Here is a 461,373-nt window from a genome sequence, read left to right on the forward strand (position 1 = left end):
TAATGTTGTTACGGCGATGAATCCACAGAATGTAATTTTTACCTGGACACCCCGCCATACAAACGCTCCAAACGTTCAGTATGAATTTACTTTAAAAGAGCTTTGGGACATACAAAACCCTCAAGCAAATTTTTTAGGTTCAGTACCTTTTTATCAAACTACCACACAAAGCACCACTTTATTAGTAGGTCCGGAAGCACCACAAATGCTTTCTGGTAAAATGTACGGTTGGCAAGTAAGAGCTTTTGTAAGTGATGGTGTTGAAGAAACCGCTGTATTTAAAAACGATGGAAAAAGTGAGATTTTTTGGTTTAGATATTTAGAAGATTGTACGTCGCCTTCATTCGTCATATCACAAGCCTTAAATTCGGAATCAGTTCGTGTTAACTGGCAACTATCAGATCATATAAAATACCAAATTCAATACCGAAAAAAGGGATTTGGAGAAGCAGATTGGTTTAGCACTGAGAGTTACACCAACGAGGGCACGATTTACAATTTAGAACCCAATACCATTTATGAATTTAGAGTGGGAGGAGAGTGCACACCGTTATCAGGATATGCATATTCAAACATTCAAGAATTTACGACACCGTCTAATGATGAAGCAGCGTATTACAACTGCGGATTCACCCCAGAGATAGACATTTCTAATACCGATCCATTACCAAGTTTAAAACCGAATGATACCTTTACAGCGGGTGATTTTCCTGTTGTAGTAAGAGAGGTTTCGGGAGGAAACGGTGTTTTTTCGGGTTGGGGCTATGTAACCTTGCCTTTTTTAGAAAACATTAAAGAGATTATTGATGCGGTAAATATTGCAACAGGTGATTTGATAGATGAGAATGATGATTTACAGGATGTTAATTTAGGTAAATACACTAGGATTAAAGTGTTTTTTGAAGGGATAGAAATAAATACAAGTAAGCAGCTTATTCAGGGAGTAGTTGTTACAGATTACGATCCAACATGGAGTGGTATAATTGATTTAGATGAGTCTTTTGATGAAGTTTTAGAACTTATTGATGATGTTTTTGGAGATGATCCATCAGATGATCCTTCTACTTCGGATAATTCAGACGCAACAGATAATGATACTCAAATTGAAGGTTCGGGCGAAAATCAAGAAGAAACACCGCCATCAGACACACCTGATACACCCGATACACCTGATACACCCGTTACTTCAGAAGATCCTCCTCCACCTGGAGGTGGAAATCCACCTCAAGATACCTCCGATGATCCTCCTCAAGAGGGATCTAATGATGATAATAACGAACTAGTCATAGAATATCAGAATAAAGATTATTCTGATAAGGACATCATTACTATTCCCTTTAATAGAAAATTAGAAAAGCAAAATTTTATTTTAAAAAATGTTAAAGAGGATTCAAGGATAGAATGGAGTTTTCATAAAAGTTTTAATGCAGTTTCCGCTGAAAAGTCTTTAGGTCAGGGAAAATCAAAAAAGATTGATGTGGTCAATGATATAAATGAAACAATTGTTTTGCAAGCTGAATATTGGGAGGAGAAATCGGATTACCCTAACGATAATTCAAAAAAAATAAGAATAAAATTAAATATACCACGTAAAAAGTTTAAGTTTGAGGGTTTACTTGCTAGACACAAGAAGTATAGATTGGCAAAATCAGGACAAGTTTTATATTTAGTCCAAAAACCTACGTTACCCGAAGATTTCCAAGAAGTTAATTTCGAAATAAAAACTTCGCCTAAAGTATATAAAAATCAAATCAGAAGAACTGATATTAAATGGAGTTTTGATGGTACAAATTCATTTGATAATTATGGAGAGAAAAAAATAAAACGAAATTTAAGAGCTAGAGAAGCAGAATATGAAACCAGTGTAACTACAGGGTATCAGAATCAAACAGAGAGAAGTGTTGATATAAAATGGATAAAAGAGGATAAACAAACTCACAAAGTAATCCCACCAGCTATACAGTCTCAAGTAGAAGATATATTTGAAAAAGTAAAAACAATAAAAAAAATTATTGATAGGTATACAAGTGACAGAATAAAGATAGAACCAAAAATCGAAATAAAAGGTACTCAGCGAAATAAAGAAGATAAAGAAACTAGATTTTATAAAACTATAAGAGACGGTAGTATTGAAGCTAAAGTTGATGTTAAGTATAAAGTAAAATTGCCTCCTCCTTATTCATGGGAACTAAAAATACCATTTAGTAACATTAATTTGGGGAAAATAGGAGCTTTTATAGATCTTAAAGCGAGTATAGGAATTTCTGGTGTCCTGACATACGAAAAGAGAAATGATAAAGATTACTTTAAGAAAACAAAAAACACAATACAAGCGAAAGGGAGTGGTGGCGCAGAGTTTGGAGTTAAAGCAGATATTTTATCGAATGTAGAAAATGTAACGATTGAGATTAAGGCTTATGGAAAAGCTACTCTAAACGTGGCAGGGAAATTAGTAATTAAGAGCAATGATGATATTGAATTTAAACCAACTATCTATTTTGATCCTTTAATTGGGGCTTTTAAAGGAAAAATTATGGCTGGAGGTATTACAGTTTTTGACCAAAGTCATGAATGGCAACTATTAGATAGATTTACTATATATCCTAAAAGAAATGATTAATGGAAAACAATTTTATATATAAAAAGACAAAAAGGAAATCATTAATTTTATTTCTATTTCTTTTTACAGGAACATTACCCGCTTTTTTGTTTTTGTACATGGGACTTTATTCATTAAATATTTTTAAAAATGCTGGCCTATATAAAATTGGGCTATTTTATATGAAAAAAATTGAATGTGGAGATGGTCATGGAACTGACGATTTTAATTGTTACGGGTATGGTACGATAAATGAAAATAAAGAAAAAGTCATGGTCAATTTAGGAAAAACTCCAGGGGTAAGTTCTTTCAGTAAGGAAAATTATGCGGATTTATCTTCTGATACCATAATGGTGTTTTATCGTCCAGATTTTAAGCAAACCATATTAAAAAAAGAAAATGAGCAAAAGTTGGATAAAAATAGGTATTTAAGAAAAGGGTTAATGGAACTAATTTATCCAATTTTAGTATATCCATTAATAGTATTTTATTTCAGAAAAACAAATAGAAAATTAAAGCAATTAGAGAATGAATAAATTATATTTTAATTTTTGTGTGGTCTTATTTATGATCCACTTTTTTTCCTTTGGGCAAGAGAAAAGTTTAGGTGCTAGAATTATTTTAAGTACGAATAACATTACTGAAACTAATTTTTACGTTTATAAACCGAGTTTTAAATCGAAACCTATATATAATAGTATTAATGAAGTTAAAAACTCTTATCCAGAAGAATTAATGAGTTCTATTTTAAGTGCTAATTCTCAGGAATGGGTAAATTATAATACGTTAGGAGGAGAAAAGAATGCCGATAAAAAAAGTGAATCTCATTTTAATAAAGTCAATAACTACAATAAAGATAAAACTTATTTTGAACTTCAAGCTAAATTAGAATTTAATTCTAATGGAAGTAAAATTGCTATTGTCAAATTTTATTTTCATCAACAAGATAAAGAGAAACCCGTGGCTGGTGCTTTAATAATGCAAAGGTCAGAAGAGGTATGGAAGGTTACATCAAAGCCTTATTTAACTCAGATTGCGATGGCTTTAATGGTTTTTAAACCAGACGTAATGGAAAGGTTATTGTCAAATAATCCCAAGAATGAGTTTGAAAAGGAATTACTAAAAAGTGTTTATAAAGATGGGTTTAGTTTTGAATTATTATTAAAACAAAATTTAACAAATGAGCAAAAAGAATATTTCACGAACCCTTTAAATTGGTAGAAATGTTAAAATACTTAATATTTATTCTATTCCCTATATGTTTGTTTTCACAGAATGTTGATTACTCAAAGTTCATAGGGAATAAAGTCAAAATTAATAAAGTTGGAGAATTGGATAAGCCTTATTTACTTTCTTACAAAATACTAAATAATGATAGAGACTCTATATTATATGATGTTATAGGTAAACAAGATTTAGAATCTAAATTAATACTTGATAAACAGAATATTTTTCTTAATAACATAGGTGAATCTAATAGTAATGGTATTAATTTAATTTTAAAGTTTTCTTTTTCTCATAATGAAGGTTTAATTTCTTTTATAAAATACAAAGAAATTTTAGATGGAATTAAATCTAGGCCTAAAATTCAAGGATATATAAGAAGGGGAGATACTTGGTTGAAATTGGAGAATGAAAAATTTGAAAATGTTATATATGTTATAAAGAATTTAAAAATTATTTCTTTTTGGGAATTTTACAGTAAAGAAAATAATGAAAACTTTCCGAAAATAAATAAACTAAAACCATTAGTAAAAGATTCAAATGGAGTATTAAACATAGATAAACTTGCAAAGGTTATTAAGGATAACAAAAGTTTATTATTTGAATATTTGGACAATTGAGTTGCTAAGAAAGAGAGAATACATAATAATCCGATAGCGCGGATTTGCAATCCGTGCCGATAACGAGTAAGCAATACCAATAAAGTTATTGTAAAACTGTTAGATAATTTGGTTAAATAGTATAACAGAACAAGAAGTAAGAATGTCAACAAAATATAAAGTAACCGACATAACACAAGCTTATTTTATAACAATTACAACAGTAGGTTGGGTAGATAAATAGTAGTTATGTAGCTTATGAAGAAGATAATAAAGAAGTGTCTAATGTTAATATAGCTCCACTATGGTAGATATAAATTATAAAAATAAAATAGGCACTCGTTGCAAAAGAGTACTAGAAGGGTTTAAAAAAATGAATTTTTTTGGAGGTAAATATATAATTTTTAGTAATGATTTTAATTTATTGAATTGTATAAGCAAGATGCCTGTATTAACTGTGAATGATAAAATGAAATTAGTCGTACATGTAGTTTTATTTCTATATAGTTTTGTTACTTTTAGCCAACACACTTATTTATTACAGTATGAAGCTACATTTACTACATCATCCTCACAACCTACTTGGCATAATACAATTTATTATGTCAATAATGGTGTAGATAAAGAAATATATGATGTTACTTCAATAGAAAAAGAAGCTTCAGTAAATATATTTTATATTTTTACAACAAATAATCCTATAACAAGCTTAAAGGCTAAATCAGTATCAGTCTCTGGAACCTTAACTTCATGTACATCGATTGCTTCTCTCAGTCCAATACAAACATTTGATAGATGCTCTTCAAATTCGAGTTTTATTATGAAAGCCGTAAATGGAAACCGGTGTAATAATGCGTTGATCACAAAATTTAAATTGATTGAAATAGAGGATTTTAAGGTTGTGAATAATTTTAACACGGTAAATAATGATATAAAGTCTTGTGAAACTAAAAGCCTAATTATGCCAACCAATTGTAATTATGCCTTAGAGTATAATATACCAAATAATTTAGATTGGGAGGAACTTTTAACATATGGGAATAATGCAAGTATAGTTAACATATCACAAGATGATTTTTTGGGATTACAAGAAGGTGAAAATCTTCAATTAAGAGTTCGATATTCTTCATTAAAGGGTGAAATTGATATCAATGCATATTCAAGTACACTAACCTATAAATTGGTAGGTTGCTCCCCCCAACTCCAAGGACCAGTTGTACCTCAAAAAACCTCCTGTAGTTATAAAAACGATGGTTCCTTCACCCTAAATTTTGATAGAGATTTAAATTCAGGAGAACAGTTAGCAATAACCCTGTTTCAGAAGAATACTATTAATGGAGCGTTTGATATTATACCAGCGGGAGGGCAAATTTTAGATATTTCAACATTGAGTAATAAAAGTTATACTTGGCCAAATAATTTAACAGCTGGGCAATATAAACTAAAATACCAATCACATACCGGAAGTTTATCGGGAGACGATCCTTCATGGACAGGAAATAGCTTGGAAACGGTAGATTTAACTATTGGAAATGCTGCTCCTGTTAATTTTTCTATTACTAGCAGCGCTACTGAAAGTTGTTTTGATAGTAATGATGGCTATATAGAACTACAAGGGAGTAGAGAGTCTGATAGGTCTTTGTTTTATCAATATTCAACCAATGGAGGAATTAGTTATAGCAATTGGCTTCCATTTTTAAATACGAACACCACGAGAATAAGTGGTTTGGGAAAAGGTAATTATAGAATAAAAGTAAGAGATAGTCAAAATTGCATGGCAAAAAAATAAGAAAAAGAGATTAAAAATATGTATAAGAAATATAGGATGATGAGGTGTTTGTTGATTAAAAAAATTACTATTATCTGTTGTGGATTTCAATTTGGTGGACAGTTGATGGCACAACAAATTGATTTTGGAAACATTGGAAGGGGAAAACCCTTTAAGGTAAGTGGTACAGTAGCTGCTAATACAGTTTATTATAACTCAAACCAAAACAGTGCTAGAGCGCCGTTTACTTATTTTTTGCAAGGTAGCTTAAACTTTAATATATATGAGTTTTCTGTTCCTGTGACATACAGTTATTCTAACCAAGGTGGAGATCTAGAATACCAACTACCTTTCAATTTTAACCGACTAAGTTTACATCCTAAGTACAAATGGATTCAGGCGCACATAGGTGACGTAACCATGAGTTTTTCTCCATATACATTAGCAGGGCATCAATTTACAGGAGGAGGAATAGAGTTAACCCCTAAAGGAGGTTTTAGTTTCTCTGCAATGTATGGAAGACTTTTAAAAGCTACTGAGGATAACGATGATAATAGAACACAGCCTGCCTTTAAAAGAATGGGGTATGGTGCAAAAGTGGGCTATCAAAAAGAGAAATACTATGCTGAAATTATAGGGTTTTATGCTAAAGATGAATTAAACTCAATCAATAGAGTGCCAGATGAAAAAAGAGTTTTACCAAAAGAAAACTTGGTGTTGAGCATAGGAGGAGGCGTAACAGTAATGGATGGGTTACAGTTTAAAGGTGAGTTTGCTTCTACAGCAATTACACAAGATTTAAGAGCAGAGGAAGTCAATACCAGTAAAGGAATAGCAGGAGTATTATTTAATAATCGAGCTTCAACAGAGTTTTACAAAGCATTTAGAACAGAAATGGAATATACTTTTTCTAAGTATAAATTTGGAGTGGGTTATGAACGGATTGATCCTGGTTATCAAACTTTAGGAGGCTATTTCTTTAATAATGATTTTGAAAACATAACTTTAAACGGAGCGACCTCTATTTTTAAAAATAAAATAAACCTTTCTTTTAATATAGGTTATCAGAGAGATGATTTGGAGAACCAAAAGCAAACGAATACTAGCAGAACTGTAGGGAGTGTTAATGCGACGTATGCTATGAATAAAAAAGTTAATATTTCAGGGAGTTACTCTAACTTTACAACATTTACAAACAATAGGCTAGATCAATTTGATAATATCAACGATGATAATTTATTAGATAATCAAGATGAATTGTTTAATTACAAGCAATTATCCCAAAATGCTAATATAAATGTTGCCTACATTATAGAAAACACAAAAAAAAGAAGGCAAAATTTAAATACGAATTATTCTTTGGCAACGGTAGCAAATGAAGAAAATGGTGTCGTAAGGGTAGGAAATGGGTCTACGTTTCATAATTTTAATACTTCTTATACTCTAGGGTTACCGAAGAAAAAGATAAATATAACATCAGCTATTAATACAACTTATAACACCATTGGCAGGGAAGATGCTTTCACATGGGGGCCTACTTTTGCAGTAAACAAGCGCTTTTTAAAAGATCAAGTAAATACCACAATAAGCACATCGTATAATCAGAGTAAAAATAAAACCAGCAACACAAGTGCGGCAAATATTCGAGCAAATGCGAATTATGTTTATAAGAAAAAGCATAATTTTAATTTAAGTGCTATTCAGCTTTTTAGAAATAGCCGTCAAAGAAATACACAAGATTTAACCATAACTTTTGGGTATAATTATGCCTTTGACCTGTCTGCTAAAAAACGTGTGAGTGATCAGAGTAGTAAAGGAACAAAAACCTTTGGTTTTAAGTATAAAACACACGTATTTAAGGGAGAGCCAAATGAAATTACACCAGAAGTTTTAGCTGTTGCAAACGATGCTAAATTTGAAGAAATTAATAAAGTAACTGAGATTTCTGAGACGTTAAGTCAACTTAAACAGGAAGTACAAAATGCTGAATTAAAATCAAAATCGAAATATAGAAAGCAAGCTGTAAAATATTTAGATTACTTGTATGAAAATCAGGATTACATAGATACTTATTACAACTTGGCTTTTAATGGTCTTAAAAAATTATACAATGAAGCAAAAAAAATAGAATGGCTCGTTGAAAAAAGATATGATAGAGCAAGAAGTGTTTATAATAATAGTCATAGAAAAGAAAGTAAAAAAATGAAGCAATTTCTTTCAAAAAGAAAAAGCGCCTATAAAGCAAATAAATTTATGTTAGCAAAATTGGAAAATTTTAAAAAAATAGATTTGTATGCCTCAGAAGGGATGCTTTACGATTTTAAACATACTCATCTAAATACAATTCTAGGAATGTTAAAAGAGGGTAAAACAAAAACGGAAGTAGCTATATATTTAGAGATAGCATTTGCCAAATTCTATCATAAACTTAGTGATACGTATGAAGTACAGAAGTGATGAATAAAAATTATCGAAAATGTTTACAGAAAAACTGCGCATCAACAATTAACAGAATTAAGTAATAGTTAGTATAGAATGGTTAATACGCAGATAATAAAACTAAATGATACTCAAAGTTAAATAAATTATTAAATAAAAGGACATTTTTATTCATTTATTTTTGATAATTATTGAGGACATTGTTTATTTTATTGGAGTAGGTAAATTATTGATAAATAATTTTTTGTTTCGCGCTTTTTTACCTTAATAAACGTTTTTTAGTTGATTATCTGATCGTTTTGGATAATTTTAAAACAACGTTCTTCACCTAAAAATTTGGGATCACCAAATTCTTCTGACCAAAAGCCATCCAAAATAGTTGCCGTAAGACATTTATAAAAGACAACCCCTTTATAAACAAGCGAATCTTCTCCCTGATACCAAAAATTGATAACTAAAACAGCATTCTTAAAAAAACCATTACCGAACTGAAGTTGATTTCCAATAATCCATTTTGCATTAATTCTTTTGTTCTCATCCAAAGATAAGTTTAGAGTACCCTTGTAACTACTTTGCTCAATATTTTGGTTTTTACCAATGATTGAATAATCACCCACCAAATTTTCTAGTTGCATCATATAGCAGGTAAAAATAAAGTAAATTTTATTTTGAAGGTCTATTTTGTACAATTTAATGTTGAAACTATTTAAAAGAAAAGAACGTTTTGCTGGATGAACTTTTAAAGTAAAAATAAATTATTAGAATTTATGAGAAATAATTTGTAAAAAAGTTTTTTTTATGTTTAATCTATTTTTTTAACAAAAAATGCAAAAATTATTTTATTTTTTAATATAAAAATATGATATATTCGCCTCGGTTTGAGTTTATTAGAGTGATATTGTATCTCAGACCCAATTAACTAAAATTTGAAATTATGAACTTGATTTTCGAAAATGATCGACTTTTCAAAAGAAATAGGCAATGTACCTTATCCTTCTTAGTAAAAAATGCACTGTTATTATTAGTTGTCCTAAATTACGCGTGTAAAATAGAAACGTTACCAGATAATTGTAACATATCTGTAAATATTGTAGAAGACAATAAAGATGTCCACAATATTCATGACCCTACTATCATAAAGGAAGGCGATACGTATTATTTGTATTCTTCAAGTAAATATTGCACGTTCTACACCTCAAAAGATATGAAAGATTGGAAAAAATCAGGTACTGTTTTTAAGAATAAATATCCTACTTGGCTAACAGACCACTTACCCAATGCAGATCATATCGGAGCACCAGATATTAAGTATTACAATGGTAACTATGTTTTGTTTTATCAATCACATATGGGAGGAACTTGTAATTCAGTAATAGGTTTTGCTACTAATAAAACATTAGATCCACAATCACCAAATTATAAATGGATTGATCATGGTCCTGTTATTAAATCAAAACAAATAGGTCCTTATGGAATTATAAATTGCGGCGATGGTAGGTCTACATACAATGCTATTGATCCACATTTATTTATAGACAATGATAATACGCCGTGGCTATCATTCGGTTCTACTTGGGGAGGAATTAAGCTAGTTAAATTACAAGCACTTTCTCTAAAGGAAGGATTTCTTAAAATACCACAAAAAGAACCTTACAATTATATGACATTGGCGAAGAGAAATATTGTGTCTGAGGCAGATCCAGTAGTAGAGGCTTCTTACATAGTATATAGGTCAGGATATTATTACCTATTTATGTCTCACAATAAATGTTGTCCAGGGGAAACTTCTAAATATAAAATAATGGTAGGTCGCTCTGCTCGTATTGAAGGACCTTATGTTGATAAAAGCGGTGGTCAGTTGCTATTTGGAGAGGGAAGCTTAGTTATTGATAGGGATGGAAAATATATTGGAACAGGGCATGCGGATGTTTTTTATGAAAACAACTCTCATTATCTTGTACATCATGCATATGATTCAGAAAATAATTATGTTCCTGTACTAAATATACGAAAACTAAAATGGGATAGTGAAGGATGGCCAACCATATGTATTCAATAGATAGAAAACGGATTAATTAACTTTAAATAGTTATAAGGGGCATGAGAAATCATGCTCTTTTGTAGTTTATGTAATTACATAGCAGCTCTATTTTTACAGTAAAAGATTCATAATTCGGAATTATTACGCCTTAAAATTTTGATGTTTTCAATGAAATAGGTTGAAAATAAAACTTTTGGTCAAATAGTTTGAAACTTAAAAAGCTTTTCTCATTTTTGCCGCGAAAAAAAAGATATTTAAAATAAACAAAGCTTTATAAATTATGAGTTATTCTAGGGTAAAAAGGTTTGGACTGATTGCAGGACCGTTACTTTTTGTTATCATTAATAATTTAAATATCGAGTTTATTTCAGAAAAGGCAGATGCTGTAATTTCTGTAGCAACTTGGATGATTACATGGTGGGTAACCGAAGCGGTCTCCATTTCAGTAACAGCCTTATTACCGTTAGTTTTATTTCCCTTGCTCAAGGTGATGAGTATAAATGATGTAGGTGCGAATTATGGAAGCCCTATAGTATTTTTATTTTTTGGAGGCTTTGTGTTGGCACTAGCATTGGAAAAAGTGAATCTTCATAAAAGAATTGCGTTAAACATTATTAGGTTAACCGGAACCTCACCAAATAAAGTTGTATTGGGTTTTATGATTGCTACAGGGTTATTAAGCATGTGGATTAGTAATACAGCTAGCACAGTAGTAATGCTTCCAATAGCATTATCTGTAATTCATCTTTTAATAAATGATAATGATGGATTTACAAAAAAAGATCAAAATTTTGCACTATCCGTAATGTTAGGAATCGCTTTTTCTGCAAATGCAGGAGGAATAGCAACAGTGATTGGAACACCTCCAAATTCAGTACTTATAGGACTATTAGAAAATGAATTTCATACGGAAATATCGTTTATCAAATGGATGGCTTTTGGCCTACCGTTTTCTATAATTATGATTTTAGCAGTATACATTACATTAGTTAAAATTATGTATCCAAGTAAAGGGCTTACTTTTAGAACTTCAGAAAATATTATTCTTGATGAAATAGATAAACTTGGTAAATTAACTAAAAAAGAAAAGCATGTTTTAGTTGTTTTCTCTATAACAGTTTTTTTGTGGATTTTTAGAGGTTTGATAAATAGGTTTTTACCTTCTTTAGGACTGACAGATACCATAATAAGTATTATGGCGGCTCTCACTATATTTGTAATTCCTCATAATGTAAAAAAGGGAGAGTTTATTGTTGAATGGAAAGATACAGAAAAGCTTTCTTGGGGTATACTTATATTGTTTGGAGGAGGATTGGCTTTGGCTAAAGGAATGTCAAGTAGTGGTATTGTTGGTTTAATTTCAATGACAATTTCTTCTTACAATATAGGAATAGTTTTTACGGCTTTTGTTCTGATTACGCTAATGTTATTCATGACAGAATTAATGAGTAATGTCGCGTTGGTAGCGGTATTGGCTCCTGTGATAGCGGGAATTGCAATAGGTTTAGATATTCCTTTAATTCATCTTCTAATTCCAGTTACTATGGCAAGTAGTTGTGCTTTTATGCTACCAATGGCAACACCTCCAAATGCTATTGTATTTGCAAGTGGTTATATAAAGGTAAAAGACATGATGAAAGCAGGTGTGGTTTTAAATTGCATCGCTATATTTTTGTTAATGCTACTTTTTATATTTGTTATTCCGTTGTTATTCTAACAAGAAAGACAATTTAAGGCAAATTAAAAGAGTCTTTCAAAAATAATTTATTTTTGAAAAGTATTTTCATTATAATCAAATACACATTTTTTTCAAATTAAAAATATGAACTTAAGGTAATAAGGTAACTTTACAAACATATAAATGAATATAAGTCATTTTATTACGTTTTCTTAGAATGAAATAACTTTGAGTGTGTTTGATATAACATTATTATCAGTATCATTTTTAAATATTTAAAGAATTAAATTGTAGCTTTTTGCTTTTTAATAAACTAACAATATTAAATTAAGTATTTCATTATCAGTATTTACTATATCTCTTAGCTTAGGAATTACAATTAACACTTAAAGAAATTACATAATTATAAACTATAATAGCATAAATAAATATAATTTTAAACATTATGAAAAAAAGTTTTGTTTAACTATATTTACACATAGTTAAACAATAATAGTTATGGATATAGTTAATGAAGCTTTAGCTTTTGAACAATCAAAAATGAAAAATATGTCAACAAGTGACAGGGTTGTAGCTTCAAGAGAAGCAAAACGATTAGTATTAGCACTCAACGAAATCTACAAGAAAACTAAAGATGCCAATTTAATGGATATAATGAAACGACTTACTACCAAAAAGAAAAGAATTGAATCAAGATTAAAAGGAAGACCTTTAATTTAGATATTAATTTTAACAGTAATACCTTCAGTTGAAATAGTTGACTGAAAAGAGGTCATATTTACAGGGAATTTGGCCTCTTTTGTTTATTTTTATGGAAATTTAATTATTGTTGTTCAAGAACAAATAATTACAGTTTAAATCAAAATTATTCAATAAAATTTCTGATTATCGATATTATAAAAATATCTTGAATATCAAGACAATTATATACAAATTATTTTTAAGTGTATCTATTTGTGAATTATAAGTTTCTAAGCTATTGCCAATTATCAATCCTTAAACGTTTTTGTAAGTAATAACTATTTACTTGTTTAATTTAAAAATATTACCAACTAAATTCTTAACTAAAAGATGCTTACCTCTAAACAAGTAAGCATCTTCTTATGTTTATTTATTTATAACAGTATTGAGTTTCGTTTTTGATTTAATAAGGGAAATAGTTTCTCCAATAACAAACCAGCAGAAATATCCTATCCCAACAGAAAAAACGAGATCACCTATTATCCGCATCCATTTTATAGTTTGTACGGCAGGATCATATAATAGTTCAGCGCTTCTAGCGTATGAATATCCTTTAGTAATTGATGTGTATGCTTGAATAACACCTAGAGGAAGAAGACTAAGAAGAACCATGAGCATAAGTCCTAAGTTAAGAAGCCAAAAAGCATTCTTTAAAAGTTTTTCATTCCATGTTTTTTTAGAATATATTCTAAGACATATGATAATGAATCCCATTCCTAGCATTCCATATACACCAAACAAAGCAGTATGGGCATGTACAGAGGTTGTGTTTAACCCTTGTATGTAATACAGTGCAATTGGGGGATTTATTAGAAAACCAAACACTCCGGCTCCAATCATATTCCAGAATGCCACAGCAATGAAAAAAAAGATAGGCCATTTATAGCGTTGTATCCATTTATTTTTGTTTAATAAATTCCAATTTTCTCTAATTTCAAAGCCCATTAATGTGAGAGGTACAACTTCTAAAGCACTAAATGTAGCACCAAGAGCTATAGCTTGTACGGGAGTTCCCGAGTAATACAAATGATGTAAAGTACCTATAATGCCACCAGCTAAGAAAATAGTCGCTGAAGCAATAGATGTTTTACCAGCCGTTTTCATTGAAATAATTTTCATTCTTGAAAATAAGTAGGCAATTGTAACAGTGGCAAAAACCTCAAAGAAACCTTCAACCCATAAATGAACTAGCCACCATCTCCAATAGTTGATAACAGGTAAGCTACTATTTTCACCATACATTAATCCTGAAAAGAAAAACATTCCTATAGCAATAACAGCAATGAGTAGTATGATAAGTAGATTTTTAGAGTCATCTTTTTTCTTAATAGCAAATAAAATATGTCTTCCCACCATAAACATCCATAATATCAAACCTATAGCTAAAAATATTTGCCAAAACCTACCAAGATCCATGTACTCATATCCCTGATGACCGAAAAAGAAGTTTGTAGATAATTCTAGAAATTGATGTACACCCAACCATTCTCCAAGCATAGAGCCTAATACAATTATTAAAGCAGCAACAAATAAGAAATTAATACCAAATATTTGATACTTCATTTCTTTTCCACTAATCATTGGGGCTAAGAATAATCCTGTTGCCAACCATGTAACAGCAATCCAAAAAACAGCTAATTGAGTGTGCCATGTACGGGTTATTGAATAGGGTAAGTATTGAGATAATTCAAATCCAAAAAAAGCTTGTCCTTCTACGGTATAATGAACAGTCAGTATTCCTAAAACTACTTGTAGACCAATTAAAAGAGAAACTACAAAAAAATATTTTAAAACAGCTTTTTGTGAATAAAACAAAGACATTTCAAGAAGAGGATCGTTGCTCGGACTTGTAACGGCATCACCTTTTTCATGATTTCTGATGTAATAATAAGTGAGAATACCTATAAATAAAAGTAAAAGTACTACAGAAAAACCAGACCAAATTTGCGAGTCAGGAGTTATTGTGTTGTTAATTAGAGGTTCATGAGGCCAGTTAGATGTATAAGTATAATCTTTGTTAGGTCTATTAGTACTAGCTGCCCAAGAGGTCCAAAATAAAAAAGCATTTAATTGTTTTAATTTTTCGCTATTTGTTAATGCGCCTTTTTGAATGGCATATTTTTCATGTCCATTTAAAAATATAGCGCTGTAATAATCGATGTTATTTTTTATAGCTTCCAGCCGATCTTTAGAAATAGTAATGGTCTTAGAGACCTTATTATAAGTATTGGTTCTTATTTCTTTAACTAACCTAGCTTTTAGAGCTCCTTTTTCTTCTACATCTAAAGTGTTAAAACCTGAATTATAGTCTTTCAAAGACCAATGGTTAAGTAGAAATTCAGCCTCTCTATGAATCCAGTCAGCGGACCAATCTGGAGCTACATAGCTTCCATGTCCCCATATAGATCCAACTTCCATACCACCAATAGATTCCCACACATTTTGGCCAATTTGTATATCTGATTTGTTATAAAAAATTTCATTAGTTTCTTTTATTACCACTTTCTCTGGAATGGGAGGTTGGGTTTGATATATTTCTGTACCAACCCAAATAAGTGCAGCGAAAGAACTCACTACAACAAGTATAAATATGCTCCAAACTTTTTTCATTTTCTTAATTTTTTTTCTAGTAAAATTGCTTTTTTGAATAAAATATTATTTTCTATATGCATATGCTTATGCAAATCATCTTCAAATTCTTTAAGTAATAAAAAGGTAATTTTATGCTTAGTACAGGCATCATTTGGAGGTTGATAATTATTTGATAGTTCAGCAATTCTTCTAAATCGAGTCTCTTCATTTTCATGGTCTAAATGCATGCTGTCAATTGGATTACTAATTGAACCAAAAGGAGGTTCTTTAAACGTCTCATTATTTTTATATGCTTTTGCAATTTTTTTAATGAAAGGAAATAAAATGAGTTCCTCTTTTTTCATATGTATGGTCAAATCACCAAGAGCTTTTTTGAAAATAGTTGTTATTTCATGTAGCTCAGGATATTTATGTCCCTTTATATCACATAGTTTTTCTAAAAGACTAATTATTTCAGGTCCTTTTTTTTCTATATATAAGTGATGATTTTGATATACATAATCACTCAAATGGTCAAGGTTCCAATCAGGAGAATCATTGCCGAAATAGAAAGTATCTCCGATACGTGTTATTTCAGATGCTAATTTTTTGTTATTTATATTCATGTTTAATTAATATTTGTATTGCTATAATTATTAATGCTATAGTTTTAAGTATTTCAAGAAAAATATATATAAAGTGTTCATAATTATTGCTTACAGGCATAGCAGCAATAATTAATTGAGCTCTTTGATCTAGTCTTGGTAATAAGTAAATACTTTGATATGTAAGTATGGTAAAGGGAATTATTAGTTTTTTTAAGTATATTTTTACTGGTGATTTTTCACGAAAAAACAATACTATAAGAATTATTATAGAGATAATAATTTCAACTTTATTTAATGCGTTGAATATTGTACTACCAATTGCTAGACCAATTTTTTTTGTGACTCCCACTACAGTAAATTTTAACCAGGCTTCCATAAAACTTATAGCTCCAATAAATCCTACCCAAATAAAAAGTAAGGCTATAATAATAATTCGTTTTATTTTCATTAAGTTCATTTTTATATCGGATATTTTTATCCTTTATGTTTTTATAAAGGATGTTTTTGTCTTTTATTATGTAAAATTTTTTTAAAACTTTTCAACGCTATCTTTTTAGTTGAATAGCTTTGCTTTTACCTGTATTTGATTTAATTAAGTCGTAAATAGATGTACTTTGAAGCATGGATTTTAAATCACTTCTTATATTAATAAATTTATCATGCATCGGGCAGGGGCTGTTTGCATTACACTCCTTTAAACCTAAGCCACATCTCGTATATATATGATTTCCATCTATAACCTTTACTATTTCACTTAGATTAGTAGACTTTGTTTTGTCTTCATCTATTAAAAATCCACCGTAAGGACCTTTAATAGATTGCACTATATTATTTTTAGTGAGTTTCTGAAGTATTTTACCAGTAAAAGCTACGGGTGAATCAGTTGCTTCTGCTATCTCTTTAACACTCGTCTTGTTACCTAGAGAAGTCTGCTTTGCAATATAAATAATTGCTCTTAAACCATATTCACAAGACTTTGAAAACATAAAAATAATTTGAAACAAAGATACTATATTTTAATAACGGATAAAAATATCTTTTATAAAAAAATAAAAAATAACACATGGGTAGAAAGTCATTTACTTCCCAATACAAAAATTCCCAAAAATATGACCTAAAATATCCTTGTCTACATCATATTCTCCAGTAATATTACCTAAATGGCGTAAACATTCACGGATATCAATAGCAAATAAATCCGAAGAAATATCCAGCTCGATTCCATTTCTTACCGATTCAATACTCTCCAAAGCCAGTGTTAGGGCTTCAAAATGACGAGAGTTCGTTACTATGGTTTCATTATTACTTAATGCACCTGTATTTACCATAGAAGTTAGCTCATTTTGTAGCCTATCAATACCAATTTTTTGTTTTGCGGATAATAGCAGAGCATTTGAAATTTGAGTTGCTAATTGGTTTTTCTGTTCAGTACTAATCATATCCATTTTATTAGCAATCGTAAGAAGTCTTTTTTGAGGGAAACGATCTTTTATGTCTTCTATTTCTTGTAAAAAATCAGTTGGATTTTCAATAAATTTTTTAGCATTAATTAAGAAAATAATCAGTTGTGCTTTCGTCGCTTTCTCATAGGTTTTTTGAATACCGATATTCTCCACAACGTCTTCGGTTTCCCTGATTCCTGCCGTATCAATAAAACGAAAAGCAACCCCGTCAATAATTACTTCGTCTTCAATAGCATCTCGAGTTGTGCCTGCAATATCTGAAACAATTGCTTTTTCTTCGTTTAAAAGAGTATTTAAAAGGGTAGATTTACCTACATTTGGTTCTCCTATAATAGCAACAGGAATTCCATTTTTCATAGCATTACCGAAAGCAAAACTTTCAATTAATCTTTTTAAAACAGAGGAAATACTAGTAACCAATTCTTTAAACTTTGTACGATCGGCAAACTCAACATCTTCTCCAGAAAAATCAAGTTCCAATTCAATCAATGCAGCAAAATCAAGTAATTGACCTCTTAATTCTTTTAGCTCGTTGGTAATACCACCACGCATTTGTTGAATTGCTATTTGATGAGATGCTGCAGAATTAGAGGCAATGACATCGGCTACAGCCTCTGCTTGACTTAAATCCATTTTACCGTTTAAAAATGCTCGCATGGTGAACTCTCCATTTTCAGCCATTCTGCAACCATTCTGTAAAAATAATTGAATAATTTCTTGTTGAATAAAACTAGAACCATGACAAGAAATCTCTACAATATTTTCACCTGTATATGAATTAGGGTTTTTAAAAATTGATACTAAAACTTGGTCAATAATTTGATTTTCATTAATAATATGCCCTAAATGAAGTGTATGTGATTTTTGTTTTATCAGAGACTTATTTTTTTTAATGGATTTGAAGAATTTATTGGCTATTGCAATGGCATCTTCTCCCGACAATCGTATTATAGCTATGGCGCCTACACCAGAAGGGGTAGCTAGCGCGATAATGGTATCATTTTGTATCATATTGCAAATATAATGAGTATGCATTATATGAGATTGCAGTGTAAATATTATTTAAAGCTACTATTAACTTTCCTTTAGAAATAAGAAGAAAAATTTAAACTTTAGACCAAAAGATAAGTTAAGCGGTAGTCTTTTATTTGGGAGCTTCACTAATTGAAAAATGTAACAAAAATGAGTTTAATTCGTCAAAATAGTATAACCAACAAAAAAAGATTTTATGAAAATAAATAGACAATTAATAGTCGTAACACATTTAAGTCAATTGTTAGATTTTGTAACAGGAATTGGAGGATTACTAGTTCCATTAATTATCTGGATATTAAAGAAGGATGAAATAGTGAATATGGATGTACACGGACGCTCTATTATTAATTTTAGAATAACCATGTTCTTATATTTGTTAGTTTGCGTTCCTCTGGTAATATTTTTCGGTTTAGGTTTACTAGGAATGCTTGTTATCGGTATTTTTTATTTTATTTATCCCATTATCAACGCAATCAAGGCAAGTAATAACGAAGAGCCAACATATCCATTGAGTATTAAATTTATATGATACTATATTTAAAAGCTATTCAAACCATATGAAAATTTGTGTCATTTTCAGTTTGAATAGCTTTCTTTTTTAGAAGGGTTATTTTTAGTATGTTATATATATAAATGGTAATTAATTATTTTCTTATAAAAATATTCGTGTAGTACCAGTAGCCATTTTGATTTTGTTTCGCTGTTAAATTAAAATGAGTATAGTTACCTTCAATGTTTTTTCTATGCCCTTCGCTTTTAATCCAACCATCAACAACTGCTTTTGCAGATGTATAACCACTGGCAACATTTTCTGCAAAACCAACTGCATTTGCATGTGTTTGTAAATATTTAAAACGATCGCCAGAATTATCATGAGATATTTCCTTTTTTATAATCATATAATCATTGTGCTTATCGGTTTGCGATTTTATAACATCTAAAATCTTTAATTCCGAAAGCCCGATATCTATTCTATGTTGATTAATTAATTTCATTATTTCAATTTCATAACTTGTATTGGAGTTTGAGTTATTACCTGTATCTGTACCAGTGTCTGTATCTGTACCAGTGTCTGTATCTGTATCAGTGTCTGTATCAGTGTCTGTGCTTGAGTCTGTACCTGAGTCTATATTGGTGTCAGGCTCATTTAAGTTAATTTCATTAGAATCAGATGAGCAAGAAATGATAATACTACATAGCATAATTAGTATTAACTTTAGGGGATAAAATTTCATATTTGTTTAGGTTTATAGTTTAAATGACTTGTTTTATAAATTCTTCATATTCGTAAAAAAATAATTCGAACTTTGTCATCTTTTCAACAAAAAATTCGTAACATTCGAGCCAAGTATCCTTATTGTGAATACTAAATTTCTTGTTAAAAGGAACATAAATACGCCTTATTATTTTATGACTTTCTAATTCAAATTGACTATCGTAAATTACCTCAGGGAGGTATTCAGAAATCAATATTTTATTCAATGAAATTAATTGATCATATAATAATTCATTAGCTATTTCATCAGGATGATCAAAATCAAGACAAACCGAAGCTTTTTTTCGATCAGCTTGAAATTTAAACGATAATCCTTTTATTTTAGTATTATACAGTAACCATTTTCTTGGAAAAGATTTTCCAAAACTAGTCCAAAACTCTTTTCTAAGTTTTGTAGAGTCTTCTTTACTAAACATTTATGTTGTGTTGGTGAAAATAATTAAAAAAAAGATTGCTTTTATGATATATAATTATATTGATAAAAATTTAAAAGTTACAGATAGTTAGCTATCCATGAACTTTGGCTATATTACCTCTATTTTTCATCATTCTTGCCTCGAAAGAAAGAAGGTCGTTCCATTTCTTATCTACGATATCTCTTTCCAGATATTTTCTTGCATATCCTAAAAATAATGTATAGTGATTTGCTTCTGATACCATTAAATCAGTATAGAATTTAGACAATTCGTTATCCTTCATATGGGTAGCAAAAACTTTAAAACGCTCACAACTTCTCGCTTCTATAAGAGCAGCGACTAAAAGCCTGTTTACTAAAGCTTCTTGTCTGTTTCCAGTATTAGTAAAGAATTTTTGAAGTTTTAATGCGTAGTCATTTTTTGTTGCTTGGCCTAATACCATCCCTCTTTCAATCATAAGGTTGTGAACCATTCTAAAGTGCTCCATTTCTTCAATGGCAATATCACTCATATCTTTTACTAGTTCAGTTTCCTCCGAATAATTTATAATAATAGAAACGGCATTAGAAGCTGCTTTTTGTTCAGCAAAAGCATGGTCAGTTAGTAATTGTTGCAATCCATTTTTGGCTACCTCTACCCAAGAAGTTTCTGTTTCAAATTTTAATCCAAGCATATTCTGTTGTTCTTGTATATATGACGTCCTCTTTTTACGGGGAAGCCTGATTATAATCTATAAAAACAAAATTATAAAATATCCTTATTTCGAGCTTTATAAATAAACTAAAATTAATTAGTTTTGTTAACTTAGGAAGTTAAACATTTTTTGTATTAAAATAAATTGCATTTAAACACCACTAATAAAATTTTATTTGACTTATTTGATATTTTAAAGTTAGTTATGGTTAAAAAATAGAAAAGTTTTTATATTGTATTCAGGTGACGCATTAGTATAACAAACAAATATATTTTTTATTTAAACTAGGATAATAAAGTTTTTTTGCTTAAAATTTTAATATTTAAAATAAAAAAAATAAATTATTGTATGAAAAAATGCATTCTCATGCCTAGATTCCAGCTATTATTATTAGCCATATTTTCAATTTTTTTTTCAACCTGTAAAAAGGAGTCAAGTAAAGAAAGTAATTTTAATGCTTATAGCCAGTATATAAGTGTTTTTCCTGAAAGATTAATTTCCAGCTCTGAAAATATTCAATATCAATTGAAAAAAATACCAAACACAACTAAAATAAATGCCGATGTAATAAGTGTTCATCCAAATGTAAGAGGAAAAATTAGTTTGAAAGACAATGTACTAATATTTGATCCATTAGAAAGTTTAGAAAATGATAAAGAGTATACAGTAACTTTACATTTAGATAAGCTGTACAATAATGTTCATAAAAATTTAAAAGACTTTATCGTAAAATTTAAGACCAAGAAGTTAGTTTACAATGTTTCATTTGAACCAGTAAAAGTATATAATAAAGATTGGTACTTTGTGGAAGGAATGCTTACAGTAAGTGATTTAATAAATAGCAAAATGCTTTCAGGTTTAATAGAAGCTAATTACAAAGGTAAATCAAAAGACATCAAATTTGAAACTATTGGCGGTTATATTTCAAAAGCTTATTTTAAAATAGATAGTTTGAAAAGGTTTGATGATGATGAGTTATTAAAAGTGTCATGGGATGGAAGTCAGCTAAAGTCTACTACAACAGGTGAAAAGGAGCTTAGTATTACAGGAAAAAATAATTTCAAAGTACTCAATGTAGAAGTAATCAATGGCGATAATCAACATATTGAAATTAGTTTTTCCGATGCTATTGATAAAGAACAAAATTTAGAAGGACTAATTCAATTTATAAATACCCAGAAACGAAAATTTACATATAAAATTAATAAAAATACAATCTATGTATTTCCTTCAACTGAGTTTAAAAATATGGTTGAGATTGAAGTTTTTAAGGGGGTTAAAAACGTTCAAGGTTTTAAATTAAAACAAAATTTTATAAAAAAGGTATACTTTGAACAAATTAAACCTTCGGTAAGTTTTATAAACAGTGGTATAATTCTTCCAGATTCTGATAATCTTAAAATTAATTTTAAAGCAGTTAATTTAAGAGCTGTAGATGCTACGATTTATAAAATTTATGAAGATAATATTTTACAGTTTTTACAAAATAATAATCTCAATAATAACGGAAATATAAGATATGTTGGAAGACCTTTAGCAAAATATACGGTAAATTTAGAAAATAAAGGATTGGATTTAAGTAAAGAAAATGCTTTTGCTTTTAATTTAACAGATTTTATTAAAGTAGATAATGGTGCAATGTATAGAATTGAATTTAGTTATCTAAAAGAATATTCAAATTACAGTTGCAACGGTGATATTAAGAATCATACTATTGTTTTTGGAAAAAAGGAAGTAGACACAAAAAAGTATGATACTAATACTTTTTATTATGATAATTATCAATATGGTGAATATATTTGGAGGGATAGAGATAATCCTTGTACTAGCTCCTATTTTTACAATAAAAAAATTAGCACTAATATTTTGGCAACTAATTTAGGTGCTATTGTCAAAAAAAGTAACAATAATAAAATATTTTTTGCTGTAACTGACATTTTAACTACAAAGCCTGTCTCGAATGCTAAGGTAACCTTGTATAATTTGCAGCAACAACCAATTACAGAATTAGTAACTAATGAAAATGGAATTGTTGAAATTAAAGGCGAATACAAGGCTTTCTTCGCAACCATACAAAAAGAAAATAACACTACTTATATAAAACTTAATGAAGGAAATTCGCTGTCAATGAGTAAGTTTGATGTTTCCGGTGTTAAATTACAAAAAGGGTTAAAAGGATATATTTACGGAGAACGCGGTGTTTGGCGACCAGGAGATCAGTTGTTTTTAACATTTGTTTTAAATGATAAAGAAAACCCTATTCCACAAGGCCACCCTATAACGTTTGAATTGATCAATCCTAGAGGTAAGATTATAGATCGAATTGTGTTACAAAAAAATAATTCTAACCTCTATGCTTACTCACCAAAAACAGAAAAAGAAGCAATTACAGGTATATGGAAAGTAAAGGTTAAAGTAGGAGGAGCTAATTTTTATAAAAATCTTAAAATAGAAACCATAAAACCAAATCGTTTAAAAATAAAAATGAAATTGAACAACGAAATCATTAAATCAAATTCATCTATCACAGGAAACATTAAAGTAAATTGGTTGCATGGTGCCATAGCAAAAAAATTAAAGTTTGATATAACAGGTAAGTTTACTCAGTCAAACACTTCATTTCCGAAATTTACTCAATACAATTTTGATGATATAACAAAAAAATTTAAAACAGAAGAATTTAAAGTTTTAAGGGGTAGCTTGAATAATGATGGGACATCTAGTTTTTCAGTTAAACCTCAATTAGACAATAAGGCTCCTGGAATGTTAAAAGCATCATTTATTTCTAAGGTGTATGAAAATGGAGGAGGGTTTAGCACTGATGTTTTTAGTCAAAAAATATCTCCTTATAAGAGTTATGCAGGTTTATTAGAAGCCAAAGAAAAGCAATCAAGAAATTATTTATATACGGATAAAAATTATACTTTTAATGTTGCCGCAGTAAACGAAAATGGCAATGGGATTTCGAATGATATAGAAGTAAAAATATATAAGCTTACTTGGCGATGGTGGTGGAGTAGTACTGAAAATGGATTATCCAATTATGACGGAACGAGACATCATTTGCCCTTCAAAACATTATCTCTAAAAACCAACAGTTTAGGAAAAGGAACTTTTGATCTAGAAATAGATGAAAGTGATTGGGGACGTTATTTAGTCAAGGTTATAGATAAAAGTAGTAATCATGTAACTTCATCCATAGTATATTTTGATTGGCCTTCATGGTATGGTGATAAAAAAAGAAATCAAGATAAGACAGATGCGACCATGTTAGTGTTTACCTCAGATAAAGAATCATATGAAGTAAATGAAATAGCTAATTTAAAGTTTCCCTCTTCTGAAGCAGGGAGAGCTTTAATTACTATAGAAAATGGGACAGAGGTTTTAGATCATTTTTGGATAGAAACAAAGGCTAAACAAACAGAATTTTCTTTTCCTATTTTAGAAAATTATACACCAAACATATTTGTAAATATATCGTTATTACAAAAACATAATCAAAGTATTAACGACTTACCAATAAGAATGTATGGAGTAATACCTATAATGGTAAATGATCCTTCCAAAAATATAATTCCTCAAATAGAATTACCTAATGAGCTTCGACCCGAAACAACAGCTATAATAAAAGTTTCTGAAAAAGAAGGAAGGTCAATGAATTATACAATCGCTGTTGTTGACGAAGGACTATTAGATTTAACTAGATTTAAAACTCCAAATCCATACAAAACGTTTTATGCTCGACAATCTTTAGGAGTTAAAACTTGGGATGTTTTTGATGATGTTATTGGAGCCTATGGGGGGAAAGTAAATCAAATTTTAAGTATTGGAGGGGATGAGTCTGAAGCGGGAAGTAAAAATAAAAAGGCAAATAGATTTAAGCCAATGATTACTTATTTAGGTCCTTTTAAGTTAGACAAGAAAAGTATTGGTAAGCACGAAATAAAAATACCAAAATATATTGGTTCTGTGCGTGTAATGGTCATAGCGACAGATGCAGATAAGGAAGCTTATGGAAGTGCTGAAAAATCTGTATATGTTCGTAAACCATTAATGGTACTGGCGTCTTTACCACGAAAAATAACACCCCAAGAGACGGTAACGTTACCTGTTACGATTTTTGCAATGAAGCCCAGTATTAAAAATGTTAAAGTAAAAGTTTTACCTAATGAATCGTATTCTATAATTGGTAATAATTCTGAATTAATATCATTCAATGAGCCAGATGAAAAGATGGCTTATTTTACTCTTAAAGTAAATGATTTTAAGGGAGTAGGGAAAGTCCAAGTAGAGGCAACTTCAGGGAAAGAAAAGGCTAATTATGAGGTTGAAATAGATGTATTAAACCCCAATCCAGTTACTACAGAGGTTAAAGATTTTGTTTTAAAAGATAGAGAAGAAAAAGAAATTATACTAAACTCTTTTGGAACAACAGACACGAATACAATAACGATTGAATTGTCAAGTTTACCGCCAATTAATTTTACAGAACGATTAGATTATTTGATTAAATATCCACACGGATGCGTTGAACAGATAACATCTAGTGCTTTTCCTCAATTATATTTTTCAGATATTTTTGATTTATCATTAGATAAAAAAGAGAAAATAGAAAGGAATGTAAAAGCAGCAATTCAAAAATTATCTAATTTTCAATTGCTGAATGGAGGTTTTTCTTATTGGAAGGGAAATAAAAGGGCGGATTACTGGGCAACTTCTTATGTAGGGCATTTTTTGATTGAAGCAGCTAAAAAGGGGTATGTTTTACCGATAGGGTTTAAAAATAAATGGATTCATTTTCAAAAAGAACAATCTCGAAAATGGAGAAATAATAAAGATTATGCTAATGATGATCTGAGCCAAGCTTATCGCTTATATACACTAAGTTTAGCTAATAGCCCAGATTTAGCTTCAATGAATCGATTAAAAGAAGCTAATGACATCTCAAACGAAGCAAAGCTTCGTTTGGCAACTTCCTATGCTTTAATAGGTAAACATTCTATTGCGAGTTCAATAATCACAAAAAATTCAAAAGAAAAACCTAACCAGAATTTCTATAAAAATTATGGTTCTAAAATTAGAAATGAAGCAATGGCTTTAGAAACATATATGTTGCTGGGAGATGGTTTTCAAGAAGGTAAACTAGTCAAAAAAATAGCAAAAGCTTTGTCGAGCGATATTTGGATGAGTACTCAAACTACAGCTTACAGTTTGTTTGTAATAAGCAATTATATATTAAAAAATAAAGGAAATCAAGGAGGTATTGTTGTTAATTATAGTTTAAATGGAGTTTCAGAAGAAGTAAATACAAGCAAGTCTTTATTTAATAAAGAAATAGCGATTGAGAGAAAAAAGAATACTATAAGCATTATAAATAAAGGAGAAAATACATTGTATGTTAGAGTTTTAAATAAGGGGGTTTTACCTGTTGGAGAAGAAAAGGCATTTAAAAGAAATTTAAAAATGGACATCTCATATAGAACGAAAAATGGTGAGAGAATTAATCCTGAAGAAATATCCCGGGGAACTAATTTTGTGGCTGAGTTAACTGTTAAAAATGAAACTAATTTTAATATTAATAATATTGCATTAACACAATATATTCCTTCTGGATGGGAAATTATAAACACTAGGTTTACAGATTTCGGAAATCATACAGTTTCTTCAAAAGTAAATTTTACAGATATAAGAGATGCAAGAGTAAGCCATTATTTTTCGTTAAAAGAATTTGAAATAAAGACTTTCAGAGTGTTATTAAACGCATCTTATTTGGGTAATTATTATTTGCCAGGAGCGCAGATAGAGGCGATGTATGATAATGATTTTACAACGAGAGTTAAAGGAAAATGGGTAAAAGTAATTAAGTAGATAACAGGTAGAATAATCTAATTAAAAAGGATTAACAATACCCCTAATTTTTTTAAAAATAAAAAAATTAGGGGTATTGTTTAACGATGTACTTTGCAAAGTAATCTTTGATAAAGATTATAATCTATTGTATTTAAAAGTATCTTTTCCTTTTAATAAAATTGCTTTCCATTGATCAAGACTTACATTCTTAACTTTATGATAGGTTATTTGATGTCCCTCTTCTAACATAGACTTTGTATAAAATCGAGTATTAGTTCTACCTACTCTTGAGTTAATAGCCCATCTTGATTTCTCGGTAGAGTTTGGAACAGAGCCATGAATAACTCTTTCTGTAAATAAAAAGAATTGTCCTGCTTTTGCTTCGATAAGATGTTCTTTTGAGTTTTCAAAAGGGAAGTCTATTGTTCCTTTATCATATCGATATAATTCGTTTGTTTTTGAAGTTTCTCTCTCAACAATTAAAGGGTATATTTTTTTATGACTTCCTGGAATTACACGCATACAGCCTCTAACTTTATTTGCATCTGTTAAGGCAATCCAGCAAGTTAATTGGAATAACTCTTCGTTATTGGGTGGGTTAACCACTGACTCTCTCATATTATGTAATAACCAATTACTTGATTGATGCCATGGAGTACCTGGTGATTTTCCTGGTACTTCAAAACAATCAGTTCTCCATAAAAGTAAATCTTCTCCAAGTAATTGAGCACAACGATCTACAATTTCTGGTTTTTTAAAAATATTGAGTAATTCTTTTGAGTCGAAATGCCTATTTGTTTTGTTTACATGTGAAAGTATCTTTTTTTTATACTCTTCTGTAAGTTCTTCTTTTTCGCTATCAGGGAAAAGTTCGTCTGCTAGCCCTGAGCTATCTTCAAATTCATACTTCCAAGTTTTTGACTCGTTATTTAAAATGGTATTGGTTAAATGTGATTTCAGTTTTTCAGCTTCATCTGATGAAATTAAATCAAAAGGTCCCACATAACCATTTTCATAAAAGAATTTAATATCTTTTTCACTCAGAGAAAATGATGAATTGGTAGTTGTTTTAGGGGTAAATGACGAAGGCATTTTCATTTCAGAATAATAATCGTTATATATTCTTGTTCCACCTGTTTTAAAAGCTTTCCAAAACATATGGAAATTCCATCCTATAGGTAATTTATTTTTTAATTTCTTTGGCAAAAGTGGGTGTAAAACTTTTGCTTTTCCTACGATGTAGTAATACCCTATTTTAGCTGAGAATTTAAATTTTTTGTTCATTTTAATAAAGTTTGATTTGCTTATCAAATATGTAATTTTTTAGCTACAAATCAAATGCGATAAGTGTTATTTAATAGGATATAAATTATTAAATGTTTAATAGAACTGATTATCAAATATCAACTAAAGAAAGAAAAATGTAAATCATAACAGGTTTAATTATTTAATTCTTTAAATCGAAAAGTTATGAAGGAGAAAAGGAGTGATTTTAAGTGTTTGTTTACTAGATTTTAAAAAGTGAAGAATGATTACTTAAATTGTTTTAACTATTTAAATTAATATTATTTAATTGATTAAACCGGCTTCAATACCATCTATCTTTGCAAAACTAAATTAGTTCAAAGATATGACAGGAAACTTAAAGAAAACTCAAAAAGATATTTTAGTAAAGTTAAATATCGATGAATTAAATAAAATGCAGAAAGAGGCTACTTCTGTAATTGATAGCACTAACAATACTATAGTATTATCACCAACGGGAACTGGTAAGACGATAAGTTTTTTACTTCCAGTTTTAAAAATGATTGATGTAAACAAGAAAGAAGTTCAGGTACTCATCTTAGTACCATCAAGAGAGTTAGCTATTCAAATTGAACAAGTGGTTCGTGAAATGGGAGCTGGCGTAAAGGTTAATGCAGTATACGGAGGTAGGGCCATGGCAAAAGATAAAGAAGATTTGAAACATATGCCAAGTATTTTAATAGGTACTCCTGGTAGAATTTCTGATCATTTTATGAATAATCGGTTCAATAAGAGTTATTTAAAAGCTTTAGTACTTGATGAGTTTGATAAATCGCTTGAAGTTGGTTTCGAAAGTGAAATGAAAGATATAATTAGAGAAATACCTACTTCGATAAAAAAAGTTTTAACCTCAGCTACGCAGGAAATTGAAATACCTGAATTTGTAGGACTGAAAGATCCGATAATATTAAATTATTTAACAGGTAAAATAAATGAAAGATTAGTACTTAAACAGGTACTATGGTCTTTTAATAATAAGGAGAAAAAGTTAGTAGAACTATTGCAACATATTGGTAACGACTGCCAAGGTATCATATTTGTTAATTTAAGAGACAGTATAGAAAAAGTAAGTAATTTTCTTACCAAAAAATCCATTTCGCATAGTTGTTTTTCAGGAGGAATGGAACAAAGAGATAGGGAAAGATCGTTGATAAAATTTAGAAATGGTACTAGTCGAATTTTATTAGCCACTGATCTAGCAGCAAGAGGGATTGATATCCCTGAAATAAAGTACATAATCCATTATGAATTGCCATTTCGTATTGAAGAGTTTACCCATAGAAATGGTAGGACAGCGAGAGTTAATAAAGAGGGGACAGCATACGTTTTTAAGTCGGAAGTGAAAGAGTTACCTGAATTTATAAAGGGTATTTCAAATGCTGATATATCTCAGAAAAGAATAACTTTAGAATCAGACTGGGAAACGATTTTTATATCTGGCGGAAGAAAGGATAAAATATCTAAGGGAGATATTGCAGGTTTGCTATTTAAGAAAGGAAATTTAAAAAGAGATGAAGTTGGAATTATCGAGTTGAAGCAAGATTGTGCTTTTGTAGCAGTTCCCGTGAAGGAGGCAAAAAAACTAGTATCAAAATTGAATAATATTAAATTAAAAAATAGAAAAATTCGTGTATACATTATATAATGATTTGTATAGATGGAGTTTTCAAAAAATATAAACTTTTTTGAGAAAGGTAAACTCAATATTTATGGTTATTTAAATTAGTTTAATTAGGGATAAAGAAGGTCACTTTTTTATTATTTATTTTTGTTAAAATTTAAATACGTGAAAAGAATAAAAACCTATCTGAAAAGCAATAAAATAAAAAGTATCTTATTCTTTGCTTTTTTGGTATCATATTATTTTTGTTTGCCCAAGAACTTGTTTTTTTTACCAACTTCAACAGTTGTTACTTCAAGTAATGGAGATTTATTAGGAGCAATTATAGCAGATGATGGACAGTGGCGTTTTCCTGATTTAGATTCTGTTCCTTTCAAGTTTAAACAATGTATTCTGGAGTTTGAAGATGGTTATTTTTACCATCATATGGGGTTTAATCCTATTTCCATAGCTAAGGCAATAAAACAAAATTATCAGGCAAATAAAATTGTAAGGGGAGGAAGTACAATAACGCAACAAGTTATTAGACTTTCCAGAGGAATTCAAAAAAGATCGTATTATGAAAAACTAATAGAGTTAGTTTTAGCAACGAGGTTAGAACTTATGTACTCAAAAAATAAAATATTAAATCTTTATGCCTCAAACGCACCTTTTGGAGGAAATATAGTTGGTCTAGAAATGGCTGCATGGAAATATTTTGGTTTACCTCCGCATCAATTATCATGGGCTGAAAGCGCTATGTTAGCTGTTTTACCTAATGCCCCATCTTTAATTTATCCAGGTAAGAATCAGGAAAAATTGAGATTAAAACGGAATAGACTTTTAAAAAAAATGATGGCTAAAAAGATTATTGATTTTGAAACCTATGAATTAGCAATTGAAGAAGAATTACCGGACAAGCCCTATCCTGTGCCAACAATAGCTAACCATTTCATTCAAGAAATTGCAAAGGTAAAGAAAGGTCAAAAAGTAAAAAGTTCAATAGATATTCAACTTCAAAAACAGGTTAACTTTCTTTCAAAACAGCATTATTTAAAAATGAAACAGAATGAAGTTTATAATTTAGCTGTTTTGGTAATTGATGTAAAAACACGAAAAGTAATATCATACATAGGAAACTCTCCAACAGATAAAAAACATCAAAAAGATGTAAACAATATAATTGCTCCGAGAAGTACAGGAAGTACTTTAAAACCATTTTTATTTGCCCACATGCTCCAAGAAGGAGAATTATTACCAACCCAGCTAGTACCTGATATTCCTACAGAAATAGCAGGTTATACACCTAAAAATTTTGATTTATCTTATGATGGTCTTGTACCTGCAAATGAAGCGCTTACTAGGTCATTAAATATTCCTGCTGTTAGAATGCTTAAGTCCTATGGTTTGGAAAAATTTAGACATGATATTAATGCTTATCATATTAAGCATATCAATAAATCGTCAGAGTATTATGGTTTGTCATTGATATTAGGGGGGGCAGAAGCAAGTCTTTGGGATTTATGTAAGACATTTGCGGGGTATTCTAGTATTGTGAATCATTATGAAGAATCATCAAATAAGTATTATTCAGATGAATTTATCCAGCCAATTATACTAGATAATGAAAAAACTGATTTTGGCATACGTAAAGAAGAGTATACCACAATTGATGCGGGTACAGCATACATTACTCTCAATACGCTAACTGAGGTTAATAGGCCTCTTACTGATCAAGCTTGGAAATATTATGATTCATCTCAAAAAATAGCTTGGAAAACAGGTACAAGTTTTGGAAATAAAGATGCGTGGGCAATAGGCACAACACCTAAATATGTAGTAGGTGTTTGGGTTGGTAACTCAGATGGTGAAGGAAGAGCAGATTTGACTGGTGTTGGCAGTGCAGCTCCGTTAATGTTTAATGTATTTGATGTATTACCAAAATCGAACTGGTTTTCTAAGCCATATGAAAGCTTATTCGAGGAGAATATTTGTATTAAAAGTGGTTATTTGGCATTACCTATTTGTCCTTCAGAGAAAAAAATGATTTCTAAAAACGGTAAAAGAGCAAATTCGTGCCCATATCATTTAGAAATAACAGTTGAAGATTCAGGTAAATATAGAGTTCATGGTAATTGCGAGGCGATATCAAATATTAAAACAATAAAATGGTTTGCGCTACCACCGCTTATGGCAAATTATTACAAGCAAAAAAATATCGACTATAAACCATTACCAAATTTTAGGACTGATTGTTTAATACAAGAAAATAATTCAATAGAATTTCTTTTTCCAACAAAATATAAGTCGGTCTTTTCATTAACCAAAAATAACGAAGGAAAGTTAGGTTCTCTTGTTTTAAAACTTACTCATCAAAATCCAAATGTAAGAGTTTATTGGTATATTGACGATAAATATATAGGCTATACAGAAGACTATCATGAAAAAGAAGTAAAACCAAAGTCGGGGTCTCACGTAATAAAAGCAATTGATAATTTTGGTAACGAGCAAAAAAGAATTATTATTATTAAAAATTAAAACTTAAAAACTGTATTTTTAAAAAATTTAAAAAATTTTTATGTTAGAGTTAGCAGGAATTATCATTTTGGGAATATTAGCCCAATGGGTTGCTTGGAAGTTTAAAATACCAGCAATATTACCTTTAATCCTTATAGGTTTATTTGTTGGACCTATCGCCGCTGGTTTTTTTAGTGATGACGGTAATAAATGGATTGAACCAATATGGAATGGTACTAAAGGTCTTTTTCCGGGAGAAGGTTTATTTTATTTTGTGTCTTTAGCGATAAGTATAATTCTTTTTGAAGGAGGCTTAACGCTCAGAAAAAGTGAAATAGCAAATGTTGGTCCTGTAATAACAAAGTTAATAACTATTGGGGCAGCAGTTACGTTTATTGTTTCAGCTGTAGCAGCTAGATACCTTTTTGAGTTACCATGGGAAATAGCAATGCTTTTTTCTTCCCTTATAATTGTTACTGGACCCACTGTTATTTCACCAATACTAAGAAATATACCTTTGAAAAAAGATGTTGCAGCTGTTTTAAAATGGGAAGGAATTTTAATAGACCCCATTGGCGCTCTAGCAGCTGTACTGATGTTTGAGTTTATTAGTGCTGGTGGAGGAAGTGGTTTTACTAAAACAGCTTTAATGGAATTCGGTAAGATCGTTTTATTTGGCACTACTTTTGGTTTTACGTTTGCTCATGGTTTAATTTTCATTGTGAATAAAAAATTAGTACCTCATTATTTATTAAATGTTGTTTCTCTATCCATGGTATTGTTTGTATTCGTTCTCTCTGATTTATTAGCACATGAATCAGGTTTATTGTCAGTAGTTGTAATGGGAATGGTAATTGCAAATAGTAATTTGAAAAGCTTTGATGAACTGCTTTATTTCAAAGAGTCCCTTTCTGTACTATTGATTTCAATACTTTTCATACTTTTAGCTGCTAATATGAATATTAGTGAATTATTACTTGTTTTCAATTGGAATGCAGCTCTCTTGTTCGCAGCAATTGTTTTCGTGATAAGACCTTTAGCAGTATTCTTGAGTACATATAAATCAACACTAAAACTTAATGAGAAATTATTTATAAGTTGGGTAGGACCAAGAGGAATTGTAGCAGCAGGAATTGCTTCATTATTTGGTTCTACGTTAATGAAAGAGGGAATTGAAGGAGCTGAGTACATTACTCCTTTAGTATTTATGATTGTGTTAGGAACAGTGCTATTAAATGCAACTACAGCAAGAATGTTTGCAAAAGTTATTGGAGTATTTTTAAAAAGTTCGGAAGCAATTGTAATGATAGGGGCTTCGGATGCAGCAAGAGTAATTGCAAAATATTTAATGAATAATGGAAGAAGGGTTGTATTATTGGATCAAAATAAAAGCTATATCGAAGATTCTAGAGAGTTAGGTATTGAAGCATTTGACATTGATATATACACAGAAACACTTGATGATTCTGCCGAATTAAATGATGTTGGTTATTTAATAGCCATGACAGGAAGTGATGAAGTAAATAAGTATGCCATAACTCAATTTTCTGGTATTTATGGGGAACGTGGAACGTATAGACTTGCGACTTTGAATGAAGTAAAATCAAATATTCCTGAAAATGGTGATATGATTTTTACACCAAAACACGATTTTATCAATTTAAATGAAAGTGCAAGGGATTATCCAGAAATGAATGAAGTAAAGGTGAAATCTCCAGAAGATTTTGAGAAAAAATTGAATTTGCTTTATGAAGAGGAAAAATCAGTGCCTTTATTTGTTAAAAATAATGGAAATATTGAAATTATTCCAGAAATAATTTCTTCGTCTATTAATGGAAACCATAGTATTGTATATCTTGGAAGAAAAATTAAATTTTAATTATTTTTTAGGTAATGATTTTATGTTAAACTAAAAACGGTTGATTCAGGATAAGAGATGATCATTATTATTAAAAATATGGTTTGTAGTCGCTGTAAAATGGTTGTTAATTCAATTTTTATAGAAATAGGATTACATCCTAAAAAAGTTATTTTAGGTGAAGTTGAGATAAAAGAAAAGGATATTAGTTCTGTCAGAAAAAGGTTAGAGGAAAGGCTAAATTATTTTGGTTTCGAGATTTTAACTGATTCCAAAGAAATGATTGTTGAGAAAGTTAAAATTACCATTATTGATTTAGTTCAAAATCAAAATAGTAATCTTAACGTAAAATTATCTGAATATCTTAAACAAGAAATTCATAAAGATTATAGTACTTTGAGCAATATATTTTCTGAATTTGAAAAGATTACAATTGAAAAGTATTTTATTTTGCAAAAAGTTGAAAAAGTAAAAGAATTATTAGGTTATAATGAGTTTACTTTGAGTGAAATAGCGTTGCAGCTCAATTATTCATCTGTAGCTTATTTAAGTAATCAATTCAAAAAAGTAACGGGGCTAAGTCCAAGTCAGTTCAAAAAAACGAAATTTATCAAGCGAAAATCCATCGAAACCTTATAAATCTTACAAATTATATCCAAAATTATACAAGCAATTGAAGTCAGAAAAGAAGTAATTTTATTTATTAATTGATAATAATATGACTCAGAACTATAACTTAAAGGGAATGACTTGTGGAAGCTGTGAAGCTAAAGTTAAGACCTCTCTTTTTTCTTTAAATGGTATTACGTCGGTTGTGATTTCAAAAGAAAACGGTACAGCAATTATAGGAATGGATAGAAATATTCCTACAGCTGATTTGCAAAGTGTTTTAAATAGTAAATATAAAATATCTGATAAATCAGAAAGTATATCAAATGATAAAAGTAATTCTTTTTTTCAGACATATAAACCAGTTTTATTAATCTTTTTGTACATATTTTGCTCTACAGGCTTAATTGAAATTATATCTGATAATTTAAGAGTAGACAGGTGGATGAGGCATTTTATGGCTTGTTTCTTTTTAATTTTTTCATTTTTCAAGCTGTTAAATTTAAAGGGTTTTAAAGAGAGCTATGCTATGTATGATATCGTAGCTAAGAAATTTCCCAATTGGGGATATATTTATGCATTTATCGAATTAATAATTGGAATAGCATTTTTAATAAATTTTAATATACTTATAACGAGTAGTATTACTTTTTTAGTGATGTCTATTAGTATTGTAGGAGTATTACAAACTGTTTTAGATAAAAAGACAATAAAATGTGCTTGTTTAGGAAATGTTTTTAATTTACCAATGAGTACAGTAACGATTGTTGAAGATGGAATGATGATTATAATGAGTGCGGTAATGTTGATGAATGAATTATTTTAAAATAACAATATTTATAGTTATAACTGAGAAAAATCTTCTAAAGATCCAAACCAAAAGCCGTTTTGAACTTTTCTAAAAGAGGGTTTTTTTCTTTTAATTTCGCGAACTTTTCTTGTGGAGTATAAGCAAACTTTTTTTCTACAGTTTCATTCAAATTTATAATAATCTGAATGCCATAGTTGTTTAATTTTTCCCTCAAAAAACGTAATAATTTAGGTTTTCCTTTGTTTAATTGATTAAACATTAATTCATTAGGTACTGAAATTCCGATTTGATAATTTTCGTATAATTTAGGCTCATCTGACGCGATGATAGAAGCCATACTTCTCTCACCAATATCCTGTAGATTAAAATAGTATTTTTTCCAAGCATCTTTCAGTTGTTTATGAGTAAAATTTGTTCGAGGATGATTATCATAGTTCTCTTCTTCATCAACTTTTTTATATTCTTTTTTTTGACTAAGACTTTTGAACGAAAGAGCAGAAGTTCTTCTTTTTACATCTTTTAATAAAGGTTTTGAATCTTTTACTTTTAAAACTTCATTTACTTCTTGTTTAGATTGCTTTAGAATCTTTTTATTTTGTTTGGTGACTTTTGGTGTTAAAGTTGTAAAAAACGTAGCTGGTATTATGTAGTTCCTAGATTTTTTTTTTGCTCCATCGAATGTGATAGAGGCAATTTGCATTAAGGTCAGTTCAACAAGCAATCGCTGATTTTTACTAGTTTTATATTTTAGATCACAATCATTAGCTTTGTCTATAGCTTGTAATAAAAAATCCATTGTAGCTTTTATGGCTTGCTCTTGGTATTTTTTCTTAGCGGAATCACCAACCTCTAATAATGAAATTGTAGAGGAATCTTTTGAAACAAGTAAATCTCTAAAATGTGAAGCTAAACCACTTATAAAATGATTTCCTTCAAAACCTTTCGACAGAACATTATTATAAGCTATCAAAATTTCAGGAATTTTGTTTTCTATAAGCAAATCGGTTAATGAAAAATAGATGTCATAATCTAAAACATTAAGGTTTTGATTGACAGCTCCTCTCGTTAAGTTATTTCCAGAAAAGCTTACTACTCTATCAAATATAGACAAAGCATCACGCATTGCTCCATCTGCTTTTTGAGCAATTATATGAAGTGCATCATCCTCAGCGTTAATATTCTCCTTAGAACAAATAGTTTTTAAATATTCTTTAGCGTCAAAAACACTAATTCTTTTAAAATCAAATATCTGACATCTTGATAAAATTGTAGGTATAATTTTGTGTTTTTCTGTAGTAGCTAAAATGAAAATAGCATGAGCAGGAGGTTCTTCAAGTGTTTTTAGGAAAGCGTTAAAAGCAGCTTGAGATAGCATGTGAACTTCATCAATAATATAAACCTTATATTTTCCTGTTTGTGGAGGAATTCTAACTTGGTCAGTTAAGTTTCTGATATCGTCTACTGAATTATTCGATGCTGCGTCTAATTCAAAAATATTAAAAGCGAAATCCTCATCATCTTCATTACTTTGAGACGCTTCTTCATTAATTCTTTTAGCAAGAATTCTAGCACAAGAAGTTTTCCCAACACCCCTTGGCCCTGTGAACAATAAAGCTTGGGCTAAATGATTATTCTTAATGGCATTTTCTAGTGTATTTGTAATCGCTTGTTGACCTACTACATCTGTAAAGGTTTGAGGGCGATACTTTCTTGCTGATACTATAAAATGTTCCATTAAGCCTTGAATTAAACAAGAGCAAAAATAGAAAACCGAATGCCAAGAAACAAATAAAACTTTTTTGTTGCAGCATTTAGCTATGGGAAAAATAACAAGCAAAAACCTTAAATTTGTTAATATTAATTTAGCTAAAAAAATGGATCTTTTTTCTCAATTTAATGATATTTCTGACAATTTATTACCAGAAGATGGTAGGGTCTTCTATCATGGTATGATTCTAGAAAAAGAAGAGACTAAAACGTATTTTGAAAGGCTAATGAAAAATATTGAATGGATAAATGACGAGGTTTTAATTTTTGGAAGACGAATTGTAACTAAAAGAAAAGTAGCTTGGTATGCTGAAAAGCCTTTTAAATATTCTTATTCAAATATGACAAAAGTAGCAACACTTTTTACTGAAGATTTATTGGAATTAAAAGAACTGGTAGAAGAAAAGACGAAAGAAACATATAATTCATGTTTGTTAAATTTATATCATAGTGGATCTGAAGGTATGGGATGGCACTCAGATGATGAAAAAGACTTAAAACAGTTTGGAACTATTGCATCTTTGTCATTAGGAGCAGAGCGTAAATTTGTTTTTAAGCATAAAAAAAATAAAAATACAGTTTCTCTAAATCTACAAAATGGGTCACTTCTTGTAATGAAAGGAAGTACACAAAAAAATTGGTTGCATAGTTTACCATCTACAAAAAAAGTACAACAACCAAGAATAAATTTAACATTTAGGACAATTGATGAGGAAAGGTTTTAAAAGGAGTTTTTTTAGTTGTTGATAAAACAAACGTCACTGTTTTTTTTAAAATAATTGAAATTTTATTGTAAATTTGATCAAACTAAAAAGCCAAACTATTATGAAAATTGCAAACAATAAACGAAAACTTAAGAGGGGGTTTGTTTGTAAGATTAATTACAATAAAAAAGAAATTTTTTCTAAAAAATTATTAACGGGATGGGAGAAAAAATACAATTATTTTTTCAATGTTGAAGCACCCCTAAATAAATTTAACCTTATTTTTCCGTGTAAAAATACGTTCGAATATTTAGTAGAAAAAGGGAGACAAAATGACTTCCTCAATACAGAACCCTCACTTTATGCAATTATTGATTCTATTACTACAGACATTTTAAATAATCAAAATACAAATAGAAGTTCAAAAATTGATTTAGGAACGGCTATTCTATTTTCCAATGCAGCTAATTAGAAAACTACTTAGTTTATTTTTTTTAGTTTATTTTTCTACCTATTCTAGTGGAGCGACAAATTTTTTAAAGTATGTAAATGAAATTGAAGAATTTCCTCATATTAAAATAAATGATCGTTTTATAAATTTAATAGATTTAGAAATTCCTCGTTTAGAGTTTATTTCAATTGGTGTAGTTAAATCAATAACACAGGTTCCATCTAGTATTGAAGGGGGTATACTAAAAGAAAAAGAAATAAAATACAGAAAAGATAGATTTATTAGCAATGGTTTATTCGAAGTTACTAATAATTTAAATTCTTTTAATGTTGTTCACGAGCTTTCACCTCAAGAAAAAGAATTAAAAAGACAAAAAAATATACAAAAAATATTACTTTTAGGAGCTGCTGTGTTGATTGTTTTTATAGGAGTTCTATGGAATTTATATCACAAACTAAAAAAAAAGAACCAATTAATTACGTTACAGAAAGAAGATTTAAAAATAGCAAATAATACGAAAGATTATTTATTTGCTGTAGTTTCTCATGATTTAAGATCTCCGATGAATGCTATTAAAAAGCAACATTTAATTCTAAAATCTTGTATTGAATCAAATGATTTAGCTGGAATTAAACAAGCGAATGACAAGGCGATCTTTGTAACGGATAGTACAAGCCACTTATTAAATAATATACTCCATTGGTCTTTAGAACAAAGTAATCAATTGATGTTTAGTGCTAAAGAATATTCTTTAAAACCACTTATTAAACACGTATTGCATGATTATTTAGTTTTCATAGAAATGAGGCAAGTTAAAATTGTAACCGAATTAGATAATGTTTTGGTTTACATAGATAAGGAATCTATCAAAATAGTTTTAAGAAACCTATTAGATAACTCTCTTAAATATATATTGAATAAAGGCGAAATTAAAATAAGGGCTGGGGTTTTTACTGATGATAAAGTAAAAATAGAAATTAAAGATACAGGTCAAGGTATTTTGCCTCAAAAATTAGAGAAAATAAACGCATTAAAAGATCTTAGTATTGAAAAAATTAATCGGTCAAAAGGAGTCGGACTAGGAATTTTATTATGTCAAACTTTAATAAAGAAAAATAAAGGAAGCATTAATTTTGAAAGCGAGTTAAATAAAGGTACTAAAATAACTATTTTATTGCCAAAAGCAGTAGGATAGGAGGATTTAGTTTTACAATAGTGTTTATGCTAAAATATCTTTAATTTTATTATAAACAAAAGAATAGTAATTTTGGTATTCAGGTAACAAAATACCTTCGTGTTTACTTATTTCATTTAAAATAGTCAAATCAAACAGTTTTACATCATCTACTTCAAGTTTTTGAATTCTTAAATTTTCTATATGATCAGTTAGTTCAGAAATAAATACATGATGAAATTCATTATCAATTATGCCATTTCTGTGCGTAACCTTATGCCTACGAACATCAATTTTATGTAACTTTTCTGGTTTGATAATAAAATTAATTTCTTCTTTAGCTTCCCTTATTGCAGCTATTTCTATTTTTTCACCAGCAGATACATGTCCAGCAACAGAAATATCCCATATACCTGGATAAACTTTTTTGGTTAAAGCTCTTTTTTGAAGTAATATTTTTTTATCTAATGTGTATAACCATACATGAGCGGTAATATGATAATATCCATATTTATGTGCCTCAGATTTCCAACATGTTTTTCCTGTATAATTACCTTTTTTATCAACAATGTCAATTAATTCATCCATACTGTTGTTATTTAAATTAACGATAATATATTTTAAGTCAAATACAATTTTTAATAAACTTTTGACGTATTTTTTATAAAAGGCTAATTATAGCTAGAAGTAAAAAAAACGCTACTGACAATTTTACAGCAACGTTTTTTATTTATTATTTGAAATACGAGAAATTCTCGCCTTCTTTAATTTTTAGAAGGCTCTCATATATCATTTTAATAACATTTTCAACATCCTCTTTGTGAACCATTTCAACGGTGGTGTGCATGTAGCGAAGTGGTAAGGATATAAGTGCTGATGCTACGCCTCCATTACTATATGCAAATGCATCAGTATCGGTACCAGTTGCTCTCGATAAAGCAGAACGTTGAAAAGGTATTTTTTTCTCTTCAGCAGTGTCTATAATTAAATCTCTTAGCTTTTGTTGAACTGCAGGAGCATAAGCTACAACAGGTCCTTTACCAAGCTCTAAATGTCCTTCTTTTTTTTGATCAATCATTGGTGTTGTCGTATCATGAGTCACATCTGTGACGATAGCAACATTAGGTTTAATTGTTTGCGTAATCATTTCGGCTCCTCTTAATCCGATTTCTTCTTGAACGGAGTTGGTAATATATAGGCCGAAAGGAAGTTTCTTACCATTTTCATGTAATAATCTAGCTACTTCAGCTATCATAAAGCCTCCCATTCGATTATCAAGTGCTCTACAAATAAATTTGTTTTCGTTTAGAATATGAAATTCATCGGGATAAGTAATAACACAACCTACATGAATACCTAGCTTTTCAACTTCTTCCTTATTAGAGCATCCGCAATCAATAAAAATATTATCAGGCTTTGGTGCTTCTTCTTTAGCTCTATTCCTTGTATGTATTGCAGGCCACCCAAATACACCTTTTACGATTCCGTTTTTGGTATGAATATTAACTATTTTACTAGGAGCAATTTGATGATCACTACCTCCATTTCGTATCACATAAATCAAGCCGTTATCAGAAATATAATTAACGTACCAAGAGATTTCATCAGCATGCCCCTCAATGACTACCTTATATTTAGCTTCAGGGTTTATGACTCCTACAGCGGAACCATATGTGTCTGTAATGAATTCATCAACATAAGGTTTCAGGTAATTCATCCAAATTTTTTGACCCTCCCACTCGTATCCTGTAGGTGATGCGTTATTTAAATATTTTTCTAAAAATTCAATAGATTTCTTATTGAGAATTGATTTTGAATCCATTATTATGTATTTAATTAGTTTGAATAAGTGTAAGATTTATAATTAAATTAGCACCAAAACTTACGTTTCTCATTAAGTTCTTCTTGTTCTTTAATTTGCAAAGGAGTAAGAACTTTTAGAAAAGAGGGATGCTGCTCAATTGCATATTCAATTTTTTCTACAATACTTTGTATGTTTTCATTTTCATAATCAATTTCTAAAGGTTCTTTTATAATCATTGATTGCAATACATTACGTTTTTTGATTTGTAATCCTTTTTTATCAAAAGATCTTCTAAATCCATCAATAACAATAGGTACTACAATAGGTTTATAAGTTTTGATAATATGAGCAGTACCTCTTCTTATTGGTTTGAAAGCGGTAGTTGTACCTTGAGGAAATGTAACAACCCAACCATCATCTAAAGCTTTTCCTATATTTGAAATGTCAGACAACTTTACTTGACGATTAATATTTTTTCCACCACTTCTCCACGTTCTATCAATTGATACGGATCCAGTATATGCAAATATTTTTGGTAATAATCCTGATCTCATGGTTTCTCCAGCAGCTATATAGTATATATTAAGTTTCGGATGCCAGATATATCCAATATTTTTGATATTATCAATTCGCCCCTTTAGAGCAGCATTAAATACATGAAACATTGCAGCTACATCAGCAAAATAAGTTTGGTGATTAGATATGAAAAGAACGTTCTGATCTGGAAGTTGACGTATAATTTCAGAGCCCTCTATTTGGAGTTCGTTAAATCTTCGATACCTTCCATGAGAGATGATACCTAAGATACGAATTAACCATTTTTTTATCCATAAAATATGTCCAAACGGATTCCTTTTGAATAGGGGCATATATGTTGTTTTTGTTAGTAAAATGCTAAATTACAAAAGAAAAAGAAAAATGTTATAATTTAATTAAATCTTTAATTTCAGATAATATCATTGCCGTAGCTCCCCAAACAATATAACCATTTAATTTAAAGCTAGGTACTTCAACATTATCCATATATGAAGTACTCATAGGTGTATATATGACATTAGATTCATTTAATAATTCCTTTACTGAAACCTCTATTATTTCAGCAACTTCATAATTTGGTTTAAAAATTGGTTTCCGATTACAATAACCTATAAAAGGAGCAACTAAGAAATTACTAGGTGGTATATAGGTATCGGATAGCCTACGAATAATTGTTATTTCATTATGATTAATACCGATTTCCTCATTAGCCTCTCTCAAAGCTGTGCTTTTTAAATTTAAATCAATAGGATCAGGCTTTCCTCCAGGGAAACTTACTTGCGCGGAATGAGTTCCTTTGTAACTAGCACGTTTTGTTAATAAAAATGTGGTATCATTATTTTCATTGGGATAAAACAATGCTAAAACAGCTGCCTCTCTGGGGTTTCTATCTAGTATCATTGCTTCTGTATATCTTAGACGAATTTCAGGAGCTAACTTTAATTGTGAAGTAACTCCCCCGAGAGAACGTTGCTTAAAATGACTAATTTGATTTTGAAAATCAGAGAAAAACATAATTCAGTGGATATAATTACAAACATATTGTTTTATAAACGTTAAAACAATATTTAATTTCAATTTTAACTTGAGCCCAGCTTAAAATAACAAACTAATGATAAAACTAAAATAAGATATTCTATAGTTAGTTACTTGTTAATTTTTCATGCTTAAAAATGAAAATTTATAATTAATACCAAGGTTAAAGATAGAAGTATCTAAGGCGCCTCTTTTAGCTTTTATAAATCCTGTTCCAAGCCTAAAACTTAACATTCTATTTAATTTGAAATCTAAGCCTATACTGGGTTTAAGAATGAGTCCTTGACCAGTACTAATACCACCACCACCAGCAGCACCTCCTAGCATTTGAGTGAAGATATATGTTGAATTTCTAAAGAATCGATTGGATTTTATACCAAGCCCAACAATTCCTTCAGCATAGGCTCCCGCATCTCCAAAATTAGCAAAAGCGGCTTGACCTGCTACAAATATATGCTCGTTTAAGAAAAAATTAACTTGAAAAGATATTTGATGTAAATCCTGTCTTTTGTTCTTATCTCTTTGAGCATCAGTGTAAAAATCTTGTTTTATGATGGCTTCAATGCCTTTAAACTTTCCTAAGGAATAAGTACTCTGGTTAGAAGATGCTCCATCTTTATCAACATAATATTTTAATCCATATCCAAATGAAGATGCTGAAAAATGAGTATTTGGACTTAATACATAGCCTTTGTTTAAAGAAAAATATATATTGTCAAAAAGTTTTTGTTCTAGAGAAATATCGGGATAAAGCAAAAAGCCTCCTTGCGTATCTACACCACCACCACCACCTGCACCAATACCAAATTTAGTCAGAATATTTGTGCGTTTTTTATTAAAATAAAGTTGATATCCAGCTCCTATAAAAAGGTCCATATATCCTGCTTTAATACCTTTATACGCACCATCTGATTTTATAAAATAGAAAAAGTTATCATTTAGGTATGAATTAAATTCAAAACCAGCTAAATGAATTGTTTTTCCGTTATAGTTTCCTTTAGTTACATTCATATTATTTAAATGTACAAATAAGGAGTTTTTATTTACAGGGATGTTTCCCCAATCAGTTGCTTTTAATTTTTCTATTGAACAACTAATTTCTTTATTATTAAATGTAGTGTAATTGAATGAAAGAGGTATTTGAAGAGCTATATTAAACTGATTACTTTTTATGAGTCCTTCATCAAAAAAGTTAATATAACTGTAACCAGCATTAATTGAAAAATAGTCAAAGTTATAGCCAAGATTTATATGAGGAAGAATAAAAGCACCGCCACCATCAGGTGCGGATGCACCGCCGCCGCCGCCAAAATGAATACCAGAATCTAAAAATAGTTTATTTGTTAATTTTTTTTGAATTCCTGCATTAACGCCTAGCGTAAAAAAACCACCTCTAATACCACTAATGGAACTATACATACCTAATCCAGCATAGCTCCAATCATTTATTTTTAAGTTATAATGAACTCCTGAAAACCCCATATTAACTTCTTTTTTAGGCATATTTACCGATAAAAAATCTATTTGGCCGAATGCGTTTTGAGTTTTAAAAAGAGGAATTTGGTCTTGTCCTTGCAACAAATAAGCACTCAATCCTAAACTAAAGGTGAGTGCTTTTTTTATTAAATTTTTTAACATGTATATTAATTAAGTCAATTTAATGATGTATTTTCTGTCGTTCTCCGTTAATGTAAGAAGCGACAAAAGCATCTTGAAACCCTATTTTAACTAATTCAGTTTTCATCTTTTTTGCTTCACTAAGTGCTTCAAATAAACCTATTGAGTATTTAAATAATTCATCATTTTTTGATGCGATTCCAACTAAAGTGTTTTCTGATATCAAAGGATGTCTATTTTTGGAAAAAATTCCGATTTGAACAGAATATACAGTTTGTCCATTATAATTCTCTTCAATGTTGCTAATATCGTCATCAATACTTGTATTTTCTTGATTTAAGTCTTCATCTTCATAAGAACTAGTAGAATTGGAAATACTATCTATAACTCTTTTTGCTTCTTGTGCTTTAATTTTAGTTACATCAATTTTTTTATTACCCTTTTCACCACCGATTCTTGGCATAAAAAATATAATTCCTATTGCAAGACCTAAAAGAAGCCCCAAAATAACAGCAATTGTTCTAGCTTTTTGCTTTTGATGCTGAATATTTTCTTGCATATCGCTTAATTCCTTTTCTTTTTCTTCTAGTTTTAATTTTGCATTATCAATGTCTTCTTGCATTAATTGGTACTTTGATTCTTCGATAAAAGGCATACTTTGTTCTTTAAAGTTGGTTTAGGATACAAAAATACAAATCTTTTTTAATTTGACTTCTCAATACTGATGATAACTCCTTTAGAGGCAGGTGTGTTACTAATTCTTGCTTTGTTTTTTATAGGTATTAAAACGTTAGCTTCTGGAAAGTAAGTAGCCATGCAGTTCTTAGGTATATTATAGGGTATGACTAAAAAGTATTTTGCAATCCTTTTTTCATCTTGAAAATGACTAATTAAATTAATCTTATCTAATTTTTTAAGTTTAAATTTTTTCACATCTTCTGGGTTCATAAAAACAACTCTTCTTTCATTATACACCCCTCTATATCTATCATCTAAACCGTAGATTGTTGTATTATATTGATCGTGGGTTCTTATCGTCATTAAAATGAATTGATCATCACGTAAAATAATATCCGAAGTTTTATTTAAAGTAAAATTAGCTCTACCTGTTGAAGTAGAAGAGAAGTCTCCTTTTCGAGCATTATTAGGAAGATAAAAACCTCCTTTTTTACGAATTCTTTCATTATAATTTTCAAAACCATTAATAGTTGCTTCAATTTTATTTCTTATCAAATCATAGTTTGAAGACAGCTTTTTCCAATTTACCTTAGTGTTTTTTAATGTTTTTTCTGCTATACCAGCGATAATCTTAGGCTCACTCAATAAAAGAGAAGAACAGGGAGGAAGATGCCCTTTCGATTTATGTACAATTCCCATTGAATTTTCAACGGAAATAAATTGTTCAATTCCATTTTGAACATCTTTTTCAGATCTTCCTAAGCAGGGTAGAATTAAAGCTTGTTTACCATGTATCAAATGACTTCTATTTAATTTTGTAGAAACATGAACAGTTAAATTACAATTTCTCATTGCTGATGCAGTAAATTCGGTGTCTGGAGCTGCTGAAATAAAATTACCTCCCATTGCTATGAATACTTTTGCCTTTTTTTTATGCATGGCTTCAATAGCTCCAACAACGTCATATCCATGTTTTTTTGGCGTGTTAAATTTAAATTCTTTTTCCAACGCATTTAAAAAGGATAACTTAGGCTTTTCCCAAATTCCCATAGTACGGTCGCCTTGAACATTAGAATGACCACGAACAGGACATGTTCCTGCACCTTTTTTTCCAATACTCCCTTTTAAAAGAAGTAAATTAACGACCTCTCTTATATTATCAACTCCATTTTTATGTTGCGTAAGTCCCATAGCCCAACAAATAATAATATTTTCATTATTAATAATAAGTTCAGAGGCTTTTTTGATTTCTTCAAGTGTTAATCCCGTTTGGGGTAAAAGTTGATCTATGGAATAAGAATCAAGATTTTCCATGAGATCATCAAAACCATGAGTTTGATTTTTAATAAAATCATGGTTAAACACGGAACCTGGACGCTCTTCTTCTTTTTGCTTCATTAACTTCATTATAATTTTTAATAAGGCAACGTCACCATTTATTTTTATTTGAAGAAAATAATCTGTCAATTTTTGACCATTTCCGAACCATTTTAAAGGATTTTGAGGGTCGACATAATTCATAAGCCCAACTTCAGAAAGAGGGTTTATGGTTATGATTTTACCACCTTTTTTTTTTGTTTCACTTAATGCAGTTAACATTCTTGGATGGTTTGTTCCTGGATTTTGTCCAATGACAATTACTAAATCGGCATGATTAAAATCATCAAGAGTTACTGACCCTTTTCCAATACCTAGGGTTTGTGATAGCCCACTACCACTACTTTCATGACACATATTAGAACAATCAGGCAAATTATTTGTGCCATATTGACGAGCAAAAAGCTGGTATAAAAATGCAGCTTCGTTACTTGTTCTTCCTGAAGTGTAAAATATTGCTTCATCGGGAGATTTTAAATTATTTAAATGATCTCCTATTAGAGTGAAGGCCTTTTCCCATGATATTTCTTCATAATTGGCATTTCCTTCCTTTAGTAACATGGGTGCAGTTATTCTGCCACTTTTTCCAATTTCAAAGTCAGACCATTCAGAAAGCTCTTGTACAGAATGTGTTGCTAAGAACATTGGACTAACTTTATTTTTTGTAGCTTCTTCAGCAATTGCTTTAGCTCCATTTTCGCAATATTCAGCTAAAAAAGCTCTCTTTTCATCTGGGTCAGGCCAAGCGCAACCTGGACAATCGAAACCATAAGTTTGGTTCATGTTTTTTAATAAACTAGCCCCCTTTGTAATACCCACCTCTGAAATAATATGTTTTAGAGCTGACTTTATAGCAGTTGCACCAACCGCTTTTGCAGGTATTTTTTTTAGATTAATTCCAGTATGCTTTTCTGGAGGTTGTGCATTTGTTTTTTTTGTACTCATAATGAATGAATAGTATGAGGATGTGAGTAAATTGTCATTTTTTTATTTCTTGTAAAACCAATTAAACATATTCCAAATTCTTTAGCAAAGTCAACAGCCAAAGAAGAACAAGCAGAAACAGCAATGATAATTGGAATTTTAGCAAAAAAAGCTTTACTAATAATTTCATAAGAAACTCTTCCACTAACTAAAATTATGGTAGCTTCATTCAGTTTATTTGATTGTATTAGGTATCCTATACATTTATCAACAGCATTATGCCTACCAATATCTTCCATTGAAGTAAGTAAGTTTTTGTTTTTATTGAATACAGCACTTGCATGACTACCTCCTGTTAATTGAAAGACCGTTTGAGTAGAATTCATTGTAGCGAACATTTGCTTTATTTCAGAAAAAGTTAAATGAATTTTTTTTGTAATTGGAGTTTCTTTAATTTTTATATCATTGATTTCCTTTTTTCCACAAATACCACATGATGAGACAGAAAGCAATGTTCTTTTATTTAAATACCCATTTCCTAAATCAATTTTTGCTATAATAACATTAATGATAGTGCCAAAACTTTCTTTATTGTTAAAATTTTCAATTTTTATTGGAGAAGGTTTTTTGTATATATCTTCAGCAAAGAGTAATCCTTGTATGAGGTATTTATCATTTCCAGGTGTTCGCATAACAACTGTATAGGGTTGACTATTAATATTGATCTGAAGAGGCGCTTCTACAACTAAATTATCCTCTAATTCTGAAGAAATATCACAGGAAATTTTAATGGCATCATATGTTTTAATTTGTACCATAGAAACAAATATATGTAATAAAAAAGTTAAAATTGAAATTTTATAAAATTTAAAATAATTACCTTTGGTTTATTAATATTTTCTTTTGAAAATGGTTTGTCCACTGTAATGAAAAGTATTTTAATTTTATATGTTCTATTATTCGGTTTAGTCGCAAATAGCCAAACAAAAGAAGAAGACTTTCTACAACTTGAAAATAGTTACAATTATTTACAGGAAGCGGATTCTCTTATGATTCACCTTAACGAGGTGTCAATACTGCCGAAGCATAAGTTTAAATCAACAATAGATCTAAGATATTACATGTGGTTTAAAAGAAAAGTACATAGGGCATACCCATATGCTGTATTAGCAGCCAAAAGACTAGATAGTCTAAATTTACGACTAGAGAAAATAAAATCGAAAAGAAAAAAAAGAAGATATATAAAAACTGTCCAGGAATATTTAGAAGAAGAATTAACTTCCAGGTTAAAAAAGCTTACACGGACTGAGGGAAGAATTCTACTCAAACTTATACATAGACAAACAGGTAGAACTGCTTTTAATAATATAAAGTCTTTGAGAAGTGGCTGGAAAGCATTTTGGTACAACACTACAGCAAATTTGTTTAAACTATCTTTAAAATCAAAATACAAACCTGAAACTGAAAATGAAGACTATTTAATAGAGGATGTAATTCAACGTTCATTGATTAATGAGTCTTTAGTTTATCAAGAGCCTAAGTTAAACAAGCCATATAGGCATATAGTTTCAGAGCGTAAAGGAACGATTGATGTAAGTTTTTATAAGAAGATGTTTGGGAGGAGTAGGGGTAGAAAAAAGAAGTAGCGATTAAAACTGAAAAAGGTAATTAACTCAGGTTAAGCTATTTTTTTGTTTGGTTTAAAAAAAGGTTAAAAAAAGTCTTGTTAGAATAAAAAATGGTTGTATGTTTGCAACCGCTAACGCGAAAAACGCATAGTAAAAGGGTTAGCAAGTTCATTGATTTAGCGTGTTGTTTTAGAGTTATAAAGGGGGTAAGATAATTAGTAATTGTCTGCTTTTTTTTAGTTTGTTTGAGGTTTTAATTTGACTTCGGCTGTTCTGAAAAAAAACTAAAAAAAACTTTCAAAAATGTTTGTTATTTTTAAAAAAGTTTTTAGTTTTGCATCCGCTTACGGAGAGCGACACGATCACAGAAATTTTGGAATGATAATTAGTTTATCAGTTAGTTCGATTCTAGCATTTCTACAAGAGTTTAATTTGAGATATTGATTGAGATTATATTGATTATTTTGGGTTAACAAGTTCATTGAAAATATTGAAATTGACAGCGTAATTAGAGTAGAATTACCACGGTAAGCTTTAGGGTTTACCACTTGAAAATTCTTTTGAAGACTTGACATTAAATAATATTAAAGATTATACAATGAAGAGTTTGATCCTGGCTCAGGATGAACGCTAGCGGCAGGCTTAACACATGCAAGTCGAGGGGTAACAGGAGTAGCTTGCTACTTGCTGACGACCGGCGCACGGGTGCGTAACGCGTATAGAATCTGCCTTGTACAGGAGGATAGCCTTTAGAAATGAAGATTAATACTCCATAATATATATGATTGGCATCGGTTGTATATTAAAGATTTATTGGTACAAGATGACTATGCGTCCTATTAGCTAGATGGTGAGGTAACGGCTTACCATGGCAACGATAGGTAGGGGGTCTGAGAGGATTATCCCCCACACTGGTACTGAGACACGGACCAGACTCCTACGGGAGGCAGCAGTGAGGAATATTGGTCAATGGGCGCAAGCCTGAACCAGCCATGCCGCGTGCAGGAAGACTGCCCTATGGGTTGTAAACTGCTTTTATACGGGAAGAAACAGTCGTACGTGTACGACCTTGACGGTACCGTAAGAATAAGCACCGGCTAACTCCGTGCCAGCAGCCGCGGTAATACGGAGGGTGCAAGCGTTATCCGGAATCATTGGGTTTAAAGGGTCCGCAGGCGGTCAATTAAGTCAGAGGTGAAATCCTACAGCTTAACTGTAGAACTGCCTTTGATACTGGTTGACTTGAGTTATACGGAAGTAGATAGAATGTGTAGTGTAGCGGTGAAATGCATAGATATTACACAGAATACCGATTGCGAAGGCAGTCTACTACGTATATACTGACGCTCATGGACGAAAGCGTGGGGAGCGAACAGGATTAGATACCCTGGTAGTCCACGCCGTAAACGATGGACACTAGTTGTTGGATTTAGATTCAGTGACTAAGCGAAAGTGATAAGTGTCCCACCTGGGGAGTACGATCGCAAGATTGAAACTCAAAGGAATTGACGGGGGCCCGCACAAGCGGTGGAGCATGTGGTTTAATTCGATGATACGCGAGGAACCTTACCAGGGCTTAAATGTGGAATGACAGGGCTAGAGATAGCTTTTTCTTCGGACATTTCACAAGGTGCTGCATGGTTGTCGTCAGCTCGTGCCGTGAGGTGTCAGGTTAAGTCCTATAACGAGCGCAACCCCTATCGTTAGTTGCTAGCAGGTAAAGCTGAGGACTCTAGCGAGACTGCCGGTGCAAACCGTGAGGAAGGTGGGGATGACGTCAAATCATCACGGCCCTTACGTCCTGGGCCACACACGTGCTACAATGGTATGGACAATGAGCAGCCACTATGCGAATAGGAGCGAATCTATAAACCATATCACAGTTCGGATCGGAGTCTGCAACTCGACTCCGTGAAGCTGGAATCGCTAGTAATCGGATATCAGCCATGATCCGGTGAATACGTTCCCGGGCCTTGTACACACCGCCCGTCAAGCCATGGAAGCTGGGGGTGCCTGAAGTCGGTTACCGCAAGGAGCTGCCTAGGGTAAAACTAGTAACTAGGGCTAAGTCGTAACAAGGTAGCCGTACCGGAAGGTGCGGCTGGAACACCTCCTTTCTAGAGAAGATGGTGTTAAGTTACAGAAGGAAGTGTAATTTTACTCTGCTGTTAATTTTAAAATAAAAAAGACTAAGATCAGATCTTAAATAGTCTTGTAGCTCAGCTGGTTAGAGCGCTACACTGATAATGTAGAGGTCGGCAGTTCGAGCCTGCCCAAGACTACTTTTTTTTGTTTGGTATTTAGTTAAAGGAAATTCTAGAAGCGGGTTATGTTGAGAATGTTTAACGACTCATAACTCAATAGTTAAGCCTCATACTAGAAGTACATGGGGGATTAGCTCAGCTGGCTAGAGCGCTTGCCTTGCACGCAAGAGGTCATCGGTTCGACTCCGATATTCTCCACTAGATAATACCTATAGATAATTATTATCACAAGGTATTATACCAGGTTGGTAACTGAAATATTTATCAGTTCTGACTCGGCACAAGTTCATTGACATATTGGTAAAATGATATCGTAAAGAATCAAGATAGAGCGTTAGATTTAAGTATCTAACGATATATTTTTATAAAAATATAATTAAGAATTATAAAGAGCTCGTTTCCGATTAATATCGGAAGCAAAAAGTACAATAAGCTAAATAAGGGCGTATGGAGGATGCCTAGGCTTTCAGAGGCGAAGAAGGACGCGATAAGCTGCGATAAGTTACGGGGAGTGGCACATACATTATGATCCGTAAATTTCCGAATGGGGCAACCCGGTATATTGAAGATATATCACACCGCAAGGTGAGCAAACCCGGAGAACTGAAACATCTAAGTACCCGGAGGAGAAGAAAACAAAAGTGATTCCGCTAGTAGTGGCGAGCGAACGCGGAATAGCCCAAACCAATATTGTTACGGCAGTATTGGGGTTGTAGGACTACAATATTCGAATTTAAGAGAACTAGAATAGTTTGGAAAGACTAACCAAAGAGAGTGATAGTCTCGTATAGGTAATCGAAGAAGAGATAGTAGTATCCTGAGTAGTGCGGGACACGTGTAATCCTGTATGAATCTGGCGGGACCATCCGCTAAGGCTAAATACTCCTGAAAGACCGATAGTGAACTAGTACCGTGAGGGAAAGGTGAAAAGAACCCTAAGTAAGGGAGTGAAATAGAACCTGAAACCGTACGCCTACAAGCGGTCGGAGCCATTCGTGGTGACGGCGTGCCTTTTGCATAATGAGCCTACGAGTTACTGTTACTAGCAAGGTTAAGAATTTAAGGTTCGGAGCCGAAGCGAAAGCGAGTCTGAATAGGGCGGTTAAGTTAGTAGTAGTAGACGCGAAACCGAGTGATCTACCCATGGGCAGGTTGAAGCTGTGGTAACACACAGTGGAGGACCGAACCAGTTGACGTTGAAAAGTCTTTGGATGACCTGTGGGTAGGGGTGAAAGGCCAATCAAACTCGGAAATAGCTCGTACTCCCCGAAATGCATTTAGGTGCAGCGTTGATTAAAAGTTTTATAGAGGTAGAGCTACTGATTGGATGCGGGGGCTTCACCGCCTACCAATTCCTGACAAACTCCGAATGCTATAAAATGTTTATCAGCAGTGAGGGCATGGGTGCTAAGGTCCATGTCCGAGAGGGAAAGAACCCAGACCATCAGCTAAGGTCCCCAAATATATGTTAAGTTGAAAAAACGAGGTGAAACTGCTTAGACAGCTAGGATGTTGGCTTGGAAGCAGCCATTCATTTAAAGAGTGCGTAACAGCTCACTAGTCGAGCGGTTTTGCATGGATAATAATCGGGCATAAACATATTACCGAAGCTATGGACTTTTAAAAGTGGTAGGGGAGCATTCTATATGTGTTGAAGGCGAACTGTAAGGTTTTCTGGAACGTATAGAAAAGAAAATGTAGGCATAAGTAACGATAATGCGGGTGAGAAACCCGCACACCGAAAGACTAAGGTTTCCTCAGCGATGCTAATCAGCTGAGGGTTAGTCGGGACCTAAGGCGAATCCGAAAGGAGTAGTCGATGGACAACAGGTTAATATTCCTGTACTTCTTATAAATGCGATGGGGTGACGGAGTAATGAACCCGCCGCGAGCTGACGGAATAGCTCGTTGAAACATGTAGGTATTAGGACTGTAGGCAAATCCGCAGACTTAGCTGAAGTGTGATAGTACCACAACTCTTCGGAAGCGTGGATAGTGCGGTTAAGAACTTCCAAGAAAAACCTCTAAGCTTCAGTTTATAAGAACCCGTACCGTAAACCGACACAGGTAGTTGGGATGAGAATTCTAAGGTGCTCGAGAGATTCATGGCTAAGGAACTAGGCAAAATAGACCTGTAACTTCGGGAGAAAGGTCGCCAGCAGTAATGCTGGCCGCAGTGAAAAGATCCAGGCGACTGTTTATCAAAAACACAGGGCTTTGCTAAATTGAAAGATGATGTATAAGGCCTGACACCTGCCCGGTGCTGGAAGGTTAAGTGGAGGGTTTAGCTTCGGCGAAGATCTCAAATGAAGCCCCAGTAAACGGCGGCCGTAACTATAACGGTCCTAAGGTAGCGAAATTCCTTGTCGGGTAAGTTCCGACCTGCACGAATGGTGCAACGATCTGGATACTGTCTCAGCCATGAGCTCGGTGAAATTGTAGTATCGGTGAAGATGCCGATTACCCGCAGCGGGACGAAAAGACCCCGTGAACCTTTACTATAGCTTCGTATTGACTTTGGATAAGTAATGTGTAGGATAGGTGGGAGACATTGAAGCGGCCTCGCTAGGGGTTGTGGAGTCAACCTTGAAATACCACCCTTTGCTTATCTAGAGCCTAACTCAGTGATGAGAACAGTGCGTGGTGGGTAGTTTGACTGGGGTGGTCGCCTCCAAAAGAGTAACGGAGGCTTCTAAAGGTTCCCTCAGCACGCTTGGTAACCGTGCGTAGAGTGCAATGGCATAAGGGAGCTTGACTGAGAGACATACAGGTCGATCAGGTACGAAAGTAGAGCATAGTGATCCGGTGGTTCCGAATGGAAGGGCCATCGCTCAAAGGATAAAAGGTACTCCGGGGATAACAGGCTGATCTCCCCCAAGAGCTCACATCGACGGGGGGGTTTGGCACCTCGATGTCGGCTCGTCACATCCTGGGGCTGGAGAAGGTCCCAAGGGTTGGGCTGTTCGCCCATTAAAGTGGCACGCGAGCTGGGTTCAGAACGTCGTGAGACAGTTCGGTCTCTATCTGCTGTGGGCGTTAGAAATTTGAGTGGATCTGACTTTAGTACGAGAGGACCGAGTTGGACGAACCTCTAGTGTATCAGTTGTCTCGCCAGGGGCACTGCTGAGTAGCTACGTTCGGAAGGGATAAGCGCTGAAAGCATATAAGCGCGAAACCCACCACAAGATGAGATTTCTTTAAAGGGTCGTGGGAGATGACCACGTTGATAGGCTATAGGTGTAAGTGCAGTAATGTATGTAGCCGAGTAGTACTAATAACCCATAGGCTTATGTACGTTCCTCCCGAACTTTTAGGAGTTCGGGAAGGATACTCTTTATGTTCAAATAGTTTTATAAATATTTGAATAAGCGATATGATTTTAGCAATATGTTAACTTATACAGTTGAAATATACTGAAACAATTTAAGGTGATTATAGCAATGGGGCTCACCTCTTACCATTCCGAACAGAGAAGTTAAGCCCATTAGCGCCGATGGTACTGCCACAGGTGGGAGAGTAGGTCGTTGCCTTTCTTTTAAAACTCCTCATTACATTTTGTAATGAGGAGTTTTTTTATACGTTACTTTTTACTTCACGAAATACAATAGCCTTATTATAGAACTTACCAATATTTACACACTGTCATGTAAAGAAAAATCTAATTATTAAAAAAGCCCAAGTTACCTTGGACTTCATGTAAAGATTTATCAATAGATATTTTATGCAGAATTTCTACTTGCATTGATATTTCCAAATAATGATCGTGTCACTATTTTTTCGAAAATTTCTTGTGTTTTTGAGTTTGAATTACCCTCTTCTTCGAGTTTTTGAATCTCTTTTAAAGAATACTGTTGAATTGTTAATAATGGTAGTACAATTTGTTCTCTAATCCCGATAGAAGCTTTACCTGATGGCTCATTCTCCATTAAGGTTGTATAACCTGTAAGTTTTAAAATTAAAGAGAATTTAATATTAAAAATAGTTTAAAATTTTAAGTAATTAATTCATTTATTAGTAAGCTGGATTCTTTGAATATTGTTTTTTTTAAGTTATATTTAATTAATAATAAGTATCGATAATGGGAAAATTGCCGGATTTATCAAAGTTTGATGAAATATGTAATGACGACACTGATTTTAAAAAGCAAATGATTTCAATTATAAAAAAAGAGTTTCCAATAGAATATAATCTTTTTGAAGATTCTTTTGAGTTAGGAAATTACAAAGCTACAGCTGAAGTTGTTCATAAACTGAAACATAAAATTAACCTTCTTAATTTAGAGGATGATTATTTAGTTGCTGTTAAATTTGAAAAAGATCTATTAAATGGGACTATCGAGTTATATGATAGTTTTATCGATATTTTGAGTAAAATCGAACAATTCCTTAAAAAAATATAGATGATTAATTCAATTATAATAGATGACGATGAACTAGCAAGAGTAATTATTGAAAATTATTGCTCAAAGCTAGATTATTTAAATATTCAGTCCACTTTTGATAATGCATTAGACGCAATTGATTTCATTAATAACAATAGTGTTGATTTAGTTTTCCTTGATATACATATGCCTGAATTGAGTGGATTTGATTTTATAGATAGTCTGAATAACCCACCTAATATCATTTTAACAACTTCTGATGAGAATTTTGCTTTAAATGCTTTCGAGTATAAGTGTATTATAGATTATTTAGTTAAACCAGTTAAATTACCTAGATTTATAAAAGCTGTAACTAAATTAGACACCAAAAAGAAAGAGTTAAGTAATGGAGAGGAAAAGATTGAAGAAGAAAAGAGTGAATTATATGTTAATATAGATAGAAGGTTGGTAAAAATTCTAATTCCAGATATTTATTTAATTGAGGCAAAAGGAGATTACATAAATATAAAAACAGAATATAAAAATCACATTGTTCATACAACAATGAAAAAAATAGAAGAGAAGTTACCTGAGGAGTTATTTTTAAAAATACATAGATCTTATATAATAAATTTGAAACAAATAATTGATATTGAGGATAATAGTGTGTTGATTAAAAAAGAGGTAATACCTGTTAGCCGTTCTAATAGACCTGAATTGATGAAAAGGTTAAATTTGTTGAATTAGCTTGTATAAGCTTATTCAAGCTATTTTATTAATAAGATTTAATCATCTTCAATATTTGAATTATTTCGATTACCAGGACTATCGGTATACCAATCTTCATTTTGTGTGCCACCAGATGTTGCCCATGTATTAAAATTGTTATATGCACTTGTTATAGGTACCGTTTCTTTGGGGACTTTAAAATCATGTATAATACTTATGGCCCATGGGTAACCTGTATTAGCTATAAAATTACCAGCACTTTGGTTACCTAAGGTACTAGATGTTTTATAGGGTAAATGAATTTCGTTATTTCTTACTTGATTCCCAATAATAAATGTATTAAAAGGTGCTGTTCCAAGTAAACTCGTATTAATTGGTTCTGTAAATTCAACAGTAACAGTTAAATCATCCGGCATCTTGTGCGCATTATCTGTTAATATAATAACAGCTTTATCTTGACCAGCTTCTGTACCATTAGAATTAAAACTCAAATAATTCTCAAATATTTTCGTATTCGTTACGCTTTCTATTTGTGATGACAATACATTATCAAATTGAAAACCAATGGCATTAATGGACCCCGATCTATGTGATTTTGCAGTACAAATAAAATCTAATTTAACAGCCAAGTTTTGACTATTAGTATAAAGAACAGCTCTGTAGTTTAAGGCAACATCATTGAAATCATAATCTCCTGCTGATGGCCATAAATCTTCGAAAACAACAGTTCCTAGTCCATATTTACTTGGGGTATATGTTTTGAATGAAATATCAGGGTCATTGGGGGCGCAATCGTCGTTATCTAGTGTTGTGTCACCATCGGTGTCACTATCAACATAATCGTTATCAACAACGGATAAAGTTGAAAGATCATTGATGGTTCGTCCCATATCGGTGCCATTATCTGCATTTATTCCATATTTATATTGCCAACCTCCTGTTATAATATCCATTATAATAAGATCAGAACTACTTCCGTTATCAGCTAACCATAATTCTTGATTGGAATCAAACGACATAGATGTTGGAGAAAAAGGAAGATTATCAGCACTAATTCGAGTACTTTGATATTTACCATTACCGTCTAAATCTAATTTATATAAACCTGAAAATGTACATATGTAAAGATCCCCATTCTCTGCAAAGTCTAAATCACCTCCGCTAGCACTGTCCAACCCTATTATATCCCAGCTATTTAATTGATTACCGTTGGAGGGATCAAAGGTGTACACTTTATCGTTTTTTGAAAAATATAGTAAGCCATCGTTTGAATTAAACCCAAGCCTAGGTCCACCAATTCCTAAATTTGCTATTGTTTCCCATGTATCATTACTTATTGTATATTTCATCAAGGGGAATGGACTTGATTTACCTATTGAATATAAAACATTGTTAGTTGGATCAATTGCACACGTAAAGCTTCCCATTGGCATGGAAGCAAGTAGCGTTTGATTACCGTTTAAAGGATCAACAGTAAATAGTTCGCCACTACCATTAACACAATAGAGATAATCGGTTGTTAGAGGTTTTAGTTTATTACTTTTATTAAAACTAGTTTTAGCTTCTTGATGTGTATAGTTAATTTTATTGTTTGTTATAGAAATAACTTTTGATGTAGAAATAAATCCTTTTTTTCTTCGAATGTAAAGTTTACTTAAATAATTAGGAACATTTATGGTTAATTTAGCCTTTCCGTTATTAGAGGTAGCGGTTCCCAATTGATTTCTAATTATATTATTTGAAAAAGTTTCTTCAGAAACCGTCTGTCCGGATTCGTTTTCGAAGGTTTCGACCCCATTTGATACAGGCTTGTCAAAATATTGAAAAATATCGTATTTTGCATTTTTGTCGTTATCATTTATGGTAACTTCAATATCTCTGTGTGTACTATAGTCAAAACCAGCAGGGATATCAATTAAAATATTGTGATTATCGGTATTTTCCTCTTTATTTAAATTTTTTATATCAGGAAAACAAGCCATCAATAAAAAAACAAATATTATTAAAAATTGGTTTCTCATAGTTCATGGTTTGTTTAAATTTAGTCAGTAATTAATTAGATTTTACTTAAAATCTTTGAAATATTTAAGATTTAAGATAATTAGTTAAAAAATGTAGATTATTGGATTTTCTAATAAATTATTAATATTTAAAATAAAGCTCTCGTATTTCTGTAGCCATTAACTCCCAAGAAAAAAATGGATACCTGTTCAAACCTTGTTTTATCAAATACTTTCTATATTCTGTCTCATTGTATATTTTATCCATTCCTTCTGAAATATTTTCAGCATCATTTGGGTTTATCAAATGAGCAGCTGTACCTGATATTTCAGGCATGGAAGAACAATTTGAAGTTATAACGGGTGTGCCGCATGACATGGCTTCTAAAATGGGAATACCAAATCCTTCTCTCATGGATGTATAAAGAAATAGGGTACTCAATTTATAAAGAATTCTTATTTCTGAATTGGAAACGTAGTCTATTAATATTATACTATTCCATAATTTTTCACATTTAATAGCTTTTAATAGACGCTTAATTTCTGATTTTTTATGATGAAGAATAACAATTTTTACTTCGTTATCGTTTCGTTTTTTAAAAGCATGAAAACCGCGTAATGTGTTTTTTATATTTTTTCTTGGATCTTTACCGCTAATAAAGAAAAAGTAATTATTTGAAAGGCTAAATTTAGCGATTACCTTCTTAATTTTAACGGAAGAGTCTTTTTTTTGAAAGCTTTTATTTACACCATTGTATATTACTTTTATTTTTTCTTGTTTTAGCATAGGGAAGAATAGTTGAATCTGTTTTTTTTCAAATTCAGACACTGTAATTATTTTATGGCTTTTTTTTACACTAAACGGTGTAATTATTTTTCTATAGATATTTCCAAATTTGTTGTAATACCTGCTACTTTCCAATAATATTTTTAAATAACTTTTTTCAAGAAATATTACGTCATGTAATGTTAATAAAATAGGAATATTACATTTTAAGGGAGCAGTACCACTTGTACAATGTAAAATATCACATTTATATTTTAATACAGCTTTTGGAAGGTATAATTGCTCCCATATAGGGTAGCTTACTTTTGGCAATGTTATTATTTTAAAGTTTGATTTCTCTGTAATTACATTATTGTCTGGTCCAGATTTAACAAAAATATAATATTGATTAGTATGATCAATTTTTTGAAGATAATTTATTAAAGCAATGCTTACTCTGTCAATACCAAATTTTCTTTTTCTGAAAATTCTTTGAGCTTCTATTCCAATCACCATAATATGAACAATTATTGAATTATGTTATACTATTAACAATTTAAAATTTTGTAATTTCAAAGAAAAACAATTTTATAGTTTTTGTATGGGTAAATTTATAAAGTAATGAATTATCAGGTAGAGCATTTAAATTTTGCATTAACGTTGTCTAAGCTACAAACAAGTTTGGAATATTCATTTGGATTTAAATCTTATAGATTATGAAATATAAAAAAAGGGAAAATATATCTTTTATTTTATAGCAATAAATATATCTTCATCAATGTTAACACCATATTTTATGTATTTATTTGAGATGTTTATACGTTTCACTTTTAGTCCAACTGATTCTAGTTTATTAACATAATCTTGACCATAGATTCTTACATGATCGAATTGACCAAATGCATTTTCTCTTTCCTTAGGCGTTTTAATAGATGAATCCTCAAATGTTTCGTATGTGTTTTTAGCAATAGGTACTTGTAACAAAGCTTTTCCGGATGATTTTAGAACTCTATAAATTTCTTTCATTGCTTTAATGTCATCGGGAATGTGTTCTAGAATATGATTACATATGATAAGATCAAAATAATCATTTTCAAAAGGAATGTTTAATAGGTTTATATTTTGAACATAATTTGGATAATGGTAACCTTTCGTGTGTAAATCTCCGCACACGTATTCTTTAAAATTACAAGTTTTTAATAGTGATGATATATTTTTTTCTGGAGCAAAATGTATAATTCTATAATGTTTTTTATTTAATATATTTTCTTCATACTTTAAATATGTATAAATTAATCGTTCTCTATCGTTTGAATCACAATTATAGCATCTCGCTTTTCTTCTTCCTGAACCCACAACTTCTTTTTCTTTTAATATGGGGATATCAAACCCTATAAAATCAAAATCTTTTGATTCAAAATTACAAACAGGACATTTGAATTTCTTACCAGCATAAATATTAGTTTCAATTTTTCTTAAAATGGGTTTAATAATACTTTTTATTTGTCTTGGAATAATTCTTTTGAACATTTTAAATATTTTATTAAAAAAAGGTAGTTAAAGTAGGTTTTGATACGACAGATTTTCGTTAAATAGTTTATAGATTAAGTTGAGCTGAAATTATGGTAGAATTGTTAAATTTATATACTTAGATAAGATTATTTTAAACATCAATATTAAATAATATTTTGATCTCGATTTACTTTTTTCCATATGGCGTATTTTTTATTTTGCAAGTAATTAATAAATCCGAATAATGCGGATACGTTCATAATGAAAAAGTAATAAGGGATAAATATGAATCGAATTTTAATTTTTACAGCCTTTAAGAAGAATCCAATTAATATGGCTATGTAAAATAATATTTGTAGTACATAAAAAGTGTAAAAAAATGATTTGTAAGAGTTTTCATGATTAATTATAATAATATTTATAGGTATTATGGCAAATAAACAAAGTGGAGTAATTGTCCATCTAAGAACCCTGTGTGAAATATATTGGAACGAAAGTGTTTTATATTTAAAAATATTTAAAAGTGATTTTAGTCTGACAATAGCCTGAATGCCTCCAGCGCAAATACGAACTTTTCTTGCGAATTCATCTTTTATAGTGGCAGAGGCATTTTCAAGAGCATAGGCTTTTGTTGTGTATGCAATTTTGTAACCTTTTAAAGCAATTCTTAATGAAATAACAAAGTCGTCTAAAATAGTATCATCTTCAATTTGATCAAATAGTTGAGTTCGTATTGCAAATAGTTCTCCAGCCGCTCCAACAACCGAGAATAATTTGTTGTCCAATTTTTTTAAGAAGGATTCATATTTCCAATAAAAGCCTTCACCGGATCCAGATGCTTTATCCTTAGTTCTTACTTTAATTCTTTTTTCACCAGACACACATCCAACTTGTTTGTTTTTAAATTCATTTATTATTTCAACGATTGAGTTTCTATTTAATATTGCATTGGCATCTGTAAATATGGTTATTTCTGTTTTTACAAACGGCATGACTCTATTTATAGCATTTGTCTTTCCCCTACGTTCTTTCTTATAAAAAACACTGATACCATCAAATTGTTTTAAGGTAGTTGCACTTTCATCGTCAGAGCCATCAATAACCCAATAAACACTTAGCTTATCTTTTGGATAATTTAGATTCATAGTATTATCCATTTTTTCGTCTATAATATCACATTCATTGTAAGCAGGAATTATAAGGGTAACTTCTGGTTGGTAAAAATTAGTGTCAATCCTATTTTTAGATATGTATAATTGTTTAATTTTTACTAAAATAAACAAGATGATACCATAACCTACATAGGTATATAATATTATAATTAAACAGATAAAAAATAAATATTCAATTTTATTCATTTTTTCTAAACTTTTTCCCAGGAATTACTTTCCAAATTATATTGTTTTATAATTTTTGCTGGGGTACCAGCGGCTATTGAAAAAGGAGGAATATTTTTAGTAACTACACTTCCTGCTGCAATTACAGAATTTTTACCAATGGTTACTCCCGCAACAATTACTGAGTTAGCACCTATCCAAACATTATCTTCTATAACTATTAAATTTTTAGTTACTCCCTGTTCAAGAATAGGTTTAGTGACATCTTCATAATTATGGTTAAGCCCAGCAATGACTACATTTTGTCCCAACCCTACATAATTTCCAATAATCGTTGGTCCTATAATTGTGTTAGATAAACCTATTCGTGTCCTATTCCCAATAATAACATCGCCAACTCCATTATTAACAGCAGTAAAATCTTCAATATTGGTTTCATACCCAATGTTAAATTTATTCCAAGGGACAACATCTAATCTAGTATTTTTTCTAATACATGATTTTTTTCCTTTTTTATGAATAAAAGGATTGACGAACCATTTAACCCAAACTCTAGGTCTAGCTTGATTTTTTACTAAAATGAGACTGTGAATTCGAGATTTTAATTTAGGGTTGTTTTTAATTTTATCTTTAATTCTATGAATCATAAATTTTGTTTTTTTTATTAATAAATAGCTCAGATAATATCCTTTCGAATTTTTGAGCTCTATTTTTCCATGAATTATTTTTAGCGAATTCAATTCTCCTATTAATGAGATCTTCTGAATCATTTGTTATTTCGCTATATAAATTAGCAGCAAATTCATTTTTGTTTTTTGAGATACTTATAACGGGTTCAAATTCTTGCAATGGTGCAAAATTTGTCATAATAACGGGTAATCCAACAGCAAGATATTCGTTTATTTTAAGAGGGTATATCCCTTTATTAATTTCTAAGTTATTATAAGGAATTATTCCTGCATCGTACGTTGCTAGTATTTTTGGTACATCGTGAGGACTTATAGCAGGAAGAAATTCTACATTATCAAATTGTTTTAGTTTTTTGACTACTTCATTTCTTAAGATAGATCCTGTAAATTCAAATATTATTTCTGGATATAAATTAATAATGTACTCCATCAATTCAATATCGAAACGGTAGTCAATACTTCCTATATAACCAACTTTTTTTAGGCCTTTTTTTGAATTTGAGAAATTTTTCTTTGCTTTTGAAAAAAGATTAAAGTTCACTCCATTTCTAACAACAAATGTATTTTTGTTAAGTTTAATTTTTTGATTTTGTAGGAAAGTAGAAGAGCATATTATTCCATCGACACCCTCACAATAAACTTTTTCAAGTTCTATAGTCATCCAGTGATTTCTTAAGTTATCCATACCGTCATAGCAATAGTATACATCTAAAGTTTGACCTATTTTACCTAGTACAGGTAGTCCGTATACTGGATTGTATGCTGAAATTATAATGGTATCTGATAATTGATGCTTTTTTATTAATTTTTGTAATTGACGTTTATAAATACTCGTATTGATTTTGTTTAATATTTTAAACAACCTTTTCGTCTTAACAAAATTAATAGGTAACATTGGTGGCATTATTACATGTTTTACGATGCTTTTATAACTTGTAGAAATATGGCTAATTCTCTTTTTTAAACCTAACATTCTTTTAACAGGAGCTTTTCTTTTACCTAAAATAGAGTTAATAATATCCTTATATGTACGAGGGTATTCAATAAAAAATATATTATTATCTCTTGCTAAAATTGATAAAATTTGAACAGTTGATTTGGTGTATTCACCTTGCCAAGTTGTAAATGAAATGCATATGATATTTTTGTTTTTTGTCATAATTGGAGTTTTAGGTGATTACTTTATAGGTACTGTTTTTTTACGATACTTTATATAAAATCTTAGCGTATGTTATATTAAGTTTACGTATCATTTTTTGAATTGAGTATTTGGTTTTGATTGTATTTTTAGCGTTTATAGCCAGCTTATCTCTCAAATTCTTGTTGAGATGTAAATTCAAAATCTGTTCTGATAATTGACGATGATTTTTAGGCTCTATTAAAATACCGTTATAATTATGTATTATGACTTCTTTATTGCCGTCTACAGAGGTAGCAATACATGGTTTTTCCATACTCATAGCTTCCAATAATCCAATAGGAAGTCCTTCCCATAATGAAGGCAAACAATAGATATCAGAGTTGTTTAGTAATGAAGCAATATCATGACGAAATCCAAGAAAAATAACAAAATCTGTCAAATTTAATTCCTTTACAAATTGCTCACATGTGTTACGCATTTCACCATCACCAACAATTATAAGGATAATGTTATTGGTAGCTTCAACGATGTTTTGCATTGATTTAATCATTGTTAAAGGGTCTTTTTGTTTTGTCAATCTCGATAGATATATCACAATACTCTTTGTTGTATCAATTTGTAATGATAGCTTTAGATTTCTATATTCCTTGTTAGGATTAAATTTGTTTAAATCAATTCCATTTTCGATAACTACAGAGTTTTCTAATTGAAAATTTTTTTCACCTTCTTGTTGATTGGACTTGGAAACACAAATAGTAAGGCTAGCCTGCTTTGTTAAAAAACTTTCTATTATTGATTTAATTTTATAAATCCAAGGTTTATCTGTTTTATGGAAAGACCATCCATGAACTGTATATATAATTGGAATTTTTAAAGCTTTAGAAGCCCAAAAAGAGTTAGACATTGCTCTGCTTCCGTGAGCATGAATTAACTCTATGTTTAGTTTCTTTGCAAGTTTTTTGACTTTTTTCCAAATTCGAATATCAAAGGGTTTTAATGTTTCGATGACATAGCAGTCTACATTGATCTTTTTCAGTTCATCAATCATTTCACCAAAGGTAAAACTTAAGACAAATAAATTAAATTGGTTTTTATCATAGTTCTCCACTATTTGTAGTACATGGGTTTCTCCGCCACCAATTTTTCCTTGTCGTATTGTTATCAGTATATTTTTTTTTGTATTCATAAATTATCTTAAATGTTTCCATGATGTCATAAATCCACTAGCAAATGAACGAGGTAACCTGTCAGCCAACCAGCAATCAAATTTTTGAAGTGTTATGCATCTTTTGTAAATTACTGATAATGGAAACACACCTTCTATAAAGTTGGTAACCTTAAATTTTTGATTTATTAAAAGTTCAGAAGTAACTAACCTATTTAAACTTTTTTGTGTAAAAAACTGTATGTGAGATAGATCGTCAGCATCTGATTGAATAGTAGTACCTTTAAATCCCATAATTGATTTAATACGACCTAGTAACTTTTTACTAATAATATTGTTATTTAATATATATTGAACGGGTTTTGTTATCAGCAGTTCTCTTGGACCAAAACCATTGGGCACGGTAATTATTATTATTCCTTGTGAGGATAATAGTTTTTTTAAAGCGTTGACTACTTTTTTCGGTTGTTCAAGGTGCTCAAGTACCTCGCTACAGATAATTATATCAAATTTTGAAGTGTATTTAATGTTTTCAACAGCTATATTTTCAAAACTTACATTTTTTAGTAAATTATTTTTTTTAGCTTTTTTAATTGATTTTTCGGAAATATCGATACCCAAAACTTCATGACCTAATGCTCCACAATGCTGAGAAATATTGCCATTTCCACAACCGACATCCAATATTTTTAAAGAAGACACATTCAATAACTTAATGTTTTCTTCAATAAATTTTAGCCTTTTTATATCTTCTACTCTAGTGTATTTACTATAATTGATAAATGCCATAATATTTAATTAAATTTTGAGGAATGTGGTGTGTGAATAAACTTTTTATATGCTTTTTTTAAGGATAGCATTGATACAATCATTGTTATAAATGTTACAGGTAAAAATACGATAGCATGCAAGTATTTTTTTTTGAAAAAACTTTTAGGCGTTGAAATAATTATAGCTGCGGAGCATGTAATAAATATTAATATCCATACGCTAGAAATCCAAAATTGATTTCCAAATGAATAGAGTAGTAAGTATATAACTGAAAATAAAAAAGAGGTTCCAAGTAGTATTATACGTGGAGGAGCTAACATTTGATATATTTTATCGGCAAACGTAATGTTCCCCTTATAAAATAATTGGTAAAATACCTCTGGAGCATATTTCTTGAAGAAAGTAACTTTAGATGAAAGCCACCTTCTTCTTTGGTTTTTAAAATCAGGAGTTAATTGGGTTTTTTCATCATATAAAATGGCATTTTCTAAATATTCAATAGTTATTTTTTGTTTTATGAGAATAAATTCTAATTCTTTATCAAATCCTGAAATAGCATTTATTTGTTTTAAAGTTTTTTTTAAAAGTTGATAATTAAACGCCATTCCTGATCCAATTAAAGCGGAAGATAAACCCAAAGAACGATGTCCTTGTCTAAATATATTATTATTTACTTCTTCACTAATAGCATCAAGGATTGCTAAAGGTGTATTTAAATTTTTTGCTTTACGATGTCCTTGGATAACGTTTATGTTATTGATGTATGAATTGTTTATTTTTTCTAAAAAACAAGGCTCCATTATATTATCTGCATCTAGTATTAATGCAATATCATAATCACTACTTACCATTTTAAGAGCTTTTTTGAGAGCCTTTACTTTAGTACTATTCTTAAATGAAACATTTACAATTCTTACAGGGATAGCTTGTAATTGTTCTAGAGTTGACTCCTGAAAAGAGTCTGCTATAATAATAACATCAAATTTATCTAGAGGATATCGTTGTAAAATTGCTGATTTTGCAGTGTTTAAAATAACTGCGTCTTCTTTATAACATGGTATGAAAACTGCAATTTTATTAATTTTTGAATTTTTCTGATATGTATTTTTTTTTCTTAAAATACTAGAAATAGCGAAAATTAGTATGTAAATACTAGACATTCCGAAATAGATCAAAATAAAATATTGAAAATAAGTGAAAATTAATTGTGATAAACTCATAACATAAAGCTTAATTTTGGTATAATAACTTAAACCTGCCTTTTAGTTTTAAGGCTAATCTTCTCAAAAGTGGGAGGTATTTTCCTCTTTTAATATTAAATACTACTGATTGTGACTCGTAAATCATTTTAAAATTTTCTGTACAAAAAACTGGCTTTTTACAAAGCATATTAATTTTTCTTGCTTGTTTAAAGTTACTTTCAATAAATAAATTGTATTTACTTGATTTGTATATGCTTGATTTAAATTCAGCATGGTTGTTTGCTTTTTGCCGAGCTTCTTTTGTGGGAAGATTTAACATTTTTAAATCTTTATATTTAATTTGATGCTTTGCAAGCCATTTTTGGGTAGGTACTCTATATTTTTCTAGTCGAGATGTAACAATACAGCCAATGGTTTGTCCAGGAAGATATAGGGGAGGGGTATTTTTAACGAATTCAATATATTCTTTCCCATCATCATTTTGAGATGACGTTGGATCAGGACATAAAACACCATCAATATCAAAACAAGTTTTTTCTAAATCAGGATGATTAAAAATATTCCATTGAAAGTATCTTGGCATTGGAACAATTTCAAAAAAGTAATCAACACTGTTCTTCTGTTTAAGCGAGGCATAAATAACACAATATTTTAACGTATATTCTTTTTCTAAATTCTTTAATTTTTCTTTACATTTTCTTAACGCTTTTCCAGATCCAATACTATCATCAACAACTAGAATATTTTCAATGTTTTTCTTTTTATAATTGATTCTTTCGCCTGTACCATAGAGAGATCCTTTTACGAATGTATCTATGTCAACATATGGAAGATTTAAATATAGTGCTAGTAAATTTGCTGGTAACATACCACTTCTAGGTATTCCTACTATTAAATCAATATTCCTTGGTATCAGGTGTAATTTTTTTATAATTATATTATTAATATCGTTAAAATCGCGATAGTTCATTTTCTATATTTTATTATTTATGTAAATATTCCTTTTCTATTTTTAAAGCATTTACTATAAAAGCAATACTTATATACATTATTATAGCTGTAGGCATCTGACTAAAAACACCATTACCATAAGAGGCAACAAGTATTCCAGCCATGCCACAAGTGATAGCCATAATTTTGGATCTAAAATTTGAGTTTTTTAGTTTGAACATTACATTATACATGCCTACAAATAAAATAGATAGAATCATTATTGAATAATATACTAAACCAACAATACCTGTGTCTGCCCAAATGGTGACATACCAGCTATCAGTTGCTGTATTTGCTAAAAATGTGTTAGGGGTAAATCTTTTACCCCAATTCCCGGTAGCACCAACCCCACCACCGAAAGGGCGCGAAGCTAAATAACCTACTAATTTTCGTTGATTACTTAAACGAACCTGAAGAGAAGGATCATTACCATCAAAGGCTGTTCTCATTCGTCGTATTTGATAGTTACCCTGTCCTATAAAGGTATGTGCGAAAAAAATATATGAAGCTAGGGCTATAATAGATCCAATGATCAATGTAGTTTTATTTTTATGAAGTACCATCAGTAATAGCCCCCCCATACCAGGAACTGAAATAGCCCCACGTGTACCTGAAATAAACATCCCATATAAACCTAAAAGAGCAACGATTGCATAAAAGTATTTTTTTAACTTATTTCCTTTAACATACATTGTTAATATGCCGAATACTACGAAACTTAGTGCTTGTGATGCACCAAATTGTCCAGCATCTGAATAAAATGAAAAAATTCTTAGCTGACCAAATAGAATATGTGTTTGAGCTCCGCCACCGTCTAACCATCTTTGTTCAAAAGGATCAACACCAATATATAGTTGCATAAGTCCTTTTAAGCTACCTAAGATTGATAACGTTCCCCATAATAGAAAAAATCTATCTAAATCTTTAGGTGTATTGAATAACATGAATATTAATGGAATAGAGAGCCATTGATACAATGCAAGTCCTCTCATAGAATAAAACCAAGCTAGCCTGCTTATCGCTTCTGGGTTTAAAAGCTGTATAAATATATAAAACATCCAAAAGCTGATAAGTATGGTAACGAATGATCGGCTTTTTTTCCATATTGATCGTTCATAATAGTTTTTAAAAAACATAGCAACGTATGTTAGTACCAATATAAAATCAATACTTAATCCCCAAGGAGCAGGTATATACCTCGCCAATCCGGTAACAAAAAAGCTAGCTATCAAGGAAATAATTATACCTAATTTCGGGTTCTTAAATAGGTAAACGAGTAAAAAAGTAATAGCTATTGATGCGGCAAATAAGGATATACCAAAAACCTTTAATTTGTAAATTAGAAAAACTAATACTAAGATCAATATAGTGTTTAAGGCTAAAAAATTATAGCTTGATAGTTTTGGTGATTTTAGGAACTCAATATTTTTATTTTTAATATTTTCTATATCCATATGTTATTTTTTTATTATTAAACATGTATGCTTTGAAATATTTAAATAAAACTTAAGTCCATAAAATAAAATATCTTTTATTGAGATCTGTAATTCTTTGTTTAAGCAGTAAACCCCAATATAAGATCCTAAAAGGGTAAAAAGTATTGATGTAATGGCTACTAGTTCGAGTGACTTAAAAATAAATACGGCAATGATATCTCCTAGTAAGTTTGTAATTAACATAATCAATACTTTGATAGAGTTTATTTGAGGCTTGTTCAAACTATCCAATGTTATTCCCGTCATTTTATCTAATGGTAGAATTAAGCAGTAAATGGTTAAAATTTGTGTGATTATGAGAATATTTAAATGTTCAGAACCATTATTTATATAGGAGTGTCCTGAAATAAGTATGATTAATTCTCTATCGAATATTAATATGAATATAGCGATAAAAACGAAAAAAATAGAGATAGCACCTGTGTAAGTATTAAAAATGTATCTCACTTTTTTTAGGTTTCCTTGAGTATATGCTTTTGAAATTTTAGGAAATGCAGTTGACGCAAAACTTCTCAATGGTATTTGCATGATTTCAGTTAATTTTAGAGGAATACTATAAATGGCTATCGCATTTGACCCTAATGCTCCTAGTCCAATTATAAATATATCTGCATTTCTTAATAGGTTGGAACTAAGTAAAGTGAATACACTAAATTTACCGAAATTAAGGATTCTGTTAACCTCTTTATTACTTGAATTTTTATAGGAAATTAAATAATCCCATTTGAGTACAATGCATAATCCAGATAAGAAAATTTGGATATACAAATAATATAAAATTAGCTCATTTAACGTAATACCCCAATACAGTGTACCTATTAATATTACCAAAAAGAATAGAAAGTTATTGAGTATACGAATGAATAAAATTTTATTGAATTTTATATCGGCTTGAAAAATTGTTAAGGCGTTATTGAAGGGTATACTTGCAATTAAAATATACGGATACCAATTGAAGAATAACACAAAAGATGAGTTTTTGATGTGGTCATATAAAAATGACTTTATTAGAAAAATAAAAAATGCTAATGCAAAAGAGGTTAGTAAATTAATTTTTACGAATGATCCAATAATTTTCTCACGTTTTTTTTGTTTGGTTCCTGGTAAAAAGCATATGGTAGCATTACTTGTAATTCCGAACCTTAGCATTTCAATTAAACTAGCACCTGTTACAAAAATGATATAATTAGAAAAATCTTCCGTATTTAATTTTTTGGCCAATAAACTAAAACTTACTATGCCAATTAAAGCAGTTATTATATTGCTTAATAGACTTTGAAAGTTGTCCTTTTTTAAAAGTTCTATTATTCTGGCTCGAATCATAAATATTAGATTTTACTTGATGAATTAAATTGAAGTCTAAAGAAGTTTTTAATTCTTTTTCTAAATATTGATTGGTTCTTTTTTATTTCTCCTAATAAATATTCCACTTCATTAATTTCAGTTCCGTTGACAAAAGAGAAAATTTTGTTATCCAAGTCATTCTTTATCGATTTAATTGCATTTTCATCAGCGTCTTGCCAAACACGATTTGCTCTACAAACAAGAAGTATTAAGTCAGATTTATTTATAATATCTCTTGAATAACTATTCTCTAATAAATTAGGATGCTCAATTATTAAATAGTCAACACCGGGTTTTTTAATAAGTTGTTTTACTATACTATGATACCTATGTTTATTGATACCCTCATCTTTTGGGGTAGGAACTATATATTCATTTTCATCGAAACGATATATCGGATTTTCAAGTGCGGGGTCATTATAATCAGGACGAGAATCTGGATAACCTAAAACAGTATTAACATTATATTTTTTTTGATATTTTAATTTAATGTATTCTCTACTATGGTTAGTAATAATTGTAGATTTCTTGTTGCTTTTTAATCGTTCGGCAATATTTGCAATAACTACAGTTTTACCTTCTTGCTTTCGAGTACTTATAACAGATATTATTAATGTTTTTTTATATTCTTTATTAACTGATAACATCTGTTCATTTATACCTCTTATTGCTAGATCGGATAGTTTTTTAATGATACCATTAAATCCTATTTTTCCATGATTTATATAAATTTTAGGAAACATTCCTATTACAGGTATCTTTATAACTTTGGATGTGTTTTGAACATTTTTTAAAGTATTATCAAAAAAGTCTGATAGAAATATACTGCTGATTATTAAAATTAAGCTTAAGATTACTGCACCAATGATTAAAAACGATCGACCAGAAGGCAAGGCTTTAAAGGGATAAAATGAGGGGGCAACTAATTTAAGTTTTGAAGCAATTTTTGAGTCTTGAGCTTTGAGCTTAGCCAAATTCAAACCATGAAGAATTTCGAGATATTCTTGCTCGGCGATTTTAAATTCTCTTTCGATTTTTTTTAAGTTTGCTCCTGCTGGTGCATATCTTTTAAATTGTTGGTCGTAATTATTATTTCTATCACCAACAGTTTTAAATTTAGCTTTTATGTTTTGTACTTCTACAGATTTCTCTAGCCACTCATCAAGAACAGTTTTTATTGGAATACCTTCTATAGTATTCTCCAACCTAAATAATTCTTCTATGTTTTCTTTGAGTTTCTTATTTTGACTAATAAGTTTATTTTTTGTTAGATTAACATTTGTATCACTATTTTTGGCTTCATGAAGAGATAGTTCTAGCTTCAGTTTGTCAAGAATTCTTTTTATTTCTACGACATTATTTCTTTTCTTTTTTATCGAGTCTATTGTTTTGAGTTTCTTCTCTAGTATTGAAACTTTGGCTTTGGCTCCTTCAAATTCACCTTTTGTGTTAAAAAAGTCTAATGTCATATCTTCTTTCATTATTGCTACAGCTTTACTTTGTTCGTAGTAATTGATGATATTATTTTTAATGTTGAAGGATAAAAGCTCTTTTTCAATGGATTTTAGTTTTTTTCTGCTTCTCTTTAATTCATTTTGAAAATATTCAACAATATCTTTTGAATTGGACTCTTTAATTTCTGTATACTTTTTCTCTATGATCTCATATAATATGTCTAGCGTTTCCTTGCATATACTAGGATCGGAGTTTTCATATAATATTTTTACTAAATCACTGCTATTGACACGATATGCGCGAATGTTTGAAATAGATTTTAGGGAGAAAAATTTTGAATCTGAAGCTAAAAGTTCATGGACAAAGTTTTTTTCAGTTTTATTTTGCATGAACTTTAATTTTTCGAACACGATATTTTTAATTGTATCAAATTCTAGATATACTTGACGTTTTGTTTTTAACTCTAGTTTTAATGAACTTAGAAAGTTTAAAGGAACAGTTTTATTGATCTCTTCTTTGATCATTTCTAATTTTATATCATTATTATTCTGAATGTTTACGATGTTATGACTTAATAATCTTAACGCAAGTTCTTCTTGAGTTTTTCTTGATTTAATAATGTTAATTAGATTGTCAAAAGCAATATTTGTTTTGAATAAGTTAAATGATTTATCTAGTTGAATAGACCCGTCCGACCCAATTCCAGTATAAATAATTGAATGTGTCGAGTAATTAGAAGGTATATTTTCCGTTATACAAAAAGTTAAAATACCCGACAAAAAAGGTAAAATAATTAGTATTATTTTATTTTTAATAAGTAATCTTATGAAATTAATAATACTCATATCATTTTTATTTTATTTTGTAACCGATCATATTTTCAATAAGCATCTTTGAGGTTAAAAACCTACTTTTCCATTTTTCATATTCTATTTTTATTGTTGCAATTATATTTTTCAATCTTGAATATTCATTTAAGTCTAATATTCCATTTTTGTATTCAATATCAATCATTTTTGATTGAATTTCTGCGTCGTTAAGGTTGTTAATGGCTATTTTTAAAGCATTCTTATTTAATAATAATTGATTATAATTTCTTATAATCGTTTCTTTAATAACTTGTTTTTCGTACTCTAAAAAATCTTCAGCTTGTTTCATTTCAATCGTAGCTCTTTGAACTCGTTTCTTTTGAGTAAGAATATCTTCAATGGGTAGTCTAAAATAAGCTCCGATATTATAGTTGAATTCGTTTATTAAAGTTATTGAGTTTACAGGTTCTGTAATATTGCTATCGTTAGCTGAGAACTTATTGAATGTGCCATATACACCCTCACCTCTAAACCCGAAATTTCGGGTCCAGTATTTTTTCCATCTTTTATGATCAATTGATTTAGCTTCTATTTCTTTTTCTCGAAATTTCACCATAGAATTATAGTTTATGGCGTCCTCAATAAGTACATCAATTTTAGGAATGATTAGATCTACTATATCTAACTGATTTGTATTACTATTGTCTTCATCTTGGGACCAAGTAATAATGGTGCTGAAAAGAATAGGAATCAGTAATATATGTGTTTTATTTAATATCATATTCATACGGATGCTTTTTGAAATAGAGCAGGAATTGTTTTAAAGATGATTTTTAAATCAAACCATAAGGAATAATTATTATCAGTAAAGTATTCTGAATAAATATTATCAAGTTTTATTCTGTCTTCTTCAGACATATTACCTTTTTTACCTCTTAATTCAACTTGCCATAATCCTGTAATTCCTGCTGGAGCTAAGAAGCGTTTAGACATATGGTCATTGGTTAACAGTTCTGCCTCGTATAAAGGTAGAGGTCTGTTTCCAACAATCGACATATCACCTTTTAGTACATTAATTAATTGAGGTAATTCATCGATACTTGTATTTCGAATAAATTTACCTACAATGGTGACTCTTGGATCATTAGGGATTTTTATGAACGTTGATTTTTGATTCAAAGTCCTTATTCTGTTAATATTGTTCCAATATTCACAAATCTTTTTTTCATTGATATACAAAATTGCAGAGCAACTATTATTTCCTTTTAGTTTTTTGCATCTAGGGCACTCGTCGTTAGGTTTTTCAATTTTTCGATTTTTATTATATATATTTTTCTTTTTTGATAATTTTTGAAGTAACGAGTCTGATCCAGTTCTCATGGATCTAAGTTTATAAAAATTAAATGTTTTTCTACCAACCCTTTTTGTTATATAGTAAAATTTACCTCTTGATTCTAATTTGATAGCGATTATGACTATTATTAAAATGGGAGATAACAAAACCAATAAAATTATAGAAAAAATAACATCGCAAATTCTTTTTGATAAAGGAAGTTTATATACTTTAGAATTTCTTACTGAATTTAAATTGTTTTTTGTAGTTATCTTTTTTTTTGATTTATAAAATAAGGAATTTACTCTTTTTAAAATATCTTCTGTTGTATTCTCTTGAAGAACAAAGTAGTCTGTAAGTTTCATCTCAAAGGCTTTTAAATAAGTTGATCTATCAAAGATTTTGGTGACTAAAATGAAGGGAATTGCATTAATAAGATTTTCTTTTTGGAGTGTTTCATAAAAGAAAAGGCCATTATTTCCTGCTATTTCAAATTCACAAATAATTAAAGAATATTTTTTTTCATTTTTTAGTAACTTAAGAGCCTGCATACTACACTTAACATACTCTAGGTTGAAAGTATATTTTTTAGAGGCTTTTAGAAATCTTTTCCCATTTTCGCCAATGTATAACACTCTTAGATTACTTAATTTTACCATGAGCTACAATAGTTTAAAGGATAAAGATTTTTTTTAATTACTTCTCTTAACTCTTCAGGGTTAAAAGGTTTTGAAATGTAATCTTGAGCACCAGTCCTGTAACATCGAATTCTTTCAGAACTTTCAGTTTTACCTGATAACATAATAACGGGGGTATGCTTTAAAAAACCTATAAGTCTTATTTCTTCTAGTAATTTAAATCCATTCATTTGAGGCATTTGAATGTCACTTATTATTAAATCAGGAATAAATTCTGTGAGTTTTTTTAATGCTTCTAACGCAGAACTAACCGTAACCACATCATATTCTTTTTTTAGAAAATTTTCTAATAAAACACAAGTTGTTAATTCATCATCAATAACTAAAATAAGTTTTTTCATAAGAATTCTTAATTTGTTTATGTATTTACTTTATTGACTGGCAATTCTTTCGAAAAAGGTTGTCAAAATATGTAATTGTTTTAATCAAGCCAGTTTCTAAATTTATTTTGGGTTCCCAATTGAGTTCTTTATTTGCTTTTTCAATATCAGGCTTTCTTCTTAAAGGATCATCTGACGGGAGAGGTTTGAACACTATTTTAGATTTTGAATTAGTTAATTCAATAATCTTGTTAGCTAAATCTTTGATCGTAAATTCATTTGTATTTCCAATATTTACGGGACCAATGAATGTGTCTTTCGAATTCATCATTTTTAAGAGCCCTTGTATTAAATCGTCTATATATTGAAAACTTCTAGTTTGTGCACCATCTCCAAAAATGGTAATTTCTTGGTTGGTTAGAGCTTGAATGATAAAATTAGATACTACTCTTCCGTCATTTGGCAACATTTTTGGACCATAAGTATTAAAAATTCTAATAATTTTTATTTTAATGTTATTTTGTCTGTGGTAATCCATAAAGAGTGTTTCTGCAGCCCTTTTTCCAACATCATAGCATGATCGTAAACCAATAGGGTTAACATTTCCCCAATATTTCTCATTTTGAGGATGTATCTTAGGATCTCCATATACTTCACTGGTTGAGGCTTGCAATATTTTCGCATTGACTCTTTTAGCTAAGCCTAGCATATTTATAGCCCCCATTATTGAAGTTTTCATTGTTTTTATGGAATTATATTGATAATGAATCGGTGAGGCAGGACAAGCTAAATTATATATTTCATCGGTTTCAATTAGAAAGGGATCTACAACGTCATGTCTAATTAATTCAAAATAATTATTATCCTGAAGGTGAACAATATTTTCTTTATTTCCTGTGAAAAAATTATCAAGACAAAATACTTCATGCCCTTGTAATAATAGAGTTTCGCATAAATGAGACCCAATAAACCCAGCTCCACCTGTTACCAAAATTCTTTTTCTAATCATAATGTATCAATGGTATTTGATTTTAGAATTTTCCCATTTAATACAGAAGGTCTACCGATTGAGATATAACTAAATCCAAATTTTTTCAATGAATCAATTTGAAAAATATTTCTTCCATCAAATATGGTGTTACCTTTCATTAATGTTTTTATTCTTGTCCAATCTGGATACTTAAACTCTTGCCACTCAGTCATTATTACTAAGGCGTCAGAGTCTGTAATTGCTTTGTATTCATCATTACAATAGTCAACGGAATCAGATAAATATTTATAGGCTTCTGACATTGCTACAGGATCATAAACCTTAATATTTACATTTTGTTCACATAGTTTTTTAATAAGAGATAGGGAGGGAGCTTCTCTCATATCATTAGTTTGAGGCTTGAAACTTAATCCCCATATTGTAAGCGTTTTATTTTCAAGGTCGTTGTTGAAAAAATTTAAAATTTTTGAATATAAAATTTCTTTCTGGTCGTTATTGATATTTTCAACGGCTTTTAAAATTCTCATTTCATAGTCATTATCATTTGCCATTTTAATAATGGCTTTTATATCTTTAGGAAAGCAAGATCCCCCATATCCAACACCAGAGTAAATGAATTTATTACCTATTCGAGGGTCAGAACCAATTCCTTTTCTTACTTCATCAATGTCAACACTTAGTTTTTCACATAAATTAGCGATATCGTTCATGAAGCTGATTTTTGTCGCTAAAAAAGAATTAGCCGCGTATTTTGTCATTTCAGCAGCATTATTATTCATAAAAATAATTGGATGGCCATTTAGTGTAAAAGGCTTATATAATTTTTTTAATATTTCTTTGGCCCTATCACTTTCAGTTCCTATTATTATTCTATCGGGCTTAAAGAAGTCACTTATTGCTGCTCCTTCTTTTAAAAACTCAGGATTAGAGGCAATATCGAATTGAATAGGCACACCTCTTTTATCTATTTCTTTTTGAATGATGTAATTTATTTTTTGTGAAGTTCCTACAGGGACAGTACTTTTAACGATTATTAATGAATAATTTGTAATACATTTACCGACGTCTTTCGCAACTTTGAATAAATTATCTAAATTAGGACTACCATCACCTGTTTCGGGAGTACCGACACATATAAATATAATATTACAGTTATTTATTACTTCAATGTCAGTGGAGAAGTGGAGTCTATTTTTTTTGGTATTTCTCCTAATAATCTCACTTAAGCCTGGTTCATATATTGGAATAATTCCATCTTTTAGATTTTTAATTTTAGATTGATCGATATCAATACAGGTTACATCAATACCTATATCAGAAAAACAAGTACCTGTAACAAGACCAACATAACCGCTTCCAATAATTGCTATTTTCATTTTTTAAACTTTACATTTAATTTCTAGTAACAATTTAAATGCCTTTTAGGTTAAGTGTCTGTTTTTCAATTACTTGTGATGTTTTTTTATTTTTTTATTTTTCCAAATTATGGAATATTATTTTAGAGTATTGATATTATTGTTCTAAATATTTAAGACAAATGAGTCTAATCATCGATAATTTAAAACTGTTCATCTACAATATTACATTGCTTATCGACATTAACTCCAAATATTAGAGTATTTCCATAATTTGGAGTAAAAAGTTAAAAATGAGTAAAATAATTAAGTTTAGTATTTGTTTATTAGAAAAAGATGAATGGTATGGAAAAGTGTTAAAATATCATTTAGAACTTAACCCTGATTATGCCGTAACTGTATACAATAGTTTTTTTGATTTTAAGAAGGTATCTATTAAAAATTGGAATTTAATTGCAATTAGTATTCCTATATTTGATAAAGGTATAGAGCATTTAATAGGTGAAATAAGAAGAAAATACCCTAAAGTAACCTTATTGGGGTTTAATTTAGATAACAACAGAAATTTAAAAGAACAGTTAATCCGTTTAGGAATTACATATTTTTTACATAAAGGAGAAACAACGAAAGAAAGTCTTTGGGAAACGGTATTAAAAATAAGAGAAAACACAAAAATAAAATCATTAAAGGAGAATAAAAAGTTAAAAACTAATAATATTGATATCATTGGAGAGAGTAAACCAATTAAAAAAGTTTTTGATTTGATCTCTAGAGGGGCAAGCTCAACAATTAATATTTTCATAACAGGAGAAACAGGAACAGGTAAGGAGTTAGTAGCAAATAAAGTTCATTTTAGTGGAAGTAGAATGAATGAAAGTTTAGTGAGCTTAAATATGTCAGCGATCCCGTTTAACTTAATTGAAAGTGAACTTTTTGGTTATGAAAAAGGAGCTTTTACCGGTGCAAATAGAAGAAAAATAGGAAAATTAGAGCTAGCTAATAAAGGGACTGTATTTTTTGACGAAATTGCAGAAATTCCTTTAGAATTTCAAAAAAAATTATTGAGAGTACTTGAAGAAAAAAGAATAACAAGGATAGGAGGAAATGAGTACATCGATTTAGACATTAGAATAATTAGTGCTAGTCATAAAAATTTAAAAGAAGAAGTTTATAAAGGTAATTTTAGAGAAGATTTATATTACCGGCTTATGGGGCTAAAGATAGATTTACCTCCTTTAAGAAACAGGATAGAAGATATACCATTATTAGTTAGTTATTTTATAAAAAATAATCATAAAAATAAGTTTTCAATTTCAAATAAGGCTTTGAATAAATTATGTACTCATAATTATAATGGAAATATCAGAGAGTTGAAATCTATAGTAGAATTGGCAGTCGTTTTATCTGATGATAACAACATAACTGAAGATAACATTATTTTTAATAATTGCGAGTTGACAAAAAAACCTGAGTATTTAACAGATAAGACGTTGAAAGAACATACAGTTGAAATCATTAAGACTTATCTTTTGAAATATAGAAATAATGTTTCTTTGACTTCAAAAGCCTTAGGTATTGGGAAAAGTACAGTATACAATATGATAAAGAGAGGAGAAATTCAGATATAACTTACCTCGAATTTTATGTGCTTAACCGTTATTCATTTTACATTCAACGATTTTAATTTAAAATGGAAAAGCATTAGTTTTAAATTTGTTGCAAACATTATAAATATGAAGGTAGGTATCATTATTCCATGCTATAATGAAGAAAAGAGATTGAATGTAGAGACTTTTAGAAGATGTTTGACAGATTTTAATGAGATACAGATATGTTTTGTTAACGATGGAAGCAACGATGGTACATTAAATATTTTAAATAAATTAAAAAATGAGTTTTTCCAAAGGGTAACCATTATTAATAAAAAGAAAAACCAGGGGAAATCTATGGCAATTAAAGCGGGTGCTAGATACTTTTATAGTATTTCTGAAATACAGTATGTGGGTTACATTCATGCTGATTTTAATTCCAACTATGGAGATTTTGAAGGACTTATTAAAGAATTAAAACATAATAGAAAACTTGAAATGTATTTTGGAAATAAAATGGAAATACTTAATAAAATTACAAAAAATATCACTTCACTAATAAAATTAAATTTAAGTAGTAGGATTATTTTTAGAATCTTATTTATATTTAAATAATATATTATAGGTCTATAACACTAACCTTAGTAAATATTTTAGATTACAAAACATGAAAAAGAAATAGCAAGGATATTTTTTTAACAATTATAAAAAATAAATATCAGTAATGCTTATTAAATAAGAAACTTCGTTACTAATTATAGGTATCGAAGTTTTTGTGTTAATGTTATTAATATGAAAAAAGATGTTATTAATAGATCAAAACTGTATGCTTAGCTATTTTAGTCTTGAAAAATTAACTTATTTAGTAAATTTATTGTATTGGAATAATTAAGTATTCTTAAAAAAGTCCCTCGAATTCCTCATTAAAGTTAAATTGATGAGGTTTTTTTATGAAGTTTAATATCGCATTTTAGATAGTTCGAAAAAGAAACACGTTCCTTTATTATGTTCACTCTCAATCCAAATTTTACCTTCATACAGATCAATTATTTTTTTTACAATTGATAAACCTATTCCTGTTGAATTATCATTATGTTGGCCGAGAGTTTCAAATACTTCAAATATTTTTGAGTGATATTTTTTAGCAATACCAATTCCATTATCTTTTATTGAAAATAAGAAAGTATTTTGCTTTTCACAAACATCTATTTCTACAACTCCTTGTTCTTTATCGTTATATTTTATAGCATTACTAATTAAATTTTGAAACAATTGTTGGTATCTAAATTTATCTCCAAGAATTACAGGAAGTTTATTTTTTAATTTGATATTTATTTTTTCAGGGATATAAATTGTTTCAATAATTTCTTCAACAACTCTCTGTAAATTTACGTTGGTACTTACTTTTTCAATCTTATCAATACTAGAATATTTTAAAATACCGTTGATTAGAGAATCCATTTTATGAATTTTAGCTAATAACAGGTTACAGTTGTTAGATGTTTCTTGGTCAAAAACTTCACTATTATCTTCTTTAATCCAAGAAATTAATGCGGACATACTTCTTAATGGAGATTTTAGGTCATGCGAAACTACATGAGCAAAGTTTTTTAATTCTTCATTATTTTTCTCAAGTTTAATAAGTAATTTGTCTTTTTCTAGTTGAGTTTTCTTTTCTTTTGCTAGGCTAATAGCACTATTAAACTGCGCTGATGCTAAACTTGCGATATTTTTAAACACTTCAACATGTTCAAAATTAAAGTAATTTTTTTTGCTGTTCTCTGAATCTATTACACCAATGACTTTTCCATTAGCAATAATTGGAACAGCTAACTCAGAATATCTAAAACTATCATCAACAAGATAATCTAAGCATTTAGAAGTGTCATTTACCATCTGATACTCAGATGTTCTGACTGATTTTCCAACAATTCCTTCATTTATAGTTAATTCAAAGAGGTTTGTTTTATCATTTCCTTTGTAAAGAGAATGAGATGCTGTAGCAATTTGTGTGAGTATGCCTGTTTCCAAATTTACAGAATAAACTACACAATCTTCTAATTGTAAGTGTTCTGCTGTTGTTTTTGCTATTTCCCAACCTATTTCATAAAGATCTCTTTTACCTAATATAGATACAGAAAGTTTATTTAGAGTGTTAAGCATTTTTGTTTTCTTATTTATTTCGGTCACATTTTCTATTAATGCAACTTGATATTTTACCTCACCTTTTTTATCTCTTACAGCACTTACATTGGTCTTACATAATACATAACTACCATCTTTTCTTAAATATCTTTTTTGTATTGAAAATCTATCAATCTTATTTGTTTCTAATAAATTAGTTTGATACTCTGTTTCTTCAACATCTTCTGGATGAGTTAAATCATCACTAATTCTCATGGATAACAGTTCTTGATATGAATATCCTAAAAGATTTACTAGAGCTCTATTTATGGTGATAAGTTTCTCGTTTTGAGATAAAACAATTCCTAAAGAAGAGTTATCAACGATTAACTTTAATTGAGCATTTCTATCATCATATAATTCTTCAATCTGTTTTTGGGTTTTGTATAATTCAAAAGATTTTTTCTCTAAAATTTCTTCTGCCTCTTTTCTAGCTTTCCTTTCCCTTAAAAGGGCTCTCTCTAATATACTTATTTTGTCATTAAGCATTTTTAATTATAGTAAATAAAACTCTAGTTCCCGAATTGTTTAATAGCTTCATAATAACTTTAGCATTCTCTTTATAGTGATCTAGAGTACGTTCAATTAAACCTAGAGCAAAAGAGTACATTGCTCTTTCTGAGTTGTATTCAATAACCAGTTTACTATCAGAACTTTCATGAGTTTCAAAATAAGGTAGTTCAGCATCAGGGTACATTTTTCGTACCTCGACATGAATGTGTTTTTCTATCCCTGAAATTAATTGTAAAGCATCTTTATAATGATCAAAAAGATTTAAATAATTTTTTGTTAAGGTATCAAAAAAATAAATGCCATAAAGATGCATTAAATTTTGAGAGGTAATTTTTGTATTTTGACTTAATTTTTTGATTAAAATTTCAAGTTCCTTGAATTCATAGGTGCCAACAGAAGTATAAGCTCCTCTTGATTCTAGATTAGATTCAGTAATTATTTTATCAACTGTTTCTATTCCATATTTATTCTCTACCATTTCCAAAAATTCGGTAAAAACGATTCCTTTCATTTGTAGTGGGGGATAATGATTTTTTAATGAAGACTCATGATAAAAAGATATTATAGAGATACTAGTTCATTTATCGACCAGTAATCAATTATTTTTTCTATTTGATTTACATAATCTGAATAATGTAGAGGTTTAACTACGTAACCGGCTATACCAACCTTGTATGCATTGATCATATCTTGATGATTATTTGAAGTTGAGAATATTACAGTCGGTACAAATTTTAAATTTTCGTCTGCTCTTAAAATGTCTAAGAATTCGAGTCCATTCATTTTTGGCATATTTAAATCCAGCAATATTAAATTAGGAAGTATATCTCTGCAAATAGATAAGGCTTCTTCACCATTTGCTGCTTTTATAACAGTGTGAGGAGAAGATATTTTTTTTAAGGCACGTTCAAATTTTAATTTTTCGATTTCGTCATCCTCAACTAATAAAATTTTTAAGTTCATAACTTTTGAGTAAGTAGGCTTTTAGTGTTAAACAAATATATTTTTTTTAAGCGATAAATAAAACCACAAAAGTTGGTAGTAGTTAAATCTACGATGAATGACATATATTGTCCGTTAAATGGTTTATTTGAAAATTATATTGATAAATTTATAATTTATTTTTATTTCTAAGATGAGGGAATTCTTAAAAATAATACATACTTTCCGAAGTTAAAAAAATATAATGATTTGTAAATTTTAATATGGTAATGTAAACCCATATTGTTAGTTCAAGACTTAGAACTATAGATATGTGAAAAGTTACACGTAATGTTATTGCAGATACAGAACAGATTTGAGGAATTCTATTAATTATTAAAATAAAAGAACTCCTCAAAGTTAAGCTCTTTTATCGAATAATTGTTTGTTTTCTATCTGGTCCAACAGAAATTATTTTTATTGGTACCTCAGTTTCTTTTTCTATAAATAGTATATAATCAAGTAAGTTTTGAGGTAGTTCATCACAACTTGACATTTTGGTTAAATCAGATTCCCATCCTTTGAACTCGGTAAATATTGGTGTTACATTTTCAGGCTCAATATTATATGGTAAGTGTTTTATTATTTTTCCTTTATGTTTATAAGCAGTACACACTTTTAATGTTTCGAAACCAGAAAGTACATCACCTTTCATCATCATTAATTGAGTTACACCATTTATTTGAACAGCGTACTTCAAAGCAATTAAATCGAGCCAACCACATCTACGGGGACGACCAGTAGTAGCGCCAAACTCATTTCCAATTTTAGCCATGTTTTTACCATCATTATCAAATAGTTCAGTAGGAAATGGACCTGAACCAACTCTTGTTGTATAAGCTTTGAAAATTCCAAAAACATCACCGATTTTATTTGGAGCAATCCCTAAACCAGTACAAGCTCCAGCAGCAGTTGTATTAGAAGATGTAACAAAAGGATAAGTACCAAAATCAATATCTAATAAAGATCCTTGTGCTCCTTCAGCTAGTATTTTTTTATTCTCTTTAATTGCTGTATTTAAAAATTCTTCCGAGTCAATAAATTTTAAAGATCTTAGTTTTTCAATTCCTTTGATAAATTCATTTTCTAATTCCTTTAAATCAAATTGAATATCAACATCAAAAAAAGCCAACATTTTAAGATGCTTATCTGTTAATAAATTGTAGCGTTCTTTCCAATCATCAAGTTCTAAATCACCAACTCGCATACCGTTTCTACCTGTTTTATCCATGTAGGTAGGTCCTATACCTTTCAAAGTTGATCCTATTTTAGCTTTACCTTTTGAGGTTTCAGAAGCAGCATCAAGGAGCCTATGTGTAGGAAGTATTAAATGCGCTTTTTTTGAAATTAATAATTTTGAAGTGTAATCAATGTTATGTTGATCTAAATTTTCAAGTTCTTTTCTAAATATAACTGGATCAATAACTACTCCATTTCCTACAACATTTAATGCTGTTTTATGAAAAATCCCTGAAGGTATTGTATGTAACACGTGCTTATTACCATCAAAAATTAAAGTATGACCAGCATTCGGTCCACCTTGAAAACGAGCAATAATGTCGTAGTCTTTGGTAAGTACATCTACAATCTTACCTTTTCCTTCGTCTCCCCATTGAAGACCAAGTAATAAATCTACTGCCATCTAGTGTGTATTGTTAAATAGTTTATATGTAATTGTTATAATTCCTTTATTTTTTTTTAGTTCCGTAGAAATAAAGAGAGTGATTGTGAATATTAATATCAAAAACCTCTTCAATTGTTTTTTTTATTATTTGTATTCTCGGATCGCAAAATTCTTTAACTTCACCAGAATCTGTTAAAATAACATGATCATGATTTTTGTCAAAATAACTTTTTTCATAACGAGCCATTGATTGTCCTTCAAACTGGTGTTTTCTGACTAATCCGCAGTCTAATAACAAATCAATTGTGTTATATAGAGTTGCTCTACTTACTCTATAATTCTTGTTTTTCATTTTGATATATAAAGATTCTATATCAAAATGCTCATCAGCATCATATATTTCTTGCAAAATTGCATAACGCTCAGGTGTTTTACGGTGCTTATTTTCTTCTAAAAAAGAAGTGAAAACTTTTTTTACAATTTCTTGATTTTCTTCCGAGTTACTCATTCTTTTGGAATTTTACGAAACACAAATTTACATTTTTAATTTATATATTAAACATTAAGTTAAAATGATATTTACAAAGTATTGACGCGATCTACTTTTTGAACACCATCAATTTTTTTCATCTTATCAATCAAATTATTTACTTGAGCTTTATTTTTAACACCTATGGTAATATTTCCCTCAAAAACGCCATCATCACCTGTTATATTGATTCCATATATGTAGGTGTCAATACTGTTTGAAACTATTCTAGTTATATTATTGGCTATTCCTTTTTTATCTATTCCAGAAAATTTTAATGTTATTTTATATTCTTGTTGAGTAGAATCAATCCACTTAGCAGGCATAATTCTATAAGCATAGTTTGATTGTAGTGAAATAGCATTTGGACAATTATTTTTATGAACTTTAATTCCTTCATTAATGGTTACAAAGCCAAAAACTTTATCTCCAGGAATAGGGTTACAACACTTAGATAAAGTATAGTCAAGAGTTTGTTCATCTTTACCAAAAACTAAGGAGTCAAAGTTACTTGTTACTTCTTCTTTTTCTGATACTATTTTCGATGGTGTTCGTCTAAAAGTACTTTTAATAAAGCTCATTAAGGGACCACTTCTTTGTCCAACAAACTCTTTAAGTTTGGTGTTGTCTATAGCTCCATTACCAACACGGTAAAAAAGATCAAAGCTTGTTTTTAATCCAAAATAGCTTGCAATTTCATGTAATGTTTTTTCAGTTGTACTAATTTTAAGATGCCTTAGTTTTCGCATTAATATTGCTTTTCCTTCCTCAGCTATTTTCTTTTCTTCTGCCTTAAGAGCAGATTTAATTTTTGTTCTTGCTCTGGCTGTTAATACAAAATCTAACCATCTAACATTTGGTTTATTATTTTGAGCAGTTAGCACTTCAACTTGATCACCACTTTTAAGTTCGTGACTCAAAGGAACAAGTTTTCCGTTTACTTTAGCACCTCTACATTTTAACCCTACATCCGTATGCACTGAGAAAGCAAAATCTAAAGCAGAAGCTCCTTTTGGAAGAGATTTTAGATCTCCTCTAGGAGTAAAAACATAAATTTCTTTAGCATAAAGATTAAGTTTAAAATCTTCTACGAAATCAATTGCATTAATACTTTGATTTTCTAATGTTTCTTTTAACTTATTGAGCCAGTCTTCTAAACCATTTTCACTTACATTACCTTGTTTGTATTTAAAATGCGCGGCATATCCTTTTTCGGCTATTTCATCCATTCTTTGAGATCTAATTTGAACTTCAACCCATTTTGATTCAGGTCCAATAACGGTGATATGAAGTGCTTCATATCCAGTAGATTTTGGCTGAGAAATCCAGTCTCTAAGTCTTGCAGGATTAGGTTTAAAGAAGTCAGTTACTATTGAATATATTTTCCATGCGTCAAATTTTTCATCTTTTGAAGTAGGTTTGTAAATTATTCTAATCGCAAATTTATCATAGACTTCATCAAATGAAACATTTTGTTTTCTCATTTTTCTCCTTATGGAAAAAATGGATTTAAACCGACCTTTTATTTCGTATAGGAAATTTTCTTTATCAAGTGCTGTTTTTAATATTTCTGTAAAACTATTGATGTAACGTTGTTGTTCCTCTTTACTATCTTTAATTTTATTTAAAATTGCATTATATACATCAGGCTCAGTATATTTTAGACCAAGATCTTCTAGCTCTGTTTTGATGTTGTAAAGTCCTAACCGATGGGCTAATGGAGCATATATATAGAGAGTTTCAGAGGCAATTTTCACTTGTTTATGTGGAGGCATTGAATCCATAGTTTGCATGTTATGGTACCTATCCGCAATTTTGATAAGAATAACACGCACATCGTCATGCAAAGTTAGTAGCATCTTTCTGAAATTTTCAGCTTGTATGGAATAGTCTTGTTCTTTTTTAAGATTTGAAATTTTAGTCAAGCCACTAACAATTTTCGCTATGTTTTCTCCAAAAAGTCTTTCTATGTCTTCTACAGTATAATGCGTATCTTCAACGACATCGTGTAAAAGCGCAGCAGCAATTGATGTTGCTCCTAAACCAATTTCGTAAGCAACAATTTTAGCCACAGCAATGGGATGATAAATATAGGGTTCTCCTGTTTTTCTTCTCTGTTTAGAATGCGCTTCAACAGATATTTCAAAAGCTTTGCGAATTAACTTTTTATCGTCATCTGTTAGCATCTGATAAGTACCTTTTAGTAGGTCTTTGTAGCGATTGGCTATTTCCTTATTTTCTTCTTCTATAGATGCATTGTAATTCATGATATAATGCTTTTAAAATTTTGGGAGTTCCACAATTGTAAAATAGTATAAACAATTATAATGCGCAAAAATAACTTTAAAATGTTAAAGACATTACTATTGTTCTTTCTTTTTGATTTGTAAATACAAACAAAATTTATGAGTTTAGCACTTTCTTAATAAAATAAAAATAGCTATAAGTATCTTTTTATGAGGTTGTTGTGTTTTTTTTAAGTGTTGTTTTAATTTTTTCTAGTTAATTACAGCTTGTGAACAAGTTTTATTTTACAAAAAAAACTAATTGATATTTAGACATGAATAATGGTAATGTTAAAGTTTTTTTCATTAATTATTGTAAATTTGCGATATAAATTAGACTCTTTAAAGATGAAAATATCATACAATTGGTTAAAACAATTTTTAAACATTCAATTAGAAGTAGAAAAGACAGGAGAATTACTTACCGATTTAGGGCTTGAGGTAGAGGGTGTTGAAAAGGTTGAAAGTATAAAAGGAGGTTTAGATGGAGTTGTTGTAGGAGAAGTTTTAACCTGTGAGAAACATCCAAATGCAGACAAATTAAAAGTTACAACAGTTAATTTAGGTACTGAAAATAAAGTAAAGATAGTTTGTGGAGCTCCAAATGTAGAAGTAGGTTTAAAAGTACCTGTGGCGACCATTGGAACAAAATTGTATGATCAAGATGGTAATGAGTTTAAAATCAAAAAAGGAAAAATACGAGGAGAGGAGAGTCATGGGATGATTTGTGCTGAAGATGAATTAGGGTTAGGCAAAGGACATGATGGTATTATGGTTTTAGATGAGAGTATTGAGGTAGGTACTGCTTGTGCAGATGTTTTTAATATTGAAACCGATTATGTGTTTGAAATAGGATTGACACCGAATCGATCAGACGCAATGAGTCATTATGGTGTTGCTAGAGATTTACGAGCAGGCTTAATACAGCAAGGAACAAATTTAGAATTAATTACGCCTTCTGTGTCTGATTTTCATGTAGATGAAAGAGTTTTAAAAATTGATATTGAAGTTTCTGATAAAGATTTAGTTCCAAGGTACGACGGAATAACAATAACAGATATAGAAGTTAAAGATTCTCCTAAATGGATTCAAAATAGATTAAAGGCTATTGGTATTAATCCCAAAAATAATATAGTAGACATAACAAATTATGTGTTGCACGAGTTAGGTCAACCGCTTCACGCTTTTGATGCTACAAAAATAAGAGGTAATAAAGTTCTAGTTAAAACTCTTGATGAAGGAACATCTTTTAAAACTCTGGATGGTATTGAGAGAAAATTATCGGCTGATGATATAATGATTTGCGATGTTGATGAAAACCCTTTGTGTATTGCGGGGGTTTTAGGTGGTTTAGAGTCAGGGGTTTCTGAAAATACAACTTCGGTTTTTCTTGAAAGTGCTTATTTTGATCCTGTTTCTATTAGAAAAACAGCAAAACGTCATGCTGTAAATACAGATGCCTCATTTAGATTTGAAAGAGGAATTGATATTAATATGACTAAATACGCCTTAAAAAGAGCAGCTTTATTAATAGAGGAATATGCAGGCGGTAAATTATCTTCAGATGTACTTGATTATTATCCAGAAAAAATGGAAGATTTTCAGGTTTTTTTATCTTTTAAGAATACCTATAGGTTGATTGGTCAAGAAATTCCAAAGGAAACAATTAAAAATATCCTAGCTTCTTTAGATATCAAAATAAATAGTGCAACTGAGGCTGGACTTGGTTTAACAATTCCATCATATAGAGTTGATGTGCAGAGAGAAGCGGATATCATAGAAGAAATTTTGAGAGTATATGGATACAACAATATAGAATTCTCACATAAGTTAAATACATCAATATCTTTTGATAAAAATGTAGATATCAAAATTGAAAATATAATATCAAATCAACTTGTTTCTCTTGGTTTTAATGAGACAATGTCTAATTCTTTAACAAAACCAGAGTATATTGAACTCACTGAAAGTTTCAAAGAAGATAATAATGTTGAAATGTTAAACCCTCTTAGTAATGATTTAAAAGTGATGAGACAATCGTTATTGTTCAGTGGGTTGGAAAGTGTTAGTTATAATTTAAATAGAAAACAAAACTCATTGAAGTTTTTCGAATTTGGCAAAACATATTGTAAGTATGAAAAAGGTTATGAGGAACAGAAACACCTTATGCTACTTATTACAGGAAATAAAACTAAAGAAAATTGGAAATTAAAAACAGAAGCATCAGATTTCTTTTACCTTAAAGGAGTTGTAAATTCATTATTTTCAAGGTTGGGTTTAAATGATTTGAAGACTTCTCCTGTTAAAACGGATGTTTTTTCTGAGGGAATAGGTTTGAGTCTAGGTAAAATAAAACTTGTTGAGATTGGAGTTGTGAAGAGAAGTATTCTTAAGAAATTTGCAATAAAACAGCAGGTTTTATTAGCTGATTTTAATTGGCAAAATATCTTAGATATTGTCAGTACAAAAAGTAAGAAAGTAAAAGACTTACCAAAATACCCCTTAGTTAAAAGAGATTTAGCACTTTTAATTGATAATAAAATTCAGTTTAAAGATTTACACGATTTAGCTTTTCAGTCTGAACGACAATTGTTAAAACATGTTGATTTATTTGATGTTTATGAGGGAGATAAATTACCAGATGGTAAAAAGTCTTATGCATTGAGCTTTATACTTCAGGATGAGAACAAGACATTGAATGATAAGCGTATAGATAAAATAATGAAAAAGCTTCAAAATTCTTTCGAGAAAAACTTTGATGCGTCGTTGAGATAAGTAAAAAAACTCCATTTATTATGGAGTTTTTTTTAAAAAATTATTTATAAAAATGTATAAGAAGTTAATCCGTCCAATATTTTTTCTTTTTGATCCAGAAAAAATACATTATTTTACTTTTTCAATTTTAAAGGTGGTATCGAAGATCCCATTATTACCTTTTTTCTTAAGAAGCTTTTATAAAGTTAAAGATAAGAAGTTAGAAAGAAAGCTTTTTGGACTAACTTTTGAAAATCCCGTCGGATTAGCAGCAGGATTCGATAAAAATGCAGTTTTATATAACGAGTTAGCTAATTTTGGTTTCGGTTTTGTTGAAATAGGAACAGTAACTCCTTTAAGCCAAATAGGAAACCCTAAAAAAAGGCTGTTTAGATTAAAAGACGATCAAGGTATTATTAACAGAATGGGATTTAATAATAATGGTATAGCATCAGCAGTAAAAGAGTTAAAGAAAAATAAAGGTAAGATTATAATAGGTGGTAATATAGGTAAAAATACCACAACAAAACCTGAAAATTATACAGCTGATTATTTGATGTGCTTTGAAGGTTTGCACCCTTATGTGGATTACTTTGTCTTAAATGTAAGTTGTCCAAATGTTAGTAGTCATGCAAAGTTAGAGGATGCAGAGTACTTAAAAGAATTAATTTTGGAAGTAAAAAAGATGAACAATAAACAAGCTGTCCAAAAACCTATTTTATTAAAAATTGCTCCGGATTTAAATAAGAGACAATTAGATGAAATTATTCTGTTAATGTCAGAGACAAAATTAGATGGAGTGATAGCATCAAATACATCTGTAAACCGCAAAGGGCTTATAGAATCAAAAAAAAGGTTAGAAATAATTGGTAATGGAGGTTTAAGTGGTAAACCAATTAAAAGTAGGAGTACTGAAGTGATTAAATACTTAGCAGATAATTCAGGAAAAAAATTTCCAATTATTGGTGTTGGAGGTATTCATTCGGAAAAAGACGCTTTAGAAAAATTAGATGCAGGGGCAGATTTAATACAAATTTATACAGGTTTTATATATGAAGGTCCTAGTTTAGTAAAACGTATTAATAAAGCAATTTTATCAAGAGTTTAGTTTTTATGATTACAACTTTAATTTCCTTTGTTTTTGCTACTGTCACTTTGGCATTTTCTCCAGGGCCTGATAATATCTTTGTTTTAACCCAAGGGGTAGTTAATGGTAAAAAACATGGTTTTGCAACTGTAGCAGGTCTAATGTTAGGTTGTTTAGTACATACTACTTTTGTAGCATTTGGAGTTTCAGAAGTTATTAAAAGAAATTCAAGTATCTTCATTATAATTAAGCTAATAGGTGTTTTTTATATGCTTTATTTAGCATACAGTATATATAAAAGTGATGCAAGTATTGCTTTTTCTACTGAGAATGTTGAAAAAAAAAACACAATAGAATTATTTAAAATAGGATTTTGGATGAATGTACTTAATCCTAAAATAACTATTTTCTTTCTTGCTTTTTTACCTCAATTCTTGTTTTCGGATAAAATATCTAGTTTAATTCAGTTCTATGTTCTTGGTGGTATATTTATTTTAACCTCATTTACTGTTTTTTCTAGTATTGTCTTATTAGCAGATTCTTTATCAGGTTTATTAAAAAAAAATAAAAAAATAGGAAGTTATTTCAAGTGGGCTCAAATTATTGTCTTTGTAGCAATTGCAGTTTTAATATTATTTTGATGTAGGGTTTTGATAAGCTAAATTTACTTCAATTAATTCGATAAAAATATTTATTATGTATACTAAAGTTTTAATAAGTATTTGTTGTAAGAATGACAATTAAATGTATTTTAGTAAAGCTATTCAAGAAAACTACTAGAAACAGAACTGTTGGCATAAGAATTGGAGTATTATATTGACTACTTTTTATATATACCTATATTGTGTTGATAATCAGTAGGTTTAATTTAAAAAAATAGGCTTCATATTTAATAATTTGATTTGTGAGTGCCAAGATGACAGATAAAATATGAGTAAATCAAAAATAATACATTTAGACAGCTTGTCGCTTCAAGATGTTTTTAACGAGAATTCCGAACTTATTCCATTGTTAACTCCTGAAGATGAGGAAAGTATGAATAACGAGGAAATTCCAGACGAATTACCTATACTTCCCCTTAAAAATACTGTCTTGTTTCCAGGTGTTGTTATTCCTATAACAGCTGGAAGAGATAAATCCATCCAGTTAATCAAAGATGCGAATAAAGGCAACAAAGTTGTTGGTGTAGTCGCTCAAAAGAACAGTGAAATTGAGGACCCAACCATTGAGGATATTTATTCTACGGGGGTTGTGGCTCAAATTTTAAGAGTATTGAAAATGCCTGACGGAAATACAACGGTAATTATTCAAGGTAAAAAAAGATTTGAGATTGATGAAATTATTCAAGAAGTTCCTTATCTAAAGGCTAAAGTAAAAGAAGCTGTAGATGAAAAAGAAATTGATGATAAGAAAGAATTCGATGCTATTATTGATTCGATTAAAGATTTAGCTCTTGAGGTTATAAAAGAAAATCCAATGCTTCCTTCAGAAGCTTCTTTTGCTATAAAGAATATTCAATCAAGCTCTTTTTTGGTGAACTTTATTTCTTCTAACATGGAGTTAAGTGTTTCCCAAAAACAGGTACTCTTAGAAAAAGATAATCTTAAAGAGAGGGCTTTACTAACTTTAAAAAATCTAGATAAAGAACTCCAAAAACTAAGATTAAGAAATGATATTCAGTCTAAAACTCGATCAGATTTAGATAAACAACAAAGAGAATATTATTTAAATCAGCAATTAAAGACTATCCAAGATGAATTAGGAGGAGTTTCTCATGATCAAGAATTAGAGGAAATGCTCTCTAAATCTAAAAAAAAGAAGTGGAATAAGGAAGTAGGTGAGGCTTTTGAGAAGGAGTTGAATCGTTTGAGAAGAATGAATCCTCAAATGGCCGAGTATGGAGTTCAACGTAATTATTTAGAATTAATGTTAGAACTTCCTTGGAATAAATATTCTAAAGATAAATTTGATCTAAAAAAGGCTCAAAACATTTTAGATAGAGATCATTTTGGTTTAGAAAAAGTAAAGGATCGCATCATAGAGCATTTGGCTGTATTAAAGTTGCGAGGGGATATGAAGTCTCCGATAATATGTCTATATGGTCCTCCAGGTGTTGGAAAAACATCTTTAGGTAAATCTGTAGCTGAAGCTTTAGGTAGGAAATATGTTAGAATGTCATTAGGAGGGTTACGTGATGAAGCTGAAATTAGAGGACATAGAAAAACCTATATTGGAGCAATGCCAGGAAGACTTATCCAAAATATTAAAAAGGCAGGTACATCTAATCCTGTATTTGTACTAGATGAAATTGATAAGTTAGGACAAAGTCATCAAGGAGACCCTTCTTCTGCTATGTTGGAAGTTTTAGATCCAGAACAAAATACTGAATTTTATGATAATTATTTAGAGGTAGGGTATGATTTATCTAGAGTTTTATTTATAGCTACAGCAAATAATTTACAACAAATTCCATGGGCTTTAAGAGATCGTATGGAAATTATAAACGTAACTGGTTATACTATTGAGGAAAAAGTAGAAATAGCTAAAAAATACTTACTTCCTAAGCAACTTAAAGATCATGGTTTAAGTGACAAGCATCTTAAAATAGCAAAACCTCAAATAGAAAAAATAGTTGAAGGCTATACACGTGAATCAGGAGTTCGTACACTTGAAAAACAAGTCGCTAAAGTTGTTAGATATGTAGCCAAATCTATAGCTATGGAAGAAGAATATAATTTGGCATTAACGAATACTGATATCGAAAAAATTCTTGGTCCGGCTCGTTTGGAAAGAGATAAATATGAGAATAACGATAACGCGGGGGTAGTTACAGGATTAGCATGGACAAGTGTTGGCGGAGATATTCTTTTTATAGAGTCTATTTTATCTAAAGGAAAAGGAAACTTATCTATAACAGGTAATTTAGGAACTGTTATGAAGGAATCTTCGACGATTGCAATGAAATATATCAAAGCAAATGCAAGTGAATTTGGAATTGATTCGGAGATTTTTGATAAGTACGATGTGCATATTCATGTTCCTGAAGGAGCTACGCCTAAAGATGGACCAAGCGCTGGTATTACTATGTTAACATCATTAGTTTCTTTATATACTCAAAGAAAAGTGAAAAATAAATTAGCAATGACAGGTGAAATTACTTTGAGAGGAAAAGTATTACCTGTTGGAGGAATTAAGGAGAAAATCCTAGCAGCTAAGAGGGCTAACATAAAAGAAATAATTTTATGTAACGATAATAAAAAGGATATAGAAGAAATTAAGACAAGCTATTTAAAAGGACTTAAATTTCACTACGTAACGGAAATGAGTGAAGTAATTGAATTAGCTCTTACGAAACAGAAAGTGAAAAATCCTAAAAAGCTCTCGTAAAAATATAAAAAAACAAAAGGTAGCCAATAAGCTACCTTTTGTTTTTTTATTTTAAGAATACATCTTTTCTCTTAGATCTTTAATTTTCGGATCATCTAGATAATCATCAAAACTTGCATATTTATCGATAACTCCTTTTGGAGTAATTTCAATTATTCTATTGGCAACCGTTTGAGCAAATTCATGGTCATGGGTTGTAAACAAAACAGTTCCTTTAAAATTTATTAACGAATTATTCAGTGATTGAATAGATTCAAGATCTAAATGATTCGTAGGTTCATCAAGTAGTAAAATATTAGCTCTTGTCATCATCATTCTAGAAAGCATACATCTAACTTTTTCACCTCCAGATAAAACATTACTCTTTTTTAAGGCCTCTTCACCAGAAAATATCATTTTACCAAGAAAACCTCTAAGAAATACTTCTTCACGTTCTTCTTCTGTTTTAGCATATTGTCTTAACCAATCAACTAAATTTAAATCACCGTTTTGAAAAAAATCTGTATTATCAGCAGGGAGGTATGATTGAGTTGTAGTAACTCCCCAACTATATTTACCACTATTTGGTTTAGTATTATCAGTAATCACCTGATAAAAAGCAGTTGAAGCTTTTGAATTCCGAGATATTATAGCAACTTTATCGCCTTTATTTAAATTTATATCAATTTTTGAAAATAAAATATCATCATCCATATCTGTTTTAGATAGACCTTCAATATTTAATATTTGATCACCTGCTTCACGATCTCTTTCAAAGATAATAGCAGGATAGCGTCTACTAGAAGGTTTGATTTCATCGACATTTAATTTTTCTATCATTTTTTTACGTGAGGTGGCTTGCTTTGATTTCGCTACATTCGCAGAGAATCGTCTGATAAATTCTTCTAATTCTTTCTTTTTGTCTTCTGCTTTTTTATTTTGTTGCGCGCGCTGTTTTGCTGCAAGTTGACTAGATTCATACCAAAACGTATAATTTCCAGAAAAGTGATTTATTTTACCAAAATCAATATCCGAAATATGAGTACAAACTGCATCTAAAAAGTGGCGATCATGCGATACAACAATAACCGTGTTATCGTAATTAGCTAAAAAATTTTCTAACCATGAAATTGTTTCGAAGTCAAGATCATTCGTTGGCTCATCCATTATTAACACATCAGGGTTTCCAAACAAGGCTTGAGCTAATAAAACACGTACCTTTTGCTTACCGTCTAAGTCTTTGACAAGAGAATAGTGAAAATCCTCTTTGATTCCTAAATTAGACAATAAAGCGGCAGCTTCTGAGTCAGCATTCCAACCATTCATCTCTTCAAATGTAACCTGTAACTCACCAATTTTTTCAGCGTTTTCATCTGTATAATCGGCATATAAAGCGTCAATTTCTTTTTTGATTTTAAATAACTCTTTGTTGCCCATTACAACGGTTTCTAAAACAGGTATTTCATCAAAAGCATAATGATTTTGCGAAAGAACAGACATTCTTTTTGTCGGTTCTAGATGCACTTGCCCCGATGTTGGGTCTAATTCTCCAGATAGTATTTTTAAAAATGTTGACTTACCTGCACCATTAGCTCCAATAATCCCGTAACAATTACCTTGGGTAAATTTTGTGTTTACTTCATCAAATAAAACGCGTTTACCAAATTGAACTGATAAATTAGAAACTGATAACATTACAAAAAAATTAAAATTCCGAGCAAAAGTAAAAAATATATATTCACCTATAGAATTAATTGTAAAATATTTGTTTTATCCCTTTTTTACTTTGAATTTTAGCTTTTTAACAACGAATTAACAGGGGTTTTCATAGTTTATAGCTATTTTTGAATGTTATTTAGAGAGTGAAGAAATGATAAAACAAATAATTATTTTATTAGTGAGCATCCTATGTTTAATTGGGTGTGAAAACTCTGTAAAGCGATATACCTACTTTGGAGGAAAAATAGTTCATCCTATGGATAGTGTTGTTTATGTGTCTGGTATAGATGGTTTTAAAGATACGCTTAAACTATGTAGCGATAAAACTTTTATGGGGCAATACCGAACGTTTAGATCTGGATTATATCGTTTTTCCCATGGGTTTGAGCATCAATACGCTTACATAGAAAAAAATGATAGCTTAATGCTTCGTTTAAATACATGGGATTTTGATGAGTCCATTGTTTTTACTGGTAAAAATGCAATGAGAAATAACCTTTTAATGGAAGCATTTTTACAAAGTGAGGAAGATGAAAATTACTTAAAAAGACATGATTATGCTGGTGAAAAAGTTTTTTTTCAAAAAGCAGATTCCTTATTAAACTTAAAAAAAATAATTATTGATGCATACGAAAGAAACACGAAGAAAATATCAAAAGAGTTCCTTGATTTTTATGAAATAATTTTAACCTATCCTATTTTCATTGAATTAGAAGGCTACCTACACAGAAAGATAGCCAAAAACAAATCAAACAATATTTCATTCATTAAAGACAAAGTTGATCAATATAGAGAAAAGATTAACTTGGGTAGAGATTCATTGGTTTTTTATTTACCGTATAAAGAATATTTATGTTACAAAATATACAATGATACGCGCTTAAAAATAAAAGAACAACAATCTGAAGAATATGTAATAGAATTTCTTAAAAACATCAATAAGGAATTTTCTGATGAAAAAATAAAGAATAATTTTTTATATAAAATAATTGCACTTAATTTTCTAAACAGAACTAAAGGAGATAACTATCAAAAAGCTTTTTTTACATATTTTAAATTTAGTACAGATATAAAACAAAAAAAGGAAATTCAGCGTCTTATTAATGATTTTAATTTTATAGAAAAAAACGATAACTTACCTAATTTTAAAGTTGAAGCCCCTACGGGAAGTTGGGTTGACATAAGCGAATTAACAAAAGATAAAAAGTCTGTTGTTTTTTTTAATAATCCTAAACAGTCTTACTATGACCAAGTCATTTCTAAACGTTTTAATTATTTGCAAAAAAAATACCCGAGAATTAATTTTATCTTAATTCAGCAAAATAAAAGTAATTCGGAAGGGTATGTTAAAGGTATAAATATTGAGCATCAATTTAAGCTAATTGATGAAAGTAGAGCTCATAGCTTTTTAACCAGTGATTTTCCTCGCTTGATGATTTTAAATGAAGGTGGGGTAGTGATGAACGCATTTACAGGATTTTTTGCACCTAATATAGAAGACCAAATTGAAAGTTTATTAAAAAACTAAAGTAAACTTAACTATATATCAATAAATAGGCGTATTTTTGCAAAGTCCGAAATCTCAAAGAGATCAATATAATAACAAAGAATTCATCAGATGGGCATCTATGAATTCGATTAAATTCATAGCATGTCAACATTTTTAGAATTAGGCTTGAAAGAGTCTATAATTAAGGCGTTAACTGATTTAGGTTACGAAAAACCTACGTTAATTCAGGAGAAGTCAATTCCCAAAATAATAGATTCTAACCAAGATTTAAAAGCTTTTGCACAAACAGGAACAGGAAAAACAGCAGCTTTTAGCTTGCCTATCGTTGAATTAGCTGACGAAAATGATCTTTCTACGCAAGCAATCATTCTATCACCAACAAGAGAGTTAGCGGTTCAAATAGGAAAAAATATAGAAGATTTTTCTAAATATTTACCTTCTTTAAAGGTATGTACAGTATACGGGGGTTCTAGTATTGAACAACAAATAAAACAGTTGAAAAAAGGTGCTCAAATTGTGGTTGGAACACCTGGAAGAACGGTAGATCTGATCAGAAGAAGAGCCTTAAAGTTAGGTAAGGTAAAATGGCTAGTTTTAGATGAAGCTGATGAAATGCTTAACATGGGATTCAAAGAAGAGTTAGATAAAGTTTTAGAAGCTACTCCTGAATCAAAGCAAACACTTTTATTCTCAGCTACCTTTCCTAAAGAAGTAGAAGCCATTGCTAAAAATTATATGACAGATCCAGCAGAGATTAGCTCTGGGCAAAAAAATCAAGGATCAGATAATGTTAGTCATGAATATTATTTAGTTACTGAAAAAACAAGATATCCCGCTCTTAAAAGGGTTGCAGATATAAATCCTAATATTTATGCTATTGTTTTTTGTAGAACAAGAAGAGAAACACAAGAAATAGCAGATAGTCTTATGAAAGATGGATATAACGCAGATGCCTTGCATGGTGATCTTTCTCAAATACAAAGGGATAGTGTTATGGAAAAATTTCGTAAAAAAAACATACAGATGTTAGTTGCAACTGATGTCGCGGCGAGAGGGCTAGATGTTGATAATCTTACGCATGTAATAAATCATAAACTACCTGACCAAATTGAAAATTATAATCATAGAAGTGGAAGAACTGGTAGAGCAGGTAATAAAGGAGTTTCTATAGCTTTAATAAGTAGAAAAGAAAGATCTAGACTAACCCCAATTGAAAGAATTTTAAAAAAGAAATTTGTTCATACATCAGTACCTACGGGAAAAGAAATTTGCGAAAAGCAATTATTCCATTTAATAGATAAAGTTGAAAATACTGAGGTTAATGACAGTGAGATCAAAACATATTTACCTAGTATATATGAAAAGTTAGAAGGGCTTTCAAGAGAAGAGCTAATTCAAAAATTTGTCTCAATTGAATTCAATTCCTTTTTATCTTATTATGAAAATGCTCCTGATCTTAACAATCTAACAACGAAAGAAAACTCTAGGGGAAGATCTACTAATGATAATATGACTAGGTTCTTTATTAATTTGGGGAGAAAAGATCGATTGAATCCTGCAAAGTTAATTGGTTTAATAAATGAACAAAATATTGGAGACAAAGTAGAAATTGGTTCTATTGATATACTTGATACATTTTCTTTTTTCGAAATAGATAAAAATTATGAAGGAGAGACACTTGCTAGTTTTGAAATCAATAGACCTGACTTTAATGGGAGAAATGTAAATATTGAAATAACCAAAACAGATAGAGGTAGCGGTGGACGACGTCGACGTGGAAGTTCTTCAGGAGGAGGGTTCAAAGGAAGAAATAGGAAAAAATCAACGGGTGAAAAAAGCTTTTCAAGTAAAGGTTTTGGAAGAAAAAGAGAAGATCGGAAAAATAAAAGAACAAGTAGTGTAGAAGGAGGGAGTAGAAAAAGAAGAAGAGGATAAAATATTTTACAATATAAATTAAAAGAAGAGTCTTAGTTAATAAGACTCTTCTTCTTTTATATCATGCCTTTTGAATAGGGCATACTTTAGTACTTTTAAGCATTTATATGTAAGATTTTTAGATTCTTGTTCTCGTTTTATTAAAGGCTTAGTATTCTTGATATTATTTTAAATAAATCTAAGTAAGTTTTTTGTAATTGAATGATTTATATATATTTGCAATATTATTAAAACTTAATCTAATTAAAATGAAAAGGCTTATATTATCTATAATAGCTGTTGTTACAGTAGTTTTTACATCGTGTTCTGATGATGATGTTCAGGAAGTAATAATTCCAGTAACTCCTGATACTCCTGAAGTAACAGCTCCTCCAACATACAAATTCGAAAGAGGTGGAGAATCAACAGTAAGTTTTAGTGGGCAAACGACTAGAATTAAAATGGCAGAGGAAATTATTGACGCATTAAAAAACCCAACTGATTTTAATGATATTACTAAGTTAAATAACATGTTTAATCATCAGGCAGGTGTAAACGATTTTTCCGAAGCAGATTTAAATGCCTCATCGAAGAGCGTTCGAAGTAAAACTGCTGCTTCAGCTGATTATTTTTCGGGAACAGCAGAGGCTGTGTCTATAAAAGAAGTTTTCGATGGTTATATGTCAAAACAAGTTAGTGAAGTTTTTCCTAATTGGGAAGTTGATGCAGTTGAGGGTACTGCAGGAAAAATCCAAGAAGTAGGAGGATCTACGCGCTACGTTAATGCCAAAGGTTTAGAGTATAACCAAGCGTTTAATAAAGGTTTAATAGGTGCTTTAATGGTAGATCAAATGTTAAATAACTACTTAAGCCCTGCTGTTTTGGATGGCGGAACAAATAAAGAGGATAATGACGCAGGAACTTTAGCACAAGACAAAAATTATACAACAATGGAACATAAGTGGGATGAAGCTTATGGTTATTTATATGGTAATGAAGTAAATCCAGAAGTTCCTGTATTAGGTGCAGACAGCTTCTTAAATAAATACTTAAAAAGAGTAAATGATGATACTGATTTCTCAGGAATTAAAGAGGAAATATACGATGCTTTCAAATTAGGAAGAGCTGCAATTGTTGCTAAAGATTACGAGTTAAGAGATACACAGGCAAATATTATTAAAGAAGCAATTTCTAAGGTAATTGCAATTAGAGCAGTTTATTATTTACAAACAGGAAAGAATAATTTAACAACAGATTTGGCTTCGGCTTTCCATGATTTATCAGAAGGTTACGGTTTTGTTTACGCGTTACGCTTTACTCGAAATACCACTACACAACAGCCACATTTACCAGTTGCTGAAATAACTGAATTCGTAAATGCATTGCAAGCGGGTACTGGATTTTACTCTTTCAAGGATGATGCTAGCCCTTTAGATGAAATGTCTACTAGAATTGCTAGTGTTTACGGTTTCACTGTGGATCAAGCAAAATAATTAAATAGATAAATAATGATTTATTTATTTAAAATATATAAAGGTAGTCCTAGTTAGGGCTACTTTTTTTATATTTGTAAACTGTTTATTTAGAACAAATAAAACATATATAATGAAAAATAATATTTATTTAATATTGCTTACTGTTTTTTTGGGAGCATGTAATTCCAGTTCAGATGGGGGAGGGAATACATCTGATGACAATTTCGACAGAAGTGCACTTTTATCAAATGTTGCTAATAATATTATTGTACCTGCATATACATCTTTTCAAACGAGGTTAGCTACATTAAAGCAAAAAACAGAAGTTTTTACGGCCTCGCCGAATACCTCAACATTGATTGAATTAAGAACAGCATGGTTTGATGCTTACAAGGCTTGGCAGCATGTTGGAATTTATAATATTGGAAAAGCAGAAGAGTTAGTATACGATTCTTTTATAAATACATTTCCTTTAACGGCAGCAGACGTTAATGATAATATTGTAAGTGGTACTTATGACTTAGATCATCCGAATAATCGTGATGCCCAAGGGTTTCCAGCTTTCGATTATTTATTACATGGTGTTGGAGTAAATGATACTGAGATATTAGAAAAATATACTACTGATCCGAAAGCTGAAAACTATAAAAAATATTTGACAGATGTTATTACTAAAATGGTAGGCCTTACTGATATCGTAGTTGCTGATTGGAATGGAGCTTATAAAGATGAGTTCATCAATAGTACTGGTAATACAGCGACGAGCTCATTTAATAAATTGGTAAATGACTATATTTTTTACTATGAAAAGAGATTAAGAGCTGATAAAATAGGGATTCCTGTGGGTATTTTTTCAGGAGGAACATTATTTCCTGAAAAAGTAGAGGCCTATTATAAGAGAACAGTTTCAAGGGAGTTAATGTTGGAATCTCTGAGTTCAGTAAAGAATTTTTTTAATGGGACTCATTTTTCGAATGGAAATTCAGGAGTTGGTTTGAAAGGGTATCTAGATGCCATTAATAATGAAGATTTAGCAACAAAAATAAATAATCAATTAGATGCAGCAACAAATAAAGTTACTACACTAAATGATAACTTGAGTGAGCAAATTACTAATGATAAGAATACAGTATCTGCAGTATATACAGAGCTACAAAAGGCTGTAGCAATGTTTAAAGTTGAAATGCTTACAGCAATCAATGTTAACGTTGATTATGTTGACGCTGACGGCGATTAATAGTAATAATTAAATAAAAAAACTGTCTGCTAATGCAGACAGTTTTTTTTATCTATCTCCCTTAAAATATCTTCAATTAATTAGCAGAATATCACGATATAATGAGCCTAAGCAAAATTTTAACGATAGTTTTTCTTGTGACAGGTGTCTTTAAAGGACTATCCCAGTATAAAGTTTCAGGAACGATTACGTCAGATACTAAGAAAGTACTGAATAATGTAAAAGTTTTTGATAGAAATGGAGGTGAACTTACGAAATCAAATACCAACGGATTATACTCTTTTACTACTGATAAAAATAGTTTAGAACTCATTTTTTATGTAGACAATTACCAATTTGTAGAGAAAAAAATTCTTTTAAAAGAAGAAAGTAACATTTTAAATATTGAAATGAATGCTTTTACTGAGAGTTTATCGGAAGTAGTAATAAAATCTCAAAGAAGAAAAGTATTTGAGTTAGCTAGACTTAAAGATGTTGAACAAACTGCTATTTATGCAGGCAAAAAGACTGAAGTTGTTCTTGTTAATCAGTCGACCGTTAATTTAGCTTCAAATAATGCGCGTCAAATTTACAGTCAAGTTGTAGGACTAAATATTTTTGAAAATGATGATGCAGGACTACAGCTAAATATCGGAGGACGCGGATTAGATCCTAATAGAACATCAAATTTTAATACAAGGCAAAATGGATATGATATCAGTGCAGATGTATTGGGATATCCAGAGAGTTATTACTCCCCACCGGCCGAAGCTCTTGAACAGATTCAAATAGTTCGTGGTGCGGCCTCGTTACAATATGGAACACAGTTCGGAGGTTTGGTAAATTTTGTTTTCAAAAAGCCAAATCCAAATAAGGAATTAGAAATTATTACAAGAAATACGATTGGGAGCAATAATTTATTTACCAACTTTACCAGCCTAAGCGGAACATCAGAAAAGCTTAGTTATTTTACATATTATAACTACAAGAGAGGAGATGGATTTCGACCCAACTCTGAGTTCGAATCTAAAAATGCATTCTTTCATGTTGGATATGAATTCAATTCAAGCACAAAAGTAGAGGCAGAACTTACCTATTTGCACTATCTGGCACAGCAAGCAGGAGGACTTACTGATGTAATGTTTAACGAAAATCCTTACCAAAGTAATAGAGCTAGAAATTGGTTTGAAGTAGATTGGTTATTGTACAATTTAAAATTGTCGCATGCCTTTTCTGAGGATACAAACTTTACCTTTAATTTTTTTGGTTTAAATGCTAGTAGGAAAGCCGTTGGATTTAGAGAAAATAGAGTTAGTCAAGTAGATGAATTAAAAGGTAGAGACTTAATAATTGGCGATTTTAATAATTTTGGATTTGAAGCAAGGTTATTAAGTAAGTATAATTTATTCAATAAAAATGCAACCTTTTTAATAGGAACTAAGTTTTACAAAGCAGATAACACTTCTGTTCAAGGGCCAGGAACAGATGGGGACGATGCTGATTTTTCCTTAGCTTTAGATAAATTTCCTAATTATAGAAATCAATCAGATTATAACAATCCAAATTTGAATATTGCGGTTTTTGGAGAGAATATTTTCTATGTGCACGATAAACTATCAATTACTCCTGGATTCAGATTAGAGTATATTAAAACGGAAAGTGATGGTTATTTAAAAAAAATAAACTTAGATGGAGCTGGAAATGTTATTTTCAATGAAACGATAACCAACACTGATGATAGAACACGTTCTTTTGTCTTATTTGGTTTAGGTGCTAGTTATAAACCGAGTTCGAAATTTGAGCTTTATGGAAACATTTCTCAGAATTATCGTTCAGTAACTTTTTCTGATGTAAATATTGTGAACCCTTCTTTTCAAATAGCAAGTGATTTGGGTGATGAAAAAGGTTTTACATCAGATTTAGGAGTACGTGGAAATATCAATAGAATCGTTTCTTATGATGTAGGAGTTTTTGGCCTTTTTTATAATAATAGAATTGGTTTAATTCAAAAAGAACTGGATGATGGTAGAGTTGTTCAAGAACGAAGAAATGCGGGAGATGCAAGAATTTTAGGTGTAGAAAGTTTGGTAGACTTTAATGTAAAGAGATTGCTTAATATTTCGAATGATTTTGATTTTAATTATTTCGTAAATACATCATTTATTCAATCAGAGTATGTCCGTTCACAGGTTCCTGGAGTTAAGAATAATCAAGTTGAATTTGTACCTGATGTAAATATTAAGACAGGAATTAGGTTTGGTTACAAGAATTTTTCATCAAATATTCAATATACTTATCTTTCAGAACAATTTACTGATGCCTCTAACTCAGTTAATGCTGGCCTTAGTGGTGTTAATGGAGTAATCCCATCATACGATGTTTTAGATTTTTCAACTTCTTACAAATACAAATATTTCAAGTTGGAAGCAGGTATTAATAATGCTTTAAACAATAGCTATTTTACAAGAAGAGCAACAGGGTATCCAGGACCAGGTATTATTCCATCCGCTCCAAGAACGTATTATGTAACTTTAGAATTTAAAATTTAGAATAAATCTAAATAGTTAGTTACTCTTGCCAAATTTTTATTATGTTTGTTTTATCCTTATTTTTATAAAAAACATGATACTATGTTGAATTCAGTCAATATTAAGAATGAGTTGATCAAAATACGTGAGCGAGAAATAGGAGAAAAAGAAGTAATGTCTTGGGTTCATGATATTTTTGAAAAATTAGATACTCAAAGAGAAAAAATAAGACTAAAATTAAGTTCTTCGACTAACGATGGAGATGTAAATAACTTTGATTTAGATAAAATTGATCATCAAGCGGTATTCCATATCAGTCAGATAAAAAAAATATGTGTTAATTACAGACTTAGATTTTTAGATACTAGTTTATTTAAAGGGGAATATCCAGAGGAAGCGATAAGTGAAATAAATCGATTAGAAGCTACTCATAATACTTCATTAAATGGATTTAAAATTATAGCTCCTTCCAAACTTTTTAGGTTAAAAGAAACGGACGATCCATTACTTTTTGTTCCTATTGGAAATGGTTATTATTATTTAATATATCAATGGGGTAATGATTTACATTCATTGAGAAAGTTTAAATTTTGGCCTATAAAGAATGTAGGTAATCTATCAATTTTTGTTTTTACATTTAGTTTTATGCTAACGGTATTAACACATTCTCTTTTTTTTAGGGAAAGTACTAATTTAGTTTATGGGTTAATGTTATTCATGTTCTATTTGAAAGGTCTCATTGCTTGGATTCTTTTTGTAGGAATTTCATCAGGGAAAAATTTCAGTGAATATTGCTGGCAAAGCCCTTATAACAAGATATCATAAAAAACTTACGCTTTTGGCTACTAAAAAAGCGTAAGCTGTAATTTGTTAATTAATCTCCGTCGTTATCTGTAACCGTAATTGTTACAGATAGAATATTTGCGACATCAATTTTCATAAGGAGCAGAAGGTTCTTTATATTTTCATATAATTTTTTAACCTTTTCAGGTTCTCGAGTTATAGCAACATTTAATGGGAATTCTTCGAGTTTCTTAATACTTGTAGCTATGTTATTAAAGATTTGTTCAGCACGGGTATTAAGGTCATTATGTTTCGATTCAGCAAAAATATAATCGTCTAAACCATTTTCTTTTCCAAAATAAATTTGTTTTATACTTTCAATATTTTTGGCTATGATTTCCAAAGAAAATGAACTTTTTTCTGCTTGTAAAAGTTCTTCATTTGGAATAATTGTTTTTTCTATTGATGCAGGTTCTCCAATTTTAAGACTTTTGATATCTTCTAAAAGAGCATGTATTTGATTTATTATTTGGTTGATACTCCCATTAATACCCTCTCTATCATTATTTATAAAATCAATTCTGTTGTTTTCCCATAGGCTTTTGTAGGTGTTTGATTTTGATACTAAATTATTTCCTAAAGCTGTTAAATAGTCAATTTTTCGTGTATTTGAAAAACTTTGTAGTGTTTCATCTTCTGTAAGTTCAAATATCAAATACTCAACTGCACTTAAGCCTCTTTGGGTTGTAGGTAATAGATTAATAGTTTCTTCATTGATTATTTTATTAGAATTTATATATTCATTTATAGAAATATCATCCGCTCCCCAATTGTATATTGCTTTTAGAATATTTACATCTTTTACTTTACCAAAATTAAATGGTTCGATAACCGAAAAAGCTTCCGCAGCTTTCTTCCAAGCTTTTCTTAAAGATTTTAAATTTGAATTAGAAATTTCATTAGAGAAGGTGTCAATTGTATTTTTCAATACTTTTATATTATCGATTAACTCGTTTGTTGCTGGTTTTTCAATAAGGTCTATAAGATCTTGTCGAAGTTTTTTAATATTAAAATTTTCTGATTGATCTGATTCGCTATTACACATTATAAGAATCATTGAGAGCATAAAAAGAAATATCAGTTTTGTTTTCATAGTTATAATGAGTTAATGAAAGCTAGAACAGCGGTTCTATCTTCTTTTGTTAAATTTTTATAAGCTTCCTTACTTTTGTCGGCCTCACCACCATGCCATAATATGGCTTCTTCAATATTTCTAGCCCTACCATCATGCAAGAAAAATGTATGATTATTTACTTCTTTAATCAATCCAATACCCCAAAGTGGTTGCGTTCTCCATTCTTTGCCTGAAGCAAAAAAATCAGGTCTATTGTCAGCAAGTTCATCACCCATATCATGTAAAAGAAAGTCAGAAAAAGGTCTAATTTTTATATTTTCTAATGCGCTATTAAAAGAATAAGATCTTGTTGTAAAACTTTCAATATGACAGCTTGAGCATTTCATTTCTCTAAAAAGATGTTTCCCTTTTAAAACCTTCTCATTATTATAATTTCTTCTTATTGGAACAGCTAAAGAAGTTGCATAAATCATTACATTTTTTAGGGCATCGTCTGTAACTTCGGGACTACCTCCATTTACGGCATTTAGACAATCTTGTTGAGTGGTTGGGCAGTTCTCACTTGGAAATAAAGAAGATGTTAGCCCCATATCACCATGAAAAGCGCCTGCTACTTGCTGTTTTAAGTTCGGTTGATTAGCTTTCCATCCAAATCGGCCTAATTCATGTTTTCTGGTAATTACATTCCAAACGTAATTAGCTTTTCCAGATATACCATCTCCATCACGATCATTTTCATCAATGTTCGCAAGAAGATCTTGTTCACTTAAAGCGTCAATAAAGCCAAGGCCAATTACTTGCTGACCTACTCTGGGAGATGTTAAAATATTTTGTAAGCTACCAAATTGCTCATCTGAAATAGTATAAATAGGTTTTCTGAGTTCATAGGTTTCACCGTCGTTAAATTCTCCTTTTAGATATTCAAATTTTACTGAAACTTTTGCCTCATAAGGAACCCCTATATTTGCATGTTCTTGAATTTGATCACCATAAAATTCTATTGGTTTGGGTGCTCCGTTTGAATTACTTCCGAAGGTACTTATTCTCATCAAAAAGCCTTTTGAAAAGTTTTGCCCTTCTTGCAATGGAACTCCTCTTCCGTCTTTATTGTGACAAGCACTGCAAGAACGAGCATTAAAAGTAGGGCCTAAACCATCACGTGCCGTTGTTGATGCAGGAGAGGATACCCAATTTTGACGAAATAATGAATTACCAACAAAAAATAACCTATTATCAATAATTGATAAATTAGGTATTGGTTGATCGAAGGCATTAGCACCTAATATTGTAGTTGTCAATTGACCCACAGATAGTTCTTCACCTTGTTCATAAGAATATTTAGGAAGGTATTCATTTTCTTTTTCAGCGCATGAAACCAAAATAATAAGTATTGCTGAAAAATAAGTTATCTTATTCAATTTTGTTTGTTGTTTGTTGTTTCTACGTAAAAACCAAACCAAGATTTTCTTGATTTGGTTTGTTATGTTTTTAAGTATTTATTCAGTAGTTTAAACTGATGGATCAATATTACTATTCGTAATTGTTTTTCCAGCTTGAGCTAGTTCATCTCCTTGTTTTTCTAATGAAGATACAGCCGACATAACTGGTTTTGAAGTATTATCAATTGTCTCACCCATTATTTGATAATCAAAAAACTTCGTGTCAGAAATTATTTTGACCTTACTCATTACTAATGTAGCTGTTATTTCTAATGCATTACTTTCTTCTAGGTTTATAAGTTTTAATACATCGAGTAATGACGTTCCACTGATTTCAGATCCATCAACTTTTTTATATTTGCCCATAATAATATTGTTAATAGATTGTGCATTTAAATAAATATCTCTGTGCGTATTGTCAGAAAAACATGAGTGCTCATCTTCCTGATTGTTGTTCTCAACAGCAACAGTCATTCTTTCTCCTGCCAATTCACCTTTACTTAATTTTGCGATACCGGTTAAAATATTTTTGATTGCAGAGTTGTTATCTAATGCTAAAAATTCTTTTCTATAAGCTCCTCCTTCTTTCCATTGGTCTACAACAGATTTTAGATCTTCCACAAGAATTTCAGTAGCTAATTTTAAATATAACCCTCTTCTATCTGCGTTGTCTGCTGTAGTATAGTCAGTAAATGGTCGTTGCCCAGCTATTTTATCGGCAGGAACACTAGTATCTTGTCCCCAAAGTAAAAACTCTATAGCGTGATAGCCAAGTGTAACATTTGATTCATTTTCATCGTATCCTGAAATTTCTCTTAATACATCTTTACTCAATGTAGGGTATTCCGCAGTATTATTAACAATATTTTGTCTGTTATCAGAACTTTGCTGACCTCCTGTACCACTGTCAACATAATCAATTAAAGCCTCATCAAGGGGCCAAGCATTAATGTACCCTTCTGGCTCACCACCATCACCATCAATAGGACCGTCATAAAATCGATAGCCCTCTGTTTGTCCATAAGGTTCTCGGGCTTCTAACCACGCTTTTTTCGCATTATTGAATTTCACTTCACTAGGAGATGCTACAAAGTCATTTATAACATTTTGTAAATCTATAGTTTTTTCTAATGCATCATTATAACTTGCATCAACAATAGCAACATAATTGCTTACAAATTCTCTTTTTCTAATTTCTAGTATTGTAGTTGAAGAGTTATTAGGATCCAAAACAGTATCACTATTATCGCTAGAACAAGAAACTGTAACTAAAAGAACAGCAAATAAATAAGTTAAAATGTTTTTATTCATTTTTATTTAGATTAAATTTATTTTAGGGTGCAATTTAAATATTTTTTTTAAAATTTTAAGATGCTTTTTTTTAAATTTTCTTAGGGATTAAGTATATTATTTTACATCATAATTTGGTAAGATTTTTTGTAGTATATTTGTTCGTAATTAATTTTTAATAACAAAAACTCTAAGGAGTAAAATTGATTACATTTATGAATGCCCACCAATCAAAATTTGTAGGAGAAGGATTAACTTATGATGACGTATTGTTAGTTCCTTCATATTCAGAAATACTTCCAAGAGAAGTTAATATTCGCACAAAATTTTCAAAAAACATCACGATAAACGTTCCTATTGTATCTGCAGCTATGGATACAGTAACAGAGTCAGCAATGGCAATAGCAATTGCCAGAGAAGGAGGGATAGGTGTTTTACATAAAAATATGACCATTGAGCAACAAGCTAATGAAGTAAGAAAAGTTAAAAGAGCAGAAAGTGGTATGATCATCGATCCAATTACGTTGCATGATTCAGCTGTTGTCTTAGATGCTAAAAAGGCAATGAAGGATAATAGAATCGGTGGAATTCCTGTCGTAGACGAGAATAGGAAGTTAATAGGTATTGTAACTAATAGAGATTTACGTTTTGAAAGTAATATTGAGCGTCCTATTAAGGAAGTAATGACTTCAGAAAATCTGATAACTGTAAAAGAAGGAACTTCATTAAAAGAAGCAGAAGTTGTTTTACAAGAAAATAAAATTGAAAAATTACCAGTAGTAAATGGAGATAAGCTCGTAGGACTAATTACTTTTAGAGATATTACAAAAACTACACAAAAGCCAATAGCGAATAAAGATCAATACGGTCGACTTAGAGTAGCAGCAGCTCTAGGGGTAACTGGAGATGTCTTAGAAAGGGCTAATGCTCTAGTAAATGCTGGGGTAGACGCTGTTATTATAGATACAGCACATGGACATACAAAAGGGGTAGTTACTGTTTTAAAAGAGGTAAAATCTAAATTTCCTAATTTAGACGTAGTTGTGGGTAATATTGCAACCCCTGAGGCAGCTAAATATTTAGTTGAGGCTGGAGCAGATGCTATTAAAGTAGGTATAGGTCCTGGGTCAATTTGCACAACGCGTGTTGTCGCAGGAGTTGGATTTCCTCAATTTTCTGCTGTTTTAGAGGTAGCAGCAGCCATTAAAGATTCAGGAATACCAGTCATCGCAGATGGAGGGATTCGTCATACAGGAGATATTCCTAAGGCAATTGCAGCTGGTGCTGACTGCGTAATGCTAGGGTCATTATTAGCAGGGACAAAAGAATCTCCTGGAGAGGCAATAATATTTGAAGGTCGAAAATTTAAGTCATACAGAGGAATGGGATCCGTTGAAGCTATGAAAAAAGGGTCAAAAGATCGTTATTTTCAAGATGTAGAGGATGATATTAAAAAGTTAGTTCCTGAAGGTATTGTGGGTAGAGTACCTTATAAAGGAGAACTATTTGAGAGTATTCATCAATTTGTAGGAGGATTACGTGCAGGAATGGGATATTGCGGGGCTAAAGATATTGAAACCTTAAAGAGTACTGGTAAATTTGTAAGAATAACAGCTTCAGGAATTAATGAAAGTCATCCACATGATGTAGCTATTACAAAAGAAGCTCCTAATTATAGCAGAAGGTAGTATAAGATCAATTTATTGAAAGTTTTTAAACATTATAATAAACCGTTGAGAAATCGGCGGTTTTATTGTTTTAAATAATATAAACTATTTATGTAACTTTAAATTCTTAAACTCGATTCAAAGTTTGAAAAGAACAATATACAATATGAAAAAAATATTAATAATCAATGGCCCTAATTTGAACCTATTAGGAAAAAGAGAACCTGGTATTTATGGTAAAGCTAGTTTTGAAGTATATTTTAACGATTTACAGGAAAAATTCCAAAAAATAAAATTGTATTATTTTCAATCTAATCATGAAGGCGCGTTAATTGATAAGTTACACGAAGTAGGCTATAGTTTTGATGGTATAATATTAAATGCTGCGGCTTATACCCATACTTCAATTGCTATTGCAGATGCCATAAAAGCAATTGAAGCGGCGGTTATAGAGGTGCATATATCTAACGTATATGCAAGAGAAACTTACAGACATAAAAGTTATATAGCACCAAATGTCAAAGGTGTTATCACAGGTTTTGGTTTGCAAAGCTATGAATTAGCTATTCGTAGTTTCTTATAAACTTTAAGAATTACCCAATACCTAATGCTTAACAATAAAAACAGTGGAATTAAACTATAAGGTAATAATTGAATATTAAGTATCCAAACAATAGGAATAAAACCAAGTAAAAAGAATAGTAATATTTTGACGTAGTGAGTTATCCATCTAGAAGTTTTATTCTTATATAATTTCCATGCTAAAATTAAGTTTGTAGGAACAGCCCAAAGCATGTTGAAATTATAAGGAGCAGTAGAGTGATTAGTAAAAAACCACAAAAAAATTACTAAAACTCCAAAAATACCTGTAATTAATAGTAATACTATATCTAGCCATTTTGTATGTTTAACTTTTTTAATATCTTGAAAACTGATAAAAATTCCGATGAAAAGCAATATTGAGAATACTAATAATGGGCTAAACTTATCAGAGTTAGCTTGTTTTTCAGGATAATTTAAAAGAATATTTGTTTTCGATACTAAATTTTCTTCTTTTCCATCTTTTGAAATACTAGATTTTTCAAGTGTTTGATAAACATAGTCTGGTAAGTACATGCATTTGTCTGAGTTGGCTATTTTATCTAGTTTATTACCTAGCGCAATATTTATACCTAATCCTCCCCATGTATTCGTGTTTATCTCTCTATTCATTAGTTCCCTGATAGTACTATTGGAGTTGGTATTATTATTCTTGTAGATGACGCTTTTACCAAGAATTTCTTTTATTATATCTCTAGGTTTTGTTGAGCAATTATTGAAAAAAGGATCATAAAGATAGCTAGCATTTTCAGGTTTAGCATTATTTTCTAGATACTTAAAAAAGTTATTGACTTGCTGAGTATTTAAATTTAATATTTGTTCTTTTACCCATCGTTTATTTTTATTGTATGATTTTAAAGAAGGAGGAAAGTGATATCTTGCTAAACGATACTTCATATAACCTTTTATAAAGTTCAAATAGAAATTTTTCTCTGTGAAATCAAAAATCCCATAATTATATATTAAATCAAGTTTTAACATTGGATCTTTTATTCTTATTGCTGTATGTCCGAATTTTTCATATAGTACATCTCCTGGTCCATAGGTTATGATACTAATTTTAGCATCCCCAGATAATTTTATATTTTGAGAGAAGGAGAATATTGAAATAAATAGAAGTAGAATAAAATAAAAAAGTTTTTGTATCATAATCATTGTGTAAAAGAATGATAGTTAAATTTAATAGAAAAAGTATTTGAAAATAAGACGTTACCTACATTTCCAATATTAGTTAGTGCATAATCTATTTGAAACCCTTTGTAAGTAAAACCTAGGCCAAAACTCGGTTCAATTGATATGGAGCGAGAGTTGTCAAATTCAGTTACTTTCTGAATATTCCCGGCACCAAAGCGCAGAAAGGCCATTTTTTCGTACCCTAATTGTAAACCAATAGCAGGTGTAAAACTAATGAAAGTAGTTGAAATAATATCATTAGTTTTTGCGAAACGCATATTTAAATCAATTTCTGTTAGAAGATTAAAATTTTTATTCATCTTAAAAATTTTTGCTATTCCCATTTGTGCTTTCGGTTTTGTAATTTCGGTAGCATTAGGCAACTCTTGGTTTTTATCAGGTATTGAACTCTTAATTTTTTCAAATTCATTTTTGTTAATAGCCCAACTATTAAAAGTTGTCGTAATATCGCGAAGTATAACACCTAATTTCCATGAATTTCTTTCAAATTGAATTCCTGCATCAAAGCCAAAGCCCCATGATGAGGCAAAATTACCTATAATTCGTCTAATTATTTTCGTGTTTACCCCAAATTTAAGTCCTTTAAGTTTAAGCCTTTTAGAATATGTTATATAAAAAGCATAATCAGCAGCAGAGAAAAGGCTTATTTTATCATAATTTATATTCCCTTTACTATCTATTAATTTTGTAGTATTTAAAATGTTATCAACGCCAAATCTGATAAGAGAAAATCCTACAGCACTTTTATTGTCTAGAGGCATTGCAAAGCCTACAAAATTATATTGAGCAATACCTGCAAAATATGAAGAGTGCATTAAAGAAATTTCATAATTTTTAATGGTAACTAAACCACTAGGATTCCAGTAAATAGAATTTACATTATTACTGTTTGCTACAACAGCTTTACTCATACCAAGTGCAGCTGCATCCACACCTATATTTAAAAATTCGTTGGAGTAATTTCTAAATTGAGCATGAACTGAGGTAATGACTATGTAAAAGATTAGTAAAACATGAATATTCATTTTTATTTTAAAATTAATTTCATAATTAGACTCGAGATTTATGTTTATGACCTAAGAATTAATTTATAGAATATTCATTTTTTATAGAAAGATAACTTTTTTTAAAAATTAAAAACTACGTATATTTTTTTCATTACAATGTAAAATCGAATATTACTATGATAGATTCTCTTATTAAAAATATAGATTTATTTATGAATTAATCAAGGTCAATTTTTTCTTTTATGAATTGTGTTATTTTATATTCGAGCCAATTATTTTGTGTATTTGAAAAAGATGATAAAAAGCCAACATGGCCTCCATAATTGGGAGTTATTAAATAAAAATTATTTAATTTTTTTGCCTCTTCGTAAGGAAAACATTCTTTTGAAAGAAAACTATCATCAAGAGAATTAATTAATAAGGAAGGAATTTTTATTTTTGAAATATAAGGTTTTGAACTTGCTTTAGCCCAGTAGTCTTCGGAGCTTTTAAAACCAAAAACAGGAATAGTATATTGTTTTTCAATATGCCTAAACTTACTTGCTTTAGCTAATAGTTTTTTATCAATATTAAATTCAGGAAATTTTTCCGCTTTAGCTAAAATCTTGTTTTTCATTGTTTTTAAAAACTCTAACAAGTAGATTTTATTTTTAATTTTTAGTAATTCTGCTTGTGAGCTTGTTAAATCTATGGGAACCGAAACAGCAACAGCACCTTTTACAAGGTCAGGTATATTTGTATATTCTCCTAAATATTTTAATGTTAAATTTCCCCCCAAGCTAAACCCAACTATAATAAGGTTATTATACGAGTAATTTTTATCTAAATAATTGATAATAAAACTCACATCATCTGTTTTACCGCTATGATAAGTACCTAACAATAAATTATCTTCTCCACTACATCCTCTTAAGTTCATGCTTACAGTATCAAACCCATTATTATTGAGATAAATGGAGGTAGTAACCATATAGTTAGAAAAAGAGCTACCTTCTAAACCATGTATTAATAGCACTAGACTTTTTGATTTAGTGATAGAAAAATCAAGATCAATAAAGTCGTGATCCCAGGTTTGAACTCTGTCTCTTTTATAATTAATAGAAGCTTTAAGGAACAATGGACGGTAAATAGTATTAAAATGCCCATTCTTAAAAGGTAAACTAGGAGTAAAATTAGAATATAATAATGGCATATGACATAGAATTTAGCAACGAAAACAAATATATATTAAAAATGATTACAGAAGGTTATTAAAATAGACGACTTCAAATAAGAATTTTTGAATTTACATTATAAGATATTTTTAAAATTTTATTTAATAAGATTGAAACATGTAATAGATTTTTTTACTTTCGTCGTTGATAAAATTAAAAAATGAAAATTAAGAAGCATATACCTAATTTCATAACACTAGGGAATTTATTGAGTGGAACAATTGCTACAATTTTAGCAATAAAGGGAGACTTTTATGGTACTTCAATAATGGTTACTCTTGGAATTTTTCTTGATTTTTTAGACGGTTTCATAGCAAGAATTTTAAAAGTTCAAGGAGAATTAGGTAAACAATTAGATTCTTTAGCAGATGTTGTTACAAGCGGGGTCGTACCAGGAATTGTAATGTTACAATTAATTGTAAATGCTATTGATGTGGATCCAGTAGGATATTTTGGAATTGATGCGTATGGTAGATCGGGGAGTAATTTACCTTATTTGGGTTTAATTTTAACTTTATCAGCGGGATATAGGTTAGCAAAGTTTAATTTAGATAAAAGACAGAGCGATAGTTTTATTGGTTTACCTACTCCTGCAATGAGTTTATTTATAATCTCGTTGCCCTTAGTTATTGAATATTCTGATTTTAATATTTTAAAATCTTTTATATTGAATAAGTATACACTAATTGTCATAACAATTGTATTTAGTATATTGATGCATGTTGATTTACCTTTATTTTCGTTAAAGTTTAAAAGCTTTTCATTGAAAGACAATATTGTTAAATATTTATTCTTGATAAGTTCTTTAATTTTGATAGTAATATTTAAAGTGGTATCAATACCTCTAATAATTATACTATATATTTTATTATCTATTTTAAAAAATCAATTTAAAATACCGATAAAGTAAAAGCACAAGCGTATTTAAAACTTCAAAAGAAATGATTTTTATTAATGTTGTAAACAATCATTTCAATAAAAAAGTCACTTTTTTAAACACACAGGTTTTTAAATAAAATTATAGAAAAAAAAAGGAGTTTCAATAGATAGCCATTAGCTATTCATCGATAAAATTATTACAACCGAGAAATCATAATGTATTTTCAGAAAGAAAGTGGAATTGTAAGTTATGTGTAAAACCCGTTTATTTTTGATAAGTTAAGGAGTATACAATTTAAAGAAATTAAAATTTCTTCTTTTTTAACTCAAAATCTTTTCCTAGATATACTCTTCTTACAGTTTCATCATCAGCTAATTCTTCTGGAGTTCCTTCTTTTAAAATACCACCGTTGTACATTAAATAGGTTCTATCCGTAATGGCTAGTGTTGCTTGTACATCATGATCAGTTATTAATATGCCTATATTTTTATTTTTTAGCTTTGCTACAATGCTTTGAATGTCTTCTACAGCAATTGGATCAACACCAGCAAAAGGCTCGTCAAGTAAAATAAATTTTGGATCAGATGCTAAGCATCGTGCAATTTCAGTACGTCTACGTTCTCCACCAGATAATAAGTCACCGCGATTTTTTCTAACGTGGTCCAAGCTAAATTCTTCTATGAGCTCCTCAAGTCGTTGCTTTCTTTCTAATTTAGTTCTATCAGTAAATTCAAGAACAGACATAATATTATCTTCAACTGATAATTTTCTAAAAACAGATGCCTCCTGTGCTAAGTAGCCAATTCCTTTTTGAGAACGTTTGTACATAGCGTCTTCTGTTATTTCTTCATTATCAAGAAAGATAGTCCCTCCATTGGGTTTAATCATTCCTACTATCATATAGAAAGAGGTTGTTTTACCTGCTCCATTTGGACCAAGAAGACCAATTATTTCACCTTGTTCTACTTGCAAAGAGATGCCTTTTACTACTTTACGCTTACCGTATATTTTTTGTATATCGTTGGCTTTTAATTTCATACTAACAACAAGTTTAATTTTTTAAATAGTTTTAGATGCTATTCAAAGTTTAGTTTCTTCTAATGCTTCCCAAAATTCAACAGCTCTTCTTAAATGGGGAATAACAATAGTTCCTCCAACAAGTGTTGCTATTGACATTGTTTCCATTATTTCTTCTTTAGTTACCCCATTTTCAAAGGCCGTTTCTAGGTGATAGGCTATACAATCATCGCACCTAAGTACAGTAGAAGCAACTAAGCCTAGCAATTCCTTCGTTTTTACAGGAAGATGTCCTTTAGAGTAGGCGTTTGTATCGAGATTAAATATTCGTTTTATAACTTTATTATCTGAGGATAATATTTTATCGTTCATTTTAGAACGATACTCATTAAATTCTTGGACTTTTCGAGACATTTTTCTGTTGTTTTTTTATGACAAAATTAGCTACATGTATACTTATTTCATATAAAATCATGATGGGGACGGATACTATAATCTGACTCGCTACATCTGGAGGTGTAATAACAGCAGAAAGTATTAAAACTATTATTAATGCATGTTTTCTATATTTACGTAAAAATAGTGGAGTAACGATACCAATTCTTGCTAAGAAAAATATAATAACAGGTAATTCAAAGAAAACAGCAACTCCAATAAGCGTGTTAGTTATAAGACTTATATATGCATCTAACTTAAAATTATTTTCAATTGCCGTAGATATTTCAAAGTTATAAAAGAAATATACAGACATGGGGATAATAACAAAGTAACTAAAAGCAATTCCTAGAAAAAATAGAAAAGATAAAGTAAATATAAATCCTTTAGATTTTTTCCTTTCATTATCATGTAGTCCTGGAGCTATAAATCTCCAAAATTCCCAAATTACATAAGGAAATGAAATTACAAAGCCTAATATCAAAGAAGACCAAATAGCTGTCATTAGTTGTTGCGTTGGATTTAACGCTTGTAAAGTCTGTTTAAAATTAATATTACAAAAACTGCTATCTATACCAATTGAAGTAAAGGTTTTACAAAAAAAAATATAAGTAGAGAAATCGGGTCTTAAGTGTGCTAATAGAATATTTTCAAAAACAAAATTTATATTAGCAAAAATAAAAATACCTGCTATAAAAACAGCAATAAAACTCCTTACTAAATGCCACCTTAGTTCCTCTAGATGCTCTAAAAAGGACATTTCTTTTATCGCCATAATTAAAATATTCCTTCTTTAATTAAATCGTGTAAATGTATAACTCCAACGTACTGATTGGCATCATCGGTAACTAGTATTTGAGAAATACTGTTATCTTCTAATGAATTTAAAGCATCAATAGCCATTTCGTTAATATTGATTGATTTTGGATTTTTACTCATCACATCACTGGCTGTTAAACCATCGATAATAGTACTTTTATTAAGCATACGTCTTATATCTCCATCGGTTATGATACCTTGAATTTCATTATCTTTATTCACAACAGCAGTTACCCCCAATCTCTTTTCCGATATTTCAACAATAACTTTTGTAATTGCATCAGACGAAGCAACTTTAGGCAATTCATTATTTTTTATAAGATCTGATACTCTAAGATATAAACGTTTACCTAAAGAACCTCCAGGATGGTATTTTGCAAAATCATTACTTGAAAACCCTCTTAGCTCAAGTAGGCATACAGCTAAAGCGTCGCCAAGTACTAGTTGCGTTGTGGTACTTGTAGTAGGAGCTAAATTATTAGGGCAAGCCTCTTTAGGTACATAAGAATTTAAAATAAAATCAGCATTTTTTCCTAAAAAAGAATTTGGGTTTCCTGTGATAGCTATAATTTTATTTTTAGAACTTCTAATGAGTGGTATTAATACTTTTATTTCAGGAGTGTTTCCGCTTTTAGACAGACAAATGACGGTGTCATCTTTTTGAACATTTCCTAAATCTCCATGAATAGCATCTGCGGCGTGCATAAAAACAGCAGGAGTACCAGTAGAATTCAATGTTGCAACAATTTTTGTTCCAATATTAGCACTTTTCCCTATACCAGTAAGAATGACTCTACCTTTTGAATTTAGTAAGTAGTTTACCGCATTAGCAAAAGAATCGTCTAATAGTTCTGTTAAATTAGCTATTGCTTCACTTTGCAATCTAATGGTATTTTTAGCTGATGAAAGAATTTCGTTAAGATTTTTCAATGCTTAAAATTTAATTATGAAATAAAGTTGTAAAAATAGAAATATTTTACCGATCATTGCTCATACAAAGATAGAATATAACTTTTTGTCGAGAGTTTTTTTAATAAATTAGAATTACTTATTAATTTTGTTTAAAAAAAGATGGATATAGAGCAGTCGGATTTATATAAATCATTAAAGAAAATTTTTGGATTCAGTCAATTCAAAGGTTTACAGGAAGATGTTGTAAACAACATATTAAATAATAAAAATACTTTTGTTATAATGCCTACTGGTGGAGGTAAGTCCCTTTGTTATCAGTTGCCTGCATTAATGAAAGAAGGAACGTCCATTGTGATTTCTCCTTTGATCGCTTTGATGAAAAATCAAGTGGATGCTATTAGAGGTATTTCTGAAAATAAGGGCATTGCCCATGTATTGAACTCCTCCTTAAACAAAACAGAGGTAAGCCAAGTTAAAGCTGATATTGAAAATGGTATTACAAAATTACTTTATGTAGCACCAGAATCATTGATTAAAGAGGAGTACGTTGAGTTTTTAAGAGCCCAAAAGATTTCTTTTGTGGCAATTGATGAGGCGCATTGTATTTCAGAGTGGGGACATGATTTCAGACCAGAATATAGAAATCTAAAAAATATCATAAAGCAGATAGATAATGTTCCTATAATTGGCTTGACAGCAACAGCAACAGAAAAAGTTCAAGAAGACATTCTAAAAACACTAGGAATGTCAGATGCTAATGTTTATAAAGCTTCTTTCAATAGACCTAACTTATTTTATGAGGTAAGGCCGAAAACAAAAGATATAGAAAAAGATATAATCAAGTTTATAAAACAACATTTAAACAAATCAGGTATTATTTATTGTTTGAGTCGAAAAAAGGTAGAGGAAATAGCACAAGTTCTTCAAGTGAATGGAGTTAATGCAGTACCATATCATGCCGGATTAGACGCAAAAACAAGAGCAAAACATCAAGATATGTTTTTAATGGAAGATTGTGATGTTGTAGTTGCAACCATAGCATTTGGTATGGGGATTGATAAACCTGATGTTAGATTTGTTATACACCATGATATTCCGAAAAGTTTAGAAAGCTATTATCAGGAAACAGGTAGAGCTGGTAGAGATGGAGGTGAAGGTTATTGTTTAACTTTTTATTCTTATAAAGACATAGAAAAGTTGGAGAAATTCATGGCTAATAAACCTGTTGCCGAGCAAGAGGTAGGTCATGCCTTATTACAAGAGGTTGTCGGATATGCAGAAACTTCAATGAATAGAAGAAAATATTTATTACATTATTTCGGTGAAGAGTTTGACGAAGTAAATGGAGAAGGAGCTGATATGGATGATAATATGCGTAATCCTAAGAAAAAATCAGAATCACAAGAAGAAGTTATTAAACTACTTTCTGTTATTCAAGATACAAATGAAATGTATAAGCCTAAAGAAGTAGTAAACACTTTAATAGGGAAAGAAAATGCACTCTTAACTTCTCATAAAACACCTTCGCAATCATTTTTTGGTATCGGAAAGGAAAAAGATGTTCATTATTGGAATGCATTAATTCGACAAGTGTTGGTTGCAGATTTAATTAGAAAGGAAATAGAACAATATGGAGTTCTAAAAGTCACTCCAGAAGGTAGAGCCTATCTCAATAATCCATCATCTTTTATGATGACCGAAAATCATGTATACAATACGGATGATGATGGAACTATTATAGCGAGTATCAAAACAACAAAAGTAGGTGTTGATGCTAAGTTAATAACGATGCTAAAGGATCTAAGGAAAAAAGTTGGTAAAAAATTAGGAGTTCCTCCTTTTGCTGTTTTTCAGGACCCTTCAATTGATGATATGGCATTAAAATATCCGATTAATATAGATGAATTATCAAAAGTTCATGGTGTTGGTGAAGGAAAAGCCAAGAAATACGGAAAAGATTTCGTGAAATTAATTTCAAATTATGTTGACGATAATGATATTATTCGTCCGGATGATTTGATTGTAAAGAGTACAGGAGTTAACTCAGGGTTGAAGCTATATATCATACAAAATACAGATAGAAAACTTCCTCTTGAAGATATTGCAAGTTCAAAAGGTCTTGAAATGCCTGAATTAATTAAAGAAATGGAGGCTATTGTTTTTTCAGGAACAAAATTAAATATAGATTACGCGGTGGATGATTTGTTAGATGAAGATCAACAAGAGGAAATCTATGACTATTTTATGGAAGCAGAAACTGATAAAATTCAAGAGGCTTTAGATGAATTTGATGGAGATTATGATGATGAGGAATTACGATTAATGAGAATTAAGTTTACGAGCCATATAGCGAACTAAAAAGCTGGCTATTTAAATCAAATTTATTAATAAATAAGAGCAAACGACAGGTTTTTTTATAACCTTGTCGTTTGTTTTTTTGTAAAGATATTATAGATAGAATTATTCATTAAATAATATACAGGAACAAATATTTTATTCTAGTTTATTAGATTAATTAAATAGATAGGTATGATTTGTTTAAAGAAGAAGTCCAAGAATATCTTAAAAATTTAAATGCAAAGCCTTTTGGTGTCTTATACGATATTATAAGATTACAAGTTAGATTATCGTTAATTATTTATAATTAGTAGAAAAAAGTTAACTGCACTTAAAAAGATTGGTGAGATAAGATTTAAGGGAAATTTGAATATTGATTGTCATATTGCTTAATATTGGCAATAAAAAGTCAATCAATTTTTAAAGTAAGAAAACTACTAATAATGATTATATATGTATATATGTGTTTCAAACTTTTCTAATCCCAGAAAATATCCTTAATCGTGACTATAGAATCACATCTTTTTACATATATGCTAACGGATTTTAAACTATCTTTTCCTGTTATAAAATATTCAGCACAAGGTTTAAGTCTAGGTTTACTTTTTCCAAAATCCACATCTCCTCTAAAAAGTAAAGCATTTATAATTGAAGAGTCTTTTCCTTTTGTTTCTAGCACTTTTTTTACATCTGTTGAATAAATATGTTTTTTTATTCTTAGTGATTTAAGTGTTCTAGCATCCATTCCGTAATCGAAAGTTACTTTTTTATTTTTCCAGAAATAAAGAACACCTATTGATCCAATAGTAACACCAATTAAATAGTAACCAAAACGTTTTAGCAATTGCATAATTTAAATTTTCAACACAAAAGTAAGTGATTTTTTAATTTGAAAACTTATTTAGGTTAATAAAAAAATTAAAAAGCCAAAGGGTTGAGTATAACCTTTGGCTAATGGTAAAATGAACGAACTATTGTTTAAATAGGAATAAAAGCTTGAATTTTATAAAACTCTTTTGAGTTTAAATGATCATTTGAGACATTAGGTCCAGCAGCAAATCTAAACCAAACACCATTGTTTAATGTAGTTTTGATATATCCTCCCAAAAATTGGTATAGAGTTTTTGTATCTCCTGAATCTACTCTTGTCTGTCCAAGGTGTTCATAAAAAGCTCCAATAGAAAGTGAGTTTGATATTTTATATCCAGGAATTACCCAATTAAGCATTAAATCTTGTGAATTTCCTTCGCCTCTCATACTTTTATAGTAGGCAGTATATCCCTCAAATTCAAATTTTCTGGTATTGTAAATCATAAATATACTTGGAATAATACTTTCTGCAATTTTAGTTTCTGCTGCACCAGACAGGAGTTTTCCGTGTCCAAAACCAAGGCTAGGATTTAGATATAATTTATCATTAGCTAGCGAAAAACCAAGTCCAACACCTGTTTCTAAAAATAAATCTTTACCTCCATTACCAAATAGTGGATTTACCCAAAATACACTGTAAAAAGTTAAACTTGTTTTTGGTTTAATTTGATGTGAACCTAAAAAAACATTATTGAATCCTGCTGCGCTATTATGAATAGGCATTATAGCAAAAGTTGTTTTATTCTTTTTTGATTTTTTTTCTTGTGAGTATGTATTAAATATCGAAAAAGTAAATAATAATACTGTAATATAAATTGATTTTTTCATGATATAGATTTAGTTTTTTAGTTAAAATTTGGAATTCTTTTTTCTAGGAATGCATTCATACCTTCTTTTTGATCTTTAGTATTGAAGAGTGAATGAAATATTCTTCTTTCAAAAACAATTCCTTCATTTAGATGTACTTGTAAAGAATGATTGATAGCCTCTTTGGAAGCTATTAAAGCAGTTTTAGAGAGACAGGAAATTCCATGTGCATATTCAATTACATTTCTTAAAAAATTATCAGAAGGAAATATTTTTGAGACCAATCCTATTTCATCTGCTTCTGAAGCACTAATATTTCTTCCTGTAAGAATGATGTCCATTGCTTTTGATTTTCCAATCAAATTAGTTAAGCGTTGGGTGCCTCCAATTCCAGGAATAACACCAAGTTTTATTTCTGGTTGACCAAAAACAGCATTTTCGGAAGCGATGATTATATCACACATCATAGCGAGTTCACATCCACCTCCTAATGCATATCCAGACACAGCTGCAATAATTGGAGTTTTTATTTTAGATAGTAATTCCCAGTATCCAAAATAATTTTCAATAAACATTTCAGAAAATCCTTTGTTATTCATTTCTTTAATATCAGCTCCAGCACAAAACACACGATCACTACCCGTTATAATAATGCAACCTACAGTTGTCATCTGGTCGTATTCCTGAATTTCAGAGATAAGTTCATACATCAATTCTGAATTCAAAGAATTAAGGCTACTAGGTCGATTTAATTGAGCAATAACAACCCTTTCTATTTGTTTAAATAGTATGTTCATAATTATTAAATTTTATTGATTTTTTAAGAATCCCAAATAGCTCCATAAGCAGGAATTCCAATAGCTTCCATGCTATGGACAACTTTTTCAGTAAGCTTTTGATTTGAAATGCATATAATAGCTTCCGCATTATGATCACAGAAGGCTTTATATGCTATTTTAACAAGATCAGGTTTCCCTTTTGTATCGGTATCCCAAATAACTGCATTGGGTTGTACAGATTTTATTTCATTAACTAGTTTGCTTCCATATGTTTTGTTGGGGTCTCTAGTTGACCATACTAAAACCGATGGTGTTTCATTAAGTAACAAATGCGGTAGGCATGGGCCAATGCCGCTTCCGGTTGCTACCCAAATTACTTTTTTAAAAAGTTTATCAATATTTCCAACACCGGCTGTAGGAATCCCTTTAACCCAAATTTTTTGAGGTTTTTCAGAAATAAATTTTCCTGTCCAATCTCCTGCTCTTGAAATAGTAAGCCTAAAGCCATTTTTCCCAGGACTAGGAACATTTGCGAAAGAGTGCCATTCTAATAAAGGATTTGTACTAAGTGCTGTTGAAGAGCCAGCAAAAGGGGTAACACCATAATCAAAAGAGGTTAACGCTACATGGTTTGAAGGTCTATTGATATCAATATTAACTTTTTTTAAGTGTAACCAAGGAATAATAACACTTATTGTAACAGTAAAAAGAATCCAAAAATTGACACTTGTAAAAATAGAAACACTTTTATTTTCAATGTTTAAAAAAAGAACCATTTGAACCCAAAATAAAATCAGTACTGTCCATCCACCAAGTCGGTGTGTAATTTCAAAGTGATTGTGGTATTTAGATCTAATGTTAGGTAGTGCCATTATAATGATAATACAAAGCAGTATCAAAATAATAGAAGTTACGATTATTATTGTTAGATTTACTCCGGGTAAATTGTGTTTGTAATGATAATATAAGGATCCAACAAATATAAAGTACCACAGGGTACCCATACTAGTGCTTGAGCTATGAATACCACCAAAATGATATACTTTACCAGCAATTCTTCTTACAAAAAGAGGCCAACTAGTAGGAATACTTGTTGCAATGCTAAAAAGTAAATTTATAATATATTGCTGTCTTACTAAAATTCCAACAGTAAAATTAATTAATACAACTTGAGCAATCGTATTTATCTCAATTCCATCAGAATCAAACCAATTCCATTCAAAAATAGATTTATAAATGATGTGTAGATTTATCAAACTAACCAAAATAAATAATCTATTGTAAGGGATAAGTAAAGGATGTTTTCCTAATCTATACAGCATATTTTTCTTAGGAGGTAAAACAATATTTTCCATTTTTTATAATATTAAAGTTTGTTTTAAAGCTCTCTTGTCTATTTTACCTCTTGATGTTTTCGGAAGCTCTTCGAGAAAAATAAAATTACTAGGTGTATAATAATAAGGGAGTTCTTTTTGTAGTTGTTTTTTTAGTAGCTCCAAAAGATTTTCAGTTTGATTGTTTGTACTAACAAAAGCAACTAAATAATCTTGATATTTTATGGTGGCAGCTCTTTTTACATCATTGAAGCTTTCAATTATTTTTGAAATTGAATCTAGCTCAACTCGAAAGCCTTTTATTTTTACTTGATCATCTATTCGACCGAAGTGAATAAGTTCACCATTTTTATTCCACTTTCCTAAATCGCCCGTATTAAACATATGACTCCCATCATTTAGGAAAGGGTCTAGTTTGTATTTTTTTCTTGTTAAACTTTCATCATGAAGATAGCCTTTACTTACACAATCTCCGCCTCCCCACATAATACCGATTTCTCCAATTTTTGTAGGTGTCATATCTTTATTAAGAATATAGACAGTATTATTTGGTGTCGGTTTGCCAATTGAAAGTTCTGAGCTACCAGGAATACATTTTTTCATGGTATTTACAATTGTTGTTTCTGTAGGACCACAAGAATTATAGAAGTTGCATAACTTAGACCATCTTTCTGCAAGCATTACTGGGCATGGTTCACCTGCAACAGCAACACTCTTAATTTCCTTGCATTTTTCAGGTGGTACTGTAGTTAAAATAGTAGGTGTTGCAATAATAACGTTTGCCTTAGTCACCGTTTCTAAAATATCTTTACCTCTAATTAATAATGTACCCCCATTACCTAAACAACCTAATATTTCCCATGCAGCCATATCAAAAGAAATATTTAATATTTGAGCAACCTTGACTCCTGGAGCAATACCTAAATTTCCCGGAGCACTATATAATATATTACATAAATTTTTATGACTTACTTGAACTCCATTAGGAGTTCCTGTTGTTCCAGAAGTAAATAAAATAAAGCAGGTTGAGTCAGTTTTTTTGTTTTGATGATTAATCAGCTTGATATTTCCATATAAATTTCTGTAGATCTTTTTATTAATTTCTTTGTCAATTAAAATGATTTTATTTTTTTCGTAAAAAGAGATTTTCTCAGCATATGTTGATAATGAAAGAATTATATTCTGTTCACTTTTTGTACTTATTTTTTCAAGCATATCAATGGGGACAATCCTTGGATCTTGAGGAACATATGTTACTTCTAATTTTATACATGCTATTATACTGATTATAAGATCTATAGATCTTGGGATGTATAAGCCAATAACATCTCCATTTTTTATTCCCTTTTGTTTTAATATTAAAGCTAATATTGTTGCTTCATTATCCAGTTCTTTGTAGGTTATATTTTTTGTTTTGTACTCTGCAGCAATATTATGAGGAGTTTTAGATACCCAATATTCAAAAGCATCTAAAACATTTTCAAAGTCAGGTAATATTTCATCTCCTAGGCCATATTCAATAAAAAGTTTTTGATCAATTTCTGATAAATTCATCAATTTAATACGCTTTATATTTTCTAAAAGTCTAGACTTTTTATTGAGATATATTTGGGGATTAGTTGATTTTTCTTTTAAAGCTGTTTTCTTCATAAATTAGTTATTTAAAGATTTTCAAGGGTTTTAAAATGCTGCAGCGAATTTTAATATGATAAAGAACTATTTTAAGTATCACAGAAAAATCACAAAAAAATCATTTTTATATCACATGTTATTTTTTTAAGTTCGCCTCAAACCTTCTAAAATTTTTTCGTTCAAATGAAAAGAGTACTTATTGTTGAAGATGATATTTCAGTAGCGAAGCTTCTAGAAATTCATTTAATAGATCTGAATTATTCTATTACTACTATTTATCAGGGAGATACCGGGCTTAAGTTAGCTTTGAGTGAAGAATTTGATTTGATTATCTTAGATATTAACCTCCCAAGAATGAGCGGGATTGAAGTTTGTAAACATATACGTTTGATAAAGCAAACACCAATTATAATGCTCACTGCGAAGACAGAAGAGCTTGATAAGGTGCTGAGTTTAGAGTTAGGAGCAGATGATTATATCACGAAACCATTTAGTGTTAGAGAATTTATAGCAAGAGTAAAAGCAGTTACGAGAAGGTTTCATAAAACTTATCCTGAACAATCTGTGCGGATTAAAAAACTGGAATTTAAAGATTTATCAATTTTTATAGATAAAAGAAAAGTAATACTTAAAGGTAAAGAAGTTAATTTGTCGCCAAAAGAATTTAAATTATTGGTTTTAATGGCTTCAAATCCAGGTCAAGTTTATAGTAGAGAAAAATTACTTGAAATAGTATGGGGTTATGATTTTGATGGTTATAAACATACTGTAAATTCACATATAAATAGATTAAGAATTAAGTTAGAAGAAAACATGATCAAACCAAAATTTGTATTGACTTCATGGGGTGTAGGGTATAAGTTTAATGACGAACTAAAAATCCCTTCATATGAAAGCAAAGCAAGAAGCACTGTCTAGTAAATTTATACTAAAAATAGGAATATCACTTTTAATTACAGTCGTAACGATTGGAGTTGTATATATTTTACTGACGATATTTTTTGTTAAAAAATTTTATAGTGAAACAACTCAGAAATTAAATTGTAATGTAGCGAATCATTTAATTGATGAAAAATTTAAAGAAGCTTCTCCTTTTTTGAAGGATGGGGCTGTAAATAAAGTGTTATTTGATGGAATAATGCACGATATGATGGCTGTAAATAGGGCCATTGATGTTTATTTATTAAGCGAGACAGGGAAAATATTATATTCTGTGGTTCTTGACCATTCAAACCCTCAAAAGCAGTTAGAAAAAGTTAATTTAAACCCTATAAAACAGTTTATAAAAAACAAGAAAAAGTATGTTCTCGGAGATGATCCTCGTGAATCAGGAAGTAAAAAAATATTTTCGGCTGGATATTTTACAAAAGGGGGACATAGTGGTTATGTTTACATAATACTTACAAGTAAAAAATACCAAGAAGTTTGTGAATCACTTTTGGAAGATTATTTTCTAAAATTTAGTATTAGATCAACAATTGTTACGATGATATTCGCTATTTCAATTGGTTGGATTAGTATTTGGGCTCTGACCAAAAATTTGAGAACAATTATCTATTATGTTAATAGATTTAAGGAAGGAAATTTAGAAGCCAGAATTCCAAATGCTTATAAATCTGATTTATCTATATTAGCAGTTACCTTTAATAATATGGCTCAAACAATTTCCGAAAATATAAGAGAAATTCAGTCAATTAATAAGTTTAGAAAACAATTGATAGCTAACGTATCACATGATTTACGAACCCCCATTACTTCTATTAGAGGTTATATAGAAACACTACAGATGAAAAATGATATTCTTGAGTATGATGACAAGAGAGAGTTTATGAAAATTATAGAAAATGGAGCCAACTATTTATCTAGTTTAGTAAATCATCTTTTTGAATATTCGAGATTAGAAACTAAAGAGTTAAAGTTAAGTAAAGAAGTGTTTTTTATTTCTGATTTAGTTTATGACATGGCTTCACGTTATAAATTGTTAATAGAGAGAAAAAATATTAATTTATCTGTTATTGTAAAAAATGATTTATCTCCAGTATTTGCAGATAGTGCTCTTATAGAAAGAGCCATACAGAATATATTAGATAATGCCATTAAGTTTACTGAAAAAGGGGGGAGGGTAACAATCTATTTATCATGTAAATTAAATAATGTAGTTGTTAAAATAAAAGATAATGGAATGGGAATTAGAAAAGAAGACCAAGAAATTATATTTAACAGAAACATGCAAATAACTAATGATTACAAAGAAAAAGGGATAGGTTTAGGGTTAGCAATAGCAAAAAAAATAATAGAACTACACCAATCTAGCATAAAAGTAAGAAGCCTGACAGATAGAGGAAGTACTTTTGAATTTCACCTGCCCTGTCATAAAAAATAAACACTTTTATGCCTATAAGAATAATAAATTAATATCTCTGTATGGAAGATTAAACCAATCAGCAACAGATTTATTTGTTAAAATCCCATGGTAAAAATACATACCATTTCTTAGAGTTTTATTAGATCTCGCAGCATTTTCAAACCCTCCTTCTTCTGCTATTTGTAATATATATGGTGTGAAAATATTACTAATAGAGAACGAAGCTGTTCGCGCATATCTTGAAGGAATGTTAGGAACACAATAATGAATAACTCCATTATGAGTAAAGGTTGGAGTACTATGAGTTGTAACTTGAGAAGTTTCAAAGCATCCTCCTCTGTCAATACTAACATCTACTATAACTGCACCATCCTTCATTTGTTCAATCATTTGCTTTGTCACAACAATAGGAGACCTATCTTCGCCTCTTAAGGCTCCAATGGCAACATCACATCTCCTTAAAGCTTTTAATAATGTCTTTGGTTGAATAGTAGAAGTGTAAATAGGTGAATGAATACAGTTTTGAAGTTTTCTTAACCGAGCTATTGAATTATCAAAAACCTTAACTCTAGCTCCTATTCCTACGGCAGATTTAATAGCGAATTCAGCTACAGTTCCTGCTCCAATTATAACAACGTCACTTGGTGGGACACCTCCTATATTTCCGAGTAATAGGCCATTACCTCCATTTGCGCTGGACATTAACTCAGAAGCAATATGTATTGTTGCAATACCAGCAATTTCACTTAAAGACTTCACGATTGGATAGGTTCCAAGTTCATCTTTAATATAATCAAAGGCAATTGCAGTTATTCTTTTTTTTGCAAGAGCTTCAAAGTATTTTTTCTTTTGAGTTTTTAACTGAAGAGCAGAAATTAAAATAGCTTGTGGAGTTAACATTTTAACCTCTTTTAAAGAGGGGGGTTCTACCTTAAGTACAATGTTACAAGCAAAAACCTCTTTAGTGTCATAAGATATTTTTGCACCAGCGTCGGAATATTCTTTATCGCTGTAATTGGCTCCATCTCCAGCCCCTGTTTCAATAACAATTTTATGTCCATGAGCAACTAAGGCAGATACTGCATCCGGAGTCAAACTAATGCGCTTTTCTTCAAAGTGAGTTTCTTTAGGAATTCCAATAAATAAATCTCCTTTTTGCTTTTTTATTTCAAGCATTTCTGGTTGTGGTATTAATTGCTCTTTTGTAAACGGAGATGATATTGAACTCATTAGTTAGTTTTTAATTGAATGTTACGTTTTCCATCATTTAATAAAGTGATTTCTATAATAACCGAATCTAAAGGTAATAAATTTTTTATATTATCTGGCCACTCGATAAAACACCAGTTATTGTTATGTAAGTAATCTTCAATTCCTATATCATATGCTTCATCTTCATTTTCTATTCTATAAAAATCGAAATGAAAAATTGCAGAAGAGTCGTTTGCTCTATATTCATTTACAATTGAAAAGGTAGGAGAATTTGCTGTATCCTCCACACCTAATAATGAACAAAGCTCTTTTATTAGGGTTGTTTTTCCTACTCCCATTTCACCATAAAATAACAGTGTTTTAGTTTTTATGTTCTCAAAGAGCATTTTTGCTATTGAAGGTGTTTCGTCTAAAGAATAATTTACATTCATAGAGACAAAAATAGTTAACTTAAAAGATTTTTTAAAATTTAGTTTTACTTCATAAAAAATATAAATTAATAGTAATATCAAAAATAAGATCACTAAGTAAACCATTAATTTCGGAGAAACATTAAGCTTATTTTGGAGAATATATAGAACAAGGAATAATCATTTCTTCCAAAGAAATTCCACCATGCTGGTATGTGTTTTTATAATATTTTACAAAATGATTATAGTTGTTAGGATATGCGAAAAATAAATCCTCTTTGGTAAATATAAAAGGACTATTTATTGTAATACATGGTAAAAATATATCACTAGGATCTTTAACAGCATATACATCTTTTTCTTCATAGGACAAGCTTTTACCTGTTTTGTAACGTAAATTAGAACTAATATTTTTATCTCCAATAACTTTAGTTGGAGTTTTACAATTGATAGTTCCATGATCTGTCGTGATTATAAGTTTTTGACCAAGTTTTTGTGCCTTTTGAATCATTTCAAATAAGGGGGAGTTTTTAAACCAACTTACTGTTAAAGATCTGTATGCTTTATCATCACCAGCTAACTCCTTAATGACCTCCATTTCTGTTTTAGCATGAGAAAGCATATCAACAAAGTTATAGACTATTACTGTTAAATCATTTTGTTTAGTAGCATTAAAATTATCGACTAAATCTTTACCATTTTTAAGAGTAATAATTTTATGAAAACTATGTTTTATATTCAATTTTAATCTTTTTATTTGAGAGTCTAAGAACTCTGCTTCAAATAAATTTTTACCTCCTTCATCGGTGTCATTTTTCCAGTATTCTGGATGAATTTTTTCCATTTCAGAAGGCATTAATCCAGAGAATATAGCATTCCTTGCATATTGAGTAGCAGTAGGTAAAATACTGAAATACGAATTTTCTTCCTCTTTTTTAAAATATTTATTTATCAAAGGTTCTAAAACTCTGTATTGATCAAAACGTAAATTGTCAATAACAATCCATAAAACACCTTTATCTTTAGAGAGGTTAGGAATTACATAATCTTTAAATAAAGTATGAGAAAGCGTTGGTTTGTCTTCGCTTCGTAACCAGTTTTTATAATTTTTTTTAACAAATTTGAAAAATTGTGTGTTAGCTTCTGTTTTTTGAGATTCCAAGATTTCTAACATACCTGTATCCTCTATATTCTCTAATTCAAGTTCCCAGTGCACAAGTTTTTTATACATTTCAACCCAATCCGTATAAGAATTTACCATTGCTAAATCCATGGTGATTCTTCGAAATTCTTGTTGGTAATTTGAGGTTGTTTTTTCTGAAATAAGTCTAGAGTGATCAAGGTTTTTCTTTAAACTTAATAGAATTTGATTTGGGTTTACGGGTTTTATAAGATAGTCTGCAATTTTTGATCCAATAGCTTCCTCCATAATATATTCCTCTTCACTTTTTGTAATCATTACGACAGGGAGGTTTGAATTTATTTGTTTTATAGAAGATAGTGTTTCTAAACCGGTAATACCAGGCATATTTTCATCTAAGAAAACAATATCAAAGTTTTGTTCAGTAACAATATCTATTGCATCAGCTCCATTATTACAGGAAGTTACCCTATAATTCTTTTTTTCTAAAAATAAAATGTGAGGTTTTAGTAAGTCAATTTCATCGTCAACCCAAAGAATATCAATTTTTCTCATGTAAGTTTATATAATAATATGCTAAGTAAACGTATAATATTTATTTTCTAGTATGAATAAAAGCTAAAAATAAGTTAATAATGCACAGTATAATTTGCATTTTTTGAATAATTGTGATTTTTTTGCTTAAAATTGAAGCATTTATCTAAATTGAGTAGTACAAAGACAAATAAATTGAAGATTTTAAATGATCCAGTTCATGGATTGATTTCAATACCTAATAGTTTAATTTTTGACATTATAGAACATCCATTTTTTCAAAGATTACGAAGGGTTACTCAAATGGGGATGTCTAATTTAGTTTACCCTGGAGCAAATCACACTAGATATCATCATGCGATAGGATGCATGCATCTTATGCAGAAGACTATTAGAGGCTTGCAATCAAAAAATGTTTTAATTTCAGAAGATGAACTGAATGCAGTATGTATAGCAATATTACTTCATGATATTGGGCACGGAGCTTTTTCGCACGCTTTAGAGCATAGTATTGTAAATGGAATATCTCATGAGGAAATATCTTTAAAGTTTATGCGTGCTTTAAATAAAGAGTTTAATGGTGAGCTAGACTTGGCAATTGAAATCTTTGAAGGGAATTATAAAAGAAAATTTCTATGTCAGCTGATTTCTAGTCAGTTAGATATAGATCGGTTAGATTATCTTCAAAGAGATAGTTTTTATACAGGTGTTACAGAAGGAAATATATCTGCAGAAAGAATTATTACTATGATGAACGTTGTTGATGATGAATTAGTTTTAGAACAAAAAAGTATATATTCAGTAGAAAAGTTTGTGATCGCGCGAAGGTTGATGTATTGGCAGGTATATCTTCATAAAACGGGAGTAGTCGCAGAAAACATTTTAGTTAATATACTAAAAAGGGCAAAAGAGCTTGCTAGTCAAAAAAAGGATGTTTTTGGAAGCCGTGCTTTACGATACTTTTTATACAACGAAATTAGTCCCAGTAATTTCTCGAAAACAACACTCAATAATTTTGCGAAACTAGATGATTATGACGTCTTGTCTGCAATAAAAGAATGGACTCATCATGAAGATTTTATTTTGTCTTCTTTAGCAAAAATGATTATTGATAGAAAATTGTTGAAAATTGAAATACAAGAAAAACCATTTACTGAAGTATATATAAATAAATTGAAAACAAAATATAAAAAAGAACTAGGTTTAACTGATACAGAATTAGAATATTTTGTGTTTGGTGATCGTATTTCCAATCAAGCATATAATACAGATAAACCAATTATAATATTTACTAAAAAAGGAAAGTTGATCGATTTAGCAAAAGCTTCTGATCAATTAAATGTTCAGGTTTTAACAAAAAAAGTAAGTAAATATTACATATGTTATCCTAAATAATAAAGTATCTATTATGAAACTTTTGCTTTTAGGAGGTAATTAAACAAAATTAATTACTTTTGCCAACAATGAAATTTACAGCAAAACAAATAGCAGAAATTTTAGAGGGAGAGATTGTCGGAAATCCGGAAACAGAAGTTTCAAAATTATCTAAAATAGAAGAAGGAAAAGAAGGATCATTAACTTTTTTAGCAAATCCTAAGTATACTCCTTATATATATACAACAAATGCCAGCATAGTAATAATTAATAAAAGCTCATGCTTGGAAAAAGAAGTCGATAAAACTCTTATTAAGGTTGAAGATGCATATAAATCTTTTTCAAAATTATTATCATTTTATAATGAAGTAAAAAATAATAAAAAAGGTAGAGAAACACCTCATTTTGTAGCTGATTCAGCTTTGATAGGTGAAGATGTATACATAGGCGCATTTTCATATGTTGGTGAAAATGTAACTATTGGTAAAAATGTAAAAATATATCCGAATACCTATATCGGAGATAATGTTTCCATAGGTGATAATTGTTTTTTATTTGCTGGGGTGAAAATTTATTCCGAAACAGAAATAGGAAATAATTGTAAAATTCATTCTGGATGTGTAATTGGGTCTGATGGTTTTGGATTTACCCCTGATGAAAACGGAGACTACAAAGCTGTTCCGCAGATAGGTAATGTCATCATAAAGGATAATGTAGACATTGGATCTAATTGTACTATTGATAGAGCTACTTTAGGTTCAACTATTATTCGAGAAGGAGTCAAATTAGATAATCAAATTCAAATAGCCCATAATGTAGAAATTGGTAAAAATACTGTTATAGCATCACAAACAGGTATTGCTGGTTCAACAAAAGTAGGAGAGTATTGCATGATCGGAGGCCAAGTTGGAATTGTTGGGCACATTACAATAGGTAATAATGTGAAAATTCAAGCACAATCAGGAATCGGAAGAAATTTAAAAGAAGGAGATGTTGTTCAAGGATCGCCAGCTTTTGGATACTCTGATTATAATAAATCATACGTTCATTTTAAAAATTTACCTAATATAGCAACAACTATTCATAAAATTCAAAAAGAGTTGAATGCTCAACAAAATAAAAATGAGTAAAAAGCAAACAACAATTAAAAATGAAATATCATTGTCTGGTGTAGGATTACACACAGGTAATGACGTTACAATGACCTTTAAACCAGCTCCTGAAAATAATGGTTATGCATTTGTAAGAGTTGATTTAGAGGGAAAACCAATCATTGAAGCAAGAGCAGAGTATGTAACTAATACGCAAAGAGGTACCAATTTAGAAAAAAAAGGCGTGCAAATACAAACATCTGAGCATGTTTTAGCTGCCGCTGTGGGATTAGGTATAGACAATTTAATAATTGAGATTGATGCTTCTGAACCTCCTATAATGGATGGATCTTCAAAATATTTTATAGAAGCGCTTGAAAAAGTAGGTGTTGTAGAGCAAAAAGCAACCGCAGAGGTTTTTGTGGTTAAGGAGATCATCTCTTATAAAGATGAAAACACAGGAAGTGAAATAATATTAGTTCCTTCAGACGAGTATCAAATTACAACTATGGTAGATTTTGGTACAAAGATACTAGGAACTCAAAATGCAACTCTAAATTCAATTTCAGAATTTAAGGAGGAAGTCGCTAATGCTAGAACTTTTAGTTTCTTGCATGAAATTGAAATGTTATTAGAAAATGATCTTATCAAAGGGGGAGATTTAAATAATGCCATTGTTTATGTTGATAAAGAATTATCAAGTGATACAATGCAACGGTTGAAAAAAGCCTTTAAAAAAGATAATATTTCAGTTAAATCAAATGGAATTTTAGATAATTTAACGTTGCATTGGGCCAATGAAGCTGCGCGACATAAATTACTTGATGTTATTGGGGATTTGGCCTTGGTAGGAACTAAAATTAAAGGTAAAGTAATAGCGAATAAGCCAGGACATTCTGTTAATACTCTTTTTGCAAAAAAATTAGCAAAAATCATCAAGCAAGAAAAAAGAAACTCTATTCCTACATATGATTTGAATAAAGAGCCTTTAATGGATATTCATGCTATCATGAATATACTTCCGCATAGGCCACCTTTTTTGCTGGTAGATAGGATATTAGAGTTGTCGGATAGACATGTTGTGGGAATGAAAAACGTCACAATGAACGAAAACTTTTTTGTAGGACATTTTCCTGGAGCTCCTGTAATGCCTGGAGTTTTGCAAATAGAAGCGATGGCACAATGTGGGGGTATTTTAGTTTTAAGTACCGTTCCTGATCCTGAAAATTATTTAACTTACTTTATGAAAATTGATAATGTAAAGTTTAAACGAAAAGTATTACCTGGAGATACTTTGATTTTCAAATCAGATTTAATAACTCCTATTAGAAGAGGTATTTGTCACATGCAAGCATATGCATATGCTAATGGAAAGTTAGTATGTGAAGCTGAATTAATGGCTCAAATTTCAAAAGTAAAATAAATTATATGAATCAACCTTTAGCTTATGTACATCCGCAAGCAAAGATAGCTAGAAATGTAGTTATAGAGCCTTTTACAACGATTCATGCAAATGTAGAAATAGGTAAGGGAAGTTGGATTGGATCAAACGTAACTATAATGGAAGGAGCAAGGATAGGAGAAAATTGTAGAATTTTTCCAGGTGCTGTAATTTCTGCAATACCACAAGATTTAAAATATAATGATGAAGATACTACGGTAATTATTGGAAATAATGTTACAATAAGAGAATGTGTTACAATAAATAGAGGTACAAGTGATAGAATGAAAACTGTTATCGGAGACGATTGTTTGATAATGGCATATAGCCATATAGCTCACGACTGTATTGTCGGGAATAATTGTATTTTCTCAAATAATACAACTTTAGCTGGGCATGTTAATATAGGTAGTAATGTTGTTTTAGCAGGAATGGTGGCTGTTCATCAGTTTGCCTCTGTTGGGAGTCATGCTTTTGTTACAGGTGGTTCATTAGTGAGAAAAGATGTCCCGCCCTATGTAAAAGCTGCCCGTGAGCCATTATCTTACGTAGGTATAAATTCAGTAGGTCTAAGAAGAAGAGGTTTTACTACTGAGAAAATAAGAGAAGTTCAAGAAATTTACAGAATTTTATATCAAAAAAATTATAACAACACTCAAGCTGTTGAAATTATAGAAGCTGAAATGGAAGCAACTCCAGAAAGAGATGAAATCTTACAATTTATTAAAGAATCTCATCGAGGAATTATGAAAGGTTATTTTAAATCTAATTAAAAATATATAAAATGGCAACAACATCAGACATCAAAAAAGGACTATGTATTAAATTCAACCATGATATTTATAAAATTATAGAATTTTTACATGTAAAGCCAGGTAAAGGCCCTGCTTTTGTTAGAACAAAATTAAAAAGTGTAACCTCTGGAAAAGTTATAGACAATACGTTTTCAGCAGGTCATAAAATTGAAGATGTTAGGGTTGAAACACATAAGTATCAATATTTATATGCTGAAGGAGATGATTATAACTTTATGAATACAGATGATTATAATCAAATTACGCTTCAAAAATCGGTATTGGATGCACCTGATTTAATGAAAGAAGGTGAAGTTGTTACTGTTTTAATAAATACGGAAGATGATTCTCCCTTATCTGTTGAAATGCCTTCACATGTTGTTTTGGAAGTAACACATACAGAGCCTGGTGTTAAGGGTAATACAGCAACTAATGCTACAAAACCAGCTACGGTTGAAACAGGAGCAAGAATTAATGTTCCACTGTTTATAAACGAAGGTGATAAAATAAAAATAGATACTGAAAAGGGAGCTTACTCAGAGCGAATCAAATAATAAGAAAATAAGATAGATTCATATTTTTAAAAGGGTTATTTTCTCAAATGAAATTTAAGCAAACGTATACTTTAAAGCAAATAGCAGATATAATAGGATCTGAGTTTATTGGTGATGAAAACTTTACAATAAAAGGGATTAACGAAATTCATGTGGTGGAAAAAGGAGATATTGTTTTTGTTGATCATCCTAAGTATTATAACAAGGCTTTAAATTCTGCTGCAACTACGATTCTTATTAACAAGAAAGTTGATTGTCCGAAAGGCAAAACGCTTTTAATTTCAGAAGACCCATTTAGAGATTTTAATATTTTAATAAATCATTTTAATCCATTTATCGCTTCTAATACAACTATTTCAGATTGTGCGGTGATTGGTGAAAATTCTATTATTCAACCTAATGTTTTTATTGGAAAGAATGTTCGAATAGGAAAGAATTGTGTGATTCATGCCAACGTAGTAATAAACAACAATTGTTCAATAGGAGATGGTGTTATTATTCAATCAAATACAGTTTTGGGTAGTGATGCTTTTTATTATAAGAAAAGATCAGAGGGGTTTGATAGACTCTTATCTGGAGGTAGTGTAATAATTGAAAATCAAGTTGAGTTAGGTGCTTCTTGTACTATTGATAGGGGGGTAACTGGCGACACTAAGATAAAGGAAGGGACTAAAATAGATAATCAAGTTCATATTGGTCATGATACTGTTATAGGAAGAAAATGCTTAATTGCTGCCCAAACAGGAATAGCTGGCTGTACAGTAATTGAAGATGAAGTAACCATTTGGGGGCAAGTAGGAATTATTAGTGGACTTACCATAGAAAAAGGCACAGTATTAATGGCACAGACAGGTGTCTCAAAATCTTTAAAGAAAGGGACTTATTATGGAACACCACAAAGACAATATAGACAAACCCTAAAAGAAATTATTTATCTGAAAAATGCAACAAATAAAGATAAAAACTAATGTAATTTATATTGTTAAAATCAATTAAAAGATTATTTTTGTCTTACTTTTTAAAAATTAAAAAACAAACCAATGAGTGTTTTAGTAAATAAAGAATCAAAAATTATAGTGCAAGGTTTCACTGGTAGTGAAGGAACTTTTCATGCTGGACAAATGATTGACTATGGTACAAATGTAGTTGGAGGTGTTACACCAGGAAAAGGAGGTCAAGAGCATTTAGGAAAACCCGTTTTTAATACGGTTGCTGATGCTGTTAAGGAGGTTGGAGCTGACACATCTATCATTTTTGTTCCACCTGCATTTGCTGCTGATGCTATTATGGAGTCTGCTGAGGCAGGAATTAAAGTGATTATTTGTATTACTGAAGGGATACCTACGGCTGATATGGTGAAAGTTAAAGCATACATAGATTCGAAGGAAAATTGTACTTTAGTTGGTCCTAATTGTCCTGGTGTTATTACTCCTGAAGAAGCTAAAGTAGGTATCATGCCAGGCTTTATTTTCAAAAAGGGAAAAGTTGGAATTGTTTCTAAATCAGGAACTTTAACATATGAAGCTGCTGATCAGGTGGTTAAGCAAGGTTATGGTATCACTACTGCAATTGGGATTGGTGGAGACCCTATTATTGGAACAACCACAAAAGAGGCTGTTGAGTTATTGATGAATGATGATGAAACTGAAGCAATTGTTATGATTGGAGAAATAGGTGGTAATTTAGAAGCAGAAGCAGCTCGTTGGATTAAAGCAGATGGAAATAGAAAACCTGTAGTTGGATTTATAGCAGGACAAACAGCACCTGCAGGAAGAACAATGGGACATGCTGGTGCTATTGTGGGAGGTGCAGACGATACTGCTCAAGCAAAAATGAAAATTTTAGCTGAAAACGGTGTATATGTAGTTGAATCTCCCGCTAAAATTGGAGAAATGATAAATAAAGTTTTGCCTAATTAACTATTTTTTAAACAGTTAATTAACAAACAGTAAAAAAATCCATTAAATTTTAAAATTTAATGGATTTTTTGTGTTCTATTTATTTAGATCATTTTTGCAAATGATTTGATTATCGCATTAATATTATAAATACAGAAAAAGTTAATTCAAACCACATATAAAGATCGATATAAAGTAAGAGTCAACAATAATTTTTAAATTTTGATAGTGATTGGCTTAAAAAATATAAGAGGTAAATTTTATATTATATCGATTACGGATTATAAAAAAGGCATAGGCCCTATAACTCAAAAGCTAGAAAAAATATAGAATTAGAGTATTAATTTTATGCTTTTTAAAATGATAAAAATAGTTAATCTTATTGCTGTTAATATCACTATTGTACTATATTTGTCAGGATGTTAAAATAATTAATAACATGAAACTTTTAGAAAATAAAACAGCTATAATTACAGGCGCAACTAGAGGAATAGGGCGAGGGATAGCAATTGAGTTTGCAGAACAAGGTTGCAATGTAGCGTTTACATATAATTCATCTGTTGAAGCTGCTAATATATTAGAAAAAGAACTTACGGAATTAGGAGTTAAGGCCAAGGGATACCAATCAAATGCTGCTGAATTTGAATCAGCACAAGATCTAGCAAAAAATGTTTTAGAGGAATTTGAGGCTATAGATATTTTAGTAAATAATGCCGGAATTACTAAAGATAATTTATTAATGAGGATCTCTGAAGACGATTTTGACAAAGTTATACAAGTCAATTTAAAATCTGTTTTCAATCTTACAAAAGCTGTAATTAGACCTATGATGAAGCAACGTTCAGGATCCATCATAAATATGAGTTCTGTTGTTGGTTTAAAAGGAAATCCAGGTCAAACAAATTATGCAGCTTCTAAAGCAGGTATTTTAGGCTTTTCGAAATCAGTTGCCCTAGAATTAGGTTCAAGGAATATCAGGAGTAATGTTGTCGCCCCTGGTTTTATAGAAACTGAAATGACTGCTAAATTAGACGACAAAGTTGTTGAAGGTTGGCGTAGTGAAATTCCTCTAAAAAGAGGAGGCACACCAAAAGATATTGCTAATGCCTGTGTGTTTTTAGCATCTGATATGAGTTCTTACATAACAGGACAAACTCTATCAGTTGATGGAGGAATGTAATAAAAAAATATAACAATAAAACAAAACCTGTCAAAGAGCAGGTTTTGTTTTATTGTATGTTTAGTAGTTATTTTTTGCCAAACAATCCTCCTAACACATTGCCTATAATACCTCCTGATGATTTATTTGATCCGCCAAGAACCATTCCAGCAACATCATCAATAACACTACCGTCTCCATCAGCATCCAATATTTGCTCTAGAAAATTTTGTTCTTTCTTAGTAGATTCGCCACCAAGTAAATTACCCAAGAATCCACTTAAATCATTTGAGTTACTAAGTCCATTTTCTTTTGTCTGCTTTCCTAAGAGTCCCATAAGAAGAGGAGTAGCAGTTTTAAGAATATTAGTTACAGAGTCATTTGTTACACCAGTTTTTTGACTGATGACTTGTTCAATCCCACCTTGCTTATTTCCTAAAATATGACCTAAAATTTTACTTCCATCTTGCATAATGTCATTATTTACTCCGTTTTTTAATAAATTACCGAGATTATCTAAAACACTTCCATCGTGTTTTTGAGTTAGCGCATTCATAAGACTTTCAGCACCTTCTTTAGACGAAGAGTTTCTCTGCATTGCTTTCATTAATACAGGTAAGGCCATTGAAAGTACATTACTTGTTTTACTAGAGTCTTCTCCAGTAGACCCAGCTACTCCAGAGATTATATTTTTACCCAAGTCACTATTTAATAATTCTAATATGCCTGCCATTTGTTTTTTTAAATTTAAAATAGGTTAGAAATTGTGTATTACGTTAATATGACACAAATTACAAATTTTAAGTCACACTTATTTAAATAATTATTATACATTTATCAATTATTAAATAAACAAACTAAAAATATGAATAGATTAGCGTTACATTGGCAAATTTTAATTGGTATGCTTTTAGGAGTGTTATTTGGCTTATCAATGACCTTTGTAGATGGAGGAGGTGCTTTTGTAGGAAACTGGATAAAACCATTAGGTACTATTTTTGTCAAATTACTGAAGCTAATCGCTGTACCCTTAATTATAGCATCTCTTGTTAAAGGAATATCTGACTTGAAAGATATTTCAAAATTTAAAGAGATTGGTCTTAGGACCATTGGAATATATATTGGAACTACTGTTATAGCCATAACTTTAGGTTTACTTTTGGTCAATATAGTAAAACCAGGAAATGGAATTTCTGAAGAAACAATTAATAAACTTACAGAAACGTATGCCGGCTCCGGAAATATCCAATCAAAAATAGCTGAAGCAACAAAACAAAAGTCAAGTGGACCTCTTCAGTTTATGATAGATATGGTACCTGATAACGCAATAAAAGCTATGGCTAATAATAAATCAATGTTACAAGTCATATTTTTTACCATTTTTCTAGGAATTTCAATGTTACTCGTTGGTGAGAAAAGATCAAGCCCACTAAAAAGTTTTTTTGACTCTTTAAATGAAGTGGTCTTGAAAATGGTTGATTTAATAATGCTTTTCGCTCCATATGCTGTATTTGCTTTGCTGGCAAATGTAATTGTTTCATCAAATGATCCTGATTTGTTATTTGCTTTATTGAAATACGCGATTACTGTTGTTGGAGGATTATTGTTAATGATCGTTTTTTATATGCTATTAGTTGGAGTCTTTGTTAAAAAGAACCCTTTTTGGTTTCTCAAACAAATTAGCCCAGCCCAGTTATTAGCTTTTTCAACAAGCTCAAGTGCAGCAACGTTACCTGTAACTATGGAAAGAGTTGAAGAACATGTAGGTGTTGATAAAGAGGTTTCAAGTTTTGTTTTACCAGTAGGGGCTACCATTAATATGGATGGAACAAGTCTTTACCAGGCTGTTGCAGCTGTGTTTATAGCTCAAGCTCTTAGTTTTAACCTTACTTTTGTAGATCAGTTAACTATCATTTTAACAGCATTACTAGCCTCAATTGGATCGGCAGCAGTACCAGGGGCAGGAATGGTTATGCTTGTAATTGTTTTAGAGGCTGTTGGTTTTCCAGAAGATAAGCTAGCTATTGGTTTAGCACTCATATTCGCTGTTGATCGTCCATTAGATATGTGTAGAACTGTAATCAATGTTACAGGCGATGCGACAGTTTCATCTTTAGTAGCAAAATCTGTAGGAAAATTAGGTGATCCCAAACCTAAAAATTGGGATGATGAATATATTAAAGTAAAATAATAAGTACTTATTTGTGAAAGTTAAGAAGAAACTAATTAATTGTTTCAAAAAGAGATGTCTGTAATTACTTGTAAAGAGATTATTTAAGTGCTAATTAATATAAAATGAAATATCATGAAACTAACAATGAAGACACCATTAGTAAGTACTCATTGGTTAAATGATCGATTAGGCGTTGATAACTTAATTATACTGGATGGGACGATTGGCAAGAATAGTTCTCTAGATAATTCAGCCAAGAATTATATTCCTGGCACAATTTTTTTTGATATTCAAAATAATTTTTCTCAAATGAATTCCAACTTGCCAAATACAATACCAAGTAAAGAGCAATTTGAGAAAGAGGTAAGAAAATTAGGAGTAAACAATGATAGTTGTGTCGTTGTTTATGATTCAATCGGTATTTATTCATCTGCAAGAGTTTGGTGGCTCTTTAAAACTTTCGGATTTCATAATATAGCGATTTTAAATGGAGGACTTCCTGAGTGGAAAGCTGATGGATTTCCATTAGAAAATAAAGTCATAAGTTTTAAAAAAGAATATGGTGACTTTAAAGCAAAAAAGAATTCAAATAACATTCGATCTACTGCAGATGTTTTAGGTATTGTCAAAAGTAGAGAAGCCTATATTTTAGATGCAAGATCTGAAGGTAGGTTTTATGGTACTGAACCTGAACCAAGGGCAGGATTAACTAGTGGTCATATTCCAACATCAATCAATTTACCATATTCTGACCTACAAATAAAAGGGAAAATGAAATCTAGACCTGAATTATTAGAAATTTTTGCTGATTTGAAAATTGGCGATAAGCCACTTGTATTTTCCTGTGGATCAGGAATTACAGCTTGTGTTCTAGTATTAGGAGCTACCATTGCAGGATATAAAAACATAAGCGTTTATGATGGCTCATGGACTGCATGGGCTAGTAATAAGGAACTGCCCATTGATAATAAAAGACAGGGGTGAAGTTTTAACTACATTAAAGACTTTTTTTTTAGAGAGTTATCACATAGAATTAAGTTAGAAAATTGCATAATAAAAAGATTAGACTTTAAAAATTTTCAATTTAAAACTTTACAAGAATAAGTCATTTTGTAAAAAATGAAAAGAATATTTATTTTTTACAACTATTAAATTTAGATAAGTTTTCTTACCTCTTGTTTTATGAATGCAGCAGCAGTATCAGTGGGGTTTTCTTCTTTAGAATAATAAACTAGAATTTCTTCACGAAGTATAGAGGCTTTTTCACTAGTTTCTGCTATTTTTCTAATTTTAGAAATTATAGCTAATTTCATTGTCAAAATAGATTTCCAACTATCATCACTAATATATAGCTGTTGAACAAGATTGTGTTCAAATTCTTGTTCTATGTTAGCAATTAATAAATGCAGATAACTAGTAACATCTTCACCAATAGGAGAAACTCTTACTAATAATTTGGCTGGATTAATACGTTCGCAAAATAAGAGCATTCGTTCGTAGGCTTGAAGTTTCACAGGAAGAGATTCTTTTTTCTTATTTATAAATGCTTCAAACTTTCTTTCATTATTTTCTTTTTTTGTGAATACGCTTAGCATATAATAGGCAACACCTCCAGTTACAATAGCAGGTAAAGCGTATGCAAGTCCCTCAATTATTTTTTCTTCCATTTATTAAGTTTAATAATTTTATATAAAAAATGCTAAGATACAAGTCTCGTAAGTTCTAAAGCATAAATATTAAATAATAAACAGAGAAAGTTGATTTAAATTATGTGTTAAAAAAAAAATGTCAACATATTTTATAAAACCTAAAAGAATGGTTAATTTCACATTTTAAAATTCTTTCAATTTAAATTTCTTTGAGTACTTATTTAGAACAACTTAACGAACCCCAAAGAGCTGCCGTATTGCAAAAAGAAGGACCAATGATGATTATTGCAGGGGCAGGTTCTGGTAAAACTAGAGTGCTAACATACAGAATAGCACATCTTATGAAACAAGGTGTAGATTCTTTTAATATTCTTTCCTTAACATTTACTAATAAGGCAGCACGTGAAATGAAAGAGCGTATTGCTTCAGTAGTTGGTCACAGTGAAGCAAAGAATCTTTGGATGGGAACGTTTCATTCTGTATTTGCTAGAATTTTGAGATCCGAAGCAGATAAGTTAGGCTATCCTTCAAATTTCACTATTTATGATACGCAAGATGCGGTTAGATTACTTTCAGCTATCATAAAAGAAATGAAGTTAGACAGAGAGAGGTATAAGCCTAAACAAATTTTAGGAAGAATCTCTTCTTTTAAAAATAGCCTAATAACAGTAAGGGCTTATTTTAATAATTCTGATTTACAGGAAGCAGATTTACAAGCAAGCAGACCAAAAGTGGGAGATATTTATAAGGAATATGTTGATAGATGTTTTAGGTCTGGGGCGATGGATTTCGATGATTTGTTATTAAAGACAAATGAGTTATTAGCTCGTTTCCCTGAGGTTTTAGCAAAGTATCAAAATAGGTTCAGATATATCATGGTGGATGAGTATCAAGATACGAATCATTCTCAATATTTAATCGTTAGAGCTCTAGCTGATAGGTTTCAAAATATTTGCGTTGTAGGAGATGACTCTCAAAGTATTTATAGCTTTCGTGGAGCAAACATAAACAATATTTTAAATTTTCAAAAGGATTACCCTGATGCAAAAACTTTTAAATTAGAACAAAATTATCGTTCAACAAAAAATATTGTTCAGGCAGCAAACAGTGTTATTGATAAAAATAAGACGAAATTAGATAAAGAAGTGTGGACTGCTAATGACTCTGGTGAAAGCATAAAGATTATGCGTTCCATATCCGATGGAGAAGAAGGTCGTTTTGTAGCGCAATCTATTTGGGAAAATCAAATGAATCATCAATTGATTAATAGCGATTTTGCTATTTTATATAGAACCAATGCACAATCAAGAGCCATTGAGGATGCGCTAAGAAAAAAAGATATAAAATATAAAATTTATGGAGGTATTTCGTTTTACCAACGTAAAGAAATTAAAGACTTACTATCCTATCTAAGGTTACTTATAAATCCTAATGATGAAGAAGCATTAGTTCGTGTTATAAATTATCCAGCAAGAGGTATTGGAGCAACAACTATGGATAAGCTTGTTATTGCTGCTAATCATTACAAAAAATCAATATTCGAAATCATAAAAAATATAAATCGAATAGATATTAAAATAACACAAGGAACGAAAAGTAAATTAGAAGGTTTTTTAACAATGATTCAACGTTTTCAAGTTGAAGCACAAACCAAAAATGCTTTTGAAGTGGCTGACTTAGTTGTCAAACAAACTCAACTAGTTAAAGATTTACAAAAAGATGGCACTCCTGAAGGAATTAATAAAGTTGAAAACGTTCAAGAGTTACTTAACGGGATAAAAGACTTTATTACAGATAAAATAGAAACAGGTGAAGATGCATCATTAACTTCGTTTTTAGAAGATGTTGCTTTAGCTACGGATTTTGATAGTGAAAAAGATGATGTACCTAAAGTATCTCTTATGACCATTCACTTATCAAAAGGATTAGAATATCCTTATGTATATATTGTAGGTTTAGAAGAAAATCTATTTCCTTCAGCAATGAGTATGAATACTCGTAGTGAGTTAGAGGAGGAGAGGCGTTTATTTTATGTAGCATTAACAAGAGCTGAAAAAGTAGCTTATTTGACTTATGCACAAACGAGATATAGATGGGGAAAACTTGTAGATGGAGAACCAAGTAGGTTTTTGGGAGAAATAGAAGATGAGTTTGTCGAGTATTTGATGCCAAAAACTCCAGAGTCAAGTAGTAATAGGTTCATTGATGCTAGCTTGTTTGAAGAAACTCCTTCAAAAATTAGGTTTCAAAAACCAATTCAGAAAAAACGTAAAGACTTTCTAAACAAAAAAGAAAAGACAATAAACAAGCCAGAGAAGAATAAACTCAAAAAGCTTTCTGAAACTACTGCTTTTATTTCTAAAACGAACCTGTTTGATAATGAATTAGTTGTTGGTAGTATTATAGAACACAATAGGTTTGGAGAAGGCAGAGTTTTAGCAATAGAAGGAAAGGGACCAAATAAAAAAGCTGAAATTGAATTTGGTACCGTAGGAAAAAAGAAATTATTATTACAATTTGCAAAATTAAAAGTAATCGGGTAGCTAATCGATATTTATTACTATTTTGCATTTTCATAAAAACAAGATCATGTTTGATTTAGAATATAACTCAGAAAGAGAAACATTAATTATACCAGAATATGGACGTCATATTCAAAAACTAGTCAATCATTGTATTGATTTAAAAGAAAAAGAGGAAAGAAATACCATGGCAAAAGCAATTATAAATGTTATGGGAAACTTACAACCTCATTTACGAGATGTACCTGACTTCAAACATAAGCTTTGGGATCAATTGCATATAATGGCTGATTTTAAATTAGATGTTGATTCACCCTATGAAACGCCTTCTAAAGAAGAATTAACTGCAAAGCCTACAAAGTTAGATTACCCCAAATCTGCTTCAAAGTATCGTTTTTATGGCACCAATATTCAAACAATGATTGATGTAGCTTTAACATGGGAGGAAGGAGATATGAAGGAAGCTTTGATTTTCACGATTGCTAATCATATGAAAAAATGTTATTTAAATTGGAATAAAGATACAGTTGAAGATGGTGTAATATTAGACCATTTATATGAATTATCAGAAGGTAAGATTGATATGAGAAATACTTCAGAGGAATTGGCTGAAAGTAAAAACTTACTGAAAAAAAGAACTACACAAGGAGGTCATAAAGGAAAATCTATAAACAAAAAAAACAGAAAGAAATAAATGGCATCATTCAAAATAGAGGGAGGTCACACTTTAAAAGGATCTATTACGCCACAAGGGGCAAAGAATGAAGCTTTACAGGTTTTATGCGCCGTTCTTCTTACTTCAGAAAAAGTAATACTTAATAATGTTCCTAATATATTAGATGTGAACAAATTGATTTTTATTTTAGGTGAGCTTGGAGTAAAAATTGAAAAATTAACTACTAATAGTTATAGTTTTCAGTCTGATGAATTAAATTTAAAATACCTTGAAAGTGCAGCTTTTAAGAAAGATGGAAGTTCTTTGAGAGGCTCCATTATGATTGTAGGGCCTTTATTGGCTCGCTTTGGTAAAGGATATATTCCAAGACCTGGAGGTGATAAAATAGGGAGGAGGCGTCTGGATACTCATTTTCAGGGCTTTATAGATTTGGGAGCAAGTTTCAGATACAATAAAGAAGAATATTTTTATGGTGTAGAGACAAAAACTGGACTCAAAGGAACGAAAATGCTTTTAGATGAAGCCTCGGTAACTGGTACAGCTAATATAATTATGGCGGCAGTGTTAGCAAAAGGAGTTACTACTATTTACAATGCTGCATGTGAGCCTTATATACAACAGTTATCAAAAATGTTGAATGGTATGGGGGCCAAAATAGATGGAGTAGGTTCTAATTTATTGACTATTGAAGGTGTAACAAAATTAAAAGGAACAGAGCATACTATTTTACCTGACATGATAGAAGTAGGTAGCTGGATAGGAATGGCAGCTATGACACGATCTGAACTTACTATAAAAAATGTGAGTTGGAAAAATTTAGGACAAATTCCAAATGTGTTCAGAAAATTAGGAATCCAAATACAAAAAAAAGATGATGATATTTTTATTCCTAAACAAGAAGGATATGAAATTCAAAGTTATATAGATGGATCTGTTTTAACTGTTTCAGACGCACCATGGCCTGGTTTTACTCCTGATTTATTGAGTATTATTTTAGTAGTAGCAACACAATCTAAAGGAACTGTTTTAGTTCATCAAAAAATGTTTGAAAGTCGTTTGTTTTTTGTTGATAAATTGATTGATATGGGGGCTAAAGTTATTTTATGTGACCCACATAGAGCTACGGTTATAGGGCATGATTTTAAAAGTCAATTGAAAGCTACTAAAATGACTTCTCCTGATATTAGAGCAGGTATATCTTTATTAATAGCAGCGTTATCAGCTAAAGGAACTAGTATTATTCATAATATTGAACAAATTGATCGAGGTTATGAAAATATTGAAGCTCGATTAAAAGCATTAGGTGCGAAAATTGAAAGGATTGATGTTTAAAAATAAATTCAATATTATTTGATTTTACATAGAATATTTTAAAAGCCTTCTTTTGATTTTTATTTCTGTTTAATTTACAATAAGTACTTATTATATGTTTTACATTAATATTTTTAAATTAATATAAAACATAAGTAATTTTAGTGTTTTAAGCTTTAAATGTGAAATCCTTAATGATTTATTTATTAAATAAGTAAAAGAATTACCAAAAGTGTCAATTTGACATTATTTGATAGATGGCAATATTCTTGTTATATGATATAAAAATAAAAGATTAAAGATTTACAATGAGTAAAGACCAGTATACAAAGGGAGATGAAATAAAAGATTCAATAGAGAATTCTGAATTAGATGATAAAACTATTGAAGATATTGATAATCAAGACAAAGAGATTGTTGAAGAAGAAGTTAAGTCTGAAGAATCGACGAATGAAGAAAAGTTACAAGCTGAAAAAAACAAATATCTAAGACTTTTTGCTGAATTTGAAAATTATAAAAAACGAACGTCAAAAGAGCGAATAGAGCTATTTAAAACAGCAAGTCAGGAATTAATGACAGCATTACTGCCAATTATGGATGATTTTGATAGAGGTTTGGCAGAAATTAAGAAAAATGAGGATTCAGAACTGCTTAAAGGTATGGAGTTAATTAGTAACAAACTAAAAAACACGTTAACTCAGAAAGGACTAACCGAAATGGATGTTAATCCAGGTGATATTTTTGACTCAGAATTACATGATGCTATCACTCAGATACCAGCACCAAGTGACGATTTAAAAGGAAAAATTATCGATTGTGTTGAAAAGGGATATAAATTGGGCGATAAAATTATACGTCATCCAAAAGTGGTTATAGGACAAGCTTAAAATGATATGATAGTAATTACCAATTAATTATTTATAATTAATTGTCAATTAAAAATATATGGCAAAACAAGATTATTACGAGATTTTAGGAATTTCAAAATCGGCTTCTCAAGGAGAGATAAAAAAAGCCTACAGGAAAATGGCTATCAAATACCACCCTGATAAGAATCCCGATAATAAAGACGCAGAGGAAAAATTCAAATTGGCAGCAGAAGCATATGAAGTTTTAAGTGATGAAAACAAAAAGGCTCGTTACGATCAATATGGTCATGCAGCATTTGAAGGAGGTCAAGGATTTGGCGGTGGTGGTATGAACATGGATGATATCTTTAGTCAGTTTGGAGATATTTTTGGAGGTGCTTTTGGTGGCGGTTTCGGTGGCTTCGGAGGTGGAGGTCAACGCCAGGCTAGAGTTAAAGGAAGTAATTTAAGAATACGTGTTAAACTCACCTTAGCGGAAATAGCTAAAGGCGTAGAGAAAAAAGTAAAAGTAAGAAGAAAAATCCAAGCAACTGGAGTAACTTACAAAACATGTTCTACATGTAATGGTACAGGACAGCAGATGCGTGTAACCAATACAATTCTTGGACGAATGCAAGCAGCTACAACTTGTAGCTCATGTCATGGAGCGGGAGAAATTCTTGATAAAAAGCCTTCAGGAGCTGATACTCAAGGAATGATTGTTAAAGAAGAAACAGTATCAATTAACATACCGGAAGGTGTGTCAGAAGGAGTTCAATTAAAAGTAGGAGGAAAAGGAAATGAGGCTCCAGGTAAAAATTCAATACCAGGAGATTTATTAGTAGTTATTGAGGAGATACAACATGATAATTTAAAAAGAGAAGGTAGTAATATACATTACGATTTATATGTAAGTTTCTCTGAGGCCGTACTAGGTGTTTCTAAAGAAATAGAAACCGTTACGGGAAAAGTAAAAATAAAAATAGAACCAGGTACACAGTCAGGTAAAATTCTACGTTTAAAAGGTAAAGGTTTACCAAGCATTGAACATTATGGTACAGGAGACTTTTTAATACATATTAATGTATGGACTCCACAAGAGTTAACAAAAGATCAACGTAAGTTCTTTGAATCAATGCTCAATGATGATAACTTTAATCCAAATCCTCAAAAATCGGATAAATCATTTTTTGAAAAAGTGAAAGACATGTTCTCTTAAAATTGAGATAAAATAAACAAAATAAAAACCTACTTAATGAAATAATTAGTAGGTTTTTTATTTAATTTAGATTATGTTTTAAATATTTTAAACAAAATAAAAAAATTATATTTGTGAAATCTACTAAGTAATATTAGTATTTATTCATAGTAATTGTCCACTCTTTTGAGTGAGTTTTTTATAATAAAATTAAAAATAATAAGTAGCTCTATCTTATCGACTTAGTTATTTTAACTAAGTAGGAAAGTCCGGACACCGTAGAGCATACATAGCGGATAACGTCCGTCCGATGCAAATCGAGGACAAGTGCAACAGAAAGAATGTACAGGTTATGCTGTAGTGAAATCAGGTAAACTCTATGTGGTGCAATGTCACGTATATTAGAGCTTGAGTGCTGCTCGCACGATTCTAAGGGGTAGGCAGATTGATTTTAATAGCAATATTAAGACTAGATAAATGATAAGAGCCTCTTAATAGAGGAACAGAATCCGGCTTATTGAGCTACTTTTATTTTTGATAAATGTTATTTAGAACGAGTATAAAAAAAAGTAAGTGTAAAATTTACTCTTAAATTATTATATTATTAAATTAATATAAAAATAAACACTCATGTGTTGTTTAATTCTTAAATAAAGGTATGTTTTTTGGTTATTTGTTATTAATAACCATATTCTGTTGTATATTTTTAAATTATTAAGTAAAATCGTACTTTTGTGAAGCAAAAACTAACATTAATTACTTATGTGCTTTACGGTTACTGGTATTTAAATGTAAAATATTTATAATAGTACAAACACCTAAATATCTGTTGTGAATCACAAGGTTTTATGATGTTCTGTTAATATGCAATTAGGTTGAATTATCAACGATCAGAAAAGACATTAACATTTTAATAAAAGTATTAATAAATACGACAATCACTAACTTTTTCAAAAAGAAAAGACTTCTATATTTATGAACACATACAAAGATTATTTAAGGGAGATTGAAGAACGAAAAACTCAAGGACTTCATCCAAAGCCAATAGATGGAGCTGAATTATTAAGTGAAATCATTACACAAATCAAAGATGAAAATAATATTCATCGAGAAGAATCTCTTAATTTCTTTATCTATAATACATTACCAGGTACAACAAGTGCCGCTGCTGTAAAGGCAAAATTTTTAAAAGAAATAATTCTTGGAGAATCTGTAGTGAAAGAAATTACACCTGATTTCGCATTTGAGCAATTATCACACATGAAAGGAGGACCTTCTGTTCAAGTGTTATTAGATTTAGCTTTAGGTGATAAGGATGAAACAGCCGAAGCCGCTACAAAGGTTTTAAAAACTCAAGTTTTTTTATATGAAGCGGATACAGAGCGTTTAGAAAACGCTATGAAAGAAGGAAATACTTTAGCGAAAGAAATTATCGAAAGCTACGCTCAAGCTGAATTCTTTACAAAATTACCTGAAGTACAAGAGGAAATTCAAGTAGTTACTTATATTGCTGGGGTTGGTGATATTTCAACGGATTTATTATCTCCAGGGGCGGATGCTCACTCAAGATCTGACCGTGAATTACATGGACAATCTATTTTTGAGCATAATAAAGATATGCAAAAGGAAGTTCTTGCTTTAAAAGAACAACACCCAGACAAACGCGTAATGTTAATTGCTGAGAAAGGAACAATGGGAGTTGGTTCTTCTCGTATGTCAGGTGTGAATAATGTAGCATTATGGACAGGTATTTCTTCAAGCCCATATGTGCCGTTTATAAATATTGCACCAGTAATTGCTGGTACAAATGGAATCGCCCCAATTTTTTTAACCACAGTAGGCGTGACTGGAGGAATTGGAATCGATTTAAAGAACTGGGTGAAGCAAAAAGACGAGAATGGAAATACCATTGTTGATGAAGAAGGAGATCCAATTTTAAAAGAAGTTTATTCTGTTAAAACGGGAACAGTTCTTACAATTAATACCAAAAAGAAAAAACTATATAACGGAGATACAGAGCTTAAAGACATTTCAACTGCATTGACTCCTCAGAAAATGGAGTTCATTAAAGCAGGAGGGTCTTATGCGGTTGTCTTCGGAAAGAAATTACAAACATTTGCTTGTAAAGTATTAGGAATTGATGTTCCACAAGTATATGCTCCTTCAAAGGAAATATCTATTGATGGACAAGGGTTAACTGCAGTAGAGAAAATTTTTAATAGGAATGCTGTAGGAAATACACCAGGAGTTACCTTGCATGCAGGCTCAAATACGCGTGTTGAAGTAAACATCGTAGGATCTCAAGATACAACAGGATTAATGACTTCCCAAGAGTTAGAAATGATGGCAGCTACAATAATTTCTCCAATCGTAGATGCTGGGTATCAATCAGGATGTCATACAGCTTCTGTTTGGGATGATAAATCTAAGGCTAATATTCCAAGATTAATGAAGTTTATGAATGACTTCGGTTTAATTACGGGTCGTGACCCCAAAGGAATATATCATTCAATGACCGACGTAATCCATAAAGTATTAAATGATATTGCTGTTGATGATTGGGATATTATTATTGGTGGAGATTCACATACAAGAATGGCTAAAGGGGTTGCTTTCGGAGCGGATTCAGGAACAGTAGCTTTAGCACTAGCAACAGGTGAAGCAACTATGCCAATTCCTGAGTCGGTTAAAGTAACTTTTAAAGGAGATATGGTTCCTTATATGGATTTCCGAGATGTAGTTCACGCAACGCAACAACAAATGTTAGATCAGTTTGAAGGAGAGAATGTTTTCCAAGGACGAATTATAGAGGTTCACATTGGTACATTAACCTCTGATCAAGCATTTACATTTACAGATTGGACTGCCGAAATGAAGGCAAAAGCTTCAATTTGTGTTTCTGAAGATGCAACATTGATTGAATCACTAATAATCTCTAGAGATCGTATTCAAATTATGATCGATAAAGGAATGGATAACGAAAAGCAAGTTTTACAAGGTTTAATAAATAAAGCTAACAACCGAATTGCTGAATTAGAATCAGGAAGTAGATCGGCTCTAAGGCCAGATGCTGATGCTAAATATTATGCTGAAGTTGTAATTGATTTAGACAAGATTGTAGAGCCTATGATTGCCGATCCAGATGTAAATAATGAAGATGTTTCAAAACGTTATACACATGATAATATTCAACCATTATCTTTCTATGGAGGAACTAAGAAAGTTGATTTAGGATTTGTTGGATCTTGTATGATCCATAAAGGAGATATGAAAATTTTAGCCCAGATGTTGAAAAATATCGAAGCTCAGCAAGGTGAGGTTAAATTTAATGCGCCATTAGTTGTTGCACCTCCAACATATAATATTGTGGATGAGTTAAAAGTTGAGGGAGATTGGGATGTGCTAGCTAAATATTCAGGCTTTGTATTTGATGATAATGCACCAAAATCAGCAGCACGAACAAAATATGAAAATGTATTGTATTTAGAGCGCCCTGGGTGTAACCTTTGTATGGGGAATCAGGAAAAAGCTGAAGCAGGAGATACTGTAATGGCAACTTCAACTCGTTTATTCCAAGGTCGTGTTGTAAGAGATTCAAAAGAGAAAAAAGGAGAATCACTACTATCGTCAACTCCGGTAGTTGTACTATCTTCGATTTTAGGAAGAACTCCAACATTAGAAGAGTACCAAGCTGCTGTAAAAGGAATTGTATTAACAAAATTCAAACCTTCTCAGAAAAAACTTGTTGTTTAAAAAAATAAAACATAAAGAATTAAAAAGTCTGAACTATACTGTTCAGACTTTTTAATTTAAAGACTCTTTTAATGGAATTTCATTAAACAATAATAAAAAAATAAAATATACTTTTAGATTTAGTTTACTTTTTTTGTAAATATTGCAACAATCATATTGTATAATTTATTTTTAATTTTTTCCTTTTCATATTTTTATTCTTTTACATTTCTGAAATTATTCGGAAATAAAGTCTAGTTTTTTATTAATAATAGATTAAAGTTAAGTTTATGTCAAAAGTTAGTGGTTTGTATATATATCCTTTAAAATCAGCAAAAGGCGTGCATATAGATTCTAGTTTTGTTGAATTTCTAGGGTTAAAAAATGATAGACGTTTTATGGTTATTCATAAAGATGGAGCTATGATAACATCAAGAAAATATCCTGAATTACTTCAAGTTAAAGTGTTGATTAACAATCAAAAAATCACATTAAAGCATATGAAATTTGGTGAAATAAAGGTTAATTTTGATTCTTTTTCATTAAAGGAAAAAAAGACAAAAGTATGGGATGATAAGTTTGTTGCATATGAAACAAATAAAGCGTTAGATGAATTTATTTCAAAAGTAATAGAAATACCCGCGAAACTTATTTACATTTCAGATGATCCAAAAAGAATAGGTAAACACACCAAATCTAAATTATCTTTTGCTGATGGTTACCCGTTATTACTTATATCGGAGGCATCCTTGAGAGAGCTTAATAGAAGAAGTTCAATAATCAATAAAATGGAGCAGTTTAGACCAAATATTATTGTTTCGAATGATATTGCTTTTGAGGAAGATTATTGGAAAATCATAAAAATAGGAGAAGTTCTTTTCGAAGTAGTAAGTCCCTGTGCAAGGTGTATTTTGACAACAATTGATCCAATAACATCTATTCCTAATACACTTAAAGAACCAATGAAAACGTTAAGTAAATTTAGATCTAATGGTGAAGGAGATGTTTTTTTCGGTCAGAATGTCATTGCCCTTAATGAAGGTAATATCGATGTTAATGACCCAGTTACGGTTATTGAATTTAAAGAAGTTGAAGACTATCAGAACAATATGGATGTCATCAACGAACTTGTACTTATTAAAAAAGAAAAAATTAGTCGTGATTTTATTTCTTTTTATTTTAGGAAAAAAGAAGACTTTAGTAATTTACCTGAATTTTCAGCAGGTCAATATTTACCAATTAAATTAAATATAGAAAATAAAATACAGTGTCGGAATTATACGATTTCTTCAAGTCCAATGAATAAGAATATGTTTTCGATTTCCGTAAAAAGAATTAAAAATGGAATTGTTTCGAATTATCTTCATGATAATTTAATGATTGGAGATTGTATTTTAGCTGATAAACCTGACGGGAGGTTTTATATTCAAGATGCACATAAACCAATATTATTAATTTCGGCAGGAAGTGGTATAACTCCAATGATTTCAATATTATCTTATTTAAATGATATAAAAACACTTAATGATGTTGTATTATATCATCAATGTAAAGAAGAACAGGATATTCCTTTTCTTAACTTCTTTTATAATTTGAAAGAACAGTATAAAGGTTTCCATTTCTATATCTCTTTAAGTAGGCCTTCTAAAGATTGGGGTGGATTGAAGGGAAGAATTTCATTAAATCATCTTTTAAAAATACCCAAAACAACAGAAAGGGATGTTTATGTTTGTGGACCTAACGCATTCATGAATATTGCTTATGAAATACTAATTTCTTTAGGTTTAACAAAAGATCAAATTTTTAAAGAACAGTTTACTCCCAAAGAAATTGTTTTGAGAAAGAAGAAAGAAATTTTCGTTAGAGTTAACGAAAAAAAACAATTTACAGGCGATAACCAATCTTTCTTGCTTGATCAGCTAGAAAATAATGATATCATTATTCCAAGTAAATGTAGAGTAGGAATATGTGGTAAATGTAGAGTCCTATTAAAATCAGGTGAGGTGGACCAATCGAATTCGGAAGCTCTTTTAGAAGAAAATAAACAAAAAGGGTATATATTGTCTTGCTGCAGTATTCCTTTAACAGATATAGAAATTAAAGTTTAATAATAATTGTTAAAAAAAACATAAATTTTGTTATATTTGGTAAAATTCATAATATCAATATGTTACTTTCTTTTATCTAATCCCCTAAAACAAAATTTATGACACATTTTTTTAAAAAGACAATTTTTATTGGTTTATGCTTTTTAGTTTTTTTTATTCAATGTGATGACGAAGTTGTTAAAGTCTGTTCAATTTCAGGTCTTACGGTCGAGTCTGGCGATTGCATTGATGAAGAGAATTATTATGTAACAATCGATTTTGATTATGAAAATACTTCATCGGATAGTTTTTCTATTTCAAACAGAGACACTATAATAGGAAAATATGAATTAAATAAACTACCTCTTAAAATAGTATATAAATCTAAACAAAGTCAAACATCTGAGTTTATAAAAGTATCTATTGATGGAATGGCAAAATGTGAATCAGAAATTGAGTGGAATCGTTTGAATTGTTCTGATGATGATTGTGGTATCACTAATTTAACTACTGATTTTGAGGTTTGTAATGATGATGGTACCTATGGATTGGGTGTTAATTTTGATTTTAATACAAGTCAATATAGTGACCCTACTGCTTTTAAGTTTGATGTTTATGATAGAAATACGCATTTAGGTCAGTACAAGTTATCTGATTTACCGATTTATATTCAAAACTATCCTTTTAATTCACAAGGTCAAGGAAATCAGGGGATGGATTATATAAAGATCAAAATGGCAGATAATGCGAACTGTTATTTAGAAAAAGAATGGCCAGTACCTAATTGTTCTGATGATGATTGTGGTATCACTAATTTAACTACTGATTTTGAGGTTTGTAATGATGATGGTACCTATGGATTGGGTGTTAATTTTGATTTTAATACAAGTCAATATAGTGACCCTACTGCTTTTAAGTTTGATGTTTATGATAGAAATACGCATTTAGGTCAGTACAAGTTATCTGATTTACCGATTTATATTCAAAACTATCCTTTTAATTCACAAGGTCAAGGAAATCAGGGGATGGATTATATAAAGATCAAAATGGCAGATAATGCGAACTGTTATTTAGAAAAAGAATGGCCAGTACCTAATTGTTCTGATGATGATTGTGGTATCACTAATTTAACTACTGATTTTGAGGTTTGTAATGATAATGGTACCTATGGATTAGGTGTTAATTTTGATTTTAATACAAGTCAGTATAGTGACCCTACTGCTTTTAAGTTTGATGTTTATGATAGAAATACACATTTAGGTCAGTACAAGTTATCTGATTTACCGATTTATATTCAAAACTATCCTTTTAATTCACAGGGTCAAGGAAATCAGGGGATGGATTATATAAAGATCAAAATGGCAGATAATGCGAACTGTTATTTAGAAAAAGAATGGGCAGTACCTAATTGTTCTGATGATGATTGTGGTATCACTAATTTAACTACTGATTTTGAGGTTTGTAATGATAATGGTACCTATGGATTAGGTGTTAATTTTGATTTTAATACAAGTCAGTATAGTGACCCTACTGCTTTTAATTTTGATGTTTATGATAGAAATACACATTTAGGTCAGTACAAGTTATCTGATTTACCGATTTATATTCAAAACTATCCTTTTAATTCACAGGGCCAAGGAAATCAGGGGATGGATTATATAAAGATCAAAATGGCAGATAATGTGAACTGTTATTTAGAAAAAGAATGGCCAGTACCTAATTGTTCAGATAATGTTTGTGCAATAACTAATTTAACTACTGATTTCGAGGTTTGTAATGGCGATGGTACTTATGGACTGGGGGTTAATTTTGATTTTAATACAAGACAATACAGTGACCCTACCATTGTTAAGTTTGATGTTTATGATAGAAATACACATTTAGGTCAGTATAGGTTATCTGATTTACCGATTTATATTCAAAACTATCCTTTTAATTCACAAGGTCAAGGAAATCAGGGGATGGATTATATAAAGATCAAAATGGCAGATAATGTGAACTGTTATCTAGAAAAAGAATGGCCAGTACCTAATTGTTCAGATAATGTTTGTGCAATAACTAATTTAACTACTGATTTCGAGGTTTGTAATGGCGATGGTACTTATGGATTGGGGGTTAATTTTGATTTTAATACAAGACAATACAGTGACCCTACCATTGTTAAGTTTGATGTTTATGATAGAAATACACATTTAGGTCAGTATAGGCTATCTGATTTACCGATTTATATTAAAAATTACCCTTTTAATTCACAAGGTCAAGGAAATCAGGGAATGGATTACATAATGATCAAAATGATAGATAATGTTAATTGCTATTTAGAAAAAGAATGGGCAGTGCCTAATTGTTCTGACGATGTATGCGAAATTACTAATTTAAGTGTTTCTCCGGCAGGATGTTATAATGATGGTTCTGGAACCTATGATTTAATAGTAAATTTTGATCATACAAAAAAAGCAAGTGATAAATTTGAGCTGTATAATTCTGAAGAGTATATAGGAACGTATTATTTACAAGACTTACCACTTAAAATAAAGCGATTCAATATAAAACCTGATTCAAATGGTAATATTATTGCTTTAGTAACTGTTTCAATAAAAGGATCAAATGGTTGTAGTAAAAAGATAGAATGGTCGATACCTAATTGTAATTAAGAGTAATAGAAACAAAAAAATTATTAAGTGTATATAAAAGTTCGAGTAAAATCTTGAACTTTTATATTTATAGATACTATTGTGTAATTAAAATTCATAAGTTTTAACTATATTGTTATAACTTTTACAATTAACTATTTCTACTATTTCAATACTATTTTTTTTAAATTCGTGATGTAACGAAAAATAATATACTTATATGGCTTTTGATATTCAGATGATTAAGAAGGTTTATTCAAAATTTCCCGAAAGAGTGGAGGCAGCTAAAAAAATAACAGGTAAGTCTCTTACTTTAGCAGAAAAAATCTTGTATGCTCATTTATGGGATTTTAATATAAATAAAGTATTTATTAGAGGTAAAGACTATGTTGATTTTGCTCCAGACCGTGTTGCTTGCCAAGATGCTACAGCACAAATGGCTTTATTACAATTTATGCAAGCAGGTAAAGATAAAGTAGCTGTTCCTACCACAGTACATTGTGATCACTTGATACAAGCAAAATTGGGAGCAACAAAAGATTTACAATCAGCATTAAATAACAGTAATGAAGTTTTTAATTTTTTGGAGTCTGTTTCAAATAAGTATGGTATTGGTTTTTGGAAGCCAGGTGCAGGAATTATTCATCAGGTAGTTCTAGAGAATTATGCTTTTCCAGGAGGATTGATGATAGGTACTGATTCTCATACAGTAAATGCAGGAGGTTTAGGTATGGTTGCTATTGGTGTCGGTGGAGCAGATGCCGTTGATGTTATGGCAGGAATGCCTTGGGAGTTGAAGTTTCCGAAATTAATTGGCGTCAAGTTAACTGGAAAATTATCAGGATGGACAGCACCAAAAGATGTTATTTTAAAAGTAGCAGAAATATTAACTGTAAAGGGCGGTACAGGGGCTATTGTTGAATATTTTGGACCAGGAGCAACTGCAATGTCATGTACAGGAAAAGGTACTATTTGTAATATGGGTGCAGAAATTGGAGCAACCACTTCTACTTTTGGTTATGATGAAACGATGGAGCGTTATTTACGCGCAACTGATAGAGCCGATGTTGCTGATGCTGCAAATGAAATAAGAGAATATCTCACTGCAGATCCTGAAGTATACAATAGTCCAGAAGAATATTTTGATCAAGTAATCGAAATAAATTTATCGGAATTAACACCTTTATTAAATGGTCCTTTCACGCCTGATTTATCCTCGAAAGTTGGAAAAGAAATTAAAGAAAAGGCAACTGATAATGATTGGCCAATAAAAGTAGAATGGGGGTTAATTGGATCTTGCACAAATTCTTCTTACGAAGACTTATCACGTGCTTCGTCAATAGCACAGCAAGCTTTAGATAAAGGATTGGTAACCAAAGCTGAATTTGGAATTAATCCAGGATCAGAACAAGTACGCTATACAGCTGAAAGAGACGGTATTTTAGAAATTTTCGAAAGATTAGATGCTACTATTTTTACCAATGCTTGTGGACCATGTATTGGGCAATGGGCTCGTTATGAAGACCCTAAAGAAGCACCTAAGAATAGTATTGTACATTCATTTAATAGAAACTTTGCAAAAAGAGCGGATGGAAACCCTAATACGCATGCTTTTGTAGCTTCTCCAGAAATAGTTGCAGCCATTGCCATTGCGGGAAGATTAGACTTTAACCCAATGACAGATAGCTTAATTAATAAAGAAGGTAAAGAAGTAATGCTCGACGAACCAACAGGGTGGGAGCTACCACCAAAAGGGTTTGAGGTAAAAGAAAATGGTTATTTTGCCCCTGAAGAAGATGGAAGTCATATTGAGGTTATCGTTGACCCGAATTCAGAGCGTCTTGAATTATTAACACCCTTTGTTCCTTTGGGTAATAAAATTGAAAAAGCTAAGTTATTGATAAAAGCATATGGAAAGTGTACCACAGATCATATTTCTATGGCTGGTCCATGGTTACGCTATAGAGGGCACTTAGATAATATATCGAATAATATGCTTATCGGTGCTGTTAATGCTTTTAATAAACACACTAATTTTGTTAAAAATCAAATAACAGGTGAGTATGACGCAGTTCCAAAAGTACAAAGACATTATAAAGCTAAAGGTATTAAAACAATTGTTGTAGGTGATCATAATTATGGCGAGGGGTCTTCTCGTGAACATGCGGCGATGGAACCTCGTCATTTGGGTGTAGCAGCAGTTTTAGTTAAATCGTTTGCTCGTATTCATGAAACAAACTTGAAAAAGCAAGGCATGTTAGGCTTAACATTTGCTAATGAAAATGATTATGATCTTATTCAAGAAGATGATACATTTAACTTTATAAATTTGTCTGAATTTGCTCCGAACAAACCTTTAATTATTGAAGTAGTCCATAAAGATGGTTCAACAGATTCTATTATTGCCAAGCACACCTACAATAAAGGTCAGATAGATTGGTATAAAGAAGGTTCTGCATTGAATTTAATAAAGAAGCAAAACTCTTAAAATTCATCATTTTAATTAAATACAAAGCACTGCTGATTATCAGGGGTTTTGTAATGATTTTATTGTATCTTAGACTAGATAGTTAAATAAAAATAATTTCTCTTTGTAGCTTTAAACGATTTTATAAAAATCAATAGAAAAGTGTCAATAAAAAATTGTTGTATTTTAATCATAATCTTTTGATAATTAAAACTATGAATTATGAACACATTTTGGTACTTTGAAAATATAAATCTATTTAAGATACTTTGTCCTCATAAATATCCTGCTTATAAAAAAAAGCATGCATTCAATAATTATAAAAAGAGTGACTATATATACTTCGAGGAAGATGCCGCAAATAAAATTTATTTGATTGATAGTGGCAAAGTAAAAATAGGATACTATACGGAAGACGGTAAAGAAATCATAAAGGCAATTCTTACCAAAGGTGAGATGTTTGGAGAAAAAGCTATTTTAGGCATAGAAAAAAGAAATGAATTTGCTCAATCAATTGATAATGAAACACTAGTTTGTCCGGTTTCAAAAGATACCATGTATAATCTAATGAGAGATAATGTAACTATAAGTTTTAAGGTATATAAGTTTATAGGCATTCGAATTAAAAGATTAGAGCGTAGGTTGCAATTACTTTTGTTTAAAGATACTAAAACACGTTTGTTGGAGTTTTTTGACGAACTATGCGAAGATTATGGATATGAATGTGAAAAAACAGGAGATCATATTATTAAACATCCGTATACTCAAAAAGATATAGCTACATTAATTGGAACTTCTCGCCCTACCTTAAATGCTCTTATGAATGAGCTTAAACAAGAAAATATAATTGATTTTAATAGAAAAGAATTAAGAATATTAAAAAAAACTGCTTAAATGTAAGCTAGCTGACATTTCTTTAAAAAAGTCTAAAATAACTTTGTTTAATGTAATTTTAATACAAAATCAATGAGGAAATTTTTTTTAGGCTTATTAGCCATAGCAGCAGTTACTTTAACTTCTTGTAGTGATGAAAATGATAATAATCTAGTACCAATTATGGGAAATCTAAAGCTAGATATTAATGGTTTAGAAAACCTTGGTTCAGATTATAAATATGAAGGATGGGTTATCGTTAACGGTGCACCTGTTTCAACAGGTGTATTTACTGCAGACGATCGAGGAGCCTTATCACAAACTTCTTTCCCAATAGAGTCAAATGTATTGGCTTCAGCAACAACATTCGTATTGTCAATTGAACCAGCAGACGATCCTGATCCTGCACCAGCAGCGACAAAACTTTTAGCAGGAGACTTTTCAGGTAACTCGGCAGGTCTTTCCTCTACTGGAATCGTTGGAGATTTCTCTAATTCAAAAGGTAAATATATCTTAGCTACACCAACCGATGGAGAAAATAATAATGAGTTTAGCGGTGTGTGGTTTTTAGATTTAACAAGTGGAAGCCCTACTGCGGGGTTAACGTTACCGACACTTTCAGCTGGATGGAAATACGAAGGATGGACGGTATTGAACGGAATTCCTGTTAGTACAGGTACATTTACAGCTGTAGGTTCAGCTGATGATAACGCCGAAATATCAAATTTTAAAGGAGATTTAAATAATGGTCCAGGGTATCCAGGAGAAGATTTTATTCAAAATGCTCCTGTAGGACTTACCTTTCCAACCGATTTAAAAGGATCTACTATTGTGATTTCAGTTGAGCCAAGTCCAGATAATAGTTCAGCCCCCTTTACCCTAAAACCGTTAGCTCATAAGGTACCGACAGATGCTAATCATCATGAAACATTAATTATGGGAACAGGACCAGTAGCTGCTATTTCTGGAACGGTAACACGTTAGTTTTTTGTAAAAGTTCCCTTAATTTTAAAGAGCAATCGATTATCTTTGGTTGCTCTTATATATGTTAAGAATGAAGTATAGACAACTGACTAAAGAACAATTTGAAAGTTTACATAGAGAGTTTGCTCAATTTTTAGCTTCTCAGAGTATCGATGTAAATGAGTGGAATCAAATCAAACAAGAAAAACCTCATGTTGCTGAAGAGGAAATGAATATTTTTAGCGATATCGTTTGGGATGATGTTTTAAAAAGAACTGAGTATTTAGAACACTTTTCATCAAATAGCATCAATTTGTTTAAATGTGAAGATAAAAAAATTTACAGAATTGTTATACAAATAAACAATGATAGCATTAACTTAATGGAAAGTAAAGGTTATCAATGGTTATTGAAAAATTCGTTAGATTCCACTGTTGATATTTTGCAAGGTAATAAAATATATCAAAGAGAGCGTAATGCTGAAATTTTTGATTTAATTGAAAAAGGAAGCAATATTTCAAAAGGTGAACTATATGAATATTTTAAAGGATTGATTACAGCTTCGTAATCATTTTACCTGGTTAATACTTTAACTAACTGATCAGTACCAGAACTAGCAATGTCTTTAATAATTGTTAAATTATCAAAGGTGTTTCCAGTTATTGCAGGATTTGGGTCAATGAAGTAAATAGGAGTAGAAGGATCTACGTATTCTATTAAACTTGCTGCAGGATATACTTGCATTGAAGTTCCAATGATTATTAAAATATCAGCCTTCATAGTAATTTTTAAAGCTTTTTCCAGTAAAGGAACATCTTCTCCAAACCAAACAATATGTGGTCTCAGTTGTGATTGTTTTTCACATAAATCACCTAAAATGATATCCTTGTCCCAATTATATACTAGGTTTTTATCTATAGTACTTCTTGCTTTACGTAATTCTCCATGAAGATGTATTACGTTAGAACTCCCTGCACGCTCATGTAGATCATCTACATTTTGAGTAATAATATGAACATCAAATGTTTCTTCCAACTTCACTAAGTTTTTATGTCCTTTATTTGGTGAAACCTCTAAAAGTTGTTTTCTTCGTTGATTATAAAAATCTAATACCAATTCAGGGTTCTTTTGAAATCCTATCGGGGAAGCTACTTCGTAAATATCATGACCCTCCCATAAACCATCGGTATCCCTAAAAGTATTAATTCCGCTTTCGACACTTATTCCAGCACCCGACAGAATTACTAATTGCTTTTTTTTCAAGATATAATTTATTATATTATTTTTTTAAACTAGACGGTAAAAACAAAAGAATAAAAATAGGAAAATTTATTATGTTTGTATCATGGTGAATAATGATTTATTGAGATACTTAGAAGGCTATGTTACAAAAAAAAGAAGAACTTTATTCCATCAAGTTTTAGATCAAAGAACTAACCATTTCACGGTCGTTTTAGAAGATATATATCAACCTCATAATGCAAGTGCGGTTGTTAGATCGTGTGATATATTTGGAATTCAGAATATTTATGCTATTGAAAATAAGTATACTAATAAAGTTTCGAGGCATGTAGCAAAAGGGAGTCAAAAATGGCTTAATATTCACCGTTATAAAGAGGATGGAGATAATACACAAAAATGCTTAGAAGATCTTAAAAGTGAAGGATATCAGATAATAGGAACAACACCACATAATGAATCCTGCTATCTATCTAATTTTGATATTACTAAAAAATCAGCTTTTGTTTTTGGAGTAGAAAAAGAAGGAATTTCTGATTATGTGAAACAAGAGGCTGATGGATTTCTTAAAGTTCCAATGGTAGGTTTCACAGAAAGTTTAAATATTTCGGTAGCAGCTGCTATTATCTTACAAAATGTTACAAGTAGGCTTAGGCAATCGAATATAGATTGGAAATTGTCGGAAGAAGAAAAAGTAGACCTTTATTTTGAATGGTTACAGAAGTCAATAAAAAATGTAAATAAAATAGTAGAGCATTATTATTCAGAGATGAAAAAAAAATAACATATTTATTAAAAAAGAGAAAAATAAAACTTTAATTTTTGTCAGAAAAAAAAGCACCTTGAAACCAAGGCACTTTTCGATATGCTGTTACTTTTATAACTCCCCTAATAATAGCATATCATGATGTTGACACTTATCGGTTAGATAACGTTATATTAGAGAATATATTATACTTTATTTCATTTTTCACACTCAATAACAGTTAATTTATTGTTAATGTTTTTAGTGAAAAATAAGTAAGTAGAGCCTCCGTCTTTTAACTTGGTTTCTTTTCTTAATATTTCAACTGACTTAGGAAAATTTCTTGTTGTTATGTTAGCTTTATCAGTTTTTAAATACTTTTTTATGGTTTTTTTATGATATTCAAAGAAATTAATAATTTTAAATTTTCGTCCAGGAAAATTAAATATTTCATTTTCGGAAGTATATAAATGAGAATGTTTATGTAACTTGGTTAAGTTATAAGTATCTGCTATTTTGCTAAAAGCTCCAGACTTAAAAATTGCGGAGTTTGGCTCATACAGATAATTAAGAGGCATCCCGTACTTTGGCTCGACATATACATCAAGTTTAAAATTAAATTCTTGATTTTTTGTTTCACTTATTATATTAACTGTATTGATAAAAGTATCACCATTAAAGTTTCTTTCTAATAAAAATAAGAGCTCTTTTACTTCATTTTTAACAGCAATAATATAAATTTTTTTAACAAATTTTAATTCTTTAAGTGATGCAGTAATATCAAGAATGGGCGAATTTTTAATTAAAATGGTGTTTGATTTAGAGAAAAGAAAATCTAAATTGATAGGAATATTAGGTTTACAATCTTTTAATAGAAAAACTTTTCCTTTAATGTTATCTCTTCTTGATGGGTCTACATAAATACAATCAAACATTTCGTTGTTTTTTTTTAAGTATGATAAGCCGTCATCATTTACAGTTTTTATATTTAGTAAATTCAGTTGTTTAAAATTATGATTAGCTGTAATAGATAAATCATGATTAATTTCACAGTGAATTATTTTTTTAAAACTTTTTGAAAAATAAAAACAATCTACTCCAAATCCACCTGTAATATCAATTAATGAATTACCAGAAAGTAATTTGGACTTATAATAAGCAGTGATTTCAGAGGATGTTTGTTCTATATTTAATTTTGGTGGATATAAAATATTTTTAGTTGTATACCATGTAGGCAATTTTTTTTTAGATTTTTTTTTAGAAATAATTTGATGAATTAGTTCTTGAATAGGAATATTCTTAAAAGGTGAACCTTTAAATAAAAGTTTACTTGTATCGCTATTGATATTTTTATCTATAAACTCTTGTATCTTCGGTGAGAGTAACAATGTATTCATTACTTACAAAAATACATATATTATGCTTTTGAAGAAAAATGAACAAAATTTATTTAAATATTAAACACTTTTCATGTTTAAAAAACACCTCTCTGAGAATCGCGTATTTGGATAAGTATATGCTTATTGTCGGTATACTCAATTTTAAGAAAACATATAATTCGATAATTTATATAGAAAAGTGTGTTTTTTTGTTTTTTATCTTAAAACAATATTTTTCGTTTGTTTTTTTAGTACTTATAACAACTATTTTTTATGCTTTATATAATTTTAAAATCTGTAATTTATTGGTATATTATTTTATATCATGAAATTATAGAAATTTAAGTGAATTATTTAGGTATTTTATAACTTAAACTTTGGTAGTACCAAAAATAATATATAAAAGATAATAATTTTTTTCGGAAAGAAGCAACCTAATAGAGTTTACAAGAAGAAATATAACTTATTTCAAAAATTATGATCTATAGCATTCAAATAAAATTTTTATTTATTGAATTCATCAAAGCTACCATCGTTGTAAAATAATATAACTTTGATTAGCTTTTTAGATGTTTTGGTGTTAATTTTTTTCTGCTGAGTATCGTCTTTAGGAGTATCATTATTTTTGAATTCGGAAAAAAGAGAAGGGGAATCTATAGCTTTATTTATAGAAGAAGAAATCTTCGTTTGTGGTAAATTATTAGAGACTTCATTTTTTGATTTAGGAAAAACTCCTTCACCATTTAGTAACCAATAGAGATCTACGTCAGGAAATTTATCAATTACTTTAAGCACGAAATCTAAACTAGCCTTATTGCGACCAGACATTAAGTGCGAAATACTAGATTTGGGCACATTTATCTTTTCAGCAAAAGTTGACGATGTTAAACCATAATACTGTATAATGTCTTTAAGTCTGTTAATAAATAAATCTCTATTCACAATTGTAAAGTATTTAATTCATACACAAATGTAAAAAAAATATTTAACTCAAACTATTAAAGGAGTTATTTAATTTTTATATACACTATTTAAATAAAAACATTAAATAAAGACAATTAAAAAGCTCTAAAACAGTTATTTATGTATTATATATAGTTTATATCTATAACTCAGTGATCTAGATTAAACATAGTTGGTTTACAAAAATAACAACCTAAAAAAGACGCGTGTTTTTATTTACTATTGTAAAATCAATTATAAAGAGACTATTTTTTCTAAGATTTAGAACTATTAAATACAAATTTGAAAGTTTATGCTATGTATGGATGTAAAAAAGGTGTTTAATATGCTAATTAGAATTTAGCAAATTAAATATTATAGTTTGATATCGACATATTAAGTGTTTTAATAGCTTATGACCAATAACAAGAATATTCAATCGGCCTTCTTCTTTTCTCTGTTTATGAATATATAATTCAATAGCTTTCAATATACATAGCTATGCTAGAAGTATATACTATAGTTATAACTGTTAATGTTTTTAATTTTTTCTAACACTAAAATTAATTTAGGTAATTTTGTAAATATTTAGCAATAGCCTCGTTAAAAGAGTTCATAAATTTATTCAATTCCATATCTAAATTATTCATGTTTTGTATTTGATATACTTTATCTACAGCTATTTAGATCTTTTGTAGCATTTAACTTAATGCTCAATGATAGTTACTTTTTCAAAGGTATCATAACTCAATTATCTGTACAAAGTATATCTACTTTACCTAATTTTCTTTTAAGTACTTTATCTAAACTTTTCTTTATTATTGTGAACTATTGAAATTCTTCTATCGAAACACTAGAAAATGAAGCGAATAATTTGTGACGCCAATCAAAAGAAGTTTGAACCGAAATCCTTGATTCTTTTGTAATTTAACTTATTATATTATATTATATCGAGAGAGTATACAGTATTATAAATAACGGTTAGGTTTATCTTCTTCCTTAATATTGTATTAAAACTTTCCAGAAGTCTCAATAAAATTTTCTTACAACTTTTGTAAATGTAATACTGAAAACTTTTAAGCTTAACTTTAATAAGTATGCGCTTGTCTGAGAAATGAGGATAAATAGTTGCTTTTAATTATTAGTTTTTCTATTCAAGTTGTTTATATAGAGTCGAATAATAATAATAAGTTTAATATTTCTTGTTGAGTAAAGCTTAAATTAAAAACGAAAATATAGCTAAAATTGAATTGAAGTATAAATCAATATTTTTTAAACTAAGAAGTAACATATTCATAATCAAAGGTAACCTGTTTATTTTAAGTAAATAAAATATCAGCAACAAAGCAAGTTAAAGAATTGTTACAATTGTAAACTATTTAAAAACAACTTGAAATTCAGTAAAACAATCATTACTAACAAAATAAATGGATCCTTTATGGGCCTCTATTATACTTTTACTAAGTGTTAATCCTATTCCTGCACCACCTTTTCTTGTAGTATAGTAGGGTATAAATATTTTATCTTTTATTTTGTCTGATATTCCAATACCATTATCTCTAACAAATACATGTGTACGGCATTCTTTTTGTTCAATTAAAATCGTTATTAATTTCTGTTTACATTTGTGAACAGCGTGAATAGCATTTGAAAGTAAATTAATCATTACTTGTTCTATCTGACTTTTATCTGCTATTAAGTAATAATCATCTGAAGAGGTAAATTCAATTTTTATATTTTTTCTTTTAAAATCTGAATCAAATAAAACAAGAACATTTTTAATGAGCTCTGTAAGGTTTAAATTACTTTTTTGTGGTTTTGGCAATTCTGCTAGTTTTCGATAATTATCAACAAATATTGTTAAGGCTTCAGATCTTTTTTTTATAATACTTAATCCTGTATATACTTCATCAAATGTTTCTTCAGGTTTGCCTTCATTGATTAAGGAACTTAAATTTTCAGCTAAACTACTTATGGGTGTAATGGTATTAATGATTTCATGTGACATAACATTCATCAGTTTATACCATGATTCTTTTTCTTTTTTATCAATAAGTTGTTGTATGGTTTCTAAAGATATTGTTAAGTATTCATGACTATTAGTTTTTGTAAAGGATGTTTTTAAAAAAAAGCTTTCTTTCTTTTGGTTTATACTAATAGTGATTGTTTGTTTTATTTCTTTCCATTCTGCTACAAAATCTTGAAGTCGACCAATTTTTTTTTTAAGTAAATTCCATTTATGATATTTAGGTATATTCAAATATTCAACAAAGAGACGATTTAGCTGAAAAACTTCTATTAATCCAAGATGATCTTTTCTTAATATAAGCACCCCAAAAGGTAAACTTTCAATAATATTTGTGAAAACGATCATTTCTGAACTATTTAATAAATTTTTCTTTTTTTGTTTTTCAGCAAGTAATTCGATTTTTTTGAATAAAGAATTTTTTTTCTTGTATGATGAAAATGTATTTGAATAATCTTCAAATAATAAACAATTTATTGAATTTTCAATATTATTGATTACAGAGTTAAAATAATTAATGAATAAGAAAACCTGTAAAGTTAAAACTAACGAAAATCCAAAAGTACCAATAAAGAAAAATTTAGAAAATACAAAAAAGACAACGATTACATTAATAATAATGAGTAACATCCTTATTATAATTTGTATCAAATATGTTTTTTTCATTTATAAATTATATTTTTCTAAACGCCTGTATAAAGCTGCTCTCGTTAATCCTAGATCTTTTGCAGCTTTAGATATGTTTCCGTTATGTTTCTCCAGTGCTTTCTGAATTAGTAGTTTTTCCGTTTCTTCAAGATTTAAATTATTATCTATTGAAACCCCCAACTTTTTTTTTGAAAACTGTAAATCATTAAGTTGAATGGTGTTTTCTTCTGTCATAATAACAGCTCTCTCGATAATATGTTCGACTTCTCTTATATTTCCGGGCCAAAAATAATTACTAAGTTCGTTTGTTGCTTCCTTTGTAAAGCCTTGAATATTTTTTCTATATTTTTTATTTAACCTCTTTAAAAAGTATTTGGCTAGTATAAGTATATCTTCTTGACGCTCTCTTAGAGGAGGGAGGTTTAGTTCAATAGTATTTATTCTAAATAATAAATCTTGTCTAAACGTTTTTTCTTCAACCATTTCATGTATTGGGGCATTCGTAGCACATATTATTCTAACATCTATCTTTCTCTCTTTTCCTTCACCTAAACGGGTTATTTTTCTATTCTGAATAACGGTTAGCAATTTAGCTTGTAAATGAAGAGAAAGATTTCCTATTTCATCTAAGAAAATTGTTCCTCCTTTAGCTAATTCAAATCTTCCTATTGAATCTTTGTGAGCATCTGTAAAAGCACCTTTAACATAACCAAATAATTCACTTTCAAATAAATTTTCATTTAATGACCCCAAGTCGACATGAATAAAAGGAGCATTTTTACGATTTGATTCAATATGAATTTCTTTTGCAAATACATATTTACCAGTTCCATTTTCTCCAAGTATTAAAATATTTGCATCAGTAGGGGCCACTTTTTTAACTAGTTGAATAGCAGATTGCATAGCAACAGAGTTACCTATTATATGTTCTGACCTTTCATGAAATTCTTCATTATTTTTATCGTGTACAGTTTTCCATTGTGTTGTTTTTCTTTTAGAACGTGCTAATTCAACACCAGCACTTACAATTCCAAAAAGTTTTTCTGTATTCCATGGTTTTAGAATAAAATCTGAGGCACCTTGCTTAATAGCTTCTACAGCTAAGTTTACAGAACCAAAGGCGGTCATTAAAATAACAGTGGTTTCAGCACTAAGTTCTTTAATATATTTTAACCAGTACAAGCCCTCTTTACCATCTTCAAAACCAATATGATAATTCATGTCTAAAAGAACAACATCAACAATTGAGTCTATTAGTATATTACCGATCTTCTTAGGGCTATTAATAGTAATAATCTCAGTAAAATATTTTTTTAAGCTAATTCTAGCAGAAAATAAAATATCATCATCATCATCAATAATTAAAATTGTAGCTTCTTTTTTTCTCATTTTACATAATTACTCTTTTGTTAGTATTTGAACAAATAAGTGTTCGATTATGAACATTTTAAATTTTAAAATAAACAATAAGTGGCTTATTATCAGTTGTTTGTGTTTTTATTGTTTTATGGCATATTTATCGTCATACTTGGTGTAAAAGTAATATATGGATAAAATTATTAAACAAAAAAATAAGAAAGTTAAGAAAATGTTACTCATTAGCATACCTGTTATCTTAATAATTGGATTAAGTTTTCTCAATCTAACCCGAAAAAATCAGATTAATGTTAATAGAAATTCTATAGTTATAAGTAAAGTAGAAAAAGGAGACTTTGAAGATGTAGTTATATTTAATAGTATCGTTGAGCCGAAAACATCAGTTTTAGTAAATGTTCTTCAAGGGGGAGCAGTTGCTGATATTTTTTTGGAAAGTGGAAAGGAGGTAACTGAAGGAACTCCTTTATTAAAAGTTTACAATCCCAATGCAGAACTAAATTACCTTACTCAAGAAACTGCCATCGTTGAACAAATTAATAATTTGAGAAACATAAGAGTAAGTATAACGAATCAGCAATTAATTTTAGATCAGCAATTAGTTGGAATAGAAAACGATTTTAGAAAAGCAGAGCGTCAATATAAGTTAGATACTAATTTGTATCAAAAAGGAGTAATTGCAAGAAATGAATATGAAAAATCAGCGCAAGAATTGAACTTTCAGAAAAAAAGAAGTAATGTAATAAAGAAAAGTGTCAAGGAAGAAAAAACTAGTCGTATTAATCAATTATCAAGGATAAACACCTCATTAGCACAAATGCAAAAAAGTTTAAATCTTTTAAGAAAAAATAAAGAGAATTTTATTGTAAAGGCTCCAGTTAATGGCTTTTTATCTTCATTTAATCCTGTTCTTGGAAAAAATTATAACCAGGGAGAGTCTATTGGAAAAATAGATGTTCTTGATGGTTATAAATTAGTTGCTAAAATAGATGAATATTACATTACTAAATTAAAAGAAGGAATAGAGGGGGTTGTTGTTATAAATAATCAAAAACAAAATATACGGTTATATAAAGTTTATTCTGAAGTTATTAATGGTAAATTTTCAGTAGAGTTATTATTTACTAACACGACTAAAATAAATCATATCAAAAGAGGAATGTCTCTTAAAAGTAAGGTTTTTTTATCAAATAACAATGAAGCGATATTATTACCAAAAGGGAAATTTTTTCAAGAAACCAATGGTAAATGGGTATTTGTTCTTAATTCAGAAAATAAAGCTGTAAAGAGAGTGATCGCCTTAGGTAGAGAGAATCAATTTTATTATGAAATTAAAAGTGGCCTTAAAGAGGGGGATAAAGTTATAACTTCTAGTTATGAAAATTTTGAAAAAATTGAAGAAATAAATATTCAAAATTAAATTAGAGATCATCTATTATTTAAAATTAGGATTTTCTAGTAGTTTATTATCTTTTATTGAGGATTATAAAGGAAATGCTACCTGGAAGGAGAAATTAAGTAACATGGATTTATCTATAAAAAAAAATCAAATGAGTTTAGTGGGAAAAAATACTTCTGGTAATTTTTTATCTACATTAAATTAACAAATAATTAAAAATATGATACGCATAAAAGATTTAGTAAAAGTTTATCAAACTGAAGAAATTGAAACAACAGCTCTTGATAAACTATCATTAGAGGTAAAAAAAGGTGAATTTGTATCTATCATGGGAGCTTCTGGTTGTGGAAAATCAACATTGTTAAACATTATTGGATTATTAGATTCAGGAAATAATGGGAGCTATCTTTTTGATGGAGTAGAGGTAACTAAGTATAATGAAAAGCAGCGGGCTAATGTAAGAAAAGCCAATATTGGATTTATATTTCAAAATTTTAATTTAATTGAAGAACTTACTGTATACGAAAATATAGAATTACCTCTAATTTATAATAAAGTTAAGGCTTCATTGAGAAAAGAAAAGGTTAATAAAATATTGGAAACGATGGGTATTTCCCATCGAGCTAAGCACTTTCCATTACAACTTTCTGGGGGGCAACAGCAAAGAGTTGCTGTGGCAAGAGCTTTAGTAACAGACCCTAAAATAATTTTAGCAGATGAACCAACAGGAAATCTGGATAGTAAGAGTGGTAATGATGTAATGGAATTATTAAGTGAACTCCATAGCTTAGGAGCAACTATTATAATGGTAACCCACTCAGCTTATGATGCCAAATTTTCATCTCGAATTATAACGTTAAAAGATGGCATAATCATATCAGAAAGGACGAATGAGTCTAAAATTGATGTGTTATTAGAAAATGAATAAAAAAATTAAAAATAAATCTTATGTTTCAAACGTGGTTTAAAATATTTTTCAGAAACCAGAAAAAAAATTGGTTAAATGGAGTAGTAAATGTATCTGGACTAACCTTAAGTTTAACCGTATTGATGTTGGTACTACTTTATTTAAATGAGGAAAGAAAGTATAATCAAGAGAATTCAGGTAGAAATGAAATTTATCGTGTAGTTCATTCAATGTCAGATGGAGAAATATGGGGGGTGAGTACAAGTGTTGAAGGTCCGAAATATAAAGATGAGATACCAGAGGTTATTGAAACGTATCTAAGCGAGGGAGGGTATAATCCTAATTTAGTTTATGTTGAAGGTAAAAAATATTACACTAAAAAAATAATTACAGGAGAGGCCTCTTTTTTCGATTTTTTTCCTTTTGAAATTTTAAAGGGCTCAATAGATAAATTTAAAGAAACTAGTGACAATGTAGCTATTTCTGAAACTTTGGCTAAACGATACTTTGGTTCCGTTTCAGCTATAGGTAAAACATTAGAATTTGGTAATAGAGTTTTTATCATTACAACAGTGTTTAAAATTAAAGGTAAACACTATTTTGAACCTGATTTAGTAACTCAGTTTAAAGAGTACCCTAAAGAAGAAGGCTGGGGTAGTTATAGTTATGACCTCTTAGTTAAAACAACGAAAGGCAACCTAACTAAAAGCTTAGAAAATAAGATGAACGAACTGTGGTATAAGAATTCTACAGTACCATCAGCAGAGAAAGAAGGAATGACGCCTGTTGAATGGGATAAAAAACATGGAACAAAAATTTTACTAGAAGGTTTAAAGGATATTAGATTAGAAGGCTATACAAAATCAGCAAGTCCTGAAGGAAAAGGTAATTATAAACTAATTAAAATATTATTATCTCTTGCTGTTTTACTTCTAATTATTTCCTGCGTAAACTTTATTAATTTATCAATTTCTTCAGCAGAGCAAAGAGCAAAGGAGGTTGGCGTCAAAAAAACTTTAGGTATCTCAAAGAAATCATTATTCATTCAATATACTACTGAAATATTACTTTTAGGTTTAATTTCTTTTATTTTCTCGTTGATTTTAGTTGAATTAATACTCCCTTATTACAATCTTTTCTTAAAAAAAGATATAATTTTAATAAATGAGAAAGGAATTATATTTGAAACTTTTATTGTAAACATACAATTATCTTTAATTGTTGGTTTTATAACTGCTTTTAAATTGGCTGGTTTTAAACCTTCGGAAGTATTGAAAGGAAATATAACGAGAAGTAAAAAAGGTTTAATTATTAGAAATATGATGCTTGGGCTTCAATTTGTAATTTCTGGATTTTTTTTAATTGCATCTCTTGTAGTTTATAAGCAAGTAAATTATATGATGGAAAAGGATCTTGGGTTTTCTGGGGACAATATACTTATCGTAAAATTAGGCCATGGTCAAAATAATTACCAAAATTATTTAATAGCTAAAAAAGAATTAGTGAAGCAGAATTCTAATATAATTGAAGTTACCAGTAACTTCTTTGTACCTAATGGCAATAATTCGAGCTCTACCAATGCAATATATAAAGAAAATGATGTACAAACTAACATAAATCCAATAGATTTTAACTATTTTGATATTCTTAAAATAGACATTCTTAAGGGAAGAAAATTACAAGAACGATTTGCTTCCGATACCATAACAAATATTTTGATTAATGAAAAAATGGCAAAAGGATTAGGCATTTACAACGATCCAATTGATAAGAAAATACATATACCTGTACCTTATATTAAAGGAGATAGAATATTTAACGTCGTAGGAATGGTAAAAGATTATCATATTTATGGGCTTGATAGAGAAATACCTCCCATAGCTTTTTTTCATTGGAGCGTCTTTAAGTTAATGAGGGATCATTCATTTTATAATTTTCAAATTAAAATTAAAAATGAGAATATGGAAGAGACTATAAATTTCATTAGAAAATATTGGAAATTAAATATAGAACAAGATTACCCGTTTGATTATCAGTTTCTCGATGAGAAATATCAAAAAACTTTTAAAAACCATCAAAAACAAAAAACACTTTTGACAATTTTAACATTGATTGTAATCATCATTTCTTTATTAGGTCTATTCGCATTGGCAACTTTAACAATTCAACAAAGATTAAAAGAGATAGCTATTAGAAAAGCTTTAGGGGCTAGTACGAAAGAAATTATGTTTCAATTAATGAAAGTATTTTTAAAAATAGCGATATATGCTACCTTAATATTGATTCCTTTTAGTTTTTATATTATACAAGAAAAATGGTTAAATGATTTTGTTTATAGAGTTGAAATGCCGTTGTATCCATATATCATGACACCAATTATTTTAACAATATTAATATGTTTTGTAGTCGGTATAAAAGCCTATTTGGCGACAAAAATAAATTTAATTAAATACTTGAAATTTGAATAAATTAAGAATCTGTATTTTAAAAATTATGATTAATTTATTTTAAAAATAAATATTAAATAGTATAGTTTTGTTTTAAAATTAAAGTTTGGTATCTTTTTTGAAAATACCAGGTAAACAAAACTATACTATTTATGAAAAAAATTACGTTTTTAATAGTTTTTATCTCATTTATCTATGCTTGTAGTACAGCAAAATATGCACAAGAAGCGACCAATAGAGGAAACTATAAAGAGGCAATAGAATTGTCAATTAAGAAACTAGCAAGTAATAAAACTAAGAAAAGAAATCAACCTCATATAACAATTTTAAAGAATGCATTTGAAAAAGCAACTTCTAGAGATCTTTCAAGAATTAAATTTTTAAAAAAAGATCGTAATCCTGAAAATCTAGAAGAAATTTTTGGAATTTATAATGACTTGAAAATAAGACAGGAAAAAATTAAACCCTTATTACCTTTAAAGTACATAGATACAGGTAAAGAAGAAATATTCAATTTTACTAATTATGACAAAGACATTATAGTGGCAAAAAATAATTTGTCAGAGTACCTCTATATGAAAGCAAAATCTGTTTTTCAATCAAAAAATAAACTAGATTATAGATTTGCGCATAAAGAATTTGCTTATTTAGATGAAATTAATCCAAACTATAAAGATGTAAGGAGTTTAATGGATAAATGTCATCAAATTGGAACTGATTTTATTTTTGTTTCTCTCAAAAATAAATCAGATAAAGTTATTCCTAAAAGGTTAGAAGAAGATTTATTGAATTTTGAAGCGTATCATTTAAATGATTTTTGGACTGTATATCATAATAAAAAGCAAGCGAGTTTAAATTATGATTTTACATTAGAATTAATGTTTAGAGACATTATGATTTCCCCTGAGCATGTTTATGAAAAAGAATTTGTAAAAGAAAAGCAAATTAAGAGTGGATTTAAATATGTTAAGGATGATAAAGGAATTATAAAAAAAGATAGTTTAGGAAATAAAATTACAGTAGATAATTTTACAAAAGTACAATGTAATTTTTATCGATTTACACAAACAAAGTCAGTACAAGTAGTTGGACAAGTACGATATTTTGATAATGTTAATGAGCAATTATTAGAATCTTTTCCATTGCAAAGCGAATTTATTTTTGAACATAGTTACGCTACTTCTGATGGAGATAGGAGAGCTTTAGATGAAAGCTTTATAAGCATGCTAACCATGAGATCTGTGCCTTTTCCCAGTAATGAACAAATGATATACGATGTTGGTAAAGATATCAAGAAAAAATTGAAGGTTATTGTTAGGAATAATAAAATGAGATAATTAAAAATAAGTAGGGTATGAATATCATACCCTACTTCTAAAATATTATTAATCTAAAACCCTTCTAAAATAGACTAATATTATTATTTATACAAAATAAGAATTTTTATCAAAAAACGCCTAATTTTCTTAAAATTATTTTAAATTTTCAATCCATTTTCTAGCATTGACAAAAGCTTCTAACCATGGAGATACTTCATCTTTTCTTCCTTCTGGATAGTTAGCCCAATTCCATTGGAAAGTAGAGCGCTCAATATGTGGCATTGTAACAAGGTGACGACCTGTTTTATCGCACATCATTGCTGTGTTATAATCTGATCCATTAGGATTGTTAGGGTAGCCTTCGTAACCATATTTCGCTACAATATTGTATTGATCTTCTGATTCTGGTAAATTAAATTTACCTTCTCCATGAGAAATCCATACACCTAATTCTGTTCCAGCTAAACTTGATAACATTACAGAGTTATTCTCTTGAACTTTTACAGAAGTAAATGAACTTTCGTGTTTTTTAGAATCATTGTGAACCATTTTACCATGAACTTTATGTTCTGGGTTAATTAATTCTAACTCCATCCATAACTGACATCCATTACAAATACCTACAGATAAAGTATCTTCTCTTTCGAAGAACTTTTTAAGAGCAGCATTGGCTTTCTCATTGTATAAAAATGCACCAGCCCAACCTTTCGCTGAACCAAGAACATCTGAATTAGAGAAACCTCCTACAGCTCCAATAAATTGAATATCCTCTAGCGTTTCACGCCCCGAAATTAAATCTGTCATATGAACATCTTTAACATTAAAACCAGCTAAATACATGGCATTAGCCATTTCTCTTTCTGAGTTCGATCCTTTTTCACGGATAATGGCAGCCTTAGGTCTGTTAGAAACATTGCCTACAACATCTGCTAATTTTCCAGTGAAATTCGTAGGAAAGGTATATTTTAATGGTTGATTCTTATAATTGTCATAACGATCTTTCGCTAAATCGTTAGCCGTTTGTTTGCTATCTAATAAATACGAAGTCTTGTACCAAGTATCTCTTAATTCAGAAACGGATAACGCAAATACATCCGCATTGTTCTTAATATTTAAACGATCTGACTCAGTAACCGATCCTATTTTAAAGAATTCAATGTCATTTTCTGATAAAATAGCTTCTACAGAATTATCAGCAGCTTGAAAAACGATTCCTGAATTTTCAGCAAACAATACTTTTATACTGTCTGATTCACTTAAAGAAGTTAAATCTATATTAGCTCCAACATTTACATCAGCGAAACAAAGTTCTAATAAAGTAGTGATTAAACCTCCAGAAGCAACATCATGACCAGCAACTACTTTTTCATCTCTGATTAGCTGTTGTAAAACATTAAACGTTGTTTTGAACTTAGCAGCATCTTTAATGGTAGGTGCATGATTTCCTATTTTATTAACTACCTGAGCAAATGAACTTCCTCCTAATTTAAATTCGTCTTGAGAAAGGTTGATATAGTAAATATCTCCTTGATTAGTTTTTAATACAGGTTCAACTACTTTAGTAATATCATTACAATTTGCAGCTGCTGAAATTACTACAGTACCTGGAGAAATAACTTCTTCATTTGGATACTTTTGTTTCATTGATAAAGAATCTTTTCCTGTTGGAACGTTGATTCCTAAATCAATTGAAAACTCAGATACAGCTTTTACAGCTTTATATAAACGCGCATCTTCACCTTCATTTCTACATGGCCACATCCAGTTTGCAGAAAGAGAAACCGATTTTAAACCATCTTTTAAAGGGGCCCAAACAATGTTTGTTAATGCTTCAGCGATAGAGTTTTTACTTCCTGCTTCAGGATCAATTAATCCAGAAATAGGAGAGTGCCCAATAGTAGTTGCTATTCCTTCCTTTCCTTTATAATCTAAAGCCATAACACCAACGTTGTTCAAAGGAATTTGAAGACTTCCAACACATTGTTGTTTTGCTACTTTACCCCCAACACAACGGTCAACTTTGTTTGTTAACCAATCTTTACATGCTACAGCCTCTAAATGAAGAATTTGCGATAAATATTCTTTAAACTTTTCCGTTGTATAGTTTAATTCAGCATATTTTCTATCAACTGAATTATCAGTCATAACAGTTTTAGGAGAGCTTCCGAACATATCTTCCAGTGCTAAATCCATTGGTTTATTGCCATTGGATTTAGATTCGAAAGTGAATCTATGATCACCAGTTACATCTCCTACCGTATACATTGGAGAACGCTCACGCTCTGCAATTTTATTCAAAGTATCAATATGTTCATCGGCAATTACTAATCCCATTCTTTCTTGAGATTCATTACCAATGATTTCTTTATTAGATAGGGTAGGATCACCAACAGGAAGTTGATCTAAATCGATATTTCCACCCGTTTCTTCTACTAATTCTGATAAACAGTTTAAATGCCCTCCAGCACCGTGATCATGAATAGAAATGATAAAGTTTTCCTCGCTTTCTACCATTCCTCTTACCGCATTAGCAGCACGCTTTTGCATTTCAGGATTCGATCTTTGCACTGCATTTAATTCAATTCCTGTAGAAAACTCACCAGTATCCGCTGAAGAAACTGCAGCTCCTCCCATACCAATTCTATAGTTTTCACCACCAAGAATTACTATTTTATCACCTTCTTTAGGGGTATCTTTTATAGCTTGATCTTTCTTACCATATCCAATACCACCAGCTTGCATAATTACTTTATCGAATCCAAGCTTTCTAGCATCTTCTTCGTGTTCGAAAGTTAATACAGATCCACAAATTAAAGGTTGACCGAATTTATTTCCGAAATCAGAAGCACCATTTGACGCTTTGATTAAAATATCCATTGGTGTTTGATATAACCATTTACGCTCATCCATTGCTTGCTCCCAAGGACGATTTTCTTGCAAACGAGAATAAGAAGTCATATACACAGCTGTACCCGCTAAAGGAATAGATCCTTTACCGCCAGCCAATCGATCTCTAATTTCACCTCCTGATCCCGTCGCGGCACCATTAAAAGGTTCAACAGTGGTCGGGAAGTTATGTGTTTCAGCCTTTAATGAAATTACTGATTCAAAATCTTTTGTCTCGTAGTATTCAGGAATATCAGCACTTTTAGGAGCAAATTGTTCAACTTTTGGTCCTTCAATAAAAGCTACATTATCTTTATAAGCCGAAACAATATCGTTAGGATTTTGCTTTGAAGTTTCTTTAATTAATTTGAATAGGGAAGTAGGTTGCTCTTCTCCATCAATAACAAAAGTACCATTAAAAATCTTGTGGCGACAGTGCTCTGAATTTACTTGTGAGAATCCAAATACTTCAGAATCTGTTAGCTTTCTTCCAGTTTTTTGAGATACTGCCTCTAAATAAGAAATTTCTTCTTCATTTAATGCTAAACCTTCTTGCTCATTATAAGCAGCAATATCGTCAATCTCTAAAATTGCTTCTGGCTCAATATTAATAGTAAAAGTTTCCTGATTTAACCCGTTAAACTTCTGAAAAATCATAGGGTCAAAATCGGAATAATTTTCAGAAACTGCTTCAAATTCTTCAATTCTAACAATTCCAGAAATCCCCATGTTTTGAGTTATTTCCACAGCATTAGTACTCCAGGGAGTAATCATCGCTGCTCTTGGCCCAACAAAAAAGGCGTCAAGTGACGCCATGTTTATTTTAGATTGGTTTCCAAATAACCAAGTTAGTTTCGAATTGGTTTCAGTTGTTAATTCTTCTGTTGTTTGAACAGCAAAAATTTTACTGTTTACGTTTCCAAAGAAATGAATCATTATTAGTTGTGTTTGTGTGTATTTAAAACCGTAAATTTAGTTTTTTCCTTTAAATAAAAACATAAAAAATGCAGTAATTTTTGAAGTTTTATATAAAAATAAACACAGAAAAAGCGTAAAACAAAATAATTAAAATTAGGTGTTTATTTATCAATATTAATTCTGTCTCTGCCAATTTTACCCTTTTTGATAGCTTTATAATTTTCATAACAATTCAAAATAGCTTCAATAAGCTGAAGATCACTGGCTTTTTTAACAAAATATTCAGAATAATTACAATCAGATAAAAGGTTATGTAGCTCTGTTCGATCCATTTCTAGGTATTCCATCATAACTTCTCTGTCAAATTTACCTGCTAACATCTTTCGTAAATCATCTTCTTTTTTAAGTTTTTTAAGTTTTTTCAATTGTTTTGGTTTTTTTCCAAATAAATTATAAACTAAATCTACAGGGTTTAAAAGTTGATTAAGCGGAGAGCTTATTTTCTTTGGACGTCCGATCTCATAAGTCTGAGGTAAACCATTGATATGAATTCTTGTAAATTTATCTTTGGGAACCTGTTTTATATCAACCTCCAAAACACCAATCAATTTGGTCGATTTAATAACAATTTCCTTAATCTTTTCTGGTTTTTCTGATAAAGATATTTCAACTTCATTTCCACGCAAAAGATCATTTGTTATTTTTAGCTTTATAGAAGAATAGCCTAAAAAAGATACTAGAACAGTATCATTTGCTTTTGCCGTTAACTTAAATAAACCATTTTCATCAGTTATTGTTCCTTCAACTGTATTTAAGTTTAATATGTGTGCAGCACTTAGTGTTTTTTTGGTTTTAGCATCTTTTATTTGACCTTTCAAATTTTTTATTTCAATTTCTTGAGCTAACGTTATAAATGAAGTTACTAACATTAGTATAAGAATTATGTATTTGTTTTGCATATTGCTAAATTAGAGTATTAACTGTTTTTTTAATACTCGTAAATATGATAACAATTTTTAAATAAAAAAAGCCATCTATACAGAATATGATGGCTCTTGTTTAATTTAATTATTTAAGATTTTACTGTTTAAGTTTTCTAATAGAAGATTTCTTTACTTGAATTCACTGAATTCAGTTTGTATAAAGTCCTCTACAATTTCTTTTAAATCAGTACTACAATGTTCGTTAGGGTAAATCATTCTTACAATCTTTTGATCTTTAATCGTATGATTCCATTGAACAAGATTTCTAATTCCTTCAGAATTTAATTCATAATCAATATTATATAAATAATTTTTGATACTACTTTCCAGTAAATTGATTTTGCTATCAAACTCCTTCTTCTTTAAATAACTATTAAATGTCATATAGCTGGAAATTTTAAGATTAATAATATTAACATTTTTAAATGTTAGTTTTTCAAAACTAGGATTTTAATTTAAAAAATAAAATAGATATTTCTACTAAATATTACTTAGGGGTAACACTTTTTATGATCAGTAATTTCACTGTTTTTTACTTTTTAAAATACAAAAAGATTACAAAAAAAAACAGAATAATTTATGAATAAAACTAAATTAATTTAAAAGAATAAATAGAAAACATAAGTTCTGACTTATTTAATCTCTTTAATAAAGTAGAATTTTATTTTCTTATAATCAATTATAATTTTCTAATTTACAATAAAATATTAAAAAAAAAAATACCTAAAACCCCTAAACAATAAGCTTCCTTTTTTCCATAGAAAAATAAGAAAAAAATACCGAGAGTTCTTAACTCTCGGTTTGTGCGCATAAGAAGATTCGAACTTCCACATTCAAAAAGAATACTGCCCCCTCAAGGCAGCGCGTCTACCAATTCCGCCATATGCGCATAAAATAAAAAAAGTTAAGCATATGTGGCTTAACTTTTTGTGACCGGGCTGGGGCTCGAACCCAGGACCCTCTCCTTAAAAGGGAGATGCTCTACCAACTGAGCTACCCGGTCATTGTTTACACATCTACGTGTTTGCGGGTGCAAATATACAATTGTGTATTAATTAAAAAAACTTTTTTTTGTTTTTTTTTGTTGATATTTGCACCCAACAATTTTACGTTAAAATGAAAATAATAATTCTTGGATATATGGCTAGTGGTAAGTCTTTTGTAGGTAGGTGTTTATCTGAAAAAATGGCTTTACCTTTTATTGATTTAGATAATTTTATAGAAGAAAAAGAAGATATGTCTATTCAAGATATTTTTAAAGAACAAGGTGAAATTTATTTCCGAAAGATAGAAAATAAATACTTGAAAGAACTTTTAAGTGGTCAAGATGATTATGTGCTATCACTAGGAGGAGGAACACCTTGTTATGCCGGTAATATGGAACATATAAAAAATAGAAAAGACGCCATTTCTTTCTATTTAAAAGCATCTATAAATACAATAGTAGAAAGAATAAAAAAAGAGAAGGATCAAAGACCTCTCGTATCTGATTTAGAAGATAAAGATTTAAACGAATTTATAGCAAAGCACCTTTTCGAAAGAAACGGTTTTTATAATCAAGCTTCACAAACGATAAAAATCGATCAAAAAGATATTAAAACAATTATTGAAGAAATTGTACAAATATTAAATTAAATATGCGGTTGTATTTCCTTCTTTAAATTCTACATTGACGTGCTCTTTAATTGACGTTGAAAGCGATATACCTTTAAAATCGGCTTTAACTGGATATTTTTTATGATTTCGATCAACTAATACTGCTGTTTTAAAGTTTTTTAGAGGGACTTCTAAAAAATGATTTACTGCATAAATCAATGTTGTGCCAGAGTTAAGTACATCATCTACTAAAACCACTGATTTATTTTCATATTTTTCTTTTTTTAATGAAGTATTTACAGAATTGATAGGATGTTTTTTATTCATGAAAACTTCACAAAGAACTACCTTAATAGAAGATATTTCACCTATAATCTCCCTTAATTTTTTGGCTAAAATAAATCCGTTTTCAGAAATTCCTGCGATCACAATCTCATTCTCATCATTATTTGTTTCATAAATTTGATAAGCAATTCGTTTTAATTTTTGCTCAATCTGCTTACTATTAAGTATTACATTGTTTTTTGCAATCATAATTTTATAAATATTACGTTTTTTGGTTTAAAGGTTAGCTAATCGTCATTATCATTGTTATATTCATCAATATCTCTACGATCTTTTTTAGTAGGTCTACCTGTACCTTTTTTTCTATAGTAATCCTTTGAATATTTTAGTAATTCTGTACGTTCAAACTCTTCTTTTGGAGTCAGATCTTTTCTATATAAATCAACTAACTTAGCTCCAACTCTGTTTGGAGGTATGTCTAAAACTTTTATTTTATAATTAATTTGGTTTTTTCTAACCAAAAGCTCTTCATTACCAAATAATTCTCTTGAAGGTTTAACAGAAGTATTATTAACTTTAATATGCCCTTTTTTGCAAGCATCTGTAGCAATACTTCTTGTTTTAAACAATCTAATACACCACAAATATTTGTCTATTCTCATTTAAAATATATTAATAATTTTTCACAAAGGTATAAAAATGGTAAATTGCGTCTCAAAATTATAGTATTAAATGATAAAATTAAAACATTTCCTATATGCTTTCATCTTTGGTATCATTATGTATTCTTGTGGGGATAGTGATGAAAACCAAATAGTTGATAATTTTGATCATGTACAACAGGCAAAGATTGATAATGATTCTATTTTAAAGTTTTTAAAAAATAATTATTTCGATGATACACTTGATTCAATTGTGCCTTTAAAAAGTGGCAAAACTGCTTTGTCTGAAGATGATAGGCTATTAACAAAAAAAGTAAATGAGTTTGATATAGATTACACTTACTATGTATTTGTAAAGCACGAAGGAGCACCTGATGTAGATAAGGGATTTCCAACAGTAATAGACTCTATTTTGCCCGTCTATCGATTAAGAACGTTGACTAATGCTATGGAAGTTAAAAAGGAGCAAGATTTAATTTTCCCTAGTTGGTTTAATCAATTGAATGTTATTCCTGGATGGAGGTATCCATGGGTACATTTTAAGGGAGGTAATAATCTTTCTACAGTTGGTGAACCGCTTAAGTATGAAGATGGGGGCAAGGGCTTTTTTATTTTACCATCAGGCTTATCTTACAGAAATTCATCAAATGCATTAGCTAATAAAATATTATTATACTACATAGAACTGTATGATTTTGTTGATGGTACTGATCATGATGGAGACAATATACCGTCAATAAAAGAGGATATAGACGGCGATGGAAAACCTTGGAATGATGACACAGATAACGATACAAGGTTTAATTTTCTTGATGATGATGATGACGGTGATCGTATTTTAACAAAGGATGAGGATGCTAACGGAAACAATGATCCAACAGATGATAAGAGCGATCCGAATCAACCTGACCTCCCTGATTATTTAAATAGAATAATAAGAGTAAAATATTAAAAAACTATTAAGCCCATTCCTACAATAGTTATAAGAAATAATTTTCTATAAATATTTGATTTATTTGGGTTTTTAATTTTTGGGTATTAGTCTATATATTTTACTAATTCAGAGCTAGTATCACATGTTATAGACGTTAAAAACATACATATCATAAAACACCTTAGTTAAGGTGTTTTTTTATGTCTAATATTTAGTAAGTGAATTATAGAGAAGGAGTAGGAGATAATGAGTATTCAAAAAAGTGAAGAATATTGTGAGAGAATAATTTATAATTGAGATTTAAGTCATAAAAATAAATATATAATCATGTGTCCTCAAAAACGTGAAACAAAGTACGTGAAAATAATATGTATTGCTCAGATAAGACTCAAAACAGGTGATTTTGGTAGCGATAATATTTTATTTCGTTTTTGTAATGAAGGGGCAACAGAGCATACGAATTAGTATTTATGGTTAAAATTCGACAAATCTAAGTTTCTTATCCCGATTATTTTTTAAACTACTTATTTATATGATTTAAATGCTCACGATTATATTTTGAAGGAAAATTAATTTCCTTAGAAAAGTTTTATTATTCTATCAATAGTGAAGGACTATTAAAGAAAATCTATGAGGAAATTAGAGTAGCGTTATCATCTAATTTAAATGAAGCATTAAAACTGTAGTACCCCTGATACCGTGAGAATATAAGAAAAATTAACGTATTTATATTGTGTAAGTTAGTGGTTAATTTTTATAGTAAAGATAAAATATAAAATGTTAACTATCGTTTAAAGGTAAGGGAAGCAGTTGCTTTTGTTAGTTTTTATATTACATTAATTTAAACAAATACATACATCTTATTCGGAACCTTAATATACGTAATTCAGTATATATGCTAAACTAATTTTAGGCAATTGATCAAACCTAAAATCAAAAAATAATACATAAAACCCTAAAAAATGAAAGATCAAAACTTCAAACCAATTAATAATCTTACAGAATTAAATAAAGCGTTGTCTAAGTTAACTTCTAATGTAGGACCTATATCACTAGGTATGTTTAAAGTACCTGGAGCAAATGAAGCATTGTTAAATAATGTCATTGAGCAAAGTCATGAGTCTTTGTATGAAGGTATTTCATTGGAAGATATAATAGAAGCCCTTGAACCAGATCTTGCAAAACGAATAGATACTGCTACAACAAAATTTATTTATGATGAACATGGAGATAAACACTTTAAAACATCAGGACCAGGGACTAAATTTGTTCTTAATGGAAGTTCAAAAGATGCCATAAATAGAAAAATAGTTGAATTTATCCAGCCACATATTGGAAGAATTAGACGAGATGCAAATAGACAAAAGCAAAATTATTATTTAACACGTGAAGCAATTCCTGAGTGTGGAAATATTAAACATCTTGTAATACAGGTTGATTTTATTTTTCAACCAGAGAGTATAACTTATCACGCTTATCCTGATAAGGATGTCAAGAATTATAGCCTTTCAAGAACTAAAGGAGGTGCAGAAATTCCTATGTAAGCTAGTAAGACAAGGGTTTTACTAGTTTATCCACTGTAATTACTACCTATACATGTTTTAGATATGTATAGGTAATAATATATTTTAAAAAATTTAACTAAATTCAGTTAAATTTAATTAAATAAATATGAAAAATGTATTTTGGTTTGTCATTATATGCTCTATTATATCTTGTAATAAACAAGAAGTTTTTCAACCTATAAAAGATGTGATTTTAATTGAAAAACCAGATGAGCGAACAACATCTAATATTATAAAAAGAATTGAATTTAATGGATCTTGGTATTGGTTAGGAATTCCAGAAACTAAAACCAAGAAAAGATTTCCAATTATTATAGTGTTGCACGGAGATGAAGGACATCCAAACAATATGAAATTCTATTGGGAAGATCTATGGAAAACTAAACAGGATTTTATATTTATAGCACCAGAATGTCCTAGAGGTATAATAATTAAGGGGTAAATACTTGGTGTAAAGCAGGCTGTGAGGGTTCAGAGCCGCAGGGGTTATGGATTAAAGAAATACTTAATCAAGTAGTCTCAAAATATAATGTTGATAAAAAAAGAATTTATGCTGCTGGATATTCAGGAGGATCTATTTTTTTAGGTTATCAAGGATTTAAAATGTTTCAAGATGTTTTTGCTGGCATACAATGGTTTTGTGGTGGTATAAATGAAACTGAAGAACAAGTGTATCAAGCACCAGAGAATCCAGATTGTAAAGTACCTGGTAGACTGATTATTTCGAGAAGTGGAGATTTTACTTATTTAGTAACTGCGGCAGATAGAATAAGTGAAATTTTAAAAAATAATGGGCATCAAAATGACTATTTAGATACAGGCTGTCAAGGGCATTGTTGTGACGCATATAAATATTCCGAAAATGCATATGATTGGTTTATGTCACTTCCACCAAAATGTGAACCCCTGAAAAATTAAAATATAATAAGAACAGTTATAAATTTGATAGTCTTTATTTAATAGAAATTATAAAGATATAAAGAGGTAGTATTATTTCATTGTATGTAAGTCAAAAAAACTAACAGATAAATAGAAAAGGTTTTTCGAGGAGTATAATATTGTTATTAATTGAAAATAAAGTGATTATGTGTTTAAAATACTTAAGAAAATAGTTTTCGTTATAGCAAATTAAATACGAATAAAACCTGACAAAAAGGAATATATTTAACGTTTTAGAAAGATATTAAAGAGAAAAATAAAATAATCGTAGATGAAATTTATAAATATTTTTTAAAACAGCTAGATATGGCTAGCAGAGTTTTTTGAGTCAGATGGTAAAGCAAAATTAGTATATGATCAGAGGTATGAGAAGAATAATAGTTAAATGAAATTACTTATTAATTTTACCACGTTTTAAACTAGAAAAATTGATGCAGATATTAGACCCCCATAAATAAAGATTGATTAAATCTAATTAATTGATATTACAATTCAATTATTTAAAGATTAAATGTTTGATTTTATTATAGCTTTTAATGGTAAGAGATTCATAAAAAATAGAATAAGGTATTAATCAGTTTATATTTATAAAGAAATAGGGTAATTTAATTAAATAAACATTAAGTAAGTAAAACCCGTCTAAGGTCTAGATTCTCTTACTAAAAATAAATATTTAAAGATCTCTTGTTACCAAAAGAAATTATTTTTGCTCTAGGTAGTCATAAGTGTTTTTTATTTTTTACCACTTATCTTTAAAACACTACCAATTAACTGTATAAAACCCCCAATCACCTCTTTTTCAGTAAAATAACTTTAGCTAAATCGTATATTTAAAGTGTAGTAGTAAGTTAATTTTTTGATTAGCGATTTAAAGGTTTTTTTCATTCGAAAGAGTAGGAAAAAACCTTTTTTAATTAAAATAAGTGTATTTAAAAACTAAGTTTATTTTTTTAGTTATTAATTTTTGATAAAAGTTTTTAAAGAAATTAATATAACCCTTTAAGATGTATGGTAAAAACCATAAGCAATTTATAGGGTTTTTACTTATTGTGAAGTTACCTTGATAATCATATTATTGCAGTATGATTTATCAATAAAATCATATTGTTGGGAAGAGTTTCTAACGATAAAGAGAAAGAAGCATTTTTATGCAAAAAATCCTTGTTTTTGTTAAAAAACAGGATTTTTTTATTTATAATATAAAATTAAAAATACACCAAAAACAATACCTGTTAAAGGTACGAGCTTTTTTCTTTTATTTTTTTCTTTAAAAATGATCCCACCTATAACAACAGCAATTACAATTTGACTTCTTTTTATGGCTGATAACAACATTATCATAGCATGTGGATCCTCTAGTGCTTTAAAATAAAAATAATCAGCAGCTTGTAATAATATTCCTACAGCAGGAATTGACCATCTAAAAGTAAAAGATTGTCTTTTACTTGTTTTTGAAAGCTTTATGATTGTGACAATAATGAACAATATGACCATCGTGTACCAACAAAACCAAAACTGTAATGTTTGAGGAGAGAAATTAAGCTTTTGGATTAAAAATTTATCATATAATCCACTGGAGGCCCCAAAAAAGGTAGCTATAATTATAGCCAAAATCCATTTATTTGATTTAAAATCGACACCTTCTTTTTTTCCAATACGTGAATATAGTAGTACGGATAAAATAATTAAGAAAAAGCCAAACCATTGAAAAATATTAGGAGATTCTCTGTAAATCACAATAGCACCTATAAATGTAAAAAACGGACCTGCTGATCTTATTGGAGTCACTATAGTTATAGGAAGGTGTTTTAATGCTTGATATGCCAATACCCAAGAACAAGTCATTATTAAGGATTTAATAGAAATAAAACCATGGTTTTTCCATGAAATATCATCAATAAAAAGATTCATTGTTTTTAATATACTGGGGTAGTATTTTGATCCGATATATAAAGGAATTAACAACAAAAAACCAGTAGTTACAGTTCCCAATAAAACAAAAAAAACATCGTTTCCTCTTACAGCATGTTTTTTACACAAATTATGCAATCCTAAAAACAATGCAGCTAATAATCCTAAGTACATCCACATAGGATGCGAATATACTTTTTATTAAAATAAATTATAAATTTAATGATCTTATATTCTATATTTTTAGATATATTTTTTGAAAGATTTTTTATTTAGTTATTTATTTAAAAATAGTATTCTTTTTTTTGATTTAAAAGCTTTTAAATAAGCTTATCAAAAGTTATTCAAAAGATGTCTGTATGCTTTTATTAAAACTAAACATTTCTTAGATTTACAAAGAGCATATTATGTAAAGAATGTTTTTTATATAGATGAATTTAATACAAAAACGTAAAAAACAAAATATAACTTAAATAGGGAGAAATATTGGATGTTTTTTTATACCCAAAATGGTGAAAAGATCAAGTTGAAATACTATACTTTAAAAGATTGTTTCTGTGAGGTAAAATACCTTATCAATCACATCTTAACAAATAATATTAAAGGAAGCCTTATACCTGTTTTTTTTGATATACCATGACTTTTATATCAGAATTGTTTGATTAAATTAATAGAAATAAAATCAATATAATTCAACTCAATCACTATGATTAATTCAGTCATTTCTTATATCTCAGATATTAAAAGTTATCGGTAATATTGTAATTTTTTTTTATAGATCAATATGTAAAAACAGCTATGTAGCCAATTGACTACATAGCTGTTTTTTATACATATTATATATAATTAGTTTTACTTAATGTGGGTCATTTCATTCAGTGTAAACTGTTCTACAGCATCTTCTGTAGCTTTCATATACTCAGTTAAATGAGTGTTTTCCATATGCTTTTTCCATAACTCTTTACTTTCCCAATTTTCATAAAATAAAAACAGGTTTTCATCTTCATTATCTTGGTGTAAGTCATAATTGATACATCCTTTTTCAGCTCTTGTAATATCGATTAATTTTAGAAGTTCATTTTTTACTAATTCTCTCTTTTCTGGTTTTGCCAAAATTTTTGCTACAATTGTTAACTTTTGATTATTCATAATTTTTGTATTTATATTTTTTTCTTGATTGGTACACTTTATAAAAAATATACTTATTCCTAGTACAATTATTATTTTTTTCATATTGATTATATTACTTTTTAGATATATCTTTTTTATTTTGATCTCTTTTTTGGTTATTTAAAATATTCAATGTTATGATAAATGAGTAAATAAAGATATCTTACAAGCAAAATAAACTTATCGATAAAAAGAACTTGATTTATTAGTTTATTTTATGTTTTAAAATAGGTTTCTGTCTATCTTGGAACTTTATTTTAATCTACTTTTCAAATCAGTCTAATTGAAAAAACAACAGTATAATTACCGAGGTTAAAAAAATCAAGTTATTATTGTTGCTTTGCCTGAAAAAAATAAATTTTAGAGGCTGATTTTATTTTAAAAATCGCAATTTTTTAGTCGTTGATTTTTTTTACTAATTTGAAAAAGTTTATAATATCATACTTTACTATACAAATTATAGTTGCAAACTTAATTATAGTATTTTATTCTTACAATAACGGTCAAAAATGATAGTAGAGGTTTTATAAATTATAAGTAATAAAAGACGGTTATTTGATATTAGAATAAGTTTATTTTTTTAAAATATTTGTTTGTAGTTTTTTATTCTAGACTTTTTAACAACCATTTAAAGATAGTAAAAGAAGTTGAAATGTACTTTTTCAAACATTTTTGTTTCCTGGAAACTATCCAGATAACTTGTTTAACTTGTCTACTATTTCTGTAAATTCAAAAGTGTTTTCATCAGGAAAGTTAGTCAATGCTTGATTTTGAAAATTCTCATCGAAATATACAATCATTTGATCATTGGTTAAATCATATATGATTTTCGTCTTTTGGTCATTTTCTTTACACTTTCCATTTATGATTTCGAAATCAATATATTCATAATCGCAGGTTTAATGATTAAAGTTGCTTTTTTCGAACACTCTAAATCCGAATAATTTTCCGTTATCATAAAATCTTTCGAAGAGTTTTTCCATTAGCTATAAAGACTCTGTATGAAATGATTTATAAATATAGCTTTTTAGTGATTCAATATCTTTCTAAACAGAAACATTTATTATTACCTGCTCATCACTAAAAGGATCAAAGTTTGAGACATTATTTGATATATCTTTCAATCTCCATATAAAGCTATTACTATTTTCTGCCAATTCATTTACTCTGTGTAAATTATTAACGAACTCTTTTATAATTGTGACATCAATATTGACTCCAATAATTCGGGCTATATTTATTTCTACTAGTTAATATTTCATCTTGTTAATCTAAATACTACTTCTTATTTTATCCTATGAAAGGCACGGTCGTTCAAATTTTAAACAGACCTAAACAAGTACTTGTTTGTGTGGAATTTTAGAACTATAACTGAACAACTTATTGATTGGCTAATGGTTTTTCTATTTTAGATAATTATCGTTATACGCGTAGTGTGCAAGCTATAAAAACTATCTCCTCTTTTATGGTATTTAAAAAGGCGTACCGTTTAGTGACGTATTTTATGGCTTGTATTGGTGAAATTAAAGAATTAGTTATTAAAACTAAAAAACAGTAAAATGGATTCAATACTGATTAATATATTTTTGAAATATCAATAGTTTTTATTTTTTAACTTTATTTTCATCAAGCATTTATATTGAAGTTAAATGAACGCAAAGCTATGTAAAAGTCATAATGTATTAAGCAGTTTTTTCAAGGTGTATTAGGGTTTCTGGATATTTCTTTAAATACGAGTTTAATATACGTTGTACATCTCTAGTGTCTTTTTGTTGCGTAATATTATTCAAATAAACATCTAAAGAAGCTTCTTCTTCGTTATGAAGATAACCAAACCCCATATAAAAACCGTTCAGTACGAGTACGTAACCGTATTGATTTTCTTTTAATCCTGATTGTTTAATTATAAAACTACTTTCTTTAAATTTAATTGATTCAAGACATTTTGTAACTCTTAAATTATAGTTTTTTACGGTTTCTTTATCTCTACAAACACCTTTACATTTTTTTAGTTGGTAATGAAAACAACTACTCACATTGGTTTGTAGATTGCAGAATTTAGGACATAGCTCAAATTTTTCACATAGCTTTTCTACAAAATAGCGAGCTTCATTGGCTGTGTAAAATTTAACAATAGGATTTGGAACTAATTTGAGTCTATTCCACGCAAGGTGTATTATTCCCGATCGATCTTCGTAGTAAAATAATCCAATACTCTCAATACTTCTTCTTTGGGCTCTATTATATTTAGGGTGATATTTTTTGATTTCAGAAGACTCTAATAATAAAGCTAGTAATTCGCTACCTGTTTCAGTATAAGAAATATTAGCTGTAACCATACACATAGATACTTCCTTTTTCTTTTTGTCATAGAAATGACTCAGTACTCTTTGCTTTATGTTATTAGCTTTACCAATATATATAATTTCATTAACATCATTTTTAAAATAATAGACCCCTGTTTTCTCTGATAGATTATCGAATACTGTTTTGGAAAGCATTGGAGGAAGGGTGGCTTCTTTAGACCGAGGGTTTAAAAAAGAAGAAATAACATCTTTTTCTTTATCTAATATTAATAATTTTTTTAATAAAATGACGGTAGCATCAGCATCACCTTTAGCTCTATGCCTATTATTAACTCTAATTCCCTCTGAAGCGCATAAATTCCCTAAGCTATATGATTTTTTATTAGGCAATAACGTTCTTGAAAGTCTTACGGTACACAATTTTTTACGAATAAAACGAAACCCTAGTCTACGAAATTCTTTTCCTATAATTCTATAATCAAAATTAACATTATGAGCCACAAAAATAGTGTTTTGTGTAATCTCATGTATTTTTTTAGCTATTTCATAAAACTTAGGAGCATTTGATACCATAGATTGGGTTATTCCTGTTAGATTAGTAATGAATGTAGGAATATTACATTCAGGATTTACTAATGATGTAAATTCATCAATAATATTTTCTCCATCAAAAACAAGAATACTAATTTCTGTTATTTTATCCCCTCCATTTGTTTCTATATCAACAACAGAATATTTCATAATTTTCTTTTTGTTACTCATTATAAACCTAGTATTATATAAAATAATCATTCATTGTTTAGGGGAAAGGTCATTTATTCTAGTTTATTATTATTTTTTCTAAAGCTTTTAATTCAATACCCAATTGATTTAACATAGAAGCAATACTACTAATCTTTAAATCTTTTTCATCATATTCTTGTGTGTTAATACTGCAAGTAAACTCCCATAATTCTAATATTTCGGTAATAGGTACATGATATGATTGATAATTTTTATTATCTGGAACTAGTAATAAAGCATCTCTTTCTTCTATTTTATTATAGACTCTTTTATAAGTCATTCCATCATTAGCAGTAACAATAATATAAGAAGTTCCATCTTTTACATCACGCATATCGTCTAAGTATTTAGCAATTACATAAGAACCGTCTTTCATGGGAAGCATAGAGTCTCCTTTAATAGGGAAAGCCCTATGTTTTCCTGTCGGTAAAAAAGGGAGCTTTATTTTTTCGAGTTGTTCTATGTATTCTGGATCATCATAACCTAATAAATATCCAGCCGATGATTTTATAGGGACCACTTCTATTAAATCTTCGTTATTCAAGTCTACTGAAATTGGAAATAAAACACGTTGATTTCCTATTTCGATAAACGAAGTATCTGTGGCATAGGATAAATCATTTTTTACTAGTACATCAATGGGAAGGGAAAAGTATTCAGAAAATCGAATAAGCATTTCTATAGGAGGGTCGGACCTTCCTTCTTCGTAAGAACCTATTTTAGATCGAGTCATTTGAACCTCATCAGCTAACTGTTCTTGAGTGTAATTTTTTAATTTCCTTAAATGACGAATGTTTTTTGCAATATGATTCATAATACTACAAATATAAGCAAGAAAAACTATTTTTTGTAGTTAAATTTGAAATATGTTTTTAAATAACCACACATATTATAGTTTAAGATATGGAACTATTTCTCCAAAACGGCTATTAGAATTGGCCAAAAAATATGATTTAGAACAGCTTGTTATTACGGATATTAACAATACTTCTACCTGTTTAGATATTGTCAGATTATCTACTAGTTATAAAATAAAGCCCATACTTGGAGTGGATTTTAGAAACGGTGCACAACAACAGTTTATAATGTTAGCTAAAAACAATAATGGCTTTGAAAAAATAAATAGTTATTTGTCTGATTTTCTAAAAAACAAGAAACTTAAAATACCTCAAAAAGCAAAAAAAATACCCCACACTATTGTAATTTATCCGTTTAAAAACGAGTTTAGTTTTCCTTTAAATACTAATGAATATATAGGAATACGAAAAGAAGAGCTGAGTCAATTTAAATTTTCAAAATGGAGTAACAAACTAAATAAAGTGGTTGTCTTACAGACGGTTACTTTCGAAGATAAAAAAGGGTTTAATACACACCGATTACTGCGTGCTATAGATAATAATACTTTATTAAGTAAATTGTCTTTATTAGAACAAGCTTCAGAGGAAGATAAAATACTTAGCCCAGATAATCTTAAAAATGCTTTTATAAAATATCCTCAGATAATTGAAAATACTAAAAATATATTGGATCAATGCAGTATTAAGTTTGATTTTTCTGGAAAAACATCTAAAAATCAAAAAATATTCGGAAAAAGTAAAGAACATGATTACGAGTTGCTAAAAAAAATGAGTTATGCTGGGATTTCTTATCGTTATCAAGAACCTTCTGAAGAAATATATAATCGTATAGAAAAAGAGTTAAATATTATTAAAGAAAAAGGGTTTATTTCGTACTTTTTAATTAATTGGAAAATTTTAGAATATGCACGAGCGAAAGGCTATTTTTATGTTGGTAGGGGCAGTGGTGCTAATAGTATTATAGCTTACCTTTTGCGTATTACTGATGTAGATCCTTTAGAGTTGGATTTGTATTTTGAACGTTTTATTAACTTATATAGAAAAACGCCTCCAGATTTTGATATTGATTTTTCATGGAAAGATAGAGATGATATCATTCAATTTATTTTCAGTAACTTTAAAAATACAGCTTTATTAGCCATTTATAACACTTTCAAATATAAGGCCGCTGTTAGAGAATTAGGAAAGGTATTTGGGCTCCCTAAATCAGAAATAGACCGTTTATCATCAAGTAATTACAATTATGATGAACTGGATAAACTTTCAAAGTTGGTAATTATCTACGCTTCTTATATAGAAGGATTTCCTAATTACTTAGGTATTCATGCAGGAGGTATTTTAATTTCAGATAAACCTATCCATTATTATACCGCTACTTTTATCCCTCCTAAAGGTTATAGTACAACTCAATTTGACATGGTAATTTCAGAAGATGTAGGATTGCATAAGTTTGATATTTTAAGTCAGCGAGGTCTGAGTAAGATTAAAGAATCAATTGAGATAGTATCTCGTAATAATGTTGATTTAAAGTCTTTTAAGATAAATAACATTAACTATTTAAAAAAAGACCTAAAGATTAAACTTTTACTTAAAGAAGCTAAAGTTATTGGTTGCTTTTATGTTGAATCTCCGGCGATGAGAATGCTATTAAAAAAGTTACAAGTAACCGATTATTTGGGACTGGTTGCGGCTAGTTCTATTATTAGACCAGGAGTTGCTAAATCGGGTATGATGCGAGAATATATTTTACGGTTTCGTTATCCAGAGAGAAGAAAAGAAGTACACCCTACATTACTAAGTATAATGCCGGAAACTTATGGTATTATGGTATATCAAGAGGATGTTATTAAGGTAGCGCATCATTTTGGAGGTTTATCTTTAGGAGAGGCTGATATGTTACGTAGAGGAATGTCTGGAAAATTTAGGTCTCGAAAAGAGTTTTTAAAAGTTAAGGATCGCTTCTTTTTAAACTGTAAAAATAAGGGGATAAGTTTACAGTTAACTAAAGAAATATGGGAACAAATTGAAAGCTTCGCAGGATATGCTTTTGCAAAAGGGCACTCAGCATCTTATGCTATAGAAAGCTATCAAAGTTTGTTTTTAAAAGCTTATTACCCTTTAGAATATATGGTGGCTACTATCAATAATTCAGGTGGGTTTTATAATACAGAGTTGTATATTCATGAAGCAAGAATGCATGGAGGAATTATCAAACCTCCCTGCATAAATAAAAGCTATAGCCAAACAGTTATCTATGGTAAAGAAATTTACATAGGCTTTATGTTTTTACATTCGTTAGAAAGTAATGCAATCCAAAAAATTATAGAGGAACGATCAGAAAATGGCTTATTCAAAAGTTTAAAAGATTTTATGATACGAGTTTCCATCTCAATGGAACAAATAATAATTCTCATAAAAATAAACGCTTTTAATTTTACAAAAAAAAGTAAGCAAGCCCTTTTATGGGAAGCGCATATAAGTAGTAATCATAAACCTTTAAAAAAAGAGAGTTTTTGTTTATTTAATATTCAAGAAACCCCTTATAAAATACCTGAACTTCCTAATTCTTATTTAGAAGATGCTTTCGATCAAATAGAATTACTAGGTTTTCCACTTTGTAGTCCTTTCAAATTATTAGCGACAAAGAGTTATTTTCTTTTAAAAGCAACTAATTTACATAAGTATAAAAATAAATTTGTTACCATTGAAGGTTATCTAATAACAACTAAAAGAACAAGAACATCTAATGATAAGTATATGTTTTTTGGAACTTTTTTGGATAGGGAAGGTTGCTTTATTGATTCTGTTCATTTTCCTCAGGTAATACGGCAATACCCTTTTAGAGGAAAGGGAATATATCGGTTATATGGAAAAGTTTTAGAAGAGTTTGATTGCATTACAATTGAAGTGAAAAGTATGCTTTATCTTCCTATCATTAAAGATCCTAGGTACATCGATCATAATAAAAAAGGAACTTCATTTAATAAGAATACGTTTAAAAAATTATGATGAGCGAACGTTCAATAGTACATATGGATTTAGATACGTTTTTTGTGTCTTGCGAAAGATTAATAGATAGTAGGTTAGTAGGGAAGCCTATACTTGTAGGAGGGACTTCAGATAGAGGGGTGGTAGCCTCTTGTAGCTATGAAGCCCGTTTATTTGGCATCCATTCAGCAATGCCGATACGTATGGCGAAGCAATTATGTCCAGAAGCTATTGTTTTAAGAGGAAATACAGCCGTTTATACACAGTACTCAGAATCTATTACTCAAGTGATCAAAGAAATGGTTCCAGTGTATGAAAAAACCTCTATTGATGAGTTTTATATTGATTTAACAGGTATGGATCGTTTTTTTAAATGTCATCAATTTACTTTAGAATTAAAAAAACGTATTCTTAAAGAAACAGGGCTACCAATTTCTTTTGGTTTATCTATCAATAAGACAGTGTCTAAAATTGCTACAGGAGAAGCAAAACCAAACAATCAATTAAAAATAGATAAAGGAACTGAAAAAATATTTCTAGCTCCTTTATCTGTTAGAAAAATTCCTATGGTAGGAGATGTTACATATAAATCATTATGTGATTTAGGAATGAAAAAGATAAAAATGGTGCAGGAAATTCCCATCAATATGATGGCTAGCGTATTGGGTAAAAAAGGAATATCGATTTGGAAAAAGGCCAACGGAATTGACCATAGTCCAGTTATACAATACCAAGAAAGAAAATCTATTTCTACAGAACGTACTTTTGATAAAGACACAACAGATCTTCGTAAATTAGAAAGTATTATTTCAGTAATGACTGAAAACTTAATTTACAAGTTACGTACACAAAATAAGTTAACAGCTTGTATAACTCTCAAAATCCGTTATTCTGACTTTCAAACGTATACTTTACAACGTCGAATACCTTACAGTGCAGCAGACCATAAAATTATTCCATTAGTAAAAGAACTATATAAAAAACTGTATAAAAGACGATTATTAGTACGTTTAATAGGGGTGAAATTTAGTCATTTATTAGAAGGAGGTCATCAAATAGAATTATTTGATCATAACGATAAAATAATTAACCTTTACCAAGCTATGGATAAGATACGGAAGCGTTATGGCGATCGTGCAATTATGAGGGCAATAGGAATTGAGAATAAAAAAACGTCTAGAAAACACTAAATTTAGGTAATGAATCGCTTCAACAAACAAAAAAATACTCTTGTTATGATTAACAAACTAAACATTTGACATAAAAATTTAGTTTTGGTCATTAATATAGTCTTATTTTAAGTTTACAAAATATAACTTACAGATATAAACAATTGCTTTTATTCTTTACTACAATTAGAACCTTATTTAAAAAGCAAATGACAACAAAAGCTAATAATTTCGGTATAATAAGTTTATGAAAACATTTCTTTCAAAGTTTTTTATAGTTCTAGAAAATACCCTTTTATTGAAAGAACGTTTTTAGTTTTTACAAACAACTAAAACACCTATTTCACAAATTATAATTCTATTAAATAATAGAACATACTGATTTTTAGTTTAGCATAACAAAGTTTTTTTAACCCTTTTTTAATTTCCTTTATCCGTATATTTAATTCTAAGGGTAAATAAAAAATCCTTTTATAATTGTTTGTGATTGATTTAGGTATGTTTATCTAACCTTTTACAAATGCATACTTGGCATCACTTACTACTAAATTAAATATAATAATTAGAGTTTTTTGCACAAGCTGTGCATGAATTAATTGGTATATTTGTTTTAATGAAAATTTTAAGTATCATATTATCCTTGTACATTCTTATTTTATCTGCAAAAGAATGCTCTGATATATCATTACTATCCGATTTTCAAGTAATTATAGAGCAAGGTACAGACAATACTCAAAAGAAGGAAAATCATGATAGCTGCGCTTTTACTTGCGTATGTAATTGTTGTGGAATGGCAATTACTTTTCAAGAGCTAAGCACTTTTTTAAACACCTCTCCAATTAATGTAAAAATCACTTCATTAATTATCTTTTATCAAACAATTTATAGGTTTGATAATCTTTTTAATATTTGGCAGCCTCCAAAGAAAGCTTCCTACATGAAAACTTATTAAATAGATTACTGTTGATAACAGTAGTCTCTCATATCTTAAATTAGGTATGGGAAACTATGCTAGTATTAAAAATATCAATATAAATTAAATGTATAAATACGTGTTGAACATATTGTTCATAATTACATTTTGTGTATCTATAAATGCACAAAAATCAAATATTAAAATAAAAGTTGTTAGTAACCTTGTAAATGAGCCATTAATAGGAGCTACGATTTATTTTAAAGAATTAAAAAAAGGAGCGAATACAAACTTTGAAGGTATAACAGAAGTTATGAATATTCCCAAAGGAAATTATAATGTATCCATTTCATTTATTGGTTATCAAACGATTAATACCATGATAAAAACTCCAACGGATCATCTTTTAACTTTCAAATTAGAGGAAATAAGTAACGAACTTGAAACTGTAGTAATACAAACCACTAGAAGTACAAGAACAATCAAAAGAATTCCCACTAGACTTGAGTTTATTGGAGCTGAAGAATTAGAAGAAAAAGCCATTATGAACCCCTCTAATATTTCTATGGTGTTAAGAGAAAGCACAGGAATACAAATGCAACAGACTTCTTTAAGTAGTGGTAACATGAATATACGTATTCAAGGTTTAGAAGGACGTTATACGCAATTATTAAGAGATGGATTTCCTTTATATGGAGGTTTTTCAAGTGGTTTAAGTATTTTGCAAATCCCCCCATTAGATTTAGAACAATTTGAAATTATAAAAGGAAGTTCCTCAACATTATATGGAGGAGGGGCTATTGCTGGATTGGTTAATATGGTTTCTAAAAAACCTGAATTTACCCCATCTTTGGATTTAATGTTTACTCAAACACAAGTTAAAGGAAGTACTGCAAATATATTTTATAGTAAAAGAGGCGAAAAAGTAGGTCTTACAGTTTATGGATCAGGACACTATCAAAATGCTTTTGACCCAGAAGGTGACCACTTTAGTAACCTCCCAGAAACACATTCTGTTTCTTTAAATCCTAAACTTTTCTATTACCCTTCAGAAAAAACAAATATCTCATTTGGACTTAATGGAACTTACGATAATAGAATTGGTGGTGATATTAATAAAATAAATAATGGAAAAAATGGAATTCATCAATACACGGAAGAGAATATATCAAAAAGATTAAGTAGTCAATTTATATACGAGACCCAATTAGATTCTTTGAGCTATTTTCAAATAAAAAATAGTTTTTCTTTTTTTGAACGAAAATTAAGTATCCCAGATTTTCAATTTAAGGGAAAACAAAGAAATTCGTTTACCGAAATTACGTATAACAAATTGTTTAATAGAGGTCATTGGACTTTTGGAGCAAATTTATATACTTCAGATTTTAATGAGGATAAAAAATCTCAATTAATAAGAGATCAAAATGACCTTACTTACGGAACGTTTGTCAATAATATTTACGATTTATCGAGGCATTTGATTTTAGAGTCTGGATTACGAATTGATTATACTGATGATTTTGGTTTTTTTCCATTACCTAAGGTAGCATTGCTTTATAAAAATAAAATGTTTTCTTCAAGGATAGGAGGAGGGTTAGGGTATAAGATACCTAACATATTTACAGAAGAAGCTGAAAATATTAATTTTCAAAATATTGTAAGTATTAATAAAAATTTGATAAAACCTGAATATTCTTATGGTGTGAATCTGGATGTTAATTTTAACAAAAATATATCAGATAAATTAACCATATCTATAAACCAGTTATTCTATTTATCATCGATTAAAAATGGACTTTTATTAAATGATTTGAATAATGGATTTTTTAATTTTGAAAATGCTAAAGGTAAAATCACTAGTAGAGGTGCTGAAACTAACCTTAAATTTTCGTACGAATCTTTTAGGTGGTTCTTAAATTATGCATTTATAGATACCCAATTGAATTACCTTCCAGGAAATCCCCAAAAACCATTAACAGCAAAACATAGCGCAGGAAGTGTTTTAATGTATGAATCAAAAAAATGGCGCATTGGTTATGAAACATACTATTTTGGGCGTCAATTTTTATCAGATAGAACAAAAACTAAAGATTTTATTACCATGGGATTATTATTAATGCGTAATTTTAAGTTTGGTAGTTTGTTTGCTAATTTTGAAAATTTTACAGATCAAAGGCAAAGTAATTTTTCACCTTTAGTACTTCCTCCACACGAAAAACCTAAATTTCCTGAAATATATGCACCTACGGATGGATTTATATTTAGTTTAGGTATAATTATTAAACCTTTTGGAAATAACCATGAAGATTAAGTAATATGAATAAGATAGAGAGGTTATTTATATCAAAAAATATTCGTGTAACAGCTATGCGTTTGCTTATTTATAATCTACTTGAAAGTAAAAAAATAGCTGTGGCACTTGGCGATATTGAAAAAGCCTTTGATAAGTCCGATAGAACCACTTTATACAGAACAATAAAAACATTTGAAGAAAATGCAATTGTACATCAAATTGACGATGGCACTGGGGTTGTAAAATACGCTTTATGTAAACAAGGTTGTAAATGTCAAATAGAAAAAGATTTACATTTACATTTTAGATGTAATTCATGTAATCAGACAATTTGTCTATTAGATTATAAAATACCTCCAATTCAAGTCCCTATAGGTTTTGTTTCAGAAGATATTAATATGGTTATCAAAGGTATCTGTGCTACATGTAATGTATAGGACTATAAATCATAAGTTATGTTGAAATAAAAAGTTAGATTTTTTCTAGTATACATTCCGTATAACCAATTGATAAGTATAAAATTAAAATTGGAAATGAAAAATAACCACTGTCTTCTTAAACAGTGGTTATTTGATTATTATAATGTATGTGAAAGGTTTTAACCTTTATTTATGGAAAAAATAATTAATTATTATTCGAATAACTGAATCACATTTTTTCCGATATTATAACCTTGTTCCAAGCCATTATCTATAGCTTCTTGATAATGGATACCTCCATACAACCTTGAAATAGCTGCTTCTTCTGCCATTGCAATAAAATTTTCAAAATACCTTGGTGTTCCGTTAATATCTGTACGATGCTCATGTGTTTTATCTGTAAAACTATAATTTTCACCAAAAATTGAACCTAAAATTTGGGCAAGAACTCCTGATTGAACTGAGTGCCCTGAGGTGTATTCAGGAAATGGAGGGGTTATTAAAATAGGTGACCAGCCGGCATCAATATATTTATTAATATAGGTAATAGGACGAACATAATTAGTTTCGTATTTTGTTTTCCAACAAGAAATAAAAGCATCGTTAATTCCGATAGCAAGCATAGCAAATGCTTCTGAAGATTGATAAATATTGAATTCATTCTCTTCAATCAATTGATTTAGAATTGCAATAGAATGCCCAGGTGGTGTCGCTGAAGTTTCAGGATCATCTGACCAGAATTCAGCAATGATTATTTCTTCTTCTGAAACGTTGTTAACCGCCTCATAAACTGCAAAAGCTCTTTTGTAAAAAATAGAATTTACATCAGTGGAATATGCTGGTGGTGTTGAAGGTTGTACATCTTGTATGTTAGAATTAAGGAAAGGTCTGTTATTACCCCAAAAGGGTTGCAAAGCTGATAAGAAATCAGGCCCTGTCGGTTTCCAAAACTGCTCTCCCTGTTTTGGGCTATAATCATCAGTAAAATTAGAAAATTGACAATCTAGACCACCATCAGTTTCAGACCATGCTATAATCTGTGAGGTAACTTGATTTCCCAGTGCAATGGATTGATTTAAAATAGTTTTATTTGTATTAATTGAAAAAATAGAATTGTACTGCTCTCTCAATTTTAAAATACTTTTTTTGTTAACATCTGTAGCATTTTTATAAAAATAAGTCATCATATTTGCCAAAATAGTATTGGCAACGCTTGACCAATTATACAACTTTGTATTATCATAATTTATGGTAATATTTAGCTCGGTTAATTTATCAGAAAGACTATTTTTTTCTATCATTCCAAGTTGTATTCCCTCATACAGAGCAATACCTGTATATCCAAATGCCCTTGCAGCTACAGGTGGAGTATAACCGGATGTTTCTGTAGTAAGCTTTTTCATTAAATTGAACCAATCCACCACTACATTTGAACTATATTTATCGGGAGTATTATTTTCTAAATTAACATCATTTACTTCATCAGTACTACAAGAATAAAAGTAAATGAAAATGAATAGTATCCTAAGGGATGTTGTTTTTTTAAGAAGTATTTTACACCAAAATGTTTTTTTTCTTTTTGATTTCATAAATAAATATTAATTTTTGATCAAAATACCTAAAAAGTAATAGGAAATCAAAAAATATTTCGTTCAATTACTAAAAAGTTTAGATAAAGTAATATCAAAAAGTCCAGCATCAATAATTGATATTTTCAAAGTTTTTTTAAAACCTTTAAAACCAAAACCAATGACTAAATTGAAAAATACAGAAACTAGTATATTCAGCGTAATTTCTAAGATGTCTCATCAGTATAAAGCAATTAATTTAGCGCAAGGTTTTCCAGATTTTGATATTGCTCCCCGTTTAATAGAAATAGCCAAAAACTCTTTTAGTAAAAATATTCATCAATATACACCTATGACAGGCTTACCTAGTTTATTAGATAAAATAGTTGATATAACATATAGACATTATAAAAGAAAGGTAAGTGCCTCTTTGAATTTATTAATTACAGCAGGAGCAACACAAGGGATTTATACTACAATTAATGCCCTTGTAAAACAGGGAGATGAAGTTATTATTTTAGACCCTTCTTATGACAGCTATCAACCTTCTGTATTGGTTGCTGGCGGGGTGCCAGTTCGTATTTCCCTAAATAATGATTTCTCTCCTAATTTTAACAAAATAGAAAGTGCCATTACTTTAAAAACAAAGATGATTATCATAAACAATCCCCATAATCCAACAGGTAAAATTTGGGATGAAAGAGATTTTAACTTTTTAGAATTACTTTTGGATAAGTACCCTGATATTATTTTATTAAGTGATGAAGTCTATGAACACATTTCTTTTAAGCATAACCATATTTCTGTAAATACAAGACCTAAGCTTATAGATAAAACTGTTATAATTTCATCATTTGGTAAGTCATTACATATAACAGGTTGGAAAATAGGATATCTAATTGCTCCAGAAAATATAATGTATGAAATCAAAAAGGTTCACCAATTTTTAGTTTTTAGTATTAGTAGTACCTCTCAATATATTTTATCTGAATATCTAAAAGAAGTTAAATTCAATGGTATAGCAATAATGTATGAAAGAAAGCGTTTGCTTTTTAGAGAATATCTTAAAGGTAGTAGATTTAAGCTTTTACCTTCTGAAGGAACCTATTTTCAGTTGATTAATTACGAAGAGATTAGCTCTAAAAAGGATACTGAATTCGCTAGGGATTTGATAAAAAAGTTTGGTGTTGCTACCATTCCTATATCTGTTTTTTATAAGAACAAAACAGATAACAAAACACTACGTTTATGTTTTGCTAAAACAGATAAAACGTTAACAGCTGCTGCTGATATACTGTCAAGTATTTAACTTCATTCAGTAGTTATTCATAAAAATATTTTTCATTTTTATGTCTGTAACAACTTAAGACAACCTTTGATACGACGATTCAAAGACCTTATACTTCATTTCAAAAGGTTTCTTTTCTGAAAACCTACTATTTAGTTCAAATTTGCCGGGTAATTTTAAATAAATATAAATAATTCAAAACATATGACACCTTCATTAGTTTTTTCAATCGTCAGCACAATAGTAACTCCAATGTGGTTACTACTAGTTTTTCTACCCAACCATAAAATAACAAGATGGTTAATTGAAATTAAGTTTATTCCTGTTTTATTATCTTTAGTTTATGCCTCTTATATTATACCTTCTTTATTGAGTAATGGAATGATGGATTTTGGAGATTTAGCATCTGTAGTAGAGTTATTTACAGATGAAAAAAAGGTGTTGGCTGGATGGACACATTTTTTAGCTTTTGATCTTTTTCTTGGTATGTGGATGGTAGAAAAGAACGATACTTTAAAAATACACCCAGTACTTATGGCACCTATTTTAATAACAACACTTATGTTTGGTCCGATAGGTTTTTTATGTTTTATGTCAATTAAAATATATAAAGAAAAAGTATAAACAGATCTAAAAAAGTAATTTAAGGATTATAATTATTGAACCATAATAAATTTGGAAATCTATTCCTTATGTAATACGTAGCACTATTTGCACGGTGCACAAATAATTCCGTTATTCGTATCGTAAATAAGTGTAATGGTAAATATCAATAAGTAATAGCACTCGTTTTTTGATACTTTTGTTAACTTAAATTAACTTTTTATTAAAAAATATCCTATTTAAGTAATAATGTAGTAATTTTATAATTAAATCTATGGCTCTATTTAATAAAGAAAAACGTATAAAATCTCTAGGGTTTAATGATATTTGGTTTTCGTTTGCAGGTATTTTTTTTATTAGCATTATATTATTTTACTTACTCAATAAGGCATCAAACGAAACAAGCTTTCATATTATATTTATTAGATGGGGTATTTTTTTATGTTTTACCATTTTAGATTGGATTATCATTAGGACTATTTTAATCTTCCTAAGAACAAAATACAATGACTTTAAAAACGATATAAAACGAACAACTATTTTATTTTTCTCTCTTATAATTGTCATCATTTCAGTTGAATTTATAGGAGGTTTTTTACTTTCTTTAATTTTTGGACTTTTGGGTACTGAATATACCCACAGTTTAGACTTAAAAATATTGATAACGACTATAATCACGACACTCATGATAATGGCTATTTACGATGCTATTTATTACTATATAAGGCTTAAAAAATCCATTAGAGTTGAAGAGCAAGTCAAACAAATAATGGTGCAAGCACAACTGGATACTCTAAGAAACCAAGCGCAGCCTCATTTTTTATTTAATAGTTTAAATACATTGAGAGATGTTATAGATCAAGAATCCAAAGAATATGCAATCAATTTTGTTGATAATTTATCGAATGTTTATCGCTTTATTCTCGATTCTGCTGCTACCAATACAATTTCAATTAGGGAAGAGCTCAAATTTGTAAGAGCTTACGTTTACATACAGCTGGAAAGGTTTGGAAATAATTTGCAAATTAAATGGAATATACCACCAGATAAAGAGACTTGTTTAGTAGTTCCAATGAGTCTTCAGCTTTTAATTGAAAATGCCATAAAGCATAATATTATTTCTAAGGCAAAACCACTTGTTATCACTATTAACATTAAAGATGATCATTTAGTAGTTAGAAATAAAATTCAGTTAAAATCCACGAAAATTCCCTCTACCAAAATAGGACTAAAAAATATACAAAAGAGATATAAATTAATATCAAGTAAAACACCTGAAATTATAAATGAAGGCAACGATTTTATCGTAAAATTGCCTTTACTTTAATTTTATAACTAAATTATAAACAATGGAAATTTTAATTATTGAAGATGAACAACGTGCAGCGAGACAATTAGATAAGTTGTTAAAAAATAGTTCTTTTGATTTTCAAATATTATCCGTAATTGATAGTATTGAAGAAGCTGTCTTATGGTTTAAAGATAACCCTTACCCTGATTTAATTTTTATGGATATTCAATTAGCAGATGGTTTGAGTTTTGAAATTTTTCATAAAATTGAAATAAACGTTCCAATTATTTTTACAACTGCTTTTGATCAATACGCCATTCGTGCATTTAAAGTTAATAGTATCGATTATTTATTGAAGCCTATTCAACAAGAAGACTTGAATAATGCCTTAAATAAGTTTAATAAATCTAAGCCAGAAGTTATTGAACCGCTTGTTTTAAAAGAACTTTTGAATTCGTTGCAAACTTCTAAAAGAAGAAAAGGTATACTTGTGAAAGAGGGGAATAGCTTTATTCAGATACAAACTTCTGAATTAGCCTATATTTATTCTCAAACAAGTATTACATTTGGGATTACACTTGACAATAGAAGGTTTATTATTGATGAAACTTTAGACAATTTGTTTGATTCTTTAGAGCTTTCTGAATTTTATAGAATCAATCGTGGACAAATTGTTATGAGGTATGCAATAAAAAAAATAGAGCCATACTTTAATCATCGATTAAAATTACAGATTTTAAATTCAAGAGATTTAGAGTTTGTTGTTAGCAGACAAAAAACTACAGACTTTAAAGAATGGTTGAATAGTTAGTGAAATTTTTCTATTCATTTATAATTTAAATAAAAAACACACACAACAACCTGTATTAAGTTGTTGAATTCTAGCGCTATAGTGTATAAAATTTAATAAACTAAATTTATTTTGAATAGTTATTTAAAAAGAAAGACTGATTTCAATTATCAGTCTTTCTTTTTTTTAAAACAAAACCTTAATTAACTCCGTTTTGTGTATTCTCTTCGTTTTCTCTGACGGTTCTTGTTCGCTAAATTATTATTACCAAATTTAAAATTATATTTTAACGTTAAATATAAGTATCTGGAAGAAGGAGAAATAAATCTTCTATTGAAAGTAAATCCATTAACGTCTCCAATAGCGCTATTTAATCTTGAATTGAAAATATCATTTGTTCTCAAAGTTATACTACCCTTTTTCTTCAAAATATCTTTTCGAAAAGCCAGATTTATATAAGTTATCCCCCCCAATTCTTCTTGAGGGCTAGTTCTTCTCGGAGCAATAGTAATATTGGCTTGAATACTAAAGTCATCAAAAGGTTTAAATGTATTATTAATCCTATAATCTTGACTAAATGTTTCATTATTTAAAAATTGAATATTATTATATTTTCCTAAATAATAAGTTGCATTTAAATTAACATTCCACCAATTAGCAAATTTAAATTTAGAGTATAACTCCAACCCATAAATGGTACTATTACCAATATTTTGTGGGGAAATTATTCTATTATTACCTTCAATAGTATTAAAAAAACGAATTGTATTTTCTTTTCCATTAAGAAATAATGAAGAGTTTAAGTTAAAACCTTTAAAATCTTTAGAATAACTAAATTCTATCTTATTCGAATATTCTGGCCTCAAATCTGGATTACCCCTAAATTGAGAATATTGATTTATTTGATTGGTAGTATTGCTAATCCACCAAAAATTAGGTCTAGATATTCGGCGACTATAACTTAAAGAAAAATTATGCCCATTCTTTTCATAAGAGCTACTCAAGGAAGGAAATAAATTAGTGTAATCATAACTCATAATACTTTCATTAGCAGACAATCTAATATTTGTATATTCTCCGCGTAACCCCATTTTAACTTTAAACTTGCCAATATTTTTATCTAAAACACCATATAAAGCATATATTTCATCGTTATAAAAATAATCAGCATTGATATTTGTAATATTTGGATTGGTTACAACCACTCTTTGTATTTCGTTTAGGTCTCTGAAATCACCACGCAATCCAAATTCCCAAGTTCTATGATCATTGCTATTGTAATAATCAGCACTCATAGTTAAAATATTACTATCACTTTTTAAGTCTTCAATCCTAGTTCCTTCAATTCTATCTCCAGTAGTTTTTTGATCAACATCTGAATTGAAAGGTGATATAGAGAAATTAGCATCTATCTCAAAGTAATGATTAGATTTATCAAATTCTTTTCTATAATTTAAATTATAATTAGTATTCTGTCCCCCACCATTGTCAATGGTCATAACGTTTAATAATGTAGGAGAAGTTGGTATTGAATTAAGGCGTTGCTCTGTTTTGTTTGCATCAAGACTGCTATATCTAAATTTACTAAATTCTATAAATCCTGAAATTGTATTAGTTGAGTCTATATAATAATCAACTCCTCCTTTTACATAAGCAGGAGACTCCCAAGTATTCAATCTATTTAAATCTGTGAAAAAAGAAAGATTTTGACGTTCCTCTTCATTAGTACTGTCAAGCTCGTAGTATCCTTTATAATAACTATAATCCGTAAATACCTTTACTTTATTTGTGGTATAACTTGCATTTAAATTTCCATTATGTCTAGGCTTATCTCCAGTACCGGCTCCAAGAGAAATATTAATATAACCTCCTTTTAAATATGATTTTTTGGTGATTATATTGATAACACCAGACAGACCTTCTGCTTGATATTTAGCTGATGGATTATTAATAATCTCTATTTTATCAATAGCTTCAGAAGGTATTTGTTGTAAAAGCCGATCGTTGGGCAGAGATGAATTTCTTCCATTTACCAATATCTTTATATTTTGATCACCCCGGAGACTTATATTATTCGTTTCGTCAACGGTGATTGAAGGTAATTGATTTAATATTTCACCTGCTCCAGCACCTGTTGCCAATAAATCTTTACCAATATTTATAATTTTACGATCACTTTTGTGCTGAACTGTGGTTAACTCAGCCTGAATTACAACGTCTTCTAATATGGTGGCGTCCGTTTCTAATTTGATAGATAACATATTGGTATCTTTTACTGGAATAGCAATCGGTAACTCAATAGTTTTATAACCGATAAAACTTACTTTTAATTTATATTCTCCTTCGAGTACGTTATCAATTGTAAATATTCCATCTTCAGAAGTTATTACGCCTTTAATTACATTTTGATTTTGATAAAGTACAATGTTAGCCCAAACGATAGCCTCGTTTGTCTTTGCATCAAAAACGTTTCCCTCTATTGTATGTTGAGCAAACGTTGTATTGTAAACCATAAAAAAAATTAATGAACTTATTATTCTTTCCATACTCATATTTCTATATCTTTAATTTAAATTTAAAACTAGAATGATAAGTCTTTAATTAAAAACAAAGTGTACAAATATGAGATGATGATGTATAAAAGCTTTAATGGTACATTTCATCAGTTGATACATTTATAAAAAGCGTTTCATCTTAATCAATATTACTTTCATACATTTTTTTTGGAGTCAATAAAAGGATAACTACCTTTATATGTAATTTTAAGAGTCGTATTTTAACCAAAAAGTATGAATTATAAATTTTTAGTAAAACCAATAACACACTTATTTTTTTGGGTGTTGTATTTTTTTATTGTGTTCATTCTAAAACCCTATTACGGAAAAGAACCAACAAGTTGGTATGATAGAATAGACATAAAACTATTAATTATAGTATTGCCTTTAACCTACGCTAATGAGTTTTTTTTACTACCTTATTTTTTTAAGAAAAAGCGATACTTAAATTACCTTACATATTCTTTTATAATTATAGCTTTACTTTTTATAGTTACTACATTTTATTGTTATTATATTATTAATTGTTACTGTGAGTATACGATTTGCTTGGGCAGTAACTTATGGAAATTTTTATTACCACTTATTTTTTTATCATTAATTTGGTTTTTGTTCTTATTATTTGAGAAACAAAAGCAATTGGAGTTATCAGATAAAGAACGGCTTGAAATTGAGTTGAAATTTTTAAAATCTCAAATAAACCCACATGTGTTATTTAATAACATGAATACGGTATACGCTCAGGCAGTAAAAGGCAGCGATAATGTAGCTGAGATGATTCTTATGCTTTCCGAAAATTTAAAATATATTTTATACCAAAGTGAAGTTAAAACAATTGCATTAGAAGAAGAAATTGGGTTCATAGATAATTATTTAGAGTTTCAAAAATTAAGGACAGAAGGTATAAATCGAGTTATTTTTAATAAGAATATTACTTCCTATAATTATAAAATAGCCCCTTTGCTACTTATTAGTCTTATTGAAAATGCTTTTAAACATAGTACTTATAAAGAAGATGCACTGAGTGACATTGTAATAGAATTAAATGTAAATGATGGTGTACTTAAATTTTATTGTTCCAATGAGTTTGCAATGGACGGGACTACAAGACATACAGAAGGCTTTCAAATTGGGCTTAAAAATTTAAAAAAACGACTGCATTTGTTATATCCCAATACACATAGTTTTACTATTCTCAAAATAGAAAACACATTTATTGCTCAATTAGAAATTATTTTACAATGACCTGTATTATTATAGAAGATGAAATACCCGCTCAAGAAATTCTTGTATCCTATATTCATAAAATTCCTGATTTAGAAATCAAAGGGGTCTTTAATTCACCTATAAAAGCGAATACTGTTTTAAAAAAAGAAAATATAGACCTGTTATTTTTAGATATTAATTTACCAACGATCTCAGGACTTAATTTTTTAAAAACACTTTCAAATCCACCAAAGGTAATAATGACCACCGCCTACGCAAACTATGCGGCTGAAAGTTTTGAATATGAAAGTATTATAGATTACTTGTTAAAACCTTTTAGTTTTGAGAGGTTTTTAAAGGCCATTAATAAACTAGATACAAAGCAGCAATTAAATACCAGTATTATAAAAACGGATGTTCTTGAAATAACTCAGAATGAAGATGCCGTTTTTATTAATGTAGACAAAACACTTCATAAAGTAGATTTAAATTCGATAATTTATGTTCAATCAGATCGAAACTATGTAACAGTGGTTACAAAAATAAATAGCCTTACTTTTATTGATAGCCTAAAAAAATGGAATAACTATCTTAAAAAGGATCATTTTATTCAAGTACATAAGTCATTTATAATTAATCTAAACTATATAGAGAAAGTAACCGGAAACATTGTTTATATTAATCAACAAAAAGTACCTGTTGGAAAGACGTTTAAAGAAACTTTATTTCAAAAAATAAAACCTATTAATTAATTTACAAGTTAAGCCAGCTAAAAAGAAAAATATTATTGTCTATCAATAGAATAGAGGAGAGGCTTGCGAGAATTTGAAGTTTGTTATATTTTAATGTTTGAAATCACTTTTAAAAAAATAAAATAGTTGTATTATTTTTGCGTTTTAGCTTCAAAAACTAAGATTTGTTAGAAAGAAAACAGCATTTACCGGAAGAAAATTATTTACCTACAGATTATTTTATATTCTGCTTAGAGGCTGTTCGTGATATTGAAATAATAGAAACTACCCGAACGCAAAAAAAATTAGAGGAGTTAGCTATGCAATATGGAATTACAAGTGTTCATAAAACTTGTGACACCATTGAAGCTTTAGAAGGCAGTTTAAATACGTTAGTTTTAGATGATCATAATTTTAAAAATTACGAAATCATATATTTGGTAATGGAAGGAGAAGCAAATAGTATTTGCCTGAACAACTACTATTATAGCCTACAAGAAATTGCAGAAATTTTTGAAGGAAAATTAAATGGTAAGTTACTTCATTTTTCTAGCGCAAAAATTCTTGATTTAGATGAAGAAGAAGCTCAGTATTTCCTTGACATAACAGGAGCTAAAGGTATTTCTGGATATGGAAACAACTACCCTGAAGTTTCTAGTGCTAATTTAGACAAAGTTTTCTTTAATCTTTTTGAAGAAGATGATGATATGTTAAATGTAGTTGAAAAATTATATCAAAAGCACTATAAAGTATGTAAACTATTAGACTTTAGGCTTTATTATTAAAAATATAATAATTTTGTTGCGAGTTGTTTTTTATTATAAGGTTTGGGCTATAAAAGATTAGATACTAAATCTAGTATCTAAGTTAACAATAGGAAAAAAATATCAAAAGTTGTAATTTTTTAAATTTGTAAAAAACGCTACAAAGGGGACATTATTTTACTTCTCATAAAAGAAAAAGAAGCTTTAATGGATTCTTTTAACTAATTTATATACATTATAATTTATCTATTAAAAGATAATAACTGGTTTTAAAAAACAAATAGTCGTATTTTTATAACATGGTTAAACAGTACACAAAAGGGTTACGTTTTGAAAAGTTTAAGGAAAAAGAAATCCCCCCATTTGATAAATTATTTGATATCTTCAAAGAATTACTTACTTATACTTCTGGAGATTTTGATGAAGCGTTTACTTGGTTAAAACAATTAGATAAAGAATATAAGCTAACTACTCCTGAATATACATTGGATGATTTTTTGGAAGATTTAAAAAATAAAGGCTATATAAGGGAAGAATTTGGTGATAGTACCGGTAATGGAGATGACCCAAATGACAAGAAAATAAAAATTACTTCAAAAACAGAACAAGCCCTGCGACAAAATGCATTAAATCAAATTTTTGGAAACTTAAAAAAACACGGTGCTGGTAATCATAAAACAAAAAAAAGTGGTGCAGGAGATGAGCTTACAGGAGAATTTAGAGATTATAATTTTGGAGATTCCTTAGATAGAATTTCTATGACAGAAAGCATTAAGAATGCGCAGGTTAATAATGGAATAGGTAATTTTTCGTTGACGGATCAGGACCTTATTGTGCAAGAAACAAATTTTAAAGCTCAAATGAGCACTGTATTGATGATTGATATTAGTCATAGCATGATTCTATACGGAGAAGACAGAATTACTCCTGCCAAAAAGGTAGCAATGGCGTTAACAGAACTTATTAGAACTCGTTACCCTAAAGATACCATGGATATTTTAGTTTTTGGAAACGATGCTTGGATGATTTCCGTTAAAGATTTACCTTATCTAAAGGTAGGTCCGTATCATACCAACACCGTAGCAGGTTTGCAACTTGCATTAGATATTTTAAGGAGAAAAAGAAATACCAATAAGCAAATCTTTATGATAACGGACGGAAAACCTAGCTGTTTAAGGTTATCTGATGGCACTTATTATAAAAACAGTAATGGTTTAGATAGTTATATTGTTGAAAAATGTTACAATATGGCCGCTCAAGCTAGAAAATTGCACATCCCCATTACCACATTTATGATAGCAAAAGACCCTTATTTAATGCAATTTATTCAGCATTTTACGGTTGCCAATCAAGGAAAAGCTTTCTATACTGGTTTAAAAGGTTTAGGAGAAATGATTTTTGAAGATTACGAACAAAACAGAAAAAGAAATATTCGAAAATTTTAATAAGAACAACAATAAAAAAGTATTCTCTACATACTTTATTACAATATTTAACATGAATCACCAGAATATAAAAACATTAGGAGCCCTAAAAGCATCAGGTTATCAATCGCTTTCAATAAAAGACGAATTACGAAATAACCTTATCAAAAAATTAAAGCAACAAGAAACTGTTTTTACAGGAGTTTGGGGATATGAAGACTCTGTAATTCCAGAACTAGAAACAGCTATTTTATCGAAACATAACATCAACCTTTTAGGACTAAGAGGGCAGGCAAAAACAAGGCTAGCTAGGTTAATGGTTACGTTACTTGATGAATATATACCTATTGTAAAAGGATCTGAAATTAATGACGATCCTTTATACCCTTTATCAAGATACGCTAAAGAGTTGATTGCTGAACATAAAGATGAAACTCCTATTTCTTGGGTGCATAGAGAAGAGCGTTTTTTTGAAAAATTAGCTACTCCTGATGTAACTGTAGCAGACTTAATTGGAGATGTGGATCCTATCAAGGCGATGAATTTGAAATTAAATTATGCAGATGATCGTGTAATACATTTTGGAATGATTCCAAGAGCCAACCGGTGTATCTTTGTTATTAATGAAATACCTGACTTACAAGCTCGAATTCAAGTTTCTCTTTTTAACATTCTACAAGAAGGAGATATTCAAATAAGAGGTTTTAAATTGCGGTTACCTTTAGATATACAGTTTGTATTTACGGCAAATCCTGAGGATTATACAAATAGAGGAAGTATTGTAACTCCGTTAAAAGATCGTATTGGTTCTCAAATTTTAACACACTATCCCAAAACCATCGAAATTGCTAAGAAAATTACAGCGCAAGAGGCTACTTACTTAGCGGAGCAAAAAACTAAAATATATGTTCCTGATATGGCTAGAGATATCATAGAGCAGTTAGTGTTTGAAGCAAGAAAAAGTGAATATGTAGACTTAAAAAGTGGGGTAAGTGCCCGAATGAGTATTGCTATTTTTGAAAATCTTTTAAGTACTGCCGAGCGAAGAAGTTTACTGAATGAAGAAACAGAAACATCGGTGAGAGTACTCGATTTTTTAGGAACTATTCCTGCTATAACAGGTAAAATGGAATTGGTTTACGAAGGAGAGCAGGAGGGAGCTGATATTGTGGCTCATCTTCTACTAAACAGTGCTATCAAAACAATTTTTAATACCTTATTTCCTGAAATCAAGAAATTAAGGAAAGACGATGAGACCTCACCATACGATGCAATTTCAGAATGGTTTACAACAAAAGAGGCGGTGGAGTTGCTTGATGATATGGACGATTTATATTTCAAAGAACAATTAAATTCCATTGTTCCTTTGACTTCATTAATAAAAAAATATCAGCCAAATACTACTGAAAAAGACATCTCTTTCTTACAAGAATTTATACTTTGGGCATTGTCAGAATATAAAATCTTGAGTAAAGAGCGTTTCAATACAGGCTATCAATTTAATGATCCTTTTAGTAATTATATTAATGGGATTTAAAATAATTTTTCAAACAAACACACGATTCAAAATAGTAATCACAAGCATAAGCATTTTTTTTAAAATGATACTCAAAACAAATTGAAGAGGTTGTGTGATTAAGCATTAAAAAAGTAATCATTATAAAATATAATTAGAAAAAATTGGATTCACTTACCCAAATTGTATTAGGTGCTGCCGTTGGAGAAGCTGTTTTAGGTAAAAAAATTGGTAATAAAGCATTACTTTACGGAGCTATTGGAGGCACAATTCCTGATTTAGATGTATGCTTAGGTTTATTTACAGATACTATTACAGCGATAGAATTACATCGAGGTTTTAGTCATTCTATTTTATTTTCCATATTTATGGCACCTCTTCTAGGGTGGCTTGTGAATAAATTGGAGTACAAAAAAAATCTAGGTTGGCAAGCATGGACGAAACTATTTTTTGGAAGCTTAATTACACATCCTTTATTAGATGCATTTACTACATGGGGAACTCAATTATGCTGGCCTTTTGATATAAAGGTAGCTTTCAATGCTATTTTTGTTATTGATCCTTTGTATACACTACCATTACTCGTGGGATGCATTGGTGTAGCATGTTTTCAAAAAAATCTAAAACTCAGAACACGTCTCAATAAAATGGGACTCATACTTTCTACAACCTACTTATTAAGTACCCTAATTTTAAAATTTTATGCCCATCGAACAATTGAAACAGCATTAAAAAATCAAGGTATCGAATATACAACAATTAGTTCGCGACCATCCCCTTTAAATACCATTTTATGGAATGCCAATATTGATACAAAAGATTATTATCTTACAACTGATTATTCTTTTTTCGATACCCAACCTATACAATTCAAAAAATACCCCAAACTTCGTGAAAAATCAGCTGATTTAATTAAGTATACTAACATTCAGAGGCTTATAAAAATTGCAGAAGGTTGGTACATTATTGAAAAAAAAGATGGGCAATGGTACTTTAACGATTTACGTTTTGGGGTTATTCCAAGAGAGGATGGCTCTTCTTTTTTCGCCTTTTCTTATCTACTAGAAGAAAAAGAAAGAAAAATTCAAGCAACGGAAACACCAAAAAACCAACGAGATGCCAAATTTTTAATACAAACACTTTGGAAACGTTTACAGGGTAATTAAAAAGTGTAAAGTTGATGCTTTTATGGTAATCATAATTGCACGAGTAATCAGTTTCACTTATTCAACAAAGGGTATATCAATGATTTTATTAATACGTTTTTATTACTTACTAAAGATCTATATACATAGATATACCTTTACTAAATTTTAAATAAAAAAAACACCTAAAATAGGTGTTTTTTATTGTAACTTTTTTAAAACTGTTAGTTAGCTTTCGGGTATCAGAGATAATTTTCCGGAAAAATTAACTCCTTGATTTCGGTTATTCATTATTATTTTTTCCGATAATGATTCGTTTATACCTATATGTTTATCAAATATCCATATAAAAAAGGGGTGTGTTGTATTTTCATAAGATTTCGGTCTTATTGTAATAATAACATTTGGATGACTATTTAAAACAGTTGACGGTCTTCTAAGATCTAAGGGAAAATCTAGATTTGAGAATTTGCCGTTAGGATCCTCAATAAAATCTTCTCCAACAAATGGATAAACAGAATTAGCCCCCTTAAATTCATTATTAAATGAAGTACCGTAAATACTAGTGTCAGCTTGAGATATATTTGTGAATTTTCCAATGGGAAGATGAACAATGTTGTCCGCTGGGGTATTATCATCTAATAATATCCATGCGCCATATTCCCAATTTTCACCTAAAACAGGAAAGTTTTCGAACCCTCCAGTAGTAGCAGAAAGATCATTAATAAACCAGATTCCATTGTGATTTCCTCCGACGGAACCTGCAGAGGGAGCATTAAGAAAAAAGCTAGCTTTAGAATTAAGAAAACTTTCATTTTCTGAATTAAAGAGTCCATCTTCAAAGGATAAAGATATAGGGTTTGATGAAAGGTTTCCCGAGCCTTTGCATAAGATCCAATTAGATGGTTCTGATGGCTTTTTATAACTTTCTTCAACAGTTATAATAATATCTATATCTTCTTCTATCAATTCTTCTTGTTTTATCAAAATTTTTTTTCTACTGGGATGTAAACTGTCTCTTAAAAACAGAAATGATTTTAGGAAAATATACTTATTTTCTCCTTTTTTTGAAACCCATAAGTAATTTCTAAGATTTAAATCATTAGGTATATTTTTTGGGAAATTACTTAGGTTTAGATTTAAAGTGTATACTTTTTCGGTTTCAGGAGGTGGACTGTAAGTATCATCACATGATGCCATTAATAAAATCAAAGAAAAAACTATTGATATTTTTTTAATTATTTTCATTTTATTTTTTTATTAAAAAATCTATTTTTTGACAAAAATACACTTTAATTAAAAATAAAATGAAGTCTCACTCTGTTTCTAACATAAATTATAAATATAGATCATTCTCTTAACAATACAGAATGATGCTTATCATGAACCATACAAAAAGATTGATATAAAATTAAGTACTCTTTTTACAAAGGAAAATTTTAGGTGTATATAGTTCTATTCAATAGAACTAAAACAACTACACAAAACTTTAATTAAAACAAAAGGTTATTATTTGTAGGTAGTGTACATTACTAACAATGACATAAATATAGGTTCAAATGTCTAGTTATAAGCTTCTTATAAATCAAATATCAGAAGTGAAAGAAATTACAAATATTTCTTTTAAAACACTGATTATGATATATTTACGTTTTTTAAACTATTTTGATTTTCGAATAATGCAAAATATAAATAATGAATCAAGAAGAATTACAAATGTTAAAATATAGCCAATCACTATAAAGTAATACATTTGTAATACCCTTACTATTTAGCAGAAAAAATATTTTAATTTTTAAACCCTTTAATTATGAAAAATTTTTTTTTGTTAATCCTTATGCTTTGGTCCTTTATGTGCTTTTCTCAAGATCAAGCTTATAACTATACTAACATATCTTTAGATGGATGGCTGTTAGTAAACAATCAAGGAACTTCCAATGGTCTCGATAATGGCGTAGTATTTGGCACATCCTATGTTTGGGACTCTGGTGAGAGAATTGCAAGTAACAGAAAAAGTGGCGGTTACGGGCCTAAAAATGGTTTGAATTTCTTAACCAATTCTTCTATTAGAATGTGTATTGCTAACAATGGAAATATTGGAATAGGAACTAATAACCCTCAAAAAAAATTGAGTGTTAGTGGGACTATTTTGACAAAAGATATTGAAATTTCTAGTGACTCTTCGGACTGGCCTGATTATGTTTTTGAATCAAATTATAATTTAAAACCTATTGAGGAATTAGAAACCTTTATTTCTAAAAACAAACATTTACCTAACTTTAATTCTAAAAGAGCAATAAAAAAGTATGGAAGTTATAGTATTGATGATACTACGAAAAATCTTTTACAAACTGTAGAAGAATTATCACTTTACATTATTCAGCTTAATAATAAAATTAAAAAACTAGAAAATGAAGTTAAAAATAAAAACTAAATTATACTTCTTTCTTTATTATTCTATTTTAGTTTTATTCACTTCTTGTTACGACGATAAAGGAGTTTTTACCGACATAAAAAAGGATAATTTAACCAATAATGAAAAAATAATTATTGGAGAAAGCTTAGGTAATATTAACCTATATATAGATAAACACAAAGAAGATAATTTCTTAATCTTACTAGGAGATATGTTAATTCCAAAATCTTCAGTTAATATTTTAAAAATATATAACGTTAATGAATTTGAAATTGAAGATATTGATAATGATATTGCATATTTTAAAAAAAAGTACAGTACAGAAACTACGAAGCTTCGATCATCCATTAACTCTAACATATTGTATGGCGCAGAATTATGGGAAGGTCGATGGATTCATTTTGCTTTTAATGACAAAAATAATTTTAGTAAAAAACAATATGCTACAATTTTCAAAGCAATGAGCCATTGGGCTAATAAAACCAATATGAGGTTTAAAATTGTACCTGCTAATTCTCATTTAAAAAAAATAACAATCTTTAAAAAATCGTCAGGTTGTAATTGCTCTGTCGGATCAGTAGAAGGTAGTATGAATTTGTCTTTAACATGTGATTTTCAGTCAATTGTTCATGAAATAGGACACGCAGTTGGATTTGGACATGAGCATCAACGTCCGAAGAGAGATTCTTATTTAGCAAATTTTCATACTAATAAAGATTACCAATTTATAAAAGAAGGAATGAATAAACTCGGAGAAAATGGAAAATCTATAGTCGCTACTTTAAAAGCAAATCTGAGTAAAGAAAGTGTTTATGATGATTCACTTCCTTTTGACTATAATTCGGTTATGTTATATGGCTCTTGGCCCAGAAATCATCTAATTTTACGCGATTTCCTTAAGAGAAATAATTTACCCGTTTACACTCATTTAAACGGAGATCCTGTAGAAAGACCTAATTTTGGCCTTACTTCCATTGATATTAGAAAAACCTATGTAGCGTATCGTGGCTTATAAACACAAATCATAAAATGAATGAGTCTTTTCTTTTGAAAGACTCATTTTTTATTCTGCTTTTTTATTTTAGTTAGCTGGAAATCTTTACTGAAACTTCATTAAGCTAGATAAACTTAATTAATATTTATATTCTTAATAAAATATATATTATATGTATACAATACATAATGAACAACTGAATTTAAATCTAAAAGTTCATTTATATCCCATAATAAATATTAATGAACCTATATTATCTCTAGCGGTCTTTTTAATTTCCCTTTACGTTAACAATAAACTGTTTGTAGTCTAATTAATAAAAAACGGAATGTTTATTGTTTAGCAGAAAACCAAACCAATGTTAAATGATCCAAGCAATGAATAATCTTAGAAACGATAATATTCTGGGCTATTTACACATAATATAGAATTATAGCTTACGAATAAACTTAACGTATCGAAAATGGCTGTAACATAATTGTTGACGATATAAAACACTAGCGTGTTAATTATATCTATAATTATTTTAAATACACAGTATTCGCCATTTTACTCAAAACAATATATTTGTACTATAATGTACTGCGTTATGTTACTTTGCTTTGGAAAAAAGCGTTAGCAATAGACAATTTTCTCCAATTTTTTTAAACTCAAAAGTTTATTTAAGGATGTTAATTGGACATGCTTTTTGCTTAAAGGGCAGAGGAGAAGAGGTTAAATGTAAATGGAATGGGTTTAAATTGACAAATATTAATATATTTGTCAACCTTTTCTAAATCACATTATTAAAATGATAAAAAAATTAACGCTATGTTTTTTCGTCTTAATAAATCATATTTTATTTTCTCAATGTCCTACCGGAGATGTTTATTTGAATAGTCAAAGTGACGTTGAAAGTTTTATTTCAAATTATGGAACATGTGAAGTCATTACTGGTACGGTATACATAGGTGACGCTATCGATATTTCCGAGGTAACAGCTATTAAAAGAATAGAAGGATCCTTAATAATTTCCTATTCTGAAATAACGAGCGTATCAAACTTTAGTAATTTAGAATTCGTTGGTGGTGATTTTATAATTGATCAAAGTCATTTAATTGGAACTATTGAAGGAATTAATAAGTTGCAAACGGTCAATGGAGATTTTTTAATTATTGGAAATTATTCTGTTTTAAAGGATATAAAAGGATTTAATGCGTTAGAAAAAATTGGAGGAAACTTTCAAGTGTCTGAGAATTAAGCATTAGAAACAATATCTACCTTCAGTAATTTACTAAATATTGATGGATATTTTGTGATACGTAGAGCTAATGCAATGGAAAAACTTGAGGGGTTTGATAACTTGGTTAGAATTGGTGGCGGACCCGATGCTTCACCCCTTAAAGGAAATCTCAGTATTGAAAACAATGATTCACTTCTTGAAATAAGTGGTTTTAATTCTTTAAGGGAAGTAATTCGTAATATTGACATTACCGAAAATCGTAATCTATTAACTATTAATGGTTTTACAAATTTAGCAATAGTAACAAAAATTATGAATTTAAGTGGAAGCCCAAATTTAACAATGATTCCCTCATTCGAAAATCTAATTACTATTGGTAGTGGTTTAGAGATTTTTACGACAGGTTTAGCACAAATAAATGGATTTAATAATATTCAAATTATTGGAGATTTAAATCCTTCTTGGGGTAACTTATATATTCTGGAAAACGATAATCTTATAGAAATAACTGGGTTCACAGGGTTAACTAAGTTAGAAGGCGATTTAGGCATAGGTCAAAATAATAAACTAATGAATCTACAGGGATTTAGAAATCTAATAGAAGTTAGAGCTTTAGGTATTGGGAATAATCCTTTATTAACAAATTTAAATGGCTTAGAAAGTGTTTTTATAGCAGATGCACCTGGAGGAACAGCTATAAGTATTAGCGGGAATCATTCTTTAACTGATTGTTCAATTTTATGCAATTTATTAACTAATGGAATTATTAATGGTGAAATTTTTATATCTGATAATCCTTCAAAATGTAGTAGTGAAGAAGAAATTAGAGATGAATGTATCCCAGATTTTGATAATGATGGAATTTTAAATGATGATGATTTGGATGATGATAACGACGGAATTCTTGATATTATAGAACAAAATGGAGACCCGAATAGAGATACGGACTCCGATAGCTATCCAGACCATCAAGATCTAGATAGTGATAATGACGGATGTTTTGATGTTATAGAGGCAGGCTTTACAGATAGTGATCAGAATGGGACTTTGGGAAATTTACCTGATGATGTTGATGTCAATGGATTAATTATTGGCGAGACCGATGGTTATACACCCCCTTTAGATAATAATTCCGATAGTGTTTTTGATTTTCAACAAGCGAATACATTAAGTGCAGGAGAAAATGGAAGTTTAGAGATTTGTATAAATAGTAGTTCCGTCGATTTGTTTGACAGTCTAACAGGTACGCCAGATACAGGGGGAGTATGGACACCAAGTTTAACCAGTGGAACAGGTATTTTTGATCCCTCAGTAGATACTCCAGGAGTTTATATTTATACGGTTAACAATGGTGTTTGTGGTTCAGACACTTCAGAAGTTGATGTAACTATTGATGCATTACCAAATGCAGGAGAGAATGGAAGTTTAGAGATTTGTATAAATAGTAGTTCCGTCGATTTATTTGATAGTCTAATGGGTACACCAGATACAGGAGGCATATGGACACCAAGTTTAACCAGTGGAACAGGTGTTTTTAATCCTTCAGTAGATGATGCAGGAGTTTATACTTATGCGGTTACCAATGGCGTTTGTGGTTCAAACACTTCAGAAGTTGATGTAACTATTGAAGCATTACCAAATGCAGGAGAGAATGGAAGTTTAGAAATTTGTATAAATAGTAGTTCCGTCGATTTATTTGAGAGTCTAACGGGTACACCAGATACAGGAGGCATATGGTCACCAAGTTTAACCAGTGGAACAGGTGTTTTTAATCCCACATTAGATGTTGCAGGAATTTATACTTATACGGTTACCAATGGCATTTGTGGTTCAGATATCTCAGAAGTTAATGTTACAATAACGAATGTGATGCCTATTTCTGATTATGAAATTAAAATAAGAGAGTTTAGTAGTAATAATAGTCTAGAGGTTATTATCAACTCTAATTTAGAGTATGAATTTTCTTTAGATGGAGTTAATTATCAGAGAAGCAATGAGTTTAATAATCTGGATGGTGGTGATTATACCATATATGTTCAAGAAATTAACGGATGTGGAATTTTAGAAACGACAGTTTCAATTTTAGATTATCCGAAGTTTTTTAAACCTAACAATGATGGTTTTAATGATACTTGGAAACTAAAAGGGAGGACAAATAAAAATTATTCTATATATATTTATAATAGATATGGAAAACTTCTAAAAAAATTAACTTCACCTGAAAGCAGTTGGGATGGAACTTTTAATGGGAATCAGCTTCCAACTAACGATTATTGGTTTAAGGTCGTTTTTGCTAATGGAACAGTAAAAAGTGGTCATTTTACACTAAAAAGGTAAATATTAGTATGTAAAACAGCCTCAGAAAACTTTATTTATTGGCTATTATTTAAATATGAGGTCAGATGTAAACAAATAAAACAGTCCGAATAATTTAATATCGCGACCAATTATATACAAACGAACGAAATGTTTATTGTTTAGCAGAAAACCAAACCAATGTTAAATGACCCGAGTACTGAATAATCTTTAGAAACGTAAATATTTTGGGCTATTTACACATAATATAGAATTATAGCTTACGAATAAACTTAACGTATCGAAAATGGCTGTAACATAATTGTTGACGATATAAAACACTAGCGTGTTAATTATATCTATAATTATTTTAAATACACAGTATTCGCCATTTTACTCAAAACAATATATTTGTACTATAATTAATATTATGTTAAATAGAATATTTTAAAAGTGAAAAAACTTCATTTCAGGTTAAAACCATTAATGAAATACCACTTCGCTATCCGGTGTTAATTCAATAGCCTCTTTATTGGGTTGAAAACATCGAGCCGTTAATGAACCTCTTAAAGTTATCGTATTACCTAAAACTTCCAACCAACTTCCTTCGCGTAAACCTAATACAGGAGTCTCGTTAAAAATATGATATTCTTTAATTCGCATTTCACGCGTTTCACCCATGTGCGTTGAATCTGGATCTGGATCTAAATAATGTGCATTAATATTAAACGGAATAACACCTAAAGTATCGAAACTTGGCGGATATACAATTGGCATATCATTAGTATTCATCATGGTTACGCCACAGATATTGCTTCCTGCACTTGTTCCTAAATACGGAATTCCATTCGTTAAAACTTCCTTTAAAACTGTTATTAAATCATTTTTATACAATTGATTTACCAACTCAAATGTATTGCCACCTCCTGTAAAAATACCTTTAGCATTGGAGATTGCATTTTTTGCAGAATCAAACTCATGAATACCGCGTATACTGATACCAATTTTTTCGAAAGCTTCTTTGGCTTTTTTTGTGTACCCATCATAACTAATTCCTCCTGGTCTTGCATAAGGAATAAATATGATTTCATGAACACCTTTAAAATGCTTTTTTAAAGTAGGTAAAATATAAGCTAAGTAATTACTACCATGAACTGTTGATGTACTTGCTATAAGGAGTTTTTTCATTGTATACATTAATTTGAATTATTTATAGAGCTCTAAAAATACCACCAAAACTACCCAATCTAAAAGGACTAAACAATAAAATATTTAAAAATAAACATGCGCACATAAGTATTTGTTTAACAAAAAATTACCATCTCGTTAAGACAGATTTAATACCTGTAAGTGTTTATTTTGCAGTGTTTTACATCTATTAAAATAATTCTATTTATGCAACAAATATTACTTTTTATCGTATTACTTATATTAAAATTAACGTTAATACAAAAAAAAGAAAAAACAATAACAGGAATAATTAAGGATAGCAACGGAGTGATTGTATATGCACATGTTTTAAATAAGACAACACATAAAGGAACAATTACCAATGAGCAAGGAATATTTTCTATAGAAGTTTCTTTGGGTGATGAGCTTCAAGTTACTTCTATTCAGCACCAACCTGAGGTGTTTGTGGTCGACAAAAAAATATTCAAAAAAGAAACATTAAATATTAAAATGCATATCAGAACAAATTTATTAGAAGAAATTGCTATTAAAAGACATGAATTATCGGGTAACCTACTCGTTGATATGAAGAGTGTTCCCAATAAACATGAAAAAAAAGAGAAACAACTAAATAATCTTGTTGGGGGAATTCAAAAATTGGCAAAAAACATGCCTGACACAAATTCTGGTAATATTTCTATTGGAGCGGGAAGACTTAGAAGAGAAAGAGAAGACAAAAAACGGTTACAACAACGACAAGATTTTCCAGATAAATTATTACAAACACTAGGTTCTCATTTCTTTTTTGAAAAGTTAAAAATCCCTCCAAAAAAATACTATCACTTTATATCTTTCTGTGAAGTAAAAAATATTCAATCACTACATCAATCAAAAAAAACGTTTCAACTTATAGAAATTTTAAAAACAGAAAGCATAGTTTATTTGAAAGAAATAAAAAGTCAATTGGTTGACTAAGAAAGCAATCATATATAAAATAGTTAAGTATTTGATTAACTTTAACATATATTAACTAAGAGTTTCCAAATTAGATAGTATTTTTGAGAAAATAGAATAAATTATGATAAAACAAATACCGTTTGTAACACTACTTATTTTTTTAGTAACAAAAGTTTCTGTAGCTCAAAAAATTGTTCCAATTCCTTTAAACTATAAAGAAAATACTATTAACAAAGACTTAAAAGAGCAAGTCAATAAACATCATAAAAATATTGCTTTGTTTCCTATAGCTCAAGAAGAACTCCATTTGAATAAGCCTACTCATTTACCTGTATTAGATAACTGTAATGGTTTACCGCTTAGTACTAATTCAATATACGATGCCAAAGATTATCAAAAGTCTGCATTGATTTTATGGGAAACAAAAAAGAATAAAAAAAAGAATAAAAAAAAGAAAAAGAAAACAAAAATAATCCCTAACTATTCAAGTCTATCAATCGATTTACTAAATAAAATAGGTGATCATTTTTTCTTTGAAGAATTACAAATACCTAAAGACAAACTTGAACACTTCATTGAATTTTGTTCATACAATAAAGTGGAACAACTATACAACGATGAAAGTATTTTAGATCTAATCGATTTACTAAAAAATAAAAGTAATTTATACAATAGACATTAGTATAATTATGTTTTTTTACGAGAGCACCTTAAAGAATCTTTTTTTATTTGAACCCCATTCAATTTTTAACCACCTCCCTCCTGACCCCCACTCATCAAAAAAAAAGTAAAAAAAGAAAAGGAATTTGTAAATTTTATAAAATCAATTATAGCAAGCCTAATTGTATACCCCCTAATTACTGTGCAGAATAAGATGAAAAAAACAATTACTATTTTAACCCTATTTACTTTTTTGATTAGTTTTTCTCAAATTGACGAAAAAATTATTAATGGAAAAATATTAGACCGTTCAGGAATAATACCTGACGTTCATATTGTAAATACAATAACAAATCAAGCCACATACTCAAATGAAAATGGAGAATTTAAAATTCAAGTTAGACGAAATGATATGTTACGACTATCTTGTGTTGGATACAAAACGAAGTTCATCATAATAAATAAAGAAAATTTACATCTACAGCAAAATATTTTTGTCATAGAAAAAACATTATACACACTTGATGAAATTAAACTTAGGACCAGTAGACTTCTTGGTTCTTTAGCATTAGATACTAAAGAAACGCCTATAGATTTGAAAAATAAATCTTTAATGGAAACCATGGATTTTTCTGATATTGATTTTAATAGTAACAATTTAAATGAACAATCAGATCAAAATACCTATCCAAATTCTGTAACATCTGATCCTACTACTTTATTTAAAGGATTGGGAACTTCAATAAATATGCCTTTCAATCGATCTAAGAAATTATGGAAATTACGGAAAGAACTCGCTTTTAAGAAAGGAATACCTGCAAAGTTAATGAAAGAGCTTGGTACTAAATTTTTCTTTATAGAATTAGGGATTCCTCCAGAAAAATACTATCACTTCCTAGATTTTTGTGAACACTCAGGAATTGAGAACTTATACAAAAAAGGACATAAAATAAAGGTTATCAATGTTTTACAAAAAGAAAGTAAAATATATTTAGAAACATTAAACAAAAAAGAGTGAATACTAAGGAATATTAAAGTATAGTGATTAGAAACTAAAGTTAAAGTAGTTTCTTTCAATTTATCAAATTAAAGTATAAAATCTGATTTAAAAATAGTAATTTTGAGAACTGATTATTAATCAGACACATATAAAAAACAATAAATGAAGGGGCATTGAGTTTTTTTGATCATAAAATCGAGAATTACTTATTGTATTGATTACAAGTATATTTTAAGAGTGAAAAAGTTAACCATTATACTTATATCTTTTATTTGTATGTCTTTCTTAGCATTGCATAAATATTATATTGCTTTGACTGAAATAGAATACAGTAGTAAAAGTAAAAGTATCCAAATTATTATGAATGTGTTTATGGATGATATTGAGTTAGCCATAAATAAAGAATATAATACGCACTTGAATTTGGATGCAAAAACTGAAATAAAAAATGTAGATACTTTGTTTATAGACTATTTGAATAAACATTTCAAAATAGAAATAAACAACGAATCTAAAAGATATAATTTTATTGGAAAAGAATATGACGGGAATATACTGTATTTTTATCTTGAAATTGAAAATATAATTGCAGTAAGCTCCATACATATAAAAAATAATGTGCTTATAAAGCATTTCTCTAACCAACAAAATTTAGTTAAAGCTACTATTAATAAAAAACGAAAAAGTTTATTTTTAAACAAAGAAAATGATAAAGGTTTGTTGAAATTTTAACATAATAATAAGTTTTTATCAAGTATGAAGTAATTTTTACAACAATTAAATCAAATTTTAAACGCAAAAATGAGAAAAAACATATTGTTTATACTGTCGGTCTTTATGGTTTCAGTTTCTTTATGTGCGCAAGAAACTGAAAAAAGTGCTCCAAAATTAAAGCAACAAGGGCACACAGACCAAAATAAGTTTCGTCAAATGAAAGACGTATTAGCTACACCTAATGATCAACGTACTGCATCAGGCGCTCCAGGTCATGGATATACTCAGCAAAAAGTTGACTATACCATGGACATCAGAGTTGACGAGGCTACTGACAAATTATATGGTGATGAAACAATTACTTATCATAATAATTCTAAAGATCACTTAGAGTATTTATGGGTTCAATTAGACCAAAATAAACGTGCTCCGAATTCAAAATCACCTCTTGCCGAATCTAAAGGAGCAGCACCATTTTCTTCTGTAGAAGATTTTGTTGATGATAATATGTCTGAGCCGAAACAGTATGGATATAATATAGAGTCAGTTAAATATGCCGATGGAAGAGACTTGTCTCATACGATCAACCGAACAATGATGCGTATTAACTTATCTACTCCTCTTGCTCCTGGAGACACCTTTAGATTTAGGATTAAGTGGAATTTCTTAATTCCCGATTATGTCAATGATGGTGGACGCTCTGGTTTAGAGTCATTTCCTGATGGCAATAAAAATTATACTATAGCACAGTTTTTCCCTAGATTGGCAGTTTATAATAATGTTGAAGGTTGGCAAAACATGCAGTTTTGGGGACGTAGTGAATGGGCGTTGGAATTTGGTGATTATGATGTAAAACTAACGGTACCTGCCGATCATATAGTAGATGCTACTGGTGAATTGCAAAATGAAAAGCTTGTATTGACAAAAGAGCAACGTAACCGTTGGGAAAAAGCAAGAAAATCTTATAATAACCCTGTTTTCATCGTAACCGAGGAAGAGGCTAAGAATAACGAAAAAGGTAGAACGACTAAAACAAAAACATGGCATTTTAAAGCCAATCAAGTACGCGATTTTGCTTTTGCGTCGTCAAGAAAATACATATGGGATGCTATGGCTGTTAAAATTAATGATAGAACTGTAATGGCAGTATCATTATATCCTAAAGAAGGAAATCCTTTATGGGAAAAGCACTCTACAAGGGTTGTTGCGAATACATTGGAAGAATATTCAAAAATGACCTTTGACTATCCCTATTCTAAAGCCATATCGGTTCATGCTAAAGCACAAGGTATGGAGTATCCTATGATTTGTTTCAACTACGGAAGACCTAATCCAGATGGCACCTATTCTGATCGTATCAAAAATGGAATGATCGGTGTGATCACCCATGAAGTAGGACATAATTTTTTTCCTATGATTATTAACTCTGATGAACGTCAGTGGACTTGGATGGATGAAGGGTTAAATTCTTTTGTTGAAATTTTAGCAGAATTAGATTACGATCCTGCTTTTAATACAAGAAATTTACCTAAAGATATTGTTGGTTACATGGGAATGGATCAAAATAATTTATCACCTATTATGTCTCAAGGGGATTATGTTCATAATTTTGGTCCAAATGCTTATACTAAACCTGCTGCAGGACTTTACATGCTTCGCCAAACGATTATGGGACCTGAATTATTTGACTACGCCTTTAGAACTTATTCTAAACGTTGGATGTTTAAGCACCCAACTCCTGCTGATTTTTTTAGAACCATGGAAGATGCGTCAGGAATGGATTTAGATTGGTTTTGGAGAGGATGGTTTTACACAACAGATTATACAGATATCGGTATCAAAAGTGTGAAAGAAATATACATTACTGATAAACCAAACAAAAGAACTTTAGAACTAAAAAAGCAATACCCAGATTATTTTAATGGTCTTGGTAAATTAATTTACCTTACCACAGAAAAGGAAGACGTAAATGCAAAAGAACTAGAAGTATATATCAAATCATTACCTAAAAATAAAAGAGCACAATTAAAAAAACTCCCAAAATTCATGTATCAAGTTGAATTTGAAAAACCAGGAGGCTTGGTAATGCCAATTATTCTTGAAATTAATTATGCTGATGGAAGTAAAAAACGAGAAACATATCCAGCACAAATTTGGAAAAAAAATGATCATCAAGTTTTTAGAACATTTTATTCGGAAAAAGAAATCAAAAGTTTTATAATTGATCCTGATCAAGAAACTGCTGATATTGATACATCAAATAACAGCTGGCCTAAACAAGAATCTAGCAGATTCGATAAGTTTAAAAAGAGCTTGAAAAATTAATTATAAATAATTAATAATTGTTAAAAAAACGTGGTTATTACCACGTTTTTTGTTTGTATTGATATTTCAAAATATAGTACTTTTAAGGCCTTAAAAAAGAGTGAATGAAGGTTTGTATTGCCGAAAAGCCCAGTGTTGCCAGAGAAATAGCTAATATCTTAGGTGCCAAAACCAAACATGACGGATATTTTGAAGGAAATGGTTATGCTGTTACCTATACATTTGGCCATTTATGTACGCTTTTAGAACCAAAAGATTACAAACCTTACTGGAAAAGTTGGGATCTAAACAATTTACCGATGCTTCCCGAAAGGTTTAATACAAAAGTATCAGAAGACAGCGGCATTCAAAAACAATTTAAGATTATAAAATCCTTATTTGATAAAGCATCTGTTGTTATCAATTGTGGAGATGCGGGCCAAGAAGGAGAATTAATTCAACGATGGGTAATTAATCAGGCGAATTACAAAGGAAAAGTAGAACGTTTATGGATTTCCTCTCTTACAGAAGAAGCAATTAAAGAAGGTTTTAAAAGCTTAAGAAGTGAAGAACAATATAACAATTTATACTATGCCGGATATTCCAGAGCAATTGGAGATTGGTTATTAGGCTTAAATGCAACACGGCTTTATACAGTTAAATTTGGAAGAGATCGACAAGTTCTGTCTATTGGTAGGGTACAAACTCCTACATTGGCTATGTTAGTAGAGCGTTACACTGAGATTAAAAAATTTGAGCCTCAACCCTACTGGGAGTTACAAACAACCTATCGCGAAACGCTTTTCAATTGTGAAGAAGGTCGTTTTAAAAGAAAAGAAGAAGGTGAAAACTTTGCTGACAAAGTTAAAAAGGCAGAATTTGAAATTACCTCAGTTACCAAGAAAAAAGGAAAAGAATACGCTCCTAAACTATTTGATTTAACAGGTTTACAGGTGTATTGTAATAATAAATTTGGTTTCTCAGCAGATGATACCTTAAAAATAGTTCAAAAGCTTTACGAAATGAAGGTAGTTACTTATCCGAGAGTAGACACCACATTTCTTCCTAATGATATTTACCCTAAAGTACCTGGGATTTTAAAGAATTTAACAGCGTATGCAAGTTTAACACAGATTCTATTAGAAAAAAAAATAAGAAAATCGACCAAAGTATTTAATGATAAGAAAGTAACAGATCACCATGCCATTATTCCAACTGGAGTACAAATAAAACTTCAATATAACCAGCAACAAGTATATGACATCATTGTTCGTCGTTTCATTGCTGTTTTTTATCCTGATAGTGATATCGCAAATACGGCGGTAACTGGAAAAGCTGATGATGTTTCTTTTAAAACTACAGGAAAAGAGGTGTTAACAAAAGGATGGCGTGTTGTTTTTGAAACAGAAAATTCTTCAAAAAAGGTTTCAGAATCTGGCGTGCTTCCTACTTTTGAAAAGGGAGAAAAAGGCCCTCATGTACCTTCTTTTTTAGAAAAGGAAACAAAACCACCAAGAAACTATACTGAAGCCAGCTTATTAAGAGCTATGGAGACTGCTGGAAAACAGGTTGAAGACGATGAAATGCGTGAATTAATGAAAGAAAACGGTATTGGAAGACCGTCAACAAGGGCAAGCATCATTGAAACTTTATTTAAAAGAAAATATATTGAGAGACAAAAAAAATTAATTATACCAACGCAAACAGGCATTGACTTAATAAATGTAATCGATAATGAACTATTAAAATCAGCAGAACTTACAGGTTTGTGGGAAAAAAGATTGAAAGAAATTGAACGCGGAGATTACCATGCGAGTACTTTTATTAAACAAATGAAAAAAATGGTTGATAATCTTGTGTATGAAGTTAGATCAAGTAATAAAACCCAACGTATTTCGTATATGTCTGAGTCGAATGTAGCAAGAAAAAAAAGCAAAACCGTACCAAAAAAGAAAGTTGTTGTAGGAAAAGTTTGTCCAAAATGTAAAAAAGGAAGTATTTTAAAAGGTAAAAAAGCATTTGGCTGCTCTGAATATGGAAATGGTTGTAAACTTACCTTACCTTTTGAATTTATGGGGAAAAAAATCTCGGAAAGTCAAATCACTCGACTAATTGATAAAGGATGCACCACTAATTTAAAAGGTTGGAAAACAGATCAAGGTAAAATAGAAGCTTTACTCCGATTTGATGAGCATTATGTTTTAAAACTAGAGCCTAAAAAGAATAGTACAACGCAAAAAGTAAATAACAAAAATACCTCGGTAAAGTGTCCTAAATGTAAAGAGGGTAATCTCTTAAAAGGTAAAGCAGCCTATGGTTGTTCAAACTATAAGAAAGGATGTAGTTTTACCTATACATTTGAAGATATAAAAACTAAAGCAAAAGGGAAACCACTTACTAAAGAATTAGTATATAAAATCATATCAGAATAATCTTAAAAATTAGGATATAAATTAAAATGTATGTAACAAATTTATCGCATTCTGGATTACTGGATTTCGATTCTCTTTACTCCAAACAGCCGATAACGTGGTTCTTTGGGGAATACGGTTTAACTCAATAAACTGAATTCCCGTATAATTCGTTTTTGTTAAAGATTTTGGCACAATAGAAATTCCAAATCCGTTCTCTACAAGTTTGTAAATAGATTCAGCATGAATGGTATTATGAGAAATAATAGGGGTAAATTTAAATTGAGCAAATATCTCCATTACCTTTTCGTAATAAGAAACACTGTATTTTGAATCGAATAAAATAAATGGTTCATTTTGAAATTCAGTTAATGATTTAAAGTTATAAGCGTTTTTTTTGTGTCCTTTGGGTAAAACCAAACAAAAAGATTCTTTTAAAACCGTTTTTCGCTCAATACTTTTAGGTACTTTTTCCACACGCACAAAACCAATATCAATATCATTAGACAACAAACTTTTGATTTGATTATGATTATCCATTTCTTTTAAACTGAATGAAATATTAGGGTACTGTTGATTTAATCTTACTAATAAACTGGGAATAATATCTTGCATAGCAGATCCTACATAACCAAATTTTAAATTACCATCTTTACCAGTACTAATTAATTTTGCGTGATTTAAAATATTATCAAGACTCTTTAAATTTTTAGTCAATTCCTGTTTTAAATACTCTCCTGCTTTGGTCAAAGCAACACGCCTATTATGTCTCTCAAACAGTTGAACGCCTAAATGACTTTCTAATTGTTTTACCTGTTTACTCAAACCTGGTTGAGAAATAAATAATTTTTCTGCGGCCTTCCTGTAATGTAAATCCTCAGCAACAGCTATAAAATATTTAAGATGTCTATACTCTAATTGATAACCCATAGTTATTAATATGGAATAAAATTGATATTGTTGTTTATCAAAAATAACAATAAATTTGTAAAAATTAAGAGGAAAAATATGTTTAAATACGGGATAGATACCCTAACGGTAGATAAAGTAATAGCAATTGCAAATGGAGAATTAAAGGGAATTTTTTCAAATGAAGCAATAGCCAATATAACTTCTTGTAGGAAGAAGGTAGAAAAAATGGCAGAATCAGATAAAGCGGTTTACGGCATTAATACTGGTTTTGGCCCTCTTTGTGATACTCAAATCTCACCAGAAGAAACCAGTTTACTTCAAAAAAACTTATTAATTACACATGCTGTCGGCGTTGGAAACCCAATAGATAAATTTTTGTCTAAGATAATGATGATAACTAAGGTTCATGCATTATCTCAAGGATTTTCAGGGGTCCGTTTGGTTGTCATTGATAGAATTAATTATTTTATCGAAAACAACCTGTTACCCGTGGTTCCTGAACAAGGCTCTGTTGGAGCATCAGGAGATTTAGCACCTTTATCCCATTTATTTTTACCTCTTTTTGGTGAAGGTGAATTTTGGGTAGGAAATCAAATAAAAACAGCTAAAGAAGTTTTAAAAATTCATAACTTAACTCCAATTGAATTGAGTGCAAAAGAAGGACTAGGACTTATTAATGGAACCCAATTTATTTTATCCCATGCCGTTGTTGGATTAAAAAAAATGGAATACCTTCTGGATCTTGCTGATCTAGCAGGAGCGATGAGTTTAGAGGGATTTCAAGGAAGCTCTTCTCCATTTAAAGAAGCTTTGCATAAAATAAGACCTTTTGCAGGGAATTTAAAAGTAGCAGAAAGAATACGAATGCTTTTGAATGGCTCGGAAAATTTAAATTCGCACAGTGGTGGTAATTGTCAAAGAGTTCAAGATCCTTATTCAATTCGTTGTATGCCACAAGTTCATGGAGCCTCAAGAAATGCATATTCGCACTTAAAAGAATTGGCTGAAATTGAAATGAATTCTGTAACTGATAATCCAATTGTATTAAGTGAAACAGAGGCTATCTCTGGAGGAAACTTCCATGGTCAGCCTTTGGCAATGGCTTTAGACTATGCCTCAATCGCTGCTTCGGAGCTAGGCAATATATCAGATAGAAGATGTTACTTACTTTTAGAAGGACAATATGGATTACCACGATTACTTACTACAGCGGGAGGTTTAAATTCTGGTTTTATGATACCACAGTACACTACAGCTTCTTTGGTTACAGAAAATAAATCATTATGCTTCCCTCCTTCTGCAGATAGTGTTCCGACTTCTATGGGACAAGAAGATCATGTTTCTATGGGAAGTATTTCAGGTAGAAAGTTCAATCAAATACTAGGAAATTTAGAAAAAATATTTGCTATTGAGTTTATGTATGCAGCTCAGGCTATGGAATTTAGAAGACCAAATACTTTTTCGGAAATTATAGAAGAAAATTTCTCCTTAATAAGAAGCAAGGTAGACAAATTAGAGGAGGATAGAGTTTTAAAGGACGACATCTATGCCTTAATTGAATTGATAAAAAAACAAGCATTTAAAGTAGCTTAATATGACGTTTAAAGAGTTAATACTACAAGGAATTCCTTCGGAATTACCAAAAAAAAGAGAATATCCACAAAAAATCAATAGAGCTCCAAAAAGAAAAGATAGTTTATCTAAAGAAGAAAAGCAATTGGCAATAAGAAACGCCTTACGTTATTTTCCTTCAAAATGGCATGATGAGTTAGCTAAAGAATTTGCTCAAGAACTCAACGATTTTGGAAGGATTTATATGTATCGCTTTAAACCTAATTATGCCATTTATGCTAGAGCTATTAAGGAATACCCGGCAAAGTCATTACAGGCTGCTTCTATAATGCTAATGATACAGAATAACTTAGACCCAGCAGTAGCTCAACACCCTGAAGAGTTGATTACTTACGGAGGAAATGGGGCTGTTTTTCAAAACTGGGCGCAATACCTGTTAACAATGCAATATTTGGCAACCATGACAGATGAACAAACGTTGCATATGTACTCTGGTCATCCAATGGGACTTTTCCCTTCTTCTAAAGAATCACCCAGGGTTATTGTTACTAACGGAATGGTGATTCCTAACTATTCTAAACCTGATCATTGGGAAAAATTCAATGCTTTGGGAGTGACGCAATATGGTCAAATGACAGCAGGATCATATATGTATATAGGCCCACAAGGAATTGTTCATGGTACTACAATTACTGTAATGAATGCTTTTCGAAAGATATTACAAAAAGGAGATACACCTAAAGGAAAAATCTTTTTAACAGCTGGTTTAGGTGGAATGAGTGGAGCGCAACCAAAAGCTGGAAATATAGCTGGATGTATTACTATAGCTGCAGAAGTGAATCCAAAAGCAGCTACCAAACGACATGAACAAGGTTGGGTAGATCTTTTAATCGATAGTATTGATGATTTAGTAAGTCGTGTTCGTGTTGCGCAAGCGAAAGAAGAAGTTGTTTCTATTGCATTTATTGGAAATGTAGTAGAAATTTGGGAACGTTTTTATGAAGAAAATATCTTTATTCATGTTGGTTCGGATCAAACTTCATTACACATTCCTTGGACTGGAGGGTACTATCCTGCTGATATTTCTTATGAAGAATCAAATAGGCTTTTACGTGAAGAACCAGATGTTTTTAAAAAAGAAGTACAAAAAACTTTACGTCGTCATGCTGAAGCTGTTAATAAGCACACCGAGAAAGGGACTTATTTCTTCGATTATGGAAATGCCTTCTTATTAGAAAGCTCCAGAGCAGGTGCAGATGTAATGGCGGAGAATAATATTGATTTTAAATACCCATCGTATGTACAAGATATATTAGGTCCTATGTGTTTTGATTATGGTTTCGGACCATTCCGCTGGGTGTGTGCTTCAGGAAAACCAGAAGATTTAGATATTACTGATGCGATTGCCGCTAAAGTTTTACAAGAAATTATGGAAAACTCACCTGAAGAAATTCAATTACAGATGCAAGATAATATTACCTGGATCAAAGATGCCAAAAAAAATAAAATGGTAGTAGGGTCACAAGCCCGTATTTTATATGCAGATGCAGAAGGACGTGCTAAAATAGCTGAAGCATTTAATAAGGCCATTGCTGAAGGTAAAATAGGTGCTGTTGTTTTAGGTAGAGATCATCATGATGTAAGTGGAACAGACTCTCCATATAGAGAAACTTCCAATATTTACGATGGCAGTAAATTTACAGCAGATATGGCTATTCACAATGTGATTGGAGATAGCTTTAGAGGGGCTACTTGGGTATCTATACACAATGGTGGAGGTGTTGGATGGGGTGAAGTAATGAACGGAGGCTTTGGAATGCTTTTAGATGGAACTCCAGAAGCTGATGCTCGCTTAAAAAAGATGCTGTTTTATGACGTAAATAACGGAATAGCAAGGAGAAGCTGGGCTAGAAACAAAGAAGCACTTTTTGCCATAAAACGTGAAATGAAACGTACACCTTCTTTAAAAGTAACAATTCCAAACTTAGTAGAGGATTCTCTATTGGAAAATTTATTTTAATTTCAAAAACTAAAAAAGGAGGTTTTATTTCTTAGATTCTCCTTTTTTAGTTGTAAAATTCTTACGTCACTATTTAAAAAATCTATATTTAAAATATTAAATATTCACATCTTAACATAAAACAGGCTCTGTTAAACAGAGAATTATGATTAGGTACTTTGTAAATTAAGCTTGTGTATTATTTTAGTATAGATACCATGGAGATTAATTTTATTATTTTTTTAAAAAACACTCAAATCTTAAAGTCATACCAATAAATCTTTAGAATTAATTATAAGAAAAAAAGATCGTTTTTTTCTTATTTATATACAACGAAGCTAAAGCTTACTGCAACCATATTTTTTCCAATAATAAATCAGAAAGGAAAAAATATTTTATTACGACAATTTAAAGTTATAAATCGTTTTAGATCATTTTCTATTATTGCATTAATTATCTTTGAATTTGCCTTCTTTTCAAGTTTTATCTATTTTTGCAGAATGGATAGATTAAAACAACGATGGGGCATTAATAGTAATTTAGAATTAATTGCTATTTTCACTGTATTCGCGATTAATGGTTCTTTTGCTGCTTGGGTTGCAAAACCAATCACAGAATTCATTGGTTTATCTCCTCAAACAGTATCACCATGGCTTTTTTGGCCATTACGAATCCTACTAATATTTCCTATTTATCAAACTACATTACCTTTAGTCGGTTGGTTGTTTGGTCAGTTTAAATTCTTTTGGGCGTTTGAAAAAAAATTTTTAAGTAGACTCGGTTTAGGTTTTTTGTTTAGAACAAAAGAATAAAGAACACAATATGTACCTTTTTTACTAACTTAATTAAGTTGGTAATTTCCTTTTGAAAGAAATAAAGAAATTATATGTTTCTCTAACCGTTTAAGCTAAATTGCTAAACGTTTTATGATAGGAATAGGTAAGTCTACTCCCTCAACAATAAACCTTTTATGTACTGCCTCTTTTAAAGCACATTTAATTTTAAACTCAGAAAAAGGTTCACAAATCCATACATAAGCTCTTATATGAATATGATCAGGATATACATCTATAACACGAACATCTATTTGATTTATATCTTTTATTATTTCTTCAGGAGTTCTATTATCAATTACTTTAGGAAGTTTTAATGCTTCTTCTTGAATAATTTGGCGCGCCAAATTAATATCAGCTTTGATACCTATTTTAAAATTATTAAAACTCAGTATTTGTGAATCCTCAATAGTATGATTCAATACAGAATCTGTGCTGATTACCGAATTGGGAATAATTAACCTTTTATTCTCAAAATTATTAATAACCGTGTGCCTTAAAGTAATATCTTCAACAATACCTACTCTAGCCTCATCTAATTTAATATAATCCCCTACTCTAAAAGGTCTGAAAATGACAATAAAAGCTCCTGCTATTAAATTAGACAAAGCGGCTTGTGCTGCAAAACCAATTATAGCGGCTAATATACCGGCTCCTGAAAAAATAAAGGCTGCTTTATTTCTAAATGTAGGTACTGTAATTATAATATAAATAATACATAAAAGGCCTATAAAAAACTTTATTGAATTTCGAAAGAATTGAATGCTTGTTCTACCATATCGATCCATCTTGCTATGATTAATAAGAATAACCATTAGTGAACGAATAATTCTTGAAATTATCCATGAAAAGAAGATAACAATCAGTACATAACCTAGAATTCCAGAAAATGAGTCTAAATCAAATCGGTATTGAAATAGTAATTCTTTCATCATATCGATAATTGAAATGCTTTAGATGCATGAATACTTGTTGTATCAAAAATAGGAATACATACATCTTCTTGCTTTATTAATAAAGGGATTTCAGTACACCCTAAAATAACTCCCTCAGCACCTTGATCTGCTAAATTAGAAATAATACTTTTGTAGCTATTTTTAGAGCTTTTATTCAAAATACCCTGAGAAAGCTCTTTATATATAACGTTATGCACAAGTCTTCTGGCATCTTCATTTGGAATCACTACATCAATATTATATGAATTAAGAATATCTATATAAAACCTCTTTTCCATTGTGTATTTAGTGCCTAATAAAATGACTTTTGATATTTTTTTTTCTTTTATTTTCTCTGCAGTTACTTCAGCTATATGTAATACAGGAATAGACACTTTCTTTCTAACTGCCTCAATTGTAAGGTGCATTGTATTTGCACAAATTAAGATAGAGTTAGCTCCAGCTTTTTCTAAACTCATCGCTGCCTCTGCCATGAGGTCATTTAAAATATCCCAACGATCTTTTTGTGCTAATTTTGAAATCTCACCAAAATCAACTGAATTAATAATAACTTTTGCCGAATGATTACTTCCATAGTGCTTTTGAGCTAATGTATTAAGAATTTCATAATACATAATTGTTGATTGCGGAGAAACACCTCCTATTAATCCAATTGCTTTCATATTCTTTTTTACATTACGATAAATGTATTTTATTTATTTAAAAATTCAATCAAAATAAAGCTGTTTGACTATCTTCATCATCCGACGTATTCTTTTTCTTTTTTTGTAGGGCTCTATTTAAAGCTTTCTTAGCCTTATCTTCTTTAGTCTCCTCAAACTCTTTAGATTCTTTTTTTTCGATTTCTATAGGTAAAACCCCTTCTTGAACTACCTCTTCTTCTTCAACATTAATATTTTCAATATGCTCTTCAGGTTCTTCAAACGGTAAAGACTCTAATAAATTAACAGTTTTTATCTTTTCATTGGTTAATTGATTTCCTAAAGCTTTAATTCCTTTAATTGCAATAAACTCTTCAAAATTAACCTCTAATTTTTCTAAACTTCGTTTAGAAAATATGATTTCTGCTATAGGACGATAATCTGTAGTAATTATTTCTAATTTTGATTTAACATGGTCAGAAATAAACGTATCCTCTTTGTCAATAGCTTCAATTAAAAATCGTTTAACATAATATCTCTCTTTATTTCCATCAAAATAAATAGCTGAAATAGGTTTTTTAGGAGTCCATTTCTCTAGAACAATCATATCACTATCAAAATGCATTGTCAAATCAGGTATAGCAACTTTTATCTTTCCACTTTGCATAGCTATCAATATTCTATCTTCAGCTCGGAATTCACCTAAAAGTTCGCCTCTTCCATCAACATTTAATCGTTGAACAGTATCATCAAACCATATTTTTCTTGGTCGTAAAGTAGAAACACCAGCAGACTTAAATTCTATTTTTTTGATGGCGTATTTAGTAACCTGATTTCCTCTAGCACTTCTACTTTTAATTGCTAAATCTGCGAAATCAATATCCCACTTAAGCTTTTTTATACTTCCTACGGCTCTCAATAAAATAGTAATAACCTCTGCTTCTCCATTAGGATTAGCAGAAAAATATAATACTTTGGAACCTTTATTACCATTTGTTAAATCATATTCTTTATCCCTAGTTATGCTGGTTACATTAAAACGTTTCATATAGCTTGGTCCCTTGGCACCATCCTTATAAATCATATTATAAACTGTCCGCTTATCCTTTTTCTTGAATATAGCAATATGGTTAATTCCTTTACCTACAAATGTTTTTGAAGCTACTTTAGTAACAATCATAGTACCATTATCTTTAAAAACAATGACATCATCTATATCCGCACAATCCGATATATACTCATTCTTTTTTAAAGAAGTTCCTATAAACCCTTCTTCTCTATTAACATATAACTTGGCATTTCTCATAACAACTTTTGTTGCAACGATATCATCAAAAATCCGGATTTCAGTTTTACGATCTTTTCCTTTACCGTATTTTTCTTTTAGATTTTTAAAATAATTAATAGCAAAAGCTATTAAATTATTTAAATAATTTTTAAGTTCTGCTATTTGATCTTCCAAACTCTCAATAAACTGTTTGGCTTTATCTATGTCAAACTTTGATATTTTTTTTATTCGAATTTCTGTTAAACGAATAATATCTTCTTCGGTTACTGCTCTTTTTAAGTGTTTTGTGTGTGGTTTTAATCCATTATCAATAGCTTCGATAACACCTTCCCATGTTTCAACTTCTTCTATGTCTCTATATATCCTGTTTTCTATAAAAATTCTCTCAAGTGAAGAAAAATGCCATTGTTCTTCAAGCTCATTTAAACGAATTTCTAATTCTTTTTTTAACAAAGCTACCGTAAAATCGGTTGACTTTTTTAACATTTCAGAAACACCTATAAATACAGGCTTATTATCCTCTATAATACAACATAAAGGTGATATAGAATTCTCACAATTTGTAAACGCGTATAATGCATCAATCGTTTTATCAGGAGATACATTAGGTGGCAAATGCACTAGTATTTCAACCGATGCAGCTGTGTTATCTTCAATACGCTTTATTTTTATTTTACCCTTATCATTTGCCTTGAGAACACTATCTATTAGCGATGTAGTAGTAGTCCCAAAAGGAATTTCAGTAATAACAAGTGTTTTTTTATCTAGTTGGGATATTTTTGCTCTTACACGAACTTTTCCTCCTCTTTTACCATCATTATAATTTGTAAAATCAGCTATGCCTCCCGTTAAAAAATCTGGAACAATTGTAAAACTCTTTCCTTTTAAATATTTTACAGAAGCTTCAATGAGTTCATTAAAGTTGTGAGGAAGAATTTTAGTAGATAATCCTACAGCAATTCCTTCGGCTCCTTGGGCTAGCAATAATGGAAATTTAACAGGAAGGTTTACAGGCTCTTTTTTTCTGCCATCATAAGAAAGTTGCCATTCTGTAGTTTTCGGATTAAAAACTACATCTAAAGCAAATTTAGATAAACGAGCTTCAATATAACGGGAGGCAGCGGCCCTGTCTCCTGTTAGTATATTACCCCAGTTCCCTTGCATATCTATTAAAAGTTCTTTTTGCCCCATTTGAACCATAGCATCTGCAATAGAGGCGTCTCCATGAGGATGATACTGCATAGTATGACCAACAATATTAGCTACTTTATTATAACGACCATCATCTAGATCTTTCATAGAGTGCATAATACGTCTTTGAACAGGCTTAAGACCGTCTTCGATTGAAGGTACTGCCCGTTCTAAAATCACATAAGATGCATAATCAAGAAACCATTCTTTATACATTCCTGTAACTTTCGTAATAGTTTCTGTATTTTCAGGTGATGAACTTAGAGCTTCTTCTTCACGCTCGTAATTGTTGTTGTCTTCACTCATATAACGTTTCGACTTAGGGTATATTTATGATGCGGTTTGGATGGTGAAAATTAGAAAAAATACCTGTAATCACAAGGAATATAAGTGGTTTTTTTTCTTCAACTTACTATTTTCTTTAGAAGATCCGATACCATCTTTGACTTCCAAGAATAAAACCTACACTAGTCCCTGGAGGTACTAAATAATTACTAGTTAAATTGGTGTTGGCCATCCCTATAACAACATTCCAACCTGAATTTCGATTAATAATCACAACATCTCCATTTGAATGACCAGCAGCTCTTGCGTTTGCTGGAGTAGGTAAAATAAAATCCGCCAAAGTCGTATTTCCTTGACTATTTCCTGCCCAATTAGCATCAGCTAAGGTAAATTCGAGTAAATTCGATGGTAAAGTAAAAGGGAGTGAACCCGCAGTACAGCCACAATCATTTGGTGTATAACTTCGCCCGACTAATTTTGTTTTTACATCCCCAGCATTATCTACTACCAAAACATGGTGAGCCTCATTTCCTAACGTTGGTGATTGATTTGCTCGCTGTTCTCTCAATCGGATAGGAGGAGTTCCTGAGCTGTTAATTTCAAGCTTTCTGTTAGGATTAGCTGTACCGATACCAAAATTTCCTGCAGCACTCATAGTCATTTGTTCAATATTAGCTATTCTAAACCCTATTTTACGACCTGTTTCTGCATTTAATAAAGTAGTACCATCATCATGATGGATTAAGGCATATCCAGAATTAGTTGCTCTATTTCTATTTGCTATACCAAGCCAAGTGCTACCACGACCAACTTCACCTAATTCAAGACCATTTATAAGTGTATTGTTACCAGCTCCTTGAATTTCATTTCCATTCATCATGAGTGTTGTCGTTGCAATATGATTTCCTAAATTATCTGCGGAAGAAGGTACTTCATTTACAATATAATCTTTAATGTTTTCTAAAGATCGTCTTCTAAGCATTCCATCATTTTCTGTAACAGCAATATAGGTGGAACTTGTAACCGAAGGTAAGTTAGATATACGAACATTTCCTCCAGTAAAATAATGACTTCCTATTGAGCTATTATATAATAAGCCAGAATAGCCATCACCTCCATTTCTTCCTGAAAAATAACCTACCTCTTGCCCCCCTACATTAAACAACACATCTTTTCCATTGGACCCAGCAAAACCATTAGAAATTATTAGATTAGATCCCCAAAAGGCATTATTATTTGCTAATTCTAAAATTCCACCTCGTTTATTATCATCTCCGTACATTTTTACAACAGGCGTTCCTGCTGCCAAATTACCCGAACGAAAAGAGTGTCCCCCTTCCTCTGCCCGATAATTCAAATTTGTACTGTGCCATCCAATATACCCTAAACGATTTCCATCGGATTTATGAATTCCAAGATAACCTGCGTTTGAAGCATTTCCTTCATTTATTAATGCTAGTCCTTCTCCAGAAGTACCTGCTGTAATGGTACTCCCATCAATAATATCATTATTTTGCATATTTAAAAAGGTCGTAGCCGAATGGTTTCCTAGGTTATCTGCAGAAGAAGGTACCGCTCCAACAATCCAATCCCTTATGCTTGCCCAAGTCTGTTTTTTTAGAATCCCATCATTTTCCGTTACCGTTGCATAAGTAGCACTGTTTACTACAGGTAGATTTCCAATAGTAGTAGTACCAGCATTCCATAAATTTCCAGCAGTTGTTAGAGAAAGCCTATTACCATTATACCAAAGTCGAAAATTTGTGTTTTCTCTACCAAGAAACCAATCAGTTGCTCCTGCTTCAATCCATGTTCCCGCATTAATTCCCCCCATCTTCATTCTATCTGAAACTTCTAATTTAAATTCAGGAGTTGATGTTCCAATACCAAAATTACCCGAAGATAACATGGTGGCGCTCTCAGAATTTCCTAATCGAAAACTAATTCGTTGACCAGATTCTGCATTAAGATATGTAGTACCTGCATCATTTTGAATTAATGCATAGCCAGAAATAGTTGCTCTATTTCTATTCGCTATACCAAGCCAATTACCTCCATGGCCAACTTCACCTACTTCAAGACCATTAATGAGTGTGTTATTACCGGCTCCTTGAATTTCATATCCATCCATCCAAAGTCTTGTTGTTGCATTATGATTACCTAAATTATCATTAGAAGTAATTCTCCAGGAACTTCCATCAAAATAATAAATTGCACTTTCTGTAGAGTTATATACAATACTACCTGTATTAGGGCTAATAATACCATTCATTTCAGTCGTAGTCAATGAAGGTAATGACATTAACGCATATTTATCTATTTGAGCATGTATCGAGGAAAAACACACAAAAAAAATTACTAAGAAAAGCGTTTTCGAAATCCTACTTTTATTTTTCATTCTTACATTTTATATTGATTAAAGCACTTTAATTAAAGTATATGCACTAAAATACAAGTAAAATGTTAAAAAAAAAACATCTTTGGATTTAATTGGTTAAAAAGTGTTAAAAAAATAAACTATTGTTTGTAAAATTAGTTTTCACTAATTTAAATTTTCAATTTATTACTTTTAACATGGTATTGTTCAGTTTTCTTAAATACAATACTTATTTATGGTAAATTTAGAAAAACAGCTATAATACTATTTTTAAGCTATTCCAATAGGTCTAGTTCTACTTTTAAATTATTGATAATAAATTTTTGTCTATCAGGTGTATTTTTACCCATATAAAACTCAAGCATTTGTTCAATAGACATTTCTTTATCAAGCATTACAGGATCTAAACGAATATCATCGCCTATAAAATGTACAAATTCATTTGGAGAAATTTCTCCTAGCCCCTTAAATCGTGTAATTTCAGGTTTGCCTCTTAGTTTGTTTATTGCTATTTGTTTTTCTTCTTCTGAATAACAATAAATCGTTTCTTTTTTATTTCTTACTCTGAAAAGAGGAGTTTCCAAAATATAAAGATGTCCTTCTTTAATTATTTCTGGGAAAAATTGTAAAAAAAACGTTATTAATAAAAGCCTAATATGCATTCCATCTACATCAGCATCTGTTGCTATAACAATATTGTTGTAACGTAAGCTTTCCATACCATCCTCTATATTTAAAGCAGCCTGTAAGAGATTAAACTCTTCATTTTCGTAAACAATTTTTTTTGATAAACCATATGAATTTAATGGTTTTCCTTTTAAACTAAATACGGCTTGAGTATTAACATTTCTTGATTTAGTAATAGACCCACTAGCAGAGTCTCCTTCTGTTATAAACAACGTTGTATCTAAATAACCTTGTTTTTTAGTATCTCCAAAATGAATTCTACAATCTCTAAGTTTTTTATTGTGCAAACTCGCTTTTTTGGCTCTATCTCTAGCTAATTTTCTTATGCCTGAAAGTTCTTTTCTTTCTTTTTCTGCTTGGAGTATTTTTCTTTGAAGCTTTTCTGCAACCTCAGAATGTTTGTGTAAATAATTATCAAGTTTATTTTTTATGAAATCATTGATATAGGTGCGGACCGTAGGAAGATCTCCTCCCATTTCTGTTGATCCCAATTTAGTTTTTGTTTGACTTTCAAAAACAGGTTCCATAACTTTTATTGAGATGGCTCCTACAATTGACTTTCTCACATCTAATGCATCAAAATTTTTATTATAAAACTCTCTAACAGTTTTTACTACAGCCTCTCTAAAGGCAGCTAAATGGGTCCCCCCCTGAGAAGTATTTTGTCCATTTACAAAAGAATAGTATTCTTCAGAATATTGAGTTTTACTATGAGACATAGCTATTTCTATATCTTCTCCCCTCAAATGAATTATTGGATACAACATGTCTTCTGTATTGTTATTATCCTCTAATAGGTCTTTTAATCCATTTTGTGAAAAAAATTTTTCGCCATTAAAAATGATCGTTAAACCTGGATTAAGATAAACATAATTCTTTAGTAATTTTATAATGTATTCAGGGCGGTATTTGTAATTTTTAAAGATACTTTCATCAGCAATAAAGGTAACTTTTGTTCCCCTTCTTCTTGAGGTTTCGTCTAATAAAGTCTGATTAGTTAGTGAGCCTTTTTCAAACTCTGCAGAAGCAGATTTACCATCTCTTGTAGACTCTACTCGAAAATAAGTTGAAAGTGCATTTACAGCTTTTGTACCAACACCATTAAGACCAACTGATTTTTTAAACGCTTTCGAATCATATTTTCCTCCTGTATTCATTTTAGAAACTACGTCAACTACTTTTCCTAAAGGAATTCCTCGACCATAGTCTCTAACGATAACTTTATTCCCCTGAACAGACACTTCAATTGTCTTGCCTCCTCCCATTACAAACTCATCTATAGAGTTATCTAAAACTTCTTTAACAAGTATATAAATACCATCATCAGGAGAAGAGCCATCTCCTAACTTTCCAATATACATTCCAGGACGCATTCTAATGTGTTCTTTCCAATCCAATGATCGTATATTATCTTCGGTATATTTTGTCTCTTGAGCCATAAAAAAGTAGAAATTCTTTATTGAAATGCTAAGATATACTTTTTACTTTTATTTTTCAGTAATGATAAATTATAAAGTATTTTATATTTCCATGGTATAAAATTACTATCATAGTTTAACAATGACCTCATTTAACTTATGATAATACTTATTACGATAAAAATAAAATAACAGTAATTTTTATGATCTTAAAAATGCTATGTGAAAGGAATTTTATAGTATATTTAGGTAGTTAGGGTTTAAATTAATCCAAAATCTTTGGTTATAGCAACTAGCTGAGTAGGATTATTTGCATTAAAATTTTCTTTTAATATTTTTAATCTTTTTTCTACGGAACTTACGCTGGAAGGCTTCATTTTTTTATCCTTAAATTCTTTACTAATTTCTCTCTGATCCATTCCATCGGCCAAATATTTTAATAAAGAAACATCATATTCAGTAATTTCGAAAGTTTCTATAGTTCTTAATGAATGAGATAATTTAGGGGTTATAAAAAAATTATTTTGATTTACCGCTTTAATAGCTCTTTTTAAGTCTTTTTGCCCATGAATAGATTTCCATACATAAGCATCTACTGATAACTCTTTACAAAGATGCTGAATCCTGTAAGGTTTGTCCTCTATGGAAAAAACAATAACTTTTAAATCTGGTTGTAGCTCTTTAGCTTTTTTGATAAGATCTTCACCTGAAGCTAGTTTTTGTACATTAAAATTATCTACGAATGATAAATCGCTAATCAATAAATCAAAAGACTCATTACTTAAGAAAGCTTTTTTTAATTTGAGATACGCCTCATCACAATATTGTGCATATTCTATTTCAGGTATTTCTAAATTTTCCAAAGCGATTTTAATTCCACTTGACATATAGTCAGTATCCTCGGCGATCAATACTTTTTGAAACATAATTATTTTTTTATTTGAAACATCACTTGAAATCCTCTGTTAACTTCTGAATCAAATGTAATAGAACCATTTATAGATTTAATACGGGTTTCCATATTTTGCAATCCATTTTTTATTTTTATGGAAGCAGCTCCAACACCATTATCTTTGAAAGTAGCATGAATAGTGTCTTTGTCTTCCCAAAAATTAATTACAACCAAACAAGCTTGACTATATTTTTTCATATTTATTAATAACTCTTGAAAAACCCTATATAAAACTATTTGCGTTTCTTTTGGAAGTTTATTAAGTTCTATTTCATTAATTCCTTTACTTATAATTCTACATTTATTCGTTGAGAATTCGGATAATAACTGCTGAAAAAACATTTCAAACTTTTTTCCTGTTAAAACAGGACTATTTTCGTGAGAAATGTTTCTTGTCGTAAAATAAATCTTTTCTAAATAGTTTAATATAGTTTCATCATTATGATTATTTTGTTGAACTCTGTTCATAACCAAAAATATGTCATTGGCTAACTCATCGTGTATTTTCTTTGCAAGTCGTGTTTCAGTTTTATAAACCTCTATTATTTTTTCCTTTTTAGTTTTATTTTTTTTGTAAAAGAAATAGGCAATAAATCCAAATACGGAAACAAAAACAACAAAAGTTAACTGTTGTTTTTGAAGTTTTGCTTTTGACAAATTATTTTCTGCTATAATTCGTTTATTAATTTCGTCTTTGTAATTATAAATAGTAGTTGCAAATAGGTTTTTTCGCTTTTGAATACTATCTAAAATCTTAGACCGTTCAATACTTAATTCTCTTGCCCTTGAAATTGGTTCAAGAGATAAAATTTTATCAATAGCTAAAATTCTTGAATCTGTCATATTATGTTTAACAGTAAAGTCATGCATTAAATTAGCTTGCTCTTGTGCTTTTTTAATATTACCTTTTTTTTGATAATATTCAGATAAATAAAGATTATTGGCAACTAAACCGTGAATATCATTAATTTTCCTTTTTATTTTTTTTCCTTCGAAAAATGCAGACTCATCAACTTCTTCGTTGTTTAACAATCGGGAATAAGCGTAATTATCTAAATTCCTAGCTTTTGTATAATCTGTTATACTGTCATTATATGAACTTTTTTCAATAAATTTATATATAGTATTTGCCTCTTCATACTTTTTCAAATTAATTAGGTTGTAAGCAATATTACTTTTATATAAAATGATATTAACAGAATCCTTAGCAATTTCTAAAGCCTTATTGTAACAATTAATCGCTTCTTGATAATTACCTTGCATGTTTGCATTAATTCCTAAGGTGTTATAAAGTGAAACTGTTATTTTTTGTTGATCTTTATTATTTCCTAGAAGTCTAAGAGCCTGTAATGCCGTTGAATCGCTTTTAAAGAAAAATTCTTTATTGGATTCTATTTTTGCAAGACAAAACATTCTTTTTACTGTTCTTAAAGTATCATCCAATTCCACTAATAAATCTTTAGACTTGGAATAATATTTATAAGCACTGTCCTGTTGCTTCAACTTATTATAATGATAACCTAATAAATGATAAAACCACTGCAAGCTTTCTTTGTCTTCATTTTCTATTTCTAAAAGTTGTTTTTTTATTTTTTCAATTTCTTTGTAATAGTTATTTTTTTTCTGCTTCTGTCCATAAAAATTAGTACATAAAATAACAGAAAAGGAAAGGAGGACTACTTTTGCGTATTTCATTCCTCTAAAATATTAATTTCTTCAAGCATTAAGGACTATGATCGTGTTAAATTTATTTATTCATTATTTTTAACAACAAATGCAAATTGCTTTAATATCAAATTCTTTGAGTCAAAATTAAAAAAGGGCAGAAATATTCTACCCTTTTTCTAATAATAATTTGTAGGTTATTTAGATATTATAATACCTTAATTACGATCTTTTTTTCGGTCGAGGCTCTGGCTCTGGATCTGGATCGTGTGTATTCCCCCCTGAAACACCACCAGTACTCATTTGCTCAACTTCTAATTGTTGTAGTTGGGTTAGATTTTCGTCTGCAGTATCAGTACAAGACATAAATAAACCGGTTACTAATATTCCTAATAAAAAACTTAATTTTCTCATTTTTCCTTCATTTAAAATTTTGCATAAAATTGTATGATTAGTTTTTCAACTAAATCAAAGTTGTTTAAGAGATGCGCAACTCTTTCAATGGGAAGTAAAAATTAATCCTCATAACAATTAGACTTCCCCATTCTAATTGCGATTCAGATCAATTTTGTTTAATTCTAACTAATAATTTTATTTAATCTAGTTTTCTGGGTCAAAACTATATTTTTCGTAATGTCTTGTGTGGAAATTAAATAGAAAATAAATGGAAAAGATTTTCCATTTATTACGGAATTCCTTTAAGGATATATGAATCAACTTCGTACATTTGACGCAACCAATTAATAGAAACCAACCAATGATAAAGGAATTATTAGAAAAGCTTTATGCGAAACTTGAAGACGAGCCTGACAATAACAGAAAAAGCAAAACTGGATGTTTTATTTTTTTTGAAGAAAAGATTTTAACTCAACAAAAGTTCGATAAATTCAGGAATATATCTGTATCCTCTAAAACTATGAAAAATTATTATGAAAAACATGTTGAGGGAAGAAAAAATAAATCGAAGGAGCCTTCCGCAGAGTTAAAAAATTGTATTTCAGAATACCTAGGCTACAATAACTATCTTCATTTTTGTAATAACTTCAAGGAAAAATCAAAAAACAGCTCTCAAAATAATTTTGTTAGTTTAAAAAAAAAAACAAGCTATTGGTGTTCTACTTTTTTCTGTACTAATAATCTCTTCAATTCTTTTTATTCCAAATAATGTATTGACGTATTACAGGCACATTGAAATAAAAGACAATAAACAATACGTTAATACCACCATTGTACTCATGAACGTTGAAGTCTTTAAGAAAATAGAAACGGAAAATTATCCTATTTATTTTAGAGATCATTTGAAAGTTGACACAATTAGTCTTACTTCTAATACTAAAGACTTGACTCACATACAAAAAGCCAGATTATCTAAAATACGTTATTTAGATGAATAAAAGGTGTTTAGTTCACAAAACTAATTCCTTAACATACTTATGTGGTTATAAAGTTAATTTTTACTTGTCTATATTTGCAGTTCTTCAATAATAATACAATGAAAAAAAATAATATATCCATTATAAGTGCTTTTTTGTTTTTTTCATGTATTAATTACAATAATGATGCTATTACCGAAAAAAAAATCAATATTCTTTTAGAAAAATATAATAAGGGATTTCTTTTATTGAATTCTTTGATAGCTACTTTTGCTAGGGATAATCGATTTAATGATCAATTCACTGATTTTCCATCAGAAAAATATCAAGAAAAACTAAAAGTATTTTATAGTTCGTTTTGTAAAAGACTACTACGTCAATTAAATATTAAATATTTATCAAATAATCAAATAGTTATTGAAAAAATCATTAAATGGGAATGTGACACCCCTTTAGCACAAGCTAATTTCAAAAATGATATTTTAATGCTTATAAACCAAATGTGGGCAGTTAATTTAACAGTAGGTCAACTTGCAAGTGCTAACGGAGTTCAACCTTTTAATATTGTTAAAGACTACGAAAACTGGCTAAAAAGACTTGGAAAATATAATGATTGGTTACACTCTGTTGCAAAACTAATAAAAGAAGGTATTCAGTTTGGTTACAAACTTCTAAAAGAATTAGTTAAAAAAGTAATTCCTCAATTTGAGTCATTAACCAAAATAAACATTAATACAAAAGGGGGACTAGATATTAATAAGCATTTATTTTATTCTCCAATAACCAAATTTCATAATAGTTTTACAAATAACGAAAAGACAGAATTAACTAAAAAATATTCTTTTTTTTTAATTAATAAATTAATTTCATCTTTTGAACGCCTTTATAGTTTTCTATGCACAGATTATTTAAAAGCTGTAAGAAAAACTAGTGGTATCAATAGAATTTCTGAAGGAAAAAAATATTATCAATATTCTATTAAAAAGTATACCACAACAGTTACGAAAGCTGATGAAATTCATGATTTAGAATTAAAAAAAAACTCTAGAATGCTTTCTGAAATAAAAAAGATAAAGTTACATATGGAGATACAAAGTGCTATTAGATTTGCTGTTTATACAGGGTTTCATGCTAAAAGATGGACTAGACAGCAAGCTCTTCAATATTCATTAGATAATGAGGCAGAGCCCGAAGCAAGTGTTATTTCAGATATAGGTGAATATATGGCTGATCCATGTCAAGCTCTTTCGTATAAAATTGGACAACTAAAAATAATTAAATTACGAGCTAAAGCTATGGAAATAATCGAAGATAAATTTAACATTAAAAAGTCTTATAATCAAATACTAGAAACTGCTTGCATACCTTTATTCTTAATAAAAGATAAAATAAATACGTGGGTTTCTATCAAATCAAAAATAAACACATTAAACAAAATTTTCTAAAAAAGGAAATAAGTGATCATTTTAAATGATGCTGTTAATTTTTATTTATTTTCTTAACTTTTTTTATTATGGGTAAAATTTTAATCTCAGGAGGTACGGGGTTAGTTGGAAAACAACTCCGGGAATTACTAGAATCTAACGGTCATGAAGTAAATGTTTTAACTAGAAGCCCTAAAAAACAAAGAGAATTTATATGGAATATTAATAAACGAACTATTGATAAAAATGCTTTTACAGGAGTTACTCATATAATTCATTTAGCTGGTGCTGGAATCGCTGATAAGCGCTGGACAAAAAAAAGAAAGCAACAAATTATCGATAGTCGTGTTAAATCTGCAAATTTACTGTATGAGTACGTTTTAAAACTTAATGTAAAGTTGAAAGGCTTTATTTCAGCTTCTGGAATAGGTTATTATGGGGCTTATAAATCAACTAATGAATTTTCAGAAGAAAGTTTGCCTTACAAAGACTATATAGCTAAAGTTTGTATTCTTTGGGAAAGTGCAGCTAAACAATTTGAAAAGCTAAACATTCCAGTTACCATATTACGTACAGGAATTGTATTAAGTAATAAAGGAGGTGCTTTAGCTAAAATGAATACCCCTGCTTTTATTGTTGCTTTAGGAAGCGGAAAGCAATATTTTCCTTGGATACACATAAATGACCTTTGTCAAATTTATATGAAATGTATTGACAACAAATATTCAGTAATTTTTAATAGTGTTACCAATGATATTCAAACGAATAATTCATTTTCTGCTTCGTTAGCAAAAATGACTGGTAAAATTTTATCTCCCATAAATATACCCTCTTTTATCTTGAAAATTTTACTTGGTGAAATGTCTGTAATATTACTTTACGGTAATAAAATATCCTCAAAAAAAATAGAGTCGTTCTATAAATTTCAATATTCAAACTTAATACATGCGCTTAAATACATAATAAAAGAAAGTAATTAAATTCTGTAATATAACCTTCTATTAAAGTCGATTAATGAATTTTACTTGGTTTCCTTCTTTGTAACACTTATTTTTTTGAAGTTAATCAAGTAACTTTGTAAAATTATAGGTAAATCCTATTAAAAACACACTATTTGTCTTGGCCCCTACTAATAAATTAGAATTATCTAGCCTAAAAGATGTATAAAAAAAAGTATTTCTATCAAGATAATAGTTAAGACCTCCAATTAAATGAAATAATCTATATTTTCCATCATAAAGTTTATTCTTATTGTTATCTATCATATAATTAAATCCTCCTTGTATTTCAAACCTTGTTGAAGGTCGGTAAGATGAAAACAACTCAATACCTAAAGCTGAAAATGAGACTACCTTGTCTTCAGAAAGTCTTGTGAATTCATCATCATTAAATGCTGCTGTTAAACCAATGTTGTATTTTTTATTGACATATTGAGCCCCAGCAATTATATTGGTTATGGCGTCTCCTATATCTCTAAAATATACTCTAAACTCTTTCTGGATTTGAGCGCAATTGTATCCTAATCCAAACTTCAATTTATTTCTTTGATATTGTAATGATAAGCCATAATTAACATAATCTCCAAAAAGTTGTGATTGCATACCTAACTTAAAATCTCCTAAAGAATTTCTGTAAATCAATGATTTATCGGCTCTTCCTGTACCTTTCCATCCTCCATCTGTTCCAACAGCATATACTCCCATCGCACCTCCTCCAAAAACTGTATATCTATCAGTATATGAAGCTATATCAAAATAAACTCCCCATTGTTTTCCATACGTTATAGAACCTAATTTTTTATGGTTAACACCAACATAAGCCAGTCTTGATACAAATGCTTCTATTTCCTCAAATGGATGATTTATAAAATCGGCTGGTGTTGCAGCATCATTATTAAATTCAGTACCATTAATGATATGATAACGATATTCTAAAACACCACAAACTCTTGTATTAGGATTAATCCTTCGATGTATTATGACACCTAACTTAGGTGCATTCTCTTGAAACTCTAATTTATTCTTAAATACAGCTCCATGAACACTAAATTTACCATATAAAGAAATAGAATCAACAATATTATTAACATGATTATTAACTTGCGCAGTCATACTCAATGATACTGTGATTAAAATTATTGTACAGGTAAGATGTTTAATCATTATTTTTTTTATCAAATTATTTTTTCGTTTGCACTTAAACTTTCTTCAAAAATGTTAGCCATTAATTGAATACCTCTAATTTCACAGGAATTAACTTTAAAAAGATTTTTATCTAACACTTTTTAAACATAATAATCTACATTCAATTGAAAATGAATTTTATATTTACTGTGCCGATACATAGTAATTTCTTTCTTGAATTGTATTAATGAATTCAACATTGACTATTATACTTTTTCTTGTAATAACTTTTAATTTGCAATAGTTTATCATAAAATAGAATTATAAAAAATTTTTATATCAGAGTTTGAATTACCTTGTTCTGTAAAAATCATGGTTCTTTTTTTTAAAATCAATTTAGCTACTATGTTTCCCCCCTTTTGAATATATTTTTTGTTCAGACGGGGAATCCTACAATTACTATTTAAACTATAATTTTAGTTCTGTTGTTTGGACTAATCAATTATTTCTTTTTATCTTTTAAAGATGGATTACTATGTTGTTAGTATAATTTCGCTTAGAGGGTTCTTTTTTTATGTTACAACCTATAAGGAAAATAATATAAATGTAAATTAGTTTAAATAATTTCATAATATTAAACATGTATTTGACCTTACTTTTTCAAATAAGATTATATTTTAATTTCAGGGAAATTTTGACTGATTATAAAAGCAGAAAAATTAATATATTGAGAAGGGTTGATTAGTAATAAATTTATTTTTGAATCTAAAATTTTTATGAAAGTTAATGGAATTAATCACAAAAAAGTCTCGTTTTTTTAGACTACAATACATAATATCATCACTAATTAATTATAATTTTCAGAATAGTCGTCACATACGAATAACAACCTGTACTTTATTTATAATAACTATTTTCTACTTTTTATTAGAAGATAAAATATAACCGTTTTAATGCTTAGAAGAATTTAGATGTTCTAGTAAACATTAGGCTGACAAATGTAAAAAAAATGCTAAAAGATAGTTATAGATTATGTTTTTTTTTTGAAATTTTATTTTTTAAACACATTTTGTTAGTTTTAGTTATAAATAAGAATTATGCTTCAAAACCAAACAAACAAAAATAAAACATTGAATTACAAAAATATAGGATTGTCTCAAAAAAAACATTTGCAATTATATAGAAACATGCTTCTATCTAGATTGATTGAAGAAAAAATGTTAATTCTACTTCGTCAAGGAAAAATATCAAAATGGTTTAGTGGAATTGGACAGGAAGCTATTTCTGTAGGACTTACTCTTGCATTAGATAATGATGAATATATTCTTCCCATGCACAGGAATTTAGGCGTATTTGTCGCAAGAAAAATACCTTTATATCGTTTATTTTCTCAATGGCAAGGAAAAATGAATGGCTTTACCAAAGGAAGAGATCGTAGTTTTCACTTTGGTACCAATGAATTTAATATTATTGGAATGATTTCACATTTAGGTCCACAAATGGGAATCGCTTCAGGAATTGCTTTGGCCAATAAATTAAGAAAATTAAATAAAATTTGTGCTGTATTCACTGGTGAAGGGGGAACAAGTGAAGGAGATTTTCATGAGTCATTAAATATTGCCTCCGTATGGAAACTTCCTGTTCTTTTTTGTATTGAAAATAATGGATATGGTCTTTCAACACCTACTCAAGAACAATACAATTGTGTAAATCTTGCGGATAGAGGAATTGGCTATGGAATTGAATCTTATATTATTGATGGAAATAATATAGTCGAAGTTTTTTATCAAATTAAAAAACTTGCAGAAAATATTAGAATAAATCCAAGACCTATTTTAATAGAATTTAAGACATTTAGGGTAAGAGGTCATGAAGAAGCTAGTGGAACTAAATATGTCCCAAAAGATCTTATTGAATATTGGAAGTTAAGAGATCCTATTTCGAATTATAAAAATTTTTTGATGAATGAAAACTTGCTTTCTGAGAAAACAGACAAACACTTTAGAGATGAAATTATGACTCAAATTCAACAGAACTTAACCATAAGTTTCAATGAACCTATTATTTCATCAACTATAGAAACCGAACTGAAAGACGTTTACAAAAAATTTAATAATATTCCATCTTTACCCTCATCAGAAACAAGGAACATGAGATTAGTTGACGCTATTTCAGAAGGGCTAAAACAAGCAATGCAAAAAAATAAAGAACTTGTTTTGTTAGGACAGGATATTGCTGAGTATGGTGGTGTATTTAAAGTTACTGAAGGCTTCATTGATCTCTTTGGTAAAGAAAGAGTTAGAAACACGCCTATTTGTGAATCAGCTGTCGTTTCTCTTGCATATGGACTTTCTATCCAAAAAATAAAAGTAGTTATGGAAATGCAATTTGCTGATTTTGCATCTACAGGATTTAACCCAATTGTAAACTTACTTGCCAAATCACATTATAGATGGGGACAGGAAGCCGATGTTGTTATAAGAATGCCATGCGGTGGCGGAGTTTGTGCTGGACCTTTTCATTCTCAATCAAATGAAGCTTGGTTTACAAAAGTACCAGGTTTGAAAGTAGTATACCCTGCCTATCCTTTAGATGCTAAAGGTCTTTTAATTAGTTCCATTGAAGACCCTAATCCTGTATTATTTTTTGAGCATAAGGGGCTCTACAGAAGTGTTTATGAAAACGTTCCTCAAAATTATTATACAACACCGTTAGGAAAAGCTAGCGTAGTAAAGAAAGGATATGATATTACTGTTATAACATTTGGAGCTGCAGTACATTGGGCTTTGGAAATCATTAATACATTAGAGGATGATATTTCAGTAGAACTTATAGATTTAAGATGTCTGATCCCTTTGGATATAGAGACTATTTTTTGTTCTATCAAAAAAACCGGAAAAGCGATAATTTTCCAAGAGGATACTTTATTAGGTGGGATTGGAAGTGATATTTCTTCATTGATTATGGAAAACTGCTTTCATTTTCTTGACGCTCCCGTAAAAAGAGTTGCCAGCATAGAGACACCTGTTCCTTTTGCTGAAAAACTTGAAAACCAATACTTACCTAAACTACGCTTTAAAGAAGAACTTATTGCTCTTTTTAAGTATTAACTTTTTTAACACAACTTTCTGCAAAAACAACCAATAGTTTATAAAAAATTTTTCATTTCTATTGTTGATAACAATAAATTATCTATAAAGTACAAAAAATATAATTTTATTTAGATTAATTAAATATTAAATTTGCTTTAAATTAATTGAGGTTATGGTAGAAAAACAGAGATTACATTTAAATGATGTGTTTGAAGAACAACATCATTCTTTTAATAGCAACAGTGGTATTGTATCTAAAAAATGTAATATGAATCCAAAATATGGTCGTGGTTCAATTACCTCGTATTGCTTTGATGGGCTTCAAATAGAATACATAAACATGACTTTTAATGAAGACTATGCTTTTTACGAATCTTCAAATATAAATACTTTAGAACTGTGTTTGCTTTTGAGTGGAGAAAAGAAATTAAAAAATTCAACTATAAACTTAGACATAATTCAGCAAGAGCAAGAATGTTTGCTTTTCTCCTCTTATGAACAAAAACTAAAAAACATTTATTTAAAAAACACTTATATTAAAGAGTTTAGAATTAAAATGTATTACGAGTTCATAAAAAAACATCAATTAATAAATTTAATTAATTATGCTAAACAATTAGACTTAAATATGAAAAACAACAACTTTTTTATAGCTTCTACTTCATCTAAATCTTATCAAATAATTGAAGAGATTTTATTAGACAAAAGTATTGGTATTTTCAAAAAATTATTCTTTGAAGCAAAAATATTAGAACTAGTTTCTACTTTAAGAAACAGAAAATCAATAGGTAGTTCACCTCAAAGTCTTATCACAAAATTATATGATGTAAAAAAAATAATTCTATCAAACTTGAATGAACCTTTCTCTGTTAAAGAATTAGCTAAAAAAGTATTGTTAAATGATACAATTCTAAAAAAAGAGTATAAACGAGTTTTTAATACAACTATTTCCGAATTTTCATTAAAAGTAAGAATGAATAAGGCCAAGGAGCTACTATCTCATACCAATAAGCCTATCTATGAAATATCAGATATCGTTGGTTATAAAAATCCGACTCACTTTTCCGCAGCTTTTAAAAAATACATTAAAAAAACACCTAAACAATATAGAAGTCAGACATTTGATAAATAGATGTATATATTAATTTTCCCTATATCTACATAAATCTTTTACTTTTCTGCGTATTGATAATGATTTCCATTTTTCTTAAATCCGCTATTGCCATATTTACATGATTTAAGCCAAAATATTTATTATGTATAAAAACTCTTTTTAACCACTTATAATCACATTGTTTAAAAGTATAATTACTACTTATTTTTTTTATATAGACATCTCTATCGCTTCCAAACCATTTCGATAATCCTCAATTTGATCTACTAAAAATTATATTTACTCAATTCTTCTAAACTGAAAAATTTACCAGTACTATATAATATCTCAGGCATCTTTTAAAATATAATTTTCTACATAAAAACATATACGTCACCCTTAAAAAAACGCTACGTAAATAACAAAAAGGTTAAAAGTTGAGTAAGAAATCAAATACTTTAATGACATATTTTATCTCTAAAAATTGTTTTTTAATTCTTTTGAAAAATGCTTAAACCCCTTCAAACCTTTTAACGTAAAACTAGGTATCCTTTTTATTTTATATTAAATATATTATTATATTTTACAAGTAATCTTTTTCCCTTATCCCTAATGATATCAATCGCTTTTTGTGCTAAAAATGTTCCAAACGTAAATAAAGCCATTAATAGTAAGCTCATATTGATTCCTTTATCATGGTAACCTATAATACCCATTGACCAGCAAATTAATATCCATTGAACAATATAAATTGATGTAATTTTTCTACTACAATAAAAAAAGAAATCTTTAATCTTGTTAGATTTAGCTTTATTTGTTAGAATAAAGGCTAAGTATAAAGCTAATAAGTTACAACCAAGCAAGTAGATAACACCACCAAATCCAGTATGGAAATAATCTCTCATATGAAATTCATAGTTATAAAGACATAAAATGCCTCCAATTGTAAAAGTGATTATACCAGAAATGAACATTTTCTTAAATGTTTTTTCGATATTGTTTTCATGGAAGTAATAACCAAAGAACATTCCTACCAGTATATATACGAACCAAGGAAAGACAGGAAAATATATGTTCCATTCTTGCCCCCATAGTAAATCTGATACATAATCTAAAATGGGTACCCCCACTCTGATACCTCTAATATACTCCGTAGCAATTAATACAAATACTGCAATAAATAATACTATAAATTTCTGATTTTTTGCATATTTATGAACTATTCCCATAAATAAAAGGCAAGCGCCTCCAAGCTGAAGTATATCTCCTGTTAAAACAAGATAAACCATTTTATCAAAACCTATAGGGACTTCCCAATTGTAAGCATGTATAAAACTGTCAGGGAAAGCACCTAATACTAAAGGTATAATAAATTTCAAAAAATTCATTATATAACCAAATAACAATAGCATGACACCTCTCTTAATAGAGTTTTTTATTGAATTATTTCTAGATAGTGTGTAAGAAAAGCCCATGGCTATTAAAAAAATACCTGCCCACTTTCCAAAAAAATGTACTACTAAACCTAACCAGCTTTCCTCTTGGGAATAACTAGACCCATAAATTAATAAGGCATGCGCCATTGGAATAAGGAAAACTCCTACCCCTCTTGCTAAATCAATTGCCTCTACTCTTTTATTTACTGTTTTTTCCATTTTTATTTATTTTTTATTTTTTTCTTTTATTTTTTATTCCAACTTAACTTTTTTGAAATAGGCTTTCTTTTTCTATTTACTTCCGATAAATTATTTTTTAAATTTCCCAAAAAGAAAACTCCTAAACATTTTTCATTATCATCCAGTTTCAAATTGTTCTCAACATACTTTATAGTTGCTATTCCAGTATCCCAGTAACCACCAATATTCATGGCTGTACAACTCAACCAAATATTTTGAACAGCACATGAGACAGCAGCAATTTCTTCCCATTCAGGAAGTCTTGGATTTGGTTTACATATTATAGAAATCATACTAGCATTTTTAGCATAATCTTTAGTTTCCTCAAAACGCTCATCTGAAAAATCTTCAATTGAAAATACTTTTCTGTAATAGTTTGCCATGAAAATTCCCATTTCTTGCTTATGAAATCCTTCTAAAACAATAAATTTCCATGGCTGAGTTAGTTTATGAGTTGGAGCCCAAAGTGCATTTTCAATTATAGTCTCTATATTTTTTTTTGATAAAGGAACATCTGAAAAATCATTCGTATAATGTGTTCTCCTTTCTTTAATTATTTTACTTAGCTCTTCTATCATCATTGTAATATTTCTTTAATTTCAAAATTACTTTTCATATATTTTGCAATCGGGTTTTGCAATACTCCACTTAGTTTAAGACTATTTATAGGATCTGTTAGATTTAGCATTTGTTTTGTATTTGACAATTGTAATTTATTTAAACAACATCGATCAAAATAATCAGTAAATAAATCATACTTTTTATATTTTGATGCGTACTCAGGATAACACTCTTGATATTCAAGAATACTTTGTGATACAAGTTTCCAAAATTTATTTTCTGAATAATTACAATGTGTTTCTAGAATTTGTCCCAAAAACCTAAAAAAACAATCAAAAACATCAGTGAATATTGATAAAATCTTCATTCTATCTGTTGTTTTTGTAAATAGTCTATCTACATGTTCAGGTAATTTCATTTCTTCATTGAAAACAATAACCTCTTCTGTTATGTCTTTCATTAAGATTGACTTAGGTATATTATTTTCTAAAACTAAAATTATATTTTCCCCATGAGGCATAAAAACTAGTTCATATTTGTAGAAACAGTGTATCAATGGTTTTAGATAAGCTTCTAAATATTTTTCAAGCCATATAGTCATACTTACTTTAGATTTTTCAACAAGCTCACCTAAAAAGGATATATTATTAGTATCAATATGAAGTAATGAAGCCATTGTCATGACTTTTTCTGTGTCTTCAATTTTTGTAAAAGGACTTTCACGCCATAAGGCCGATAACATTTTATTGTGTGAATTTGTTTTACCTAATGTTTCATAATAATGATTTCGATACCCAACAGTAGCAATTTCACCGAGCATTTTAAAGCCGGTGCTTTGTAAATAAACATCTTCTCCGAGAAGGTTATTGATCCACTTAGTAATATGAGGAGTGCTCTTCATGTAATAAGGAGATAGCCCTCTAACAAATCCCATATTAAGTATTGACAAAGCTGTTTTCGTATAATATTTATTTGGTTTTGTTAAGTTAAATAATGTTCTTATTGATTGTTGAGCTGAATAACTATCATCACTTTCCCCTAATAATATGATATTTTTATTGGCTATATCTGAAGCAAAAATATGAACTAACTTATGATCCCATTGCCAAGGATGGACAGGTATAAAAACATAATCCGATTGTGTTACCTTAAGCTTTTCTAAAAAATCATTAAATTCATTTATTTTAGAAATTCCTAATTCATGAATGAGTAAATTAATATAATTAAGTTCTTCAACTCCTGTGTATGTAGCATATTTTTTATGGGCAGCAACCCAAAGTATTTTGAAAGGATTATTAGTTTCAGGAGCATATTTATTAAAATCATTAATACCAAACCCGATTCGTCCACTATTTGCAACAAAACATGGGTGCCCTTCATACATTGAATGTTCTATATCCTGAAAATCTTTATCAACTAATTGCCTGGATGTAAATTCTTCATTTTCAAACTTATAAGCTAAACTAATTAACGTGCTAGATATTTCTTCCAAATAGGTAGTTAAAAATTCGTTTGAAATTTGTAATGTTTTTTTAAATTCTACAATAAATAATAAAGCATCAACATTCTCTTCTTTGTTATTTTTTATTTTTTTCAGTGAATTAACATCTATGTACCAATGATCTAAATGAAATTTTTTAGCCTTAAAGTGATAGCTAATATCTTTATGATCTGTAATTAATTCATAAGAGTTCCAATCACTATCAATGTTCTTTATGTTTAGCTTTGGGGATAAAATAAGTTCGTGTGTAAATTCACTTATTGCTTTTTTTACTAATTGTTTATTAACTATCAACCAAGTTTCTGTAGTCGCAAAACTATTTTTTTGATTTTTCATTAATTTGTTATCTTTTTTACGGCATTATGATAGCTTTCTCTATTGCATATGGCTAAAGAGGCAATCTTGTAAGGTAGTTCAATTTCTTTTTGATAGACAAACCCTGCCTTTTTATTTAATTTGTGAATTTTTTCGTTATTTGCGTCAGGCTCTACTACTACTCTCTCAACATATGGGAGAGAAAAAAAATATTCCATTACTGTAGAAAAAACTTTCCATGTGAACCCAGGTATTCTTTTTTCTGCAGGAGCTACCAGAATATGCATACCATAATCATTTAGCTTTGCATTATAATATTTGGCTATAATATCTTCTGACGCCTTATATCTTTCCATTAAAAAAATAGGGCGATCATCGAGCACACCTATATAACTAAAATGATGGGGGTTACTTTCTATTTCGTTATAAGAGTTAAAAACTTGTTCTTTAGTATAATCTAACATTCCCCAATACTTAGCATAGGGCTGTTTTACCCAATTATATAAGATATCTATGTCCTCATTAATATTAAATGGGCGTAATAAAATACTTCCAATTCCTTTTATTTCTTTACTAAAAATATGCTGTTCTATTATTGACATTATTGTATTTCTTCATGTTCTTTTTTAACACTATAAATTGCTAAAGGGTTTGTTATTTCGCCTGCAAATTGCAGTAAGGCTACAGGATCGTCTAGATCAATCATCTGCTTATGGTTGTTCAACTGCAAACGATTTAAACAAGATAGCTTAAATGAATCGGCAAACAAATTGTATTTTTTAAACTTTTCTTCAAGCTGCGGATATCTTCTTTGATAAACTATAATATTATCAGCTACCAACTTCCAAAAGCTTTGTTCTGAAAAATTCATATGTTCTTCCAATATTGGAACTAGATATCTGAAAAAACCATCAAAAACATCTGTAAAAATGGATAATAACTTTACATCATCTGGAACTGGAGCATACATTCTACTCAGTTCATCTGGTAGCACTACATCTGGATTTAAAATTACCGCTTCTTCCGTAATATCTTTAAGTAAAATGCTAATAGGTTTATTGTCTTCTAAAACAAGAATTATGTTTTCTCCATGTGGCATAAATACTAAATCATAAGTATAAAAGCAATGAATTAAAGGACTCAAATATGCTTTTAAATAAAAACGTATCCATTCTTCTGTACTTAACCCCGAGCTTTTAATATATTCAGGTAAAAGTGCATTTCCATATTGATCAATATGAAGTAATGCAGCCATGGTTATGGGTTTTTGACCTTCTTTTATTTTAGAATATGGACTTTCTCTCCATAAAGAAGCTAACATTTTATTATAATCATTATGTGGTCCAAATTCTTGAAAGTATGGATTTACATAACTTACAGATCCTATTTCGCTTAACATTTTAAATCCAGTTTCTATAATAAAATCATCTCTGTAAAGGAGGTTTTCCAGCCAAACAGCCATTTTTGGAGCTGTTCCTAAATAATACAGAGGCAGCCCTCTCATAAACCCCATATTAAGTATGGATAATGCAGATTTAGTATAGAATTTTTTTGGATTAGTTATATTAAATAAAGTCCTTATCGATTGTTGAGCTAAATATTGATCTGGCCCATACCCCAAACAAACTAAGTCTGATTTTGCTATTTCTGGAGCAAATATCATTGCTAATTTATTAAACCATTGCCAAGGGTGAATTGGTATAAAATAATAGTCTTCCGGATTTAAATCTTTAGATAACAAAATATTATTAAATTGAAATATCGTATCATCACAAAGCTCCATCTTAATAAGATCATTATAAGGTAGTGCTTCTATAGCTGAATAAACTGCTTTTGATTTATGTCCCGCCAACCATAATAGTGAAAAAGAATTTCCTGCTTCTGGCGCATAAGAACGATAATCGCTGCTATCAAAACCAATTCTTCCATTATTAGCAACAAAACCAGGATGTCCTTCTGTCATAGACTGTTCTATAACTTGAAAATCCGCATTAGCTAGTTCTTTAACTGGAGGGTTTCCTTTAGTTATTTTAAACGCAGTACCATATAATGTACTTATGATTTCCTCTAAATAAACAGGCATTTTTCCATCATCAAAACCTAATGTTTTTTTAAATTCCTTGATAAATAAAACAGCATCAAGTCCTACATATATCTCATTTTCTTTTTTAATTAGAGTTGACTCTTTTATCATTAAATGATCTAATCCTAGTAGCTTTCCCTCAAATTCATAAAGTATATCAGATACATCAGAAACTAATGAAAATAAACACCATCCATCATCTAACTTCTTTTCAATTTTAGGTGTCAATATTCTCTCATGTGTGAACTCACAAATAGCCTTTTTGATTAATAATTTATTTGATTTAAGCCAAATACTCTGTTCTATGTGATGTACAGATTGTAAAGGTGAGACTACGTTATCTAATGTGTTCATATTACTGCGTTTTGAAAGGGTAACTTTTTTTATTGTATCTAAATAATATTGTTTGTTAAGAAAAGCTAATTGAGCTGTTTTATGGGGTAATTCAACTATTTTATCTAAATAAAATCCAATTCGTTCACATAGAGCAAACATTTTTTTATTTCTAATATCAGGTTCAACTAGGATTCTTTTTACATTTTCTTTTGTGAAAATAAAATCCATTATTGATTGAAATAAATACCAGGTAAAATTAGGAATCTTATTTTTTTGGGGTGGGGCTATGATAATATGAACACCTGCATCAAAAGGCAATGCTTTATAATATTTATGAATTAAATCATTCATAGGGTTATATAGTTCCATAAAGAAAACTATTTCCCCTTTGTACATTCCTACAAAAACATTATAATCATCAGGTTCGGTTAATTTTTTGTATTCTTTTTTTACTTCTTCTAATGAGGTATTCTGCAATCCCCAAAAAAATGCATAATCCATATTAACCCACTTATGCAAAATCTTGCAATCACTCTCTAAATTAAAATTACGAATAGTTATTTCTCCAAATTTTTTATAGTACTGTGTATATACTACTTTATCATTTATTAGCATTTAAGGTAATTTTTTTACATAATTATTTATTAAAGTATTGTTATTCAATATATTATTAAGGATTATTTGTTTTCTATGATTTTAGATTTACTCTGCTTAGTATAGTATTAATACCATTCTTTTTAAGTTTGGATGGAATATTAAAGGCAAGCAGGTATAATAATATTGTTACGACAAACCCCGTGAAAGCAATAATGAAAGGCATTTGTAAACCTAAATTATCTACAACCAAACCTACGTTCAAAGACGCTATAAGAACTCCTAAGTTTTGAAAAAAATGAACTTTACTATAATCTATCGAATAGGATTCTGGAGAGCTTTTTTCAAATAAAAACACATCAAACTTAACCATTCCTTGAAATATTGCCCATCCATAAATTATTCTACCAATAATCAAAGTAATCTCATTAGGTATTCCTTGAAGAAATAACCCTAAAAGCCCAATAAACAAAGAATTAGTTATACCCTCATAGCCTGCTTGTTTTCTTTTTCTATTAAGCCAAAGTGCAATTAATGCCACAAAACCAGGAATTGCGTATACAGTTCCAGAAATTAATTTAGTATCAATTGATGCAAAGCTTTCCCAGTATCTAGAGAAAAATGGACGAATTAAAAAATCACTGAAATATAAAATAAGTGTTAATAAACCTACTTTTAGTATAAGCTTATTAGAGGTAGCACTTTTTTTAAAATTACTAGGTGATTTAATTATTCCTGTATTGTATTTATTACTATTAAGTAAATAAGCGCTTACAATCATTTGCAAAAAATCACCAAATGCCATTATAATAAATATAGAACTAGGAGTAATATAATCAACTGTAAAACCGCCTATTACAGCTCCTAAAATACCTCCAAGATGCACAACAACAGATAACAAACCTATGGTGTTAACATGTTCTTCTTTACTTATAATTTTTAAAATATATGGATAAACTAAAAGATAACTTCCTTTGAATAAAACCATTACCAATGATACTATCCAGAAGTTAACATAGGATTTTGTATAATAACAATATAAAGCCAATATGCCCGCTATTGCTTGTGTATAGATAAGTATTTTTAGTTCTGCTACTTTTTTTGAAATATAGGCCCAAAAAGGAAAAGCTATCATTACCATAAAACAAATTGCGGCAAAATAATAACCTACATTCTTAGGGTTCGTCATTCCAAATCTTAGTTCAAAAAATTGAGGATAAAAAGGATGTAGTAAATAATCACTGACCACTGCAATGAAAGTCATTCCTATCAAAAAAGTTTTAAGTTTCATATTTATTTTTAAAATAAAATTTTCCTTGTAAGTATGCTACTTACTTATTATACTTGTTCTTTTAAATTATGAATAATTTCATCCTCTTTTGTTACCCCAAATTGTTGAAAAGCTATACTTGATTCTATTGGATAATATTCTTTACCCGTAAGTTCTTTGATGATATATGAATTTCTATAGCTTCCCATTCCCAAATCAGGAGTAACAAATCCATGTGTATGTAGTTCCACATTTTGCACAAAAATTTCATTATTATTTTTATCAATAGTATAATTTCTCTTTACATCAAACCTGCCTTTATTATCCCATTTGATTCTGTTACTAACATCATTTAAAAATTCAGGAACCTCATAATGATAGCCCGTACATAAAATCAAACCTTCTGTTTTTTTTATAAAATGCTTATCTTCCTCTACTTGCTGCAATTCTAAGGATATTTTACTTTGATCAACTGATGAATTAATTAAAGCTATATTGGTACGTAATGATACTTTTAAAGGTTCTTTGGAAAAAGTTCGTTTTGTATAAAGTAAATCATGGATTTCATTTATCAAATCTTGGTTTATCCCTTTATATAAATGTTTTTGTTTATTAATTAAATAATCTCTTTTTTCTTCCGGTAGATTGTAAAAATAATCGACATACTCGGGAGAAGTCATTTCTAAAGTTAGCTTGGAGTATTCTAATGGAAAAAATCTTGGCGATCTTGTTATCCAATTTAACTCATAATTTTTTTCATCAATATCGTTTAACAAATCATAAAAAATTTCTGCAGCACTTTGTCCACTACCTAAAATAGTTATTGATTTCTTTTCCTGTAATTTTTCTTTATTAAATAGATAATTTGATGAGTGAATTGCATTATTTTTCAAACCAGAAGCACCTTTTGGTATATACGGTTTTGTGCCTGTTCCTAAAACTATTTTTTTTGTTTTATAAATTTTAATTTCAGAAGTCTTTGTACACCTACATGTTATAATGTAAAGCTGTTTTTGTTGATCATAATTAATATTTTTAACCTCTGTATTAAATGAAATATTAGAAAGCTTCTCAACAGCCCATTTACAATAGTTATTATACTCATTACGAAGTAAAAGAAAATTTTCTCTTATGTAGAAAGAATAAATCCTTCCCTTTTCCTTAATATAATTTAAAAAACTAAACGGGCTTGTGGGATCTGCTAAAGTTACCAAATCTGCCATAAAAGGAATTTGCAATGTGGTATTTTGCATCATCATCCCGGGATGCCAATCGAACTTTTCGGTTTTATCTAAAAAAACACCATTAAGTTCTTTTATAGGAGCTGTTAAACACGCTAAACCTAAATTAAAGGGCCCTACTCCTATTCCTACGAAATCTAATATATTATTATTTGTCATTTTTTAGTTTATCGATTTGTATTGTTCTCCTTTTTGTTCTATCATTTTTAAAATCTCAAAAAGATTTTCTTCTGTATTATTTGGATTCAATAATGTAAATTTCAGATAAATATTACCATCAAGCTTGGTACTTGCAATAGACGCTTTACCTTGCTTAAAGAGTTTATTTTTTATAAATAAATTAACTCTATCGTGTACTTTGTTTTCATTAACATTTAGCGATTTGTATCTGAATACTATTGTACTTAATTCTGGTTTATGCGCAACTTCAAAAAGAGGATTATCCTTAATTTTATGATAAACAGATTCTGCTAAATAATGTACTTTTTCCAAATACTTTGATATAGTGTTTTTTCCTAATGTTTTGAGTGTAAACCAAACCTTAAGTGCATCAAATCTTCTTGTAGTTTGTGTTGATTTCTCTATCAAATTAGGCCTTGCTTCATCTCTATTTTCTTGAGGGTTCAAATAATCAGCATAATAGGAAACATATTGAAAATTTTTTCTTTCTTTCACTAAATATGCACTACAAGAAACAGGCTGGAAAAATGTTTTATGAAAGTCAATTGTAATAGAATCCGCCAAATCAATACTTTTAAAATATTTTTTATGCGTATCTGTTAACACAAAACATCCTCCATAAGCTCCATCAACATGAAGCCACATTTGATAGTCGTTTGAAATTTTTGAAATCTCAGTAAGAGGATCAAAACTACCAAAGTCAGTCGTTCCCATAGTTGCTACAACTGCTATAGGTATATTTCCTTCTTGTTTAACCTTTTCAATGGCCAATTCTAATGCTTTAGGATCCATTCGCATTTTATAATCCGTTTTTACAGGGACTACAGCGTCATATCCCATACCTAACAATGCGGCATTCTTTTTAACGCTAAAATGGGCTTTATCAGAACAAAAAATTTTGAATTTACTTACTTCGTTAAACCACCCTTGTTGCTTTATATTAACACCAAAATGTTTAAAGGCATAATCATCACGCGCCATTAACAAAGCCATAAAATTTGATTGACTACCACCACTTGTAAAAACACCATCTGAGGTTACCGGAAAATTGAATTCACCACAAATCCATTTAATAACTTCTTGTTCTATAAAAGTTGCAGAAGTACTTTGATCCCATGTTTCTACAGCTGTATTAATAGTGGTTGCAATAATTTCTGCTGCAATTGCAGGCAAAACTACTGGGCAATTTAAATGAGCTACATAATTGGGATTATGAAATGCAATAGCATTGTCTATATATAATTTGTTTAGGTATTCAATGGCCTCTTCAAATGTAAGAGTATCGCTACCATTCGTCTTAGCTTCAATTTTATGACGATTAATTGCTGTTATATCATCTCCATTATAAAAATCTTTTTTACCAAAAAATTTTTTTATTGTTTTTAAAACTAAATTTGTTTGTTTTTCTAAATCATTGAAAGATTCACGACACAATAAATCATCATGTAACGAAGAATCTACTAACAGAGGGATTTCATCTAGAGTCATTTATTTTTATTTAATCTTAATAGTTTTAAGCAAAACTAAGACCTAAACAAATTGATTAATGACGTAATTGTGATAAAAAAAGACGCTATTATTCATAATAACCGCAAAACATTTAACATAAAAAGTCAGTATTTGCAATCGACTTTAATATATAGTTTTAACCAAAACTAAGACCTAACTAAATTGATTAATGACGTAACTATGGTAAAAAAAAAAGACGTTCTTTTCATAAGAAGCTCAAAAAATTTAATAAAAAAAAGTCGGTGTTAAAAAACCGACTTTAAAATATACTAATCTTATATTAAACCATCTTATATGCTTCTAATGCTCGTTTTCTAGCCTCTTTGTGTTCTACTATGGGTGGTGGATAAGAGAAATCATTTAAGTTAGTTACCCATTTATGAATATATTTTAATTCCTTATCAAATTTTTTAATCTGTTCTGTTGGATTAAAAATTCTAAAATAGGGAGCCGCATCACAGCCTGTACCGGCAACCCATTGCCAATTACCATTATTTGATGCTAACTCGTAATCGAGTAATTTTTTAGCAAAATAAGCTTCTCCCCACCTCCAATCAATAAGTAAATGCTTACATAAAAAACTAGCCGCTATCATTCTTACACGGTTATGCATATATCCTGTTTTATTAAGTTGACGCATTCCTGCATCAATAATAGGATACCCTGTTTTACCCTGACACCATTTTTCAAATTCATCTTTATTATTTCGCCAAGGAACTAAATCATATTTTTTCCTGAAATTATTCGTGACTACTTTAGGAAAATTATATAATATTTGAATAAAAAACTCTCTCCAAATTAGCTCACTTAGAAATGTCTGATTTACTTTTAATGCCAATTTAACAACAGTTCTAATACTTAATTGTCCAAACCTCAAATAAGGAGAAATGTATGATGTTTTATCTATAAAAGGAAAATTACGTACTTCATCATACTGCTCTAACTCTTTCAAATTATAAGGCTTTACTTTGATAGGACTATTTTCGAAACCAATAGATTCAATAGAAGGAAAATCGTTAATTTGCTTATAAAAATGATTTATAAATTCTATTGAATTATTTATTCTTAAATGCGATGCTTCATCAAACAACTTCAACCATTTATTCTTGTATGGTGTAAATACTGTATAAGGAGTATGATCGTTTTTTAAAACCTCTTTTTTTTCAAAAATCACATGATCTTTAAAATCATGTACTGGTATTCCTGTTTCTTCTAATTTTGTCTTAATTTGATAATCTCTCCTTATGGCATAAGGTTCATAATCTCTATTATAATACAATCCTTTGCAGGAATATTCATTTATCAAATTACTCCATATAACTAAAGGTTTCCCTTTTTTTATAAGCACTGAACTTCCAATATCATTTAATTGTTTGTTTATTTTATATAAACTTTGATAAATAAAAGAAATACGACCATCATTGGCTGGAAGTTTATGTACGATTTCGTCATCAAAAATAAAAACAGGTACTACTTTATAACCAGATTTTAAAGCATGAAATAATGCTGTATTATCTTCCAGTCTTAAATCTCGTCGAAACCAATAAAAAGAAATACTATTTTTCATTGAACATTTTTTCTAACGTATCAGCCCTATATTGAAATATATTTTTTAACTGATTTTTTATGAATATTTTTTGAGCTAAAGATCCTAAAATACCGAAAGGTATTTCGTAGGAAACTTTGTCTTCTATAAGTGTTTTTCCTTCAATTAGTTTATAAAACCAATGTTCATGATGCCACATTTTATATGGACCTACACGCTGTTCATCAATAAAAAACTCATTTTCTTTTACCTGGGTTATTTCACTTACCCAGTCCTGTTTTACAAAAGGAAATATACCTACTTTGTAAGATATTATTTGTCCTGCATAAAGTTTATCATTTGTTTTAGAAGTTATTCTAAATCCCATGTGAGGTGGTGTTATTTTTGAAAGGTTGCTAGGTGAGCTAAAAAAATCCCATGCTTTTTCTAAAGTTATATTAACAACTTGCTTTGTTGATAGTGTATATATACTTGAATGTTTATTAAATTCAATCATTTTTTTTCGTTTCTTGTTTATTCCAAATTTTATCGGAATCTAATCTAAAACTACCTACATAATTAAATGAACATTCAAAAGGCTTTAAAATAGATAAAAAATACCCCTCTTTTGCCTCATATAAATAATAAGTCTCTCCTACAATGGGTTCAAAAGTAAACTTTGAGTTATAAACGAGCTCATTATACTTGAATTTTTCGTACAATAATTCAAATTCATTTTTTAATTCATCAAATGAAGCTTTTATCTGCTTATTAGCTATATTGACATGCCTTTTCTTCCAGCTAACAGAATTGGGAATATCAATTTTAGGTGCTGAAAAACTGGTTGCATAAGGCTTTAGGTAAGCGTCATACTTGTTCGTCTTTTCATTAAAAACTACATTATCTGGCTTTTTCATAAAATATACATTTAAATTAGTAGTTGATTATTATGATTAGTAATTAATTGCTTAGTTGATCTCCACAATTTAAGTTATAAAGATTTATTAGTTATAGTAATTTACTCATAAAAATTTAGTGATTTTTTTACTCGTCGGTTTTGTCATAGAATAAAAATAATCGATTAATCTTCCATTTTCATCAACTAAATATTTTTGAAAATTCCATTTAACTGCAGAATTAGTTTTCCCATTCCTATCTTTCTTTGTCAACCATTTGTATAAATCATGTTGTTTATCTCCTTTAACATTTAATTTTTCTGTCATTAAAAAAGTAACTCCATAGTTTAATTCACAAAAACTTTCGATTTCCTCTGGAGTTCCTGGTTCTTGATTACCAAATTGGTTGCAAGGAACACCAATAATCACTAATTTATCTTTCTGATTATTGTGTAATTGCTGAAGTTCTTTATATTGACCAGTAAACCCACATTTTGATGCAACATTTACAAATAATATTTTTTTTCCCTTATAATTACTCAGATCAATTGGCGTGTTGTTGAGATCATTAATTTTTACATCATATAATGATGTTTTTGGTTCAAGCGTCTGAGCTTTCAATCCAGTTCCGAACAAAGTCATAAGAACGAGTATTTTTATTGGTTTCATTTTTATTTTTTTACTTGATAAATACCTTTTTAATTTTTAATTTAAAACTTTCATCTTTTTTGTTTCCGAACAAAAAAGCAATCTCGTTAATTGTATTTGAATTGAAATTTCCAATATTTAATTTTTCACCTCGAAAAGAAGGATAAAAGTCTTTTAACTTCAAAACAATTCTCTGTTCTTCTTTTGTTGTCTTGAACGTATTGATATACCAGTGTCTTAACTTATTATCTGTTTTTAAACGAAACTGATAATCTTTACCATCTCCTTCAACAAATAATATTATTTCTTTATGATTCAATACATTTTTAATATTAGTTTTCAACCTAACCATTGCAAATCCCCCATTATTTTCAGTTGAAATATGTCCAGAAAAAACACCTTGTTTATTTTCATTTACCTCAATTGAAGAAGTCGAAACCCCTCCCATTACATTATCGTTTGTTATTTTCCAGTTTTTGTGATTATCTGTTGAAAAATCAAAAATTACAACGTCAAGTAAAGACATAAAGCAAATGCATATAAAACTAAAAATTGTTTTCATTATTTATTATAACTTTACACTTACTATTCCAGCATCCATTGGAATAATTTGTCCAGAAATAGATTTTGACTTAGCTGAAATTAAATACTCAGCTAATGAAGCTACCTCCTCAGGATTTAAATATTGTTTATAAGGATGTCTTTCTCTCATGCTTTCTTTTTGTTTATCGTTTCGTAATAATCTAGAAGCTAAAGGTGTTTCTGTAACTGTTGGGGCTATTACATTAAACCTTATTTTTGTTGCATACTCTGCAGCTAAAGATTTAGCTAAACCTTCTACTGCAGATTTACTTACAGCAATACTAGCATGAAAAGGCATTCCTAAATGTGTGGCTACCGTACTAAATAAAACGACACTTCCGTTTGAGTCAAGTAATTGTTTTTCATAAAATTTAATAACACGAACAGCTCCTAATACATTTATATTAAAATCGGTTTGAAAGTCTTCAATTTTTAATCTAGTTAAAGACTTTAGATTTATACTACCGGGACAATAAACTAAACCATCTAAATTTTCAATGGAAGGTAAATCATCTATTAATACATCTAAGCTATGATGCGTTACTCCATCAATGAGATTTTCACCTCTGCTTATGGTTATAACGTGATACGAATCTTTTAAAATTTTTGTTATCGCAGCACCAATTCCTTTGCTACCTCCTACTACTAGTATAGTTTTCATGAAATTTCGATTTTAATAAATGGTTTAATTAATTTAACTCTTAAGGTAATTTTGTAATTCTATTATTTTGTGTTGCTCATTAAAACTTCCTCCATAAAAACAAGTTATTGTTGATGAAGAATCATCTTTTATACCTCTAGATGAAACACACAAATGTTTTGCTTCAATAACCACAGCTACATCTTTAGTTTCTAAAATATTTTGTAAGTCCAAACCTATTTGGTTAGTAAGTCGTTCTTGAACTTGTGGCCTTTTAGCATAGTATTGAACTAATCTATTTAATTTTGAAAGACCAATTACTTTTCCTGAAGAAATATATGCTACATGTGCCTTTCCAATTATTGGAACAAAATGATGCTCACAATTTGAGTAGAAAATTATATCTTTTTCTATGAGCATTTGATTGTACTGATATTTGTTTTCGAAAAGTGCTATTTTAGGTTTGTTTTGAGGGTTTAAACCTGAAAATATTTCATCTATGTACATTTTCGCTACACGTTTTGGAGTTCCTTGTAAAGAATCATCTGATAAATCTAATCCCATTACCTCCATTATTTCAGCAAATAAACCTGCTATTTTTTTCTTCTTTTCGGAATCAGATATCTTAAATGCATCTGGCTTCATTGGGGTTTCTACACCTGTGTAAAGGTGATCATCTCCTATCTCCTCTGGAGAAAGTCCGTTCAAAGAGTTAGACTCCAAAAGGGTATTCAACAAAATTTCTTGGTGTTTCATATAGTTTAATTTTAAGTTCCAAATGCTGTGGAATTTCTTTTTTTATTACATCATAAATAAGAATTGCAATGTTTTCAACAGTTGGGTTTCTCTCTTTAAAATATTCTACTTCTAAATTTAAATTTTTATGATCGAAAGGTTCTATAACCTTTTCTTTAATTATATCTGATAAAATTTTCGTATCAATCACATAACCTGTGTCAGGATCAACGACTCCTATAATTGTTACTTCAAGCTCATAATTATGTCCGTGAAAAAAAGGGTTATTACACTTACCAAAAATTTTCTTGTTTTTTTCATCTGACCAATTTTTGTTATGCAGTCTATGGGCTGCATTAAAATGTTCCTTTCTTGTTATCCCTAGTTTTAATTCACTCATTTATTTATCTTTTGGCTATTTTATTATTGCTAATCGTCTTTTGTCTTGAACATTTAAATCTCCCTATCTGAAAGCATCGTTTTGCCGCATGTTTAGTAGTTCTTCCTTGTACTCTTTTTCTCCATCTTTTAAAACTCGTAATTTTCAAGCTCCTTCTCATCAGTGTAATAACTTCCTTTTCGCTAAGATTAAATTGGAATTTGATTGCATCAAAAGTAGTTCTATCTTCCCATGCCATTTCAATTATACGGTCTATCTCAATTTTCGTCAGTAAATTCAAACTTCTCATTCGAAAGCGTTTTTAAATTAATCATCTTTTTAACAAAATCTTTATTATTTTTACTTTTTATCATCTGAATAAATGCACCGTCAGAATGTATACTAAAAAAAGTAGCATTAAAAATAATAAGCTTATAATATGGTATAGCCCATGAATATCTTTTACCTTGACTTGTTACATGAACAATAATTCCTTTAGGTCTAAGTTCAATATTCGCATAATTTAAATCTGATACTTTATTTATAATACCTTGAAAGTTATTGCTTACATTGTTTATGATTAATCTGCTACTACCTATACCTCCTAAACGTAATTTTTGATAAAATGAGAATGGCTTTCCCAAGAGATGGTTTATTTGTCGTAAATCAGATTTTTCAGTATATGTTGTGTTAAAAATGATCATACTACTTTGTTACATGTTTATTTAAAATCCTATAACTTTCTTGTATAACATCCTTATCTTTTCTCATACCCCAAATAGTATCAGAAGCTTTTTTTCTAGTTGAACTAATATCTACAATAGGTTTAGGATAATCTTTACCTATTTTAAAACCATATAGTTTTTGCTCAAGCAATGTTAACTTAAAAGGCTCATGTCTAAAGTTAATAGGTAATCCTTTTAATTCAGGAACCCATTTTGAAATAAAATTTGCTTCTGGGTCATGCTCAATTCCATTTTTGATAGGATTATAGATTCTCAAAGTATTAATACCTGTCTCACCTGCCTGCATTTGTAGCTGTGGAAAATGTATACCTGGTTCAAAGTCTAGAAAAACTTTTGATAAAAATTTCGATGCTTCTTGCCAAGGTTGCCAAAGATTGTGCGTAAAAAATGAAACAACCATTGCTCTCATTCTAAAATTAAGATAACCAGTAAGTTTAAGACATCGCATACAAGCGTCTATTATCGGAATACCTGTCATACCTTGTTTCCACGCTTCTTGATATTTAATAGATATATCTTTTTTTAATTTTCGAAAACCTTTATTAATACTTTCACTTTCCATAATACATTCCATCTCAAACTTTTGGATAAAATGAGCCTGCCACCGTAAGCGTGACATAAAAGCATCTATAGCACGTTTGTTTTCTGCCTCTATTCTAATTTTTTTTGCATATTGATATACCTCTCTAACAGACAAATTACCCCAAGCTAGATAGGGTGATAATCTACTACAACTTTCTCTAGCTTGATTTGGTTTGGAAATAAATTTAGCATAATTTATGTACCTATCTTTAAAAAAGGAAAGCATGTACTTAAGAGCTAAAACCCTACCTCCTTTTTGAAACATTGGGTTTTCTATAACATCTAATGACATTGGTTTTGAATTCTCTTCTATTTTCATTATCTCATCCATATCAATTAAAAATTTAATATTTTCTTCTTTAATTTTTAATTGAGCACTAATCATATAATTTTCCCAATCTTCTTTCCAATTTTCTCTATTTTGTCTAGCTCTAAAGACACCATTATTAATGTTTTCGAACCAGTTAATAGAATTGTTATTGCAAAATCGTTTAAATGTTTTATCCCTATTATATGTTTTCAAGAGACCTGTTTCTTGATGAGAATATACATTTATTATTTTATACTTTGTTTGAAGATAGCTAAAAAAAGGAATTACCTCTGACGAAATACTTAGTACTTTTGAATTATACGACTGTAATGCTTCATTTATATCTAAAAGAGATTGCTTTATAAAATCCCAATGCCTCTTGGAGTAATGATCATCCCTCATTAAACTAGGCTCAAATAAATACACTATAATAACCTTGTAACCTGAGTTTAAAGCAGTATATACAGCTTCATTATCATGTAATCTTAAATCTCTTTTTAACCAAACAACAACTATTTCTTCTCTTTGAAGCATATTAACAAAATATCATACTTATAATATCAAATTTACGAATTTTGTTTAACTTAAACACATTTTAGTTAAACAAAATTATATTGATATTTCTTATTCAGATATTATAAAATCTTATTTGAAAAATAATTAATTGTAAACAGTGAATTGTAAGGGTTTTAAAATTTATTAATCATAAAAAAGTACTTAGAGTTCTGGATGCTTTAATTTATTGTAACTAAAAATATTTTCCTTTTATTTTTGAATTAGTAGAAATCACAATTATGAATGTGCCCTAACAAAAAAATATCATTTAATTTTTTTGCTACTGCATCTTTTACTGCAATATTTAACACTGTGCCAATTTTTTTCCCATTTCTTTCTCCATGAAAATAAGCGATTACAAACAGGACAAGTTTTCTGAGGAAGGTGCTGTTTTTTTATCACTTTAATTATAATATATCTTTTTAAAACTAATTTTTAGAAATTACTTTATCATCAACAATTAAAGCATTCAATATTCCACTAAACACAAAAGCATGAAATGGCAGTACCAAAAACCAGTATAATCTACCTAAAATTCCTTTTGGTCTAAAAACAGCACGTTGATACAAAATACCTTTTATAATACGAAATTCTAACCAGGCTTCCCCCGGTAACTTCATCTCAGCATACAAAAGCAGACGTTTATTTTTTTTATCCGCTAAAAGAACACGCCAAAAATCTAGCGCATCACCCGCTGTTAATTCTGTTTGGTGTCTTCTTCCCCTTCTTAAACCAACGCCTCCAAATAATTTATCAATAATACCTCTTACCTTCCACAAAAAATTAAACTTATACCATCCTGTTTCACCCCCAATACTCCATATTCGTTTCATTGTAAAATCTTCATCAATAACTTTTTTTCGTCTTATATCTTTAAAGCAACCATATTGCGGTAAATTAATATTATCTGAAAATTTAGAGTTGTATACTCCACTTATAATAGCATCTTTCCAACTTGATATAATTGTATTTTGCTCTATTTTAATAAATGCCTTTTCCACCGCCTCTGTGTAAGAGATTGGCTCAACACCAATAATAGTATTAATTTCAGAAGGCTTCCCTATTACTTCTACTTTCATACTATCAACAAGAGACTTCGCTAATTTAAAGGAGGTTGAAGTAACAAAATATAACCAATAAGAAGAAAGTTTTGGCGTTAAAACTGGCAATGTAATAACCACTCGTTTCAAATGCCTAACTTTAGCAAATTGCAAAAGCATTTGTTTGTAATCAAGTACTTCTGGTCCAAATATATCAAATGACTTATTGTATAATGCTTTTTTTTTAATTGATAAGGTTAAATAGGTCAAAACATCTCTAATAGCTATTGGTTGCGTTTTTGTTTTCAACCACTTTGGGGCTACCATAAGCGGAAGTTTTTCAACAAGATCTCTAATGATTTCAAAAGAAGCACTTCCACTTCCTACAATTATACCTGCTCTAAAAGTAGTTGTATAATATTTTTTAGATTGTATTGTTTCCTCAACTCTTAATCTAGATTTTAAATGCTTTGAAAGACTTTGATCGTTTACAATTCCACTGAGATAGATAACCTGAATACAGTTTGTATTTTCTATAAGTGATTTAAAGTTAATTGCACATGCAAATTCTAATTCCTCAAAATTAGAACTTGATGTAGACATTGAGTGAATCAAATAGTAAGCTATATCAATATCATAAGGAATGTTAACATTTGAAATATTTAAAAAATCGATTTCAATAAAGCTTATTTTTTCTTTTTCCTTTAAATTTTCTGGTATTCTATTTAAATCACGAACACAACATATTAAATCATGATTATCATTTAATAGTTTGGGTACAAGTCTTTTTGCAATATATCCCGTCGTCCCCGTAATTAAAATCTTCATAATTCATTTATTTAAAAATCATACTTTAGGTCGCTGATAGTCTAATCGCTTATTTAGCTTTGGAATAGAATAACAATCTAAGCCATTTATTGCTGCAATATTACCTTCTGATAAATTAACAAAACCATCGTCTGCTACTAATTTTTCCTGAATATATAGGTCTAAAATTTCTCCTAAAACTAAAATAGTGCCATTTGCCTTTATATTGTACTCTTCTACGTATTTTAGTCCTATTTTTATCGGAGAATTCTTTACAAATGGTGCATGAAAATCATTTAAATACTCCTCTTCCAATAAAGTTTTGTCAAATTCAGATATTTCAGAAGCATATTTTGCCGAAGTATGATGAGCATCTTCTATAATTTCCTTGTAAATATGATTTACAGTAAAATACCCTGTCTCTTTGATATTGTCATAGGTGTTACGTCTTACTGTAGTGGGTCTTAAAACAAAACCAAGAATTGGTGGAGCTGACCCGTAATGAACAACAGAGCTAAAAACAGCCACATTTGCAATACCATTTTTTGATTTTGTTCCTATTAAATTAGCTGACTTAAAACCTGTAACACTATTTATTAGGTTTATTTTATATAAATGCTCTAAACGGTCGATATGATCTCTAGTAAAATACATTATAAATTTTTAAAATTATTTATCTTTATTTTCTGCGCCTTCAAATCATGCATTAAATTATACAAACCAAAAAAAGTTCTATTTATGTATAAAAAATGCTTGGAACCTCTATTTCCGTTCATTTTTTTCAATTCGGTACTTTTTGCATACTTATAGCCTAAATCGGCTATACGGCTAAAAAAATCTTCATCTGAAAAATCAAATTCTTTTTGATGAAAAGGCTGTGTAAACAATGAAAGCATTTCATAAAACAATTCTTTGAAAAATTGTTTCTCTTGTTCAGTATCTTCTTTTTTTAAAATTTCCAATTCATACAATTTGGATTCAAAAAATACGGGATTATTTATATTTTGTTTTTCTGCTAATTGAAAATACGGAACATAAAAATCCTCTGGCACTTCCTTCATGCAACCAAAATCAATAACAACAAGTTTGTTATCTTTTGATATGAGAAAATTACCTGGGTGAGGATCTGCATGTACTTTTTTTAGAACATGCATCTGATACATGTAAAAATCCCACAAAGCCTGTCCTATTTGATTTAAATCTTTTTGAGTATTTTTTTTATGAATAAATTCAGACAAGTGTAAACCATCCATCCAATCCATAGTAAGAATTCGTTGTGAAGAATACTCTGGATAGTATTTTGGAAATTTCAGGTTTGGAATCATACTACATTTATTTGCTATTTCCTGACTTTGCTGTAGTTCTAATTTATAATTAGTTTCTTCTTTAAGCTTGTTTTCTACTTCTTTAAAATATTCATCAGATCCTTCACCCTTTATATTAAACATTTTTATTGCAATAGGCTTTACCATTGCTAAGTCAGAGGATATACTTTCAGCTATTCCAGGATATTGAATTTTTACAGCAAGTAATTTATTATTTTTTGTTGCTTTATGAACCTGTCCTATACTCGCGGCATTTACTGATTCCGTTGTAAAAGTATCAAACACCTCTGTTGGCGTTTTTTTAAAATAATTACGAAAGGTTTTCACTACTAACGGAGGTGATAGTGGGGGAACTGAAAATTGTGAGAGTGAAAACTTTTCAACATAAGCTCTTGGAAGAATATTTTTTTCCATACTCAACATTTGAGCAACCTTTAAAGCAGATCCTTTCAGCTTTTTTAATCCATCATAAATATCTGCTGCATTTGCTTCATCTAAGTTCTCTTTAGCTTCTTCATCAGACTTAACTATTTTTTCCCCATAATATTTTGCGTAATTAACTCCTATTTTTATACCCGTGGTAATCAATTTAGACGCTCTTTCTACCTTTGATGTTGGAATGCTATTTATACTTTTCATCTGTTGATCATTTCATTAATATACTATCTACTTTTTAACAAGATTAATACTTTCTTGTTCCAAACACAATTATAAAATCTAAGCTCTAGGAGTTTTTTCTTTCCATAAAAATTTTGCAAAATCAAAAACACTTTGAACAGGTGTTATATCCTTTAAATCGAAACTAGCTTTCACTGATTTTTCAATAAAAATGTCTGTTTTTTCAAAATTTGGTGATTCATCCTCTAACCAAAACTGTAATGTGAATAATAACTGGAGCCATGAAGCTTCAGAAACCCCTCTATCTCTAATTTTATTAATTTTTTCATTTTTTAAGTCAACAGAATCAATAAAAATTTCACGGTTAATAAAGTCTGTAAACTCCTTTTTTAAATGAGATAATAACTTTAATGATTGTAACTTATTTTTATTCTGTTTTAATTGATTAAAAACATAAGACCTATTAGCTGTTAATATTTCAAAAAATGTGTAATAAAAACTCAACAGTTTACTTTTTGAGTCATAAGATTGGTATTCTTGATTTTTAATCAAAAGTTCGTTAGTTTTTGTACAAAATATTGCGAAAATTTGTTTTTCGAGAGCTTCAAAACTTGAAAAAAAAGAGTAAAACTCAGTTTCATCAAACTTATTTTCTAATGCAAAAGAATATACTGATTTTGGTGTCCCATTCAAAAGAACGGTATTCATGTACAATTCAACTATTTTATCTGAAGTAATACTCTTTTTTTTTGTCATTTTTTTGATATTTAATTATTAAGGACTATATACATATTAAGACTCGTTGCTACCATCATCCAAGCTAAATATGGAATGATAAGCAAGGAATAAATTTTGAGTTCATTTTTAAAACTAATAGCAAAATATCCTATCAGTATTAATAATAGAGAAATTATTATCAGACCTATCGCTATTTTTTGTTGATTAAAAAAAACATAGTTCCAAGAAATATTAAGTAACCATTGAGCTGAATAAAGTATGACTAACTTTTGATCAAATAGATTTCGTTTAAAACTTAGTTTTGTCATAAATCCAGAAAACAATAGCATAATTAAAGACCAAGCAAAACCAAACATCCAGTTCGGTGGAGTCCAAGGAGCTTTATTTAGAGATAAGTACCAATTTGATCTAGGGCCGTTATTCATGAGTATAACACCTACATATAATCCTAAAAAACAAAGGAAAAGAAAAAACATATATCTACTTATCGTTTTTCTTAACATAACTTCTTTTTTAATTTGTTGAATACTATTTGAATAGAAAAAAGTAAATTAAATGCATAAAAGAAGTCTTCAATTGGAATTGTGAAAAAACGTGAATTCAAATTCTCTTCATTATTATACCAAACAACAGGAGATTCAATAAAACTCCCTGTTAAAATACCGTTTACAATCAGAAAGGGAATTAGTATAACACCAAAGCTCACAAAATATTTCCTTAACTCATCAATTTGATAAAACCAGGAATAAGTCATCAAAGCTAAAAAAAGTACGAAGTTTACGGTTGTATACCATTTCCCCATGTTAGTTACCAAGAGACTTAATATAAATATTGTTGCAAAAAAAACAATACTTCTGGTAACAAATTTTGATAATATAAGGTTTGGTAAATAATACTTCAATACTTCGTGTGTAAATAAACAAGCATAGGGTATACAAAAAAAGAATAGCCATTCTTCTATTGGCATTCCAAAAATGAATATTGATAAATGATAGTTGGTATTAAACCCCCATATATTGGCCATTGTGAAAATTATATCCCAAACTAAAAAAGGAAAAGCGATGATTAAAATACTAAATAATGAAGCCTTAAAATATTTTATAAAATGAAATTTTTTTTCTAAAAAACTATATAACAATGGAATACTAAGACTCCCTAAGTTCAAAATCAAATATAAATATTTACTTACCATTTTGTCTTTTTAAAATATTTAAACGGAACAAACAACATCCCGAAACACTCTCCATCTTTTTTTCCTAAGTGCTTATGATGTATTTTATGCGCTTTTCTTAATCCTCTAAGGTATCTATTTTTAGTATTCTTAAACCAATTAAAACGCCTATGTATTAGCACATCATGTATTATAAAGTAAGCTAATCCATACAATAATATTCCAAGACCAATAAAAAATAAGTAATTTAATTCTGGCCTGACTCCTAAATAAAAGAGCAACATGCTAGGCACAGCAAAAACCACAAAAAAAGCATCATTTTTTTCGAATACATTTGGATAACCTGGCTGATGATGATCTTCATGTAAAAACCAACCAAACCCATGCATAACGTATTTATGTGTACACCACGTAATACCTTCCATTATAATAAATGTTATTACTGTTATTATTGTAAATAAAATCATAAAGAAGTGTTCTTTTTTATATATATATCTAAATAGTCAGAATCGTCAATTATTTTCATTTTTTTTTGTAAAAATTTTTTATCTAATTTAATGCTTGATTTGTAATTGAGTAGTACTGGAATATTTTCTTGAATTACCAAACGAAGATATCTTAAATCCGAATTATCAGGATTTTTATTAATTAGATCTTCGAGTCTTTTTTTTCCTTTATTAAAAACTGCTAGTTTTTGCCAAGGAAAAAACTTATATTTTGCTTGTTTCATTTGTAATGAAATAACATAACCTTTTATACTTATTTCTTCAAATAAAAGATACCTATTAATAAAGGCCTCTTCTTTATCTTTTGTGTTAGCATTATGATAATCAATAACGTAACCAGGCGTTTTTTTAAAAACAGGGATAAAAACTAAAAATAGAGACAATAATAGATTCATTTTTTATACTATTTCATTCCAATAAGTTTAATTTATATCTGGCATATCCTCGCATCAATAAACTTAATTTCAACCCATTAGATATTCTTATTCTTGATTCCATTATTTCTGAAGTAGGAACTGATTTCAACTTTCTTAAAAGGCGTTTATAATATTTATATGCAATATAAACACCAAATTTTGCCTCAACAGGTAACATAGAAATACCATGTCTATAAGCATAGTCAAAATCTTCCTCAATTTCGCTAATAATACGTTCTTTGGAATCGTTATCCAATTCTCTGAAGTTGACATTCGGAAAATACGACCTATCTAATTCTTCAATATCTTCTTTTATATCTCTCAAAAAATTAACTTTTTGAAAAGCTGAACCAAGTCTCATAGCAGGGCGTTTGAGTTCATTGTATTTCTTATCATCTCCATTAACAAATACTCGTAAACACATTAAACCTACGACATCTGCAGAACCATATATATATTCGTTATATTCTTTCTCAGTTTGATAATTTTTTTTTGACAAGTCTGCTCTCATACTTTTCAAAAACGCTTGTACAAGTTCATCTTGAATTTTATATTTTTTTACAGTTTTTATAAATGAATTGAGAATAGGGTTTAAACTTATCCCTTGATAAGCTCCTAAATAATAATTTTTTTCAAACTGAATTAATAATGATTCCTTGTCATATTCATGAAAAGTATCTACAATTTCATCTGCAAAACGAACAAAACCATAAATATTATAAATAGCAGAACGTATTTCAGGAGCAAGCATTCTTGTTGCCAAAGAAAAAGAGGTACTATATTTTTTTGTTACTAGTTTACTACAATTGTATGAAACTTGATCAAATAATTCTTTCATGTTTTCGAGTTTTTAGAATTAGATCTGACACTACTTTTCCTGAAATCAATGAAGGTGGAACACCTGGTCCAGGAACCGTTAATTGACCAGTAAAAAATAAATTATTTACTTTTTTACTTTTTAATTTCGGTCTTAGAAATGCAGTCTGTGTTAATATATTAGCCAAGCCATAAGCATTCCCTTTATAAGAATTATAATCTTTTATAAAGTCATTTACACAAAAACTCTTTTTAAACAAAATACTTTCTTTCACGTCTTGGTTGGTTAGTTTTTCAAGTCTTTCAATGATGATATTGAAATATTTCTCTCTAAGCTCAGGAGTATCTTCTACTCCAGGTGCAAGAGGTATTAAAAATGTACCAGACTCCTTTCCTTCCGGGGCGAGAGAGCTATCTGTTATCGAAGGGAAACTAGCATAAAACAAAGGATTCTCAGGCCAATCTGGAACATCGTAAATTGAAACGGCATGAGTATCGAAGTCGGCGTCAAAAAATAATGTATGATGCTCTACATTTTTAATTTTTTTATTGAATCCAATATAAAACAATAAAGATGAAGGAGCAAATGTTTTTTTTGCCCAGTAAGTATTTGAGTATTGTCTATAGCTTTCCTTTAATAGCCCCTCAGTATGATGATAATCTGCACCACTTAAAATTAGCGAAGCTTCAACCTTACTATTGTTAACATAAATTTCTTTAACGTTGTTATCAGCATTTACTTCTATTTTATTTACTTCTGCATTGGTTACAAATTTAACTCCCATTTCTTTTCCGAGACTGACCATTGCTTCAACAACCTTGTACATCCCTCCTTTTGGGTGCCATGTTCCTAAAACAAAATCAGCATAATTCATAAAATTGTAAAAGGCAGGCGTCTTATTAGGTTTAGCTCCTAAAAAAAGAACAGGGAACTCTAAAATTTGAATTAACTTTTTACTTTTTATTTTCTTCCTTACTTGCTTTCTAATTGTTGAAAAAAACTGACTAACCCTTACGGCTGTCTTTGGTGTGATTAATTCAAAAACTGATAGTCCAGGCTTATAAACCATATCCTTAACAGCTATATCGTAATTATCCGATGCAGACTTAAGAAATTTCATTAAATATTTAGAGCTACCTTTTTCTTCAGACTCAAAAATTTCACAAATCTTTTCTAAATTATCTGGTATCGTTATACTTTCTTTTTTACCAAAATAAACTTGGTATGCGGGAGATAATTTTTCAAGTTCATAATAATCAGATGTCTTTTTTCCAAAATCGGCAAAAAATTTCTCAAAAACATCTGGCATCCAGTACCATGTAGGCCCTATATCAAATGTAAAACCATCTTTAGAATATTGTCTTGCTCTACCACCTAAAGTACTATTTTTCTCGTACACAGTTACTTGATAACCATACTTGGCCATGTAACAAGCTGCAGATAATGAAGAAAAACCAGATCCTATTATTGCTATTTTATTTTGTCTAATCATATTCTAACAAAGTTAAACAAAAATAAAATAGAATAAAAATTTAAAAACAAAATTTACATTTAAATTAAGTAAAAAATAGCTAAAAAATTTTTAACATAAAATTAATTAAATTTGATCTAAAAATTTAATTACTGAGGGAAACGCTTCTATATTTGATTTAAAAACACTTAAATCAACAGACATTGCTTTGTGACCTAGACTTACAAATTTGTGATTAGTATTTTTCAATACAGACTCAACTTCTTCAAAATATCCTTGTAACTTTTCATCATATGGTTTGACTGTCATTGAATTGATAAAGCAAACATCTTTTTCACTATCGAAAAAGTATTTTAAGTTATTCAAAGGCAAACTTTGTCCGAGATAAATTGTCTGAAACCCTCTTAAGGCTAATTCATAATTTAAATATAGTAAACCTATTTCATGTATTTCTCCATCAGGTAAAAACAAAACATAAGTAATATTATTATTGTTTGCTATGTATTCTAGGTTTTCAGTATTAAGTTGGATTTTTTGGATTATAAGATTTGATATAAAATGCTCATGAGCAGGCATAAGAGTATCAGTCTGCCATAGAATACCAATATGCTCTAAAAAAGGAACAAATACTTCTTTAAAGATTTCTCGAAACGTTTTTTTATGAAGAAGTCTGTTATAAGTATTATTGAACAAGACCTTATCAAACTGGAACATAGCTAACTTAAATGAATTGATAGCCTCATCATTCACAGCTAGTTTAAAAGAAAGTTCCCTAGCAGTTAAATTTATTTGGTCAGAGGACATGACTGCTATTTTAGATATCTTGTAATTGTGCTTATTTAATAATACAACGTTCAGAAGCCTTGTTAGACTACCAGCAGAATAATATCTAATATTTGTTTCAGTACGTTTAGGCTCAAGAATTCGATAACGTTTTTCCCAAATTCTTATCGTATGAGCTTTTATACCTGAAATATTTTCAAGGTCTTTTATCGTAAATTTGGTCTTAATGTTGTTCAATAAATATTTTTTTTTATTAAACAAATATACAACATATTTTTTTATCTCATAAATACTCGTATAACTACATTTGGAGTAAAACCTAAAGAGATATTGTCTACTATTTGCGATTCAAAATTTTCACCGTTATAAACTCTTTTATTTTTTCTAAATAAAATATTCTTAGTATCAAAGATATTTAATAATGAAATACCTATTCTACCATTCCATCGTTTAAGCTTGTCAAAACTAAATTCGTAACTAGATGAGAAATCAACTCTATGGTAAGAAGGTAATCGGAAAGAATTTAACGTTTCTACTATAAAAGTTCCATCATCCTCAACTGAATCAATTAAACTATAAGGTGTCCCTGTCTTATACAACCAAGCAAAAGACACATTTAAATTTTTGTATTTTAAATTATGAGTCCATTGTAAATTATTGGTAATATCTAGATTACTCAAGAAAGACCTCCCTCCATTAACTTCAGGAAAATTAAATGTTGATTTAGCATAACTATAATTTATCCAAGAAACATAACTCCCAAAGCTTTTTTTCAATAAAACATCAATACCAGTAACTTCACCGGTTCCTTCTTGCACACCTTGAATATTTCCCATGTTACCGCGAGTTTGCGAAGAAACACCTGAACTAACTTTTTTATATAAATCTATATCAAAGATATTTTTATCAGACCTATATATGAATCCTAAAGTATATTGTTTGTTTTGTAGTATTGGTAATGCATTACTGTTATCCATCAATAACCAAAACTGATTTTCTAGCCCAAAGTCGGAAGTATGAGTTTCAAAATACTGATTAACAAACTGTTGCTTGTCTTCATAAGATGTTTTAACAAATAAATTCTTTAAAAATTCTTGTTCAAAATGAATTCTAGGTGATAAAAAACTTTTATTTGAAAGTGAAGAATAATTTACTCTAACTCCTAAATTTAGTATTGTTTTACTTTTCTTATTAAAGGAATAATTTAAAAAAAATGAATGTAAATTATTGTGTTGATCATCACTAATGTCATAAAAATAACCATTATTTACAGTAGTTACTCTGTTGATGTCAAAACCTAATTTAGTATTTAAAAATTCATATCCTGAAAGAAATGCGGATTTTTTATTTAACTTTGTCTCCACAACAACTTTTAAACCATTATCTCTTATAAAATTAGTTTTTAAAGCTTTCTGAAAATAAGGCGTTCCAAAATTGAATTCTCCTTCATAATTATAGTAAGAATCATACTCAGATGAATGCATGCTTATTGTATGATTAATATTATCGCTCCACTCGTGATTCCACTTCAAAGATATTCCTAAATTTTTTATTTTAAGATGATCTTTTGTTACATATCGGTTAGAATTTATCGTATTAAAAGAATAATCTAGTTTATTTTGAATATTCAAATAACTAAAAGTTAAAATATCACGATTTGATATATCATAGGTGATTTTTGTATGAATATCAAAAAAGTTTAGATCATTTTTATTCTCATAAGTTGATCCTATTAATGGTTTATTGTTACCTATAACAGAATTTTGAAAAACTTTACTTGAAAAATTATTAAATGTAGGTGTTTCAAAAACATCAAAAAGAGACCTTCTCCCTGAAACTAAGACGCCTATTTTTTTTCCTATTGGTACGTTTAAATAGGCATCGAAATGAGTCATATTAGCCCCAATACCTCCTTTAATCTTATTGGGTATTTGTTTTTTAGTTTGAATATCAACTACACCTGAAACATGATTTCCATATTCAACACTTGTACCACCCTTATATATTTTTACATCATTTATAGTGTATGGGTTAAATGGAGATATCATACCAAATAAATGCGAAGCATTATACATTTTTAATCCATCAAAAAGAATTAAATTTTGCTCAGGCGAGCCTCCTCTAATAAAAATATCAGATGCCGTTTCATATGGACTGTTTATACCTGGTAAAAACTGAATTGTTTGAAAAATATCTGGCTCAGTTAAACCTGATATAGCTGTTAATTTTTGAGGAGAAACAACAACAGAACCATCAACCTGATTCTGTAAGCCCTCAGAAAGGTAATCGGCCACGACTACCTCTTCAAGCTCTGTAATTTCTTTACTCAAATAAATTTCAACACATTTTTTTTTCTTCAAATTTTTTAAAAAAATTGTCTTCGATTTAAAGCCCAAACAAGATATCAATAAAGTATCTGATTCAGTTATATTATTGAAGCCAAAAAAACCATGTGAATTTGAGCTAACTCCCCTTCTCAACCTTTTAACTAAAACATTTGCTGATTCAATAGGCGTTTTCTGTTTCTCGTCAAAAATAAAACCACAATATTTGTATTCATTATTTAATTTAAAATCAGTGACAATTATATAACGCTCTTTTAATATCTCATATTTGAGTGAAGTTTCTTTTCTTAGCTGGCTTAAAATAGACTGAATTTCACTATTAGACCTATCAGAGGTTACAAACTTTTTATCTACTACACTATCGCTATAAGAAAATTTAACTTTGTGTATAGACTCTATCTTAAGTAAATAGTCTTTGAGATTATATCTAATTTCTCGACTATCATCTTGAGCTATTAATTTATTTATTAATAAAAACGGTACTAAAATTAATATTAAAAAGTTAAATTTTAATTTCATTTATTGCTTTCGTAAGATGACTGTATTTTCATCTGCAAAAGTAACAGCTATTTTCATAGGTTCAAAAACTGTTTTTAAAGCAATTTTCAAATCATCATGTGTATAGCTTCCCGTAAATTTTTGTTCTAAATTAATATTTTCAACTTTAAACGTTACTCCAAATTGATTTTTCATCGAATCAATAACATATTTTAAAGCAATACTTTTAAAAGAACTTTCTCCATTTTTCCATCCTGGTTCTTGAGCTGTGATAGTCCACTTTTCAGTAACACCTGTCTTAAAACTTCTACTTGCATTCCCTCTATTTAGAATGTTTTGATCTTTGCCAGAAGTAACATTTACTTTGCCTTCAAAGCATTTAACTTCTATATAATCATTTGAAGAATGAACATCAAATTGAGTCCCTATAACAGCCACACTACCAAGGTCCGTTATAACCTTAAACTTTTTTCCTTTCCTAACTTTAAAATAAGCTTCTCCCTTTAAAAGCACCTCTCTTTTTTGACTCCATTTTTTTTTATCAAATTTTATAAAACTTTTTGAATTAAGTAAAACCTCAGAACTGTCAGGTAACATAACTGAAAGTTGTTCTCCATAATTTGTTTTATAACTTGTTGTTGACTTATTAACAAACAACCATAATCCTAAAATAATAGCTATAGAAGCCGCTACTGCGATATATTTGGTTCTAAACCTTACAACTTTAGCTTTTTTGTTTGAAATATTGATTTGTTTGTTCAATTTTTCATGCACTTTTTCAGAACGAAATTCTGGTATTGAAAACTCTTCAGAAGTACTCATTATTCTGCTGTACAGCAAATATTCAGAAGAACTTCTGAAATCTTTAAGCTCCGAATCAGTTAATTCATCATTTAGCCACCTCATTAAAAAGGCTTCGTCTACTCTTTTATTCATCTCTCGTTTTTCTATAATTATAACAAATAAAACTTCTCTAACCCTACTTAAAATTAGGACCTATTTTGTCTCTTAGACTTTTTAGTGCTAAAGACATTCTTTTTTCAACAGCTTTGATCGATATATCCAGTATTTCAGAGATCTCTCTATATTTTTTTTTATCAATTCGATTCATTAAAAAGACTTCCCTCTGTTTTGAGGGTAAATCGGCAATTGCGGCCTTTAGTTTTTTAAGAAATTGCTGCTCTTCTAATATAAATTCAGGTGTTTCATTTGTATATTCTTTTTTGTTTTCAGAAGCATGTTTCAACACTATTTTTTTATGTGCTACATGGTTCAAAAACATATTGTTGGCTACTGTAAATAAAAATGATTTTGCTTTTTCTACAAGTACTTTAGAACAATTCTCCCATAATTTAATGAAAGACTCTTGGACGAAATCTTCTGCAAGATCTCTGTCCCCGCATTTATAGTACATAAAATTATATAAAGATTTTGATTGTTCTTCATATAATTCGTTAAAAGCTTTTTTTTGACAAATATTCTTTCCGGTTTTCATTATAGCAAACTTAAGGTTTTTTAAAAAAATGGTAGGGTATTTTTATTTTTATTTGTTTTATAGTTGATTAATTAAATACGGTGCTATTAGCCATACCCTAACACCCTTCTAACTTTTACTAATAGCACCATTTTAATTATCAATATTTTTTTCTTCTCATTTTGATCGATACTTTTGTACGATGCAAAAAAATAACTACCAATCCAAATTAGAGTTTATTATATTAATGGCCTCACTAATGTCCTTAGTAGCATTATCTATAGACGCTCTTTTACCTGCTTTAAACAAAATAGGTAAAGCTATTAACTTCCCTGACCCTAAAGATTCTCAACTTTTAATTACTATGATTTTTCTCGGATTAGGTGTAGGTCAACTAATAGCAGGGCCAATTTCTGATTCTATAGGAAGAAAACCTGTTGTTTATATAGGTTTTATACTTTTCATAATTGCTAGTTATATTTGTGTTTCTGCAAGGACTATTGATCAAATGATTTTTGGAAGAATTCTTCAAGGTGTAAGTTTATCTGCTCCAAGAACAATAAGTGTTGCCATGATAAGAGATACATTTAGTGGCAACTATATGGCTAAAATAATGTCTTTTATTGTTGTGATTTTTCTTCTTGTTCCTATGATAGCTCCTGCACTGGGAAAAATTATATTAGAATTATACGGTTGGAAGTCCATCTTTTATTTTCAAGTACTATTTGGTTTTTTAGTGACAGTTTGGCTTTGGAAAAGACAACCTGAAACATTAAATTTTAAATATAAAAAACCACTATCTCTTAGGTTATTTATTAATGGATTAAAAGAGTTTTTAAAGAATAAACAAGCGGTAATATTCACCATTATTTCAGGGCTTATAACAAGTTCCTTCATGGTTTACTTGAGTTCTTCTCAGCATATTTTTGAAGAGCAATACAATTTGTCAGAAGAGTTTCCTTTGATTTTTGCAGGTCTTTCTTTATCATTAGGACTTGCCACATTTTTAAATGGTAATCTTGTTATTCGATTTGGAATGCTTAAACTTGTTAGAATCTCTACCATAATTTTAGTTTTCACTTCAATTATCTATATTTTCCTTTTTTTTGAAAAAAGTAATCCTTCAATTGAAATTCTATTTACTTTTTTTTCATTCGAATTTTTCGCTGTTGGTTTCCTATTCGGAAATCTAAGAGCGTTGGCTATGGAACCTTTAGGGCATATAGCAGGGATTGGAGCAGCTTTAAATGGGTTTTTATCAACTATAGTTGCTGTTCCTATTGCTGGTCTTATCGGTCAATGGGTTGATGAAACTGCAATGCCTTTATTTTATGGATTTTCAATCTGTGGAATTTTATCTTTAATATTGCTGGCTTATTTAAGAAAACATATAACTATTTAGCATAAAAATTATTATTACTTTGAATTTAGAAATTATTTATAAAGATGAGTTTATTGTTTGTGTTTCAAAACCAAATAATATCGTTGTTCACCATGCTTATCACTCCAGAAATGTTATTGAAGAGCAATCTTTACTTGAAAAAATTTATGATGAGTTTGGAGAGAAGATGTTTCCTATACATCGTTTAGATAGAAAAACTTCCGGTATCATTTTATTAGCAAGAAATAAAAAAGCAGTTTCGTCTTTCCAACAACTTTTTATCGAAGATAAAATAAAAAAAACGTATTTGGGTATTGTTAGAGGACATTCACCTGAGAGACTAATTATAAACTCTCCTGTGAAAGGAAGGGATGCAAAGGTATATAAAAATGCAGAAACTCTTCTTGAGACAATAGACAAAACAATTCAGAAAATTCCTGTTAAACCTTATGAAACATCAAGATACAGCCTTATTAAATTAACACCTAAAACAGGTAGGTTACACCAACTAAGAATTCATACTAATAAAATTAGCCACCCTTTAATAGGTGATCCAAAATACGGAGACAAGAATCATAATATAATGTACCAAAAAAAATTCGATTGCTATAACTTATTTTTACATGCATATTCTCTTAAGTTTATGCATCCATTGACAAAAAAAGAACTAAAATTAGTTGCTAAATTACCAGATGAATGGAATATTATTTTCAAAAGATATGGATGGAGTTTATAATGATCTTAAATTTCAACACTTCAAAACATCTTGATTAAAAATAGTGTTATTACAAGAAAATAGTTTAAAGAAAAATAGGACTATTACAAAGTAAATATAGCCCTATTTTTATTTAAGTACTTTAAAGAAAATTAAAATTCTTTAAAAATAGCGTGCATTAAGCGCTTTTTATCATTTATACTCTCCTCAAGGGAAATCATAGTTTCAGTTCTATTTACACCATGGATATCGTCTATTCTATAAATTATATCCTTAGCATCATTGGTGTTTTTTGCTCTTACCTTGCAAAATATGTTATATTTTCCAGCTGTAACATAAGCAACAGTAACGTTAGGTATTAGTCTAAGGTTATCCAACACATGTTGTGTCATTGAGGTTTTTTCTAAAAAAACACCAACATGAGCTATAAAAGAATATCCCATTTTTTCATAGTTTAATGAAAGTGTAGAACCTTGAATGATTCCTTCATCTTCCATTTTCTTTACTCTAACATGTATAGTTCCTGCAGAAACCAACAATTTCTTTGCTATATCAGTAAAAGGTGTTCGAGCATTCTCAATTAAGATGTCTAGTATTTGATGATCAATTTCATCTAGGACAAATTTTTTCATTTTTTGTAATTATTCAAATGATGTTACTAAAATATATTTTTTATAATTGTACGTTGCAAAAATTATAAGAGACTTAAAAATCAATCACTTTTATTAATTTCCTTGTGACCCAAATAGAATGATAAGTCTCCTTCTTTCTTTTTAACTAAAGTAAGTGCAAATTTATTACTTTCAATTTGTTCTGCATACTGATAAGCAATATCTTTTTTATTATTTTTTGAACGATAAATTACATCGTAAAAGTTCTTGATATTGTTTGGGATACTAAAATATTCAGTATGATTTTCAAATTTATTATTTTGAGAAATATAAAATATTCCTTGAATTAAGGCATAAAAATTAAATTTTCTAACCTCTTCTCTTTTATAATCATTGGGAAAATGACCTGCTTCAATAAGAATAGTATTATGTCCCATTTTTTGAAAATTATCACCGGTTGCCGATGGATAAAATTCATCTGTATATCTTCCTATATGATTAGGTATTATTTGTTGAAGAAGATTATTCATTGAGCCAATAACATCCATTGTTTGAATTCTTCCCGTCGTCAAACTCCTAGTTTCTTCTTCTGATGGAGCTAGGAAAGAAATAGTAGCTGGATTATGAGTTCCTTCAACACCAAAAATTGTTCTTTGATCATGTAAATTAAAACAAAAATCAGGATTGAAGCTTTCTAAAACTTTTCTTAAAATTCTACTTTCTTTAGCTACTAAATTTACTGCATCTCTATTTAGATCAATTCCATTCGAATTTACTCTAGTATAGGCAAGAGATCCATCTGGATTTAACATAGGAATTATTTGAATTTCGACTTTATTTAATATTTTTTCAACTAAATCAGAATTTGAAAACTCAGTTATAAAATTCAATAAATCGAAAATGGCTTTTGTCCCAGTGCTCTCATTACCATGCATTTGGGTCCATATCAGAATTTTCTTTTTACCTTTCCCTATTTTAATCTTATAAATAGGGATCCCTTTTTCTGAACTTCCAATCTGAATAAGCTCATTTTTTTTTTGATTTTTTAATAATAAAGATTCAATATCATCAAAAGTAATCCACCTACCTTCAATTGATTTTTCTTTTATTTGGAAATATTTTTCCTCTAAAAATTCTATACTAATGGAGCTCATAAATTTAAACTAAAAAGTAAACCATTTATCGACTAATTCTTTCTCTATTGAGATTTCTGAATTGTGAATATAATCATTTTTAATAGGATCATATTTGTAATCTTTAGACCAACTTTCAATATTATTTGCAAGAGTTCTAAGAGAGTTACATATAAAGTTAACTTCAATATCTGTTGTTGTTGGATGCACAGATAAACGAACCCAACCTGGTTTTTCAGTACTACAGCCACTTTTAATTTGGTCTTTTATTTTATGTGACGTGTACTGATCAACATTTAAAAGAAAATGCCCATACGTGCCTGCACAAGAACATCCACCTCGTGTTTGAATACCAAACCTATCATTAAGTAATTTGACAACAAGGTTAAAATGGTACTTTTCAAAATAAAAAGAAAAAATGCTTAGCCTGTTTTTTTGTTCCGGAGCTAACACCCTAATACCCTGAATACCGAAAAGACAACTAAATATTTTTTCATTTATCTGATCTTCTCGCTCCTTGATTTTCTCAATTCCCATCTCTTCTTTTAATTGAATTGATAATGCAATTTTAATGGCTTGTAAGAAGCCTGGTGTTCCACCGTCTTCTCTAGTTTCAACATCATCTATATAATCATGCTCTCCCCATGGATTAGTATAAGTTACAGTTCCGCCACCTGGATTATCTGGAATTGTGTTTTTATATAACTTTTTATTAAACAATAAAACTCCAGAACTTCCTGGACCTCCTAAAAATTTATGTGGAGAAAAGAAGATTGCATCTAAATATTCATCTTCTTTCTCTGGGTGCATATTAATAGATACATAAGGAGCTGAGCATGCAAAATCAACAAAACATAAACCATTATACTTATGAATTAAAGCCGCCACTTTATGGTAATCTGTTTTAATTCCTGTTACGTTTGATGCAGCAATAACTGAAGCAATTTTAATCGGCCTATCTTTATATTTCTTTATCACTTCTTCAAAAATATCTATACAGATCAATCCTTCATCATTACAAGGAACTACTTCTACATCTGCAATAGTTTCATACCAAGATGTTTGATTTGAATGATGTTCCATATGACTAACAAAAACGATGGGGCGTTTTTCCTTAGGGATTTCAGTATATTCTTTTAAATTTTCAGAAACTTTTATACCTAAAATTCTTTGAAACTTATTCACTACTCCAGTCATTCCTGTTCCTTCAGTAATCAATACATCATCTTTACTAGCATTTACATGATTCTTAATAATATTTCTAGCTCTGTTATATGCTAGCGTCATAGCTGCCCCAGTAGTTGATGTTTCTGTGTGGGTATTAGCCACATATGGACCAAATTCATTCAAAAGTTTATCTTCAATAGGCCTGAAAAGTCTTCCGCTTGCTGTCCAATCAGTATAAATTAGTTTTTTCTCACCATATGGTGTTCTAAAAGTTTCATTGATACCTATAATACTATTTCTATATTTTTGAAAATACCCTTCTAAATTCATGTCTTAAAATGTTAATACTTAGTTTATAGCTTGATAATAAAATTTCAATACATTCGAAAAATCAAATTATTGATCATTAATTAAATTATAAATTCTTTTATTTCTTCAATAAATCTAATTGCTAATTGATTAGCTTGCTCTTCTGATTTAGACTCAGTATAAATTCTTATAATGGGCTCTGTGTTCGATTTTCTCAAGTGAACCCATTCATTTTCAAAATCAATTTTTACACCATCAATAGAATTTACTTCTTCATTTTTGTATTTCGATGCCATTTCTTTAAGAATATTATCTACATTAATTTCAGGTGTCAACTGAATTTTATTCTTACTCATAAAATAATTTGGGTAACTATTTCTAAGCTCCTTACAAGAAGTTTTATTATTTGCTAAATGAGATAAAAATAAAGCAATACCTACTAAAGAGTCTCTTCCATAATGAGAACTAGGATAAATAATTCCTCCATTACCTTCCCCTCCAATAACAGCATTTATTTCCTTCATTTTTTTTACGACGTTCACCTCCCCAACTGAACTAGCCTCGTATTTACCTTCATATTTTTCAGTAATATCTCTTAAAGCTCTTGAGGAAGACAAGTTTGAAACTGTATTTCCACCTCCTAACTTATTCAATACATAATCTGCACATGCAACTAATGTGTATTCTTCACCAAACATAGTTCCATCTTCAGATATCAATGCTAACCTATCTACATCTGGATCTACTACAATACCCAAATCTGCTTTCTTTTCAACTACTAACTTTGATATATCCTCCAAATGTTCTTTAAGAGGCTCTGGATTATGAGGAAATTCTCCATTAGGTTCACAGTACAATTCAACACACTTGACATCTAACATTTTTAATAACATGGGCACCGCAATACCTCCTGTGGAATTAACTCCATCAACGACAACCTTAAATTTTGCTTTTTTAATTGCCTTTTTATCAATTAATTTAAGCTTTAATATCTCTTTGATATGCTTTTTTATGTAGTTTTTCTTTTTCTTATAAATTCCCAGATTATCTACAGTTGCAAATTGTATGTTATTACTTTCTGCAAGTTCTAATACCCTAGCTCCGTCTTCTCCATCAATAAATTCTCCTTTTTCATTTAATAATTTTAAGGCATTCCATTCCTTAGGGTTATGAGACGCTGTCAAAATTATACCTCCATCTGCTTTTTCTTTTGGAACTGCTATTTCAACTGTTGGCGTAGTAGATAATCCTAAATCAATAACATGAATACCTAAACTTACTAAGGTATTAGCTACTAAGCTAGTTATCATTTTTCCTGAAATACGAGCATCTCTTCCAATAATTATTTTTATACTCTTTTTATGTTTATTGTTATTTTTAATAAACATACCATAGGCTGCAGCAAATTTAACTGTATCAATGGGGGTTAAATTATCTCCTGTAAAGCCACCTATTGTGCCTCTAATTCCTGAAATAGATTTTATTAATGTCATTTTTAGTTTATAATTGACAACAAATATAGGAGTATTTAGAATATTTCACGATACTGTTTATCTAGTTTAAATGTAACATTTGTTACATTTAAATATCGTTTAAAAAAAAATAAACCCTTTTTTTTGTCGTATTCATAAAATAAAACTCGCTAATCATGATAGCTAAGAGCATCAAAATTAGTGAATAAGATTAAAAAAAATATTAATAATAAGTCTAATAATTACTTTTTAAATTTTTATAATTAAAATTAACAGGTTTTTAATTATCATACAATAACCGTATATCATCAATTAAAAAAATCTGGGTGATTTCACCGTTTGAGGTCTAAATAACTCATAACGCAATAAGAATTCATGGGTACCCGAATTATAATTACTATAATTCGATGTTGTTAAATCATAAGCATAACCTAAAGATAATGATCTGCTTACTTGAAAACCTAACAAAGCACTAATCGAATCATCCCAACGCCATGCAATACCTGCGCGAAACTTCTCATTGAATAAAAAGTTAGCTGAAACATCTAATGACAATGGTGCCCCACTAACAACCTTAGTTAGTAAAGCTGGTTTAAACTTGACACTTTTACTTAAAGCGAAAACATAACCCGCTATAAAAAAGTAATGCATACGCTCAACGGCAACACTACCTCCAGCTAAAGTGTCATCATAATGTTCTGTCCGTAAAATATTAGGAACAGCCAAACCTAAATACCATTTATTCGTATAATAATAAACACCTGCTCCTATCGTTGGTAAAAATCTATTAATAGGAACTGATAATTGTTCATCGCCCTTATCTCTGTAAATCCCCTTAGTCCAATCTATATTGAATAACCTTCCACCTAGTTTCAAGCCAAAAGATAAATTACCTTCCTTAGAAGTCCGCACTGTATAAGATACATTCGCATCTATATAAGTTTCACGTGAAGGACCTATAACATCATTTACCAAATTGATACCTAAACCAACTCCACTATAGCCTAATGGAGTATCATAACTTAAATTAAACGTCTGAGGAGCGCCTTCAATACCAACCCATTGGACTCGGCCTAATAAATTGATAACTCCATGTCCCTTAGAGCCTACATAAGCAGGATTAACACTCATCGTATTAAACATGTACTGTGTATAATGTGGATCTTGTTGACTATAAAGGGTAGCGCCTGTAAATAAAAGGCCTAGCATTATAAGGTTCTGTACTATCTTATTCATCTTCGTATACTTTAGGGGTTTATAATTATACTACACGTCTCGATTATTACATTAAAAATTAATTACTCTCTATTAATATATAACCAGCCTGTTCGTGCCTTAGCCCCTGTTCCTAGATCTAATAGATAATAATACGTTCCTGATGGCAATTGTTCCTCTATTTGAATATTAAAACGTCCATTAGACAAACCTGACCAACTATTATCGTATCGGTTTTTGCTATAAACTAAAGTTCCCCAACGATTATAAATCTCTAATCGATTATTTTTATAACGCTCTTCTCCAATACATGAAATTACAAAGTTGTCATTATTACCATCTCCATTAGGAGTAAACTCATTATAAATCGTCAAACATGGTAGCGTATCTGGATCTAAATAATCTGGAATTCCATCTTCATCTGTATCCAATGCATCCTCTGGACCTCCATCGCCATTCTGATCTGCTGACTCATCGATAGTATCAATGCCATCACCATCATCGTCCATATCTAAATAATCTGCAACACCATCACCGTCAGTATCGTCATTATTTAGATCTCCATCTCCATCAATGTCTTCTAAAATCGTTAAAATACCATCATCATCATCATCGATATCTTGGTAATCTGGCAAACCATCACCATCAAAATCTGGAACGTCGGGTAATTCTCCACCATTATCGGGGTCTATTAAATCAACCAAACCATCACCATCGGAATCAGTCATATCATCAAGCATACCATCACCATCAAGATCCAATAATGGATCACTGCCTCCTTCTTGTAAATCTGTAACACCATCACCATCACTATCTAAATCTTGAAAATCAGGTCTACCATCTCCATCAGTATCGGGAATAATAGATCTTATTCCTCCTTGATTGGGATCTACTGAATCTGCTAAACCATTACCATCACTATCAGTTTGATCGTCTATAATACCATCTCCATCACTATCTAATGATATATCTATACCACTTTCTACTAAATCTGAAATACCATCATTATCGCTATCTAAATCTTGAAAATCAGGTCTACCATCTCCATCAGTATCATCTAATATTGTTTTGCTTCCTGCATTAATATCGCTATCGTCAGCATCAGCTGTATCGATAATTCCATCATTATCAGCATCAAGCAAGCTATCTAATACACCATCTCCATCAACATCAACAATACTAGCGTTTTGACCACTTTCTATTAAATCTAGAATTCCATCACCATCACTATCTAAATCTAAATGATCTGGAATACCATCATCATCAGTGTCTCTATTCACATCACCTGCCTGTTCTACGGTATCTAAAATTCCATCATTATCAGCATCCAAATCATATAAATCTTCTATTCCATCACCATCGGTATCAATCATTAAGACATCTCCAAAACCATCTAAACCGTCAACTAAATCAGGAATACCATCACCATCAGTATCTGTTAGGTCATCAATAACGCCGTCTCCATCTACATCTAAGCTTCCTGGTAAAGCTGCATTATTAGGTTCTTGAAGATCGGGAGTACCATCATTATCTTCATCTGGTAAGGTATTACCATCAATCAAATTACCGGTATCTATTTGACCGTCATTGTTAGTATCGGCTCCGCCTGCTTCATCTACATCATTAATTCCGTCGCCATCACTATCTAAATCTTGAAAGTCTGGAACACCATCGCCATCAGTATCAGGAGTATTGGAAACTGTGCCTCCATTATCTGAATCAACCAAATCGGGTAAGCCATCATTATCACTATCTGTTTGATCATCAATAACACCATCATTATTAGTATCCAAATTAGAATCTCCTCCTCCTTCTACTAAATCAGAAATACCATCATTATCACTATCCAAATCTTGGTAATCAGGGATTCCATCATCATCGGTATCTATTAGAGAACTGCCATCCGTTCCTAGTTCATCTGAAGTTAAAATGCCGTCTCCATCATCATCTGCATCTTGATAATCAGGTGAGCCATCACCGTCAAAATCTGGCGTGTTTGGAACCTCTCCTCCATTATCTGAATCTACTGAATCAACTAGTCCATCACCATCGGTGTCTGTTAGATCATCAAGTATGCCGTCATTATTACTATCCAAATTAGGGTTATTTCCGCCCTCTTGAAGATCAGTAATTCCATCTCCATCACTATCCAAATCTTGATAATCAAATAAATCATCGCCATCGGTATCGGGAACATCAGGTAATACTCCACCATTATCTGGATCTATCGAATCGGATAACCCATCACCATCAGTATCAATTGTATCGTCTATTATACCATCTTGATTACTATCTAGATTTGGATCTGATCCACTTTCAATCAAATCCGATATTCCGTCATTATCACTGTCTAAATCTTGGAAATCAAAATGACCATCTCCATCAGTATCAAGAGGTATTGTACTGCTTCCTGAGTTGATATCACTATCATTTGCATCTGCTGTGTCAATAATACCATCATTATCTGAATCAGTAGAACTATCCAATACGCCATTACCGTCGGTATCAACTATACTGGCATCCTGCCCACTCTCTATTAAATCTGAAACTCCGTCTCCATCACTATCTAAATCTAAATGATCTGGAATTCCATCACCATCGGTATCTCTATTAAGGTCTCCAGCTTGTTCAACAACATCTAAAACACCATCGTTATCGTCATCAAGGTCATAAAGATCTTCTATTCCATCACCATCCGTATCAGTCATTAAGACATCTCCAAAACCATCTAATCCATCAACAGAATCAGAAATACCATCCCCATCAGTATCTGTTAAGTCATCAATAACTCCGTCTCCATCAACATCTAAGCTTCCTGGTAAAGCATCATTATTCGGTTCCTCTACATCTGGAGTTCCATCGCCATCTTCATCTGGTAAGGTATTACCATCAATCAAATTACCGGTATCTATTTGACCGTCATTGTTAGTATCAGCTCCGCCTGCTTCAATAACATCATTAATTCCGTCGCCATCACTATCTAAATCTTGAAAGTCTGGAACACCATCGCCATCAGTATCAGGAGTATTGGAAACTGTGCCTCCATTATCTGAATCAACCAAATCGGGTAAGCCATCATTATCACTATCTGTTTGATCATCAATAACACCATCATTATTAGCATCCAAATTAGAATCTCCTCCTCCTTCTACTAAATCAGAAATACCATCATTATCACTATCCAAATCTTGGTAATCAGGAACTCCATCACCATCAGTATCGTCAGGATTCGTTCTATCATCTCCTACTTCTACGCTAGTTAAAATACCATCACCATCATCATCGATATCTAATACATCTAATATTCCATCACCATCCTGATCATCAGGACCACTGCCGTCACCATTCGAATCGTATTCATCAGCATTACTAATACCATCACCATCACAGTCTGCTGTTCCTATAGCAAATGGATCTGGCATACAAGAATCATTAGGCACAACATCCAAAATATCACAAGTACCATCACCATCACTGTCTGTATTGTCTGGAATACATGGATTACTTGGATCTGGATCAACCGTATCACAAACACCATCACCATCGGCATCTGTAGCGTCTGGAATACATGGGTCTGTTATATCGGGATCTACTGTATCGCAAACGCCATCCATATCTTCATCATGACTATTGGGAATACATGGATTACCTGGATCTGGATCTATTACATCACAGACCCCATCATTATCAGCATCTATATTATTTGGAACACATGGATCTGTGGGATCTGGATCAACTGTATCACAAACGCCATCCATATCTTCATCGTTACTATTTGGAATACAAGGATCACTCGGGTTTGGATCTATGACATCACAAATACCATCACCATCACTATCGGCGCTATCAGGCACACAAGGTTCTGTTATATCGGGATCTATAGTATCGCAAACACCATCCATATCTTCATCATGACTATTTGGGATACATGGATTACCTGGATCTGGATCAACCGTATCACAAACACCATCACCATCGGCATCTGTATTATCGGGTATACAGGGATCAGTTGGATCTGGATCAACCGTATCACAAACGCCATCATCATCGGCATCGGTAGCATCTGGTATACAGGGATCGCTTGGATCTGGATCAACCGTATCACAAACACCATCACCATCGCTATCTGGAGCTCCTACAGGACAGGGGTCAGTGACTATCGGATCAACAACATCACAAATGCCATCATCATCTATATCACTTCCAGTAGGAATGCAGGGATCATTTGGATTTGGATCAACCGTATCACAAACGCCGTCACCATCGGCATCTGTAGCATTCGGTATACAGGGATCACTTGGATCTGGATCAACCGTATCACAAACGCCATCATTATCAGCATCAACTGAATTCGGATCACATGCCTCATTTGGATTTGGGTCTATCGTATCACAGATTCCATCGCCATCTGCATCCCTGGCATCTGGAATACAGGGATCTGTGGGATTGGGATCTACAGTATCACAATAACCATCACCATCACTATCTGCACTATCTGAATCACATGGATCATTCGGATTCGGATCTATGGTATCACAAACGCCATCACCATCAGCATCTGTCGCATCTGGTATACAGGGATCAGTGGGATTCGGGTCTATAGTATCACAATAACCATCGCCATCTTCATCCATAGAATTTGGATTACATGGATCATTGGGATTTGGGTCTATCGTATCACAAACGCCATCACCATCAGCATCTGTCGCATCTGGTATACATGGATCTGTGGGATTTGGATCTACCGTGTCACAATAACCATCGCCATCTTCATCCATAGAATTGGGATTACATGGATCACTTGGATTTGGATCTATAATATCACAAACGCCATCGCCATCACTATCTACTCCATTCGGAACGCATGGATTTGTTGGATTAGGATCAACACTATCGCATATCCCGTCGCCATCGCTATCTAAATCAAGAGAGCTACAAGGTGTTACAACTTCTGGATCTACAGTATCACAAACGCCATCGCCATCGGCATCTGTAGCGTCTGGAATACACGGATCATTGGGACCTGGATCAACAGTATCACAATAACCATCGCCATCACTATCAGTCGCATCTGGTATACACGGATCATTGGGACCTGGATCAACAATATCACAATAACCATCACCATCTGTGTCAGTACTTTTGGGAACACAAGAATCACTCGGGTTTGGATCTACCGTGTCACAAACGCCATCATTATCAGCATCGGTATTATCAGGAACGCAAGGATCTGTAGGATTTGGATCTATAGCATCACAATAACCATCATTATCAGCATCCGTACTATCTGGTATACAAGGATCACTCGGATTCGGATCTACCGTATCACAATAACCGTCACCATCGGCATCGGTAGCATCTGGTATACAGGGATCGCTTGGATTCGGATCTACTGTATCACATACACCATCATTGTCAGCATCGGTATTGTCAGGAATACATGGATCACTTGGATCTGGATCAACCGTATCACAAACGCCATCATTATCAGCATCGGTATTATCGGGAATACAAGGATCATTGGGACCTGGATCTATAGCATCACAATAACCATCGCCATCAGTATCTGTTGAATCTGGTAAACATGGATTGTTTACATCATTATCTGTAATTGTTCCTCCACCAACTAAATCTGTCATAGTTATCGACTCGGGACTTGGGGAACCTATAAAAACATTACTCAATAAGACTTCATAAGTTTCTGTTGTCTCATAAACATTATTGTCAATAGTTGTTATTGGAATAATAACTATTGTACTTCCTTCAGGTATTGTATAACTTACATTGCTTTGTTGTAAATAATCGGTTCCAAATGTAGCAGTTAAATCATTGGTTGAAACATCAAACGTTACATCGTACTGCGATGCATTGCTTAAAGTAGCCGTAAAGTTTGCTGTACTTCCTTCGGCAACTGTAATATCATCGATACTAATCGTTGGCGCTGGACTGGTCGTTGTATCATCTAAAATTGTTCCATCTCCTACTAAATCTGTTGTGGTTATCGACTCTGGGGTTAGTAAGCCAATACGCACATTACTCAGCGTAACCGTATAGGTCTCATTGGTAGGTTCATACGTAGTATCACCTAGGGTTACTACTGGAATCGTTACGGTAGTACTTCCAGCTAAAATCGTATAACTTTCAATACTCTGTGAGGTATAATCTACCCCTGCTTCTGCAGTGCCATCAATCGTGGTCACATCAAAGGTCACGTCATATTGGGAGGGATTACTTAAAGTCGCTGTAAAGTTTGCTGTATCTCCTTCGGTTACTGTGATGTCATCGATGCTAATCGTTGGCGCTGGACTAGTTGTTGTATCGTCTAAAATTGTTCCATCTCCTATCAAATCCGTGGTCGTAATTGACTCGGGTGTTGGAGAGCCAATACCTACGTTACTCAGCGTAACGGTATAGGTCTCACTAGTCGGCTCATAAGTAGTATCTGCTAAAGTTACTACTGGAATCGTTACTGTAGTACTTCCGGCTAAAATAGTATAACTTTCAATACTCTGTGAGGTATAATCTGCCCCTGCTTCTGCAGTGCCATCACTCGTGGTTACATCAAAGGTCACGTCATACTGAGCAGCATTACTTAAGGTTGCGGTAAAGTTTGCTGTACTTCCTTCGGTTACTGTGATGTCATCAATGATAATCGTTGGCACTGGACTGGTTGTTGTATCATCTAAAATTGTTCCTGATCCTACTAAATCCGTAGTACTAATTCCTTCTGGTGTTGGTGAACCGATACGTACGTTACTCATCGTAACGGTATAGGTCTCATTCGTTGGCTCATAGGTCGTATCCCCTAAGGTTACTACTGGAATATTTACCATAGTACTTCCGGCTGATATTGTATACGTCTGACTTGTTTGAGAGGTATAATCTGCTCCTGCAACTGCCGTATCATCACTCGTAGTAACCTCAAAGGTTACATCATACTGCGATGCATTGCTTAAAGTCGCGGTAAAGTTTGCTGTATCTCCTTCGGTTACCGTGATGTCATCAATACTAATCGTTGGCGCTGGGCTGGTCGTAGTGTCGTCTAAAATCGTTCCGTTTCCTACCAAATCCGTGGTCGTAATTGACTCGGGTGTTGGAGAACCAATACCTACATTACTAAGCGTAACCGTATAAACTTCATTGGTAGGCTCATAGGTAGTATCGCCTAAGGTTACTACTGGAATCGTTACCGTAGTACTTCCGGCTAAAATCGTATAACTTTCACTACTCTGTGGGGTATAATCTGCCCCTGCTTCTGCAGTGTCATCAATCGTGCTTACATCAAAGGTCACATCATACTGGGCAGCATTACTTAAAGTAGCTGTAAAGTTTGCTGTGGCGCCTTCGGTTACTGTGATATCATCAATACTGATAGTTGGCGCACTATCATCTAAATCTGTAATCGTTCCTGTCCCGATCAAATCAGTTGTTGTAATTGAAGTTCCCGTTCCTGTCTGAACATTACTCAATGTTACTGTATACGTTTCATTCGCTGGTTCATACGTACTATCATTAATCGTTACTACTGGAATCGTTACTGTAGTATTTCCTGCGGTAATCGTGTAACTTTGACTTGTTTGTGATGTGTAATCACTTCCTCCCGTTGCCGTGCCATCACTCGTAGTTATATCAAAAGTAACATCACAGGCTATCGCTTGGCTTATGGTAGCTGTAAAGTTTGCGGTGGTTCCTTCTGCAACTGTATTATCATCAATACTAATCGTCGGAACTGGATCTACGGTAATTTGTACAACATTGCTTAAGGCGGTACAAGTAACTCCATTAAGTAAAGAAGATACTTCTCTTCTATACCACATGTTCTGAGTATGCACTCCTGCATCATACGTGGCATTAGTAGCTCCTCCAATGGGTGTAAAAATAGATCCATCGGTACTGCTTTCCCATTGATAACTTAAAGTTCCGCTTCCTGTTGAAGCTTCTGTTTCTGTGAAAGCTACCGGATCATCTCCTAAACAAATTGTTTGATTTGATCCAACAGTTCCACCTGTTACATCATTTATGATTAAAGTAGCTTCCGAAGTCGTTACACTCGCACATGTGTTTTTTGTACTGGTTACTAATAATCTATATTTATTATTCGACGCTCCTATTAAAGAATTTGTTAAAGTTAAGCTTGCTGTAGTCGCATTGCTATAAACTCCTCCGTTAGGAATATTAGTCCATGGCCCCGATCCTCCTTCTTGTTCTTGCCATTGATATTCTAAATCTGTGGTATTGGGTGTACTTCCACTATAATTTGGTGTGGTTGCCGGTGCTGTTCCTGTAAATATCGTTGTGCTTAAAGAGGAAGCTACTCCCGTAAAGGTTACATTATCACCTAAACAGATGGTTGCATCGCTAGGTTGGGTATCTACTTGTAAACTGGTAGCTTCTGTTTCGTTACCCGTTACTCCATCATAACCTCCTGATCCTCCAGTGACTTGTCCATTACTATCAAATCCTGTTCCGTCTAAGTCTCCATCAGAGTCACCATCGGTTCCTCCTGATTCCAAAACATCATTACAACCATCATTATCACTATCTAAATCTAAATAATCGGGGGTTCCGTCACCATCTGAATCTACACATGCAATAAGTTGTATATCTCTCCATGCGATTCCTCCCGATAAGCCAGACAAGTTCAGAAATTCTACTCGAGTAATATCTTGGTAAAGAACATCTATTTCAAAAGGATTTCCTCCAGAATCTCCATTTGGAATTGACCTACCAGCTATAACAGCTTTTAATATATTTGACGCATCATACAATCTTATTTCACCAATATAACTTATGGCTTGAGCGTCACTTAAAACTACTCCTCCATTGTTATATATTCTTATTTTTTTCATATCCGTTTCCGGAAATGTATATGATACATCCGAATAACCTCCACTTGAAGTCGCATCCGCAATATAGGTTCCCAAACTACCATCAATTGTATTATTCAATGATCCAGCTAGACCTACTCCATTAACTGGTGAATTAAAATCACTGTCCGTACTGGAAACACTAATTGGCATTACTACCTCTTCTAAAGAACATTCAACAGAATCTAAGATTCCATCATTATCATTATCTAAATCACAGGAATCTGCTATACCATCAGAGTCATTGTCTGAAAAACTAGAAATGGAAACATCACAACATACAATGCTATCAGAACTATCAGTAACTGCTGCCGTTGTTGCTTGCCCTCCTGAGGTTGTTAAAGGAATACCATTTCCATCAACTCCACTCGTAAATACTCCATCTGTTAGCTGTGTATAATTGTATGACCCTGATGCCTCCAATGCATCGAAACAACCATCATTATCACTATCTAAATCTAGATAATCTTTTACTCCATCACCATCTGTGTCTGGGCAAAATATTTCATCAACTGAAAATCTGAATCCTTCTAAAGAGGCGCCTCCTGCTGCTTTAATAGAGAATTCAGTTGCCCCTACAGGAAAAACAACATACCATCTTAATAAGTTATTACTCCAAGCACCACTTCCTTTATCTCCTGGAGCTTGAGTAAAACTTCCCCCATTTGATATGCTATGATCTCCTCCAATAATTTGGTTTCCTTGAGGATCATAAATTTTAGCATTCCCACTTCCTCCTTTCCATGTGATAGTATAGGTAGAAAATTTTGATCCGAAACTAGCTGAAAAACCTGAAGAACTTTTATCTACAAAACCAAACAGTTTTAGTTCTAAATTAACACCAGAAGGTAATGAGCTTATTTTAAAGTTAGCATCTAAATCCCAATCTGAACTACCTGTATAAACAGAGTACAACTCATTATTATCTGTTAAACCCGAGGATAGGATTGTACCTCCTGTTTGAGTAATTGACCAATTAGCAGTGCCACCAGAATTTGGTAAATTAAAAGTTCCTTTTGTGGCATCAATAATACTGAAATTTCCTGCATCAGTAAAACATTCTTCTGAATCTAAAATACCATCATTATCTGAATCTAAATCACAATAATCACTAATATTATCATAATCTATATCCTCAAAACCAGATATAGCTGGATCGCAACAAGCCGAGCCATTATCTGCATTAGTAACGGATGCCGAAGTAACTTGCCCTCCTGATGTGATCAAAGGAATACCGTTTGCATCTACACCTCCAGTAAATGCTCCATTTGTTAATTGTGTATAATTATAATTACCATTGGCTTCCAAAGAATCATAACAGCCATCATTATCGCTATCCAAATCAAAATGATCATAAATACCATCTCCATCAGTATCTTCACCAATACAGGTTAAACCAGGTGAAGAATGATCTCCAACTAAAACTTTAACTTCATCTAAAGCTGGATAATTATATCCTGTTGAACTTGCTACATGACCGTCAGTTCCTGAATGAGCATAAAACTCTAACCTTTGATTTGCCGAAGTCACTGTAAAAACAATTCGTTCTTCCTGCCATACTTGATTTCCCTCACCAAGATAAGGCTGTTCGTTACTAAACTTTGATACTCCTCCAAAAAGAACTTCAAAACGTGCTAAATCATTGATTGCAGTTGTACCTTCAATCCCTGCGTGTGTTTGGTAAAAAACTACAGTATATTGTTCTCCTACCGTTAAATTTGTTAAATCAGTGTAAAAGGATTCGCCTCTTCCTGATGCATTAGTCCACCCTCCAACAAACACACCTCCATCAGGTGATGCGGGTGTTCCATCAGCAATTCCTGACCAAGTACCTGAACCTGTAGTAGGCATAGGCGATTGCCAGGAATCTGCACTTCCAGCACCATTTACCCATCCTCCTGCGGTAACATTGCTATTATATGCATCTGTACTGGCTATTCCTGCTAAGTCCTCGAAGGTTCCATCGACACCTAAATTTATCGCTGGGTTACAATTTATCCCTTCATCTATATCTAAGATTCCGTCATTATCATCATCCAGATCTAAATGATCAAATACACCATCGTTATCATTATCAGGTGGACAAACCATACTCGATTCATCCTTAACGGCTGGAATATCTCCTGTATTATACGCAGCACCAATCACAGATCCATCTGCATTCACTTCATTTTCTGCTAAAGTCAATGGATCACCTGTTCCATATTGTTCTCCGTCATCTCCATCTGTATTAAACAAATTATAAGCCTCATCAGCATCAGAACATGAATCGTTATCACTATCCGTATCTAAATGGTTTAAAGAACCATCTCCTTCATAATCGTCAGAACATCCAAGTAAAGGAAAATATTCTGCCACATAATTATTTAAATCGAAAAATATTTCAGATGCATACGAGTTTGTTTCTGCGGTACCTGATAAACTATAAATTCTATAATATTTATAACTTGAGGCATTTTGCGTAACTGTAAATACATGATGCCAATAATTACCATAAGTTAAAACTGGATTATTAGTTAGAGATTTATTATAAGTACTTGCTACATTTAAATCAATCCAAGAACTACCATCCTGACTTCCTTGTAATTTTAATTGTGCTCCGTTAAATTGACCATAATAGTTAGTGTATGTTAAAAATAGTTGGGCTATTTCAACAGGTCTAATGAACTCAAAGGTGTATATTGCTATTTCTGTTAAATTTTTAGGATAAAATTTGATGGCACCTGTGTTGTTGCCATCAACCAGTAAATTAGCATTATTGTAAGAAGGATCCATAGTGACACCAGAGGTAATCGTTACCACATTTTGACGGTCACCTGATTGAGCTTCATTCAACGATAAAAAACAGTTAGGTGATTCTACAGAATCTTTTATACCATCATTATCATCATCAACATCATCCAAATCACTCACACCATCTCCATCAAAATCGGAACTGGCTGATGATATAATAGCTATATTGATAGGCTCATCAGAGCATAAACTATCAGAATCACAAACCCTAACTGTTATTTCGTATAAATTATTAGTATCAGCATCTAAAGGTGCAGAATAATCAGGAGGACTGTTAAAAGTTATTACTCCTGTATTTGTATCTATTGAAAAATAAGCTGCATCCGCACCTAAGAGCGTATAGTTTAATCCATTATTTTCGCTATCTTTTTCATCATTACTCTCTATATCATGAACAACCACCGTATCAAATTCAGTATATTCAATATTTATAGCGTTGGTTATTTGAGGTGCTACTAGGATACACCCTAAATAAATATCAATTTCACCATATTGATTTTTATCCACACCAACAACATCATTATCCAAATCAACTAAAACACTATTATATGGTGACTCCTCATTAACTGGTGAAAATTGTACTCCGTAAATAGCAGGAGTTGGATAATTTAGTGCATCCCCTGTGAAAACTACATAATCCTCCGCTCCATTCACCTGTCCTGCTGTAACGTCATGGAAAGCCCAAGAAGCGCCTCCTCTGGAATTTGGTCCTGTCCCATTTCCGGGATAAATACCCGTTTGATATCGATTCGCTCTTTCCCATATCTTCTGATTATTTAAACTGTAACGATAATTGAAAACACTATGGGAACCTGTATATATGCAATTTGAAGATAGTTGTATTTCTGAAAGTAATACCTCATCACCAGCAGCATTGAAATCAATGTCTCCTACGGGAAAGTTAGAGACCGAATCTACGATACAAATTTCCTCCTTATCTGAAGATACTATAAAATCTCCATTTGCATCGAGCTCTAATGATCTAATAGACTTGATATTATTAACTCCATACAAAGAATAATAAAGTTTGTTTTGCATTTCATTATACCCAACTCCAACAACGAGTTCATTAACAGGTGCCGCATTCCCATTTATTGTTCCTGCATTTAAATAATCATATGTATTTAAAATGGTACCGTTATTTAGATCAATACGATAAATTTTCCCATCATCATAATTGGTAGCAAATAATATATTATGAACTGGATCAATATCAATATAACCAACAGTTAGTGATGTGCCTGGCAGGGTAACAAACAAACTAACCGAACCAGTTATTCCATCTATTTTATAGATATTAGCATTCCCTCCTTGTCCCCATATTCGTGTAGCGGAAGTATAAATATCACCTGTGTCTCTATCAATTGCAAGTCCCATCAAAGTTTGCCCTCCAAAGCTTGATGGTGTCCATCCTTGAACCATAGGCGTTGATTTCCAATATAAACCATGATTAGAAGAACCTCCATCATGCAAAGCACCTAAACCTCCAAAGTCTTTGATTCCGATAGTCATATTATCCAAACCAGGTAAACAAGTTATTACAGCATATCCCTTTTGTAAGATCAGACCACTGGGATCAGGTTCTTGACATGTATCTTGTAAGGAATATTTATAATCATTTACAATAATTGTATTATATATTGAACCTACCTCCATTTTCCAGTCGCCGCCTTTTCCTGTGATATTTGTTGAGGCTGCTACTGACACATTTAATTTTTTTTCGAGAAAATCGATTGTTTTTCTTCCTTTTATTCCTTTAGCAAAGTTACATCCATAAAAAATAAGAGACTTTAGCTTAGACTTATCTATTAGTAAAGTATTAAACCATTTTAGTATTTCAATTCGATTAAGCCATTTTCCGTTTATAAATAACATCCCCTCCTTTGCATGACTAAAAATATGTAACTGTACAGGTGATTCTTTTTTAAATTTTGAATAAATTTCATGATTATTTAAAATCGATTTTCTGATTAGGTCTTTATCTTCAAGATTAGATTCTATAAAAACTATTGACTCTGAGTCACCTGATTCAATTTTACCTGAATTATTAAATTCTATAATTTCTTCGGCAGAAATAGTTAACGAATTAAATAAAGATATAATGAAAACAATTAATAAAAATGAAAATTTATTTCTGTTTTCTTTAAATTTGGGAATTAAAAACATAATGTGATTTTTTACGTAAAACTTTAATTATGGAGATCGCTCGAATCTAATTATTAAAACTTTACGTAAAATTATTGTTGGTTAAATCAACATTATGTAACGATTAAGTGAATAAGAAGTTACCTTGTACTTCTTATTCTACTTTCTTTGCTATTAGTGAATTGTTAATTATAACAAATAATATTTGATTTTTTATATGAAAATATCAAATAAGTACTTATGGTTTGATGATGATTAAGAACTATTGCTTTTAGTAACGGTTTCTATTTTTTTTAAATAAAAAAAATATCAGATAGATAATTCTATCTGATATTTAATATTATTGACTACTCATATATAAAGAGTAGAATATAAAAAGAAATAAATGTTGTTTTATTTTCCTTCCATTTTTTTCTTTAATTCAGCTAATCCGCCGATATCTCCTAAAGTAGTTTTTTCAACTTCTTGAGCTTTCTTTGCAGCAGCCTTAACATTCTTTTGTTCTTCCTCTCTAAAGATAGATGTATGAGAAACAACAATTCTACGATATTCTTTACTAAACTCAGTCACTTGGAACTTAACAGCATCTCCTTTTGCTAATTTACCACCTTCTTCTTTCTCAAGGAAACGAGTTGGGGCAAATGCTTCAACACCATCAGCAAAAACTACCGTTGCACCTTTATCATTCTTTTCTTTAATGGTACCATCGTGAATTGACCCTATTGCATACTTAGCTTCGTGTGCATCCCAAGGATTTTCTAAAGTCTGCTTATGACCAAGATTTAACTTACGATTTTCAACATCCAATTCTAGTACTTGAACTTCTAACTTATCACCAACCGTTACAAAATCAGATGGATGCTTTATTTTCTTAGTCCAAGATAAATCAGATATGTATACCAATCCATCAATTCCTTCTTCTAACTCAACAAACACACCAAAGTTAGTGTAGTTACGAACAGTTCCCGAGTGCGTAGAACCTACAGGGTATTTTGAAGTGATATCAGTCCATGGATCTGGATGTAATTGTTTAATACCTAAAGACATTTTACGCTCTTCACGATCTAAGGTTAAGATTTGAGCCTCAACTTCATCTCCAACCTGAACGAAATCTTGAGCTGAACGTAAATGAGTTGACCATGACATTTCAGATACGTGAATTAATCCTTCAACACCATCTTCTACCTCAACAAATGCACCATAGTCAGCTAAAACAACAACCTTACCTTTTACATTATCTCCAACTTTTAATTCTGGGTTTAATGCTTCCCATGGGTGAGCAGATAATTGTTTTAATCCTAATTGAATTCTAGACTTATTATCATCAAAGTCTAGGATTACAACGTTTAATTTTTGGTCTAATTCAACAACTTCGTTCGGATGGTTGATACGAGACCAAGATAAATCAGTAATGTGAATTAATCCATCAACACCTCCTAGGTCAACAAATACACCGTAAGAAGTTACATTCTTCACAACTCCTTCTAATACTTGTCCTTTCTCTAATTGACCGATAATTTCACGTTTTTGATCTTCTAAATCAGCTTCGATTAATGCTTTATGAGATACAACTACGTTTTTAAATTCATGGTTGATTTTAACAACTTTGAATTCCATAGTTTTTTCAACATACTGATCGTAATCACGGATAGGCTTCACATCAATTTGAGAACCTGGTAAGAAAGCTTCAATACCAAATACATCAACAATCATACCTCCACGAGTTCTACACTTAACAAAACCATTAACGATTTCTCCAGTTTCATGAGCATTGTTAACACGATCCCATGCTTTAATTACTCGTGCTTTTTTGTGAGATAGTACTAATTGACCAGAAGAATCTTCTCTTTTATCAACTAATACTTCTACTTTGTCTCCAACAGCTAAGTTAGGGTTATAACGAAATTCATTTAATGAAATTACTCCCTCAGATTTAGAGTTTATATCAATAATAGCATCACGGTCAGTAACACGAACTACAACACCTTCTATTACATCACGTTCATTTACGAAACCTACAGTTCCTTCTAAAGCTGTTTCAAATTCTTTTAATTTAGACTCATCAACTGCCTCAATACCTTCTTCGTACTTGTGCCAATCAAAGTTTGCTAAAAATTCTGCTGGATTTACAGCTTCCGCTGTTTTTTTTGTTTCTTCAGACATGTCTGAATGTTTTTGTATCTTTTTGTTAGCCAGATTTTAACAATACTAACGCTAAGAGAAATTAAACTTTTTTAAATAAAAATATACCCTTTTCAAATCTGTTATTGTAAAAAGGAGTGCAAATTTACGGATTTTTATTGTGAATCCATAAAAATTATTAGATCAATTACTTTTTCTTCATGTAAATATCTAACCATTCTTCTTATCTAAGAAAGAATAGTAAATATTTTTTCTCGTAATTTATCATAACCAAACAATACCTTGCAATAAAACACTAAAAAGCAACATTACCACTATTTTGTTGAGTATTTTTTCTTTTATTTAAACAATACAATGAATAAAATTTGACACCTATGTAAAATTAATTTAAGATTAAAGAATGAGACTGAGAAAAACAAGGGAAGAACTTTCAGCGGGATTTTACCCATATTAAGAAACTTCTTCAGAATAACGTTTGCTCAAAATAGTCTTAATCAGATTTGTCTAAAATATGTAGAATTGAAACTCAAAATAAACATTGAGACTCAAAAAAAAACACTTCAACAACAAGGGACAACTTTTTAGAAAAGGAAGGTGTAACATTTAGCTTAAAAGAGATTTTATTTCAAAAAAATTACTCTATTTTATTCTAATTCGCCTTATTTAAATCTTCCGCTAAGATATTTCTTAAATCTTTGCTCAAATTCATATATAGAATCTAAATCTTTCATTTAAGCATGTGGCTTTATTGTAATCAATTTTTTAAGGATAAAAAACATCACTATCAAGATTAATTCTTCAAACTCTTTTTCAGTCAAGAAATTATCAATTGCCTATTTTTTTCAGAATGATATTTTACTTTCATTTTTTGAGTTTGAGTTTGAGTTTTAATGATGTACAAGGGTTCTTGTATGGTGTCGTAGTATCCCGCAGGTTACTATGCACTATACACATTGTTATACTTATTTTTTACTTTCTATTATACCAATCTCCTTTTATCTTTCTCATTTTAATTAGATAAGGTGTAAGTGCTATCAACTCTAATCTTATATCAAAATTAACCCCATTATTATCTGATAAAAATGGTAATACTAGCATTACAATTGAGCAAGTGACAATTCCGATAATTGCGTCAATTATCGCAAGGTTAACCGCCCAATCTTTCTCAGTCCAAAGGCCAAAAGACACGGTTCCTTTAATTGCCAAAAATAGAATTATTAATAATCCTGTAATAGATAGTGTATTAGTTGTTTCTAAACCATATAGTGCAAGATTAAAATCAAGACCTATCGCCCCTAGTATTAAACCAACTGGTACTATTGCTCCGAAAACCATAAATATCCAAAGGAATATTTTTATCCAAACTGGCAGTAGTTTACGTCTTCTTTCTTTTGTAGATGATAAATCGCTATCTATTATTTCCGATTCTGTCATTTCGTCTTAATTAAGTATAACTAGCGGGGACACAATTGTGTATATTTCCGTTGCAAATATAAACGTTTACAGATGTTTAGGCCTAACAATAAAAATTTTCAATTTTTGATCACCAGTTTCAATAAATTTAGAACATAAAAAAATACGTCTTAAAAAATGCTTTTTGTAAATATACTTTTAACATTTCGTACAAAATATGTTTTAATGTAGTTTATTATTGTGGACTGACTGTTTTTATTTTTTTAGTCTAAATTGATTAATTTCGATTTCAAAAACCAATTCATCATTCCACTCAATTTATTCCCCCTTTACTTTCATAAAATTCAGCAAATACTTTATCCTTGTCAATTATTTCCAGAACAACACCTTCTACCCCAAATTTTAATTGTTTATTCAGATTTACAGTAAGTTCAATATTTTTATGGAAATACCTCCTTATTCAGAATTTTAATCAAGTCATTAGTTTTTTAATTCTTGAAAACAAATCTCCAAGTAAAATAATTTACTTTGTGTATCTCCTTTTTAAATAGTTACCAATTCTTTACCGAGTTCTTTTGTGTTCGTTTCAAAGCTTTTTGGGTCACTATACTTATCCTTATAATCTCAATCCCCGCAAAAAAATTGATGGCTTTTCTGAATTGAACCGACACAAATTTAACTTTCTAACTATCAACAAATAAACATAAAAAAACTATATTTCTATAATGAAAAAAAGTAACTTCTTTTTTGAATACATTTTTAAATTATTAAGACATTTATGGAGAATTATTTTCACAGTTCAATTACGTTAAAATAAATCTTATTAGTTCTATTTAAAGAATAGTATCTAAAATTATCTTATCTAATTAACTTTTTTTATGTCGATTTTAAACATGTTATTAAAAATATCGAAAATCTGTGCTGAATGTTTTTTTCGAACAGCTATTATGAATTTACAGCTAATTTCCATAGTTTGAGTAACAATTATCAAGTTACGTTCTTTGATGATTCTTTGAACTCTATTCATCATTTCATATTCAAACTTTAACTCAAAGCTTACATTGATTGTTTTATCTACAACTTGAGATGCTTCCAATGCCAATTGTGCAGATTTTCTATAAGCACTTATTAAACCTCCTACTCCTAATTTGGTTCCTCCGAAATAGCGCACTGAAACAATTAAAATATTAGTAACTCCAAAAGCTTGAATTTGACCATAAATCGGTTGCCCTGCGGAATTATTAGGCTCTCCATCATCATTTATTCTAAACTGTTTTTTCTCTTCTCCAATTTGCCAGGCATAACAATGGTGTCCAGCCGTAGGATGAACTTTCTTTAGTTCTAAAAGCCTCTCTTTTATATCTTTTTCCGTTTTAACAGGAAAAGCATAACCAAAGAACTTACTATTTCTATCTTTGAAAAGTGTTTCTTCAGAAGGAGCTTTAATTGTCTTATATGTATCGTCTTTTAAATTACTACTCATTACGCGATTGTGACAAGAATAATCCCTATAATAGCAAGAACAACTCCTATTTTATTTTTTAAACTAAAATTTTCCTTAAACATAAGAAGACCTAATAATGTTGAACATAACACTATCCCTACATTATTAATAGTGAATAAAGTAGAGCTCTCAAAATTCTTATTTTGAAGTGCCTTTACTAAAAATACTATTGAATAGTAGTTAGGTATACCTAGAATTAAGCCTGCATATAAACTTTTAAGTTCTAATTTTTCTTTGAAAACAAAATACCTTATTAATAATACTATTGATCCAAATAACGCTGCAAAACCAAATAAGCTCCCAGAAAAAAAATCGACATCGTTTTGAGAAACATAATTGGTCTCTACATATTTTAGAGTCGTGTCAATAACGCCTGATCCTAAAAACAATAGAATAGGAAATAATAAATTTCCCTTTTTATTATTTTCTGTTTCCTTAATTGAAGATAAGTATACGGCTAATAACGCTATGGCAATGCCTGCTATTTTTGATATAGAGGTACTTTCATTATATAAAATTATTCCAAAAGTTACAGGAATCACGACAGACATTTTTCCTGCTATTGATGCTACAGAGACACCATTATATTGAGCTGTTTTAGCCATCACAAAAAAAACAGTTATAAATAATGCCCCTAGCAAAAAAGCTCCTTCTGTCCATGGTTGATTTCCAATAGTTCCGATACTGCTAATAGTATTTGCGGAAAACATTCCTAGAAAAAATGCTACAAAATAATTAATTACAATTGCTTGGAGTGTTTTAACTTTATAAATATCAAAATACTTGAAAATTGCAAAAAGTGATGTGGAAAAGACTATACTTAAAATAATATGTATCATTTTATTATAATTATTTATTTATTTTTTAATTTATATCTTTCAGATTTAGGTAAAAAATCTATTACATATCGAGATAATTACACAGAATTAAATATTTCTATAAATCCGTAAGATATCATTTGACTTTGTTTTTTCTTCTTTTACTTCGCTATTTAAATAAGGTTTTTGTAGTCCTTCTTTAAACTCAATTTCTCCTGTAAATACTCTTGCTTCATCCCATAAATCATGATCAATAAACTGTTGTAATGTTTTTCTTCCTCCTTCTATAATAATAGACTGAATTTTATGTTTATTTAAAATCTTAATAATCTCAATCAATAGATTAGCAGAGAAATCAACAACTTCATAAACAATTTTTTCAGAATTATTATTCATAGATTTTTCGCAAATAACCACTGTCTTTTGGTCTCTAGAAAAAATATTGCTATTTAAAGGCAACGCAAGCTTCTTATCAATTACAAACCTTATGGGGTTATTTCCTTTCCAACTTCTAACACTTAATGATGGATTATCTAATCGTACTGTACTCGTTCCAACTAGAATAGCATGCTCTTGACTTCTCCATTTATGAACTAACTGTTGAGAGTATTGATTTGAAATCCAAACTGGCTTCAATTCATCTTTTGTTTTGGGCGCTATAAAACCATTTTTTGTTTCAGCCCATTTTAAAATTATATAAGGCCTTTGTTTGTTCTGCACCGTAAAAAATCGCTTGTGATGATCAAAGCAATCACTTTCAAGAATCCCTACGGTTACATTACAACCTGCTTTTTCCAGTTTTTTAATTCCTTTGCCTGCAACAAGTGAATTTGTATCAATACAACCAATTACAACATTAGGTATTTTCTTCGCTATAATTAAATCAGCACATGGAGGTGTTTTTCCATAATGAGAACAAGGCTCTAGTGTAACATATATTGTTGAGTTTTCCAATAAAGATAAGTTTCTGACTGAATTAATTGCATTCACCTCTGCATGCGGTCCACCATAAGGAGAAGTAACTCCTTCACCTATAATGCTATCCTCAAAAACGATGACAGCTCCTACACTAGGATTAGGTCTTGTATTACCAATTCCAATTTTAGCTAGTTGTAAACATCGATGCATGTACTTTTCGTGATCCAATTGAAAAATTTTTATAGTATAATTTTAACCTCTTTTTCTTCATCAACATGATAATTTGTTGAAAAATCAAATAATTTATAGATTATATCTCCTTTAAAACGAAGATTTATAGTTTTCTTTAAAAACGAATTTATAATGCCTTCCATTAATTTTCCTTTTTCAACTTTATGAATGTCTGATAAAGGAACAGTAACTCTGAATGGGACCGTAAACTTATCCATAATAGGTACTTTAAAATCTTCCGATTCGACTTTTCCTAATTTTACTTGATTTAAACTCACGTCAATTCCTTTAATAACAAGTTTACCTCCTACAAGGTTTGGATTATTAAATAATGCTTCACCTCCTAAAATAATATGTTTCGATGTTGATCGAATTAGACTTAAATTTTCTATTTTTATAAAAGTTGGAGCCTCATTTATTTTACAACTTGTAAAAATCAAAAAAAATAAAAAACAAGTAATTTTTATACCGTTCATAATTGTATTTTTTTAGGTAATTTGCAACGCAAAAATACTATATTCTTATGACTCCTTCAGATTTTATTATAAGAGAAATAAAGCCGAATGATAATATCGAAATTGCTCAACTAATTAGATCTGTATTAATTGAGTTTGGTGCGCCCAAAACAGGCACTGCTTTTGAAGATAAAGCAACAGATAAAATGTATGAAACCTATTTGAATTTAACAGGACACTATTATGTTATTGAGTATAATGGTAAAATAGTGGGAGGAGCTGGATATGCTAAACTTGAAGGAACAACTAAAAACATTTGCGAACTCCAGAAAATGTATCTATTACCAATTACAAGAGGTAAAGGGCTGGGAAGTTTATTAATTAAACATTGTTTAAATCAAGCAAAAAGAGATGGCTTTGAAAAATGCTATCTGGAAACAATGCCTTTTATGATTGCAGCACAAACACTTTACAAAAAGAATGGTTTCAAAAACTTAGATAATCCCATGGGGAATACAGGACACTATTCATGCAATGTTTGGATGATCAAAGATTTGAAATAAATGACTGTTAAAGAATTAAATTTATTATTCGAAGAAGAACTTTCTTCCATATATCCTAAAAACGAAATAAAAACCTTTTTTTTCATCGTTTTAGAAGAATTCTTAAACTTTCAAAGAATTGATAGTATTCTTCGAGCTAATGATATCATAAATAAGGAAAAACAACCCGTAATTCTATCCATAATAGAAAGATTGAAGCACGAAGAGCCGATACAATATATACTTGGTAAAACTGAATTTTATGGACTTCCTTTTAATGTAAATAACAAAACCCTAATACCAAGACCTGAAACAGAAGAATTAGTTGAATGGATTATTGAAGAGACTAAGAATATTGATACAGAATTAAATATTCTAGATATCGGCACTGGATCGGGATGTATTCCCATAAGTTTAAAAGTGAATATTCCAAAAGCCATCGTTACTACAATTGACGTTTCCAATGATGCCATAACTATTGCAAAACAAAATGCTGTACTTAATAATGTAGAAATTTCTTTTTTAAATATGGATATACTTAATAGTAAAAAACTTCCAGGCAACTATGATATTATTGTTTCTAATCCACCTTATGTAAGAAATCTTGAAAAAGGAGAAATGAAAAACAATGTCTTAAATAACGAACCTCACCTAGCGCTGTTTGTTGAAAACGATAATCCCCTTATTTTTTACGATAAAATATCAAAGCTGGCTTCAGCGTACTTAAAAAAAGAAGGAATGTTATTTTTTGAAATTAATCAATACTTAAGCAAAGAAACTTCTTCTCTAATAAAAAATAATGGTTTTCAAAATATTTCTTTAAAAAAAGACTTATTTGGCAATAATAGAATGATTAAAGCATCCTTTTAATCTACAATATTAAAAGGAGTAACAAAACATCTATTTTATTTGAATAAAAATCTGTTTCAACTTTTCTATTAATTGATGAATTTCTTCTATAGTATAACTAGCAAACCCCATTCGCATGGCGTTATGTTTTTTATCCGCCATATCGTAACGTTTCCAATCTCCCAATGAAAAATTATACTTTACCCCTTCTTTTTTAACCTCCTCTTAGGAAAAGTTTGAATTTAGTTTTACCCAAATAGCCATACCTCCTTTTGGAACATCAAAGGACAAATAATGTGAAAGCTCACTTTTGAGTAAGCTACAGAATAAGTTTCTTCGTTCTTCATATATCTTCAAGATTTTTCTAATATGTCTATCCAAATCTCCAGACTTAATAAATTCTGCAAATGTTAATTCAAGTATTGCATCACCTTGCCTGTCAACATAACCTCTAAATTTAGAAGCTTCTTTCACAAAAGCTTTAGAAGCTATTAAATAACCTATTCGAAAAACTGGAGCTACAGTTTTGCATACAGATCCTATATAAATTACATTTTTTCTATCATCATGACTAGCTAGAGGTAAAATAGGAGCGTGATTGTAGTTAAAATCGTAATCATAATCATCTTCAATAATAGCAAAACGATATTTTCGTGCCAAATTTAAAAGGTGTAGCCTTCGTTCAGCAGATAATGTAACCGTAGTAGTAGGATGATGATGTGAGGTAATATAAACCGCTTTTATAGATGTAGTTTTGCAAATTCTTTCAATTTCGGAAATAACAATTCCCTCAGCATCTACTAATACCTTTTTTAATGTAGCTCGAGTTTGCATAAAAGTGATATGCGCTGAAGAATAATTCGTCATCCCTACAACAACTGTGTCATTTTCCCTGAGTAATAATTGCGCGCTTAGCCAAATCCCCATTTGACTTCCTCTCGTTATTAAGAGATTATTCTTGGTTATTTTTAAGCCTCCTGAAGAATTTAAGTATTCTACTAATACCTATCTTAATCTTTCGTTTTCATAGGTAGAACCATAGGAAATATCTTTAAATATGTTTTTCCGTGCCGAAATACGTCGGTAAATCCTTCCTAGTTCAACGGTTGGAGCCAATCTTGTGTCGGAAACGCCATGATTTATTTTAATACATCCTTCATCATTAACACTTTTCTTTTCTGTTAATAATGGGTCTTTATAAAAAATAAAATCGGATCCTTCAGTAGTACCACGCTCTTCTTTTAAATTAGTAAATTCTTGTTGATTTAAAATGGGAAGATCTTCTTTAACAAAAGTTCTTTTCTTGGACATACTTATCACCCATCCTTGCTCTTCCAATTCTTCATAACATGACACTACTGTTTTTCTATGCACATTTAACAAATCACATAACAACCTAGTTCCTAACAGTTTTGTACCACTAGGCAAACTCCCTTTAGTTATTTAGAATAAACTAGTTTGCTAACTGTAAATATAGAGGTTGATTCGTGTTCTTTTTAAGTATAAACCTAGTTTTATATGGGGACATCTGGACTGCTTAATCTATTAATACTGGGCTAAACAATATTCCTTAAAAATAGTATTTTTGTTAACGAACATGAATTAATAACTAATCTTTTTAAAAAGCATGTCTAAACAACACTATTACAACGCAACTATAAAATGGACTGGAAATAATGGAACAGGTACCTCTGGTTATCGAGATTATGAACGTAGTCATGAAATTATTGTTAAAGAAAAAACAGTAATAAAAGGATCATCAGATCCTAGTTTTAGAGGAGATATAACAAAACACAATCCTGAAGATATGCTCGTTTCCTCTGTTTCCACTTGTCATATGTTATGGTACCTTCATTTATGCTCTGAAGCTGGTGTTGTTGTTATGGAATATTTAGATAACGTAACTGGAACTATGATTGAGACGAATAATGGAGGAGGAAAATTTACGGAAATCATACTACAACCTATGGTAGTTGTTCAAAAATCATCTATGATTGAAAAAGCAAATAATCTGCATCATAAAGCTAATGAGCTCTGTTATATTGCAAACTCCCTCAATTTTCCTGTTAGCCATATTCCAAAAACAAGCTGTTTAGAAAGTTAATGAAGCCTTAAGATTATAAAAATAAGCTATTACAGGTTTTAGACCTTTTGCAATTTGAAGTTAACGTATATACATCTTGTTGTGGTAATTTTGTAAAAAGACCTATTAAACCGAAAAGATATCTAAAAAACAATCCTCTTTCAACAATAAAAGTGTACTTACCAAAAGACCTTGATAAACTTAAAGAAACAATAAATCTTTTCAAAAAGATCAGGCCTAACGAAAGGTAAACAATATTTTTTTTATGTTAGAAATAAAATTAGCCAATCAATGAAATACCGAACTAGTCGCTTTATTAGGTAGAATAACCTACTCTGTGAATCTCATGGTCATTTCATAGAGAATACACAAGACCTATTTGAATAAAATAACGTGACTTCTCTATTGAAAAAATCGTAAAAGACCTCGTAACTAAAAACAACACCTACTTCATGCTTTACAATAATACTTTCCCTGTCGAATTTGCTAAAATAGTTTTAAATAAAAAAATGAACATGTTAACTCAAATAACTGTTGTAGATTGGAAAGAATATATACTGAATGAATTTATTCCTTAAAAACTAGGTCAACAAACCCTAGCCACTATTTTGAATAAAGCTTAAGAACTAAAATTCGACACTATCTGGTTAACAACTTATATTAATAATCATCGAACTGTTAAATTTTATCAAAAAAATGGGTTCTTGCAAGTCTGAAATTATTCTTTTCGTGTTGGAGAAACCGACTATGACAATTTCGATTTTTCAAAATCTTTGTAAATTAAAGAGTATTATAATTCATAAATTAAACAGGGTAAAAAGAGGCACCAAAAGAGCTGTACGCAACCAAGGTGAAATTAATAAAATAATTTATACAGAATTATTTTTTGGTTATGTAAGTTATACCTACGATGGCGTGACCATTAGCACCCCAATAAACTATGAAAGAATTGATTATAAAATTTATTTACATGACTCTAACGGTAACAGAATGTTACAATCATTACTTTTATTAGAAGTAATGAGTATTATCATTATCCATTTGGACGACCTGGTTGTTGCTCCTTAAATATTTAATCATTCGGTAAACTATCGCTCTGTCACAATTTTCAGTAATTCGAAAAAAATAGAGGATAATGAAAAGAAAGAGATTGCCTTAAAATACGTTCTTGATTGTGTGATTCCTGGAAAGTAAGATAGCTTGTCAGATTATCAATGTGGGTTGGAATTTTTCCTATAGTTCAAAAGGAAGTAGACCCAATCTCTGACGTGAAATTAATTCAAAACATTACCATTCCAACGTATGTCATAGAGTACTAACAAAAGCACAAATAATTTGGTATCTTAGCTGTAAAATATTTTTTAGTTAAGATGAAAAAACTATTGAAAATAATAGGGCTTTTACTATTAATTTTAGCAGTTGCTCTGGGTATTTATACGTATAGTAAAAATGAACCAATTCCAGAAGGTGAAGAAGGTAAAAAAGCTGATGAGTTAGCCCAAAAAATGTTGAAGGCTCTAAATTATGACGCTTATAAAACGACTCGCTTTATTGAATGGAGTTTTAGAGGAAAACATTTTTATAAATGGGATAAAGAATTGGATACGGTATCCGTTATGTGGGATGATAAACGCGTTTCTCTGCATACAAAAAATCCTAAAAGTAGTATTGTTTTCGTGAAAAATGAGAAAACAAATGCTCCTGATATACTTCAAAAAGCTATCGATTACTTTAATAACGATAGCTTTTGGTTAGTTGCTCCTTATAAAATTTTTGAACAAGGTATAAAAAGAAATCTCGTTAATTATAAAAACAACAAAGCCTTACTTATAACCTACACCACAGGAGGTTCAACACCAGGAGATTCTTACTTATGGATTCTAGACGAAAAAGGAAAGCCTGTTTCTTTTAAAATGTGGGTATCTATTATACCTGTTGGAGGTATGGAAGCTACATGGAACGACTGGATTACTTGTGAGTCAGGAGTCATACTCCCTTCGAAACATGATCTTTCTATTGGTAGTCTTGACATGGGGAATGTTAAAGGCTTCAATTAGTCAATTTAAAGGCAAAATCAAAAAAAACATCTTTAAAACACTTATATTCTTGGCTTTAGATGAAATCTATATTTCATTTCTCCCCCCCCCTCTCTTTCAACAACAAGAACTATTTTTTTATTAGGTTTTGTATGGAATAGTTCCGAAATAGACTCCAATGTATATTCATATCCAAATTTATTATTGATTTTTTTAATAATATCACCCGATTTAACTCCTGCTAAGTCGGCTGGAGAATCTTTTACAACACTCTGAATCCTAAAGGAAGGTTTAAATCTATATATATAATCACTTGCTAAAGAAACGATTTGTACACCATTACTTTTACTTCCATATTGGTCATACCCACCTCTTTCTTTTTTTTCCCTTACTAAATCTAGTCCATTATATTCTACATGTATGCCACTCATATTGTAATAAAAACCCTTTTTCAATGATCCCGTTTTTTTAAGAATTATTTTTTTATTAGGATAATCTATCCAAACCTTGAATCTTTTCAAAATCCCCCCACCAATACTACCATTTCTTTCTTTGAAATTTCTTGCATTATAAGTAGATAATGTGTCCAGAAAAGATGCTGTAGGTTTTTCTATTACATATTTTCCTATTTTTACTTTGTTAACCCTACTCCTTTTACCATAAATTATACCGCTCAAACCTTCTCCTAAAACATCAGAAAAATACTTTTTTGGTGTAATAATATTTTTATCAGTTCCTTCAAACATCCAAATTGCATCACTCCCGCCAGAATCAATTAGCATCTTAACAGGAATATTTTTATTAACACTATCTGTACTTACATAAATATTTATAAACGGTTTTTTTCTGTAAAATTCAATATCTAAACGCTCACAGGATCTGCATTTTGGAGGTTCATATTTTTTAGGATTGATAAGTGTTAATAGCCTATTCTTATAATTTATTTTTAAAATAATATCCTGTAAAAGGTCATAACCAATAATACCATGTATAGTTGTCCCCATTTTAGAAGATAAATTAAAAGTGTCATTGAGTATAACAAAAATATTCTGATTAAATCCCAAAATCTTATCTGTTCTAATTTCATTTCCTTTGGAATGGATTGCCTCAACAGGTTGTCCTGCTCCTAATCCCCGTATAAGAATTTTTTGAGTATTTTTTAATTCTAGGCTATCTCTTTGATTAAGGTTAAAAAGAATTGTTTTTCTAACACCTGTATCCAAAATAAATGAGAGATTCTTGCCATTAACTTGAAGAGGGAAGACAATTAAGTTATTAATCAATCGAAATTCAATAACCTCTTTTTCAGAGTTATTGATAAAATTAAATTGAGAACTGGCATTAGATACTGTAGCTAATATCAATATCAATAGAATTATTTTTTTATTCAAAAGTCTATAATTTAAGGATCTAATAAAGATACGATGATATTTTAAGATAATTTTAGTATGGTTCTTGTTTTGTCTTCTATTTTTTTTAAATAAAACACTATACCATTATCGAATTATTTTTGCAAATTTGCCTTTTAAACAACTAATTTTTTGAAAAATGCCATCTATTTCTAATAAAGGAAACGCAATGCCTCAATCACCTATAAGAAAACTAGTTCCTTATGCAGAGGCAGCAAAAAAAAATGGTACTAAAGTTTACCATTTAAACATTGGGCAACCGGATATCAAAACACCACAGGTAGCGCTTGATGCTGTAAAAAACAACTCTATTGAAGTCTTATCGTATGCTAGATCAGAAGGATCTGATACCTACAGAGCTAAATTGGCTAATTATTATAAAAAGAATGGAATTAATGTCAATGCAAATAATATTGTAGCTACTACAGGAGGGTCAGAAGCACTGCTATTTACTATTGGAAGCATTACAGATCCAGGTGATGAAATTATAATTCCTGAGCCTTTTTATGCTAATTATAACGGTTTTTCAACAGCTTCTGGAGTTACAGTAGTTCCTGTAATTTCTAAAATTGAAAATAATTTTGCATTACCTGCAATTGAAGATTTTGAAAAGTTAATTACAGCAAAAACAAAGGCTATCTTAATTTGTAACCCTGGAAATCCTACAGGCTATTTATACAGTAAAGAAGAACTTGAAAAGCTAAAGGAAATTGTATTAAAGCATGATTTGTTTTTAATCGCTGATGAAGTTTATCGCGAATTCACATACGATGGTGAAAAACACAACTCTGTGATGTCTATGGATGAATTGGACAAATATACAATCATGATTGACTCTGTATCTAAAAGATACAGCATGTGTGGAGCTCGAATAGGTTGTATTGTTTCAAAAAATAATGAATTTATTAATACTGCACTTAAATTTGCTCAAGCTCGTTTAAGCCCTCCAACCTATGCTTTATTGGCTAGTGAAGCAGCTCTAGACACTCCTGAAACATATTTTAAAGAGGTAATTGAAGAATATCAAGATAGAAGAAATATTTTAATTTCAGAATTACAAAAAATTGAAGGAGTTCGAGTGGCGTCTCCAAAAGGAGCTTTTTATTGTATTGTTGAATTACCTGTTGATAATACAGAGGACTTCGCTCAGTGGATTTTAGAAAATTTTAATCACAATAACGAAACTTTAATGGTAGCTCCTGCTGGAGGGTTTTATTCAACAAAGGGCGAAGGATTAAATCAAGTTCGCATTGCTTATGTTTTGAACAAAGAAGACTTAAAACGATGTGCAACAATATTAAGAGTTGCTCTTGAAAAATATAAGAATCAGTAAGTTTGGAAATACAAAAAAATATATCTCTTAAAAATTTTAATACGTTTGGTGTTCATGTGAATGCCAAACGTTTTATTTCAGTTAAATCATTATATCAGTTAAAAGAAATCTTAAAATTCGAAAAAGATATTTTTCTGATTAGTGGAGGCAGCAACATTCTTTTAACAAGGGATATTGATCAGCTTGTTGTTCATATAAACATAAAAGGACTTTCAATTGATAAAGAAAATAGTGATTTTGTTTATGTAACTGTTAATGCTGGTGAAAATTGGCATGATTTTGTATTATGGTGTATTTCTCAAAACTATGGAGGGGTTGAAAACCTTTCTTTAATCCCTGGAAATGTAGGGACATCACCAATTCAAAATATTGGTGCTTACGGATCTGAGGTTAAAGATGTTATAACTAATGTAACTGCCCTGGAAATAAGTACAAGTAAATTACATTCTTTTTCTAATGAAAGCTGTAAATTTGGGTATAGAAATTCTATTTTCAAAAACGAAAAAAAAGGAAAGTTTATCATTACTTCCGTAACTTTCAAGCTAAGTAAAAAAAAACATAGACTTAATACCCAATACGGTATTATTGAACAAGAATTAAACTACAGAAAAATAAAAGAACCTACAATTAAAGATATTTCAGATGTTATAATTAGCATACGAAAATCAAAGCTACCTGATCCTAGAAAAATCGGAAATAGTGGAAGCTTCTTTAAAAATCCAATCATTTCTTCAGATCAGTTTTATAAACTTCAAAAAAAACACCCAAATATTCCTTTTTTTGATATATCAAAAACACAGATAAAAATTCCTGCTGGATGGCTAATTGAGCAAATTGGTTTTAAAGGTAAAAGAATCGATAATTATGGAGTTCATGAAAAACAAGCGTTAGTATTAGTTAATTATGATAATGCCCTTGGAAAAGACATTTACAATCTAGCGATTACTATACAAAAAAAGATATTAGATACCTTTTCGATAAAATTAGAAATTGAGGTAAATATTATATAGATTACTTCTATAAATTTCTAAATTTAAATTGATTTAATAATATTTACTTATCTTTTAAGAGACTAAATATTGTTTTTTAATATGTACTACTTTGAATCCTAACAACTTGTATGATTTTTTGATCAGTGAGAAAATTCAGCTTGATAAATTATTTCTCTTTTTTCAAAATATCTATATGCTTAATAAGTCTTTGCATTTCAAAAGCTAACGTTCCATTATATACACCACGAATTCTTTTCTTTTTATCTACCAAAACAAATTTTTCTGTATGTAAGAACGTATTTTCACCACCACGCATCATAAAATTTTCATCTACAAAATATCCTTTTCTCGCTATTTCATATATATGGTCTTTTTTACCAGTAACTAAGTTCCATTTATAATTAATAACATTATTTTCTTCTGCATATTTTTTAAGTACGGAAACTGAATCGTGAAAAGGAGTTACTGAGTGCGAAATTAATAAAACTTCATCATCATTTATAAATTTTTTCTGGAGAACCTGCATATTTTTAGTTAACTTCGGGCAAATTCCAGCACATTTTGTAAAAAAAAAGTTAGCTATATAAATTTTATTATTATATGTTTTTTCCGTAATTAACTTGTTTTCTTGGTTGAAAAACTTAAATTCCGGTACTTTATGAATACTTTTATATTCATAACTTTCTTTAGAAATCCATTTCGGAGTCATCTCTGCTGAATTAAAAAAAGGTAACTTCGTTGTTTCTATTTTTTTGGTTCTTTGACAACTAAATACAACGATAAAAACGATAAAAATCTGTTTCTTAAGTCTATTCATTTATCTTATTTCTTGTGTAACATTCTTTTCTACCAATCATTCCATACCGCTGTCCATCTTTTACAGAATAATTTGCTTTTATTTCTCCATTAAATCCCCAAGACCTTTGACACCCATCTTCCTTACCATTCACAAAATTAAAAATACTTGCCTTTTGACCGTTGAAATACCATTCTTTTACTTTCCCATTGTAAATACCTGAAGCATTAAAATGATACTCAAATTTCTGAAGTCCATTTCTCCACCATCCTCTATGAATACCTGTTTTAACGCCTTTTGTATAAAATCTTTCTTCTGCCACTGTATTATTTTCATACTTGACAATTTCTTTGCCGTTTTTTTTACCTCTACAATACTTTGTAATAGTATACGTCAAATTCACTGAATCATATCTATTTAGCTTCCCTGAATACTTTTTTTTATTTAGAAATAGGAATCCATTTTTAATTACAAAATTATCTCTTGAATATTCATAAATCAAATTATTTTTATTTTCAATATTATGGAAAATAAGGAAGCAAGATATCAATACAACTAAAATTAAATTATGTACTCTCATTGTTTATTCTGTAACACTTCCTGGGGTTCCATAAAAGCCATTCCCATTCAAATACGGAGGCTCTGTAGTAATATTATAATGATAGATTCCTTCGGGAAAATCATCTGTAGCTGAAATATGGCCATGATATATATCTAAATCTTCATTAGTGATAGTTGTTTCTCCTTCTAGAGGCCCATATACAGGAAAGCCATCTAATAATAACCCCAGAAAAGCAGACTTCCCATATCGTTTGGTTAAGTATAAAGGTTCTATATGATAATGATATTGACCAAAATTTTGTGGATGTCCTTGGTATTGATCAAAAGAATTAATTTCATTAGTTAATGGTTGATTGTTAGGTCCTGCATATTGATTGTAAAAAACAACTCCATTAATTGATATCCCGATAGGTCCCAATAAAGTAGCTTGCTTATCTTTAGCCTCTTTGGGGTTTAATGGTATTTTCAATGTTATATTTTGTCGTTGTATAACATTTGGATTTTGATCCCAATTAGGATTTGTTCCATTATAATCCTCATACATAGGGCTGTTTTTATCCCAATAAGGGCTTTTATGATCTGGTAAATTATCGGTAGTGAAAATCACAAACTCTCCATCAATTTCATAACTTAGTCCTTCTACGTTATCAAATTTTGATAATATGGATCTTATATCATATATAGTTGGGTTAATATTCTCTGAACCTTCATTTATTGTTGAATTTTTATCTGTACTACAAGCTAAAAAAAATGTTAAAACAATAAAACTGAAAATGAATTTATAGTTTTTCATATTCCAAAGAGTAATAAGTTTTTAAAAAATTTGATTAGATACCTTTAAGATATAAAAAGTTTAAATTACTTTAAAAAAAGATTCATTTTATTTTACAGAGATAATGATTTTAAGTTTTATTATCTTTGCTTTTTAATTTTTTTAAAATGGAATTATTCTTTGTAACAATTGGTTTGCTAGCTCTTGCTTTTGCTGGTATCGCAATAAAAATATGGGCGAAAAAAAACGGAGAGTTTGCTGGAACATGTGCTAGTCAAAACCCTGTTTTAAATGAGTCAGGCGAAGCTTGCGGTTTTTGCGGTAAGACCCCAGATCAATTTGATACCTGTAGCGAGCCTCAACACAACTAACTATCGTTACATAGTATGTTTATTACTTCGTTGTACTGTATTTTAATAGCAGCTCTACTAGTTCAATTTCTGTTTTATTTATTTTTTTTCAAAAGTTTCTTACTTAAAGAAAAAAATAAAACTAACTCAAACAAAAAACCTATTTCGATTATTATTTATATTAAAAATAACGAAAATGACCTAAAATTAAATTTACCTTCAATTATAGATCAAGAATATGATGACTTTGAAATTATATTAATTGATCATTCTTCTACAGATGATAGTGTTGAATTAATTAAAGATTTTCAAAAAAAACACTCAAATATTAAGTTAGTTAACGTAGAAAATAAAGAAGTTTTTTGGGGTAATAAAAAGTATGCTTTAACACTTGGTATAAAAGCAAGTAGTAATGACTTTTTACTATTTACCAATATCAGATGTAAGCCCTTAAGTAAATTCTGGATAAAAGAAATGGCTTCAAAACTAATTACACATTCTGATATCGTAATTGGCTATAAGTCTATAAAAAGTAACATTTTAATACAATTTTACAATACAATAATTTCACTAAAGTCATTTACATTCGCAAAATTAAACCTACCCTACAAGGGATATTCCGAAAACCTTGCCTATAGTAAACAACTTTTCTTTAAAACGAAAGGCTTTATAAATCATATGAATATTTCAAATGGAGAATGCGATTTATTTTTAAAAGACTCTATTGAAACAGCAAAGGTTAAAGTACAAATAACACCTCATAGTCATGTAAAAGAACAACATAGCAGGAGTTTTTTAAATTTTCTTACAATACTAAAAGAGCATCAGTCTTTACGTTCATTTTATTCCAAAAAAATAAAGTTTATTTTACAAGTTTTTAATATTACAAAATTATTTTTTTGGGCACTTTTCTTTTATTTCTGTTATTATGACCCAATATTTAGCTTAATTATTATTTCTTTTTATTTGTTTTTTCAATATGCATTCATGAGTAAATATATTTTGAAAATAAAAGAATATAAATTATTATATTTTTTACCAATTTTAGATCTAAGTTATATGCTTTTTGTTTTTTTTATAAAAGTAAGCAGCTTATTGTCAAAACCTAAGACATGAAAAAAGATACTCGATTAATTTCAAAACATATTGCAGGTGCAAAAAATGGAAAACAAGTCTCTTTTAATTTTTTATTGGATGAATTTTGGAGTAACGTTTATTATTATTTAGTAAAAAAAACTAAAAATGATAACGATGCCGAGGATATAGCAATCCAAGCATTTTCAAAAGCTTTTGAAAAAATAGAATCTTTTAATGAGAAATATCATTTTAAAACTTGGTTGATAGCCATATCTAAAAATGTTTATTTAGACTTTTTAAGGAAGGAAAAAACTACTATTTCGATCACTGAAGAAAAAGAAGAAGAAGCTTATGATATCATCGACGATTCTCCTAGTCCTGAAGATAAAATAATAACTGAACAAAATTTAGCAAAACTTTTAAAAGATATTAAGCAATTAAAACCGAAATATCAAGAAGTAATTAATCTTAGATATTTTCAAGAATTAAGCTATAAAGAAATAGCAGAAGCAATAGACGCTCCAATTAATAATGTTAAAGTAAAAATATTAAGAGCGAAAAAGCTTTTGGCTGAAATTATCAAAAACACAACCTAAACCTTACAAAAAAGAAAATATCACAAAAAAACAAAACTTGTTTCATAATTTAAGTGTTTTAAGAATAATTAAAATACATTTTTATTACATTTAATGTATGAAGAAAGCATTTTCAAGTTTAGGCCCTGGACTACTATTTGCGGGCGCAGCAATTGGGGTTTCACATTTAGTTCAATCTACAAAAGCTGGTGCTGAATTTGGTTTCGGTTTACTCTGGGCATTGTTTTTAGCTCATATTTTCAAATACCCTTTTTTTCAATACGGTCCAAGATATGCATCAGCAACAGGTGAAACACTCCTTGATGGCTATAAAAAATTAGGAAAAGGTGTTTTACTTAGTTATTATATTTTAAACTTTGCAACGATGTTTACTATTCAAGCTGCTGTTACCGTTGTTACAGCTGGTTTAGCTGCAAATTTATTTGGTTTCACTAATGATCTCGTGCTTTGGTCTGGCGTTATTTGTACAATAAGTTTTGCTATTTTATTATTTGGCAAATATAAAGTTCTAGATAGCCTTATGAAATATATCGTTATAATACTTACAATTAGTACAGTATTGACTGTTTTGGTTGCGATTTTAAATACAAATAAAGGGTTTACTTTTAATCAAATAGTTCCTTCAGGAACTGCTGAAATAACGTTCTTAATTGCTTTTTTAGGATGGATGCCAGCTCCCTTAGACATTTCAATATGGCATTCGTTATGGTCCGTTGAGAAAAATAAAAATATTTTTGAGAAAATTTCTCCAAAGCAAGCAATTTTTGATTTTAATGTAGGCTATATTGGTACTCTTTTTTTAAGTGTTTGCTTTGTCATTTTAGGAGCTATGGTAATGTTCAAAACAGGGCAATCTTTTTCTAATAAAGGAGCAGTTTTCGCCGCCCAGCTGATCAATCTGTATACTAAGAACCTTGGAAACTATGCTAATATTTTTATTGGCATTGCGGCCTTTACAACTATGTTTAGCACAACGTTAACGACCATGGATGCCTCTCCACGTGCTATGGAAAAAACATCTTTCTTAATTTTTAACAAGAAAGCCATATTTTCGTATTGGCTTTGGCTGGTTATATTAGCTTGTGGTACTTTTATCATTTTAAAATACTTTTTATCTGATATGGGGTTTTTAATTAAAATAGCCACTATTTTATCTTTTTTAACAGCTCCATTTTATGCTATATTAAATTACGTATTGATAACAGGAAAACACACTCCTAAAAAATACAGACCCCGTTTAGGGTTAAAAATATTAAGTATTTCTGGAATTGTTTTTCTAGTTTTATTTAGTCTTTGGTTTTTACTTAATTTCTAAAACTTTTCTTCGTAAATTTGTATTTTGAATTTAGTTATAAGAAATGGCAAACGAGTCTTTAGTTTTACCCCAAAGAACAAAGAAACCCAAGTGGTTACGTGTTAAATTACCTGTTGGTAAAAAATATACGGAATTAAGAGGATTGGTTGATAAGTATAAATTAAATACAATTTGTACCAGTGGAAGTTGTCCCAATATGGGGGAATGCTGGGGCGAAGGAACAGCTACTTTTATGATTCTTGGAAATGTGTGTACTAGATCATGCGGATTCTGTGGAGTTAAAACTGGTAGACCTGATACTGTTGAGTGGGACGAACCAGAAAAAGTGGCTCGTTCTATTAAATTGATGAACATAAAACATGCGGTTATTACATCTGTTGATAGAGATGATTTAAAGGACGGTGGTTCTATTATTTGGAGCGAAACTGTTCAAGCAATTAGGCGTGCGAACCCAAACACCACATTAGAAACTCTTATTCCAGATTTTCAAGGAAATAACAAGCTCATAGATCGAATAATAGCAGTTCATCCTGAAGTAGTATCTCACAATATGGAAACTGTAAAAAGATTAACAAGAGAGGTTAGAATTCAAGCAAAATATGATCGTAGTTTGGGAGTATTAAAATACCTAAAAGACAATGGCATGAGAACAAAATCTGGAATTATGTTAGGGTTAGGAGAATCTGAAAATGAAGTTATTCAGACCATGACTGACCTAAGAAATGTTGGTTTGGATATCATTACTATTGGACAATATTTACAACCGACGAAAAAACACTTACCCGTTAAACAATTTATAACACCCGATCAATTTAAAAAATATGAGGAGCTTGGTTTAGAAATGGGGTTTATGTACGTTGAAAGCGGTGCTTTGGTAAGATCTTCTTACAAAGCTCATAAACATGCCAGCTAATCATTACACTATCTTTAACTTTTTAACAACAACATGTTAATTAAATGTAAAATATTCAAAATTTAAAATCTATCTTATTTAGATTTTTTAATTTTGGCACAGAATTTGAAATTAATTTTGTTGTAAACAAATTAGTTTTGTTTTCATTGTGTAAATTATTTGAATTAGTTAATCAAAGCCCACTATCATAAGTGGGCTTTTGTATTTTTATTTACTTACTATTTCTAATACAACTAAAGATCTTTTTAGAAAGGTATTAGATGCTTTAATTATAATTCAACAAAACCACTCAAAAATCTGTAAAACAAAACTTTAATACGTTTATTGTTTTTAAAGATACAATTAAGTAACACTATGCTAAAAAAAGACTCCTTTATGTGAATCATTTATAACAGATCCATCACATAAAATTAAAACAATAAAAAAAGACTAAGAATACTTTTATCTAATAAAATTAAACCCTGATAAAATGAAAGTATTATTAAAATTAAGTTTTTTATTTACCTGTTTTCAAATACTTGCACAAAATTCATTTGAATTAACGAAAATAGAAAGGCACAAATCATCACAGAAAATCATTAGTGAGTATAATTATGATAGAAGTAAAGCTCCTTTTCTTCATGGTGTAGCTTCAGGAGATCCTTTACCAGATCGTATTATCATTTGGACAAGAGTGACAGTCGATAATCCAGACAAGAATATTAAAGTTCATTGGGAAATTTCTTCTGATATAGATTTTAAGTATATTGTTAATTCAGGCTATGTAACAACGAATGAAAATAAAGATTATACTGTAAAAGTTGACGCCGATAAACTGCAAGAAAGTACAACGTATTATTATAGATTCAAACTATACAATACATATTCTGTAATAGGAAAAACAAGAACATCGCCAAAATCTAGTGATGAAATTGAAAACCTTCGTTTTGCTATTGTTTCATGTTCTAACTATCAAGCAGGTTATTTTAATGCTTATCAAAATATTGCCAATCGCTCTGATATTGATGCTGTAATTCATTTGGGAGATTATATTTATGAATATAAAAAAGGAGGCTACGGATATTCTAGTAGTAGGCCTGATAGAGGACATGAACCTCAACATGAAATTGTTACCTTGGAAGACTATAGAGTTCGGTACTCTTTTTATAGATTAGACCCCAATCTGCAAGATATACATCAACAACATCCTTTTATAACTGTTTGGGATGATCATGAATTCGCGAATGATGCTTATATGGATGGTGCAGAAAATCATTCAGACGATGAAGGAGACTGGAATTTACGTAAATCAAATGCTAAAAAAGCGTACTTTGAATGGTTACCTGTAAGAGAAAACAAAGAAGATAGTAACCGAATATACAGAAAAATATCATATGGAAAATTAGTTGATTTATTTATGATTGATACACGTATAGAAGGAAGAACAAAACAAATGAATCATGATAAGAATAGTAGTTCGAAAAAATTTTTAGAGTTTTCAAAGTCACAAAAAAACAAGCTAGATTGGGCTGTTAATCATATGGTTGAAAATTCTTTTCATGATAATCTTGGTTATAATGATAAGATCAAAATCTCTAATTATATTTCAAGAGCATTAAAAACTGAAACTACTCACTCAGTGGTAAACTCAAAAATACATAATCCTTTTTCCGTAAGAGAATTGAATGAAATTAAAGGAATTTTAAATAAAGCTGAGAAAAATTTAAAAAAGAAATCCTTAATTAAAAATCGTCAAACACTCTCTTCAAGTTCTATTCTTGGCGAGCAACAAAAAACATGGTTAAAAAATAACCTAAAAACAAGTAATGCAACATGGAAAATCATTGGAAATCAAGTAATGATGACTCCTTTTGGGTTAAAAATTGATCGATTTAGTAAATCTTGGTATTCTTTCTTAATTCCTAAGTGGATGAAAAAATGGCATCAATTAAACAAGGATGACTGGAATCTGTATAATAATGATAAAAATGAAATACTCGACTTTATTCAAAATAATGTAAACAATGTAGCTATATTAACTGGTGATATTCATATGATGTTTGCCTCTGAAGTAGAAAGAAATGGAAGTTGCATTATTCCTGAATTTACCACACCTAGTATTACTTCACCTAACCTTGACTTACTTCCAGATTGGGCCTTATGGTTACTTGAAACTCTAACAAAAACAACCGCTAATGATGAGCTTATTGAAGACAATAAACATATAAAAAAAGCATACACTCAATTTCATGGATATTACATTTTAGATATTCGAAAAAATCAAATACAAGCCGATTGGTATTTCATTAATACAAAAGAAAAAATTGACCCTAACGCATATTTTAAAATAGGATTTAAAAATAACATAAACCAATGTGGCCTTTCCGAGGCTAAACAATCGATAGGTAAAGATAGAGGTACGTATGTAATTGATAATTTATCATCAAAAGAAGATGTTTCAATAAACCAATTAGATTTATTAGGCGTTTATCCAAGTGTCGAAGATAAAAACATTAACATTCATTATGGTGTTAATCGTAATGACTTACTAAACTTAAAAATATATAATATTCAAGGACAAATAGTCAAAAATATTTTACAAGATCATTATCATGATAAAGGACTTTATAACCTACGGTTATTTTTAAATGACTTAAATTCTGGAATCTACGTAATAAAGATAACAAATGGACATCAAAAATTGATACGGAAAATCAAACTAGGATAAAATAAAAAAAGCGAACAAATAGAGTTCGCTTTTTTTATTTTATAGGGTTATGCCATTGCACTGATAATATCATATTTGGTAATGATATGATACTTTTCATCACCTAGACTTACTAGAACAGCCTGATTATCTTTAGTAATAAGCTTTGACACATTATCAATAGAAATATCCTTATTAACTATTGGATACTTATCCCTCATAATGTTTCTTATGGGTTTTTCAGCTATATTTTTATCCTCTAAATAACTGTGCAATAAAGTTGATTCATCCACTGAACCTACAAAACCATTAATATCTTTGACAGGAATTTGAGATATTTTGAATTCACGCATTCTTTCAATAGCATGACTTACTAATTCTTCTGTTTGGACGGTTACTAAAGGCTTATCGATGTGTGATTTTATCAAATCCTCTGCTGTAGTAATTTTTTCTTCTAAAAACCCTCTATCGCGCATCCAATCATCATTAAACATCTTACCCACATACCTACTTCCATGATCATGAAATAAAACAACTACAACATCATCTGATGTAAAATTATCTTTAAGTTGTAATAATCCTTTTATCGCAGCTCCAGCAGAATTACCAACAAAAATACCTTCTTCTTTAGCTATTTTTCTTGTATAGACTGCGGCATCCTTATCTGTAACCTTTGTAAACCCATCAATTAGACTAAAATCTACGTTTTTAGGAAGTATATCTTCTCCAATACCTTCTGTAATATATGGATATATTTCATTTTCATCAAAAACTCCTGTCTCATGGTACTTTTTAAAAACAGAACCATATGTATCAATACCCCAAATTTTTATATTTGGATTTTTTTCTTTTAAATATTTAGCGGTCCCTGAAATTGTTCCCCCTGTTCCTACACCTACGATAAAATGGGTTATTTTACCCTCTGTTTGTTCCCAAATTTCTGGACCTGTCTGTTCGTAATGTGCTATTGCATTTGATGGGTTATCATACTGATTTACATACCATGAGTTAGGAATTTCTTTTCCTAATCTTTTTGAAACAGAATAATAAGATCTTGGATCTTCAGGCTCAACATTTGTTGGACAAACAATTACCTCTGCACCTACTGCCCTTAAAATATCCATTTTTTCTTTAGATTGCTTGTCAGATATTACAAAAATACATTTATATCCTTTAACAATTGCAGCTAAAGCTAACCCCATTCCAGTGTTTCCTGAAGTACCTTCAATTATCGTACCTCCTGGTTTCAACCTACCATCAGCTTCCGCGTCTTCAATCATTTTTAAAGCCATACGATCTTTAACTGAATTACCAGGATTGAAAGTCTCTACCTTTGCCAAAACTAAAGCATCAACAGCTTTGGTAACACTGTTCAACCTCACCATAGGAGTATTTCCGATTGTTTCTAATATATTTTTTGAATAGTTCATTATAAATTATCAGTTTACGATTACAAAGTAACAAAAACTTAATTTGAACTTCATAACATTTTTTTAATTCAAGATAATTTTTTATGCTCTAATCTATGTTTACGCAAATTTAATAGACTTTGATGGTTGAATTTTTGTTACGATGTACGAAGGTATTATCATCATAAAAAAGCATAAGATTAAGGTACCAACATTAAGTAAAATAATTGATAAAATTTCAAGTGAAATAGGTACCGTTGACACATAATAATTCTCAGGGTTAAGCTTTAAAAACTTTCCATATTTTTGAGCTAACAAAAATACCATAGCTATAATATTACCATATAAAAGACCTTTTAAGATCAAATAAGAAGCATTGTATAAAAATATCTTTCTAATACTCCAATTAGGACTCCCTAAAGCTTTTAAAATACCTATAACCTGAACCTGCTCTAGAATTAAGACTAATAAAGCTGTTATCATATTTATTCCAGCTACTAAAATCATAATTCCAATAATAACCCAAACATTATTATCAAGAATATCTAACCAATTAAATATAATCGGGTAATTTTCAGCAATAGTGGCACTATTTAAGGTAGATGGAATTGAATTATATATTTCATTACCTTTTGATTCCAAATTTTTAAAATCATCTATAAGCACTTCAAAACCTCCAACTTCATTATGTTCCCACTTATTTAGGCGTTGAACTTCTCGAATATCACCTATTAACATTGTTTTATCAAATTGTTCAAACCCTGTATTATAAATCCCAACAATAATAGGTTTTCGTTGAGCAAATTTATTCTTATGCTTTTCGGAGCTAAAAACTATCTGAATGGTGTCTTGAAGTTTTAAATGCAATCGATTCGCTATTGCTTGTGAAATTAAAATTTCTTTATTTCTGTCAAGCTTAAAATTAGGTAACCTCCCTTTTTTTAAATATTCTTTAAAAAACGTAAAATCATAATCGTCAGACACCCCTTTAAAAACAATTCCTTCAAAATCTTTTTCGGTTCTTATTACACCAAATTTATTTGCAAACACCTGAACATTTTTTATTCCTTCTATGTTACCGAAACTTGGATAAAATTTTTGATTTTTTTTTATGGGTATTAAAGAAATATCTGAGTTATTATTATCATAATTTACAATTTGAACATGTCCTTTAAAACCTGACATTTTATCTCTTATTTTCTTTTGAAACCCTGAACCAATAGAAACTGTTATTAGCATAACCGTTATACCTAAGGTAATAGCAATAGTAGCTATTTTTATAATTGGCGATGATATCCGATTTTCGTATGTTTTTCCTGAAATTATGCGTTTTGCTATAAATAATTCGAAATTCAAAAGCGATGGTTTTAATGAATCAAAAGTATTAATTCTTATTTAAATTTTCTTGATAAATAAATAAGCCTATCATTTTTCTTTAAAATAATTAACTATAATTTTGATTTTTAAAAAAGCTAATCATATTCGAAACACAAATATTCCCTTTTAATTTTATTTTCATTTTGATTAAATTAAACTTATATTCATTTTTTTAAAATATTCATTATTATCTTTTTTGTTTTTCTTTCATAAACTAGCCTCTAGTTTGGTTTCCGATGCTAATATTGAAAATTACCTAGGTATCAATATAAATTCACAAATAATTATAACATCTACTGTAGAGAATTATAACTTCAATTTTCTTTTTGTACTTTATTTATTCTTCTTTAAAAGTTAAACCGCTAAGCTTTATTGTCATTAAAACGACTACTTTAATAATTTTAATATTTTTTATTTTAATTTATATTATTCAATAACTATTAATCAAAAAACATCAAGAATTATTTTTTTAATCACTCCTTCAATAGTTGCTTTTTTATCACTCTTAATTTATATCGAATACTGTTTTAAAAAAAACAAACATAATAACAACCCGAAATTTATGTATTTCTAATTTTAAACTGCATTATTATTGCAACCTTATTTTTATTTTCATTAATAATTTTTAAAGAAATTGAACTTATCGAACATATAGTTATCAATACTGGTTATACCGCACCAACGATTTCATTTCTCATAGTAAAAAATTCACCTTCAACTATCGTTAGTAAAACAAATTTAAAAAATATGACCATATCTAATTTAGAGAATGGAAAAATATAATAAAGAGTAAAATAAACCTTTTTAATTTAACTCCTAGAGAAATTGAAAAAGATTCCATATTAATTTAATTATCAATATTTTACTCATATACGTATTAAAATTCGCACTATTTTTTTCATGTAATTCATAAATATTCGGAACTTGCAGGTACAATGCTTAAGTAGAAAGAAAATAATGATAATGGAGCAATTGCTATTAATAAATTTAGCACTAAATTTGACGAAACATTTTAATATGAAAGTTAAATTAAGTGCTAAATTTATTGTATTAATCTTTTCGCTTTTTCAATTTATTTCTTGTGCTCAACACACCACTAAAAAAATTCAACCAGAGAAAAAATCTTCCAAAATACTAAATACTGGTGCTAATAGGACTGAACTATACCTTAACTTACTGCAAAATAAAAGAATTGCCATTGTAGCCAATCAAACTTCTATTATTGAAATCCAACAGAATGAAAAAAAAGTAGAAAACAAAACACAACATAAAACACTTATTAAAAAACATTTAGTTGATTTTTTATTCAATACTAAAACCATTCAAATTAAGAAAGTTTTTGCCCCCGAGCATGGTTTTAGAGGAAAAGCAGATGCTGGTGAAATCATCAAAGATAGAGTTGATACTAAAACAGGATTACCTATCATATCATTATACGGAAAAAACAAGAAACCCACTCCTAATCAACTTAAAAACATAGATGTCGTTGTTTTTGATATACAAGATGTTGGAACACGTTTTTACACTTATATTTCAACATTACATTATGTTATGGAAGCCTGTGCTGAATCAAATATTCCATTAATTATATTAGATCGTCCAAACCCAAATGCTCATTACATTGATGGTCCAGTTTTAGAATTAACACATAAAAGTTTTGTTGGAATGCATCCTGTTCCTGTTATTTATGGGATGACAATCGGTGAATATGGCAAAATGATCAATGGTGAAAAATGGTTAAACAATGGTATTCAATGTGATTTAACGGTCATACCACTAGAAAACTATACACATAATACAAAATACAGTTTACCAATTGCCCCATCTCCAAACTTACCAAATGAAACATCAATAAATTTATATCCAAGTTTATGTTTTTTTGAAGGTACAAATGTATCAATTGGAAGAGGGACTTATTCTCAATTTCAGATAGTCGGTACACCTTTTTATAATTTAAAAAAATACAACTATCAATTCACGCCTATTCCTAATGAAGGTGCTAAATATCCAAAACACGCTAATAAAGTTTGTTACGGTTATGACTTAAGAGAAATAGAACCTTTAGCTAAAATAAATTTAAAATGGCTACTCGATTTTTATAAAGAACATCAAACGCATTCTAAAGAAGAAAGGTTTTTCAATAATTTCTTCACTAAACTTGCTGGAACAGAAATGCTAGAAAAGCAGATTAAAGAGGGTTTAACAGCAGTACAAATAAGAAATTCATGGAAACAACCTATTGATCAATTTAAAATTAAAAGAGATAAATATTTATTGTATGAGTAATACAGTATTAATTATATGACCATAAAAAAAGCACTATTAAGTGCTTTTTTTATGATCATATAATTAGTTATTTTTTTGGGGCTTTATTTTTATATTTTCCAATTCAATATCTGAAACATGAATCAATTCTCCTTCTTCATACAAACTATCTATCGCGTAAAAATCGATATCCTTTGTCTTTGGCTTAAAATTTTTGTAGTCTAAAAATCGTATTCCGTTAATATTGTGTTCTTTTTTTATATCTCTAAAACGTATACCTCCACCATCAGTATGGTATTTATATGCCAAATACTCTAGCAAAAATGTTTCCTTACGAAACCAATATAAAAACACATCATCATGATCATCTCCTCCTCCATTTTCATTGAAAGTAATTTCAATCTTATAAAAATCATCTCCTTTTATTTTAACCGTACTTACCAGCTTCTTTTTAACAGCCTTATCATTTAAACCATAGGGTAAAACTGAAAAATAATGAACTGAATTAACCGCATTACTTAGTTGATTTACTTTTTTTTCAGATAGCTCAACTTTATTTTCTCCGAAAAATCGTTGAAAACCCTCATTTGATAAAACATCTTTTACAACAACGCTATCCGTCGGTATAATTCTATGATATTGATAACTACCATTATTTCTTAACGCTGCATAGGTGTTTTTTCTAAAATCAAATGTTAATTCACTTTTATCAAACACATCTAAACCAGCGTTCTGAATAGCTTTATCTATAATTTCTTGTGCTGTATACTCTGGCTTGCAAGAAATAAAACCAATAAAGAATATAACATATCTAAAATGTCGCATACTATTTTATTTTAATTAGTCTCCATACTTAAACAAAACTATCAGAAAGTATTGCCTTCAGAATAATAAAGTTATGTTAATAAAAAACATAAACACTTATTAATCAGTCAATGTTTGCATAAAAGATACTAAATTATTTACTTCCGTATCACTAAGCATTAAATTGTCAAAGGGTAACGTTTGATTATTTAAGTAAAACCCTAAACCTATTCCTCCTCCTTTGTTATAAAAATCAACAACTTCTTTAAGATTTTTGTAAGTACCATTATGCATATAAGGGGCTGTTTTAGCTATATTTCGTATGGTAGGAGTTTTAAAAAAATGCTTTCGCTCATTTGTTTTAAAAAGTTGGAACCTTCCTAAATCATCACTCAATTTGTTCTGTGCTAAATTAGGGCTTCCAATAGCTTCCATTTCTGTGTCGGAGTAATTAGGAGGAACAGTACCATTAAACAAAGGCGGAAAATGGCAGGTAGCACACAACGCCTTTCCCATAAAAATATTAAAACCTTTGCGTTCATTTGATGTTAGATTATGTTCTTCACCCCGTATATTTTTATCAAACTTAGATTTAAATGTATTTAATGTTCTTATATAAGAAGCTATTGCATGCCTAATGTTATAAGAAATTCTCTTATTTTGATAAAGTGTATCCATACGAACTCGGTAACTACTATTCTTTAAAACTCTAGTAACAAGCGTATCTAATGAAGTGTTAAACTCTGCGTGATTTTTCACCACACCTATTACCTGGCCCTCTAAACTTCCTGCTCTAGAATCCATAAAAAAAGCTTTTTGATAAGCTGCATAGGTAAGTGTTGGTGTATTACGAATTTGGCGTTGATCAAAAACTCTTTTACCATCTGTAAAAGCTAATCGTTCAATATGGCAACTTGCACATGACATATCATAATTTTTTGATAAACTAACATCATTAAACAACTCTTTTCCTAAAACCTCTTTTGCCTTTAATTGTGAGGTATCATTTTGTCTATCATAAAAATGTTCCATATTCAATGCGGAAGCGTCAAATAGTGAACTCATTGTGTTTGAGAGTGCCATTTCAAATGGAAAGCGAACTTTCCAATCATTTTGAACCGCTAACAATAATTTTAATTGTGGATCAATATATTGTTTTATAAAGTTAAATCGATCAAAATCATCAAATGGTGTATTTAAAGCATTTTGAGCATTTTCAAAACTCATTAGTATACTATCTAAAATAGTTTTGGAACTGAATTTACGCTTACATAGATAAAGTAAATTTTTTAACGTTTCGTATGTATGGGAAGATTCTAACAAAGATTGATTTAATACAGGTGAATCAAAACCTGTAATGCCTGTAGTTGCTATTCTTACAATTTGCTCCCTAAGGATCCAAATAATGTGATAATCTTTTAAATTTAGATTCAAATTATTTAAAATCAGCTTCAGTCTAGCACTGGTTACATTAAGCAATTGTTTTAGTTTTAACGTATCTAATTTAGACTCGTAAAGTACTTCTTCTATTAGCTGAAATCCAAAAGGCTTTAATACCTTTGTATCCATATGTTCCTCTCCTTTTACGATTAACAAATTAGGTGCATTAAGCGATTTATAATTATGCTTATCGGTATGTGCTAAAATAGGTTCAGAAAGCTTAAACTTCTTTCGTGCCTTCAGGTATAATTCTTTTTTATGAATTAAATTGGATGTTTGGTTAATACTATCTAAAAAGCTTGCTGAAGATGTGAGCTGTTTTTTATAAAAATTTAAAATGTTATTTTGAATGGAGTTTATTAGCTTATATTTCTCCTGCTTTTTGTCACAAGCTAAGAAGAAAAGTAAAAGACATACAAAAATGCATGTCTTTAGTATTTTATAAAACTGTTTCATAAAATATTATCTTTCTAAACCTGTTATTAAGTGTAATACAGAACCTTCTTTTCTGCTATTTGATACATCTGCATTGGCTTTGGAATCTGTAAAAGCTGTTCCATCAGAAGGTTCCCATCCGTGATTTTGAGTAATAACCATAAATGTGTTTTTACCGTTATTTACAACCTTAGTAACATCAATCATACCTGTAATTTCCCATGCTTTATCAACCGTACCATACCCTTTTGAAGCTGCTACTTCTTGATTGCATTCCAATACTACCTTAAGTGCTCCTGTAGTTAAATTATATTGATATAAACGAGCCCAGTGGGTTTTATCTGCTGTATCAAAATATCCATTTGGATCCTCTTGAATGTATACATAGTTTTCTGTTACACAAATATTATCTGGACTGTGAAACGCTTTAGCTTTTCCATCTATTTTATCTCCATCTAGTATGCATGTAATTGTTGCAGAACCTGTTGGGTCATTTTCATTCAAAACAACTTTGTAAACACGTCCATAAATAGTTCCTTTTCCTACTAAACCTGGTTTGTTTCTTCCCGTAACTGCAAAATACAACTCTCTATTATTAACAGCTGATCCCCTTCTCCAATCAATATCCTCTAGTCTTGAAAACCCCATTACCCCTTTGGTTTTACATTCTGTATCCAAGGCCGTGATTTCTTTTTCTGTTAATTCAACAAATTCAGCTTCGTATTCTATTCCTTCAGACATATCCATTTCATAGGTAACTCCGGGGGAGGTAACTTTCAATCCATATAATTTTCCTCCTTCTAAATCTCCTTTATTTCCAACATACATTCCCAATTGTCCTGATGGTACATTGTTATCGCTATTATCATCTCCAATAAAAACAACTGTTTTATCCAGATAGGCTTTTTCGCCAATGGCAACTGCATTTTCAGTAGACCATTGCCCCATATTAGTAAGCATTTTAGCACTTCCTGCCTCTGAGGAACTCTTATTAGGCTCTGTTAAAAAAACGCCTTTTGAAGAACCTCCCCACTCACCTCCTGAAAGATAGTAAGGACCAAACCCATGCTCGTCAGGCGTAATTAAAGACCCCGAACACTGCGCTGTATTTGCTGTAGCTACTGCATTTAAAATGTATTCACCTGAAACAGGTCTTAACTGAGCGTTTAACTGTATTCTTGCAATAGAATAATCCGCCTCAATATTATTGATATACGTAAATGTTCCGTCTGCCGCTGCTAATAAGCCTCCTCCATCAGCCATAGAACCATACACAAAATCAGGAGAATTTGGAATAACGTCTTCAGAAGATAAAATAGGATGTATTTTTAAATGTGAAAAAGCATTTGTAACTTTTAAAAAATTAGGTGTTTTTGAAGTAGATAAATAAAGCGTTGCGTCAGATCCATTTGTCCCATCAGCACCGTCCATTCCGTTTTTACCATCAATACCATCCTCACAAGCTATCAAACCAACTAAAAGTACTGACATTGCCTTTGTAAAATAATTTTTTTTCATTATTGCTGTTTTAGTTATTTGTAATGCTACAAAACAACAGGCTTAAAATTACCTTATGTTTAGATGAATGTTAAATTGTGATAATATAAAAGGTATCCATATTACTAAATTATAAATAACTAGAATCTTTATAAATAACATTTTCCCCATATAAAATTTTAGTAAAAAAGACCATTAATTATTTTCTTCATATCCAAAAAAAATTAAGACATAGACGATTACTAAGATTTCTTCATTATTAAAATAAAAGGAAAGAATTATTTAATACGAATAACTTTACAAAATAAATTATAATCCTACTTTTTAATAAAAAAGTATGTTGTAATAAGAATACCTATTTATTTAGATATATAAAAAAAACGCCTATATCGGCGTTTTTTGCCCCATTGAATGAATGGCAATAGTTAAAAAAAAAGAATCCCCCTGTAATACTCTGCAGTTAGTTTAACTCGCAACCAATAATAAACAATAATCCCCATTAAGATTCTTTTAGTGTTTTTTCATAATAATTTTCCCCAACGACTCCCTGTATTATACTATCATTGTTTATGTTTTTGTATACTATTTTGTACGATGCAAATATAGTAGGGCTCTTTTTTACAGGGGTAAGTCATCGGCTTACTTTTAGTAAGTCATTGACTTACTTTTTATGGTAATTGTTAATTTTTTTAAGATATTTAGAAAAATGTTAGTACATAGATTACAAAACATATATATTCGCGCCATAATGGTATTCATAAAATTACATAAAGCTTATAAAGTCCTAGAATTTTTTGGGATATTTTGTTCACAGGATAGTAATCTAGTGTGCAAAAAGTGGCGTTTTGTAAGTAATATTAGTAAATAAATAAACTAAAATTTCGAATACATGAGGCGTCCAAAAATAAATTGGACGCTTTTTTTTATATTTTTTTTAATAATTGACAGGAAATTAAAAACATATCGAAACATTGAGTTTAAAAAATAGACTACTGATTTTTAACAAATTACTCTTAAACTCGAATCTAGTGTAAAACTGGGCAGGATTTCTACTGCCTTAAAACCAACTCAAACAACTGACAAGCAAGCATTTAACACTTATTTTAATTTGGTTTTTTGAAAAAAAGTATTCATCTTTGCCCCATCAAATGAAATCAAATAAATAACCATTAAAAACAAAAAACATGCAGTTACACAGAAAGTTAGAAAGTACGTTTATGATAAAAGTAAGCTCGTATGACTGTTTTAAAAAGGATGCTATTTGGAAAGCACTGTATAGGAGGCAATAAAGAACTTCGTAAAAAGTAATATTTCCAAGGCATCTTCATGAAGATGCCTTTTTTTATTGAAAGAAAATCAACTTTAAATAGATTAATTTAAAAATTAACTATTCTAAGTGTTAAAACCAGTGAAAAATTTGGAAATTACGCAAAATATTGGTATATTTAAGTATATGAAAAAAACCAATATTATGAAAAACTTGAAATTGCACTTACTAACTGAAAGAGTACGTTTACTCACTTCTTTTGAACGATTACTAAAATCTAATACACCATAAGATTATAACCCGCTATTTTAGGGTAAGATCAACTGGCGTTCAACAAAAATCACAAACGCTTTCTGAATTACTATGACAATGTAGAATTTCCTGAAGTCTATTAAACTCAATAGGCCTTAGTAGTAAAATTGTCTTCAATGTTGTTGGGCTAAGTCTGCCCGTAAAATTCTACTAACATACCCATTGCTATGGGGTGTATGACTATATCGCTATGTCAAAATAAAGCGATTTAAAATGAATCTGAAAGGATTCAATGTTGCAAAGCTGCTCTTATGCGGCCAGGGAAATTATTGTCAACTATTAAATTATTTAAGTTATGAAAACGCTAAAAACTATATTCGGACTAATTTTATTATTAACGCTTACAACAGCGTGTACAGATTTAAGTGAAGACTTAGAGCTACGTGATAAAATACAACAAGAAGAAATAACTACCAACACCAATGCTCGCTATTTCACTGGTGATGATGATGGTGGTACTGATGATACAGGTAAAGATTGGTAAGTAGCCTTCTTTATATATTTAAAAGTCTTTGGATAAACCAAAGACTTTTTTTTAATTTGCAATCCATGAAAACCGTACCCTTCCGTAAAATTTACCTTTTTATTTTTCTCTACTTAATTCAAACACCTTATTCTTTTGGTCAGAATGAACTGGATAGTATTGAGCAGTGTATTCAAAAAGCTAGAAATAGAAAACTAGCTTTAAACATCCGTAAAAAAAATCTTAACAAAGCCTATCTATTCTCTCAAAAACTATCCAATGACTCTATTAAAGCAGATAAACTTTTAAGTATTGCCTACGGATATTATATTTATAAAGATTCTACTCTATTTTTAAAAATCAACAAAGAAGCAACAGCTATAATAAATACGACAAATAGCAGCTATTTAAAAGGACATTTGCATTGGAGCTATGCTTATTATAACAATAGACAATCCTTATTAATAAAGGCCTACCAACACTACGATGCCGCGTACACTCATTTTGAAAAAATTAAAGAAAAAAACAACATGGGAATTATGCTACAAGGAAAGGCTGAAATAAAAGGCAAATACAAAGATTACGCAGGTAGTGAAAAATTAGCTGTTAAAGCCATTAAAATTTTTAAAGAAATAAACAATAGTTACAAATTATATGTTCTTTATAACTACTTGGGGCTATTACAACGAGGAATGAAAGAATACGATAAGGCAATAGAGTACTTTCATAAAGCCATAGCCTATTATCCTAAATTAACGAAAGAAATTCAACAAAAAAAGTATGTAGAGGTATACAACAATATTGCTAATGCGTATTTTGAAAAAAAAGCATACCACAAAGCATTGGCCTTCTATAATAAGGAACTTACCAATAAAAATTTACGAAAAGACCAGTATGCCCGCATTATTCATAACAGAGCATATTGTAAATTAAAAATGAAAGATACCGTTGGGATTCTAAAAGATTTTAAAAAAGCCTTAGCTATTCGAGCAAAAGCAAATAATAAAGCTGGAATTGTATATAGTAAAAAACACTTATCTGACTTCTATCTATATCGAAAAGACTCGGTAAAAGCCTTGCAATTGGCACGGGAAGCCAATGCACTAGCCAAAGAAATAAAAAATGGACGGGATTATTTAACCTCTTTGAGGCAATTATCAGTTTTAGACCCTACCCATGCTAAAAAATATTTAGATCGCTACATTGCCTTTAACGATAGTTTGGTAATGAATGAGCGTCGTATGCGTAATAAATTTACCCGTATTGAATTAGAAACCGATGAATACATAGAAGAAACAGAACGTTTAACAGAGCAACGTATCTGGATAATTGTTACAAGTGTTAGCGGGTTACTAATACTAAGTTTGCTCTACTTTTTGCGGGTGCAAAAGGTACAAACAGAAAAGCTGCGGATTGATGCAGAGCACCAAAAAGCAAATGAAGAAGTATATGTGCTTACCTTACAGCAACAAGCCAGGGTTGAAGAAGAACGTATTAAAGAACGAAATAGAATTTCAGAAGAGCTACACGATGGCATTTTAGGAAAATTATTTGGTACCCGTTTTGGGTTAGGATTTTTACCTTTAGAAGGCGATACTGAAACCTTAGAAAAACATCAACATTTATTAGAAGAGCTTCAAAACATTGAAAAAGAAATCAGAGAAGTATCACATAAATTAAGTGATAATTTTAACGACACCGACATTAATTTTACCTCTATCATTAAGCAATTATTAGCAGATAAAAGTATTATTGGTAACTTTACCCACCAAGTTTATTTTGCTAAAAATATTTCATGGAAAAGTATTGATGCGGTAACCAAGGCTAATGTGTACAGAATCATACAAGAAGCCTTACAAAATATTATAAAGCATTCAAAAGCTTCTATGGTTGATATAAGTTTTAAGCGAGATAAAAACCAAGTCTTCATTATAATTAAAGACAATGGAATTGGATTTGATGTGAAAAAGGGTAAAAAAGGAATTGGTATAAAAAATATAAAATCAAGAATTGAAAAATTAAAAGGAAACTTAAGTATCAAATCAGAAATTAACGTAGGTACAACCCTACATATAAAAATCCCTTGTTTCAAAAAAGATGGACAATAAAAAACTTACTGCTTTAATAATAGACGACCATCCGTTAATATCAGAAGCTTATAAAAGTGCCTTTACATTTTTAGAAAATCAAAACAACAGTTTCGCTTTTACTATTCATGTAAAACACAATTGTGATGATGCGTATTCTTTTATCCAACATTGTGTCGCCATGCAACAAAATATTGATATTATTTTTCTAGACATGCGCCTGCCTCCATCAGCGGATGGCAAGATAGTATCTGGTGAAGATTTAGGTATAAAAATTAATGAACAGATCCCAAATGCTAAAATTATTGTTTCTACTACGTTTAATGATAACTACAGGGTTCACAGTATCCTAAGAAGCTTAGATCCAGACGGTTTTTTAGTTAAAAATGATATTACTCCCAAAGAATTAGTTACGGCTATTGAAGAAGTTTTAATAGCCCCTCCTTATTACAGTAAAACAGTAATGAAATTAATTCGTAATGAGGTGTCTAATGAATTTACGTTAGATGATATTGACCGAAAAATATTATATGAACTATCAATTGGAAACCGGATGAAAAAATTACCCGATGTTATCCCGCTTTCCTTTGCTGGTATTCAAAAGAGAAAAAGACATTTAGCTAAAATATTTGAAATTGACAGTAATGATGATCGTGAATTAATTTTAGTTGCAAGAGATAAAGGTTTCTTATAAGAATATACAACGGACAGTGTTTAAGTACGCTGTCCGTTTTTATATTTTGTAAAAATATTGCTAAAAGTTGTATCCTATAAAAACTTAGAAAACGCTATTTATAGTGCTACTATCATTTATAGTAAAGTCATTTTCTTTCTATTTTCTAGAATCAAGTAATACCTTACAATAAAGCGCTTAAAACTAATGTAATCTTTATTTTACTGAGTGATATTTGCTGTATTTAAGTAGTATAATGAATGAAATTTGACACCTATTGTGACACCTATATATATAATTAATTTATTTTTGCTTTATTAAAATTGACCACTATGAGTTTCATCTTAAAAAGTAATAAAGCTGAAAAACCTACATTGATTTATTTCAAATATTTTATATCAAAAAAAGAGGGAAGATTTGTTTATTCTACTAAACAAAAAATACTACCCGAAAATTGGGATAAAGAAACTCAAATGCCATTAATCAAAAGGGGACGTTCAGACTTAAGCTTAATAAAAAGAAACTTGAATAAATATTCTGATTTCTTTGAAAAGACTATATCTAATTTTGATTTAAATAATACTTCTATTACCAAAGAAAATTTAAAAAAAGCTTTCGTTAAAGAATTTGATAAAGAAAAAGCTACTAAGGCTTTTATCTACTTTTCTGATTATGCTACTGACCTCGTTGAAAGAATGCCTAATATGATAAACAGAAAAACTAAAACCAAGTTTAGCAAAAATAATATTACTAATTATTTTGTCACAACACAAAAAATAAGTGAATTTGAAAAATACAGGAATAAAAGAATCAGATTGGATCAAATTTCTAGAGAACTGTATAATGAGTGTGTTTATTACTTCAAAGAGGTAAAAAAGTACTCCATAAATTATGCTGGACTGACAATTAGAATTTTTAAATCTATTTTGAATAAAGCACATGAAGAAAGATACCCCGTAAATAAAGAAGAACTTTCATATTTTACTGGTTTACAAGAAAGTGTTGATACTATTGCATTAAATGAAGAAGAACTATCCAAAATATTAAATCTAGACTTATCTAAAGACAAGTCTTTACAAAATATAAGAGACCTTTTTATTATTGGTGCATGGACAGGGCTTCGCGCAGGAGACTTTTTAAGCTTACCTGAAATTAATATAGCTGATAGGTTTATTGAAAGAAAGCTAGAGAAGACAAAAAACAATACAGGAAAGACAGTAATGATTCCAATTCATCCACATATTAAACAAATTATTAAAAAAAGAGGGATGCCTAAAAGTGTAAATAAAACTCTTTTCAATGAGAAAATTAAAATAATTTGTAAGAGGGTTGGGTTGACCGAAGAATTGAATGGAAAAATAATAAAAAGTTTTTCAAATGAAGTGACTGGCCAAAAGCATAAGAGGAAAGTTGACGGTACTTATCCTAAATACCTTTTTGTTAGTTCGCATACGTGTCGTAGGTCTTTTGCTACAAACCTATACAAAATGAAATTCCCGCATGTTTCCATAATGCAAATTACTGGCCATAAAACAGAGTCAAGTTTTTTAAAATACATAAAAGTTACGCCTTCTGAACATGCTGAAATGCTTGAAAGCTTCTGGAATAATTACTATCAAAAAGATTAAGTTTAGCGGTCATTATTTCTTTTGCAATATTAATTATTTCATGGTTTCTATTTTTCTAACAATAATTACGACTTACCGCACCAAAAATAGCGGTAAACCGCAAACGTGATTTTTAAGAAAATTCTGTGAGTTTATTATAGAAAACACCGAGTAAAAAATCTTTTAATTTACTAAATTCGCAGTAGCGATTTTACTATTGACATTGCTCTTCCATAAAAAGAAGAAGATATTTTAAAAGCCTATAATTTGCTAAAAGCTAACGGGCAGATAAAAGAAAAAGTCAATAGGTGGCACTACTGACTTTTATTCGTTAATTAGGCTTAACTTACGTTAGCATTTTGAGCGATGAAATTAGAAACCATTAAAATCGCTACTACTTTTTTGGGTTTTATTACAGCTGTACTAAAGCTTATAATTACCTTAAAAAGCAAAAAAAAATAACTTTTATAGTTGTCCACTCTTCGGAGTGGTTTTTTTTTGTCTTTACATTACAAATATACAACTTATTTTAATAAAAAACCCGCTCACAAAAGGAGCGGGAAAATTGCTATGAAAAAGAATCTCAAAACGTCTTTTGAGACACAACAAAGCTACTCTATTTTTTCGTAAAAAAATGCAAATAAACATCAAAAAAATATTTTTTTCATCAATTTCTGAACTAAGTAATTCTATATAAATATTTTGAAAAAAATAAATTATTTTTTCAATAAAACCTCCTGTAAACACTAGCCATATTGTGTTTTTTTACATAATTTAGCCACCGAAAAAAAGAATAAAAAATAATGCTATGGAAAAGAACTCGCTCCTCTTTTCCCAGGTATTGTTTTGCGTTTTTTTAAAATCAATGTAATACTTATGAATACAGTAAAAAGAAAAATTATTTCGGCTATATGCCTTTTGAGTATTTTCAGTAATGGTTACTCACGACAGCGAATCGATATTGATTGCCTTTGTTACTTTGAAGATAACGAATATCATGAAAAAAATCACCAGAAAGTAACTCACCATCTAACTCCTTGTTTAAATGCAAAGTTTGCCCCTACTCCTTTGATTTTAGAACAAGCTGAAGATATTTCAAGTTTCTTCATCTACCCCAACCCTTTTCGTTTAGAACAAGGTATCAAAATTCATTATCAGTTAAATAGCCCACAGGTAACCTCTATATATATTCGACGATGTCTCTTCGACCCCCTACGATCACCGAAAGGAGTAATTATAAAACCAGAAAGTACTGAAAATGAAGGAAAATACACCTATACTTTCACAAAAGAAAACTTTGAAGAATACGGCTTAATAACCCCCATTCCACGAAGTAGACAACAATATTTTTACGAGATAATATTAACTGCAGGTGATAAAAATTACATAAAAAAAATCATGCGAAAACCTTAAAAGTTGAAAATAATGAAAAAAATATTTTATTTATTACTTGTATTAGGGCTTATAATTCCCTTAAAAAGCAAAAAAAAATAACTTTTATAGTTGTCCACTCTTCGGAGTGGTTTTTTTTGTCTTTACATTACAAATATACAACTTATTTTAATAAAAAACCCGCTCACAAAAGGAGCGGGAAAATTGCTATGAAAAAGAATCTCAAAACGTCTTTTGAGACACAACAAAGCTACTCTATTTCTTCATAAAAAAATGCAACTAAATATCAAAAAAATATTTTTTTTATCAGTTTCTGAACTAAGTAATTCTATATAAATAGTTTGAATTTTAAAAAATGATTTTAAGCTAAAAAAGACGGTAAACACTGGGTTTATCACATTTTTTTTACATAGTTTCGCCGCCGAAAAAAAGAATAAAAAATAATGCTATGGAAAAGAACTCGCTCCTCTTTTCCCAGGTATTGTTTTGCGTTTTTTTAAAATCAATGTAATACTATGAATACAGTAAAAAGAAAAATTATTTTGGTTATCTGCCTTATCAATATTCTAAGCAGTAGCCATGCACAACAACTAATCGATTGTCATTTTAACATTAGTAAAGCTCTAAATTATTTTGAAGGCGATGAATATCATGAAGTAAACCATCAAAAAGCAACGCGCTACCTTACCCCTTGTTTAACAGCAAAGCACCCACATGCGCAAATAATTATGGCTACTATCCTATTAGAGGAAGAACAAACCTCTTCCGACAAGAAAGCTTTTAAACTATTAAAAAGTGCTGCTAATGCTGAGGATCATATTGCAATGAATGATTTAGCAGATCTCTACAAATATGGTATTGGATGTAAACTCAGTTTTAATAAAGCCCGAAAATGGTATCTAAAAGCCTATAAACACGGCAATAAAGAAGCGGCATATGGCTTAGGATATTTACACCTAAAAGGAATGGGAAGTAGTCAGCAAAACTATAAAAAGGCTATATATTGGTTTCGTAAAAGTAACCATCCTATGGCGCGTTACTGGCTAGGTGTGTGCTACTATTATGGCTATGGCGTTCCTAAAAACAGAACAATAGCTAATGAATATTTCAGCACAGAATTGGATTATCAGAATCCTCAAAAACCAGCCTCAGATCGTATCGAACAGCAAGAACTCCTGCTACAGCAATTCAAACAACAGCAAAGTATCCAAACAATACAGGAGAAAATAATCGAAGATCAACAATTACTAGGAAATTGGGAAGGTTCTCTTTTTGTAATGGATTGGTCTGATAATCAAATTGAACAAGAAATCCCTATTAAAATTAACTTTACAAAAAACGAAGACCTATTGCAAAGTACCTGGGAAATCAATAATAACTCTCATCAAAATGACTTTACCAGAATAGACAACACCTTGTTTTATGATGATTTCTTTGCCTCTATTGCTCACACATCCTTTAAAAAAGAAATTCCTTCAACATTGGTACATCAAATTACCGAAACAACCTTTTCTATTCAAAAAAAGGACGCCCAAACATATTTAACAGCCAATATAAAAAGTATTATAAACCAATGGAATGAAAAAGGAGCTCCCATAAGGTTGTTACTAACAAAAAAGGCAACTACAAAAAAGCAACCAAAACAAGAATCACTTGCCCCTATGGCATTAGAACAATCGCAAAACTTTTTGCAGTTGTACCCCAACCCTTTTGAAAAGGATCTTACCATTAGTTATGAGTTAAACCGCCCACAGTACACCACCTTGTTTCTTGAAGGATCTTTTATTGAAAAACAAATGATAAAACCTACAGGTTTACAAAATGAAGGTAGCTATACCTACACTTTTAAAGGAGAAAATTTACAAGTAGGAACCTACATACTCACCTTGATTACAGACGATAAAAAACACACTAAAATTGTTATAAAAAATTAAAAACGATGAAAAAAATATTTTATTTATTACTTGTATTAGGGCTTATAATTCCCTTGCAAGCGCAAAGACAAAGCCGAAGTGCTGGACACCTAAAAAACGGTGAGTATAAAGCTAGAAGAACAGCAGTTCGAAATCCAAATTTTCCAGACACCCGAAATGTTGAAGGACTTGACAATATAAGTTTCAATTACAGTTCTAGCCTTCAAACTATAGCCAATAATGAACACCTCATTCAAATGGCGGCCAAACGTAAATTACGACGATGGCTAGAACATCAAAAGAACAATAGAATTAAACCTGAAATAGAAGGAGTACTAGGCAAAAGATTTAGCAACTTTAACGATGCCAAAAACACCTTATTTAATTTTACAGAAAAGAAAAACCTTAACACGTTAATTTCAAAAACAAGAAATCGGTATTCTGGTGAAAACAAAAGAAACCATACCACCCAAAACAACCTGCTAAAGGAGTTAAAAATTCTTCAACACAGAGAAAATGAACTCAAAGGGGGCAATAGAAACAATCCTTTATATGCTGATAGAAGAGTCAATAATATTCCCGTACAAAGAATTGTATCGATACCCCAATTATCTAGAATTCGACAGGAGCTAATTAAAAAAGTTGAACCTGCCATAGCTAAGTATCACGTAAGTAATCTCGTTAATAAAAAACTAAACAGCCTTAACAGTGAAGATCATACCCGTATCTTAAATAGTGCTGTAGGGCAGAAACACCAATATTACAATCATCTCAATGATTGGTCAAAATTAGATTATATACAGTCTCTTATATTTAAAATAAAAGATAGTAGAAGGATCGGACCATACTTATCGCGCACCAATTCAAAATTTCAGCATGAAATGCTTAGTGTTGCGCAAATTCAGCAATATGCAGAGCAACACAGAGAAGGAGGGTTTTCTGTTTTTGATTCTAGATCTTATAGCCTTTATATGTATAATATAAGAGATTTAAATAACAAATGGATTAGTAAGAAAAACAGAGAGCTTGCAAACATATTGAGTAAGACTGCTATTGGTGCAACTTCCGAAGTCGATTATTTAATAAATACCTACCGTATCAAACAGCCTGACAGAATTCAATGGTTAAACGAAAATTACCGCTCAAACGTATTTCGTGATATGGTAGCCAAAACAAAATCGTTGATAACTCCTCAAACCATTGCAAATACCAATACTGTTTTTAATAATCATATTAAAACAGCTCTTTATGCTGGGGGTAAAACAACCAATTGGCTAAACCGCGGTAATGTAACTAACGAACTACACCGACAGTTTTTTTACACCAATGCACATGCCAGTAGGGAACTTGATAAACTTATGTTTTTTAATGACCCTGTAAGACAAACAACTATAATTATGTCTGAAAAAAATGCTACAGACTATTTAAAAAAGATACTGGCACCGTTAGACCGTAGAAATAGTTGGAGTGTTGCTGAGGCTCAACAATGGGCTCTTGGACAAATTGAACTAGACAATATACTTACACGTATTACAGTAAAGTGGCAACCCGCTACAGGAAGAATTAACGGAAAAGTAGGACAAGAATACACACACCGTTACAGTGATGGAAACACTACGTATTATAAAATGACTGACGGGGCTGTGGTTATTAATAGCGATAACACCCTTGTATTAAACAAAAACAATCAGTTAGTTAGAAAATTAAGAAGTGAAGCTGGAGGTAAATCTTGGTACATTAAACCCAACGGAGCTCAACACTGGTCTAACTACCTTATTCTAGGTCCTTCTAGCACAAAAGAAGAACTAGAAGTACTGTTTGAATTAGGTACTACAGCCCTAGCTAAGTTTATTGGAAGTGTTATCATCCCTGTGGAAGATGTTAAAGTTCTAATTGACGGGAAAGACTTTGATGGACAAACCGCTTCACGTTGGTTGGCCGCAGGATTACTAGTTGTTGAAGTAGTTCCAGGAGGTAAATTAGTAAAAGTTATAGTGAAAGCAACCAGAACAAAAAAATCTTGGAAAATTGCAACTAAAATAGGAGATAAAGTTTATATTAGACTGGTTAATGGAGGTAAGACGATATTTAAAACATTTTCTAAACCTATAGAGTTTGGTGGAGATATTATAAAAAACGCCAACAAAAAACTAAATATTTTGGGTAGGGCTTATCCGAAAAATGGCTCTATAGGTACAAAAGATCTGTATGATGAACTAATATCCATAGGTGTGCCTAAAAGTGAATTGACAGGGTTGTTTCAACAAATACCTTCAGAGTTTAAAACACTTCCTGTTTTAGGAAAAAACGGACAGCAGTCTAAATATTGGTTTACTTATAACAAGCCTCATATAGATAATATTATTGCCAATGGAGGTGAGATTAGGTTTATTCAAGACCCTAGGCTACCAATAAATAAACACAATTTAGTTTCAGAAATGCCTAACACCCCATTTAAGCAACAGTGTATTGATGAAGGAATAACTAAATTGAAGACTTTTATGAGGCAAGAGTATGAATATTTACTAGATATGGGATATGTATTACAAGAAAATGGACTTATGATAAAACCTTAAGCATATGAATATAGATTATGATTTATTTCAAATAGATATAGATAAGACAATAACTCCGCTTATGGATGAATATGGTTTTATAGAGAAAAAAGGAGCTAATACATTTGAAAAACTCTACCAAAATGGTATTTGGATGATTGAAATATCAATGACTAAATTATTTCCATATGTATCGGTTTCTTATACTTTTTTTGATTCAGAAACCAACCAAGCATGTAAAAATGAAATAATCGAGAAGATACTGGGAATAAAGAAAGAAGATCTATTATCTCATTATAAAGATTTTAAAAGTAGGATTGGATTTGAGAGTTACTACAAAGAAATGATGTATGTCTGCGAGTCTTTAGAAAAATTTTACAAACCTATCCTTACAGGGGAATTCACTTGTGAAGATTATAAAAAGTTTGAGACTTTAGAGGAAAAATAGTAAATAAATCTAAACCTCTTTCAAATGGTTTAATGGTCAAACAATAATAAAATGATAGATGATATAGGATATGACACCTTTTTTAAGGATTGTGATGAAGTATTTAAAGATTTTTTAGCAGGTTATGGGTTTGAAGATATAGGAGGAGATGAAGAAGATTATGAAAAATTCTACAAAAGCAAGTTTTGGATATTAGAAATTAATATGCTTTGTAATTTTCCTTGGATAGGTGTATCTTGTAATTTTCTTGGTTTATCAAAAGAATACACAAAACCTAATTTAATAGATAACTATATTAAAAAGACTGTTAGTGTAGAGTCTTTTACAAATCCTTTTGAATCTAGAATTAATAAAAATGATTACAAAGGTGAAATGCTCTACGAACGTGAAAATTTAGAAAAATTTTACAAACCTATCCTTACAGGAGAATTCACTTATGAAGATTATAAAAAGTTTGAGACTTTAGAGGAAAAATAGTAAATAAATCTAAACCTCTTTCAAATGGTTTAATGGTCAAACAATAATAAAATGATAGATGATATAGGATATGACACCTTTTTTAAGGATTGTGATGAAGTATTTAAAGATTTTTTAGCAGGTTATGGATTTGAAGATATAGGAGGAGATGAAGAAGATTATGAAAAATTCTACAAAAGCAAGTTTTGGATATTAGAAATTAATATGCTTTGTAATTTTCCTCACATAGGAGTGTTGCTAATGATTATAATAAGGCTTGGGATCATTTTTTTGATAATTTTCCAAAAGCAACCTATCAACAAATTAAGAAATTTAGTGACTCATTAATGGAAATACATGGTTTTTAAAAATGAACAAATTTTATTACTTCACGATAGAAAGAAAAAAGGACGAGGCTATCATTGAGTCTATAGAAGAATATGACATCATAAAATTAAAGAGAGGCAATTTTACACCCAATGAACCTTTTCAATTAAAACAGTCAGAGGGGAAGGTATTTTATGATATTGTTGGGTATCAAGATACTGCTAATTTTGCTATTTCTGAAAAGCTACACACTTTATTAAAAAAAAATAATATTAGTGGATGGGATAGCTATCAAATAGAAATTGAAGGTCAAACTAAAAGGTATTATGGCTTTCAGGTGACTGGAAGATGTGGTGAGCTTGACATGCCAAAAGAGGCAGGATTTTATACTGGATATAAATTTGATTTTGATACTTGGGATAAATCAGATTTTTTTTCTCCAAATCAAACTACACTACTTTTTTGTACTGAAAAGGTTAGAAAACTTTTAAAAGAGAATAAAATAACTAATACAGAAATAGAAGATATCAATGCTGTTAAAACGTATTCAATCGGTAGTTCATAATATAAAGATATCAGAACTTAATCAATAATCAGAAAATTTAGAATTAGAAATATATTGTAATGAAAGCTCGAAACTATTTAATTATGAATCTTTCTTAAATACTTTGATTCAAGCAAAGAAAAAGTAAATGAACAGAATCAATTATAATATATACTATTAAAGCCATCCAGTAGGATGGCTTTTAAAACGTTAAAAAAATTTGGCTGGACACCATGATAACAATAGATAAAATAAAAGAAGGTTTTTTGTCAGAGGCAATTGAACACGGTAAGGCAATTGCTATTGGAGATAATAAAAAAGCTAATAAACTGCATAAAAAGTTGCATAACTTATATAGCAAAGCAAAGAAGCAAAATGTCGTAAACGTATTTGAGGAATTTTTAAATGAAGATGACGAAAATGTAAGGTTTTGGGCAGCTACTTTCTCCCTTAGTTCTTCTCCTGAATTAGCAGAAAAATCTCTTGCGAAGTTGACAGAGTTGAGTAGTATTACAGGTTTATCTGCTAAAACAACTCTTCATCTCTGGAAAGAAGGGAAATTAAATTTACTTTAAGAAAGTTGCTGTTTAACAAAAGGTACGAGAGAAAATAAAACATCAAACAATTGGTATAATCTTGCAAGTCCTCTGTATTAATTATGAAAACATTTAAAGAGTTAAGAAATCAGGAGGTAAAGAAGTTGTTTCTTCTTGTTTGGCCTCCATTAGGCGAAGAAAAAGAATTAGATATTGATATATCTTTTGGGTTTGTTTTTCCTCAAAATCCAGACCGTCTATGTGTCATTACTACTGATAAAGAAAATATGTGGACTCCTTGTCTGCGTTTTGAAGAGACACCTACAAAAGTACATTCTTGGTCATCTTTTGAATCCAGAATGAATGCTTGGATGAAGTCAGAATGTGAAAGTGATTTAGAGACGGAATATTATGAAGTAACAGACGTTCAAGAGTTCAGTAATATAATTGCTTCCAAAATACAATCCATTGAATTTATTGGATTAAAAAATAATCCTGAACCCTTCGGAGTAAAGGTTATATTTGATAATGATTACATTCTTTCAACTCCAATATCAGATGGGAATACGGTTGAAACCTCTCAATTTAATAGGAACGATAACCTTTTAAATTTTGAACACATGGGAACTTTAGATATTAAATCCTCTGAATAGTTAAACTGATAAAAATAGATATTAGAAAGCCAAACTTAATAGTTTGGCTTTTTTTGTAACACTAATTTTCTAGCCAACGATACAGCCTTTTTTTCCTACTATCAGATAATGAAGATATATCAACACAATCGTTTTCATTAATTGGCTTTGGTATGCACTCTGGAGAAAGAACAACACTCAAATCTTGAGGCTTTTTTATTTTACGTTAAATACTTTTTCAAGCCTAGCAAACTCCAATGTTTGCCTTTTAATCAATTGGTAGTTTTCAGTCATTTTGGATAAAGTTCCGTTTAACTCTTCTCCTGCTTTTATTCCTGGTTCTAAACTTTTAGCCCACTTCTGAGCAAATTGATAAGCACTTTGCTCAACAAAACTTTCTTCTGATAATTTATTAACCTTTGACATACTATTTTACTTTGTTTTTTACTTGTTTTTCAAGTGCTAAATATTCTAATAATGTGATTTTATTGGCTTCCTTAAACCCTAAACCAAGGATGGTTAAATAACCTAATAGCACATCTTCAAAAGTGGTTTTAGATGTATTGTTATCTTTCTTTTTTTCAAGCAAGGAATTCTGCTTTTCTATTTTTAGCTTTATCATATCTGATAAAGATTCAATCTTCTTTAGATCGTCAAAAAAATTCTGCTCCGTTAATTGATAACCAACAGACCGTAGATAACGCTCCAACTCGTGATCTCTCTCTATTTTTAATAAGCAAATGATTCTTTTAATACAAAGCAATCGACTTTCTAAACTGTTTATTTTTTTGTCTAAATCAAGTTGACTATCTCTTGCTTTACCTTGTACGTTTTTCTGATAGTAAAAGAGTATAGACTCCCAAACCTTTTGTAAATCCTCTTTTTTAACACTATTATCATCACTTAGTAATGTATAATCTCCTGTGTTATCTATTTTAAAAAATAGCTTGGCTGGTATCGTCTCAATCGTGTATATCAAACCACAAACTTTTAATATTAATTCCTTAAATCTTGGACATAAAAAAACACCTTGAAAAAGGTGTCTTGTGGTAAGTGTGTTTTTTTGTATTCGCCTAAATGACAAAAACTAGAACTATTATTTCTTAAGAAGTGGTTCAATCATTTTAACCATTTTTTCTAACATATTAAGAGAAACGCCTTCTTTATTTTTGTTACATGAATCAAATAGAAAATTACTTCCATTTCCAAAATATTTCTCAGCTAATGTTTTCTTAATCGAAAGTTTTTCTGTTTCATTTAAAGATTCTATAAATGGATCTAAAGCTGTTAATTCAAGTTCAGCATTACGATTAAACACTTCCAACTTTCTATGCTTATTTGATTCTCGAATAGAATAAGAGACAGGATAAGAAAGAATAGCTACTCCAAGTAATCTGATTAATGATTTTGTCCAATCTATATTATTAGACGTCAAAATAATATAAGCGACAATAAAACTAGACAAAGACATGATAATTATTGCTAGACATCTAAAATTATTAGCAATTTTTCTGTGTCTATCAGCCTCATTTTTATAGTTCCCTGTTACAGAGTCATTTGCCAAAAGACCAACAATTTGTTTCGCCTTTTCATATTCTCCTTGTATATCTTTAACATAAATTAAGGCATCATGTTCAATTCCTTCTTTTAGCTCATTGGCATTATATTTTGTTTTTTCAAAAAATTCAGTGAAACGCTTTTCTTCATTCTTTTTAATCTCTGAAAAGACAGTATCTCCCTTTTTATCTAATATCAACTTAAATTCCCCTAATCTAAAGTTGACTTCATTTACTTCTTTTTCTTTCTGTTCCAGATTCTTTTCTAAATTAGAAATAGTTTCTTGAGCTTCTAAAATTTTCTTCTCAAGATGATCCACTTCTTTTAATGATTTTTCATTTTTTTTCTCAAATACCTTCAATATATCTTGACAAGATTTTTCAGTATCTGAGGTAATTTTTTGAAAATCCAAATTACCTTCATTTAAAGAAATAGGTAAATTTCCAAGATTTTTTAAAACACCAATTAAACGTTCTTTAATGCCACTAATATCCTGTTTAATTAGATATTCACTTGAACTACTAGCTAATTTCATCAAATCAGTTTTAATTCTTCCAAGCTGGTATGAAACTTTTTCTAAAATCCAATTACTTAAAATACCGTCATCTATTTTAAGACTCAAATTCCTTTTCATTTCAGGAATTACTTTTTCAAGGAAATTCTTATTTTCATCATTAAGATATTTTTGTATCGAAAGTATTGCTTTAGAACACCCCTCAAGTTTATTTTTGATTTCATTTATTTTATCATCTAAAGAATTTTTTGAGTTGATCATAGTATTCGTTTATCTATTTAAAAAAATAAATTATCAAATTTTATAACTATAATAAAAACGGGTTTCCATAAATAATTTTAATAAGCAACAATTTCTTTATCCTTTATTACTTCATTTAAACTTTTTCTATAATTATTTGTATCTATCCGAATGAACTCCAAGGCTTTCTCTTGTTTTAATGAAACAATTTCTTCCTCTCCTCTTATGCTTATTAGGTTTATAATAAGGTTTGCTTTTGATGATTCGCTATGATAAAAAATAGTTATTTTATTTGTTCCATTATATTTACTATCGTTTTCAAGTTTTCTTTTTAAATAATCAAAAACTGCATCTATATAATATTTATCAGAAGTATCTAAAGAATGTCCAAAAAAATAAAAATTTGAAGTTTGATCAAAAACTGAAAGAAATTTTATATCACATTCATGATATAGCTTTTGATATCCTTTAGTAAAAGGAATGTAATAACGGTCATCTAATTTACTATCAGGAACTTTATTAGTTCCAAGAACTATTTGAACAGTTTCAGATTCTGCTTGACCATGTAGAAATTCTGTTCGTAAATTTTTATTGTAAAACTTCTCGAAAGTTGGTGTGTAATTAAAAGTAAAATGATAATCTATTTTTTCGAATAACTCTATTTCAAATTCGTTTTTCAAATTATTGTATAACGGAAAAACAAATATTTCAAAATAAAGCTTAAATATTTCTCTAAAATCATTAAGCTCGTTGAATAAATCATTGAATATTTTTTCAAAATCAACACCAATATAACCACCTCCTCTTTGTATCAAATATTTTTTAGGAATTACATCCTCCATAAGAGCAACTGGCTTGCTTCTATGACCTATAATAACTTTAAATAATCTTAAAGCGGTAATTGAATCTTGTCTAACTTCATTTTCTTTTTCAAGACAAAGACCACTTGGATAATTAAAGACTGAAAAAGAAGATACTCCCATTTTTTTTTCTATGTGATATACTCTATATAGTTCATCATTAATAAGTCTTAAAACATAATCGATTCTATTTTCAAAATCGACCCAAGTATTAATTTTAAGCTCATTCGAAAAAAAATTATACCATAGGTTTTTATCTAACTTTTCCCTTAATAGTTCTATTTTTTTATCATCGAAATCAAAAGATTTATATGTGTTTTTTATTTTTTTAGACTTCTCTTTACAGTTTTCATAAACATTTTCAAAACTTATCTTATTCTCTTTTTTTGATACAAAATTTAGGATTTCAATTACATCATAATATAAAGTTGGCAAACCATGATATACATCAAAACCATTTCCTGTAATTAATACTTTTTTCGTCATGAATTCTTTTAATGTTCAAAAATAAAAAATATCATTATTATTACTTACCACAATTATGTCAAAGAACTTTTTATTTCTAGCCTTTACTAGACAATATTTTTTCTAAATAATACCCTTTCATGTAAGGGATAAATTTTTCATTAATCACTTGATTTAAATCTTTATCTGAGAGCCCAAGAATATCCTTTGTTAATAGGTTTCTCAGTACCTTATCTGTCTTGGGGTCGGATGCTTCAAAAACAAGGCTAAATGATTCTACAGATGCCGAAATACTTTTTAAAAAATCTCCTGTGTCCTCTAGGTCGTATGGGTCCCCCTCGTATTTGATCTTATTGCCTCTTCCTAAAAGTGAATTATTAAAAGAAATGTATTCAGTAGCCTTTGAATAAAAACCTAAAGGGTTACCGAATACATCTTTGCTTTCTTTGTTTAATTGTTCTTTATTGAATTCAGCTATGTAAGCTTCAAGCCCTCTTATGAAGTTAAAAAAATCACTTCTTACCTTTTGAGGTGTTAGGCTTTGTGCTTTTTGTTGAAGTTGCCTTAATGCTTCCATTTGGTACCGCTATTTTATAAGCTTCCTTTAACTTTTCCAACCTTACATCTGATGGGATGGCTTTGAAAATGTGACACTTTTCATATTGCTCAGTAAATTCTTGGAAACTGCAACATAACCCCTCTGGGAACTTAATCCCTTCATAACTCTTTGTCATAATTAGTTAGCTGGTGTTGTAATATTACCTACTCCTTCAACAAATAATTCAGTCAAATCAACAACGCCATCGATAGTGAATTTTGCTCCTTCTGGAATAACTCCTGTTATTTCATATTCATTATCTGGACTAACAGGGTTGTTTCCTAATCCTCCAACAACAGCTCCCCTACTATCATGTAAAACGAACTTATCATAAGGTATTTGTGAGATATAGCTACCTGTTGATGTGTTTTTAACCTTAAATTTTTATGTTACTTGTTGTAACCTCCAATGGCTCTAGTTCTACATCATAAATTCCTTCTAAATCAGACGGCTCACCCTCGGTAGTTAAAATAGAGTGTGTACTATTTTCATACTTAATTAAAACATCCACAAAAGGAACATCACTGTCCGTTGCTTGATTTCTGTTTCCTATTAAGAAAGATGTCATTTTTCTTCCTCTAATGTTCCCTTTGTCATCAATATCACATAACACTTCATCTAAGTCTGTTATTTCATAGATTCTTGTGTAATTGGAGTTTTTGTAACTTAAAAAAGATTCATAAGTTGTATTAGAGATATCAAAACGGTATTTAGCACCTCCTACAGCTTTTTTTAATTCATTACTTGAATAACGACCTTCTTTTATCTGAGCTTCGGTGTTATTGGATTCTAAACCTTCTATATTTGGAAAAGGAACTATACCCTTTAGCTTAATTTGATCTTTCCATTTTAAGATGTTTTTAAAATCTTCGGGCTTAAAAAACTGATTCTCTGTTGCCAAGATGATCGTTTTTACAGGAGCTTCTAATCGTTGTTTTTTTCCTCCTATGTTTTTTATCGTAGTGGTACTACCACCTATTTCGTTTCTTACCTTTTTTAATAAATTCCTTGATATTTCATTGTTCCGTTAAATCTTAAATAACAGTGTGGATGTATTTCGTTTTTACTTACTTTAAATTGTTTCAATACATCTTTACCTTTTATGATTTGAGTTAAATCAAAATACTTGCATTGCTCTATAATTGCGTAGATATCTGTTTTAACTTCTTCATCATTCCTTCCCTTAAAATCGGGGGTTAAATCATCTAAATTCAAAAGGATTATTAAACTTACAGGAGTGGTGAGCCTTGAACTGCTTTTCTTTGTTAATCCGTCCTCTAAAAAGAAAAAGCTTCCCGTTAGTCTATCATCAAAAAGAACGTCTTTATATTCTCCATTTTCAGCATAGTACTGTGGAACTTCTCGCCCATTCTTTTCATTTAAGTAAACTCGACCATAACCTTTGATAGATTCACTTTTGAAATAACTGTATAGCTTAGTTTGTAGTTTTTGGATTAAAACGTCTAAGCCTTTGGGGTTTTCTCTCAATAATAGCATTTCTAAAAATCAATAAATTCAACTTTTGGTTGCTCGTTCTTTTTCGGGAAAAGCACGTTTTTTACCGCTTCAATTGATTTTTGGTAAATAAAGTCTACACCTACAGATAATACTTTTCCTTTATCGTTTTTTGATCCGACTAGTTCTACTTTTAAATGAGGATAGGAGTCTTTTAAACTCCTTTCATTACCATTCTGCCTAACAGATGTCATCATTCCCTGAATCACTTGTATGGACATATAGTGCTTTAAAGATGTATCGAAAATACTTTGATTTGCTTCTATTAAAGAATCATAATTCTTTGTGTTATCAATAGAGGTGTTTAAATCAAAAACATCTTCTAATACCTTGTCTACACAAGCTTTGTTTAACCTTTTTAAATAGATATTAAAATCCTCCTTGCTTATTTTACTGTTTGGTTGTGTGCTATGAATATTTTCAATAGTTACCAACTTATGAGCGTCTTGATAAGCCTTATCATTTTCTCCTGCTGTAATTTCAGGATTCAGAATAGTGGCATACTCACCAAGCGGAGCATGCCATTTTATTCTTCTACTTAATATGTCGGGGGATTTATCACTGTACATTTTTAAATGCCTAAAGCTGTTTTTAATTTAGCTTCTTCTTGGTTTGATAATTGGTTAATTCTCTCAATAAGCTTTTCATCAGCTATTGAAATATTTGTTTTCTTAACACCTTCAATCTTATTAAACTCACCAATAACTAAAGCTTTTTCAAGCTCTTGACTCCAAATAGTAATTTTAGAATCCGTTGAAGATCCGGATGCTATTTTTTCATTGTCTGAATCGTCTAACTTTTGAGCTTCAATTGTATTAATGTAAAACAACGATTCTACATTTTGTAAAACAGGAATGACCATCGCTTGTCCAGCAGTCATTTCACTAACAGGGTCTGTAGTACCTGATTTACTTAATAAGATATAACTATTAGGTTCAGCATAATTAACTCCTTCTTGTTTAAACTCTGCTTCTACAACGGTACCATAAACTAATGAACCTACTTTTGTTCCTGTTGACAAGACAACCATGTCCTCTGACCATCCTTCTGAAACTATTGACTTACCATCTTTTTGATGAACAAATGAGCGATCTACTATTTTAAGATCTAACTTTAATCGCTTTTTTAACACAGAACTTAATTGACCTTCGTCTAAGTCAGGAACATTAGAACCTGTGAAATTTAAACTAAAAGCAAACTGTTTTTTAATTTGAATATTAGTCATTAAATATTCGGCAGTTATACTATTCATCCAAATAGTATTGGGATACTCTCCCTTTGCTTTTGCAACTTTTAGAACCCTCTTAATATCATTAATAGGGCTCGATTTCTCATCGTTCCATGTTTTTACAACACCTAGTTGATTGGATTTTGGAATGTTATAATTTATTCTAATAGATGTTCCCGTATTCTCTTCATCTGGAATCTCTGTGACTCCTGAGGAAAACCCTATCAAATGAATTTGCTCTATACGTTCTTTTATACCATAAATACAAGATTCGGTGTCATTAAAAATCTTTTTAACCAATTCTTTAATCCTAGATTGTCCAGTACGAAATAAAATAAGCAAAGTATTCATTTGCTTTTCATTTAAAACATACTTTAAACCTAGTTTTGGAATATCGCCTTTTGCGGTGCTCAATGATGGACGCGATTTTAATGGTAACGGAGAGTCCATAGAGACCACATCTGCTGTTATTCTAGTGAAATTACCACTTATAGAGGAATACGTCATATCTGCAGAATATTCCTCATCTAACATCTGATCGTGTAGATATTTAGGCTCGTCTTTAGAACCGTTTATCTTACTATAAAAATATTTTGCTGTAGCACTAAAATACTTCCCTATTAAATCTTTGAAAATTGATACTCTTGTTCCCATATTAATCTACTTGATTATGAATACCTATTGAAGCTAATTTTACTAATGAAGCATCATTAAAAGGATACTTCAAGGTATTGTTATTGATTACTCCTAAAGTCATTACACCTGTACTAGGTTTTAAAGTTCTTGTTGTAGACCTTACAACTCCAACTAATAAATCACTTTTAGTTCCATTAATCGGTTGTGGTTTATATACTCCCGCCTCTTTTATTACACCATGACCTGCATAAATGTAATTGTCAGAAAATCCAGTTACGTCCAAAACCGCACCGCCTTCTTTACCATGAATGTACTTTTTTATTGCAACGCTATCGTTTGCACTTTCAAAAGATTCACTTGTTGTACTTAAATTTAACTTACTCATTTGCTTTAATTTTATTAGCCATTAAAGATTTCCTCTAATTCTTCATCGGTTACCTTACCATCATGACTGCTTCCATCTGGCAAGCCCCTTCCTACTCTTTCACCAATAAGCTCTTGATAAGTTTCTTGATGCTCTGCCTCTAAAGACTTCACTTGTTCTTCAATAGAAGTACCTCCTTCAATAATTCTTGAAGCCCACTTAGTCTTTAAATTCCCTGGTAATGTTGAACTGGATAGGGCTTTGGTAACTTTATCTTTGAATTCAGTTTTTTTATTACCGCTTTCAATATTGTAAATCCTTTGTTCGAGAGACTTTGCCCATTCTGGTGTATCATCATTTTTTCCTGAGTCTGATTTATTTTCCTCCTCTATTGATTTACCACCTGTCTTTTTTAGTACAGTTTCTAATCTCTTAGAAATACCCTTAGTCACTTTTCTATCATGTTCGCTTTGCAATGTTTTTGATAACTCTAGAACTTTATCAAACCCATTTTCTTGAACATAACTTTCAAAAGCTTCTGATTTTAATATTTCCCCAAAATCTAAGGTAGGTTCTTCATTATTTTGAGTTTGTTTCAATTGCGTGATAACACCCTCTATTTGATCTTCCGAAGTAATGTTTATTACATCGGCTAAACCCTGATTTAATCCTGCTTTCTTTAGTGCTTTTTTGAGTCTCTCTTTTAGCATAAAACGTTTATTAAATATTTACGCTAAAATTAAATCTAACAGCAGAGTTTTTGCCTATTTGCGTGCTTCTTGTGCCGTAGCTTCACCAGATAATGCCTTTTGAACAGTTCTTTTTGTTGTGAAGGTTAATTCAGACAGGTCTACATATACTTTTTTGGTATTTCCAACCTCTGATTTGCTTTTATTAAAATACCACTCAATAAATAACTTCCGTTTAGCTAAGAGCCTTTTGTTTCTCTGCATCTTTTCTAAGTATTCATTTAACTTTTTCTCCTTCAAATAGATTTCAAAATCATCATGATATTTAAGTATATCCTCAAATTCGCTAAATACCTGCTCTATTGATTTTTTTGAATCGTATTCTTTTAAGTATTCTTTTGCTGATTCTTCTAAGCTAGACTTTTTGTACTTCTTTTTTAGGTTCTTGTTCATTTCTCATTAGTTCAATTTCTTCTTTCGAATTCTCAACCATAGGGTTATGTGCCGATGCAGTTTCTTGACTAAGAATTGGCTTACCTCCTGTTGCTTGACTTAATATTTCGATGGTTTCTTTAAGGTTCTCTGGTAAAATACTGGTGAACTTAATATCAATCCTTAGTTCTTTTAAGCTACCTTCTAACTTTGGCTTAATTATTTTTGATAGTCCTACCTTTAGTAAATTGATAATTCTACTAATTACTACTTGATAATCACCTTCGCTTTCTTTTGCCTTTAGTATTGGTCCCAAAAACATAAGCTTTAATGCTATTCCTGATATATTACCAATTCCTTTGACATTATCAAATGATAAATCTGGTGTGTCGGATAATCCATAAATCAACCCTTTACCTGTCTCAAATTCTAGCTTTAATGCTTCTGGAGCTCTATCCCAACTAATAACATCCAAATCAGCCTCGATGATATTTCCTCTATCTGTTTCAATAATATCTAGTTTAACCATTTTGCCTGAACTATCCTTTTTAGGTATTGAACTAACAGCTCCTTTTGCTTTATACATTGGCGATGAGAAATATCCATTGGTGTCAACAAACTTCGAAAATGAGTTCTCAAACATATCAATCAACCCTTGTACTTCCCACCATTCCGGATTCTCCTGAGAAAGATAAACCACAGGTATTTTTTTAAATAAATTAGCTTTGGGATAACCTTCCTCTGGCAACCAATCTTTTGATTGCTTCTTATAAATATATTGGTCAGAATCTGTCCATATGTATAAGTAGAAAACGTCTTTATTATCTTCCTTAACAACATACTCCCATGCAAAAGCAGTCATATCTCCAAAAGCATCAAAAATTGGATATACCTTTCCGTTCTTATTTTTTAATAACCTCGCTTTTATTCTTGGTTCAGAATCATCTTCCTTTTTGACAGGAAAAAAAACAATCGTAGCTTCGGTTTCACTTTTAACTGTCTTGCAAAAATCCAACAATAACGAATCTAATCTTAAGTCATGCCATAAATCTGAAATGGATTCGAATGCCTCATTTATTTCATTATTAGATTCCTTATCAACTAATTTAACTGGGCTACCAAGTAGAAAAGTTGAAGCTGTTTTTACGATTTGTCTTTGAAATGGAATTGGAACTTTTGATACTCTATTAATGGTGCCATCTTTCATTATTTTATCTTCACGATTGCCTACCTGAGTATCTCTTACCTTACGATCGTTATTAAACTCCTTTGCACTATCACTCACTCCTTCTTTTGCGCTTAGAAGGTTATAAGCTTTTTCAATTTGATTTGATTGTAATAATTCTAAGAAATTCATTGTTTTTTGGTTTAAAAGAGCCCTAAATCGTTTGCATTTAACGCTGTACTATGTTTTATACTTTTAGGTTTAATATCGAAGTATACTCTCATAAGTATCATATCTCTATAATCAGGAGACCTGCCTATATCCTCTTTGATCTTTGCTTTTTTAACTAATGCTAATTTTCGTGTAATTTCAGGATCTCTCTCAATCTTTGCTATCTCATTAATCAACATTTCCTGTTCTGATGGAGATATATCTGCTTCTATATAAATACTGTTGTCATTTACTTTATCTGCTAACTTGAATAGGCACTGTGTTTGAAGGTTTTCATATTCAGGAACATCTCTTAAATTACCACTGATATTTTCTTCAAATGGTCTTGCATTGTTTTTAAATCCTAGAATACCACAGTTATCTACAACTCCTCCTCCGACTCCATCTTCATCCGCAATACAGTTATTCTTAGGTATTTGATATTTTGTTCTTAAAGCATCTATAGCGGCTTGAATCTCCGTTGTCTTACTAACATCGAAACTAATTACTTCTTTTAATACCCATCCATACCACACTCCTATTCTAGCTACATCAGAACCAAATCTTGCTATGTCTGCCGTGATGTATTTATTTGATGCTTCTACAACATGATCATTTTCGAAAAGAGCCACAATACTATCGTAATCACATAATGCGTAAGGGTTGTCATCATAATCCCAATTTGCATTCAACAGTCGTTCTCTTTTTGCTTTATCTTTGGTTCTTCTTAACCTTTCTATGTAGCCATTTTCAATAAATGGATTATCCTGAACCAAAGCTTGAAGAAACTTTTTAATACCCTTGAGTATTCCCTTTGTAAAAGGCTTATAGAAATCTTTGTAAAGCCAATTCTTTTTAGGATTACAAGTAATAAATAGCTTCGCTACTAAACCATAAAAATCATTATAATGCCTGCCTATTCTTGTTCTTAAAACATCATAAGCTCCAAAGTTGATCTCTCCCCCTTCTTCAATCCAACCACCGGTATATTCTGTAGAACCAAATCTTTCGTATAAAGGATCACTTGGTAGGTATTTTAACTCTAATAAATCAATACGACTATCGTTTTCAAAAACAATGAAATTCTTTTGTCCATTAAATTTGAATGAGGTTACTCCGTATAGCTTAGCTACCTTAAAAAAAGTTATTAATGTTGATTCAGTTATTCGTTTTAGCTCTTGTCTTCCAATAAACCATTTGGTGCCTGGATAAGTTAAACACATAAACATTAACCAAACACAGCCCGTCCAAGATTTAGCTCCGCCTGCTGCACCTCCATAAACAAGCTCCTCCGTTTCTTTATCTGTAAGAACCAATAATGCCTCATTCTGCTTTTTATGCATCTTTCCATTAAACACAGTAATAAAATCAAACACACGGTCTTTGAATAACTGAATTGCAATATCAATTGGGTTTAATTCAATCTTTGTTTCTAGCATTCCAAATCTCCATCAATGTTTCTGGTTTCAACTGCGATAAATCAATGGGTAATTTCACTTGACTATTGTCCTTCTCATACCCCCCTAAATGCTTCATCAATTCAACAATTACACCTTTTCGGTCTAATGTCTTTAACTTCTTAGTAAAACCAATTAAATTCTTATCACTTCCTTTTTTCTCTATCTCCTCATATACTGAAAGCTCAGAAATTGCCATTCTTGAGTCTTTAGGTATATCATGTATTGATTTTAATTTACCGTTCTCATCATAAAACGCTGCTATGTCATGTCTAGCTATTTTAGCAAGTATCGATACGCATTCATCAACAGTTATTTTATTTCTTTCTTGAATCTCTTTCTGAAGTTCTGATATATATTCCCTGATGTCAGGTTTTGTCAGGTTTTCATTTGATATAGAACGAGCTGTTTTACTTGAATACCCCGAACGAATAGCCGCTTGTGTACCATTTAAGTCAATGACATACTCCTCGCAAAACCTTTTCTGCTTATCTGTTAGCTTTTTGGGATTAAATGAAATCATACTACCTCTTTCCATTTACCTTTATATTTTTCTATAATCTCTATGAGATAAAACCTATCCCATTTATAGCTGTTTCTCTTGCTCATATCCGCTATACGATCCAGCTCCTCCACTCTTTCAATACCTATCTTTTTTATTAAGTTCTTTCTATATCGAAGAAGATTGCCCCCATTAAAATAGTTATCCGATAAACCTTGAAGATTTACATTGTCCTCATTAAATTTTAATTCTGGAAACTTTCCCCCACTATAAAAATGACCTGCATGCGCTTTTTTTGAAGGAATACGTAAAGGCTGGCCACTAGATATACAGCGACCAAATCCATTAGAATCAGTATCTCTATATCTTATGAACTTATTAAAGTGAGTTGTAGCTATTTCTTTTAATTGAGGTATCGTTTTATTTTTATACTTCTGAATAGTTTTGGAATCCAAAAGGAAATGATTTTTTAGGAATCTTAAATAGCTAAAATGCTATGCCCTGAACAGGGACTTGAATCTTGTTTGCCTAAAAAGAATTAGGACTTGAATCTTAAGTCAAAGATACTACAAACACTATGATTCTCAAAAAAATAATGTTGTTTTATTCAAATCTTAGACATAAAAAAACACCTTAAAGGTGCTTTGTGGTAAGTGTATTTTTAATGGTTTAACTAAGCTGCGTTTTAATGCAGTTTAGGTTTTATTGTCCACAGTTCTAATTTTCAAATATTGCAACTGCTCTAACCGGTGAACCTGTACCGCCTTTAATTTTTAATGGAAGTCCAATAAACCGAAATCTACCTCTGTCAATAAGTAATTGAAGATTTATCAAATTCTCATAATGTGTAAAATTCAATTCTCCACAAATATGATGAACTTCTTTATTTGAGATTCCTGAAACTCCAGGTGACATCGTTTCAACTCCAAATGCCGATATTTTTTTTTCTCCGAGCCAACGAGCAGTTTGTGCTGAAACTCCTGGGCCATTACCCCAATCTTTTCCATTAAAATTTTTTCGATAGTGATCTGTATAAAATAATACAGTATCTCCTTGTTCTATTTTCAGATTCGCCTTTTCACATGCAATTTCAATTTCGTTAGGCTCAATTAATTCTTTTAGTCCTTTATGAGAAAAGTCTAAACACATTCCTTTTGTGTAGAACATGGATAAATTCATTTTGTCAATTGATTTTCCTTTGTATTCAATTGCCATGTGATTTATAGCATCTACATGCGTTCCAGTATGTTCTCCTAGTTCCAATTTATGTACAGCAGGTGTTTTAATTTTTGGATTTTTTATTCCATTCCATTCTTCATGAGAATTGTGAATTGACATTTTAACTTGAGGAAGATCTTTATATACAGGCATTCCTTCGTAAATTTCTTGACTTAAATCAATAATTTCTGTCATTTAAAAATTGATTTTCAAATTGGGCATAACGTTTTGTATAAACCCCATTTTAATGGAGTTTATACGCTGTTACGCTTAGTTTTTATCTTTTAATAATTTCTGAACTAAAGTTTTTAATTCTTCAATTTCTTTTTTCTGAGAGTTAATCTCTTTTTGTTGATCAATTGTATATAAAGTCAACTCCTCAATTTTTTGCAATAATTTAGAATCCATCTCTCCTAAAAAGAAACCATTTTTTTCAACCTCTTTAGCACTTGGAATATCTTTTAAATGTCCTTTTTCTTTAATATGGTTTTCTACTTCTTGCAGGGTTGGTAAATTGTAATTATCATAAAAAACGAAATCAGACCAATTTGGAGCGGCTTCTACTTTTATTTCTCTTGCACCGATAGAGCCCTCAACCGCTAATTTATGGTTTCCTGTAGTTAATGTCCCTATACCTACTTTTCCTGAATTTAAATTCACATTAAATAATTCACTACTCGTCATTTTTACTCCAGACTTCTTACCTATAAAAAAACTACTATTATTTGCAAAAACGACAGCTGCACTAGAAGAATTAGATGAATCTGAAAATTCAATACTTGGAACGAATTCTTTTATGGTTAATGATGAATTACCTGTAATATCAAGTTGATTTTGAGGGTTTATTTCAACTGTTCTAATATTTTCATGATGACTAATTTCCAACTTAGCACTTGGACTTGTTGTTCCTATTCCAACATTGCCATCAGACCTTACTAGTAAATCTACATTTCCTGTTCCTCCTGTTCTAATTGCTATTGAGCCGTTGGACTTTTTATTATCAATATAAGAGAAACCATCTCTAGAGAATTGAAGCATATTACTAGTAAGTCTCGAATTATAGTCAGTACTGATAATCGAATAAGAAGAAGCTTTTATATTTCCATTAACATCTAATTTAACGCTTGGACTTGTCGTTCCGATACCAACTTTTCCATTACCTAAAATAGTTAATCTATCTTGGCTGTTAGTCTGAAATTTTAATAGCTCATCGGCATTAATTTTTAAATTATAATGGCTTTCACCTTCAGTACCTATATAATGAGATGAATAAATATTTGAACCCGATCTTTTACCTCTTAACCAAATACCTAGATCCTTTGTAGATGAGTTGTTTTGAATTTTTAATTTTGTTGAAGAATCCCCTTCCAAACTCAGTTTTTCACTAGGACTTGTTGTTCCAATCCCAACATTACCATTAGGTTTTATTAAAAACCTTACACCTTTTGACCCTGATACACCTGTGTGATCCTCGTAAATAAATAAAGATCTGGCATAAGAAGGGTTATTAGCTTCATACATCCCAATACTCCATCGATCTGTTTTATTTATTCCTAATGTTACAAATGGTTGATTAGTCAAATCAGAGAAAATACTCAAGTTTCCTTTTGAATCAAATTGGGCGTTTGCTTTCCATGATAATAATACTATTGCTATTAATAAGATATTTTTTTTCATTTTTGTTTTTAAGTTGTTTTCTTTTATGGCTTATAACGGTTTGTATAAACCCCGTTTTAATGGAGTTTATACGCTTAGTTTTTATCTTTTAGTAATTTTTGAACTAAAGCTTTTAATTCTTCAATTTCAGAATTTTGCTTTTTCAGTTCTTCGATCTCTTTTTGTTGATCGATTGTATATAATGTCAACTCCTCTATTTTTTGCAATAATTTAGAATCCATCTCTCCTAAAAAGAAACCATTTTTTTCAACCTCTTTAGCACTTGGAATATCTTTTAAATGTCCTTTTTCTTTAATATGATTTTCTACATCAATTAAAGTTGGTAAATAATAGTCTTCTTTAAACACGAAATCTGCCCAATTTGAATAAGTAGCAACTTTAACTTCTGTTGCAGCTATTTTTCCATTGACACCTAACTTGAAGCCTTTTGTGTTAGTTGTTCCAATTCCGACATCTCCCTTAGAATAACTTATATTATTTCCTTCCTTAACCCAATCATTATTATCAAGTAATCCTTGGTAAGGTGTCATTCCTTCAGGATGTAAATAAAATAACTCAGACACACCTAATCGACCATCTGTTCCAACAGCAGTGTAAAAAGTAAATCGTAATTTTGTATACGATCCAGATGGTACTTTCTGTATAAATTTTGTACCTCCTGTATAATCTGAACTTGAAAAATCAGCAATAATTTTCCATTTATTTTCTTTATAGGCATTGAAACCTTCTACTTTAAACCTTTTTGCTTGCCAATATCTTGTAGACCACCCCACCCATGCGCCTCTTTGACTATGAACATTTGGAAGATTCTCTATCAAAACAACAGTAGGATTACTCGGAGTTGGAGCAACTGATGTATATGAAGGACTAAATCTACCATCAAACATAGATTCTATAGAAAGTTTAGCAGTACCAGATTGAGTTACCTTGTAACGAGTTGTTGCATTAAATAACATATTATGTTCTAATCCAACTGGAGTACCATTTGTGGTGTAATTTTGCTCATATAATACATTTTTATCATTACCAGGATCAAATAATCCTTGATAAGGTGTCATTCCTTCAGGATGTAAATAAAATAACTCAGACACACCTAATCGACCATCTGTTCCAACAGCAGTGTAAAAAGTAAATCGTAATTTTGTATACGATCCAGATGGTACTTTCTGTATAAATTTTGCACCTCCTGTATAATCTGAACTTGAAAAATCAGTAATAATTTTCCATTTATTTTCTTTATAGGCATTGAAACCTTCTACTTTAAACCTTTTTGCTTGCCAATATCTTGTAGACCACCCCACCCATGCGCCTCTTTGACTATGAACATTTGGAAGATTCTCTATCAAAACAACAGTAGGATTACTCGGAGTTGGAGCAACTGATGTATATGAAGGACTAAATCTACCATCAAACATAGATTCTATAGAAAGTTTAGCAGTACCAGATTGAGTTACCTTATAACGAGTTGTTGCATTAAATAACATATTATGTTCTAATCCAACTGGAGTACCATTTGTGCTGTAATTTTGTCCTTGAGATACTACTGTTATCAATAGTAGTAAAAATGTTAAAAATATTTTTTTCATAATAATTTAAATTTATAATTGTTTTTAATTTGTTTTCTTTTATGGCTTATAACGGTTTGTATAAACCCCGTTTTAATGGAGTTTATAAGCTGTTACGCTTAGTTTTTATCTTTTAATAATTTCTCGACTAGAGCTTTCAACTCTTTAATTTCAGAGTTTTGCTTTTTGAGTTCTTCAATTTCCTTTTGTTGTTGAAAAAATCGTTTTTCTTGACTTTTCAATTTCTTTTCCTGAGTAATAGTATACAAAGTTAATTCCTCAATTTTTTTAAGAAGATTCATATCCATTTCGGCTTGCATTACTCCGTTTTCAGCAAATTCTTTTGCAGATGGAATTTCAGGTAAATGGCTATGCTCTTTTATAAAACTTTCCACCTCCTCAATACTTCTTAAATTATATTCTGATTTAAAAACATAATCTGGTGCTGGTACAGCTAAATCTATTTTTACTTCTTTCGCATGAATTTTTCCATTTACCGTTAGTTCCATATCAGGGGCTTTAGTTCCAACACCTACTTTTCCAGCAAAATAATTTTTAGCAGTTGATGTTCCTGCATACAAATCATACCTATTTATCACTGAAGATTTTTTATAGTTATTTGTAGATATTCTGACACCATATACATTATCAATTGAAGTTCCTTCGACATTATCCAATATTTGCGCTTCTACGGCAACAGCATTTTCAATTTTTGCTCCTGAGGTGCCTCTGTAAATTCCAGCACGAGCCCAAATACCATAGTTCGAACGTAAAGTGCCTTTAAAATTAGTAGTATTTGCATATGAACTAGCATCCACAGCTATCTTATATCCAGAGTCTTTTGCTCCTTGAGCAATCGAATAATTACCTGCAAATACATATGCCCCTTTATCATAACTTGTAACATTACTATTTGCAGTAGTATTGATAAAAGAGTTTATTGCATTTTTCGATAATTCTCCATTAGAAGTTACCCTATTAACTTGAAGTTTACCGCTAGGACTAGCAGTTCCAATCCCAACATTACCTCCCATCAAATTAATTGAACCATTTGATCCTCCTAGTTGATTTGCTCTAAAAGTCATATTTGAGCGAGAATCATAATAGATATTACTTTTATTGTCGTATAATCTAAAATTTGTGCTTCCTGTTCTTTCGCCTTCTAAAAATATTTGGTCAGTACCATTTCCAACTACTCTAATACCCGTATTTCCAAAAACATGTAATTTGTTTCTTGGACTTGTTGTTCCAATTCCAACATTACCTGGTTTCCTTGATGCTATCAAAACATCAGTAGGATAATCATATCCACCTAAGAACATATTAGCTTTGCTACCATTAGTTCTGATGGGTTCTATAACAGCTCCTGAAGTTCCGTGCCAAAAACTTAAATACTTATCATCTAATCCATTTTTGTAAATACGAAGTTGAGCCCTCTCAGTGCCTCTAATATCCAACTTAGAACTCGGGTTTGCTGTTCCAATTCCTACGTTGCTATTGCCCAAAATCGTTAATCCACTTGCCAAAGAATGACTTCCTCCTACATTTACGGTATGAAAAGTTTGAGCTGTATGATTATAATTATAAAGATATGCATTCTCTGCATCTAACATATTAAAGGTTAACCTGAAATTAGTCTTACCACTTTCTGTTGAAAAAGTATGTGATGAGCCCTGTGATGATAATGATCCTTTTACGGTTAAATTTCCATTAATGGCCTCATTTTGGGCTTTAACTCCGAAACCCATTCCCATCATAGCAATGACAGCAATTTTCATTGTTGTTTTCATCTATTTTATTTTTATTGTTTTTTTATCAGATTAAACCGCTTGAATAAGCATTTCTTTTAGAAAGAAGTATTTTTCATAGCGATTTCATAATAATTTAAATTTATAATTGTTTTTAATTTGTTTCCTTTTACACCTATAACTAGCAGATATTTTGCGTGCAAATATAATATTTTAAAAACTTTATAAAAAAACTACAAATCAATTATTTAAACAGCTTTAGAATATCATTTATCCGAATACAATCTTTAACCTCACTTACCACAATTATCTCAAAGAATTTTTCCGATTTTAAGGTATCGGAGAACCAGCCCTTTATTTATAATTCGTTTATATTTACATTTGGTATACAACTCTTTACACGCATGTATTGATGTTATTTTTTTCTTAAAACTATTTTTGCTCGTATGAAATTTTATTTCTTCTTGTTATATTTGAGAATTAAATATTTATAGTATGAAGAAATGTATCGTTTTAGTTCTTTTCTTTGGCTTTTCTAGTTGTACAGATGATGACGAATGTATGGCTCCTGCCATTGACCCCGTAACGGGTAATTTAGACATTGTTTGGGTGCCTTGCGATACTTCAGAAGCAAACATGGATCTAATAGAATGATCACTTAGGCATTTTTTAAAAACTAACCACTCTCTTTTGATTTTTTCTCGGTTGACTTTCGTGTCGGAAAAACCAAATGTGCTATTTGTGTGGTTGTCTCTTTTTTCGCTTGTTGATAACTAGTAGATACACACAATTATGTATATTTCCACTGTAAATATAAATTCAAAACATCTAAAACCCCATAAAAATCATAAGCTCATACCGTTTAAAAGACACTTTTTTCCGAATACAAAGGCGTACAAACACTTACAATCGACTATAAACGTTTATTTCACTTACCACAATTATCTCAAAGAATTTTTCCGATTTTAAGGTATCGGAGAACCTACAAGTTTAATTGCTGTTGTTCACTCTTTGTAGCTTTGTAGAAGTCGAGAACATGGTTTAATGCTGTTTTTTCATGATTTTCTAATATTATTTAATTTTATTTTAACTCTATTTTTTCAACTTCTTAATCTTTACAAGTTTTCCGTGAATTCCATCATGTATTGAAATCTTGTTCGTTTTATATAATTCGTTAAGTATTTTTTGTAGATTTAATTCAAAACAAGTAGCCATCATCAATGCCGTTTTTCCAGAACCGGTTGGCATACTAATTAAAGAAGCAATGTCATTTGATGATGTTGTATAATGACTTTTTAATGCCCAAATTGCACCTAATTGGCACTTTCTTAATCCATTTCCTTCCTCTGGTTGTAGTTTAAATAATTCTTTATTTTCAATAAAAAAAGACATGGATTAAATTTTTGAAGTTGGTTATTCGTATTGGCTACAACTAGCGGATATACACAATTGTGCATATTTCCTAACCTAAATTTATTAATAAATAGACAGAAACCGAAACCAAAAAAGGAATTATTTGTAGATTTTATGGGTTTTAGAACAACATTTTTATTTAAACTGAACGTTTACAAATATTTACACCTAGCAATATTTTGATCACCTTTTTTACTAAAATTTAGGTATAAAAAAACACCCTAAAAGGTGTTTTGTGGTGAATATGTTTTAACGTTTTTGCGTATGATTAATACGGGAATTAAAAATAGTAAACTTTGGAGTAAGCAACAAAACCCGTATTAATTATAGCCTTTGTTGTGTGTAGTGTTTTATTTTATTATGCTACTCTCTAAAACGTTCCATTGCCAAGTTATTTGATATGGATACATTTCGTATATATTTGAATCTTCATTGAAGGTCTTTCCCATGTGATAATTGGATTTACCGATGTCTGCTATTTTCATTGCTTCTTCTTTTTTTCCTAGATAATTAAGACAGATGCTTTTGTAATATTGTGCATCAGAAAAACCAGGATATTGTTTCAATACTTTGTCAAGTTCAGAATTTGCATTTACATAATCACTTTGCTCATAATATGCAATAGCTAAATAATATCTGTCTAAATAATGCACCCAATCAGTTCCATGTTCTATTTCTTGGGCTTTTACATTCTGATTTAGTGTTTCAAAGGCTTTGTCAAATTGATTTAGCTGCAAGTAACATAACCCCATATAGAATTCGAGAGAATGGTCTTGCTCTAAAATTGTACCATATTCTTTAATATAGGTTTTTATATCGGTCAGTGCTCCTTCATAGTCTTTCGCAAAGACACATTTTAGAAAAGCTAATCTTGACAACCACCTTTGTCTATCGTATTTAACTGCTTTATCATAATACTTAATAGCTAAAGAATATTTTTTTTGCTTCCAAAAAGGCAATGCCTTTTGTTGCCATAAATATGCAATGGTAGAGTCTGCTTGAATTCCCTTATTTATCCATTCGTTCCATTCCTTTGTTAAGTAGTGATGATTCCATGCACCATTTTTTAAGTATTTCTCAATAATTTCGTCTTGAGTATTAGTATTTGCTGCATTTTCAATTTGTCCTTTACAACTAACTAGGGACATGAGAAAAAATGCGAAAGCTATATATTTATCCATTCAATTTATTTTTTTCTTCATTACACACAACGTGTTGGCTAAGCTACGTTTTAATTCTGTTTAGGTGTTGTTGTAGTGCGTTTTTTATTTATCAGTCTCAATTGATTAATTCCAACTTTAAATACTAAGTCACCATTAATCTCAATTTGATTTCCTTTCTCGTCATAGAATTCAGCAAAAACCTTTTCCTTGTTGATAATTTCTAAGATTGCTCCGATTTGTCCTGCTTTCAGAACAGAATTCAGATTTTCGGTCAACTCAATCCTTTTATAAAGTAATTTATTTTCGAGTGCTTTTTTCGGTGTAATTGGTTTCGGTTGAAACCCAAATACTCTTATTCGAATGAATTCAATTGCTCTTTTAAATAACCGATAAATTCCTACAATTATCCCTTCGAAAATAATCTCAACGAATATTCGGACTAAAATTTCTCCTATGATTTCAAATACAATCACAATTACAGATTCAATTTATCAGTTTTCTTAATGCACTACAACGTTTTGGCTAAACTGCGTTTTAATGCAGTTTAGAGGGTGTTAACTTTAGTACTTGAGATCAAATTTATTGAACTCCGTTTTAATATCAAGTATAAAACTAATTTTATCACATATCATCTTACTAGTTCTCGTTAATTCATACGTTATCTCATCTTCAAATTTTTGAGTTATACCTATTGGATTTACAACAAACATTTCATGTTTATTACCATAAATATCTTTACAATAAGCTACACACATATACCTGTATACCATTTTATGACCATTACCTCCGGCTACATGTTCCTTCATACAATCAATTATAAAAACATCTATCTCGTTGGTTTTTAAAACCTTATACTTAAAATAATCTTTTCTTATGATGAAGATGTCTTGAGATCTGATATATTCTATGATCTTATTAGTTGGTCTTATATAAAGACTAAGGAGTTGCGAGATAAAAATAAAGAATAGGAAAGTAAAAAGGATTATTAAAATTAAATCTCCAAAATCGGAAAAATTATACATTTCAAAATAAATAAAGACCCCAAGTACAAGAATAATTTTTATAGTTAAATGAAAAGTATGAAAATATTCTGATTTACCTCTCTGATATGAGAGCGAAAAAGTTGAAAAGTTATTTTTCCATAAGAACTTACCAATTCTTTCAGCCATTTTTCTGTTATTAAAGTTAACTTAACGGTCTCGTGTATGAGCAGTAGCAGATTTCAAGCCACTAAACTGTCAGATAACACCGACCTTTGATTTATGTTTTATCTCTCGTTTTAGTACTTAAACCGCTATTACTTATACACCGTGTTATCTCTTGTTTTACTTCTCTGCTTTTTTGAAAACAATTGGAATTCCTCTATTAGAAATCAACTCTACATTATTTTTATCAATCTTATTAAAGACTAAAGTTTCATTAGTTCGTTCAACAAAGAAAGTATTCTCACTAATAAGATTTAATTGTAGCAAACCAAATCTACTATTGTTTATAAAGAGTTTATTTTCTTTTTCTATTATAATCTTATCTTCTTGTGATAAAGTCGAAGTAAAAGTGCCGATATATTTCTTTAAAGGCGCGTTCTGATTATAATCTTTTGAATATTCAGAATCCAATAGAATTGCGGCAATTCTTATTGGAGCATTGTAAAATTGTCCGATATCATATTTGCAATAACCACAATTTCTCAAATGAGCAATGAAAAGTTTCTGTTTTGGGAAATATAAAATAATAGAACCATAGCCCCAACCTAATCCATCGTGTAAAACAAAGTTGTTTCCGTTCAAATTCCCCGTAAATACGCCATAGCCATTTGCTCCATATGTCCCATCATTGTATGTAATTGGTGTAATCAACTTTTTAAGATTAGTCTCGCTTATTATTTTGTAATTCATTAAAGCGGTATACCAAATTGACAAGTCCTCAACCGTTGACATTAGTCCACCCGCTGAATAAAAATAGGAATCATCACTGTCTATTTTCCTTATTTGATAATCTTTGCCATTAAAAGAATCATAGCCCGTAGCTCGATTATTTATGACTTTTATAGAACTCTCTAATACGGTGTTTTTCATATTAAGAGGCTCAAAAAAAGTTTCTTTTAAATAATCTTCGTATGATTTTCCACTTACTATTTCAATTATGTATCCTAGTAGTTGATATGCTACATTATTATAATTATGATTATTTCCCGGTTCTGTATCAAATTTCTCTTTTGTAAAATACTTAACCACTGAAACGGAATCGTTACTCCGTTTCATTTTAATAGCTCTCTTAAAATCATCTCGCTCCTTTTCATCATTTTTGTATTCCATACCAGAACTATGTGATAGTAGGTGACCAATAGTAATGTCTTTTCCTTCTTCTGGAAAGTCGGGAATAAATTTTAAAACTTTATCATCCAAACCAATTTTCCCCTTTTCAATAAGAGTAAATATGGACACTGCTGTGAAAGGTTTGGTAACTGATGCTATGTTGAAAACATTATTCATTTTCATATCAACATCTAACTCAAGATTGCTTTTACCCAGTGCCGCTGAAGCAATTATCTCACCATTAATTGTTGCAATAAAGGTTCCTCCTGGCTGGTCTTCAGGATAGAAGCTTAAAATTTCTGCTATTTTTTTACCGCTAACACTAATTCCTGAATCACCAGATACTCCAACAATTTGATTTTGAGCGATACAATCAAAAGAAAAGAGAAGTATCAGAAATAAGATGTTTAATTTGTATTGTTTCATTTTTTTCCAAATAAGAGATAACTAGCGGATATACACAATTGTGTATATTTCGGTTGCAAATATAAACGTTTACAAATATTTATACCTAGCAATATTTTGACAACCAGTTTCATTAAATTTTAGGCATAAAAAAACACCCTAAAAGGTGTCTTGTGGTAAGATTGACTTGGATAAAAAAAAGACCTTAAAAGACTTTTTTTATTTATTTTTTTCATCTTAAAAGTTACTAAAGGATAATTGTTTTTAGCAAAAGTTAATTAATCCCATAAATATTAAATTGTTTACAAACCTTATTTTCCTCACCAGCAAAGCTACTATTATAAGTAAACTCAGCACCTAGAGGATTTCCATGCGTAACATTGTTATATATTCCTAAATTTGATATTTGTTGATTATTAAATCTCTTTCCTATTGCAGCCCTTTCATTATTACTAATATTTAAGTTGTTATATATGGTTACCCCATCACACCCACCACAAAGATTGTTTTGAAACTTTATCCCATCTAACCCATTAAAATCAATGGTATTATTAAATATTTGTGCTCCATTCGAAGCATCTATACCAATTCCACCAACACCTCTTTTAGGTAGGTTATTTTTATGAATCCAACAATGATGAATAGTACTATTATGTGAAAATCCATCTATGGTAATTCCCTCAGCACCATTTTCATACATTTGACAATATTTTATCTCATTGTCACTGGAGTACCATTGAGAAAGACCAACCATGTAGTTGTAATAAAATTTACAACCTTCAATCAGATTAAGATGACTACCGTGTAATAATAAACCTGAATTATCTCCACTGTTATGAAACTTTGAATTAACTATATAATTCTCATTACTAAAAATTCTCATACAGGGTTCTTTTCTAGGTTTATTTGCATCTCCATTAATAAAACCTCCGCCATCAATATCTACATTATCAATTGTTGTTTTATTTGCACTTTCATTTATATCAATACATGAAAAATGCCCAGACTTTCTGATAGTTGATAAATTTTCTCCTATAATGGTTAAATTTGGCTTGTTGATCATAACAGTACCTGAAATATAATGAGGTCCCGCTCTCAAAATAAGTTTATCGAATTCATTCATCTGATCAACTAAATGTTGAAATTTAATAGTTTGATCTAAATTTGAGCTCTCAAGATAAAAAGTCTTTGGCGCAATATTTTTATGGTTTCGAAATTTACTTAACCGATCCGAGTTTAGGTCGTCGAGATGTAAAGTTTTTGACTCGATATTGTCATTGTTATCACAACTTACCAATATTACTAATAAGGTCGCTAACCAAATATTAATTTTTTTCATATTCTATTATTTAAAATTTGCTATGTTAGATAAAGGAATATCTCTCTATTATCCCACCATTTATTATATACAAAGAGATACATGACAAATATACATTTTTTCAAAAAAAACAAATGTATGTTACTGAAAATAAACACTATAAATAAAACAAACAACTAAACTTACCACAATTATGTCAAATAAATTTTCCATTTTTTAGATATCGGAGAACCTACTATTTATAATTCATTTACTAAAATTTAGGCATAAAAAAACACCCTAAAAGGTGTTTTGTGGTGGGTGTATTTTTAACGGACTTGTATATGAAAAGTAGTAGAATAAAATTCCGTGCTTTTCAATTTAAATACGAAAATAGCAGAAAAGAACGAACTTTAATTTTAGCTCTAAACTGCTATTTTTTATATACCGTGTTATAAGCCGTTACGCTTAGTTTTTATCTTTTAATAATTTCTGAACTAAAGCTTTTAATTCATCAATCTCTTTCTGTTGTTTTTCTAATTTTTTAATTTTCTTTTCCTGCTCAATGGTATACAAAGTTAATTCCTCAATTTTTTGCAATAACTTAGAATCCATCTCACCTAAAAAGAACCCATTTTGTTCTACCTCTTTAGCACTTGGAATATCTTTTAAATGTCCTTTTGCTTTGATATGGTTTTCTACTTCTTTTAGTGTTGGCAGCTCATAATCTTCGTAGAAAACAAAATCCGACCAGTTTGAATAAGTTGCAACTTTCACTTCTGTAGCGGCAACTTTTCCGTTAACTCCTAATTTAAATCCCTTTGTATTTGTTGTACCAATCCCTATATTTCCATCCTTTAAAATTGAAAAATAAATATTTTGTCTTGCAGTAATATCCTCGGACTCTGACGAAATTCTATAGCCAATATCGAATCTATTACCTAATGACGCAGTTTTTTGATGTAAAGTCCAAGAAGAACTTTCATTTGTTAGAGAAATAGAAGAACCATTGCTACCTGCGTTACTTGACATTAATTGAAGTCTCGCATCCATCCCTTCAATTATCGAAGTGACATAAAGGTCTTTAATACCGTTTGAATTACCAGTAAATAAATGTTGCTTAGCTCTAGGACTTGTTGTTCCAATTCCTACATTACCATTTTGAGAAATCCTCATTCTTTCGTTTCTTGAGTTAGAACCTGTAGAAAAACTTATACCATCGTAGGCATTTAGACTTAAACCATCGGATGCGTTACCATTATGGTCATAAGTTAGAATAGATAAATTGTATTTATTTGAATTCACAAAATTCTCTCTAAAGAATATTCCGTTTTCGTTACCTCTTGAGAATGAATTAAACAAAACATCTCCATTCACATCTAATTTGGCACTTGGACTTGTTGTTCCGATTCCAACATTTCCCGAAGACCTCAAAACAATATTATCTCTCCATTTCCACGCCCACGCTTCATTATCTAAATATCGAGTTTGAAGATGCATTCTGCCACTTGCGTTTGTAGTATTTCCATTATCAGGAGAAACTAAAATTCTACCTTGTTGCCAAGGGTTTGTTCCATCCGTATTTGCAGGTACTACAAAACCTATGGAAGCTCCTTGATTTGTTGTTCTAGTATTGCTTTTACCTTCAATTATTAAATTAGCATCAAAATTTTGTGTCGAATTTTTTGATGTAATTGATGATGAAATGTGAAGTGTCCCCTTTGGCGTCGCTGTTCCTATACCTACATCTCCTAAAGATTCTATTTTATTTTGTGCATTACCCCCCAAACTCATTCCCATCATAGCAATGACAGCAATTTTGATTGTTGTTTTCATCTATTTTATTTTTATTGTTTTTTAATTATCAGATTAAACCGCTTGAATAAGCATTTCTTTTAGAAAGAAGTATTTTTCATAGCGATTTCATAATAATTTAAATTTATAATTGTTTTTAATTTGTTTTCTTTTTTGGCTTATAACGTCTAGTATAAGAATAGTAGCGGATTAAAATGCAATAACTTTCAGTCAAACACAGACCATTTTTATATTTACTAACTTTCCTTTTAGCAATTAAACCGCTATTATTTTTATACAATGTTACAAATAGTTTTACTCTTTTGAATATTCTTGGATAAATATTGACACGTCAATTAGATTACCTGCGCCATCACTAACTCGATTTTCTTTTCGGAGAGTCAAAAGCTTATTATTATTTGACAAAATCATTTCGTCATATCTTTGATTTAAATAAACAATTGAATTCTCAAAAATTGCCATACCAGATATTTGATAACCGTTTGTTGAACTATAGGACCAAATTCCATTGGAAATCGATTGAACTAAGTCGTAACACCCTCCGTTTGGGTCTTCATTAAATCGTGAGAAAGTATAATCCTGATTAGAAGAAAATCTCATAGCACTTCTTTCTTCACATTCAGAAAGTGATTTTTCCGATATTAGGACTTCATCTAAATCGAGTCTTTTTACGGATTTAAGTTTCCAATTTCCAATTATTGGGTCTTGATTTCCAGATTCGTCCTCTTTCGAGCAAGATAAAATAATGAGCCCGATTAAAAATCCAATCAACAAATTCAGTTTTTTCATAGTATTAAATTTGATTCAAATTATTTGTAACTAGCGGATATACACAATTGTGTATATTTCGATTGCAAATATAAACGTTTACAAATATTTACAACTAGCAATATTTTGATCACCTTTTTCACTAAAATTTAGGCATAAAAAAACACCCTAAAAGGTGTTTTGTGGTGGGTGTGTTTTAAACGTTTCGTGTAAACTGCCTTTTAATGCAGTTTAGAGGGTGTTGTAGCATGTTTTTATTTCTTTTTAAAGTCAAACCCTAAATTCAATTGTAACATTATTGGCCAAATATTTCCATTTCCATAAGTATCGAAATAGTATTGAGGCCCAACGTCAAAAAGTAAGTGAAAATTCTTTCCGTATTTTCTTTGAATTCCCCAAGTTGGTCCAATTGCAAAGTCAAAGTCAGAAGTCCTATATACATTTTCAGCGATTGAATTCCCTCGTGATATAAGTCTTAATGAAACAAAATTTCCAGAATTATTTTCGATCGTTCTGTTTTTGCTATTTCGTTTATTTAGATTATAAAACCATTTTTCTTGAACATCTAAAAAAGGACTTATTATATAAGTAAATCCATTTCCCGCAAAAGTCAAATCAGGATATCCGCCACCATAACCAATTCCAAGTCCAGCAGAAAATGTTGAGTACGTTCCAGTTGGTAATTCTAATTCAATACCTGGGTTTAAAAAATTCACTCTCCATATTTTTTCTGTTGTAATTTTATTTTCTTGAGCGTAGGTTACTGTAATTATTAATATAGATAGTAAATTCAGTAAGTTTTTTTTCATTGGTTTTCGTTTTTTGTAAATGTTGTACAACTAGCGGATATACACAATTGCGCATATTTCTTTTATAAAGACGAAACTATTAATAAACAAATAAAAACTCAAGTCAAAAAAGGAATTATTTGTAGTGTTTATGGGCTTTAGAACAACTTTTTTATTTAAACTGAACGTTTACAAATATTTACACCTAGCAATATTTTGACAACCAGTTTCACTAAATTTTAGGCATAAAAAAACACCCTAAAAGGTGTCTTGTGGTGGGTATTCTTTTTAACGGACTTGTTTATGAAAGGTAGCTTGCAAAAAGACACTACATTTTCGATTTAACACAGAGCCGAATTTTTATATTCTGTTTTTAATTTTTCTCTTTTAAAAAGCCAAATCCACGATTTGGCGGTGTTGGTAAATAGTACTGAATTTCGTTAACCTCTGAATGCCCTATTTGCTATATACAGTGTAATACACTTTTTAAATTACATTAATCTCCTTTTTGTTTTCGGGTAAAACACTCTTCAGTTTTTCTTTTCCAACAAAAAACTCAGTGAAATACATTTTTGATAGTTTCTTCTTTAAGTCGTCTAAGTAGTATTGTCCTGAAACTTCAAAACCAATTAGTCCTAGTTCAAAACTATATTCTTTATATAAGTTCGATACAGTCTCTAGAAGAAAACCTTTTAATAATTTGGGAGGTTTTGGAATATCTTCCCATGTATTATTATATTCTCGTCCAAATACTTGTTCTATTGCTTGTGTATAAAAGCATATGTCAAACCAATTAAAACCTGTTTCAATTGGCTCGTCTTCTTTAATGTTGATTGTTTTGAATGGAATTGAATAATTTTCGAGATTTAGGATACCTTGATACTCCATCCATGGTTTTTCTTCTAAAGCTATTTGATTGAAATTATGGTCATAAGGTCCCTCAACATTTGGAAGACTCCAAATATAGTTGTCATATTTGTAAATAGGCTTTGGTTCTACACTTGGACAAACTTGTATACATAGCTCATAGAAGCCACCGCAACGAAGGTTTGTATCAAGAAATAGTGTGCGTTTATCGACCATAGTCTTCATTGTGTATATTTCGGTTGCAAATATAAACGTTTACAAATATTTACACCTAGCAATATTTTGATCACCTTTTTCACTAAAATTTAGGCATAAAAAAACACCCTAAAAGGTGTTTTGGGGTGGGTGTGTTTTAAACGTTTCGTGTAAACTGCCTTTTAATGCAGTTTAGAGGGTGTTGTAGCATGTTTTTATTTTTTTCACATTCCATCTTCTCGGTCAGAAAGCCAATCGCTATACTTCTTCTTTAGACTATCTCTTTTTTCAGTCGAGTCAACAATTACATCAACTCCACCATCATAAGGCGCAATGACACATTTCTTAGTCTGACAGACAAACATAGCTCTTATTTCGTCATCTGCAATTGCCTTTAGAATTTCATCTCTATTTCCGTTTTTCCAATTTTCAGTTTTGACATAAATGTCAAAGTACATTTCATCTTCATATTCTTCAGGTCTTTCCTTGTGTAAGTCAATGGTCATGACTTTCAGGAAATCTCCAAAGCCAGTGAATTCTTTGTAATTGTCATTGGTTATGTCGTTGGTGTAAAGTCCAAAAGAAATTGCTATTTCTGATTCTTCCCCAATCAGGTCATTAATCAATTGATTTTGTCGGTCAAGTATGATTTTGTATTCTTCCGAAGATTCGGCATAACGTTTTGATTCTGGTAGGCTATGAATTCTAAACCATCTATCATTATATACCCATTTCAATTCGTGATTGATTGGAAAAGATTCTGGATATTCCTTATTCCAATAATTTATGAATTCGCTTTCAGTCATTTTTTTTATGTGCTACAACGTTTTGTATATGGTTAGTTACGTGGTTAAGCAACTAAATTAGTAAACAAATACAAACAATAGAAAATTCCGAAGAAATTTTCCAAATAATCACTTGCCAAAGCAATTAATCATACACGGTGTTAGGCATAGTTTTTTTCTTTATCCATTCTAAAATTTCTCTTTCATTTATTATTGACCAAGAATGTGGGTTTCTTTTTCCATTTTTTCGGTAACCTTTATTTTTGGTTTCTATGTATGATGTTTTAAATCCATTTTCTTTTAATTCTTTATGTAAATTTTTTAATTGAAAACTATTTGTTTCCTCAAAACCTCTTTTATAAATAGTTCTATTAAATTCCAAGGCTGGTTCTGTATAAAACACCAATTCTGTTTCTTTAAATTTAACATTTTCAATATATTTTAAAGAATCTAAATATGGCGAAAATATTTTATATTCTTCTAAATTTTCTTTCGGTTTTCCTATTTTTTGATTTAAATAATTTAACACGAAAGTAGATTCATTAACAAGAATAGAATTATTTTTTTCAACTTCCTGTTTACAGTTTTTATATAATTGTATTAAATCTACTGGAGAATCCACAACAAAAATTCCTTTTGGATTAAATTCTCCATTTTTATAAAAAGTCAGATATTTTCCCAATTGTAAAGCGAGATTTCCACCCGCTGAAAATCCACCAATATAAATTTCGTTTCCGTGAATGTTATTTTTGTTTATTATTTCCCAAACAAGTTTTGCGATTTTTTCTTTTTCTAATTTATTCAGGAATAAATTTCTATTTGTTTTAATAATTAAGACGGAAATTTTTTCATCTAAAGCACTTTTAATTAAATTTGATTCGTTTTTAATTCCTTTATTATTTTCTCCAAAACCTGGAAATAGAATTAATAATTCTTTATGATTTTCAGGAACTATTAATTCATAAAATTCAGAATTAATATTTATTTCGTTTTTAGTGTAATTTCTACAGTTAAAGAGTAAGAAAATTGTTAATATGTATATAAATTTTGTCAAATTATGCCCAACGGTTTGGCTAAGCTGCGTTTTAATGCAGTTTAGGTGTTGTTGGCTATAGTTACTATTGCTCATTATCGATAAAACGTATTGTCTGAAAAATATTATTAACACCTAGATTTAACCTACTCAATCCAGCTATAACTTCTTTTTTATCAGGGAATTTATCAATAAGGAATTTGGTAAATCTATATCTAGGAATTAAATATATATTTTCGCTAATTTCTAAATAATAATCTTTTTCAACGTCACCAAATACGTAAGGTTGATTATTAATTCTTTTGTATTCGTATAATTTTACATTTCCATTATAAATCAACTTAAGATAAGCTTTCCCTTTATCAAAAGGAGTTACTTTCCTTTTCTTTTTATAAAAATAATCAAAGCCGTCTTTTCTAAAGTATTTAATAAATTTTGGTTTTATTTTTAGTTTTTTATTTACAAATTTGAATTTAGCAACATCATTACGAGATCGAATAACTCCTTTAATTGTATCTCCATTTATACTTAAAGCGTAATCTTGTCTAGATATCTTATCAATTTTATTGAAAAAAAGATGGGTTTTATCAATTAAAACTGGATTAAGAAAAGGAAGATAATCTTTACCGTTCAATCTTGTTAAACTGTCATTTTCAAGAGAATTAAAACTTTTAGGAGAAACAGTTAAACTTTCATAAATTAATCCTTGATAATACAACTTTACTATTGTTGAATCAATTACATATGATTTTTTGTCAAAGTCATAAAATTTTGATTCTACAAAATTAAAGTTACCAAAGATTGTATCTTTACTCTTTGTAATAAGAAAATCAGAGAACTTATTACTTTGGGAAAAAACATTTGTTGAAATTGCAATGGTTAATAGAAATAATACCTTTTTCATATTTATTTTAAGTTATAGCCAACTAGCGGATATACACAATTGTGTATATTTCGGTTGCAAATATAAACGTTTACAAATATTTACACATAGCAATATTTTGATAACCAGTTTCACTAAATTTTAGGCATAAAAAAACACCCTAAAAGGTGCTTGGTAGTACGTGTATTATTTTATTGACTTTTTTTTACTCTATTTCATAAACTTCACTAACATGGATAAAATCGTCTCCTTTAACAAAAATAACCACATATTTCCAAAAGTACCCTGTCAATCTCGAATCATCTAATTTATCTTTTTCATAATATGCATCAGAATTTATTAGAACCTCTTTTAAAGACAAGATTTTCTTTGGTGATAATCCTTTATGTATTCTTAGCTCATCAAAATAAACAGAACCTTCTCTATGTCCTGTCCCTTTAATTAAATAATAATATCTGGAATTATCATCATCTAAATGTCTTGTCAATAAGTTTCTATCATATTTGATAAACAAAGTATCCTGAGCTTCTTCTTGAGAAAAAGAATGGATAGTATAAAAAAAATAAAAGTAAAATAAAACTTTTCATATTAGTCTAGGTATATTGACATTCTGTAAATTTGGTTTTAAACGTTTCGTGTAAACTGCCTTTTAATGCAGTTTAGGTGGTGTTGGCGGTAGTTTTTTATTTAAAATAGACCAAATCGTTTCTTTTTTCTGGCTGTATTTGGTCTGTCAAGATTCACAATATCGTTTACACCGATTTTGTCAAAACCGTCAAATAGGGCTTCTACACCTTTCGTCATTTTCAGGTTTACTTCTTCGGTGTAAAGCGGAATAAGTGTATAGAAATCAATTGATTTGCCTTTAATATTAAGTGTTCGAAATTCTTCTCCGAATACAATCGTTGGCAATAATATCATTGTATTTAATCTAGTGTTGTCCGAAAATGACTCAGCAGGATCGCCATTTGGTATTGTATGCCCATAACCAAACCAAGTATTGTATTCATGTGGAAATCTAGCGAGGTATTTAAGCCATCTTATGGGCCAATAATTACGTTCATCTTTAAAATCTTCATCAGAGATTTTCCAATCTTTTGGCAAACAAATACTTAATTCCGCAAAATCACAGTCTTCAATACCCTCGGGTGTATTCATTGGTTTATCGCTCATACCAGATGTAATCAATGTATGAAATGGTCTTTCCTCTGTAGGCTTTACCCAATGAACATCAATATGCACTTGTTCTGAAACCAACTCGTGAAACACCATATGAATTTCTCCAATATGTTTTTCGATATGGTTTGAAATTTCTTCAATTGATGGTTCTCCAGAAGCTCCTTCAAATTCTTTTTTTCCAGAGTCATCATATCTATATATTGGCGAGCCTGATTCCGATTTTTCCATTGTATTTTATATTAATGCTAACTAGCGGATATACACAATTGCGTATATTTCTTTTACAAAGACGAAACTATTAATAAACAAATAAAAACTCAAGTCAAAAAAGGAATTATTTGTAGTGTTTATGGGCTTTAGAGCAACTTTTTTATTTAAACTGAACGTTTACAAATATTTACACCTAGCAATATTTTGATCACCTTTTTCACTAAAATTTAGGCATAAAAAAACACCCTAAAAGGTGTCTTTTGGTGGGTATTCTTTTTAACGGTTTGTGTATGGTTAGTTGGGTGTTTAAATGTACAAAATTTAGCGTTAAACACTAGCTTTATAAAAAATCACTTATCATTGGTTTAACAAGAAATAGCAATTAACTATACACTTTGTTACCACACGTTTTTATTAGCTATTCAGAAAATCAGTCGCTCGATTTGATTTCTGATTGAGAATAGAAAAATCAAAATCAAAAGTGTAATCAAATTCGTTTTGAATTTCACGTATTCTCCATTGTTATAATTTTTAATTATTCTATAAACTAAAAATCCGCCAACAAGTGAAATCGGCAGATGGTTGAATATTAATTCAACATACCATAATTCGGAAATTCTACTTGAGCCAGCTCCAGAGCCAAATATTAAGAAAAAAGCCAATATCTGAATTAAAATCAGAAGTAGCAGAATTCCGAAAAATAGAACTGATCTAATTCCGATTCCGAGATAATTCGTCTTTGTTTTTAAAAATTCGACTGTTTTCAATTCAAATTATTAATTAATATTTTTTATTTTTCCTAAAACTCTTTATTATTATAAAAAGCGCTAAAATTAATGATGGAATTAAAATTATTATTCCTTCAATAAATAAAATATGAATTAGACACCCATCTCCAGAACAAGGTTGACTACCTTTTATTAATAAGAATATTGAATAAAAAATTCCAACGAAACTGATTAATAATAGCAACCAAGTTACAATTCTGTAAAACATATTTTAATAATTATTCTTTTTTAGATTTTAAAAATGCAATTATACCAATAAACAATAATACTATTCCAATTATGAATAGTAAAAAAGCAATTATAGGTATGCATCCGTGTCTACAGCCTGAACTGTTAATAATATAGTAAAAACGAATTACTGAACTTAAAATGAAAATTATCGAAATTATTAAATAGATTATGTGTCTTTTCATAAGTTAAATAAATCTATTTTTTTGAGATTCAGAATTCTCTTAGTCAATGAATTACAAAACTTTAACCAAAATGCGTTTTTAATGCAGTTTAGGTTATGTTGTAGCTAGTTTTTTTCTTTATATATTGATTTTAAATCCTTTTTGTATTCAGTTTCATATAATTTAAAAGCTTCTGACCCAATTCCATCTAAAAGACAAAAAGAAATATAGGATATATGTTCAATCCAATTTTCAATTTCTTTGATTTGTTTATGACTAATCAAATTATTTGATTGCAACATTCCCTCAGGATCAACTGCCCAAGCTCTTCCAAGGTGGCAGATTCCCCAAATTGATGAGACTATTTCGTTCTTTATATTCTCTTTTGGAAAATAATCAGATAAGATATATAAAGAACCAACTATTTTATGGAAATTTTCTTCAATTAATCTACCTTTAAATGGTCGTAACATTCCTAAAAATCCATTTGTCCATCTAGGGTTTTCAATATCAGAATGCTTACCACTCTGATACAATAATTCTTCTATTGCTTGTTTCTCGTTCATTCAATTAGCTACAACTAGCGGGTATATACAATTGTGTATATTTCGATTGCAAATATAAACGTTTACAAATATTTACACCTAGCAATATTTTGATCACCTGTTTCACTAAAATTTAGGCATAAAAAAACACCCTAAAAGGTGTCTTGTGGTGGGTGTGTTTTTAACGTTTCATGCAAACTGCGTTTTAATGCTGTTTAGGTGGTGTTAGCAAATGTTTTTATACAGTTAAATTTTCTATACATTTTTCTCTTATTCGCCAGATTTGATCAAACTCAAATTTCGATTTTGTTTCATTTAACCAGTTTTTCAAAAATTTTTTGTGATAATCAACTTTGAAAGTTGTAACCTGATTTGGTTCAATTAGCTTTTCTTCAATAATGTCTTCTTCAATTTTCTTAAATTCAGATTGTTCACTGGTAAAGTCAATTCTATTTTCACTTATTTTCAGATAACAGTGTGCTTCTGGAATAAATTCGATTGAGTTATCAGTTAACTCAGTTCCAATTTTTGGCGTATTCAATTCGGTCATACGGTAAATTCCGATTACTAAATCAATATTTGGTATATTGTTAAGATCCGCTATATTTTTTAAAAGAGCATGTTTTGAACTACAAGTGCCCTTTTGTTCTGATAAAACAAGTCCAAAATCAGTCCGATTTTTATTTCGACCATAGGGCAATTTTTTAATGAATTCTGTCAGTTCATTCCACGTTTCGATTCCTTTGATTTTTACAAGCTTGGTTAATTTATCCTTTGACCTTAATTTATAATCTTTATTCATTTTACTCAACTTGTGTACAACGGTCAGGCTATGAAGCGTTGGCTTGTGTTACGCCTGCGGCAAGCCTATGCTTTATTAGCCATTGTTGGGCGTTCGTTATTTTATATTATTTGTTTATCAGACCAATAAAATGTCAATCCTTCTAGTTCTTCCACTATCATGTGTACATTATCATCAAGTAGTTTTGAATGAGGACTTTTATGATAATCTTGTTTTGTCACACTACATGTTGCTTTTTTTAATATATAAGACATCACTGGTTTTATATTGCCATTTATTATGTCGTCATATAATTCCTCTTTCTCTACAGGAATACTAAATCTATACGAAAGACCTTTTTCATCAGAAAATGGTTCCAAATTAAATTCCTCTCCTACAATCTTTCTTTTTATATAAAGAACGCCGTCAAATTGACAAATGTCTTGTACTAATGGTTTGTCGATACACTCTTCAAAAGTTTCATTCAAATATGTTCTTTGGTTATCTAACCACTTTTTTAAACTATCTCTTTCTACAGGAATAATTTGAAATTTCTCAATCCAATTATATAAATTCACGATATGTCCCAAACAACTAACTCGAACTTCTTTATCCTCAATATTCCATGCAATAGTAAATGACGCTATTGTATCAAGTTCCCTATTTATCATACTTTTGAAGATGTTACTCAGGGCTTTTAGTGTAATTTGAATATCTTCTGTTGGGTCATTCTTACCATGAAAAATGCATGGAATGTTCCAATATTCATCTTTACAATTTCCATAGAGTGTATCATCTTTTATATTTAGTTTTTTTCCAAGTCGACTTAATGCTTTTTTAACTTCTATGATTTCGTCTTCAAGAATACTGTTATCTACACCATTAATATTAATCAGATCATAAATAGAAACAGAATGGCTGATATTTTCATAATCTTCATTCTTGTTGTGGTAAGATATAAGAAGTTTTATACCATCACTTTTATTCATTGAGTGAGGTACTAATTGTTGCATTAATGATTTATTATCTGCCTCTTTATTAAGTTCCGATATTGGTTTTGCTATCCCGAAATACTCATAAATCAACGGATTATCCTGCATGTAATTAGTGATTAAGCTTTTCCAGTTCTTTAGTTCAAGCTTGCCATCAACTCTAAATAACTTTGTATATTCACTTCTCCTCCCAAAGTCAGTCATATTTTGGTCTATTCTATCAAAATATAAGTCCGAATCATACCCCCGTATAGCACCATCAAAGTGTACAAAAGTATCTTTTGAAGTATCGTAAATTGAATGCATATATCTGCAACCGAAAAAATCTTCCATTGTTGGAGCATCATTTTCTCGCAATTCTTCAAGTTCAAATTCTTTTAATTCGTTGTTGTCTTTCCAAAAGAATTCTGTTGTTGAAATACCATGGTAATCTCTTTCAAACTCACTACAATTATGCTTAGTAAGTCCGTTTTGAATATTACTTATATCATCAGTGTATTTAGGGCCAAACCAATACTCATATTCAAATGATTTAAGGAAAGAAGGCGAGTATCCTATCAAGTCCCAATCCAGTGAAATTTTGATAGTAATATCTTCGTTATTCTGCATTGACATTAACTCATCCAAAAAGAAGAAGTGAAAGTTATTATGTCTTGATAATGACCTCCTAAAAAAACTATGTGAATAGATGCATAAAGGCAGTGTATTATGAAAAAACACTCCTTGATATTTATATGTGAAGTTTTTGTTTAGGTCTTCCAGTTTAATCAGACCAGCTTTATCCTGAAAATCAGCTAATTCTTTAAATACCCTCTTAACAATAGCGTCGTTTAATATTGACAAAGTACCTGTTTCAAGGTATTTAAACTCTGACTCGATATAACTTTCAACTTGTTCATAAAGCTTATTGTTATTTTGGACAACCGTATTTTTTATGCTCTTTATATGAGAATAATTTTTAAAATCAGTTATTTGCTTACTATCATCGTCATTTTGTGGAATCAAAGAAAGTCCTAGACTTCTAACCATTTTAGGTTCAAAGTATAAACCGAATGGTACCATCGCACCAACTGGTCTATGCATATCATGTCCAAGGTGCATAGGAACTCCCTCTGTCGCTTTCATCCAAATCATATCTTCCATTGCAGATATTGCGAATAGATGCCCGTATTTGTTTAATCTATCTGTATTTAATATTGATAATGATTTGTGCATTGCTAAGTCTTTGTTTTAATGACGCCCAACGGTTAGTATAACAAGCGTAGCCTGCCGATAGGAGGCTATGATTTGTTATACATTGTTAGCTATAGTGTTTATTCTCCAAGTTTTAATTTATGTTTAATAATCAAGTAAGAATTAATGCTTTCTCCATTTTTTTGTGCAGGATTGAATTTCATTTTCTTAATACTTGATTCTACTTCAGTCGTCAAGAAACCATTATCAGCAACTAAGAAGTCTAGATTTACTGGTTTTCCATCTTTATCTATCTCAACAAAATAGCTATAACTTAACTCGTGGTCTTGTGGGTAGCCATCAAAAACAGAAATATCAGCTTTAAAATCATTTTCCAATACATCCTTATTAAGTATGATCGGATAAGAATCAGCAATCTCAAGCTCACGATTAATTAACCATTCGTCCTCCATTTCACATATAATTGAAGTTACAACCACTGGATTCTCAAAAATTGGAAACTCTTTTTTTGAAACTAACTCTCCCTTTTTATACAAAGTTTCTTCTTTTAGGGTGCCGTTATCATAGTAGCTTCTTGTTATTCCATCTTCTTTACCTTCCTTAAATTCTTGTTCTAAACTCACATTACCCTCTCGAATTGTTCTTGATTTTCCGTGTTTTAGATATTTTTTGTACTCTGTTTCATAAGTTGTAACACTTTTAAAAGAATTCCACTCAGTAATACAAAGTCCAGTTCCATCGATTAAGGTTTGTCTACCATCTTCATTCCAATAATTTTTCCAAAAGGCTCTTCCTTCTTTGAAATCAACTTCTATTTTTTTATTACCATTAGCCCAATACTCAATTCGATACCCATTCCTTTTAGTTTTACCAATATTTGTTGAATGTTCTTTTAATTGGCCATTTTCATACCATTCTTTATAATCACCATACTTTTTATCCTCTTGGTCTCGGTATTCTAATTTTGATTGTTGACCATTTTCAAAGAAATATTTTAGCTCGTTTAAACCATTGGTTGAGTTACGAGTAACTTCTTTCCTTAGCTGTCCATTCCCATAATACTCTTTAAGTTCACCAGTTTTTTGACCGTTAGAATATTGTACTATTTCTTTTGGTTTCCCGTTCTCATAAAATGATTTAAATTGTCCATTTATTACACCTTTTCGAAGCTGAAACTCTTCTTTGATCGTTTTGTTATCATAGAAGGTCTTACAAAGACCAGAAAAATTCATATCAAATTCTTCCCCATCTTCGTCTAGACAAATTTCGTTGGGTTTTTTACGAATGTAAGCTTCAATTAAAGACATTGTCTTTTCATTGATTTCATAGTAGTCGTCATCAAGCAAAGACATTTTGTCTAGTCTATCATAGAGGTCACTTCCAAACAAATCACTTTCTTGTGCTTTGTCCATTAACTTTTTATTTTTCTGATAGATTTTATCTGCTTTTTTGACAAGGTTGGCCATTTCAGTATCTCCAATATGTTCTAATCCTTTTATTATCGTAGAAACATAAAGCCCATAACCATTGTAGTAGAATTGAACAAATCCACCGTTTGTAACTTGAGCATCTAAATACCACCAATAATAAAGTGCTTTCTGTCCATACGATAAAGATTTTCCACGTTCAATTTCGTGTTCCTTGTCCTTTACAAATTTTGATATTGGCTCAAGTACAAACCAGCCAAAATCAAACCCACTTAATTTGAAGAATTCGCCTTTATTTAATTCAGGTCGAAAATGTTTAGTTTCATTAAAATCCCAATAAGGGTCATTTTCGTTTTGTACTTTACAACCAAACAGATTTAATAGATTCATAATAATTATTGAAATGGTAATTGTTCTTTTCATTCGCAATGCTTGTTCTACATTATAGCTAACTAGCGTATATACACAATTGCGTATATTTCTTTTACAAAGACGAAACTATTAATAAACAAATAAAAACTCAAGTCAAAAAAGGAATTATTTGTAGAGTTTATGGGCTTTAGAACAACTTTTTTATTTAAACTGAACGTTTACAAATATTTACACCTAGCAATATTTTGACAATCAGTTTCAATAAATTTTAGGCATAAAAAAACACCCTAAAAGGTGTCTTGTGGTAAGAGGATCTTATAGGTCATATATAAAATCAGTACTTTTTTATACTCTCTACCTTTCGTTTCTTCTTATCATAAACAAAAATATAACTTTCTACCCTATCACCACGATCAAAATAGCCATATATGTATACCATACAAATATCATCTTTTGAATAATACCCATTTATATCTATACTTTCTAATTCTTCAAAATGATCTTTAAAAAAAACAGTATCATCAAAATTACTTACGTTCAAGAAATAATCTCCGATTGATTCTCCTTTTTTATACTTGACAAAGATCTCTTTTGTTTTCTCTAAAAAACGATTCACTTCCCGTATGCCATTATTTGAAATATTTCGCTCATCAATAATTTCATTCTTATCATTATAAAATTTAAAAATAGTTTTTCCTCTAACATTTACCTCTGGCCTATATTTCGACATAAAATCATCAATTATAACTGAAAGTACTGGTATAAAAAGCTTTTTCTCTTGATCATTCATATTATCCTCATAAATATGAACTAAAACATCATTAACATTATAATCAATAATTACATCTTTAGCACCTGTATATCTCTTTACTATTGATAAATCCTCTTCCAAAACTGAAATTTTACAGGATAATAAAACTGACATTAAAATAAAATAAAAAAAAGCTCTACTCATTCTTGTTTTTGATGCAAAACTAAACTTTTTTACTTAGCCCAATTATATCCAAGAACTTTTTCGTTATTTAGGTATCGGAGAACCTACTATTTATAATTCATTCACTAAAATTTAGGTATAAAAAAACACCCTAAAAGGTGTCTTGTGGTGGGTGTGTTTTGACGTTTTGTGTATGGTTAGTTACGTGTTTAAGCACCAAATTTTAGAGTTAAAAACTAGGTTTATGAAAAATTATTTACCTTCGGTTTAGCAAGGAATAGCAATTAATTATACATTTTGTTGGCAACTGGCTTTATTCTTTAATAAATTTTTCGATTTCAGATATTAACTCTTTTTCTGCACCTATAATATCTAAAATCAACATTCGTAAAATTATCTTCTTGTTTTTACCAGACCTTTCAAAGTTTTGAAAACTATATTCTACTTGTTTTTCTATTCTTTGATTTAGATTTTCTTTACTTTCTTGAATATTAGATAACGCAGATAATTTTTCATATTCAATTAATTCTATTTTTGAATTGGCAATAGCATTCCACGAATTAGTTTTTATTATGGGCTTATGAATACCATCAGATTTCATAATTATTTCGTACAAAGTAACTTTTTCATTATTCATATAAGCATCTATCGTATCAACAGATGCCAATTGCTTAGGTATTACTCTTTTTATATCTAATTCACTTTCCTCTAATTCACTTTCTATAGATGAAAATATTTGATTTAGATACTTTTTATTTTTTCTATCCTCATTCCAATTATTGATTAATAAAGCAATCAAGATTCCAATTATTATAGGAATTGTTTCTTTAAAAAACCACCTTACGTTTTTCATTCTAACATGTTTTTTATTATTTTACCTCGTCTAATTTTCTGCTTGTTGCCAACTAGCGGATATACACAATTGTGTATATTTAGATTGCAAATATAAACGTTTACAAACATTTACACCTAGCAATATTTTGACAATCAGTTTCAATAAATTTTAGGCATAAAAAAACACCCTAAAAGGTGTCTTGTGGTGGGTGTGTTTTAAACGTTTGGCTAAACTCCCTTTTAATGCAGTTTAGGTTTTGTTGTAAATAGTGATTTAATTCAGTTCAAATATTGGTTGATCAGTTCCTCGACTGAAATAAACAAATCTATTAACATTCAGGTAACTAAATATTTTATCGTTATAAATTTCGTTCAACAGTTCAATTCCAATTTTATCCAATTTTTCAGTATGTTCTCGGTGAGATTCAAGTTCCTTTAACCCCATTCCTGTATATGGATAATATTCTTTATACCATGTTTTTAGTCTGTTTAGAAAATCAGATGGTATTTTTGACTGATTAATTTCAATCATATAATCTCCATTTTCAAGAATTAAAATTCCATAACATTTTGCGAACGGTTCAGCTGCTAGAGTCAGTTTAATTTCGTTTTCCATTTTTATTTTCCCTCATGGTTTTCAACTCAGATTATTTTCCAATATTAAATTTAATCTACAATTTCTACGCATTATTTACAACGGCTTCGGCTATGAGTAGTTGCGTTGTCTAGCTCTTAATTTTATAATTACATACCAAGCTGAAAATCCGCGAAGATTTTCACAAGTATGCGAGAATAAGCAATTACTTATAGCCGTTGTTGTAAACTGTAATTTTATTCAATCGTATTAACAATTATTAGATTTCTATTAACTGCTGTAGAATTTATTTCCACTATTGTATTTTCATTTGTTTCATAATTACTTTTCAAAATCCCTAAATATATTGAATTAGTCTTTACAAGATTAAGATAGACATTGTCTTTATAAAAAGAGTTGCCAAAAACATTAGAGAGTAGATAAGTTTCACCATTTGACTTGTCAGAGATGGTTTGGTTAGTCAAGTTAATTACACTTGGTTTAGCTCCATTTGCTGAACCAGTTACGGATTGCATTATTGCTAGTTCTGAATTATTTATTTGAGCCAACTTACTTCCATTAATAGAGTTTAAATTGTTTATTGAATTATCAGTCAAATTGATTTCTATAAAACCCTCTCCCCTAGTTGATAAAAATAATTTAGAGTTAATTTTCTTCATAGAAGTGATAGTACCCTCATTGAAAGTAATTCCTAAATCAGTAATGGAATTATCTTGAAGGTTAATTTTAATTATATGCTTTGTTGAATTATTTATAAAGACGTTTTCCGCTAAAACTCCAATCAAATTATTATTGTCCCAAGCTAAAGCTATAATTGCTTTTTCGTTTCCATTTATATTTGGTGGTAATATTAATGGTATAATTTGACTGGTACCATTTTCTCTGTCAAATACTAAAAGATTATTGGTGGGTAATGGATTGTAGACATACTCAATGGAGTAAATTTTTTCTTCAGATGATATTAAGTTATTTGCAAATAAAAAAGTGCTTTCATTTTCCTTATTTAATTGTCCGACGTTTTCAATATTTCCAGTATTATTTCCGATCTCAAAAACTTCTCCAAGGTCAGACACAGCTAATAATTTATAATTATCAATAATTTCGTTATTTGGTTCATTTGCGATTTCATTATCGGAATCTTCGCATGATAAAATTAATAAAGCTAATAACAGGAATAAGTAGTTTAATTTAATTTTTTTCATTTCGTTTTTTATGGTTTATAACTAGCGGATATACACAATTGTGTATATTTCGGTTGCAAATATAAACGTTTACAAATATTTATACCTAGCAATATTTTGATCACCTTTTTCAATAAATTTTAGGCATAAAAAAACACCTCTAAAAGAGGTGTTTTGTGGTGGGTGTGTTTTAAACGTTTCGTGCAAACTGCGTTTTAATGCAGTTTAGGTTTTGTTGTACGTAGTTTCTTAATTTTCTTTCGTTTTAATGGCAAAATCATAATTGTTATAGTCGAAATCTCCAATCCAGCAACTTAAAATCCCGTTTTTAAATTGCAATCCGTTTTTCTCTACTATTTCCATTTGTTCTTTTGTTTCTTTATCTATATCAAATCCATCTTTTTTTGCTCTTTCAAGTGCAGAGTGAGCGTAAATCCTTGTTACAGGATTTACACCAAAAATCAGTTTTTTGATAACATTATATTCTTTATTTTCCAAAAGTTTTTTGAAAAAAGTATTGGCAAAATGAACAAAGTCGTCATTGACTTGATAAGCGTTCAAATTCCACTCAACTTGGTTAAGATTATAGTACGCATTTAAAGCATCAATGCTGTATTTTTTAGCGTCAATTTCCAAAGTAAAATTCGGATACTTTTTTTGATATTCTGAAATATTTTCGTTGAATAGTTTATAGTATTCCATATTTGCTCCGCTACAAGTTAATGGAACGACAATCTCTTTGAGATATATATTTTCAAATACATTTTCCTCAACTTCAATACCCAGTCTTGAATAGATTATAAGGTCATTATAACTCAATATTTTTAGGTTAAAATTCGTATATCCACCATAAAAATCGTGTGAAACTAATTTAAGTTCATCTAATAATTCTATAGTTTTACTTGATGTATTTCCTTTTCCAGTCAAAAGCGAAGGGTAAACAGTCAAATAATCAGTTATGGTTGGTTTTAAGCTGACAATTGGATTTGCCATTTCTCTGAAACAAGTCAAGTCAGTTTCTATTAAAACAGATTTCGGATTTGGATTTTTCCGTTTTCTTTTGCATGAACGACATCCCTCTAATTCAGCTTTATTTATTTCATAGACAGTCTGACCAAAACACGGAAAAAAAACTAAAAATATTAATATTGAAATTAGAAACCTCATTGATATGTTAAATTACGTACAACTAGCGGATATACACAATTGTGTATATTTCGATTGCAAATATAAACGTTTACAAATATTTACATCTAGCAATATTTTGATCACCTTTTTCAATAAATTTTAGGCATAAAAAAACACCCTAAAAGGTGCTTGGTAGTACGTGTACTATTTTATTGACTTTTTTTTTACTCTATTTCATAAACTGTTCCTAATTCAATGTAATCATCTCCTTTAACTAAAATAACCTCATATTTCCAAAGGTACTCTGCCAATCTCGAATCTTGTAATTTATCTTTTCCGTAATATGCATCAGAATTTATTAGAACTTCTTTAAAAGACAAGATTTTCTTTGGAGATAATTTCTTATGTGTTTCATACTCATAAAAATAGACAAGATCTTCTCTATTTCCTGTCCCTTTAATTAAATAATAATATCTGGAATTATCAACATCTAAATGTCTTGTCAATAAGTTTCTATCATATTTGATAAACAAAGTATCCTGAGCTTCTTCTTGAGAAAAAGAATGGATAGTATAAAAAAATAAAAGTAAAATAAAACGTTTCATATTAGTCTAGGTATATTGACATTCTGTAAATTTGGTTTTAACGCTTCGTGCAAACTGCCTTTTAATGCAGTTTAGGGGGTGTTTGTTGTGTGCTGTTTTTTATTTTCAACTCTTAAAATCAATTGTTTTTCACCAGAATTCCGTTCAAGAAAGCCAATCAATGCGAGTAGCGTTCCATATTCATCCATAGTGTTATTCCGACCAGAAATTTTAATCCATTTTTGGTAATCATTTTCAAGTTGATTTAAGTCAATACTTTTTCCGATTAAACTGCTCAAGTCGTAAATTGAAATGTTTTCTGATAGCTGAATTTCGGTTAATTCCGTTTTTCTTTGAAATAGAAAATCTAACAGTTTTCCAATATTTTCTTTTCGGTCAATAACCATTGATTCCAAACTATAAAAACCATTTTTGTCCTGAATCATAAATTTATCCAACAATCCATTTTCGTTTATGAAGTCAGATTTATTGTAGTTGTCAGTTGCAATAAAAATTAATTCATTGGCAACATCTCCAAAGGATTCAATTCTTTCTAATTCAACTTTTTCTGTTTGTTGCGAATTGGGAATTTCATTACTTACTATATTATGCTTCGTGGTCCAATCTAAACCAAGATAAATACCATATCCATTAATTATTTCTTCAAGGTCAACACCTTGTTCCATTGCTTTTTTAATTTGCTTTACAAACGAGGAATCTCTGTAATTAAAATCAATTAAATATTTAGGCTCTTGATTCTGATAAATTACAGATTCGTCAATAGAAAGTTCATAGAAAGGAATAGCTCTGAATTCTCCATTCTCTCCATCAAATAAATAAGATTCTATTTCTAGGTTAATTTTTTTCATTCTCTTCTTCTGAGTAATTAATAAAGTCCCAAGGAATTTCCTTTTTAAAAGTTGAAATACACTCTTCCATTAATTCAAGTGAAATATTATCTTTAAAAACTCGGATTGTTCTGGTTCTCTCTGTGTCGTCTCTGAAAATTTCCGCAATCAATTCGTCATTTCGGTAGATTTCAACTCCGATTCCGTCACGCTCATTTACGTCACTTGCAATTATCACTCTATCTTTATTTTCTTTCATTTGCGTTCTGTTCGGATATTGTGCCCAACGATTAATGTAAAATGCGTTTTAATGCATTTTTACATAGTGTTGGGTAGAGTTATTTTTATTCGTTCAATATTTACAAAAGGTTCTTTTTCCTCAACATATTCCAATAGGTCAAACGCGATTCCAGTTTTCCCTTTTTCAATTTCTACGTTTACAATTCGTTCCAATTTTTTTATTCCAATTGCATCAACACCATAATAATCGATAAGAATAGAATTGTTTTTTTCGAATAGAGCTTTTATTATCAATGCTTTTCGATTAATAAATCCTATTTTTTCAAATTTATCATTCAATTTAATTCCGATTTCGTCTGCAATTCTTATTGCGCTTCGCTTGTCAATCTTATTTTTCTTAATCAAATACTTCTCAACCGTAAGAGGAAATAATTTTTCCAAAATCGAATTTTGAGAGTAATTTTTCGCCCAAGGTAAATTGTTGTTCTTTTTTTGAAAACGCTTTATTAATTCAATGGTCAGGTCAAATCCAATAATTCTCACACTAGGAATGTAAAGTCGGACTAGTTTTCCGCTTTTTAATTCAAATTCAGGTACAGATATTCCGTTTAACTCAAACCCTTTGTTATAAAAAATGCTGTTTGTCATAATTGTACCCAACTAGCGTATATACACAATTGTGTATATTTCGGTTGCAAATATAAACGTTTACAAATATTTACATCTAGCAATATTTTGATCACCAGTTTCATTAAAATTTAGGCATAAAAAAACACCCTAAAAGGTGTCTTGTGGTGGGTGTGTTTTAAACGTTTCGTGTAAACTGCCTTTTAATGCAGTTTAGGTGGCGTTGTACCTAGTTTCATTCTTCGGTTTTTGTTAATAAAAATTCCCCTAATCCAAGTTTCAATGCTAATTTATTTTCGGTAGATTCTAAAATTTTAAACTCCAGTGGTCCGCCCTCAATACCATTCAGCGTAATAGAATTAGAATTAGAGTTATACTTCCAGGTTCCAGTCGTTTTTTCTCCCATCATAGAAGTATCGAATTTTCCATCAGAGTCAAAATTTAGTTTCCATTTACCAATAATCTCTGCTTTCATATAAGCTAATCCTGCTTTATCAATGTCTTTGTTTAATGCTTTAGTAAACACCCATTTTCCAACAATTAAATCAGACTTTTGAGCATTTATGTTAATCGCTAGAAATAAAAAGAGTATAATGATTAATGTTTTTTTCATAAGTATTTGTTTTAATTAAGTACAACGGTTTTGTATATGAAAAGTAGCGGAATATAAAACGACTACTTTTTCAATTCAGAAACAAAAATAGCAGAAAAGAACGAACTTTAATTTTAGCTCTAAACTGCTATTTTTTATATAACGTGTTATAAGCCGTTACGCTTAGTTTTTATCTTTTAATAATTTCTGAACTAATTCTTTGATTTCAAAATTTTGTTTTTTTAGTTCTTCAATTTCTTTTTGTTGCTTTTCTAATTTCTTAATTTTCTTTTCCTGCTCAATGGTATATAAAGTCAATTCCTCTATTTTTTGGAGTAATTGAATTTGAAAATCTCCAACATTAACTCCATTTTTCTCCATTTCCTTTGCAGATGCAATCTCTGGTAAATGCTTTTTTTCTTTTATGTGTTTTTCGATTGATACTAACGTAGGTAAATCATAGTCCTCTTCAAAAACGAAGTCAGCAGTAGGCGAAGTTGTTACTTTTATTTCTTTTGATTCTATTTTACCCAGAACAGCAAGATTACTTTGTATTTTCGTTCCACCTTCAAAGTCGCCGTTGTAGTTGATTATTAATTCATCGTTTATATAATGAACTAAAGCTCTTTGACCTTCCTTACTCCCTTTTGACCTAACATTATTTAATCCTAACTGAAAATCAGTTCCGTCAAATCGTAAATTACGACCATGAATATCTCCACTAACACTAAGACTACTTTGTATTTTCGTGCCTCCTTCAAAATCACCGTTGTAATTGATTATTAGTTCATCATTTATATAATGAACTAATGCCCTTTGACCTTCCTTACTCCCTTTTGACCTACCGTCATTTAATCCTATTCTTAAATCAGAGCTATTAAAATTTTGCGCACTAACTCCCAAACTCATTCCCATCATAGCAATGACAGCAATTTTCACTGTTGTTTTCATAATAATTTAAATTTTATAGTTGTTTTTAATTTGTTTTCTTTTATGGCTTATAACTAGCGGATATACACAATTGTGTATATTTCGATTGCAAATATAAACGTTTACAAATATTTACACCTAGCAATATTTTAATCACCAGTTTCAATAAATTTTAGGCATAAAAAAACACCCTAAAAGGTGTTTTGTGGTGGGTGTGTTTTAAACGTTTCGTGTAAACTGCCTTTTAATGCAGTTTAGGTTTTGTTGGTTGTTGTTATCTCTTCAATAAAATAATGGTATTCTTTTTATAGTTCCAGACTGTTTTATAGTTTTTTAGAAATTGGTAACCTATTTCAATTTCGTTTTTATCACTATCTAAAATTGATAAATTTCTTATTTTTTCTAATTTATTACCATTGTAGGTAAGTCCATCTAATACGAATGTGGGGCTATTAGGTTGACCATACCAACCATTATTAAATGATTTCAAGTCTTTAGTATGCAATAATTTATCTTTAAAGCTTGGAAGTAGATTAATACTTCCTTGATTTCCAGTATCAAAGTGAGAAACTATTTTTTCGTTTGCTAAACTAAATTCTAATACTGGTATTTGTTTTTCTGATGGTGTTGTGAATTTTAAGGACTCAATAACATCTTCTTTATTGTATATATTTTGAGAAGAATGACCTGTCTCATCTAATTGATATAAATTAATAACCTGAGCATCATAATCAATAATGAATTCATAATTCTTAATAAATTCGTATCCCAAAAAGCCAAGAAAATCTTTTGTAATGCCTTCTTCAATGAACCCAAAATCTGCGTGCATTACATTATTTAAACTATCCCAATTCACTTCATTAATAATTTTAACGTTAGCAATGTCGCTTTGATATATCATTAATTGCTGTCTTGAACCTGTCCTCCCATTTCCTACTTTATTGTCCTTTTTTAAATCCAGAAAATTATTGTTTAATAACAAACCCTGTGGGTTTCCTGTATCAAACATAAATTTCCCTTTTCTATTATTGATCTCCCCATCAATCAATATATAACCATCTATTAAATGAAAAGGAAGTGAAATGTATTCTTTGCTTACCAAATATTGATTAATAGTTTCTTCAATTTGTTCTTTATCTTCGATATAATCTAATTTTATAAATTTAAATTTACTATCTAATATTGACTTAAAGTAGATTCCGAAATTACCTAGTTCTAAATCTAAATCGTATAGTTCTTTTTTTGTTTTAGATGCATTTAATAGTTTGATTGAACCTTTTGGCATTTGAGCACTCATCTGTTTTAAAATTTCAATCGCATTAGGCATACTTTGCCCCATTGAGGTGAAATCTGAGGAAATATTATCTTTTAGAGATTCAAATGATGATTTTTTAAAGGCGTTTTCAAGTATCTTAATTTGCTCTAATACTTGTATCTTTTCATCCTTTGATAAATTATTAGAAAATGATTCTTCTTGGCAATTTGCCTTAGGCATTAATACAATTAACAAGGCTAGGGTAAATATTATTTGCTTCATTATTATTGTTTTCTTATGAAACGATTAAGAATAAAATTTGTTACTTTTTTGTATAAAATGTTCGTTCAAGGGCTTGTTTAATGACAACCAACGTTTGGCTAAGTTGCGTTTTAATGCAGTTTAGGTTTTGTTATCATATGTTTTTATACAGTTAAATTTTCAGTCCGCACTACAATTGTGTTTCCCCAAATATCTCCTAATCGTTGATTTTTATCTGTGTTTTTTATTGTAACTATTGCAATTAGTCCAAAAAAAAACATATCTATTGGGTCAAGTAAATGTCTTTTAAAAGATTCTCCAAAAGTCAGTTTTCGATTCATTCCATTTTTTGGAATCGCTTTTAGTTTTACTAATGAATTACCAATCGTTGCTCCGAAACCAATTTCAAGACCAACAGTCATAATCAGCCAAAAAATTATTGGAACTAATGCAGGTAAACCATTTAAAGAATATCCGCCTTTATCATTCGGTTCACCAAATGTAAAAATTAAAAAGAAAGTTAATCCATATATTATTATATAATCTACTAATCCAGCCACAAAGCGATCTCCAATATTTGGCTCAGTTTTAATTTTTGCGGTCAATTTTGTTTCGCTCATAAGTTTTTTTAAATGTATGGTAACGTTAAGAATAAGAAACGTAGAGCAGATGATAAACGACACGTTTCGGTTTGCAATAAGCCAAATATAAATATTTTGCTTTTATCTTTTTTCTCATAAACGCCAAATTTTATATTTGACGACTTTGTAAATAAACACAGCTTTTTGAATTAAGCCTAAATCGCCTTATGTTTTTTATACATTGTTACCTGCTGGCTTTTTTCCGTAAACTTGCTAGCGTTGGCAAAGACATACTTTTTTTACAGTTTTGGCGAAGCTTGGATGAAGCGACTGTAAAAGTGTATGGCTTTAAGCGTTTGCTATTCAGCAATATCAATTATTTCGTTCTGTTTATATAAGTTTGGTAAAAATCCAGACTTTATTCTAAACTGACTTCGTTTCTTAATTTTAGGTTTGGTAGATATGTTCTCCAATTTAATTCCTGGGTCATAATAAATATTTCCAATTGCCATTTGCGAAAGAAATAATTGAAAATCGGTTCCAGTTCCTAATATAATTTCGTTGCCATATCTGTATTTTCTTTCAGGTTTTGTTTCTGAAAGAGAAGGTACGTAGCAGGCTTGATTGTGTTTCCTGTTCCAATGTTTTAGCATTGATGAAAAACTCCAAGAAGCTGTTTCATTATCTTTGTTGTCTAATAATGCAATTCTACCATTTGTATTCCTAATTTTCCCGCTCTCAATGTCAAATCCGATTAATTGCATTGTTAAATCCGTCAGATGCTGTTTTTCTCCAACTTTATGAACTCCTCCAAAATTTAATCTGTCAGGTCTTCCAAGTTTATCTTCATAACCATAATTTCTAACAAAGTATTCAGCACCTTTGGTTTTATATAACCCATCAGTTGGTTCTGGTGTCATTAAAGTTATAGCTTTGGATTTGGTGCGGTTGAAATTTACAACTCCAAACTGTTTAACTTCCCAACCCATAAAATCAGGTTCAGAATATCCATTGGGTGTAACTCCTAATTCCGCTTCTAAAGTATAGCCACCACAATTAGGTGCTCGACAATCCATTATATTTCCATCTCTATCTAACCTTTTTGATTCAATCCAACCTAACTCATAAATCCGTTTCAATTCACCTAATAATATTGTTCGATTATTTTTTGTTACAGGTAAATCTATAACAGAGAATACTCCGTGAGTAGAATCTGATTCTGTTTTATTGAATTCGTTTGCGATATCAGAACTAGGTGAAGTTACATAACCTAAAATCGTTCCGTTTTGAGCTACAGAAAAGAATAATAGTCTACCAGCCAATCTTTGTGTCATTAATTCTGAAGGTGCTTTTTTGCATCTTGCCAGAAAACCTGAAAAACGAACTTCAGGATATTTGGGGTAGAGAATAAGTTGTGCTTGGGGTGCAGAAGAAATTATACCTTCGCCGTCAATCCATGAAAAATTAATTTTTGCTTTAAAACGTTCTTTATTCCAATCTCCAGCTTCTTCAGTTGTGATTTCTGATATTGGAAGAATATTTAGGATTTCAAAATTCCCACCAATATAAACTTGGTTTTTAGAATTATCGTTAGGCGAAAGAGTTTTCACATAAACTTTCTTACATCCATTATTAATGAACAGCGATTTTAGATTTGTTAGATTCATTAATTTTTGAAAGTTCTTTTACAATATTTTTTGCAACTGCCTCTATCAAAGGTGTTACAACTGAATTGCCAAATTGTTTATATGCTTGGTTGTTTGAAACTGGAATTATAAATTTATCAGGAAACCCTTGAAGTCTAGCACATTCTCTTGGTGTCAATTTTCTTGGGTTTTTTCCTTTTTGTGGAATTAAAATTTCAGACCCATCTTTGTAATATCTAGCACTAATAGTTCTTGAAATTCCATTTAAATCAGTCATTCCAAAACCAAATCCGTTTCCTTTCGCTTTGTGTTTTCTAGCGTGTTCTTGTAGGTAGCTCCACAATTTATCTGACAATGTATACTTATCATCCACTTTTGATTCAAGTATCTCTTTAAAAACAAAGTTTGCTTCTTTTGGGTCAGGAAATTCAAAAGTTTCTTTACTCTTAAAAACTGTTTTTTTAAATCCTACAATAATAATTCGTTCACGATTTTGAGGTACATAATACTTACCATTTAAAACTTTATGATGAACATTGTAACCTAATTTCTCTAAAGTTTTAATGATAACTTTAAAAGTTTTCTTTTTGTCGTGCGAAACAAGATTTTTAACATTTTCAAGCATAAAAGCCTTTGGCTTTTTATGTTTTATTATTCTAGCTATATCAAAAAATAAAGTTCCTTGGGTTTCATCTAAAAATCCGTGTTTTCTTCCTAACGAATTTTTTTTTGAAACTCCTGCAATTGAAAAAGGTTGACAAGGAAAACCACCTAATAAAATATCGTGGTCTGGAATATTTTTTTCTGAAATTTGGGTAATATCACCAAAAGGGACTTCTCCAAAATTAGCTTCATAAGTTTTTTTTGCATAAGTATCCCATTCGCTAGTAAAAACACACTTTCCACCATTATTTTGATATGCCATTCTTATTCCCCCAATCCCAGCAAAAAGGTCAATAAACTTGAATGTCGGATTTTCAGTTGGTGGGAATGGAATGTCCCATTTTATTGGTAAATAATATTGAAAATCTGGTTCTTGAACAATATTCAATTTTTCGTATAGTTCAGTCAAATATTCTATGGCAGATGATCTGAAATATTGAGATACACCATTTTTGTGATTCTGAAAAAAGTGTGTCAAATGTGCCAAATCATTAGTAGTTTTCTTGTCTACAACGATTTGAAGTTTCTCTTTTATGTCCGAATATTTTTTACCCATAATTTGCTTGCAAATTAAAGAAAATTTAGGATAGATTTCGTTCTTCAGCAATTCATTTTTCAACAATCTTATGAACGTACACGAGCGCTGGGTAAAGGCAAACTCTTTTTATTTTTTTGAGGTACGGAAAAAATAAAATGTGCTTGACTGTGCGGTGAGGTTTTTGGTGCTTGCAGGTAACTAGCGGAAATATAACATTAATGAGAATTATCAAAAAAATCATTTACACATGAAGAGGTAAAGAGAATATTTAAGATCATTTTAAACACCAAAGCTTTTACTAAATCAAAAAGCCTATAGAATTAATTTAAGAAATGTTTATCTATTTACTTTTTTTGATAACTTGCCTAATGAATTTGAAAATCTCGAAAAAACAAAAATTGACACCTCTGGTGACACCCAACAAAAAAACACCTATATAAATCAGGTATTTAAATCAAAATATTTACTATCATTTATAGTAAAGTTATTTTCTTCTTCTATCATACTTAACCCCAAATTAATACCATTTTCTAGTTTAGAACCGAAATCTCCTAGGCTTGAATTTTTCTTAAAACCTTGTTGGTTTCTAAAATAATATTTCCATTAAAGTAAGTCATTTTTAGATATCCGTCAAAAGTTAGTAAAAACTCTATTTAAAACCTAAATAAAAGCGACATATCAATAACATAACACTCCACCAATATTGTAAAATCCATATTTTGAGAAATTGTTTTGATTAGAAACGAAAGTAAAGTAATTCGCGGGTTGAATTAAAAATTTATCTGACATTTTGAACTCGACCAAACCTCTTGTGTCAAAATCAGTTCTAGATATAAATTACTCCCCTACTTCATTTTCTTTATCGATGATTATACTAGAAATATTTAAACTAACTTTTACCATAAAATTATTTTTTTTGAGAATTCAAAGAAACATACCTATAAAAATTAAAGTGATGATTGTTAATTTTTCCTTATTAAAGTTTTTTTAAACAACAAAATCTATGTTTTCTTAAAAAACATAGATTTTATAAAAAAATTTAAATCAAAAGTTTATCTAAAACCTCAATTATTAACTTTTATAAGTTGCTTAAAGAGCAAACATTACCCCAAGGCCGATGTTAGAAAAAGAACCTCCTTCAACACTTACCCCTGAATACGTTGCTTGTAACATTATTTTTTCAGAAATATGGTATCCCATCAAAGGTCTGTAATAAAAACCTCCATCATTTCCTTCAGGACTTACCCCTATTGCATACCCTAAATCAAGACCAAAAGCAAAGCTATCTGATACGTTATATCTTGCTGCTGCTGCTAAAGGTAAAAAACCTGAATCGTCAAGTTCAACAGTTCCTAAGCTTCCTAAATCCAATCCCGGTAATGAAATTCCTTGAGTAATATCTACCTCTTTTCCGGTATAATGAACATAAGACAACGATGGCCCTACCTTAAAATCATCAGAAACACTAAATAGATAATTAACTTCCGCACCTAAAGTAAATGAAGCTACATCACTTGCGTCACCAACTGGTAATCCAAAATTTGTACCAATATTGAATTGACCATCTTGTGCGTTCGCACTAAAAGTAAACAGCATGACGATTGCTGCTAAAAGTAATTTTTTCATGTTTTTATAATTTAATTTTTAGACTAAGTTAAATTATGTTAAAAAAATAAGAGTATCAAATTTTTTGAAATAAATAAAAACTACTTTTAAAGTTTAAAATAAAAAAGCGAGGAACTCGTTAAACAGTTCCTCGCTTTAAAATCTTAGGACATTTTTAGTTAAAAATAAAGTGCAAATCCAATTAATCCTTGAAATACACCTTTTTGACCGTCTTCTAATCCAATGTTATATCTTAAAGCTGGCTTAATACTTAAATTTTCACCTAAAAAATAAGCATAACCTCCTTGCAAACCAAGCCAGTTAGTACTTCCTCCAGTATAAGAAGAACCAGTGAAATCAACTCCTACAGGAATTTGTCCAATAATGTAATACTCAGCACCAATCTTATATCTGAATGAATCTGTAGTACCATTATCACCATAACCTAAACCAGCTTTAACAGCTAAGTCATCAATTATAAAATAACCACCTTCAGCACCAACAGACCAAGCAGTATTGCCGTTTGACGATGTTAATGAAAAGCTAGTGTTTCCTGTTGTAGCAGACCCCGTATTAGCTTCGATTACGATTTTTCCCTGAGCAGTTTGACTTGAAGTAGACTCCTGTGCGTTTGCAGCTAATCCAAATACCATCATAGCCGCTACTAATAATTTTTTCATTTATTATATTTTTTTGTGTTTTAAAAATAATTTATAGTTACTAATTTTTAACTACTGACTATCTCACTTATCTTAATAAAAAAACAGGGCAAACTTGCCCTGTTCAGATAGTTATTTTATGTATTATAATGCAAACATTACCCCTAGTGAAATGTTAGAATAAGACGTAATTTCTTTACTAACTCCAGCGTAAGTAGCCTGAAGAGCTATCTTTTCAGAAATATTATATCCTACCATTGGGCGATAATAAAAACCACCGTCGTTTCCTTTAGGACTTATGCCAACAGCATACCCTAAATCAGCTCCTAAAGTAAAGTTCTCAGCAACATTATATCTTGCTGCTACTGCTATTGGTAAAAAAGAAGAATCTTCAATTCCAGTTGTTTCAACTGAAAAATTATCTACCATTGAATTGATAACACCTGTTAAAGGTCCAAAAACTTCTTTTACATCCTTTGCGTCCTTTGCAATATAGTGCAGATACGAAACAGAAGGTCCCACCTTAAAATCGTCAGAAACACTAAATAAATAGTTTACTTCAGCACTCATAGCAAATGAGGTATAGTCACTACTATCACCTAATGGTAATCCGAAATTAGCACCAACATTAAACTGTCCTTCTTGAGCGTTTGCTGCTAATCCAAATACCATCATAGCAGCTACTAATAATTTTTTCATAATTTATAAATTTTTATAATCGAGGCGCAAAAGTATGTTTATTTTTGTTTTCTAAATACATATTTTCACTTTTTTTTAACGGTTAAAACACAATGAACTGGGAACAAGTATTATATAATTTTATTTTATTTATAAAAATAGAAAGAGGCTTAACAGATAACTCAATAAACAGTTATAAAACTGACATAAAAAAACTTATAAAATTTATCAAAACACTTAAAATTATTCCCTGTCCTGCTTTTATTTCTTCTGAAATTATTAAGCTTTTTATATACCAGGAAAGTAAAATTATTTCTGCTAGAAGCCAAGCTAGATTAATTTCGAGTTTAAGAAGTTTTTTTAATTATTTAATGTTTGAGGAGTACCGTCAAGACAACCCGATGGATCTAATAGAAAGTCCTAACGTTTCAAAAAAATTACCCGATACACTAACTAAAAAGGAAATTGATACACTTATTGCCGCTATTGATTTAAGCCATCCTCAAGGAGAACGAAATAAAACTATTATTGAAACAATTTATAGTTGTGGTCTTCGCGTTAGCGAATTAATTAATTTACAATTATCAGATCTTTTTTTTGAAGAAGGTTTCATTCGTGTTTTAGGAAAAGGTAATAAGCATCGTTTTGTTCCAATTCATCACACTACGATCCAAAGAATAAACTTATATATCAAAGTCATACGATCAGAAATCAAACCCTATAAAGATGAAGAAGATATTGTTTTCTTAAACCGACGTGGTAAGCGTTTATCACGTCAAATGATTTTTATTATTCTAAATGACCTGGCAAAAAAAATAAATCTTAATAAAAAATTGGGCCCCCACACATTAAGACATTCTTTTGCTACTTATCTACTAAAGCATGGTGCAGACCTGAGAGCTATACAACAGCTACTAGGACATGAAAGTATTACCACAACGGAAATATATGTACACTTGGATAAAAATGATTTGAGAAAAACAGTTGAAAAGTTTCATCCAAGAGGAAATGGATAAGTTTTTTTTACACAAAAAATGGCAAGCTACCTACATCACACTGCTACAACCTAATACCCTTGCTGCGTTCCCGCCCTGGGGGATTCAAAGGGAGCTAGTTGTGTAGAACTTGCCGTGGCAAATGTACACTCTTTTTTTTAATAAAAGGATTTTTTTTTTACTTATTTAATGTAACTTTTCTAAACTTTTGAATACTAATCCATTGCTTAATAAGCAAGGAAAAATTCAGGTGACTAATATAAATTGAAAACAAAAAAATATATTTGTAACGAAATCTAAACTTAAAAATGGAAAATCAAACAAACAGTAAAAATATTATTTTAGAATATGGTTTGTATGCAGGAAGCACAAGCATTTTATTAGCATTGGTATTTTATGCTATGGGAAAAGCAGCTAATCCTGGTATTGCCCTTTCTTTAACTAGTTTAATATTACCTTTAACTCTATTAGTTTTAGGTATTCGAAAGTTTAAATTATTAAACAATGATTACCTTAATTGGGGGCAAGCCTTAAAAATTGGGGTAGGAATAGCAATGCTATGGGGAATATTAGCGCTAGGATTCCAATATATACTTGAAAATGTAATTGCTCCTGAACTAATTGAACAAAAACTAGAATTTGCTCGATTAAGTATGGAAAAATGGGGGATTTCTGAAGATATGATTGAGGAAAGCATAGAAAGTCAAAAAAAACAAAGTCCTCTATTAGGTATTGCAATGGGTTTGTTGTTTTTTGCTTTTATGGGCTTCGTTGTTTCAGCAATTGCTGGTGCAATAATGAAGAAAACAGAAGAAGAAACGTACTAATTAGTTTATAAAAAAGGTTGTATAGTCTTTAAAAGACTAGTAAATTTGATCTTTTATAGATTTAAGAAAATCGTACATGAATATATCGGTAGTAATACCACTTCTTAATGAAGAGGAGTCATTACAAGAATTATACGATTGGATTGCAAAAGTTATGCAATCCAATTGCTTTATTTATGAAGTTATTTTTATTGATGATGGTAGTAATGATAACTCTTGGAACATTATAAAAGATCTATCAGAAAAGAACCTAGAAGTTAAAGGAATTCGTTTTCAAAGGAATTATGGAAAATCTCAGGCTTTAGATGCTGGCTTTCAAACTGCAAAAGGAGATGTAGTGATCACTATGGATGCCGATTTACAGGACAGCCCGGAAGAAATTCCCGAATTGTACAAAATGATTAAAGATGATAACTTTGACTTGGTTTCTGGATGGAAAAAGAAAAGATTCGATAATGTAATTACGAAGAACATACCTTCGAAATTTTTTAATTGGGCAGCTAGAAAAACTTCTGGTTTACAATTGAATGATTTTAATTGTGGACTAAAAGCCTATAAAAACGAAGTTATTAAAACGGTAAAAGTAAGTGGAGAAATGCATCGATACATTCCTGTTCTCGCTAAAAATGAGGGATTCAAAAATATTGGTGAAAAAATAGTACAACATCAAGCTAGAAAATATGGTGTTACTAAGTTTGGTGTGGACCGCTTTATTAATGGTTTTTTAGATTTAATAACTATTTCATTTCTCAGTAAATTCGGTAAAAGGCCAATGCATTTTTTTGGCTTGTTGGGTACATTAATGTTCTTTTTTGGTTTCTTATCAGCTTTTTTAATCGGTGCCATAAAATTGTTTAGAGTGGCTAATCATATAAAAACTATTTTAGTTACCGATAATCCTTGGTTTTATATTGCTTTAACATCTATGATTTTGGGAACCCTATTGTTCCTTGCTGGGTTTTTAGGTGAATTAATTATTAAAAGTAATTCAAATCAAAAACACTATAAAATAAAAGAAATACTGAATTCATAATATAATTATTTTCAAAAAATATTGATTTAACCTTATGGAGGAAATACTAGTAAAAGCAAAGGAATGGCTTTCAGATGCTTTTGACAATGAAACAAAAAAAGAAATTGAACTATTATTAAATACTGATTCTAATAATATTGCTGATAGATTTTATAAAGACTTAGAATTTGGAACCGGCGGTATGCGCGGTATTGTTGGAGCTGGAACTAATAGAATTAATAAATACACGATCGGTAAAGCAACACAAGGACTTTGTAATTTCTTGATAAAAGAGAAACCTGGAAAAGAATTAAAAATTGCTATCGGTTATGATTGTAGACATGACAGCCAGTGGCTTGCCAATACAGTTGCTGATGTGATTTCTGCTAATAATATAAAAGTAGTTCTTTTTGAGGATCTAAGGCCTACACCTGAATTATCTTTTGCTGTTAATTATCTAAAATGCGATGTTGGAATTGTTTTAACAGCCTCACACAATCCTCCAGAATATAATGGATACAAAGTTTACTGGAGTGACGGGGGACAAATTGTGCCACCACAAGATTTTGGCATTATTAATGAAGTCAGTAATGTACAATATACTGATATCAATTTTAATGCTAAAAAAGAATTAATAACAACCATTGGTAAAGATCTTGATGAAGCGTTTTGGAAAGCCTCATTAAAAAATGGATCTTTCGAAATAAAAGGAAGAGAGAGTTTAAAAATTGTATTTACACCTCTACATGGAACTTCAATTAAATTGATTCCTGAGGTATTAAAAAGAGCTGGATATACAAACGTTCATATTGTTGAGGAACAAGCTGAACCAGATGGTAGCTTTCCTACTGTAGAGTCCCCAAACCCTGAAGAACCAGAGGCGTTAAAAATGGCTGTTAACCTTGCTAACGAAACCAAAGCTGATATTGTTTTAGGAACAGACCCTGATTCTGATAGAATTGGAATTGCCGTTCGTGATTTAAATGGCGATATGAAATTACTAAACGGTAATCAAACAATGAGTTTAATGACCGATTTTCTTATAAACGATTGGAAAAAGAAAGGAAAACTAAACGGAAATCAATTTATTGGCTCAACTATTGTGTCTACCAATCTCGTAAATAAAATAGCCGATAGTTATGGAGTTGAAACGAAGGTTGGGTTAACAGGATTCAAATGGATTGCCAAAATGATAAAAGACTTCCCTCAATTAGATTTTATCGGAGGTGGTGAAGAAAGTTTTGGTTATATGGTAGGCGATTTTGTTAGAGACAAAGATGCTGTTACTTCTGCCCTACTTGCTTGTGAAATTGCAGCAGATGCAAAATCTAAAGGAAGTTCTTTTTATAAAGAATTACTGAATTTATATATTCGTCATAGTTATTACAAGGAACACCTTGTTTCATTAGTAAAAAAAGGAATGAATGGTGCTTCTCAAATTGAACAGATGATGATTGATTTAAGGAATAATCCATTAACAACTATTGACAATGAAACCGTGTTATTCTTACATGATTATAAAACATCAATAAAAAAGAATTTGATAAGTGGCGAGGAAACTGAAATCAAAATACCAAAATCAAATGTATTGATCTATGAAACGGAAAATGGGACAAAAGTGGCTGCTAGACCAAGTGGAACTGAACCAAAAATTAAATTTTATATAAGTACGAAAACTTCGCTTGATTCGATTAAAAATGCGAAATCTGTTGAAGAACAACTTGATTCTAAAATACAGCGTATCAAAAAAGAGTTATCTATTTAAAAATGAATATAACAATAATTGACAACAGTATAATTCCTGTTTTCCTTTACGGAGGAACTCAACGAGTAATTTGGCATTTGGGGAAGGAGTTATCCAATTTAGGTCACAACGTAACTTATTTAGTTAAACAGGGCTCCTATTGTAATTTTGCGAATATAAAAGTGATAAATGATAAAAAAAGTATTTGGTCACAAATACCAGAAAATACGGATATTGCTCATTTTCAGTTTATACCAGAAAAAAACAAATTGGACAATTGTAAATATCCGTATGTTATTACAATGCATGGAAATATATTTGAAAAATATCCTTTGGATAAAAATATAATATTTGTTTCTAAAAATCATGCTCAAAGATATGGATCTACAAATTACGTATACAATGGTCTAGATTGGAATGACTATATGACTCCTGATTTTAAAAAGGAGAATTATTTTCATTTTTTAGGTAAAGCAGCTTGGCGACTTAAAAACGTTCAAGGAGCCATAAATATAATCAAAAACATAAAAAATCATAAACTTCGAGTTTTGGGTGGGTATCGCTTTAATTTCAATATGGGAATAAGGCTAACATTTTCTCCAAAAACTTCATTTTATGGAATGGTAGGTGGTTCGAAAAAAAACAACCTACTCAATAAATCCAAAGGACTAATTTTTCCTGTATTATGGCACGAACCATTCGGACTTGCCATTACAGAAAGTCTCTATTTTGGCTGCCCTGTTTTTGGAACTCCATATGGCTCTTTAAAAGAACTAGTTCCAAAAGAATTCGGATACCTCTCAAACAATCAAAACGAGTTGACTGAAGCTATTAAGAATACCGCTATTTATTCGCCAAAAAAATGTCACGAATATGCGGCTGATAACTTTAATTCAAAAACTATGGCGCTAAACTATATAAAAAAATATGAAGAAGTATTAAATGGAAAAGTATTAAACTCTTCTCCTCCTGAACTCACTAAAATTCAAGAATCAAAATTTCTAACTTGGAACACTTAACCATTTACAATCTGCTTGTTTATATAACAACTAATACGTTTTATATTAATGAATTATTTTAAGCGTTTCTTCAAATTCGCATCTCCTTACAAGAAATTATGGATATTAAGTATTTCCTTAAATATCCTGTACGCGCTATTTACAACACTTTCATATGTTGTGTTAATGCCAACATTGAATATATTATTTGGTGAAACAGAAAAAGTAGGTACAAAACCTGTATTTAGGGGGATTTATGAATCCTTAAATAAAGAATATTTAGGAAATCTCTTAAATTATTGGGTTACCTATACCAATAAGACATTCGGAGCAGAAAGAACATTGCTTTATGTTGTCATAGTGGTTGTTGCTGTATTTCTTTTAAAAAACATATTCAATTACCTCGGTCAGTTAACCATGGTATTTCTAAAAAATAATGTTTTAAATGATTTACGAAGTATCATGTATAATAAAATAATCAGCTTACCACTACCATTCTTTACTGAACAAAAAAAAGGAGATCTGATTAACAGGGCAACGGGAGATGTAGGTGTTATTAATGAAACTTATTTAAATCTAGTGATTACATTTATTCGTGAACCTTTAAATATAATTTTCACATTGTTTTTTATGATAAAAACTAGTTGGGAATTATCTATTTTTATATTTACGTTTATTCCTATTGCTGGTTTTATAATATCAATTATCAGTAAGAGAATCAAGCAGCAATCCTCTGAAATATTTGAAAAAAGCGGGAATCTTTTAGGAATTATAGAAGAAAGTATTTCTGGTCTTAAAATTATTAAAGCCTTTAATGGTGAAGGGCTATTCTCAAAACGGTTTTTAGATCAATCGCAAGAAGTTAAAACTCTTTCTAATAAAATGAGTATTAGAGAAGCATTGGCGAGCCCTATGAGCGAATTCCTAGGTATTGTTACTATTGCCACTCTTCTTTGGTATGGGGGCAAAATGGTATTGATTGATAAATCATTCCTAGGAAGTACTTTTATTGCTTTTATGGCAATGGCATATAATATTTTGACCCCTGCAAAAGCAATGGCTAAAGCTAATAATGAAATTAAAAAAGGAAACGCTGCTGCTCAACGTATTTTTGAAATCTTAGATACAAAAAATCCTTTGGAGGATAAAAAAGATAGTGTTGAACTGGAAAAATTTGATGATGAAATTGAGTTTAAAAATATTTCTTTCAAATACGGAGAAAATTATGTTTTAAAAAATTTTTCTTTAAAAATACCAAAAGGAAAAACAGTGGCTTTGGTAGGTCAATCAGGAAGTGGTAAATCTACACTAGCAAACTTAATAACTCGCTTTTACGAAGTCAACGAAGGCGGAATATACATTGATGGCCACAATATCAAAGATGTTACTAAGAAATCGCTTAGAAACTTAATGGGCGTTGTTACCCAAAGTCCAACTTTATTTAATGACACAGCATCTAATAACATTGCTCTTAGTAATCCAAATGCACAAATTGAAGCTATTGAATATGCCGCAGAAGTTGCCAATGCTCATGAATTTTTAAAAGATTTTGATAACAAATATGAAACTAATGTAGGTGATAGAGGAACTTCCCTTTCTGGTGGCCAGCAACAGCGTATTGCCATTGCAAGAGCAGTATTGAAAAGTCCTCCAATTATGATATTGGATGAAGCTACATCAGCATTAGATACTGAATCAGAAAAACTAGTACAAGATGCCTTAGAAAAAATGATGAAAAATAAAACATCATTAGTTATTGCTCACAGATTATCTACCATTCAAAATGCCGATTTAATTGTTGTCATGAAACAAGGCAAAATTATTGAGCAAGGAAAGCATAAAGAACTATTGAAAACTAAGGGAGAATATCATAAGCTTGTAACCATGCAAAGTTTAGAGTAATGAAAATTATCAAAGCACTAAAAAGACAGAAATTTTATTATTATTTCACCCATGTCGTCATACATTTAATTCCTAGCGTTTTTTATCGTATTCGTTTAAAGAATTGGCTCGCTAACAGCAATAAAGAAATTGAAGATAGAATAAATTACTATATTTCTTCAAATATAAACTCTAGTCCCAGTAAAGAATGGATTCGTATCGGAAATTTCAAACGTCCTAAAAAAGGAAGCATGTATTTTTTCGATTTAATGAAAGTAGTCAAATACTTCGAAAGAAATAAGAAAATTAATTTCGCTTTCGGTGATATAACTCAAAACTTTGATACTCCAACTCTGGTTAAAAGCAGGCCCATAAATCATAATGGAAATTCAGTTTTAATGAAGCTTGATTCTTTACGGCATTTTCATTTTATTGATGATAATAGAACTTTTTTAGAAAAAAATGACAAAATAGTTTGGAGAGGAACGATACATAAAGAAAATAGACGACTTTTGGTTGACATGTTCTATAATCATCCTTTTTGTGATATTGGGGACGTAAGTCATGTTAAACGGGATAACCCTAACTGGAAAAAAGGCTTCTTATCTATTAAAGAGCAATTGGCTTCTAAATTTGTTTTGTCTATTGAAGGAGTTGATGTTGCTACAAATTTAAAATGGATAATGTCCTCCAACTCTCTTTGCTTTATGCCAAAACCTAAATTCGAAACTTGGTATATGGAAGGTAAGTTAATTCCTGATTATCACTACGTTTTAATAAAAGATGACTACTCAGACCTTTTAGAAAAAAGGGCTTATTATATCGAAAATCCGGATGAGGCGTTAAAAATTATTAAAAATTCAAAAGAATGGACAATGCAATTTCGAAAAAATAAAATAGAAACAGAATTATCCATAAAAGTTTTGAATCGTTTTTTTAAGCAAACGAATCAAACCTAAGTTCTTTTCAACCCCAGTTCTTCACCTCTTTTTACCATAAATTCATAGGAAGCTTCATATTCATTAGGGATCGTTCCATCTAAAATAGCTTCTTTAATAGCCTCTTTTATTTGACCTATTTCCCTGCAAGGCTTTAAACTAAAAGTTCTCATAATTTCCTCGCCAGTAATTGGGGGTTGAAAATTACGAATACGGTCTCTTTCCTCAACCTCTTTTATTTTGAATCTTACAATTTCAAAATTCTTGTGGTACTTTTTGAATTTCTTTGGATTTTTAGTAGTGATATCAGCTTCACAAAGTGTCATTAAACTTTCAACATCATTTCCTGCATCAAAAACCAATCTTCTAACAGCTGAATCTGTTACCTCTGAAGCCAAAACAATAGGACGTGAACTTAATAAAACCATTTTTTGAACAAATTTCATTTTATTGTTCAATGGCATTTTTAATCGCTTGAACAATTTAAATACCATTTTAGATCCTACAAACTCATGCGAATGAAATGTCCAACCTAGTTTCTTATGATATTTCTTTGTGGGAGCCTTACCTATATCATGTAAAAGTGCCGCCCAACGAAGCCAAACATCTTGTGTGTTTTCGGAAATATTATCTACAACCTCTAACGTATGGTAAAAATTATCCTTATGCTTTTGACCTTCTACTTCTTCTACCCCCTTTAACGCAGTTAATTCGGGAATTATTCTCTCCAGTAAACAAGTTTTTTCTAAATGTAAAAAGCCTATGGAAGGTCTCGGAGATTCTAAAATCTTATTTAATTCAACGACAATTCTTTCTTTGGTAATGATATCAATACGAGATGCGTTTCTTTCAATCGCGTTTATAGACTCTTCTTCAATTTCAAAGTTCAATTGAGTAGCAAAACGAATTGCTCGCAACATCCGCAGCGGGTCATCAGAATAGGTTATATCAGGATTTAATGGTGTTCTAATTAAATTATTTTCTAAATCAACAATTCCACCAAACGGATCTAAAAGTAATCCGAAATTTTTTGTGTTTAAACTTAATGCCAATGCATTGATAGTAAAATCTCTTCTATTTTGATCATCTTGTAAACTTCCACTAGATACCATTGGATTTCTGCTATCTTCACTATAAGATTCTTTCCTAGCCCCAACAAATTCAATCTCTATATCTTTAAAACGTAACATAGCTGTTCCATATGTTTTAAAAACTTGAACCTTTGGCTTGTTCGGTAATATTTCGGCAACTTTCTTTGCTAATACTATACCACTACCAACTGCTACAACATCGATATCTTTGGCACTCCCTCTATTTAAGATGAAATCTCTTACAAAACCGCCTATAACATAACTTTCTAATTGTAGTTCTTCTGTGGCTTGGTTGATATATTTAAATATTTCTTTTTCTAAAGCTTCTTTAAAATAGTGGTCTGGCATAATTTTATTCTCTAATCACAATCACATTTTCATCTGCTAATTTTATAACAATCGATGATTTTTCTGCTATGCTATCTTGGTGCAAATTTACCACATAATCTACATTATTTACAACAGCAACACTAATTTCCGAAAAAGATTTATGATTTCTTATAATTCAACAAAATTCATATCTCTATTTCTAAAAAAATAAGTCTTGCTTATTTAAGAAAATATTATAAGTTTTTGTCGCTTAAAAAAAATTGCTAATGAATATATAATCCATATTCTTTTACGGTAGTATAATTATTTTACTAATTGTAGATTATAAAAATATCTTATCTATAGTATGTTTTACTAGTAGTATCCAACGACACACAAATAAATTTAATTAAAAAAATGATAAAAATTTATAAAAAAATTATTTGCAAAAAATAAAAAACTATTAATATTAATAAACATACTTGTTTTATTTTCCTATTGTTCCTCAGAAAAAGATATAGTACCTATTCAAAATACGAATACAGAAAATAAACATGCTAATTCAGCAAAAAAAACACTGAATCGTTTTTCTTCTTTTAATGACTTTACTTATGCTCATGGTTGGAAAGTTAATTACAAGGAAACAAAAACAGTAAAAAAAGGTAAAGAATGTAAATGGGGCACAAAAGGTGCACCTCCTTATGAATTTAAAGTTTTTGAGTGTGAAGACAAATATGAAACACAAACGATTTATAAAGGAAACCCCAGAGAAGTTGCAGATGTAAACGGGGATGAAAAAGCTGATATTGTAGGATTTGGTTATCATGATGTTTGGGTGGCTTTTTCGGAAGATAACCGTTTCGGCAGTAGAACTTACTCATGGGTAAAAGATTATTCATATCATAATGAAGGTTGGAGAACCGAAAGTCACGTAAAAAGAGTTGGGGATTTAGATGGTGACGGGAAAGCTGATATTGTAGGATTTGGCGGCTCTCAGGTTTTGACAAAGCTTTCAGAATACTAAACAAATTAAATCCTACTTGTTCTTACCCGGCATGATAAATAATCTTGTCGGGTATTTATATATACTATTCGCGAATAATCGTCACATTTCCATTATCAATTTTCACAATAGTTGATGATTTTTCTGCTATGCTATCTTGATGCAAATTTACCACATAATCTACATTATTTACAATAGCAGCACTAATTTCCGAAAAAGTTTTCGGCGTAGGATCTCCACTTACATTGGCTGAGGTAGAAACTATAGGCTTTCCAAATTTTCTGATTAAATTCCTGCAAAACTCATCTTGAACAATTCTAATAGCAATCGTATTATCACCAGCAATAGTGTTTTGAGCTAAGTTAATCGGATCAGAATAAATAATAGTTGTTGGTTTTGTTGTATTGCTCAAATATTCCAATGCTTCCTTAGGAACACTTTTTAAATACCTCTCCAGCATCTCAACAGAATCAACCAAAATGATTAAACTCTTAGATTCTTCTCGATTTTTTAGCTTATAAACCTTTTTTACGGCATCACTATTCGTAGCGTCGCAACCTATTCCCCATACTGTATCCGTGGGATAAAGAATTGTTTTAGATTCTTTAAGAAAATACTTTGTTTTTTCAATAATACTTCTCATGAAATTTATTAAACTTTTGATTATTGGATATGATTTTTTTTGATTGCTTTAACAACCTGTCTATTTCTATTTTAAAAATTTTCACATTTAATAGATAGATTTCTATTTTTTTGACTGAAAATGATTTTATTCTCACAAGCTCAACTATCCCTTTCAAACCAAACCTCTTATAACTAGAAATATTTCTAAATAAATAATTATAAGTATCAAAAAGAGTAATATCTGATTTTTCTAACATGCTTTTTTTCTCTATATTTCTTGACAATTTTACTTTATCATAAACATTTTTCAGAATTTTTCTAAAATAATTTGGATCTGTTTTTTCAATAAAAACATTTTGAATGTTATCAAAAAAACTTTCTCTTTTCTCCTTCGATTCTAATAGAAAATTTGCTTTTGATATTAGTTCTTCCGTTGAACTACAAATAACATCTGTATTTTCTAGAAAATTCGGATAGCCTACAGGAGTTTTTAAAACTAAGCAGGCACACCTACCAATAGATATTGCATCAATTAAGGATACCCATGAGTTATAAGGAAATGAATCAATGTATAAATCAACAGCCTTTAAATATTTCAATGCTCTATTATGAGGAATTACCCCTAATAGTAATAACCTATTTGGAAATTTATCTTTCAAATTATCCCAGCCTTCATCTTTATCACTCATTCCAATACCAAGAAAAAAAGCTTTTTTATTTTTTTCAAGAATATTACGAATTGTATCTATAAAGTTAATATTCTTTAAAGGTTTAAATTTATAATTACTTGCCATAGAAGAAACAATCAAAGAATTATTAGCTATTCCTAACTCAACCTTTATATTATTTCTTTCTGAACTATCATTATCATGTTCCTGAACCATATCTCTTGGCATATCTATAGTCAGAGTTTGAGGTATGCCTCTTTTTTCAATGGTACATTTATTTTGATTTTTTTCAATATCTATACAAAAATCTACAATATTCCTACCTAGCCAAAAAGTATGGCCTGAATGATTAAAACAAATAATTGGTCTTTTAAATTCTTCTACGCTAAAGGCCATTAATGGAACAGGGTCGTCAGGGTGATGGTGTAGTATAATAATATCATATTCGAAAGCTAAATCCCTTAAAGTATTTGCTTTATCGAGTAATTCATCTGATGGATTTAAAATTTTTAAAACTCCTTTTTTAATAGCTACATTACGCTTTATTTTCTCAGGAATTTCGTCAATATCTTTTTGATTTAAAAGTACTACAGAATGTTTTTCATCATTATCACTAAATCCAACCCACCGCTCTATCATTCTCGTATGTCCTCCTAATAAATAAACTTCAGATGCTACATGAAGATAAGTCTTATGATTGGGTTTAATTAATTTAAAGTCACTTCTCAATTTTTTATTTCGATTAGAATAATTTATATAAAATTCTTCTATCGTATTATCATAGTACTTAGCATAAACTCCACTCATTAAAAGCTCCACCAGAGACTTGGCGAACTCATGAGATGGCTTGTTTATAAATTTTTGTTTTAACTTATTAAATTCTTTTCTATTTTTTTTTATTGTTAGAGTTACATCCATTCATTAATTGCTTTTACGATTAGATTTACCTCTTCTTTAGATAAGACAGGGGAAATTGGTAACGATACCAACTCATCATGAATCCTTTCAGTAAACGGAAAACTAAGATTTGAAAATTCTTTGTAAGCTTCTTGTTTATGGGGTGGTATAGGATAATGAACTAAGGTATTAACTTCATTTTTCCTAAGATACTCTATTAATTCTTCTCTTTTTTTTGTTCTTACAACAAATAGATGCCAAACATGTGCTTCATTACTATTTAAGATAGGAAGTTCTATTTCTTTATTGGTAATATTCGATAAATAAAACTGAGCAATTTCTCTTCTTCTCTCTATCTCTTTGTCAAGATATTTTAATTTAACTCTCAACATAGCTGCTTGTATTTCATCAAGCCTACTGTTTACCCCTTTAAATTCGTTTTTATATTTTTCTGATTGACCATAATTAGATAGTTTTCTTATTGTTTGAGCCAAAACAATATCATTGGTAGTAACCATTCCTGCATCACCCAATGCACCTAAATTTTTCCCTGGATAAAAACTAAAAGCTCCAGCATCTGCTAAACCACCGCACTTTTTGTTTTTATACAAGGCTCCGTGTGATTGGGCAGCATCTTCGATTACTTTTAAATTATATCTAATCGCTAAACTATTAATAGCATCCATATTACAAACCTGTCCATATAAATGAACAACCAAAATTGCTTTTGTTTTTTTAGTAATATGCTTTTCTATATTCTTTGTATTAATTAAATAATCTGACGATGGCTCAACGAAAACAGGTTTTAACCTATTTTTTGATATTGATAAAACAGAAGCTATAAAAGTATTTGCTGGAACAATTACTTCATCTCCATCACTTAAAACTCCCATTTCTATATAAGCATTAAATATTAAAATTAATGCGTCCAATCCATTTGCAACACCAATAGCATATTTTGTTTCACAATAATCAGCAAATTCTTTTTCAAAAAAATCACATTGCTTTCCTTGTATATACCAACCGCTTTTAATCACCTCTTGACAAGCCCTTAATAACTCCTCACTATATTGGTCATTAATTTTCTTTAAATCTAAAAATGAAATCATTATTTTTTTTCTTTACAATTATAACAAGTTAGAGTTCGATCTGTTTTTTTTCCACATAAGCATTTATACCCCATCAATTTTGCTGGATTCCCAAACCAAACTTCTTGATTTCCTACATTTTTCGTTAAAACGCTACCTGCTCCAATGGTGCTATTATTTCCAATTTCAAGTCCTGGCAAAATAGTTGCCCCTGCCCCAATAACAGCTCCTTTTCTAATAAGAGTATTTTCTAAACTAAAATTATTATTTCTTGATTTCGGATATTTATCATTTGTAAAGCTAACATTTGCTCCTATAAAGACATCATCTTCAATTGTGATACCATCCCATATCTGCACCCCACTTTTAACAGTAACATTGTTACCTATAGTAACTTTATTTTCCACAAAACAATGCGAACAAATATTGCAGTTATTTCCAATTACAGCACCTTCTAAAATTACACAAAACTGCCATATTTTTGTTCCTTCTCCAATTTTTTTACTGTTTATTTCAGATGATTTATGAATCATTTTCTTAAAATTTTTATCTTTCTTAACAACCTAATAAAACGAGAAACTTTTTTATGACTTTCTAATAGTTTTTTTTGATCCATAAATAGGTATGAAAAGTCCGTTTTATCTAACCAATCAAACCAAAGTTTTGCTTTTCGAACCGTAATATCTTTCCATGGTTTTTTACCTGCATAATGTACTATTTTTGGTCTGTACATACAGTCTTTTAATTCTCTACTTGAATAATACTTATCTCTAAATTTTTTATTTTTTAAAATTGGTAACCAATCTGGGATTGATATATACCTATATGATAAAAATAAAACATTAGTATCGCACACAATATTCATTACGTCTTGATCATTCCATATTAATCTAAATGGAGGTTTCTTCATTATTTCAAGAGCTTTCTTTCCTATTTTATCCTCTCTCATCTTTTTTAAATTCATAACCCATAGACCACCTGCAATATACGTACCTTGAAACTTATTGTCTAAATGAGAAATTTCATGCTCTAAAAAATGAGGTATTTTAACACCTGCTATATACTCCTTTTCAAACTTGATGCTATACAAGTCGCTAATATCATCAACAACTACAATATCTACATCAGAATAGATAATTTTATCATATTTGTTAAATTCAGGTAATAAATCAGGTATACATCTAAATAGCGTATCTTTAGTAAAAACCGTTCCTAGGTGGTCTGTTGAAAAATTTGTTTTATTAAATTCTATATCGATAATACTATCATCTAAAAAAATAAAATCAAGAGTAGCATTTGGATGTTGATAGACTGTTTTTTTTAACAATTCAATGCTATTTCTTTTTATATTAGTATATAAAACATATAATTTATATATACATTTGCTTGTCCTATTAGTCAATAAGCTTTTAAATGTAACAGCAGCTTGCGGAACATATCCTTCATCGAAAGAGAAAAAAATAGGGATTATATCCATTTAAATAATTTTTTGCGTATTTTTTTTGAACGAACTGGTTTTATTAGATTCAAATGATAATTGAAAGCTTCATCTTTGAATTCATCTGGACATAAAGTAGAGATAACATCTAAAACCATTGTAAAAACTTTATAATTATTTTTTGACAAGTTATTTTCATGAACTCTATAACTAAATAATACTTCGTTTATAAAAAACACCTTATCCGGAATATTTTTAAATAATTCAATATGAATTGGCCAATCATCTAATAGTAATTTGTTCCAAATAGGTAAACATAAAGTATCTACTATTTCTTTTTTAATCATCAACCCTTGAAGCGTTAAGCAAAAGTTATTTGCTTTATATAAAGACGGAAGAATTTGTTTTTTCTGAATAGCTTCAATTGTTTCCCTTGTATCAAATATTTTTTTGCTTTTGGTTTTTTGATCAAAAAGCTCAAAACCTGAATAGCAAGCCTCAATAGAGTTATTTTCTGTAAAGCAAGCTATCTGTTTTTCAATTTTAGTCGGTAAAAACATATCATCTTGACCTAAAAACGCAATGAAACATCCGGTGGAATGAGTTACTCCTGTAAAAAAAGCTCTAGATGCTCCGGAATTATGAGGATGCTCCACCAAGATAAAGTCGTATTTTTTTTGTAATCTTTTTAGAAAGTTTAATTCTTCTTTCTGAGAGGAACAATCATCTACTATAATAATTTCAATATTATCATACGTTTGATTAATAATTGAACAAATTGCTTCTTCTACATACTTTTTCCCATTATAATAAGGTATGATTATAGATACTTTTTGATTCATTATTTGTGAAATGTTTTTATTCTACAAAAGCTAAAAATTCATTAATATCAGTAATATAATCGTCTTTATCATAATGTTGATTTGCCAAAACCAATATTACACAGTTATCAGAAAAATTATTTAATTCTCTCCAAACCAAATTTTCTATATAAATCCCTTCATCTTTTTTTGAAAGCCTAATACTCTCCTCTTCTCCATTTCTGTTCAAAAGTCGAAGTGTAAAACTACCATTTAAACAAACTATTACTTGTTTTAAGTTTTTGTGTGCATGTTTTCCTCTTACTGCTTTATTTTCATTTGTTGGTACCGATATAAAATAACATCTTTTTACTTCAAAAGGCACATCATATTTTTGGTTTCCTATTTCTATCGGCACCAAATCACCTCTTCCATCTGAAAATAATTTAAACTTAATCTTTTTGTATAACATTTAAAGTAGATATCTTAATTATAGTTGATTGTTTTGTAAAAAGAAATTATATCAAACTTTCATATAATTTCACGTATTCTTTTGCCATTTCAACATAACTATATTGTAAGGCCCATTTTTTTAATTTTTGCTTTTTATCTGGAGTTGATAAATAATTTTTTATTCCTTTTTGATACCGTTGAATCATATGCTTAGGCTCAAAAGTTTCCCAATAGTAACCCTCCTTACCAACAATTTCTGGCAAACTAGTTTTATTACTAACAAATACAGGTTTCCCATAATACATAGCTTCTATTGGGGGAATTCCAAACCCCTCTGCAATAGAAGGGTGAACAAGTGCTTTACAATTTTTAATTAGTAATATTTTATCTTTCTCTTCAATATTTTCATAAATTTTTAAACGATCTTGAAGACCTCTTTTTTTAACCTCATTTAAAAATATTGAATAATATTCTGACTTTTTATTACTACAAATTAAAACTAAATGTAAATTTTTATTATTCTCAATTATTGGAAGTAAAGCTAATTGATTTTTTTTAGGATGAAGTACACCTATATTAAGCAAATATTCACATTCTTTTAATTCATTAAATTTAACAGGTAACTCGTCATCTTTTAAGTCTTTAAAAATCAAACCATTGTGAATTACTTTAATCTCCATATCAACAGGAAAAGTAAATAAGTTTTTATTTTTTATAAAATCTTTTTTTGTAAACTCTGAAATACAAACTAAATACTTGGTATTAACAAGATTTTTATTAAAATTTGATATAAATTTATTTGTTTTTTTTTTAGAAATGTTTTCGTGTAAAAAATTTAAATCATGTAATGTTATGATTTTTTTTCTGTGTCTACTTGGAAAATAAGAACTTCCTTGGTGCATTATATGCAAAACATCATATTTTTTCGATGTAGGATTATAAAACTTATGCCAAAACTTCCACTTTTCAATTTCAAAAGAATTTATTTTTAACAAAATATCATTCGTTCCGTAAAAAGCCAAATATTTTCTGTAGTTCAACTTATCTAACCCCCTATAAAGTGATTCACAAACATTTGACAAACCCGTATTTTCATAGCGCATCCGTTCTAAATCAATAAGAATTTTGGTATCTTTGGGCATCATTGGAAATTTACAAGCAAAGGTACATATTTTGACTTTCTCATTACATAAATAATTATATTTTTACGACCTCATTTAAGATCATAATATGAAAAAAAGAATTATTTTAGGGCTTCCTAAAAGCTTTAGTATGTTTGAATCTATAAAAACAAATTTAGAGTTTTATGGTTTTGAAGTTATTTCTGTATGCTTTACTGAGCATGAATTCAAGTATAAAAATTTTTCACAAAGAGCCTATAATTTTTTTCGAAAAACTTTTTTGAACGATAAAACTTATAAGGGTAAGTTAAAGTTTGAAAAGTCTAAAGTAGAAATTGATAAAATTATTGATTCTATTGAAGGTAAAGTAGATTATTGCCTCTTAATTCGAGCTGATATTTATCCTATTGATACTCTTCAAAAATTGAAAAGAAAATCAAATAAATTTATTGCTTATCAATGGGATGGCTTACATAGATTTCCTGCTATTTATAATTATATCCCTTTATTTGATCGATTTTTTGTTTTTGATAAAAATGACTTAAATAATAAAAAGTATAATTTACTACCCGTAACTAATTTTTATAATGATTTTGATACGCAAATTATTCCGCAAGCATTATGTAAAAACGATGTTTTTTTTATCGGTTCTTTTATAAATAAAAGAATGCCTCAGATTGAAAGATTTGTATCTTATTCAGAAAAACTTGGACTAAAATTAGATTTCATAATTTTTTCTTCACACTTGCCAGATCAAGAAAAGTATGACATTAAAGGTATAAAATATATAAATAAGCATCTGCCCTATTCTGAAAACTTAAAAAGGCTTAAAAATGCAAAAATCGTTATCGATTTTCTTAATGAAACTCATGTTGGTTTATCATTCAGGACTTTTGAAGCTCTATATTATGATAAAAAACTAATTACCAACAACATAGAAGTACTTAAATATGATTTTTATAAACCTGAAAATATTTTTATTTGGGACGGTTATAATTTAGAAGGTCTAGAGGATTTTATTAATACACCCTATGTTGCTGTTGAAAAAGAAATAAAATTAAAGTACGGTTTTAAAAATTGGTTAGCGTACGTTTTAGGAAATGAAAATCATACACCAATAGAGCTGCCTTAAAAAGGTATAAACCTCTTTGAAAAATGTAATATAAAACCACTTAAAATTGACTTATTTTTCAAGTTTTATGTTTATTACCTATTAATAAAGTATATCTGTATAAATTTTATTTATATTTTTAGCGATGTAATTGTCTTTAAACTTTTGAGCGTACTTATATCCTTCCTCTGTGATCTCATCACGCAATTCTTTCGAAGACAATAACAACTTAATTTCATTTTCCATTGCCATAACATCTGTGGGGTCCACATATCTTGAATATTTCCCCCCAGCTTCAGGAAAAACACCACTATGAGTAGTAATAACAGGAGTTTTTGAAAATAAGGCTTCTATAATCGGAATACCAAAACCTTCAAAAACACTTGGATAAATAAAGATTTCTGCTAATTGATACAAGGTGGACAATTCATCCATCGATAAGCCTTCTAAAAAAATGACTTTACCGCTTAGATCATTTGCAGAAATATATTGTTCAATTTCCTGAAAGTACTTCGTTCTTCTACCTACAATAACTAAAGAAATATCAATATTTTTTATTGATTTTACTATGGTCAATGCATTCTTTCTTTTTTCAATAGTACCTACATTAAGTAAAAATCGATTTGGTAATTGAAGCTTCTTTTTTAAATTTTCCTTTTCTACATTGGTTCTTTCAATCTTAAAAGCATTATGGCAACCTTGATAGACTACCTTTATTTTTGACTCTGATATTTTGAGATATTTTATTATATCTCGCTTAGTTTGCTCACTTATAGCAATTACGCAATCCGCATTTTCAGCAGCATATTTAAACTTTGAAAAATGAATTTTTCTATCAAAATAAGAGTACCATTCGGGGTATCTCATAAAAATTAAATCATGTATCGTAACTACAGATTTTATACCATTTTCTTTGAGATTACGTGGAATTTCTCCTGACAAACCATGAAAAACATCAATATTATTACTTTTAATTTGCGAAATAATAGCTCTTTGACGCCATAACGAAGATAATTTCTTCCAAAGCCAAGAGTCTGGCATAACCTCTTTCATTGAAGGCTGAAGCTTTAAACGATGTATCCTTTTAGGTTTTGGGTTGTATAAATAGTAAATGTTAGAGGGATGATAAGTACTTAAGATACGTACTAAATCTCTACTGTAATTTCCTAAACCTGTCGCGTTATGAAAAATACGTTTGGCGTCAAATCCTATCTTCATCTATTTATTATTTAATTTTTTTAATAATTTGAATCTCTTCCACACACCATAAGAAAGTATATATGAAAACTGAAACCCTCGATATCCATTTAAGAAGCCTAACTTAAAAAAATAATGTATAAAAAACCTTAACATCGGTTTAATAAATTGATGGTATAAAGTTACTTTTTTTTGGTTTGAATAAAGCTCCAAGGCTTTTAATTTAGCATAGTATTCGATTTTAGTTTTAAATTGATTCATACTTCTAAATGTATAATGATTTAAATTTCCTTTAAGCTTTCCTAAAGAGCCATCTATTTGAATTGTCTCATGAACAATTCCTTTATAAAAAGAATCCCTTTTATGAAATAAACGAGCAATTTTATTATCAAAGCCTCCGAAATATAACCTCCTTCCCTCCATAAAAGTTCTTCTTTTTAAAATAAAACCTTTATGTTTTTCATTACTATGTAAATTAGAACAGATACTTTCCCTTAATTCATCTGTAATTTCTTCATCTGCATCAAGCAAGAATATCCAATCATTTGTCGCTTTTCTTATTGCATAATTTTTTTGTGAAGAAAAATCATCAAATTGTCTTTGGATTAATTTCGCTTTATTATCAATAACAATTTCAACAGTCTTATCAGAACTAAAAGAATCAATAACGATAATCTCATCAGCAAAAAAAGCAGAATCCAATGCTCTTTGAACATTGGATTCTTCATTTAATGTTGGTATAATTACAGTTAATTTTGTCAACTCTTTTTTATTAAAAATTATATAAAAAACTTATTTTTTAAAATATGTAGTTGTTTTTTGAGAGTTACACTGCAACATCATACTCTCTTAATGCATCATTTAATGATGTCTTTTTGTTAGTACTTTCTTTACGTTTTCCTATAATTAAAGCGCAAGGAACATTATATTCTCCTGCAGCAAAACTTTTAGTATAACTTCCAGGTATTACGACTGATCTTGCAGGAACAACTCCTTTCATTTCAATAGGCTTTTCTCCCGTAACATCAATAATTTTAGTAGATGCTGTAAGCACAACATTTGCTCCTAAAACAGCCTCTTTCTCCACTTTAACTCCTTCTACAACAATACATCTTGAACCTATAAAAGCATTATCTTCAATAATTACAGGCGCGGCCTGAAGTGGTTCTAAAACACCGCCTATACCCACTCCACCGGATAAATGTACATTCTTCCCTATTTGAGCACATGACCCTACTGTAGCCCATGTATCTACCATAGTACCTTCATCAACATAAGCTCCAATATTAACGTAACTTGGCATTAAAATGGTTCCTGATGATATGTACGAACCATGCCTTGCTACTGCATTCGGTACTACTCGAATTTCTTTTTCCTTGTAATTTCTTTTTAATGGAATTTTATCATGGTACTCAAAGATACCCGCCTCAAGTGTTTCCATTTTTTGAATCGGAAAATATAATACTACTGCTTTTTTAACCCATTCATTAACTTGCCATCCATTACTGTTTGGTTCAGCAACTCTTAATTCACCTGCATCTAATAAATCAATTACTTCTCTAATTGCATTTACAGTGGTTTCTTTTTTTAATAATTCACGGCTATCCCATGCTTTTTCTATAATAGATTGTAATTCTGTCATCTTAAAAACTTATTTCTCGCAAATATAAATTGTGTTCTCAAATTGAACACGAAGATACATTTTTTAAACAGAAATTTAACTCCTGTTTAAATTCACTATTTTTGCCTTAAAATAAAAAAATGGGACGAATTCTAGCTATTGATTATGGAGTAAAACGAACAGGGATAGCGGTAACAGACGAATTTAAAATTATAGCCTCAGGATTAACAACTGTGAATACTGAAAATCTGATAACATTTCTTAAAAATTATATTAAAAAAGAAAATGTAGAACTTTTTATTATTGGTAAACCTAAGCGAATGAACAATACAAACAGTGAAAGTGAAATATTTATTATTGATTTTTTAAAGCAACTTCATAATACTATGCCTGAAATTCCAGTTGAACGCGTTGATGAACGTTTTACATCTAAAATGGCTTTTCAAACGATGATAGATAGTGGGCTTACAAAAAAACAGCGTCGAGATAAAGCTTTAATTGATGAGATAAGTGCCACTATTATATTACAATCGTACTTATACAATAAATAGTTTTTTTTCAGAACTCCATTCTTTGTATTTTTGTCGACATCAAAAATTAAATAAATGATTTTACCCATAGTAGCATACGGTGATCCGGTATTACGTAAGGTTGGAAGAGAAATAGATGCTAATTATCCTAACTTAAAAGAGTTAATTGAGGATATGAGGCAGACTATGTACAACGCTCAAGGAGTTGGACTAGCCGCTCCTCAAATTGGAAAAGACATTCGTTTATTCTTAATTGATGCAACTCCTTTTGCTGAGGACGATGATCTTACGGAAGAAGAAAAAAATACCTTAGAAAACTTTAATAAAGTATTTATCAATGCTAAAATCATCAAAGAAGAAGGAGAAGAATGGTCTTTTAATGAGGGATGTTTAAGTATTCCTGAAGTAAGAGAGGATGTTTACAGGCAAGAATTTGTTACTATCGAATATCAAGATGAAGAATTTAATACTCATCAAGAAACATTAAAAGGATTAGCAGCAAGAGTTTTTCAGCACGAATATGATCATATTGAGGGAGTTCTTTTCACGGATAAATTATCTTCTTTGAAAAAAAGACTTTTGAAAAGAAAATTAGATAAAATTTCTAATGGAAAGATTAATGCTGGCTACAGAATGCGATTTCCAAATAAAAAAAAGTAAAACGAAGTTATAAAATATAAATGATATATGGAGTTTAGTAAAATTATTGCCGTTACTGGAAAACCAGGGCTATTCGAAATTTTATCTCAAACAAAAACAGGTGTTATTGTAAAATCTATTGTAGATGGTAAACGCTTTCCTATTACAGCAACACATAATGTTAGCTTGTTAGAAAATATAGCGATATACACTTATGAAGAGGAAGTTCCTTTAGCTCAGGTAATTAAAAATATTTCAGATAAAGAAAGTGGAAAAGAAAGTATCTCTCATAAAGAAAGTAATACTACCTTGTTATCTTACTTTTCAGAAATTTTACCGAGTTTTGACGAGGAAAGAGTATATGCCTCAAATGTAAAGAAAGTGATTCAATGGTATAATATTTTAGTTAATGCCAAGTTTGATTTTAGTACTCTAGTTTCAGAAGCATCTGTAGAAACTGAAGAGGAAGAATAATACAATGTTTTTTAAATTATTATTAAAAGGTTTATGCGTTTATGAACTCTCGTAAAAAACAATTGAAAGCATTCAATCGTCTGTTGGATATTATGGATGATCTTAGGGAAAAATGCCCTTGGGATAAAAAGCAAACGTTGCAAAGCCTAAGACATTTGACTATTGAAGAGACTTACGAATTGGCAGATGCTATTTTAGATAATGATTTAGATGAAATAAAAAAAGAATTAGGCGATGTGCTTTTGCACATCGTTTTTTATTCTAAAATAGGAAGCGAAAAAGAAGCTTTTGATATAGCTGATGTTGCTAATTCAATTAGTGATAAGCTCATTAAAAGGCATCCTCATATTTATGGTGATATTACAGTTTCTTCTGAAAAAGAGGTCAAACAAAATTGGGAAAAAATAAAACTAAAAGAGGGAAAAAAGAGATCAGTTCTTGAGGGGGTTCCTAACAGCCTCCCCGCTTTGGTAAAAGCGAATAGGATTCAGGAAAAGGTTGCTGGAATTGGCTTTGATTGGGAGGAACCACACCAAGTTTGGGATAAAGTGCAAGAGGAGCTTTCTGAGCTAAATGAAGAAATAAAAAATAATAATCCTGAAAAAATTGAAAAAGAATTTGGAGATGTTCTATTTTCTATGATAAATTATGCCAGGTTTATCAATGTAAGTCCTGAAAATGCGTTAGAAAAAACTAATAAAAAATTTATAAATCGTTTTAAATTTCTAGAAAAAGAAGCTACCAAAGCCGGTCGTAATCTATCAGAAATGTCTTTATTGGAAATGGATGAAATTTGGGAAAAATCTAAAGAATTTTATAAGTAATCTAATCGTTATTTGAGAAAATAAATAATTTCTTAATTACGCTTGTTTTTAAGATACATTATCACAGCTTTTCTTATATCTGTAGCCATCTCTTCTTTTTGTGGTCGATAAATATTAAGTACATTTTTATTTTTACTGTTTAAAAACGGAATATCAAACCCCTTCAACAAATAGTCTGATATGGCAACCAAATATTCTTTATCTTCAATTAACTCTTGATTGTTAACAATCCATTTGTCAATTTTTTTTTTAACATTATATTTTTGCAGAAAAGCTCCTGTACCTGAAGCATTAGTACCATAATTTAAAACCTTTAGAAGTAAATTTCCACGTAATTTAACCTTTAGTATTGGACCTCCATATGGTAGTACTTTAAAAATATCAATTGCGTTAATCGCTCCATATAAAACATCATCAATTCTTATAGACCCTCCGTTAACCAAGGCACAATCAACTTTATCTTTATAAGCAAAACTCATTGCTTTAGTTATTAAATCTCCCATATTAGTTTGAACACTTCTTATTGGTGTATCTCTAGCGTCTAAAGAATCATTCGCTGTATATATTATTTCCTCTGGATTATTTACAACCTCTTTTATCTTTGTTTTTAAAATATTTTGCCATTTGTTAACAATAGTGTTAACTTCTTTATCGAATGCTATCCCCTTATTTACTTCCTTTAATTCAGATTTAAAAGTAACCTTACGAGTATTAGGATCATATTTAAATCTATGAATGTAAGCTGTTTTTGCATTTGCATCTGCTTTTGTAATTGTAACTCCTCCAACTCTATCATGAGAGTTTGTATGCTCATGTCCCCCCATTATCAAGGGAATATCTGGTAACATTAAAGCTATTTTTTTATCCTGTTCTATTGTAAGATGAGTAAGCCCCAAAACAATATCCACTTTAGGTTTTAAAGTATTATAAGATCTTTTAATTTCATCATATATATTTCCATAAAACACATAGTCTTTAGGATTGGAAGGAATGCAAACACTTATAAAACCAATTTTAAGCTTTTGATTTTCGCCAAAATTAAACTCTTTTATAAAGGTTTCTTTAATATCGGTTTTTACGTCATTATTTTCTTTGCAAAATTTTCTTTTTTCTCCGTTAATTTGATGTAAAACATTTGATGAAATCCAATCAAAATTACTCTCATTTATTCGCTTTTGTAAATTACTAAAACTCAAATCAAATTCATGATTACCAAAAGCAACTAAATCAAAATTCATAGCATTCATTACTTCTATCATTTGTTTTCCTCTAACACGGTCACCATCTACTTTTATGGTTCCTAGAAGGGATGGATTTAAAAAGTCACCAGCCAAAACTGTTAGAGTATTTTTATTTTCTTTTAATAACTCTTTTCTTATCGTTTCAACTCTTGCCATACCTCCATAATTCCCATTTTGTATAGGAGCTATTTCATAGACATCATTTAACTGTAAAATAGTAAACTCAAATAAATTACTTGAAGTTTCAGATGAAGATTTTTTTTTATCTACGCATCTTCCTGAAAGGAAACAAATTATTAAAACTAGTAAAAATTTAGTTGTTTTTTTCATTAACGATATGCTATTTTTCTTGTTTATATCTGTATCTATGATCGAAACAAATAGTACCTAAAAATTAAATATTTAATATTTTTGAGTTTGGATTAACGTAAGTAAAGTCGCGTATTTACCCTTATTTGCCTTCTGTACTCAACAAGTTCTGGAAATTGATAAAAAAAGTTTATTTTCTTTTGAGCAATAGTTTTAGGATGCTTTATTTTTTTCTTTAAAACAAAGAATGTCCAACTTTCAACAATGTCTTCTTCCGGACTCTCAGCAGCATAATCTGTTACAAAGTCGGAGAAATTTTCTCTGTAAAGCCCAAAAAGTTTTTCAACACAACTTTCTTCAGTAAAGCAGTGTCTCTCCTTAATAACATCCCACTTTTCAAGTAGTTTCCCTTTCCAAAATAGAGATACGAATTTGTTTAAGTAACTGTTTTTATAAGACTCCCCTTCGATTGTTAAATAAGGCTCTCCTTCCTCTTGACTAATTTTGTTTGTTGGTCTTATTTGCGTACTATTTAAGGTCAATAAATGTCCAAATTCGTGTACCAAAGTATAAACTGACTCTCTTAACCTTCTTTTATTTTTAGTTCTAAAATTTACGTCAATAGTATCTATTACCAATTGCCATTTATCATTTCTTTCATTTAAGGCTCCTAAGGCTCCCGTCTTTTCATCAAGACCATCTGAAATTAAAACTAATTTTTTTATGTATTTTTTTACAATTGGTTTAGGAAATATATCATAAAATGTTTTCCAATGTAATGCTGCCAAGTCATCGTTTTTTGTATAATTTTTTATAAACCTACCATTGCTTATGTTCCATGCTCCGATATTCTCATCGTTAGATGAGTAATTAAAAAATGAAAACATAACAAAAAAAGAAATAATAATTAACTTCATATGATTAAAAAACTTCAAGCGCCTTATTATAAGCACTTTCAAAACTCATTGGTTTTATGTTTGTTTTTACATTCTTTGAGGTAAAATAAGACAATAATTTTTCAGTTGGCATATTTCCTGTTAAATCATCTTTTGCCATTGGGCAACCTCCATAACCTTTTATTGCACCATCAAATCGTCTACATCCCGCCTCAAAAGCGCTATCTATTTTTTCAAACCATGAATCAGGAGTAGTGTGTAAGTGAGCTCCGAATTCTATATTTGGAAACTCAGGTATTAAATTTGAAAACAAATACTCAATGACCTTTGGTGTTGAACTACCTATTGTGTCTGATAAAGATAATATATTTACACCTAACTTACAAAGCTTTTCTGTCCATTCTCCAACAATATCAACATTCCAAGGATCGCCATAAGGGTTCCCAAATCCCATTGATAAATAAGCAACAACTTTCTTATTAGCTCTATTCGCAATTGCTAGTATTTCTTTTAATGTTTCAACAGACTGACTTATAGTTTTATGAGTATTTCTCATCTGAAAATTTTCTGATATTGAGAAAGGATATCCCAAATAATCAATTTCATTTAAAATAGCTGCATCATTAGCTCCTCTTATGTTTGCTACAATAGCTAGGAGTTTACTTTTGGTAGACGACAAATCAAGACCCGCTAATACATCTGCTGTATCTCGCATTTGTGGAATTGCTTTTGGTGACACAAAACTTCCGAAATCAATCGTATCAAACCCTACTTTTAATAATGCATTTATATATTTAATTTTCAAATCAGTGGGTATAAAGTGTCCCTTAATACCTTGCATAGCATCTCTAGGGCACTCGATAATTTTTACACTGTTACTCATCGGTCAAATATACATATTTTCAATAAACTTTTGATTTATCAGCCTAATACTATTCAAATAATTAACTTAGTAATTATAAAATTAGTTTTGCACTTAATTAAACTTTTTATTTTTAAAGTGTCACATAAAAACAAAATCACTGTCTATACAATAGATTAAAACTCTTTGAAGCAACAAATGTCAAACATCAATCAACTAATTGAACGTTGTAAAAAGGACGATAGTAATGCCCAATTACTTATCTATAATAAGTATTATAAAGCAATGTATAATAGTGCGTTTAGAATTCTAAACGACCAATTCGAGGCTGAAGATATCATGCAAGAAGCTTTTTTAGCTGCTTTTTCTAAACTAAATACTTTTAAAGGAGAAGTTGCCTTTGGTGCGTGGTTAAAAAGAATTGTTATCAACAAAAGTTTAAATCAACTCAAAAAGAACTCAAAATACAATGATTTAAAAATAGAGTTAAAAAATAATTATAATGATATCGAAGAAGAAATTGATTACTCAATGATAAACGTAAAACAAATGTTAAGCGCACTAAATCAATTAAAATCAAATTATAAAATTATTTTAACATTAAACCTAATTGAAGGATATGATTATGAAGAAATTTCTGAAATATTAAACTACACCAATGAAAATGTAAGAACCCTAGTTTCTAGAGCCAAAAAAAAATTAAAACAATTATTAGTAAGTAAAACCGAATAAGAATATTTTATGAAAAAAAATAATTTATCGTCTTTTCTAAACAATAATGATTTTGATATTCACGAACCCTATCCAGGTCATGTTGATCGTTTCAAAAGAAAATTAAACCTTAAAAAAAATAACAATAATTTTTCTTGGAAATGGCTGGGTATTGCAGCTTCAGTAATTTTGATAATCGGTTTTTATTTAGGTAGAATGAAAATATATTCATCAAAAGACAGCATAATCAAGTTTGCTCCTGAAATGGCTGAAACAGAATATTTCTTCATTACAACAATTCAACAAGAGTTAAAAGATATTGAAAGGTACCGAAATATTGAAACCGAAACATTAATTGAAGATGCTTTAGATGAAATTGAAAATTTAGAAGAGCAACATCAACTATTTATAAAAGAACTAAAGAATAACAACAATAAAAAACTAATTATTAAGAACCTAATAAACAACTATCAACAACGATTAAATATTTTAAAAACCTTATTAACCAAACTTGAAAATCAAAAAAAATCAAAGAAAATTGAACAAAATTATAATGAAATTATTTAATAGCATATCGTTGATACTTTTATTATTTTCAAATTTAAGTTATTCATTCAACGATCACGGACATAACAGATACGAAAAAAATAAAACAATTAAAAAAGAATTTCTTGTAAATGAAAATGCCACTTTATCCATTGATAATAAATATGGTAACTTGAATATAGACACTTGGAATGAAAATAAAATTGAAATCAATATTAAAATTATTGTGAAGGGAAATTCAGAAAGTAATATTGATGAAAAATTAAATAGTATTTATATAGATTTCACCGCTAATAAAAGTATGGTTAAGGCAAAAACTATTATCGAAAACAAAAATAGTGTTTGGTCTTTTTGGCGAAATCAAAAAAATAATACATCCTTCAAAATACACTATACAGTAAAAATACCTGCTAACAACAATGTTTTCTTACAAAATAAGTTTGGGAATATTCAATTAGATGATTTATGGGGAAAAGCTACTATTAATTGTTCTTTTGGTAATATTGAAATTGGAAAGCTTCAAAACTCAGAAAATAATATAAACCTAAATTATTCTGAAGATTCAAATATTGAGTATTTAACTTTTGGAAATATTTCAGTTGATTATTCTACTTTGAAAATAGATCAAGCAGAAAAATTGATGGTCGAATCAGATTACTCTAATATAAAATTTGGTAATATTAATTCGATAATTTACAATTGCGACTACGGAGGAATTTCTATCAATAGTGTTGTAAACCTAAAAGGTAATTCAGACTACACTAGAATAAAAATCGATTCATTAGAAAAAAAACTAGATATTGATACGGATTTTGGTAACCTTAAAATTCAAGAAATAAAAAAAGGATTTGAAAAAATTAATATCAATGCAAGCTATGCAAGTATTACGCTTGGTACCAAAACTGACAACAATTTTAAATTTAATGTTAATATAAGTTTTGCTAGTTTTAGTTTTCCTTCAAAAGAAATTCTATTAAATAAAAAAATTAAAAAATCATTCAAAAAATATTATGAAGGCAAATTTGGTAAAAACGTTTCAAATTCTATTATAAATATAAACTCGAGTTATGGTAAAGTTTCTTTGAAAAAATACAATTAAAAAAGTGAATTTATTGCAATTATTAGTATTATGATTTTCTATTTCAATATATTTTCAGAATTGGGTTGGTTCTAAAAAAATTAAAGATAGCGAGAGAGTGATTTCAAGGGAAAGAAAAATTAAAGAATTCAACAGACTAAGTATTGGATGTTCTTTTCTTATTATAAAGGAAGAAAGAAAATTGTTTTTTTTGACTATCGAGGCCAAAGACAACGTAATTCCATACTTAGAAACGAAAGTTAAAAACATACATTTAAAAATTGGGGTTAAAAATAACATGAATTTTCAAATATCTTAAAACATTGTTTTTAGAGTACACTTTAATTAAACATCATCAATCTCTATAATAAGATCAGAAAAAATAATTATAGAAAAAGAATTCATAATCAAAATATCGATTTAAATGTTGGCAGCTCAAGAACGATTAAAAAAGTTACCAATGTACAATTAATAAAAAACAAAAGTTGGTGGTTCTTATTCAATTAAATTAAGCGGAAAAACAAATAATTTGAAATACTCTAAAGGTGGATCCGAAAATGTAAAAGAATTAAATATAATATCAAAAATTTAAATATAACTTGATCAAATAATCTATATACCCACGTAAATAAAGTTAGATTTGAAAATACATATTACAAAGGAAAAGCATCAAGAATAAAGAAGTCTATTTTTAGTTCTGGAAAAATTATCAATAGAACTGAACAAAGTATAGCAAATTAAAATTCAATAAATCAGCTTAGTGAGTTTTTAATATATTTCTACAAAAAAAATAGATATGTTTATTTCTTAAAATTAATTTCTACTATTATTTCCCTTTTTTAATTTTGATACTTTAATTATTAAAAATGGATAAAAAAGAATTATTGAGGTTATCAAATACCTATGGTTGTCCTTTATATGTTTATGATACAGACATCATAACTAGTCAATATAATAAAATAACAAAAGCTTTTTCAAAAGTAAAAAACGTTAAAATAAACTATGCTGTAAAAGCACTTTCAAATATAAATATTTTAAAAGTTTTTAATTCTTTAAAGAGTGGTTTAGATACAGTATCCATACAAGAGGTTAAGTTAGGGTTATTAGCTGGTTTCAAGCCTAAAGATATTATATATACACCGAACGGTGTTTCATTACAAGAAATAGAAGAAGTTGCCAAGCTTGGTGTTCAAATTAATATTGATAACTTATCTATTCTTGAACTATTTGGACAAAAACACCCAAAAACCCCTGTGTGTATACGTATTAACCCTCATGTGATGGCTGGAGGAAATAGTAAAATCTCAGTTGGTCATATCGATTCTAAATTTGGAATCTCAATACACCAAGTACCACACATAAAACGTGTGGTTGAAAATACGGGAATGCATATCAATGGTATTCATATGCACACAGGTTCTGATATTTTAGATATTGATACATTTATAAGAGCCACAGAAATTTTATTTGAAGTTGCAAAACAGTTCAAAAATATTGATTTTATTGATTTTGGAAGTGGCTTTAAAGTACCGTATAAAAAAGATGATATTTCTACAAATATTGAAGAATTAGGAGAAAAATTGACCACGAGGTTTAACACATTCTGTAAAAATTACGGGAAAGAAATTACTTTAATGTTTGAACCAGGAAAATTCTTAGTTAGTCAATCTGGATATTTTTTAGCTAAAGTAAATGTAATTAAACAAACAACTTCTACTGTTTTTGCGGGGATCGATAGTGGACTTAATCATTTGATTAGACCTATGTTTTACAATTCATATCATTTTATTGAGAATATTTCAAATCCTAAGGGACGTGAACGATTTTACAGTGTTGTTGGCTATATTTGTGAAACAGACACTTTTGGTACCAATAGGCGTATCTCTGAAATTTCAGAAGGCGATATACTTTGTTTTCATAATGCTGGTGCTTATTGTTATTCAATGACATCTAACTATAATTCAAGATATAAGCCTGCTGAAGTTATGGTTCACAAGGGAAAGGACTACCTGATAAGAAAACGAGAAACGTTTGAAGATATACTAAAAAACCAAGAACAAATAAAAATGTCTTAAAAAAAAAACCGTCATTAGACGGTTTTTTTAAGAAAAAAATATTTTTCTTAGTTTATTTTTCTGCAACTACTTCAAATACAATATCAGCAACTACAGTTCTATGTAAACGAACCGCCGCATTATATTTTCCTAGTCTTTTAACATTTCCACCAGTAACTTTGATGAATTTTTTGTCTACCTCTGTACCTGCTTTCGTTAGTGCAAGCGCTACATCGGCATTATTCACTGATCCAAATAATTTATCTCCTGAACCTACTTTTGAAGCTATTTTAATTTCATATCCTTTAACAGCTTCTGCTAATTTAGTTGCATCTTCTATTATTTTCGCTTCTTTAAAAGCACGTTGCTTCAAATTTTCAGCCAATACTTTTTTAGCCGAAGAAGTAGCTAAAACAGCATGACCTTGCGGTATAAGATAATTTCGACCGTAACCGTTCTTAACGTTTACAACATCGTCTTTAAAACCTAAGTTTTCTACGTCTTGTTTTAATATCAATTCCATTGTTCTACTTCTTTATTATTTTAACATATCACCAACATATGGCATTAACGCTAAATGACGAGCTCTTTTGATAGCTTGAGCTACTTTACGTTGGTACTTTAATGATGTCCCTGTCAAACGTCTAGGTAAAATCTTACCTTGTTCGTTAACTAAATACATTAAGAAGTCTGCATCTTTGTAATCGATATACTTGATTCCATTTTTTTTGAATCTACAATACTTTGCTTCTTTTTTAGTTTCTATATCAAGAGGCGTTAAATAACGCACTTCTCCTTGCTTGTTTCCTTTTGCTTGTTGATCAATAGACGCCATAGGTTATTTTTTAGAGGATTTGACACGTTGTTTTCTTTTTTCAGCCCAAGCAACAGCATGTTTATCTAACTTTACAGTTAGGTATCTCATAATACTATCATCTCGTCTAAACTCTAGTTCAAACGGAGCGATAACATCTCCTCCTGCTTTAAACTCAAATAAATGGTAAAACCCACTTTTTTTCTTTTCGATTGGATATGCTAACTTCTTTAGTCCCCAATCTTCTTTGTGAATCACTTCTGCTCCTTTTGAAGTCAAATAATCTTCAAATTTCTGCACTGTTTCCTTTATCTGACCTTCAGATAAAACGGGATTCAATATGAAAACAGTTTCGTAATGGTTCATATATAATTAAAATTTAATTTTAAGCGTGCAAATATACATGATTTATTAAAATAAAACCAAAACTAAGGTAATTTTTCTAAATTAAAATCAAACATGGTTCGTTTATAATCTAATTTATTACAAACAACTTTTTTAACTCTTAATTCTTTAGACACCTTAAAAAAAAGGTATACTTAACAATTTTGGCCTCTTTTTTTGACGAAAACCAAACACCTCAAAAAAACAAAAAACTAAAAATCAATTATTTAACACACGTAGTTTTTGGTTTTTAACAAAAAATTAACTATGTTTGCATCTCCAAACCAAAACTTAGTCTTCAAATCTACCACTGCTTAATCTATTTTGAAATTTAATTTTTATTTTTATGCAGAAGCTATTTATTACTTTGTTAACATTTGTCTTATTTTCATGTTCAGACAATATTATCGAAGATACTGATTTGAAAAGTAATATTGATGAAGAGAGTTTTTTAAGTGATTTAGAAAAATCATCAAAATACAGAAATCAAAAAGATTTCGGAATAACTAAACTCAAAGAAATCAAAAGATTAAACCCTAAATTTATTCCAAAAAACATTATTACAAAAAGTCCTAACTATGAAATTACCACATCACTTTACCAGTTAAAGGATTTAAATGGTAACGTATTGAAAGAAGAAAAAAATACTATTAAACTTTATCAAACTGATCAATTTCAAAGAAATAATTTTTCTTTGAGAATAAGTAGATTTCTTTCGGGTAATGGTACTTTCGGTGGTAATGAACAAGAATTTCTTAAAAACGCTTTTAAAAGGTTTAGAAAAATGTATTCACATCCTCATTTCATCACATACATGGACAGAGCTGGAATTACAAAACCTGGAGCGGTTGTATATAATAAAATAAGACACGATTCCAAAGCTATCGTTTTTCAAAGAAAAAAAGGTATAAAAGCTATGAAAGCTAACGGAAGTAAAATTTCTGTATCAAATCAAATCAAATTTACAGGTGGTGTAAAGCCATTAGGAAAATTATCTCATGAAATTGGACATGTATATGGTTATGGGCATGGAACAAATGTAAATGCCGCAATGGAACGTTATGTAAAGAATTTTTACATGGATGGTGAAATTTCCAATTACGACCTTTTCAATATAAATGCGTTCAAGTATGAACACAAAGTAGAGGTTGATGCTCCATTAAACAATACTTGGATACTAAAAAGATTTAGAAAGAAAAACAAATTAAAAGTATATAATAAAAAATTACCTTTTCACCCATTCTTAAAATTCGATCTTGTTAACGGAAATAGAGACTTTACAGGATCTAATGGAAGCGTATCAATTAGTGGACAAGTTGAAAACTTAACTTATGATAAATTAAACATAAGTACAATAACTACCTCAGAAGCTTACACAAATGCTCTAAGCATACACTTAGATAAAATTTTGAAGCATGGGGTTTCATATGAAATTAAGGATACCAATATTCTATGGATTAGAAATCAGAAAGGAAAAGTAATTCTTGAATATCTTTTAAAATCAGAATAATTTTTTATTGGTTTTAGAATAATTCTTAGTCATAAAAAACCTCAAAATAAATATATTTATTTTGAGGTTTTTTTAATTATATTGTTTTCAATTGAGAATTAATTTCTGTCTGCCTCCTCCCTTCTATTCTTTTAATTTTGATTTCAAATCAAAATTAGCTAAACTAAAAAACCTTATGAACTAAAAGAACAAACCTCTTTAAATTCATAAAGAGGCCCTAATTTTATAATTTAAAATAGTTATATTTACATTATTGATTTCCTAATATTATTGGCATACCTGATTTTCCTGACCCAATAATAACAACCTTACTATTAGGGGACTCTGACAATTTATTTGTAGCTTCTATTCCCTTATCTCTTAAAATCTTATCTGTTAGTGAAGCACTCAATATTTTATTTGCATCTGCTTTCCCCTTTGCCTCTATCCTTTGTCTTTCTGCTTCTTTTTCTGCTTTTTCTATTCTAAATTGATACTCTAGAGATTCTTGTTCTTGTTTTAGTTTTCTTTCAATTGCATCACGAATGGTATTAGGTAATTGAACATCTTCTACCAAAACTCTTTCAACAATAATAAATTGATCTTTGAGTTCATCTTGTGCTTCTTCTAAAATTTCTTGTTCTATTACATCTCGTTTACTTGAATACAATTGTTCTGGTGTATACCTACCAACAACACTTCTTGCAGCTGCATTAATTGCTGGATCTAAGATATCTGACACATAATTTGTGCCTTTGGTTTTTATTAAGTTCCCTAAACTATTGTAATCTGGTCTAAACCAAACAGTTCCGTCAACACGAACTTCTAATCCATTAACAGACAGAACGTTCATTTGATCAGAAATAGACTGTTGTCGAACTTTTTGAACGATCATTTTATTCCAAGGTGCCACAATATGAAACCCCTCTCCAAAAGTTTTTGTTGTATTAATACCATCTCCAAATCTCTCAAAGATCACACCAGCCTCACCTGGGCCTATTGTCTCTGTTGATTTTATCACAAATATTAAAGAAATGATTGCTATTGGGATTAAAAAAGATCCTTTAGGTATGTTTAACTCAATTTGATTTTTTGCCATTTTTAAAGTTTTAGTTTAATCAAAAATACGATTAAAATATAATTTTCTATCTATATTTTTTTATACTGTATTTATATTAATCAAAACTCTAAAACAATATTAATCAAACTAATAAAAACACATAATAGCAAAATCAGATTACAAAAGCTTTGCCTTAAATATATTACTGTAATAATCATTATTATCTTTCCATTAAAATATTTTATTGCTCGGTATTTAAAGCTCTGAATTCAATTAAATTTCCAAAAGAAAAAAACACTTCAATCTGAATAGGATTACAACAGTTTTCACAATCTTCAATGTAAGATTGGTTTGATATACTTGTGTCTATTAACATCGAGATTTCTAGCCAACAAAATGGACATTTAAAAAAATGTTCTATCATAATTCTTAAAATGAATTAATTATTGGGAACATAAAACTTTTAGTTTTTTTACTTTTTTAAATGCGCCCAAAATATTTTCTAATAAACCATTCTGAAGCTAAAGAAATTACTATTAAAATTAAATACCACTTCCATTCAATTAAACTCTTTTGTGATATAATTGACTCCTGCACTTTAGAATAATTTGGATCAGAGTTTAAGTTATTTAATAAAGCCGCAATCTGATTGCTATAATATACCTTTCCATTGGTATTCAAGGCTATTTTTTTAAGTTTATTCTGATTTGCATTGACAAATTGTTCTTCAATCTCAAAAGCAGTAACTCTAAAACTCCCCCTGTTTGTTATAGATTGACCTTTTACCGTTACTTGATATGAGTAAATTCCTGGCTCTAATCCTTCTATCGAAACTCTGTAAGAATTGTTCATTAAAGAAAATGGATAGCTTATTTCTTCTTTTGTACTACTATTTATAATTTTTAAGTCAAGCGAGGCCCTTTTATCAAAACGATAATTTTGATCGACATAAAATGCTGAAAAAACAATATCTTCATTAGCGGAATAACTTTTTTTTGCCGTTATCTCTAGCCTATTTCGCTTTTTATTAGAAGCCAAGTACTGTATGATATTATTTAAAAATTTATCAAACTCCTCAAAAGACTTCTCTTTTAAATAACTAGAAGATCTCCATTTCCAAATACCTTCTCCGAACAACACCATTGTCTTTTTTTCATTTTCTTCAAGAGCTACTAATAAAGGCTGTCCTGAAGGAATCCCTCCAATATTTTGACCTAATAAAGCTTGATTTTTTCTTGTAAATTGGATTTTTCCAAATTTATCTTCCAATGGTGGAAATTCCTCAAAACCAATATTTTCTTGCATAAAAGTCAAAAAATTGCTGTTGTAAACAGGTGCAGACGCTTCATTTTGATTTATTGTTGATTTTTTTATTCCTAATTCTAAATTATTTATAAATCTCCAATCAGTTTTTATTCCAGAAATTAAAAAATAATTAGAGTTTACCTGATTTAACACATCCCTGAAGCTAAAATTAGGTTGGTAAAAAATAAACATTTGATAATTTTCAATATCAAATGCGTCCTTATTCATTATCTTGATTTCAACTTTTCTTTGCTTATTACTTTCTACTGCTTTTTTTATAGCTCCTAAATCTGGATGTATAATTGAGCTTAACAATAATATTTTTGTTTGTTCATCAATTACCTCAACAGAAAAATCTCTGCTGTTGTTTTTAATATTTTTTTCTTCAATAGAACTTTTGATAGATGCCTGATAATATTGTACTCCTTTTTCTTTAGATTTTAACTCTACACTAATAGTGTTTGTCTTGTTTTTGGGTGAAAAAAAAAGTTTTTTAGAAATCACTTTTTTCCCCTTATGGGTTATCATAAAATTAGCAGTTATAGAGCTGTCTCCTTCATAGAGTATCATTGCTTCAACAGGAAAATTGTTATTTAAATAACTATATTTATTTACATTCAAATTAGAAATTTGTATATCTTGATGGAGCGTTGTATCACCGATAATAATGGGAAAAATTTTAGTTTTCGGCTTATAAAATTCATAGTCATTTCCAGATGTTTGGTTTCCATCTGTTATAAGTATGGTTGCTCTTTTTTTGTTAGGGTACAATTTATCTATGGATAACATTGCTTCATTGATATCTGTTTTTCGCTCATCAAAACTTAAACTATCCGATAATTGAACATCTTCTCCAAAAGAAAAAGAAATTACTTCAAACTTGTTGTTAAGATCTTTATTTTTCTTTATAGATTCGACGATACTTTCTATCTTTTTTTCTTCCTTAAAAAATGCCATTGATTTAGAGTTATCAATCAACAAAGAAATAAGAGGTTTATGATTCTTTGTATCGACAACTTCTATCTGTGGATTGATTAGAAGAACTCCTATAAAAAAAAGTGTCAAGCTCCTCAAAAAAAACAAAACAATTGTAACGCGTGATTGTTTTTTTCCCTGATAAAAATATTGAAAGAAGGCAATAGCAACACTAGCAATTAATACTAGTAAAATATGTGATAGGGTTAATGGATCCAAATTCATTTCTTTTAAAATGTGAAGATATAAATATCTTATAAATAT

At 29.9% G+C, this 461,373-nt stretch carries 384 protein-coding genes, 4 tRNA genes, 3 rRNA genes, 2 other RNA genes and 2 pseudogenes (1 of these 395 only partly in view); 162 read left to right on the forward strand and 233 right to left on the reverse strand.

Going from position 1 to position 461,373, the window contains the following annotated elements:
- From ACSIGE_RS00555 to ACSIGE_RS00580, 6 genes are all read left to right on the forward strand, one after another.
- Positions 1–2,620: the 3' portion of a fibronectin type III domain-containing protein gene (locus ACSIGE_RS00555; protein WP_440880853.1), read on the forward strand. It extends 506 nt beyond the left edge of the window; only the last 2,620 of its 3,126 coding nucleotides appear in the window; the start codon falls outside the window, past its left edge; it ends in the stop codon at positions 2,618–2,620.
- Between the two features lie 161 nt (positions 2,621–2,781).
- Positions 2,782–3,135 carry a hypothetical protein gene (locus tag ACSIGE_RS00560; RefSeq protein WP_440880854.1) on the forward strand — a complete coding sequence of 118 codons (354 nt, stop codon included), beginning with the start codon at positions 2,782–2,784 and terminating at the stop codon, positions 3,133–3,135.
- Positions 3,128–3,820: a hypothetical protein gene (locus tag ACSIGE_RS00565; RefSeq protein WP_440880855.1), complete on the forward strand. Its 693-nt coding sequence runs from the start codon at positions 3,128–3,130 to the stop codon at positions 3,818–3,820. Before ACSIGE_RS00560 ends, ACSIGE_RS00565 begins: the two co-directional genes overlap by 8 nt.
- Positions 3,821–3,822: 2 nt before the next feature.
- The gene (locus tag ACSIGE_RS00570; protein ID WP_440880856.1) at positions 3,823–4,443 is read left to right on the forward strand and encodes a hypothetical protein; all 621 of its coding nucleotides are present in this window, start codon (positions 3,823–3,825) and stop codon (positions 4,441–4,443) included.
- Between the two features lie 283 nt (positions 4,444–4,726).
- On the forward strand, positions 4,727–6,211 hold the full coding sequence (locus tag ACSIGE_RS00575; protein ID WP_440880857.1) for a hypothetical protein: 1,485 nt from the start codon (positions 4,727–4,729) through the stop codon (positions 6,209–6,211).
- 18 nt (positions 6,212–6,229) lie between these two features.
- Entirely contained in the window at positions 6,230–8,647 is a 2,418-nt protein-coding gene (locus ACSIGE_RS00580) for a hypothetical protein (protein ID WP_440880858.1), read from the forward strand.
- A gap of 260 nt (positions 8,648–8,907) precedes the next feature.
- Here ACSIGE_RS00580 and ACSIGE_RS00585 read toward each other — a convergent pair whose 3' ends face one another.
- Positions 8,908–9,264: a hypothetical protein gene (locus ACSIGE_RS00585; protein ID WP_440880859.1), complete on the reverse strand. Its 357-nt coding sequence runs from the start codon at positions 9,262–9,264 to the stop codon at positions 8,908–8,910.
- 299 nt (positions 9,265–9,563) lie between these two features.
- Here ACSIGE_RS00585 and ACSIGE_RS00590 point away from each other — a divergent pair, with 299 nt between their 5' ends.
- The 3 genes from ACSIGE_RS00590 to ACSIGE_RS00600 all read left to right on the forward strand — a co-directional run bounded on the left by ACSIGE_RS00590 (position 9,564) and on the right by ACSIGE_RS00600 (position 13,068).
- Positions 9,564–10,688 (forward strand): arabinan endo-1,5-alpha-L-arabinosidase, encoded by a 1,125-nt coding sequence (locus ACSIGE_RS00590; protein WP_440880860.1) that lies wholly within the window; start codon positions 9,564–9,566, stop codon positions 10,686–10,688.
- Positions 10,689–10,950: 262 nt separating this feature from the next.
- Entirely contained in the window at positions 10,951–12,387 is a 1,437-nt protein-coding gene (locus ACSIGE_RS00595; protein WP_440880861.1) for an SLC13 family permease, read from the forward strand.
- A gap of 459 nt (positions 12,388–12,846) precedes the next feature.
- Positions 12,847–13,068, forward strand: coding sequence for a hypothetical protein (locus ACSIGE_RS00600; RefSeq protein ID WP_440880862.1), 222 nt, complete (start codon positions 12,847–12,849; stop codon positions 13,066–13,068).
- 387 nt (positions 13,069–13,455) lie between these two features.
- On the opposite strand, the gene ACSIGE_RS00605 is transcribed toward ACSIGE_RS00600, so the two are convergent.
- The 5 genes from ACSIGE_RS00605 to mnmE form a co-directional block, all read right to left on the reverse strand.
- Positions 13,456–15,699 carry a nitric-oxide reductase large subunit gene (locus ACSIGE_RS00605; protein ID WP_440880863.1) on the reverse strand — a complete coding sequence of 748 codons (2,244 nt, stop codon included), beginning with the start codon at positions 15,697–15,699 and terminating at the stop codon, positions 13,456–13,458.
- Complete coding sequence (locus ACSIGE_RS00610) at positions 15,696–16,286, reverse strand: hemerythrin domain-containing protein (RefSeq protein WP_440880864.1); 591 nt, start codon at positions 16,284–16,286, stop codon at positions 15,696–15,698. The genes ACSIGE_RS00605 and ACSIGE_RS00610 overlap by 4 nt, the downstream gene beginning before the upstream one ends.
- A complete protein-coding gene (locus ACSIGE_RS00615; RefSeq protein ID WP_440880865.1) occupies positions 16,273–16,716 on the reverse strand; it encodes a hypothetical protein in 444 nt (147 codons plus the stop codon). The genes ACSIGE_RS00610 and ACSIGE_RS00615 overlap by 14 nt, the downstream gene beginning before the upstream one ends.
- Positions 16,717–16,813: 97 nt before the next feature.
- Positions 16,814–17,272, reverse strand: a complete 459-nt coding sequence (locus tag ACSIGE_RS00620) for an RrF2 family transcriptional regulator (RefSeq protein ID WP_440880866.1) — start codon at positions 17,270–17,272, stop codon at positions 16,814–16,816.
- 75 nt (positions 17,273–17,347) lie between these two features.
- Positions 17,348–18,742 (reverse strand): tRNA uridine-5-carboxymethylaminomethyl(34) synthesis GTPase MnmE, encoded by a 1,395-nt coding sequence (gene mnmE / locus ACSIGE_RS00625; protein WP_440880867.1) that lies wholly within the window; start codon positions 18,740–18,742, stop codon positions 17,348–17,350.
- A gap of 217 nt (positions 18,743–18,959) precedes the next feature.
- Between mnmE and ACSIGE_RS00630 the strand changes: the two genes are divergently transcribed.
- Complete coding sequence (locus ACSIGE_RS00630) at positions 18,960–19,295, forward strand: DUF4870 domain-containing protein (RefSeq protein ID WP_440880868.1); 336 nt, start codon at positions 18,960–18,962, stop codon at positions 19,293–19,295.
- A 115-nt stretch (positions 19,296–19,410) separates the two neighbouring features.
- Here ACSIGE_RS00630 and ACSIGE_RS00635 read toward each other — a convergent pair whose 3' ends face one another.
- The 3 genes from ACSIGE_RS00635 to ACSIGE_RS00645 form a co-directional block, all read right to left on the reverse strand.
- Positions 19,411–20,001, reverse strand: a complete 591-nt coding sequence (locus ACSIGE_RS00635) for a CAP domain-containing protein (RefSeq protein WP_440880869.1) — start codon at positions 19,999–20,001, stop codon at positions 19,411–19,413.
- 19 nt (positions 20,002–20,020) lie between these two features.
- On the reverse strand, positions 20,021–20,458 hold the full coding sequence (locus tag ACSIGE_RS00640; RefSeq protein ID WP_440880870.1) for a DUF4268 domain-containing protein: 438 nt from the start codon (positions 20,456–20,458) through the stop codon (positions 20,021–20,023).
- Between the two features lie 91 nt (positions 20,459–20,549).
- Positions 20,550–21,131: a tRNA-(ms[2]io[6]A)-hydroxylase gene (locus tag ACSIGE_RS00645; RefSeq protein ID WP_440880871.1), complete on the reverse strand. Its 582-nt coding sequence runs from the start codon at positions 21,129–21,131 to the stop codon at positions 20,550–20,552.
- Positions 21,132–21,500: 369 nt separating this feature from the next.
- Between ACSIGE_RS00645 and ACSIGE_RS00650 the strand changes: the two genes are divergently transcribed.
- A complete protein-coding gene (locus ACSIGE_RS00650; RefSeq protein ID WP_440880872.1) occupies positions 21,501–27,020 on the forward strand; it encodes an alpha-2-macroglobulin family protein in 5,520 nt (1,839 codons plus the stop codon).
- 117 nt (positions 27,021–27,137) lie between these two features.
- Here the strand turns inward: ACSIGE_RS00650 and ACSIGE_RS00655 are convergent, their stop codons facing one another.
- The gene (locus tag ACSIGE_RS00655) at positions 27,138–28,286 is read right to left on the reverse strand and encodes a phytanoyl-CoA dioxygenase family protein (protein ID WP_440880873.1); all 1,149 of its coding nucleotides are present in this window, start codon (positions 28,284–28,286) and stop codon (positions 27,138–27,140) included.
- 346 nt (positions 28,287–28,632) lie between these two features.
- Between ACSIGE_RS00655 and ACSIGE_RS00660 the strand changes: the two genes are divergently transcribed.
- The 5 genes from ACSIGE_RS00660 to ACSIGE_RS00680 all read left to right on the forward strand — a co-directional run bounded on the left by ACSIGE_RS00660 (position 28,633) and on the right by ACSIGE_RS00680 (position 35,717).
- Complete coding sequence (locus ACSIGE_RS00660) at positions 28,633–29,952, forward strand: DEAD/DEAH box helicase (RefSeq protein ID WP_440880874.1); 1,320 nt, start codon at positions 28,633–28,635, stop codon at positions 29,950–29,952.
- A 141-nt stretch (positions 29,953–30,093) separates the two neighbouring features.
- A complete protein-coding gene (gene pbpC, locus ACSIGE_RS00665; RefSeq protein ID WP_440880875.1) occupies positions 30,094–32,445 on the forward strand; it encodes a penicillin-binding protein 1C in 2,352 nt (783 codons plus the stop codon).
- A 40-nt stretch (positions 32,446–32,485) separates the two neighbouring features.
- A complete protein-coding gene (locus tag ACSIGE_RS00670; protein ID WP_440880876.1) occupies positions 32,486–34,303 on the forward strand; it encodes a cation:proton antiporter in 1,818 nt (605 codons plus the stop codon).
- 57 nt (positions 34,304–34,360) lie between these two features.
- On the forward strand, positions 34,361–34,921 hold the full coding sequence (locus ACSIGE_RS00675; RefSeq protein ID WP_440880877.1) for a helix-turn-helix domain-containing protein: 561 nt from the start codon (positions 34,361–34,363) through the stop codon (positions 34,919–34,921).
- Between the two features lie 79 nt (positions 34,922–35,000).
- The gene (locus ACSIGE_RS00680; RefSeq protein WP_440880878.1) at positions 35,001–35,717 is read left to right on the forward strand and encodes a heavy-metal-associated domain-containing protein; all 717 of its coding nucleotides are present in this window, start codon (positions 35,001–35,003) and stop codon (positions 35,715–35,717) included.
- A 37-nt stretch (positions 35,718–35,754) separates the two neighbouring features.
- On the opposite strand, the gene dnaX is transcribed toward ACSIGE_RS00680, so the two are convergent.
- Complete coding sequence (dnaX, locus tag ACSIGE_RS00685; protein WP_440880879.1) at positions 35,755–37,437, reverse strand: DNA polymerase III subunit gamma/tau; 1,683 nt, start codon at positions 37,435–37,437, stop codon at positions 35,755–35,757.
- 139 nt (positions 37,438–37,576) lie between these two features.
- Here dnaX and ACSIGE_RS00690 point away from each other — a divergent pair, with 139 nt between their 5' ends.
- The 3 genes from ACSIGE_RS00690 (at position 37,577) to ACSIGE_RS00700 (ending at position 39,819) form a co-directional block, all read left to right on the forward strand.
- Positions 37,577–38,194 (forward strand): alpha-ketoglutarate-dependent dioxygenase AlkB family protein, encoded by a 618-nt coding sequence (locus tag ACSIGE_RS00690; RefSeq protein WP_440882230.1) that lies wholly within the window; start codon positions 37,577–37,579, stop codon positions 38,192–38,194.
- A 100-nt stretch (positions 38,195–38,294) separates the two neighbouring features.
- Positions 38,295–38,645 carry a hypothetical protein gene (locus tag ACSIGE_RS00695; protein WP_440880880.1) on the forward strand — a complete coding sequence of 117 codons (351 nt, stop codon included), beginning with the start codon at positions 38,295–38,297 and terminating at the stop codon, positions 38,643–38,645.
- Positions 38,632–39,819 carry a sensor histidine kinase gene (locus ACSIGE_RS00700; protein WP_440880881.1) on the forward strand — a complete coding sequence of 396 codons (1,188 nt, stop codon included), beginning with the start codon at positions 38,632–38,634 and terminating at the stop codon, positions 39,817–39,819. The genes ACSIGE_RS00695 and ACSIGE_RS00700 overlap by 14 nt, the downstream gene beginning before the upstream one ends.
- 24 nt (positions 39,820–39,843) lie before the next feature.
- On the opposite strand, the gene ACSIGE_RS00705 is transcribed toward ACSIGE_RS00700, so the two are convergent.
- From ACSIGE_RS00705 to fdhD, 8 genes are all read right to left on the reverse strand, one after another.
- Positions 39,844–40,386: an NUDIX hydrolase gene (locus ACSIGE_RS00705; protein WP_440880882.1), complete on the reverse strand. Its 543-nt coding sequence runs from the start codon at positions 40,384–40,386 to the stop codon at positions 39,844–39,846.
- Between the two features lie 145 nt (positions 40,387–40,531).
- Positions 40,532–41,620, reverse strand: a complete 1,089-nt coding sequence (locus ACSIGE_RS00710) for a M42 family metallopeptidase (RefSeq protein ID WP_440880883.1) — start codon at positions 41,618–41,620, stop codon at positions 40,532–40,534.
- A 47-nt stretch (positions 41,621–41,667) separates the two neighbouring features.
- Positions 41,668–42,471, reverse strand: coding sequence for a lysophospholipid acyltransferase family protein (locus ACSIGE_RS00715; protein ID WP_440880884.1), 804 nt, complete (start codon positions 42,469–42,471; stop codon positions 41,668–41,670).
- Between the two features lie 52 nt (positions 42,472–42,523).
- Positions 42,524–43,153 carry an NUDIX hydrolase gene (locus ACSIGE_RS00720; RefSeq protein WP_440880885.1) on the reverse strand — a complete coding sequence of 210 codons (630 nt, stop codon included), beginning with the start codon at positions 43,151–43,153 and terminating at the stop codon, positions 42,524–42,526.
- Positions 43,154–43,291: 138 nt separating this feature from the next.
- Complete coding sequence (locus ACSIGE_RS00725) at positions 43,292–44,812, reverse strand: hypothetical protein (protein ID WP_440880886.1); 1,521 nt, start codon at positions 44,810–44,812, stop codon at positions 43,292–43,294.
- 19 nt (positions 44,813–44,831) lie between these two features.
- Entirely contained in the window at positions 44,832–45,446 is a 615-nt protein-coding gene (locus ACSIGE_RS00730) for an SPOR domain-containing protein (RefSeq protein WP_440880887.1), read from the reverse strand.
- A 47-nt stretch (positions 45,447–45,493) separates the two neighbouring features.
- Entirely contained in the window at positions 45,494–47,791 is a 2,298-nt protein-coding gene (locus ACSIGE_RS00735) for an FdhF/YdeP family oxidoreductase (RefSeq protein ID WP_440880888.1), read from the reverse strand.
- Positions 47,788–48,588 carry a formate dehydrogenase accessory sulfurtransferase FdhD gene (gene fdhD, locus ACSIGE_RS00740; RefSeq protein ID WP_440880889.1) on the reverse strand — a complete coding sequence of 267 codons (801 nt, stop codon included), beginning with the start codon at positions 48,586–48,588 and terminating at the stop codon, positions 47,788–47,790. The genes ACSIGE_RS00735 and fdhD overlap by 4 nt, the downstream gene beginning before the upstream one ends.
- Before the next feature lie 108 nt (positions 48,589–48,696).
- Between fdhD and ACSIGE_RS00745 the strand changes: the two genes are divergently transcribed.
- The 6 genes from ACSIGE_RS00745 to rrf all read left to right on the forward strand — a co-directional run bounded on the left by ACSIGE_RS00745 (position 48,697) and on the right by rrf (position 55,195).
- Entirely contained in the window at positions 48,697–49,416 is a 720-nt protein-coding gene (locus ACSIGE_RS00745; protein ID WP_440880890.1) for a DUF4294 domain-containing protein, read from the forward strand.
- A gap of 577 nt (positions 49,417–49,993) precedes the next feature.
- Positions 49,994–51,515: ribosomal RNA gene (locus tag ACSIGE_RS00750) — 16S ribosomal RNA — on the forward strand.
- A gap of 91 nt (positions 51,516–51,606) precedes the next feature.
- A tRNA-Ile gene (locus ACSIGE_RS00755) sits at positions 51,607–51,680 on the forward strand.
- Positions 51,681–51,786: 106 nt separating this feature from the next.
- Positions 51,787–51,860: transfer RNA gene (locus tag ACSIGE_RS00760), tRNA-Ala, on the forward strand.
- Between the two features lie 228 nt (positions 51,861–52,088).
- Positions 52,089–54,957: ribosomal RNA gene (locus ACSIGE_RS00765) — 23S ribosomal RNA — on the forward strand.
- Between the two features lie 129 nt (positions 54,958–55,086).
- Positions 55,087–55,195 (forward strand): 5S ribosomal RNA (gene rrf / locus ACSIGE_RS00770).
- The 16S, 23S and 5S rRNA genes sit together here with 2 tRNA genes alongside, the layout of an rRNA operon.
- Before the next feature lie 186 nt (positions 55,196–55,381).
- On the opposite strand, the pseudogene ACSIGE_RS00775 reads toward rrf, so the two are convergent.
- Positions 55,382–55,621 (reverse strand): annotated as a pseudogene (locus tag ACSIGE_RS00775) (phosphoenolpyruvate carboxylase); the annotation flags it as partial.
- Between the two features lie 119 nt (positions 55,622–55,740).
- Between ACSIGE_RS00775 and ACSIGE_RS00780 the strand changes: the two are divergent.
- On the forward strand, positions 55,741–56,061 hold the full coding sequence (locus tag ACSIGE_RS00780; RefSeq protein WP_440880891.1) for an Hpt domain-containing protein: 321 nt from the start codon (positions 55,741–55,743) through the stop codon (positions 56,059–56,061).
- A gap of 3 nt (positions 56,062–56,064) precedes the next feature.
- Complete coding sequence (locus ACSIGE_RS00785) at positions 56,065–56,769, forward strand: LytR/AlgR family response regulator transcription factor (protein WP_440882168.1); 705 nt, start codon at positions 56,065–56,067, stop codon at positions 56,767–56,769.
- A 38-nt stretch (positions 56,770–56,807) separates the two neighbouring features.
- On the opposite strand, the gene ACSIGE_RS00790 is transcribed toward ACSIGE_RS00785, so the two are convergent.
- From ACSIGE_RS00790 to ACSIGE_RS00875, 18 genes are all read right to left on the reverse strand, one after another.
- Positions 56,808–58,772, reverse strand: coding sequence for an LruC domain-containing protein (locus ACSIGE_RS00790; protein WP_440880892.1), 1,965 nt, complete (start codon positions 58,770–58,772; stop codon positions 56,808–56,810).
- A gap of 121 nt (positions 58,773–58,893) precedes the next feature.
- The gene (locus ACSIGE_RS00795; protein ID WP_440880893.1) at positions 58,894–60,033 is read right to left on the reverse strand and encodes a glycosyltransferase family 4 protein; all 1,140 of its coding nucleotides are present in this window, start codon (positions 60,031–60,033) and stop codon (positions 58,894–58,896) included.
- A 231-nt stretch (positions 60,034–60,264) separates the two neighbouring features.
- Positions 60,265–61,047 carry a class I SAM-dependent methyltransferase gene (locus ACSIGE_RS00800; protein ID WP_440880894.1) on the reverse strand — a complete coding sequence of 261 codons (783 nt, stop codon included), beginning with the start codon at positions 61,045–61,047 and terminating at the stop codon, positions 60,265–60,267.
- Between the two features lie 146 nt (positions 61,048–61,193).
- Positions 61,194–62,387, reverse strand: a complete 1,194-nt coding sequence (locus tag ACSIGE_RS00805) for a glycosyltransferase family 2 protein (RefSeq protein WP_440880895.1) — start codon at positions 62,385–62,387, stop codon at positions 61,194–61,196.
- 5 nt (positions 62,388–62,392) lie between these two features.
- A complete protein-coding gene (locus ACSIGE_RS00810) occupies positions 62,393–63,013 on the reverse strand; it encodes an acyltransferase (RefSeq protein WP_440880896.1) in 621 nt (206 codons plus the stop codon).
- Positions 63,003–64,214, reverse strand: coding sequence for a glycosyltransferase (locus ACSIGE_RS00815; RefSeq protein ID WP_440880897.1), 1,212 nt, complete (start codon positions 64,212–64,214; stop codon positions 63,003–63,005). Before ACSIGE_RS00815 ends, ACSIGE_RS00810 begins: the two co-directional genes overlap by 11 nt.
- Before the next feature lie 40 nt (positions 64,215–64,254).
- On the reverse strand, positions 64,255–65,382 hold the full coding sequence (locus ACSIGE_RS00820; RefSeq protein WP_440880898.1) for a glycosyltransferase family 4 protein: 1,128 nt from the start codon (positions 65,380–65,382) through the stop codon (positions 64,255–64,257).
- Between the two features lie 3 nt (positions 65,383–65,385).
- Complete coding sequence (locus ACSIGE_RS00825) at positions 65,386–66,150, reverse strand: class I SAM-dependent methyltransferase (RefSeq protein ID WP_440880899.1); 765 nt, start codon at positions 66,148–66,150, stop codon at positions 65,386–65,388.
- A 5-nt stretch (positions 66,151–66,155) separates the two neighbouring features.
- Positions 66,156–67,352, reverse strand: a complete 1,197-nt coding sequence (locus ACSIGE_RS00830; protein ID WP_440880900.1) for a glycosyltransferase — start codon at positions 67,350–67,352, stop codon at positions 66,156–66,158.
- A 10-nt stretch (positions 67,353–67,362) separates the two neighbouring features.
- Positions 67,363–68,304, reverse strand: coding sequence for a phosphoribosyltransferase family protein (locus ACSIGE_RS00835; RefSeq protein WP_440880901.1), 942 nt, complete (start codon positions 68,302–68,304; stop codon positions 67,363–67,365).
- 13 nt (positions 68,305–68,317) lie between these two features.
- Positions 68,318–69,781: an O-antigen ligase family protein gene (locus ACSIGE_RS00840; RefSeq protein WP_440880902.1), complete on the reverse strand. Its 1,464-nt coding sequence runs from the start codon at positions 69,779–69,781 to the stop codon at positions 68,318–68,320.
- A 3-nt stretch (positions 69,782–69,784) separates the two neighbouring features.
- Entirely contained in the window at positions 69,785–71,146 is a 1,362-nt protein-coding gene (locus ACSIGE_RS00845; protein WP_440880903.1) for a lipopolysaccharide biosynthesis protein, read from the reverse strand.
- A 5-nt stretch (positions 71,147–71,151) separates the two neighbouring features.
- The gene (locus ACSIGE_RS00850; protein WP_440880904.1) at positions 71,152–73,467 is read right to left on the reverse strand and encodes a hypothetical protein; all 2,316 of its coding nucleotides are present in this window, start codon (positions 73,465–73,467) and stop codon (positions 71,152–71,154) included.
- Between the two features lie 7 nt (positions 73,468–73,474).
- The gene (locus ACSIGE_RS00855; RefSeq protein ID WP_440880905.1) at positions 73,475–74,218 is read right to left on the reverse strand and encodes a TolC family protein; all 744 of its coding nucleotides are present in this window, start codon (positions 74,216–74,218) and stop codon (positions 73,475–73,477) included.
- Complete coding sequence (locus tag ACSIGE_RS00860) at positions 74,215–75,423, reverse strand: sugar transferase (RefSeq protein WP_440880906.1); 1,209 nt, start codon at positions 75,421–75,423, stop codon at positions 74,215–74,217. Before ACSIGE_RS00860 ends, ACSIGE_RS00855 begins: the two co-directional genes overlap by 4 nt.
- A complete protein-coding gene (locus tag ACSIGE_RS00865) occupies positions 75,417–75,803 on the reverse strand; it encodes a response regulator (protein ID WP_440880907.1) in 387 nt (128 codons plus the stop codon). The genes ACSIGE_RS00860 and ACSIGE_RS00865 overlap by 7 nt, the downstream gene beginning before the upstream one ends.
- 25 nt (positions 75,804–75,828) lie before the next feature.
- Positions 75,829–76,791: a UDP-glucuronic acid decarboxylase family protein gene (locus tag ACSIGE_RS00870; RefSeq protein ID WP_440880908.1), complete on the reverse strand. Its 963-nt coding sequence runs from the start codon at positions 76,789–76,791 to the stop codon at positions 75,829–75,831.
- Positions 76,788–78,149 carry a UDP-glucose dehydrogenase family protein gene (locus tag ACSIGE_RS00875; protein WP_440880909.1) on the reverse strand — a complete coding sequence of 454 codons (1,362 nt, stop codon included), beginning with the start codon at positions 78,147–78,149 and terminating at the stop codon, positions 76,788–76,790. The genes ACSIGE_RS00870 and ACSIGE_RS00875 overlap by 4 nt, the downstream gene beginning before the upstream one ends.
- A 272-nt stretch (positions 78,150–78,421) precedes the next feature.
- On the opposite strand from ACSIGE_RS00875, the gene ACSIGE_RS00880 reads away from it, so the two are divergent.
- Together ACSIGE_RS00880 and ACSIGE_RS00885 are read left to right on the forward strand one after the other, a co-directional pair.
- Positions 78,422–79,756, forward strand: coding sequence for a sigma-54 interaction domain-containing protein (locus ACSIGE_RS00880; protein WP_440880910.1), 1,335 nt, complete (start codon positions 78,422–78,424; stop codon positions 79,754–79,756).
- Positions 79,757–79,861: 105 nt separating this feature from the next.
- On the forward strand, positions 79,862–80,332 hold the full coding sequence (locus ACSIGE_RS00885; protein ID WP_440880911.1) for a glycosyltransferase: 471 nt from the start codon (positions 79,862–79,864) through the stop codon (positions 80,330–80,332).
- A 342-nt stretch (positions 80,333–80,674) separates the two neighbouring features.
- Here the strand turns inward: ACSIGE_RS00885 and ACSIGE_RS00890 are convergent, their stop codons facing one another.
- The 6 genes from ACSIGE_RS00890 to ACSIGE_RS00915 all read right to left on the reverse strand — a co-directional run bounded on the left by ACSIGE_RS00890 (position 80,675) and on the right by ACSIGE_RS00915 (position 87,815).
- Positions 80,675–82,390, reverse strand: a complete 1,716-nt coding sequence (locus tag ACSIGE_RS00890) for an ATP-binding protein (RefSeq protein WP_440880912.1) — start codon at positions 82,388–82,390, stop codon at positions 80,675–80,677.
- Positions 82,383–82,925 (reverse strand): heme NO-binding domain-containing protein, encoded by a 543-nt coding sequence (locus ACSIGE_RS00895; protein ID WP_440880913.1) that lies wholly within the window; start codon positions 82,923–82,925, stop codon positions 82,383–82,385. Before ACSIGE_RS00895 ends, ACSIGE_RS00890 begins: the two co-directional genes overlap by 8 nt.
- Positions 82,926–82,975: 50 nt before the next feature.
- Complete coding sequence (locus ACSIGE_RS00900; protein WP_440880914.1) at positions 82,976–83,377, reverse strand: response regulator; 402 nt, start codon at positions 83,375–83,377, stop codon at positions 82,976–82,978.
- Positions 83,378–83,765: 388 nt separating this feature from the next.
- The gene (locus ACSIGE_RS00905; protein ID WP_440880915.1) at positions 83,766–85,037 is read right to left on the reverse strand and encodes an adenylosuccinate synthase; all 1,272 of its coding nucleotides are present in this window, start codon (positions 85,035–85,037) and stop codon (positions 83,766–83,768) included.
- Positions 85,038–85,083: 46 nt separating this feature from the next.
- A complete protein-coding gene (locus ACSIGE_RS00910) occupies positions 85,084–85,527 on the reverse strand; it encodes a Fur family transcriptional regulator (protein ID WP_440880916.1) in 444 nt (147 codons plus the stop codon).
- Between the two features lie 71 nt (positions 85,528–85,598).
- On the reverse strand, positions 85,599–87,815 hold the full coding sequence (locus tag ACSIGE_RS00915; protein ID WP_440880917.1) for a RelA/SpoT family protein: 2,217 nt from the start codon (positions 87,813–87,815) through the stop codon (positions 85,599–85,601).
- Between the two features lie 366 nt (positions 87,816–88,181).
- Here ACSIGE_RS00915 and pheT point away from each other — a divergent pair, with 366 nt between their 5' ends.
- The 4 genes from pheT to lon all read left to right on the forward strand — a co-directional run bounded on the left by pheT (position 88,182) and on the right by lon (position 95,061).
- A complete protein-coding gene (gene pheT, locus ACSIGE_RS00920) occupies positions 88,182–90,608 on the forward strand; it encodes a phenylalanine--tRNA ligase subunit beta (protein ID WP_440880918.1) in 2,427 nt (808 codons plus the stop codon).
- Between the two features lie 52 nt (positions 90,609–90,660).
- Positions 90,661–91,695, forward strand: a complete 1,035-nt coding sequence (locus tag ACSIGE_RS00925) for a quinone-dependent dihydroorotate dehydrogenase (RefSeq protein WP_440880919.1) — start codon at positions 90,661–90,663, stop codon at positions 91,693–91,695.
- 5 nt (positions 91,696–91,700) lie between these two features.
- The gene (locus ACSIGE_RS00930) at positions 91,701–92,315 is read left to right on the forward strand and encodes a LysE family translocator (protein ID WP_440880920.1); all 615 of its coding nucleotides are present in this window, start codon (positions 91,701–91,703) and stop codon (positions 92,313–92,315) included.
- Between the two features lie 289 nt (positions 92,316–92,604).
- Entirely contained in the window at positions 92,605–95,061 is a 2,457-nt protein-coding gene (gene lon / locus ACSIGE_RS00935; protein ID WP_440880921.1) for an endopeptidase La, read from the forward strand.
- Positions 95,062–95,112: 51 nt separating this feature from the next.
- Here the strand turns inward: lon and ACSIGE_RS00940 are convergent, their stop codons facing one another.
- Entirely contained in the window at positions 95,113–96,735 is a 1,623-nt protein-coding gene (locus ACSIGE_RS00940; RefSeq protein WP_440880922.1) for an ABC-F family ATP-binding cassette domain-containing protein, read from the reverse strand.
- A gap of 175 nt (positions 96,736–96,910) precedes the next feature.
- Between ACSIGE_RS00940 and ACSIGE_RS00945 the strand changes: the two genes are divergently transcribed.
- From ACSIGE_RS00945 to ACSIGE_RS00970, 6 genes are all read left to right on the forward strand, one after another.
- On the forward strand, positions 96,911–98,287 hold the full coding sequence (locus ACSIGE_RS00945; protein WP_440880923.1) for a hypothetical protein: 1,377 nt from the start codon (positions 96,911–96,913) through the stop codon (positions 98,285–98,287).
- A 123-nt stretch (positions 98,288–98,410) separates the two neighbouring features.
- Positions 98,411–100,204 (forward strand): DEAD/DEAH box helicase, encoded by a 1,794-nt coding sequence (locus ACSIGE_RS00950; protein WP_440880924.1) that lies wholly within the window; start codon positions 98,411–98,413, stop codon positions 100,202–100,204.
- Between the two features lie 248 nt (positions 100,205–100,452).
- A complete protein-coding gene (locus ACSIGE_RS00955; protein WP_440880925.1) occupies positions 100,453–101,676 on the forward strand; it encodes a DUF4856 domain-containing protein in 1,224 nt (407 codons plus the stop codon).
- 112 nt (positions 101,677–101,788) lie between these two features.
- Positions 101,789–102,895, forward strand: a complete 1,107-nt coding sequence (locus ACSIGE_RS00960) for an imelysin family protein (protein ID WP_440880926.1) — start codon at positions 101,789–101,791, stop codon at positions 102,893–102,895.
- A 101-nt stretch (positions 102,896–102,996) separates the two neighbouring features.
- Complete coding sequence (locus ACSIGE_RS00965) at positions 102,997–105,423, forward strand: TonB-dependent receptor family protein (RefSeq protein ID WP_440880927.1); 2,427 nt, start codon at positions 102,997–102,999, stop codon at positions 105,421–105,423.
- 81 nt (positions 105,424–105,504) lie between these two features.
- On the forward strand, positions 105,505–106,227 hold the full coding sequence (locus ACSIGE_RS00970; protein ID WP_440880928.1) for a hypothetical protein: 723 nt from the start codon (positions 105,505–105,507) through the stop codon (positions 106,225–106,227).
- Between the two features lie 49 nt (positions 106,228–106,276).
- On the opposite strand, the gene ACSIGE_RS00975 is transcribed toward ACSIGE_RS00970, so the two are convergent.
- The 3 genes from ACSIGE_RS00975 to ACSIGE_RS00985 form a co-directional block, all read right to left on the reverse strand.
- Positions 106,277–107,338, reverse strand: coding sequence for an imelysin family protein (locus ACSIGE_RS00975; RefSeq protein ID WP_440880929.1), 1,062 nt, complete (start codon positions 107,336–107,338; stop codon positions 106,277–106,279).
- Positions 107,339–107,340: 2 nt separating this feature from the next.
- Positions 107,341–108,738 (reverse strand): di-heme oxidoreductase family protein, encoded by a 1,398-nt coding sequence (locus tag ACSIGE_RS00980; RefSeq protein WP_440880930.1) that lies wholly within the window; start codon positions 108,736–108,738, stop codon positions 107,341–107,343.
- Between the two features lie 90 nt (positions 108,739–108,828).
- Positions 108,829–110,070 carry an imelysin family protein gene (locus tag ACSIGE_RS00985; protein ID WP_440880931.1) on the reverse strand — a complete coding sequence of 414 codons (1,242 nt, stop codon included), beginning with the start codon at positions 110,068–110,070 and terminating at the stop codon, positions 108,829–108,831.
- A 194-nt stretch (positions 110,071–110,264) separates the two neighbouring features.
- Between ACSIGE_RS00985 and guaB the strand changes: the two genes are divergently transcribed.
- Both guaB and aroQ read left to right on the forward strand, forming a co-directional pair.
- The gene (gene guaB / locus ACSIGE_RS00990; protein ID WP_440880932.1) at positions 110,265–111,737 is read left to right on the forward strand and encodes an IMP dehydrogenase; all 1,473 of its coding nucleotides are present in this window, start codon (positions 110,265–110,267) and stop codon (positions 111,735–111,737) included.
- 145 nt (positions 111,738–111,882) lie between these two features.
- Positions 111,883–112,299, forward strand: a complete 417-nt coding sequence (gene aroQ, locus ACSIGE_RS00995; protein ID WP_440882169.1) for a type II 3-dehydroquinate dehydratase — start codon at positions 111,883–111,885, stop codon at positions 112,297–112,299.
- Here the strand turns inward: aroQ and ACSIGE_RS01000 are convergent.
- From ACSIGE_RS01000 to ACSIGE_RS01010, 3 genes are all read right to left on the reverse strand, one after another.
- Positions 112,269–113,465 carry a lipoprotein N-acyltransferase Lnb domain-containing protein gene (locus tag ACSIGE_RS01000; protein WP_440880933.1) on the reverse strand — a complete coding sequence of 399 codons (1,197 nt, stop codon included), beginning with the start codon at positions 113,463–113,465 and terminating at the stop codon, positions 112,269–112,271. The two genes, aroQ and ACSIGE_RS01000, sit on opposite strands and share 31 nt — an antisense overlap.
- A gap of 2 nt (positions 113,466–113,467) precedes the next feature.
- Positions 113,468–114,535, reverse strand: coding sequence for a PorV/PorQ family protein (locus ACSIGE_RS01005; protein WP_440880934.1), 1,068 nt, complete (start codon positions 114,533–114,535; stop codon positions 113,468–113,470).
- A gap of 199 nt (positions 114,536–114,734) precedes the next feature.
- Positions 114,735–115,709, reverse strand: a complete 975-nt coding sequence (locus ACSIGE_RS01010) for a YheT family hydrolase (protein ID WP_440880935.1) — start codon at positions 115,707–115,709, stop codon at positions 114,735–114,737.
- A gap of 182 nt (positions 115,710–115,891) precedes the next feature.
- On the opposite strand from ACSIGE_RS01010, the gene ACSIGE_RS01015 reads away from it, so the two are divergent.
- Positions 115,892–116,641: a CDP-alcohol phosphatidyltransferase family protein gene (locus ACSIGE_RS01015; RefSeq protein WP_440880936.1), complete on the forward strand. Its 750-nt coding sequence runs from the start codon at positions 115,892–115,894 to the stop codon at positions 116,639–116,641.
- Between the two features lie 273 nt (positions 116,642–116,914).
- On the opposite strand, the gene lptB is transcribed toward ACSIGE_RS01015, so the two are convergent.
- The 4 genes from lptB to ACSIGE_RS01035 are packed head-to-tail and all read right to left on the reverse strand — an operon-like array spanning position 116,915 to position 119,812.
- Complete coding sequence (gene lptB / locus ACSIGE_RS01020; RefSeq protein ID WP_440880937.1) at positions 116,915–117,649, reverse strand: LPS export ABC transporter ATP-binding protein; 735 nt, start codon at positions 117,647–117,649, stop codon at positions 116,915–116,917.
- Positions 117,650–117,691: 42 nt separating this feature from the next.
- Entirely contained in the window at positions 117,692–118,042 is a 351-nt protein-coding gene (locus tag ACSIGE_RS01025; RefSeq protein WP_440880938.1) for a carboxymuconolactone decarboxylase family protein, read from the reverse strand.
- Positions 118,017–118,838: a twin-arginine translocase subunit TatC gene (gene tatC, locus ACSIGE_RS01030; protein WP_440880939.1), complete on the reverse strand. Its 822-nt coding sequence runs from the start codon at positions 118,836–118,838 to the stop codon at positions 118,017–118,019. Before tatC ends, ACSIGE_RS01025 begins: the two co-directional genes overlap by 26 nt.
- Before the next feature lie 2 nt (positions 118,839–118,840).
- Positions 118,841–119,812, reverse strand: a complete 972-nt coding sequence (locus tag ACSIGE_RS01035; RefSeq protein ID WP_440880940.1) for a KpsF/GutQ family sugar-phosphate isomerase — start codon at positions 119,810–119,812, stop codon at positions 118,841–118,843.
- Between the two features lie 141 nt (positions 119,813–119,953).
- Between ACSIGE_RS01035 and recQ the strand changes: the two genes are divergently transcribed.
- A complete protein-coding gene (gene recQ / locus ACSIGE_RS01040; protein ID WP_440880941.1) occupies positions 119,954–122,152 on the forward strand; it encodes a DNA helicase RecQ in 2,199 nt (732 codons plus the stop codon).
- 457 nt (positions 122,153–122,609) lie between these two features.
- Here recQ and ACSIGE_RS01045 read toward each other — a convergent pair whose 3' ends face one another.
- From ACSIGE_RS01045 to ACSIGE_RS01065, 5 genes are all read right to left on the reverse strand, one after another.
- A complete protein-coding gene (locus ACSIGE_RS01045) occupies positions 122,610–122,981 on the reverse strand; it encodes a DUF4258 domain-containing protein (RefSeq protein ID WP_440880942.1) in 372 nt (123 codons plus the stop codon).
- Positions 122,982–123,109: 128 nt separating this feature from the next.
- On the reverse strand, positions 123,110–123,829 hold the full coding sequence (locus ACSIGE_RS01050) for a DUF6733 family protein (RefSeq protein WP_440880943.1): 720 nt from the start codon (positions 123,827–123,829) through the stop codon (positions 123,110–123,112).
- Between the two features lie 17 nt (positions 123,830–123,846).
- The gene (locus ACSIGE_RS01055) at positions 123,847–124,605 is read right to left on the reverse strand and encodes an enoyl-CoA hydratase-related protein (RefSeq protein ID WP_440880944.1); all 759 of its coding nucleotides are present in this window, start codon (positions 124,603–124,605) and stop codon (positions 123,847–123,849) included.
- 23 nt (positions 124,606–124,628) lie between these two features.
- Positions 124,629–125,942 carry a hypothetical protein gene (locus tag ACSIGE_RS01060; protein ID WP_440880945.1) on the reverse strand — a complete coding sequence of 438 codons (1,314 nt, stop codon included), beginning with the start codon at positions 125,940–125,942 and terminating at the stop codon, positions 124,629–124,631.
- 3 nt (positions 125,943–125,945) lie between these two features.
- Positions 125,946–127,571 carry an AMP-binding protein gene (locus ACSIGE_RS01065; protein WP_440880946.1) on the reverse strand — a complete coding sequence of 542 codons (1,626 nt, stop codon included), beginning with the start codon at positions 127,569–127,571 and terminating at the stop codon, positions 125,946–125,948.
- A 165-nt stretch (positions 127,572–127,736) separates the two neighbouring features.
- Here ACSIGE_RS01065 and ACSIGE_RS01070 point away from each other — a divergent pair, with 165 nt between their 5' ends.
- On the forward strand, positions 127,737–128,471 hold the full coding sequence (locus ACSIGE_RS01070) for a response regulator transcription factor (protein ID WP_440880947.1): 735 nt from the start codon (positions 127,737–127,739) through the stop codon (positions 128,469–128,471).
- Entirely contained in the window at positions 128,443–129,936 is a 1,494-nt protein-coding gene (locus ACSIGE_RS01075) for an ATP-binding protein (RefSeq protein ID WP_440880948.1), read from the forward strand. The genes ACSIGE_RS01070 and ACSIGE_RS01075 overlap by 29 nt, the downstream gene beginning before the upstream one ends.
- 12 nt (positions 129,937–129,948) lie before the next feature.
- Here ACSIGE_RS01075 and ACSIGE_RS01080 read toward each other — a convergent pair whose 3' ends face one another.
- From ACSIGE_RS01080 to ACSIGE_RS01090, 3 genes are all read right to left on the reverse strand, one after another.
- Complete coding sequence (locus ACSIGE_RS01080) at positions 129,949–131,148, reverse strand: alanine dehydrogenase (protein WP_440880949.1); 1,200 nt, start codon at positions 131,146–131,148, stop codon at positions 129,949–129,951.
- The gene (tsaE, locus tag ACSIGE_RS01085; RefSeq protein WP_440880950.1) at positions 131,148–131,561 is read right to left on the reverse strand and encodes a tRNA (adenosine(37)-N6)-threonylcarbamoyltransferase complex ATPase subunit type 1 TsaE; all 414 of its coding nucleotides are present in this window, start codon (positions 131,559–131,561) and stop codon (positions 131,148–131,150) included. Before tsaE ends, ACSIGE_RS01080 begins: the two co-directional genes overlap by 1 nt.
- A 127-nt stretch (positions 131,562–131,688) precedes the next feature.
- Positions 131,689–133,236: a response regulator gene (locus tag ACSIGE_RS01090; RefSeq protein ID WP_440880951.1), complete on the reverse strand. Its 1,548-nt coding sequence runs from the start codon at positions 133,234–133,236 to the stop codon at positions 131,689–131,691.
- A gap of 150 nt (positions 133,237–133,386) precedes the next feature.
- Here ACSIGE_RS01090 and ACSIGE_RS01095 point away from each other — a divergent pair, with 150 nt between their 5' ends.
- The 8 genes from ACSIGE_RS01095 (at position 133,387) to fabG (ending at position 141,547) form a co-directional block, all read left to right on the forward strand.
- Positions 133,387–134,610, forward strand: coding sequence for an HD domain-containing protein (locus ACSIGE_RS01095; protein WP_440880952.1), 1,224 nt, complete (start codon positions 133,387–133,389; stop codon positions 134,608–134,610).
- A 68-nt stretch (positions 134,611–134,678) separates the two neighbouring features.
- Entirely contained in the window at positions 134,679–135,719 is a 1,041-nt protein-coding gene (lpxD, locus tag ACSIGE_RS01100) for a UDP-3-O-(3-hydroxymyristoyl)glucosamine N-acyltransferase (RefSeq protein ID WP_440880953.1), read from the forward strand.
- The gene (locus tag ACSIGE_RS01105; protein ID WP_440880954.1) at positions 135,712–137,103 is read left to right on the forward strand and encodes a bifunctional UDP-3-O-[3-hydroxymyristoyl] N-acetylglucosamine deacetylase/3-hydroxyacyl-ACP dehydratase; all 1,392 of its coding nucleotides are present in this window, start codon (positions 135,712–135,714) and stop codon (positions 137,101–137,103) included. Before lpxD ends, ACSIGE_RS01105 begins: the two co-directional genes overlap by 8 nt.
- 5 nt (positions 137,104–137,108) lie before the next feature.
- The gene (gene lpxA / locus ACSIGE_RS01110; protein WP_440880955.1) at positions 137,109–137,894 is read left to right on the forward strand and encodes an acyl-ACP--UDP-N-acetylglucosamine O-acyltransferase; all 786 of its coding nucleotides are present in this window, start codon (positions 137,109–137,111) and stop codon (positions 137,892–137,894) included.
- An 11-nt stretch (positions 137,895–137,905) separates the two neighbouring features.
- Complete coding sequence (gene efp, locus ACSIGE_RS01115) at positions 137,906–138,469, forward strand: elongation factor P (RefSeq protein WP_440880956.1); 564 nt, start codon at positions 137,906–137,908, stop codon at positions 138,467–138,469.
- Between the two features lie 47 nt (positions 138,470–138,516).
- A complete protein-coding gene (locus ACSIGE_RS01120) occupies positions 138,517–139,437 on the forward strand; it encodes a UDP-3-O-(3-hydroxymyristoyl)glucosamine N-acyltransferase (protein WP_440880957.1) in 921 nt (306 codons plus the stop codon).
- Positions 139,438–139,509: 72 nt separating this feature from the next.
- Positions 139,510–140,388, forward strand: coding sequence for a succinate--CoA ligase subunit alpha (sucD, locus tag ACSIGE_RS01125; protein ID WP_440880958.1), 879 nt, complete (start codon positions 139,510–139,512; stop codon positions 140,386–140,388).
- Positions 140,389–140,806: 418 nt separating this feature from the next.
- Complete coding sequence (fabG, locus tag ACSIGE_RS01130) at positions 140,807–141,547, forward strand: 3-oxoacyl-[acyl-carrier-protein] reductase (protein WP_440880959.1); 741 nt, start codon at positions 140,807–140,809, stop codon at positions 141,545–141,547.
- A 67-nt stretch (positions 141,548–141,614) separates the two neighbouring features.
- Here the strand turns inward: fabG and ACSIGE_RS01135 are convergent, their stop codons facing one another.
- Positions 141,615–142,259: a DUF937 domain-containing protein gene (locus ACSIGE_RS01135; protein ID WP_440880960.1), complete on the reverse strand. Its 645-nt coding sequence runs from the start codon at positions 142,257–142,259 to the stop codon at positions 141,615–141,617.
- Positions 142,260–142,391: 132 nt separating this feature from the next.
- Here ACSIGE_RS01135 and ACSIGE_RS01140 point away from each other — a divergent pair, with 132 nt between their 5' ends.
- Together ACSIGE_RS01140 and ACSIGE_RS01145 are read left to right on the forward strand one after the other, a co-directional pair.
- Positions 142,392–143,717 (forward strand): dicarboxylate/amino acid:cation symporter, encoded by a 1,326-nt coding sequence (locus ACSIGE_RS01140; protein ID WP_440880961.1) that lies wholly within the window; start codon positions 142,392–142,394, stop codon positions 143,715–143,717.
- A gap of 114 nt (positions 143,718–143,831) precedes the next feature.
- Entirely contained in the window at positions 143,832–144,683 is an 852-nt protein-coding gene (locus ACSIGE_RS01145; RefSeq protein WP_440880962.1) for a sulfurtransferase, read from the forward strand.
- A 170-nt stretch (positions 144,684–144,853) separates the two neighbouring features.
- Here ACSIGE_RS01145 and ACSIGE_RS01150 read toward each other — a convergent pair whose 3' ends face one another.
- The gene (locus ACSIGE_RS01150; RefSeq protein WP_440880963.1) at positions 144,854–145,366 is read right to left on the reverse strand and encodes a hypothetical protein; all 513 of its coding nucleotides are present in this window, start codon (positions 145,364–145,366) and stop codon (positions 144,854–144,856) included.
- 191 nt (positions 145,367–145,557) lie between these two features.
- Between ACSIGE_RS01150 and ACSIGE_RS01155 the strand changes: the two genes are divergently transcribed.
- The 13 genes from ACSIGE_RS01155 (at position 145,558) to ACSIGE_RS01215 (ending at position 165,226) form a co-directional block, all read left to right on the forward strand.
- Positions 145,558–147,891: an ATP-dependent helicase gene (locus ACSIGE_RS01155; protein ID WP_440880964.1), complete on the forward strand. Its 2,334-nt coding sequence runs from the start codon at positions 145,558–145,560 to the stop codon at positions 147,889–147,891.
- Between the two features lie 43 nt (positions 147,892–147,934).
- Positions 147,935–148,564, forward strand: coding sequence for a DUF4290 domain-containing protein (locus ACSIGE_RS01160; RefSeq protein ID WP_440882170.1), 630 nt, complete (start codon positions 147,935–147,937; stop codon positions 148,562–148,564).
- Positions 148,565–149,878, forward strand: a complete 1,314-nt coding sequence (gene murA / locus ACSIGE_RS01165; protein WP_440880965.1) for a UDP-N-acetylglucosamine 1-carboxyvinyltransferase — start codon at positions 148,565–148,567, stop codon at positions 149,876–149,878. It begins immediately after the preceding gene.
- Positions 149,879–150,165: 287 nt separating this feature from the next.
- Positions 150,166–150,744 carry a nucleotide exchange factor GrpE gene (locus ACSIGE_RS01170; RefSeq protein WP_440880966.1) on the forward strand — a complete coding sequence of 193 codons (579 nt, stop codon included), beginning with the start codon at positions 150,166–150,168 and terminating at the stop codon, positions 150,742–150,744.
- 58 nt (positions 150,745–150,802) lie between these two features.
- A complete protein-coding gene (dnaJ, locus tag ACSIGE_RS01175; RefSeq protein WP_440880967.1) occupies positions 150,803–151,924 on the forward strand; it encodes a molecular chaperone DnaJ in 1,122 nt (373 codons plus the stop codon).
- A 199-nt stretch (positions 151,925–152,123) separates the two neighbouring features.
- An RNA gene (rnpB, locus tag ACSIGE_RS01180) (RNase P RNA component class A) lies at positions 152,124–152,436 on the forward strand.
- A 442-nt stretch (positions 152,437–152,878) separates the two neighbouring features.
- Positions 152,879–155,656 carry a bifunctional aconitate hydratase 2/2-methylisocitrate dehydratase gene (locus ACSIGE_RS01185; RefSeq protein ID WP_440880968.1) on the forward strand — a complete coding sequence of 926 codons (2,778 nt, stop codon included), beginning with the start codon at positions 152,879–152,881 and terminating at the stop codon, positions 155,654–155,656.
- A gap of 269 nt (positions 155,657–155,925) precedes the next feature.
- Complete coding sequence (locus tag ACSIGE_RS01190; protein WP_440880969.1) at positions 155,926–157,743, forward strand: MOSC N-terminal beta barrel domain-containing protein; 1,818 nt, start codon at positions 155,926–155,928, stop codon at positions 157,741–157,743.
- Positions 157,744–157,841: 98 nt separating this feature from the next.
- The gene (locus tag ACSIGE_RS01195) at positions 157,842–160,376 is read left to right on the forward strand and encodes a hypothetical protein (protein WP_440880970.1); all 2,535 of its coding nucleotides are present in this window, start codon (positions 157,842–157,844) and stop codon (positions 160,374–160,376) included.
- A gap of 199 nt (positions 160,377–160,575) precedes the next feature.
- Entirely contained in the window at positions 160,576–162,843 is a 2,268-nt protein-coding gene (locus ACSIGE_RS01200) for an aconitate hydratase (RefSeq protein ID WP_440880971.1), read from the forward strand.
- 201 nt (positions 162,844–163,044) lie between these two features.
- Positions 163,045–163,716, forward strand: coding sequence for a Crp/Fnr family transcriptional regulator (locus tag ACSIGE_RS01205; protein ID WP_440880972.1), 672 nt, complete (start codon positions 163,045–163,047; stop codon positions 163,714–163,716).
- A gap of 72 nt (positions 163,717–163,788) precedes the next feature.
- Positions 163,789–164,679: a hypothetical protein gene (locus ACSIGE_RS01210; protein ID WP_440880973.1), complete on the forward strand. Its 891-nt coding sequence runs from the start codon at positions 163,789–163,791 to the stop codon at positions 164,677–164,679.
- Between the two features lie 70 nt (positions 164,680–164,749).
- Positions 164,750–165,226 (forward strand): DUF6495 family protein, encoded by a 477-nt coding sequence (locus ACSIGE_RS01215; RefSeq protein ID WP_440880974.1) that lies wholly within the window; start codon positions 164,750–164,752, stop codon positions 165,224–165,226.
- A 5-nt stretch (positions 165,227–165,231) separates the two neighbouring features.
- Here ACSIGE_RS01215 and ACSIGE_RS01220 read toward each other — a convergent pair whose 3' ends face one another.
- Positions 165,232–165,921, reverse strand: a complete 690-nt coding sequence (locus tag ACSIGE_RS01220; protein ID WP_440880975.1) for an SIR2 family NAD-dependent protein deacylase — start codon at positions 165,919–165,921, stop codon at positions 165,232–165,234.
- Between the two features lie 82 nt (positions 165,922–166,003).
- Here ACSIGE_RS01220 and ACSIGE_RS01225 point away from each other — a divergent pair, with 82 nt between their 5' ends.
- Positions 166,004–166,681, forward strand: coding sequence for a TrmH family RNA methyltransferase (locus ACSIGE_RS01225; protein ID WP_440880976.1), 678 nt, complete (start codon positions 166,004–166,006; stop codon positions 166,679–166,681).
- Positions 166,682–166,860: 179 nt separating this feature from the next.
- On the opposite strand, the gene ACSIGE_RS01230 is transcribed toward ACSIGE_RS01225, so the two are convergent.
- From ACSIGE_RS01230 to ACSIGE_RS01245, 4 genes are all read right to left on the reverse strand, one after another.
- On the reverse strand, positions 166,861–168,039 hold the full coding sequence (locus tag ACSIGE_RS01230; protein WP_440880977.1) for a THUMP-like domain-containing protein: 1,179 nt from the start codon (positions 168,037–168,039) through the stop codon (positions 166,861–166,863).
- A gap of 486 nt (positions 168,040–168,525) precedes the next feature.
- Positions 168,526–168,963 carry a helix-turn-helix domain-containing protein gene (locus tag ACSIGE_RS01235; RefSeq protein ID WP_440880978.1) on the reverse strand — a complete coding sequence of 146 codons (438 nt, stop codon included), beginning with the start codon at positions 168,961–168,963 and terminating at the stop codon, positions 168,526–168,528.
- A gap of 1,375 nt (positions 168,964–170,338) precedes the next feature.
- Positions 170,339–171,655, reverse strand: a complete 1,317-nt coding sequence (locus ACSIGE_RS01240) for a sensor histidine kinase (protein WP_440880979.1) — start codon at positions 171,653–171,655, stop codon at positions 170,339–170,341.
- Positions 171,656–173,026 (reverse strand): sigma-54-dependent transcriptional regulator, encoded by a 1,371-nt coding sequence (locus ACSIGE_RS01245; RefSeq protein WP_440880980.1) that lies wholly within the window; start codon positions 173,024–173,026, stop codon positions 171,656–171,658.
- 157 nt (positions 173,027–173,183) lie between these two features.
- Here ACSIGE_RS01245 and ACSIGE_RS01250 point away from each other — a divergent pair, with 157 nt between their 5' ends.
- The 4 genes from ACSIGE_RS01250 to ACSIGE_RS01265 all read left to right on the forward strand — a co-directional run bounded on the left by ACSIGE_RS01250 (position 173,184) and on the right by ACSIGE_RS01265 (position 179,101).
- Positions 173,184–174,431 (forward strand): efflux RND transporter periplasmic adaptor subunit, encoded by a 1,248-nt coding sequence (locus tag ACSIGE_RS01250; protein WP_440880981.1) that lies wholly within the window; start codon positions 173,184–173,186, stop codon positions 174,429–174,431.
- A gap of 199 nt (positions 174,432–174,630) precedes the next feature.
- Positions 174,631–175,338, forward strand: a complete 708-nt coding sequence (locus tag ACSIGE_RS01255) for an ABC transporter ATP-binding protein (protein ID WP_440880982.1) — start codon at positions 174,631–174,633, stop codon at positions 175,336–175,338.
- A 20-nt stretch (positions 175,339–175,358) separates the two neighbouring features.
- Complete coding sequence (locus ACSIGE_RS01260) at positions 175,359–177,785, forward strand: ABC transporter permease (RefSeq protein WP_440880983.1); 2,427 nt, start codon at positions 175,359–175,361, stop codon at positions 177,783–177,785.
- Between the two features lie 131 nt (positions 177,786–177,916).
- Entirely contained in the window at positions 177,917–179,101 is a 1,185-nt protein-coding gene (locus ACSIGE_RS01265; protein WP_440880984.1) for a hypothetical protein, read from the forward strand.
- A 135-nt stretch (positions 179,102–179,236) separates the two neighbouring features.
- Here ACSIGE_RS01265 and purL read toward each other — a convergent pair whose 3' ends face one another.
- From purL to ACSIGE_RS01290, 5 genes are all read right to left on the reverse strand, one after another.
- Complete coding sequence (gene purL / locus ACSIGE_RS01270; RefSeq protein WP_440880985.1) at positions 179,237–182,905, reverse strand: phosphoribosylformylglycinamidine synthase; 3,669 nt, start codon at positions 182,903–182,905, stop codon at positions 179,237–179,239.
- 143 nt (positions 182,906–183,048) lie between these two features.
- Positions 183,049–183,816: a carboxypeptidase-like regulatory domain-containing protein gene (locus ACSIGE_RS01275; RefSeq protein WP_440880986.1), complete on the reverse strand. Its 768-nt coding sequence runs from the start codon at positions 183,814–183,816 to the stop codon at positions 183,049–183,051.
- A 183-nt stretch (positions 183,817–183,999) separates the two neighbouring features.
- The gene (locus ACSIGE_RS01280; protein WP_440880987.1) at positions 184,000–184,254 is read right to left on the reverse strand and encodes a hypothetical protein; all 255 of its coding nucleotides are present in this window, start codon (positions 184,252–184,254) and stop codon (positions 184,000–184,002) included.
- A gap of 420 nt (positions 184,255–184,674) precedes the next feature.
- A tRNA-Leu gene (locus ACSIGE_RS01285) sits at positions 184,675–184,759 on the reverse strand.
- Positions 184,760–184,800: 41 nt separating this feature from the next.
- A tRNA-Lys gene (locus tag ACSIGE_RS01290) sits at positions 184,801–184,873 on the reverse strand.
- Positions 184,874–184,986: 113 nt separating this feature from the next.
- Between ACSIGE_RS01290 and ACSIGE_RS01295 the strand changes: the two genes are divergently transcribed.
- On the forward strand, positions 184,987–185,505 hold the full coding sequence (locus tag ACSIGE_RS01295) for a shikimate kinase (protein WP_440880988.1): 519 nt from the start codon (positions 184,987–184,989) through the stop codon (positions 185,503–185,505).
- On the opposite strand, the gene ACSIGE_RS01300 is transcribed toward ACSIGE_RS01295, so the two are convergent.
- Positions 185,497–186,000 carry a phosphoribosyltransferase family protein gene (locus tag ACSIGE_RS01300; RefSeq protein WP_440880989.1) on the reverse strand — a complete coding sequence of 168 codons (504 nt, stop codon included), beginning with the start codon at positions 185,998–186,000 and terminating at the stop codon, positions 185,497–185,499. The genes ACSIGE_RS01295 and ACSIGE_RS01300 overlap by 9 nt on opposite strands.
- A 38-nt stretch (positions 186,001–186,038) precedes the next feature.
- Positions 186,039–186,413 (reverse strand): RNA-binding S4 domain-containing protein, encoded by a 375-nt coding sequence (locus ACSIGE_RS01305; RefSeq protein ID WP_440880990.1) that lies wholly within the window; start codon positions 186,411–186,413, stop codon positions 186,039–186,041.
- 70 nt (positions 186,414–186,483) lie between these two features.
- Between ACSIGE_RS01305 and ACSIGE_RS01310 the strand changes: the two genes are divergently transcribed.
- The 5 genes from ACSIGE_RS01310 (at position 186,484) to ACSIGE_RS01330 (ending at position 189,830) form a co-directional block, all read left to right on the forward strand.
- Complete coding sequence (locus ACSIGE_RS01310; RefSeq protein ID WP_440880991.1) at positions 186,484–187,365, forward strand: peptidylprolyl isomerase; 882 nt, start codon at positions 186,484–186,486, stop codon at positions 187,363–187,365.
- 309 nt (positions 187,366–187,674) lie between these two features.
- Positions 187,675–187,812 carry a hypothetical protein gene (locus ACSIGE_RS01315; RefSeq protein ID WP_440880992.1) on the forward strand — a complete coding sequence of 46 codons (138 nt, stop codon included), beginning with the start codon at positions 187,675–187,677 and terminating at the stop codon, positions 187,810–187,812.
- 497 nt (positions 187,813–188,309) lie between these two features.
- Positions 188,310–188,891 carry a hypothetical protein gene (locus tag ACSIGE_RS01320; RefSeq protein ID WP_440880993.1) on the forward strand — a complete coding sequence of 194 codons (582 nt, stop codon included), beginning with the start codon at positions 188,310–188,312 and terminating at the stop codon, positions 188,889–188,891.
- Positions 188,892–189,018: 127 nt separating this feature from the next.
- Positions 189,019–189,354 (forward strand): hypothetical protein, encoded by a 336-nt coding sequence (locus ACSIGE_RS01325; protein WP_440880994.1) that lies wholly within the window; start codon positions 189,019–189,021, stop codon positions 189,352–189,354.
- Between the two features lie 161 nt (positions 189,355–189,515).
- Complete coding sequence (locus ACSIGE_RS01330; RefSeq protein WP_440880995.1) at positions 189,516–189,830, forward strand: hypothetical protein; 315 nt, start codon at positions 189,516–189,518, stop codon at positions 189,828–189,830.
- Between the two features lie 1,209 nt (positions 189,831–191,039).
- Here ACSIGE_RS01330 and ACSIGE_RS01335 read toward each other — a convergent pair.
- From ACSIGE_RS01335 to ACSIGE_RS01355, 5 genes are all read right to left on the reverse strand, one after another.
- A complete protein-coding gene (locus ACSIGE_RS01335) occupies positions 191,040–191,942 on the reverse strand; it encodes an EamA family transporter (protein WP_440880996.1) in 903 nt (300 codons plus the stop codon).
- 672 nt (positions 191,943–192,614) lie between these two features.
- Positions 192,615–192,995, reverse strand: coding sequence for a putative quinol monooxygenase (locus tag ACSIGE_RS01340; RefSeq protein WP_440880997.1), 381 nt, complete (start codon positions 192,993–192,995; stop codon positions 192,615–192,617).
- A gap of 983 nt (positions 192,996–193,978) precedes the next feature.
- Entirely contained in the window at positions 193,979–194,173 is a 195-nt protein-coding gene (locus ACSIGE_RS01345; protein ID WP_440882171.1) for a DUF3291 domain-containing protein, read from the reverse strand.
- A gap of 441 nt (positions 194,174–194,614) precedes the next feature.
- Positions 194,615–195,979 carry an exonuclease domain-containing protein gene (locus ACSIGE_RS01350; RefSeq protein ID WP_440880998.1) on the reverse strand — a complete coding sequence of 455 codons (1,365 nt, stop codon included), beginning with the start codon at positions 195,977–195,979 and terminating at the stop codon, positions 194,615–194,617.
- Positions 195,980–196,058: 79 nt separating this feature from the next.
- Entirely contained in the window at positions 196,059–196,835 is a 777-nt protein-coding gene (locus ACSIGE_RS01355) for an XRE family transcriptional regulator (RefSeq protein ID WP_440880999.1), read from the reverse strand.
- 52 nt (positions 196,836–196,887) lie between these two features.
- Between ACSIGE_RS01355 and ACSIGE_RS01360 the strand changes: the two genes are divergently transcribed.
- From ACSIGE_RS01360 to ACSIGE_RS01380, 5 genes are all read left to right on the forward strand, one after another.
- Positions 196,888–199,887: a DNA polymerase III subunit alpha gene (locus tag ACSIGE_RS01360; protein WP_440881000.1), complete on the forward strand. Its 3,000-nt coding sequence runs from the start codon at positions 196,888–196,890 to the stop codon at positions 199,885–199,887.
- Positions 199,884–201,056, forward strand: a complete 1,173-nt coding sequence (gene dinB, locus ACSIGE_RS01365) for a DNA polymerase IV (RefSeq protein ID WP_440881001.1) — start codon at positions 199,884–199,886, stop codon at positions 201,054–201,056. The genes ACSIGE_RS01360 and dinB overlap by 4 nt, the downstream gene beginning before the upstream one ends.
- 592 nt (positions 201,057–201,648) lie before the next feature.
- Positions 201,649–201,987: a DUF6660 family protein gene (locus tag ACSIGE_RS01370; protein ID WP_440881002.1), complete on the forward strand. Its 339-nt coding sequence runs from the start codon at positions 201,649–201,651 to the stop codon at positions 201,985–201,987.
- An 88-nt stretch (positions 201,988–202,075) separates the two neighbouring features.
- On the forward strand, positions 202,076–204,259 hold the full coding sequence (locus tag ACSIGE_RS01375; protein ID WP_440881003.1) for a TonB-dependent receptor: 2,184 nt from the start codon (positions 202,076–202,078) through the stop codon (positions 204,257–204,259).
- Between the two features lie 5 nt (positions 204,260–204,264).
- Positions 204,265–204,678, forward strand: a complete 414-nt coding sequence (locus ACSIGE_RS01380) for a Fur family transcriptional regulator (protein WP_440881004.1) — start codon at positions 204,265–204,267, stop codon at positions 204,676–204,678.
- A 194-nt stretch (positions 204,679–204,872) separates the two neighbouring features.
- On the opposite strand, the gene ACSIGE_RS01385 is transcribed toward ACSIGE_RS01380, so the two are convergent.
- Positions 204,873–206,249, reverse strand: coding sequence for a vanadium-dependent haloperoxidase (locus tag ACSIGE_RS01385; protein WP_440881005.1), 1,377 nt, complete (start codon positions 206,247–206,249; stop codon positions 204,873–204,875).
- Between the two features lie 160 nt (positions 206,250–206,409).
- On the opposite strand from ACSIGE_RS01385, the gene ACSIGE_RS01390 reads away from it, so the two are divergent.
- The 4 genes from ACSIGE_RS01390 (at position 206,410) to ACSIGE_RS01405 (ending at position 210,221) form a co-directional block, all read left to right on the forward strand.
- Positions 206,410–207,537, forward strand: coding sequence for a methionine aminotransferase (locus tag ACSIGE_RS01390; protein ID WP_440881006.1), 1,128 nt, complete (start codon positions 206,410–206,412; stop codon positions 207,535–207,537).
- A 183-nt stretch (positions 207,538–207,720) separates the two neighbouring features.
- A complete protein-coding gene (locus ACSIGE_RS01395) occupies positions 207,721–208,140 on the forward strand; it encodes an ABA4-like family protein (protein ID WP_440881007.1) in 420 nt (139 codons plus the stop codon).
- Positions 208,141–208,393: 253 nt separating this feature from the next.
- Entirely contained in the window at positions 208,394–209,446 is a 1,053-nt protein-coding gene (locus ACSIGE_RS01400; protein ID WP_440881008.1) for a sensor histidine kinase, read from the forward strand.
- Positions 209,447–209,468: 22 nt separating this feature from the next.
- Entirely contained in the window at positions 209,469–210,221 is a 753-nt protein-coding gene (locus ACSIGE_RS01405; RefSeq protein WP_440881009.1) for a LytR/AlgR family response regulator transcription factor, read from the forward strand.
- A gap of 182 nt (positions 210,222–210,403) precedes the next feature.
- Here the strand turns inward: ACSIGE_RS01405 and ACSIGE_RS01410 are convergent, their stop codons facing one another.
- Entirely contained in the window at positions 210,404–212,746 is a 2,343-nt protein-coding gene (locus ACSIGE_RS01410) for a TonB-dependent receptor domain-containing protein (protein ID WP_440881010.1), read from the reverse strand.
- 648 nt (positions 212,747–213,394) lie between these two features.
- Between ACSIGE_RS01410 and ACSIGE_RS01415 the strand changes: the two genes are divergently transcribed.
- The 6 genes from ACSIGE_RS01415 (at position 213,395) to ACSIGE_RS01440 (ending at position 219,562) form a co-directional block, all read left to right on the forward strand.
- On the forward strand, positions 213,395–214,000 hold the full coding sequence (locus ACSIGE_RS01415) for a sensor histidine kinase (protein ID WP_440881011.1): 606 nt from the start codon (positions 213,395–213,397) through the stop codon (positions 213,998–214,000).
- Positions 213,997–214,713 (forward strand): LytR/AlgR family response regulator transcription factor, encoded by a 717-nt coding sequence (locus tag ACSIGE_RS01420; protein ID WP_440881012.1) that lies wholly within the window; start codon positions 213,997–213,999, stop codon positions 214,711–214,713. Before ACSIGE_RS01415 ends, ACSIGE_RS01420 begins: the two co-directional genes overlap by 4 nt.
- 164 nt (positions 214,714–214,877) lie before the next feature.
- Positions 214,878–215,477 carry a DUF6642 family protein gene (locus ACSIGE_RS01425; protein WP_440881013.1) on the forward strand — a complete coding sequence of 200 codons (600 nt, stop codon included), beginning with the start codon at positions 214,878–214,880 and terminating at the stop codon, positions 215,475–215,477.
- A gap of 278 nt (positions 215,478–215,755) precedes the next feature.
- Positions 215,756–216,901, forward strand: coding sequence for a vWA domain-containing protein (locus tag ACSIGE_RS01430; RefSeq protein ID WP_440881014.1), 1,146 nt, complete (start codon positions 215,756–215,758; stop codon positions 216,899–216,901).
- Between the two features lie 52 nt (positions 216,902–216,953).
- A complete protein-coding gene (locus ACSIGE_RS01435) occupies positions 216,954–218,417 on the forward strand; it encodes an AAA family ATPase (RefSeq protein WP_440881015.1) in 1,464 nt (487 codons plus the stop codon).
- 143 nt (positions 218,418–218,560) lie between these two features.
- On the forward strand, positions 218,561–219,562 hold the full coding sequence (locus ACSIGE_RS01440; RefSeq protein ID WP_440881016.1) for a metal-dependent hydrolase: 1,002 nt from the start codon (positions 218,561–218,563) through the stop codon (positions 219,560–219,562).
- Positions 219,563–219,769: 207 nt separating this feature from the next.
- Here ACSIGE_RS01440 and ACSIGE_RS01445 read toward each other — a convergent pair whose 3' ends face one another.
- Positions 219,770–220,789: a hypothetical protein gene (locus ACSIGE_RS01445; RefSeq protein WP_440881017.1), complete on the reverse strand. Its 1,020-nt coding sequence runs from the start codon at positions 220,787–220,789 to the stop codon at positions 219,770–219,772.
- 562 nt (positions 220,790–221,351) lie between these two features.
- On the opposite strand from ACSIGE_RS01445, the gene ACSIGE_RS01450 reads away from it, so the two are divergent.
- The 4 genes from ACSIGE_RS01450 to ACSIGE_RS01465 all read left to right on the forward strand — a co-directional run bounded on the left by ACSIGE_RS01450 (position 221,352) and on the right by ACSIGE_RS01465 (position 226,510).
- Positions 221,352–221,975, forward strand: a complete 624-nt coding sequence (locus ACSIGE_RS01450) for a hypothetical protein (protein ID WP_440881018.1) — start codon at positions 221,352–221,354, stop codon at positions 221,973–221,975.
- Positions 221,953–222,972, forward strand: coding sequence for a M12 family metallopeptidase (locus ACSIGE_RS01455; protein WP_440881019.1), 1,020 nt, complete (start codon positions 221,953–221,955; stop codon positions 222,970–222,972). The genes ACSIGE_RS01450 and ACSIGE_RS01455 overlap by 23 nt, the downstream gene beginning before the upstream one ends.
- Positions 222,973–223,741: 769 nt before the next feature.
- Complete coding sequence (locus tag ACSIGE_RS01460) at positions 223,742–224,191, forward strand: hypothetical protein (protein ID WP_440881020.1); 450 nt, start codon at positions 223,742–223,744, stop codon at positions 224,189–224,191.
- Positions 224,192–224,266: 75 nt separating this feature from the next.
- Positions 224,267–226,510, forward strand: a complete 2,244-nt coding sequence (locus tag ACSIGE_RS01465) for a T9SS type B sorting domain-containing protein (RefSeq protein WP_440881021.1) — start codon at positions 224,267–224,269, stop codon at positions 226,508–226,510.
- A 441-nt stretch (positions 226,511–226,951) separates the two neighbouring features.
- On the opposite strand, the gene pepE is transcribed toward ACSIGE_RS01465, so the two are convergent.
- Positions 226,952–227,656 carry a dipeptidase PepE gene (gene pepE / locus ACSIGE_RS01470; RefSeq protein WP_440881022.1) on the reverse strand — a complete coding sequence of 235 codons (705 nt, stop codon included), beginning with the start codon at positions 227,654–227,656 and terminating at the stop codon, positions 226,952–226,954.
- A gap of 207 nt (positions 227,657–227,863) precedes the next feature.
- On the opposite strand from pepE, the gene ACSIGE_RS01475 reads away from it, so the two are divergent.
- The 6 genes from ACSIGE_RS01475 to ACSIGE_RS01500 all read left to right on the forward strand — a co-directional run bounded on the left by ACSIGE_RS01475 (position 227,864) and on the right by ACSIGE_RS01500 (position 235,705).
- Positions 227,864–228,613 carry a hypothetical protein gene (locus ACSIGE_RS01475; RefSeq protein WP_440881023.1) on the forward strand — a complete coding sequence of 250 codons (750 nt, stop codon included), beginning with the start codon at positions 227,864–227,866 and terminating at the stop codon, positions 228,611–228,613.
- Between the two features lie 103 nt (positions 228,614–228,716).
- Positions 228,717–229,277 (forward strand): hypothetical protein, encoded by a 561-nt coding sequence (locus tag ACSIGE_RS01480; RefSeq protein WP_440881024.1) that lies wholly within the window; start codon positions 228,717–228,719, stop codon positions 229,275–229,277.
- A 192-nt stretch (positions 229,278–229,469) separates the two neighbouring features.
- Positions 229,470–230,273 carry a carboxypeptidase-like regulatory domain-containing protein gene (locus ACSIGE_RS01485; protein WP_440881025.1) on the forward strand — a complete coding sequence of 268 codons (804 nt, stop codon included), beginning with the start codon at positions 229,470–229,472 and terminating at the stop codon, positions 230,271–230,273.
- A 258-nt stretch (positions 230,274–230,531) separates the two neighbouring features.
- Positions 230,532–230,987 carry a DUF6702 family protein gene (locus tag ACSIGE_RS01490; RefSeq protein WP_440881026.1) on the forward strand — a complete coding sequence of 152 codons (456 nt, stop codon included), beginning with the start codon at positions 230,532–230,534 and terminating at the stop codon, positions 230,985–230,987.
- Positions 230,988–231,056: 69 nt separating this feature from the next.
- The gene (locus ACSIGE_RS01495; protein WP_440881027.1) at positions 231,057–233,294 is read left to right on the forward strand and encodes a M1 family metallopeptidase; all 2,238 of its coding nucleotides are present in this window, start codon (positions 231,057–231,059) and stop codon (positions 233,292–233,294) included.
- 104 nt (positions 233,295–233,398) lie between these two features.
- Positions 233,399–235,705, forward strand: coding sequence for a DNA topoisomerase 3 (locus tag ACSIGE_RS01500; protein WP_440881028.1), 2,307 nt, complete (start codon positions 233,399–233,401; stop codon positions 235,703–235,705).
- 21 nt (positions 235,706–235,726) lie between these two features.
- On the opposite strand, the gene ACSIGE_RS01505 is transcribed toward ACSIGE_RS01500, so the two are convergent.
- A complete protein-coding gene (locus ACSIGE_RS01505) occupies positions 235,727–236,614 on the reverse strand; it encodes a LysR substrate-binding domain-containing protein (protein ID WP_440881029.1) in 888 nt (295 codons plus the stop codon).
- Positions 236,615–236,692: 78 nt separating this feature from the next.
- Between ACSIGE_RS01505 and hutH the strand changes: the two genes are divergently transcribed.
- From hutH to ACSIGE_RS01520, 3 genes are all read left to right on the forward strand, one after another.
- Positions 236,693–238,189 (forward strand): histidine ammonia-lyase, encoded by a 1,497-nt coding sequence (hutH, locus tag ACSIGE_RS01510; RefSeq protein ID WP_440881030.1) that lies wholly within the window; start codon positions 236,693–236,695, stop codon positions 238,187–238,189.
- 1 nt (position 238,190) lies between these two features.
- On the forward strand, positions 238,191–240,188 hold the full coding sequence (locus ACSIGE_RS01515) for a urocanate hydratase (RefSeq protein ID WP_440881031.1): 1,998 nt from the start codon (positions 238,191–238,193) through the stop codon (positions 240,186–240,188).
- Positions 240,189–240,667: 479 nt separating this feature from the next.
- Complete coding sequence (locus tag ACSIGE_RS01520; protein WP_440881032.1) at positions 240,668–240,979, forward strand: DUF6787 family protein; 312 nt, start codon at positions 240,668–240,670, stop codon at positions 240,977–240,979.
- Positions 240,980–241,074: 95 nt separating this feature from the next.
- Here ACSIGE_RS01520 and ACSIGE_RS01525 read toward each other — a convergent pair whose 3' ends face one another.
- The 8 genes from ACSIGE_RS01525 to ACSIGE_RS01560 form a co-directional block, all read right to left on the reverse strand.
- Positions 241,075–241,932 (reverse strand): mechanosensitive ion channel family protein, encoded by an 858-nt coding sequence (locus ACSIGE_RS01525; protein WP_440881033.1) that lies wholly within the window; start codon positions 241,930–241,932, stop codon positions 241,075–241,077.
- Positions 241,932–242,618 carry an aspartate/glutamate racemase family protein gene (locus ACSIGE_RS01530; protein WP_440881034.1) on the reverse strand — a complete coding sequence of 229 codons (687 nt, stop codon included), beginning with the start codon at positions 242,616–242,618 and terminating at the stop codon, positions 241,932–241,934. The genes ACSIGE_RS01525 and ACSIGE_RS01530 overlap by 1 nt, the downstream gene beginning before the upstream one ends.
- Before the next feature lie 49 nt (positions 242,619–242,667).
- Complete coding sequence (locus ACSIGE_RS01535; RefSeq protein ID WP_440881035.1) at positions 242,668–245,382, reverse strand: DNA gyrase/topoisomerase IV subunit A; 2,715 nt, start codon at positions 245,380–245,382, stop codon at positions 242,668–242,670.
- A gap of 115 nt (positions 245,383–245,497) precedes the next feature.
- Positions 245,498–247,759, reverse strand: coding sequence for a hypothetical protein (locus tag ACSIGE_RS01540; protein ID WP_440881036.1), 2,262 nt, complete (start codon positions 247,757–247,759; stop codon positions 245,498–245,500).
- Between the two features lie 254 nt (positions 247,760–248,013).
- Positions 248,014–249,864 (reverse strand): DNA topoisomerase IV subunit B, encoded by a 1,851-nt coding sequence (locus tag ACSIGE_RS01545; protein ID WP_440881037.1) that lies wholly within the window; start codon positions 249,862–249,864, stop codon positions 248,014–248,016.
- A gap of 239 nt (positions 249,865–250,103) precedes the next feature.
- Positions 250,104–250,769, reverse strand: coding sequence for a response regulator (locus tag ACSIGE_RS01550; RefSeq protein ID WP_440881038.1), 666 nt, complete (start codon positions 250,767–250,769; stop codon positions 250,104–250,106).
- Positions 250,770–250,771: 2 nt separating this feature from the next.
- Positions 250,772–252,490, reverse strand: coding sequence for a tetratricopeptide repeat-containing sensor histidine kinase (locus ACSIGE_RS01555; RefSeq protein ID WP_440881039.1), 1,719 nt, complete (start codon positions 252,488–252,490; stop codon positions 250,772–250,774).
- A 192-nt stretch (positions 252,491–252,682) separates the two neighbouring features.
- Entirely contained in the window at positions 252,683–252,874 is a 192-nt protein-coding gene (locus ACSIGE_RS01560; protein ID WP_440881040.1) for a hypothetical protein, read from the reverse strand.
- Between the two features lie 343 nt (positions 252,875–253,217).
- On the opposite strand from ACSIGE_RS01560, the gene ACSIGE_RS01565 reads away from it, so the two are divergent.
- From ACSIGE_RS01565 to ACSIGE_RS01580, 4 genes are all read left to right on the forward strand, one after another.
- Positions 253,218–253,625, forward strand: a complete 408-nt coding sequence (locus tag ACSIGE_RS01565) for a hypothetical protein (RefSeq protein WP_440881041.1) — start codon at positions 253,218–253,220, stop codon at positions 253,623–253,625.
- Positions 253,626–253,695: 70 nt separating this feature from the next.
- Positions 253,696–253,854 carry a hypothetical protein gene (locus ACSIGE_RS01570; protein WP_440881042.1) on the forward strand — a complete coding sequence of 53 codons (159 nt, stop codon included), beginning with the start codon at positions 253,696–253,698 and terminating at the stop codon, positions 253,852–253,854.
- Positions 253,855–253,952: 98 nt separating this feature from the next.
- Positions 253,953–255,278 carry a DUF885 domain-containing protein gene (locus ACSIGE_RS01575; protein ID WP_440881043.1) on the forward strand — a complete coding sequence of 442 codons (1,326 nt, stop codon included), beginning with the start codon at positions 253,953–253,955 and terminating at the stop codon, positions 255,276–255,278.
- Between the two features lie 68 nt (positions 255,279–255,346).
- Positions 255,347–256,237, forward strand: a complete 891-nt coding sequence (locus tag ACSIGE_RS01580) for a TIGR01777 family oxidoreductase (RefSeq protein WP_440881044.1) — start codon at positions 255,347–255,349, stop codon at positions 256,235–256,237.
- A gap of 81 nt (positions 256,238–256,318) precedes the next feature.
- On the opposite strand, the gene ACSIGE_RS01585 is transcribed toward ACSIGE_RS01580, so the two are convergent.
- Positions 256,319–257,419 carry a porin gene (locus tag ACSIGE_RS01585; RefSeq protein WP_440881045.1) on the reverse strand — a complete coding sequence of 367 codons (1,101 nt, stop codon included), beginning with the start codon at positions 257,417–257,419 and terminating at the stop codon, positions 256,319–256,321.
- Between the two features lie 1,058 nt (positions 257,420–258,477).
- Here ACSIGE_RS01585 and ACSIGE_RS01590 point away from each other — a divergent pair.
- Entirely contained in the window at positions 258,478–260,490 is a 2,013-nt protein-coding gene (locus ACSIGE_RS01590) for an alpha-ketoacid dehydrogenase subunit alpha/beta (RefSeq protein WP_440881046.1), read from the forward strand.
- A 154-nt stretch (positions 260,491–260,644) separates the two neighbouring features.
- Positions 260,645–261,604, forward strand: a complete 960-nt coding sequence (locus ACSIGE_RS01595; protein WP_440881047.1) for a helix-turn-helix transcriptional regulator — start codon at positions 260,645–260,647, stop codon at positions 261,602–261,604.
- Positions 261,605–262,119: 515 nt separating this feature from the next.
- Here ACSIGE_RS01595 and ACSIGE_RS01600 read toward each other — a convergent pair.
- The 34 genes from ACSIGE_RS01600 to ACSIGE_RS01765 all read right to left on the reverse strand — a co-directional run bounded on the left by ACSIGE_RS01600 (position 262,120) and on the right by ACSIGE_RS01765 (position 294,459).
- On the reverse strand, positions 262,120–263,220 hold the full coding sequence (locus ACSIGE_RS01600) for a heparan-alpha-glucosaminide N-acetyltransferase domain-containing protein (RefSeq protein WP_440881048.1): 1,101 nt from the start codon (positions 263,218–263,220) through the stop codon (positions 262,120–262,122).
- 26 nt (positions 263,221–263,246) lie between these two features.
- Positions 263,247–263,819, reverse strand: a complete 573-nt coding sequence (locus ACSIGE_RS01605; RefSeq protein WP_440881049.1) for a nitroreductase family protein — start codon at positions 263,817–263,819, stop codon at positions 263,247–263,249.
- The gene (locus ACSIGE_RS01610; RefSeq protein WP_440881050.1) at positions 263,819–265,639 is read right to left on the reverse strand and encodes an IucA/IucC family protein; all 1,821 of its coding nucleotides are present in this window, start codon (positions 265,637–265,639) and stop codon (positions 263,819–263,821) included. Before ACSIGE_RS01610 ends, ACSIGE_RS01605 begins: the two co-directional genes overlap by 1 nt.
- Entirely contained in the window at positions 265,639–266,220 is a 582-nt protein-coding gene (locus tag ACSIGE_RS01615) for a GNAT family N-acetyltransferase (protein ID WP_440881051.1), read from the reverse strand. Before ACSIGE_RS01615 ends, ACSIGE_RS01610 begins: the two co-directional genes overlap by 1 nt.
- A complete protein-coding gene (locus ACSIGE_RS01620) occupies positions 266,220–268,652 on the reverse strand; it encodes a GNAT family N-acetyltransferase (RefSeq protein ID WP_440881052.1) in 2,433 nt (810 codons plus the stop codon). Before ACSIGE_RS01620 ends, ACSIGE_RS01615 begins: the two co-directional genes overlap by 1 nt.
- Positions 268,653–268,725: 73 nt before the next feature.
- A complete protein-coding gene (locus tag ACSIGE_RS01625; protein WP_440881053.1) occupies positions 268,726–269,895 on the reverse strand; it encodes an MFS transporter in 1,170 nt (389 codons plus the stop codon).
- Between the two features lie 74 nt (positions 269,896–269,969).
- Complete coding sequence (locus tag ACSIGE_RS01630; protein ID WP_440881054.1) at positions 269,970–271,301, reverse strand: lysine N(6)-hydroxylase/L-ornithine N(5)-oxygenase family protein; 1,332 nt, start codon at positions 271,299–271,301, stop codon at positions 269,970–269,972.
- Between the two features lie 3 nt (positions 271,302–271,304).
- Positions 271,305–272,810 carry a pyridoxal phosphate-dependent decarboxylase family protein gene (locus ACSIGE_RS01635; RefSeq protein WP_440881055.1) on the reverse strand — a complete coding sequence of 502 codons (1,506 nt, stop codon included), beginning with the start codon at positions 272,808–272,810 and terminating at the stop codon, positions 271,305–271,307.
- A 301-nt stretch (positions 272,811–273,111) separates the two neighbouring features.
- Positions 273,112–274,398, reverse strand: coding sequence for a cryptochrome/photolyase family protein (locus tag ACSIGE_RS01640; protein WP_440881056.1), 1,287 nt, complete (start codon positions 274,396–274,398; stop codon positions 273,112–273,114).
- The gene (locus ACSIGE_RS01645; RefSeq protein ID WP_440881057.1) at positions 274,388–274,873 is read right to left on the reverse strand and encodes an SRPBCC family protein; all 486 of its coding nucleotides are present in this window, start codon (positions 274,871–274,873) and stop codon (positions 274,388–274,390) included. The genes ACSIGE_RS01640 and ACSIGE_RS01645 overlap by 11 nt, the downstream gene beginning before the upstream one ends.
- Entirely contained in the window at positions 274,866–275,273 is a 408-nt protein-coding gene (locus ACSIGE_RS01650) for a DUF2452 domain-containing protein (protein WP_440881058.1), read from the reverse strand. The genes ACSIGE_RS01645 and ACSIGE_RS01650 overlap by 8 nt, the downstream gene beginning before the upstream one ends.
- Positions 275,274–275,378: 105 nt before the next feature.
- A complete protein-coding gene (locus ACSIGE_RS01655; RefSeq protein ID WP_440881059.1) occupies positions 275,379–275,921 on the reverse strand; it encodes a glutathione peroxidase in 543 nt (180 codons plus the stop codon).
- A gap of 10 nt (positions 275,922–275,931) precedes the next feature.
- Positions 275,932–276,426: a CIA30 family protein gene (locus tag ACSIGE_RS01660; protein ID WP_440881060.1), complete on the reverse strand. Its 495-nt coding sequence runs from the start codon at positions 276,424–276,426 to the stop codon at positions 275,932–275,934.
- 42 nt (positions 276,427–276,468) lie between these two features.
- A complete protein-coding gene (locus ACSIGE_RS01665; protein ID WP_440881061.1) occupies positions 276,469–277,143 on the reverse strand; it encodes an SDR family NAD(P)-dependent oxidoreductase in 675 nt (224 codons plus the stop codon).
- 33 nt (positions 277,144–277,176) lie between these two features.
- Complete coding sequence (gene folE / locus ACSIGE_RS01670) at positions 277,177–277,878, reverse strand: GTP cyclohydrolase I FolE (protein ID WP_440881062.1); 702 nt, start codon at positions 277,876–277,878, stop codon at positions 277,177–277,179.
- On the reverse strand, positions 277,835–278,257 hold the full coding sequence (locus ACSIGE_RS01675; protein WP_440881063.1) for a 6-pyruvoyl trahydropterin synthase family protein: 423 nt from the start codon (positions 278,255–278,257) through the stop codon (positions 277,835–277,837). The genes folE and ACSIGE_RS01675 overlap by 44 nt, the downstream gene beginning before the upstream one ends.
- A gap of 4 nt (positions 278,258–278,261) precedes the next feature.
- Positions 278,262–278,546 carry a TIGR03643 family protein gene (locus tag ACSIGE_RS01680; protein WP_440881064.1) on the reverse strand — a complete coding sequence of 95 codons (285 nt, stop codon included), beginning with the start codon at positions 278,544–278,546 and terminating at the stop codon, positions 278,262–278,264.
- Positions 278,515–278,940 carry a hypothetical protein gene (locus tag ACSIGE_RS01685; protein ID WP_440881065.1) on the reverse strand — a complete coding sequence of 142 codons (426 nt, stop codon included), beginning with the start codon at positions 278,938–278,940 and terminating at the stop codon, positions 278,515–278,517. Before ACSIGE_RS01685 ends, ACSIGE_RS01680 begins: the two co-directional genes overlap by 32 nt.
- Before the next feature lies 1 nt (position 278,941).
- Complete coding sequence (locus ACSIGE_RS01690) at positions 278,942–280,408, reverse strand: deoxyribodipyrimidine photo-lyase/cryptochrome family protein (RefSeq protein ID WP_440881066.1); 1,467 nt, start codon at positions 280,406–280,408, stop codon at positions 278,942–278,944.
- 285 nt (positions 280,409–280,693) lie between these two features.
- A complete protein-coding gene (locus ACSIGE_RS01695) occupies positions 280,694–280,828 on the reverse strand; it encodes a DUF2256 domain-containing protein (RefSeq protein ID WP_440882172.1) in 135 nt (44 codons plus the stop codon).
- A 29-nt stretch (positions 280,829–280,857) separates the two neighbouring features.
- A complete protein-coding gene (locus tag ACSIGE_RS01700) occupies positions 280,858–282,297 on the reverse strand; it encodes an SDR family oxidoreductase (protein WP_440881067.1) in 1,440 nt (479 codons plus the stop codon).
- A gap of 18 nt (positions 282,298–282,315) precedes the next feature.
- Complete coding sequence (locus ACSIGE_RS01705; RefSeq protein ID WP_440882173.1) at positions 282,316–282,933, reverse strand: flavin reductase family protein; 618 nt, start codon at positions 282,931–282,933, stop codon at positions 282,316–282,318.
- Entirely contained in the window at positions 282,930–284,240 is a 1,311-nt protein-coding gene (locus tag ACSIGE_RS01710) for an ABC1 kinase family protein (RefSeq protein WP_440881068.1), read from the reverse strand. Before ACSIGE_RS01710 ends, ACSIGE_RS01705 begins: the two co-directional genes overlap by 4 nt.
- 78 nt (positions 284,241–284,318) lie before the next feature.
- Entirely contained in the window at positions 284,319–284,975 is a 657-nt protein-coding gene (locus ACSIGE_RS01715; RefSeq protein ID WP_440881069.1) for a TetR family transcriptional regulator C-terminal domain-containing protein, read from the reverse strand.
- A gap of 11 nt (positions 284,976–284,986) precedes the next feature.
- Positions 284,987–285,460, reverse strand: a complete 474-nt coding sequence (locus tag ACSIGE_RS01720; RefSeq protein WP_440881070.1) for a TspO/MBR family protein — start codon at positions 285,458–285,460, stop codon at positions 284,987–284,989.
- Positions 285,454–286,149, reverse strand: coding sequence for a lycopene cyclase domain-containing protein (locus ACSIGE_RS01725; protein WP_440881071.1), 696 nt, complete (start codon positions 286,147–286,149; stop codon positions 285,454–285,456). The genes ACSIGE_RS01720 and ACSIGE_RS01725 overlap by 7 nt, the downstream gene beginning before the upstream one ends.
- Positions 286,143–286,595, reverse strand: a complete 453-nt coding sequence (locus ACSIGE_RS01730) for a sterol desaturase family protein (RefSeq protein ID WP_440881072.1) — start codon at positions 286,593–286,595, stop codon at positions 286,143–286,145. Before ACSIGE_RS01730 ends, ACSIGE_RS01725 begins: the two co-directional genes overlap by 7 nt.
- Complete coding sequence (locus tag ACSIGE_RS01735) at positions 286,592–287,029, reverse strand: hypothetical protein (protein ID WP_440881073.1); 438 nt, start codon at positions 287,027–287,029, stop codon at positions 286,592–286,594. Before ACSIGE_RS01735 ends, ACSIGE_RS01730 begins: the two co-directional genes overlap by 4 nt.
- Before the next feature lie 13 nt (positions 287,030–287,042).
- The gene (locus tag ACSIGE_RS01740) at positions 287,043–287,888 is read right to left on the reverse strand and encodes a phytoene/squalene synthase family protein (protein ID WP_440881074.1); all 846 of its coding nucleotides are present in this window, start codon (positions 287,886–287,888) and stop codon (positions 287,043–287,045) included.
- Positions 287,872–289,359: a phytoene desaturase family protein gene (locus ACSIGE_RS01745; RefSeq protein WP_440881075.1), complete on the reverse strand. Its 1,488-nt coding sequence runs from the start codon at positions 289,357–289,359 to the stop codon at positions 287,872–287,874. The genes ACSIGE_RS01740 and ACSIGE_RS01745 overlap by 17 nt, the downstream gene beginning before the upstream one ends.
- Before the next feature lie 105 nt (positions 289,360–289,464).
- On the reverse strand, positions 289,465–290,358 hold the full coding sequence (locus tag ACSIGE_RS01750; protein WP_440881076.1) for a MerR family transcriptional regulator: 894 nt from the start codon (positions 290,356–290,358) through the stop codon (positions 289,465–289,467).
- Positions 290,359–290,399: 41 nt separating this feature from the next.
- Positions 290,400–292,985 (reverse strand): TonB-dependent receptor, encoded by a 2,586-nt coding sequence (locus tag ACSIGE_RS01755; protein WP_440881077.1) that lies wholly within the window; start codon positions 292,983–292,985, stop codon positions 290,400–290,402.
- Complete coding sequence (locus ACSIGE_RS01760; RefSeq protein WP_440881078.1) at positions 292,986–293,900, reverse strand: FecR family protein; 915 nt, start codon at positions 293,898–293,900, stop codon at positions 292,986–292,988. It lies immediately after the preceding gene.
- A 43-nt stretch (positions 293,901–293,943) separates the two neighbouring features.
- On the reverse strand, positions 293,944–294,459 hold the full coding sequence (locus tag ACSIGE_RS01765; protein WP_440881079.1) for an RNA polymerase sigma factor: 516 nt from the start codon (positions 294,457–294,459) through the stop codon (positions 293,944–293,946).
- Between the two features lie 181 nt (positions 294,460–294,640).
- On the opposite strand from ACSIGE_RS01765, the gene ACSIGE_RS01770 reads away from it, so the two are divergent.
- Both ACSIGE_RS01770 and ACSIGE_RS01775 read left to right on the forward strand, forming a co-directional pair.
- The gene (locus ACSIGE_RS01770) at positions 294,641–295,840 is read left to right on the forward strand and encodes a multidrug effflux MFS transporter (protein WP_440881080.1); all 1,200 of its coding nucleotides are present in this window, start codon (positions 294,641–294,643) and stop codon (positions 295,838–295,840) included.
- Between the two features lie 19 nt (positions 295,841–295,859).
- On the forward strand, positions 295,860–296,555 hold the full coding sequence (locus ACSIGE_RS01775) for a pseudouridine synthase (RefSeq protein WP_440881081.1): 696 nt from the start codon (positions 295,860–295,862) through the stop codon (positions 296,553–296,555).
- A 131-nt stretch (positions 296,556–296,686) separates the two neighbouring features.
- Here ACSIGE_RS01775 and ACSIGE_RS01780 read toward each other — a convergent pair whose 3' ends face one another.
- From ACSIGE_RS01780 to ACSIGE_RS01835, 12 genes are all read right to left on the reverse strand, one after another.
- A complete protein-coding gene (locus ACSIGE_RS01780; RefSeq protein ID WP_440881082.1) occupies positions 296,687–297,166 on the reverse strand; it encodes an Lrp/AsnC family transcriptional regulator in 480 nt (159 codons plus the stop codon).
- A gap of 80 nt (positions 297,167–297,246) precedes the next feature.
- The gene (locus ACSIGE_RS01785) at positions 297,247–298,299 is read right to left on the reverse strand and encodes a M14 family zinc carboxypeptidase (protein WP_440881083.1); all 1,053 of its coding nucleotides are present in this window, start codon (positions 298,297–298,299) and stop codon (positions 297,247–297,249) included.
- A 9-nt stretch (positions 298,300–298,308) separates the two neighbouring features.
- Positions 298,309–299,775, reverse strand: a complete 1,467-nt coding sequence (locus tag ACSIGE_RS01790; RefSeq protein WP_440881084.1) for an aminotransferase class V-fold PLP-dependent enzyme — start codon at positions 299,773–299,775, stop codon at positions 298,309–298,311.
- Positions 299,776–299,855: 80 nt separating this feature from the next.
- Positions 299,856–301,247 (reverse strand): phosphoglucosamine mutase, encoded by a 1,392-nt coding sequence (gene glmM / locus ACSIGE_RS01795; RefSeq protein ID WP_440881085.1) that lies wholly within the window; start codon positions 301,245–301,247, stop codon positions 299,856–299,858.
- 291 nt (positions 301,248–301,538) lie between these two features.
- Entirely contained in the window at positions 301,539–302,462 is a 924-nt protein-coding gene (locus tag ACSIGE_RS01800) for a PorP/SprF family type IX secretion system membrane protein (RefSeq protein WP_440880725.1), read from the reverse strand.
- 62 nt (positions 302,463–302,524) lie between these two features.
- On the reverse strand, positions 302,525–316,267 hold the full coding sequence (locus ACSIGE_RS01805; RefSeq protein WP_440881086.1) for a Calx-beta domain-containing protein: 13,743 nt from the start codon (positions 316,265–316,267) through the stop codon (positions 302,525–302,527).
- A 372-nt stretch (positions 316,268–316,639) separates the two neighbouring features.
- Entirely contained in the window at positions 316,640–318,409 is a 1,770-nt protein-coding gene (gene rpsA / locus ACSIGE_RS01810; RefSeq protein WP_440881087.1) for a 30S ribosomal protein S1, read from the reverse strand.
- Between the two features lie 948 nt (positions 318,410–319,357).
- Positions 319,358–319,822: a hypothetical protein gene (locus ACSIGE_RS01815; RefSeq protein WP_440881088.1), complete on the reverse strand. Its 465-nt coding sequence runs from the start codon at positions 319,820–319,822 to the stop codon at positions 319,358–319,360.
- An 841-nt stretch (positions 319,823–320,663) separates the two neighbouring features.
- On the reverse strand, positions 320,664–321,284 hold the full coding sequence (locus ACSIGE_RS01820) for an IMPACT family protein (protein ID WP_440881089.1): 621 nt from the start codon (positions 321,282–321,284) through the stop codon (positions 320,664–320,666).
- The gene (locus ACSIGE_RS01825) at positions 321,284–322,144 is read right to left on the reverse strand and encodes an EamA family transporter (protein ID WP_440881090.1); all 861 of its coding nucleotides are present in this window, start codon (positions 322,142–322,144) and stop codon (positions 321,284–321,286) included. The genes ACSIGE_RS01820 and ACSIGE_RS01825 overlap by 1 nt, the downstream gene beginning before the upstream one ends.
- 87 nt (positions 322,145–322,231) lie before the next feature.
- Positions 322,232–323,269 carry a bifunctional diaminohydroxyphosphoribosylaminopyrimidine deaminase/5-amino-6-(5-phosphoribosylamino)uracil reductase RibD gene (gene ribD / locus ACSIGE_RS01830; protein WP_440881091.1) on the reverse strand — a complete coding sequence of 346 codons (1,038 nt, stop codon included), beginning with the start codon at positions 323,267–323,269 and terminating at the stop codon, positions 322,232–322,234.
- An 11-nt stretch (positions 323,270–323,280) separates the two neighbouring features.
- Entirely contained in the window at positions 323,281–323,748 is a 468-nt protein-coding gene (locus ACSIGE_RS01835) for an LEA type 2 family protein (protein ID WP_440881092.1), read from the reverse strand.
- 47 nt (positions 323,749–323,795) lie between these two features.
- Between ACSIGE_RS01835 and ACSIGE_RS01840 the strand changes: the two genes are divergently transcribed.
- A complete protein-coding gene (locus ACSIGE_RS01840; protein WP_440881093.1) occupies positions 323,796–324,290 on the forward strand; it encodes a GNAT family N-acetyltransferase in 495 nt (164 codons plus the stop codon).
- Positions 324,291–325,139, forward strand: a complete 849-nt coding sequence (prmC, locus tag ACSIGE_RS01845) for a peptide chain release factor N(5)-glutamine methyltransferase (protein ID WP_440881094.1) — start codon at positions 324,291–324,293, stop codon at positions 325,137–325,139.
- Positions 325,140–325,343: 204 nt separating this feature from the next.
- Here prmC and ACSIGE_RS01850 read toward each other — a convergent pair.
- Positions 325,344–326,108: pseudogene (locus tag ACSIGE_RS01850) on the reverse strand (PLP-dependent aminotransferase family protein); the annotation flags it as partial.
- A 15-nt stretch (positions 326,109–326,123) separates the two neighbouring features.
- Positions 326,124–326,546, reverse strand: coding sequence for a hypothetical protein (locus ACSIGE_RS01855; RefSeq protein ID WP_440881095.1), 423 nt, complete (start codon positions 326,544–326,546; stop codon positions 326,124–326,126).
- A gap of 199 nt (positions 326,547–326,745) precedes the next feature.
- Between ACSIGE_RS01855 and ACSIGE_RS01860 the strand changes: the two genes are divergently transcribed.
- The 3 genes from ACSIGE_RS01860 (at position 326,746) to ACSIGE_RS01870 (ending at position 329,258) form a co-directional block, all read left to right on the forward strand.
- Positions 326,746–327,222, forward strand: coding sequence for an OsmC family protein (locus tag ACSIGE_RS01860; RefSeq protein WP_440881096.1), 477 nt, complete (start codon positions 326,746–326,748; stop codon positions 327,220–327,222).
- Positions 327,223–327,897: 675 nt separating this feature from the next.
- On the forward strand, positions 327,898–328,269 hold the full coding sequence (locus ACSIGE_RS01865; RefSeq protein ID WP_440881097.1) for a hypothetical protein: 372 nt from the start codon (positions 327,898–327,900) through the stop codon (positions 328,267–328,269).
- A gap of 302 nt (positions 328,270–328,571) precedes the next feature.
- Positions 328,572–329,258: a hypothetical protein gene (locus tag ACSIGE_RS01870; protein ID WP_440881098.1), complete on the forward strand. Its 687-nt coding sequence runs from the start codon at positions 328,572–328,574 to the stop codon at positions 329,256–329,258.
- Positions 329,259–329,299: 41 nt separating this feature from the next.
- Here the strand turns inward: ACSIGE_RS01870 and ACSIGE_RS01875 are convergent, their stop codons facing one another.
- The gene (locus tag ACSIGE_RS01875; protein WP_440881099.1) at positions 329,300–330,628 is read right to left on the reverse strand and encodes an aspartyl protease family protein; all 1,329 of its coding nucleotides are present in this window, start codon (positions 330,626–330,628) and stop codon (positions 329,300–329,302) included.
- A gap of 157 nt (positions 330,629–330,785) precedes the next feature.
- Between ACSIGE_RS01875 and ACSIGE_RS01880 the strand changes: the two genes are divergently transcribed.
- Together ACSIGE_RS01880 and murB are read left to right on the forward strand one after the other, a co-directional pair.
- Positions 330,786–331,979 (forward strand): pyridoxal phosphate-dependent aminotransferase, encoded by a 1,194-nt coding sequence (locus tag ACSIGE_RS01880; protein WP_440881100.1) that lies wholly within the window; start codon positions 330,786–330,788, stop codon positions 331,977–331,979.
- 2 nt (positions 331,980–331,981) lie between these two features.
- Positions 331,982–332,989 carry a UDP-N-acetylmuramate dehydrogenase gene (murB, locus tag ACSIGE_RS01885; protein ID WP_440881101.1) on the forward strand — a complete coding sequence of 336 codons (1,008 nt, stop codon included), beginning with the start codon at positions 331,982–331,984 and terminating at the stop codon, positions 332,987–332,989.
- Between the two features lie 148 nt (positions 332,990–333,137).
- On the opposite strand, the gene ACSIGE_RS01890 is transcribed toward murB, so the two are convergent.
- The 3 genes from ACSIGE_RS01890 to ACSIGE_RS01900 are packed head-to-tail and all read right to left on the reverse strand — an operon-like array spanning position 333,138 to position 335,121.
- On the reverse strand, positions 333,138–333,788 hold the full coding sequence (locus tag ACSIGE_RS01890; protein WP_440881102.1) for an SCO family protein: 651 nt from the start codon (positions 333,786–333,788) through the stop codon (positions 333,138–333,140).
- On the reverse strand, positions 333,781–334,347 hold the full coding sequence (locus tag ACSIGE_RS01895; protein WP_440881103.1) for a toxin-antitoxin system YwqK family antitoxin: 567 nt from the start codon (positions 334,345–334,347) through the stop codon (positions 333,781–333,783). The genes ACSIGE_RS01890 and ACSIGE_RS01895 overlap by 8 nt, the downstream gene beginning before the upstream one ends.
- 3 nt (positions 334,348–334,350) lie before the next feature.
- Positions 334,351–335,121 (reverse strand): YHYH protein, encoded by a 771-nt coding sequence (locus ACSIGE_RS01900; protein ID WP_440881104.1) that lies wholly within the window; start codon positions 335,119–335,121, stop codon positions 334,351–334,353.
- Between the two features lie 146 nt (positions 335,122–335,267).
- Between ACSIGE_RS01900 and ACSIGE_RS01905 the strand changes: the two genes are divergently transcribed.
- From ACSIGE_RS01905 to ACSIGE_RS01930, 6 genes are all read left to right on the forward strand, one after another.
- Positions 335,268–335,471 carry a membrane or secreted protein gene (locus ACSIGE_RS01905; RefSeq protein ID WP_440881105.1) on the forward strand — a complete coding sequence of 68 codons (204 nt, stop codon included), beginning with the start codon at positions 335,268–335,270 and terminating at the stop codon, positions 335,469–335,471.
- Between the two features lie 15 nt (positions 335,472–335,486).
- Positions 335,487–336,566, forward strand: coding sequence for a glycosyltransferase (locus ACSIGE_RS01910; RefSeq protein WP_440881106.1), 1,080 nt, complete (start codon positions 335,487–335,489; stop codon positions 336,564–336,566).
- On the forward strand, positions 336,563–337,123 hold the full coding sequence (locus tag ACSIGE_RS01915) for an RNA polymerase sigma factor (RefSeq protein ID WP_440881107.1): 561 nt from the start codon (positions 336,563–336,565) through the stop codon (positions 337,121–337,123). Before ACSIGE_RS01910 ends, ACSIGE_RS01915 begins: the two co-directional genes overlap by 4 nt.
- A gap of 97 nt (positions 337,124–337,220) precedes the next feature.
- Positions 337,221–338,438, forward strand: a complete 1,218-nt coding sequence (locus ACSIGE_RS01920) for an Nramp family divalent metal transporter (protein ID WP_440881108.1) — start codon at positions 337,221–337,223, stop codon at positions 338,436–338,438.
- Positions 338,439–338,481: 43 nt separating this feature from the next.
- A complete protein-coding gene (lipA, locus tag ACSIGE_RS01925; protein ID WP_440881109.1) occupies positions 338,482–339,351 on the forward strand; it encodes a lipoyl synthase in 870 nt (289 codons plus the stop codon).
- Between the two features lie 469 nt (positions 339,352–339,820).
- A complete protein-coding gene (locus ACSIGE_RS01930; protein ID WP_440881110.1) occupies positions 339,821–342,058 on the forward strand; it encodes an alkaline phosphatase D family protein in 2,238 nt (745 codons plus the stop codon).
- A gap of 47 nt (positions 342,059–342,105) precedes the next feature.
- Here ACSIGE_RS01930 and ACSIGE_RS01935 read toward each other — a convergent pair whose 3' ends face one another.
- Positions 342,106–343,467 carry a pyridoxal-phosphate dependent enzyme gene (locus ACSIGE_RS01935; protein ID WP_440881111.1) on the reverse strand — a complete coding sequence of 454 codons (1,362 nt, stop codon included), beginning with the start codon at positions 343,465–343,467 and terminating at the stop codon, positions 342,106–342,108.
- 99 nt (positions 343,468–343,566) lie between these two features.
- On the reverse strand, positions 343,567–344,802 hold the full coding sequence (locus ACSIGE_RS01940) for an ABC transporter permease (protein ID WP_440881112.1): 1,236 nt from the start codon (positions 344,800–344,802) through the stop codon (positions 343,567–343,569).
- Positions 344,803–345,840: 1,038 nt separating this feature from the next.
- On the opposite strand from ACSIGE_RS01940, the gene ACSIGE_RS01945 reads away from it, so the two are divergent.
- Positions 345,841–347,109 carry an exo-beta-N-acetylmuramidase NamZ family protein gene (locus ACSIGE_RS01945; RefSeq protein ID WP_440881113.1) on the forward strand — a complete coding sequence of 423 codons (1,269 nt, stop codon included), beginning with the start codon at positions 345,841–345,843 and terminating at the stop codon, positions 347,107–347,109.
- A gap of 63 nt (positions 347,110–347,172) precedes the next feature.
- On the opposite strand, the gene ACSIGE_RS01950 is transcribed toward ACSIGE_RS01945, so the two are convergent.
- The 3 genes from ACSIGE_RS01950 to ACSIGE_RS01960 all read right to left on the reverse strand — a co-directional run bounded on the left by ACSIGE_RS01950 (position 347,173) and on the right by ACSIGE_RS01960 (position 351,285).
- Entirely contained in the window at positions 347,173–347,913 is a 741-nt protein-coding gene (locus ACSIGE_RS01950; RefSeq protein WP_440881114.1) for a DUF6503 family protein, read from the reverse strand.
- Positions 347,914–348,012: 99 nt separating this feature from the next.
- Positions 348,013–349,788 carry a cytochrome-c peroxidase gene (locus ACSIGE_RS01955; RefSeq protein WP_440881115.1) on the reverse strand — a complete coding sequence of 592 codons (1,776 nt, stop codon included), beginning with the start codon at positions 349,786–349,788 and terminating at the stop codon, positions 348,013–348,015.
- A gap of 6 nt (positions 349,789–349,794) precedes the next feature.
- Positions 349,795–351,285 carry a phosphatase gene (locus ACSIGE_RS01960; RefSeq protein WP_440881116.1) on the reverse strand — a complete coding sequence of 497 codons (1,491 nt, stop codon included), beginning with the start codon at positions 351,283–351,285 and terminating at the stop codon, positions 349,795–349,797.
- 1,853 nt (positions 351,286–353,138) lie between these two features.
- Here ACSIGE_RS01960 and ACSIGE_RS01965 point away from each other — a divergent pair.
- The 13 genes from ACSIGE_RS01965 (at position 353,139) to ACSIGE_RS02025 (ending at position 366,497) form a co-directional block, all read left to right on the forward strand.
- Positions 353,139–353,327: a hypothetical protein gene (locus ACSIGE_RS01965; protein WP_440881117.1), complete on the forward strand. Its 189-nt coding sequence runs from the start codon at positions 353,139–353,141 to the stop codon at positions 353,325–353,327.
- 65 nt (positions 353,328–353,392) lie between these two features.
- Positions 353,393–355,414 carry a tetratricopeptide repeat-containing sensor histidine kinase gene (locus ACSIGE_RS01970; RefSeq protein WP_440881118.1) on the forward strand — a complete coding sequence of 674 codons (2,022 nt, stop codon included), beginning with the start codon at positions 353,393–353,395 and terminating at the stop codon, positions 355,412–355,414.
- Positions 355,404–356,087, forward strand: a complete 684-nt coding sequence (locus tag ACSIGE_RS01975; RefSeq protein WP_440881119.1) for a response regulator — start codon at positions 355,404–355,406, stop codon at positions 356,085–356,087. Before ACSIGE_RS01970 ends, ACSIGE_RS01975 begins: the two co-directional genes overlap by 11 nt.
- Before the next feature lie 311 nt (positions 356,088–356,398).
- Positions 356,399–357,694 carry a tyrosine-type recombinase/integrase gene (locus tag ACSIGE_RS01980; protein WP_440881120.1) on the forward strand — a complete coding sequence of 432 codons (1,296 nt, stop codon included), beginning with the start codon at positions 356,399–356,401 and terminating at the stop codon, positions 357,692–357,694.
- 855 nt (positions 357,695–358,549) lie between these two features.
- The gene (locus ACSIGE_RS01985; RefSeq protein WP_440881121.1) at positions 358,550–359,086 is read left to right on the forward strand and encodes a hypothetical protein; all 537 of its coding nucleotides are present in this window, start codon (positions 358,550–358,552) and stop codon (positions 359,084–359,086) included.
- A 494-nt stretch (positions 359,087–359,580) separates the two neighbouring features.
- Entirely contained in the window at positions 359,581–360,999 is a 1,419-nt protein-coding gene (locus ACSIGE_RS01990; protein WP_440881122.1) for a tetratricopeptide repeat protein, read from the forward strand.
- Between the two features lie 5 nt (positions 361,000–361,004).
- Positions 361,005–363,554: a hypothetical protein gene (locus ACSIGE_RS01995; protein WP_440881123.1), complete on the forward strand. Its 2,550-nt coding sequence runs from the start codon at positions 361,005–361,007 to the stop codon at positions 363,552–363,554.
- Positions 363,555–363,558: 4 nt separating this feature from the next.
- Entirely contained in the window at positions 363,559–363,981 is a 423-nt protein-coding gene (locus ACSIGE_RS02000) for a hypothetical protein (protein ID WP_440881124.1), read from the forward strand.
- A 51-nt stretch (positions 363,982–364,032) separates the two neighbouring features.
- Positions 364,033–364,458, forward strand: a complete 426-nt coding sequence (locus tag ACSIGE_RS02005) for a hypothetical protein (protein WP_440881125.1) — start codon at positions 364,033–364,035, stop codon at positions 364,456–364,458.
- Positions 364,459–364,509: 51 nt separating this feature from the next.
- Complete coding sequence (locus ACSIGE_RS02010) at positions 364,510–364,785, forward strand: hypothetical protein (RefSeq protein WP_440881126.1); 276 nt, start codon at positions 364,510–364,512, stop codon at positions 364,783–364,785.
- A gap of 22 nt (positions 364,786–364,807) precedes the next feature.
- A complete protein-coding gene (locus tag ACSIGE_RS02015; RefSeq protein WP_440881127.1) occupies positions 364,808–365,329 on the forward strand; it encodes a hypothetical protein in 522 nt (173 codons plus the stop codon).
- Between the two features lie 212 nt (positions 365,330–365,541).
- Positions 365,542–365,883, forward strand: coding sequence for a hypothetical protein (locus ACSIGE_RS02020; RefSeq protein ID WP_440881128.1), 342 nt, complete (start codon positions 365,542–365,544; stop codon positions 365,881–365,883).
- An 83-nt stretch (positions 365,884–365,966) separates the two neighbouring features.
- Entirely contained in the window at positions 365,967–366,497 is a 531-nt protein-coding gene (locus ACSIGE_RS02025; protein WP_440881129.1) for a hypothetical protein, read from the forward strand.
- Between the two features lie 195 nt (positions 366,498–366,692).
- On the opposite strand, the gene ACSIGE_RS02030 is transcribed toward ACSIGE_RS02025, so the two are convergent.
- The 6 genes from ACSIGE_RS02030 to ACSIGE_RS02055 form a co-directional block, all read right to left on the reverse strand.
- Entirely contained in the window at positions 366,693–366,902 is a 210-nt protein-coding gene (locus ACSIGE_RS02030; RefSeq protein WP_440881130.1) for a hypothetical protein, read from the reverse strand.
- A gap of 1 nt (position 366,903) precedes the next feature.
- On the reverse strand, positions 366,904–367,455 hold the full coding sequence (locus tag ACSIGE_RS02035; RefSeq protein WP_440881131.1) for a hypothetical protein: 552 nt from the start codon (positions 367,453–367,455) through the stop codon (positions 366,904–366,906).
- A gap of 117 nt (positions 367,456–367,572) precedes the next feature.
- Entirely contained in the window at positions 367,573–368,808 is a 1,236-nt protein-coding gene (locus ACSIGE_RS02040) for a hypothetical protein (protein WP_440881132.1), read from the reverse strand.
- 77 nt (positions 368,809–368,885) lie between these two features.
- Entirely contained in the window at positions 368,886–370,133 is a 1,248-nt protein-coding gene (locus ACSIGE_RS02045; protein WP_440881133.1) for an AbiH family protein, read from the reverse strand.
- Positions 370,134–370,209: 76 nt separating this feature from the next.
- Positions 370,210–370,689, reverse strand: coding sequence for a hypothetical protein (locus ACSIGE_RS02050; RefSeq protein WP_440881134.1), 480 nt, complete (start codon positions 370,687–370,689; stop codon positions 370,210–370,212).
- Positions 370,625–370,846 carry a hypothetical protein gene (locus ACSIGE_RS02055; RefSeq protein ID WP_440881135.1) on the reverse strand — a complete coding sequence of 74 codons (222 nt, stop codon included), beginning with the start codon at positions 370,844–370,846 and terminating at the stop codon, positions 370,625–370,627. The genes ACSIGE_RS02050 and ACSIGE_RS02055 overlap by 65 nt, the downstream gene beginning before the upstream one ends.
- A gap of 75 nt (positions 370,847–370,921) precedes the next feature.
- Here ACSIGE_RS02055 and ACSIGE_RS02060 point away from each other — a divergent pair, with 75 nt between their 5' ends.
- Positions 370,922–371,044 carry a hypothetical protein gene (locus ACSIGE_RS02060; RefSeq protein WP_440881136.1) on the forward strand — a complete coding sequence of 41 codons (123 nt, stop codon included), beginning with the start codon at positions 370,922–370,924 and terminating at the stop codon, positions 371,042–371,044.
- 42 nt (positions 371,045–371,086) lie between these two features.
- Here ACSIGE_RS02060 and ACSIGE_RS02065 read toward each other — a convergent pair whose 3' ends face one another.
- From ACSIGE_RS02065 to ACSIGE_RS02135, 15 genes are all read right to left on the reverse strand, one after another.
- Positions 371,087–371,611, reverse strand: a complete 525-nt coding sequence (locus ACSIGE_RS02065) for a hypothetical protein (RefSeq protein WP_440881137.1) — start codon at positions 371,609–371,611, stop codon at positions 371,087–371,089.
- A gap of 95 nt (positions 371,612–371,706) precedes the next feature.
- Entirely contained in the window at positions 371,707–372,207 is a 501-nt protein-coding gene (locus ACSIGE_RS02070; protein ID WP_440881138.1) for a hypothetical protein, read from the reverse strand.
- Between the two features lie 2 nt (positions 372,208–372,209).
- Complete coding sequence (locus ACSIGE_RS02075) at positions 372,210–372,794, reverse strand: hypothetical protein (protein WP_440881139.1); 585 nt, start codon at positions 372,792–372,794, stop codon at positions 372,210–372,212.
- Between the two features lie 2 nt (positions 372,795–372,796).
- Positions 372,797–374,107, reverse strand: coding sequence for a hypothetical protein (locus ACSIGE_RS02080; protein ID WP_440881140.1), 1,311 nt, complete (start codon positions 374,105–374,107; stop codon positions 372,797–372,799).
- Between the two features lies 1 nt (position 374,108).
- Positions 374,109–374,474, reverse strand: coding sequence for a hypothetical protein (locus ACSIGE_RS02085; RefSeq protein ID WP_440881141.1), 366 nt, complete (start codon positions 374,472–374,474; stop codon positions 374,109–374,111).
- 14 nt (positions 374,475–374,488) lie between these two features.
- Positions 374,489–375,163 (reverse strand): hypothetical protein, encoded by a 675-nt coding sequence (locus ACSIGE_RS02090; RefSeq protein WP_440881142.1) that lies wholly within the window; start codon positions 375,161–375,163, stop codon positions 374,489–374,491.
- A 54-nt stretch (positions 375,164–375,217) separates the two neighbouring features.
- On the reverse strand, positions 375,218–375,595 hold the full coding sequence (locus ACSIGE_RS02095; RefSeq protein WP_440881143.1) for a hypothetical protein: 378 nt from the start codon (positions 375,593–375,595) through the stop codon (positions 375,218–375,220).
- Entirely contained in the window at positions 375,558–376,931 is a 1,374-nt protein-coding gene (locus tag ACSIGE_RS02100; protein WP_440881144.1) for a phage portal protein, read from the reverse strand. The genes ACSIGE_RS02095 and ACSIGE_RS02100 overlap by 38 nt, the downstream gene beginning before the upstream one ends.
- 11 nt (positions 376,932–376,942) lie before the next feature.
- Complete coding sequence (locus ACSIGE_RS02105) at positions 376,943–378,388, reverse strand: phage terminase large subunit (RefSeq protein WP_440881145.1); 1,446 nt, start codon at positions 378,386–378,388, stop codon at positions 376,943–376,945.
- Positions 378,369–378,944, reverse strand: a complete 576-nt coding sequence (locus tag ACSIGE_RS02110; protein ID WP_440881146.1) for a terminase small subunit — start codon at positions 378,942–378,944, stop codon at positions 378,369–378,371. The genes ACSIGE_RS02105 and ACSIGE_RS02110 overlap by 20 nt, the downstream gene beginning before the upstream one ends.
- Positions 378,926–379,363, reverse strand: coding sequence for a recombination protein NinG (locus tag ACSIGE_RS02115; RefSeq protein ID WP_440881147.1), 438 nt, complete (start codon positions 379,361–379,363; stop codon positions 378,926–378,928). Before ACSIGE_RS02115 ends, ACSIGE_RS02110 begins: the two co-directional genes overlap by 19 nt.
- A gap of 262 nt (positions 379,364–379,625) precedes the next feature.
- A complete protein-coding gene (locus ACSIGE_RS02120) occupies positions 379,626–380,321 on the reverse strand; it encodes a cyclase family protein (RefSeq protein WP_440881148.1) in 696 nt (231 codons plus the stop codon).
- Between the two features lie 75 nt (positions 380,322–380,396).
- Positions 380,397–381,803 (reverse strand): hypothetical protein, encoded by a 1,407-nt coding sequence (locus tag ACSIGE_RS02125; protein WP_440881149.1) that lies wholly within the window; start codon positions 381,801–381,803, stop codon positions 380,397–380,399.
- A gap of 74 nt (positions 381,804–381,877) precedes the next feature.
- Entirely contained in the window at positions 381,878–383,389 is a 1,512-nt protein-coding gene (locus ACSIGE_RS02130; protein WP_440881150.1) for a hypothetical protein, read from the reverse strand.
- A 98-nt stretch (positions 383,390–383,487) separates the two neighbouring features.
- On the reverse strand, positions 383,488–385,158 hold the full coding sequence (locus tag ACSIGE_RS02135) for a hypothetical protein (protein WP_440881151.1): 1,671 nt from the start codon (positions 385,156–385,158) through the stop codon (positions 383,488–383,490).
- Positions 385,159–385,611: 453 nt separating this feature from the next.
- Between ACSIGE_RS02135 and ACSIGE_RS02140 the strand changes: the two genes are divergently transcribed.
- On the forward strand, positions 385,612–385,770 hold the full coding sequence (locus ACSIGE_RS02140) for a hypothetical protein (RefSeq protein WP_440881152.1): 159 nt from the start codon (positions 385,612–385,614) through the stop codon (positions 385,768–385,770).
- A gap of 438 nt (positions 385,771–386,208) precedes the next feature.
- Here the strand turns inward: ACSIGE_RS02140 and ACSIGE_RS02145 are convergent, their stop codons facing one another.
- The 37 genes from ACSIGE_RS02145 to ACSIGE_RS02325 all read right to left on the reverse strand — a co-directional run bounded on the left by ACSIGE_RS02145 (position 386,209) and on the right by ACSIGE_RS02325 (position 423,123).
- Positions 386,209–386,508 carry a DEAD/DEAH box helicase family protein gene (locus tag ACSIGE_RS02145; RefSeq protein ID WP_440881153.1) on the reverse strand — a complete coding sequence of 100 codons (300 nt, stop codon included), beginning with the start codon at positions 386,506–386,508 and terminating at the stop codon, positions 386,209–386,211.
- A 371-nt stretch (positions 386,509–386,879) separates the two neighbouring features.
- Positions 386,880–387,710, reverse strand: a complete 831-nt coding sequence (locus ACSIGE_RS02150) for a tetratricopeptide repeat protein (RefSeq protein WP_440881154.1) — start codon at positions 387,708–387,710, stop codon at positions 386,880–386,882.
- A 50-nt stretch (positions 387,711–387,760) separates the two neighbouring features.
- On the reverse strand, positions 387,761–388,165 hold the full coding sequence (locus ACSIGE_RS02155; RefSeq protein ID WP_440881155.1) for a hypothetical protein: 405 nt from the start codon (positions 388,163–388,165) through the stop codon (positions 387,761–387,763).
- A gap of 87 nt (positions 388,166–388,252) precedes the next feature.
- On the reverse strand, positions 388,253–388,861 hold the full coding sequence (locus ACSIGE_RS02160; protein ID WP_440881156.1) for a hypothetical protein: 609 nt from the start codon (positions 388,859–388,861) through the stop codon (positions 388,253–388,255).
- A 156-nt stretch (positions 388,862–389,017) separates the two neighbouring features.
- Positions 389,018–390,433, reverse strand: coding sequence for a serine hydrolase domain-containing protein (locus ACSIGE_RS02165; RefSeq protein ID WP_440881157.1), 1,416 nt, complete (start codon positions 390,431–390,433; stop codon positions 389,018–389,020).
- Between the two features lie 253 nt (positions 390,434–390,686).
- The gene (locus tag ACSIGE_RS02170; protein ID WP_440881158.1) at positions 390,687–391,751 is read right to left on the reverse strand and encodes a right-handed parallel beta-helix repeat-containing protein; all 1,065 of its coding nucleotides are present in this window, start codon (positions 391,749–391,751) and stop codon (positions 390,687–390,689) included.
- Between the two features lie 426 nt (positions 391,752–392,177).
- The gene (locus tag ACSIGE_RS02175) at positions 392,178–393,545 is read right to left on the reverse strand and encodes a hypothetical protein (RefSeq protein WP_440881159.1); all 1,368 of its coding nucleotides are present in this window, start codon (positions 393,543–393,545) and stop codon (positions 392,178–392,180) included.
- A 273-nt stretch (positions 393,546–393,818) separates the two neighbouring features.
- Positions 393,819–394,313 (reverse strand): lipocalin family protein, encoded by a 495-nt coding sequence (locus ACSIGE_RS02180; RefSeq protein WP_440881160.1) that lies wholly within the window; start codon positions 394,311–394,313, stop codon positions 393,819–393,821.
- A 233-nt stretch (positions 394,314–394,546) separates the two neighbouring features.
- Positions 394,547–395,101 (reverse strand): hypothetical protein, encoded by a 555-nt coding sequence (locus tag ACSIGE_RS02185; protein ID WP_440881161.1) that lies wholly within the window; start codon positions 395,099–395,101, stop codon positions 394,547–394,549.
- Positions 395,102–395,566: 465 nt separating this feature from the next.
- Positions 395,567–396,172: a hypothetical protein gene (locus ACSIGE_RS02190; protein ID WP_440881162.1), complete on the reverse strand. Its 606-nt coding sequence runs from the start codon at positions 396,170–396,172 to the stop codon at positions 395,567–395,569.
- Between the two features lie 194 nt (positions 396,173–396,366).
- A complete protein-coding gene (locus tag ACSIGE_RS02195) occupies positions 396,367–396,948 on the reverse strand; it encodes a DUF3885 domain-containing protein (protein ID WP_440881163.1) in 582 nt (193 codons plus the stop codon).
- Positions 396,949–397,072: 124 nt separating this feature from the next.
- On the reverse strand, positions 397,073–397,981 hold the full coding sequence (locus ACSIGE_RS02200) for a hypothetical protein (RefSeq protein ID WP_440881164.1): 909 nt from the start codon (positions 397,979–397,981) through the stop codon (positions 397,073–397,075).
- 64 nt (positions 397,982–398,045) lie between these two features.
- Positions 398,046–398,864: a hypothetical protein gene (locus ACSIGE_RS02205; protein ID WP_440881165.1), complete on the reverse strand. Its 819-nt coding sequence runs from the start codon at positions 398,862–398,864 to the stop codon at positions 398,046–398,048.
- Between the two features lie 184 nt (positions 398,865–399,048).
- The gene (locus ACSIGE_RS02210; RefSeq protein ID WP_440881166.1) at positions 399,049–399,330 is read right to left on the reverse strand and encodes a hypothetical protein; all 282 of its coding nucleotides are present in this window, start codon (positions 399,328–399,330) and stop codon (positions 399,049–399,051) included.
- Between the two features lie 200 nt (positions 399,331–399,530).
- Positions 399,531–400,250: a suppressor of fused domain protein gene (locus ACSIGE_RS02215; protein WP_440881167.1), complete on the reverse strand. Its 720-nt coding sequence runs from the start codon at positions 400,248–400,250 to the stop codon at positions 399,531–399,533.
- 1,287 nt (positions 400,251–401,537) lie between these two features.
- Positions 401,538–401,978: a hypothetical protein gene (locus ACSIGE_RS02220; protein ID WP_440881168.1), complete on the reverse strand. Its 441-nt coding sequence runs from the start codon at positions 401,976–401,978 to the stop codon at positions 401,538–401,540.
- 217 nt (positions 401,979–402,195) lie between these two features.
- A complete protein-coding gene (locus tag ACSIGE_RS02225) occupies positions 402,196–402,759 on the reverse strand; it encodes a hypothetical protein (RefSeq protein ID WP_440881169.1) in 564 nt (187 codons plus the stop codon).
- 101 nt (positions 402,760–402,860) lie between these two features.
- Entirely contained in the window at positions 402,861–404,945 is a 2,085-nt protein-coding gene (locus tag ACSIGE_RS02230) for a hypothetical protein (RefSeq protein WP_440881170.1), read from the reverse strand.
- Positions 404,946–405,043: 98 nt separating this feature from the next.
- Positions 405,044–406,774 (reverse strand): DMP19 family protein, encoded by a 1,731-nt coding sequence (locus ACSIGE_RS02235; protein WP_440881171.1) that lies wholly within the window; start codon positions 406,772–406,774, stop codon positions 405,044–405,046.
- A 283-nt stretch (positions 406,775–407,057) separates the two neighbouring features.
- Positions 407,058–407,648 (reverse strand): hypothetical protein, encoded by a 591-nt coding sequence (locus tag ACSIGE_RS02240; protein ID WP_440881172.1) that lies wholly within the window; start codon positions 407,646–407,648, stop codon positions 407,058–407,060.
- Positions 407,649–407,970: 322 nt separating this feature from the next.
- Positions 407,971–408,510, reverse strand: a complete 540-nt coding sequence (locus ACSIGE_RS02245; RefSeq protein ID WP_440881173.1) for a hypothetical protein — start codon at positions 408,508–408,510, stop codon at positions 407,971–407,973.
- 255 nt (positions 408,511–408,765) lie between these two features.
- Positions 408,766–409,107, reverse strand: coding sequence for a hypothetical protein (locus ACSIGE_RS02250; RefSeq protein ID WP_440881174.1), 342 nt, complete (start codon positions 409,105–409,107; stop codon positions 408,766–408,768).
- A gap of 215 nt (positions 409,108–409,322) precedes the next feature.
- Positions 409,323–410,288: a hypothetical protein gene (locus tag ACSIGE_RS02255; protein ID WP_440881175.1), complete on the reverse strand. Its 966-nt coding sequence runs from the start codon at positions 410,286–410,288 to the stop codon at positions 409,323–409,325.
- Between the two features lie 228 nt (positions 410,289–410,516).
- Positions 410,517–411,434: a hypothetical protein gene (locus tag ACSIGE_RS02260; RefSeq protein ID WP_440881176.1), complete on the reverse strand. Its 918-nt coding sequence runs from the start codon at positions 411,432–411,434 to the stop codon at positions 410,517–410,519.
- 185 nt (positions 411,435–411,619) lie between these two features.
- Complete coding sequence (locus ACSIGE_RS02265) at positions 411,620–412,000, reverse strand: hypothetical protein (RefSeq protein WP_440881177.1); 381 nt, start codon at positions 411,998–412,000, stop codon at positions 411,620–411,622.
- A 71-nt stretch (positions 412,001–412,071) separates the two neighbouring features.
- Positions 412,072–412,848 (reverse strand): hypothetical protein, encoded by a 777-nt coding sequence (locus tag ACSIGE_RS02270; protein WP_440881178.1) that lies wholly within the window; start codon positions 412,846–412,848, stop codon positions 412,072–412,074.
- A complete protein-coding gene (locus ACSIGE_RS02275; protein WP_440881179.1) occupies positions 412,835–413,086 on the reverse strand; it encodes a hypothetical protein in 252 nt (83 codons plus the stop codon). The genes ACSIGE_RS02270 and ACSIGE_RS02275 overlap by 14 nt, the downstream gene beginning before the upstream one ends.
- A gap of 59 nt (positions 413,087–413,145) precedes the next feature.
- Positions 413,146–413,715, reverse strand: coding sequence for a hypothetical protein (locus ACSIGE_RS02280; protein ID WP_440880410.1), 570 nt, complete (start codon positions 413,713–413,715; stop codon positions 413,146–413,148).
- Between the two features lie 214 nt (positions 413,716–413,929).
- On the reverse strand, positions 413,930–414,307 hold the full coding sequence (locus tag ACSIGE_RS02285) for a lipocalin-like domain-containing protein (RefSeq protein ID WP_440881180.1): 378 nt from the start codon (positions 414,305–414,307) through the stop codon (positions 413,930–413,932).
- Positions 414,308–414,469: 162 nt separating this feature from the next.
- Complete coding sequence (locus ACSIGE_RS02290; protein ID WP_440881181.1) at positions 414,470–415,237, reverse strand: hypothetical protein; 768 nt, start codon at positions 415,235–415,237, stop codon at positions 414,470–414,472.
- Positions 415,238–415,490: 253 nt separating this feature from the next.
- Positions 415,491–416,753, reverse strand: a complete 1,263-nt coding sequence (locus tag ACSIGE_RS02295) for a hypothetical protein (RefSeq protein WP_440881182.1) — start codon at positions 416,751–416,753, stop codon at positions 415,491–415,493.
- Positions 416,754–416,896: 143 nt separating this feature from the next.
- Positions 416,897–417,352: an RDD family protein gene (locus ACSIGE_RS02300; RefSeq protein WP_440881183.1), complete on the reverse strand. Its 456-nt coding sequence runs from the start codon at positions 417,350–417,352 to the stop codon at positions 416,897–416,899.
- A gap of 320 nt (positions 417,353–417,672) precedes the next feature.
- Positions 417,673–418,980 (reverse strand): MvaI/BcnI family restriction endonuclease, encoded by a 1,308-nt coding sequence (locus ACSIGE_RS02305; protein WP_440881184.1) that lies wholly within the window; start codon positions 418,978–418,980, stop codon positions 417,673–417,675.
- Positions 418,946–420,178: a DNA (cytosine-5-)-methyltransferase gene (gene dcm, locus ACSIGE_RS02310; protein ID WP_440881185.1), complete on the reverse strand. Its 1,233-nt coding sequence runs from the start codon at positions 420,176–420,178 to the stop codon at positions 418,946–418,948. The genes ACSIGE_RS02305 and dcm overlap by 35 nt, the downstream gene beginning before the upstream one ends.
- Before the next feature lie 1,071 nt (positions 420,179–421,249).
- Positions 421,250–421,786, reverse strand: a complete 537-nt coding sequence (locus tag ACSIGE_RS02315; RefSeq protein ID WP_440881186.1) for an outer membrane beta-barrel protein — start codon at positions 421,784–421,786, stop codon at positions 421,250–421,252.
- 158 nt (positions 421,787–421,944) lie between these two features.
- Entirely contained in the window at positions 421,945–422,445 is a 501-nt protein-coding gene (locus ACSIGE_RS02320; protein WP_440881187.1) for a hypothetical protein, read from the reverse strand.
- A gap of 123 nt (positions 422,446–422,568) precedes the next feature.
- A complete protein-coding gene (locus ACSIGE_RS02325) occupies positions 422,569–423,123 on the reverse strand; it encodes an outer membrane beta-barrel protein (RefSeq protein ID WP_440881188.1) in 555 nt (184 codons plus the stop codon).
- A 92-nt stretch (positions 423,124–423,215) separates the two neighbouring features.
- Between ACSIGE_RS02325 and ACSIGE_RS02330 the strand changes: the two genes are divergently transcribed.
- Entirely contained in the window at positions 423,216–424,118 is a 903-nt protein-coding gene (locus tag ACSIGE_RS02330; RefSeq protein WP_440881189.1) for a tyrosine recombinase, read from the forward strand.
- A 16-nt stretch (positions 424,119–424,134) separates the two neighbouring features.
- Here the strand turns inward: ACSIGE_RS02330 and ffs are convergent.
- Positions 424,135–424,233: signal recognition particle sRNA small type (gene ffs, locus ACSIGE_RS02335), an RNA gene on the reverse strand.
- A 172-nt stretch (positions 424,234–424,405) separates the two neighbouring features.
- Between ffs and ACSIGE_RS02340 the strand changes: the two genes are divergently transcribed.
- From ACSIGE_RS02340 to ACSIGE_RS02365, 6 genes are all read left to right on the forward strand, one after another.
- Positions 424,406–424,924, forward strand: a complete 519-nt coding sequence (locus ACSIGE_RS02340; protein ID WP_440881190.1) for a DUF4199 domain-containing protein — start codon at positions 424,406–424,408, stop codon at positions 424,922–424,924.
- A gap of 76 nt (positions 424,925–425,000) precedes the next feature.
- Complete coding sequence (locus ACSIGE_RS02345) at positions 425,001–425,957, forward strand: glycosyltransferase family 2 protein (RefSeq protein WP_440881191.1); 957 nt, start codon at positions 425,001–425,003, stop codon at positions 425,955–425,957.
- 34 nt (positions 425,958–425,991) lie between these two features.
- Positions 425,992–427,701, forward strand: coding sequence for a phospho-sugar mutase (locus ACSIGE_RS02350; RefSeq protein ID WP_440881192.1), 1,710 nt, complete (start codon positions 425,992–425,994; stop codon positions 427,699–427,701).
- 2 nt (positions 427,702–427,703) lie between these two features.
- Positions 427,704–428,699 (forward strand): glycosyltransferase, encoded by a 996-nt coding sequence (locus ACSIGE_RS02355; RefSeq protein ID WP_440881193.1) that lies wholly within the window; start codon positions 427,704–427,706, stop codon positions 428,697–428,699.
- Positions 428,700–428,747: 48 nt separating this feature from the next.
- Positions 428,748–430,580: an ABC transporter ATP-binding protein gene (locus ACSIGE_RS02360; RefSeq protein ID WP_440881194.1), complete on the forward strand. Its 1,833-nt coding sequence runs from the start codon at positions 428,748–428,750 to the stop codon at positions 430,578–430,580.
- Entirely contained in the window at positions 430,580–431,518 is a 939-nt protein-coding gene (locus tag ACSIGE_RS02365) for a glycosyl transferase family 90 (RefSeq protein WP_440881195.1), read from the forward strand. Before ACSIGE_RS02360 ends, ACSIGE_RS02365 begins: the two co-directional genes overlap by 1 nt.
- Here ACSIGE_RS02365 and ACSIGE_RS02370 read toward each other — a convergent pair.
- Positions 431,515–432,936 (reverse strand): CCA tRNA nucleotidyltransferase, encoded by a 1,422-nt coding sequence (locus ACSIGE_RS02370; RefSeq protein ID WP_440881196.1) that lies wholly within the window; start codon positions 432,934–432,936, stop codon positions 431,515–431,517. The two genes, ACSIGE_RS02365 and ACSIGE_RS02370, sit on opposite strands and share 4 nt — an antisense overlap.
- 709 nt (positions 432,937–433,645) lie before the next feature.
- Here ACSIGE_RS02370 and ACSIGE_RS02375 point away from each other — a divergent pair.
- On the forward strand, positions 433,646–433,921 hold the full coding sequence (locus ACSIGE_RS02375) for an FG-GAP repeat domain-containing protein (RefSeq protein WP_440882174.1): 276 nt from the start codon (positions 433,646–433,648) through the stop codon (positions 433,919–433,921).
- Positions 433,922–433,985: 64 nt separating this feature from the next.
- On the opposite strand, the gene ACSIGE_RS02380 is transcribed toward ACSIGE_RS02375, so the two are convergent.
- The 8 genes from ACSIGE_RS02380 to ACSIGE_RS02415 are packed head-to-tail and all read right to left on the reverse strand — an operon-like array spanning position 433,986 to position 441,010.
- A complete protein-coding gene (locus ACSIGE_RS02380; RefSeq protein WP_440881197.1) occupies positions 433,986–434,543 on the reverse strand; it encodes an L-threonylcarbamoyladenylate synthase in 558 nt (185 codons plus the stop codon).
- Entirely contained in the window at positions 434,527–436,110 is a 1,584-nt protein-coding gene (locus ACSIGE_RS02385; RefSeq protein ID WP_440881198.1) for a hypothetical protein, read from the reverse strand. Before ACSIGE_RS02385 ends, ACSIGE_RS02380 begins: the two co-directional genes overlap by 17 nt.
- Positions 436,101–437,198, reverse strand: a complete 1,098-nt coding sequence (locus tag ACSIGE_RS02390; protein ID WP_440881199.1) for a DegT/DnrJ/EryC1/StrS family aminotransferase — start codon at positions 437,196–437,198, stop codon at positions 436,101–436,103. Before ACSIGE_RS02390 ends, ACSIGE_RS02385 begins: the two co-directional genes overlap by 10 nt.
- Complete coding sequence (locus ACSIGE_RS02395) at positions 437,198–437,710, reverse strand: acyltransferase (RefSeq protein ID WP_440881200.1); 513 nt, start codon at positions 437,708–437,710, stop codon at positions 437,198–437,200. Before ACSIGE_RS02395 ends, ACSIGE_RS02390 begins: the two co-directional genes overlap by 1 nt.
- The gene (locus ACSIGE_RS02400) at positions 437,707–438,654 is read right to left on the reverse strand and encodes a glycosyltransferase family 8 protein (RefSeq protein ID WP_440881201.1); all 948 of its coding nucleotides are present in this window, start codon (positions 438,652–438,654) and stop codon (positions 437,707–437,709) included. The genes ACSIGE_RS02395 and ACSIGE_RS02400 overlap by 4 nt, the downstream gene beginning before the upstream one ends.
- Complete coding sequence (locus tag ACSIGE_RS02405; protein ID WP_440881202.1) at positions 438,645–439,457, reverse strand: glycosyltransferase; 813 nt, start codon at positions 439,455–439,457, stop codon at positions 438,645–438,647. Before ACSIGE_RS02405 ends, ACSIGE_RS02400 begins: the two co-directional genes overlap by 10 nt.
- A gap of 16 nt (positions 439,458–439,473) precedes the next feature.
- The gene (locus ACSIGE_RS02410) at positions 439,474–439,887 is read right to left on the reverse strand and encodes a sugar 3,4-ketoisomerase (protein ID WP_440881203.1); all 414 of its coding nucleotides are present in this window, start codon (positions 439,885–439,887) and stop codon (positions 439,474–439,476) included.
- Positions 439,888–439,933: 46 nt separating this feature from the next.
- Positions 439,934–441,010 (reverse strand): glycosyltransferase family 4 protein, encoded by a 1,077-nt coding sequence (locus ACSIGE_RS02415; RefSeq protein WP_440881204.1) that lies wholly within the window; start codon positions 441,008–441,010, stop codon positions 439,934–439,936.
- Positions 441,011–441,098: 88 nt separating this feature from the next.
- Here ACSIGE_RS02415 and ACSIGE_RS02420 point away from each other — a divergent pair, with 88 nt between their 5' ends.
- Positions 441,099–442,121 carry a hypothetical protein gene (locus ACSIGE_RS02420; RefSeq protein WP_440881205.1) on the forward strand — a complete coding sequence of 341 codons (1,023 nt, stop codon included), beginning with the start codon at positions 441,099–441,101 and terminating at the stop codon, positions 442,119–442,121.
- 81 nt (positions 442,122–442,202) lie between these two features.
- Here the strand turns inward: ACSIGE_RS02420 and ACSIGE_RS02425 are convergent, their stop codons facing one another.
- From ACSIGE_RS02425 to ACSIGE_RS02435, 3 genes are all read right to left on the reverse strand, one after another.
- Complete coding sequence (locus ACSIGE_RS02425; protein ID WP_440881206.1) at positions 442,203–443,318, reverse strand: glycosyltransferase family 4 protein; 1,116 nt, start codon at positions 443,316–443,318, stop codon at positions 442,203–442,205.
- Positions 443,319–444,059 carry a glycosyltransferase family 2 protein gene (locus ACSIGE_RS02430; RefSeq protein ID WP_440881207.1) on the reverse strand — a complete coding sequence of 247 codons (741 nt, stop codon included), beginning with the start codon at positions 444,057–444,059 and terminating at the stop codon, positions 443,319–443,321.
- A gap of 64 nt (positions 444,060–444,123) precedes the next feature.
- Positions 444,124–444,939, reverse strand: a complete 816-nt coding sequence (locus ACSIGE_RS02435) for a 2,3,4,5-tetrahydropyridine-2,6-dicarboxylate N-succinyltransferase (protein ID WP_440881208.1) — start codon at positions 444,937–444,939, stop codon at positions 444,124–444,126.
- Positions 444,940–445,058: 119 nt separating this feature from the next.
- Here ACSIGE_RS02435 and ruvX point away from each other — a divergent pair, with 119 nt between their 5' ends.
- Genes ruvX through mazG form a run of 4 tightly spaced genes read left to right on the forward strand, consistent with a single transcriptional unit; the run spans position 445,059 to position 447,385 of the window.
- Positions 445,059–445,469 (forward strand): Holliday junction resolvase RuvX, encoded by a 411-nt coding sequence (ruvX, locus tag ACSIGE_RS02440; RefSeq protein ID WP_440881209.1) that lies wholly within the window; start codon positions 445,059–445,061, stop codon positions 445,467–445,469.
- A 54-nt stretch (positions 445,470–445,523) separates the two neighbouring features.
- Positions 445,524–446,108, forward strand: a complete 585-nt coding sequence (gene def, locus ACSIGE_RS02445) for a peptide deformylase (RefSeq protein ID WP_440881210.1) — start codon at positions 445,524–445,526, stop codon at positions 446,106–446,108.
- 27 nt (positions 446,109–446,135) lie between these two features.
- Positions 446,136–446,561 carry a DUF5606 family protein gene (locus ACSIGE_RS02450; protein WP_440881211.1) on the forward strand — a complete coding sequence of 142 codons (426 nt, stop codon included), beginning with the start codon at positions 446,136–446,138 and terminating at the stop codon, positions 446,559–446,561.
- A 41-nt stretch (positions 446,562–446,602) separates the two neighbouring features.
- Entirely contained in the window at positions 446,603–447,385 is a 783-nt protein-coding gene (mazG, locus tag ACSIGE_RS02455) for a nucleoside triphosphate pyrophosphohydrolase (protein ID WP_440881212.1), read from the forward strand.
- Between the two features lie 32 nt (positions 447,386–447,417).
- On the opposite strand, the gene ACSIGE_RS02460 is transcribed toward mazG, so the two are convergent.
- From ACSIGE_RS02460 to ACSIGE_RS02470, 3 genes are all read right to left on the reverse strand, one after another.
- Positions 447,418–448,956 carry a bifunctional metallophosphatase/5'-nucleotidase gene (locus ACSIGE_RS02460; protein ID WP_440881213.1) on the reverse strand — a complete coding sequence of 513 codons (1,539 nt, stop codon included), beginning with the start codon at positions 448,954–448,956 and terminating at the stop codon, positions 447,418–447,420.
- A 92-nt stretch (positions 448,957–449,048) separates the two neighbouring features.
- A complete protein-coding gene (locus ACSIGE_RS02465) occupies positions 449,049–449,852 on the reverse strand; it encodes a hypothetical protein (protein ID WP_440881214.1) in 804 nt (267 codons plus the stop codon).
- A 4-nt stretch (positions 449,853–449,856) separates the two neighbouring features.
- Positions 449,857–450,714 carry a hydroxymethylglutaryl-CoA lyase gene (locus ACSIGE_RS02470; protein ID WP_440881215.1) on the reverse strand — a complete coding sequence of 286 codons (858 nt, stop codon included), beginning with the start codon at positions 450,712–450,714 and terminating at the stop codon, positions 449,857–449,859.
- 177 nt (positions 450,715–450,891) lie between these two features.
- Between ACSIGE_RS02470 and ACSIGE_RS02475 the strand changes: the two genes are divergently transcribed.
- From ACSIGE_RS02475 to lysA, 4 genes are all read left to right on the forward strand, one after another.
- The gene (locus ACSIGE_RS02475; RefSeq protein ID WP_440881216.1) at positions 450,892–451,425 is read left to right on the forward strand and encodes an RNA polymerase sigma factor; all 534 of its coding nucleotides are present in this window, start codon (positions 450,892–450,894) and stop codon (positions 451,423–451,425) included.
- A 9-nt stretch (positions 451,426–451,434) separates the two neighbouring features.
- Positions 451,435–451,971, forward strand: coding sequence for a hypothetical protein (locus tag ACSIGE_RS02480; protein ID WP_440881217.1), 537 nt, complete (start codon positions 451,435–451,437; stop codon positions 451,969–451,971).
- Positions 451,958–453,049 carry a hypothetical protein gene (locus tag ACSIGE_RS02485; RefSeq protein WP_440881218.1) on the forward strand — a complete coding sequence of 364 codons (1,092 nt, stop codon included), beginning with the start codon at positions 451,958–451,960 and terminating at the stop codon, positions 453,047–453,049. The genes ACSIGE_RS02480 and ACSIGE_RS02485 overlap by 14 nt, the downstream gene beginning before the upstream one ends.
- Positions 453,050–453,894: 845 nt before the next feature.
- Positions 453,895–455,103, forward strand: a complete 1,209-nt coding sequence (gene lysA / locus ACSIGE_RS02490; protein WP_440881219.1) for a diaminopimelate decarboxylase — start codon at positions 453,895–453,897, stop codon at positions 455,101–455,103.
- A 52-nt stretch (positions 455,104–455,155) separates the two neighbouring features.
- Here lysA and rplI read toward each other — a convergent pair whose 3' ends face one another.
- Genes rplI through rpsF form a run of 3 tightly spaced genes read right to left on the reverse strand, consistent with a single transcriptional unit; the run spans position 455,156 to position 456,262 of the window.
- The gene (gene rplI, locus ACSIGE_RS02495) at positions 455,156–455,605 is read right to left on the reverse strand and encodes a 50S ribosomal protein L9 (protein WP_440881220.1); all 450 of its coding nucleotides are present in this window, start codon (positions 455,603–455,605) and stop codon (positions 455,156–455,158) included.
- 15 nt (positions 455,606–455,620) lie between these two features.
- Positions 455,621–455,917, reverse strand: coding sequence for a 30S ribosomal protein S18 (rpsR, locus tag ACSIGE_RS02500; protein WP_133536510.1), 297 nt, complete (start codon positions 455,915–455,917; stop codon positions 455,621–455,623).
- Between the two features lie 3 nt (positions 455,918–455,920).
- A complete protein-coding gene (gene rpsF / locus ACSIGE_RS02505) occupies positions 455,921–456,262 on the reverse strand; it encodes a 30S ribosomal protein S6 (RefSeq protein ID WP_440881221.1) in 342 nt (113 codons plus the stop codon).
- Between the two features lie 364 nt (positions 456,263–456,626).
- Between rpsF and ACSIGE_RS02510 the strand changes: the two genes are divergently transcribed.
- The gene (locus ACSIGE_RS02510; protein WP_440881222.1) at positions 456,627–457,790 is read left to right on the forward strand and encodes a hypothetical protein; all 1,164 of its coding nucleotides are present in this window, start codon (positions 456,627–456,629) and stop codon (positions 457,788–457,790) included.
- 250 nt (positions 457,791–458,040) lie between these two features.
- Here ACSIGE_RS02510 and ACSIGE_RS02515 read toward each other — a convergent pair whose 3' ends face one another.
- From ACSIGE_RS02515 to ACSIGE_RS02525, 3 genes are all read right to left on the reverse strand, one after another.
- Positions 458,041–458,868 (reverse strand): prohibitin family protein, encoded by an 828-nt coding sequence (locus ACSIGE_RS02515; RefSeq protein ID WP_440881223.1) that lies wholly within the window; start codon positions 458,866–458,868, stop codon positions 458,041–458,043.
- A 202-nt stretch (positions 458,869–459,070) separates the two neighbouring features.
- On the reverse strand, positions 459,071–459,253 hold the full coding sequence (locus ACSIGE_RS02520; protein WP_440881224.1) for a CPXCG motif-containing cysteine-rich protein: 183 nt from the start codon (positions 459,251–459,253) through the stop codon (positions 459,071–459,073).
- Positions 459,254–459,309: 56 nt separating this feature from the next.
- Positions 459,310–461,328, reverse strand: a complete 2,019-nt coding sequence (locus tag ACSIGE_RS02525; protein ID WP_440881225.1) for a VWA domain-containing protein — start codon at positions 461,326–461,328, stop codon at positions 459,310–459,312.
- Between the last annotated feature and the right edge of the window lie 45 nt (positions 461,329–461,373).

This window comes from Tenacibaculum profundi (assembly GCF_052050075.1).
Lineage (GTDB): Bacteria > Bacteroidota > Bacteroidia > Flavobacteriales > Flavobacteriaceae > Polaribacter.

Bases quoted from the DNA above. Each gene is read 5' to 3' on its own strand.
- ACSIGE_RS02285 (WP_440881180.1), bottom strand. From the start codon at position 414,307: ATGAAAAAAACATTAATCATTATACTCTTTTTATTTCTAGCGATTAAC.
- ACSIGE_RS01010 (WP_440880935.1), bottom strand. From the start codon at position 115,709: ATGCCATTATTATATTCTAATTTTACTCCTAGTTTACCTTTTAAGAAT.
- ACSIGE_RS01455 (WP_440881019.1), top strand. From the start codon at position 221,953: ATGAAGTTAAAAATAAAAACTAAATTATACTTCTTTCTTTATTATTCT.
- ACSIGE_RS01315 (WP_440880992.1), top strand. From the start codon at position 187,675: ATGTGTCCTCAAAAACGTGAAACAAAGTACGTGAAAATAATATGTATT.
- ACSIGE_RS01320 (WP_440880993.1), top strand. From the start codon at position 188,310: ATGAAAGATCAAAACTTCAAACCAATTAATAATCTTACAGAATTAAAT.
- ACSIGE_RS01070 (WP_440880947.1), top strand. From the start codon at position 127,737: ATGAAAAGAGTACTTATTGTTGAAGATGATATTTCAGTAGCGAAGCTT.
- ACSIGE_RS00695 (WP_440880880.1), top strand. From the start codon at position 38,295: ATGAAAATTGCAAACAATAAACGAAAACTTAAGAGGGGGTTTGTTTGT.
- ACSIGE_RS02105 (WP_440881145.1), bottom strand. From the start codon at position 378,388: ATGCTAGAAACAAAGATTGAATTAAACCCAATTGATATTGCAATTCAG.
- ACSIGE_RS01755 (WP_440881077.1), bottom strand. From the start codon at position 292,985: ATGAAATTAAAATTTAACTTTTTAATATTAATTTTAGTACCGTTTTTA.
- ACSIGE_RS02145 (WP_440881153.1), bottom strand. From the start codon at position 386,508: ATGTCTTTTTTTATTGAAAATAAAGAATTATTTAAACTACAACCAGAG.
- ACSIGE_RS00595 (WP_440880861.1), top strand. From the start codon at position 10,951: ATGAGTTATTCTAGGGTAAAAAGGTTTGGACTGATTGCAGGACCGTTA.
- ACSIGE_RS01205 (WP_440880972.1), top strand. From the start codon at position 163,045: ATGAACACATTTTGGTACTTTGAAAATATAAATCTATTTAAGATACTT.
- ACSIGE_RS02075 (WP_440881139.1), bottom strand. From the start codon at position 372,794: ATGTACAGTGATAAATCCCCCGACATATTAAGTAGAAGAATAAAATGG.
- ACSIGE_RS00630 (WP_440880868.1), top strand. From the start codon at position 18,960: ATGAAAATAAATAGACAATTAATAGTCGTAACACATTTAAGTCAATTG.
- ACSIGE_RS01005 (WP_440880934.1), bottom strand. From the start codon at position 114,535: ATGAATATTCATGTTTTACTAATCTTTTACATAGTCATTACCTCAGTT.
- ACSIGE_RS01490 (WP_440881026.1), top strand. From the start codon at position 230,532: ATGTCTTTCTTAGCATTGCATAAATATTATATTGCTTTGACTGAAATA.
- ACSIGE_RS01860 (WP_440881096.1), top strand. From the start codon at position 326,746: ATGTCTAAACAACACTATTACAACGCAACTATAAAATGGACTGGAAAT.
- ACSIGE_RS01460 (WP_440881020.1), top strand. From the start codon at position 223,742: ATGATAAAAAAATTAACGCTATGTTTTTTCGTCTTAATAAATCATATT.
- ACSIGE_RS00945 (WP_440880923.1), top strand. From the start codon at position 96,911: ATGATAAAACAAATAATTATTTTATTAGTGAGCATCCTATGTTTAATT.
- ACSIGE_RS01680 (WP_440881064.1), bottom strand. From the start codon at position 278,546: ATGAGAAGTTTGAATTTACTGACGAAAATTGAGATAGACCGTATAATT.
- ACSIGE_RS02320 (WP_440881187.1), bottom strand. From the start codon at position 422,445: ATGAAAAAATTATTAGTAGCGGCTATGATGGTATTTGGATTAGCTGCA.
- ACSIGE_RS02160 (WP_440881156.1), bottom strand. From the start codon at position 388,861: ATGGCTGAAAGAATTGGTAAGTTCTTATGGAAAAATAACTTTTCAACT.
- ACSIGE_RS00720 (WP_440880885.1), bottom strand. From the start codon at position 43,153: ATGTTTTTCTCTGATTTTCAAAATCAAATTAGTCATTTTAAGCAACGT.
- ACSIGE_RS02190 (WP_440881162.1), bottom strand. From the start codon at position 396,172: ATGAAGACTATGGTCGATAAACGCACACTATTTCTTGATACAAACCTT.
- ACSIGE_RS00815 (WP_440880897.1), bottom strand. From the start codon at position 64,214: ATGACAAAAAACAAAAATATCATATGCATTTCATTTACAACTTGGCAA.
- ACSIGE_RS00560 (WP_440880854.1), top strand. From the start codon at position 2,782: ATGAAAAAAATTGAATGTGGAGATGGTCATGGAACTGACGATTTTAAT.
- ACSIGE_RS01715 (WP_440881069.1), bottom strand. From the start codon at position 284,975: ATGACAAAAAAAAAGAGTATTACTTCAGATAAAATAGTTGAATTGTAC.
- lpxD (WP_440880953.1), top strand. From the start codon at position 134,679: ATGAAATTTACAGCAAAACAAATAGCAGAAATTTTAGAGGGAGAGATT.
- ACSIGE_RS00890 (WP_440880912.1), bottom strand. From the start codon at position 82,390: ATGCTTAATGACAAAATAAGTATATTAGAGAGAGCCCTTTTAAGGGAA.
- ACSIGE_RS01195 (WP_440880970.1), top strand. From the start codon at position 157,842: ATGACACATTTTTTTAAAAAGACAATTTTTATTGGTTTATGCTTTTTA.
- prmC (WP_440881094.1), top strand. From the start codon at position 324,291: ATGACTGTTAAAGAATTAAATTTATTATTCGAAGAAGAACTTTCTTCC.
- ACSIGE_RS02125 (WP_440881149.1), bottom strand. From the start codon at position 381,803: ATGAAAAAAAATATCTTATTAATAGCAATAGTATTATTATCATGGAAA.
- ACSIGE_RS00600 (WP_440880862.1), top strand. From the start codon at position 12,847: ATGGATATAGTTAATGAAGCTTTAGCTTTTGAACAATCAAAAATGAAA.
- fdhD (WP_440880889.1), bottom strand. From the start codon at position 48,588: ATGGTACAAATTAAAACATATGATGCCATTAAAATTTCCTGTGATATT.
- ACSIGE_RS01570 (WP_440881042.1), top strand. From the start codon at position 253,696: ATGAACGTTGAAGTCTTTAAGAAAATAGAAACGGAAAATTATCCTATT.
- ACSIGE_RS01330 (WP_440880995.1), top strand. From the start codon at position 189,516: ATGTTTCAAGATGTTTTTGCTGGCATACAATGGTTTTGTGGTGGTATA.
- ACSIGE_RS01300 (WP_440880989.1), bottom strand. From the start codon at position 186,000: ATGATTGCAAAAAACAATGTAATACTTAATAGTAAGCAGATTGAGCAA.
- ACSIGE_RS02300 (WP_440881183.1), bottom strand. From the start codon at position 417,352: ATGAGCGAAACAAAATTGACCGCAAAAATTAAAACTGAGCCAAATATT.
- ACSIGE_RS02465 (WP_440881214.1), bottom strand. From the start codon at position 449,852: ATGAAGTTAATTATTATTTCTTTTTTTGTTATGTTTTCATTTTTTAAT.
- ACSIGE_RS01530 (WP_440881034.1), bottom strand. From the start codon at position 242,618: ATGAAAGCAATTGGATTAATAGGAGGTGTTTCTCCGCAATCAACAATT.
- ACSIGE_RS00905 (WP_440880915.1), bottom strand. From the start codon at position 85,037: ATGGCAGTAGATTTATTACTTGGTCTTCAATGGGGAGACGAAGGAAAA.
- pepE (WP_440881022.1), bottom strand. From the start codon at position 227,656: ATGAAAAAACTCCTTATAGCAAGTACATCAACAGTTCATGGTAGTAAT.
- ACSIGE_RS01805 (WP_440881086.1), bottom strand. From the start codon at position 316,267: ATGTTTTTAATTCCCAAATTTAAAGAAAACAGAAATAAATTTTCATTT.
- ACSIGE_RS00645 (WP_440880871.1), bottom strand. From the start codon at position 21,131: ATGCTTGGATTAAAATTTGAAACAGAAACTTCTTGGGTAGAGGTAGCC.
- ACSIGE_RS01265 (WP_440880984.1), top strand. From the start codon at position 177,917: ATGAAAAAAATTACGTTTTTAATAGTTTTTATCTCATTTATCTATGCT.
- ACSIGE_RS01380 (WP_440881004.1), top strand. From the start codon at position 204,265: ATGAATAAGATAGAGAGGTTATTTATATCAAAAAATATTCGTGTAACA.
- ACSIGE_RS02025 (WP_440881129.1), top strand. From the start codon at position 365,967: ATGAAAACATTTAAAGAGTTAAGAAATCAGGAGGTAAAGAAGTTGTTT.
- ACSIGE_RS02070 (WP_440881138.1), bottom strand. From the start codon at position 372,207: ATGCTATTATTGAGAGAAAACCCCAAAGGCTTAGACGTTTTAATCCAA.
- ACSIGE_RS00675 (WP_440880877.1), top strand. From the start codon at position 34,361: ATGATCATTATTATTAAAAATATGGTTTGTAGTCGCTGTAAAATGGTT.
- ACSIGE_RS02000 (WP_440881124.1), top strand. From the start codon at position 363,559: ATGAATATAGATTATGATTTATTTCAAATAGATATAGATAAGACAATA.
- ACSIGE_RS01215 (WP_440880974.1), top strand. From the start codon at position 164,750: ATGAAGTATAGACAACTGACTAAAGAACAATTTGAAAGTTTACATAGA.
- ACSIGE_RS02185 (WP_440881161.1), bottom strand. From the start codon at position 395,101: ATGAAAAAAAACTTACTGAATTTACTATCTATATTAATAATTACAGTA.
- ACSIGE_RS01350 (WP_440880998.1), bottom strand. From the start codon at position 195,979: ATGAAATATTCTGTTGTTGATATAGAAACAAATGGAGGGGATAAAATA.
- ACSIGE_RS02510 (WP_440881222.1), top strand. From the start codon at position 456,627: ATGCAGAAGCTATTTATTACTTTGTTAACATTTGTCTTATTTTCATGT.
- ACSIGE_RS01555 (WP_440881039.1), bottom strand. From the start codon at position 252,490: ATGAAATACGCAAAAGTAGTCCTCCTTTCCTTTTCTGTTATTTTATGT.
- ACSIGE_RS01575 (WP_440881043.1), top strand. From the start codon at position 253,953: ATGAAAAAAAATAATATATCCATTATAAGTGCTTTTTTGTTTTTTTCA.
- ACSIGE_RS01540 (WP_440881036.1), bottom strand. From the start codon at position 247,759: ATGAAAAATAAAAGTAGGATTTCGAAAACGCTTTTCTTAGTAATTTTT.
- mnmE (WP_440880867.1), bottom strand. From the start codon at position 18,742: ATGATACAAAATGATACCATTATCGCGCTAGCTACCCCTTCTGGTGTA.
- ACSIGE_RS02460 (WP_440881213.1), bottom strand. From the start codon at position 448,956: ATGAAAAAAACAACTAAATTTTTACTAGTTTTAATAATTTGTTTCCTT.
- ACSIGE_RS01280 (WP_440880987.1), bottom strand. From the start codon at position 184,254: ATGACATTTAATAGTTATTTAAAGAAGAAGGAGTTTGATAGCAAAATC.
- ACSIGE_RS01635 (WP_440881055.1), bottom strand. From the start codon at position 272,810: ATGACTCTAGATGAAATCCCTCTGTTAGTAGATTCTTCGTTACATGAT.
- ACSIGE_RS00615 (WP_440880865.1), bottom strand. From the start codon at position 16,716: ATGAAAATAAAACGAATTATTATTATAGCCTTACTTTTTATTTGGGTA.
- ACSIGE_RS00830 (WP_440880900.1), bottom strand. From the start codon at position 67,352: ATGAGTTTATCACAATTAATTTTCACTTATTTTCAATATTTTATTTTG.
- ACSIGE_RS01905 (WP_440881105.1), top strand. From the start codon at position 335,268: ATGGAATTATTCTTTGTAACAATTGGTTTGCTAGCTCTTGCTTTTGCT.
- ACSIGE_RS01955 (WP_440881115.1), bottom strand. From the start codon at position 349,788: ATGAAACAGTTTTATAAAATACTAAAGACATGCATTTTTGTATGTCTT.
- ACSIGE_RS01895 (WP_440881103.1), bottom strand. From the start codon at position 334,347: ATGAGAGTACATAATTTAATTTTAGTTGTATTGATATCTTGCTTCCTT.
- ACSIGE_RS02255 (WP_440881175.1), bottom strand. From the start codon at position 410,288: ATGAAAAAAATTAAATTAAACTACTTATTCCTGTTATTAGCTTTATTA.
- ACSIGE_RS00705 (WP_440880882.1), bottom strand. From the start codon at position 40,386: ATGGATGAATTAATTGACATTGTTGATAAAAAAGGTAATTATACAGGA.
- ACSIGE_RS01260 (WP_440880983.1), top strand. From the start codon at position 175,359: ATGTTTCAAACGTGGTTTAAAATATTTTTCAGAAACCAGAAAAAAAAT.
- ACSIGE_RS01580 (WP_440881044.1), top strand. From the start codon at position 255,347: ATGGGTAAAATTTTAATCTCAGGAGGTACGGGGTTAGTTGGAAAACAA.
- ACSIGE_RS01600 (WP_440881048.1), bottom strand. From the start codon at position 263,220: ATGGAAAAAACAGTAAATAAAAGAGTAGAGGCAATTGATTTAGCAAGA.
- ACSIGE_RS02480 (WP_440881217.1), top strand. From the start codon at position 451,435: ATGAAAAAAAATAATTTATCGTCTTTTCTAAACAATAATGATTTTGAT.
- ACSIGE_RS01210 (WP_440880973.1), top strand. From the start codon at position 163,789: ATGAGGAAATTTTTTTTAGGCTTATTAGCCATAGCAGCAGTTACTTTA.
- ACSIGE_RS01825 (WP_440881090.1), bottom strand. From the start codon at position 322,144: ATGATACATATTATTTTAAGTATAGTCTTTTCCACATCACTTTTTGCA.
- ACSIGE_RS02400 (WP_440881201.1), bottom strand. From the start codon at position 438,654: ATGGATATAATCCCTATTTTTTTCTCTTTCGATGAAGGATATGTTCCG.
- ACSIGE_RS01075 (WP_440880948.1), top strand. From the start codon at position 128,443: ATGAAAGCAAAGCAAGAAGCACTGTCTAGTAAATTTATACTAAAAATA.
- ACSIGE_RS01445 (WP_440881017.1), bottom strand. From the start codon at position 220,789: ATGAAAATAATTAAAAAAATATCAATAGTTTTTTCTTTGATTTTATTA.
- ACSIGE_RS01025 (WP_440880938.1), bottom strand. From the start codon at position 118,042: ATGTCTCGAAAAGTCCAAGAATTTAATGAGTATCGTTCTAAAATGAAC.
- guaB (WP_440880932.1), top strand. From the start codon at position 110,265: ATGAATGCCCACCAATCAAAATTTGTAGGAGAAGGATTAACTTATGAT.
- ACSIGE_RS01840 (WP_440881093.1), top strand. From the start codon at position 323,796: ATGACTCCTTCAGATTTTATTATAAGAGAAATAAAGCCGAATGATAAT.
- ACSIGE_RS01650 (WP_440881058.1), bottom strand. From the start codon at position 275,273: ATGAAAAAGCCAGATAATGTAGTTTTTAATGAAAAGACGAACAAGTAT.
- ACSIGE_RS01655 (WP_440881059.1), bottom strand. From the start codon at position 275,921: ATGAAACCAATAAAAATACTCGTTCTTATGACTTTGTTCGGAACTGGA.
- ACSIGE_RS01395 (WP_440881007.1), top strand. From the start codon at position 207,721: ATGACACCTTCATTAGTTTTTTCAATCGTCAGCACAATAGTAACTCCA.
- ACSIGE_RS00660 (WP_440880874.1), top strand. From the start codon at position 28,633: ATGACAGGAAACTTAAAGAAAACTCAAAAAGATATTTTAGTAAAGTTA.
- ACSIGE_RS01545 (WP_440881037.1), bottom strand. From the start codon at position 249,864: ATGGCTCAAGAGACAAAATATACCGAAGATAATATACGATCATTGGAT.
- ACSIGE_RS01370 (WP_440881002.1), top strand. From the start codon at position 201,649: ATGAAAATTTTAAGTATCATATTATCCTTGTACATTCTTATTTTATCT.
- ACSIGE_RS01185 (WP_440880968.1), top strand. From the start codon at position 152,879: ATGAACACATACAAAGATTATTTAAGGGAGATTGAAGAACGAAAAACT.
- ACSIGE_RS01700 (WP_440881067.1), bottom strand. From the start codon at position 282,297: ATGAAGATTTTAATTACGGGGACGACGGGATATATTGCAAAAAGACTT.
- ACSIGE_RS02270 (WP_440881178.1), bottom strand. From the start codon at position 412,848: ATGAAAAAAATTAACCTAGAAATAGAATCTTATTTATTTGATGGAGAG.
- folE (WP_440881062.1), bottom strand. From the start codon at position 277,878: ATGAAACACCAAGAAATTTTGTTGAATACCCTTTTGGAGTCTAACTCT.
- ACSIGE_RS02295 (WP_440881182.1), bottom strand. From the start codon at position 416,753: ATGAAGCAAATAATATTTACCCTAGCCTTGTTAATTGTATTAATGCCT.
- tsaE (WP_440880950.1), bottom strand. From the start codon at position 131,561: ATGAATGTAAATTATTCTTTAGACGAAACACCTTCAATAGCAAAAATG.
- ACSIGE_RS01585 (WP_440881045.1), bottom strand. From the start codon at position 257,419: ATGATTAAACATCTTACCTGTACAATAATTTTAATCACAGTATCATTG.
- ACSIGE_RS01740 (WP_440881074.1), bottom strand. From the start codon at position 287,888: ATGAAAGAATTATTTGATCAAGTTTCATACAATTGTAGTAAACTAGTA.
- ACSIGE_RS02360 (WP_440881194.1), top strand. From the start codon at position 428,748: ATGAATTATTTTAAGCGTTTCTTCAAATTCGCATCTCCTTACAAGAAA.
- ACSIGE_RS01900 (WP_440881104.1), bottom strand. From the start codon at position 335,121: ATGAAAAACTATAAATTCATTTTCAGTTTTATTGTTTTAACATTTTTT.
- tatC (WP_440880939.1), bottom strand. From the start codon at position 118,838: ATGGCGATAAAAGAAATGTCCTTTTTAGAGCATCTAGAGGAACTAAGG.
- ACSIGE_RS00570 (WP_440880856.1), top strand. From the start codon at position 3,823: ATGTTAAAATACTTAATATTTATTCTATTCCCTATATGTTTGTTTTCA.
- ACSIGE_RS02045 (WP_440881133.1), bottom strand. From the start codon at position 370,133: ATGACGAAAAAAGTATTAATTACAGGAAATGGTTTTGATGTATATCAT.
- ACSIGE_RS01930 (WP_440881110.1), top strand. From the start codon at position 339,821: ATGAAAGTATTATTAAAATTAAGTTTTTTATTTACCTGTTTTCAAATA.
- ACSIGE_RS01435 (WP_440881015.1), top strand. From the start codon at position 216,954: ATGAATCACCAGAATATAAAAACATTAGGAGCCCTAAAAGCATCAGGT.
- ACSIGE_RS01390 (WP_440881006.1), top strand. From the start codon at position 206,410: ATGACTAAATTGAAAAATACAGAAACTAGTATATTCAGCGTAATTTCT.
- fabG (WP_440880959.1), top strand. From the start codon at position 140,807: ATGAAACTTTTAGAAAATAAAACAGCTATAATTACAGGCGCAACTAGA.
- rpsA (WP_440881087.1), bottom strand. From the start codon at position 318,409: ATGTCTGAAGAAACAAAAAAAACAGCGGAAGCTGTAAATCCAGCAGAA.
- ACSIGE_RS02470 (WP_440881215.1), bottom strand. From the start codon at position 450,714: ATGAGTAACAGTGTAAAAATTATCGAGTGCCCTAGAGATGCTATGCAA.
- ACSIGE_RS02175 (WP_440881159.1), bottom strand. From the start codon at position 393,545: ATGAAAACAACAATCAAAATTGCTGTCATTGCTATGATGGGAATGAGT.
- ACSIGE_RS00875 (WP_440880909.1), bottom strand. From the start codon at position 78,149: ATGAAAATAGCAATTATTGGAAGCGGTTATGTTGGTCTTGTTACAGGT.
- ACSIGE_RS02005 (WP_440881125.1), top strand. From the start codon at position 364,033: ATGATAGATGATATAGGATATGACACCTTTTTTAAGGATTGTGATGAA.
- ACSIGE_RS02340 (WP_440881190.1), top strand. From the start codon at position 424,406: ATGGAAAATCAAACAAACAGTAAAAATATTATTTTAGAATATGGTTTG.
- ACSIGE_RS01970 (WP_440881118.1), top strand. From the start codon at position 353,393: ATGAAAACCGTACCCTTCCGTAAAATTTACCTTTTTATTTTTCTCTAC.
- ACSIGE_RS00950 (WP_440880924.1), top strand. From the start codon at position 98,411: ATGTCAACATTTTTAGAATTAGGCTTGAAAGAGTCTATAATTAAGGCG.
- ACSIGE_RS01835 (WP_440881092.1), bottom strand. From the start codon at position 323,748: ATGAACGGTATAAAAATTACTTGTTTTTTATTTTTTTTGATTTTTACA.
- ACSIGE_RS02345 (WP_440881191.1), top strand. From the start codon at position 425,001: ATGAATATATCGGTAGTAATACCACTTCTTAATGAAGAGGAGTCATTA.
- ACSIGE_RS00855 (WP_440880905.1), bottom strand. From the start codon at position 74,218: ATGAATATGATATTAAATAAAACACATATATTACTGATTCCTATTCTT.
- ACSIGE_RS00860 (WP_440880906.1), bottom strand. From the start codon at position 75,423: ATGGTAAAATTAAGTAATCTAAGAGTGTTATACATTGGCGAAAATGGG.
- ACSIGE_RS01015 (WP_440880936.1), top strand. From the start codon at position 115,892: ATGAAAATTAAGAAGCATATACCTAATTTCATAACACTAGGGAATTTA.
- ACSIGE_RS01990 (WP_440881122.1), top strand. From the start codon at position 359,581: ATGAATACAGTAAAAAGAAAAATTATTTTGGTTATCTGCCTTATCAAT.
- ACSIGE_RS01000 (WP_440880933.1), bottom strand. From the start codon at position 113,465: ATGATACAAAAACTTTTTTATTTTATTCTACTTCTATTTATTTCAATA.
- ACSIGE_RS02015 (WP_440881127.1), top strand. From the start codon at position 364,808: ATGAACAAATTTTATTACTTCACGATAGAAAGAAAAAAGGACGAGGCT.
- dnaJ (WP_440880967.1), top strand. From the start codon at position 150,803: ATGGCAAAACAAGATTATTACGAGATTTTAGGAATTTCAAAATCGGCT.
- ACSIGE_RS01800 (WP_440880725.1), bottom strand. From the start codon at position 302,462: ATGAATAAGATAGTACAGAACCTTATAATGCTAGGCCTTTTATTTACA.
- ACSIGE_RS02030 (WP_440881130.1), bottom strand. From the start codon at position 366,902: ATGTCAAAGGTTAATAAATTATCAGAAGAAAGTTTTGTTGAGCAAAGT.
- ACSIGE_RS01640 (WP_440881056.1), bottom strand. From the start codon at position 274,398: ATGAAAAATAGTATTTCTTTTTATTGGTTTCGACGAGATTTAAGACTG.
- ACSIGE_RS00590 (WP_440880860.1), top strand. From the start codon at position 9,564: ATGAACTTGATTTTCGAAAATGATCGACTTTTCAAAAGAAATAGGCAA.
- ACSIGE_RS00715 (WP_440880884.1), bottom strand. From the start codon at position 42,471: ATGCCCCTATTCAAAAGGAATCCGTTTGGACATATTTTATGGATAAAA.
- ACSIGE_RS00820 (WP_440880898.1), bottom strand. From the start codon at position 65,382: ATGAATACAAAAAAAAATATACTGATAACAATACGACAAGGAAAAATT.
- ACSIGE_RS02235 (WP_440881171.1), bottom strand. From the start codon at position 406,774: ATGAAAAGAACAATTACCATTTCAATAATTATTATGAATCTATTAAAT.
- ACSIGE_RS01870 (WP_440881098.1), top strand. From the start codon at position 328,572: ATGAAAAAACTATTGAAAATAATAGGGCTTTTACTATTAATTTTAGCA.
- ACSIGE_RS01965 (WP_440881117.1), top strand. From the start codon at position 353,139: ATGAAAACGCTAAAAACTATATTCGGACTAATTTTATTATTAACGCTT.
- ACSIGE_RS01980 (WP_440881120.1), top strand. From the start codon at position 356,399: ATGAGTTTCATCTTAAAAAGTAATAAAGCTGAAAAACCTACATTGATT.
- efp (WP_440880956.1), top strand. From the start codon at position 137,906: ATGGCAACAACATCAGACATCAAAAAAGGACTATGTATTAAATTCAAC.
- mazG (WP_440881212.1), top strand. From the start codon at position 446,603: ATGAACTCTCGTAAAAAACAATTGAAAGCATTCAATCGTCTGTTGGAT.
- ACSIGE_RS00960 (WP_440880926.1), top strand. From the start codon at position 101,789: ATGAAAAATAATATTTATTTAATATTGCTTACTGTTTTTTTGGGAGCA.
- ACSIGE_RS02385 (WP_440881198.1), bottom strand. From the start codon at position 436,110: ATGGATGTAACTCTAACAATAAAAAAAAATAGAAAAGAATTTAATAAG.
- ACSIGE_RS00650 (WP_440880872.1), top strand. From the start codon at position 21,501: ATGAAAAAATGCATTCTCATGCCTAGATTCCAGCTATTATTATTAGCC.
- ACSIGE_RS02280 (WP_440880410.1), bottom strand. From the start codon at position 413,715: ATGACAAACAGCATTTTTTATAACAAAGGGTTTGAGTTAAACGGAATA.
- ACSIGE_RS01375 (WP_440881003.1), top strand. From the start codon at position 202,076: ATGTATAAATACGTGTTGAACATATTGTTCATAATTACATTTTGTGTA.
- ACSIGE_RS01170 (WP_440880966.1), top strand. From the start codon at position 150,166: ATGAGTAAAGACCAGTATACAAAGGGAGATGAAATAAAAGATTCAATA.
- ACSIGE_RS01770 (WP_440881080.1), top strand. From the start codon at position 294,641: ATGCAAAAAAATAACTACCAATCCAAATTAGAGTTTATTATATTAATG.
- ACSIGE_RS01935 (WP_440881111.1), bottom strand. From the start codon at position 343,467: ATGAACTATTCAAAAAATATATTAGAAACAATCGGAAATACTCCTATG.
- ACSIGE_RS00930 (WP_440880920.1), top strand. From the start codon at position 91,701: ATGATTACAACTTTAATTTCCTTTGTTTTTGCTACTGTCACTTTGGCA.
- lipA (WP_440881109.1), top strand. From the start codon at position 338,482: ATGGCAAACGAGTCTTTAGTTTTACCCCAAAGAACAAAGAAACCCAAG.
- ACSIGE_RS02170 (WP_440881158.1), bottom strand. From the start codon at position 391,751: ATGAAAAAAATTAATATTTGGTTAGCGACCTTATTAGTAATATTGGTA.
- ACSIGE_RS02165 (WP_440881157.1), bottom strand. From the start codon at position 390,433: ATGAAACAATACAAATTAAACATCTTATTTCTGATACTTCTCTTTTCT.
- ACSIGE_RS01735 (WP_440881073.1), bottom strand. From the start codon at position 287,029: ATGAATCTATTATTGTCTCTATTTTTAGTTTTTATCCCTGTTTTTAAA.
- ACSIGE_RS01295 (WP_440880988.1), top strand. From the start codon at position 184,987: ATGAAAATAATAATTCTTGGATATATGGCTAGTGGTAAGTCTTTTGTA.
- ACSIGE_RS00840 (WP_440880902.1), bottom strand. From the start codon at position 69,781: ATGGATATAGAAAATATTAAAAATAAAAATATTGAGTTCCTAAAATCA.
- ACSIGE_RS02450 (WP_440881211.1), top strand. From the start codon at position 446,136: ATGGAGTTTAGTAAAATTATTGCCGTTACTGGAAAACCAGGGCTATTC.
- ACSIGE_RS02390 (WP_440881199.1), bottom strand. From the start codon at position 437,198: ATGATTTCATTTTTAGATTTAAAGAAAATTAATGACCAATATAGTGAG.
- ACSIGE_RS00845 (WP_440880903.1), bottom strand. From the start codon at position 71,146: ATGATTCGAGCCAGAATAATAGAACTTTTAAAAAAGGACAACTTTCAA.
- ACSIGE_RS01745 (WP_440881075.1), bottom strand. From the start codon at position 289,359: ATGATTAGACAAAATAAAATAGCAATAATAGGATCTGGTTTTTCTTCA.
- ACSIGE_RS00800 (WP_440880894.1), bottom strand. From the start codon at position 61,047: ATGTTCAAAAGAATTATTCCAAGACAAATAAAAAGTATTATTAAACCC.
- ACSIGE_RS00865 (WP_440880907.1), bottom strand. From the start codon at position 75,803: ATGAAAAAACTTATTTTAGTTATTGATGATGAATTAACAACTTGTGTT.
- ACSIGE_RS01760 (WP_440881078.1), bottom strand. From the start codon at position 293,900: ATGAATAAAAGAGTAGACGAAGCCTTTTTAATGAGGTGGCTAAATGAT.
- ACSIGE_RS02290 (WP_440881181.1), bottom strand. From the start codon at position 415,237: ATGAAAACAACAGTGAAAATTGCTGTCATTGCTATGATGGGAATGAGT.
- ACSIGE_RS01500 (WP_440881028.1), top strand. From the start codon at position 233,399: ATGAAGGTTTGTATTGCCGAAAAGCCCAGTGTTGCCAGAGAAATAGCT.
- ACSIGE_RS01065 (WP_440880946.1), bottom strand. From the start codon at position 127,571: ATGAAGAAAACAGCTTTAAAAGAAAAATCAACTAATCCCCAAATATAT.
- ACSIGE_RS01710 (WP_440881068.1), bottom strand. From the start codon at position 284,240: ATGAAAAGTATAAATAGCATTCCAACATCAAAGGTAGAAAGAGCGTCT.
- ACSIGE_RS02405 (WP_440881202.1), bottom strand. From the start codon at position 439,457: ATGAATCAAAAAGTATCTATAATCATACCTTATTATAATGGGAAAAAG.
- murA (WP_440880965.1), top strand. From the start codon at position 148,565: ATGGCATCATTCAAAATAGAGGGAGGTCACACTTTAAAAGGATCTATT.
- ACSIGE_RS02130 (WP_440881150.1), bottom strand. From the start codon at position 383,389: ATGAAAAAAATATTTTTAACATTTTTACTACTATTGATAACAGTAGTA.
- ACSIGE_RS02415 (WP_440881204.1), bottom strand. From the start codon at position 441,010: ATGCCCAAAGATACCAAAATTCTTATTGATTTAGAACGGATGCGCTAT.
- ACSIGE_RS00670 (WP_440880876.1), top strand. From the start codon at position 32,486: ATGTTAGAGTTAGCAGGAATTATCATTTTGGGAATATTAGCCCAATGG.
- ACSIGE_RS01340 (WP_440880997.1), bottom strand. From the start codon at position 192,995: ATGAAAAAAATAATAATTGTACTAGGAATAAGTATATTTTTTATAAAG.
- ACSIGE_RS02120 (WP_440881148.1), bottom strand. From the start codon at position 380,321: ATGACAGAAATTATTGATTTAAGTCAAGAAATTTACGAAGGAATGCCT.
- ACSIGE_RS02240 (WP_440881172.1), bottom strand. From the start codon at position 407,648: ATGTCAGTTTTATTATCCTGTAAAATTTCAGTTTTGGAAGAGGATTTA.
- ACSIGE_RS02225 (WP_440881169.1), bottom strand. From the start codon at position 402,759: ATGAATAAAGATTATAAATTAAGGTCAAAGGATAAATTAACCAAGCTT.
- ACSIGE_RS01055 (WP_440880944.1), bottom strand. From the start codon at position 124,605: ATGAACATACTATTTAAACAAATAGAAAGGGTTGTTATTGCTCAATTA.
- ACSIGE_RS02095 (WP_440881143.1), bottom strand. From the start codon at position 375,595: ATGAACAAGAACCTAAAAAAGAAGTACAAAAAGTCTAGCTTAGAAGAA.
- ACSIGE_RS01790 (WP_440881084.1), bottom strand. From the start codon at position 299,775: ATGAATTTAGAAGGGTATTTTCAAAAATATAGAAATAGTATTATAGGT.
- ACSIGE_RS00610 (WP_440880864.1), bottom strand. From the start codon at position 16,286: ATGAATATAAATAACAAAAAATTAGCATCTGAAATAACACGTATCGGA.
- ACSIGE_RS00635 (WP_440880869.1), bottom strand. From the start codon at position 20,001: ATGAAATTTTATCCCCTAAAGTTAATACTAATTATGCTATGTAGTATT.
- ACSIGE_RS02135 (WP_440881151.1), bottom strand. From the start codon at position 385,158: ATGAAAACAACAATGAAAATTGCTGTCATTGCTATGATGGGAATGGGT.
- ACSIGE_RS01590 (WP_440881046.1), top strand. From the start codon at position 258,478: ATGCTTCAAAACCAAACAAACAAAAATAAAACATTGAATTACAAAAAT.
- ACSIGE_RS01645 (WP_440881057.1), bottom strand. From the start codon at position 274,873: ATGATTGAATTTAATAAACATTCAAGTATATATACACTATCAACAAAG.
- ACSIGE_RS02150 (WP_440881154.1), bottom strand. From the start codon at position 387,710: ATGGATAAATATATAGCTTTCGCATTTTTTCTCATGTCCCTAGTTAGT.
- ACSIGE_RS01325 (WP_440880994.1), top strand. From the start codon at position 189,019: ATGAAAAATGTATTTTGGTTTGTCATTATATGCTCTATTATATCTTGT.
- hutH (WP_440881030.1), top strand. From the start codon at position 236,693: ATGTTTAAATACGGGATAGATACCCTAACGGTAGATAAAGTAATAGCA.
- ACSIGE_RS01230 (WP_440880977.1), bottom strand. From the start codon at position 168,039: ATGAATACATTGTTACTCTCACCGAAGATACAAGAGTTTATAGATAAA.
- ACSIGE_RS01985 (WP_440881121.1), top strand. From the start codon at position 358,550: ATGAATACAGTAAAAAGAAAAATTATTTCGGCTATATGCCTTTTGAGT.
- ACSIGE_RS01730 (WP_440881072.1), bottom strand. From the start codon at position 286,595: ATGATTTTATTTACAATAATAACAGTAATAACATTTATTATAATGGAA.
- ACSIGE_RS00605 (WP_440880863.1), bottom strand. From the start codon at position 15,699: ATGAAAAAAGTTTGGAGCATATTTATACTTGTTGTAGTGAGTTCTTTC.
- ACSIGE_RS01140 (WP_440880961.1), top strand. From the start codon at position 142,392: ATGAATAGATTAGCGTTACATTGGCAAATTTTAATTGGTATGCTTTTA.
- ACSIGE_RS01630 (WP_440881054.1), bottom strand. From the start codon at position 271,301: ATGACAAATAATAATATATTAGATTTCGTAGGAATAGGAGTAGGGCCC.
- ACSIGE_RS02330 (WP_440881189.1), top strand. From the start codon at position 423,216: ATGAACTGGGAACAAGTATTATATAATTTTATTTTATTTATAAAAATA.
- ACSIGE_RS00870 (WP_440880908.1), bottom strand. From the start codon at position 76,791: ATGATTAGAAAAAGAATTTTGGTAACAGGTGGAGCTGGGTTTATTGGG.
- ACSIGE_RS00680 (WP_440880878.1), top strand. From the start codon at position 35,001: ATGACTCAGAACTATAACTTAAAGGGAATGACTTGTGGAAGCTGTGAA.
- ACSIGE_RS01145 (WP_440880962.1), top strand. From the start codon at position 143,832: ATGAAACTAACAATGAAGACACCATTAGTAAGTACTCATTGGTTAAAT.
- ACSIGE_RS01880 (WP_440881100.1), top strand. From the start codon at position 330,786: ATGCCATCTATTTCTAATAAAGGAAACGCAATGCCTCAATCACCTATA.
- ACSIGE_RS02250 (WP_440881174.1), bottom strand. From the start codon at position 409,107: ATGGAAAACGAAATTAAACTGACTCTAGCAGCTGAACCGTTCGCAAAA.
- ACSIGE_RS02365 (WP_440881195.1), top strand. From the start codon at position 430,580: ATGAAAATTATCAAAGCACTAAAAAGACAGAAATTTTATTATTATTTC.
- ACSIGE_RS00925 (WP_440880919.1), top strand. From the start codon at position 90,661: ATGTATAAGAAGTTAATCCGTCCAATATTTTTTCTTTTTGATCCAGAA.
- aroQ (WP_440882169.1), top strand. From the start codon at position 111,883: ATGAAAAAAATATTAATAATCAATGGCCCTAATTTGAACCTATTAGGA.
- recQ (WP_440880941.1), top strand. From the start codon at position 119,954: ATGGATATAGAGCAGTCGGATTTATATAAATCATTAAAGAAAATTTTT.
- ACSIGE_RS00915 (WP_440880917.1), bottom strand. From the start codon at position 87,815: ATGAATTACAATGCATCTATAGAAGAAGAAAATAAGGAAATAGCCAAT.
- ACSIGE_RS02370 (WP_440881196.1), bottom strand. From the start codon at position 432,936: ATGCCAGACCACTATTTTAAAGAAGCTTTAGAAAAAGAAATATTTAAA.
- rpsF (WP_440881221.1), bottom strand. From the start codon at position 456,262: ATGAACCATTACGAAACTGTTTTCATATTGAATCCCGTTTTATCTGAA.
- ACSIGE_RS02110 (WP_440881146.1), bottom strand. From the start codon at position 378,944: ATGGAAAGAGGTAGTATGATTTCATTTAATCCCAAAAAGCTAACAGAT.
- ACSIGE_RS00795 (WP_440880893.1), bottom strand. From the start codon at position 60,033: ATGGTGATTGGAATAGAAGCTCAAAGAATTTTCAGAAAAAGAAAATTT.
- ACSIGE_RS01535 (WP_440881035.1), bottom strand. From the start codon at position 245,382: ATGAGTGAAGACAACAACAATTACGAGCGTGAAGAAGAAGCTCTAAGT.
- ACSIGE_RS00900 (WP_440880914.1), bottom strand. From the start codon at position 83,377: ATGAACTTAAAAATTTTATTAGTTGAGGATGACGAAATCGAAAAATTA.
- ACSIGE_RS01780 (WP_440881082.1), bottom strand. From the start codon at position 297,166: ATGAAAAAATTTGTCCTAGATGAAATTGATCATCAAATACTAGACATC.
- ACSIGE_RS02215 (WP_440881167.1), bottom strand. From the start codon at position 400,250: ATGGAAAAATCGGAATCAGGCTCGCCAATATATAGATATGATGACTCT.
- ACSIGE_RS00585 (WP_440880859.1), bottom strand. From the start codon at position 9,264: ATGCAACTAGAAAATTTGGTGGGTGATTATTCAATCATTGGTAAAAAC.
- ACSIGE_RS01475 (WP_440881023.1), top strand. From the start codon at position 227,864: ATGCAACAAATATTACTTTTTATCGTATTACTTATATTAAAATTAACG.
- ACSIGE_RS02425 (WP_440881206.1), bottom strand. From the start codon at position 443,318: ATGAAGATAGGATTTGACGCCAAACGTATTTTTCATAACGCGACAGGT.
- ACSIGE_RS02050 (WP_440881134.1), bottom strand. From the start codon at position 370,689: ATGGAAGCATTAAGGCAACTTCAACAAAAAGCACAAAGCCTAACACCT.
- ACSIGE_RS00575 (WP_440880857.1), top strand. From the start codon at position 4,727: ATGGTAGATATAAATTATAAAAATAAAATAGGCACTCGTTGCAAAAGA.
- ACSIGE_RS00895 (WP_440880913.1), bottom strand. From the start codon at position 82,925: ATGAAAGGAATCGTTTTTACCGAATTTTTGGAAATGGTAGAGAATAAA.
- lpxA (WP_440880955.1), top strand. From the start codon at position 137,109: ATGAATCAACCTTTAGCTTATGTACATCCGCAAGCAAAGATAGCTAGA.
- ACSIGE_RS01595 (WP_440881047.1), top strand. From the start codon at position 260,645: ATGGTAGAAAAACAGAGATTACATTTAAATGATGTGTTTGAAGAACAA.
- ACSIGE_RS00970 (WP_440880928.1), top strand. From the start codon at position 105,505: ATGTTGAATTCAGTCAATATTAAGAATGAGTTGATCAAAATACGTGAG.
- ACSIGE_RS02140 (WP_440881152.1), top strand. From the start codon at position 385,612: ATGAAGAAATGTATCGTTTTAGTTCTTTTCTTTGGCTTTTCTAGTTGT.
- ACSIGE_RS01385 (WP_440881005.1), bottom strand. From the start codon at position 206,249: ATGAAATCAAAAAGAAAAAAAACATTTTGGTGTAAAATACTTCTTAAA.
- ACSIGE_RS02245 (WP_440881173.1), bottom strand. From the start codon at position 408,510: ATGAAAAACGTAAGGTGGTTTTTTAAAGAAACAATTCCTATAATAATT.
- ACSIGE_RS02325 (WP_440881188.1), bottom strand. From the start codon at position 423,123: ATGAAAAAATTATTAGTAGCTGCTATGATGGTATTTGGATTAGCAGCA.
- ACSIGE_RS00975 (WP_440880929.1), bottom strand. From the start codon at position 107,338: ATGAAAACAAAACTGATATTTCTTTTTATGCTCTCAATGATTCTTATA.
- ACSIGE_RS00910 (WP_440880916.1), bottom strand. From the start codon at position 85,527: ATGAGTAACTCGGAAGAAAATCAAGAAATTGTAAAAAAAGTTTTCACT.
- ACSIGE_RS01910 (WP_440881106.1), top strand. From the start codon at position 335,487: ATGTTTATTACTTCGTTGTACTGTATTTTAATAGCAGCTCTACTAGTT.
- ACSIGE_RS02010 (WP_440881126.1), top strand. From the start codon at position 364,510: ATGATAGATGATATAGGATATGACACCTTTTTTAAGGATTGTGATGAA.
- ACSIGE_RS01255 (WP_440880982.1), top strand. From the start codon at position 174,631: ATGATACGCATAAAAGATTTAGTAAAAGTTTATCAAACTGAAGAAATT.
- ACSIGE_RS01355 (WP_440880999.1), bottom strand. From the start codon at position 196,835: ATGAATCATATTGCAAAAAACATTCGTCATTTAAGGAAATTAAAAAAT.
- ACSIGE_RS02100 (WP_440881144.1), bottom strand. From the start codon at position 376,931: ATGAATTTCTTAGAATTATTACAATCAAATCAAATTGAAAAAGCTTAT.
- rpsR (WP_133536510.1), bottom strand. From the start codon at position 455,917: ATGGCGTCTATTGATCAACAAGCAAAAGGAAACAAGCAAGGAGAAGTG.
- ACSIGE_RS02085 (WP_440881141.1), bottom strand. From the start codon at position 374,474: ATGAGTAAGTTAAATTTAAGTACAACAAGTGAATCTTTTGAAAGTGCA.
- ACSIGE_RS00690 (WP_440882230.1), top strand. From the start codon at position 37,577: ATGGATCTTTTTTCTCAATTTAATGATATTTCTGACAATTTATTACCA.
- dinB (WP_440881001.1), top strand. From the start codon at position 199,884: ATGATGAGCGAACGTTCAATAGTACATATGGATTTAGATACGTTTTTT.
- ACSIGE_RS01915 (WP_440881107.1), top strand. From the start codon at position 336,563: ATGAAAAAAGATACTCGATTAATTTCAAAACATATTGCAGGTGCAAAA.
- ACSIGE_RS02350 (WP_440881192.1), top strand. From the start codon at position 425,992: ATGGAGGAAATACTAGTAAAAGCAAAGGAATGGCTTTCAGATGCTTTT.
- ACSIGE_RS02260 (WP_440881176.1), bottom strand. From the start codon at position 411,434: ATGAGGTTTCTAATTTCAATATTAATATTTTTAGTTTTTTTTCCGTGT.
- ACSIGE_RS01335 (WP_440880996.1), bottom strand. From the start codon at position 191,942: ATGTGGATGTACTTAGGATTATTAGCTGCATTGTTTTTAGGATTGCAT.
- ACSIGE_RS01815 (WP_440881088.1), bottom strand. From the start codon at position 319,822: ATGACAGAATCGGAAATAATAGATAGCGATTTATCATCTACAAAAGAA.
- rplI (WP_440881220.1), bottom strand. From the start codon at position 455,605: ATGGAATTGATATTAAAACAAGACGTAGAAAACTTAGGTTTTAAAGAC.
- ACSIGE_RS01720 (WP_440881070.1), bottom strand. From the start codon at position 285,460: ATGTTAAGAAAAACGATAAGTAGATATATGTTTTTTCTTTTCCTTTGT.
- ACSIGE_RS00780 (WP_440880891.1), top strand. From the start codon at position 55,741: ATGGGAAAATTGCCGGATTTATCAAAGTTTGATGAAATATGTAATGAC.
- ACSIGE_RS00580 (WP_440880858.1), top strand. From the start codon at position 6,230: ATGTATAAGAAATATAGGATGATGAGGTGTTTGTTGATTAAAAAAATT.
- ACSIGE_RS02265 (WP_440881177.1), bottom strand. From the start codon at position 412,000: ATGAAACGTTTTATTTTACTTTTATTTTTTTATACTATCCATTCTTTT.
- ACSIGE_RS02305 (WP_440881184.1), bottom strand. From the start codon at position 418,980: ATGAATCTAACAAATCTAAAATCGCTGTTCATTAATAATGGATGTAAG.
- ACSIGE_RS01550 (WP_440881038.1), bottom strand. From the start codon at position 250,769: ATGTTTCAAAAAGTATTGATCGCCGAGGATACTGACTATATGTCAAGT.
- ACSIGE_RS01920 (WP_440881108.1), top strand. From the start codon at position 337,221: ATGAAGAAAGCATTTTCAAGTTTAGGCCCTGGACTACTATTTGCGGGC.
- ACSIGE_RS00835 (WP_440880901.1), bottom strand. From the start codon at position 68,304: ATGAACTATCGCGATTTTAACGATATTAATAATATAATTATAAAAAAA.
- ACSIGE_RS00655 (WP_440880873.1), bottom strand. From the start codon at position 28,286: ATGAACAAAAAATTTAAATTCTCAGCTAAAATAGGGTATTACTACATC.
- ACSIGE_RS01120 (WP_440880957.1), top strand. From the start codon at position 138,517: ATGAAATTTAAGCAAACGTATACTTTAAAGCAAATAGCAGATATAATA.
- ACSIGE_RS01525 (WP_440881033.1), bottom strand. From the start codon at position 241,932: ATGAAAGAATTACTATTTCAATACCGATTTGATTTAGACTCATTTTCT.
- ACSIGE_RS01225 (WP_440880976.1), top strand. From the start codon at position 166,004: ATGGTGAATAATGATTTATTGAGATACTTAGAAGGCTATGTTACAAAA.
- ACSIGE_RS00790 (WP_440880892.1), bottom strand. From the start codon at position 58,772: ATGAGAAACCAATTTTTAATAATATTTGTTTTTTTATTGATGGCTTGT.
- ACSIGE_RS01785 (WP_440881083.1), bottom strand. From the start codon at position 298,299: ATGAGCTCCATTAGTATAGAATTTTTAGAGGAAAAATATTTCCAAATA.
- ACSIGE_RS02420 (WP_440881205.1), top strand. From the start codon at position 441,099: ATGAAAAAAAGAATTATTTTAGGGCTTCCTAAAAGCTTTAGTATGTTT.
- ACSIGE_RS01765 (WP_440881079.1), bottom strand. From the start codon at position 294,459: ATGAAAACCGGAAAGAATATTTGTCAAAAAAAAGCTTTTAACGAATTA.
- ACSIGE_RS02515 (WP_440881223.1), bottom strand. From the start codon at position 458,868: ATGGCAAAAAATCAAATTGAGTTAAACATACCTAAAGGATCTTTTTTA.
- ACSIGE_RS00850 (WP_440880904.1), bottom strand. From the start codon at position 73,467: ATGAGTATTATTAATTTCATAAGATTACTTATTAAAAATAAAATAATA.
- ACSIGE_RS01660 (WP_440881060.1), bottom strand. From the start codon at position 276,426: ATGTCTTTACTTGACGTTGTAATTTTTGATTTTTCAACAGATAATCAC.
- ACSIGE_RS00940 (WP_440880922.1), bottom strand. From the start codon at position 96,735: ATGTTATCAGTTTCTAATTTATCAGTTCAATTTGGTAAACGCGTTTTA.
- ACSIGE_RS00725 (WP_440880886.1), bottom strand. From the start codon at position 44,812: ATGTTAAAAAATTTAATAAAAAAAGCACTCACCTTTAGTTTAGGATTG.
- ACSIGE_RS01090 (WP_440880951.1), bottom strand. From the start codon at position 133,236: ATGAGAAAAATTGATATTCTTTGGGTTGACGATGAAATTGACTTACTA.
- ACSIGE_RS01045 (WP_440880942.1), bottom strand. From the start codon at position 122,981: ATGCAATTGCTAAAACGTTTTGGTTACTATTTAATTGGTGTTACTATT.
- ACSIGE_RS02410 (WP_440881203.1), bottom strand. From the start codon at position 439,887: ATGTTATACAAAAAGATTAAGTTTAAATTATTTTCAGATGGAAGAGGT.
- ACSIGE_RS01685 (WP_440881065.1), bottom strand. From the start codon at position 278,940: ATGATCATTTTTAACACAACATATACTGAAAAATCTGATTTACGACAA.
- ACSIGE_RS00825 (WP_440880899.1), bottom strand. From the start codon at position 66,150: ATGGCATTTATCAATTATAGTAAATACACTAGAGTAGAAGATATAAAA.
- ACSIGE_RS00565 (WP_440880855.1), top strand. From the start codon at position 3,128: ATGAATAAATTATATTTTAATTTTTGTGTGGTCTTATTTATGATCCAC.
- ACSIGE_RS01945 (WP_440881113.1), top strand. From the start codon at position 345,841: ATGAAAGTTAAATTAAGTGCTAAATTTATTGTATTAATCTTTTCGCTT.
- ACSIGE_RS01050 (WP_440880943.1), bottom strand. From the start codon at position 123,829: ATGAAAAAATCAATTTATATTACAGTATTATTATTTACTTTTTCGATA.
- ACSIGE_RS00965 (WP_440880927.1), top strand. From the start codon at position 102,997: ATGAGCCTAAGCAAAATTTTAACGATAGTTTTTCTTGTGACAGGTGTC.
- ACSIGE_RS02435 (WP_440881208.1), bottom strand. From the start codon at position 444,939: ATGACAGAATTACAATCTATTATAGAAAAAGCATGGGATAGCCGTGAA.
- lysA (WP_440881219.1), top strand. From the start codon at position 453,895: ATGGATAAAAAAGAATTATTGAGGTTATCAAATACCTATGGTTGTCCT.
- ACSIGE_RS01690 (WP_440881066.1), bottom strand. From the start codon at position 280,408: ATGCTTCAAAGAGAAGAAATAGTTGTTGTTTGGTTAAAAAGAGATTTA.
- ACSIGE_RS01495 (WP_440881027.1), top strand. From the start codon at position 231,057: ATGAGAAAAAACATATTGTTTATACTGTCGGTCTTTATGGTTTCAGTT.
- ACSIGE_RS00880 (WP_440880910.1), top strand. From the start codon at position 78,422: ATGAGTAAAATAATTAAGTTTAGTATTTGTTTATTAGAAAAAGATGAA.
- ACSIGE_RS00745 (WP_440880890.1), top strand. From the start codon at position 48,697: ATGAAAAGTATTTTAATTTTATATGTTCTATTATTCGGTTTAGTCGCA.
- ACSIGE_RS01360 (WP_440881000.1), top strand. From the start codon at position 196,888: ATGTTTTTAAATAACCACACATATTATAGTTTAAGATATGGAACTATT.
- ACSIGE_RS01480 (WP_440881024.1), top strand. From the start codon at position 228,717: ATGATAAAACAAATACCGTTTGTAACACTACTTATTTTTTTAGTAACA.
- ACSIGE_RS02380 (WP_440881197.1), bottom strand. From the start codon at position 434,543: ATGAGAAGTATTATTGAAAAAACAAAGTATTTTCTTAAAGAATCTAAA.
- ACSIGE_RS01865 (WP_440881097.1), top strand. From the start codon at position 327,898: ATGGGTTCTTGCAAGTCTGAAATTATTCTTTTCGTGTTGGAGAAACCG.
- ACSIGE_RS01890 (WP_440881102.1), bottom strand. From the start codon at position 333,788: ATGAATAGACTTAAGAAACAGATTTTTATCGTTTTTATCGTTGTATTT.
- ACSIGE_RS01610 (WP_440881050.1), bottom strand. From the start codon at position 265,639: ATGAAAAATCAAAAAAATAGTTTTGCGACTACAGAAACTTGGTTGATA.
- ACSIGE_RS02230 (WP_440881170.1), bottom strand. From the start codon at position 404,945: ATGCACAAATCATTATCAATATTAAATACAGATAGATTAAACAAATAC.
- lon (WP_440880921.1), top strand. From the start codon at position 92,605: ATGAGTAAATCAAAAATAATACATTTAGACAGCTTGTCGCTTCAAGAT.
- pheT (WP_440880918.1), top strand. From the start codon at position 88,182: ATGAAAATATCATACAATTGGTTAAAACAATTTTTAAACATTCAATTA.
- def (WP_440881210.1), top strand. From the start codon at position 445,524: ATGATTTTACCCATAGTAGCATACGGTGATCCGGTATTACGTAAGGTT.
- ACSIGE_RS01200 (WP_440880971.1), top strand. From the start codon at position 160,576: ATGGCTTTTGATATTCAGATGATTAAGAAGGTTTATTCAAAATTTCCC.
- ACSIGE_RS01520 (WP_440881032.1), top strand. From the start codon at position 240,668: ATGGATAGATTAAAACAACGATGGGGCATTAATAGTAATTTAGAATTA.
- ACSIGE_RS01675 (WP_440881063.1), bottom strand. From the start codon at position 278,257: ATGAGTGAATTAAAACTAGGGATAACAAGAAAGGAACATTTTAATGCA.
- ACSIGE_RS02080 (WP_440881140.1), bottom strand. From the start codon at position 374,107: ATGGGAACAAGAGTATCAATTTTCAAAGATTTAATAGGGAAGTATTTT.
- ACSIGE_RS00640 (WP_440880870.1), bottom strand. From the start codon at position 20,458: ATGTTTAGTAAAGAAGACTCTACAAAACTTAGAAAAGAGTTTTGGACT.
- ACSIGE_RS01975 (WP_440881119.1), top strand. From the start codon at position 355,404: ATGGACAATAAAAAACTTACTGCTTTAATAATAGACGACCATCCGTTA.
- ACSIGE_RS01615 (WP_440881051.1), bottom strand. From the start codon at position 266,220: ATGTCAATAATAGAACAGCATATTTTTAGTAAAGAAATAAAAGGAATT.
- ACSIGE_RS00985 (WP_440880931.1), bottom strand. From the start codon at position 110,070: ATGAATAAAAACATTTTAACTTATTTATTTGCTGTTCTTTTAGTTACA.
- ACSIGE_RS01725 (WP_440881071.1), bottom strand. From the start codon at position 286,149: ATGGTAAGTAAATATTTATATTTGATTTTGAACTTAGGGAGTCTTAGT.
- ACSIGE_RS01505 (WP_440881029.1), bottom strand. From the start codon at position 236,614: ATGGGTTATCAATTAGAGTATAGACATCTTAAATATTTTATAGCTGTT.
- ACSIGE_RS01275 (WP_440880986.1), bottom strand. From the start codon at position 183,816: ATGTTAGTAACTTCATTTATAACGTTAGCTCAAGAAATTGAAATAAAA.
- ACSIGE_RS01080 (WP_440880949.1), bottom strand. From the start codon at position 131,148: ATGAGTTCAATATCATCTCCGTTTACAAAAGAGCAATTAATACCACAA.
- ACSIGE_RS01960 (WP_440881116.1), bottom strand. From the start codon at position 351,285: ATGAAAAAAAATTATTTTACAAAGGCAATGTCAGTACTTTTAGTTGGT.
- ACSIGE_RS02040 (WP_440881132.1), bottom strand. From the start codon at position 368,808: ATGATCAACTCAAAAAATTCTTTAGATGATAAAATAAATGAAATCAAA.
- dcm (WP_440881185.1), bottom strand. From the start codon at position 420,178: ATGGGTAAAAAATATTCGGACATAAAAGAGAAACTTCAAATCGTTGTA.
- ACSIGE_RS01405 (WP_440881009.1), top strand. From the start codon at position 209,469: ATGGAAATTTTAATTATTGAAGATGAACAACGTGCAGCGAGACAATTA.
- ACSIGE_RS02180 (WP_440881160.1), bottom strand. From the start codon at position 394,313: ATGAAAAAACTGAATTTGTTGATTGGATTTTTAATCGGGCTCATTATT.
- ACSIGE_RS01105 (WP_440880954.1), top strand. From the start codon at position 135,712: ATGAGTAAAAAGCAAACAACAATTAAAAATGAAATATCATTGTCTGGT.
- ACSIGE_RS01135 (WP_440880960.1), bottom strand. From the start codon at position 142,259: ATGGCAGGCATATTAGAATTATTAAATAGTGACTTGGGTAAAAATATA.
- ACSIGE_RS02485 (WP_440881218.1), top strand. From the start codon at position 451,958: ATGAAATTATTTAATAGCATATCGTTGATACTTTTATTATTTTCAAAT.
- sucD (WP_440880958.1), top strand. From the start codon at position 139,510: ATGAGTGTTTTAGTAAATAAAGAATCAAAAATTATAGTGCAAGGTTTC.
- ACSIGE_RS01305 (WP_440880990.1), bottom strand. From the start codon at position 186,413: ATGAGAATAGACAAATATTTGTGGTGTATTAGATTGTTTAAAACAAGA.
- ACSIGE_RS01190 (WP_440880969.1), top strand. From the start codon at position 155,926: ATGTCAAAAGTTAGTGGTTTGTATATATATCCTTTAAAATCAGCAAAA.
- ACSIGE_RS00810 (WP_440880896.1), bottom strand. From the start codon at position 63,013: ATGATTCATAGAATTAAAGATAAAATTAAAAACAACCCTAAATTAAAA.
- ACSIGE_RS02220 (WP_440881168.1), bottom strand. From the start codon at position 401,978: ATGAACGAGAAACAAGCAATAGAAGAATTATTGTATCAGAGTGGTAAG.
- ACSIGE_RS02090 (WP_440881142.1), bottom strand. From the start codon at position 375,163: ATGCTAAAAGAGAGACTCAAAAAAGCACTAAAGAAAGCAGGATTAAAT.
- ACSIGE_RS01995 (WP_440881123.1), top strand. From the start codon at position 361,005: ATGAAAAAAATATTTTATTTATTACTTGTATTAGGGCTTATAATTCCC.
- lptB (WP_440880937.1), bottom strand. From the start codon at position 117,649: ATGAAATTAAAAGCCAACGATATACAAAAAATATACGGTAAGCGTAAA.
- ACSIGE_RS01310 (WP_440880991.1), top strand. From the start codon at position 186,484: ATGATAAAATTAAAACATTTCCTATATGCTTTCATCTTTGGTATCATT.
- ACSIGE_RS01950 (WP_440881114.1), bottom strand. From the start codon at position 347,913: ATGCGACATTTTAGATATGTTATATTCTTTATTGGTTTTATTTCTTGC.
- ACSIGE_RS00885 (WP_440880911.1), top strand. From the start codon at position 79,862: ATGAAGGTAGGTATCATTATTCCATGCTATAATGAAGAAAAGAGATTG.
- ACSIGE_RS01420 (WP_440881012.1), top strand. From the start codon at position 213,997: ATGACCTGTATTATTATAGAAGATGAAATACCCGCTCAAGAAATTCTT.
- ACSIGE_RS02355 (WP_440881193.1), top strand. From the start codon at position 427,704: ATGAATATAACAATAATTGACAACAGTATAATTCCTGTTTTCCTTTAC.
- ACSIGE_RS00955 (WP_440880925.1), top strand. From the start codon at position 100,453: ATGAAAAGGCTTATATTATCTATAATAGCTGTTGTTACAGTAGTTTTT.
- ruvX (WP_440881209.1), top strand. From the start codon at position 445,059: ATGGGACGAATTCTAGCTATTGATTATGGAGTAAAACGAACAGGGATA.
- ACSIGE_RS01400 (WP_440881008.1), top strand. From the start codon at position 208,394: ATGGCTCTATTTAATAAAGAAAAACGTATAAAATCTCTAGGGTTTAAT.
- ACSIGE_RS01465 (WP_440881021.1), top strand. From the start codon at position 224,267: ATGGAAAAACTTGAGGGGTTTGATAACTTGGTTAGAATTGGTGGCGGA.
- ACSIGE_RS02315 (WP_440881186.1), bottom strand. From the start codon at position 421,786: ATGAAAAAATTACTTTTAGCAGCAATCGTCATGCTGTTTACTTTTAGT.
- ACSIGE_RS00805 (WP_440880895.1), bottom strand. From the start codon at position 62,387: ATGAATAAAATTGAATATTTATTTTTTATCTGTTTAATTATAATATTA.
- ACSIGE_RS00735 (WP_440880888.1), bottom strand. From the start codon at position 47,791: ATGAGTACAAAAAAAACAAATGCACAACCTCCAGAAAAGCATACTGGA.
- ACSIGE_RS01820 (WP_440881089.1), bottom strand. From the start codon at position 321,284: ATGAGTAGTAATTTAAAAGACGATACATATAAGACAATTAAAGCTCCT.
- ACSIGE_RS02020 (WP_440881128.1), top strand. From the start codon at position 365,542: ATGATAACAATAGATAAAATAAAAGAAGGTTTTTTGTCAGAGGCAATT.
- ACSIGE_RS01150 (WP_440880963.1), bottom strand. From the start codon at position 145,366: ATGGAAGAAAAAATAATTGAGGGACTTGCATACGCTTTACCTGCTATT.
- ACSIGE_RS02195 (WP_440881163.1), bottom strand. From the start codon at position 396,948: ATGACTGAAAGCGAATTCATAAATTATTGGAATAAGGAATATCCAGAA.
- ACSIGE_RS01450 (WP_440881018.1), top strand. From the start codon at position 221,352: ATGAAAAATTTTTTTTTGTTAATCCTTATGCTTTGGTCCTTTATGTGC.
- ACSIGE_RS01665 (WP_440881061.1), bottom strand. From the start codon at position 277,143: ATGAAAACTATACTAGTAGTAGGAGGTAGCAAAGGAATTGGTGCTGCG.
- glmM (WP_440881085.1), bottom strand. From the start codon at position 301,247: ATGACATTAATAAAATCTATTTCAGGAATTAGAGGCACAATAGGTGGC.
- ACSIGE_RS01565 (WP_440881041.1), top strand. From the start codon at position 253,218: ATGATAAAGGAATTATTAGAAAAGCTTTATGCGAAACTTGAAGACGAG.
- ACSIGE_RS00730 (WP_440880887.1), bottom strand. From the start codon at position 45,446: ATGCCTTTTATCGAAGAATCAAAGTACCAATTAATGCAAGAAGACATT.
- ACSIGE_RS01560 (WP_440881040.1), bottom strand. From the start codon at position 252,874: ATGAGAAAATTAAGTTTTTTATTAGGAATATTAGTAACCGGTTTATTT.
- ACSIGE_RS01605 (WP_440881049.1), bottom strand. From the start codon at position 263,819: ATGATAGAAGAGCTAAGTAAAATAATTAAAGAAAGGAGAACACATTAT.
- purL (WP_440880985.1), bottom strand. From the start codon at position 182,905: ATGATTCATTTCTTTGGAAACGTAAACAGTAAAATTTTTGCTGTTCAA.
- ACSIGE_RS00700 (WP_440880881.1), top strand. From the start codon at position 38,632: ATGCAGCTAATTAGAAAACTACTTAGTTTATTTTTTTTAGTTTATTTT.
- ACSIGE_RS01430 (WP_440881014.1), top strand. From the start codon at position 215,756: ATGGTTAAACAGTACACAAAAGGGTTACGTTTTGAAAAGTTTAAGGAA.
- ACSIGE_RS01410 (WP_440881010.1), bottom strand. From the start codon at position 212,746: ATGGAAAGAATAATAAGTTCATTAATTTTTTTTATGGTTTACAATACA.
- ACSIGE_RS02395 (WP_440881200.1), bottom strand. From the start codon at position 437,710: ATGATTCATAAATCATCTGAAATAAACAGTAAAAAAATTGGAGAAGGA.
- ACSIGE_RS01060 (WP_440880945.1), bottom strand. From the start codon at position 125,942: ATGGAAAATATTGTTTTACCTCCTAAGAAAAATATGCTGTATAGATTA.
- ACSIGE_RS01485 (WP_440881025.1), top strand. From the start codon at position 229,470: ATGAAAAAAACAATTACTATTTTAACCCTATTTACTTTTTTGATTAGT.
- ACSIGE_RS01240 (WP_440880979.1), bottom strand. From the start codon at position 171,655: ATGAAAAAAACATATTTGATACAAATTATAATAAGGATGTTACTCATT.
- ACSIGE_RS00710 (WP_440880883.1), bottom strand. From the start codon at position 41,620: ATGGATTCAAAATCAATTCTCAATAAGAAATCTATTGAATTTTTAGAA.
- ACSIGE_RS01620 (WP_440881052.1), bottom strand. From the start codon at position 268,652: ATGCTAATAAATGATAAAGTAGTATATACACAGTACTATAAAAAATTT.
- ACSIGE_RS02520 (WP_440881224.1), bottom strand. From the start codon at position 459,253: ATGATAGAACATTTTTTTAAATGTCCATTTTGTTGGCTAGAAATCTCG.
- ACSIGE_RS01515 (WP_440881031.1), top strand. From the start codon at position 238,191: ATGACGTTTAAAGAGTTAATACTACAAGGAATTCCTTCGGAATTACCA.
- ACSIGE_RS01625 (WP_440881053.1), bottom strand. From the start codon at position 269,895: ATGACTTTCATTGCAGTGGTCAGTGATTATTTACTACATCCTTTTTAT.
- ACSIGE_RS02205 (WP_440881165.1), bottom strand. From the start codon at position 398,864: ATGAAAAAGGTATTATTTCTATTAACCATTGCAATTTCAACAAATGTT.
- ACSIGE_RS01250 (WP_440880981.1), top strand. From the start codon at position 173,184: ATGGATAAAATTATTAAACAAAAAAATAAGAAAGTTAAGAAAATGTTA.
- ACSIGE_RS02275 (WP_440881179.1), bottom strand. From the start codon at position 413,086: ATGAAAGAAAATAAAGATAGAGTGATAATTGCAAGTGACGTAAATGAG.
- dnaX (WP_440880879.1), bottom strand. From the start codon at position 37,437: ATGGAACATTTTATAGTATCAGCAAGAAAGTATCGCCCTCAAACCTTT.
- ACSIGE_RS02055 (WP_440881135.1), bottom strand. From the start codon at position 370,846: ATGACAAAGAGTTATGAAGGGATTAAGTTCCCAGAGGGGTTATGTTGC.
- ACSIGE_RS02475 (WP_440881216.1), top strand. From the start codon at position 450,892: ATGTCAAACATCAATCAACTAATTGAACGTTGTAAAAAGGACGATAGT.
- ACSIGE_RS01245 (WP_440880980.1), bottom strand. From the start codon at position 173,026: ATGAGAAAAAAAGAAGCTACAATTTTAATTATTGATGATGATGATGAT.